This window comes from Candidatus Nitrospira allomarina (assembly GCF_032050975.1).
GTDB classification, from domain to species: domain Bacteria; phylum Nitrospirota; class Nitrospiria; order Nitrospirales; family UBA8639; genus Nitrospira_E; species Nitrospira_E allomarina.
In genome coordinates this window covers 4,094,243-4,553,057 of sequence record NZ_CP116967.1, presented here as the reverse complement: position 1 = coordinate 4,553,057, position 458,815 = coordinate 4,094,243, and the positions used below count along the sequence as shown (strand labels likewise).

General features: G+C 49.0%; 352 protein-coding genes, 1 tRNA gene, 3 pseudogenes and 2 riboswitches (1 of these 358 only partly in view). Of the genes and pseudogenes, 199 read left to right on the top strand and 157 right to left on the bottom strand.

The window, feature by feature from the left end; all coding sequences use genetic code 11:
• The first annotated feature begins 824 nt into the window (after nucleotides 1–824).
• From PP769_RS19690 to PP769_RS19630, 13 genes are all read left to right on the top strand, one after another.
• On the top strand, nucleotides 825–1,451 hold the full coding sequence (locus PP769_RS19690; protein ID WP_312643617.1) for a TorD/DmsD family molecular chaperone: 627 nt from the start codon (nucleotides 825–827) through the stop codon (nucleotides 1,449–1,451).
• Nucleotides 1,429–1,797, top strand: a complete 369-nt coding sequence (locus PP769_RS19685) for a hypothetical protein (RefSeq protein ID WP_312643614.1) — start codon at nucleotides 1,429–1,431, stop codon at nucleotides 1,795–1,797. Before PP769_RS19690 ends, PP769_RS19685 begins: the two co-directional genes overlap by 23 nt.
• Nucleotides 1,798–1,914: 117 nt before the next feature.
• The gene (locus PP769_RS19680) at nucleotides 1,915–2,871 is read left to right on the top strand and encodes an ethylbenzene dehydrogenase-related protein (protein ID WP_312643612.1); all 957 of its coding nucleotides are present in this window, start codon (nucleotides 1,915–1,917) and stop codon (nucleotides 2,869–2,871) included.
• Nucleotides 2,872–3,120: 249 nt separating this feature from the next.
• Complete coding sequence (locus PP769_RS19675; RefSeq protein ID WP_312643607.1) at nucleotides 3,121–4,893, top strand: B12-binding domain-containing radical SAM protein; 1,773 nt, start codon at nucleotides 3,121–3,123, stop codon at nucleotides 4,891–4,893.
• A 71-nt stretch (nucleotides 4,894–4,964) separates the two neighbouring features.
• Nucleotides 4,965–6,077 carry a hypothetical protein gene (locus tag PP769_RS19670; RefSeq protein WP_312643603.1) on the top strand — a complete coding sequence of 371 codons (1,113 nt, stop codon included), beginning with the start codon at nucleotides 4,965–4,967 and terminating at the stop codon, nucleotides 6,075–6,077.
• A gap of 14 nt (nucleotides 6,078–6,091) precedes the next feature.
• On the top strand, nucleotides 6,092–6,451 hold the full coding sequence (locus PP769_RS19665) for a tetratricopeptide repeat protein (RefSeq protein ID WP_312643596.1): 360 nt from the start codon (nucleotides 6,092–6,094) through the stop codon (nucleotides 6,449–6,451).
• A gap of 4 nt (nucleotides 6,452–6,455) precedes the next feature.
• Nucleotides 6,456–6,908 (top strand): tetratricopeptide repeat protein, encoded by a 453-nt coding sequence (locus tag PP769_RS19660; protein WP_312647069.1) that lies wholly within the window; start codon nucleotides 6,456–6,458, stop codon nucleotides 6,906–6,908.
• A 22-nt stretch (nucleotides 6,909–6,930) separates the two neighbouring features.
• Nucleotides 6,931–7,257, top strand: coding sequence for a twin-arginine translocase TatA/TatE family subunit (tatA, locus tag PP769_RS19840; protein WP_376753389.1), 327 nt, complete (start codon nucleotides 6,931–6,933; stop codon nucleotides 7,255–7,257).
• 88 nt (nucleotides 7,258–7,345) lie between these two features.
• Entirely contained in the window at nucleotides 7,346–8,599 is a 1,254-nt protein-coding gene (locus PP769_RS19650) for an NHL repeat-containing protein (RefSeq protein ID WP_312643589.1), read from the top strand.
• Nucleotides 8,600–8,927: 328 nt separating this feature from the next.
• Nucleotides 8,928–9,806 (top strand): ethylbenzene dehydrogenase-related protein, encoded by an 879-nt coding sequence (locus PP769_RS19645; protein WP_312643586.1) that lies wholly within the window; start codon nucleotides 8,928–8,930, stop codon nucleotides 9,804–9,806.
• A 77-nt stretch (nucleotides 9,807–9,883) separates the two neighbouring features.
• Nucleotides 9,884–10,276 (top strand): serine protease family protein, encoded by a 393-nt coding sequence (locus PP769_RS19640; protein ID WP_312643583.1) that lies wholly within the window; start codon nucleotides 9,884–9,886, stop codon nucleotides 10,274–10,276.
• Between the two features lie 62 nt (nucleotides 10,277–10,338).
• Nucleotides 10,339–11,628: a multiheme c-type cytochrome gene (locus PP769_RS19635; RefSeq protein ID WP_312643581.1), complete on the top strand. Its 1,290-nt coding sequence runs from the start codon at nucleotides 10,339–10,341 to the stop codon at nucleotides 11,626–11,628.
• Nucleotides 11,629–11,721: 93 nt separating this feature from the next.
• Nucleotides 11,722–12,939: a multiheme c-type cytochrome gene (locus PP769_RS19630; protein WP_312643579.1), complete on the top strand. Its 1,218-nt coding sequence runs from the start codon at nucleotides 11,722–11,724 to the stop codon at nucleotides 12,937–12,939.
• A 25-nt stretch (nucleotides 12,940–12,964) separates the two neighbouring features.
• Here PP769_RS19630 and ilvD read toward each other — a convergent pair whose 3' ends face one another.
• Nucleotides 12,965–14,638 carry a dihydroxy-acid dehydratase gene (gene ilvD / locus PP769_RS19625; RefSeq protein ID WP_312643577.1) on the bottom strand — a complete coding sequence of 558 codons (1,674 nt, stop codon included), beginning with the start codon at nucleotides 14,636–14,638 and terminating at the stop codon, nucleotides 12,965–12,967.
• 247 nt (nucleotides 14,639–14,885) lie between these two features.
• A complete protein-coding gene (locus tag PP769_RS19620) occupies nucleotides 14,886–15,824 on the bottom strand; it encodes a class I SAM-dependent methyltransferase (RefSeq protein WP_312643574.1) in 939 nt (312 codons plus the stop codon).
• 264 nt (nucleotides 15,825–16,088) lie between these two features.
• On the opposite strand from PP769_RS19620, the gene PP769_RS19615 reads away from it, so the two are divergent.
• Nucleotides 16,089–16,871, top strand: coding sequence for a hypothetical protein (locus PP769_RS19615; RefSeq protein WP_312643572.1), 783 nt, complete (start codon nucleotides 16,089–16,091; stop codon nucleotides 16,869–16,871).
• Between the two features lie 11 nt (nucleotides 16,872–16,882).
• Here the strand turns inward: PP769_RS19615 and PP769_RS19610 are convergent, their stop codons facing one another.
• Both PP769_RS19610 and PP769_RS19605 read right to left on the bottom strand, forming a co-directional pair.
• Entirely contained in the window at nucleotides 16,883–17,851 is a 969-nt protein-coding gene (locus PP769_RS19610; protein WP_312643570.1) for a Gfo/Idh/MocA family protein, read from the bottom strand.
• 57 nt (nucleotides 17,852–17,908) lie between these two features.
• A complete protein-coding gene (locus PP769_RS19605) occupies nucleotides 17,909–18,556 on the bottom strand; it encodes a hypothetical protein (protein WP_312643567.1) in 648 nt (215 codons plus the stop codon).
• Nucleotides 18,557–19,044: 488 nt separating this feature from the next.
• Here PP769_RS19605 and PP769_RS19600 point away from each other — a divergent pair, with 488 nt between their 5' ends.
• The 4 genes from PP769_RS19600 to PP769_RS19585 all read left to right on the top strand — a co-directional run bounded on the left by PP769_RS19600 (nucleotide 19,045) and on the right by PP769_RS19585 (nucleotide 27,975).
• Complete coding sequence (locus PP769_RS19600; protein ID WP_312643565.1) at nucleotides 19,045–20,010, top strand: KpsF/GutQ family sugar-phosphate isomerase; 966 nt, start codon at nucleotides 19,045–19,047, stop codon at nucleotides 20,008–20,010.
• A 237-nt stretch (nucleotides 20,011–20,247) separates the two neighbouring features.
• Nucleotides 20,248–21,549 carry an O-antigen ligase family protein gene (locus PP769_RS19595; RefSeq protein ID WP_312643562.1) on the top strand — a complete coding sequence of 434 codons (1,302 nt, stop codon included), beginning with the start codon at nucleotides 20,248–20,250 and terminating at the stop codon, nucleotides 21,547–21,549.
• A gap of 1,182 nt (nucleotides 21,550–22,731) precedes the next feature.
• Nucleotides 22,732–24,381, top strand: coding sequence for an FG-GAP-like repeat-containing protein (locus PP769_RS19590; RefSeq protein ID WP_312643560.1), 1,650 nt, complete (start codon nucleotides 22,732–22,734; stop codon nucleotides 24,379–24,381).
• A gap of 1,332 nt (nucleotides 24,382–25,713) precedes the next feature.
• Nucleotides 25,714–27,975: an FG-GAP-like repeat-containing protein gene (locus PP769_RS19585; RefSeq protein WP_312643558.1), complete on the top strand. Its 2,262-nt coding sequence runs from the start codon at nucleotides 25,714–25,716 to the stop codon at nucleotides 27,973–27,975.
• A 407-nt stretch (nucleotides 27,976–28,382) separates the two neighbouring features.
• On the opposite strand, the gene PP769_RS19580 is transcribed toward PP769_RS19585, so the two are convergent.
• The gene (locus PP769_RS19580) at nucleotides 28,383–32,612 is read right to left on the bottom strand and encodes a PKD domain-containing protein (RefSeq protein WP_312643556.1); all 4,230 of its coding nucleotides are present in this window, start codon (nucleotides 32,610–32,612) and stop codon (nucleotides 28,383–28,385) included.
• A 70-nt stretch (nucleotides 32,613–32,682) separates the two neighbouring features.
• A complete protein-coding gene (locus PP769_RS19575; protein ID WP_312643554.1) occupies nucleotides 32,683–33,687 on the bottom strand; it encodes a tetratricopeptide repeat protein in 1,005 nt (334 codons plus the stop codon).
• 2,283 nt (nucleotides 33,688–35,970) lie between these two features.
• On the opposite strand from PP769_RS19575, the gene lhgD reads away from it, so the two are divergent.
• From lhgD to PP769_RS19450, 25 genes are all read left to right on the top strand, one after another.
• Entirely contained in the window at nucleotides 35,971–37,176 is a 1,206-nt protein-coding gene (gene lhgD / locus PP769_RS19570) for an L-2-hydroxyglutarate dehydrogenase (protein WP_312643551.1), read from the top strand.
• A gap of 228 nt (nucleotides 37,177–37,404) precedes the next feature.
• Entirely contained in the window at nucleotides 37,405–38,181 is a 777-nt protein-coding gene (rfbF, locus tag PP769_RS19565; protein ID WP_312643548.1) for a glucose-1-phosphate cytidylyltransferase, read from the top strand.
• 83 nt (nucleotides 38,182–38,264) lie between these two features.
• Entirely contained in the window at nucleotides 38,265–39,335 is a 1,071-nt protein-coding gene (locus PP769_RS19560) for an NAD-dependent epimerase/dehydratase family protein (RefSeq protein WP_312643545.1), read from the top strand.
• A gap of 141 nt (nucleotides 39,336–39,476) precedes the next feature.
• Complete coding sequence (locus PP769_RS19555; protein WP_312643543.1) at nucleotides 39,477–40,712, top strand: methyltransferase domain-containing protein; 1,236 nt, start codon at nucleotides 39,477–39,479, stop codon at nucleotides 40,710–40,712.
• Entirely contained in the window at nucleotides 40,709–41,248 is a 540-nt protein-coding gene (gene rfbC / locus PP769_RS19550) for a dTDP-4-dehydrorhamnose 3,5-epimerase (RefSeq protein ID WP_312643540.1), read from the top strand. Before PP769_RS19555 ends, rfbC begins: the two co-directional genes overlap by 4 nt.
• Nucleotides 41,249–41,262: 14 nt before the next feature.
• Nucleotides 41,263–42,570: a DUF4910 domain-containing protein gene (locus PP769_RS19545; RefSeq protein ID WP_312643537.1), complete on the top strand. Its 1,308-nt coding sequence runs from the start codon at nucleotides 41,263–41,265 to the stop codon at nucleotides 42,568–42,570.
• 59 nt (nucleotides 42,571–42,629) lie between these two features.
• Nucleotides 42,630–43,439 carry a nucleotidyltransferase family protein gene (locus tag PP769_RS19540; RefSeq protein ID WP_312643535.1) on the top strand — a complete coding sequence of 270 codons (810 nt, stop codon included), beginning with the start codon at nucleotides 42,630–42,632 and terminating at the stop codon, nucleotides 43,437–43,439.
• 365 nt (nucleotides 43,440–43,804) lie between these two features.
• The gene (locus tag PP769_RS19535; protein ID WP_312643533.1) at nucleotides 43,805–44,752 is read left to right on the top strand and encodes an NAD-dependent epimerase/dehydratase family protein; all 948 of its coding nucleotides are present in this window, start codon (nucleotides 43,805–43,807) and stop codon (nucleotides 44,750–44,752) included.
• 193 nt (nucleotides 44,753–44,945) lie between these two features.
• Nucleotides 44,946–46,037: a glycosyltransferase gene (locus PP769_RS19530; protein WP_312643529.1), complete on the top strand. Its 1,092-nt coding sequence runs from the start codon at nucleotides 44,946–44,948 to the stop codon at nucleotides 46,035–46,037.
• Between the two features lie 1,005 nt (nucleotides 46,038–47,042).
• The gene (locus tag PP769_RS19525; protein WP_312643527.1) at nucleotides 47,043–47,834 is read left to right on the top strand and encodes a class I SAM-dependent methyltransferase; all 792 of its coding nucleotides are present in this window, start codon (nucleotides 47,043–47,045) and stop codon (nucleotides 47,832–47,834) included.
• Nucleotides 47,835–48,181: 347 nt separating this feature from the next.
• Complete coding sequence (locus PP769_RS19520; protein ID WP_312643525.1) at nucleotides 48,182–49,057, top strand: glucosamine inositolphosphorylceramide transferase family protein; 876 nt, start codon at nucleotides 48,182–48,184, stop codon at nucleotides 49,055–49,057.
• Between the two features lie 131 nt (nucleotides 49,058–49,188).
• A complete protein-coding gene (locus PP769_RS19515) occupies nucleotides 49,189–50,049 on the top strand; it encodes an ABC transporter permease (protein ID WP_312643523.1) in 861 nt (286 codons plus the stop codon).
• 29 nt (nucleotides 50,050–50,078) lie between these two features.
• A complete protein-coding gene (locus tag PP769_RS19510) occupies nucleotides 50,079–51,428 on the top strand; it encodes an ABC transporter ATP-binding protein (protein WP_312643521.1) in 1,350 nt (449 codons plus the stop codon).
• A gap of 157 nt (nucleotides 51,429–51,585) precedes the next feature.
• Nucleotides 51,586–52,830, top strand: a complete 1,245-nt coding sequence (locus tag PP769_RS19505) for a hypothetical protein (RefSeq protein ID WP_312643519.1) — start codon at nucleotides 51,586–51,588, stop codon at nucleotides 52,828–52,830.
• A 66-nt stretch (nucleotides 52,831–52,896) separates the two neighbouring features.
• Complete coding sequence (gene asnB, locus PP769_RS19500) at nucleotides 52,897–54,738, top strand: asparagine synthase (glutamine-hydrolyzing) (RefSeq protein ID WP_312643515.1); 1,842 nt, start codon at nucleotides 52,897–52,899, stop codon at nucleotides 54,736–54,738.
• A 425-nt stretch (nucleotides 54,739–55,163) separates the two neighbouring features.
• Nucleotides 55,164–56,126 (top strand): glycosyltransferase family 2 protein, encoded by a 963-nt coding sequence (locus PP769_RS19495; protein ID WP_312643513.1) that lies wholly within the window; start codon nucleotides 55,164–55,166, stop codon nucleotides 56,124–56,126.
• 62 nt (nucleotides 56,127–56,188) lie between these two features.
• The gene (locus tag PP769_RS19490; protein WP_312643511.1) at nucleotides 56,189–57,868 is read left to right on the top strand and encodes a hypothetical protein; all 1,680 of its coding nucleotides are present in this window, start codon (nucleotides 56,189–56,191) and stop codon (nucleotides 57,866–57,868) included.
• A gap of 228 nt (nucleotides 57,869–58,096) precedes the next feature.
• Nucleotides 58,097–59,326: a glycosyltransferase gene (locus PP769_RS19485; protein ID WP_312643508.1), complete on the top strand. Its 1,230-nt coding sequence runs from the start codon at nucleotides 58,097–58,099 to the stop codon at nucleotides 59,324–59,326.
• 30 nt (nucleotides 59,327–59,356) lie between these two features.
• Nucleotides 59,357–60,625: a glycosyltransferase gene (locus tag PP769_RS19480; RefSeq protein ID WP_312643506.1), complete on the top strand. Its 1,269-nt coding sequence runs from the start codon at nucleotides 59,357–59,359 to the stop codon at nucleotides 60,623–60,625.
• 377 nt (nucleotides 60,626–61,002) lie between these two features.
• Nucleotides 61,003–62,907 carry an asparagine synthase (glutamine-hydrolyzing) gene (gene asnB / locus PP769_RS19475; protein ID WP_312643504.1) on the top strand — a complete coding sequence of 635 codons (1,905 nt, stop codon included), beginning with the start codon at nucleotides 61,003–61,005 and terminating at the stop codon, nucleotides 62,905–62,907.
• A gap of 293 nt (nucleotides 62,908–63,200) precedes the next feature.
• Entirely contained in the window at nucleotides 63,201–64,700 is a 1,500-nt protein-coding gene (locus PP769_RS19470) for an O-antigen ligase family protein (protein ID WP_312643502.1), read from the top strand.
• A gap of 614 nt (nucleotides 64,701–65,314) precedes the next feature.
• The gene (locus PP769_RS19465; RefSeq protein WP_312643500.1) at nucleotides 65,315–66,157 is read left to right on the top strand and encodes a glycosyltransferase; all 843 of its coding nucleotides are present in this window, start codon (nucleotides 65,315–65,317) and stop codon (nucleotides 66,155–66,157) included.
• 244 nt (nucleotides 66,158–66,401) lie between these two features.
• Nucleotides 66,402–67,532 (top strand): glycosyltransferase, encoded by a 1,131-nt coding sequence (locus PP769_RS19460; protein WP_312643498.1) that lies wholly within the window; start codon nucleotides 66,402–66,404, stop codon nucleotides 67,530–67,532.
• Nucleotides 67,533–68,105: 573 nt separating this feature from the next.
• Nucleotides 68,106–70,319, top strand: a complete 2,214-nt coding sequence (locus PP769_RS19455; RefSeq protein WP_312643496.1) for a right-handed parallel beta-helix repeat-containing protein — start codon at nucleotides 68,106–68,108, stop codon at nucleotides 70,317–70,319.
• A gap of 962 nt (nucleotides 70,320–71,281) precedes the next feature.
• Nucleotides 71,282–72,052: a hypothetical protein gene (locus PP769_RS19450; protein ID WP_312643494.1), complete on the top strand. Its 771-nt coding sequence runs from the start codon at nucleotides 71,282–71,284 to the stop codon at nucleotides 72,050–72,052.
• A 488-nt stretch (nucleotides 72,053–72,540) separates the two neighbouring features.
• Here PP769_RS19450 and PP769_RS19445 read toward each other — a convergent pair whose 3' ends face one another.
• The gene (locus PP769_RS19445) at nucleotides 72,541–73,788 is read right to left on the bottom strand and encodes a glycosyltransferase (protein WP_312643492.1); all 1,248 of its coding nucleotides are present in this window, start codon (nucleotides 73,786–73,788) and stop codon (nucleotides 72,541–72,543) included.
• Between the two features lie 233 nt (nucleotides 73,789–74,021).
• Here PP769_RS19445 and PP769_RS19440 point away from each other — a divergent pair, with 233 nt between their 5' ends.
• The 14 genes from PP769_RS19440 to PP769_RS19375 all read left to right on the top strand — a co-directional run bounded on the left by PP769_RS19440 (nucleotide 74,022) and on the right by PP769_RS19375 (nucleotide 92,572).
• Complete coding sequence (locus PP769_RS19440; protein ID WP_312643490.1) at nucleotides 74,022–75,377, top strand: right-handed parallel beta-helix repeat-containing protein; 1,356 nt, start codon at nucleotides 74,022–74,024, stop codon at nucleotides 75,375–75,377.
• 683 nt (nucleotides 75,378–76,060) lie between these two features.
• On the top strand, nucleotides 76,061–77,458 hold the full coding sequence (locus PP769_RS19435; RefSeq protein ID WP_312643488.1) for a phenylacetate--CoA ligase family protein: 1,398 nt from the start codon (nucleotides 76,061–76,063) through the stop codon (nucleotides 77,456–77,458).
• On the top strand, nucleotides 77,431–78,759 hold the full coding sequence (locus PP769_RS19430) for a glycosyltransferase family 4 protein (RefSeq protein ID WP_312643486.1): 1,329 nt from the start codon (nucleotides 77,431–77,433) through the stop codon (nucleotides 78,757–78,759). Before PP769_RS19435 ends, PP769_RS19430 begins: the two co-directional genes overlap by 28 nt.
• 162 nt (nucleotides 78,760–78,921) lie before the next feature.
• Nucleotides 78,922–80,133: a glycosyltransferase family 4 protein gene (locus tag PP769_RS19425; RefSeq protein ID WP_312643484.1), complete on the top strand. Its 1,212-nt coding sequence runs from the start codon at nucleotides 78,922–78,924 to the stop codon at nucleotides 80,131–80,133.
• Nucleotides 80,130–81,212: a non-hydrolyzing UDP-N-acetylglucosamine 2-epimerase gene (gene wecB / locus PP769_RS19420; protein ID WP_312643482.1), complete on the top strand. Its 1,083-nt coding sequence runs from the start codon at nucleotides 80,130–80,132 to the stop codon at nucleotides 81,210–81,212. The genes PP769_RS19425 and wecB (PP769_RS19420) overlap by 4 nt, the downstream gene beginning before the upstream one ends.
• A gap of 594 nt (nucleotides 81,213–81,806) precedes the next feature.
• Nucleotides 81,807–82,517: a class I SAM-dependent methyltransferase gene (locus PP769_RS19415; protein ID WP_312643480.1), complete on the top strand. Its 711-nt coding sequence runs from the start codon at nucleotides 81,807–81,809 to the stop codon at nucleotides 82,515–82,517.
• Nucleotides 82,518–82,666: 149 nt separating this feature from the next.
• Nucleotides 82,667–83,824 (top strand): DegT/DnrJ/EryC1/StrS family aminotransferase, encoded by a 1,158-nt coding sequence (locus tag PP769_RS19410; protein WP_312643478.1) that lies wholly within the window; start codon nucleotides 82,667–82,669, stop codon nucleotides 83,822–83,824.
• Nucleotides 83,825–83,993: 169 nt separating this feature from the next.
• The gene (locus PP769_RS19405) at nucleotides 83,994–85,589 is read left to right on the top strand and encodes a sugar transferase (protein ID WP_312643476.1); all 1,596 of its coding nucleotides are present in this window, start codon (nucleotides 83,994–83,996) and stop codon (nucleotides 85,587–85,589) included.
• A complete protein-coding gene (locus PP769_RS19400; protein WP_312643474.1) occupies nucleotides 85,504–86,532 on the top strand; it encodes a UDP-N-acetylglucosamine 4,6-dehydratase family protein in 1,029 nt (342 codons plus the stop codon). Before PP769_RS19405 ends, PP769_RS19400 begins: the two co-directional genes overlap by 86 nt.
• A gap of 407 nt (nucleotides 86,533–86,939) precedes the next feature.
• The gene (locus PP769_RS19395) at nucleotides 86,940–87,635 is read left to right on the top strand and encodes a polysaccharide biosynthesis/export family protein (protein WP_312643471.1); all 696 of its coding nucleotides are present in this window, start codon (nucleotides 86,940–86,942) and stop codon (nucleotides 87,633–87,635) included.
• A 277-nt stretch (nucleotides 87,636–87,912) separates the two neighbouring features.
• The gene (locus PP769_RS19390; protein WP_312643469.1) at nucleotides 87,913–88,923 is read left to right on the top strand and encodes a polysaccharide biosynthesis/export family protein; all 1,011 of its coding nucleotides are present in this window, start codon (nucleotides 87,913–87,915) and stop codon (nucleotides 88,921–88,923) included.
• 3 nt (nucleotides 88,924–88,926) lie between these two features.
• Entirely contained in the window at nucleotides 88,927–90,405 is a 1,479-nt protein-coding gene (locus PP769_RS19385) for a GumC family protein (RefSeq protein ID WP_312643467.1), read from the top strand.
• Nucleotides 90,406–90,421: 16 nt separating this feature from the next.
• Nucleotides 90,422–91,786, top strand: coding sequence for an AAA family ATPase (locus PP769_RS19380; protein WP_312643465.1), 1,365 nt, complete (start codon nucleotides 90,422–90,424; stop codon nucleotides 91,784–91,786).
• 9 nt (nucleotides 91,787–91,795) lie between these two features.
• Entirely contained in the window at nucleotides 91,796–92,572 is a 777-nt protein-coding gene (locus PP769_RS19375) for a P-loop NTPase family protein (protein WP_312643463.1), read from the top strand.
• Between the two features lie 744 nt (nucleotides 92,573–93,316).
• Here the strand turns inward: PP769_RS19375 and PP769_RS19370 are convergent.
• The 5 genes from PP769_RS19370 to PP769_RS19350 all read right to left on the bottom strand — a co-directional run bounded on the left by PP769_RS19370 (nucleotide 93,317) and on the right by PP769_RS19350 (nucleotide 100,162).
• Nucleotides 93,317–93,991, bottom strand: a complete 675-nt coding sequence (locus PP769_RS19370; RefSeq protein ID WP_312643461.1) for a glutathione peroxidase — start codon at nucleotides 93,989–93,991, stop codon at nucleotides 93,317–93,319.
• A 759-nt stretch (nucleotides 93,992–94,750) separates the two neighbouring features.
• A complete protein-coding gene (locus PP769_RS19365; RefSeq protein ID WP_312643458.1) occupies nucleotides 94,751–95,086 on the bottom strand; it encodes a thioredoxin family protein in 336 nt (111 codons plus the stop codon).
• A 452-nt stretch (nucleotides 95,087–95,538) separates the two neighbouring features.
• A complete protein-coding gene (locus tag PP769_RS19360) occupies nucleotides 95,539–97,203 on the bottom strand; it encodes an ATP-binding cassette domain-containing protein (RefSeq protein ID WP_312643456.1) in 1,665 nt (554 codons plus the stop codon).
• Between the two features lie 18 nt (nucleotides 97,204–97,221).
• On the bottom strand, nucleotides 97,222–98,664 hold the full coding sequence (locus PP769_RS19355; RefSeq protein WP_312643454.1) for a TolC family protein: 1,443 nt from the start codon (nucleotides 98,662–98,664) through the stop codon (nucleotides 97,222–97,224).
• 58 nt (nucleotides 98,665–98,722) lie between these two features.
• A complete protein-coding gene (locus PP769_RS19350; protein WP_312643452.1) occupies nucleotides 98,723–100,162 on the bottom strand; it encodes an HlyD family efflux transporter periplasmic adaptor subunit in 1,440 nt (479 codons plus the stop codon).
• Nucleotides 100,163–100,406: 244 nt separating this feature from the next.
• Between PP769_RS19350 and nhaR the strand changes: the two genes are divergently transcribed.
• Nucleotides 100,407–101,321 (top strand): transcriptional activator NhaR, encoded by a 915-nt coding sequence (gene nhaR / locus PP769_RS19345; RefSeq protein WP_312643450.1) that lies wholly within the window; start codon nucleotides 100,407–100,409, stop codon nucleotides 101,319–101,321.
• 115 nt (nucleotides 101,322–101,436) lie between these two features.
• On the opposite strand, the gene PP769_RS19340 is transcribed toward nhaR, so the two are convergent.
• From PP769_RS19340 to PP769_RS19280, 13 genes are all read right to left on the bottom strand, one after another.
• On the bottom strand, nucleotides 101,437–101,859 hold the full coding sequence (locus tag PP769_RS19340) for a hypothetical protein (RefSeq protein WP_312643448.1): 423 nt from the start codon (nucleotides 101,857–101,859) through the stop codon (nucleotides 101,437–101,439).
• A 168-nt stretch (nucleotides 101,860–102,027) separates the two neighbouring features.
• Nucleotides 102,028–102,909, bottom strand: a complete 882-nt coding sequence (locus PP769_RS19335) for a hypothetical protein (protein ID WP_312643446.1) — start codon at nucleotides 102,907–102,909, stop codon at nucleotides 102,028–102,030.
• A gap of 142 nt (nucleotides 102,910–103,051) precedes the next feature.
• Nucleotides 103,052–103,399, bottom strand: a complete 348-nt coding sequence (locus PP769_RS19330) for a hypothetical protein (RefSeq protein WP_312643444.1) — start codon at nucleotides 103,397–103,399, stop codon at nucleotides 103,052–103,054.
• A gap of 398 nt (nucleotides 103,400–103,797) precedes the next feature.
• The gene (locus PP769_RS19325; RefSeq protein WP_312643442.1) at nucleotides 103,798–105,489 is read right to left on the bottom strand and encodes a cryptochrome/photolyase family protein; all 1,692 of its coding nucleotides are present in this window, start codon (nucleotides 105,487–105,489) and stop codon (nucleotides 103,798–103,800) included.
• A 102-nt stretch (nucleotides 105,490–105,591) separates the two neighbouring features.
• Nucleotides 105,592–106,026, bottom strand: coding sequence for a thiol-disulfide oxidoreductase DCC family protein (locus PP769_RS19320; protein WP_312643436.1), 435 nt, complete (start codon nucleotides 106,024–106,026; stop codon nucleotides 105,592–105,594).
• A complete protein-coding gene (locus tag PP769_RS19315) occupies nucleotides 106,019–107,041 on the bottom strand; it encodes a cytochrome d ubiquinol oxidase subunit II (protein WP_312643434.1) in 1,023 nt (340 codons plus the stop codon). Before PP769_RS19315 ends, PP769_RS19320 begins: the two co-directional genes overlap by 8 nt.
• Entirely contained in the window at nucleotides 107,041–108,375 is a 1,335-nt protein-coding gene (locus tag PP769_RS19310; RefSeq protein WP_312643432.1) for a cytochrome ubiquinol oxidase subunit I, read from the bottom strand. Before PP769_RS19310 ends, PP769_RS19315 begins: the two co-directional genes overlap by 1 nt.
• 195 nt (nucleotides 108,376–108,570) lie before the next feature.
• Nucleotides 108,571–109,851 carry a multicopper oxidase domain-containing protein gene (locus PP769_RS19305; RefSeq protein WP_312643430.1) on the bottom strand — a complete coding sequence of 427 codons (1,281 nt, stop codon included), beginning with the start codon at nucleotides 109,849–109,851 and terminating at the stop codon, nucleotides 108,571–108,573.
• Nucleotides 109,852–110,239: 388 nt separating this feature from the next.
• On the bottom strand, nucleotides 110,240–111,673 hold the full coding sequence (locus tag PP769_RS19300; protein WP_312643428.1) for a cryptochrome/photolyase family protein: 1,434 nt from the start codon (nucleotides 111,671–111,673) through the stop codon (nucleotides 110,240–110,242).
• Nucleotides 111,674–111,809: 136 nt separating this feature from the next.
• The gene (locus PP769_RS19295; protein WP_312643426.1) at nucleotides 111,810–112,496 is read right to left on the bottom strand and encodes a hypothetical protein; all 687 of its coding nucleotides are present in this window, start codon (nucleotides 112,494–112,496) and stop codon (nucleotides 111,810–111,812) included.
• 61 nt (nucleotides 112,497–112,557) lie between these two features.
• A complete protein-coding gene (locus tag PP769_RS19290) occupies nucleotides 112,558–112,698 on the bottom strand; it encodes a hypothetical protein (RefSeq protein ID WP_312643424.1) in 141 nt (46 codons plus the stop codon).
• A gap of 35 nt (nucleotides 112,699–112,733) precedes the next feature.
• Nucleotides 112,734–114,008: a multiheme c-type cytochrome gene (locus PP769_RS19285; protein WP_312643422.1), complete on the bottom strand. Its 1,275-nt coding sequence runs from the start codon at nucleotides 114,006–114,008 to the stop codon at nucleotides 112,734–112,736.
• Nucleotides 114,005–115,342 (bottom strand): multiheme c-type cytochrome, encoded by a 1,338-nt coding sequence (locus PP769_RS19280; RefSeq protein ID WP_312643419.1) that lies wholly within the window; start codon nucleotides 115,340–115,342, stop codon nucleotides 114,005–114,007. The genes PP769_RS19285 and PP769_RS19280 overlap by 4 nt, the downstream gene beginning before the upstream one ends.
• 575 nt (nucleotides 115,343–115,917) lie before the next feature.
• On the opposite strand from PP769_RS19280, the gene PP769_RS19275 reads away from it, so the two are divergent.
• Nucleotides 115,918–116,376 (top strand): c-type cytochrome, encoded by a 459-nt coding sequence (locus tag PP769_RS19275; RefSeq protein ID WP_312643417.1) that lies wholly within the window; start codon nucleotides 115,918–115,920, stop codon nucleotides 116,374–116,376.
• A 310-nt stretch (nucleotides 116,377–116,686) separates the two neighbouring features.
• Here the strand turns inward: PP769_RS19275 and PP769_RS19270 are convergent, their stop codons facing one another.
• The 20 genes from PP769_RS19270 to PP769_RS19175 all read right to left on the bottom strand — a co-directional run bounded on the left by PP769_RS19270 (nucleotide 116,687) and on the right by PP769_RS19175 (nucleotide 135,736).
• Nucleotides 116,687–117,199, bottom strand: a complete 513-nt coding sequence (locus tag PP769_RS19270) for a DUF427 domain-containing protein (RefSeq protein ID WP_312643415.1) — start codon at nucleotides 117,197–117,199, stop codon at nucleotides 116,687–116,689.
• Nucleotides 117,200–117,793: 594 nt separating this feature from the next.
• Nucleotides 117,794–118,681 (bottom strand): BLUF domain-containing protein, encoded by an 888-nt coding sequence (locus PP769_RS19265; RefSeq protein WP_312643413.1) that lies wholly within the window; start codon nucleotides 118,679–118,681, stop codon nucleotides 117,794–117,796.
• Between the two features lie 265 nt (nucleotides 118,682–118,946).
• Complete coding sequence (locus PP769_RS19260) at nucleotides 118,947–119,831, bottom strand: phosphate-starvation-inducible PsiE family protein (RefSeq protein WP_312643411.1); 885 nt, start codon at nucleotides 119,829–119,831, stop codon at nucleotides 118,947–118,949.
• A gap of 176 nt (nucleotides 119,832–120,007) precedes the next feature.
• Nucleotides 120,008–122,296, bottom strand: coding sequence for a PEP/pyruvate-binding domain-containing protein (locus tag PP769_RS19255; protein ID WP_312643409.1), 2,289 nt, complete (start codon nucleotides 122,294–122,296; stop codon nucleotides 120,008–120,010).
• A complete protein-coding gene (locus PP769_RS19250) occupies nucleotides 122,269–122,787 on the bottom strand; it encodes a pyridoxamine 5'-phosphate oxidase family protein (protein WP_312643406.1) in 519 nt (172 codons plus the stop codon). The genes PP769_RS19255 and PP769_RS19250 overlap by 28 nt, the downstream gene beginning before the upstream one ends.
• A gap of 632 nt (nucleotides 122,788–123,419) precedes the next feature.
• Nucleotides 123,420–124,376 (bottom strand): ethylbenzene dehydrogenase-related protein, encoded by a 957-nt coding sequence (locus PP769_RS19245; protein WP_312643404.1) that lies wholly within the window; start codon nucleotides 124,374–124,376, stop codon nucleotides 123,420–123,422.
• Between the two features lie 88 nt (nucleotides 124,377–124,464).
• Nucleotides 124,465–125,103 carry a globin gene (locus PP769_RS19240; RefSeq protein WP_312643402.1) on the bottom strand — a complete coding sequence of 213 codons (639 nt, stop codon included), beginning with the start codon at nucleotides 125,101–125,103 and terminating at the stop codon, nucleotides 124,465–124,467.
• A 227-nt stretch (nucleotides 125,104–125,330) separates the two neighbouring features.
• The gene (locus tag PP769_RS19235) at nucleotides 125,331–126,578 is read right to left on the bottom strand and encodes an NAD(P)/FAD-dependent oxidoreductase (protein ID WP_312643400.1); all 1,248 of its coding nucleotides are present in this window, start codon (nucleotides 126,576–126,578) and stop codon (nucleotides 125,331–125,333) included.
• A 68-nt stretch (nucleotides 126,579–126,646) separates the two neighbouring features.
• On the bottom strand, nucleotides 126,647–127,003 hold the full coding sequence (locus PP769_RS19230) for a VOC family protein (protein WP_312643398.1): 357 nt from the start codon (nucleotides 127,001–127,003) through the stop codon (nucleotides 126,647–126,649).
• Between the two features lie 54 nt (nucleotides 127,004–127,057).
• The gene (locus tag PP769_RS19225; protein WP_312643396.1) at nucleotides 127,058–127,567 is read right to left on the bottom strand and encodes a sirohydrochlorin chelatase; all 510 of its coding nucleotides are present in this window, start codon (nucleotides 127,565–127,567) and stop codon (nucleotides 127,058–127,060) included.
• Nucleotides 127,568–127,579: 12 nt separating this feature from the next.
• A complete protein-coding gene (locus PP769_RS19220; RefSeq protein WP_312643394.1) occupies nucleotides 127,580–128,548 on the bottom strand; it encodes a MerR family transcriptional regulator in 969 nt (322 codons plus the stop codon).
• Nucleotides 128,541–129,575 (bottom strand): YbgA family protein, encoded by a 1,035-nt coding sequence (locus PP769_RS19215; protein ID WP_312643392.1) that lies wholly within the window; start codon nucleotides 129,573–129,575, stop codon nucleotides 128,541–128,543. Before PP769_RS19215 ends, PP769_RS19220 begins: the two co-directional genes overlap by 8 nt.
• A 199-nt stretch (nucleotides 129,576–129,774) precedes the next feature.
• A complete protein-coding gene (locus PP769_RS19210) occupies nucleotides 129,775–130,263 on the bottom strand; it encodes a PDZ domain-containing protein (protein ID WP_312643389.1) in 489 nt (162 codons plus the stop codon).
• Nucleotides 130,264–130,274: 11 nt separating this feature from the next.
• Complete coding sequence (locus PP769_RS19205; RefSeq protein ID WP_312643386.1) at nucleotides 130,275–130,760, bottom strand: DUF4149 domain-containing protein; 486 nt, start codon at nucleotides 130,758–130,760, stop codon at nucleotides 130,275–130,277.
• Between the two features lie 11 nt (nucleotides 130,761–130,771).
• The gene (locus PP769_RS19200; protein WP_312643385.1) at nucleotides 130,772–131,356 is read right to left on the bottom strand and encodes a redoxin family protein; all 585 of its coding nucleotides are present in this window, start codon (nucleotides 131,354–131,356) and stop codon (nucleotides 130,772–130,774) included.
• A gap of 35 nt (nucleotides 131,357–131,391) precedes the next feature.
• A complete protein-coding gene (locus tag PP769_RS19195; RefSeq protein WP_312643383.1) occupies nucleotides 131,392–132,324 on the bottom strand; it encodes a TIGR01777 family oxidoreductase in 933 nt (310 codons plus the stop codon).
• Nucleotides 132,325–132,664: 340 nt separating this feature from the next.
• On the bottom strand, nucleotides 132,665–133,468 hold the full coding sequence (locus PP769_RS19190) for a formylglycine-generating enzyme family protein (RefSeq protein WP_312643381.1): 804 nt from the start codon (nucleotides 133,466–133,468) through the stop codon (nucleotides 132,665–132,667).
• Nucleotides 133,468–133,827 carry a hypothetical protein gene (locus tag PP769_RS19185; RefSeq protein ID WP_312643379.1) on the bottom strand — a complete coding sequence of 120 codons (360 nt, stop codon included), beginning with the start codon at nucleotides 133,825–133,827 and terminating at the stop codon, nucleotides 133,468–133,470. Before PP769_RS19185 ends, PP769_RS19190 begins: the two co-directional genes overlap by 1 nt.
• 310 nt (nucleotides 133,828–134,137) lie before the next feature.
• On the bottom strand, nucleotides 134,138–135,193 hold the full coding sequence (locus PP769_RS19180; RefSeq protein ID WP_312643377.1) for an SUMF1/EgtB/PvdO family nonheme iron enzyme: 1,056 nt from the start codon (nucleotides 135,191–135,193) through the stop codon (nucleotides 134,138–134,140).
• 159 nt (nucleotides 135,194–135,352) lie between these two features.
• Nucleotides 135,353–135,736 carry a c-type cytochrome gene (locus PP769_RS19175; RefSeq protein WP_312643373.1) on the bottom strand — a complete coding sequence of 128 codons (384 nt, stop codon included), beginning with the start codon at nucleotides 135,734–135,736 and terminating at the stop codon, nucleotides 135,353–135,355.
• A gap of 720 nt (nucleotides 135,737–136,456) precedes the next feature.
• On the opposite strand from PP769_RS19175, the gene PP769_RS19170 reads away from it, so the two are divergent.
• The 6 genes from PP769_RS19170 (at nucleotide 136,457) to PP769_RS19145 (ending at nucleotide 143,963) form a co-directional block, all read left to right on the top strand.
• Nucleotides 136,457–137,356 (top strand): MerR family transcriptional regulator, encoded by a 900-nt coding sequence (locus tag PP769_RS19170; protein WP_312643371.1) that lies wholly within the window; start codon nucleotides 136,457–136,459, stop codon nucleotides 137,354–137,356.
• 678 nt (nucleotides 137,357–138,034) lie between these two features.
• On the top strand, nucleotides 138,035–138,514 hold the full coding sequence (locus tag PP769_RS19165) for a cupredoxin domain-containing protein (protein WP_312643369.1): 480 nt from the start codon (nucleotides 138,035–138,037) through the stop codon (nucleotides 138,512–138,514).
• A gap of 479 nt (nucleotides 138,515–138,993) precedes the next feature.
• Nucleotides 138,994–139,884 (top strand): formate/nitrite transporter family protein, encoded by an 891-nt coding sequence (locus PP769_RS19160; protein ID WP_312643367.1) that lies wholly within the window; start codon nucleotides 138,994–138,996, stop codon nucleotides 139,882–139,884.
• Between the two features lie 52 nt (nucleotides 139,885–139,936).
• Nucleotides 139,937–141,553, top strand: coding sequence for a ferredoxin-like domain-containing protein (locus PP769_RS19155; protein WP_312643364.1), 1,617 nt, complete (start codon nucleotides 139,937–139,939; stop codon nucleotides 141,551–141,553).
• Nucleotides 141,554–141,654: 101 nt separating this feature from the next.
• Complete coding sequence (locus tag PP769_RS19150; RefSeq protein ID WP_312643362.1) at nucleotides 141,655–142,173, top strand: TIGR03546 family protein; 519 nt, start codon at nucleotides 141,655–141,657, stop codon at nucleotides 142,171–142,173.
• Nucleotides 142,173–143,963 (top strand): TIGR03545 family protein, encoded by a 1,791-nt coding sequence (locus PP769_RS19145; protein WP_312643360.1) that lies wholly within the window; start codon nucleotides 142,173–142,175, stop codon nucleotides 143,961–143,963. The genes PP769_RS19150 and PP769_RS19145 overlap by 1 nt, the downstream gene beginning before the upstream one ends.
• Nucleotides 143,964–143,982: 19 nt before the next feature.
• On the opposite strand, the gene sthA is transcribed toward PP769_RS19145, so the two are convergent.
• Complete coding sequence (gene sthA / locus PP769_RS19140) at nucleotides 143,983–145,401, bottom strand: Si-specific NAD(P)(+) transhydrogenase (protein WP_312643358.1); 1,419 nt, start codon at nucleotides 145,399–145,401, stop codon at nucleotides 143,983–143,985.
• 179 nt (nucleotides 145,402–145,580) lie between these two features.
• Nucleotides 145,581–146,546 carry a metallophosphoesterase gene (locus PP769_RS19135; RefSeq protein ID WP_312643356.1) on the bottom strand — a complete coding sequence of 322 codons (966 nt, stop codon included), beginning with the start codon at nucleotides 146,544–146,546 and terminating at the stop codon, nucleotides 145,581–145,583.
• Nucleotides 146,547–146,587: 41 nt separating this feature from the next.
• Between PP769_RS19135 and PP769_RS19130 the strand changes: the two genes are divergently transcribed.
• Entirely contained in the window at nucleotides 146,588–146,989 is a 402-nt protein-coding gene (locus PP769_RS19130; protein ID WP_312643354.1) for a hypothetical protein, read from the top strand.
• Nucleotides 146,990–147,153: 164 nt separating this feature from the next.
• Here the strand turns inward: PP769_RS19130 and PP769_RS19125 are convergent, their stop codons facing one another.
• A complete protein-coding gene (locus tag PP769_RS19125; RefSeq protein ID WP_376753388.1) occupies nucleotides 147,154–148,149 on the bottom strand; it encodes an acetyl-CoA carboxylase carboxyltransferase subunit alpha in 996 nt (331 codons plus the stop codon).
• A 19-nt stretch (nucleotides 148,150–148,168) separates the two neighbouring features.
• Entirely contained in the window at nucleotides 148,169–151,633 is a 3,465-nt protein-coding gene (locus PP769_RS19120; RefSeq protein WP_312643351.1) for a DNA polymerase III subunit alpha, read from the bottom strand.
• Nucleotides 151,634–152,129: 496 nt separating this feature from the next.
• Between PP769_RS19120 and PP769_RS19115 the strand changes: the two genes are divergently transcribed.
• Both PP769_RS19115 and bfr read left to right on the top strand, forming a co-directional pair.
• Nucleotides 152,130–152,450, top strand: coding sequence for a heavy metal-binding domain-containing protein (locus PP769_RS19115; protein ID WP_312643349.1), 321 nt, complete (start codon nucleotides 152,130–152,132; stop codon nucleotides 152,448–152,450).
• 223 nt (nucleotides 152,451–152,673) lie between these two features.
• Complete coding sequence (bfr, locus tag PP769_RS19110) at nucleotides 152,674–153,147, top strand: bacterioferritin (protein ID WP_312643347.1); 474 nt, start codon at nucleotides 152,674–152,676, stop codon at nucleotides 153,145–153,147.
• 157 nt (nucleotides 153,148–153,304) lie between these two features.
• On the opposite strand, the gene PP769_RS19105 is transcribed toward bfr, so the two are convergent.
• From PP769_RS19105 to PP769_RS19085, 5 genes are all read right to left on the bottom strand, one after another.
• Nucleotides 153,305–155,371, bottom strand: a complete 2,067-nt coding sequence (locus PP769_RS19105) for a TonB-dependent receptor (RefSeq protein ID WP_312643344.1) — start codon at nucleotides 155,369–155,371, stop codon at nucleotides 153,305–153,307.
• A 197-nt stretch (nucleotides 155,372–155,568) separates the two neighbouring features.
• Entirely contained in the window at nucleotides 155,569–155,985 is a 417-nt protein-coding gene (gene nikR, locus PP769_RS19100; RefSeq protein ID WP_312643342.1) for a nickel-responsive transcriptional regulator NikR, read from the bottom strand.
• Between the two features lie 186 nt (nucleotides 155,986–156,171).
• The gene (locus tag PP769_RS19095; RefSeq protein WP_312643340.1) at nucleotides 156,172–156,921 is read right to left on the bottom strand and encodes a sulfite exporter TauE/SafE family protein; all 750 of its coding nucleotides are present in this window, start codon (nucleotides 156,919–156,921) and stop codon (nucleotides 156,172–156,174) included.
• Between the two features lie 302 nt (nucleotides 156,922–157,223).
• Nucleotides 157,224–157,727: a hydrogenase maturation protease gene (locus PP769_RS19090; protein ID WP_312647067.1), complete on the bottom strand. Its 504-nt coding sequence runs from the start codon at nucleotides 157,725–157,727 to the stop codon at nucleotides 157,224–157,226.
• A gap of 101 nt (nucleotides 157,728–157,828) precedes the next feature.
• Nucleotides 157,829–159,658 (bottom strand): glycoside hydrolase family 15 protein, encoded by a 1,830-nt coding sequence (locus PP769_RS19085; RefSeq protein ID WP_312643338.1) that lies wholly within the window; start codon nucleotides 159,656–159,658, stop codon nucleotides 157,829–157,831.
• A 262-nt stretch (nucleotides 159,659–159,920) separates the two neighbouring features.
• Here PP769_RS19085 and PP769_RS19080 point away from each other — a divergent pair, with 262 nt between their 5' ends.
• The gene (locus PP769_RS19080) at nucleotides 159,921–160,748 is read left to right on the top strand and encodes a protein kinase family protein (protein WP_312643336.1); all 828 of its coding nucleotides are present in this window, start codon (nucleotides 159,921–159,923) and stop codon (nucleotides 160,746–160,748) included.
• Between the two features lie 117 nt (nucleotides 160,749–160,865).
• On the opposite strand, the gene PP769_RS19075 is transcribed toward PP769_RS19080, so the two are convergent.
• Together PP769_RS19075 and PP769_RS19070 are read right to left on the bottom strand one after the other, a co-directional pair.
• Nucleotides 160,866–161,345 carry a gluconokinase gene (locus tag PP769_RS19075; RefSeq protein ID WP_312643334.1) on the bottom strand — a complete coding sequence of 160 codons (480 nt, stop codon included), beginning with the start codon at nucleotides 161,343–161,345 and terminating at the stop codon, nucleotides 160,866–160,868.
• 50 nt (nucleotides 161,346–161,395) lie between these two features.
• Nucleotides 161,396–161,935, bottom strand: a complete 540-nt coding sequence (locus PP769_RS19070) for a ferritin-like domain-containing protein (RefSeq protein WP_312643332.1) — start codon at nucleotides 161,933–161,935, stop codon at nucleotides 161,396–161,398.
• Nucleotides 161,936–162,349: 414 nt separating this feature from the next.
• On the opposite strand from PP769_RS19070, the gene PP769_RS19065 reads away from it, so the two are divergent.
• Nucleotides 162,350–163,489, top strand: a complete 1,140-nt coding sequence (locus PP769_RS19065; protein ID WP_312643329.1) for a glutathione-independent formaldehyde dehydrogenase — start codon at nucleotides 162,350–162,352, stop codon at nucleotides 163,487–163,489.
• A 179-nt stretch (nucleotides 163,490–163,668) separates the two neighbouring features.
• Here the strand turns inward: PP769_RS19065 and PP769_RS19060 are convergent, their stop codons facing one another.
• Both PP769_RS19060 and PP769_RS19055 read right to left on the bottom strand, forming a co-directional pair.
• Nucleotides 163,669–164,220 (bottom strand): inorganic diphosphatase, encoded by a 552-nt coding sequence (locus tag PP769_RS19060; protein WP_312643327.1) that lies wholly within the window; start codon nucleotides 164,218–164,220, stop codon nucleotides 163,669–163,671.
• 570 nt (nucleotides 164,221–164,790) lie between these two features.
• Entirely contained in the window at nucleotides 164,791–165,279 is a 489-nt protein-coding gene (locus PP769_RS19055) for a HugZ family pyridoxamine 5'-phosphate oxidase (RefSeq protein ID WP_312643325.1), read from the bottom strand.
• Nucleotides 165,280–165,556: 277 nt separating this feature from the next.
• Here PP769_RS19055 and PP769_RS19050 point away from each other — a divergent pair, with 277 nt between their 5' ends.
• Entirely contained in the window at nucleotides 165,557–165,685 is a 129-nt protein-coding gene (locus tag PP769_RS19050) for a hypothetical protein (protein ID WP_312643323.1), read from the top strand.
• 133 nt (nucleotides 165,686–165,818) lie between these two features.
• On the opposite strand, the gene PP769_RS19045 is transcribed toward PP769_RS19050, so the two are convergent.
• From PP769_RS19045 to PP769_RS19005, 9 genes are all read right to left on the bottom strand, one after another.
• A complete protein-coding gene (locus PP769_RS19045) occupies nucleotides 165,819–166,139 on the bottom strand; it encodes a GNAT family N-acetyltransferase (RefSeq protein WP_312643321.1) in 321 nt (106 codons plus the stop codon).
• Between the two features lie 55 nt (nucleotides 166,140–166,194).
• Entirely contained in the window at nucleotides 166,195–166,443 is a 249-nt protein-coding gene (locus PP769_RS19040) for a hypothetical protein (RefSeq protein ID WP_312643319.1), read from the bottom strand.
• A 248-nt stretch (nucleotides 166,444–166,691) separates the two neighbouring features.
• Nucleotides 166,692–167,096, bottom strand: a complete 405-nt coding sequence (locus tag PP769_RS19035) for a hypothetical protein (protein ID WP_312643318.1) — start codon at nucleotides 167,094–167,096, stop codon at nucleotides 166,692–166,694.
• 134 nt (nucleotides 167,097–167,230) lie between these two features.
• Entirely contained in the window at nucleotides 167,231–170,437 is a 3,207-nt protein-coding gene (locus PP769_RS19030) for a PAS domain S-box protein (protein WP_312643315.1), read from the bottom strand.
• 1,074 nt (nucleotides 170,438–171,511) lie between these two features.
• Nucleotides 171,512–172,162: a thiopurine S-methyltransferase gene (gene tmpT / locus PP769_RS19025; protein ID WP_312643308.1), complete on the bottom strand. Its 651-nt coding sequence runs from the start codon at nucleotides 172,160–172,162 to the stop codon at nucleotides 171,512–171,514.
• 412 nt (nucleotides 172,163–172,574) lie between these two features.
• A complete protein-coding gene (locus PP769_RS19020; RefSeq protein WP_312643302.1) occupies nucleotides 172,575–175,103 on the bottom strand; it encodes an ATP-binding protein in 2,529 nt (842 codons plus the stop codon).
• Between the two features lie 1,470 nt (nucleotides 175,104–176,573).
• Nucleotides 176,574–177,818 (bottom strand): PAS domain-containing sensor histidine kinase, encoded by a 1,245-nt coding sequence (locus PP769_RS19015; protein WP_312643299.1) that lies wholly within the window; start codon nucleotides 177,816–177,818, stop codon nucleotides 176,574–176,576.
• Between the two features lie 489 nt (nucleotides 177,819–178,307).
• Nucleotides 178,308–180,392 (bottom strand): amylo-alpha-1,6-glucosidase, encoded by a 2,085-nt coding sequence (locus PP769_RS19010; RefSeq protein WP_312643296.1) that lies wholly within the window; start codon nucleotides 180,390–180,392, stop codon nucleotides 178,308–178,310.
• A 3-nt stretch (nucleotides 180,393–180,395) separates the two neighbouring features.
• Nucleotides 180,396–183,065 carry an MGH1-like glycoside hydrolase domain-containing protein gene (locus PP769_RS19005; RefSeq protein ID WP_312643294.1) on the bottom strand — a complete coding sequence of 890 codons (2,670 nt, stop codon included), beginning with the start codon at nucleotides 183,063–183,065 and terminating at the stop codon, nucleotides 180,396–180,398.
• Here PP769_RS19005 and PP769_RS19000 point away from each other — a divergent pair.
• The 5 genes from PP769_RS19000 (at nucleotide 183,064) to PP769_RS18980 (ending at nucleotide 187,853) form a co-directional block, all read left to right on the top strand.
• On the top strand, nucleotides 183,064–183,201 hold the full coding sequence (locus PP769_RS19000) for a hypothetical protein (protein ID WP_312643283.1): 138 nt from the start codon (nucleotides 183,064–183,066) through the stop codon (nucleotides 183,199–183,201). The two genes, PP769_RS19005 and PP769_RS19000, sit on opposite strands and share 2 nt — an antisense overlap.
• Before the next feature lie 450 nt (nucleotides 183,202–183,651).
• Nucleotides 183,652–186,081 (top strand): sigma 54-interacting transcriptional regulator, encoded by a 2,430-nt coding sequence (locus PP769_RS18995; RefSeq protein WP_312643276.1) that lies wholly within the window; start codon nucleotides 183,652–183,654, stop codon nucleotides 186,079–186,081.
• A 210-nt stretch (nucleotides 186,082–186,291) separates the two neighbouring features.
• Entirely contained in the window at nucleotides 186,292–186,549 is a 258-nt protein-coding gene (locus PP769_RS18990) for an STAS domain-containing protein (RefSeq protein ID WP_312643267.1), read from the top strand.
• Between the two features lie 24 nt (nucleotides 186,550–186,573).
• Entirely contained in the window at nucleotides 186,574–187,380 is an 807-nt protein-coding gene (locus PP769_RS18985; RefSeq protein ID WP_312643265.1) for an RNA polymerase sigma factor, read from the top strand.
• 182 nt (nucleotides 187,381–187,562) lie between these two features.
• Entirely contained in the window at nucleotides 187,563–187,853 is a 291-nt protein-coding gene (locus PP769_RS18980; protein ID WP_312643263.1) for a hypothetical protein, read from the top strand.
• Nucleotides 187,854–188,122: 269 nt separating this feature from the next.
• On the opposite strand, the gene PP769_RS18975 is transcribed toward PP769_RS18980, so the two are convergent.
• The 7 genes from PP769_RS18975 to PP769_RS18945 form a co-directional block, all read right to left on the bottom strand.
• Nucleotides 188,123–188,482: a DUF6559 family protein gene (locus PP769_RS18975; RefSeq protein WP_312643261.1), complete on the bottom strand. Its 360-nt coding sequence runs from the start codon at nucleotides 188,480–188,482 to the stop codon at nucleotides 188,123–188,125.
• Nucleotides 188,483–188,729: 247 nt separating this feature from the next.
• Nucleotides 188,730–190,061: a M20/M25/M40 family metallo-hydrolase gene (locus tag PP769_RS18970; protein WP_312643259.1), complete on the bottom strand. Its 1,332-nt coding sequence runs from the start codon at nucleotides 190,059–190,061 to the stop codon at nucleotides 188,730–188,732.
• A 205-nt stretch (nucleotides 190,062–190,266) separates the two neighbouring features.
• Nucleotides 190,267–190,899, bottom strand: coding sequence for a hypothetical protein (locus PP769_RS18965; protein ID WP_312643257.1), 633 nt, complete (start codon nucleotides 190,897–190,899; stop codon nucleotides 190,267–190,269).
• A gap of 429 nt (nucleotides 190,900–191,328) precedes the next feature.
• On the bottom strand, nucleotides 191,329–191,604 hold the full coding sequence (locus PP769_RS18960; protein WP_312643255.1) for a hypothetical protein: 276 nt from the start codon (nucleotides 191,602–191,604) through the stop codon (nucleotides 191,329–191,331).
• Nucleotides 191,605–191,654: 50 nt separating this feature from the next.
• Complete coding sequence (locus PP769_RS18955; protein ID WP_312643254.1) at nucleotides 191,655–192,467, bottom strand: SDR family NAD(P)-dependent oxidoreductase; 813 nt, start codon at nucleotides 192,465–192,467, stop codon at nucleotides 191,655–191,657.
• Between the two features lie 13 nt (nucleotides 192,468–192,480).
• Nucleotides 192,481–193,455: an LLM class oxidoreductase gene (locus tag PP769_RS18950; protein ID WP_312643251.1), complete on the bottom strand. Its 975-nt coding sequence runs from the start codon at nucleotides 193,453–193,455 to the stop codon at nucleotides 192,481–192,483.
• A 52-nt stretch (nucleotides 193,456–193,507) separates the two neighbouring features.
• Entirely contained in the window at nucleotides 193,508–194,494 is a 987-nt protein-coding gene (locus PP769_RS18945) for a zinc-dependent alcohol dehydrogenase family protein (protein WP_312643249.1), read from the bottom strand.
• Between the two features lie 611 nt (nucleotides 194,495–195,105).
• On the opposite strand from PP769_RS18945, the gene PP769_RS18940 reads away from it, so the two are divergent.
• Nucleotides 195,106–196,296 (top strand): hypothetical protein, encoded by a 1,191-nt coding sequence (locus PP769_RS18940; protein WP_312643246.1) that lies wholly within the window; start codon nucleotides 195,106–195,108, stop codon nucleotides 196,294–196,296.
• Between the two features lie 180 nt (nucleotides 196,297–196,476).
• Here PP769_RS18940 and PP769_RS18935 read toward each other — a convergent pair whose 3' ends face one another.
• Both PP769_RS18935 and PP769_RS18930 read right to left on the bottom strand, forming a co-directional pair.
• Entirely contained in the window at nucleotides 196,477–196,950 is a 474-nt protein-coding gene (locus PP769_RS18935; RefSeq protein ID WP_312643244.1) for a hypothetical protein, read from the bottom strand.
• 436 nt (nucleotides 196,951–197,386) lie between these two features.
• Nucleotides 197,387–199,018, bottom strand: coding sequence for a CRTAC1 family protein (locus PP769_RS18930; protein ID WP_312643241.1), 1,632 nt, complete (start codon nucleotides 199,016–199,018; stop codon nucleotides 197,387–197,389).
• A gap of 379 nt (nucleotides 199,019–199,397) precedes the next feature.
• Between PP769_RS18930 and PP769_RS18925 the strand changes: the two genes are divergently transcribed.
• A complete protein-coding gene (locus PP769_RS18925; RefSeq protein ID WP_312643239.1) occupies nucleotides 199,398–200,300 on the top strand; it encodes an NAD(P)-dependent oxidoreductase in 903 nt (300 codons plus the stop codon).
• A 358-nt stretch (nucleotides 200,301–200,658) separates the two neighbouring features.
• On the opposite strand, the gene PP769_RS18920 is transcribed toward PP769_RS18925, so the two are convergent.
• Nucleotides 200,659–201,069: a hypothetical protein gene (locus PP769_RS18920; RefSeq protein ID WP_312643237.1), complete on the bottom strand. Its 411-nt coding sequence runs from the start codon at nucleotides 201,067–201,069 to the stop codon at nucleotides 200,659–200,661.
• Nucleotides 201,070–201,335: 266 nt separating this feature from the next.
• On the opposite strand from PP769_RS18920, the gene PP769_RS18915 reads away from it, so the two are divergent.
• The 10 genes from PP769_RS18915 to PP769_RS18870 all read left to right on the top strand — a co-directional run bounded on the left by PP769_RS18915 (nucleotide 201,336) and on the right by PP769_RS18870 (nucleotide 211,090).
• Nucleotides 201,336–201,935: a Slp family lipoprotein gene (locus PP769_RS18915; protein WP_312643235.1), complete on the top strand. Its 600-nt coding sequence runs from the start codon at nucleotides 201,336–201,338 to the stop codon at nucleotides 201,933–201,935.
• Between the two features lie 195 nt (nucleotides 201,936–202,130).
• Complete coding sequence (locus tag PP769_RS18910; RefSeq protein ID WP_312643233.1) at nucleotides 202,131–202,457, top strand: hypothetical protein; 327 nt, start codon at nucleotides 202,131–202,133, stop codon at nucleotides 202,455–202,457.
• A 552-nt stretch (nucleotides 202,458–203,009) separates the two neighbouring features.
• Complete coding sequence (locus PP769_RS18905) at nucleotides 203,010–203,774, top strand: chlorite dismutase family protein (RefSeq protein ID WP_312643231.1); 765 nt, start codon at nucleotides 203,010–203,012, stop codon at nucleotides 203,772–203,774.
• A 148-nt stretch (nucleotides 203,775–203,922) separates the two neighbouring features.
• Nucleotides 203,923–204,225 carry a hypothetical protein gene (locus PP769_RS18900; RefSeq protein WP_312643229.1) on the top strand — a complete coding sequence of 101 codons (303 nt, stop codon included), beginning with the start codon at nucleotides 203,923–203,925 and terminating at the stop codon, nucleotides 204,223–204,225.
• 386 nt (nucleotides 204,226–204,611) lie between these two features.
• The gene (locus PP769_RS18895; protein ID WP_312643228.1) at nucleotides 204,612–205,772 is read left to right on the top strand and encodes a DUF1207 domain-containing protein; all 1,161 of its coding nucleotides are present in this window, start codon (nucleotides 204,612–204,614) and stop codon (nucleotides 205,770–205,772) included.
• A gap of 323 nt (nucleotides 205,773–206,095) precedes the next feature.
• Entirely contained in the window at nucleotides 206,096–207,088 is a 993-nt protein-coding gene (gene pdhA, locus PP769_RS18890) for a pyruvate dehydrogenase (acetyl-transferring) E1 component subunit alpha (protein WP_312643226.1), read from the top strand.
• A 98-nt stretch (nucleotides 207,089–207,186) separates the two neighbouring features.
• Nucleotides 207,187–208,155 carry a pyruvate dehydrogenase complex E1 component subunit beta gene (locus PP769_RS18885; protein ID WP_312643224.1) on the top strand — a complete coding sequence of 323 codons (969 nt, stop codon included), beginning with the start codon at nucleotides 207,187–207,189 and terminating at the stop codon, nucleotides 208,153–208,155.
• Between the two features lie 91 nt (nucleotides 208,156–208,246).
• A complete protein-coding gene (locus PP769_RS18880; protein WP_312643222.1) occupies nucleotides 208,247–209,551 on the top strand; it encodes a dihydrolipoamide acetyltransferase family protein in 1,305 nt (434 codons plus the stop codon).
• A 214-nt stretch (nucleotides 209,552–209,765) separates the two neighbouring features.
• Nucleotides 209,766–210,446 carry an ankyrin repeat domain-containing protein gene (locus tag PP769_RS18875; protein WP_312643220.1) on the top strand — a complete coding sequence of 227 codons (681 nt, stop codon included), beginning with the start codon at nucleotides 209,766–209,768 and terminating at the stop codon, nucleotides 210,444–210,446.
• Nucleotides 210,447–210,595: 149 nt separating this feature from the next.
• Nucleotides 210,596–211,090 carry a GlcG/HbpS family heme-binding protein gene (locus tag PP769_RS18870; RefSeq protein ID WP_376753460.1) on the top strand — a complete coding sequence of 165 codons (495 nt, stop codon included), beginning with the start codon at nucleotides 210,596–210,598 and terminating at the stop codon, nucleotides 211,088–211,090.
• A gap of 30 nt (nucleotides 211,091–211,120) precedes the next feature.
• Here the strand turns inward: PP769_RS18870 and PP769_RS18865 are convergent, their stop codons facing one another.
• Entirely contained in the window at nucleotides 211,121–215,878 is a 4,758-nt protein-coding gene (locus PP769_RS18865) for a response regulator (RefSeq protein WP_312643215.1), read from the bottom strand.
• Nucleotides 215,879–216,064: 186 nt separating this feature from the next.
• Between PP769_RS18865 and PP769_RS18860 the strand changes: the two genes are divergently transcribed.
• On the top strand, nucleotides 216,065–216,235 hold the full coding sequence (locus PP769_RS18860) for a hypothetical protein (protein ID WP_312643213.1): 171 nt from the start codon (nucleotides 216,065–216,067) through the stop codon (nucleotides 216,233–216,235).
• 905 nt (nucleotides 216,236–217,140) lie between these two features.
• Here the strand turns inward: PP769_RS18860 and PP769_RS18855 are convergent.
• Entirely contained in the window at nucleotides 217,141–218,151 is a 1,011-nt protein-coding gene (locus PP769_RS18855; protein WP_312643211.1) for a TIGR04086 family membrane protein, read from the bottom strand.
• A gap of 377 nt (nucleotides 218,152–218,528) precedes the next feature.
• Between PP769_RS18855 and PP769_RS18850 the strand changes: the two genes are divergently transcribed.
• The 27 genes from PP769_RS18850 to PP769_RS18720 all read left to right on the top strand — a co-directional run bounded on the left by PP769_RS18850 (nucleotide 218,529) and on the right by PP769_RS18720 (nucleotide 254,122).
• Nucleotides 218,529–218,975, top strand: coding sequence for a VOC family protein (locus PP769_RS18850; RefSeq protein WP_376753459.1), 447 nt, complete (start codon nucleotides 218,529–218,531; stop codon nucleotides 218,973–218,975).
• Between the two features lie 80 nt (nucleotides 218,976–219,055).
• A complete protein-coding gene (locus PP769_RS18845; RefSeq protein WP_312643206.1) occupies nucleotides 219,056–220,078 on the top strand; it encodes a methyltransferase in 1,023 nt (340 codons plus the stop codon).
• 57 nt (nucleotides 220,079–220,135) lie between these two features.
• Nucleotides 220,136–220,558, top strand: a complete 423-nt coding sequence (locus PP769_RS18840) for a VOC family protein (RefSeq protein WP_312643204.1) — start codon at nucleotides 220,136–220,138, stop codon at nucleotides 220,556–220,558.
• Nucleotides 220,559–220,624: 66 nt separating this feature from the next.
• Nucleotides 220,625–222,676: a sigma-54-dependent Fis family transcriptional regulator gene (locus PP769_RS18835; protein ID WP_312643202.1), complete on the top strand. Its 2,052-nt coding sequence runs from the start codon at nucleotides 220,625–220,627 to the stop codon at nucleotides 222,674–222,676.
• Nucleotides 222,677–222,705: 29 nt separating this feature from the next.
• Nucleotides 222,706–223,146: a VOC family protein gene (locus tag PP769_RS18830; protein ID WP_312643200.1), complete on the top strand. Its 441-nt coding sequence runs from the start codon at nucleotides 222,706–222,708 to the stop codon at nucleotides 223,144–223,146.
• Between the two features lie 350 nt (nucleotides 223,147–223,496).
• Nucleotides 223,497–224,069 (top strand): DsrE family protein, encoded by a 573-nt coding sequence (locus tag PP769_RS18825; RefSeq protein ID WP_312643198.1) that lies wholly within the window; start codon nucleotides 223,497–223,499, stop codon nucleotides 224,067–224,069.
• Nucleotides 224,066–225,715 carry a bifunctional metallophosphatase/5'-nucleotidase gene (locus PP769_RS18820; protein ID WP_312643196.1) on the top strand — a complete coding sequence of 550 codons (1,650 nt, stop codon included), beginning with the start codon at nucleotides 224,066–224,068 and terminating at the stop codon, nucleotides 225,713–225,715. Before PP769_RS18825 ends, PP769_RS18820 begins: the two co-directional genes overlap by 4 nt.
• Before the next feature lie 405 nt (nucleotides 225,716–226,120).
• Nucleotides 226,121–226,615: a DoxX family protein gene (locus PP769_RS18815; RefSeq protein WP_312643194.1), complete on the top strand. Its 495-nt coding sequence runs from the start codon at nucleotides 226,121–226,123 to the stop codon at nucleotides 226,613–226,615.
• Between the two features lie 134 nt (nucleotides 226,616–226,749).
• Nucleotides 226,750–227,295, top strand: coding sequence for a hypothetical protein (locus tag PP769_RS18810; protein ID WP_312643192.1), 546 nt, complete (start codon nucleotides 226,750–226,752; stop codon nucleotides 227,293–227,295).
• Nucleotides 227,296–227,429: 134 nt separating this feature from the next.
• Nucleotides 227,430–228,116 carry an SDR family NAD(P)-dependent oxidoreductase gene (locus PP769_RS18805; protein ID WP_312643189.1) on the top strand — a complete coding sequence of 229 codons (687 nt, stop codon included), beginning with the start codon at nucleotides 227,430–227,432 and terminating at the stop codon, nucleotides 228,114–228,116.
• Between the two features lie 81 nt (nucleotides 228,117–228,197).
• Nucleotides 228,198–228,545: a SnoaL-like domain-containing protein gene (locus PP769_RS18800; protein ID WP_312643187.1), complete on the top strand. Its 348-nt coding sequence runs from the start codon at nucleotides 228,198–228,200 to the stop codon at nucleotides 228,543–228,545.
• A 202-nt stretch (nucleotides 228,546–228,747) separates the two neighbouring features.
• Nucleotides 228,748–229,026: a hypothetical protein gene (locus PP769_RS18795; RefSeq protein ID WP_312643185.1), complete on the top strand. Its 279-nt coding sequence runs from the start codon at nucleotides 228,748–228,750 to the stop codon at nucleotides 229,024–229,026.
• Between the two features lie 450 nt (nucleotides 229,027–229,476).
• Nucleotides 229,477–230,340, top strand: a complete 864-nt coding sequence (locus PP769_RS18790; RefSeq protein WP_376753458.1) for a pirin family protein — start codon at nucleotides 229,477–229,479, stop codon at nucleotides 230,338–230,340.
• 342 nt (nucleotides 230,341–230,682) lie between these two features.
• Nucleotides 230,683–231,885, top strand: a complete 1,203-nt coding sequence (locus PP769_RS18785) for an efflux RND transporter periplasmic adaptor subunit (protein WP_312643181.1) — start codon at nucleotides 230,683–230,685, stop codon at nucleotides 231,883–231,885.
• Complete coding sequence (locus tag PP769_RS18780; protein WP_312643179.1) at nucleotides 231,882–235,052, top strand: multidrug efflux RND transporter permease subunit; 3,171 nt, start codon at nucleotides 231,882–231,884, stop codon at nucleotides 235,050–235,052. Before PP769_RS18785 ends, PP769_RS18780 begins: the two co-directional genes overlap by 4 nt.
• A 1-nt stretch (nucleotide 235,053) precedes the next feature.
• Nucleotides 235,054–236,484, top strand: a complete 1,431-nt coding sequence (locus PP769_RS18775; protein WP_312643178.1) for an efflux transporter outer membrane subunit — start codon at nucleotides 235,054–235,056, stop codon at nucleotides 236,482–236,484.
• Nucleotides 236,485–237,859: 1,375 nt separating this feature from the next.
• Entirely contained in the window at nucleotides 237,860–239,494 is a 1,635-nt protein-coding gene (locus PP769_RS18770) for a glycosyltransferase family 4 protein (protein ID WP_312643176.1), read from the top strand.
• Between the two features lie 615 nt (nucleotides 239,495–240,109).
• Nucleotides 240,110–241,201 carry a non-hydrolyzing UDP-N-acetylglucosamine 2-epimerase gene (wecB, locus tag PP769_RS18765; RefSeq protein WP_312643174.1) on the top strand — a complete coding sequence of 364 codons (1,092 nt, stop codon included), beginning with the start codon at nucleotides 240,110–240,112 and terminating at the stop codon, nucleotides 241,199–241,201.
• A gap of 273 nt (nucleotides 241,202–241,474) precedes the next feature.
• Nucleotides 241,475–242,926 (top strand): lipopolysaccharide biosynthesis protein, encoded by a 1,452-nt coding sequence (locus tag PP769_RS18760; protein WP_312643172.1) that lies wholly within the window; start codon nucleotides 241,475–241,477, stop codon nucleotides 242,924–242,926.
• 11 nt (nucleotides 242,927–242,937) lie between these two features.
• A complete protein-coding gene (locus PP769_RS18755; protein ID WP_312643170.1) occupies nucleotides 242,938–243,981 on the top strand; it encodes a glycosyltransferase family 4 protein in 1,044 nt (347 codons plus the stop codon).
• A 40-nt stretch (nucleotides 243,982–244,021) separates the two neighbouring features.
• The gene (locus PP769_RS18750) at nucleotides 244,022–244,669 is read left to right on the top strand and encodes an acyltransferase (RefSeq protein WP_312643168.1); all 648 of its coding nucleotides are present in this window, start codon (nucleotides 244,022–244,024) and stop codon (nucleotides 244,667–244,669) included.
• 296 nt (nucleotides 244,670–244,965) lie between these two features.
• A complete protein-coding gene (locus PP769_RS18745; protein ID WP_312643165.1) occupies nucleotides 244,966–246,411 on the top strand; it encodes an O-antigen ligase family protein in 1,446 nt (481 codons plus the stop codon).
• Nucleotides 246,412–246,450: 39 nt separating this feature from the next.
• On the top strand, nucleotides 246,451–247,668 hold the full coding sequence (locus PP769_RS18740; RefSeq protein ID WP_312643162.1) for a glycosyltransferase: 1,218 nt from the start codon (nucleotides 246,451–246,453) through the stop codon (nucleotides 247,666–247,668).
• A gap of 94 nt (nucleotides 247,669–247,762) precedes the next feature.
• A complete protein-coding gene (locus tag PP769_RS18735; RefSeq protein ID WP_312643160.1) occupies nucleotides 247,763–248,806 on the top strand; it encodes a glycosyltransferase family 4 protein in 1,044 nt (347 codons plus the stop codon).
• A gap of 4 nt (nucleotides 248,807–248,810) precedes the next feature.
• On the top strand, nucleotides 248,811–251,054 hold the full coding sequence (locus tag PP769_RS18730; RefSeq protein ID WP_312643158.1) for a glycoside hydrolase domain-containing protein: 2,244 nt from the start codon (nucleotides 248,811–248,813) through the stop codon (nucleotides 251,052–251,054).
• Between the two features lie 107 nt (nucleotides 251,055–251,161).
• Nucleotides 251,162–252,895, top strand: coding sequence for a heparinase II/III family protein (locus tag PP769_RS18725; RefSeq protein ID WP_312643156.1), 1,734 nt, complete (start codon nucleotides 251,162–251,164; stop codon nucleotides 252,893–252,895).
• Nucleotides 252,896–252,904: 9 nt separating this feature from the next.
• The gene (locus tag PP769_RS18720; RefSeq protein WP_312643154.1) at nucleotides 252,905–254,122 is read left to right on the top strand and encodes a glycosyltransferase family 4 protein; all 1,218 of its coding nucleotides are present in this window, start codon (nucleotides 252,905–252,907) and stop codon (nucleotides 254,120–254,122) included.
• A 62-nt stretch (nucleotides 254,123–254,184) separates the two neighbouring features.
• On the opposite strand, the gene PP769_RS18715 is transcribed toward PP769_RS18720, so the two are convergent.
• The 3 genes from PP769_RS18715 to PP769_RS18705 all read right to left on the bottom strand — a co-directional run bounded on the left by PP769_RS18715 (nucleotide 254,185) and on the right by PP769_RS18705 (nucleotide 256,142).
• Nucleotides 254,185–254,901 carry a hypothetical protein gene (locus PP769_RS18715; protein WP_312643152.1) on the bottom strand — a complete coding sequence of 239 codons (717 nt, stop codon included), beginning with the start codon at nucleotides 254,899–254,901 and terminating at the stop codon, nucleotides 254,185–254,187.
• A 5-nt stretch (nucleotides 254,902–254,906) separates the two neighbouring features.
• Nucleotides 254,907–255,494: a phosphoribosyltransferase gene (locus PP769_RS18710; protein WP_312643149.1), complete on the bottom strand. Its 588-nt coding sequence runs from the start codon at nucleotides 255,492–255,494 to the stop codon at nucleotides 254,907–254,909.
• A 423-nt stretch (nucleotides 255,495–255,917) separates the two neighbouring features.
• Nucleotides 255,918–256,142 (bottom strand): hypothetical protein, encoded by a 225-nt coding sequence (locus tag PP769_RS18705; protein ID WP_312643147.1) that lies wholly within the window; start codon nucleotides 256,140–256,142, stop codon nucleotides 255,918–255,920.
• Between the two features lie 360 nt (nucleotides 256,143–256,502).
• On the opposite strand from PP769_RS18705, the gene PP769_RS18700 reads away from it, so the two are divergent.
• Nucleotides 256,503–257,069 carry a hypothetical protein gene (locus tag PP769_RS18700; protein WP_312643145.1) on the top strand — a complete coding sequence of 189 codons (567 nt, stop codon included), beginning with the start codon at nucleotides 256,503–256,505 and terminating at the stop codon, nucleotides 257,067–257,069.
• A gap of 300 nt (nucleotides 257,070–257,369) precedes the next feature.
• Complete coding sequence (locus PP769_RS18695; RefSeq protein WP_312643142.1) at nucleotides 257,370–259,748, top strand: tetratricopeptide repeat protein; 2,379 nt, start codon at nucleotides 257,370–257,372, stop codon at nucleotides 259,746–259,748.
• A 118-nt stretch (nucleotides 259,749–259,866) separates the two neighbouring features.
• Here the strand turns inward: PP769_RS18695 and PP769_RS18690 are convergent, their stop codons facing one another.
• From PP769_RS18690 to PP769_RS18680, 3 genes are all read right to left on the bottom strand, one after another.
• Nucleotides 259,867–261,348 carry a GumC family protein gene (locus PP769_RS18690; RefSeq protein WP_312643140.1) on the bottom strand — a complete coding sequence of 494 codons (1,482 nt, stop codon included), beginning with the start codon at nucleotides 261,346–261,348 and terminating at the stop codon, nucleotides 259,867–259,869.
• An 81-nt stretch (nucleotides 261,349–261,429) separates the two neighbouring features.
• Nucleotides 261,430–262,176, bottom strand: coding sequence for a CpsD/CapB family tyrosine-protein kinase (locus tag PP769_RS18685; RefSeq protein ID WP_312643137.1), 747 nt, complete (start codon nucleotides 262,174–262,176; stop codon nucleotides 261,430–261,432).
• A 61-nt stretch (nucleotides 262,177–262,237) separates the two neighbouring features.
• Nucleotides 262,238–264,508 carry an AAA family ATPase gene (locus PP769_RS18680; protein WP_312643135.1) on the bottom strand — a complete coding sequence of 757 codons (2,271 nt, stop codon included), beginning with the start codon at nucleotides 264,506–264,508 and terminating at the stop codon, nucleotides 262,238–262,240.
• 1,048 nt (nucleotides 264,509–265,556) lie between these two features.
• On the opposite strand from PP769_RS18680, the gene PP769_RS18675 reads away from it, so the two are divergent.
• Both PP769_RS18675 and PP769_RS18670 read left to right on the top strand, forming a co-directional pair.
• Entirely contained in the window at nucleotides 265,557–269,063 is a 3,507-nt protein-coding gene (locus PP769_RS18675; RefSeq protein ID WP_312643133.1) for a PAS domain S-box protein, read from the top strand.
• Nucleotides 269,064–269,142: 79 nt separating this feature from the next.
• Entirely contained in the window at nucleotides 269,143–269,937 is a 795-nt protein-coding gene (locus PP769_RS18670) for a transporter (RefSeq protein ID WP_312643131.1), read from the top strand.
• Nucleotides 269,938–270,020: 83 nt separating this feature from the next.
• Here PP769_RS18670 and PP769_RS18665 read toward each other — a convergent pair whose 3' ends face one another.
• Complete coding sequence (locus PP769_RS18665; protein ID WP_312643128.1) at nucleotides 270,021–270,782, bottom strand: tetratricopeptide repeat protein; 762 nt, start codon at nucleotides 270,780–270,782, stop codon at nucleotides 270,021–270,023.
• A 363-nt stretch (nucleotides 270,783–271,145) separates the two neighbouring features.
• On the opposite strand from PP769_RS18665, the gene kaiC reads away from it, so the two are divergent.
• From kaiC to PP769_RS18645, 4 genes are all read left to right on the top strand, one after another.
• Nucleotides 271,146–272,594 carry a circadian clock protein KaiC gene (gene kaiC / locus PP769_RS18660; protein WP_312643126.1) on the top strand — a complete coding sequence of 483 codons (1,449 nt, stop codon included), beginning with the start codon at nucleotides 271,146–271,148 and terminating at the stop codon, nucleotides 272,592–272,594.
• 150 nt (nucleotides 272,595–272,744) lie between these two features.
• Nucleotides 272,745–273,113, top strand: coding sequence for a circadian clock KaiB family protein (locus tag PP769_RS18655; RefSeq protein WP_312643124.1), 369 nt, complete (start codon nucleotides 272,745–272,747; stop codon nucleotides 273,111–273,113).
• Nucleotides 273,110–273,454, top strand: a complete 345-nt coding sequence (locus PP769_RS18650) for a circadian clock KaiB family protein (protein ID WP_312643122.1) — start codon at nucleotides 273,110–273,112, stop codon at nucleotides 273,452–273,454. Before PP769_RS18655 ends, PP769_RS18650 begins: the two co-directional genes overlap by 4 nt.
• Before the next feature lie 23 nt (nucleotides 273,455–273,477).
• Nucleotides 273,478–275,589 carry a response regulator gene (locus PP769_RS18645; protein WP_312643121.1) on the top strand — a complete coding sequence of 704 codons (2,112 nt, stop codon included), beginning with the start codon at nucleotides 273,478–273,480 and terminating at the stop codon, nucleotides 275,587–275,589.
• Between the two features lie 85 nt (nucleotides 275,590–275,674).
• Here PP769_RS18645 and PP769_RS19835 read toward each other — a convergent pair whose 3' ends face one another.
• Nucleotides 275,675–275,809, bottom strand: a complete 135-nt coding sequence (locus PP769_RS19835) for a glutaminase (protein ID WP_376753457.1) — start codon at nucleotides 275,807–275,809, stop codon at nucleotides 275,675–275,677.
• A gap of 379 nt (nucleotides 275,810–276,188) precedes the next feature.
• The gene (locus tag PP769_RS18640) at nucleotides 276,189–276,608 is read right to left on the bottom strand and encodes a DUF5069 domain-containing protein (protein WP_312643119.1); all 420 of its coding nucleotides are present in this window, start codon (nucleotides 276,606–276,608) and stop codon (nucleotides 276,189–276,191) included.
• Nucleotides 276,609–277,051: 443 nt separating this feature from the next.
• Here PP769_RS18640 and PP769_RS18635 point away from each other — a divergent pair, with 443 nt between their 5' ends.
• On the top strand, nucleotides 277,052–277,192 hold the full coding sequence (locus PP769_RS18635; protein WP_312643117.1) for a hypothetical protein: 141 nt from the start codon (nucleotides 277,052–277,054) through the stop codon (nucleotides 277,190–277,192).
• A gap of 73 nt (nucleotides 277,193–277,265) precedes the next feature.
• Entirely contained in the window at nucleotides 277,266–277,709 is a 444-nt protein-coding gene (locus PP769_RS18630) for a CBS domain-containing protein (RefSeq protein WP_312643115.1), read from the top strand.
• Nucleotides 277,710–277,737: 28 nt separating this feature from the next.
• Here PP769_RS18630 and PP769_RS18625 read toward each other — a convergent pair whose 3' ends face one another.
• The 4 genes from PP769_RS18625 to PP769_RS18610 all read right to left on the bottom strand — a co-directional run bounded on the left by PP769_RS18625 (nucleotide 277,738) and on the right by PP769_RS18610 (nucleotide 284,821).
• Entirely contained in the window at nucleotides 277,738–280,794 is a 3,057-nt protein-coding gene (locus tag PP769_RS18625) for a PAS domain S-box protein (RefSeq protein ID WP_312643113.1), read from the bottom strand.
• Nucleotides 280,795–280,809: 15 nt separating this feature from the next.
• Entirely contained in the window at nucleotides 280,810–281,271 is a 462-nt protein-coding gene (locus tag PP769_RS18620; protein ID WP_312643111.1) for a response regulator, read from the bottom strand.
• Entirely contained in the window at nucleotides 281,258–282,838 is a 1,581-nt protein-coding gene (locus PP769_RS18615) for a sensor histidine kinase (protein ID WP_312643108.1), read from the bottom strand. Before PP769_RS18615 ends, PP769_RS18620 begins: the two co-directional genes overlap by 14 nt.
• Nucleotides 282,839–283,825: 987 nt before the next feature.
• The gene (locus PP769_RS18610) at nucleotides 283,826–284,821 is read right to left on the bottom strand and encodes a DUF488 family protein, N3 subclade (protein WP_312643106.1); all 996 of its coding nucleotides are present in this window, start codon (nucleotides 284,819–284,821) and stop codon (nucleotides 283,826–283,828) included.
• 225 nt (nucleotides 284,822–285,046) lie between these two features.
• Between PP769_RS18610 and PP769_RS18605 the strand changes: the two genes are divergently transcribed.
• Entirely contained in the window at nucleotides 285,047–285,559 is a 513-nt protein-coding gene (locus PP769_RS18605; RefSeq protein WP_312643104.1) for a hypothetical protein, read from the top strand.
• Between the two features lie 244 nt (nucleotides 285,560–285,803).
• Here the strand turns inward: PP769_RS18605 and PP769_RS18600 are convergent, their stop codons facing one another.
• The 4 genes from PP769_RS18600 to PP769_RS18585 form a co-directional block, all read right to left on the bottom strand.
• The gene (locus PP769_RS18600; RefSeq protein ID WP_312643102.1) at nucleotides 285,804–286,169 is read right to left on the bottom strand and encodes a cupin domain-containing protein; all 366 of its coding nucleotides are present in this window, start codon (nucleotides 286,167–286,169) and stop codon (nucleotides 285,804–285,806) included.
• 761 nt (nucleotides 286,170–286,930) lie between these two features.
• Nucleotides 286,931–288,121: a fibronectin type III domain-containing protein gene (locus tag PP769_RS18595; protein WP_312643100.1), complete on the bottom strand. Its 1,191-nt coding sequence runs from the start codon at nucleotides 288,119–288,121 to the stop codon at nucleotides 286,931–286,933.
• Between the two features lie 67 nt (nucleotides 288,122–288,188).
• Nucleotides 288,189–288,270: riboswitch (cyclic di-GMP riboswitch) on the bottom strand.
• 829 nt (nucleotides 288,271–289,099) lie between these two features.
• A complete protein-coding gene (locus tag PP769_RS18590) occupies nucleotides 289,100–291,700 on the bottom strand; it encodes an Ig-like domain-containing protein (protein WP_312643098.1) in 2,601 nt (866 codons plus the stop codon).
• Between the two features lie 67 nt (nucleotides 291,701–291,767).
• Nucleotides 291,768–291,849: riboswitch (cyclic di-GMP riboswitch) on the bottom strand.
• A gap of 573 nt (nucleotides 291,850–292,422) precedes the next feature.
• On the bottom strand, nucleotides 292,423–293,664 hold the full coding sequence (locus PP769_RS18585) for an FG-GAP-like repeat-containing protein (RefSeq protein WP_312643096.1): 1,242 nt from the start codon (nucleotides 293,662–293,664) through the stop codon (nucleotides 292,423–292,425).
• A gap of 1,267 nt (nucleotides 293,665–294,931) precedes the next feature.
• Between PP769_RS18585 and PP769_RS18580 the strand changes: the two genes are divergently transcribed.
• The 3 genes and pseudogenes from PP769_RS18580 to PP769_RS18570 all read left to right on the top strand — a co-directional run bounded on the left by PP769_RS18580 (nucleotide 294,932) and on the right by PP769_RS18570 (nucleotide 298,208).
• Nucleotides 294,932–296,038 carry a saccharopine dehydrogenase family protein gene (locus PP769_RS18580; protein WP_312643094.1) on the top strand — a complete coding sequence of 369 codons (1,107 nt, stop codon included), beginning with the start codon at nucleotides 294,932–294,934 and terminating at the stop codon, nucleotides 296,036–296,038.
• Between the two features lie 36 nt (nucleotides 296,039–296,074).
• Nucleotides 296,075–297,596, top strand: a pseudogene (gene amaB, locus PP769_RS18575) (L-piperidine-6-carboxylate dehydrogenase).
• Nucleotides 297,597–297,611: 15 nt separating this feature from the next.
• Nucleotides 297,612–298,208 carry a VOC family protein gene (locus tag PP769_RS18570; protein WP_312643092.1) on the top strand — a complete coding sequence of 199 codons (597 nt, stop codon included), beginning with the start codon at nucleotides 297,612–297,614 and terminating at the stop codon, nucleotides 298,206–298,208.
• A 34-nt stretch (nucleotides 298,209–298,242) separates the two neighbouring features.
• Here the strand turns inward: PP769_RS18570 and PP769_RS18565 are convergent, their stop codons facing one another.
• From PP769_RS18565 to PP769_RS18540, 6 genes are all read right to left on the bottom strand, one after another.
• Nucleotides 298,243–298,632 carry a hypothetical protein gene (locus PP769_RS18565; protein ID WP_312643091.1) on the bottom strand — a complete coding sequence of 130 codons (390 nt, stop codon included), beginning with the start codon at nucleotides 298,630–298,632 and terminating at the stop codon, nucleotides 298,243–298,245.
• Nucleotides 298,633–298,644: 12 nt separating this feature from the next.
• Nucleotides 298,645–299,502, bottom strand: a complete 858-nt coding sequence (locus tag PP769_RS18560) for a hypothetical protein (RefSeq protein ID WP_312643088.1) — start codon at nucleotides 299,500–299,502, stop codon at nucleotides 298,645–298,647.
• Nucleotides 299,503–299,842: 340 nt separating this feature from the next.
• Nucleotides 299,843–301,021: an SGNH/GDSL hydrolase family protein gene (locus PP769_RS18555; protein ID WP_312643086.1), complete on the bottom strand. Its 1,179-nt coding sequence runs from the start codon at nucleotides 301,019–301,021 to the stop codon at nucleotides 299,843–299,845.
• 1,038 nt (nucleotides 301,022–302,059) lie between these two features.
• The gene (locus PP769_RS18550) at nucleotides 302,060–303,289 is read right to left on the bottom strand and encodes a tetratricopeptide repeat protein (RefSeq protein WP_312643084.1); all 1,230 of its coding nucleotides are present in this window, start codon (nucleotides 303,287–303,289) and stop codon (nucleotides 302,060–302,062) included.
• Nucleotides 303,290–303,607: 318 nt separating this feature from the next.
• Nucleotides 303,608–304,627 carry a PA0069 family radical SAM protein gene (locus PP769_RS18545; protein ID WP_312643082.1) on the bottom strand — a complete coding sequence of 340 codons (1,020 nt, stop codon included), beginning with the start codon at nucleotides 304,625–304,627 and terminating at the stop codon, nucleotides 303,608–303,610.
• Nucleotides 304,628–305,161: 534 nt separating this feature from the next.
• Nucleotides 305,162–305,584 carry an STAS domain-containing protein gene (locus PP769_RS18540; RefSeq protein WP_312643079.1) on the bottom strand — a complete coding sequence of 141 codons (423 nt, stop codon included), beginning with the start codon at nucleotides 305,582–305,584 and terminating at the stop codon, nucleotides 305,162–305,164.
• Between the two features lie 1,158 nt (nucleotides 305,585–306,742).
• On the opposite strand from PP769_RS18540, the gene PP769_RS18535 reads away from it, so the two are divergent.
• From PP769_RS18535 to PP769_RS18445, 19 genes are all read left to right on the top strand, one after another.
• Nucleotides 306,743–306,819 (top strand) — tRNA-Arg (locus PP769_RS18535).
• Nucleotides 306,820–307,340: 521 nt separating this feature from the next.
• Complete coding sequence (locus PP769_RS18530) at nucleotides 307,341–308,003, top strand: polysaccharide biosynthesis/export family protein (protein WP_312643077.1); 663 nt, start codon at nucleotides 307,341–307,343, stop codon at nucleotides 308,001–308,003.
• A 30-nt stretch (nucleotides 308,004–308,033) separates the two neighbouring features.
• On the top strand, nucleotides 308,034–308,651 hold the full coding sequence (locus tag PP769_RS18525) for a polysaccharide biosynthesis/export family protein (RefSeq protein ID WP_312643075.1): 618 nt from the start codon (nucleotides 308,034–308,036) through the stop codon (nucleotides 308,649–308,651).
• 68 nt (nucleotides 308,652–308,719) lie between these two features.
• Nucleotides 308,720–311,077, top strand: coding sequence for a polysaccharide biosynthesis tyrosine autokinase (locus PP769_RS18520; RefSeq protein WP_312643072.1), 2,358 nt, complete (start codon nucleotides 308,720–308,722; stop codon nucleotides 311,075–311,077).
• Between the two features lie 294 nt (nucleotides 311,078–311,371).
• Nucleotides 311,372–312,397: a TIGR03013 family XrtA/PEP-CTERM system glycosyltransferase gene (locus tag PP769_RS18515; protein WP_312643069.1), complete on the top strand. Its 1,026-nt coding sequence runs from the start codon at nucleotides 311,372–311,374 to the stop codon at nucleotides 312,395–312,397.
• Between the two features lie 318 nt (nucleotides 312,398–312,715).
• The gene (locus PP769_RS18510) at nucleotides 312,716–313,540 is read left to right on the top strand and encodes an XrtA system polysaccharide deacetylase (RefSeq protein WP_312643067.1); all 825 of its coding nucleotides are present in this window, start codon (nucleotides 312,716–312,718) and stop codon (nucleotides 313,538–313,540) included.
• A gap of 467 nt (nucleotides 313,541–314,007) precedes the next feature.
• The gene (locus PP769_RS18505; RefSeq protein WP_312643065.1) at nucleotides 314,008–315,357 is read left to right on the top strand and encodes a hypothetical protein; all 1,350 of its coding nucleotides are present in this window, start codon (nucleotides 314,008–314,010) and stop codon (nucleotides 315,355–315,357) included.
• 341 nt (nucleotides 315,358–315,698) lie between these two features.
• The gene (locus PP769_RS18500) at nucleotides 315,699–316,877 is read left to right on the top strand and encodes a glycosyltransferase family 4 protein (RefSeq protein WP_312643063.1); all 1,179 of its coding nucleotides are present in this window, start codon (nucleotides 315,699–315,701) and stop codon (nucleotides 316,875–316,877) included.
• Between the two features lie 28 nt (nucleotides 316,878–316,905).
• On the top strand, nucleotides 316,906–318,591 hold the full coding sequence (locus PP769_RS18495) for a glycerol-3-phosphate dehydrogenase/oxidase (protein ID WP_312643061.1): 1,686 nt from the start codon (nucleotides 316,906–316,908) through the stop codon (nucleotides 318,589–318,591).
• Nucleotides 318,579–319,379, top strand: coding sequence for a class I SAM-dependent methyltransferase (locus PP769_RS18490; RefSeq protein WP_312643059.1), 801 nt, complete (start codon nucleotides 318,579–318,581; stop codon nucleotides 319,377–319,379). Before PP769_RS18495 ends, PP769_RS18490 begins: the two co-directional genes overlap by 13 nt.
• Nucleotides 319,379–320,365 (top strand): NAD-dependent epimerase/dehydratase family protein, encoded by a 987-nt coding sequence (locus tag PP769_RS18485; protein WP_312643056.1) that lies wholly within the window; start codon nucleotides 319,379–319,381, stop codon nucleotides 320,363–320,365. The genes PP769_RS18490 and PP769_RS18485 overlap by 1 nt, the downstream gene beginning before the upstream one ends.
• A gap of 235 nt (nucleotides 320,366–320,600) precedes the next feature.
• The gene (locus PP769_RS18480) at nucleotides 320,601–321,341 is read left to right on the top strand and encodes an acyltransferase (RefSeq protein ID WP_312643054.1); all 741 of its coding nucleotides are present in this window, start codon (nucleotides 320,601–320,603) and stop codon (nucleotides 321,339–321,341) included.
• Nucleotides 321,338–322,888 (top strand): class I adenylate-forming enzyme family protein, encoded by a 1,551-nt coding sequence (locus tag PP769_RS18475; protein WP_312643052.1) that lies wholly within the window; start codon nucleotides 321,338–321,340, stop codon nucleotides 322,886–322,888. Before PP769_RS18480 ends, PP769_RS18475 begins: the two co-directional genes overlap by 4 nt.
• 18 nt (nucleotides 322,889–322,906) lie before the next feature.
• A complete protein-coding gene (locus PP769_RS18470; RefSeq protein WP_312643050.1) occupies nucleotides 322,907–323,167 on the top strand; it encodes an acyl carrier protein in 261 nt (86 codons plus the stop codon).
• Nucleotides 323,164–324,273, top strand: coding sequence for a glycosyltransferase family 4 protein (locus PP769_RS18465; RefSeq protein WP_312643048.1), 1,110 nt, complete (start codon nucleotides 323,164–323,166; stop codon nucleotides 324,271–324,273). Before PP769_RS18470 ends, PP769_RS18465 begins: the two co-directional genes overlap by 4 nt.
• Nucleotides 324,197–325,405 (top strand): polysaccharide deacetylase family protein, encoded by a 1,209-nt coding sequence (locus PP769_RS18460; RefSeq protein WP_312643046.1) that lies wholly within the window; start codon nucleotides 324,197–324,199, stop codon nucleotides 325,403–325,405. The genes PP769_RS18465 and PP769_RS18460 overlap by 77 nt, the downstream gene beginning before the upstream one ends.
• A gap of 102 nt (nucleotides 325,406–325,507) precedes the next feature.
• Nucleotides 325,508–327,013 carry a flippase gene (locus tag PP769_RS18455; protein ID WP_312643043.1) on the top strand — a complete coding sequence of 502 codons (1,506 nt, stop codon included), beginning with the start codon at nucleotides 325,508–325,510 and terminating at the stop codon, nucleotides 327,011–327,013.
• Between the two features lie 49 nt (nucleotides 327,014–327,062).
• The gene (locus PP769_RS18450) at nucleotides 327,063–328,202 is read left to right on the top strand and encodes a GNAT family N-acetyltransferase (RefSeq protein WP_312643041.1); all 1,140 of its coding nucleotides are present in this window, start codon (nucleotides 327,063–327,065) and stop codon (nucleotides 328,200–328,202) included.
• A 57-nt stretch (nucleotides 328,203–328,259) separates the two neighbouring features.
• Complete coding sequence (locus PP769_RS18445; protein ID WP_312643039.1) at nucleotides 328,260–329,378, top strand: GNAT family N-acetyltransferase; 1,119 nt, start codon at nucleotides 328,260–328,262, stop codon at nucleotides 329,376–329,378.
• 363 nt (nucleotides 329,379–329,741) lie between these two features.
• Here the strand turns inward: PP769_RS18445 and PP769_RS18440 are convergent, their stop codons facing one another.
• A complete protein-coding gene (locus tag PP769_RS18440) occupies nucleotides 329,742–330,317 on the bottom strand; it encodes a GNAT family N-acetyltransferase (RefSeq protein WP_312643037.1) in 576 nt (191 codons plus the stop codon).
• A gap of 639 nt (nucleotides 330,318–330,956) precedes the next feature.
• Nucleotides 330,957–331,547, bottom strand: a complete 591-nt coding sequence (locus tag PP769_RS18435) for a formyl transferase (RefSeq protein ID WP_312643035.1) — start codon at nucleotides 331,545–331,547, stop codon at nucleotides 330,957–330,959.
• 1,353 nt (nucleotides 331,548–332,900) lie between these two features.
• Between PP769_RS18435 and PP769_RS18430 the strand changes: the two genes are divergently transcribed.
• Nucleotides 332,901–333,908, top strand: a complete 1,008-nt coding sequence (locus PP769_RS18430) for a methyltransferase domain-containing protein (protein ID WP_312643033.1) — start codon at nucleotides 332,901–332,903, stop codon at nucleotides 333,906–333,908.
• Nucleotides 333,909–333,957: 49 nt separating this feature from the next.
• Here PP769_RS18430 and PP769_RS18425 read toward each other — a convergent pair whose 3' ends face one another.
• Entirely contained in the window at nucleotides 333,958–335,082 is a 1,125-nt protein-coding gene (locus tag PP769_RS18425) for an SGNH/GDSL hydrolase family protein (RefSeq protein WP_312643031.1), read from the bottom strand.
• 390 nt (nucleotides 335,083–335,472) lie between these two features.
• Here PP769_RS18425 and PP769_RS18420 point away from each other — a divergent pair, with 390 nt between their 5' ends.
• From PP769_RS18420 to PP769_RS18350, 15 genes are all read left to right on the top strand, one after another.
• Nucleotides 335,473–335,748 (top strand): integrase core domain-containing protein, encoded by a 276-nt coding sequence (locus tag PP769_RS18420; RefSeq protein WP_312643029.1) that lies wholly within the window; start codon nucleotides 335,473–335,475, stop codon nucleotides 335,746–335,748.
• Nucleotides 335,749–336,307: 559 nt separating this feature from the next.
• Nucleotides 336,308–337,387, top strand: coding sequence for a glycoside hydrolase family protein (locus PP769_RS18415; protein ID WP_312643027.1), 1,080 nt, complete (start codon nucleotides 336,308–336,310; stop codon nucleotides 337,385–337,387).
• A 975-nt stretch (nucleotides 337,388–338,362) separates the two neighbouring features.
• The gene (locus PP769_RS18410; protein ID WP_312643025.1) at nucleotides 338,363–339,280 is read left to right on the top strand and encodes a glycosyltransferase family 2 protein; all 918 of its coding nucleotides are present in this window, start codon (nucleotides 338,363–338,365) and stop codon (nucleotides 339,278–339,280) included.
• A 224-nt stretch (nucleotides 339,281–339,504) separates the two neighbouring features.
• Entirely contained in the window at nucleotides 339,505–340,494 is a 990-nt protein-coding gene (locus tag PP769_RS18405; RefSeq protein ID WP_312643023.1) for a glycosyltransferase, read from the top strand.
• Between the two features lie 83 nt (nucleotides 340,495–340,577).
• On the top strand, nucleotides 340,578–342,605 hold the full coding sequence (locus PP769_RS18400; RefSeq protein WP_312643021.1) for a glycosyltransferase family 39 protein: 2,028 nt from the start codon (nucleotides 340,578–340,580) through the stop codon (nucleotides 342,603–342,605).
• Nucleotides 342,606–342,617: 12 nt separating this feature from the next.
• Complete coding sequence (locus PP769_RS18395) at nucleotides 342,618–343,583, top strand: glycosyltransferase family 2 protein (protein ID WP_312643018.1); 966 nt, start codon at nucleotides 342,618–342,620, stop codon at nucleotides 343,581–343,583.
• Complete coding sequence (locus PP769_RS18390) at nucleotides 343,580–345,301, top strand: phosphotransferase (RefSeq protein ID WP_312643016.1); 1,722 nt, start codon at nucleotides 343,580–343,582, stop codon at nucleotides 345,299–345,301. Before PP769_RS18395 ends, PP769_RS18390 begins: the two co-directional genes overlap by 4 nt.
• 90 nt (nucleotides 345,302–345,391) lie before the next feature.
• A complete protein-coding gene (locus PP769_RS18385) occupies nucleotides 345,392–346,852 on the top strand; it encodes a lipopolysaccharide biosynthesis protein (protein ID WP_312643013.1) in 1,461 nt (486 codons plus the stop codon).
• Between the two features lie 67 nt (nucleotides 346,853–346,919).
• A complete protein-coding gene (locus PP769_RS18380; protein WP_312643011.1) occupies nucleotides 346,920–348,686 on the top strand; it encodes a glycosyltransferase in 1,767 nt (588 codons plus the stop codon).
• Between the two features lie 14 nt (nucleotides 348,687–348,700).
• On the top strand, nucleotides 348,701–349,891 hold the full coding sequence (locus tag PP769_RS18375) for a glycosyltransferase (RefSeq protein ID WP_312643008.1): 1,191 nt from the start codon (nucleotides 348,701–348,703) through the stop codon (nucleotides 349,889–349,891).
• Between the two features lie 204 nt (nucleotides 349,892–350,095).
• Nucleotides 350,096–351,232, top strand: a complete 1,137-nt coding sequence (locus tag PP769_RS18370) for a glycosyltransferase family 2 protein (protein ID WP_312643006.1) — start codon at nucleotides 350,096–350,098, stop codon at nucleotides 351,230–351,232.
• Nucleotides 351,233–351,260: 28 nt separating this feature from the next.
• Nucleotides 351,261–352,433, top strand: coding sequence for a hypothetical protein (locus PP769_RS18365; RefSeq protein ID WP_312643004.1), 1,173 nt, complete (start codon nucleotides 351,261–351,263; stop codon nucleotides 352,431–352,433).
• Nucleotides 352,434–352,648: 215 nt separating this feature from the next.
• On the top strand, nucleotides 352,649–353,860 hold the full coding sequence (locus PP769_RS18360; RefSeq protein ID WP_312643002.1) for an O-antigen ligase family protein: 1,212 nt from the start codon (nucleotides 352,649–352,651) through the stop codon (nucleotides 353,858–353,860).
• 23 nt (nucleotides 353,861–353,883) lie between these two features.
• On the top strand, nucleotides 353,884–355,749 hold the full coding sequence (gene asnB, locus PP769_RS18355) for an asparagine synthase (glutamine-hydrolyzing) (protein WP_312643000.1): 1,866 nt from the start codon (nucleotides 353,884–353,886) through the stop codon (nucleotides 355,747–355,749).
• Nucleotides 355,750–355,782: 33 nt separating this feature from the next.
• On the top strand, nucleotides 355,783–356,985 hold the full coding sequence (locus PP769_RS18350) for a glycosyltransferase family 4 protein (protein WP_312642998.1): 1,203 nt from the start codon (nucleotides 355,783–355,785) through the stop codon (nucleotides 356,983–356,985).
• Nucleotides 356,986–357,071: 86 nt separating this feature from the next.
• Here PP769_RS18350 and PP769_RS18345 read toward each other — a convergent pair whose 3' ends face one another.
• Nucleotides 357,072–358,613 carry a right-handed parallel beta-helix repeat-containing protein gene (locus tag PP769_RS18345; protein WP_312642996.1) on the bottom strand — a complete coding sequence of 514 codons (1,542 nt, stop codon included), beginning with the start codon at nucleotides 358,611–358,613 and terminating at the stop codon, nucleotides 357,072–357,074.
• A 1,136-nt stretch (nucleotides 358,614–359,749) separates the two neighbouring features.
• On the bottom strand, nucleotides 359,750–362,215 hold the full coding sequence (locus PP769_RS18340) for a beta strand repeat-containing protein (RefSeq protein WP_312642994.1): 2,466 nt from the start codon (nucleotides 362,213–362,215) through the stop codon (nucleotides 359,750–359,752).
• Between the two features lie 1,012 nt (nucleotides 362,216–363,227).
• Here PP769_RS18340 and PP769_RS18335 point away from each other — a divergent pair.
• The 3 genes from PP769_RS18335 to PP769_RS18325 are packed head-to-tail and all read left to right on the top strand — an operon-like array spanning nucleotide 363,228 to nucleotide 366,947.
• The gene (locus tag PP769_RS18335) at nucleotides 363,228–364,712 is read left to right on the top strand and encodes a sensor histidine kinase (RefSeq protein WP_312642991.1); all 1,485 of its coding nucleotides are present in this window, start codon (nucleotides 363,228–363,230) and stop codon (nucleotides 364,710–364,712) included.
• Nucleotides 364,709–365,536, top strand: coding sequence for a hypothetical protein (locus PP769_RS18330; RefSeq protein ID WP_312642989.1), 828 nt, complete (start codon nucleotides 364,709–364,711; stop codon nucleotides 365,534–365,536). The genes PP769_RS18335 and PP769_RS18330 overlap by 4 nt, the downstream gene beginning before the upstream one ends.
• 10 nt (nucleotides 365,537–365,546) lie before the next feature.
• Nucleotides 365,547–366,947, top strand: a complete 1,401-nt coding sequence (locus PP769_RS18325; protein ID WP_312642987.1) for a sigma-54-dependent transcriptional regulator — start codon at nucleotides 365,547–365,549, stop codon at nucleotides 366,945–366,947.
• A 254-nt stretch (nucleotides 366,948–367,201) separates the two neighbouring features.
• On the opposite strand, the gene PP769_RS18320 is transcribed toward PP769_RS18325, so the two are convergent.
• Nucleotides 367,202–367,441 carry a hypothetical protein gene (locus tag PP769_RS18320; protein WP_312642985.1) on the bottom strand — a complete coding sequence of 80 codons (240 nt, stop codon included), beginning with the start codon at nucleotides 367,439–367,441 and terminating at the stop codon, nucleotides 367,202–367,204.
• 263 nt (nucleotides 367,442–367,704) lie between these two features.
• Between PP769_RS18320 and PP769_RS18315 the strand changes: the two genes are divergently transcribed.
• Together PP769_RS18315 and prsR are read left to right on the top strand one after the other, a co-directional pair.
• A complete protein-coding gene (locus tag PP769_RS18315) occupies nucleotides 367,705–369,894 on the top strand; it encodes an ATP-binding protein (RefSeq protein ID WP_312642983.1) in 2,190 nt (729 codons plus the stop codon).
• Nucleotides 369,895–369,896: 2 nt separating this feature from the next.
• Nucleotides 369,897–371,276 carry a PEP-CTERM-box response regulator transcription factor gene (gene prsR / locus PP769_RS18310; protein WP_312642981.1) on the top strand — a complete coding sequence of 460 codons (1,380 nt, stop codon included), beginning with the start codon at nucleotides 369,897–369,899 and terminating at the stop codon, nucleotides 371,274–371,276.
• A gap of 54 nt (nucleotides 371,277–371,330) precedes the next feature.
• On the opposite strand, the gene argJ is transcribed toward prsR, so the two are convergent.
• From argJ to uppS, 11 genes are all read right to left on the bottom strand, one after another.
• Nucleotides 371,331–372,539: a bifunctional glutamate N-acetyltransferase/amino-acid acetyltransferase ArgJ gene (gene argJ / locus PP769_RS18305; protein ID WP_312642979.1), complete on the bottom strand. Its 1,209-nt coding sequence runs from the start codon at nucleotides 372,537–372,539 to the stop codon at nucleotides 371,331–371,333.
• Between the two features lie 43 nt (nucleotides 372,540–372,582).
• Nucleotides 372,583–373,659: an N-acetyl-gamma-glutamyl-phosphate reductase gene (gene argC, locus PP769_RS18300; protein WP_312642977.1), complete on the bottom strand. Its 1,077-nt coding sequence runs from the start codon at nucleotides 373,657–373,659 to the stop codon at nucleotides 372,583–372,585.
• A gap of 198 nt (nucleotides 373,660–373,857) precedes the next feature.
• Complete coding sequence (gene rpsI, locus PP769_RS18295) at nucleotides 373,858–374,250, bottom strand: 30S ribosomal protein S9 (protein WP_312642975.1); 393 nt, start codon at nucleotides 374,248–374,250, stop codon at nucleotides 373,858–373,860.
• A 46-nt stretch (nucleotides 374,251–374,296) separates the two neighbouring features.
• Entirely contained in the window at nucleotides 374,297–374,725 is a 429-nt protein-coding gene (gene rplM / locus PP769_RS18290; protein WP_312642973.1) for a 50S ribosomal protein L13, read from the bottom strand.
• Between the two features lie 37 nt (nucleotides 374,726–374,762).
• Nucleotides 374,763–375,233 (bottom strand): bifunctional nuclease family protein, encoded by a 471-nt coding sequence (locus tag PP769_RS18285; RefSeq protein WP_312642971.1) that lies wholly within the window; start codon nucleotides 375,231–375,233, stop codon nucleotides 374,763–374,765.
• 61 nt (nucleotides 375,234–375,294) lie between these two features.
• Nucleotides 375,295–375,750: a bifunctional nuclease family protein gene (locus PP769_RS18280; protein WP_312642969.1), complete on the bottom strand. Its 456-nt coding sequence runs from the start codon at nucleotides 375,748–375,750 to the stop codon at nucleotides 375,295–375,297.
• Between the two features lie 244 nt (nucleotides 375,751–375,994).
• Nucleotides 375,995–377,716 carry a proline--tRNA ligase gene (locus PP769_RS18275; protein WP_312642961.1) on the bottom strand — a complete coding sequence of 574 codons (1,722 nt, stop codon included), beginning with the start codon at nucleotides 377,714–377,716 and terminating at the stop codon, nucleotides 375,995–375,997.
• A 93-nt stretch (nucleotides 377,717–377,809) separates the two neighbouring features.
• A complete protein-coding gene (rseP, locus tag PP769_RS18270) occupies nucleotides 377,810–379,201 on the bottom strand; it encodes an RIP metalloprotease RseP (RefSeq protein WP_312642958.1) in 1,392 nt (463 codons plus the stop codon).
• Nucleotides 379,202–379,221: 20 nt separating this feature from the next.
• Entirely contained in the window at nucleotides 379,222–380,391 is a 1,170-nt protein-coding gene (locus PP769_RS18265; RefSeq protein WP_312642956.1) for a 1-deoxy-D-xylulose-5-phosphate reductoisomerase, read from the bottom strand.
• A 36-nt stretch (nucleotides 380,392–380,427) separates the two neighbouring features.
• A complete protein-coding gene (locus tag PP769_RS18260) occupies nucleotides 380,428–381,234 on the bottom strand; it encodes a phosphatidate cytidylyltransferase (protein WP_312642954.1) in 807 nt (268 codons plus the stop codon).
• 80 nt (nucleotides 381,235–381,314) lie between these two features.
• Nucleotides 381,315–382,100 carry an undecaprenyl pyrophosphate synthase gene (gene uppS, locus PP769_RS18255; protein WP_312642952.1) on the bottom strand — a complete coding sequence of 262 codons (786 nt, stop codon included), beginning with the start codon at nucleotides 382,098–382,100 and terminating at the stop codon, nucleotides 381,315–381,317.
• A 227-nt stretch (nucleotides 382,101–382,327) separates the two neighbouring features.
• Here uppS and tldD point away from each other — a divergent pair, with 227 nt between their 5' ends.
• The 5 genes from tldD (at nucleotide 382,328) to PP769_RS18230 (ending at nucleotide 387,431) form a co-directional block, all read left to right on the top strand.
• A complete protein-coding gene (tldD, locus tag PP769_RS18250; RefSeq protein ID WP_312642949.1) occupies nucleotides 382,328–383,755 on the top strand; it encodes a metalloprotease TldD in 1,428 nt (475 codons plus the stop codon).
• A gap of 46 nt (nucleotides 383,756–383,801) precedes the next feature.
• The gene (locus tag PP769_RS18245; RefSeq protein ID WP_376753387.1) at nucleotides 383,802–385,163 is read left to right on the top strand and encodes a TldD/PmbA family protein; all 1,362 of its coding nucleotides are present in this window, start codon (nucleotides 383,802–383,804) and stop codon (nucleotides 385,161–385,163) included.
• 94 nt (nucleotides 385,164–385,257) lie between these two features.
• Nucleotides 385,258–385,755, top strand: a complete 498-nt coding sequence (locus PP769_RS18240; protein ID WP_312642945.1) for a hypothetical protein — start codon at nucleotides 385,258–385,260, stop codon at nucleotides 385,753–385,755.
• A gap of 280 nt (nucleotides 385,756–386,035) precedes the next feature.
• Nucleotides 386,036–386,356 (top strand): lysophospholipid acyltransferase family protein, encoded by a 321-nt coding sequence (locus PP769_RS18235; protein ID WP_312642942.1) that lies wholly within the window; start codon nucleotides 386,036–386,038, stop codon nucleotides 386,354–386,356.
• A gap of 667 nt (nucleotides 386,357–387,023) precedes the next feature.
• On the top strand, nucleotides 387,024–387,431 hold the full coding sequence (locus PP769_RS18230; protein ID WP_312642940.1) for a hypothetical protein: 408 nt from the start codon (nucleotides 387,024–387,026) through the stop codon (nucleotides 387,429–387,431).
• Between the two features lie 269 nt (nucleotides 387,432–387,700).
• Here PP769_RS18230 and PP769_RS18225 read toward each other — a convergent pair whose 3' ends face one another.
• From PP769_RS18225 to PP769_RS18195, 7 genes are all read right to left on the bottom strand, one after another.
• Entirely contained in the window at nucleotides 387,701–388,612 is a 912-nt protein-coding gene (locus tag PP769_RS18225) for an SH3 domain-containing protein (protein ID WP_312642937.1), read from the bottom strand.
• A 66-nt stretch (nucleotides 388,613–388,678) separates the two neighbouring features.
• Nucleotides 388,679–389,200 (bottom strand): hypothetical protein, encoded by a 522-nt coding sequence (locus tag PP769_RS18220; RefSeq protein WP_312642935.1) that lies wholly within the window; start codon nucleotides 389,198–389,200, stop codon nucleotides 388,679–388,681.
• An 84-nt stretch (nucleotides 389,201–389,284) separates the two neighbouring features.
• Nucleotides 389,285–389,746 carry a hypothetical protein gene (locus PP769_RS18215; protein WP_312642933.1) on the bottom strand — a complete coding sequence of 154 codons (462 nt, stop codon included), beginning with the start codon at nucleotides 389,744–389,746 and terminating at the stop codon, nucleotides 389,285–389,287.
• A 923-nt stretch (nucleotides 389,747–390,669) separates the two neighbouring features.
• The gene (locus PP769_RS18210) at nucleotides 390,670–391,329 is read right to left on the bottom strand and encodes a uracil-DNA glycosylase (RefSeq protein ID WP_312642931.1); all 660 of its coding nucleotides are present in this window, start codon (nucleotides 391,327–391,329) and stop codon (nucleotides 390,670–390,672) included.
• Nucleotides 391,330–391,363: 34 nt separating this feature from the next.
• Nucleotides 391,364–392,752 (bottom strand): FAD-dependent oxidoreductase, encoded by a 1,389-nt coding sequence (locus PP769_RS18205; protein ID WP_312642929.1) that lies wholly within the window; start codon nucleotides 392,750–392,752, stop codon nucleotides 391,364–391,366.
• Nucleotides 392,749–393,639, bottom strand: a complete 891-nt coding sequence (gene hpnD, locus PP769_RS18200; RefSeq protein WP_312642927.1) for a presqualene diphosphate synthase HpnD — start codon at nucleotides 393,637–393,639, stop codon at nucleotides 392,749–392,751. The genes PP769_RS18205 and hpnD overlap by 4 nt, the downstream gene beginning before the upstream one ends.
• 439 nt (nucleotides 393,640–394,078) lie before the next feature.
• Nucleotides 394,079–394,621 carry an SH3 domain-containing protein gene (locus PP769_RS18195; protein WP_312642925.1) on the bottom strand — a complete coding sequence of 181 codons (543 nt, stop codon included), beginning with the start codon at nucleotides 394,619–394,621 and terminating at the stop codon, nucleotides 394,079–394,081.
• Nucleotides 394,622–394,953: 332 nt separating this feature from the next.
• Between PP769_RS18195 and PP769_RS18190 the strand changes: the two genes are divergently transcribed.
• Nucleotides 394,954–395,367, top strand: a complete 414-nt coding sequence (locus PP769_RS18190; RefSeq protein WP_312642923.1) for a secondary thiamine-phosphate synthase enzyme YjbQ — start codon at nucleotides 394,954–394,956, stop codon at nucleotides 395,365–395,367.
• Between the two features lie 101 nt (nucleotides 395,368–395,468).
• Nucleotides 395,469–396,491 (top strand): hypothetical protein, encoded by a 1,023-nt coding sequence (locus tag PP769_RS18185; RefSeq protein WP_312642920.1) that lies wholly within the window; start codon nucleotides 395,469–395,471, stop codon nucleotides 396,489–396,491.
• A 17-nt stretch (nucleotides 396,492–396,508) separates the two neighbouring features.
• Here the strand turns inward: PP769_RS18185 and PP769_RS18180 are convergent, their stop codons facing one another.
• Entirely contained in the window at nucleotides 396,509–397,384 is an 876-nt protein-coding gene (locus PP769_RS18180) for a PHP domain-containing protein (RefSeq protein ID WP_312642918.1), read from the bottom strand.
• Nucleotides 397,385–397,399: 15 nt separating this feature from the next.
• Nucleotides 397,400–398,311 carry a dihydroneopterin aldolase gene (folB, locus tag PP769_RS18175; protein ID WP_312642916.1) on the bottom strand — a complete coding sequence of 304 codons (912 nt, stop codon included), beginning with the start codon at nucleotides 398,309–398,311 and terminating at the stop codon, nucleotides 397,400–397,402.
• A gap of 118 nt (nucleotides 398,312–398,429) precedes the next feature.
• Between folB and PP769_RS18170 the strand changes: the two genes are divergently transcribed.
• Complete coding sequence (locus tag PP769_RS18170) at nucleotides 398,430–398,888, top strand: cupredoxin domain-containing protein (protein WP_312642913.1); 459 nt, start codon at nucleotides 398,430–398,432, stop codon at nucleotides 398,886–398,888.
• 178 nt (nucleotides 398,889–399,066) lie between these two features.
• Here the strand turns inward: PP769_RS18170 and PP769_RS18165 are convergent, their stop codons facing one another.
• Nucleotides 399,067–399,387, bottom strand: coding sequence for a hypothetical protein (locus PP769_RS18165; protein WP_312642911.1), 321 nt, complete (start codon nucleotides 399,385–399,387; stop codon nucleotides 399,067–399,069).
• Between the two features lie 269 nt (nucleotides 399,388–399,656).
• Between PP769_RS18165 and PP769_RS18160 the strand changes: the two genes are divergently transcribed.
• The 7 genes from PP769_RS18160 to PP769_RS18130 all read left to right on the top strand — a co-directional run bounded on the left by PP769_RS18160 (nucleotide 399,657) and on the right by PP769_RS18130 (nucleotide 410,642).
• Complete coding sequence (locus tag PP769_RS18160) at nucleotides 399,657–400,574, top strand: glycine--tRNA ligase subunit alpha (RefSeq protein ID WP_312642909.1); 918 nt, start codon at nucleotides 399,657–399,659, stop codon at nucleotides 400,572–400,574.
• A gap of 37 nt (nucleotides 400,575–400,611) precedes the next feature.
• The gene (gene glyS / locus PP769_RS18155) at nucleotides 400,612–402,801 is read left to right on the top strand and encodes a glycine--tRNA ligase subunit beta (protein ID WP_312642906.1); all 2,190 of its coding nucleotides are present in this window, start codon (nucleotides 400,612–400,614) and stop codon (nucleotides 402,799–402,801) included.
• A 69-nt stretch (nucleotides 402,802–402,870) separates the two neighbouring features.
• A complete protein-coding gene (locus PP769_RS18150; RefSeq protein WP_312642904.1) occupies nucleotides 402,871–403,356 on the top strand; it encodes a hypothetical protein in 486 nt (161 codons plus the stop codon).
• Nucleotides 403,357–403,577: 221 nt separating this feature from the next.
• Complete coding sequence (gene ppdK / locus PP769_RS18145; RefSeq protein WP_312642902.1) at nucleotides 403,578–406,469, top strand: pyruvate, phosphate dikinase; 2,892 nt, start codon at nucleotides 403,578–403,580, stop codon at nucleotides 406,467–406,469.
• A gap of 237 nt (nucleotides 406,470–406,706) precedes the next feature.
• The gene (ribD, locus tag PP769_RS18140; RefSeq protein WP_312642900.1) at nucleotides 406,707–407,807 is read left to right on the top strand and encodes a bifunctional diaminohydroxyphosphoribosylaminopyrimidine deaminase/5-amino-6-(5-phosphoribosylamino)uracil reductase RibD; all 1,101 of its coding nucleotides are present in this window, start codon (nucleotides 406,707–406,709) and stop codon (nucleotides 407,805–407,807) included.
• Nucleotides 407,808–407,913: 106 nt separating this feature from the next.
• A complete protein-coding gene (locus PP769_RS18135; protein WP_312642899.1) occupies nucleotides 407,914–408,708 on the top strand; it encodes an EcsC family protein in 795 nt (264 codons plus the stop codon).
• A 608-nt stretch (nucleotides 408,709–409,316) separates the two neighbouring features.
• Nucleotides 409,317–410,642: a carboxylesterase family protein gene (locus tag PP769_RS18130; RefSeq protein ID WP_312642897.1), complete on the top strand. Its 1,326-nt coding sequence runs from the start codon at nucleotides 409,317–409,319 to the stop codon at nucleotides 410,640–410,642.
• A gap of 30 nt (nucleotides 410,643–410,672) precedes the next feature.
• On the opposite strand, the gene PP769_RS18125 is transcribed toward PP769_RS18130, so the two are convergent.
• The 4 genes from PP769_RS18125 to PP769_RS18110 form a co-directional block, all read right to left on the bottom strand.
• The gene (locus PP769_RS18125) at nucleotides 410,673–411,611 is read right to left on the bottom strand and encodes a hypothetical protein (protein ID WP_312642895.1); all 939 of its coding nucleotides are present in this window, start codon (nucleotides 411,609–411,611) and stop codon (nucleotides 410,673–410,675) included.
• A gap of 759 nt (nucleotides 411,612–412,370) precedes the next feature.
• Complete coding sequence (locus PP769_RS18120; protein WP_312642893.1) at nucleotides 412,371–415,799, bottom strand: TM0106 family RecB-like putative nuclease; 3,429 nt, start codon at nucleotides 415,797–415,799, stop codon at nucleotides 412,371–412,373.
• A gap of 739 nt (nucleotides 415,800–416,538) precedes the next feature.
• Complete coding sequence (locus PP769_RS18115; RefSeq protein WP_312642891.1) at nucleotides 416,539–417,414, bottom strand: M48 family metallopeptidase; 876 nt, start codon at nucleotides 417,412–417,414, stop codon at nucleotides 416,539–416,541.
• A 455-nt stretch (nucleotides 417,415–417,869) separates the two neighbouring features.
• A complete protein-coding gene (locus PP769_RS18110) occupies nucleotides 417,870–418,556 on the bottom strand; it encodes a class I SAM-dependent methyltransferase (RefSeq protein WP_312642889.1) in 687 nt (228 codons plus the stop codon).
• 390 nt (nucleotides 418,557–418,946) lie between these two features.
• Here PP769_RS18110 and PP769_RS18105 point away from each other — a divergent pair, with 390 nt between their 5' ends.
• On the top strand, nucleotides 418,947–419,642 hold the full coding sequence (locus tag PP769_RS18105; RefSeq protein ID WP_312642887.1) for a hypothetical protein: 696 nt from the start codon (nucleotides 418,947–418,949) through the stop codon (nucleotides 419,640–419,642).
• 299 nt (nucleotides 419,643–419,941) lie between these two features.
• On the opposite strand, the gene PP769_RS18100 is transcribed toward PP769_RS18105, so the two are convergent.
• The 5 genes from PP769_RS18100 to PP769_RS18080 all read right to left on the bottom strand — a co-directional run bounded on the left by PP769_RS18100 (nucleotide 419,942) and on the right by PP769_RS18080 (nucleotide 424,614).
• On the bottom strand, nucleotides 419,942–420,541 hold the full coding sequence (locus PP769_RS18100) for a hypothetical protein (RefSeq protein WP_312642885.1): 600 nt from the start codon (nucleotides 420,539–420,541) through the stop codon (nucleotides 419,942–419,944).
• 74 nt (nucleotides 420,542–420,615) lie between these two features.
• Nucleotides 420,616–421,254 carry a L,D-transpeptidase gene (locus PP769_RS18095; RefSeq protein ID WP_312642882.1) on the bottom strand — a complete coding sequence of 213 codons (639 nt, stop codon included), beginning with the start codon at nucleotides 421,252–421,254 and terminating at the stop codon, nucleotides 420,616–420,618.
• A gap of 1 nt (nucleotide 421,255) precedes the next feature.
• Nucleotides 421,256–422,467, bottom strand: coding sequence for a L,D-transpeptidase family protein (locus PP769_RS18090; RefSeq protein WP_312642880.1), 1,212 nt, complete (start codon nucleotides 422,465–422,467; stop codon nucleotides 421,256–421,258).
• 14 nt (nucleotides 422,468–422,481) lie between these two features.
• Nucleotides 422,482–423,147 (bottom strand): hypothetical protein, encoded by a 666-nt coding sequence (locus tag PP769_RS18085; protein ID WP_312642878.1) that lies wholly within the window; start codon nucleotides 423,145–423,147, stop codon nucleotides 422,482–422,484.
• Nucleotides 423,148–423,834: 687 nt separating this feature from the next.
• The gene (locus PP769_RS18080; RefSeq protein WP_312642876.1) at nucleotides 423,835–424,614 is read right to left on the bottom strand and encodes a YkgJ family cysteine cluster protein; all 780 of its coding nucleotides are present in this window, start codon (nucleotides 424,612–424,614) and stop codon (nucleotides 423,835–423,837) included.
• Between the two features lie 438 nt (nucleotides 424,615–425,052).
• Here PP769_RS18080 and PP769_RS18075 point away from each other — a divergent pair, with 438 nt between their 5' ends.
• Nucleotides 425,053–426,504: an amino acid permease gene (locus tag PP769_RS18075; protein WP_312642874.1), complete on the top strand. Its 1,452-nt coding sequence runs from the start codon at nucleotides 425,053–425,055 to the stop codon at nucleotides 426,502–426,504.
• A 3-nt stretch (nucleotides 426,505–426,507) separates the two neighbouring features.
• Here PP769_RS18075 and PP769_RS18070 read toward each other — a convergent pair whose 3' ends face one another.
• Nucleotides 426,508–427,074, bottom strand: coding sequence for a TIGR00645 family protein (locus tag PP769_RS18070; RefSeq protein WP_312642872.1), 567 nt, complete (start codon nucleotides 427,072–427,074; stop codon nucleotides 426,508–426,510).
• Between the two features lie 454 nt (nucleotides 427,075–427,528).
• Complete coding sequence (locus tag PP769_RS18065) at nucleotides 427,529–429,496, bottom strand: S8 family serine peptidase (RefSeq protein WP_312642870.1); 1,968 nt, start codon at nucleotides 429,494–429,496, stop codon at nucleotides 427,529–427,531.
• Between PP769_RS18065 and PP769_RS18060 the strand changes: the two genes are divergently transcribed.
• Nucleotides 429,495–430,103, top strand: coding sequence for a hypothetical protein (locus PP769_RS18060; RefSeq protein ID WP_312642868.1), 609 nt, complete (start codon nucleotides 429,495–429,497; stop codon nucleotides 430,101–430,103). The genes PP769_RS18065 and PP769_RS18060 overlap by 2 nt on opposite strands.
• Here the strand turns inward: PP769_RS18060 and PP769_RS18055 are convergent.
• The 4 genes from PP769_RS18055 to PP769_RS18040 all read right to left on the bottom strand — a co-directional run bounded on the left by PP769_RS18055 (nucleotide 430,100) and on the right by PP769_RS18040 (nucleotide 436,752).
• Complete coding sequence (locus PP769_RS18055) at nucleotides 430,100–431,332, bottom strand: L,D-transpeptidase family protein (RefSeq protein WP_312642866.1); 1,233 nt, start codon at nucleotides 431,330–431,332, stop codon at nucleotides 430,100–430,102. The two genes, PP769_RS18060 and PP769_RS18055, sit on opposite strands and share 4 nt — an antisense overlap.
• Before the next feature lie 3 nt (nucleotides 431,333–431,335).
• Nucleotides 431,336–431,953: a DUF4398 domain-containing protein gene (locus PP769_RS18050; protein ID WP_312642862.1), complete on the bottom strand. Its 618-nt coding sequence runs from the start codon at nucleotides 431,951–431,953 to the stop codon at nucleotides 431,336–431,338.
• A gap of 657 nt (nucleotides 431,954–432,610) precedes the next feature.
• Nucleotides 432,611–435,460: a transglycosylase domain-containing protein gene (locus PP769_RS18045; RefSeq protein WP_312642860.1), complete on the bottom strand. Its 2,850-nt coding sequence runs from the start codon at nucleotides 435,458–435,460 to the stop codon at nucleotides 432,611–432,613.
• A gap of 980 nt (nucleotides 435,461–436,440) precedes the next feature.
• Nucleotides 436,441–436,752: a hypothetical protein gene (locus tag PP769_RS18040; protein WP_312642859.1), complete on the bottom strand. Its 312-nt coding sequence runs from the start codon at nucleotides 436,750–436,752 to the stop codon at nucleotides 436,441–436,443.
• A 782-nt stretch (nucleotides 436,753–437,534) separates the two neighbouring features.
• On the opposite strand from PP769_RS18040, the gene PP769_RS18035 reads away from it, so the two are divergent.
• The gene (locus PP769_RS18035) at nucleotides 437,535–438,287 is read left to right on the top strand and encodes an iron-containing redox enzyme family protein (RefSeq protein WP_312642857.1); all 753 of its coding nucleotides are present in this window, start codon (nucleotides 437,535–437,537) and stop codon (nucleotides 438,285–438,287) included.
• A gap of 253 nt (nucleotides 438,288–438,540) precedes the next feature.
• Here the strand turns inward: PP769_RS18035 and PP769_RS18030 are convergent.
• Together PP769_RS18030 and PP769_RS18025 are read right to left on the bottom strand one after the other, a co-directional pair.
• Nucleotides 438,541–439,017: pseudogene (locus PP769_RS18030) on the bottom strand (integrase core domain-containing protein); the annotation flags it as partial.
• Between the two features lie 42 nt (nucleotides 439,018–439,059).
• Nucleotides 439,060–439,320: a hypothetical protein gene (locus PP769_RS18025; RefSeq protein WP_312642855.1), complete on the bottom strand. Its 261-nt coding sequence runs from the start codon at nucleotides 439,318–439,320 to the stop codon at nucleotides 439,060–439,062.
• Between the two features lie 593 nt (nucleotides 439,321–439,913).
• On the opposite strand from PP769_RS18025, the gene PP769_RS18020 reads away from it, so the two are divergent.
• Together PP769_RS18020 and PP769_RS18015 are read left to right on the top strand one after the other, a co-directional pair.
• Nucleotides 439,914–440,345: a hypothetical protein gene (locus tag PP769_RS18020; RefSeq protein ID WP_312642853.1), complete on the top strand. Its 432-nt coding sequence runs from the start codon at nucleotides 439,914–439,916 to the stop codon at nucleotides 440,343–440,345.
• 861 nt (nucleotides 440,346–441,206) lie between these two features.
• On the top strand, nucleotides 441,207–441,620 hold the full coding sequence (locus tag PP769_RS18015; protein ID WP_312642851.1) for a CBS domain-containing protein: 414 nt from the start codon (nucleotides 441,207–441,209) through the stop codon (nucleotides 441,618–441,620).
• Nucleotides 441,621–441,695: 75 nt separating this feature from the next.
• Here PP769_RS18015 and PP769_RS18010 read toward each other — a convergent pair whose 3' ends face one another.
• From PP769_RS18010 to PP769_RS17985, 6 genes are all read right to left on the bottom strand, one after another.
• Entirely contained in the window at nucleotides 441,696–442,685 is a 990-nt protein-coding gene (locus PP769_RS18010; RefSeq protein ID WP_312642848.1) for a mechanosensitive ion channel family protein, read from the bottom strand.
• Nucleotides 442,686–442,953: 268 nt separating this feature from the next.
• Nucleotides 442,954–443,412 carry a response regulator gene (locus tag PP769_RS18005; protein ID WP_312642846.1) on the bottom strand — a complete coding sequence of 153 codons (459 nt, stop codon included), beginning with the start codon at nucleotides 443,410–443,412 and terminating at the stop codon, nucleotides 442,954–442,956.
• A gap of 360 nt (nucleotides 443,413–443,772) precedes the next feature.
• Nucleotides 443,773–444,558: a methyltransferase domain-containing protein gene (locus PP769_RS18000; RefSeq protein ID WP_312642844.1), complete on the bottom strand. Its 786-nt coding sequence runs from the start codon at nucleotides 444,556–444,558 to the stop codon at nucleotides 443,773–443,775.
• Nucleotides 444,555–445,832, bottom strand: coding sequence for a BaiN/RdsA family NAD(P)/FAD-dependent oxidoreductase (locus tag PP769_RS17995; protein ID WP_312642842.1), 1,278 nt, complete (start codon nucleotides 445,830–445,832; stop codon nucleotides 444,555–444,557). The genes PP769_RS18000 and PP769_RS17995 overlap by 4 nt, the downstream gene beginning before the upstream one ends.
• Before the next feature lie 26 nt (nucleotides 445,833–445,858).
• Nucleotides 445,859–446,470 carry a class I SAM-dependent methyltransferase gene (locus PP769_RS17990; protein WP_312642839.1) on the bottom strand — a complete coding sequence of 204 codons (612 nt, stop codon included), beginning with the start codon at nucleotides 446,468–446,470 and terminating at the stop codon, nucleotides 445,859–445,861.
• A gap of 212 nt (nucleotides 446,471–446,682) precedes the next feature.
• The gene (locus PP769_RS17985; protein WP_312642837.1) at nucleotides 446,683–447,036 is read right to left on the bottom strand and encodes a TraR/DksA family transcriptional regulator; all 354 of its coding nucleotides are present in this window, start codon (nucleotides 447,034–447,036) and stop codon (nucleotides 446,683–446,685) included.
• 284 nt (nucleotides 447,037–447,320) lie between these two features.
• On the opposite strand from PP769_RS17985, the pseudogene PP769_RS17980 reads away from it, so the two are divergent.
• A pseudogene (locus PP769_RS17980) lies at nucleotides 447,321–447,805 on the top strand (carbonic anhydrase).
• 287 nt (nucleotides 447,806–448,092) lie between these two features.
• On the opposite strand, the gene PP769_RS17975 reads toward PP769_RS17980, so the two are convergent.
• The 4 genes from PP769_RS17975 to PP769_RS17960 form a co-directional block, all read right to left on the bottom strand.
• Nucleotides 448,093–448,527: a hypothetical protein gene (locus tag PP769_RS17975; RefSeq protein ID WP_312642836.1), complete on the bottom strand. Its 435-nt coding sequence runs from the start codon at nucleotides 448,525–448,527 to the stop codon at nucleotides 448,093–448,095.
• 397 nt (nucleotides 448,528–448,924) lie between these two features.
• Nucleotides 448,925–449,128 carry a hypothetical protein gene (locus tag PP769_RS17970; RefSeq protein ID WP_312642834.1) on the bottom strand — a complete coding sequence of 68 codons (204 nt, stop codon included), beginning with the start codon at nucleotides 449,126–449,128 and terminating at the stop codon, nucleotides 448,925–448,927.
• 41 nt (nucleotides 449,129–449,169) lie between these two features.
• Nucleotides 449,170–449,508: a heme-binding beta-barrel domain-containing protein gene (locus PP769_RS17965; protein ID WP_312642831.1), complete on the bottom strand. Its 339-nt coding sequence runs from the start codon at nucleotides 449,506–449,508 to the stop codon at nucleotides 449,170–449,172.
• A 110-nt stretch (nucleotides 449,509–449,618) separates the two neighbouring features.
• The gene (locus PP769_RS17960) at nucleotides 449,619–450,311 is read right to left on the bottom strand and encodes an SDR family NAD(P)-dependent oxidoreductase (protein WP_312642829.1); all 693 of its coding nucleotides are present in this window, start codon (nucleotides 450,309–450,311) and stop codon (nucleotides 449,619–449,621) included.
• A 155-nt stretch (nucleotides 450,312–450,466) separates the two neighbouring features.
• Between PP769_RS17960 and PP769_RS17955 the strand changes: the two genes are divergently transcribed.
• From PP769_RS17955 to PP769_RS17925, 7 genes are all read left to right on the top strand, one after another.
• On the top strand, nucleotides 450,467–450,955 hold the full coding sequence (locus PP769_RS17955; RefSeq protein WP_312642827.1) for a toll/interleukin-1 receptor domain-containing protein: 489 nt from the start codon (nucleotides 450,467–450,469) through the stop codon (nucleotides 450,953–450,955).
• 74 nt (nucleotides 450,956–451,029) lie between these two features.
• Complete coding sequence (locus PP769_RS17950) at nucleotides 451,030–452,316, top strand: DUF2130 domain-containing protein (RefSeq protein ID WP_312642825.1); 1,287 nt, start codon at nucleotides 451,030–451,032, stop codon at nucleotides 452,314–452,316.
• 495 nt (nucleotides 452,317–452,811) lie between these two features.
• Complete coding sequence (locus tag PP769_RS17945; protein ID WP_312642822.1) at nucleotides 452,812–453,276, top strand: c-type cytochrome; 465 nt, start codon at nucleotides 452,812–452,814, stop codon at nucleotides 453,274–453,276.
• Nucleotides 453,277–453,366: 90 nt separating this feature from the next.
• Entirely contained in the window at nucleotides 453,367–453,963 is a 597-nt protein-coding gene (locus tag PP769_RS17940) for a superoxide dismutase family protein (protein WP_312642820.1), read from the top strand.
• Nucleotides 453,964–454,065: 102 nt separating this feature from the next.
• The gene (locus PP769_RS17935; protein WP_312642818.1) at nucleotides 454,066–454,584 is read left to right on the top strand and encodes a c-type cytochrome; all 519 of its coding nucleotides are present in this window, start codon (nucleotides 454,066–454,068) and stop codon (nucleotides 454,582–454,584) included.
• A 750-nt stretch (nucleotides 454,585–455,334) separates the two neighbouring features.
• A complete protein-coding gene (locus PP769_RS17930) occupies nucleotides 455,335–455,712 on the top strand; it encodes a hypothetical protein (RefSeq protein ID WP_312642815.1) in 378 nt (125 codons plus the stop codon).
• A gap of 126 nt (nucleotides 455,713–455,838) precedes the next feature.
• Complete coding sequence (locus tag PP769_RS17925) at nucleotides 455,839–456,567, top strand: ZIP family metal transporter (RefSeq protein WP_312642813.1); 729 nt, start codon at nucleotides 455,839–455,841, stop codon at nucleotides 456,565–456,567.
• A 727-nt stretch (nucleotides 456,568–457,294) separates the two neighbouring features.
• Here the strand turns inward: PP769_RS17925 and PP769_RS17920 are convergent.
• Nucleotides 457,295–458,815 carry the 3' portion of a hypothetical protein gene (locus tag PP769_RS17920; protein WP_312642811.1) on the bottom strand. The gene runs 219 nt beyond the window's last position, so only the last 1,521 of its 1,740 coding nucleotides appear in the window; its start codon lies off the right edge, out of view — the gene reads right to left on this strand; the stop codon is at nucleotides 457,295–457,297.

Below are 458,815 nucleotides of genomic sequence, written 5' to 3'. Positions count from 1 at the left end.
CCCTCCCCAATAAAAAAAGAGCAGCCTGTTCCAGAGAAACCGGGTTGGCTCCGTCCCCCAGGGGCTGTGGATGAGGAGTTATTTTTGGAGCGCTGCACTGGATGCGCTGATTGCGTCGAGGTCTGTCCTCACGATGCAATTCAAGTGTTATTGAGTAATGATACTCCCGTTATCTATCCAGGAGAAACTCCATGCAAATTATGTGAAGATCTTCCTTGTATTGATGCGTGCACTACGGAGGCTCTTTTGCCCGTTGCGGATCGTTTTCAGGTAAATATGGGAGTGGCGAAAATTTTGCCAAAAATGTGTACGGCAGGAGCTGGCTGTAATGCATGTGTGTCCAAATGTCCTACGGAGGCACTTTCGATGGATTTTGCCTCCTATCACATTCGTGTAGATGATTCGGTATGTGTGGGTTGTGGCATATGTCAATATATCTGTGGAACGGTAAATGACCGTAGCGCAATTCGGATTGTTTCTAGGTAAGGAAAGTTTGGTATTTTAGAATTAAATTAATGGTGATTGAGTATTAGCTTGAATGACCTGGAGAAGAAACGTGTAAATAGGAACCTATTGGCTGGGAGGTATGAAAAATGGACGGAGGCCTAAAAAGGAAGTTTTTTTGTGTAGATTTTCTACGATAGAATTAGGGAATTTAGTTTGCGGGAAAATTCTGAAAACTATGGGGCTATCAGGGATAATGGAGTCTTGACTTCATAGGGCTGTTGTCCTATTATCTGATCCCTTTTTCATGAATCCTTAATGGCCCTGACAATGATCCTAAATGCTTGTGAATTGAAAAAATTTTAAAAGTTAGGTGAAATATGACTTCAGGCGTTAAAGAGGGGAAGAAAGCAGGGAAAAACGGAATGCCAGTTTCGGGAAATGAAAAGGCCGTCAAGATTTCTCCAAAAGATGCGCCCGCTGTTGATCGGGCGCTTTGTCGCAGCAAACTTTATCTGTTGGTATCTTGGGGATATCTCTACCCAGAAGACGAGGAATTTCTGGATTATCTTCAGAGTGGGGAATTTGTTGAGGATGGAAAGTCGGCATTAGAGGGGTTAAAAAAAGAGCTACAAAATATAGGGGGCGATGAAGCGCAAGAGCGTCTTGATGCATTAGTGGGTAATTTTGATGCCATTGAATCTTGGATATCATCAGAAGGTGAAAACTGGAGTCTCCAAGACTTACGTGATGAACATCGTCGAGTATTTAGCAATGTCATCGCGTTAGATTGTCCGCCATACGAGACATTATTTGGAAATGATCACGTTTTCGGCCAGTCCTACGTGATGGGAGATATTGCCGGTTTTTATAGTGCCTTTGGCCTCCAGCTTTCTCCAGATATTCATGAACGCCTGGATCATTTGAGTGTAGAGTTGGAATTTATGCATTATCTGGCGTACAAAGAATCATATGCCATTCTTCATGACGGGGCAGAAAAAGCTTAGAACCGTCATTGAAGCCGAGAAAAAATTCGTTAAAGAGCATATTGGTCGATGGGTTCCTTTGTTTTCAGGAATGTTAAATAGAAAAGCCGATTACGGTTTTTATAAGATTTTGGCTGATTTTACCTCTCATTGGATTGCTTTCGATATTGCGTTTTTAGGGGTGACACCTCAGCCTTATTCAGAAACGGATTATCGCCCTGCGTCATACAATAATCCGGAAGGGCAAAGTTTCGAATGCGGGGCTCAAGATCAAGGAAACGAGCTAAGCCTCCTAATGAGTGAAGTTGGAGCAGATGCATTTTTGGATAAGGAAAGTGGAGCATCAGGCCAATCAGGAAATGCTTAGTGAATAATTGGGTTAAGTCCTTTTTCGAAAATTTGTTTTAGTGGCGACAGGTTTGAGGAGACAGGTAGTTAGCAGTCTTTTCGGTTTTAATCTTTTATCAAAGGAGGATGCGTCATTATGAGATTGGTGCAGACGCGTAACAAACGACTGGTGTTTGGCGTTCTTCTGTCTGTCCTGGTGGTGTGTGTAGGTTTGACCATGGGGCAGATTCCGCTGGCCGTCTCGCAGCCGGTAACGATTCCGGTTGGCAAAATTACTGGCCCAATCCCTATGGATGCGGCGAATCCTGTATGGGAGTCCGTGCCCGGTATCGTTGCCCCATTAAGTGGGCAGACGATAACGACCCCAATGCACCCGAACATTTCAGTGAAAACTGTGATGATCAAAATGGCAACAAATGGCGAAGAAATCGGCGTTTGGGCTAACTGGGGTGATCAAACATTAAATAACACCACCATTGGTCCTCAGGATTTCAGGGATCAAGTGGCGGTACAATTCCCTGTGCAATCTGCTGGGGCGCCTCCATTCCAATGTATGGGACAGTCTGGTGGGACGGTCAACATATGGCGTTGGAATGCGGAATGGCAAAAGGATCTTGGAGCTGGCGTGGCCGGTATGTGGGATGTAGACAATCAATATCCCTCCATAGCATGGGATTATTACTATGAAGAGCCAGCTGGTGGTGTAACCTATCCTGACCGAATTGGTCGCAGTTTAGGGCCATTTAACCCCGGCATTTGGTCTGGAAACATCATGTCCGATCCTAACCTTCGGCTGGGATCAGTCGAAGATTTGAATGCAAATGGATTTAGTACGTTGACCACCCAAGCGTCCCAAGACGTGGTAGGAAATGGATTATGGGAGCCGTATGGGTCACTGAAGGGTGGATGCTGCAGCGGTCCGACCTGGAGAGTGGTCATGAAGCGGAGTCTCAAAACCCAAGACCCCAATGATGTTCAGTTCGCGGCAGGAGCGAGCTTCCCAGTAGCTTTTGCCGTCTGGGACGGTTCAAACGTAGAACGAAATGGGATGAAAGGGATTTCGACTTGGTTTACGGCTCAAATGCCAAACTAAGTTCATTCCTTTTCTGAATCAGGTCCTTTTTCATATAGGACAGAGCTGAGCTTGAAAACCTCCGGTAATGGACTCCAGTAATGGGGGAAGTTGCCGGAGGTTTTTTTTTAAAGCACTTATTTCGGATAAAAGTTTATGGGACAAGACAAGAAAAAGCTACATGTTGCATTGAAGAGAATGGGACGTGTATAAACTTAAAATAGGCAAATTCTGCGTTTCTTATTTTCCCCATTACCTGGGAGCCGTATTGTGAAAATCTCACTTTTATTCCCTCCTAGTTGGCATCCTTCCCAGCCCTATTTGAGTATTCCGTGTCTTTCGGCCTTTCTTGAAAAATCCGGTGTTCCAGTTCATCAGCAACGTGATTTAAATATTGAGTTGCTTGATAGGGTGTTAACTAAAGGATTTGGGTTAGATATTTATCCACGGTTAGTTGAGTTGGTGAAAAAGTTGGAAACATCGGTTTCGGGAGATACCGGCTATGGGAGTAAGGAGCATTACGCTCGTGTTGTTGAATCCCTTGACCGTTTTCCCTATCTCATAGATGAAATCGAACCCGTTAAAGCATCATTGCGTGGGGAGGAATTTTACGACATTGAGCGTTACCGAGAATGTCTCTTTTTAATTGATCGGTGGTTGGAGGTTGTATCTTCTTTATATTTTCCGACCAGGATGACGGTGGTAGACAACCAATTTGCGTATTCAATCTATTCTTCGCGAGAAATTCTTCAAGCTGTACACGATGAGAACCAAAATCCGTATCTTGAGCTTTATCGAAAATTTTTTCTTCCTGCTTTTGGACAAGATATTCCTAACTTTGTTGGAGTCTCCATCACCGCAACCTCACAGATTATCCCTGGTTTAACTCTGTGTAAATTAATTAAGGAAATTCATCCGGAGGTTCATGTCACCATCGGGGGTAGTATTTTTACAAGGTTGGTAGACAATCTCAGACGGTGTGATCGGTTATTTCAATTGACGGATGATTTCATTGTGTTTGAAGGTGAGACGGCCCTTTTGGAACTGATAAATCAGCTAGACGGGAAAAAAGATTTTACGAAAGTGCCGAATCTTATCTGGCGGCAAGATGGAAAAATAACTGTGAATCAACCCTTTTACTCTGAAAACCTTGCGGACCACCCAGCCCCCAATTATGACGGATTTCCCTTGGGTGACTATTTAGCCCCGCATACGGTGTTGCCAGTACAGTTTTCTAGAGGTTGTTATTACAAGGATTGTGCTTTTTGTGCCCTGACTTTAGATCATCAGAATTTTCGGCAAAAGGATCCGATAAAAGTTGTGGATGAATTGGAAGCGTTGTCCCATAAATATGAAACACCGTATTTCTTCTTTACGGATGAATGCCTGGCTCTTTCGCCAACCAAGCGCTTGTGTAAGGAACTCATTCATCGAAGATTGGGGTTACAGTGGACTGCGGAGTTGCGATTTGAAAAAAATTTATCTCGTGAGCTCCTTACCTCTATGCGGGAGGCAGGGTGTCAGAAAATTGTCTTTGGTTTGGAAACCTATAATGCCCGGTTGATGGATTTTATGGTGAAGGGGATTACCCAAGAAAATGTTGATCGGATCTGTTCCGATTGTGTTGATCTTGGAATTGCGGTGCATTGCTATGTGATTGTAGGGTTCCCGACCGAAACAGAAGAAGAATCATTGGAAACATTGAATTTTATTGTTAATAATACGAAGCTGCATTCCTCCTATGGGTTTTCCTGTCAACCGTGCTTGTTTGATTTAGAAAAGGAAGCCCCTATTATGAGCGATCCAGGAGGATACGGGATTCAACGAATTATGCGACCAGCCTCGGAAGATTTGAGTTTAGGGTTCTTTTATGAAGTAAAATCGGGGATGACTCCAGAGCAAGCTGAAAAAGTATATCAATATGTGTATGAAAAGATTAGTGAAGTTGTCTGTGAATTACCCTTTAACTACTCCATGGCAGATGGGTTGTTGTATATCACCCGGCATAACAAAGAGCTTGAGATGGAGCCCTCCAGGGTATAGATGTAAGCTATCCTGGATGAAAATCTAGCTATCTTATTACGCATGCGCTTCAATATCTGAAGTTCAAAAAAATGATTTCTACTACTCAAAAGAGCCAGGAAAGAATCGACGGCCCAGGGCTCCTTTTTGAATGGGGTCTTAAGAGTTTGCTATTTGCAGCCTTTTTTGAATTGGTGCTGTATCGGCTGGTTTCACGGTTGGGTATGCATCTTGGCAAATTAGCCGAAAAATATGAAGCGGTCAGGATCGGATTTCGCACTCTCTCTTCATTAGGGTTTGTCTTATTGAATATGACGGCCATACTAGTTTTTCTGATTTTGGGTATTTTGCTGGTTCAAAAATTACGGACCAAGCTGTGGGTAGGAGAGTGGGATAAGGTTGTTATTCCATTGGCAGCCTTATTGGTAGCATGTACGGTGGGTTATTTATTCTTTCCTCCAGTGATGGTTGGGACGATTCTTTATAATATTTTGGCGTTTGGATTGATCGTTTTTCTGGTTTTGGAATATTGGGTTACTCACCGTGTGTTGAGTCAAAGGCTTATGGTGAGTAGTTTCTTCCTGGGTATTAGTGGATGGCTGTATTATCAGACGATGTCAACGACTTATGGATGGCTCAATATTTTTGATGCCCCTCCCCTGGTGCATGAAGGTAATAGGCTCGGGGAAGCACTAATGGTTCTTTCAAGCATCCTGGTCTTTTGGGCCTATGGCACCACTTCGATTATTACAAAAAACAAGCAACAACGCCGGTGGGGATTAACTTTGGTTATTAGCGGAGGGAGTGCTTTTTTGGCATTACTGTTCATGGATTTTTTCCTTTCTCTTTGGAATCCTGAAGTGGCCAAAGAAGTTAGGAAGGCTGGAGAGGGGATAGGCTGGATTTTTCAAATGGGAATGGGCTATACCTTTTATCTCCCTTTTGCATTTTATGTGTTGGGCTTTACCTGCTGGGCGTATACCGTGATTAAGTTGGTGTTGATTGGTCGATTAGCAGGCTATGGGCTAGGTCTCATGTTTATGGCAGGCTATGCGCTTCAATTATCACATTTGACCTTGATGGTAGTGCTTGGGTTAATGTTGCTAAATATTGATAAAAGAGGAACTTTAGGGAAACTTCGTAAGAAAACCCAAGAGGGGGTAGTCTATCAACCAATTCGTCCCGTATACGGGCAAACACAGTAGTTAGGACACCTGAAATGGAAGAACAAAGTGCTGGAAGCCAAACAATGGATCCGCAGTCTGGGGAGACGACCACAGAAGATCGCCCCTTAACGGTTGATGAGGAAATTGCTGAGATTGAAAAACTTCTGAGTGAGGAGCCGGACGACTTTCAAGCGCGGTGTCGCTTGGGTGAACTTTACTTCAATAAAGGACGGATGGATGAAGCCCTGGCGGAAGTAAAGAAATCCATTGAGATGGCAGAGGGCCTTCGGATTGAAATGGATCGGTCTCTAGCCATGTACTACTCGAATCTTGGAACGATTTATGGAACGAAAGGGATGTTGGACGAAGCCACGGCTCAATTTAAACGAGCGCTGGAACTAAACCCCCTATGATGTTCTGGCACTCTTTAATGTCGGCCGACTCTATAATGACAAAAATGCATTTTTGGAGGCCAAAGAGTATTTCGAACGTCTGATCGAAATTTCACCGGAAGATCCGATTGCTTGGTATAATTTGGCTGGAGTCTATGAGAAATTGGATGATCCCAATGTCTCCGACTTTAATACGATAGACATGGCTATGCAGGCTTATATGAAAGTCCTGCAGTTTGATCCAAGTCATCTTGAGTCGAGTTTTAAGCTCATGGAAATTGCCCTAAATCTGAAGAAACCTGATATGGCAGTGAAGATCATGGAAGATGCCGTTGAAAATAATCAGGATGAACCATTGGCCTATTATAATCTGATTAACACCTATGAAAAGTGTAAGATGTTTGAGCAGGCGGAAGAAACCAGAAATCGTCTCAAGGATCGATTTAACAAGCGTTCGCGTGAAACGGTAAAAAAGTGATACCCCAACAAGGAGAGGTACCATGTTTGGAAGCTTAGGATTTACAGAATTAATTCTCATCCTCATGATTGTGCTAATCATTTTTGGGGCGGGAAAATTACCGCAATTGGGCGAAGGGGTCGGAAAAGCGATCAAAGGGTTCAAGAAATCTGTTCAAGAGGCAGAAGCGTATGACCTAGACCCCCAAGTACAGGTGGAAAATACGGCATCCGCCAACCAGGGCAATGCTCAACCGCAAATTTCACAGCCTATGCATACCGCGCCGTTAGAAACGGGTTCCCCAGTGCCACCACCGGCAGCAGTCCAGCCGGCTCAACAGGAACAGGTTCCTGCGTCCTCTAAGGCCTAATTCTGTTATAACGGCAAGGGGCCAAAAGCTTCTTCGTGGTGGTGATTGGACCGGATTTTTGAAATGAACGTTGAAGGGTGAATTGTCTATGAGTATCGAGACGGCGTTAGAAATCGGGGTGATTGAAACCTTTGCTGGCAATGGGAAGTCTCGCAGTACGGGTGATGGCAAGCGAGCGGTGAAATCTGGAATTCCGCTGCCTAACCATATTACGGTCGATCGGGATGGTCGGTTTTTCTACATTGCCGAATCCGGTTCTGACCGAATCAGGCGAGTGGATATGGAAACAGGTCTTCTGCATAACTTTGCGGGGACCGGTGAGACTTGTTATAGCGGCGATTACGGACCTTGTGGGGAAGCTGGGCTTTACCTTCCATTAGATGTCTTGTGTGATTCGCACAATCATATCTATGTCTGTGATTCAGGCAGCAATCGAATTCGAAAAATTGACGCGGATACAGGAATTATTACGACCATCGTCGGTACTGGGCAGTGGGGATATAATGGGGATGGGCCAGCCTTGGAGTGCAATTTAACCTATCCGGCAGCCATAGCAATCGACGATCAGGATCATCTTTACATTGCAGACACTCAAGCCCATCGCATTCGGCATTATAATCCTCAGACAGGAATGCTTACGACCATTGCCGGGTGTTGGACGGCAGAAGATGATGAGCGCGTGAGCCCTCTGACCGCTCAAAATCTAATTGTTCTTTCTGGCGATGCGATTGGGATAGATTTTAGCAACGATGAAGGGTTGCTGCGTCCGCGTTGTTCAGATGGGCTAGATTTATCGTTATATCTTGACGATGGCAGGCCGGCTTTGGAGTGCAAGTTGTATGACGTGGTCGATATCGATGTGGACAAACATGGAGACCTTTATATCACTGATAAGGGAACAAACCGCATCCGAAAGCTAGATCGGAAAACAGGCACGATGTCCACCGTGGCTGGCATCTGTCGGTATGGATTTGACGGCGATGGAAAGTTAGCGGTGAAATCCATGCTTAATGTCCCGGAGGGCGCTGTGGTGGACTCAGATGGCAATGTGTATATTTCCGATTCCATGAATCACCGGGTTCGAAAAGTTGATTGCCAGACCGGTATCATTACTACCGTCGCGGGGAATGGCGATAGTGGCTACGATGACAAAAATATGGGTGGGTGCGGTGCTGCGCGCTTTGTGGCAAAAGAAGACGCTGGGATGTTGAAACATGGTGATGGCCTTATTGCCATTGAGGCGATTGTGAACACTCCAGCTGGCCTGACCTTGGACTCACAGGGGTATTTGTACATTTGTGAACGGAATGAAAATAAAATTCGTCGGGTGAAATTACGATAATGAGGCTAATTTGATTTTTCAATAGAGATTGGCTGTATCCGGTACAGCTACTCCTGCCCCAGTGAGTTTAATAATTGCTGCCATACTTATTGTTTCTAAGCTATATCATTTGCCTCGCTTCTCTCCTCTCCTCATATCCTGTTGGTGGGACTCCGTCTTTTTCTCGTTGCTCATTACGGGTTGTTTTCCGCGGCGCTCTGCCTTCAAGATGGGATAGACAATGATCATGAATATGTTCGCGAGTATCTATGTAATAATGAACTGATTTTTTCTCATTCTTAAAAGATCATTGGCATTGAATCTTTAAAATTTCCAAGGAAACCGAGGATTGAGCACAATTCACGCCAAAAAACGGATTATTTTGTTTGTGGTTTTTGCGTTGGTGGTTTTATTCGGATTGACTTGGTATCAAGTCCCCCTTGTCAGTTCTCAGGGCATGGTTGTCCTTGCGCATTTTTCAAAAGGGGAAGTGCCCTCTCATCCTTCCGATTCAGCGTGGGAGACTGTGGCTCCCCTCCCTGTCCCCCTCAGTGGCCAAATCATTACCAGACCGGTATGGCCGGAGCCAAGTGCGAGAGCCCTCTCAATCCGATCAATTCATAATGGAAAAGACATTGCGTTTTTGCTGGAATGGCAAGATGCCACAATTAATGAATCGTTGACCCCCGGGGTCTTCAGAGATGGAGTTGCCGTGGCTCTGCCTCTGGGAGATGCACCGGCCTTTTTTTGTATGGGCCAACTTGATCATTATGTGAATATTTGGCATTGGAAAGCGGATTGGCAAAGCGACGTGGATCGGCGTGCCGAGCGAGCCAAAGAATCTAAACGTGGGGAATCAGGTCCTCGCCGGTTTGAAGTGATCCCGCGTCGGCCCTCATCGGTCGAGGACCTCGTGGGAGGGGGGTTTAGCACCCTAACCAGCAAAGAACAGCAGGGACGAATTCAAGGACAAGCGGAGTGGAAAAATGGCCTATGGCGAGTGGTTATGAAACGGCCTTTGACGTCTATGGGAGACGATTTGGACAATGAAGCGATGCTGGTTCCCGGGCGAATGCAAGCCATAGCCTTTGCCGTTTGGAATGGAGAAAATAAGGAGCGGAATGGGCAAAAATCTGTTGCCTCCTGGATGCAATTACTTATTGATCCTGTTCAGACCTCATCTCAGGATGGGGCAGGAGGGATTGAATCCACGCAGAGCTCATCATGAGGATCCCAATAATGATGAGAATGAGATCTACAGGCGGAATGCAAGTGTTCTTAATAGGTTGGTGCCTGTGGTTTGGAATGATGGTTCTTCAAGGAGAAGCATTTGGTCAACCGCCAAGTGAGGATATGACCAAAGAAAAAGCCCTGATTTTAGCCGAAAAATTTGGCATCGATGTGGGGGAAGTAGATGAGGAGGTCAAGAAAATTCTTGGATTGACCAAAGCAGAAGGGGTTGTGGTGTATGCCGTCATTGGAGGGTCACCAGCTGAATTGTCAGGCATAAAGGTAAAGGCGATTATTAAGGAAGTGGATAAATATGAAATTCAAACCCTTGTGGATTTGGGCACAGCCTTGGAGCAGACCCTTCCCACAAAGAATTTTACTGTTGCCACATATGAACCTGCCGATCCGGATAATCAAGGGGTTACCGGCGGGCTTAATTTCCATTTTGTACGTATTCTTCAGGATTAAGTTATCTGGATGAAGAAGAAGAACCTGTTAGCAAAAACTTTCGGTTTTTGGAAATAATAACCATGTACAATCGATGGATTTTAACGATCATACTTGGGATTTTTTGTTTATCTGGCGTCGGGTTTGGTCAACAGCCAAACACGATTGTTGGTGAAGCCGAAGAATCCTGGATTAAGGAAATTGAGCAAGTTTTTATCCCTTCCGAACAATGCAAGCAATGCCATGACCGGCATTATGAAGAGTGGAAGGGGATGCGCGAGCAGACCATGGATTTAAAGACATTTGGCCGTGTGGATGGAGCTCTTCTTCATGGGACGGCTTTCAGCTCTCCGGTGTTCAAAACCGTTTTAGGCCTGTGGCTTCAGACGGATCCGGATCAGGAGCAACGTACTCGCTGTCTTTCTTGTCATGCTCCAGCCGTGACCGTGTTCCCTCAGCACACTGATCGAATTATTGATCAAGTGATGAAAGGGGGTAAACGGGTCAAAATTGAAGGTATTGGTTGTAGTGCCTGCCATCTCATTACTGGCACTCAAGAAAATGCCTATGGGCACCCTACTTTTAAAATTACTTCTGGGGAAACTCTGTACGGACCCTACGCAGAACCAGAGGAGAATCTTGTGCATCCATCTGGTCAGGTGGAGATTTATCGAGGGGCCCATTATTGTGCATCCTGCCATTTTGATAAGGTAAGGGATGTTACTCGGCCTGATATTCCAGGGGAAATTTTGAAAGGCACCATTTGTCAGGATTGTCATATGGAGCGTTCTACCGGGAGTTCAACCTCTCAACGGGGGGCTCTCACTCGGCCAATCGGGCGCCATTGGTTCCAAGGTATTGTGATTCCGGGGATTATGCTGAGTAATAGAAATTTACAAGCCGAATGGTTTTCGAGGGTGGATATTGAGGTTAAAAAGGTTCAGGGGCACGTTGAGGGTGAAGTCCTGGTGCGAAATGGTGCCTTGCCTCATACTTTTCCGGGTGGCGATCCAGTGTTAAAGCAATTTTATGTCACGATAACTCTCAAAAATTCAGATGGGCAGGTTATCGATCAATATCAGGAACGGTTTGGCCGAACATTTGAAGAACTGCTTCGTGGTCCGATCCCCCGACCATTTGTCAATGGAGGCACAACCAGACATATACCATTTTCGTTGAAATATCCCAAAGATTCAGAGGCATCCCTCATTGAGGCCTCAGTCAGTTATTCCCTCATTCCTGAGCCCTCGAAGGCTCTTGCCGCGAAATTTCTTAAAAGTCTGGCTACCGATAAAGAACGGGAAGCTGCAGAACGCATCATTCATGATTATTCTTCCCCGCGTCTCCTCACGTTTCGCACCATGAGCTTATAGGCAGCAGAAACGTCCAGATTGGTTGTTGAATAATATAAGAAGGATTGTCTGATGAGGAAAAGCTACAAAAAGAGTGCTTGCAGGAGTACAGATGTGAGGGGTGGGATATTTCTGCTGGTTTTGGGATGTTTTCTGCTGACGACACCTCTTCCTGGCTCGGTTGCAGGTGAATCGTCTTCAACCAAAAAACCATTAGAAAAATCATTTCCCAATTCCGAAAAATGTAAACGCTGCCACCTTAGGGTCTTCGAAGAATGGGAAGCTTCGGCTCAATCGCGTTCTATTGTGACTGCCCCTTTCCGGGTAACCTTGGACAAGTTTCTGGCTTCAACCGATATAAAAGATCATGCAATGTGCTTTCGTTGTCATGCTCCGCACATTCTTGAATATGCTGAACACCTGCCTCGTTTCATTAAGGAAGTGCAATCAAAGGACCCACAGATGGATGGAGTTGGATGCCCCCAATGCCATCTTATTCAGGATGTGGACATGAATTCCCATCCACCAACGCCAACATTTCAATTGGGGACGACGATTTTTGGAGGATATGATAAAGCCGCTGAAAACCTGGCACATCAATCACAGAAGCTGGATCTCTATCGAGAGTCAAAATTCTGCGTGACCTGTCATGATTCACTCCCAAAGATCTCAGGTTCTGCCAAGGACCTCCCTGGTTGGCTTGGATCTTGGGAAAAAACCAAATCTGAAACCAATGGGAAGCCTTGTCAATCCTGTCATATGCCAGAGGCAGTTGATGAATCTGCAAATGGGGAGAAGGTCAGGAAGGTCGCCAATCACAGTTTCCCTGGGAGATTCGGAAAAGTCCGCGCGGAAGCTGTTACCTTGGACTTTACCACTGAGACCACTCCTGAGACTTCTCAAGTGCAGGTCAGTATTCAGAGCCTGGTTCCCCATAATTTGCCGTTGCCGCATCCCGGGTGGTCTCGGGTCGTTGTTGATCTTTCTATTTTTGGGAAAAATCTCAAAAAGGTTTACAACGAACAACGTTTTTATGAGCGGACGTTTGGGAATGCGGAGGGAAAAGAGACGGTCTTTGATTTTGAGGCAAAAAAGGTATTACGCGACACCCTTCTTAAACCTGAGGAGATGCGGGTAGAGGTTTTTACATTTCCCACACCGAAGGATGCACCATCAATGGATGTAGTGGTGACTCTCACATATGCCCCTGTACACGGACCAGAGGATTTCCTTAAAATGGTTGAACAAGAAGCGGCACTTGGGCAAAAGGACAAGGCCTTTCAATCGGTCCAAATTGCCCAAAAGAAGTCGAACGTTTCTCTTAAAAAATAATAACTGCTCCCTGGAGGGTGATTTGTTAAGAAGTTACGGCTCCGAGGGATGCGGAAGAAACCATCCTGGCATATTTGGCCAGGACACCGGTTGTATATCGTGGTGCTGGTGGAGTCCATTTTGCCAAACGGTCTTGAATTTCTTGCTCTGAAAGTTCAACATCCAACCGTCTCGCAGTAATGTCGATATGAATTAGGTCTCCGTTTTTGACCGCCGCAATCGGTCCCCCTTTTGCGGCTTCAGGGGCGACGTGTCCAGCCATGAAGCCATACGTGGCTCCTGAAAACCGTCCGTCCGTCAAAAGAGCGACTGATTCGCCTAATCCTGCTCCTACAATAGCACTCGTCACCCCTAACATCTCTCGCATCCCTGGTCCGCCTTGTGGTCCTTCATAGCGAATAACGACCACATCCCCGTCCACGATTTTTCCTTGTTGGACTGCCTGAAACGCATCTTCTTCGCAGTCGAAGACTTTGGCCGGGCCATGGTGTGCTAATTTGGCATGACCAGCCACTTTGACAACACAGCCTTCTGGGGCAAGGTTGCCTTTCAGAATCACAAGTCCTCCCGTTGGTTTAATTGGATGGGAAGGGGGAAAAAGAACTGTTTGCCCTGAAGTTTCCTTGGCTGTGGCAGCTTCTTCAGCTAACGTTCGTCCGGTGACGGTGATTTGGTTTCCATGGAGATGACCAGATTCCAAAAGCCATTTTGCCACCAACGGTGTGCCTCCTGCTTGATAGAGATCGGCTGCCATGAACTGACCTCCTGGCTTCAGATCAGCCAGGAGCGGGACTTGGCGGTTAATGGTATCAAAATCGTCAATATTTAATGGGAGCGACATTTCATGGGCCAGGGCTAAAAGATGGAGGACGCCATTGGTGGATCCACCGGTAGTGGCGATTGCCGCGATGGCGTTTTCCAATGCGGGGCGAGTAATAATATCCCGTGGGCGAAGATTGTTTTTCAGGAGATTGATCAGAATTTTTCCGCATTCCTTGGCCACTTGGTGCTTTCTGGGGTCGAGGGCTGGCACGCCATTGAATCCCATTGGGGAAATTCCTAAAAACTCAAACGCAATGGACATGGTGTTCGCCGTAAATTGACCACCGCAGGCGCCGGCTCCCGGGCAGGCTCGTCGTTCTAATTCAATCAGCTCCTCCGTTGTCATTTTCCCTTTGGCGTGTGATCCGACGGCCTCAAAGACGTCCTGGATCGATACCGGTTTTCCATGGAATTCTCCAGGCATAATGGAGCCTCCATAGAGCATCATTGATGGAAGATTCAGTCGGGCTAGCGCCATCACGCATCCTGGAATGGTTTTGTCGCAACCCGACAAGGCAATGACTCCGTCAAACAGATGTCCGCGAACCACCAATTCGATGGAATCCGCCACCACTTCTCGGCTAATTAAAGAGGCTTTCATCCCCTCGGTCCCCATGCTGATACCGTCTGAGACCACGATCGTGTTGAATTCGATGGGGGTCCCTCCCGCCTCACGAATCCCTTGCTTCACACTCGCCGCGAGATCGCGGAGATGATAATTACAAGGGGTGATTTCCGACCAGGTATTGGCGATCGCGATGAGGGGCCTGGTAAAGTCGTCGTCGGTTAGGCCAACGGCCCTGAGCATCGCACGAGCGGGGGCACGGTCCGGTCCCTCGGTCAGGGGAAGGCTATTTTTCTTCAAGGTTTTTGACATGAAACAGTGCTCCTTCGATCATAACCGTTGATGAATGGAATATAGGGGCAGTCGATGATTCGTTTCCTGAATGTCTCATAATGCTAGGAAAATGGTCAATGTTGGTGGGACAAAAGATTGCCTGTGAAGCCCTGGCGATGATGATTTTCCTAGGAATCAGCAGCAGAAGAGAAATGGCAGCGAAGGAGGGAGACGCCACACAGACTTGTCCACTGACGGAAAAGATGGTGGTTTGCTCTTGAGATTCCTAGGAGGCGAGCTTACAAGATGTTACCGATGCGAGGTATTGCTGGAGCCGAAGCCTCCCTCCGGCTCCTGCGGATGGGGGTGTACACAATATGATCCAATATGGATTGGTAAAATGATAGGTGTCCCCATGACGGCAGGACTCTACAAGCTGCCGTAATCTGGGCTGCTTCATCCAGTTTGGCAGCGGAGTTGAATCCGTGACAACTTGTTGGAGGTATTGTTCTAACAGTCGATCATGCCGGATTGAAATGCTATGGGTGCAGGCTATTTCTTGAATAGTGATAAAAGCTTCTAATTTTTCTAAAACAGCAACTAAGGACTCTGCAGAAAGATAGGGCATTGGAGTGTGAGGGGAACATTCTTGAAAAAATGTGTTATGCCATTGTGAGAAAAAAGCCTCTTGCTTGGCAAGGACAATACATGCGGTTCCCCGAGATGGGTGCAGAGCACCGATAAATCGGGACAATGAAGTATGGAGAGAGGCATGATTTAGGCAGGAGAAGGATTGGATCGCCCATGCCACATCGTAAGAACCGGGAGTCAGGAGCTTTTCAGCATTATCCCAGGTGGTTTGCCAGGCATGCCTGGGGAGAAATGGCAGGCGCAGAGACTGGCTGCAGGTGGAGAGGCAATAGTGGGAAGGGTCCAAATAATCATAATGAAGGCGTATTGTTGCCGGAAGCCATGCCTGCAACATTCTCGGAAATCGGCCGGGTCCACATCCAATATCTAGTACTTGATAGGCTGCGTTCTGTTCCGGAAATAGCGAATCCCAATTCACAGCACCCAAGATTTGGGTGTAATTGTTTTCCACAATTGAAAACCAAGCTTCGGGGTGTAAGATGCCCTTTTGGTAATAACGAAGTGATCGGGGAAGGTTTGAGGTCATTTTTCGTTTGAGAGAAGGCAATTGAGAGGTGCAGAAGATTTTATTCATGATTAAGATACTGAGAGAGAAATTAAAGTCATCGGTTGTTTCTCTAAAAAGAAGCAAAAATGGTACCGGCTATCATTTGGTAAAAAGAGGAAAGAAAGCAATGGGATTTTATCAAAATTGCCTGTTAGAAAGGGGATGGTCTTTTTCCTGAAGCAAAAATATTCGCCAAAATACAGGAAGAATCTGCCGGTTGCCTATTGGACTCATATTAACGGTCCTTTGACCATACATCGGTTTTGCTGAAAACGTGAAGATAGCAAGGAAATGGTTTCCAAAGAACCAGTGAAGAGCATGAATCCGATGATCTGCCAGGGTAACACTCGTAAATCCTCGTGGATCTTCTTGACGGTATGGATAGGAGCGACTGTCTTGTTCCTGTTTGAGGTTGGTCTAAGTAGAAGCGAGGGATGTTTGGAGACTGAGCCCTTTTCGGAAGTTTTAAATTTGAAGTCAATTCAGAAGGAGATGATAAACGTTAGCTTAGCCTATACGTATAAACCGTGGGTGCCGGGTCATTTATTTTTTGCTGACCGCGAGGCTGCCTTGTCTCCACAACCTTCGCCAGATTTTTCTTCAAAGAGAACTGGCTCGGCCTTGGTTGGTTCGGTCATGGCCCTCTTAGCCACGTTTGAAAGTGCTAATGTTCTTCCACCGGAGGGGACCTCCCAGGCCAATCAATTGATTCACGGCCTTATTCAAATGCAGGCGGCCTTAGTGAAATCTCAATCCTCAGAGTTGAGCGATTATTTCTCAGCGGCGGTTGAACAGCGTTTTGAAAAGGAAAGTACAGGGCTTTTACAGTCAATTCATCAGAGTGGTCTGACATCCAAATTGTTAGAGGCCCTTGTTAGCTATAACCACAAAATTCCAATGTGGGAGAAGCCAGCTCTTATTAAACTCTTCCAACGCTATAATATTTCCCGACCAGATTGGGAATTGATTGAAAAAATATTCGGCGAAGCCGAAGTAGCCTATCGTATGAAAGGATCATCCATCCATGATGCCTATGAGCTTTGGAGAGCACAAATGCCAGGAGGCCGGTCATGAAGATACAGGAACTAATTGAGGAAAACGGGTTTCCCGGTCTGTGCCGATCGGTAACATGCATCGGCAATTTCGACTGCTCGTAACCCATCTTCTGCGGTAACGGGCATGGGGCCTCCAGTTCGAATTGCCTGACAAAAGTCTCGAAGCACTTCAATCAACGTTGCACTGGAAGGGCAGGGGTAGTCTAATATCACATTTCTTCGGGAAATTTTTCGAACGATGTTGGTCGTCCAATCGGCTAAGGCTTGTCCTTTTGACGCCATAATTTCTGCGCGGGTGACTCGTCCCTGGCTAACGCGTGAAATATCGAGATAACAGGGAAGTCCTCTTTGCGTAACCAGTTTGATGAAAGCCCGATTTTCGGGGTCCTGGGCTGTTGGTCGACTAATATCAGCCGAGACCGAATGGATCTCATCCTGAGTGAGGACACGGACCAGATCCAGCAAGTGAATCCCAAACTCCATGAGGGCCCCATAATTGCTCCAAGAGGTGTTTTTTTCAGGCAACCCTTGGCGGCATTCGAATCGCATAGTGCAAACAAGATAGTGCCATTGGCCTAAGGATGAGGCGATGGCTTGCAATTGCCGGATTGCTGGCTCATACCGCAGAGTCTGGGCAGTCATTACAGGGATTCTAGCCTTGGTGGCGGCTTCAACGATTTGGCGGCCTTGGACCTGGTTTAGGGCGAGGGGTTTTTCCAGAAGAACCGCTTTGCCATGTTGAATGGCTTCTAAGGTAATGGGAAGATTGAGTGAGGGAGGGGTCACGATCAAAACGGCCTGAATAGCGGAATCGGCTAAAAGATCCTGATAGTTCGGGTAAAAGCGGAGGGAGTATTCAGTGCCAAGTCGAATGCCTTCTTGCATGTTTCTTCGGCTGATGGCAATTAATTTTCCTCCCGTCTCGACGGAGAGCAAATGGTGAAGATAACGGTAGCCGTGTCGTCCTACGCCAATCAACCCAAGGGGAATCGGTTTCATAACAACCCTGCTTCTTTACCTTAACCCCAAGGAGTGATAACAAAAGAGAAGTTTTTCTCATCCAATATGTATAAAACATACCGGATCGCCTACCAGGGCTGTTGGATAGGTCCGATCCTCAACTTGATAGGGAATGCCATGTAAGTGGCACCAGTGTTCAACCCAGGGCATTTCTTCCACCGAGGTCGTGAGCAACCCTGGCAGGGTAAGTTTGGCCATGCAATTGGCAAATAAGCGAACTCCTGTTTCCCGTTCGTGTGAAAAGGCCGATACGTCAAATGCCAGAGGGTCCGCACGGCCGTAAGAAAAAAGGACTGACAGATTGGGAAATTCTTCCGGGTCATTCAGAACGCTGACAATCCAAAGATGATCAACCTTGCCTGTCGCAGTCTCTGCCGACCCGCAGTAAAAATGGACTCCATTTTCGCCCCCGGCGTGGTTGAGAATATCCACTTCTGCTTGCCGAAGATTATACGGACATATCGTTCGATTTAATTCCAGCCGTTCCATGAGCAAAACCGGAATTTCTGGGACTCCTGCTCCCACATATAAACTTCGCCCCATAGGCGGCAAACGGGTGCGGAGGGCTTTCGCAATCGCGATCCCCAGTTTCTTGCAAGGGCCTCGGCGGTCCTCCCAAAAAGCGTCTCCACCTTCGTCACAATAAACCGGGCCTAGCCCATCATAGTCCAAGACATTATACATTCTGGAAATTTCTTGAGTCGTGGCAGATGATAATTTTTGAGTTTTCATCCTCTGTGTGGGCCTTTCAAGATGTCTCGGTTTCTTTCTTTGTACCAGGTTCGGCGAAGGAGATAATAGCCCTTACAGAAAGGAGCGGTGGCATGATCCAAGCCAGGAAGGTGAGCCCTGTCTCAACTTGACCCAAATTACGATTTTGTGTATTGATACTCTTGAATAGGCTTAGACGCTCTTCCAAGGAAAAAGGCCTTTTCCTAAAAAGGGGCAAGAGTTCCTCCTATCACCGATTCCATTCCTTTCTATTGTGCGTTAATAGGAAATCTCTTTTTTGGGGTTCTCCAGTATAGCGAAGGTGCTCCTCGGTTGCGGGACGAAGCCCGCGCCTTTTCTAGGATAGAGTCAGTGTCAGCTGTTTATCTAATAATAGTTTCACCTTGAAACGTTTTTTTCGAAATAGCCGATTTTACTAGAGATCAACAGATCAGATTCTTATGGATATTCTTCAGGAACTTCGACGGGTGATCAGACTGGAAGGTCAAGCCATTGCGCAGCTTGAGGAGAGCATAGGTCTTCCTTTCGAGGAGGCAGTAAAGATGTTGCAAGCCTGTCAGGGAAAAGTGATTCTCACAGGGGTGGGGAAATCCGGCCTGATAGCGAATAAAATTTCGGCTACGATGGTGTCCACCGGCACACCTGCGGTGTATTTACATGGGTCCGAGGGGCTGCATGGGGATATTGGGATTGTGGCGAAAGAAGATATAGTGATTGCGGTAGGAAAGTCAGGCGAAAGCGAAGAATTGCTGGTACTGCTTCCATTTATTCGAAAAATTGGTGCACGAATGATTGCCATTACGGCGCAGGCAAACTCCACTTTGGCACGAGGGAGCGATCTTGTTCTTGTAACGCCCATACAAGAAGAAGCTTGTCCGCTCAATCTGGCACCAACATGCAGCACCACTGCAGCCTTGGTCTTAGGAGATGCGTTGGCCATGGCTTTGATGAAATTGCGAAACTTTCAACCAACCGACTATGCCATGTTTCACCCTGGTGGGCAGTTAGGAAAGCGACTGCTTTTGAACGTTGGGGATCTGATGCGAACCGGGGAAGCCAATGCGGTTATTCGCCTTTCTCACACGATTCAATTCATGTTGTGTGAAATGACGAGTAAACGGGCTGGCGCCGTGTCCGTTCTTGATGAGGAAGATCGTTTATTGGGATTGATCACTGACTTTGATATTCGCCGGGTGTTAGAGGGGGGACAAAACCTTTTCGCTCTCACAATTGGAGCGGTCATGAATCCAAAGCCCAGTTGGGTATATCAAGATGAAAAAGCCGTCAAAGTTCTTCAATTTATGGAGAAACGGGAAAAGCCCATTTCCGTGCTGCCCGTCCTTGATCGACAGGAAAAAGTCGTCGGCATGATACATATTCATGATCTGATTTCCCGTGGCCTTTAACAAAGACTCGTAATAGATGAGAAGAGTCTTGAATCTGATTCGAGGGGGGAAGGTCGTTTCAGATGGGTAGGGTACGGCTTGATAGTAAGCATTCCTGTAAGTTCCGTGATTTCGGGATGCTCTGCGTGTAGGGGAAGAGAGTGTCAAGCATTTTTGCCCACACATGGACGGCTAATGATAATTAGTTTGAAAACATTTCTTGGGCGAGATCTACCTTGTCTCAAATGATCTGATCCAATGAGTACCGACTTGGACGTGGGACAGGTTGGCAGCACCTCCTCTTCGAGGACTTTCTCCCGTTCTGATCTTTGGCCAGCCCTTGGGTGGGGGCTATGTGTAGTTATTCTTTTGGGGTTTTCTCCCCGACTGTTTCATATACAAGAATATTTCTATTTTCCTCTTCTAGGTTTGGCAATACTCCTTTGTGTATTGGAGCGAAAGCCCCTCTGGATTCATGCCCCGCTCCTTGTCCCGTTCATCTGTTTTGTGGGATGGGTTGCCTTTACGATTCCTTTTTCAATTGATCCTTGGATCAGTCTCAAGGAATGGCAAAAAATTGTAGCACAGTTGGCAGTGTTCTATGGCACCTGTTTGATTGTGCAGGAACAACGAAATGAATATTTTCTAAGAAAGGCTCTCCCCGTCTTATTGGTGGGGGCCATTGCCTGTTACTCCTATTCCCTTCTTGATTTTTGGGACCGTGGAGGAAATCTTTTGGATCGCACGATTCGTGCGGGTTATCCTAAAGAAGGCGGCGCGGATTTTACCTGGCTGAGTACCAATGTGTTGATGGTTTTCCCTTTGTTCATCACGGGATTCTTGGCCGTGACCAGTCCCTGGAAACGGGTAATGTTAGGTTGTGGCATGCTTCTCTCTTTCTTGGCCCTAGTGCTTTCCTATAGTCGCGGTGTCTGGTTAGCCTGTCTGGCGCAATTAATTGTTGGAGGATTTCTTGTCCATAAACGTCAGGTATTTTGCTCGCTGATGATAGGAATGGTGGTGTTCCTTTCGGTTGGAGTGGTCCTTGGTCAATTGGGATTACATCGTGAAACTTTCAATCCCTGGACTATTAAGGCTCGGTTAGCAGTATGGAATCTTAGTGCTGCAGATATTGTGGACCATCCAATAGTGGGTGTGGGTTATGGCGTGCCTATTTTAGAAAAGCGTCATGGGCAAAATATCGTTGAGTTGGAAGCTGTGAATCTCGGAATTCCCGATATTCCCGAAAAACCGCATAATTGGTATCTCATGGTGGTGACAGGGGCTGGGATACCAGGGTTGGTCTTGTTTCTTTGGTTGCTCGCCAAAGTGGGATTTACCATCTATGAGGACTGGACAAAAGCTATGACTTCCTCATATCGGTGGTTACAGATGGGAGTATTTCTCATGGTTCTTGGATTTTCGATCCGTATTTTTTTCGAGGACAGTTTCGGCGGAAGCCATTCCTATCTGTTTTGGATACTTGTCGGGACGAGTGTGGTTCTTTCGAACTCCCAGGTGAGTGGGAAATGCAACCAGTCAGGGGATAGAAGTGGCTAGCAAATGTATTGAGATAAGTTGGCGAATGTTAGGGGGCTAACCCATGCAATTGTTTAACGTGATCAACAATCGTCTACAGTTCTTCTTCCCCTGAGGCGCTTAGGGATTTTCATGAACGGTTTCAAATAAATGGATCTGCCCTGTTTTAAAAAATTCCGATGGAGAAATGCCATGCATCAATAGTTGGTTGAATCTGGTGATATAGTCTTTCAATAAAGGGTATGTCAAAAATCTTGATATAGTGTTCATTGTCTGCAACCAAGCCGCCACCTACTGATGGAATTGTGGGCATTTCCAAAAAATAACCGCATGAGACGGATGTGGTTCTCGCCATTCTCTCCCTCAAGGTTTTCAATCCAGGCCTAAATTTATTCTTATCCCTGGTTTATTAAACAAAATAGAATAGCCTTTCGTTCGGGGAACCGCCACATTAGGGATTTAGGGAATGAATAAGAGAATAAGGAATAAAAATTGAAGTTATCCGAAAGTATCCAAGGAAAAAATTTGGAAAGGATTTGAAATTCCCAATATAGTCGAATAATCAACCATTCGAATCGGAGTACTGGGTATTGACGATATCCGTGTCGTCGAAAAACTTATCTATATTAGGAACCTATTACATCACTTGATGGAAGATGTTTTACCTTTCTTTAGGTCTAAAGCCACCGGGCACCCAAATCTGTCATAGCCGTTTACTATTTTCAAAAAAACAGCCAGTTTTCTAACTTCACCATACTTTCCTCGAACTCACGCAATGCACTGAGAAAGAAGGAATGTACAGAGAAAATCGTGGTGAAGCGAAACGTGGCAGCTGTTTTGCTGTACTAATTTGGAAGAAAGATGCTCATAGTTTTCCAAGTAGTTTGTCGGTATTGAGCTAGGATAAAAATCCTGCATTTTTCGAAATTGTCCATCGACTTAATTTCTGTAGAGACACAAAGGAGGTGGTGACAAGGAGAACACTTATAGCGTTTTATGAAATCGAATAATTTGAGACTTTACTATCCCCAACATTTTAATACGTTCGAGAGGGAAAATGTAGCTGTAGCATACGGTCTTATGCATACTCTTTAGTTGTGTTCAAACAATTGGCCGGGAAGGATCATTTGTGGAGAGATATTAATATTGAACAGATGTTATTTAGTATGGTCTAACTCCGGGAGAGAAAAGAAAGGCGGATTTATGAAAAGGAATACGTGTCGAACATCATGGTGGGTAGCGGGATCACTAGCGACAGCTATGTTGGCTATGGGGACGGGGTCTATGGCCGCTGCGGCAGGGTTTACGGCCTACAATGACCTCGCCTGGGGCACTGGACAGCTCGAAACAAATATCACAAAGATCACTTCCCCCAACGGTGGCTCAGGCTTACCCAGCACTGGTCTACTGAAGGATTTCACTACAGGCCTTGATACCGGTGTGACCCTGACTGTGACCGGGGGCATATATGACGGTACTGCCCAGGCTACTCAAGGGGCAGATCCGACTACCGGAGATGCCTTTACGATCTTTGATGGCAAGGTCAGCGGAAAGGGTGTGCTTTCCTACAACGATCCAAATGTGAACGATCCGGTCGTATTGACCTTTAGCGGGCTTAATCCTGCTAAGACCTATGACCTGAGCTTCTTTGCTCATCGAAACAATTACGCGTGGAATAGGGCCGCCCTGGTGACTCTTTCCGGAACGGCTGGCCGAATGAATACAAGTTCAGTCGCCTCCGATAATCCTAGTGAGGCCGGGGGTGTGATTTTTTCAGGGTCTGGAGATAGCTCCACTCGCCTACCGGCGGACAATGATAATGGCTATGTGGCGCGGTGGAGCGAGGTGAGTTCCGGCGGCGATGGTATCGTGGTGCTGACCATCAGTTGGGACGGAACCGCTGGCAATGAATTCCTCGGTAAGTATGGCAGCGCGGTCCGGCTGATTGAGTCATCATCTAGTGCTGTGCGGCATGATTTAGATGGGGATGGCAAAGCCGACCTTGTCTGGCGGCACACGAATGGCAGTGTCGCGGTCTGGCTGCTGAATGGGAAGGAAGTGCCCTTCTCCAAGGACTCGCTGGGTGGTGTGGCCTCAGCGTGGCAGGTCGCGGGGGTGGGTGATACGGACGCGGATGGCAATGCGGATATCATCTGGCGCAATACCACGAGCGGCGCGGTGGCTGTATGGCTGATGAACGGGGCGACCAGAACTGATGTTGGCTTTCCCGGCGGCGTGTCAACTGCTTGGGCCATCGAGGGGGTCGGGGACCTTAACGGTGACGGCAAGGCCGATCTTGTCTGGCGGCACACGAATGGGAGTGCTGCGGTCTGGTTGCTGAATGGGAAGGAAGTGCCCTTCTCCAAAGACTCACTGGGTGGTGTGTCCTCGGCGTGGCAGGTCGCGGGGGTGGGCGATACGGATGGGGATGGCAAGGCCGATATCATCTGGCGCCATGGTACAACCGGCGCGGTGGCCGTGTGGCTGATGGACGGCTCGACCATAACTGATGCTGGCTTTCCCGGCGGCGTGTCAACGGCTTGGATCATCAAGGGAGTCGGGGATTTAAATGGTGATAACAAGGCCGACCTAGTCTGGCGGCATACGAATGGCAGTGCCGCGGTCTGGTTGCTGAATGGGAAAGAAGTGCCCTTCTCCAAGGATTCACTGGGTGGTGTGTCCTCAGCGTGGCAAATCAGACAAGTAGACGATACGGATGGGGATGGCAAGGCGGATATCATCTGGCGCAATACCACGAGCGGCGCAGTGGCCGTGTGGCTGATGGACGGGTCGACCAGGACGGACGTTGGCTTTATCGGGAGCCCGTCGACGGCTTGGGAAATTCAAGATTAGCTTGAATCCCCTCACTAAAGGGAAAGTTCTGCTTAATGTGATTCCCGTTTCTTACCAGAAACGGGGGTCACGTCAAGCCTGTGGGCACCAAGCTTTATGAAACTCTTCATTAGGTCCAGGAAGTCGGGAATCGCATCTGAGAGCTGGGGGTTATGAGGGGGATAATGAGGTGGAATTGATACCTCTCCCGGCATTGCTCCCCACTTACTTGTTTACTTCTTGACAACTATTTTTAATTAATTAAGGAAGTACAAAAAAGGCCTCATGTATGGTAAAAACAGGGAGGGGAAGGCTTTAAATTTTAACTACGATAATAATGGAGGCCCCATCAAGATGGTTCTGTTAAATTCAGAGACCTATACCCGTTGGACAGGGCTGTCCCACCTTGCAGGTGTGCCACGTGGGTAAGGATCTTGGTGCCTAAAAAAAGTATTCTGAGTTTTTGATATCAGAAAAGCCCGAAACATCAACGAATAGAATATAAGAATTAAAAGCCCCAAGAAACCTTCGTTCCATTTCTTGGAAGGTCTTGGGTGCAGGATGCTAGGAAGTTCTACTTTTCAAATGTCCAGATTATGTGGAGGCTTACAGCACCAGACATTGTTTTGAAATGTTATTTATGGCTTAAAGCCCCAACTTTTGTCCGGGAAAGCTTAAGCGAAGTAGAGGGCTGAAAGATTTGAAAAGACCGGGTAAATCAAATTGACTGCAACCTTTCTTGAAGCAACGGTTTGACGAGTAGGAGGTGTGGGTTTATTACCATATGGAGGGACCAGAAAAAAGTTTAAAAGGTCTAGGATTATTATAAAGAAAAAAAAATGGTTTTATTTAAAATGTCTGCCGGTTCTAAAGAATCCATATAATTTTAATACAAGTATAATTTAAGGTGTGCTTATCATGCTCTCTCCACCTATTCCCTATCGGAGATTCACTTGGCACGGGATATGCTTGGTTAATTATGATAGTCTAATTTCGGTATTTTTTACTAATAAGTAATTGTGTATACGCATAGCTAGTTTGTTAACTAAGCTATGAAAATCCGCCTTTATTTGGATTCACCCAGGCCTTCTATTTCATGCCTTTGATGCAAATGCACAATCCTATGACCCAATAGTGATGAAAAAAACTCAATTTTGTGGGCTGGGAAAATCAGGTTCTCACTAATGGCATGAGTGTCTTGGATTGACTATCTCAATAAACTCCAGTTCTTTTGGCAGGAGAGTCACTCGACTTACGAGGAGCCTCAATAATTAGAAAGGTTTCCTTTTCACTTTTTTCTAGTTGATCCGAAGGGTGGCCTATTGCACCACCTCCATTAGGGATTAAAAATATATGAAGAAAATTGGTGTCATGAGTCTGGCCTGCCTCCTATTTCTGCTGGTGGCTTCTGTAGTGCCAGCCGTCGCCGCTGTTGTACGGCAACCTTACTTGCAGCTTGTCACCCCCACCTCCATTACGATTGTCTGGCGTACTGATCTGAATTCAGCGGACAATAGCCAAGTAAAATACGGCACGGTGTCCGGCTCCCTGACTCAAACGGCCACCGGCACAGCGGTCACCCGATCCGGGCTCAACGTCAAAGATCACATTGTCACCATTACGGGCCTGACGGCTGGCACAAAATATTTTTATAACTTCGGCACTGCGACCAACGGGATACAAGGGGGTGGCACGACCAATCACTTTTTTGTCACGGCACCCCCCGTCGGGTCGGCTACGCCTATTCGGGCATGGGTGCTGGGCGACTCCGGCAACGCCAGTGTCAACCAACGGAATGTGCGGGATGCGATGCTGACCGAGACTACGACAAATCCACCCGATATTATTCTGCACATGGGGGACATCGCGTATGAAAACGGCACCGACGCGGAATTTACCACCAAGCATTTTGCGGTTTATCAAGATATTCTCCGCCAGACGCCCATCTGGCCCACCCTTGGCAATCACGAATCGCCATCGGTTAATACTTCCCTGGGCATTGGACCCTACTACGAAGCCCATGTCCTGCCAAGTAGCGGTCAAGCGGGGGGGGTGGCCTCTGGCACCGAGGCCTACTATGCTTTTGATTACGCCAATGTGCATTTTATTGTGCTGGATTCCATGGACAGTAGCCGGACGCCGGGCTCGCCGATGGTGACCTGGTTACAAAACGATCTGGCTTCGACCGGGCAGGAGTGGGTGATCGCCTTCTGGCATCATCCGCCTTATTCAAAAGGCCACGACTCGGACAATGCCAATGACTCTGGAGGGCGTCTGGTCGACATGCGGGAGACGATTCTCCCCATTCTGGAGGCTGGCGGAGTCGATTTGGTCCTTGCGGGACATTCGCATGCTTATGAACGATCCTATTTAATTGACGGTGCCTATGGCTATGGCACAGCGCCAAACTTTGCCACACCATCATTCAATGTGCTTCAAGCTGATGGCCATATTCTTAATGCGGGAAATGGAAATCCCTCTGGCACGGGAGCGTATCAAAAAAGTGCCGGGGGTGTTTCGCACGATGGGACGGTGTATGTCGTCGCAGGTCATGGGGGTAAAAGCATTGAAGCCACTGGATCCCATCCGGTCATGACCGTGGTTGACGCGGCCTTTGGCTCGGTGATTTTGGACATCACGGGCAGCAACCTCACGTTTCGGAATTTGCGAGCAGGGGGTGCGATCACGGACACTGTAGGCATCGTCAAAAATTCTAGTGGTGCCATTATTGCTGCGCAGGATTTTAATATCGACGGCAAATCGGATATTGTTTGGCGGAATACCAGTACCGGGGCTTCGGCAGTGTGGCTTATGAACGGTGTTAATATTGCTTCTACCGGGTTTCCAGGCGGTGCGTCTTTATCCTGGCAAATCGCCGGAGGGGGCGATCTTAATGGCGACGGGAAGTCCGACCTAGTCTGGAGAAATACGAGTAGTGGTGCAGTATCGGTGTGGTTCATGAACGGGACAACCATCACGTCGACGGGTTTCCCATCTGGGGCGCCTTTAGCATGGCAAATCGCGGGCGTGGGGGATCTCAATGGCGATGGGAAGGCGGATCTTGTCTGGAGAAATACGAGCAGTGGTGCAGTGGCAGTGTGGATCATGAATGGGACAACCATCACTTCGACCGGTTTTCCAGGGAGTGTACCGTTGGATTGGGTAATTAAGCATGTAGGAGATCTCAATGGCGATGGGAAGGCCGACCTCGTTTGGCGTAAAAACAGCACAGGGGCTGTGGCAGTGTGGCTGATGAATGGGGCCACTATTTCGTCAACGGGTTTCCCATCCGGCGGATCCTTAGCTTGGCAGATTGCGGGCGTGGGAGATCTCAATGCGAATGGCACAGATGACATTGTATGGCGCCATGCGAGCTCAGGTGCGGTGGCAGTGTGGTTCATGAATGGTGCGACAATCACCTCGACCGGCTTTCCAGGTAGTGTCTCGTTAAATTGGGATATTCGACAGATAGGCGATCTCAATGGCGATGGGAAGGCCGACCTCGTCTGGCATAATACGGGTAGTGGCACAGTAGCGGTATGGTTAATGAATGGAGCGACTATAACATCAACGGGCTATCCCGCTACTACGTCTCTGGATTGGCAAATTCAATAGGCAGAGGTAGGATAGAATTCTCTCCCGTGGCTCCCCTTAAAAAAATGAGTGGAGTTCCATTCATGTCTTAAAAATATTCAAGTTGTCTGAACAACTCTCGTTTTTTTATAAAAAATTATCTTAAATTCTCACGGTTTGCTCTAATCAATCAATGGTTAATGGCTATACCCGAGTTGTTCCCCGCCGCAGAACATTAGACTATTAGAAAAAATAAAAACCCCGAAAAAAATTTCTTTTATTAAATGGTGACCACCTGGTTACTCCTATAGACGGAGTGTCTGGCGTCCAGGAGATGGCCATATGCTGTCACCTTAATGGTTGCGGAAGTGGTATCAGCCAGCCCTAATGCACCAGATGATAGTCCCAAACCTAGGTATTATTGTTGTGGTGCTTGGGATAAGTCTGTTTTATTGGGGTGGGCTCTGTTGTTGAACGATGACGGCATACATGCTGCCGCTCCCACCGCTGGCATTGCCCCCCAGAGTAATGGTCCCGGCCGGGAAGGACCGCGAAAAGAGGCGGAGAGAGGTATCCGAGGTCACCAAATTTGTCCCGGTATCCGTAAAGGTGCTCAACCACGACGGCTTAGGGGTGAGACGCACGTCATGGGCAACCAACACGGAGACGGGTTGATTAACCGTAAAGCTGAGGAAAGTCGGAGTTGTCGCTGTTTTGTCATTGTTGGCGGTTCGGATATACGTGGCACCCTGTACGCTGGCAGGAACCGTGGTAAACGTATAGGCGCGGTCGATATAGACGGTGCCCCCGGCTTGGAGGCCGGAAGCGGGCACAATATAGGATTGCCCGCTGGCCACGGTCAGGTTCGAAATGGTTAAAGAGGAGGGGGGCGGTGTGCCAGACACTGTCACTTGAACCGTCGCGGGGGTGGGGTCGGTCAATCCCAGGGCATCCGTCACCGTATAGGTCACCGTAAACACCCCGGCGGTTGTAAAGGTTATGGCGCCGGGGTCTTCTACCGTGCGATCAGCAATCCCGGAGCCAGCTCCAAAGGTCCACCGATGAGTAAGGGGTAAGTTCGGTTCAGGATCAGTGCCCGTTCCAGTAAAGGTGACCGTCTGGCCCACCTGGATGGTCTGCGCCCCGCTAGGGGTGTTGATGACCCCATTCGGGGCTTGGTTAACCGGTCCTCCTCCCCCCTGAGGTTGGATGATGACCGCATACATGCTGCCGCTCCCACCGCTGGCATTGCCCCCCAGAGTAATGGTCCCGGCCGGGAAGGACCGCGAAAAGAGGCGGAGAGAGGTATCCGAGGTCACCAAATTTGTCCCGGTATCCGTAAAGGTGCTCAACCACGACGGCTTAGGGGTGAGACGCACGTCATGGGCAACCAACACGGAGACGGGTTGATTAACCGTAAAGCTGAGGAAAGTCGGAGTTGTCGCTGTTTTGTCATTGTTGGCGGTTCGGATATACGTGGCACCCTGTACGCTGGCAGGAACCGTGGTAAACGTATAGGCGCGGTCGATATAGACGGTGCCCCCGGCTTGGAGGCCGGAAGCGGGCACAATATAGGATTGCCCGCTGGCCACGGTCAGGTTCGAAATGGTTAAAGAGGAGGGGGGCGGTGTGCCAGACACTGTCACTTGAACCGTCGCGGGGGTGGGGTCGGTCAATCCCAGGGCATCCGTCACCGTATAGGTCACCGTAAACACCCCGGCGGTTGTAAAGGTTATGGCGCCGGGGTCTTCTACCGTGCGATCAGCAATCCCGGAGCCAGCTCCAAAGGTCCACCGATGAGTAAGGGGTAAGTTCGGTTCAGGATCAGTGCCCGTTCCAGTAAAGGTGACCGTCTGGCCCACCTGGATGGTCTGCGCCCCGCTAGGGGTGTTGATGACCCCATTCGGGGCTTGGTTAACCGGTCCTCCTCCGTCGCTGGACTCCATCAGCCGGATTGCACTGCCATACTTCCCCGTGTATTGGCTGGCGCTGTTTCCATCAAAGCTAATCGTAAGCACGACCTCTCCATCACTGCCTGGCTCAATATTGCTAAATCGCGCCACGTATCCCTTGTCATTGTCCGCCGGTAGACGAGTGGAAGTATCTGACGGTCCGGAGAAGATCACTCCGCCGACCTCACTGGGATTATCGCTTGCGACTGAACTTGTGTTGGTAAACGCGTCCTGCCCCGAAAGAGTTACGAGAGAGGCCCGATCCCAACCGTAAAAATCTCGATGAGCAAAGAAGGACAAATCGTAGGTCTTACTGGGATTGAGCCCACTAAAGTTCAACTGGAGCGAGTTGGTGATTTGATTGACGTAGGAGATAACGCCAAGAGTACTGACTTTTCCATTAAAGATGGTGAAAGCGTCTCCCATGGTAGGGTTTGCACCCAGAGTGGCTTGACCACTACCAATAAATTCGCCGCCCGTCACGGCTAGGGTCACACCGGTATTGAGGCCGGTGGTGAAATCTTTAAGTATGCCGCTGCTGGGTAAGCCTGAGTTTCCGACCGGAGAGGTGATTTTTGTGATATTCGCTTCGAGCTGGCCGGTTCCCCATGCGAGGTCATTGTAGGCGGTAAAGCCTGTTCCTTGTGTCTGGACCGTCACTTGAACCGTCGCGGGGGTGGGGTCGGTCAATCCCAGGGCATCCGTCACCGTATAGGTCACCGTAAACACCCCGGCGGTTGTAAAGGTTATGGCGCCGGGGTCTTCTACCGTGCGATCAGCAATCCCGGAGCCAGCTCCAAAGGTCCACCGATGAGTAAGGGGTAAGTTCGGTTCAGGATCAGTGCCCGTTCCAGTAAAGGTGACCGTCTGGCCCACCTGGATGGTCTGCGCCCCGCTAGGGGTGTTGATGACCCCATTCGGGGCTTGGTTAACCGGTCCTCCTCCCCCCTGAGGTTGGATGATGACCGCATACATGCTGCCGCTCCCACCGCTGGCATTGCCCCCCAGAGTAATGGTCCCGGCCGGGAAGGACCGCGAAAAGAGGCGGAGAGAGGTATCCGAGGTCACCAAATTTGTCCCGGTATCCGTAAAGGTGCTCAACCACGACGGCTTAGGGGTGAGACGCACGTCATGGGCAACCAACACGGAGACGGGTTGATTAACCGTAAAGCTGAGGAAAGTCGGAGTTGTCGCTGTTTTGTCATTGTTGGCGGTTCGGATATACGTGGCACCCTGTACGCTGGCAGGAACCGTGGTAAACGTATAGGCGCGGTCGATATAGACGGTGCCCCCGGCTTGGAGGCCGGAAGCGGGCACAATATAGGATTGCCCGCTGGCCACGGTCAGGTTCGAAATGGTTAAAGAGGAGGGGGGCGGCAGACTTTTCTGAATAGCCACGGTGTCGGTGATGGCGCCGCCTGCCCGCAAATTCCGAAACGTGAGGCTGCTGCCCGTAATGTCCAAGAGTACCGACCCATAAGCCAGGTCAACCACTGTCATGACCGGATGGGATCCAGTGGCTTCAATGCTTTTACCCCCATGACCTGCGACCACATACACCGTCCCATCGTGCGAAACACCCCCGGCACTTTTTTGATATGCTCCTGTGCCAGAGGGATTTCCATTTCCGGCATCCAGAATATGGCCATCGGCGAGAAGCGTATTGAACGATGGTGTGGCAAAGTTGGGGGCCGTGCCATAGCCATAGGCACCGTCAATTAAATAGGATCGTTCATAAGCATGCGAATGTCCCGCAAGGACCAAATCGACTCCGCCAGCCTCTAGAATGGGGAGAATCTTCTCCCGCATGTCGATCAGACGTCCCCCGGAGTCGGCAGCATTGTCCGAGTCGTGGCCTTTCGAATAGGGTGGATGATGCCAGAAAGCGATCACCCACTCCTGCCCGGTCGAAGCCAGATCATTTTGTAACCAGGTCACCATCGGCGAGCCCGGCGTCCGGCTACTGTCCATGGAATCCAGCACAATAAAATGCACATTGGCGTAATCAAAGGCATAGTAGGCCTCGGTGCCGGAGGCCACCCCCCCCGCTTGGCCGCTGGTCGGTAGGACATGGGCTTCGTAGTAGGGGCCAATGCCCAGGGAAGTTGTGACCGACAGGGCCTCGTGGTTGCCCAGGGTCGGCCAGAGGGGCGTCTGGCGGAGAATATCTTGATAGATCGCAAAATGTCTGCTGGTGAATTCAGCGTCGGTCCCGCTTTCATACGCGATGTCTCCCATGTGCAGGATTAGGTTGGGAGCAGGGGGATTCAGTGCGGTTTCGGTCAGCATCGCATCCCGCACATTCCGTTGGTTGACACTGGCGTTGCCGGAGTCGCCCAGCACCCATGCCCGAATAGGCGTAGCCGACCCGACGGGGGGCGCCGTGACAAAAAAGTGATTGGTCGTGCCACCCCCTTGTATCCCGTCAGTCCCGGTGCCGACGTTATAGAAATATTTCGTGGCAGCTGTCAGGCCCGTAATGGTGACAATGTGATCTTTGACGTTGAGCCCGGATCGGGTGACCGCTGTGCCGGTGGCCGTTTGAGTCAGGGAGCCGGACACCGTGCCGTATTTTACTTGGCTATTGTCCGCTGAATTTAGATCAGTACGCCAGACAATCGTAATGGAGGAGGGGGTGACAAGCTGCAGGTAAGGTTGCCGCACAATAGCTGCGGCGGCTGGCACCACAGAGGCCACCAGCACAAATAGCGCACAGCCAAGTGCCACTCTAAACCACTCTGATTTTTTAAAATATTCCAAGTTTTAAATGTTTGGTGTGGGAGTTGTTGTCGAGAGTCTATCGGCTCTCTAATGTTTTTAAGAAGTCATCGGCCTCGGCAAAATGCGGAGTCTTTTGAATAGCCACACGGAGGTCATTTTTGGCCTCTTCAATTCGACCCATAGCTTGATAAACTTGGGCACGGGCAAGCAATTGCATGGCTGTCTGGCGTTTTCCCAGTACACGATTGGCTTCAGCTAATGCCTGTTCATTGGCGAGTTTGGCTTCGTCTGGTCGACCCATATGGTCTAGGATTTCTGCCCGTTTGAGGTGCCAGGATGTTTTTACTGAAGAGCGAGCTATTTCTTCGTCTACCAAGGCTAGCGCTTCACTGTATTGTTTTTGAACCATTCGTACACGAATGAGGCCTTTTTTTAGTAAGATGGCATCTCCCAGCTTGGCAAGACCATCCTGATAGCCTGCCGCTGCGTCCTCAAGCTTTCCCAGGGATTCCTGGAGTTTCCCCCGAACAAGGTATAGCTCAATTGTAGGTTGCAACTGAATGGCTGAGTTAAAGTCGGTAATCGCCAGTTCAGTTTGACCATTTCGTGCATGAATGCTCGCGCGTTCGGCCAAGGCAAAGACTCGTTTCGGGTCCGACTCTTCCTGAAGAAAATAATCTAAGGCGCTTTCGGCTTCCTTGTCACGGCCCAAGGCAGAGAGAGTCAGTGCGCGTTGTAAGACAACAGTACGGTTCTCGCGGTTCAGCAGCCAGGCCCGTTCTAAATCAAGCAAGGATTCGACGTATTTCCCATTGGACCGATAGACTTGCCCACGACGAACCAGCAGATCCACACTATTTGGATCCTTGATCAGTTTCTCAGTGATTTCTTGAATCTCCGGCTCAAGCCCTGAATGGGCGGTGGCCAGTTTGATGAAACTGAAACATCCAATTGCCAGTGCCAAGCAGGTCATTCCCACAAGGCAAGATCTGTGTGAAGATCTTATTGTCTGGCCTATTTTTACAGCAACGTGTTTGAGTCGTTTCGGTTTTTTATTGGTAACTGGGGTCATCTTGTTCATCTGTGGACCTCCTACTAAGTTGATCGCTCCATCTTGAGTTTCTTCAGAGTTGGGACCGTTAGGTAATTCGGTAGGGTCGGCGATTAACTTTATCTGGATTTGATGAGTCTTTCTCCAAGAATGATAACCTTTGACTAAGGCAATCATCTTGTTGTGATTAGCTTATTATAAATTGTAAAGGAATCCAAGCTTAGGAAGTAATACTTTTCTGAAATAAGTAATTCATGCGCAATGCCTCTTTTGCCCTATATAGGTCAGCATCTATTTGGAAGGAAGGGTGGGCTGAAACCTATATATCATCTCAGTGTCATTGAGGCCGTGACCCAGGGATAGACAGTCTTTATTGTCGAGCCCATCATTGAAGAAGAAGGGTTTCTGATTCCGGTTTGAAATTTGATACTTAGGGCCTTTTTCTTGGCTTGTCGATCCCCACGACGGTTTCGAGTTTATCAATAATCGAGTCGTGGAACCGAAAACCTACGAATTGGGTTCACCGAATCATGGGCCTGACAAACCCATGACGACTTTTATTGAGTGGCCAGAAGGATCCTCGGTTACCTTCGGATCTCGTTGCGCTACACCACAATGGTCTAGATGGCAACGAGGCCTCTCTGATTTTTTAACACAACAACAAACTCACACCGACCATGTTCCCTCTTTATTGTTTATTAATACCAAGAGCAGAAATGTAAAGATCTATCCCACAGGGCGAGCCAGCCAGCGGTCACTGCTCAAATGCCAGGTATAGGGACAGTGGGCGACATCCATTTCCCCCCTAGGCATATCGTGTTGTGATAAAAGATTCAGTGCCGTGTTCAAAAGCCAGAGCGCATAATACATCCTTTTGTCCGCTCCAAGCCACTAGCCTGACCTGGGAACTGCTGAAAGCAGCTGGTTGCCGAATGATTGCCGGAAAATTCGGTAAGGAAAACCACAAGTAAGACGTTGAGTTAGTTGAATTTTCTGATATGATCTGATGTAAGGAACAAAAGATAAAATGTCTGACTCTAAGTGGTATCTCGTTCATATGTATAGCCCGTCAGGAAGACGTAGCGGAGTACAATCAACGATTGCTTGGGCTTGAATCCTATTGTCCGCGTTTACGGGAATTGAAATCAACTCATTGTTAAGCTCAAGGTGAGGGGAGAAGTATTTATTCCCAGGGTATTTTTTTTAAGAGTTAACATGAAGACCGGATACCGGAAAGTGAATTATGCTCATGGGGCTATGAGGGTGGTCAATTTTGGCATGGGCCCCGCAGTCGTGGAAGAAGAAATCATTGACTCAATTAAGGAGAGAGTTCACAATGGATTTATTCTCCCCCCTTCAGCTTCCTTGGAATCTGGACAAATATTTCGTATTCATAAAAGACCTTTTCATGGCTTTGAGGTAATTTTTGATCAAAAACTATAGGGGGCGCAACGAGTCGCACTGCTCCGTCGCATTCCAAATTCGTATGGTTCTTGCTCGCGATTGTGTGGTGTTGTAATGAGAATTGCATTGCCTAATTTGGCCATTATAGGGAATAAAGTCTTTAAAATAAGACCAATATAAATCTAGCCAATAGGTTCCTCCAAAAACAAAAATATAATCCTCGACTTTTCCTTGATTTTTGCTTCTGGTTTGAAAACGCGTACAAATAAATTAGGCTAAGTAGCTGCAGGGTTAATTGAAAACTTTAAGGAACAAGCAGCTATTTCAGGGTATAGATCCTTGGATAGTAAATAAATTGAATTAAGAAATGCTTGTAGCGTGTTTTATAGAATACTCTCATTTTGTCCTTCTTGATGTCTGAATAATTTCGATATTTGTTGGAACAGGAAAATTTGACGATAAGCAGATTAACTCAGTTAGCTGGGGATGGCGGCAGCTTGTCCAATTTTGACACTTGCGTTGAATTTTCATACTCAAAAACAAACAGTGAAGTCGTTTTATATTCCTAATAAAATTGATGAAAATGCCATAATTTAGAAATGCATTCCGGGTTTTCGGTTTTTTTTAGGAGGACTGAAAATGCCAAGCAAGAATTTAGAACAACTGAACCGGATGGTCTGACAAAAATGCGATTCACCTTTTCTTTTTTCCCCCTGTAGAAGGTTAAGGATGACCTGTTTTATAATTCAATCCCCTATGATGGCCCCGGCCAAAGCTGTCCCGATAATTTTCTTCCCCTGATTTATTTTATTTTAAATGGTAAACAGGTCGTTGCCATCCTTTCATAGGGTCAATTTAGTCAGGTTTTAAGGGCTTAATAACTCTTCGCGAATTTGCTGTAGGTAAAAAATGGCAACCTCAGACTTTCTGGTCATTGGTGGCGGAATCATTGGCATTAACATAGCCCGAAACCTGAAACGGCAGTTTTCCGATGCGACCGTGACTATCATTGAAAAGGAAAATCACTGTGGCGCTCACGCCAGCGGTCGGAATAGCGGGGTGTTGCACGCTGGTTTTTATTATTCGCCTGAAAGCCTGAAAGCCAAATTTACACGACTTGGAAATAAACGGCTGACGGAATATTGTGAATCCAAGCAGATACCGATGAATAGGTGTGGAAAGCTCGTTGTTGCCAAAGATTGTAGCGAACACCCAGCTCTCGACGAACTTCTCAGGCGAGGAAAAATAAACGACATTGATTTACACGCCATTACCGAGGAGGAAGCCAAAGCTATTGAGCCCCGTGTGAAAACTTGCCAGCGAGCCCTGTTCTCCCCAACAACATCAACGGTGGACCCTACTAAAGTTTTACAATCAATGACTAGCGATGCCATTCAGGAGGGGGTAGAAGTTCGTTGCGGCGTTCAGTATCTCAAAAAAACCCGGGAGGGAATTTTTACGTCAGCCGGTGACTTTAAAGTCGGGTATCTCATTAATGCGGCCGGTCTGTATGCAGACAAAATTGCAAAGGATTTCGGTTTTTCTGAGGATTATAAAATTCTTCCATTTAAAGGACTCTACCTCTACTCGAATGAGCCAATAGGAGCCATCCGAACAAACATTTATCCAGTTCCAGATTTGCGGAATCCGTTTCTCGGAGTCCATGTTACTGTCACCTCGGAGGGCAAAGCTAAGATTGGACCAACGGCGATTCCTGCTTTTTGGCGGGAACAATATTCCGGATTTGAGAACTTTAGCGTTCAGGAGTGTATGGATCTCACTTTAAGGCAAATGCATCTTATAGGATTTTCTAATTTTGACTTTAAAAAACTGGCCTTTCAGGAGTTGAGAAAATACTCTCGCAGCCATCTGGTCACTTTAATTTCTGCTTTGATCGATGGGGTGCAGCCAGGGCAGTATACCTCCTGGGGAAGACCAGGGATAAGAGCACAACTGGTTAATATGAAGGAGAAGAGCCTCCAAATGGATTTTGTCCTTGAAGGAGATGACAAATCCATGCATATTTTAAATGCGGTTTCTCCTGGATTTACATGCTCTATCCCTTTTTCAGAATATGTCTGTGAGAGGGTTCAGGCGATTATGAAAACCGCCTGAGAGCAATTATAAATTATAGTTGATATAGACAGCTCATACCGAAGTGTAAGGGAACGTGTTGAAATTTGTTTGATAGCCTCCTGTCCGATGGCAGCGAAAGAATGAGGGCGGGATATACAGAATGGGTAGTTTCTGAGCTCTTTTGTTGGCCGTTTTTTTTTGGCACTTATGTGTTGTCCTAAGCTGGGGTAGTATTATTGATGAGAAAAAAAGAAAAGGGACAGAATTATGAAAGTTGTTATTCTAGCTGGTGGATTCGGAACTCGATTTTCTGAGGAAACGGCCTTAAAACCAAAGCCCATGATAGAGATCGGAGGGAAACCGATTCTTTGGCATATCATGAAAGTGTATGCCGCGTATAATGTCACCGAGTTCATCGTGGCATTAGGGTACAAGGCTGAGGTCATTAAAGAATACTTTTTAAACTTTTATGCTATCAATAATGATCTCACAATTGATTTAGCGAATGGAAAAACCACGATACATGACGGCAAACAGCCAAACTGGAAAATTCATCTTGTTGATACTGGAATGCATACGCAAACAGGCGGAAGGCTCAAGCGCCTTAAAAAATGGTTGGGTGATGATGAAACCTTTTTATTTACGTATGGCGATGGTGTGGCAGACCTCGATATTGAATCCGTGATTAAATTTCATCATTCACATGGAAAATTGGCAACCGTAACCACCGTACGTTCACCTGCCCGGTTTGGGCGAATCGGCTTTGAAGGAGATAGGATCTGTAACTTTCATGAAAAACCTGAATCTGGGGAAGGGTGGATAAACGGTGGATTTTTTGTGCTAAATGGTAAAGCCATTGATTACATCCGTGATGATGAAACATCCTGGGAAAAGGAGCCTTTGGAAGCTCTGACCAAAGATGGGCAAATGATGGGATACCGACATTATGGGTTTTGGTCGTGCATGGATACATTGAAAGAAAAAAACTATTTGGAAGAACTCTGGGATTCACAAAATGCACCATGGAAAATATGGACCGATTAGATGGATGGTCTTCTGGTGGTCAGGGCTATGAGATTTGGACGAAATTGGGGTAGGTCATATTTTGAACTACATTGGGGGATCTCGTGAAGATATTAATTACAGGTAATTTGGGTTATGTCGGCCCGGCGGTCATTCAGCGGCTGAGGGAATGTTTTTCGGGTGCAACACTGATTGGCTTGGATATGGGATTTTTTGCGCATTGTCTCACTGCTCCTGAGATGGTCAGTAGGGCACAGGTCGATATTCAATACTTCGCCGATGTTCGCAATCCACCTGATGAGGTTCTTCAAGATATTGATGCGATTGTCTATTTGGCGGCAATTTCGAATGATCCCATGGGCGCCTTATTTGAAGATGTGACAGCAAAAGTGAACCACCATGCGGCCTATTCCCTCGCTGTGAAAGCCAAAGCCAGAGGTGTACAGTCCTTTATTTTTGCATCGTCTTGCAGCGTCTATGGCTTCGCCGAAGGCGCCAGGGATGAAGATTCGCCCTTGAATCCGCTCACGGCTTACGCCAAATCAAAATTAGGTGCGGAGAAAGATCTTAGCGGCTTAGCGGATGAGCGGTTTGTTGTAACATGTCTTCGCTTTGCAACTGCATGTGGAATGAGTGAGCGGCTTCGGCTGGATTTGGTATTAAATGACTTTGTTGCAAGTGCCTTAGTCAATGGGGAAATTATCATCTTGAGTGATGGGACCCCTTGGCGCCCCCTTATTCATATTAAGGATATGGCTAAGGCTATTGAATGGGGCATTCGAAGAAGAAAAAGCCAGAACGGCGGTGAGGCTCTTTCGGTCAATGTCGGGAGCAATCAATGGAATTACCAGGTTAGGCAGTTGGCGGACGCGGTGGCTCAGGTTATTCCGGGGACGACAATTTCTATTAATGAAGGCGCGCAACCTGATCGCAGGTCCTATCAAGTGAACTTCGAGCGGTTTATGAAGTTGGCCCCAGAGTTTCAGCCTTCCATTGATTTGCATGCTGCGATAGTGGAATTAAAAGATGGAATGACGGCCATAAACTTTCATGATAAAGACTTTCGGAATTCCGAGCTGATTCGGTTGAACCAGCTTAAACGTTTGAAAGCTGCGGAACTGATTACTGAAAATCTTGATTGGGTTGCTGAAAAAGCAGACTCGATTGTGGCCTAAAAATTTCATCACCATTCATTACATTAAGAGCCAGAGCCTAAAAAGTCGTTTCGTTAAAATTTCCGTGTGACGTTCAAAAGAAGTTTTCCTCAAGAGACCAACCTTGATCCGAATATTCGTTTAAATGAAAGAGGTCTTGCTGTGAAGAAAAACGTATGCCGGTTTTGCGACACCCCATTGGGGGTTACCTTTTTGGATCTTGGGATGTCACCACTCGCTAATAGCAATTTGACCGAATCCCAATTGAATGCGGTAGAGATGTTTTTCCCCTTGCATGTGTATGTCTGTGAAGCCTGCCTGTTAGTTCAACTTGAGGAATGTTCCAGCCCGGATAAAATCTTTTCAGATTATGACTATTTCTCAAGCTATTCAGATTCCTGGCTCAGACATGCTCAGCAGTATTCAGAACAAGTGATTAAGCGGTTTGATTTAAATGTCAGAAGCCAGGTGATTGAAATAGCCAGTAATGACGGGTACCTTTTGAAAAATTTTCGTGACCATGGCATCCCCGTTTTGGGCATCGAGCCTGCGAAAAATGTGGCAGAGGTGGCTAGAGAAAAGGGTGTTGCAACCATTGTCGAGTTTTTTGGGGAAAAATTAGCCCAAGATCTTACAGGCAAAGGGACGCAGGCCGATTTACTGATCGGTAATAATGTGCTGGCGCATGTTCCAGCTTTGAATGATTTCGTTCGAGGCCTGAAAGTCTTGTTAAAGCCCACAGGGGTCATCACGATGGAATTCCCACATCTGATGCGATTAATGGGAGAAACCCAATTTGATACCATTTATCATGAACATTTTTCCTATTTTTCTTTTTATACGGTTCAAAAGATTTTCGCCAGACATGGGTTGAAAGTCTTTGATGTGGAAGAATTATCTACTCATGGTGGATCTCTCCGAATTTATTGTGGCCACGAGGAGGACTCAACCAAATCCATTCAACCTCGTGTTATTGAACTTCAGCAGCGTGAAGAAAAAGAAGGATTTTCCCAGTTGGCGCATTATTTGTCATTTGTGGGTCGCGTCACCTACGTCAAACGGCAACTCTTGTTATTTCTCATCTCTGCAAAGGAAGCAGGGAAAACCATCGTAGCTTATGGAGCACCCGCAAAGGGAAATACCCTATTGAATTATTGTGGAATTAGAACAGATTTCATTGATTATACTGTTGATCGTAGTCCTCATAAGCAGGGGAAATTTTTGCCTGGAACCCATATACCTATTGATGAACCTGATGCAATTAAAAAAACCAAACCCGATTACCTGTTGATCCTACCCTGGAATCTGAAAGATGAGATCATGGAGCAAATGGCATTTATTCGGGATTGGGGTGGGGCCTTTGTCGTGCCTATTCCGGAAGTCGTGGTCTATCCATGATTTTCACGGAGTCACCACTCAAGGGGGCCTTCCTTATTGATCCGGAAAAGGTAGAAGACTCCAGAGGCTTTTTTGCACGAACGTGGTGCCGGCGGGAATTTGAGCGACACGGTATCTCCTTTCAACCCGTTCAGTGCAATGTATCGTTTAATAAAATTAAAGGGGTTCTTCGAGGAATGCATTATCAATCGGCTCCTCATCAAGAAGCCAAGCTCATCTGGTGTATTAAGGGTGCGATTCACGATGTAATTATTGACTTGCGTCCATATTCTTCAACTTTCACGAAACATGTGGCAGTTGTCCTCAGCGAAGAAAACCGCCGGATGTTATACATTCCAGAAGGGTTTGCTCATGGGTTTCAGACTTTACAAAATGAGTCGGAAATTTTTTACCAGATGTCTGAGTTTTACGCTCCTGAATTTGCCAAAGGGGTAAGGTGGAATGATCCTTCATTTGGAATTCAATGGCCCACGGATGATCGCATCATATCCGGTCGTGATCAGAGTTATCCTGACTTCAACCTCACAAAGGACTAAAAGCTAGAATTATTATGCGAGAGATATCTGACAAAACTGCAATCCAGCTAGGGAAAGAGATGCATCGGCTCATTGCCGATCTGTATCCCATTTGTCGGAGTATTACCGGCGATGGTGTTCGAGAAACGCTTCGTCTCATTGGAAAGCATATTCCTGTTGAAAGCCATGAAGTTCCAAGCGGGACCAAGGTCTTTGATTGGATTGTACCTAAAGAGTGGAATATCCAAGATGCCTATATAAAGAACGCCAGGGGAGAGCGGGTTGTCGATTTTCAAAAATCAAACTTGCATGTTGTCAGCTATAGCCAGCCGGTTCACGCCACAATGACTCTCGAGGAGTTAACGCCTCATTTGCATTCTTTGCCTGGTGACCCTGAAAGGATTCCCTACCGTACGTCCTATTACAAGGAAAGTTGGGGATTCTGTCTGAGTCACCAACAATTGAAGGGACTGACAGAAAAGGAATATGAGGTGTGCATCGATTCAACAATAACAGAGGGGCATTTAACTTACGGCGAATATTATATAAAAGGAGAATTAGAACAAGAAATCTTAATTTCCTGTCATATTTGTCATCCATCTTTATGCAATGACAACCTCTCAGGAATTGCTCTTGCGACGTTTCTTGCCAAAGCTTTATCTTCGACATCATTGCGGTACTCCTATCGGTTTCTTTTTATCCCTGGAACGATTGGGTCTATCACTTGGCTTGCGCTGCATCAAGAGCAAATATCCAAAATCAAGGCAGGCATAGTGGTAACAGGAGTGGGGGATTCTGGGCCGGTGACCTACAAGAAAAGTCGACAAGGATGTGCTGAGATTGACCGGGCGTTCAACTATATTCTTACAACGTCTGGGCAGGCGCATACTATTATCGATTTTTTCCCCTATGGGTATGATGAAAGGCAATACTGTTCTCCCGGGTTCAATTTGCCTGTTGGCTGTTTCATGAGAACCCCTCATGGAGAATATTCGGAATATCACACTTCTGGGGACAATCTATCGTTTGTCCAACCGGAATATCTTGACGCGTCATTGACTTGTTGCCTAGAGGTCTTGAACCTTCTTGAACGGAACAGAACCTATCTCAGTCAAAACATGCAGTGTGAACCACAACTAGGAAAAAGGGGGCTGTATCGGGCAATTGGGGGGGAGTCCGAAGGAGCCAAACGAGAAATGGCAATGCTGTGGGTGCTAAATTTATCCGATGGCCATTACTCCGTTTTAGAAATCGCGGAACGGTCAAACATGCCTTTTCGGATTATCTCTGAGGCAGCAGGTATTCTCTTTGATCATGGGTTGTTGAAAGAAATTGTTGACTGATTCAATTAGGAAATGACGAGCCTTTAATGGATTCTTTGTTGGGAGTTGCTGCGAATTCTATGGAAAGAGAGGTTGTTGGGTTGATGCCCGCCGGTGGAAAAGCCGAAAGAATTGCTCCGTTGCCTTGCAGTAAAGAGTTGTTCCCACTTGGTTTTCAACTCATGGAGGGAATTCCTCAGCCTCGACCAAAGGCCGTTGGGCAATATTTATTGGAAAAGTTTCAATTAGCAGGAATTACAAAAACGTTTATTATTCTTCGGAAGGGCAAATGGGATATTCCTGCTTATTTTGGTCATGGGGAATTTGTCAACATGCATCTTGGGTATTTGATCATGGGAGAGGCCTTGGGACCGCCATTTACCCTAGACCAAGCTTATCCGTTTGTTCATGATAAGTTGGTCGCGTTTGGATTTCCAGATATTATGATCAGCTCGGAAAATGTGTTTAGTCCATTACTCAAGCAGCAAGAACGCACGCAAGCCGATGTGGTCCTTGCCGTTTTCCCAGCACATAAGCCCCAGCTTATGGACATGGTGGAGATGGATGAAAACGGGAAAATTCACGCAATGTTTTTAAAGCCGGATAAAACTGACTTGGAGCTCTGTTGGTTAGGCGGAGTGTGGACACCGGCATTTACCCAGTTTATGCATGATTACCTGCAGGACTTTCGAAGAAAAGATGATTTCAAAACTGCAAAAGCCGATAAACTGGAAACAGAGGATCTGACCGTTGGAGCCGTGATACAAGCGGCAATCAAAAAGGGTTTGCAGACGTATGGTGTTGTGTTCCCTGATGGGAAATATATCGATATTGGTACGGCAGATAACCTGATGAAATCTGTGGAAAAGTTTGGATGCCAGGTGACCTAACTTTTCCCGTATTCCTTATTACTGGATGGAAATTGTCCTCCTCCCTTATCCTGTGGTCTTGAATGTCACATTCAAAGAACTAAAGGGAATTTTTCAATATTTCACTTCCTACAGACTTACTCTATCTAATCCCATAGATTCCTTTAAGCTGCCAAATCATGATGGCCAGTTCATTTTCAGGATTAAAGACAAAGGATTGTGTGTTGGGCTCTTGAGGGGAGTTTTCCTGGAATGGTGCTGAGTGATTGCTTTCTTGTGGCCGTTGAGTATTCCCTCCGAACTATACGACCTCACTTTGGTGATCAACTTTTTAAAAATTTCTCGCATAATTCTAGTGCACAAGGGCGAGAGAGGCGCTCTTCACAATGACAATTATAAAGTCCTTGTCAGATGTCAAAGTTCTGATAACTGGTGGAAGCGGGTTTTTGGGGACACATTTGTTTCAGCGATTATGCCCGATTAGTGGGGAAGTGCATGCGACTTCCCGTACTCAACGCCAAAATCTCAAGGGTGGACCTCTCTGGTGGCAAACAAATTTGGAGGATCTGGGAGCGGTGCGCCGTCTGCTCAAGAACATCCAACCCGATATTATTTTCCATATGTCTGGGTTGGCTTCCGCTATTCAAACTGTGGAATTCGTCTTGCCGACATTCCACAGTCTGCTCACAAGCACGGTCAATCTGCTCACGGTTGCGACCGAAGCTGGTTGTCAGCGGGTCGTATTGGCAGGGTCACTGAATGAGCCACAATCCGATGATCCCGAGATGATTCCGAGTTCGCCATATGCGGCGGCCAAGTGGGCGGGGAGTGCCTATGGACGCATGTTTCATGCACTCTATGGGACTCCTTTGGTGATTGTCCGAACATTTATGACCTATGGCCCAGGACAAGATTCACGGAAGCTCATTCCCTCTGTTGTACTCTCTCTCCTGAAAGAGGAATCTCCAAAGCTTTCTAGTGGACAATGGAACGCCGATTGGATTTTTATCGATGACGTCATCGACGGATTTATTGCTGCAGCTCGGATGCCACAAATAGAGGGGAGTACCCTTGATTTAGGTATGGGAACCCTCGTGACTGTTCGTGAATTGGTAGAGAAATTGGTCAAGATTGTGGGGGGTAATGTAGAACCATTATTTGGGGTATTGCCCGATCGGGTCTTGGAGCCAGCACGAAAAGCTGAGATAGGAATGACCTATGAAAAGCTGGGGTGGAAGCCAAAGGTTTCCCTTGAATCCGGGCTGCGTCAAACGGTGGAATGGTATAAAGCGAAGTACCTTGGATCTATGAGTAGTCAATCTATAGGCCAATAGGCATCCATTATTGAACAATGAGTCGATCATGCTTTCCTAACGGGTTTTGCATGTTTCAAATTCCAGAGATAGGTGAAGGCCAATGTTAGGAAGGAATGCAAGAAAGGCTCTGGATATTTTTCAGAAATGCTATGAAAAATTTAATAAAATATTCCACATGACCCCTTCCCCCACAGAAAAGGTCGTTTCTCTTATGCCAAAGGGAGCTCTACGGGGGAACGTACTTCTCTCCTATAGAACTGAACGATTTCTAATCGAACCGGGGCAACCAAATCCTTATTATCATTATAGCTGCCAATTGTCCGTTGTGATGGCGAGAATTTTTGTTGATTTCGGTTTTGCTGTTGATATTATTGCTAATACGAATCGGACATTTTTACCGAAAAAGGATTATTCATTTTTCATCGATACCCGGATGAATTTTGAAAGAATTGCGAACGTCCTGAATAAGGATTGTGTGAAAATATTGCATGCGACCACTGCTCATCCCTATTTCAACAATTATGCCGAAACGAAACGCTTAATGGCTATGCAAGAGCGAAGGCATGTGACCTTGCGTTCCAGAAGATTTATGGACCCGAAGTATGCCATGGCCATAGAATTTGCTGATTGTGTGGTCGTTCATTGTGCATTTGGTATGACAAATTTCAAATATGCGAATAAGCCAATGTATCTGGTTCCGAATGCGGTTCCCTATAGGTATCCTTGGTCTGAATTAAAGGATTTTGAAGCCTGTCGATTCCGATTTTTGTGGTTGGGGAGTGAGGGAATGGTGCACAAAGGTCTAGATTTGGTCTTAGAAGCATTCGCAGGGATGCCGGAATATCATTTGACGGTTTGTGGCCCGGTTGCGAGAGAAAAGGATTTTGAACAGGCCTATTTTCTTGAATTGTATCGTACCCCCAATATTCATACACACGGATGGATTGATGTTGAATCCACTGAATTTACGAAGTTGGCCAATCGCTGTCTCGGCCTAGTTTATCCATCCTGTTCTGAAACGAATGCTGGCTCCGTATTAACGTGTATGCATGCGGGCCTTATTCCTATCATCAGTTACGAATCAGGTGTGGATATAGGAAAGGAAGCAGGTATTGTGCTGGATGATTGTTCAGTTGAGGCTATCCAGAAGGCTGTGCGGCAAATGGCAACCGCTTCAACCCAAGAACTCAAAATGAGGTCCCGTAAAGCGTGGGAGTTTGCCAGAGCGAACCACACGGTGGAAAATTTCCACAATCAATACAGAAAAATAGTAGAAAAAATCATGACGGATTATCAAAAGTAATTAAGGGGTTTGGGTCTTGGGTTAAATAGCCTGGGAGCTTCTGGGGGGTGAGTTCCTGCCGCTGAGCGGAAGGGTTCTCGTTCATAAGGGGCGGATATATCGGTTTACCTATAGTACTGAGTCTGATTAAGGCATTCCGGCTCTTCGCCTTCCAAATATAAGAAATATCGAAAATCACTTGTTAGGAAAAAGTAGTTCCAGAGTAGCCTGTCGTCACGATATCGGGAGAAGGATGGAATGCGTATGGCATGCAATATGTTGCCCCGCATTTCCTAAGTGGTCAAGGATTGGTAACGGTTGATGGATATGTGGACAACTCCATCCTTTGCAAAACATCTTGGGCAAAAAAGGTGCATCGATAATTGTGTTATCGGCAGGAGCTTGGTGGTTAATTTAGAAAGTACAGGTTTTAGACAGTAATAAAGGGGGAGTTGGCCTTGTGGTGGTCTCTAACTTTGAGCGAAGGTTATCTATATAGGCTGCACTCTGGATATATCAAAATGAATTTTTGAGAATAAAATTAACAAGAGCAGGGATGAAAAAGATTACAAAACCGGCTGGCGATATAAAAAATATATTGTGTTGAAATTCCCTGCCTGTTGAAGACCGAGAGACCCGAGGACTGGTCCGGAGGATTGAGTTGCAATCGAATCGCATCAGTAAAGCCTCTTGACGAATTGTTTATTGCCGATCTTGATGTTCTGATGTGGAACATCTAGTCGTGCGGTTCCGGCAGACTTTTGGCCCGTATCGGGGCAAACCTCACCTGTTCGTCTGAAGTGAGGAGATTGGGGAATGCCGCAAGAATACTTCAAGAATGACCCAAAGTTGAGGATTTTTTATGGTACTTTGCGCAGGATGTGGTATGATCTGTCTTCGCAAGAGTCCTAGGCCTACCCTCCCTTCGGCCAGTTGACGCGAAGATGATAAGCGAAGCGCCGGAATTTATCTTCCATACCTGTCAGCTTGGATGATCCACGAACGGGCCGTAGGCGTTAATTGCAAATGTATTTACTGAAAAAGCTTCGAGAAAGAATTCCTCCCGAACACCGGAAGCGCCTCCGACGTCTCTCCCGTCCAGTAATGGACTTCTGGGAAAACCTGCGGGAAAGAATTCCTCCCGAACGTCGGAAAAAATGGTCTCAACGTCTTCGGCGTCTCTCCCGCCCAGCATGGATGGGCACGCTGCGACGAACCAGACCTTTGAGCAGTCATTTTGGCATTGACCGGGGCACGCCGGTTGATCGCTATTACATCGAGCGATTTCTTGAGGAGCATCAATTAGACATTCATGGTTATGTACTTGAGGTTAAAGACAGCCGTTACATTGATCGATATGGGACTGCTGTCGACCGGCGTGAAATACTTGACATTGATCCAGCAAATCCAAGAGCCTCGATCATTGCAGATCTTTCAGCAGCTGATTCAATTCCATCAAATACCTTTGATTGCTTTATCCTTACCCAGACGCTTATGTACATATATGATGTGCATTCGGCTGTTTCGCACGCCCACCGCATCCTACGTCCAGGCGGCGTGCTTCTTGTCACTGTGCCGGTAGTGAGCAGATACTGCACGCCAAAGGCTGATTACTGGCGATTCACGCTCCCTGGTTGTTCGGCGCTATTTGGTGAGGTATTTGGTCAAAATAATATAATGGTCCGGTCCCATGGAAATGTTCTGGCCGCCATAGCTTTTTTGACTGGAATGGCCTATGAAGAATTATCAAACCGGGAACTTGATGTAAGCGATGATTATATTCCACTGATCATCACGGTTCGGGCGGTTAAAAAATAAAGGTGGCGAATAATAATCAGATAAGAATTTGGAGCGAATGCTAAAGGTTCTCCTATACAGGGTCGGCTAATCAATCAATCCTGAAGAAGTTGCCGCTGATTGCTAATATTCTCGATTTTTACTGCATATTTCCCATGGATAATCCATTTAACACCCTGAACCTTATGCACTTTTTAAAAAACATTTGACCCGGTAATGGTGTAGAAATGGATGCCGTTTTGTCTATTGTAGTGATTGCCATATTTATCATAGGCGTCATATATGGCATAGCCTTTCAGAAATATCATTTTTTTCCTTTTAACTTTTTAAAAAGAGCAAAGAAGTACTTATCTAAAAGTGAGACCAAGGTGCACTATGGTCCCTGGTCGATTGGAATTTATGTGGGAGGGTCTCCATTCGAATTACATGAACCGGACCACATTTCTAATCCTGTGCTGAGCGGCAAGGTCGTGACGGATATAGATGCCACCTATCTTGCCGATCCATTTATGATCGTCGAGAACAGTCAGTTTTACATGTTTTTCGAAGTGTGGAATCGAGCCACTGCTCAGGGAGATATTGCCTATGCCGAAAGCGAAGATGGGAAGAAATGGGATTACAAGAAAATTATTATTCATGAACCGTTCCACTTGTCCTATCCTTACGTCTTTCGATGGGAAGAACAGTATTATTTAATTCCCGAGAGCCACGAAGATCTCTCCATTAGATTGTACCGGTCCAGTTCTTTTCCTGCTGAATGGCAATTCGTCAAACGTATTTTTCATGGAGAACATTATGTGGATCCCTCTATTTTCCGATATAACAATGCCTGGTGGTTGTTTTATTCCAATCCTTTAAATGACGCCTTAAACTTGTACTTTTCGGACGAGTTGACGGGTAATTGGCAGCCTCATCCGATGAATCCGGTTGTGAAATTAAACAAGCATATTTCCAGGCCTGGTGGGAGGGTCTTGATTTATAATGGACATCCATACAGATTTGCCCAAGATACGGAGCCACGATACGGGATTCAGGTATTTGCATTTGAAATAGTAGAACTATCTAAAACAGCCTATAAAGAAACAATCGTGTCCGAAAAGGCTGTCGTTATGCCGTCTGGAGAAGGATGGAATGCGTATGGCATGCATCATGTTGACCCTCATTTTTCAAATGGGAAGTGGATTGCAGCGGTTGATGGAAAATGCTGGCCTAGTAGCAGGATACCTGGTGCGTTTCCCGCTTAAAGGAAGTGAAGGGGAATTTTTTTGGGGCATCAGGAAGGACAGCATGTGTAAGAGGTCATTTTCCTTACTCGAATGTTCTGTTTCTTCTGTTTCATTGTATGGCGAAGAAAGGGGATGAAGGAGCGTTATTTATGAACAAAATCATGAGCCATAAATGTGGGGAAACTTCAAAAGGAGATTCTTTGACCGTCATTCAGCCAACCTCCGGTTGGCAGATTATTGATTTTAAAGAGCTGAAGGAGTTTCGAGATCTGTTTTACTTTCTTGTATGGCGTGACATTAAATCCATATATGCCCAAACCATTTTGGGATTTCTATGGGCCATACTCAATCCACTTATCCAGATTGTTATCTTCACCATTATTTTTGGGAAAGTGGCCAAGATACCGACTGATGGAGTTCCGTATGTTCTCTTTTCCAGCATCGCGATTATTCCTTGGGCCTATATCTCACAGGCAATTTCGCAGTCTAGTCAAAGCCTGATTCAGGGATCGAATATCTTAGGGAAGATTTATTTTCCTCGATTAATGTTTCCCATTACTCCTGTTCTGTCTAAGCTGGTTGATTTCGGAATATCCATGGTAATTATATTGGGTATCATGCTGTATTATCGTGTTTCTCCCACATGGAATCTCCTGTTATTCCCCGTTGTTTTTCTTCTCATGATCTCCATACCATTGGGTATAGGGACATGGTTATCCTCTCTGGCCATTCGGTTTCGTGATGTCAAACAGGTGATGCCGTTTATTATTCAAATGCTGATGTACACTGCCCCTATCGTCTATTCGGCATCTTCTATATCAGAAGGATATCGTTTGATCTATTCTCTGAATCCCATCGTTGGAGTCATAGAGGGGTTTAGGGCCTGTTTTCTTGGGACTCCAATCCCCTGGGTATATATTTTGCCTGGAATACTGACTGCTGCCATTTTGGTCATAAGTGGAATGTTGTATTTTAAACGGATGGAGCGAATTTTTGTAGATGTTATTTAAGTGGAAGACCGATTCCTAGGGAACGCACAATGAAAAATGATTTAGCTTTAAAAGTGGAAAATATCAGTAAGTGTTACCGTATTGGCTTAAAGGAAACTATGCATGATAGCCTTGGGGTATCAATCTATCATTTCCTGAAAAGCCCTCTTCAAAACTACCGAAATTATCGCGGACTTTACCAATTTGATAATAAAAGTCCGGAACTTATTGGAAATCAACCCGATGTTATTTGGGCAGTGCGAGATATTTCCTTTGAGGTGAAAGAGGGGGAAGTAGTGGGCATTATCGGGGGCAATGGGGCCGGAAAGTCCACACTCCTTAAAATCCTTTCTAAAATTACCGTTCCAACAAGCGGACGTGCTACGGTTCGTGGAAGGATTTCTTGCCTTCTAGAAGTAGGAACCGGGTTTCATCCTGAACTCACTGGGCGAGAAAACGTTTTTCTGAACGGGACAATTCTTGGTATGAGGAAAAAAGAAATTGACCGCAAATTTGACGAAATTGTAGATTTTTCAGGAGTAGAAAAATTTATCGACACTCCCGTAAAACGTTACTCAAGTGGGATGAAGGTGAGATTGGCCTTTGCCGTTGCTGCTCATCTGGAGCCGGATATTTTGATTGTGGATGAGGTTCTGGCAGTGGGTGACGCGGCGTTTCAAAAGAAATGTCTCGACAAAATGCAAGATGTCGGCCAGCATGGCCGGACAGTGCTTTTTGTTTCGCACAACATGGCGGCAGTCAGTCGATTGTGTGAAAGGGCCATTTTATTGAATGGGGGGAGATTCCAATTTGATGGACCGACTCATGAGGTGTTGAGCCGTTACTTGAATTCCGAAACAGGTGCCCGGGCCGAATACAAATGGGTTGATTTGGGAGATGCCCCTGGGGATGATGTCGTTCGATTATGCGCGGTTAGGGTAAGAGGGAATGATGGATATGTGTCGGACACTTTAGATATCAGTCAACCTATTCGAATTGAGATCGAGTACCAAGTTCTTCAGCCCGGATATGAATTCCGAGTTTATTATCATGTCTTTCATGAGGAGGGAGTTGAAGCCTTTGTATCCATCGATAATGATCCTGCCTGGTTAAAGAAGCATCGCAAGGTCGGGCGCTACGTGAGTACCTCCGTGATCCCTGGAAATTTGCTTGCAGAGGGAAGATATTTCATTGGACCTTCTATAGGTACCAAATGTCCGGAAGTTAAACGATTGGGGGTGCAGGATGCCGTAGTATTTCATGTCATTGAAAAAGACATGAGTGAGAATGGGGCTCGCGGTGATTCCCATGGGCATCTTCCGGGGGTGGTCAGGCCTCTTTTAAAGTGGGAAACGCAATTTATTCCAAAAGAAGCACACGCAGAAAAGACCGAAGTGTAGACTGAGTTATATTGCATTTCACTTTTCTCCAGAGGATTCGCCCTTTTTTTTCAATATTTCACTACGTAACTTGCCCTTCAACTCATTCCAGATAATACTGGAATTTATAGCATTTCAAGCCTGAATCACAGCATGGTGATATGGCTGAAGCACCCCCTTGATTTTACCGATCTCAAATAAAAAAGATTCGGATAACGAAGAGATGAGTTCTCATCGGTCAGTAGTCTTTCAATATTTAAAGCTGCCGGGTGAGAAGAAACGATTTGTTTGTTTGCAGCAAAGCATTCTTGTTTTTGCTTGGATGTTGTTTTTCATAAAAGATTCATTAACACCTATTGTAAGGTTTGACTCAAAGACTTCTCGTGGCAGGTTGTTTGTAAAGCAGTTGCAGAGTTATCTAGGCTTTGTGAAAAGAAATATCAGATGTCTTAGTCATTTTTTAGGTTATAAGTTCCAAGTGTTTAGCAGACAAGAGGTTGTTGAATTGCCGTGCTATGGTCAAATATGTGTGCGGATCCATAAGGGTTACAAAATATTCGATTTTCATAGAGGGGTGGCGATCAAAGTATTCGATCGCCATGTAAACTCTGCCGCTATTCGCGATGAAATTGACATATTGAAGGTGGTGTCCCGTATCGAATTTGCTTCTTCCATAAAAAAGTGGAGTATTGAGGGAAGATGGTATGAAGAAGAATATGTAAATGGATCTTTGGATTCCTCTTATAAGCCTTTGGATTCAGGAGCGTTAATAGAAAAGTTTTCCAACGAGATTCTTCAGCATTTGACAAGTTTAACGCTGTTTCAGAAGCCGTTAACCAAAAATGCTATAGAACATGCTTTTGATATGACCAAGGCATTAAGTTTCAAAATTTCGCCAAGGCAGGCGTCCCCAGGAGGAGAGTACCCCAAAATTTTATCATTTATGGATTCCATGGTTCATCGACTGCGGACGGAAGGAGATTATCCAATATTTTTGGTGTTTGCCCATGGAGATTTTGTCCCAGCCAATATGCTCAATACGCGATACGGATTGAAAATAATTGATTGGGAAGGTGCTGGATATCGGAGTGCATTATTTGATTTTTATAGTTATTTTTTCTATCGACCGGCTTGTCGGGAAGTGCCAGTGACCGAGTTGGTTTCAGAAATAAATACAGCATTGCCGATGTTCATTTCAGGATTAGCCGAAAACGCTCCGGAGGTTTCAAATAGCCTAAAGACTTGTGAGAAAGGCTATCGATGGATTTTTTATCTTGAGATGATCTGTAGGTTAGTAGATCGTGAAATGACAGATAAAAACCTGAATATGATGCATTATATCCAAGAATATATTAAGGCTTTTTCCCTTTACGAAGATTTGTGTGGCAATGAGAACGAAAGACATTCCAAAAATCCAAGGTAATTTAAATTTATGACACCGCCAACATTCATCTTGAAGTTCTTGTTTCCCGACAAAAGAGGGTAGGACATGTGTGGAATAGCTGGAGAATTGCGATTCAATCAGGCGGTGGTGCCGGCGGCTGATTGGGAAAAGATTAGTGCATTGATGGCACGTCGGGGACCCAATGACCAAGGAATCTGGACCGATCATAGGACGTGTACATTGGTTTTCCGCCGTTTGGCTATCATTGATTTAAGTATGAATGCTCATCAACCTATGACCGTTCAAAATGGTCGCTATACGTTGGTCTTTAATGGGGAGATATATAATTTCCAGCACTTACGAAAGGATTTAGAAGGCCGTGGAGTACGATTCCGGTCAACAAGTGACACCGAAGTTGTGCTGTATGCCCTAATAGAATGGGGAGTTACCGCATTGGATCGTTTTAACGGGATGTTTGCCTTGGGGTTTTTTGATTCCGTGGAAAAGCGATTGCTGTTGGCTCGGGACCATGCTGGCATGAAACCGCTATATTATTTAAAGAAGTCGGAAGGAATGGTCTTTGGGTCACAATATAATCAAATTTTGGCACATCCCTTGAGCCATAATCTTGAGGTCTCCCCCGAAGCACTTGGTCTCTATTTGCGTTTGGCCTATATTCCTGCGCCTTTTGCCCTGATGCAGGATTCCAATATGCTTGAGCCTGGTTCCTGGGTCAAATTTACGGCCGATGGACAGGTAGAAAAGGGACAATACTTTACATTTCCGCAATACCATTCCCCGAAATTGAAAGGCCAGGAGGCTCTGGAAGCGGTGGATTTGACGATCACAGCAGCTGTGAAACGGCATCTGATCAGTGATGTTCCCGTCGGAGCATTCCTTTCCGGTGGTATTGACTCACCGCTGGTCGTAGCAAAAATGAGATCGGTGAGTGCAGGGCCCATTGAGGTTTTTACAATCGGAACCGGTGAAAAAGCCACAGATGAAACACAGGATGCCGTGGCCTATGCGAAAGAGTTTGGGGTTAAACATAGGATTGAATGTATGGATCCTGCCAAAGCGCTTGATTTCTTGGATGATGTGATAGAAAGCTGTGGAGAGCCGTTTGGAGATTATTCAATATTCCCCACCATGATGGTATCCCGCCTGGCCAGTCAAAATTACAAGGTTATGCTTTCCGGTGATGGCGGTGATGAATTGTTTTGGGGCTATACGGGCCGATTTGGTTCTTTGGTCAAGAATGCAGGTGATTTTCGGTACCCATTCTGGTGGCGTTGGGTATGGCGGGGATTGAAGAGAGTTCTCCAATATGGAAATTATAATCACCTTAATCAACGCTCTCTCGGAAGCTATCATCGTCTTATGCTCACCCATCTCTCTGAAAAATGGTTGAACCAAATTTTTCCTTCATTGCCAGTTTGGCCAAATGCCTATAAAGCCTTTGAATACCATAGTTGCGATCCAGATCGTGCAGCACAATATTCCCGAATTGCTGAATTTGAATGTCATTTGCCCTATGTGTTGATGAAAGTGGATCGGGCAAGTATGTTTCATTCCTTAGAAGTTCGGGTACCGCTCCTGGATAAGGAAGTTATTGAAATAGCGGCACAAACTGACTGGCACCAGTGCCTTGATGTGGAGCAAAAAATGGGGAAGATGGTTTTACGTCAGGTCTTATCCAAATATACTAAACAACAGACTCAAGGAAAGCGGGGTTTTGAGGTACCTATGGGAGCATGGTTACGTACTTCTCTCCGGGAAATGGTTGAGGAAAGTCTACTAAAACGAGATGAAATGTTGGGGTTGGAAGTAAACAAGCAAGCTCTTCGACGGCTGTATGATCTTCACCTCAATGGTGGGAGCGATCTTTCATGGGCGCTATGGCCTCTGCTCAGCTTATCGCTATGGATGAATAAACATTATCAGTAGCCGAGAACGGATTCACAGGAAAAACCAAAGAAAATCTTATTAAGCAAACGACACAATTGGCTAAGTTGTCATCCTGAGCCAACGGCAAAGGATCTGTGCCCAGCCGAGAATCTCACGACTCGACGAGATCCTTCGTTTTACTCAGGATGACCTTTTGAAATCCAACGCAATCGAGATCAAATTCAATTGTCGAGACTTTAACCTGCAACTTTTTTGATAGATCGGCGCCGACTTCTGTCGGATGACAGGGAGGGTCAATTAATCAAAATTCGGGAATCCAATTCTGGTTCTGGTCGCATGGATCATAGCCGGACACATGCGGGAATGGCATTTGTGACATTTTCGGCAAAAATCGCATTTTGAGTGGCACTTGAGCTTGCCGGTCAACTGACATTGAAGTTTTTACTCATTTGAAGAGGTTCAATATGATCCATCAGGAAATGCCACTAGTCACGATTGCTATTCCGACATTCAATCGAGCCGGCACGTACCTGAAGCACACTCTGGAAAGCGCGGTAGACCAATCTTATAAAAATTTAGAAATTATCGTTTCCGATAATTGCTCGACTGATCATACCGAAAGAGTGGTGAACGCATTCAATGACCCTCGAATTCGATATGTAAAGCACAGTCAAAATATCGGGCATTACAATAATTTTAAGTTTTGTATAGACCAAGCACGGGGAGATTATTTTTTACTGTTACAGGATGATGACCTTATTGATGAGGATTTTGTTGATGCGTGCTTAAAAACGGTCAATTATTCATTTTCGGATATTGGAGTTATTCGAACAGGAACTCGCTATATTGGCCCAGAGGGACAGGGGTTAGGGGAGTGGCCCAATACAGTTGGTGGACTTTCAACGGAAGAATTTCTTTTAGCTTATTTATCCTTTGAGACAGGTATTTACCTCTGCAGTACCTTATTGAATACCAAAAGGTTAAGAGAGATCGGTGGCATGCATTCAAAACATAATTTGCTCTTAGATGTTATGGCGATAGCCAAATTATGCTCCCGGTTTGGCCGGAAGGATATTCAAGAAAGTAAGGCAAGTAATCGGAAGCATCCCAATGAATTAACGTTATCTGTAAAATGTAAAGAATGGTGTGAAGAATCATTCCTATTGGTAGATACGATGTGTCAGTTGGTTTCTGATAAGAGCATGGTGCAAAAAATAAGAAAGACAGGAAAAAATTACATCTTCAGGCATAATTATAATTTGATAAAAAAAGAGAAGGTCATGAGTTCACGGTTAAAGGCCTTGTTCCTGATTTTCAGGAAATGCGGATATCTGTTTTCTTTAAGCCGATTCTTAAAATATGCCATTCTTGATGAATGGAAAGCGGGTAAAAGGAAAATGAAACGACTGATAGGCTCTTTTGGGTAAAAGCGTAGCGGTCGGCCCAGCATTGCGGTTCTTACCGAGTCCCCACTTGAGCAAGGAGTACCATGGGTTCACACAGTAAAGTTTATCCAACGGACATATTTTTTGGAAAAGAAAATGAGGAACGGATTTTCGCCTCTAACGGTTTTGAGCGAGTTGAATATGCATTTGATGAGTTTTGCTCCCAATTGGTGGATGTTCATGTGAAGCAGGGTGTGAGGATACATAGCCTTCGTGTCTGTGCAGAGGAGGGGCCTACCCACATAAAATTTTCAAGCGCAGCCTCGGTTTTGAAGGTTTTTCATGGAAATGAATTTGGAACGCTCTTAACCGTTCAATATGAAAAAAGAAAATATACGGTTTGGCTACCTGCTGCTTGTGCGAAATTTCATTTCGACCAATCCCAACGTATTTCAGCCCCTGAGGACTCGTTCCTTCCCTGCCATTGGGAAGTGAATTCAGGTATTCAATTGCAATTATTCCTTTCAGGAATGCCCGGAGAACGGGCAATTGTCCCCTTTGTGATTATCGAAGATGCTTGCGAGGAGTTTGTCGGGGAAATCACATCTTTGAATTCCGTTGAACGACGTGTGTATCGAAAAACAGATTGGTTTTATGCCAGTAAGCCCTCAGATATCTGGACGTATCTGGTCAACGGAAGTCTCTATGATCCTCGTGGGCACAAAGACCTGAAGAAACGATTCAAATGTCAGCAATGTGCATTCGCCTGGTGGAGTTATTTTGGGTTTTTATATCACGAAACCGGCAAAAAATTGTATGACATCATCCAAAATGTCATTGCCTATTCTGTTGTTTTAGACCTGTCGCCAAAAGGAGAGTGGGGGCATGGTTTTTGGACCGATGAAATTGAAACGCATGCCCGATTCCATTTGGACGGCATTCATTTGCTCATTTCGCAGTATGAAAAAACGGGCGAGTCTTTATGGATAGAAGCCGCAGAACGTGGAATAACTTTTGTGTCCGAGCATCTGATGGAACAGCTCGATGACGGGAGTCTTTGGTTTTTACACGATACGAATGAACACATGGACAAACATGCACATTTTCACTCTATCCTTTTTGGCAAATCTCCTGGTAATTCGCTTTGTCTCAATACGCATGTGCAGGCATTGACAGTACTGAATCGCCTTAGCCATGTGATTCCACAAGAAACACGTTATGCTGAATGGTCCGAAAAGGGATTGCGTGCGCTACAAAGAGTGTTAGAACACCAACCGGCAGAAGCACTGTATAAAATTTTTATCGTAATGTGGGTGAAATCACGAAAAAAGCCCCGATCTAAGGTTGAAGTCGTAGCACATGCCGTTAAAGTAAGAAGCATACGTAAGGTTTTTTGGGCTCTGCGACGGAAGTATCCCCGGCTTGTTTATCCTGGCGGATGGATTGATCGGGATTTAACCATCAGTTGTTTTTCGGAAGAATATCAAATTACCAATCTTAAGGATTTCCTTACCTTATATCAGCAAATGCCACTTTCGTGGTTACTTCCCTACATAAAAAACAATTTCAATTTTCTCAGAAAATTTCTCTTTCAATTCGGTCTGACCAATGCTCTTGAGTCCAGTCCCTATTACATCGAATTTATGGATGTCCTGTATATGTACGATAAATATATTGAAAAAATAGATCCTGAAGAAATACAGCGTACGAAAGAAACTATCCGTCGGCAAACAGGCGGGTATTCGGTTGATTATTTTGCTTCAGAGCTTGTGCGGGGGAAATAGGATGTGCAAGCGGAAAATGTATCTACATAGCCCGATCTCTTCTTAGGTAAAAAGGAAAGCTCTTAAAGAATCTTCGACCTAGAATTTCATGTGAGATCTTGAGGAGGTGAGTGAAAAAATCTATCGATTTCCCATGGGGAGAGAATATCCTTTACTTTAGTTGAAGCGAGAGTGATTCCATCGGATGCTTTTGAAAGACGTAATTGAAAAAATAGTAGAGGACGAAGAATGAAAGTTGCGTTTATTGTGAGCCAGTTTCCCTCTGCTACTGAAACATTTGTCCAAAGTCAAATTGTAGGTATAATCGAAGCTGGACTCGAGGTAAGCATTTTTGCAGGGAAAGCAAGGGATGATCTCCCGAGTCCAGAAAACCTCAAAAAATATAGGTTGAGGGAACGGACGAGGTATCAAGTTGTACCAAAAAATAAAGTTCGACGATTCGCCAAGGGGTTGTATCTTATTCTTAAATATATCCTAAAATATCCCGTCCCAATAGTGAGATCCTTAAATGTTTTTCAATATGGAAGGGCCGCTTCATCATTAACACTTCTGTATAAAATAATTCCCTTTTTAGGAAAGGGACCCTATGACATTATTCATTGCCAATTTGGCACGGATGGTCTGCAAGGATTATATATTAAACAAGTGGCTGCCCCAACGGCTAAAGTGGTGACTTCTTTTCGAGGATTTGATGCCTCAAAAATGATCTATGAATGCCCCGATTTGTATAAAACATTATTTAGGGAAGGGGATCTCTTTTTACCGGTGAGCCAATCTTTGAAAAATCTCATTGTCCAACAAGGATGTGATGAGGGGAAGATTGTCGTTTTGCCCTCTGGTATTAATTGCCAAAACCTCACATGCTCCGCCAAGAAAGTTCTTCAGGATGAACCGATACATGTAATAACCATTGCCCGGTTGATTGAGAAAAAGGGTATTACCTATGCGATTGAAGCAATCGATAAGATAGTCAAATCGGGAAAATCCATCCGCTATTCCATAATCGGAGAGGGCGAATTACGAGGGGACCTGGAGCAATTGATACAGGAGCGAGATCTCAAGGAGCATGTGCAGCTACTAGGGTGGAAAAGCCATGAGGAAGTCATTCGATTATTGCAAGATGCACACATACTGATTGCTCCAAGTGTGACGGCCAAAGACGGTGATCAGGAAGGCATTCCCAATGCGATTAAAGAGGCCATGGCCCTGGGGTTGCCGGTTATTGCCACTCAGCATAGCGGCATTCCGGAACTTGTGGAAGATGGTGTGTCAGGTTATCTGGTACAGGAGCGAGATGCGGATGCCCTGGCCGATCGATTGTCCTACCTGTTTGACCATCCTGAAAAATGGGCGGATATGGGAAGAGCCGGGCGTGCCCGGGTGGAAACGGACTATGACATAAAGACTCTAAACGATCGGTTGGTAGGATTATATGGACAATTGTGTGCAAAAACGTGATATTTGCCAATGAGTAAAAAGGATAGAACGATGCCTCCCCAAAAACCCAAAGTTTTGTTTCTTGCGTATTATTTTCCCCCGCTCAATGCCGGTGCATGTGTCCGAACCTGGAATATTGCCAAGTATCTTTCCAGGTTAGGTTGGGATGTCACCGTGGTAACACCCGATCCTCATCTGTGGCGATTAGGGGACACGAGTGAAATTGAGAAGATAAAGGTTGAACTAAATAAGGAAGGAATTAAGTGTAAACATACCGGGCATGACTGGCGGTTTCTTTCACCTGGGTGCCTAAAATTCGGGAATACCGGAATCAAATGGTTTTTGGGAGGGGTAGGTCGACGGATCGCAAGCAAGTGGAGGATTGAAAGGGAAATCGGCTGGATCAAAGAAGCCAAGCGGACATGCTCAACCTTAGGTAAAGAGGATGTAGACATCATTCTTGCGAGTGGTTCACCGTTTTGTTCATTTGGATTGGCGAAATGGCTATCAGATAAACTGAACCGACCCTATGTGCTTGATTACCGTGATCCTTGGACCGGCAATCCTCACGCAACGTATCCGAAACCTCAGAAAACCATTAATGAAGAGAAAGAGCTGCTCCAAAGTAGCGCTGCTGTGACCATCGTTTCTCCCTCCTGGGCAATGGATTTAACCCGACGATATGGTCTGAAGGAAAAAATTCACGTCATTTCGAATGGCTTTGATCCGGATGAAATGAGTCAAGTACAGCCTACTCAGTTTCCACATTTCGCGATAGTGTATACTGGGGATTTCTATCCGCCCAAACGGGTGATTACGCCGTTCATGGAAGCTCTAAAGCATTTGAAGGAATTAAGAGGTAAAGAAAAAGGAAAGTGGTGTCTGTATTATTATGGTCAGATGGGAGAGCATGTCAGAGAAGAAGCCGAGCGATTCGGGATGATTGATGAGGTGAAGCTTCAGGGGAAGGTCCACCGCAATGTTGCGCTATCCGCTGTTGCTGGTGCCGACATATCTATTGTAATTACCTCCATCCCTGACGACGTCACGATTGCCGATAAAGGAATGATTACATGCAAAGTCTTTGAATCCTTAGGGTTGAGGACTCCGATTCTGCTGATTTGTCCATTGGGAAGTGATGTCGCCATATTAGAACAGTGTAAAGGGGTACGCGCGTTCCAAAAAAATAATATCGTTGGTATGGCTTCCTATCTCAATCAAAGAATAGAAAGTCAAGGAGAGAGAATTGAAGGAGAAGATTCCTATTCATGGGTCAATTTAAGTAAGCAGTTGAATGACATTCTTCTCAAAAATCTTTAGGTGGGTAGGCGGTTTCTTTTTGTGTCCATTTTCTAGGCTAAGAATACTTCTGGAAAGGCGCACTTCCAACCACGCATTCCTAATGTCAAAACAATCCGGTTGTTCCCTAACTTTAGGGCAAGTGAGCGTGGTGAAGACACTCTTCACCCAATTTGCCCCCTTTTATGGCGGATGAGGATGGACAACCCCTGTCCGCCAACCGATAATGGGCCCCCCAAAGGGCCGTCCCCAAGCGACGTAATACCTGCAAGAAAGATGATGTTTTTGGGTAGACGTAATCTCTGACAGAGCAAGACTTAACCGTTACCACGATGTTGGCTTGTGGACGAAACCAAGGCTGATTGTCCATCTCGAGTGCGGAGAGGAATGATTATTTTATGTGTGGTATTGCCGGGTGGTTGGGACATCTCCCTGACAGTGAGTCTTACGCAGCACGTTTAGCCAAGGTTCTGCATCACCGGGGTCCGGATGCACATGGCATTCAGATCTGGCCTGAGGCAACTCTCATTCATACACGGTTAAGTATTATTGATTTGTCTCCCGGTGGTGCGCAACCCATGGCGAACGAAGATGGTACCATCTGGGTAGTTTTTAACGGGGAAATCTATAACCATCGGGAACTTCGACGGGATCTTGAAGCTTGCGGACATATTTTTAAAGGGCGCTCGGACACTGAGGTCATTGTTCATCTTTATGAGGAAAAAGGGTTAGCATTCCTGGATAGATTGCGTGGCATGTTTGCCATAGCGATTTATAATACACACACTGATACCCTTCTTCTGGCCAGAGACCGATTCGGTATCAAGCCACTGTTTTATGCCCCAGGGGCCAACCGGCTTGCGTTCGCCAGCGAAATCAGAGCTCTCCGTGAATTGCCTGGAATCAACGTTCAGCCGGATAGGCAGGCGATTTCCGATTTTGCTGCCTTATTCTACATCCCTGCACCTGAGACATTTTTTGTTGGAATTCGCGCTCTTCAGCCGGGAGAAGTTTTGGTCGCTCGGTTGGATAACCATAGAATTTCTTGGGATATCCAAAACTATCATCAATGGTCCATTGCTCCCGATTTAGAATTGTCTTTAGAGCAGGCTAAGACACAAGCTGATTCTTTAATTGGGAGGGCTGTCCGACAGCAGTTGGAAAGCGATGTTCCGCTTGGTTCCCTTCTCAGCGGGGGGATCGATTCCTCTTTGGTAAGTGTTGCGGCGCAGGAGGCTCTCAATGGCAGGCTTCAGACCTTTAACGCGCAATTTTCAGAGGAGGAGTATGATGAGACGTGGGCAGCGGTGGCAGTAGGGCAGCACATTGGAAGCCATCACCGGACGCTTAAAGTTGGAAACAGCAAAGGCACCTGGGAACATATAACTGATCTTCTTCTTCATGCCGGACAGCCTTTTGCCGATACCTCAATTTTTGCAGCCAATGCGGTTTGTCGACTTATGCGCGAGCATGTGACCGTTGCCCTTTCTGGAGACGGTGGGGACGAGGGGTTCGGGGGCTATGGCCATTTTTTGAGAATTGGGGAAATTATCGGGTTTCAACGTTTTCCGCCATGGTTGTGGGGTATCGCTGGAGCCATTGCGCATCCACTAGCTCGACTCGGTGTGTTACGTAATTCATTCCCGGAAAGGATACGAGATCTTACCGGCGCTGATGACACAAGGATTTTGCAGACCTTGTTTTGTTGGATAAGGGAAGATGAACACAAAAATCTTTGCTTGGATACTAATTTACTTCCCGTCCGTCGCCTGTTTGAACCACAGTGGGAGCATCGTTTGGCGGGTAAGGTTTCCCGGTTGGAACGTTTGTCCGCACATGCGACTGAGGTTGATGCTCGGCTGCGATTGCCCAATGATTTTCTTTTTAAGGTGGATATGGCAAGTATGAAAGAGAGTCTGGAGGTGCGGGTCCCATTGTTAGATGAAGAACTGTTTGCGTTTGGCCTTTGCCTTCCCCATCACCTGAAAGTGAGCGGAGGAATGTGTAAAAAGGTGTTACGAGCAGTGGCCGAAAGTAAATTGCCTAAAGCCGTCGCTAAAAAACCTAAACTAGGATTCGTCATCCCTATGGATAAATGGGTTGATAGGGAATTCAAATCCCAGTTGTCAGAAGTTCTGCTTGGCCCTTCCAGCCGACTTCCCGAATTTTTTAGACCTGAAACCTACCGCCCGGTAGTAGATGCTTTTTGTATGGGACGTCCTCATCAGGCTATTTCTCGGGCAGGACTGTATCAACGGGCTATTATGCTATTAGCCGTCCAATTAGCTCTTTCCGATCGGTAAGGCGGGTTTGGTGTTCAGTAGTCTGGCTAATTAAGTGGAAATCTCGTTCATGAAAGGCCTTTTGCCGGCCCTGAAGAGGTTTCATATGTTTGATCCCGTGGTGGTTGACTGATAACACACAAACTCTACCTCACCTATTTTCTCCCTACAAAGGAGAGGAATTGAGTCCCCTTTTGGTCGAATGAGGAGGGCGAGAATGGGAGTGATCCAGGGAAAATCATGATGAACCAAAATTTTTTTAAGGTCAGAGTAGTTTTGGATTTCGGTTGTTCGAAAAGTTCAAGGAAAATTGCATGACTAAGATAAATCCACCTTTTTCATCCTCAATGCAAAACCCGAAAAGTTCGAATTTCACGAAAGATACTGAACTGAGGGCTAAAGAAATCAGTGCCCAACTGATTTGGCCGATCCTCATCAAGGTAATGATTTGCGTGGTGCCTGCCATGGGTTTGGTTGGGTTAGGGAAATTATTTGCTGGTGGAAAAGTTTTCTTCGTTTTTTTACTAATATTTCTTGCGTATTATGTAGTGTCCGGGAAACCGTTAAGTTTTTTTGCCTTGTCCATCTCAGTCCTTCCCGTTTTGGTTTTTTTGCGTGACGGTTTGTTCTATAACTCGGTAATAGCTATTTTGGGGTTGGGACTGGCTCTCAGGCTTTTTAAAACCCCCCAAAAATTTTTCCAACTATGGAACAATCTCCTGTTGCGTTGGCTTCTAGTTGTTGGAGTGTTGTATTGGGGGGGAGCTTTTATTTTGACGGGCGGCTATTCCTCTGGCCTTATGATTTTGGAGCTTGGGTTCAGTGCAGGAATTGTATATCTCCTTGCTGAACAACGAAGATTCCTTTCCACGGCATTCATCGGTGCGGGCATCTCCCTGTTTGCGATTGGTTTGGCCTTATTGGGATATGGTTCGCCACGCCTGGTCGAAGCTAAGATTGAAGGCGTTACCTTCGGAAATCCTATTAACTTCGGAATTCCGGCGGCATTTATCCTGCTTTATTCAATGGTAGATGACGGGAAATGGCTTTTTCTGCACAAATCGGCAATTTCTCGCCGGTTGGTTGGGGGAACGGCCCTAATTTTTTTGCTTCTCTCGACATCGCGAGGGAGTTGGGCTGTTGCCTGTGTGGGTGTAATCATCATGCTGCTGTTTTCTAAAGTTAGAATGAAAATGAGAATACTAATTTCCTTGATGATTATGGCTATTTTTTTATTCAGCCTCCTTTTAACGGAGAAAGGAGCATTAATAAACGAATGGTTTGACAAGGCTACGAGCGACGAGAGAAGTCTGGAGCAAAAAACTACGGGACGTTTCGATATGTGGAAACTTTTTCCAAACGTTTTAAAAGATTCCCCAATTTGGGGATTTGGCCCTGGGTCAGGGCCAGAAGTTTATGCGACCTATTCCATGTCCGATCCTAATGTACATTTTAAACCCGGTGTGAAATTGGCCTGGCATTCGTTGTATCTCCACATAGGTGTTGAAACAGGGCTTATCGGCCTCCTACTCTTGACGGTTTTCCTTGCCTCCCTAATAAGCAAAGGGCTTGTCCATAGACGTGTTACGGGTGAGGTAGGGCCACTGTTAGGCGTACCGTGTTTCATGACGATCGGTCTTTCCGTTTCTGCCCTTGACCCATTGTCTGGACTTTTCCTAGGGATCGCCTTCCTTGGTAACACACGGGCACCAAGGGTACGACGCCCAAAAGTGTGGAGAACCCAAACTCATAGGGTAAAAACGGACAATCCCACAAATTTCTCGAACAGCGAGGGTAAAACATTTTTTCAGTAAAAGATTGACTGGCTGATAACCCGTCGGCTAGGAAAACAGACCAATACCAAACCACTCAATTGCTTAACAATGCGACCATGAAGAAATGTGTAAAGGGATGGCAAGAGAGATTTCTGTTCCTGGTCGTGCGATGAGAAGAAAATATCATATGGAAAATGGCTGAAAAAGTTAAACCGAAGGGAATTGGAGAAAGCTTTCCTGAGCAGCAACTATCGGTATTGGGAGTTGGATTTTTTACGGCTAATTCAAAAGGAAATTTAAATATGGCATTACAGAATGCAAATAAAACTTTGGTCATCATCACGAACGTTCGGCATTATGAGGTTGGGGGCCAGTTCTTCGCCTCCGGTCCCTATACCCTACAGATCCAGCCTTTGGCGGATTTGTTTGAAAAAGTATTAATTGCCGCCCCATTCCAGAAGGGCCTCCCTCCTCGCGATTGTCTCCCCTTCGCAAACCCTAATATTTCGATTTTGCCTCAAAAAGAGACCGGTGGGAGAACCTTTTGGAAGAAATTTCTGCTTTTTGTCAATATACCGAGACATGTGCTGGAACTGAGTAGGGCGATGCTAAAAGGTGATGTCATCCAGGTGCGGTGCCCATGTAATCTTGGCTTGTTGGGAACTATTCTTGCCCCACTGTTCTCCAAGTATTTAATAGCCAACTATGCCGGGCAGTGGATGAGTTTTACAGGGGAACCATTCTCTTCTCGCTTGCAGCGGTTTATTTTACGCTCCTGGTGGTGGCGAAATGGGTTGGTCATGGTTTATGGGGGAGGGTCAAACCAACCCAGGCAGGTTGTCCCAATTTTTGCTTCCACCATGACAGCAAAGCAAGTGCAGCGTGGGTCGGCGGCCGCAGAGAAAAAGCAATTGACTTTTCCTGTCCAAATTCTGTTTGTAGGGAGATTGGTCCCTGCCAAAGGAGTTGATGTTTTACTGAAAGCAGCATCTACTCTGTTAAAACAAAATATTTCGTTCGAGGTATCAATTGTTGGGGATGGACACGATCGACCCCGCCTTGAAACGATGGCGAAACAGCTGGATTTGGAAAAGAATGTACATTTTGTCGGGCCACTTCCCTATGCTGAAGTAATGAGTTGGTATGAAAAGGCGCATGTGTTGGTCTTACCTACTAAAAGTGAGGGTTTTCCAAAGGTTCTTGTAGAAGCGATGTGTTTTGGTATTGTTTGCATTGCAACTGACACCGGGCTGATCCCCTGGATGCTTAAGGGGAGGGGTTTTGTTTTTCCCTATGGTGGCGTCGAAACTTTGGTAGCTCATCTGCGATGTATCATGGAAGACCCTACGATAATTCAACGCCTTTCAAAGGATGGAAATACTTGGGCACAAGGCTATTCAATTGAGGGAGTACGAGAGGTTCTAAGTCGTCTATTTCTGGAACGCTGGAATTATAGTTTCATGAAAGATGAAGATAAGGGGCGTTTGGATAAATGACTGTTTGGCTAATGTCTTCAGTGCTATTTCAGGCCGAGAGTTTCCTCAGTTGTTGCTTTCCCTATTCCAAACATTTTTCCACTCTGACTCTGGTTCTGGAGGGCAGTGCGTACGGTTGATTCCAAAAAACGCTATTGCGATGTCCTCAAGTTCCCGGTAGTGGCGTTTCCTGACAGCCGGTGAACATGAAGTTTCGTTTCCACAATTTAAAATATCAATGCCTGTGTAGCAATAGGTTTCGGTAATGCAAAAACCCACTGGTGTGTTGCACCTAACAGATACTCTCGTGGCTGGCGGTAAAGAGCGGATAGTTGTCAATCTGGTAAATCATCTTCCAAGAGAATGGTATCAGCCTTTTTTGTGTACAACACGGTTTGATGGTCCATTATTGAAAGAAATAGTCAGCGATGTCATCGCTCTTCATTTGTGGCGTCGGCACGTATTGGATGTAAAAGCCCTGAAACTTCTGGTGTTATTCATTCGAAAGCATAAGATACAGATTCTTCACGCGCATGGGCCATCTGTATTTGTGGCAACGATCGCGGCGTTTTTCCCTCCCTTTCCTTCAGTGGTGTGGCATATTCATGACGGTGGTATGGCAAGCTCAGGTCGACCTTCGTTGGCTTATAGATTTATGGCGAGACGTGCAAAAGGTATCATTACTGTGAATCAAGCCTTGGCCGATTGGATTACTCAAGCATTGCATATGAATTCGGATCGGGTACGTTATATTCCCAATTTCGTTGGAACTATTAGTGGAATTCAACTAAAGACAACTCTTCCCGGTGAAGAAGGTTGGAGAATTGTTTGTCTGGCAAATCTTCTCCCGGTAAAAGATCATATAACTCTCCTTCGCGCGATGACACAAATCATTCAGGAGATTCCCAAGGCTCATTTAGTTCTCGTCGGCTCTACGAACGATAGGGATTGTCTCAGTTCCATTGAGAGGGAAATTTCAATCGCTGGATTGACTCAACATGTTTCGATTCTTGGATATCGAAAGGATGTGTTAAGCATACTCAGAACATGTGACATTGGTGTACTCAGTTCAAAGGCCGAAGGATTTCCCATGGCACTTCTTGAGTATGGGATGGCAGGACTTCCAACTGTTGCCACCCAGGTAGGGCAATGTCCTGAGGTCCTTGATTATGGGCGAGCGGGCATGTTAGTGGCACCAGGTTCGCCGGCTCAATTGGCTCAATCGCTGATGAAATTGTTGCGATCACATGAGCAGCGGCAGTACTTGGGAAACCAACTGAAACTTCATGTCAAGGAAACGTATAATCAACAACGTATTCTTGAAAAGTTCTGCCAATTTTATAGAATGATATTGGGCGGCTCAGAAAATGCCGTTTCTTCTACCGAAAGCCCTTAATGCTATTCCAAGGTTTTTTAAGGGAATGTGATCAAATTTTTCCCTATTACGCTTTTCACTCCGCCTAATGTCCCTTTACTTTTGCATTATTGCAGCCCAGAAACCTTTCACAAAATTTCTGCCGCCCCAGTCATCGCCCAATTTCGTATGGCGGGACCCATTGGCAAACCCAAAGTCAATTGTTCCGCACAGTTCTGACAATTTCATTAGTTGGATGGAATGCAGTATAGGCGGTGAACTTGTCACAGATTGGTTGTCATTTTTCCCGGCACAGATCTTGTGCCGAATGCGCTACTAGGCATTATTTTCCGTAGGAGAATTATGAAATTTATCATTCAGGTGAAGGCTATGACCTACAATTATTGGCTTGAGGAATATTGGACAAATTTGGCCCTAAAAAAAATAATTTGTATATAAACAAGGGTGTTGACATTTTTCAGAACTAAAAAATTAATTTTGGAATACATATTGCTGAATCCAACCTCCGGTTCCTATGGAAGTAAATGCCTGATTGATTTTCTTGCTTTCCAGAAGCAGGACCATCGGTCTCTTTTTTGTTCAGGAGGATCAGTAATGAGTATTTTAAGCAATCGATGGGTTATGAAAGTTTTTCTTTTTTGTATCTTGGTCATGGGTAGCCATGTCAGCGAAGCCAAGGCATCAAATTATTATGTGGCTGCAAGCAATGGAAACGATGGAAACCGTGGCACGTTACAGGAACCCTTTCGAACTCTGGAAAGGGGAGTCAGCGTGTTAATCCCAGGAGATACGTTGTTTGTGCGAGGTGGCACATATCTAGGGTCCCACAATCTTGCGAAAATTCCAAATGGAAATTCTTGGGAGCAAACCGTCTCAATCAAGAGGTACGCAAGTGAAAAAGTCGTGATTACAGCGGCCCGTGACCGTTCTGCATTGTACTTTGCCGATGGGAGTCACTACGTTATTGTCGAAGGGTTTGTTTTTGATGCCAGAGGCGGCGCGAATGGAATTCAAACAGGACATCGAAGCCATCATATACGCATTCTCAATAGCGAAATTATGAATGCTAACAGTAATGGAATCCTTACAGGGATTTCGAATGATATTGAGTTTATTGGCTTGAAAATCCATGATAATGGAGTAACTCCAGCCAGAGGACATGGTATTTATTTAGACGGAAACAAAATACTCGTCAAAGACTGTTCAATCTATAGAAATGGCGGTTGGGGTGTACATATGTATAGCAGTAGTAACCAACCAAGTAATAATATGATTACAAATAACCGAATTTATGACAATGCTCGATTCGGTAAAGGACCCGGAGTTGGAGTCTACGGTGGAACTAACAATTCTGTCATTAATAATGTTATTTGGGGAAACATCATGGGGGTAGAAGTAAATTATGGAGCATCAAACTCCAAAGTTTTTAACAATACAGTCCATGCTAATTCCTCGTATGGGATATGGTTGGGAAGCACAAGTCGAGACTCTCTTATAAAGAACAACATTGCCAGTTTAAACGGGGGTAACGGGATAATCATTACGAAGGGCAGTGGAAGTTCTCAAGTTTTCAATAACCTGGTTGCTGCAACAAATTCAGGTACCGGATTGGCAGATTGGGAGGATAAAGCAAGTTATAAGGGGAATGTGGCCGCATCTATTAATGACATTAAATATGCCAATCACCAAAACCGCGACTTTCACCTTCAACAGGGAAGTCTTGCCATTGCCGCCGGTGTGGTTCTTTCCGAAGTCAAAAATGATTTTGATTATGCTTCAAGGAACTCCAATGCTTATGATATTGGAGCTTTTGCTTTCAATGGGACGCCGCCGCCGGCCAATTCAACTCCTCCACCGTCGACTAGTACTCCACCACCGTCGACTAGTACCCCGCCACCATCATCACCGACCTCCCCCACTTCATCTTCAGGCATTATTTCGAACCTGACGGTTGCCAGTGGGCGCGCGTATGTGGTGCCCGCCTCCGGTCTCCAAGCCGGGGCCCGAGTCTATATCGATCGTGGCTATACGTTTAAGACCGTCCCTTCCAACGTGCAGGGAGGTGCGTATATCCAAACCGCCAATGATGACAAAGCGGGGACCAATTCAGCTTCCATCCGTTTTACGGTTAATCAACCGGTATTGGTGTATGTCGCTCATGGCGATCGAATTTCCTCGAAACCCTCATGGTTGAGCACCTTTACAAATACCGGCGCGAAACTTGTGACCTCGGATGCGACTTTCAGTCTTTTTGTGCGGTCTTTTCCTGCCGGTACCATTACCCTTGGGGGTAATGCCAGTGGTGGATGTTGCAGCATGTATTCGGTCGTCGTCAAACCACAGAGTGGGAGCGGTACCGTCACACCCCCGCCGCCGCCTCCTGCCTCCTCTTCCTCCTCCGTCAGTATTTCGAATCTGACGGTTGCTAGTGGCCAAGCGTACGTGGTGCCCACCTCGGGTCTCCAAGCCGGGGGCCGAGTTTATATCGACCGTGCCTATACGTTTAAAACTGTCCCTTCCATCGTGCAGGGAGGCACGTATATCCAAACGGCTAACACCGATAAGACAGCCACGACTGCCGCCTTCCTCCGTTTTACGGTCACTCAACCGGTATCCGTCTATGTGGCCCATGACGGGCGGCACCCTCTGCCTTCGTGGATGGGCATCTTTACGGATACGGGCGCGGATCTGGTGACCTCGGATACGACCCTGGACCTTTTTGTGCGGACCTTTCCCGCCGGAACGATTACCCTTGGGGGCAATGCCAGTAGTGGAGGCAGCATGTATTCCGTCATCCTCAAACAGTGAAAATCACTTCTATACCCAGCTTTGAAACCTACAATGCTTGCCTGGAGCAGAGGCCAGTAAGAATAGGAAGATCACCTCTCCCGTCGAGGGAGGGGTGATCTGCCGAGTTCAGGTTTTTGAGATTTCCACACTAGCCACGATTCCGGACACTCCCCGAACACAAGGAATCATTTGTTGGCTATTTCTAGACCACACAAAGTGCCAATCCAACAATCTTAATTGTCTTCATCACTATAAATTTGAGTAGGAAAGATATGTTTGTTGGATTGCTCTCAGAAAAACCTTCAGGTTATGTTTAAGATCTCTCTCACCACAGCGGAGAATCCCATGTTTGGAAATTGAGGTTTCTTGTTTATTCTCTGCTTATGTTTTATTGTTTTGCCAAAAATGGGGGTAATTTGCTAGAGCTTCTCTCGGCATATAGGTAATAGACCTTAGCTACCCATTCATTGTTCACGTTGTTCAAAGAGGCAGAAAGAACCAACTTATCGATGGCTCAGCCGGGAAATTCTTGACAATCCCGATAGACGAAAAAATGAGAGGATTTTTTTGGCAGGAAAATTGTGGTGAAAAACAGCTATTCAGTTTTACGGGATTTTGTATGGTCATCGAAAACTGCCTGTACCACTATACTAAACACTATGATACCCGCTGACTTTCAGTTTATTCCAGCGTCCCGTGAGGACAATCTGGATGATGCTGGCTCAGAAATAAACCCTCTTGAGACGCCCCTTATATTCCGAAGAAATATTTGGCTTTAATCTATCCCAAGTTCAGTAGATAAAATTTTTATGAAAAACCTTTGGAAGTTATCCCCCATTCTTAAAGGAAGTTTAACTTGGGTGCCCCAATTGAATGCGGTACGGATACAACGTGCCTCCACGGGAGGCTCTACTTCTCCGCGATACTGTTATTCCGTTTGGCTCAGACATTTAGTTTCACTTAGTAAGTGGGGTTTCAAAGTGAAAGGTTCCTGTATAGGTGAACTGGGACCTGGGGATAGCATAGGTACTGGATTAGCGGGGTTACTTTCTGGAGCGGTTCAATATGTTGGCCTGGATATTTTCCCCTTTTCAAAAAAGGCAGATTTAAATAGGATCTTTGATGATTTGGTGGAGTTGTACTCTCAAAAGGAATCTATTCCCGACCAACATGAATTTCCAGGGGTTTGCCCGCCGTTAGGTTCTTATCATTTTCCTGATCAACTAATTGATTGGACAAACTTCAATGAAAAGGTTGAAGGCATCCGCACTGAGTTAAAAAAGGATGAGCTTGCTGGTCAATATGTCATGTATCGAGCGCCTTGGATGTCATCCGGAGTAATTCGAGAATCGAGTCTTAATCTCATCATTTCACAGGCAGTATTCGAACATATTGATCCTCTTAGGGAAACTTACAAGGCCATGTTTTTATGGCTCAAGCCAGGTGGATTTGCAAGTAATATAATCGATTTTGGTTCTCATGGGCTGGCTCCCTTCTGGAATGGTCATTTGGCGTATTCTGATTGGGAATGGAGATTGGTTAAGGGGAAACGGGAATTTCTTTTGAATCGAGAACCATTGAGTGTTCACCTGGCTTATGCGAAGGAAGCTGGATTTGAGGTGTTACACGTTCAGCGCTACTATGATGAAACCGGGCTAGAAACCAATGACTTGGCTCCCCGGTTTCAAAACTTCGATGCAGAGGATTCAAAAACTCGTAGTGCGTTAGTTGTGTTGCAGAAAGCTTTTTGAAAAATTATATTTATTATCACATATGACCAATGCTCGGTTATCAATCGGATACAGCCAGCTTCCTACACAAGTCTATCATACTCTGGATTGATGATGGGGAGGATCGGTTCAGGGGGGGGTTGGGAATGGATTGACGGAAAAGCCTCTGTGGCAAGGATCCGAGTGACGTTTCCAAATTGAGCTGCATTGTGCAGATGGCCTCGCCACGAAGATGTTTACCGAAATTCAGCAAGTTATATTCGAAAAAAGTATCTGCCAGCAGGTTGAAAAGACGAAGCGTTTTGGGTTGCCATGAGAGTTGCAAGACATCCACCACAACAGAAAGGCGAGACGGAAGAAATTTAAAGCCACGACCGATTCGAAGCACTCCAAGCCAAGCGCACCGGATTGGCTCAACCCGGGCCTTTGCGCTGAGGCCTGGAAGCCTACTTTCAAAGGCCCAAGGACAGCACAAGAAGACTCCACGAAAGCATGATGAGCCCAAAAATCTAACCCAACTTCTTAGCCCAACTAGGTCTTTCCATGTAGTCAAGCATTAAGGATACATTGGTCTTTATATTATGCTGCTTTGCCACTAACTTTCGTCCCTGTTGCCCCAGGCGAGTACGAAGGGTGTCATCCATGCCTAACCTTATGATGGCCAATGCCAAAGCACTTGGGTCATCTGAGGGCACTAAAAGTCCCGTTTCTTCATTGTGCACGATTTCTGGGATTCCCGAAATTGCACAGCTAATTACAGGTCGTCCGACAGCCATGGCTTCCATAAATACGGTAGGAATCCCATCCATATCACCCGTTTGATCTTTTCGACAGGGCATAACAAAAAAATGACATTCTTTTAACTGCCGTGCCACTTCTGCCTGTGATATTGGTCCAGAAAGAGAAATATTTTCTTTTAAATCAAGCTGTCTAATTTGCTCAATTAATACTTCCTTTAGGGGTCCCCCGCCAAATATTCGCAAATGGAAGCTAAAATTTTTTTCGCGCAGTAATTTGCAAGCATCAATTAGTGTATCCACCCCCTTTTTCTCAAAATAATTGCCAATAAATAAAAGCTGAAGTATTTTACATTTAGAAGGAAAAGGTTCTGGAGTAAACAAATTCAAAAATATACCAACACGAACAAGATGTATATGTGTGCATTTGGGAACTATCTGGCGCAGTTTGCGTATGCCATAATCACTCACACCAAAAACATCGCTTGCATGGCGAATTTTCCAGCTGAGTGTATCGTTGCGCAGCTTAAGAGTCGTGCAGTATAAATCATACGCATGGGCAGTGAAAGAGAAAGGAATACCACTGACACTTCCCGCTATTCCAGCGCAGGTAGCTGTGTGGGTGGCAAATGGTGCATGAATTCGATCAATCTTCATACTTCTTAGGCGCCAAGCCGTGGCTAGTGCCTTCGGTGTGATGACAAAAATACTAAGATGAGCGTAAGGATTTAGCCCCGCGGCCCAATGGAGCCCAACTAGGGTCACTAAAGCACGCAAGGGACGCCTGATGAACATTAGAAAAGCTATAAATGCGACTTCCATATCAATCAGAGGGGCAGGCAAGACAGCCTCCGGCTTCAAGGTTCCAACTTTTCCATGATGGACAATAGAGCCCGCTGATTTATACAGGGGTGCCAGAACTAATTTATGGCCTTTACCTTGAATCTCTGCCATTTCATTGACGGTAAAGGTCGACAGACAAGAACAGGAAGGAATAATATAGGCCATTCGTATAGCCATCTTACTTTCTCCTATTTGCAGAATAGAATTCTTCCAATCTGCTTTACGATAGACCTCCAATGTTTACTCTAGTTAAGCGTCCTGTTCCAAATTCACGTTCAGCTAATTCCTGAAGACTAGGAATTGTTGAGTTTGAAGAATTTACCCTAAAATATAGTAAAGTGTGTAGATCCCCGGAAGTTTGAAACTAAAGTTTTGAGTGATTTTGTCGAATCTTCAAAGGGAGAAGACGAATGATCATTAATTTTGGAATCTGGGGGAGTGAAATGGAATATTGTAATAATCATCACGGGTCCATGAAATCTTTCCGCCCATATGCATTTGTTTTAATTGTATTTTTTGGCATTGCAGGAGTAGGCGAAGCTATTGCCAAAGAATATTTTGTGGCTGCGAGTAATGGAAATGACAAAAATTATGGCACCATAGAGGCGCCATTTTTTACGCTAGAGAAGGGGGTAAGCCTCCTATTACCGGGTGACACCCTTTATATCCGAGGGGGCACTTATACTAGAAACCACAAATTGTGGGAGCCGCCGAATGGCATATCATGGGAAAATGCAACCACAATTAAAGCTTATCAAAACGAAAAAGTCATTATTAAATCGTTACCAGGTACTTCTGTTTTCCGTTTCAAGGACGACAGCCAATACATCATCATGGATGGATTGACGGTTGACGGGGGAGGGCCGGGGCATGGGTTAACCGGGTATACGATGGGAACCGGCAGTCATCATTTGCGGATTATCAATGGCGAAGTTAAAAATACAAACGATAGCGCGCTACTGGGCAGCGAGGCAGATTATATTGAGATTATCAACATGAAGCTTCATGACAGTTGGCAGGGAACCGCAGGATACGGTGGTGGGGAAAAGTCTTATGGGTTTTATCTGAATGGTGATTATAATCTCGTTCAGGATTGTGAAATTTATAACAGCCATGGATATGGCATCCATATGTATAGTACTAATAATCAACCTAGCCACAATCGTATCATCAATAATCGCATCCATGATAATGATTTGGCCGGAATTATTGTCACGAAGGGGATCAACAACCAAGTCATTAATAATGTATTTTGGAACAACGCCCGTGGGATTGAGGTCCTCTATGATGCCACCAACACAATCGTATATCATAATACTTCTTATTCAAATTCAAAGGGAGAAATCCTCCTTGGGGATCGAAGTAGCCAGTCTATTGTAAAAAATAATTTGCTTGTCGGGACTAACACTCAACCCGTATTGCTCGTTGTCGATGGCACAGGTGCCTCCAAGATTGAAAACAATCTTATCTTAGGGGTTTCAAAAAACCCAAGTGAGTTAATGAAAATTTATGAATCATCCGCAATTGCAGGCGGTAATCTTATTGGAGACTCATATAGACATGGTTTAAAAAAAATAGATACTTTTGATTTTCACATTACAGAGACTAGTTCAGCCATTGGTGCTGGATTAGTTCTAGCAGATGTGAAGGTCGACATGGACGGGGTTTCACGAAATTCCACTGCTGGTTATGATATAGGCGCCTATCAATTTGGCGGCGGCATTTCTCAGGAACCTCCAACTTCTCTAAGAATTGTGAATAAATAGCAGGAAAAAATTGAAATTCTGACCACCCGGAAGTGTTCTAAGGAAAACCTAATGTTGTCTTTATATAGAATGTTCCGCCAGGACAAAAGCTAAACCGAACCTTATTATTAGTAATTGGTCCACCTCTTTTAGAATATTTCAAAGCCTATTGAGCAAAAAGCTTCAAGTGAACTTCGGTAATAGCGTGGAAAATTTTAAATTACCCAAGTAAACATTTGATTGCGAGAAGTTTTAAAGATAAATAACAAAATAATGCTGCTATGAGCCGAGGTGCCGTTGTTGGACCCAAGGTTTGTCGAAATGTATGAGTTTCCACTCATGGTGGAATCCTTTCCGAATTCCGGAGTTTAAACCTCCCTATCCATGTTATTTCTATCGCGTATTGCCCGATGCATTCCTTGCTCCATTGGCATTCCTGGTCCCTGTGTTGACTTCTTTTAACTTTTAGGTTCAAGTCAACCTAATGTGAGGAGCCTCTTTCTAACGGCATGGGTGGAAAACCCATTCTGTTTTTCTGGTCAGACAGTTTCATCCCACTCTATTTATCCTTTACGTTAGTGATACCCATTGCAAATACAACTAGCCATAAAAATCAATGCATTCCGGCTTGCGTTGCCCCTCAATCTCGATTATACGTCTTGATGAAATAATTTCACTGTGAAAATTAGTATGTTGCCTGCTTTATGAAAGAAAAATTGCTACGACTTTACCACCGTCTTCCTGCCCCTGCCCGTTCAGTGGCAGCTAGTCTGCATGGATATTACCTCCGTTCATGGCGTTATGGTCCAGAAACGGAGAGGTTGATTGGCGAGGCAATTGATCGTGAGCACTGGAGTCTAGGCCAGCTCAGGGCTTGGCAAGAAGAGCGTCTGGCCCATGTATTACATCGAGCGGCTACCCGGGTGCCTTATTATCGTGAACAATGGGCCGAACGACGTCGTCGGGGTGACAGTGCCTCTTGGGAATACCTGGAAAATTGGCCGGTCCTTAAGAAGGAAGCTCTTCGTCAGAATCCGCTTTCCTTTGTTGCAGATGATCAGAATGTGCGACGTATGTACCGCGAACAAACCAGTGGAACCTCAGGTACACCTTTGACATTGTGGTGGAGCAGAGAGACTGTGCGAACATGGTTTGGTTTATGTGAGGCTCGTCTTCGTCAATGGAATGGAGTCAGTATTAAAGATAATTGGGCAATTTTAGGAGGCCAATCCATTGTTCCTCCTAATGCATCTAAGCCACCGTTTTGGGTGTGGAATGCTCCAATGAACCAGTTGTATCTTTCTGCAAATCATATAAGTCCCAAATCAGTTCCAGCTTATATTGATGCTCTGCGCAGATACGGAATAACGCACATGATAGTCTATCCATCTTCAGCTTCAGTGCTAGCGCGCGAGGCTTACGAAAAAAAATTAATAATTCAGGGAATTAAAGTGGTTATTACCAATGCCGAGCCCCTTTTGCCATGGCAACGCGATTGTATAAGCCAAGGATTAGGCAGTGAGGTCCGAGAAACCTATGGTATGGCCGAGGCTGTTGCTGCAGCATCTGAATGTCCGGATGGAAAATTGCATTCTTGGCCGGAAGTGGGCTGGCTTGAATGTTTTCGGGATGAAATAGACGAGCCTGCGCTACCCGGTTCTTCTGGTCGTCTGCTCTGCACTGGTCTGTTGAACACAGATATGCCTCTAATTCGGTATGAGGTTGGTGACCGAATTAGCCATGTTGCCGAACCTTCATCGTGTAAATGTGGGCGTACGCTTCCGGTTTTATCAGGCATTGAAGGTAGGACCAATGATATGTTGATTGCGTTGGATGGGAGACGAGTCTTTTGGGTCAATCCTGTTTTTTATAATCTGCCTGTGCAAGAGGCACAAATTATCCAAGAGGGCTTGGACTGTTTGCGTGTAAAATATGTACCCGCAGCAAACTTTTCAGTTGAGGTCGAGCATGCAATTAGCGCTCGGTTACAAGAGAGAATGGGGCGGGTAAAAATATTTATGGATCAAGTGAGCAATATACCTCGTGGCTCAAACGGGAAATTCCGTGCCGTGGTTTGCAATCTGCCTATCGAAAAGCAATAAGTGCTTTCAATCAATGTTCATTTTCCCCAAATATTAACAAAGTAACCAGGCGCTTCACCCAAAAACATCTTATGCGGCTTGCTGTTTTCACCAGCCAGTTTCCAGGGCGGGTTAATACGTTCTTTGCCAGGGACATTCGACCCCTTTTGGAGGCGGGTATCGAAATTGACATATTTCCGATCTACCCCCTCGATCCATCCCTGTGGAAGTTCGTTCCTGACATTCTTGGTGAAGATTTTTTCCCCCGGAAAAGGATTCATCACCTCGATCTTCCTCACGACCTTCGATATACTAACCGGATCTCGTTCCCCCAGCTTCGGATTTTTCTGAAGGATACTTTTCATATTACCGCTTCAGCTCTGAGATACGGAGTAGGCCCGGTATCGAAGAGCGCTTACGTATTTCTGAAAGCACTTGCCTGGAGTCATCAGTGCTCTGATAAATACGATCACATTCTGGGGTATTGGGGAAATTATGCAGCAACTTGCGCCTATGTCTTTCATCGGTTGATGAATAGGAAAGTGCCTTTTTCTATTTTTCTCCATGCTGGAACCGATCTTTACCGAACGCCGGTGTATATGAGACAGAAGCTGCTTTATTCCAACAATATCATCACCTGTACGGAATTCAATCGCAAATTTCTGCAGGAACGTTATTCAGACATTTTTCCATTGATCTCAGATAAAATTTTTGTGCACCTCCATGGTTTGGACCTTTCAGTGCTCACTTTTGACCCTAAAAATAGGCCACCGGGAAAAATTCTAGCAGTCGGCAATTTTTCTAAAAACAAGGGTTTTGATTTTCTATTGCGTGCAGCATGTGAGCTGAAACATGGTGGGGTCGATGCTGAGTTTATGCTAGTGGGTGATGGTGAAGAAATGAATAATTTGAGGAAGTTGGCGAGTGAATTGGACATTTCCGAGAAAGTAAGCTTTCCTGGTTGGATAATGCCTGATGAAGTGCAGAGTGCGATGCGGAAAGCGACTATCCTCGTTCATCCTTCAACTGGTTTAGGAGACGGAGTTCCCAATGTCATCAAAGAGGCTATGGCTATTGGGACGCCTGTAATTGCTTCGAGGGTGGCCGGCATTCCCGGTATGTTGGACGATGGGAGGTGTGGCCTTTTGGTGCCCCCTCAAAACGTCACAGAGCTTGCCAAGGCAATAAAGACCCTGCTTGCGGACCATCCATTACGCCTTCAATTCGCAAATGCTGCACGCGACCATACAGAGAAGCATTTCGACCTTTGGAGAAATGGGCAATGTTTGGCTAACCGCCTTCTTTCGACTACACCGCTCTAAAATTGTTCCCAACACGAGATTGGAAATTTTGAGTAATACAGAAACTAAGAAACAATGGATAATCTTGATAGTCATCACGTCTAATCTCCAAATTCCAAATGGCTTGAATTGCAATACTTCCTCAGAGTGTAATTTGACTCGGCATTACTTGGGTTAAAAAACATGCACCTTGTATTTTTGACCCAATACTTCCCACCTGAAGTTGGAGCACCACAGGCGCGACTTTCAGAGTTATGTCGTCATTTTGTCCAGCACGGTCATTCTGTCACGGTGTTGACAGGCATGCCTAATTATCCCCAAGGAAAAATTCTCGACGGATACGGTGGAGTTATTCGACGCGAAACTTCTGGGGGGATAGATATTATTCGGACTTTCATTTATCCGACACAAAAAGCTAACTTTATCTATAGATTAACGAACTATTTTTCATTTGCCCTGTCGTCAGCTTTCTTGGGTTCCTTTGTTCTTCCCCGAGCTGATTATTTGTTTGTCGAAAGCCCCCCACTTTTTTTAGGGTTGTCCGGATTTTGGTTAAGCAGGTTGAAGCGGACGCGAATGATTTTTAATGTTTCAGACCTCTGGCCTGAATCGGCAGTGGAGTTAGGAGTTTTGGATAAGAATAGTTTTGCCTATCAATTAAGCGCACGACTGGAAAAGTTTTGCTATCAGCAGGCATGGCTGATAACGGGCCAATCCAAGAGTATCATGGCGGACATTCGGACCCGCTTTCCTGATCGTCCGACTTTTCATCTTTCCAATGGCGTTGATACCAAAGTGTTTCATCCTGACAGAAAGACCCAGGAAGCCTCCGAAACAATAGGCAAGGGCAAAGACTGTATAGTGTTATATGCCGGGTTACATGGTCTGGCTCAAGGCTTGGAGCAGGCACTGGCTGCGGCAGAACTGCTTCGGAAAGAGGACGATTTGAAGTTTGTACTTATTGGAAGCGGCCCCAGGAAAAATTCCTTGGTTGAGCAGGCCAGACAGGATAATTTAAATAACGTATGTTTTCTGGAATCCCGCCCGGCCCGGGAGATTCCGGCGTTGGTTGCCGCCGCCGATATTATATTGGTTCCACTAAAGATGTACATCACTGGAGCGGTCCCCTCCAAGTTATACGAAGCCATGGCTAGCGGACGTCCAGTGATATTGGTTGCGGGTGGCGAAGCAGCAGAAATCGTGCGCGACCACCAAACTGGAATGGTGGTAGAGCCGGGAGATGTCGCCAGCCTGGTACAGGCCATTCGGACTTTGTTTACCCAACCTGACCTTCGTAAGACCTTAGGAGAGAATGGTCGTCGAGTGGCTGAACAATATTTTGATCGGACCACCATTGCCGGGCGCTTCATTGACCATTTGGAAACTTGCTTATGATGAAGATTTGTACCGTGGTAGGGGCCCGTCCCAATTTTATGAAAATGGCGCCGGTTATCCTCGAACTCAATCGGCGTGGATTGCGGCAATTTTGTGTGCATACGGGACAACATTATGATGCGCAAATGTCGACGGTGTTTTTTGATGAATTGGGTATGCCCAAACCGGATGCTTTTTTGGGAGTAGGATCTTGTTCGCATGCAGAACAGACAGCCCGTATTATGGTATCTTTCGAGAAACTCTGTCTGGAGCAAAATCCCACTCTGGTTGTCGTTGCCGGTGATGTTAATTCGACACTTGCCTGTGCGCTCGTTGCTGCCAAACTACACATTCCGGTGGCTCATGTGGAATCGGGCTTGCGCTCGTTTGACCGTTCCATGCCCGAGGAACTTAATAGGATCGTGACCGATCACCTTTCATCTATACTTTTCACGACGGAACCAAGTGGAAACGTTAACTTACTTAAGGAGGGGATTTCCTCAAGTCAGATTCACTTTGTTGGAAATACGATGATTGATAGTCTGATGGCCCATCTTGATAAGGCCCTGGCTGGGAAACCCTGGCAGCGATTTCATCTGGAACCCGACTGCTATGGTTTAGTTACCCTGCATCGGCCTGCCAATGTCGATGACCTTCCCACTCTTACCGAGATTGGCTTGGCCCTGCAGAAAGTTTCTTCCGATCTGCCTCTTTTGTTTCCCGTGCACCCCCGAACTTGTGACAGACTTAAACAAGCCTTACCTGATTGGCCTTCTATTACAATCATCGAACCATTGGGTTATTTGGATTTTTTGGCCTTAATGGCCAAGTCTCGGTTGGTTCTTACCGATTCAGGTGGAATTCAGGAAGAAACCACGATTTTGGGTGTACCTTGTGTCACGATACGCCCCAATACCGAACGTCCCATTACCATAGAATCGGGAACTAATCGGCTGGCAGGAGTTACCAGGGAAGGTATTGTCGGGGCTGCCAGAGATGCTCTCTCTCAAAAGTCTTTACACGCCGTATCACCCTCGCTTTGGGACGGAAGGGCGGCCGGTCGGATTGTTGATGTGTTAGAAAAAGAGCTGGGAGGATAGCTAAACGATCAGTTAAAGCGACAGAAAGATATTTGATATCTCTGATTCCGACCAGTCATTTTTGTGGCGTCGGTGGGCTTGCTGATTTCTTCCCTTGTTTTCTGTAGAATTTTCTCTCTTTGTGATAATCTGGCGGATTGAAGTCGGCGCTTCTCAATACGTGATTGGAAATGGCATAGTTTTATTTTCTACTTTGCAGCCAGACTTTTAGTGAGAACCTCTAGGCCTTTGAATCGTTCTCGACAAACCTCTTTCAACCTGCGTTTTGCATTTGTTATTTCTGAAGCACATTAATATTTAAAATAGAGGGGGTGGTGCGGGGAGTATGATTACCCACCCACCTGGTGAAGGGAATTGTGCTGTGCGTATGGCCTATCATCGTTTGAGGGTTTGCAAGGTGGATATCGATATTTTAAAGAAAGATGATAGCTTCCGGAAAAGATGAGTGAGATCGGGCTATTTGATTTTGCCTGGACAGTGTCATGATGAACTTCTTAACGAACTCACTCAAATCGCGATCTCTTCTCAATATTTAGATGTTCGTAAGAAATTCATTTTTAGGGGCAGTCGCGAATTTGGGATGCAGGTGGTGCTATGGATGATCAATCCTCTGCGTCCGAAAAAGTTGAAGAAGCTCGGATTCAAGCCGCCTATGCCAAGCGGACAGAAAATACTTTTTATTCGTGGTTTAATCCAAGCTATGTTTTTATGGTGCAGGAACAAGAACGGCGGATGCTGGTTGCTCTGAAGCAACATGGGTTTGCTTGTTTAGATAACATAAAAATTCTTGAAATTGGCTGTGGAAGAGGATATTGGCTTAGAGAGTTCATTAAATGGGGTGCCAAGCCCAAAAATATTACAGGGATAGATCTTCTTTCAGATCGCGTAGAAGTAGCTAGAAGACTCTGCCCTGAAGGAGTAGAAATTGAATGTGGGAGTGCGGGGAAGCTTGGTTTTAGGGATGGGTCGTTTGATATCGTTCTCCAGTCTACGGTTTTTTCCTCCGTACTTGATCCCACTTTGAGGCAACAAATTGCCCTAGAAATGCTCCGAGTTATAAAGGAAAATGGAGCTATTCTCTGGTATGACTTTCATGTGAATAATCCCAGAAACCCTGATGTTCAGGGGATAAATAAACGGAAAATCAAGCAGCTGTTTTCGGGCTGTCGAATTGAACTTCGACGCATCACTCTGGCTCCCCCTCTGGCTCGGTTGCTTGCGCCTTATTCCTTATTGGCTTGTTACCTTCTCGAACGATGTAAAGTATTCAATACTCATTATCTCGGAGTCATTCGTAAGGTATAGGCATTCTTGTAAGGAAAGATGCTGTGGTTGGGGTCGAGTTTCATCAAATTGGGCTTAGGTAAACGAGTAAAAACCCATCTCTCTTCACTTTTAAACAGTTGATGTAAAATTTTCTCTATTTTCCTATTCATCGATCGAGGTAAGACAGGATGAACCAATTTTTACCCTTTCATGTTCCTGATATTGGGGAGGAAGAAATTCAGTCGGTGGTCGAGACCCTCCGTTCAGGGTGGTTAACCACAGGTTCAAAGACTAAGCAGTTCGAGGCGGAGTTTGCGCACCGGGTAGAAGCTCGACATGCTGTGGCCCTGAATTCCTGTACGGCTGCTTTGCATCTTGCCCTCGAAGCCGTTGGCGTGACAGAAGGCGACGAGGTCATTGTGCCCACCATGACCTTTGCCGCCACAGCAGAGGTGGTGCATTATCTCAAGGCGAAGCCGGTGTTGGTGGATTGCCGGGCTGATACCTTGAATATTGATGTAGGCCAGATTGAAAAAGCGATCTCGCCGAGAACAAAAGCGATCATACCTGTTCATTATGCTGGTCAGCCCTGTGAAATGGATCGCATTCTGGAGATTGCCAGAATTCACCATTTGAAGGTTATTGAGGATGCTGCCCACGCTCTTCCGACCCGTTATCGTGGAAGGATGGTCGGGTCATTGGGAGATATTACGTGCTTTTCTTTTTATTCAACCAAGACGATCACGACTGGTGAAGGGGGGATGGCCACGACCGAAAATGCCGAATGGGCAGAGCGCATGCGAATTTTAAGTCTGCACGGCATCTCGCGGGATGCCGTTAATCGATATACCCCTGAAGGAACCTGGTATTACGAGATTTGCTATCCTGGGTATAAGTATAATTTGACGGATATTGCGGCAGCACTAGGAATTCCCCAGCTACACAAATGCGACCGCTTTGGAACGATCCGCCAGCGGTACGCCAGCCTCTATAATGAAGGTTTTAAGGATATTCCGGAAATTACGGTACCCCATGTTGCCGACGATGTGGAGCATGCCTGGCACCTCTACGTCATTCAGTTAGACCTGGAACGGTTGCGGGTCGGACGGAACGAAATGATTGATCTTCTGAAGAAACAGGGCATCGGAACGAGTGTGCATTTTATCCCCTTGCATCTTCACCCCTATTATAGGGATAATTACGGGTATCTCCCCAATGATTTCCCTGTGGCTAGTTCCGTATTTGAACGCATTATATCTCTCCCCATTTATCCTAAAATGACAGAAGTCGATATCCAAAAAGTCATTGAGGTGGTTATAACCCTTATCAAATCGCACAGGCGATAAGTAATTGAGATATTGAGACTTAGATTCTTGAAGCTTTTTAGTGGATACATGGTATGTTCCCCCCCTCCTTATGGTGGTAGCTCTCCTTTTCCATCTAATTGGAAAATAACAGAGATCAAAATCCACATTCCAGCGAAGTGGTTGCAATGTCCATTCAGGAGTATCGTTGATGACTAAGCGTGTGTTTGACACTCTTGGTGCGTTTTTAGGGTTAGTGGTGTGTACCCCCCTCTTTGTCGTGCTCGCCCTCCTTATTAAAATGGATTCCCGAGGGCCTGTCTTATTTCGACAGGTGCGCGTGGGTCGTGGGTTTCGGCCATTTTGTCTGTATAAGTTTCGCACGATGGCATTGGACGCCTCCCAAAAGGGAGGGGAGCTGACCATCGGCGAAGATCCGCGTGTGACCCGCATTGGACGTTTTTTGCGTCAGTTGAAACTTGACGAGCTTCCTCAGCTGTTCAATGTTTTGATAGGGGATATGAGTCTGGTCGGCCCACGTCCTGAGGTGGCTTATTATGTCGAAAAGTTCAAAGAGGACTATCACGATGTTTTGACGGTCCGGCCTGGTTTAACGGACCTGGCTTCTCTGAAGTACATTGATGAACAGGGTATGCTCGGAAAGGTAGACAAACCCGAAGATGAGTACACGAATACCATCCTGCCGGAAAAAATCCGATTAGCCAAATTATATATCGAGCATGCCTCTTTAGCATTTGACCTTGCCGTCATTGCCCAGACGTTATTGCAACTGCTGGGCCTGCGAAGCGTCATTTTAAAGGTCACCGATCGTGACAATCATGATGAGGTGGCTTTTCTTGAAGGATCCGTAATTTTCCAGCTTATTACCAAATATCGGCGACCCATCATTATTACGTTGGATCTGGCACTGATTGTGTTGGCCTATTATCTGGCGTTCTGGTTGAGATTTGACGGCCATATCCCCGAAGACGCCAGCCAACTTCTGCTCAAGACTTTGCCAGGGCTGCTTGTAATTCGTGGGATTGCCTTTATGATCTTTCGCCTCAATGAAGGCCTGTGGCGGTATATTAGTATTTGGGATTTAAAGAAAATTACGGGTGGGGTGTTGGCTGGAACCATAGTATTCTATGGTCTCGTCAAATGGGGATTCGGTATCACCGGCTATCCCCGGTCTATCTTTATTATCGATAGTATCCTGTTGATCGGGTTTCTTTGTGGGATCCGGCTTGCGGTTCGAATCTTTCGGGAACGGAAGGTCCTGAGAAAGACAAAACGAGTTCTAATAATTGGGGCCGGCGATGCAGGGGAAAACATCGTTCGGGAGATGCAATCACATTCCACTTCCTCCTATACGCCCATTGGATTTGTGGACGATGATGTCTCGAAAGTAAGCAAGCGCATCCATGGTATCAAAGTTCTGGGAACACGCCAGGATCTGTCACGGATTCTTCACACGCACAAACCCGAGGAAGTGTTGGTAGCCCTGCCTGGGACAAATTCAGCGGTTCTTCGAGATATTACCGCACTGCTGGCCCCCTTTAACGTTCGCATCAAAACTCTCCCGAACCTAGGCGATATCCTGGAAGGCAAAGTCACGATCAGTCAAATCCGTGATCTCGCAATTGAAGACCTGCTTCAGCGCCCCCCCCGTGGGGTTGGATCCTCAGCCAGTGCGAAATTTAATCGATGGGAAGCGGGTCTTGGTAACAGGGGCTGGCGGATCTATTGGTTCGGAACTCTGCCGCCAAATTGTCGCGCTTGCCCCCAAAGCACTTATCCTATATGAACGGCACGAGAATAGCTTATACGCCATTGCAGGGGAGCTGACCGACCAAGGTAACTCCGGTGTGCTTCATGAAGTGTTGGGAGATATCACGGATGTTCCCCGTCTCCATGAGACATTTAAAACGTACCGCCCGGAAATAATCTTCCATGCGGCGGCTCACAAGCATGTTCCATTAATGGAGGTGAACCCGGGGGAGGCTTTCAAGAACAATATCCTGGGGACCCGTTTAGTGGCCGAAGCGGCCGCCCACTTCGGCGCCGAGCATTTTGTGTTGATTTCGACAGATAAGGCTGTGAATCCGTCCAGTGTCATGGGAGCGACCAAGCGGGTAGCGGAATTGGTTGTCCAGGCCATGGCGAGTCACAGTCAAACTCGATTTCTGACCGTTCGCTTTGGCAATGTCTTGGGCAGTAATGGCAGTGTCGTACCCCGCTTCCAAAAACAGATTAAGGCCGGTGGACCAGTCACCGTCACGCATCCGGAGGTGCGCCGTTACTTTATGTTGATTCCAGAAGCAGTGATCTTAGTATTGCAGGCTGCAGCCCTTGGCGAGCAAGGGGCGATTTATGTCCTGGAGATGGGAGGACAAATTAAACTGGTGGACCTTGCGCGTAACCTCATTCGACTCTCTGGTCATGTGCCGGAGAAAAATATTCCTATCCAGTTTATCGGCCTTCGCCCCGGAGAAAAACTCGAAGAAGAATTGGTTGGGGAATGTGAGCAGGCTGTGCCTTCATCAATTGATAAAATCCTCAGGATTCAATCGGGACAATCCCTTGATCCGGCATTCTTGAATAATATTCTGAGCAAGCTGGAGGATGTGCAGATATTGGGTCATTCTCCCTCGGTGATTGAACTTCTTCTTCAGCAGCTGGTGCCAACTTTTCACCGTCCTGAAATTTTGGAAATGGCAGCGATGAGTGAGGAATATCAAATTCATTGATGAGGCAAGCTAGATCCTGCGACTGAAAGATGGTGGATGATGGCATGTTGATTCGATTCTGGTGGAGAACTTAAAGGGGTTAAAGTCAGGGTCGTTCTAAATTTCCAGACCAATACTTCCGACAGGGGATAAAGTTCAATTTTTATCGGTCTTGATAGAAATTCGTTTTATGAGGTAACATTTATGGTTCGGATGAAAAATATATTGATAAATGTACCTAAGCTAAACTTGGTACATTGAGGGTTAATAGTTTTTCGCGTGATGCTATAAGTGTATGAAAAATATAAAATTTTTAATGATGCGGGGAAGTCCTATTTTAAGTTCCTCTATCAGGACGTTTTATGGTGCAATTGAGTGACCATAGAGGGGTCAGAGAGGTTCGTTACTTTATGAAGGAATATAAGAGGATGAGAATTCTAATTGTTGTGACCACATTTATTCTTCTGTGTGGGTGTAATTCAGGGTGGAAGGGGATGAAAACAGTAGATGCTTCAAGCCTGGAACCCAATGGTTACCCTGCTTTGGCTGGAAAAACTAATGTTGAACATCCATCTATGGGTAATGGGAAGGAGCATGAACAAATTAGCGTTGATGATCCGCGTTATATCATCCAACCCGGCGACCAATTGAGCGTAAAATTCTTCTTTAATCCGGAGTTAAACGAAGAAGATTTAGTTGTGCGGCCTGATGGACATATTTCCCTGCAATTAGTTCATGAGGTTAAAGCCGCAGATCTCACCCCAGCGCAACTCAAAGGCGTTTTGGAGAAAAAATATGTTGGGCAACTAAAAAATCCAGAGATTGCCGTCATTGTTCGTTCGATTCGGGAGCCTTATAGAATCTATGTCGATGGAGAGGTCAAAACACCGGGGGAATATGAAATGGTTGGATCCCTAAGCGTATTGCAAGCAATTGCGCGTGCCGGGGGCATGAAGGAAGACACGGCGAAGAAAAGCGACGTAAAAGTCATCCGAGAGGATCAAGATGGTCAGAGGTTTGTCATTAATGTGGATTTAGATGGGGCCCTCAATGGAGGTGATTTGAGCCAGGATATTCGACTGCTTCCGTCTGATATGGTCTATGTGCCCAGGTCATTTTGGTAAGTCAATATGTTTGCAAGTGTAAGAGTGTAAGAACGCTACTTGAATTTCCAGGCTCAGCCCTTTTCTATAATTAATGAGTTTATAGCATTTTAAGAGATTTGCTTTGAAAGGGGATGAAAGGAATACCGTGAATATTATAAAGCCTCAATTAGCTTTTCGACCTTTCTACAGACATAGTCTAGTTATGACAATCTCATTGTCTTTTTTACTTGTAATCATTGTGTTTGGGGGTACCCTGGCTTTCCAGGGTTTCTCTTATGCGGACCCTGGGGGACCAGTGACCGGAACTGCTTCGAGTCCGGCAGATGTTGAAAATTCCGACAATCAGGTATTTTCGATTATGAAGCAACAACTTCGTTCTTACCAGCAAAGTCTGGAAGAATCCGAGGGACGTCTTCAAGATTTTCAACGGAAGCATGGAATAATTTTAATTGAAACGCAAATGAATCATCTTCTTCAACAGCGTAAATCTTTGGACGACTCATTAAAGCAGGCCGAAAATCAAGTAAAGGGCTTTCAAGAGAAGCTCGCCTGGATTCAGGATCAGATAAGCCAGATTCCTGAACAGATTCCTCTATCAAGTTCGGCTTCAGAGCAAGGTGTAGTTGGTGGAGCCAAGAATAATTTATTGAGCCTCCAATTAAAAGAACAGGAATTATTAAACAAATACACCGAGAATAACCCCCATGTTCAATCAATTCGAAAAGAAATGGAATTGATTAATCAGTTCATAAAGGAACAGGAGTCTCAGGTGGCACGAAGTGTTTCCACTGGCAAGAATCCGCTCTATCTTGAGATGGAAATGCAATTATTTCACACTCAAGCCGACCTCGTTTCGGCTGAAGCCCAAAGTGGCGTGATCAAGCAACAAATTGCTGAAGTGGACAAGGAACTGAATAGGCTGAGAAATTTGGGGCCGGAACTCGATGAACTTCGGCGCCAAGTCACAGCAGATGAAAAAAATTACATCAATTACCTCACCAAAGTAGGTAAAACCCCACCACAAGATTATCAAATTCAGGTCGGGGATCAGCTCGATATTAAATTCTTTTTTAATCCCGAACTCAATGAAACAGTTCTAGTCCGGCCTGATGGACGGATCGCCTTGCAGTTGGTTGGAGAAATTACTGTTGTTGGACATACTGTAGAACAAATTCGAGCGATTTTAATCAAGACGTATTCTGGGCAACTCAAAAATCCCGAAGTAGCCGTCCTTCTTCGCTCAACAAATGTGCCTGGAGAAGATTCCGGCACAATAGCAGCAGAAGGAAATTTTGTAGGGAAATAACATATGGAACCTGAAGTTTATGCAGCGGATGAGGGTTTGCCTTACCCCTTGGGAAGTCTACGAGATATCCTGACCGCTCTCTTTAAGCATAAAAATAAGGTAATCACTATTTTTCTGTTGGTTTTTGGGATTGTCGCAGGGTATGTCTTTACGTTGGTCCCTCTCTATGAGGCTAAAACGAGTTTGCTCTTGAAGGTTGGGAGGGAACATGTATTCCGTCCTGAAGTAGGGAAAGAAGGTCAATTTGTTAAATATAATGAGGAGGCTGCTCTTCAATCAGAAATGGAGATCATTTCTAGTAGAGACCTCATAAGACGGGTCGTGAGTACTTTAGGTGTTGAAAAAGTTTATCCGGAATTTTTGGATCCTTCATTGGAGATTCAAGACCCTTTAGAGAAGGGTGTGTCCACTTTTATGAAAAATCTGTTGCCCACCCCGGTCAAGGGTTCGAGCGTGCTTGAAATATCATATTTAAATCCCCGACCTAAGGTAGCAGCTGAAGCACTCAATCTCCTTGTTGACTTATTGAAAGAGAAGCATCTTCAAGTGTTTAGCGATCCGAAGGCTTCGTTTTTAACGAAGCAATTACATACCTACCAGGAGAAATTGGAACAGGCGGAAGCAAATCTTCAGGCGTTTAAGCATAGGCATGATCTTTCCTCCCCTCTTGTCGAACAACAACGCCGTCTTCTGGATCAACGGGCCACACTGGATAGTGAATACAAAACGACTAAGAATAAGCTGCAAGGATTGGTAGGTAAAATCGCTTCCCTGGAAACTCAGATGAAAACTATTCTCGATAATATTTCTGTATCAACGGTGGAAGAAGGGGGTAATCTGGAAAAAGCCAAGGCGGAATTGTTTGCTCTGAAACGGGAAGAACAAAAGCTTCTAGCAAAATACACCGAAACTAGTTTTCCTGTTTTGAACCTTCGAAAAGAAATTGACCAGGTGGAACAGTTTATTCTTGCCGAACAGAAGAACGAGCGCGCTAATACCATAGCAAGCGGAAAGAAAGCGATGTACAGCGAGCTTGAAAAGGAGAGGCTGGGAGCCGTGTCTGAGTCAACGACCCTCCAGGCAAGCAGTCAGGTGATTGCCCTTCAAATCGAGGATCTGGACAAAAAAATCCAGAGGCTTGATGAATTAAATAAAGAACTGATTGTCCTTGAGCGGCAGAGAGCAGCAGATGAGCAAAATTACAATTTGTATCTTACTCGAGTAGAAGAAGCGAATGTATCTGAAGAAATGGACCGGCTCAAAATGGCCAACATTAGTGTAATCCAACGCGCCGAGGTACCCGGTGGGCCAGCGGGACGTTCTCCAATATTGCTTGTAACTTTGGGAGCTATTTTGGGGATATTGGCTGGAACTGGATTTGGACTTCTCCTAGAGTACTTTCAAGGTGCCTATACTCGCCCGGAACAAGCGGCAAACGATTTAAATCTCCCCCTCCTGGCTACTTTCGGGCAAAAGCTGTAAACAGAAATTTATCACTATGTATCTAGCGTTTTACGGTCTCAAAAAAGAACCATTTCATACTACTCCTGACCCAAATTTCCTTTATCTAAGCCCCAGCCATAAGGAAGCGATGGGGGCGATTATCTATGGAATTGAGAGAAGAAAAGGCTTTGTCGCCATATATGGCGAAGTCGGCGTAGGAAAAACGACGATTATTCGTGCGTACCTTGAAAAGACAAGTGACCGAAAACAGAAAACAGTCTACATTCTTAATCCAGTTTTATCATTTCACGGGCTTCTGACCGATATATTTCGAAGCCTTGACCTTGTTCCGTCTCATGAAGATTCGGCTGAAATGGTCAATCAACTCCAGGAAGCATTGATTCAGGAATACCGGTCGGACAGCACGGTTGTGCTGGTCATTGACGAAGCTCAAAATATGCCGGTTAAAACCTTGGAACAGTTACGGCTGCTCTCTAATTTGGAAACATCCACAGACAAGCTTATCCAAATTGTTTTAATCGGGCAGCCGGAATTAACAGCATTACTCAATCATCCTACCTTGAAGTCCTTGAACCAACGCATTGCCCTTCGTGCAACGATACACCCGCTGCAACCCAAAGAGAGCCAAGCATATATTGAACATCGGGTTGCACTGTCTTCAACCACCGGGGCCCCTTTATTTACGCAGGGAGCCATGAAGCTTATTATTCGCGAGGCTCAGGGCATTCCACGTAGAATTAATATTCTTTGCGATAATGCCCTGATCACTGGATATGGTAGGCAACAAAAACCGGTTTCTGTAAGCGAGGTGCGGGAAATTCTTGCTGACTTGGATGGCTCTCGTTCATCTTATCTTATGAAGTGGGCGGTCGGTGTTGCCGTGATCATACTTTTGGCAATTGGGGCTTTTTTGTTAAGCCCGATATTCCTTCCTGGAACCGTGGGAGTATCCCAAATAGGCTTGAGCGAACGTGATAGCCAGAATGCGAGGGCGACCTCCTCTGAAAAAATGTCCGAAGAAAACATAGGGCAAATTGAAGAGCAGTCAATCCCTATGGCCTCATCTGTCTCTCAAATAGAAAGACCCATTCCTCATGCGGATAAAGGGGGAGTGGATTCCGGTCTGACAAAAAAATCCGTCGAAAAGGTAATAGAAACCTCCAAGTCTGATGGTAAACTCAGGGATCAAACCGGGGTAGCTTCAAAGCCAAGCCAGGGTTCACCAATTACCAGGGCGGTCAAAGAAGGGGATAATTTGAGTCAAATTGCCAACGAAGCCTATGGTTCCTCAAGCCGGCAATATGTGGAATGGCTCCGACGGCATAACCCACAAATCAGCGATCCCGATATCATTCTTCCAGGTCAAAAAATTGTGTTACCTGAGTACGTGAAAGAATAAGACAACATTATGAGTAAAATTTACGATGCCCTTCAGATTGCGTATGGAGAAAAGCTGGCTGCCGGCAATGAATCAAAAAAGGAGCCAATAGAAGTTCCTTCTGTATCCATCCCGTCCCCTTCTTTATTACAAGTTAGAAATACAACGTCTTGTCCAAGGCTATATGGTGAATCCGAATTAATGGTCATGGCACAAAATATCGCCGCATTACTTCCAAGTCCTGACAAAAACGTCATTCAGTTCATCGGGTCAAGAAGGGGAGAAGGCACCTCCACCCTTGTTCGGGAATTTGCTCTGGTTTCCTCTCAGCACAGTAATAAGCCTGTTCTTCTTGTCGAAGCAGATCTTATGCAGCCTTGTCAGTATCAGGCATTCGGGATCGAGGCTAAAACTCCTTTAGATCATGTATTAAAAGATGGGAAGGCGCTTGATGGTGTCGTTTCTCAGGTTGAACAATCGAATCTTTTCCTAGCTACATTATCTTCTAAAGTTCAGTCAGCTCTTACGACACGCACTTTTTACAATCCTACTGATATGTGGAAAATTGTTCGTGAGCAGTTTTCCCTCATCCTCATAGATTCTTCTCCGGCCAATGTCACAGCAGATAGCTTGGCGCTTTGTGAAACCGTTGATGGTATTGTGCTGGTGGTTGAAGCCGAACGAACCCGTTCGGCTGTCGCAAAAAAGGTCAGAGATCAGATTCTTATGCAGGAAGGAAATCTTCTTGGCATGGTATTTACGAAAAGGCATTTATACATCCCAGAATCACTTTATAAATTCATCTAGATTTTTTCTTTTTCTCATTCTGCTTTTTTCTCCTCAATCGTATGATTACCTATTACTTCTTCCCTTGTTTCCTTTGAGAGACACATCTTCAGTAGGCTCTGTCCTATTTGGACGTCGTCCCTTTTCCATATTTCAAATTTCTGTCATTGGTCTTGGAGTGCTTTCCAATTATAAAATGGTCATGTTTAAATAGGTGCCACTTTATTGAAATAGCCTAACTCATCTTTTAGGGGGCAGAAGACAGAAACACCTCACGCCGTAGGAAAATGTAACTTCCAAAGAGAAGACTAACTAGAATCATGGATGTCCGGGTGGAATGGAGTCCTTCGATTACTTGGGTCGTCAACTCACTGAGGCAGCCGAGACCAAGATAGAGTAAGTAGCCCCAGAATGCCCATAAGTTTTTTTTCAAAAAACCATATCCCAATGCCCAATGGATAAAAGGGTGTTGGTATTTCACCAATTCTCCTGCCCATCCGCTGAATGTAGTTCCGAAAATCTTGAGTGCATAGTGAGGGTAGCTGGCTATCCATACTAGATCCAAGGTGCCTGCCAGGACTAAAAGCATCCCAAACCCTTGGATGTCCCGTCCCTGGTCTAGGAAAGATCGGAACGGATGTTTTTGAACAATCATCTCCAAAAAAAGAGTCCGACGAAGAAAGTGTGCTCACAAATTGGAAAACACTTTTATTCAGCAAGGATTATTTCTATGAGTAGCAATAATATTAAGAAACGATCTTAGATTTAGGAAGATTGCAAGGTGTTTTCTATATCGTTGACGATTTCTGGGGACAGTGGCTTCTGTCTAGGATCATACCGCGCAATGACAGTCCCTTTTCGGTTGATAAGGAATTTTTGAAAATTCCATGTGATCTCACCTGTAAAGTCGGTGTCTTCGGTGAGATAGCGATAGAGAGGGTGCTTCTGTTCTCCAACCACCGTGATTTTGCTAAACAACGGGAATTCCAAGGAATATTTTGTATAGCAAAATTCGGCGATTTCCTTGTTGTCTCCAGGTTCCTGTTTGCCAAAGTCATTTGCGGGAAAGGCCAAAATCGTAAACCCCTGATCACGATATCGCTCATATAATGTTTGTAGTCCGGCATATTGCGGCGTATTCCCACAAAAGCTTGCCGTATTTACGATCATGATGACCTGTCCTTTGAACTCGTTGAGTGAGCGAGGTTTATTCTCAATATCTTCCATGATGAAGTCGTATATTTGTGATGCCGGCTTACTCTTTGTGTTATCAAATGTTGATGATTGTTGATTTGAAGGAAGTACTTGAGGCGGAGGTTCATTGGCAACGGCTTCACCTATTGAGTTGGTATAGTCTTGGCCACAGCCGCCAAGGGTTACCAGACCACACAAGCTGGCCAATAATGCATAACGCGGAGCAAATGGATTGGAGTATGGCATGTAAGATCCTCCTCAAATGATCGACAATCAATCCTTCTCTGACACCAGTCTAATCCTCAATTTCAGGTCAAAGCAATTGCCCCGGATGAAAATGTCAACAGTGTCATCGTGTGTTCGGACTTTTTCCTAATAAACACGCACAGGGTTCGAGGGAAAGTCGAAGACACCGGTGCTTGAAACTATAATCGAAGATAGGTTTAATCAGAGAATTTCCTTCACGTTTTCAATAGCCATGGGCATGGTCGATCGAGTGGGCTTTGTAATCGTGAGACTTGTCCCTACGGAGGAATTCAATCGTTGGAGTCCGTTCAGCCTTGTTAGACCATCTATGGTCGGCATTGGGAGATCAAAAAATCCCATCACCAGACTGCGTCTCTAGAATCGTACTTTCAGACAGACCATCCGCATTAATGACCCTCTAGAAACTGGTTTTCCTAATCTGTCGCAAAAAAACGAATCCGGAATTCTTCGACATTGATTATTTGAGTCCGTTTCCCCCCTAGAATGCCAATTTAAATCAGGGGCCATTGTCTCTATATGGTTTAATGTCTCTTGGACATCATATCCCTACAGTCCCTCCGGCGTGAAAGGAAAAGGGTGAAACCTTAGACAATCGGCTGTGAAGAGAGACTATGGAATAAGAGGCATGTAAGGTGAAGGAAGCAGACCATCCTAGCATGAGCGAAGAAAGCCAATGCAAATGCGAAGCCTTTCTGGTGTACGTTGTTTTGTAGGAATCCGTGAGGATCTATATTAATTTTAGGCAGTGTGTGAATCCTCAAGCCAAGGAAAGATTTGCTCGAGGATCAGGTTCTTCTTCCCGATTCCACCAATGAATCGCTTGAATTCCCCATTCACAAATAGGGCTAAGGTTGGAAGAGATTGAATCTCCAATTCGGCGGGAATGAGAAAATTCTCCTGCACGTTCATTGCGAGAATAAGAAGGCGTTTCCCAAATTCTACCTGGATGTGCTCCAATTCTTTGGTCAGAGCGCGGCAATGTCCACAGCCTGGTTGCCAAAATTCCACCAAAACCGGCACGGTCGACTTTTCAATTATCCCATCAAATTTGCGGTCTTCAATGTTTGAAATCATCTCATCCATTATCCATCTAAGCTGATTTTTGAGTCTGACAAAATTGGAATGTTTAAACCATGCGTCACTCCCGCATTTAGGTGACGGTTTTCCGTAACAATTGGTTTTCGACAATCCGGGATTCTGGCCTGGCAAGGGAACTCACCATGCCAAACAATTCTCCCATGGTAGCAGGAGAAATCGAATGAAGCGCTAATCATACGCTTCCGGGATTGGGTGGATTCAAAGCCAATTCCGCCTCTTGATGTTTTGCTGGAAATCGTTCCCGAGTTGATATACGAGCCCCTAGTACCCCATGCTTTTCAATGACTCCCACCCGCAATCCCAATTTGCTCACTTAATCGGCGGCCCCTTGACCTGCCGGACGTCTGCCGATACATAAAAAGTCAGCTTCTTTGGTAAACATCTGCCTGAACGATTGGGGTTGACTAGGATTTGCTAAGAACTACCAGTTACTCCAATACAATACTCTGCTGCACAAATTTTTTAATATTGGAATCGGTTGTAACGATAACAACCGTCCAAGGGTATTTCGTGTCGCAAATCGCGTTCAGAATGGACTCCCTTCGGGAAGCAAAAATTTCATGAAGACCCCCATCAATAATTACCAGCTTTGGACGGGCGATCAGGGCCCGGGCCAATAAAATTTGAATCGTTTGACTTGGAGAAAAGTTTTTTCCGCCGTATTGAACCATGCCTTGTAATCCGTCAGGAATGTGTTCGATTTCCTCCTGTAGGCCCACCAAATCCAATACCCACAACAAATCTTCTGTGGCCAGATTTTTTCGTCTCAGGGTGACGTTTTCCATCAGGGTGGCCTCAAAGAGGGTCATATGTCGACTCAAGACGAGCCCGCGAACTCCATTGATCTCGTCGGGGTGGAGATCACGGACATCGATGCCATTGTACCGGATGGATCCTTGCGGTGGATGATCCAATCCGGCCAGCAGTCTGGACACCGTCAGCCGTTGGGATTCCGTGACACAGACGATGGCCCATTTTTCACTCGGGGCAAGGTCCATGTTGAGTTCCAGCGTGGGTGGCCATGGCGGAGGCAGGCCCCGCACATGGGAGAGGGAAAGCGCCAATCCTTGAGGAGAACCGGTGGCCGGCAGTTGGACAAATTGAGTGGTCGGTCTTTGATCCTTGGGAAGAGAAAAAATATGATGAATTTCGGTCAAGGCAGTTAAAAAATAAAAGATGACATACGTGCGTTTGATCACCGATTCCAGATTTAACAGGAGGGAGGCAATAATGACTTCCGCCGCGACAAGTTGACCGAGTGTCAGTTGCCCCTTGCTCATTAACCAGCCTGCTGTGCCCAACAGGCCGGTGTGCAGGATCACCTGAAGAAGGAGGGATCCGATGTATTGTCGAACAAGAATGCGAAAACGCGATTGTCGTGTATGGACATACGTGTGGGCCAGGGAATCGGCTTTTTGCAGAATAAGGTCGCGGCTCAGGCTGGATTTAAAATGGCTGAGGTTGTCGGCAATTTCCTGAAACCAATGGTAGGTGTCATATTTTGCCTCGGACATGTGTAGGGTAGCCCGGAGTCCTCCGTGCCCCAAAATGCCAATGACGCCCACCGCGAGCAAGAGGAGAAGATCAAAGAAAAGAAAATACGGGTGATACAAGGCGAGCAAGGTCATGCCGATGACTCCTCCGACTGCCACATTGGTAAGATCCACTAATAACGCGGCAACGGCTCGCTGCATAAAGATAATTTCAAAAAACCGGCTGGCGTATTCACTACGAAATTGGGTTTCCTGAATCGACGGAAAGGTTCGCGCAAAGGCCAGAGTGAACCGGACAAAGATACGACGTTCAAGGAGATCCGTGGCGAAAAATTGAAGGGCTTTGAAAATCCCGACAAATAAAAGAATACCGGCCATGATACTGACCAGGGTGACTACCATGATCGGTTGAATGGCGAAGGCGAAGGTATTCACCAGCTCTTGGACCGTGAGAGGAATAATCAGGGAAAAGAGGCCCACGGCCAAGGCATACATGATGATCGTGAGCAGGATCTGGCGTTCCTGTCTGAAAAAGGTAGCCACATGTTGAAGCACTTCCTGATTCATGGATCGTTCGGAATGGGAAGAGCCATTGTGCATCGCGTGTCCTTGACGTCCTCAGGTCGCAGGCTGTGTCCATTCGCCGATAGCCCATGAATAAAAAGCTTTGGCTTGTTGATATTCGGCCTGTGCCTGAATGTGAATGATTTGGGCCTCGACCACATTTCGTTCCCGAAGATTGACAAACAATAAATTCGTGGCACCCATTTGAAAGCGTTTTCGTTCACCCTTCACCAGAGAACGGGCATAGGCGAGGGATTGGGATGCCGCCTCTATGCGTTCTTTCGCCCGGTCCAGGGCCGACCGGGCGTTGTCGATATCCAGGGCTACCTGTTGCACCCGATACCGTTGCAGCCACACTAATCGTTCAGCCTTGGCCTCTAATTGAAGCTTTTGGCCGGTGGCGTCCTGTTGAAGAAAAGGAAAACTCAATTGCACGCCAAATCGGTACCCCAGCCCCAGCACAAACTCTCCGGGTTTGCGTGTGGGTTCGGCTTCCGCACGAAGATCAGGGAGCAAATTGTTTTTGGCCACGCCAAGATCAATGTTGTTACGTGCGGCTTCAAGGGACACTTGAAGAATTTCGGGTCGGCGTTGTTGTGCCAGCTCGGTCTCGGGTTCTCCGCCTGCCTGCTGGCTTGACGCATTGTGGATCGGGAATTCAGGAATCGAATACCGGTCGAAGGAGAGAAGGGCATTATTGTTCCAGGTGAACAGGGAGAGTTTGAACTGTTCCTGTTCGGCTTCCCGTTTGGCCTTAATGAGGTTTTCCAATCGACGTTGGACTTCCTGGTGGGCTTCAGTGACGTCAAATTCCGCGACCGCCCCTGCTGCAGCCTGACGGGTGAGTTGCTGCAAACGTGCCTTGGCCACGTCCAAGGCTTCCTGCTGCAGTACCACAATCTTCCCTGACCCGACCCATTTCCAAAATTGTGTCGCCGCACCCAAATACAGGTCCTGACGCGTTTGTTGAATGTTCAGGGTCGCTTCTTGTTCAGCGAGTTTGGATTTTTCCAATTCGCCGCGTTCGGGGTTGGTTCCCAAGCCTCGAAGGAGAGGCAACACGATGCCGAGGAGAGGTTGATTTGTGCGTTGAACTCCAAGGTCGGCCACCTCCACGTCTCCGATACCGGTGCGCCAGCCTGCAAACCCTTGAATTCCCCAGGGATGGCGGGCCTGGATCAGCGTGTCGTTAAACCCCACACTCTTGGTCTGCCCGTCTTTCACGAGCCGTTCCAATTCCCAATCATTGACCAAGGTCGGTTCAAATGCTCCCATGGCTTTTAATAATTTGCCTTGCGCCTCCAGTTTTTCCGTCCGGCTTCCATGCAAAAGGGGATGTTGGGTTTCCACGAGTGTCAGCACGGTTTCCAGGTGGAGCGATCGGGATTGCTGGTTTGGCGTAGGAGTGACATCCGGTCCCGGGGCAGCCCGGAGAAGAGGCGCAAGCAGTTCTAAAATCCCCAAGAGGCCTAACAGGATTATATGTGGTCTTGCCATGGGTGGTCCTCCCTTGTGAATGCCGAGAGTGAATGGTTTGGGATCTACTAAATAGAAGTTATTTTCCGGGTCTTCCGGCCTTGGGCAGAATGGAATGTGGCAAAGCTATGTCATGTTTTTGGTAGTCAGCCGGGAAAAGGTTCACGCGGCGCCAAATTTCATACCAGAGAGGCACCCGGTTCAATAGGACCCAACCCATCACTTGGGTGCCTTGCCGGACTTGATTTTGCGGCGGCCAAGGTGAGCCTGCCGGATCCGGAACCACCCAGAATCGGAAGCGACCTTGTGCGTCCGATGTCTGATCCACGACACGAATGCGGCCATCGAATGTGCCCGCCATCAACTCAGGCCAGGATGGTAAGGGTATGGCTGGTATGCCTTGAAACATCAGAAGCACGCTTCGATCCTGTTTGAGTAGTGGGGCATCCAAGGCGTCCGCCCACATCTCCACGGCACGAGTGGCGGTGGTTGGAACAATCGTGACCAATGGATCGCCGGGATGTACGATTTCACCAGGGCCCACTCGGGCCATTCGCACCACCGTCCCATCCATGGGGGCGGTGATACGGCTGGCTGCCCGTCGTTGGACGGCGTTGGACTGCGTCAAGGCCAGGTCGGCCAGTTCCTTCGAAGCGTTGGCGGCCTCGCCCAGCGCCGCAGCCCGTTGTGACCGGGTGTCAAGAATTCGTTGGATCAGCTCTGCTTCAATTTGAGTCCGCCCATACGAGAGGGCTTGTCGTGATTGGCCCACTTCCTGAAGAGCCGCTTCACTGGCTCTGAGTTCGGCTTGAGCGGCCGCTTCCGCTTGAATGGCCAGCTCGAGGTCCCGCCGGGAGAGGAGGCCTTCGGCTTCTAGGACTTGGGAACGCTGTAAATTGAGTTGAGCCGTCTGGGCTGATACTTTTGCGGCCGCCAGCCGTTGTTCGACACTTTGAATCCGCCGGGCGGCTTCCTGCACCCGGGAATCGGCGGAGCGGGTGGCCGCGTCGCTTAGCTTTTTCATTTCCTCGATTTGGTTCTCCAATAACTGGGACCGGGATAACGCCGCTTCCCGTCTCTCCTCTAGAGCCTTCCTGGATTGGTCCAGGCGTGACAACAGGTCGGGGGCGAGAAATTTGGGATCGACATCGGCAAGTTCAAGCAGGAGTTCACCTGTTTTCACCATAATGCCTTCGTTAATTTTCCAGGTCATAATGCGCCCTTCTATGGGCGCATGAACTTCCTGCGGTCGTTCGGCAGGGGAATAGGCCGATAGTTGGCCCTGAGCGGTTATCGTTTGGGTCCAGGGAACGAAGACAAGAATGAGAGTGAACAGAAGAAAAAAACCGATGGCGAGACGGGTCGCCGTGTACAATTTCGTCGGGATTTTCACCGCCGCCCATGATTCATACTGCGGCGGACGACCGGTGACTCGTAACGGAGAAAGACTTTGGCGGGAAACGAGTTGAGAGCCGGATGGTTTTGTGGGAATAGGAGGCAGATCCATAAGTTCAGACATCGAGAGTTTGGGGGTTGATCATTTTTTACAAGATGTCAGCCCACCTCAACCTTGAAAGGGGGTCGTATACGATGGTTGCGTGGTGTGACCTATTCCTCTGTTTTTGAATATTAAGTCTTTCCGGCTATTAAGCCAAGTACAATCGATGTGCGTGTATCAATCAGTGTATTACCATTATTCATGAACATTTACAAATTCATGATTTGTCATTGAATCATTTAAAAATTAGATGTATGCTTCAGACATGGAATGGTTGAATTACCATCATCTGTTGTATTTCTGGGTTATCGCTCGTGAAGGCAGTATTAAACGAGCATGCGAAGAGTTGAACCTCTCCCAACCGGCGCTGAGCGCTCAGCTACGGTCCTTGGAAGATAGTTTGGGAGAAAAGCTGTTTCATCGTGTGGGGCGAAGCTTGGTTCTGACTGATGTCGGACAGATGGCCTATCGGTATTCCCAGGAAATTTTTTCCCTAGGACAGGAATTCACCAATCTCATAAAAGGCCGACCAAGCCAGCGTCCGGTGAAATTGGTGGTGGGCATTGCCGAGGTCGTTCCCAAGATGGTGGTATATAAACTGTTGAAATCCGCCTTTGCCGTATCGGATTCCGTGCAAATTATCTGTTGGGAGGGTCGATTGGAACGGTTATTGGGAGAATTAGCGTTGCATACTCTGGATATTGTTCTCGCGGATACGGCCATTCCTTCTACTGTCAGAATACTGGGACATAGCCATCTACTCGGGGAATCCGGTGTGTCGTTGTTTGCTACCACAAAAATCGCAGCCAAGTATCGGAAAAATTTCCCCACATCCCTCGATGGAGCACCCTTCCTGCTGCCGACCGGTAATGCCATGCTTCGTCGGGGAATGGATGAGTGGTTTTCCGCAAAAGGGATCACTCCCAGGGTGGTGGGGGAGTTTGAAGATGGCGCGACCATGAAGGCATTCGGTCAGGCAGGAAAAGGAATTTTCCCCGGCTCAACCGTGGTAGATAAAGAAATCAGCCGCCAATACCTTGTTAAAAAAGTCGGAGACGTGCCTGACGTCCGTGAACAATTCTATGCTCTTTCCGTCGAACGACGTCTGAAACATCCGGGTGTATTGGCTATCGTAGACTCGGCTCAAAAAATCATTTTTCGGGATTCCAAATCATCGTGAAAACCGGGTCTTTGAACTTTCTCCTTTCTGAAAATTTTTAGTGCCCTTGCGACGGTGCTTGAACCCGTCCCGATTTCTGCCGGTGGGCTTTCTCACTCATATCCGCATTGTCGGCTCAGGACCTTTCAGGGTTCTTTCTGTCAGGGTTTTTTAAGGCCAACAGGCGCTGGCCTTCTGCCCGGTGCATGACTGCCATTTCACGGAGGTCTCGAGCCGCTTTCCAGCGTGAGGAAGCTACATGCATGAGGCTGGTCCGTTGAAACCCTTTGGGATCCATATGCGGTTTGAGCATCAGAGATGTGGCCCGCTGTTCTATGCGGACAGCATCCATTTGAAGTTCATCGGCTTGTTGATCATAAATTTGTGCCATTTCCAGGAGATCGTCTCCCGTCCAGGGTTTCGGGTCTTCCGTGTCCGTGGCTGCCATTACATGCCCCACCGGTGACAACAGGGAGGATTGCTGTCCCTCACCAGCTGAAAACATCATGATGCCAATTCCCCCTAACACGCCTACTAACACATACGCAAAAACCTTCATTGTGATCCCTCCTTGTTGGGTTGTTTCTCGTGTAGATATGACAAATTTTAAAAAATAGACGGGAAGAGGTCAAAGTCAGATTGAGTTGTTGGGAACATCTCACTACCGCCGTGGGAGGGAATATTCCCCCCACAGCGGGTTTTCTCCATTCTTCATGCGTTCAAAAGTCTAGGATTCCGCCCCTGGCTGAGAGGGTCTGCCGGATGGTCTAGAGCCGCCAATTCCATCCGGCCACTTTTGGGCTAACTTCATGGCTGCCTGGTCCAAGGCTTCATCCATGGCGACGATTCTCAACGTTTCAAGCGCCTTCTCCTCTTGAGGATAAATCGGGCTCGTCATGGCGGATCCTCTGACTCTGGGATACCGACTCGATGCCAGTGGAACATCCAGTTGGTCCAGCATGGCATGGGAGGTACCTTGCGACTGGAGTAAAAGTTTCCCGGAATTCACGTCCAAGAACCCTAATTCCACCGTTCCGTGGTTTTCCGTTTGATGACCGTTTAACGTCCCAACTTCGGGAAGAACATCGAACTGAGCCGGACCTCTAACCTCATTGCTGGAGGGCAGAACTACTAAAACCATATCAATCGGGTGAGTTCCTCCCATGCCCTGAATCAGCGATGCCTTTTCCCCGGCTGGAATATCTTCCACGCGAATAACCTCCTGCATGGTGACCGGCATGAGGCTTTGCACTTTTTGTTTTACTCTGGCCGCAAACTGAGTCCAGGAATCCTCGGTGAAGGGCAAGGGCCCTTGGGAAGAATCACCATTGGCGACGATGGCCAAGCCGACCGGTAGCCGGCCCTGAGCGTGAGCTGAAAATTTTTCCTGAATGACTTTAGACGATTGAGGCTCACTTTGATAGTGATTCGGAAGTCGAGGAGGCGGAGAAGCGCTACACCCGCTGATAACATATAAAAGAGTCATTAAAACTGTGAAGTAGAGAAGAAACATCAATCCTGCCATTATTTTTTGGAAACGGTACTTCGCCTCATTAATAATTGGGAAAGCCAATGTGCCGCTTGGTGGACTTGGGTGAAAATTTTTCATGGGAAGTCTCCTATCACCATAAGTGCGATTTAAGAGTGTGAACAATCCATAAGTGGTGAGTCATGGAATGGCCAGCGTATCACCGGTGGACTGCAACAACAGGGAGGGCGGAGTTGGCACATCCCCCTCCCATCTGCCTTGATCATGAGGCCAGGTTCCAATCTGTGTCTGCTTGATCATGGCCATCATTTCGGGCCAATGTCCAATCGGGTTCTTTTTCATTAGTGTCCTGGGAGTCATTGTTTGCGAGTGTCCAGTCCACCATTTTCTCCAGGACATCTTCGTTGCCAGCTAATGTCCAATCCACATCCTCTTCCGTGACTATTATTCCATTGGCCAGGGTCCAGTGCGTCTCATCGTCTATAGAAGCGAAAGAAATGAAGCGTTCCCCGAGACCTCTACTGCCTAAAAAAAGCATTACAAACATTCCTGTAACCGTCATTGCGAGTATCCAACGATAGCGATTGGTTTTGTTAGATTTGCTAATCATTGCAAGGCCTCCTTTGTGCCTGAACGGGGTTATGGCACCCGGTTGTCTATTATTGTTTCTCATACCTCTATTGAATCGTAGAGTCTTTAAGATAAACAAATACATAAATATTTGCGTAATCATAAAAATTCTGGATGTCAGAAAAGTTTCGTTTTCTTTTTAATGGGGGATCATGTCTTGGGGGGTATGGAGGGTTAACTCAAGCGCCGGTTTTATTGAATTCCAAAGGCCTAAAATCTGATGGTTCAAAGCCCGGATGGCTTTGTCTGTTGATGGCCAGGGGACAATGCCAAGCCAAGCCAAGCCAAGCCAAGCCAAGCATATTAAATTATCTTCTTGGCAACTAAGGAGAAATACACTTGGAAAGAAAAATGGAGGAAGGCAGTTGGTCTCCGTAATTAGGAACGCTTCTTGGGGATTTTTGCAGTTGACTCAGGATGGAACAGATGTCCGGGAGTCAAGAATGTGTTTTTTTCAAAAACGCGGTGCACAACCGTAAAAATATCCCGGTCTTTCCGACTCTTTTCCTGTCCTCGTTTCTGCAAGTTTCGAAGTGGCAGCATGAGGCGTGGATTTGATTGCAATTGCTTTTTGTGGCGGTCAAGAAAGGCCCAATACAAGTTGGTAATGGGACAATTCGTTTTGGGGTTAAAGGCGCATCCGGTGCACAAATCACTCATGCGATGGATGTAGGCCGCTCCCGAAATATACGGTTTGGTGGTCATGAGCGGGCCTGTTCCGAAGGTTCCCATAGCCAGGACATTTGGTTCCACGACCCAATCAAAGGCATCAATATAGGCCACCCAGAACCAATCGGTCAGTTCACGAGGAGACACATCGAGCAGGGTGGCAATATTCGCAAGGATCATGAGCCTGGTAATGTGATGGGAATAGCCATGTTCCCAGACCTGACCGATAACGTGATCAAGACAGTGGAGGCCGCTTGCGGTCCCCCAAAAGGCGGCGGGTAGAGGGTTCGTCGCTCCCAAGAATGACGGAGTTGCTCCTCCATCCAGATCGGGGACATTCCTGGAAGATTTCCAATTTTGAGTGCCCCATTTTTTATATCCGGCATCACCAGGGACGTCGGCTTTGGGGAAGTGATTCCGGAACCCATCGGTTGCTTGATGAACATGCCGGACAAATTCACGCCAGCCTAAAACCTGCCGGATAAAACCTTCCTTGGAAGCCAACGGGAGCTTCAAGGCTTCGACGTCTTTGACAACCTGCCCGGGCAGCAAACGATGAGTGTTGAGAAGAGCCGCCATGCGGGTATGAAAGAGCGTCTGTTCTTTTTCGGCCATGGCATCTTCATAGGGTCCGAAATGGGGGAGACAATGTGTTTTGGCCCAGTGCCATTGCCGGAGGGCATCTTGTTTTGTTCCCGGAAGAAACTCTGGATGAAGCGTGCCGGGGTGGTCGGCAAATCGGGATTCAACGAGTTTGACGATCTCGGTCTTGATAGGATTGGGCGGAAAGCGGAGTTCCTGCGTGGGGAGCGGGCTTCCTTTCCAGGGTTTACGATTTTCGGTATCGAAACTATATTTTCCGCCTAAGGGGCTTGTTCCTTTCATCAGGATGCCAGTCCGTTTTCGAACGAAACGATAGAAGGTATCCATGCGCCAGGGAGGCTCTTTACCCGCTCCTTCCTCAAAGTCATGCCTGGAGGTCAACCAACCTTCGTGAGGGATGAAGGTGACCAAACCCCTTTTGACGAGAGGGTCAAGATCCTGCCTGACTTCCAGTTCTGCTGGTTCCATGACTCGCAAAGAGCCTAATTTCTGAATAAGGGGTTTTAGCGTTTCTCGCAAGGATTCAGAGGTTATTTGGTAGCGAATGGCCACACCCCGCTTCGCTTGTTCGATGGCGAAGTGACGCAGGTTGAGAAGATGAAAGGCAATTTTTTGCTTGTGGTAGGGCCTTCTTTTAAGTTTCCAATGCGACTCGATGAAGATCACACCAAGGCCATGAGGATCTTCCCGGCTCAAGGGGCCGATGTCATCGGAAAGTTGGTCCTCTAAAACGAGAATCCAGCTCCGCGGCCCTTCTCTGCTTGCATAGTCGTTCAGGGTTTTAAAAAATTCATCCATTCTCGGTCGGACCATCCCGGAGTCAGAAATGAAGCAGGGCTCACGCGATCTCTGCATGAGCCAAACACATGAATGCCGCTGCAATCCGCTCGAGGAACCCGGTCAGGCGCGGCCGGTCAGGCGTAACCGGTTTCTGGCAAACCAGTCATACGCGCGAACCAGAAGTTTGTTGATCGTGGGCCGTCTGGCCAATCTTGCGAGAGCGCGCAATCCGATGGCTTCCCACATTTCCCTGAACACCTCGACCCCGGTCATGAGCGTTCCATCCGCCCACCGGGCATGAATGACTTGGCCCAAATCACATGGACTTAATCCGTGTTCTGCCGGAAGATAGGATGAAGCGGCAAAATCAATGAATTTGAGATGTTTCTTCCGGTTAAATATTTTCATGAGATCGATCTCACGACGACAAATTGGACAGTCGCCATCAAAATACACGGTCAAGGGATAGGGTTTGGTTCCCCCGGGATGGGGCGTGACATCCCGGGGCACATCGGGGGATGTTTGGCAGTATCCCGTACAGGATTTTTTATTCATGGTGCCCCTTATGACGGAACAACATGCTCCCTTTAAAAATTCGAAACAGATAAAACAGAGAAGGGAACAGGAATAGTATGCCAACCAATAGGGCACCTGCGATGAATTGAAGGGTGACCCCCGGAGCTGCGGTATTGAAGACCGTCAGGTGGGGGGGGATTAAATAAGGAAATTGTGCGATGCCCCATGTCCAAATCGTCAGGGTGACTTGCAGGATGGCACATGTCCTGGCCCACCAGTAGCGCTGCGTCAGGAGCAAGAGGATAGCTATAATGGTCAAACTGCCGACGCCGAGTTGAATGAATCCTCCCCAAAGGCTCGTCGTTACCTCTCCCCAGAGGCGCGGTGCCCCGGACCTTCCCAGGTACAACACGGCTTCTTCCAGTATGCCCGCCAGGAGGACCGCGGTAATCGCCCGTTTCCGGAAAATCTTTTGCAGTGCGGGATCGCGGGTTTCCAGAAGGAGATAAGTGGCTGCCAAATAAGAAAACAGCAGGAGAGTCAATAATCCCATGCCTAACGGAAAAGGTTGTAGCCAGGGAGCAATGTACCCTTCAAAAAAGGTTGCAGGGTTGACGGGAAAGTGGCCGGAGGTAATGGCACCAATGATAATGCCCAGGAGAAGAGGGCTGATGAGACTGGAAATGGCAAACAGTTGATCCCACCTGAGGTGAATGTCATCATCTTTAATGTCATAGTGACGAAAGGCAAACGCTGACCCGCGAAGGACGATGCCGATGACCAGGATGGTCAGAGGAATATGAAGCGTGGTGGAAATGTGCACATAGGCCCGCGGAAAAGCCGTGAAGACGATGGTCACGATCAGAATCAACCATACATGATTGGCCTCCCAGATCGGTCCGATAGCTTCTCCAATCAGCTGGTGTTGCGCCCGCCTTGTGGGACCTCTGGCCAGGAGATGCCATACTCCGGCCCCAAAGTCTGCCCCACCCAGCAAGGCGTAAAACGTCAAAGCGATCAATAAGACATTGGCGAGAGCGATTTCTAATTCCATCAGACCGGTTGCGTCTCCTTCCGAGGGGGTGTCATCTCAAACTGATCGGGGGTGGCTGAGACATGGCGCCACATCAACCAGATCACGATACAGGCCAGGAAAACATACAAAGCGCCAAAAATCATCAGAGGAATGATCAATCCCGGCATGGGTGTGACGGCGTCTGCGGTTCTCAGATATCCCACAATGACCCAGGGTTGTCGGCCCACTTCCGTCGCTACCCAACCGGCTTCGATCGCTAGAAAACCTAACGGCGTCGCCAACACCATCGCCTGGAGGAACCGCCGGCATTGAAAAAGATTCTTCTTGTACAGAAGCCAGAGGCCCCAGAAAGCCAGGCCCATCATCAAAAATCCGATAAACACCATGAGTTGAAACGCCGTCCTGGTTATTCCAATGGGCGGCCAGGTTTCCTTGGGGAAATCTTTGAGACCTACCACCTGGCCATTGGGATCCGATGTGACCAGCAGGCTCAAGGCATAGGGGATTTCCACCACATAGTCAAACATTTCTCTTTTTGAATCCCAAACTCCGCCGATTCGAAACGGCGCGCCCTGTTGCGTCTCAACCTGGGCTTCAAATACCGCCAATTTTAAGGGCTGAAATTCTGCCACTTGTTTGGCGAGGAAATCTCCGCTGAGCGGTTGAATAATGGCGCTGATTCCACCGATGACCAATGCGATTTGCAAAGCCGATTGATGAAACGCATGGCCGGGTTGGCGGAGAAGAAGGAACGCGTGAATGCCGGCCACCGCAAAACCGGTAGCCGCAAACGCGGCAAGGATCATATGCGGGGCCTGCAATAAGCCTGAAGGATTAAAGAGGGCCGCCACGGGATCGATATTGGCCAGAACTTCGCCATGCATCATAAATCCTCTGGGGGTATTCATCCACCCATTCGCCATGACGACGACGACTCCGGACGTAATTCCACTCAACGCCACCACACCTCCCGCCGCGAGGTGTGCGCCCGGGCTCACCTTTTGCCATCCATAGAGATAGATCCCGAGAAAAATGGCTTCCGTAAAAAACGCAAATCCTTCTATGGCGAAGGCCGGTCCGATGATGGGACCGGCCCATTCCATAAACCGAGGCCAGAGTAGGCCCAATTGGAACGACAACACGGTTCCCGTGACGGCACCAATGGCAAAAAAAATGGCCGTGCCTTTGGCCCAGCGTTTGGCAATGGTCAGGTACACGGCTTTCCCTGTTTTCAGCCAGCGCCATTCGGCCACCACCATCAGGAGCGGCATGGCCATACCCACGACCGCAAAAATAATATGAAACCCCAACGACATGGCCATTAGGGATCTCGCAGCGATTAAGTCACTCATTTAACGAATATACTCCAAAGGGGGAGGTGGGATCTCCTCCATGAGCCCGGGTCTTTTGATTTGGTGTCCAAAAGGTCATTTGTGTCCTGGACGGGTCCTTGAGTCTCAGTGTGCATAGACGGTTCCCACCCATAGGAACGTGGACCGAAGAAAAGCCGAGCCAATCAACTTTTTCTCCCGAGAACATGCGCACACTCAGGGCGGTGGGGCCGGCTTGAGTGTTTTCAAGTAGGCTTGGACGTCGGCAATCTGCTGGGAAGTTAAGCGATCTTCCCACGCCGGCATATTCCCACGTCCCTTTAAAATCGTAGTCCAAAACATCCCATTATTTTGGAGGATCGGATTCTGCTGCAGTGCCGGACCATATTCACCTTTAGCCAGCGCCCCGTGGCAGGCCTTGCAGTTTTTGTCGTACACATCATACCCCCGGTCGGCTAGCCCGGATGGAAATTCCCTGCCCTGATAGTCGGGGATAGAGGCGACCTGGGAATTCCGGGAAACACCAGATTGGTCTTCTTGTACACTTTGGTTTCTAGCCGGTTGCGTGGAAGACATATGCGATTCCCCGGAGACCTTCAGTTGGGTCAGCATTCCACGAGGATACTTCCGATCGTCAGCCACATGGGGCACCACGTGGCAATGAAATAACCAGGTCCCTGCATGGTTGGTGACAAACTCGACGACTTTAATTTCCGCAGGTCCGATGGAGATTACTCCGTTGGGATTGTCCCATCCTGGAAGCCGAGGATTGCCAGCATTTACTTCTATCCATTTTTGACCATGAAGGTGCGGAGTATGAAACTCGAATCCGATATTGGCGAGAACAATGCGAACCCGGTCCCCCACATTGGTTTTCATAGGACTGTAATCAGGGGCAGAACGGCTATTAATTGTGTGAGTATCGTAGTGGCCATCATCATTTGTGTCCCACTCGTCCCAAAATGTGACAAATTCCTGATCGACTTGAGGCCAGGTAGGATCTTCGACAACAAATAAACCATACATGCCATGATCCATATGGTTCGCCGTGTCGAAATGGCAATGATAGAGATAATAACCGGGATCTTCAGCCATCCATTCATAGGTGTAGGATTCGCCGGGCATCTGGAGTTGCTCCCGTCCCATGGCTCTTTGACCATTTCCGTCCATATTAAACGGATGCACACCATGGAAATGCATGGTGTGAGGAAGGTGATGCGTGTTGGTGAAATGAACCTTGACCAGGTCGCCTTTGTTGACACGAATGACCGGGCCGGGAACTGAAGGCTTTTCTCCTTTTAGGGCATAAGCCCAAACTGGCACGTCTTTCTTGGGATCCTCCAGTAACGTAATAGTCATTTCTTCGACCGTGATGGAGAATTCTTTGACGGGCACTTCTTCTGCGTAAATGATGTGATCATAAATTCCCCAAAACATGATTGAAAGAGTAATACCCACGATAAAAAGTTTAGGCCCTTCAAACAATTGTTTTTTCACGATGTCCTCCATTGGACTTGGTGGATCTTTCACGGTACCTGAATGCAAGGAGTCGGCTCACGACAATTCCAGGTTTGGTCGACAGCATCTGAACGTCACTGATGCCTCGTTCCGTAAATCCTCCCTCACGAAAACAAAAATAGAATTCCCACAATCGGGAGCAATTACTAGAGAAATCCCAGCCTGGGTATGTGATCTCGGTTCCCGAAAAGATTATTCCTCGCAAGCGTAGGTCGATCTCGTTAACTCTATAACCGACAAAGGACCACTCATAGATTATTGGGAGATAGCCCCACAAATTTTGGTTGAAAGGCACCATCAGAAGTCCCCTTGAAAGTACGGGAAGACCCTGATTCTCATTTTGCCAGTCTTGGAGGAAACAAGTGGATCATTGAGCCAATCCAGAAAATGCTTCCAACGCCCGCTCACGGGAATCCCTGAGTGTGACGATCGGCAGGGGATAATCTTCTCCGAGGTGCACCCCCGCTTCCGTCAACACTTTTTCAGACGCTTCCCATGGATTATGGAGGTATTTGTCTGGTATCTTTTTTAACTCTGGGATGAACCGGCGAACATACTCACCATTTTGATCAAACTTTTTCCCCTGCGTGACGGGATTGAAAATTCTAAAATACGGTGCGGCATCGGCTCCACAGCCTGCAATCCATTGCCAGCTAGCACTGTTGTTGGCAAGATCGGCATCAACCAATGTATCCCAGAACCAGTCCTCCCCAAGGTGCCAGTGCAACAGAAGGTTTTTGACCAGAAACGATCCGACAATCATGCGCACGCGGTTATGCATGTAGCCGGTTTCCCACAGCTCACGCATGCCGGCATCCACGATGGGGTAGCCGGTTTGGCCTTGTTGCCATTTTTTCAGAGCCTTCTGATCTTTACGCCAGGGAAATTTATTAAATTTCTTTTGCAAATTTTTCCGGGGGAGTTCGGGGAAATGGAAGAGCAGACTGTGGGAAAACTCCCGCCACCCAAGCTCGCTCAGAAACGTTTCCCCGTCCTTCCGCCATCCTTCCGCACCCATATGTTGTTTGGCGGCATACCACACCTCATTCGGTGAGATTTCTCCAAAATGCAGATGCGGCGATAATCGGGAGACATTATTTCCAGAAGGATAGTTCCGGCCTTCTTTGTACTGTTTGAGGCCGCTTTTGAGAAATGCTTTCAGTCGGGCCTGAGCCCCGGCTTCCCCGGGCTTCCAATGTTTCACAAGTTTTTTGTACCAGGGAATATTGGGCAGCAGTTCTAAATCTATTAGTGCCATACCTCTGTGTGTGGATAGCCTTAAATCTTTTGGGACTTTGGAGGGTCGTCGTGGTTCATTGCCCTTTCCGAGACATCCATTTTGATAAAAGGGCGTGAACACCTTATACGGGGTGCCGTCGCTTTTGAGCGCCGTCTGGGGTTCAAAAAGAAGAGCCCCGTTAAAGGTGTGCACCTTGATTCCTTTGGTCTGCAATGCCTCTTCAATGTGGGCATCGCTGGTGATTCGCCAGGGCTCGTAACACCGGTTCCAATAAATCGCTTCTGCGCCTACCCCTTTGATGAGGTCCACCAGTATGTTTTGTGCCGATCCTGCCTTGAAGCAAAGCTTGTCCTCCAAGGCTTCGTTCAGTGCCTTGAGACTTTCATGCAACCACCAACGGCTGGCCCCGCCTAACTTCCATTCACCGCAATTTTCCTCATCCAAAATAAATAACGGGACAATAGGTTGTCCTGTTTGGTGGGCGGCCAACAGTGCCGGATTGTCCTTGATGCGTAAATCCTGCCGAAACCAGACGACGACTGGGAAGGTGTGTGTTGTCATGCCTTATGCCTTGAACATTCGTAGCCCTGATTTCATGCCCCCTGTCATGTTTTTCTTCATGCCAACTGGTTGTGTCGGACCCTGAATGGCTTAATTGACCGATCAAGCATTTTCATTTTTTATTTCAGGTGCCAGGTTACTCCTTTGCCGTCTGATAATCAAAAAGCGGTTCAAATACGAAGCCTTCCGGGGTAACTTCTATCAGAACAATAATGATGTCATTCGGAACTTGGTAATTCAGAACAGGCTTAATGTTTGAGAAAGAAGTTTGGGATGCAAAGGCTTTTTGGAGGCGCTTTCTGGATAAACTGATGGCGTGTGGATTGCCGCTGAGGCCATAATGCAAGACATCCTCCTGTTCTCCTATCTTCATCTGTGAACTCTGATAGGCAATGTCCAAGTCCCCAGCCATCTGCACATGGATCACGCTTTCATAATTATTCGTATTTTCAAATGTGAATTCCCAATGACCTAAGGCAGGGCGGAACCGGCCATTTTGATGGGATTCCACCACCATGGGAACGACCTGTATTTCTACAGTCGAACCGCCCTTCGTAACGGTGAAAACGCCATCTGGTGAATGTAGTTCCCTGAGGACCATACTACTCTCCTGGCTCCCTGGGCCTGGCTTGATCGATTGATCAGCTGTTATTCCTCCCACGTAAATCGATTCTCCGGCGTAGACTGAACCTTGGGCGGTGGTGAGATCCCTGACTGTGTCGAGTATGACGGAGTTCTTGCTGACTGGCTTTGCCAGTGGGAAAGGCACGCCAGCAAAAAAGACGACGTAGAGGATTGAGAGAACCAGGAAAATTTTTCTCATCAACATTCCTGAGGGTTCTTGTTTTGTCTGGAAAGGTGAGGAAGTGGATTATTCCAATAGCTTAAATTTCCACCTGGTTGTTTTCTTCTTTGGGCGAATTGTCTGAGGAGTGATAAGAAGGCCATTGAGCTTTCAGAAACACGACAAATCCAACAAGACCTACAATGACCAGCAACACCCCGAACAGTTCGAGATTTTCCATGATGGTTTCCTTTGGTGGAGATTTATTCGATGCATTTATGATGAGATCGGGACGTTTGCCCTTTCTTCTTTAATAAGCACCTTCTGAAAGGAGCGATCTTTTCGTCCAAGGGTCGCTTCGTCTTCGATGGCTTTCAAGAAATCATCCGAACCATGCACTGGCGCATAACTCATGGTGACGATGACGTCCATCGAGGGGGCATTCGCCGGAGTCGGAAAGCTGAATTTCTCCACCCGTTTTTCTTCAGGCTTCAATGACGTATCCTTCAAGATTTTGACGGCCTCAAAATCAAACACGGTTTGGGCACCCTCTGGATCGATATATATGCGCTCATAAAAACGTTGCTCACCATACACTTTGTTGAGATTTTTCCCAAGAATGGTCAGGTCGAGCACGATGCGAGACCAACCAGGGTGGGGCAAGGGCAGATTGTGAGGGACCAGGCTGTGGATGGTCACTTCCACTTGGGATACCTGCCCTTTAACATGGGTCGTGAACTGCAATTCAACTGCATTGGCCCTCACTTTTCCAAACCTTCCTGGAAAGCTATGATTTGCAATTCGCCTGGATGGTTCCCCTGTGGCCGATTCACCAAATGCCTCCGGCATATGACAAGCCTGGCAAGTTTTCCCATTCTGTTCAGCCTTGGTCTCTTGCCAGGATCCCAACCAGTCCGAATGTGTGATGGCACCGTTGTGAGAAGGAAGAGATTGGTGACAAGGCACGCAATATTGAGACTGCGTATACAGTTCAAGCTTCTGTGAATCATGAGCGAGGTTGTGTTGGGGATTGTCATAACCCCCAAAAAGCGTCTTACCCAATGAGAAAATGGGGTGAGGGGGACGGGTGCTGGAATCGACCTCGCTAATCAGGTGGCATTGCGAACAGCCGACTCCGTCAATCTGCGGATCTTTCGATTTGACCTCCTCAACGAAATCCTGAAACAGGTGCCCGTATTTCAGAATATGAGGAGCATGGCACTGGAAACACATCTTTTGCTGGTCCGTTGTCGCTCTTTGAAGATAACGGTCCAGGGTGACTCGAAAGGGCGCAGTTTCAATAGATCGGGATTGTGCGGAGGACTCCCATTCTTCAAAGGCACGTAAATGGCATCGCTGGCATTTATTGGACGGCGGAAAGGCTTTTTCCAGTGGCTTATCCGGAACGCTGGAATTATTGCCTGCCAGAGCCTCTCGCAAGATTATCTGGTTAAATGAAGCCATGACATTGATCACCAAAATTCCACAGATAACCATGACACCCAAAAAGAGCGCCAGGTTCTTTTTACAAATGAGGAAAAGTCGGTTCATGATTTTTTCGAAAGATGAGGAATGGTTTCCAAGGGTTTCGTGCGGAATGTCAGGAGACGGGGAGTCGTATATTGGTCGATAATTTGTAAAGCCTCATTTCGCTGCTTTTCTCCAGACAAGGTTGACAAATAGCGGCTCTGTAATTCTTTTCCGGGTTTCGGCATAAGAGCATAGCTAATTGTGGCCTCGATGAACGCCGGAGTGGTGTCTTCCTGGACTGCAATATTGAAGGGAATATGGCGGGTGATACCGCTGTTGATCAAGGGTTGTGGTATTGGTCCTCTTAATAATTCTTCAAATGAGCGTCCGAATGTTTTGTCCTCTTCACCAATGATAGCTCCTGTTTGATCCTTTACCATAACTTTGACAATGAATTGCTTGAGAACAGGGTCCCCCCCGGGGAACATGTGTATCAAGCTGCCATTGGGTACATGCAGAATACCCTGAACCGAGAACGTGGTCTGTGTGATCTCGATATTGAGGCGTGATGTCCATTCTGCCTGCACGTTGCGATTACTCAACATGATTCCCGGCGCCACAACTCCCTGAAACCAGTGGCGAGCCAGGGATCTGGAATGCGTCCCCCCCTTGTCGGTGGAACTGCCATAAGATTGTTCCATGTGGCAATTTTGGCAAACCAGGTCCTTCAGAATGGCTCCGTTCAGATGTGGTTGGGTAACATCCTTGACCTTGCTGAAGTGACAGGAGGTACAGAAATTCGCTCCTTCATAGATCTCCGCCTTTTGTGATTGATGGGCCAGGTTATCCTCTGGATCACCGTACGGGCCGAAAAATGTGGATCCAGGAACGAGTTGAAATACCGGATAATCATCATCCTTTCCCCCTGAGGCCTGGATGAGATGGCAGGACGCACATCCAATGCCTTCCACTTTGATGTGGTTCGGTCCTCTCTGGACTTGGTCAATAATGCGATCTGCATATTGTGGGAAGACGGTGACGGCTGGGACATGGCAAGCCAGGCATTTTGTTCGTTGTTCAAGAGTGGGCTGAGTCTGAAGCCACAAACCAAGCACAGTCCTGAAGACAGGAGACTTCAGGGCTGTGCCATGAAGCAGGGCCCCATCCATCCGTCCAAACGAATGAAGATCCTCACTACGTTCCCTCATGCCTTTCCATTCTTCAAAATGCCGGTCATGGCACTGCTTGCACTGTGTTGAGGGGATAAAGATCTTCTCAATTTCATCGAGCCATGTGAGATCCTTTGTCGATTGTCCCTCTTCCTGTGACCATACCGGGCTGGGAAAAAACTCCGCAGCCACCAGCGATAGGCTTAAAACAACCACGAAGACCAAGTGGAATGTGGTGGGTCTCATATTTATCAATACATACATTATCTTGACCCGAATAGTCTGTGAGCGGGATCGGTCGGCAGCATCCTTTGACGTATTCTTTTGCTGGCGTTCCATCATTCTTTATCATATCGTGCACTTCAGGAGCTCAAACAATCAAAATACTCAATCCTTCGACAGAAACTGCGGTGGGTTCATTTCCATATTTGGTGGGTACAGACTTTCGTCAGACATTCCGCCCATCAGTACTGGGATGTCGTCCATAGTTTTTAAGTAAATTCCGCTTTTTATCCGCCAACCGATCAAAGATTTCGTGGTCCATCTAGACGTCTACTTGATGGAAGATAACACTCTTTTTCGAGCCCAGCCTTGCTGTGTGTGGCGAAAGTCAGCAACGCGTAAAACAGAGATTTGAGATCTCAAGTTAGGAAAAATTATCCAACATTGGACAAACATTTAGTTTAGACCACCCCAGAAATGTTAATGTTTCGCATGAATTGTCGGAATTGTATCCAGTGATCAAATATCTTCAAATAAAAAATACGGGAGCGGAGACCATAAGGCACATGCGTTCTATTGATGGGACTCTGAGAGGAGTAATGATTTTACTAGTAGGGTGGTTTGGCGGGTGCAACCTCCCGGAGCCACCTCATACCGCTGAGTCTATTCCAACTGTCTACGCAGATTTACACATGCCGGATGGTTGGTGGGCCGACAAAGCGATTATTGATGATGGTCGTCAATTGTACCTGGGTTTGAATAAATCGAATGTCAACTGCGCACAATGCCATGGTAAAAACGGCAAACCTGTGATAACCGCAGCTGTGAGCTTCCTCGATGTGGATAAAATGAAAAGTTATTCGGACTCCCAGATGCTGTGGCGAATTTCCGAGGGAGTGCCCTACAGCACTATGGGAGCCTTTAAGGATAAGCTCTCTCAAGATGAAATTTGGAAGGTCATCGCGTTTGTGAGCTCGTTAGGAATGGATGGTTTGCGATATGACCCCAATTCGAAAAGTTGGATTCCCAACAAGGTGCGTCCGGGAGGAAATCTTTGAGGTCTATGAAAAGGTCAAAATCTTGTGCTCCTATGCTCCACTCGACCTACTCAAGCAGGTTTCGTGGTGGATGGGTTCAGCACTCATATTTTCTTCTATCAACAGTCCTGTTGCCTCATCAAGCATGCACCGTCCATCACAAAGATAGGCTTCTGATTGTGAGGCTCCTCGAGTGAAGTCTCGTGACGAAATAAGTTTATTCAAGGGGCCATGGTCTCTCGTCACATTTTCATAATAATAAACGCTCTGCCTCTTCCCGAGGATGTACCTTATAGAAATTTTCGATATGTGAGTGGTCCTATTTGGTCTATCAGAATTCCGTATCCGGCTCGCCTTTAAATGGACCGAGTATTTTTGAGGTAATCCACCCACCATACAATTCACCCGTATGTATTTTGACCTTTTGCTTTCCCACATAGCAGGCATCCACTTTTCCGGGAAAAAATGCCAAATAATTGGCAATATTCTTATACCTTTCCCCGGGATTAGGGTAACTCCATGCTGCATCTATCGACATTCGTTTCCCGATTTGTATTGACCAATATCGTGCCATTCCCTTCCACTCGCATACGGTTTGTCTTGCGCTCAGTATCAGGTAGGCGATTCGGACATCAGTGGGTGGGAAATAATATGTCGGAGGGCTTCCGGTTTCGAGAAGCCGATAGCCCTGAGTTGTTTCAGCCAGAACCAGTCCACCAAACTCAACTCTAATTTGTTGATGAACCCGCTGTAGTCTGGGTGGACGAGGGTAGCTCCAAACAGACTCTTGCCCGCGCTTCGGAATCTGCATTTTCGGGTTTTGTTCAAAGATGAGTTTTTGCATTGTATTGTCCTAAGCTATGTCTCTTTTTAATTGACGGCTGATGCCCTACCCCCATATTAACATTTTCTTGAGGAGTCCTTTCCTTTATTTAACTACATCACCCGCGAACTCTCCAAGGAGATCCTCAAAAACCCTAGACAATTCTGCAAGACCTATGTGTTGACGGAGAGTCCTGTCGAATGAAATAACCAGCCGTCTCTAGAACGGGATAGTGGGTGAATCAGGACCTGGCGGCCATGAATAACGGAAAGTTGGTGGAAAACCGGTTTGTGGGAAAATTCATGCAACCTCTCGGTACATCGAAATTGGACTTGGGAAAAGTATAAAAGATATCTGCCCTATATCGGCAGGTGGGCGCGACAGGGCAAAACGATTACCGGAGGTGACGGGATCATAGTTAGTCGAGAATTACATGGGCGCAAAGACTGAAAGAGCTGGAATACAAGAATGTCCGACGACTGAGTAAATTGTTAGCCAATTCTCGCGGGAATATAGGACCGTGAAAAAACGTATTTGCAAAAAAACACAATTTCGGGTAGGACGTAAGACAGGGCAAGTCTTGCGTCAATGAAAGGAGCAGATGAATTACATTTTTTATTTCCGATTATTGGACTCACTCCAGGTGAGCCGTCTTTCGATGAGCCAGTAGGTGGTGCCTAAAGCCAATACCACCGCAGCAGTCCCAAAAATATAGGGCGGGGTTATTTCTTTAAAATCGAATATGATTACCTTTCTGGTGATGGCCATCAAAGCGGTCGCCAACACTAATTTGATGTGAATGACGTCTTGGCGAATATAGAGCGTAATGTTCATGAAAATTGCTATGGCAATGATTGGGGCTAACGATGAACTAAATATTGGAACAATATCCCGAATGGTGAACGTGGTAAAGGTGGGGGCCACTAGTTGTTGATAGAGGATATATACGACATCAACCACGCCCCAGAGAATGGTAAAGACCATGAGTACGGCCAGAACCTTTACGGCTCCGCGAATAGTGTGATGAAGAATTTTCATAAACCGATCTTCTTCATCCAGGGAGAGTTCTTCCTGGCCGATTTTTCTGATCCGCTCCTTCCGGAAATGATCCATCAAGGAGTCGACCAGGCTCACCTGACTGCCCAAAAATGTCGTATTGAAATTCTTTTCCTCAAAATCCTTGAGTCCTTTGACCGCCTCAAAGTCCTCGCCGGAGACCCGTTTAAAGCCCATGCTCCAGTCGGCATATTCATGCTGGTCGATGGGCTTTTTCTTGACAATCTGAAAATTGGTATGCCGCGGATCGCGTTTGATGGTTTTGACTAATTCATCAACCACGCCCTCTTCACCTTCCAAGATTTGAATAAAGGTTTTATTGCCATAAAGCAACATTCCGGTGATGCCTAAGCGGGCATTATTTTCTCGGGCCGTTTTCAGAATGTCTTCTAAGTCACCCTGAGACATGGCTCGTGTGGCCGAACTCAAATAGGTGATTTGGATCATGGGCTCAATTTCCTTCCGACTACTCTCTGAAGGTTAAGGCGGACGTCGCAAGCTGTCATTGGCGTATAGCGTAATGGCTAGTCCTTACCCGTTTTCGTTGAAAGGCCTCCTTGAGAGTATGTCTCAGACTTCGCGAGTTTTCATTCTCTCCCCGCTCGTATACTCTCGTGTGGTTCAGATGTGTCCACGATTTCAGGGATAGACCACGACAACGCAAGATGAGCGAAGCTTGAATTTCAGAACACCTCCGTAAGGTCGTGGGTACCTATTGATTTTCTGACTCACCGGTGGGCAACGGTCTGTCTATCAGCCAGTAGGTGATGCCTAAAGCCAACACCACGGTCGCCGTGCCGAAGATATAAAGCGGGGTGATTTTGGAAAAGTCAAATATAATGACCTTTCGGGCAATCGCCATCAGAGCCGTGGCTACCACTAATTTGACATGAATAACATCTTTTCGAATATAAAGGGTAATGTTAATAAAAATCTCTATTGCGATGAGCACTGCCATAAAGGCACCGAAGGTGGTGACAATATCCCGAATGGTGAACGTGGTAAAGGTGGGGGCCACTAGCTGTTGATAGAGGATATATACGACATCAACCACGCCCCAGAGAATGGTAAAGACCATGAGTACGGCCAGAACCTTTACGGCTCCGCGAATAGTGTGATGAAGAATTTTCATAAACCGATCTTCTTCATCCAGGGAGAGTTCTTCCTGGCCGATTTTTCTGATCCGCTCCTTCCGGAAATGATCCATCAAGGAGTCGACCAGGCTCACCTGACTGCCCAAAAATGTCGTATTGAAATTCTTTTCCTCAAAATCCTCGAGTCCTTTGACCGCCTCAAAGTCCTCGCCGGAGACCCGTTTAAAGCCCATGCTCCAGTCGGCATATTCATGCTGGTCGATGGGCTTTTTCTTGACAATCTGAAAATTGGTATGCCGCGGATCGCGTTTGATGGTTTTGACTAATTCATCAACCACGCCCTCTTCACCTTCCAAGATTTGAATAAAGGTTTTATTGCCATAAAGCAACATTCCGGTGATGCCTAAGCGGGCGTTATTTTCTCGGGCCGTTTTCAGAATGTCTTCTAAGTCACCCTGAGACATGGCTCGTGTGGCCGAACTCAAATAGGTGATTTGGATCATGGTTTGAATCCCCCTTATATTTTGGCTAAAAAAACCTCATAGAGCTCACAATACAGATCAATTGACCGTTCAAAAATTTCACTTGAGGATCTTCAGGAAAATTAGTATGAAATTGGCTTCACTATCCCCAAGCCTCGGCCGTTTATTTTTTTAAAATTATTTAATTGGGATGCCAGTCAGATTGGGTACGTTTGTTCGGAAAAGGCCTGGTCTTCCAGTTCGAAATCCGGATCTCCAATCGTCACAATTCCAAGGTGACCATCCACCATCAGTTGATCTCCATTGCCAATGAGTTGAGTCGCATGGGTAATGCCATTCACACAGGGAATGCCAAGCTCACGCGCAATAATGGCCCCGTGAATCAACATACCCCCACGTTGCTCAACAACGGCGGAGGCGAGAAGAACCAGATGGGTCATGGTCGGTTGAATGGATTCACATACCAGAACGTCGCCTTGTTGAAAATTTCGGAACTCTTCAATGCCGTTCACGACACATGCCGGTCCCTCTGCCAGGCCGGGGGAAGCCGGTTGTCCTATGAGCTGACGGGGCTTTTCGTTGTTGTCCGAGGTTTGATGCAAGGCTTCTGATTCATCTTCGTCAACGTGAATGGGATCGTGTTGGTGATCTCGAAGTAGTTGGCAAATAAGGGGTGCAGTTGTTTCACTTGGATTTTTTCCGGTCAGTCGCCCGGCTGGGCGTAAACGGTGAGCTCCAAGATGCAACGCTCGAAGGAACTGGCTTTCAATGCGTCCCAAAAGAATATTGTCATCATCACGGAGGCGCCAGCTGAGTTGGCCGATGGCGATGACCTCCCGGGCTTCATCCTCGCGCGTCATTCCTACAGCCTCTATCAAACGCTGTTGAATGGCCATGGAGTTGATCTTTCCATTTTCCTCCCTTTGCGCTGGTTTTGTTGTGGCGAAAGTCTCGACCTGGCATATCAAATTGAACAACGAGTCCGGCCGATCCACCAGACGTTCACCATTATAGGAGGTGTCCATAAAGGTCGTGAGAAAGCGATCGAAATCCCTCAGAAAATCAGGCCCACCTTGGATATTCATAATTTGTTGCTTCAGAGCTTCCCAGTTTTCTGATGACTTGTCCGATACGGATATCGCACTTTCCTTGAGTTTTCTTTTGAGGAGGGGAATATTTTGGACCTGTTGAGCAATGTGTTCAAGAGCGGCATTGCGTCGCGAAGCAAGAAAATCCTGTCCCCTGAGGAGCAGCATGAATTCATAGGGGTCCCGGGGCTGAAGGGCATCATTGTAATAGGCCCCCAAATAGCGTACCCCATGGGCAAGAGGAATAAAGTCTTTCTTATAAATTTCCCTCCAGGATGTGAGGGTAGAAAGTCTTTCCTCCATACATTCCGCAAGATGGCTGTCATCCAGTATTTCAATGTTCTGGGTAGCCAATTGAGCTCCAAGGCGTTCAAGTTCAGGAATTAATGTTTTGGAAACTTTTTCTGCCAGTTGACGAAGTTGTGGGAGTTTCGGGCGAAGGGTCAGATACCAGCCACGGTCATCTGATTGGACGACAGACAGACCGGATGTAATGGGACGGGCCTGGAGGACTGACAGTATGCCACCTTGTTCCGCCCATTCCATATCGGGAGGCCATCCGAACAATTCCTCCACTTGTCCAAGACGTGTATGGAGTACTTGTAGATCATGATCACTCAAGAGGGCAGAGTCATGTTGTTCGCTATTCCGGACCCCCGCCTTCCACTCGACGACTTCCCCGGAGCTCCGGTTGAGTATCCACCGGTCAGGTTCCAAGAGTCCGTCAACCAAATTCGAGCATGGGCCCGGGACCGCTTCCACAATTTCCCTATCCAGAGCCTGGTTTCGAGGATCACGCCCAAAGGCGACGCCGGAGTGTTCAGCAGGAACCATTTCCTGAATGATGACGGCCATGAGACTGTGGCGTGGGTCGAGGCGTAATTCCTTGCGATACAGCAAGGCCGCATCCGACCAGAGGGAGGCCCAAACCGCCTGCACGGCTCGAATCACCGATTCCTGGCCTTGAACATTCACGATCGATTCATGAAGCCCGGCAAAGGAACGTTGAGCCGAGTCCTCCCCAGGAGCCGAAGATCTCACGGCAAGGGGATGTCGCGAATTTAGCCGGGATAGAGCCTCATAGACGGCTTGCTCAAGCTCAAGCGGAGGGGGAGTTCTCAAAAAGGCTGATCGGATTCGCAAGGCCGCGTCCCAGATTTCTTCCCAGCGCATCTTGTTCAAAGGTTTCCGTCCCAACTCCATGTGAATGACATTCGGCAGATCTGAACGAGAAAGCACGTGTTGATAGGCAAAAACGGTAAGGCAAAAACCCGATGGAACCTGGACACCTGCAGAGATCATCCTTGTGAGAGCAGCCGCCTTTCCTCCAACCACCTTCACATCATGACCAGCCGTCTCGCCAAGGGAAACTATCCAGGTATTTTTTGGGGAATCCACTGTCGGACCTCCTGAAATCGTTCGACATGAAAATACCTCACGATTTCAATGCAAAACAGTGCCACGGTTGGTGCGCGAACGAAACCGGAAAGATACCCATGGCGCGCTGTCAATAAACGCGACCAGAATTCGAAGTCCATGCCTTCCCCAACACGTTTGGCCTGTCCTGTTGCAGTGACGGCTTCCACATTCATCATATTGTCGGGATGCTGGCACCGATTGTCGATCAGGAGTGCGACCCGATCGCTTTGGCTTAGTAGCTTGAATTTTCTTGTGGTGACGGGGGTGGCAAAGACAGCGGTAGCCAAATCTTCTGTCATCGAAAAAGCCACTAAAGAACCATATGGATGTTGTTCCCCCTGTGTGCACAACACCGCGAAGGGCTGAGAGTCCATTAGCCGCCTAATTCGAAGAGAAAGAGACTCTCCAGGTTCTTTGGACGAAGGGTTTTCGCCATCATATTCAAAACCGAGCGCAGGTTCTTCGATCACGTTCGTTCCCTCTTTGTATTTTGATATTATTGAAAGAGATATTTTTCAGAATGTAAGACCTGTTTTTCTGTTCAAATCCCGGCCATTGACAGAATGCGTGTTTGTGTGGCTGTGGCATGACGCTGCTGAATGATCGTTTGGACAGAAAAGTCTGTTCCTTGAAAAACGACGGGGGGTTGGAACCTTTCTCTCAACGCCAATACGGTCCTGAACTTTATGGCTGAGATATCCCTTCAGGCAATGGTCCAAGCCAAGTCTTGTTGAAGTGATAGGTATACTATCATTAGTGAAGAAAAACAATTTCCACAACATGAAAATTTAAAAAATACCACTGAGACAAGGGATAGCCTGACGGTGGGGGTAGTCCCAACCCTTCATTCCGCGGCTAGGGGAAAGGCCTATTTCAAGTCCGAAAAAAAACTGGAGAGGGCTGACATCCTGGATCAATGTTGGGAGACAACATGTCCATCTGGTTCGATGGAGTTTCTGTAAGTGAAAGTATCAGGCGAAAATGCCAGTCTAGCTTTAACTCCAAAGACCAATCAATTTTGAAATAACAACATATGAGGCCAGCCCCCGGTTTTAGCCGGGGGCTCAGGGTAAACTGATCATTTTCCTAAAAGAACATATGACTAATTCGGCATTTGAGCGGTAAACCAGGTCGAAATCCCTTTCATCCCATTACGCTCTACATTCGAGCCGTCCCACACGGCAAAGGCCACCGGAAAGCTTGAACCGGATTTAAACTGGACATCGCTGGGATCATCAGTGGTCAGGGATCGTTTCATGACGACCCGCCACGTTGGTCCATTGCAGCACCCTCCCTTAAGGGCACCATACGGTTCCCATAATCCGTTGCCCAGCACGTTTTGTGAGGCCTGGGTGGTGAGAGTGCTAAAGCCGTTGGCGTTCAGATCTTCTACTGAACTGATCCGCAGTGAAGGGTCTGACATGATATTTCCAGACCAGATGCCCTCATTAAACGGGCCGGAGCTTCGTCCGGTCCGATTCGTATACGTGACTCCTCCTGACGGCTCCTCATAATAGTAGTCCCAGGCGATTGCGGGGTATTGTTGATCCACGTCCCACATGCCGGCCACTCCCGCGCCAAGGTCTTTTTGCCATTCAGCGTTCCATCGCCAAATATTCACGGTCCCCCCCGATTGACCCATGCACTGAAATGGGGGCGCTCCGGAATCCTGAACCGGAAACTGGATGGCCATTTGATCCCTGAAATCTTGAGGCCCAATGGTGGTATTGTTGAGGGTCTGGTCACCCCAGTTGGCCCAGACTCCAATGTCTTTCCCATTGGTCGCCATCTTCACCATGACCGTCTTCACGGAGATATTGGGATGCATCGGGGTGGTAATGGTCTGACCACTCAGTGGAACGACGACTCCAGGGACGGACTCCCAAACTGGGTTTGCCGCATCCATCGCGATGTCACCCTGGATTAAAGTAATGGGAATCGTTACCGGTTGGCTTACGGCTAGAGGGATGTCGATTATGGCAAATGCAGCGGCTGCAATCAGAATTCCAGGGAGGAGCATGATTGAGATTGTTCGGCGTGGATGCATAGGATATTTCATATTGTTCCTGTTGGCTATGAGGTGAATTCCCAAAAATCCAATTCAAGACATGTTTGTTTTGGAATGTTGTCATGGCATCGGTGGCAAATCAGCACCATGCTTTTTTAAGCCTTGGCTTCTTTGATAGCTTGACTTCTGCAAGCCGATAACGACTCCACAGACCGATAGAGGCGATTCCGCCTGCCAAAATCATGAAAGTCCCCAAAAGAAATGTAAACGGTTGGTTCATGCGATTATTCCTCCTTGTGATGAATGGAAAGGGCGATGAAATCTTTGCAAGGGACAAGGATTCAGGTTGTTGTCCCCACAAGCTGATGCTCACCCCGTGAATGATTTTTCTCCAGGCAGATTCCATGGCAGGGCTCCAGGCATCCTCCGCCAACTCAGAAAAAATGTCCAAATACGTTTCCGACATCCTGAGCAGTTGACTCGGTTCCAGGTGGCTCACCGTTGTGGGAAGCAGGTCTGTCCATTGTTCTCTGATGGGTGATTGAATTTTTCCGCATGAGCGGATTTCCCTGATAATCGTATCGAGGATCTGGACGATTCGCCTGCTGAACGGTTGTAGTCCCATTGAATGGAGAGAGGTTGTGACCTCAGGATGATCACGCAACAGCCGATGGAAAAGTTTATCGGCAAAAGCATCTTCAGCGTCCTTAATCCATCCTAGACCACATTCCAGAATATGAATGTCCGTATCTGAAAAATTGGGGGTAATTTGGTCCATGTCAACGCCTTTCCTTATGGTCTCTGAATGGTGCTCCATTCACATTGTACACCCTGGGATTTGAAGGAGGCTAAAGGAGGCCGAAGGGAATTGGAAAACCTTAGACAAGCGGACCGTTCACTCTCTGTGTTTACTTGACTGAAGGCAGACGGTCTCAATGACCAGAAATCGAAATTGGAATTTTGTCGGCCGAGGGAAATTCTAGAAAACGGGGAGGATGCCGCATATCATGCCTCCAGCCATTTACGAATATCCTCCGCGGCACGCCGACCGGAAAAGAGGGCGCCATCAATAGTCCCGGTGGCACAAAAATCCCCACACACGAAGACTCCATCCTGAACATGTGTCTGACGGGATAATGGATTAGGAAATGGTGGGACCTGGACGGGTTGAGCGGATGTGATGTGATAGGCTCGAATTGGCTGCCAGTCTTCGACTTGTGAACCAAACCATTCACCCAATTGTTGGCGAACTCCGATGGCAAGGTCTTCCTTGGAAGGATCCGAATGGTTTAAGACTGAAACGGAGATTAATTGCTTTTTGGTCGTGGAATAGGTCGGGGCAATCTGAGTGAGGACACAGAGATTATTGATTGGACCGACCCCTTCTCCGTTTAATAAAAGATGTGGCCCCGAATAGGGCGGCTCAGGGGCCCCATAGTAGAGACAGGTCACGCGGCGATAGGCGGACGATGTAAGGCCGGGAACAAGTCTCATTGCGGCTGGTCCGTCGGTGGCCACGACAACAGCGCGAGCGGATAGGGCTTCCCCGGATTCCAAGGTCACTGATGTTTTCTGAATGGATGCGACCCTGGCTTGAGTTCGAATCCGTTCTGCCGGAAGACGGGATACTAATTGTCGGGGAATGGCTCCCATGCCCCAGGCGGGAAGTGAAATGTCTCCGGACGCAAACATCCGTAAGGCAAATTCTGCCATACGACTGGAAGTCTGTAATTCCGGATCCAAAAAAACCCCACCAAGAAATGGTCGAAAAAATCGTTCGATCATGGAGGAAGAAAATCCGAAATTTTTGAGATGTTGGAGTGTTGAAGTTTCGGGCCTTTGAAACAGATCGTTCAAGGTTTCAGTACCTGCTCGATAGCGGAATGTGGCCACCCGGATTTTGTCTGAAAGGGTTCCGATAGGGGTGAAGAGCGCTTGAATGCTCTGAATGGGATGTCGGAAGGGATCCGGCATTCGATGCCATTTTCCAAGACACCGAATTGCCGCACCAGGAAAAAAATGTTGGAGCTCGAGGGCCTGATACTCCAATAGGCGTCTGGCCTCAGGGTAAGCAGTAGAAAAGACCTGGAAGCCCCGGTCTAGAAGGAAGCCATCGACGTGATCTGTGCGAATCCGCCCCCCTGCGTCTTCGGATGCCTCCAGAAGTAAAAAATCGATTCCATAGTCCGCTATGGTTTTTGCGCAGGAAAGTCCGGCAAGGCCGGCTCCGATAATGAGCACATCAACATTCATAGATGAAATATCTTTGGGTCAGCTGAGGAAGAAAAAAGATATGTTTGTTGTGTCGAAAGATGTGCAATTTATGGCTCTTCTAACACCTCAATCGAATTGCCGAAGGCATCGGTGATGTAAACCGAATTGAGTCCGTCCCGATGGGTGACGAGATCTCCAAATTTGTTGGCATCTGGGCGACTGAGCGCAAAATGTGAAGGATGTTCCTGAGGGAGGACCAGGGCAAGCTTGGTATTGGCAAAAGCCAGAAGCGCCCAGGACTCATCGATATAATCCACGCAACAATTGAAGCGAGAGGTATACCATTCGACCGCTTCGGCCACGTTCGGGACGGGAATGGCCACATGGTGGATGGAATCCAGTTTTGGAGGTCTGGACGAGGAATTTGGCTTTTTGGTCAAGGTGTTTTGCCCTTTGGCAGCCATGCGCTTTTGCTTACCTCTCTTCACGTGTGTTTAAGGAAAGAAAAAAATAAAACCCTATGAAAATTGTTGGATGTGCTCTATCAGCATTTTTGAGACCTTTTCCAGGTTGAACGGCCAGGCATAGATGAGAGTAATCTGTGGGTGTTTCTTGCGAAGTTCTTCCAGTTCTTCGGGGATTTCACTTTCGGAATGCGATCCTCCCGGAGTAAACATGGTCGAGACCACGGTAATCGTCTGGGCCCCCTGGTGTATGAGGGATTCAACCGCTTCGGCGAGTGTTGGTCCGCAGAACTCGTTATAGGCCAGGCCGAACAACGAACCATTTAAGAGTGGCTTCATGGCGGCCCCAAGGGATTCGAGTCCAGCCTGGTAAGGATCCGTTTCAGGAGTCCGGGGCCATGTGCGAACTTTGATGTCCAATTCTAATTCTTCCGGCGACATGGGGCTGCCGGTTGCCCTTCGCTGGGCTTCAAGGCGTTTCAGTTTTGTGATGAGATCAGAGGGGTATCCTTTGGGAATGCCTCCGTGTCCGACAAGAAGAATGGCTTTTTTGACTTCTGACATGTTGTGAGCTCCCTATGATTGCCCGGAAATGGATGATGATGGGTGGAAAGTCGTGGCGTTTTCACCCATGCCAGTTCGTAGTTGCAATGTTTTGACATCCTGGACTTGGGTGAAATAGGTAATGTTGTGAGTGCGAAGAAGAGGCACATACGGTTTAAACCCCGGTCCCCCCACCATTACCGCACACGAAGGCTGAAGAAGTCGAGTGATCTTTTGTAGCCAGGACCGTAGTATTTTTTCTTCTAGTTCTAGGTTGCAGGAAAGGAGAATGAGCTGTGTTTGTTTCCGGCGCAGGGCCAATTCCAGCATCTCAAATGCAACATTGGGCCCGAGATAGATGCTGTGCCATCCAAGCCCTCGCAGAAGAATCGCCGCAGTCAGTGGAGCAATTTCATGAAAGTCTCCAGGCACACAGGCGATTAAGGCGTGCGGTCCTCCAAGAGGAGGTTCTTCTCGTAGAACGTTAATGAGGTGTTGACGCACCAACCGGCTCACGCTTTGTTCCCCCCTCAGACTCATCCCTCCTTGATGCCACAGGTCGCCAATCAGACGCAAGACCGGAAAAATAATGCTATCCAGGGCTTTTTCAAGCCCCAATTGATTGATCCATTTCTCAATCATGGTGGTAATGGCCCGTACGTCCTGGTGCCGGGCCAACCGAATCATGTCCTGGGTGTCATTCCAATAGAGAGAGGCTATTCCCGAGAGATTGAGAGGGACTTGATTCATCGATTGTCGGAGTTCGCGCTCACCGGCTTGCGCCAATTGCCCAATGGATTCACCATGATCCAATTGTGATTTCAAGTACAGGAGGAATTGAATGTCATCTTCGGTAAAGAGTCGATAGCCGTTAGGGCCTCGCTGCGGATGGACCAAATGGTAGCGTTCTTCCCATTTCCGGATCACGTGGGTGCTGAGTCCAGTGGTACTGGCCACAGATTTAATCCGATAGGTCTGGGAATCTTTTAGATTGTTAGACATGGTTACGTAACATGAGTTCCTTGGGGTGCGGGTTGAGGTAGACCTGGTCAACTAAATAGGGTACCTCCAGGATGCGCACATAATGTTTAATGAGCGTGAGCGGCACGGCCAGGGGGGTGAGTTGCCGGTGGTAATCCTGAATGGTTTCCTGCAACTCGGCCCGTTCAATCGGCTTCAGCTGTTTTTTGAAGTGGCCCGCCAGATGCTGGAGGACATTCACATGCTTTCGTACTGTGGCCTTGCTTTTCAGCGCGTCCATAAAACGCGGGCCATAGTGACTGGCCAGGGCATCGGGTGTGTACTGGCCTGCCTTTGCGATGAGTTGTCCAAGGTCGTGATAATGCGAACGGCTGTGGGTGAGCAATAAATATTTGTGACGGGTATGGAATTGGACAATGGCCCCACGGCTGATCCGATCCTGTTGATAGAGGGTTTTCCACCTCCGATAACAGAAAATGCGCTCGATAAAGTTTTCCCGAATTGGTGCGTCGCTCAACCGTCCTTCTTCCTCCACAGGGAGTAGGGGAAACGCTTGTTGAAAGGCGGCTGAAAAAATACCGGTACCCTGTTTTGAAGGTTGCCCTTTCTCGGTATAAACCTTGACCCGATAGACTCCGCAACTGGGGGAACTTTTTTTAAAAATATATCCATCCAAATCACTTTCCTGTAACTCCTGAACCCGGCGCTGACTAAAGGTCTGGAGTGTCATGGTGTGATCAATGTGGGAGCGGATGGTCAGGAGTTGTGGGGCATCTGGATTCCCTGCCAAATGCATGGCCTCTCGCGGGGTGCCTAGTCCCGCTTCTACTTCGGGACAGACCGGAAGCCATTCGACAAACGGGGCCAGCACATCTGTGAGGAAGGCATCCCGTTTATGTCCGCCATCGTATCGAACCGTGTCGCCGAGCAGACATTGGCTGATGCCCAATCGCGGCTTATGCTCTGAAAGGGACTCAGCCAAATTTTTGTCAAGTTGAGTCGTTTTGTTGTGAGGCTTGAGATCGATGTCGATTAATCGTGTGGTCATATGGATATGTAATCCCTCTCCTAAGGGGTGATGGATCCGCGTGACCCGTGTTGCAGATATCTCAATTCTTCTCCGGCGTTGAGTACCCGTTCATGCACCATCAGCCTCCCAAGCCGCCCCAATACTTTTCAGCTTCATCAACACTTCGGATTCGGTGACCCAGAGGGATGGATTGCTGTCCTGTACACTTTTAATCCGCTTACATGGCTTGAGGAGTTTGCTCCATTAAAACCGATTCACTGATTCGGACCAGGCTCACGGTGCGTTCACCTTGTGGTCCTGTGAGTCCCAGTCTTACGCTGCTTCCTATTTCTCCGCGGATGAGCCCAACCGCTTCCTGGTAGGTTTTGCCGGCTACGGGGACCCCGTCGACGGTCAGAATTTCTTCCCCATGATTCAGCCCGGCACGTGCGGCGGGCCCGGACGGATGCACGGCGCGAATGATCAATCGAGCTGGTTCTCCAATTCGACCGGCTGTGATATGCAATGCAAGTCCCACAATTCCCGAGGGAGGGAGTGTGTTGGGTCCTGGAGGACTGGCATGAGGATTCGTGGTGGCCGCTAAATCAATCGAGCGGACATCCTCACCCAAAGCCCATGGTGTGCATACTATCGTCGAAAGGACCAGGGCTCCTAAAATTTTGAGACACTGATTTACATTGGTATTAAAGGGTAAGCGTATCGGCATAGAAATCTCCTTTATGGCAGTGTGGATGACAGGCCGGAAAAACCGAGAATACACAAACCCATGAGAAGGACAAGAGAATTTAATTGCACGGAACGCCGATGGAGGCCATCTCTTTGTCGTTGAAGGAGAGGTGTGGAAATCCCTTTGAGTTGTTTGGCTTTGAGCTGATCGCTGAGTTCATTAATCTGGGCAATCAGAGGAGTCCGGCAATACTGCTCGATCGCCAGTATTCCCAACCACAACGTAGCGGGGACAAGCACCACGGGTCCGAATCCATGGAAAAAACCCAGGGCGAGGCTGGTGAACCATCCAACGGCGGCACTGAGCATTCCCAATCCGTAGTAGGGAGGAAACAAACTTCGCACGACTCGTGCAAAAGCATCGGCATCCAGCGTCCGTGAAAGCACGGGTGCTGTGACGAAGGAAAGAAAGACAATTTTCCCCACCAACACGGCGCTGGCCAACAAATTAAAAAAAATGAGAATGTGTTCAGTCATCGCGTCACCTCTTAAGAAACATTGGCGAGCAGGCTTCGGGACACCCGCAAGGCCTGGTCAAAATCAGGTAGCTGTCCCATGGGTACCATTTCAACATATCGAATAATGCCTTGATAATCCAGCACCACAACGGCGCGATGAAGAATACCGGGTTGTTCGAGGAGCAGACCGGAACTGGCCCCGAAATGATAATCAGGGGCATCAGATAAAAAGGTCATATTGTGAATATTTGCTTCGGTGGCGAACGTCTGCTGGTCCTCATACGTATTCGTGCTCAATGTGACAAAGGTCATCATTTGATCCAGGCCGCCATTGCGTTCACTAAACCGGTGTGTTTGTTCATCACACACCGGAGTATTCAATTGGGGAACAATGCTTATCAAGGTGACGTGACCCTTCAAGGTATCAAGGTTCACGGCCTTTCCATCTTTTCCGATTACGGTCACAGAGGGGATGAGGCTGCCTTTCTCTAATGAGAGAGGCGCTCCCAAGACGGAGGATCCCCAGAAAAGAATAACCAATCCGGCAGTCAAAACTGGAAAACACACCATGAATAAAATGAGCCAACGTGATTGTTTTTTATCTGTGATGTTCATCGGTTCGCTCCTTAGCATAAATGCGAATAGTTCAGCTATGTTGCTTGAGGTGATGGTTTGCGAAATATTGATTGTAACGCTTCCTGGAGGGTGGGATAGGAATAAGAAAATCCACTCTTCAGGGCTTTTTGTGGGTGAACGCGTTGGCCAGTTGTTAGCATCGTGGCGAGCTCTCCCAAGGCGGTTTCCAATATAAATTCCGGAACCGGGAACCAGGATGGACGGTTCATGGATTGTCCCAATGTCGTACAAAAGTCGCGCATGGTGACTAGCTCGGGGGCGACTCCATTGACCGGTCCGATCAGCGTAGAGCGGGTCATCACAAAAAGAATGAGACGGGCAAGATCATTCCGGTGGATCCACGAAACATATTGCGTTCCGGGTAAAACGGGACCGCCCAGAAACAAGCGAAACGGCAAAGACATTTTTGCTAGGGCTCCGCCATCCGGTCCCAACACCATACCGAATCGGATTGGAATCACCCGAAGACCCAAGGCTTCGGCTTCCATAACCGTATTTTCCCAAACCTGACAAAGATCAGAAAGAAAGCCTTTGCCAGGAGTAGAAGATTCATTCAGCTCTTCTTCACCTCTGGCTCCATAGAAACCGACTCCTGATGCGGAAATAAATGTGTGTGGTTTGTTTTTCCAGCTCGAGATGGCTTGAAGCAGGGCTTGTGTCGGTTGCACCCGGCTGTCAATAAGCTCTTGTTTTCGCTTGTCCGTCCAGCGGGAATCCGCAATCGGTGCACCGCATAGATTAATGACGACATCTGCCCCCTCGCATTCCCGAACCCATGGTCCCTGAGTCACCCCGTCCCACTGGACGAAACGACTTTGTGGGGCGGCAGACGCGGTCTGGTCCCCTGCATGTCGGGTAAGGATGAAAACGGAATACTCTGCATCATGTAGTACCCGGCAAACCTCTCGTCCGATAAATCCTGTTCCACCGGCAATGACAATTTTCATAATTAATCCTCTCTGGAATCTTCCCTCATTCAGATCTTTAAGGAGCAGATGAAGGAGTTCGATCGACAGGAATTCTCAACTAAATTCGCCCTTAATGGACAAAGTCCGGATTGAAAATAGGATGAAACGTTGGAGGAGGGGCAATCGATGGTTTCATGAGCAAAGCGTCCTTGAGTTTCGCACCTCATAAGAACCGGGTTTGGGGCTAAATCATCAATGGGATCCGACCCTTTTGCCCTCAAAATCTTAAAAGTTGTGTTGAAATCTTGTTCATGGTCCCAATCGGGGTGCCGGTCAAGCATCCTCCCTGAGATGTTGAGACCCACATCACAGTCCCGGTTTATTTAGTCTCCAATGATTCGGTATCCCGTGCACATCGAAAGCCCACACCATGAGTCTTCAGGGCAAACCCTCCCTTTCCCCTGGCTGCCGTTCTGATATCGGCCTCCAAACTATGCCAGGAGCCACCCCGAACGACCTTCAGAATTCCTGTACCCGGACCCTTGGGATTTCGATCTGGAGAATCTTTGTAGTAGTCCTCGGCGTACCAATCCTGGACCCACTCCCTGACGTTCCCGGCCATGTTTTGCACGCCATATGGTGATGCCCCGCCTGGAAGAGTCCCGATCAATTGAAGCGCATTTCCGTCATCCCATTCCCGATCATAGTTGGCGAGAGTTTTCGTGGGAGTGGAGTTCCCCCATGGATAGATGCGCCCATCAATCCCGCGGGCGGCCTTTTCCCATTCAGCTTCGGTTGGAAGACGTTTCCCTATCCATATGCAGTAATCCTCAGCGTCATTCCAGTTCACTTGAACGACCGGCAAATGATCGATCCCCTCTTCCTGGCTTAGAGAGACCTCTCCATACACGTTCAACGGTTCCCTATGTCCGGTTGCCACCAAAAACTCTGTATATTGATGATTGGTGACCTCGTACTTGTCTATGAAAAATTCATCCAAATAAATTTCCCTTTGTGGGAATTCGTCCAATCGACCAGTTTCCGGAAGGCTTCCGCGGAGAAAGGGACCCTTAGGAATTTTGATCATCGGTGCATAATCCCATTGTTCTTCGAGATGAAGTGCCCATGAGGGTTGTGCCAACCCTATGGACAACAGGAATACCAATAATGACAGCAGGACCATTATTCTTTCTCCATTTGGCTTTTTCGTTGGATCTCAGCACTCAATTGATGTATTTGTTTCGTTAAATTTCTCACCTCTTCTATGTTGCCCTCATGTTGCGCCATCATGGCTTTCCGCAACAGGTCGCGACCTTTCATGAGGTCTGCCTCCGCGGCAGTTTGAATTTCCGGAGAAGCCAGAGTCCCTCCCAGGGCGGCTTTGTGAAAGGCATCCCATGCATTATCCATGGAATGACTAGCATCATGGATTAGATGTTGGGCTTCGGCGAGTCTATCCTGAGTTGGCCGGATTGGCTCTGCTGCTGCGGGTTCGGAGATTGTGACTAGCAGTACGATCGCAATTGGCATTAGGTATTTCATGACAGCCTCTTATTAAGAATTTTCTCCTCAATCTTCTTTGCCGCCACTCCACTTCAGAATTTTTTCGGATAGGGTGCGATCACGTTGATTTCCTAAGACGTATTTTGGGTAAGCTTCGGATTCTGGTCTCCACTCGGGGACACCCCATTCGCACTGTCTCCTGTTTTCTTACTGAAAAGGAATGACCGAGAAGTTGGTTTCTCGTTGAACTACTTGATTGTGCTTGCCAGCATAAGACGGCTCGCAAAGAGTGATGGGTGACGAGGCAGATCATGATGATGCTGCCTCGTCAGAATCTTATCCGAAGTGCTTACATCATCTTTTTGATGACCTCTCGGGTGGCTTTGTACTCCGCATTTTCCGGGTCCTCCTGGAGGGCTTTCTCTATTGAATCAAGCGCGTCTTTCCACTTTTCTTCTCCCATGCTGATCAGAGCATGCATGAAGTGATATTGCACGTACTGCTCCGGTTCTTTGGTGGCTGTCTTGGCACACCGGAATCCCAGGCCCACACCGTAACTGTTGTTCATGGGTTGATTCCAAAACCGATGCGTGGTGGTAATACTGGTAACTGGCGCGTTCCAAGACCCACCGCGGATCACTCTCTTTTCACCGGTCGTGAGCCGGTCAACATAGAGACCGGTTCCCCCGAGCCATACCGGTTTTTCCGGACCAGTTGTGTTCATGATGAATGGGCCCTTCTCATAAAACCGGGGATCATACCAATCATAAACCCACTCGAATGCATTTCCGGCCATATGATGGAGTCCATAAGGGCTGGCTGCTTCAGGGAGAGAGTCGACCGGCATGGTGGAAGGTTGATTCCTTCCGAAGTTGGCGAGCTTGGGGTCGAGCTGGTCTCCCCATGGATACTTGAGTCCCTGCGGCCCGCGTGCGGCATTTTCCCATTCAGCCTCGGTGGGGAGGCGTGCCCCCTTCCATTCGCAAAAGGCTGTTGCATCATGATAATTGACTCCGACTACTGGCTGATTAGGCTTATTGAGACGAGGGTCGTCCCAGTAAGCAGGCGCAGGATGGTTGGTGTCCTTCATGAATTCCTTATACTCACCATTGGACACCTCATATTTGTTGATCATGTAAGAGCCCAACTCAACCTGGTGTGCAGGACCTTCATCATGAAAAGCTTCCGCGGACCAGGGTTTCAACTTCCCTCCCTTGGCCGAGGTCGGCATGACCTTATCGATTCCCATAATGAATTTTCCGGATGGAATGTGGACCATTTCGTTCGCTAGCACAGACCCGAATGACATGAGAACGGCCGGCACGATGAGGGCGGATGCGAACAATCGAATTTTGAGTTGATCGCCGACTTTTCTTGTTTCAGCGAGTGAGTTTTTAAACATCATCACTTCATACCTCCCAGGTGGATCATAAAATTAATAATAGATTTTAATTGTGACACTCCGTCGCATGAACCGCCGGCCCGGCCTGCACATTACACACAGACGTCGTTACCTCCTTGCTCTCTGAGTCCCTTTTTTTATTAGTCGATGTTACGTTTCGCTTCATTTTGTTTTAACCGGGCTGGCAGCGGCTTGTTGCTGGGCTTCCGGGTCCTCCCATCGGTCGGTTGCAGGATTATAAGCCTGCCCCCTGAGTGCAAAGTTCCGCTGGTAGGCAATAATCTTCCAGATCTCCTGATCAGACAACTTTTTGGACCAGCCCTCCATCGAGGTCATGGGAACTCCCTCTTCGATGCGCCAAAACCAGTAGGAATCGGAAAACCTCTTAACTCTCTTGGCATCGGTGAGATCCGGGGCACCCCTCTTGGTAGGCTTTCCATCTCTCCCGTGACATTTCGCACAATTCACGAATGGTTTCGTTACACCCTGATACAGTAAGCGACCTTCCGACAAAACCACTGGGTCATTCCACCATCCTTTTGGCATGTGCTTGTCGGCGAATTCAAGCGGAACGTCTAAGGTTGGTCGCGAAGAAGTCCCTCCTTGACCGCACCCCATTATAAGGAATACGGCTAGGTAAGTGAAATATAAATTGCCTCGCTGCATCATTATTTAGCCTGTGGATAAATTATTGATTAGAGAATGTTTCATGGCCGCTATCTAGAATTTGATCAATATGTACAATGAAATTTTCTATTATTGGAAATTCCTGATCCGTGCCTGTAAAGATAAATAAAAAAAGATTACCTGTCTCCCTAGTTCATCCCTTTGAAATAACCTGCAGATTGGCAAAGGGACGTCTTTTCTTGGGCTGCGGTTGTGGCAGGGTCTTTGAGAGTCGGTGCTTTATAATTAGCGGGTCGATCACATCACCGCACTGGAGACACTTGGCAACAGGAATTTGAAAATGGGAGGTTTCCTCGTCTGGGGAAACGCAGAACGTACTGACTAAGAGTCCTGCGCATCTTGAGCATGTCGATGGGGTTTCAGGGTCGGCAATAGATCTGCCAATTGAGCCAATGTTATCAAGTTTGTTTTGGTTGTACATTTTAGCTCCTCCCTTGAATGATCATCACATAAGTGAATCGTTAATAGTTAATGTTTGTCTATAGTATGTTTAATGTTTTAGCACTTAGTATAATGTTTGTCAATTATTTTGTATTTAAATATTTGACATACATTAGACTCTAATTGTAATTTCTTAATATGGCAATGTATAGAATTCAACGATTCTCAAAGCTTACGGGAATTTCGACACATGTCATACGCGCTTGGGAAAAACGTTATGGATTAGTAGATCCAACTAGGGGAGCCAATCGCTATAGGCTCTACAGGGATGAAGATGTTCGACTATTCAGATACCTGAAATCGCAGGTCGACCAGGGGATGAGCATCGGGCAGCTAGCAGAGACCGGGCGGGAAACACTTCTCAGGCTGGCTCATCAGGACTGGGTGAGATCCGCGGCTGAGACGCCGCATTCCGAGAACCTAATCTCCGAATTGATTCAGGCGATCCAGGAGGGCAATCGGCTCGGTTTTCAGCGAAAACTGAATGGCGCATTGGCTGTCATCCCGTTTGAGGAAGCGCTGCACCGATTTTTGCTTCCTCTACAAGAGAGGGTTGGCCAGCTATGGCATGACGGCGTGATGGGGGTCGCCCAAGAGCACTTCGTCTCAAACCAAGTCAAGCAGAAAATCTTTTCGGCCCTAAATCAATTTCAATTATCAGAGGGAGATCCGCATGTGGTTGTGGCCTGTCCGGCCCAGGAGTGGCACGAAATATCGGCCATGACGGCAGCCTACCTGTGTGCGGTGCGTGGATGTCGCGTACACTATTTAGGGGCCAATCTTCCTATTCCCGAACTGGCAAAATTTTGTGAACAATTCCGCCCATCTTATGTTCTCCTTTCCCTGACGGTCGATCGTACCCTTACAGAGGCCAAAATGATCGTCAAGGAATTAGCCTCACTCATTAAACCCCTTGCACCGATCGGCGTAGGCGGACAATTTGCGCAAGCCCATTCCTCTCTTTTTTGGGATGAAAAAATCACGGTCTTTCCAGACATGCAATCGCTTGATGCCTTCGTACGCTCTCTTCCTCACTAAAGGGGTTTTTTCCTCTTCAGTTTCGGATTTTTGATGGGTTTTCCCGTGAAGCGATTTCCCTACTGATCTTCCTCTCTCCATCTCTCGTTGGACATGTTTTGGTTTGTCAGCCGTGCATTCACCATGTCCATGAAATCCGGATTTCATGATCTGAATTCAATTTCCAAATTCCTTGAACCACCCGATAGTCATTTCTGAACTTCATGCAAACCGAACAGTTCCGCAATTATAAAATCACGCTATAAATTTCCAGAGAAATGGGTGAATAAAAAGCTCTGCCTCATTGCCAGGGTAGCGAAGGCAAGTGACTCCTGTAATTAGACGAACTTCTGACCTTTTAGAAAAGGGACAAGGGAAAAATGCGCGTTGGTCAGGAGTGGGCCGGACTCCTGGGCGGGAAAGCAAAACCTAGAAAATCGGGTAAAGGTATGGCTTGAAGCTAATAGAGGACAGAGTAGATTTTCTTCTCAATTTAAACGAGTTTTCCTGCTTAAAATTCCATAGGGAACTCAGGTATAAATTAATGCTGTCTAATGTTTTATTGAACATTGTTTGATGTTGTGAAGTGTTTGTCAGTAATTTGGGGGGTAAGGGGAAAGTTGATGAGGGAATTGATATGGAGGATTTGGTTCTCCCCGACTTTCAACATTTAATATCTTACAACCGACAGGACGCCTTATGAAGAATTTCAATTTTAACAATTTAAAGTTTTTACTCATAGGAACCCTCGTTCTTGCCATGGCGTTTCCGGTCCTGGCGGCAGTATGGCCGACCACAACCATCGTGGTGAAGGATAATGGTTATCACATTACCTCTGAAAGCCCATCCGGCACCTTGACCCCCGGTTTCACCATGGACGCCGGAATGACCAACACCATTACCTTGAAGAACGAAGACATGACACCCCACGAATTCGTATCCAAGTCGTTCAAGCACATGGATGTGGAGATGTCTGGGGAAGCCGATGTGGTTAAGGACGGAGCCGCTAGCGGTTGGAAGATAAAGCCGGGGAAAACCGTGGTACTCAAAGTCACGCCCAAAGTGGGGGAAAACTTTGGTGGAAGTTGGGAGGTGTTCTACTGCCCCATTCACGGGAAGGGGAGCATGAGGGGGGAAGTGGTTGTCGCAGATTCCAGGACTGGGACCGGCGCGTTCTAACCTTTTAGGGCCATAAGAAACGGGGTCTCTGGTTCACATCGATTCAGGGGCCCTGTTCTTTGTATACCTTCGATAGGTGCATGTAACTCAGGTCTATTGACCAGCTCCATATTTGACATCAGTTTGGTTGTCTGATAAAAATGATGGAAAGTGACGATGACGTCGCTTTATAATTTAAATAGAGATTTTGGACAATGGGCGTCCAATTCCTCAGAGGGATTGGGCGTTTTTTTTTAGTCGAATGCGAGAATTGGGTGATGAATCGAGGGAACTGACATTTTGAAACGACAATCTTCCCAAACGAATGATTTAGCTATTAGGTAAGAAAAAGAATTCATACTCCATCTTTCGAGGAGCGAATGGTGGGGAAGGTGGCAAAGGCGCCACTGCCCGGGCAAGGCGGAAAAATCCGACCGTAGTTCAGGCAGGTGGCGCTTTTTTTTTGGGGGACAACTGAATAACCTGGTAAGGAGAACGTCATGCATACGGTGGATGTCGAACGGATGGTTCAACTGGCAGAGAGGAAAGTGGAGTACCTCCGAAGCAATCCCATCGGATACCTCGTCTTATCCGCCCTGGCCGGCATTTATCTCGGGTTTGGGATATGTTTGATTTTTAGTGTGGGAGCTCCATTCTGGGCTGAAGGTTCTGCCGGATTGAAACTTGTGATGGGCGTGTCATTTGGCATTGCGCTCACCCTTGTCATCTTTGCGGGATCGGAGCTATTTACCGGAAACAATATGGTGTGTGCTCTTGGTGTTCTGGCTAAGTCCATCTCGATGAAAGAGGCCGGGCTGATTTTTTTCTGGTCGTTTGTGGGCAATCTGGCCGGATCATTGGGATTGGCCTGGTTGGTCGCGTATTCAGGCGTGGTGGGAAAGGCGCCGCAAAGCGAGCTATTGCTGCACGTAGCATCCCTTAAAATGAATCTTCCGATGGGGGAACTGTTTATTCGCGGGATTCTTTGCAACTGGCTTGTGTGCTTGGCTGTATGGTCGGCTGCTCGCACGACCAATGATGCCGCCAAGATCATGCTGATTTTTTGGTGCCTCTTCGCGTTCATCGGAAGCGGGTTTGAACACAGCATTGCGAATCAATCGCTACTGGGGATCGCGTTATTCCTTCCACATGGTCCGGATGTTTCCTGGGCCGGGTTTTTCTGGAATCAGATGTGGGTGGTATCCGGAAATATCGTCGGTGGGGTCGTGTTTATGGGAGGTGCCTATTGGATCATCAGTCCTGTCCGTGGGTGGATCAAGAAAACAGAAAGGGTTGTGGAAGGTGTGTCACCTGACTCGTCACGGCCGATCCATCTACCAGCGGAGGGGAAATTATTGCCTCAGCCCCTAGTTGTTGGTCGGAGAAATTAGGAATTACCACGGGTGGTTGATGGAATCGAGAAAGGAACGGGAAGGGATTCGGATGAATAAGATTGAAGTGCTCAAGGGAGAAAAAGACGGCTTGGACATCAAAGAGGATATTGCCCGATATGCGGAATTAGGGTGGGAGGCGATTCCGGATGAAGATATTCAACGATTGAAGTGGTATGGATTATTTTTGCGAAATCCCACGCCGGGATACTTCATGATTCGCGTGCGGATTCCAGGAGGAAGAACCACGTCGGTCCAGATGCGCACATTGGCGCACCTCGCAAACACCTTTGGAAACGGCGTGTTGGATCTGACAACCCGTCAGCAGTTTCAGTTACGCCATTTGAAGATTGAGCATGTACCGGAAGTGTTTCGTCAAATGGAGGAGGCGGGCTTGTACTCCTTGCAAACCGGCATGGATAACGTCCGTAACATCATGACGTGTCCCGTGGCCGGGTTAACGGCGCAGGAACAACTGGACGCCACGGATTTGGTGAAGCGGCTCACAGAAGAACTGGTAGGGCATCGGGCCTATTCGAATCTTCCCCGAAAATTTAATATGGCGATTACCGGCTGTCTCGACAACTGTTTACACCTTGAAACACAAGATCTGGCTCTGGTGCCCGCGACGGTCGAGGGGGAGGGCAGCCCGATCACCGGATTTAACCTGTTGGCCGGAGGCAAACTTGGATCCGGCGGGTACCGCATTGCCACCCCCCTCGACGTGTTCGTGACTCCCCGGGAAGTCGTGGCGGTGACCGGAGCCATCCTTCGGGTCTTTCGGAATCATGGATGCCGGGACTCCCGTACCACTGCCAGACTGGCTTTTTTGTTGGATGACTGGGGCGAAGAACGTTTTCGTCTGGAAGTTCAGCGGGAGGTGGGATGGGAATTGTCGCGAGCGGGGACCGATGTCCGGAAGTCGGCAGTCAACGATCATATGGGTGTCTATCGGCAAAAGCAGACAGGCTTGAACTATGTGGGGCTCAAAATTCCCGTCGGCCGTATTCAGGCGGATGATTTGCACGGAATAGCGGGACTGGCCGACATCTACGGCACGGGGGAACTCCGTCTGACGGCCAATCAAGCGGTCATCATGCCTCATGTTTCAGATCGCGTGTTGGGAGACCTGACGGAGGAGCCCCTCTTGCAACGCTTTGTCTACAATCCCACGCCGGTGCAAAAAGGCTTAGTCAGTTGTGTGGGAAGCGACTACTGTAATCTCGCAGTCATTGAATCCAAAAGTCGAGCGGTGGAAACCGCCAAACGAATTGAAGCGATGATCGGCACGGAGATGAAACCCATCACCATGCACTGGTCGGGATGTCCGGCAGGCTGCGGCAATCATCTCGTCGCCGATGTCGGTCTGTTAGGGAAAAAGATTAAAGTCAAAGGTCAGGTGCTCGAAGCGGTGGATATCTTTGTCGGTGGCCGTTCCGGCCCCGATCCCAAGCCTGCCATCAAGTTATTGGAGGATGTCCCGTGCGACACCCTGGCGGAGGTCCTAAGCGGAATTCTTCCGTACCACTCGCGGGAGAAAATGCATCGGACAAAGGCAAAAACCATAAGTAAGCGCAGCGTATCGCGGCGGGCCGTTGATCCGGAAAAGACCACAAGCGGAAGGAACGAAACCGCGGCTACGTTACTGACCTCTCCAAGTATAAATTAAGCTCCAACCTGTTTGGGAATTTCTGCTACCTATTAGGTAGACGTAGCACGGTTTCAAAGCTATTCTGATATTATGTCCATAGCACCTGCCTTTTAAAGGACATGATTAAGCTTCTTGCCAAACTCCTCCGCGTTCTAAATTCAGAAACCGACCCAGGGCAAATTTCTTTGGGATTGTGTTTTGCGATGATCGTAGGGCTCACCCCACTTGTGAGCTTGCACAATCTCTTTGTGGTCCTGCTGGTATTTGTTCTGCGTGTGAATCTTTCGGCTTTTCTGTTGGGGCTGGCGCTATTTACGGGGATTGCCTATCTGCTTGATCCACTTTTTCACCAGCTCGGGCTGGCCGTTCTGACCGCCCCGTCCCTCGCAGATCTATGGACCTCACTCTATCAATCGGTGTGGTGGCGACTGGAGCATTTCAATAATTCTATTGTGATGGGCAGCCTGGTGTTTTCCGTGGCTTTGTTTGTCCCTGTTCTTCTGCTTTCGAACCTCCTGATTCGGCGCTATCGCCAACATGTCATGGTTTGGGTCCAAAAAAACAGGATTATGCAAATGTTTAAAGCCAGCAAGTTGTATCGTACCTATGAAACCCTTTCGTCCTGGAGGCCGGGCTGATGACGAAATGGATTCGGTGGTGGGGTCTTGGGGCATTTGTGGTGTTTGCGGCCATTGTGGGTTGTGTGTGGATATTTTTTGTGGATGAGTGGGTGAAAGGAGCAATTGAAAGTGCGGGGACCAAAGCTGTGGGAGCCAAGGTGGAGGTAGATGAGGCCGATCTCAGCCTGTTTCCGGCAGGACTTTCCTTGGCGGGACTGCAAGTGGCCAATCCCAAGTTTCCCATGACGAATGCGGTGGAAGTGGCCAGGGTGACGATGAGTCTAGACGGACTGAACCTGTTTCGGAGAAAAGTCATTGTTGAGGAAATGACTGTGGAAGGGGTTCGATTGGATACTCCCAGAACCACTTCCGGCGCCGTTCAGCCTCTCTCAGATGTGTCTCCTGAAGAAGAGTCCGGAATGTTTTCTCTTGCGCTTCCGGCTCTAGAAGTGCCTGACGTGAAAAATATTTTGGAGAAAGAAGATCTGGAAACCATCCGGTTGATTGAAGCGCTGAAGGCGGATCTGCAGCGGGAACAAGAGGCGTGGGAATCACGACTGAAGAATTTACCGGGAAAAGCTCAGCTTGCCCAATATGAGGAACGCATAAAAAATTTAAAAAAAGCGGGGAAGGGGGGATTAGAGGGCTTGCTGGGAGGGGTTGGCGAAGTGCAAACGTTGAAGCAGGATATTGAACAGGAAATTGAGTCGTTAACAGGCGCCAAAAAGGAATTTGAAAATACTGTGGCGTTGTTTCGTACCCGGTTGAAGCAGATTCAAACCGCACCACAACGGGATATTCAACACCTCAAGGCCAAATATAATTTGTCTCCGCAAGGATTGGCCAATATGAGCCAAACGCTATTAGGGCCTCAGATTGGATCGTGGGTTCACCAGGGGGCGTTTTGGTATGGGCGAGCGAAGCCGCTTCTGGAAGGAGCAAGGACAGTGGATGGGGAGGTCGGTCCTCAGGTGCACAAGCCTTTGCGGGGGAAGGGCCTGGATGTGCATTTCAAGGAAGCGCATCCGCTCCCCGACTTTCTGATTCGTTTGACGAAGGTATCAATCGATTTAGACTTAGGGGAGTTGGCAGGGACTGTTCACAATATCACCACCGATCAACCGATGTTGGGGCAACTCACGACATTCGCCTTTTCCGGGGACCGGTTGAAAGGGGTTCAGTCTGTTGCATTGGAAGGGGCTCTCAACCACGTGGAGCCTGCCGATTCCAAGGATCAGTTTACGGTGCAGGCGAAAGGGTATGAACTCACCAATCTCGCATTGTCCAAAGATGCCAAATGGCCGGTTACCCTGACGAGCGGGATGAGCGATATCAATGTGAACACGGAACTCAAGGGCCGGGCCTTGACGGTTCATGGCGCCGGGAATCTTCGTGGCCTTCACCTGTCCGCAGGAAGGGAGGATGATCCCAATCCTTTGACCAAAGCGCTCAGCTCTGCCGTGACTGATATTTCCCAATTGTCTATTCAGGCCGATGTGACGGGGACATTGGAGCAACCTGATGTCAGGATATCCTCCGACCTGGATCGTATTCTTCAGGATGCGGCTGGCAAGATGGTGAAGGAATTGGCTGCGAAGTTTGGTTCTGAGCTTCAGGCGGCCATCTCGGCGAAGATTGCAGAACCGATGCAACAACTCAAGAATGATTTATCCGGGTTTGAACGAATTGCCGGTGAGTTGACGGAGCGGGTCACGCAGCATAACGATGTTCTCAAGAGTCTTCTGGAAAAAGGTCTTCCCAAGAAGGGTCTAAAGGACCTTCCCGACGGATTCAAACTTCCGTTTTAACTGTGACCTCAGATGTGTATTATATTTCACAAAGCTTATTGTAGGCGTCCAAGGCTGCGACTTTGTAGCATTCCGCTAGCGTTGGATAATTGAAGACTGTCGTGAGGAAGTATTCGAGTCCCCGTTCGGTATGAAGGATGGCCTGTCCGATGTGAATCAGCTCGGTGGCTCCCGTCCCGATCACATGCACACCCAATAGCCGGTGATCCTTTCGATGAAATAACAGTTTCATCATGCCGTTTGGATCACCCATGATGGTGCCCCTTGCGATCTCGCGGTAACGGGCGACTCCCACCTCATACGGAACTTTTTCAAGCGTCAGTTGTTCCTCTGTGGCTCCCACCATAGAAATTTCCGGAATGGCATAAATACCAACAGGAAATAGGCTCGTCATTGGTGTGGCTTCCATATTGAAGGCATAGCAGGCCGCTAAACGGCCTTGCTCGGAAGATGTGGCCGCCAGGCTTGGAAAGCCGATGACATCGCCCGCGGCCAGAATATGCGGGACAGTCGTGCGATAGTGCGAATCGACTTGCAGACGGCCACGGGCATCCACGGTCAATCCGGCCTTCTCGAGGTGGAGTGTCGATGTGGCTCCCGTTCGTCCGACGGAATAGAGGACCAGGCCTGAGACCAGTCGTTTCCCGGAGGCCAAATGAATCACGACTTTTGAGGATGGTGTCCTCGCGATTTCTAATTTTTCGACAGTTTCACCCAGGCGAAACGTAACCTGGTGGTTTCGCATCTGATAGATGAGTTCATCGACAATTTCGCCATCCAGAAATTCCAACGGTCGAATTCGTGAATCCACGAGGGTCACTTCGACGCCAAGTGCGCCTAACATTGAGGCATATTCAATGCCGATGATCCCGGCTCCAACCACGGTCATGGTTCGTGGAAGCTGTTGCAGATGGATGATGCTATCACTGTCGAGAATATATTGGCCGTCAACGGCAATATTGGGTGGAGGCGTTGGCATGGTTCCCACGGCAATCAGAATGTGGGCGCTCGACAGGGTTTGTGAATGTTGGTCGGTGTGAACCAACAGGGTGTGGGGATCCACAAAGGAGGCTTCTCCTTGTAAGAATTCCACATCGTTTCTTCGTAATTGATCGTTGATCACCTCACCTTCGATGCGAATGACTTCTGCCACGCGAGTGGTCAGTTGGGCGGCCGTGGGTCGTGTTTTCGTGGTTTCCGGTAAGCGACCCCAATGGTGTTGGGGTCCGGTAAAGGACAAGACGGCTTCCCGAAAGGTTTTACTGGGAATGGTTCCGGTCTCTAAACAGGCACCGCCGACCGCACGCTTCTTTTCAATAACTGCCACGCGTTTTCCTACCTTGGCTGCTTGAATGGCTGCCCGCTGTCCAGCCGGTCCGCTACCGATACAAATCAGGTCGTATTGAAATGGTGAGGGTGTCGTGATTTGGGGGCTCATGATGAAAGAACGAAGGAAGATGCCACAACAGATGATCGCTCAGAGCATAGCGTGGCAAAAGAGAGAAGTACAGGTCAAGCGTATCTGGAATCGGAGGCCGCATGATTGCTGCTGGGGCTACTAAGACTGTGTGATGAGTCTGTCTGTCTGTCCGTATAGGCATTGATGATCGGCGGCGCTCAAGGTTTAGGGGCTCGTGTGAGCGTATGGATGATAATTTCCGGAAAGCAGAACAGCCGGATGGGAAACAGGGAGGTGCCGACTCCTCGAGAGGTGTACCCGCGCATGGATTGATATTCCCATGGGCCTGCCTTGTAGGCCCTCGGGCAGCGGCAATGGGTAATGATGGGTTTGCTTCCTGGAAGGCAGATTTGTCCTCCGTGTGAGTGGCCGCAAAGGTACAGATCCATTCCGGCAGTCGAGGCCTCCGGAATAATCTCCGGGGAATGCACTAAGAGAATTCGGACGGCGTCGGTGGGCGCGAGGCGTATGGCTTTATCCAGGTCGCCCGTTTCGTAATAATGAACATCATCTAATCCGAGGAGCCAAATCGCATCCGATCCCTTTTCCAGGGATTGAGCTTCATTGAGGAGCATGCGGATTCCGCAACGCTCAAGTCCGGGCACCATTTCCAGCCAATCGTGATTTCCCAAAATACCCGTAATGCCATAGGGAGCCTGGATCGTGCTGACCAATGACTCCATGAGTGTCAGTGTCTTGTCATAATGGCCATATGTGAGAAAGCGAAAATCGCCGGTCATGACGCACAGGTCGTATTGCAAGCTAGAAAGAGCTGTCTGAAGCGCCTGGCCTTTATCGATCATCCCTTCGATATGAAGATCTGACAAATGCAGAATTCGAAATCCATCAAAGGACTCGGGCAGATGAGGAATCGGGACAGTGTGCTCGACAATTCGATATTGGGACGTGTTCTTGACGGCCAGCGGCCAAAGCCCAGTCGTTTTTAAGAGGGTTTTGATGAGCCAGGCAATGGCTGGAAATTCCTCCATGTGAATGTGGAGGTGATAGCCTTTTAACAGAAGAGCCGAATAGTGGGCCTGCATTTCCATGCGCTGGCCTGCATGATCAGATCCGATACGGTCCACTAATTTGGCAAAGGCTTCTTGGTCGTGGTGGTGGATCATGTGCTTGTCAGCCAAGTGGGATCAGAGGTAGCATGGTTATTATGCAACGATTAGATCTCATTAATCCTGAGTTGCCCGATATCCAATTTGTCCTCATGGTATTGGCATTATGTACGTCGGATCTCGAAACGATGAATGCCCCATATTCTGTGAGAGAGACGGTTTTCAATCGGTGTTGGGCATTAATGCATGAAAGCCCTCCGCCTGTGAAGACGCGAGAGCGGGTCCTGGATTTGACCCTGAGTGATGAAATCACTCTAGAAGCCTTGGTCCATGTGATCCGACAAACCTTCGAAGAGCATGGTTTTGTTGAATTGACCTGGGATCATCCACCAAGTGAACCGACACGCGAATCGACTCCGGAAGCCCGTCCTTTGGTCGAGCGGTTAGAACAGTGGGAACCTCCTCCAGACAATTTGAATCCTCCAGCATCTTCAAACTAATGGCAGTTGCCTGAGGAACAAAAATAATGGGACTGCGAAACGTGAACCTCGTGATACTTAATGGGGGGGAATGAACAACCGCCTGAAGAAGAGGCGAACAACTCAAAAGGAAATTACCCTGTGGGGTCTTGGTCGCGTAAACCCGTTTACGGATTTTCTGCAGGTCATGAGTTGACCATTTTCACCTGTTTGGGTGTGGTCTGAGAAGAACCAAATGTACCCAGACTCCGGAATTTAGTCTCTCGCTGATTTCGGAGTGCGGCGGGGGACAATTTCTGTAATTGCAGGTAATGGGTGTCGAGTGCCTGGGAGAGCCGGTCGGCCATGACTTTCGCATCGCGGTGGGCTCCTCCCATGGGTTCAGGTATAACCTCTTCGATAACATTAAGTTTGAGTAACTCCGGTCCCGTCATTCGTAAGGCCGTTGCGGCATCGGAGGATTTTGTGGCGTCTCCCCACAAAATGGCGGCGCAGCCTTCTGGGGATATTACCGAATAAATGGCATGTTCGAGCATCAGAACCCGATCGGCCACACCTAAGGCCAAGGCGCCACCACTGCCGCCTTCTCCTGTGACCACGGCAAGAATCGGCACTTGCAATCTGGACATTTCCAGTAAATTTCTGGCAATGGCCTCGGCTTGGCCGCGCTGCTCCGCATCGACGCCGGGGTATGCTCCTGGAGTATCGATAAAGGTAATGATTGGTCGATTGAAGCGTTCCGCTAATTTCATGAGACGCAAGGCTTTTCGATAGCCCTCCGGTTTGGCCATACCAAAATTTCGGCGCATGCGTTCTTTTAAGGTCTTTCCTTTTTCATGACCGATGGCCATGATGGAGCGACCCCTCCATGTGGCAAACCCTCCAATGATCGCCCGGTCGTCGCCGAACAGGCGGTCACCGTGGAGTTCCATAAAACCATTGGTCATGTGCTCCAGGTAATCAGAAATTGAAGGGCGCTGTGGGTGCCTGGCGATTTGGCTATGTTGCCATGGGGAAAGATTGGCATAGATCTCACGTTCAAGGTTTGCCAGTTGTTCGGTCGATTTGACAATGGCCTCCTGAACCGAGACCTTTTTGGATTTGGATTTCACTAACTTGGCGATGCGTTCTTCAAGTTCCTTCAGGGGTTTTTCAAAGTCCAGGTATTCACGCACGGACAAGCTCCTTGGTAGAGGGAAATTATTGGAAGGTGACCGTGGATGCGCCGAGGAGATGTTCCACTTCTTCTAAAAACTCCGGTGACGGAGAAATGCCGATATCCGATAATCCCGACATGCTGGCCGTCAGATTAGGGTGCAAGTGAAACGCCAACGAAATAGGGGTCGGACCGCGGTGGCGTTCGAATATGTCTTTTAAGTCTAGCAGATTGTGGGGGGAAACGTCCTGTTCGTGGACCTTGAGCGTCACATGCTTCACCGTTTCATTTTCTAATTGGGAGAGCGATTCGACTTTGGTGGTTTTGATCCGGGCGCCATTATCCATCAGGTCCACGGTCCCGGTAATCCGAACCACCGATTCCGGCCCCAATAATTCTTCGTGCTGCTTAAAGGTCTCAGGGAAAATAATCGCTTCAACGGTTCCGTGCAAGTCTTCCAATTGGGCATAAGCCATCCTGTGGCCTTTTTTCGTCGTCGTAATTTTGAGACTGGAAATGACCCCGCAGACTTTGACCTCTCGTCCGTCGCCGACGTCGCGAATGGTCTGGGTGGAGCAGGTAGAAAAATGAGTGATCCCAACGCTGTGGCGGTTGAGAGGATGCGCGGTGATATAAAAGCCGGTCAGCTCTCGTTCATATTTGAGTAAGTCATTCTGAGACCACTCGGGAATCTGTGGAATGACGAAACCAAAACCTTCCTGCTTGGGGGCTGCCGGCTCCGGAGCCAGTATTTCAAACAGACTGGTTTGTCCTTCCCGTTTGTTGCGTTGGACCGTCGAGGCATGGTCCAAGGCTTCATCCAGGACCTTATACATGCTGGCGCGCGTGAAACCCATGGAATCAAAGGCTCCGACCTTGATGAGTCCTTCCAGCACCCGTTTGTTGACCTTTTGCGAATCAATGCGGCAACAAAAATCAATAAAGGAGGAAAATGGGCCTTCCCGGTCTCGTGATTCCAAAATCACGTCCACGGCGTTTCCGCCGACGTTCTTGATCGCCACTAACCCGAACCGGATACCCTCAGGCACGACACTGAAATTTTTTAAGCTCTGGTTGGCATCGGGGGGCAGGATGTGTACCCCCAATTCACGACATTCGGTAAAATAGCCGACCATCTTGTCGGTATTTCCCATTTCAGATGTCAGCAGGGCGGCCATAAATTCAGTGGGGAAATGGGCTTTCAGGTAAGCCGTTTGGTATGTCACGACCGCGTAGGCAGCGGAGTGAGACTTGTTAAATCCGTAGCCTGCGAAAAAGGCCATTTGGTCAAATAATTTTTCAGAGAGTTTTTCCGAAATTCCCTTTCCTTTCGCGCCCGAGACAAACAATGCCTTTTGTTTGGCCATTTCCTCATGTTTTTTCTTGCCCATCGCCCGGCGGAGTAAATCCGCTTGCCCCAATGAAAATCCTGCCAACTGGTTGGCGACGGCCATGACCTGTTCCTGGTAAACGATCACCCCATAGGTTTCTTTGAGAATGGGTTCCAATTGCGGAGGGTCATAGACAATTTGGGAGGCGTCCCGTTTTCGCTTGATGAAATCGTCCACCATGCCGCTTTCTAAGGGGCCGGGACGATAGAGCGCGAGGATGGCGATCAGATCTTCAAACGTTTCCGGCTTGATTTTAACCAACAGGTTTCGCATGCCGGAACTTTCCAGTTGGAAAATTCCTGAAGTTTTTCCGGAGCTGAGCAGCTCAAACGTCTGGAGATCATTCAAGGGCAGATTGTTGATGTCCAATGGCGGCTCATCAGGATGTTGAGCATTGACCATCCGAACTGCGTCATGAATCATCGTCAGGGTTTTAAGCCCCAGAAAATCAAATTTCACCAACCCGACTTTTTCCAGATCGGTCATCGTGTATTGGGTCACGATTTCGTCGTTACTTGTTTTGTAGAGGGGCACATGATCCATAAGGGGTTTTTGCGAAATGACCACTCCCGCCGCATGAGTCGACGCATGTCGCGCCAGGCCTTCCAGGGCCATGGCCGTGTCCATGAGTTCCTTCATGTTGGCATCTTGATCGACAAGTTCCTGCAGGCGTGGTTCCTGTTTCAGGGCATCCTGGAGTGTGATGTTGAGTTGCGTGGGAACCAGCTTCGCGACCCGGTCAACTTCGGCATAGGGAAAGTCCATCACTCTCCCCACATCCCGGATGGCCGCTTTGGCACCTAGTGTGCCAAAGGTAATGATCTGGCATACATGCGCCTCTCCGTACTTCTCAATGACATAGTTGATCACTTCGCCACGGCGGTCCATGCAAAAGTCCATGTCGATATCCGGCATGGTGACACGTTCGGGGTTGAGAAAACGTTCAAAGAGCAGGTTGTAGGTGAGGGGATCGAGGTCCGTAATTCTCAGGGCGTATGCCACAAGGCTTCCGGCGGCCGATCCTCGCCCGGGGCCGACCGGAATGTTGCGGGATCTGGCAAAATTGATGATATCCCACACAACTAAAAAATATCCGGCATACCCCATGGCGTTCAGGACAGCCAGTTCGGTGTGGAGTCGCTGTTGATAGGCCTCGGATGGGATGCCCGTTGGGCGTTCTCGTAACCGGCTTCGAAGACCGTCTTCCGCAAGATGCTGAAGGTAGGAATTATGAGTCTGGCCTTCAGGAACGTGATAATCCGGCAAATAGGAGGTTCCGAACTCCAATTGAAGATCGCACTGTTCGGCCACCTGGGTGGTATTCAAGACCGCCCGGTTAAATTCGGCAAATTCCGCGATCATTTCTTCAGTGGATTTCACATATAATTGATCAGTGTCGAACTTCATCCGGTTGGGATCTTTGAGCGTTTTTCCCGTTTGAAGGCACAACATGATCTCATGGGGACGCGCATCTCGTTTATTGAGATAATGGCAATCGTTGGTGCCGACCAGTGGAATGCCAAGCTTTTCATGAATTTCCAGCAACCCTCGATTCGCAGTAAGTTGATGATCCAAGCCGTTGGCCTGGACTTCCAGGTAATAGCGGTCCTTTCCAAAGATTGACCGATACTCATCGGCCACCCGGAGAGCCCCTTCCATATCCTGGTGATTAATGAGCTGTGGTACCTCTCCGCTCAAACACCCTGACAGGGCAATGAGACCTTCCTGATGTTCCTGTAATAATTCCTTGTCCATGCGAGGCTTGTAATAAAAGCCTTCAAGATAGGCCTTGCTGGAGAGTTTAATGAGGTTGTGATAGCCGACTTGATTCGTGGCAAGAAGAATCAGATGAAAATATTCGTTATGCGCAAGGTGCCCTGCACGTTGCGTCCGGTGCCCCGGAGCCATATAGGCTTCACACCCGATAATCGGCTTGACATCGTGAGCTTTGGCCTTTTGATAAAAATCAATGGCGCCGAAGAGATTGCCATGGTCAGTCATGGCGACGGCGGGCATACCAAAATTCTTCACCTGTTGGAACAGGGGTGTCAGTTGGTTGGCCCCGTCGAGGAGACTATACTGTGTGTGAAGATGAAGATGAACGAATTGTGCTGGCACTCATATGGTCCTTCCCTAAAAATTCTAATGAGCACCTCGAATGAAGTCAAATGAAATCACGATGGGAAAAAACGCGCGCGGGCCGGTTTCTGAATTTTTCAAAAATTGCAAGAATAAATTGGAGAAATCCTAAGGAGAATTGAAAAAAAGTAATCCAGAAAAAATGGGCACAAGTATGTGGATAAATCGTTAGGATGAGAATGAAAGCCAAGGGAGAGAACGCGTTAAGCAGATTGCTTATTTGATGGGCATAGTAGTGACCGATGAAACTCCTACCACGGGTTGGGTCACAAAGTTGTTCAGGAAAAGATCCGGATTTCAGAGATGAAATTTTTCTTCCTGTATTGATTCGCGACCCTTTGTCGCGCTCCCATAACTGACATACACGAACTGTTTGTGGAAAAATTACGATGGGACCACGCCCGTTGAACATATCCTGGACATCAATCGATTGAGTATTTGAAGCATTGCTAATCAGGTAAGGGAGGAAGAGAACATGATTCTGACAACTACGCCCAATGTTGAAGGCCATCGGATTAAAGAATATTTAGGTGTGGTGGCAGGGGAAGCAATTTTGGGCACGAATTTTTTTAGGGACTTTTTTGCCAATATTCGTGATATTGTTGGGGGCCGATCAGGGGCCTACGAAAAGGAATTGCGACGCGCGCGTGAAATCGCCTTTCAGGAAATTCAGGAAGAAGCCTTAAGGGTGGGAGCCAATGCCATTGTTGGAATTGATTTGGATTACGAAGTCATGGGAGAAACCGGAAGCATGCTCATGGTGAGTGTAAGCGGGACTGCCGTGAGAGTCGAATAAGTGTTGGGTGACGGACGAGGAGCTGCATATTCTCCATGCTCGGGAATAATTGAACTTGAAAATGTAGATCAACGAGGTTGAGAAAGGAATTCAATATTAATTAATTTTCCCTAAATAAAAACATTGACCAGGCCGAAGCTGGACCGATAAAATATTCAAAGTAATTGAAGCAGAACAAGCAATTTCTCACTTCTGAGACAATTTTTAAAAAAGGAGAACTTCCATGAAGGCAAAAAAGGGTGTGATCGATTTTCTCAATAAAATTTTGACGAATGAACTCACGGCGATTAATCAATATTTTCTGCATGGCGAAATGTGTGGACATTGGGGATATGAACAATTGCATAATGAAATTAGGAAGCATTCGATTGATGAAATGAAGCATGCAGAAGAACTGATTGAGCATATTCTGTATTTGGACGGTGTTCCCAATCTGCAGAAATTGGGTACGCTGAAAATTGGAGAGACGGTTCCTGAGCAATTTAAATCAGATTTGGCTCTTGAACACGAAGCGGTGGTCCTTCTCACCGAGGCGATTACCCATTGTGCCAGCGTCGGTGATTTCACCACTCGACACAAATTGGAAGAAATTGTGAAGAGTGAAGAGGAGCATATCGATTGGATCGAAACGCAAATGGAAACCATTAAGCAGGTGGGAGTAGAGAATTATCTGGCTCAACACATGCACGAAAAATAAGCGTTTCTGTTCCTCCAGATAAACAGGGCTTTCCGGGATTGCCGATGCTTCCTGGAAAGCCCTTTTTCATGGGATCATTGATGACGGGTTTATAGTAGAGAAGTCTGCTCTGGGCTGTCTGATGCAGGCCTTGTGAAAGCGGTCTTTGTCCTGTCTGTTATGTCGACCAAAACCACGTCAGCCCACCCATGAACATTCGGGGAGTGCCCGGGACAAAGTGAATATCCGCAATACCTCCGGCGGGTTCTCCGGGAAGACGGGACTCATAATAAAACTGGGCCTGACGCCAATCGGTATCGGTCAAATTGCGGATGCTAAAAAATGCCTCCAGACGTCCGGTTGGTGGCGCAAGAGGGATTTTGTAGCGAAGAACCAGATCGAAAATCGTAAATGGTTCCAGTTTCACACTGTCATCTTCCGTGCCGGCACGGCTTCCCACCGTCAACATTTGCAACGTTCCCGATAGTCCAATCGGGAGGCGGGCTGTGACTGATGAAAATCCAGTGAACTGTGGCGCCAAAGGGACGGAATCCCCAGTTTTTCGGAACTCGGCATGCGTATATGTCACGTCTCCTCGAATGGTGAGCCAATCCAGCGGGGTGATTCGAGAGCTGAATTCTGTTCCCAGGCGACGCGTCTTTCCTCGCGGTTCCGTGGTCCCTTCATCCCCCACGAATACCAATTCAGATCCTAGATCCAACAGCCAAAATGTGGCTAGAAATTCGGACCAGTTCCACGGGCGGCTCCTGATACCGATTTCATAGCCAATAGCTCGAGTTAAGCTGTTAGTCGACGGATTTTCCACGGCATCACGCGCATCATTGCTGTGAAACCCGGTTCCAACATTTAAGAAAAATTCCGTCTGATACCAGGGACCAAAAACAAGGTTGGCTTTTCCGCTGGCGATGGCATTCGAGGCTGTCCCGTTTGGTCGTTCCGAGCAGTCTGCCCCGCAACGATCTTTCACATTATACGTGAAGACATCCACGCGGCCTCCTCCCACAAAGCGCATCCAGGGAAGGAATTGAAGGTCCAACTTCAGATAGGGAGAATAGGAGGCTTCGAATATATCCGATTCCTGTGTGATCGCCAGGGACGAACGTTTCTGTTGCGTGCCCAAACGCACCTGGATTTGATCAAAGCGCGTCTGAAGTCCTGCCGTCATGGTGCCTTCATAATCGAGCAGGCGAAAAATCTGCCGATAACCGATATCACTTCCGGTCAACCATCGTCGGTCGGTCTGTTCAATCCCGTCACCATTTACCGGATCATTAAGATAAAACGTGAAGTTGCTAAACAGGGACAGGTAATAATATTGAGCCCACAGCCTGGCGAAAACTGTCCCCCCTCCGGGTAGATCGTCATGGTAATCCAATCGACCGGTGCTCCGTATCGATTTGCCCCCTTCTGAAGGATCAAGGGAACCAAAGCGGTCCACGCCCCCGGACCTCACGTCCCGCAAGGGAAGCTGGCCTGACCCGTTCCATCGTCCGTAATATTGGGAAAGCGTCACACTGAGTTGGGATGTGGCTGAGGGGGCAAACGTCAGTTTCGCCAGTCCGTTGTATCGGGTATTGCGATTGACAAAATCATAAGGGCCGTCGGTGTAATAAAATTCTCCCGCAAATAGGGTGCGGAATCTATCGTGAGTGGGAGAAGTCATGAACAGATGCCGTTGGGTATTAAAATTCCCTCCGGCGGATTGAACCATGGTTTGGGGAACCGACTCACGGGTGACATAATTGGCGGCGCCGGCCGTGGCAAAGTCCCCATACTCCACGTGGTAGGGTCCTTTTTTGACAGTAATTTCCTCAACGGTTTCCGGGATTATGAAATTCAAGTCCCCGTATCCCTGCCCATGCGCATGGCTGCGCATGTTGATCGGCATGCCATCCACGTGAAGGGCTAGGTCTGTACCATGATCGGCGTCAAAGCCGCGCAGAAGAAACTGATCAGCCTTCCCGGCCCCGCCCGAATGTTCCAAGGTAATAAGCCCGGGCGCCAAGCGTAATAAATCCGCAGGCCGGCCTTGAGGTTGAAGCAGAATATCCTCATTGAGAATGATTCGATTGGAAGAAGCCGCAATAGGACGTTCGCCAACGACCTCCATCTCTTCTAAAACCGTGACCTCCTCCTGGTCATGGCCTGATGCCGAATCGGCCCACAAGAGGCTGAAGAGAACACAGGCCGGGAAACATACCGCCAGCGCGTGAAGGTGCCGCATTCCCATGGAATTGGTAAAGAAAAAACGAGCGTGGGAGCGAAGGAAGAACCCGCCAGTGACACGAAAATGAAATTAGTAGCACGACTTTTTAGCAAGGTCCGCTACAATTGTCAATTCAAAGTCGTGCGGCAAGGGGGCATGGGGCGGAGAGGAAGCTATGCGGTGTGACAGCAATGTCCTGAGAGGAGGAAGGAGTGCTATTTCACGGATTTTCCCGTGGTCGTCATCGTGAGTTGTCCATGCTTGACTCCTTTGGTTTTAATCAACAGGTTGGCTAATTCAACGAGGGCTGAACTTCTCCCTCTGACCACAATGACTTCCAGGCAATGGTCGTGGTCCAAATGCACATGCAGATTTGAAATGATTTGCTTCCCGTATTCGTGCTGATGTTGAGTTAATTGTTGCAGCACATCTGATTGATGATGGTCATACACAAGGGTAATGGTGCCCACGGTCTCTTTATTTCCGCCCCATTCTTCCCCCACAAGCTGATTGCGGATGAGGTCTCGAATCGCCTCAGAGCGATTCTGGTATCCTTTCCGGTTGATATGTTGATCAAAAGCGGCAAGGAGTGTTTCTTCAAGAGAAACCCCAAAGCGGACCAATGGACTCATTGTCATATTCCTTCCAGGCAGATTTTGGATGCCTCCTATCCTATGGTCTTTTCTGTCAAAAGACAATCGATGGGCCGGACGAGAAAACCGGTCCGAACAGCATGACGACCGATCGGCCTAAAAAGCCGAGGAAGTTGTGAAGTCGAGTAACGAAGGCGGGTGAGTGAAGGCTTAAGTTAAGACTCGTTAATGCCAGAGTACGGATCCTGAGGAAAATGCCATCGCCATACCCAGAATGGTAGTCATCACGGCCACGCCAGCCTGAAGCCCGTTATGGAGCCATGTCAGGGATCGGGCTGAGTACCAAAAAGGAATAGCCATGATCACGGACAGGAGGCCCATGCCGAGTATCGATCCTAACCCGAAAAGAAGAATATACATGATGGCTTGGCTCATGGACAGGGTGGCGTTCAGAGTTAAGAGGATCAGCGCGGCTGATCCGGCCATCCCGTGCATCAGGCCGATCAGCAACGCACGATAGGGAAAACCATGAACATGATCATGGGACGTATTGTCAGGGTGTGTGGGTTCGGTATGCGCATGGGCATGAAAGTGTGGAGGGCGATCCGGATGTTGGTGAACATGAAAATGAATCCGGTTTTTTAATAGTCGTCGGAACACATCGAGACCAAGGCCAATCAACATCAAACCCACCATGAGTTCCAATCCTGCAGCGAATCGTTCGGGAATGATGCTGCCCAACAACAAAACCAGCGAACTGAAGATCAACAACGTCAGGGTATGCCCCAATCCCCAGACCATCCCCTGTTTCACGGTTTGCGCGATCGATCCACTTCGGGTGGCTAAGGAGGCTACGGCTGCAGCATGGTCCGCTTCACAAGCATGGCGCATACCCATTAAAAATCCTAATCCAAGAATACTGAGCATCATAAACCTTTGTGGTCCGGGCAAGACGGTCGGTGTGGGTGCATCCATGCGTGCCGGGGTGCTACGGCTTCTCCCATTAGAACGGAAAGCTTGAGGGCGCGAACCGTGGCGTTTCCCATGTTGACACAGCGTAGGGAATGGTCCATGTCAAATGACACGTCAAGTGCGAAGACGTTTTTTGTAGATTGTTTAATGGGTTTCTTGTCAATCATAAACGGACGCCTAGGGTTTGGAGAATTGAATGGGTTCTGAGGAAAGAATCTCGAAAAAATTCCAAATATTACAAAAGCCTCATGAAGAACACTAAGTAGTGTATAACATATTTCTCACAGCAAGCCGAGTAGGGCCGGTTAGAGAGTTGGTGATTGTTGAGTTGACAAAGGTGTGTGGGATGATTCGTGAATAAATGAGGTGATTATGGCGCAAGTCCTTTCAACCGAAGCGGCGACACCCGGGCTCAGATTTGCTCCAAAGGTGGTATCTAACACTTCAATGAGAAAGACGGTGATATCTTGAGGAAACGCATCTTGAAAGATGGTCCGCCCGGCATGGACGGCATGATTCCAACGAAAATTATGCGGATTGAAATTTGGTGGAGGTCGTTGTGCCAAGTCACGGCCGGAGAGGTGAAAAATGGTGCCCGGTTCAGAGGCACTGGAGCAGGCATCGATAATAGTCAGCTTGGCGGCCCCTTGAGCCTGAAACAGGACATCGATCCCATTGGTGCCTGCCTCAATAATCTGAAGATCGGATTGAGGATGTTTGGAAAAATATGCCTGGAGTCGGTGAGCCACAACGACTCCTATCCCGTCATCCTTTCGATAGAGATTCCCGCATCCAATGATCACATGCATCCGTGAAGTGTAGGAGCATGTTGAGGTGTTCGGCAATGGTAGTCCGGATTTCACAGGCAGAGCCGGAGAGTCCAGAAAGTCGGAAAGGAAGACGCTCTGGGTTACTGACCTAGTGACCGATCCAGATTGAAGGCGGCGCTGATGAGTGCGAGATGCGTAAAGGCTTGGGGGAAATTGCCGAGTGCCTCACCGTGATGGCCGGTTTCTTCGGCATAAAGCCCCAGGTGATTGGCATATCCGAGCATTTGCTCAAACACAAGCCGGGCTTCATCTAAGCGATTGCGATCCGCCTGTCCTGCGCGGGTCATGGCTTCTACGAGCCAAAACGTACAAAGATTGAACGTGCCTTCCTCTCCGTCCAGTCCGTCCTGAATTTCGGACAAATTATACCGATAGACCAGTCCGTTAGAGACCAGGCCTCCTTCTTCCGGCTTCCGATTAATGGCATCCAGGGTTTTAAGCATACGGGGGTCGGTAGGTGACACAAAAAACACCAGAGGCATCACCAAATTCGCGGCATCCAAGGAAGTGCTTCCATATCGCTGGATAAAGGCTTGTCGTTCTGAATCCCATCCCTTGGACATGATTTCTTCATAGATATTATCCCGGGTCTTCAGCCAGCGTTCGCGGTCTGCCGGGAAAGATCGTTTTTCGGCCAGGCGTAGTCCACGGTCCACGGCCACCCAACACATCAATTTGGAATAGACAAAATGTTGCTGGCCCCCGCGCATTTCCCAAATGCCCTCGTCGGTGCGCTGCCAGTTGTCGCAGACCCAATTGATCATGCGCCGGAGATGTTTCCACAGGTCGTACGAAATCGGAGTGCCGTACTTATTGTAGAGATACACGGAGTCCATTAATTCCCCGTAAATATCGAGTTGGAGTTGGTTGTAGGCGCCATTTCCCACCCGGACCGGTCGTGAGCCCCGATAGCCCTCGAGATGCGCCAAGGTTTCTTCGGTGAGTTGGTGGCGCCCGTCAATCCCATACATAAGTTGTAAGGATCCGTCAGGATTCAATTCATGACAGCGGGCTTCCAGCCACTGCATGAAGGCCGAAGCTTCTTCAGTAAATCCGATTCGCAATAATCCATACAAGGTAAAGGCGGCGTCCCGGATCCAGGTATAGCGGTAATCCCAATTTCGAACCCCGCCGATCTCTTCAGGAAGACTGCAGGTTGGAGCGGCGATAATCGCACCCGTTGGCTGGAACGTCAACAATTTAAGAACCAGCGCAGAGCGGTGGACCATTTCCCGCCAGCGACCGGTGTATGTGCATTTCGACAGCCACCGACGCCAATAGTCGACCGTGTGCTTAAATAATTCTTCCGCTTGTGTTTCCGGACAGGAGGTGCTCTGGGTATTGCCGGATTCGACCTCTTGAAGGCAAAAATCGATTTCCTCCCCTTCTTGAAGGGTGAATTCGGTGAAAGTCCCGTCACCATCCTGTATCAGTGGAATTGTGGATCCAAGTCGAAGTGTCAGGCGGGAGGATTTGAAGCGAGCTCCATCTTTGGTGATCGTGAGTGTATGGGTATCTCGACCATAGTTGAATGCCGGACGGCATTCGAGACGAAAGGTCATCGATTTTCTAATGGCTTGCACGCGGCGGATCAACCCGTCCCGGGTGCAGTCAGACGTGCGAACTCCGACCGGCATGAAATCGATCAATCGCCCCACTCCTTCCGGCGTATGAAACCGGGTTACAAGGACATTGGTGTCAGGCCAATAATATTGTTTGGATTTGACTCCGTCCGGAACGGGAGCGATTTTAAACCTGCCACCCTTGGCATCATCCAGAATTGCGCAGAATACACTGGGAGAGTCGAAGTAAGGATAGCAGAACCAATCGATGGACCCATTCATGCCCACCAATGCGGTCGTCTGCATATTTCCGATCAGGCCGTAATTTTCGATGGGCTGATAGGGCATTGTTGAAAACGAGTCAATCTCTTGATACGAAAGAGTCGGGTTGCTGAACGTCTTTTTTGCTTACCTTATCAGAAATTCCAGGATATGTCTGAAAAAAATGAGCCAAAATACCCGGGATCACGCGAGTACATCTATTGAGATATAACCCGTACTTGTTGGAAGGTAAATGTTTTGCGGTCATTCATCTATGAAGATAAGCGGGGGAAACTTTTTCTCAGATGGTGTATCATGGGATCCGGTTGAGCACAGGCGCAAAAATACCATGCGTATAACACGATCCCATCCCCCAGTCGTGGAAATTTATGGAACCGAGTACGGCTATGAACGAATACTGAAGGACGATTTTTTCTCCGTGAATGTTCTGTATCGGAATCAGGAAGGCGATCGATATGTCCTTAAGCTCAGCGACTTTCGTTTTGTGCTGGGCTGGCTGTTTCGCCCCCTGACGGGTTGGATATCCAGGCGGGAATACCGCATCTATCAGATGGTGTCTGATCTCCCGGGCATTCCAGCCCTGGGACCGCGATATGGGAAAAGAGGATATTTTCATCGGTTTATTGAAGGGCACACGCTTCACGAAATAGAAAGACGCATCCAGGAGCAATTTAACGTGGTGGTGGGAGATCCAGCGATGGCGACGTATGCCACATTGCTGGCTCCTGATTTTTTCGATCAATTACGGGTCATTCTTCAGGCGATTCACCGGCGTCGCATTTTCTATGCGGACTTGAATAAACGGGGGAATATCATTTGTTCAACAGAGGGAAAGCCCTTTCTCATCGATTTTCAAATTTGCCTGCCTGTCCCGGTTCGGCAGGGTTGGGTTGGCGCGCTGACTGAGAAGATTTTTCAACGCTTGATTCGGGAGGATCTCTATCATCTGTATAAACACAAACATACGTTCCAACCGCAGAGATTATCCGAGAAGGAACAGCAGTTGGCGAAACGGTCGGAGTTAAATAGGCGATACCACCGCTATCTCTGGCGGCCCTACATTGCGCTGAAACGAATGATCTATCCGCATGGGAGCAATGAAACCATCTGGTATAAGTGGAAGAAGGAAAGGGACCAATCCCCCAGGATGCCCTGATTTTCTGATCGATGTGAGGGGAGGGTGTTCTCCCTCATGCCTCATCTTGAAATCTTCTCTCTCTGAGAAAATGTCCAAATCATATGCAGCTGTTCGTATTATGACTTCGCCGATCTGTTATGCGGGTTGCAGATGCAGCATGCTTTTAATTTGTTCCACAATCACTTCCGGCGCTTGAGAAACGTCGATGAAGGGGACATCGTGAGGTTCCTCAAGCGCAGTGAACTGACTGGCTAACAAGTCGGCTTTCATAAAGTGGCCGGTTCGTGACTCCAGGCGCGGGTGGATCAACGCGTAATTGCCTCGTAAATACACCAATGAAACATGAGGGTGCCCCTCAGTGATCAACTTCCGGTAGGTCTGTTTTAGGGCGGAACACGTAATGACGGCGCGCTGAGATTTGCTTATCAGATCGTGAACCAGTTGATGGATCGCAAAAAGCCAAGGAACCCGGTCTTCATCACTTAACGGAACGCCACCCAACAATTTGGACACATTCCGCCCTGAATGGAAATCATCGCCTTCGTAAAAAGACCACCCGAGATTTCTGGCCAGAAGTTGACCAATGGTGGTTTTTCCTGAACCCGAGACACCCATAAGGATGACGATCCATATGTCCCGGTTCTTTGCTTCTCTCATAGCAATCGTTAGGAGCCCATTTCCTCCAGAAGGGAGACGAGGTCATCAGCATGCTCTTCCTCGACAGCCAAAATCCCCTCCAACATCCGGCGGGATGTCGAATCGTTGATGCCCAGATAATTGATCACTTCCCGATAGCTATCAATGGCAACACGCTCCGCCACTAGGTCCTCCTTGATCATGTCGACCAGGGAAGTGCCTTCCACATATTCGGAATGACTGCGCATCAGCATTCCTTCAGGGGAGAGATTCGGTTCGCCGCCCAGTTGGACGATTCGCTCTGCCAGTTGATCGGCATGGCCTTGCTCTTCATTGGCATGTTGGAGAAATTCCGCCGCCACGCTCTGAGCATGAATGCCTGACGCCATATAATAGTGCCGCTTATATCGGAGGACACAGACGATTTCAGTTGCCAGGGCTTCGTTGAGTAGCTTAATCACGGTGTCCCGGTCGGCGGTATACCCAGGCGTCACCGCTCCCCTTTCCATGTGTTCCCTGGCGCGTTTGCGTAATGTTTGGACGTCTGTGAGAAATGGTTGATCCTTCATTCATGCCTCCTAACGTTGTGACTGGTCTTTATATACAGTAATACAGCTCATGATCCGTCATCAGGCTAGTTCACTGCACACCTGCATGGACAGCCTTCATGCTCTTTTTGAAATTTTCACAGTCCTGTCTGTCAGAGGACAATGTCCAAAATATTCATTTTATTCTGTATTTTATCTAGAAAACGGAAGACTTCAGGGAGAACGTACAGGGGGAGGAGAATTTGTTGAGAGTGGGTCAGCCAGGGTTTCTCCCAGTTCCATCTTTTGGCAATTTCCCTTCTAATAAATTTTTGATTTATTCTTTCTAACGTCATGTTTTAGCCTTCCGGGTAAATGTGAACCACAACCGGCCCGTGGCTTCGGCTTAAGAATGAATGTTGGAGTTTCACCTATCACCATAGGAGGAACGAAGCTATGAAAGCACTTGTCTATAATGGACCGCATGATGTCAGTGTGGAGGAAGTGCCCGACGCCAAAATTGAGCGACCAACGGATGTTTTGGTGAAAATGACCACGACCAATATCTGCGATTCCGATTTACATATGTATGAAGGACGAATGCCCGTTGAGCCGGGCACAATATTCGGCCACGAGAATCTTGGCGAGGTGATCGAGGTCGGCCCTCATGTTGCCCAAGTGCAAGTTGGCGACCGTGTCTGTCTGCCATTCAATATAAGTTGCGGATTTTGCAAAAACTGCGAGAGCGGGTTGACCGCCTTCTGTCTGACGGTCAACCCAGGTACAGCCGGCGGAGCCTATGGCTGTGCGGGAATGGGTCCTTATCCAGGTGGACAGGCGGAGTTTCTCCGTGTGCCATACGGTGATTTTAACTGTTTGCGGTTGCCTGAGAATGCGCAGGAGAAGGAAGCCGATTACGTGATGCTGTCAGACATCTTTCCGACCGGATATCATGCGACTGAGATGGCCGGTGTCCGCCCGGGCGATTCGGTCGTCATCTATGGCGCGGGACCGGTGGGTCTCCTGGCCGCCTACTCGGCCATCCTTAAAAGGGCCAGTAAGGTGATGATTGTGGATCGTCACCCCGATGGATTACGACTGGCAGAGAAAATCGGTGCTATTCCCATCGATGAATCGAGAGTTTCCCCGGTTGATCAGGTTCTGGACCTGACTGCCGGCGAGGGCGCAGATTCAGGTTGCGAATGCCTGGGACACCATACGCACGATCCCCAAAGTCACGAACAGGCCGATATCACGATGAATCATCTTGTACAATCGGTGCGCCCGACGGGACAAATAGGCGTGGTGGGCGGGTTTCAACCTGAGGATCCGAAGTCGGCAGAAGCGTTGGCCCAAAAAAGGCAGCCGGCTTTCGACTGGGGTCTCTTCTTGTTCAAGGGGCAGCGGATAGGAACCGGTCAGGCCAACGTCAAGGCATATAATCGGCGATTATGCAATCTTATTGAGGTGGGTAAAGCAAAGCCCTCGTTTCTCGTCACTCACGAGTTGCCACTTCGGGATGGACCGGAAGCCTATCGCCATATTGATGCGCGGGAAAATGGCTGGGTCAAGGTCCTGCTCAAGCCTGCAGCATGAGAGTGTGAAACTGGTAGGTTATTCATCATGAGCAACCGGTTGGCTCTCATGTGTAATGTGGCACGAAATTTTTGGCTCAATCCTGATTGATGATCGCACCGCATTAGCCGAAGGCCGGGAAGGTTCATTTCAACCTCACCCGGACCGTCGGCCCTAGGGCAATCTGGCAACTCCGTACTTCAAAACAAATCTTTATACATCGCGAGACTCTGATTCAGAATGTTTTGAGCCACTTTTTTCTCTAAAAACTCCTCCACCACCACCGCTTTATGTTCAAGAGTCTTGTACTCTTCAAAGAAATGCCGCATTTCGGAAATAAAGTGTTGGGGTAATTCGGAAATATCCTTAATGTGGCTGACACTGGGATCGCCTGCCGCCACTGCGATGAGTTTGTCATCCGCTTCTCCGTTATCAAGCATGCGCATGACTCCAATGACTTTGGCCGGCACGATACACATCGGGACCACATCAATTTGTGAAATCACAAGAATATCCAAGGGGTCTTTATCTTCACAGTACGTTTGCGGAATGAATCCGTAATTGGCGGGGTAATACACGGAAGAGTATAACACTCTGTCCAGTATCAGCAGGCCACTCTCTTTATCTAATTCATATTTTGCTCTCGTGCCTTTGGGAATCTCAATGATTCCATTCACGAACTCGGGTAATTTGTCTCCGGGACTGGCATGATGCCAGGGATTAAAATATTCACTTTTGGCAAATTTAGTCATCGTGTGTTTCCTGATAAGAAGTGAGAGGTGAATGTAGTTCTTGCTTGCGATATGCGTCGCAAATCTTCTGGTCTCAAATGAATGTCGCGTCAGTTGTTCCTGCACATGGGATCCGGTTTCCGGCTGTTTCTCCGTCTCGGTCTCTCCCTGTACCACAACCTCTTCGTTGAGTGGGTCTTGCGAGCTATCCGGGACTTCGCATCGTTCCTCGCATGGGCGTTCCCGGATACCAATTCAAGCATCTCACTTCGTGTGATTTCCGCTCGCGTGGGAGCACGCAGGGAGGAAAGGCACACGTATTCGAAATGTACGGATTACCGTCCGATGGAGTCCGCTATCCTTGTGAGGGGGAGGATCCAGGAGGAGCCGTGGCTCTAGCCAGAGGACCAAAGCCCGGGCTACAAAGCCCGAGGTTGCACCATGACGATCTTGTGTGTGATGGAGAGTTCCCTGAACAGTTATCGGAAAGATGTCTTCAGTCCTTGGCAAGAATAGCGAACCCTCACTCTTCTGTAAAGTACAGAGAAACGTGTAAGGCTGGAATAGAGGCCGGTCAATTGATTAATCACACTATCCAGTGCGGGAATGTTCGAAGACCGACAAATTGTCTCCGGTCAACGTGTATGCTTTGCCAAACCCCATCACAAACTGCCCACTCTTCGTATGCAGTTGAAACAGAACAAAGTCCGGCAGCTGCCGTAACAGGCCGGCCATCTTGCCATGCCGTTCCTGATAGTCGTCCAGCACAGACTCGTATTCGGGACGATCGGGCGGGATAGGCATGGCCTCACACAGGTAATGCACCCTCGTTCTAGCGAAAATCTGTGACGTCGACTGTTCATCGGCAATGATCATGATGGCGACGGTCCGGTTTGCCAGCAAGTGACGGGTATGTGCTGCCAGTTGACTGACAAAGATGTAAAAGCTGCCAGGAGCCCGGTGCAAATAGGGCGTATAGCTGCAGTGGGGAATGCCGTCCACCCCGACTGTGGAGAGTTGGAGACTCTGCATACCGTCTATGAGACTGGCGCAAACCGTAGCCGGCTGCTCATCGTTCATGGGATGTCACGACCTCCATTGATAGAGTTACAGTTGGAGAGTGGGGAAGCAAATGAGGAAACGCCCATCTCCTTAATATCAGGTTCTATGGCAAATGCGCATACCGAGATTTAATTAATTATCTGGTACGTTTATAAGAGTTGAGAACCGTTCTGCCCTGATAGTCTTGTGTTTCGATAGTACGGGAACGGGCCTACTTGTCAAGGTACTGCCGGACAGAATGGTCGAAAAATGACTGTGCTTTTGGCTGTTTCAAGGCGGGAAAGAATGACGGTTCATGTTTGTTGGAACCTGCGCGTTGGATAGCGGCAGCGGCATCGGACAGTTCAAGGGCAAGGAGTGGCCGCTGTTCAGGAGTGAGTTTTCGGTCTTCGTCAATCTTGTGCTTGGCGAGCCTATCACTTGACTGGGACGGCGTGAGTCAACAGAACTTGGATCGCAGGCCTTCATTTTCATGAAGATATCTTACCTGGAAACATCACTTCGTCACTACAGAATTTTCTGAATTGAGAGCAACCCAGCTGGCGTGAGGCCTCATTTCAAGGGCGATCGGGCAGGTGGCTGTCGTCACAGAGTGACCGGAACAGAATACGGGCATCCTGGTAGGTTCCGTCGTTCTTGCGCACCGCTTGGGGGAGGGTGGCGAGTTCACGAAAGCCCAATTGCGTCCACAGACGATGTGCCACGTGATTCTCCGAAAACACCAGGTTGAAAATCACGCTTCGAAAGCCGAGGAAACGGGAATGATCCAACATAGTCTCTCCAGGGAGACGGGCTAGCCCTTTCCCCCGCCATTCGGGCGCGACGATAAATCCCGCGTTGGCAATGTGATTTTCCCGGCCCGGCCAATTCGCTTTCACGGGAGTGTTGAATAAATAAGATTTTCAAGGACAAATTTGCCCAGGATTAGATTACTCAGCAATGGCTCCGGGTCGGTTCAAAAAAGTCCGTCCAGCAAGGCCGCAGCCGTTTTTTCGCGCGGAGCGTGCGCTTAGTACGTGAGCACGGAAAAATGGCGAGAACGCCGCTGGCGACTTTTTTCAACAGACCCTTTACGTAATGGGCTCCGGCCAGTTCCAAGGAACCAGTTCCGGTCTGGGCAAAAGCCACCACGGTGCCACAGCCTCCAAACCAATAGGCCTGAAATTCTTCATCGGATGGCATCTGCTCATGGGGAAAGGAAGTCCCTTCGTCGACAATTACGTTGTACAGCTGGCGAAGCAATTGGATATCTTTGGGGTTCGGCCAGCGCCAATCGCAAGGCCGAACCCTCCTTCAATTGTGTGTCGATGGGAAAACGGATTGGCATCGTTATGGACAGGGTACCATCATGACCGCCCCTTTTTTTGAGCACGTCGGCCGCAGTAAATGATTTTTTTGAAGGGGAGATCCTGTCTAATCAAGGGGAAGCCTCAGTACCCCCGGCCGGTACTCCCGCCCTTTATGCTGCCCAGTGGAAGGGCATCGTAGCGTACTTTCAGATCGGGATGCTCATTGAGATACCCCTGCACGGCCGCATCATCGGCAAAGACCTCAGGGCTGCGCTGGCGATATTCCTCGATCGTCAAATCATGCTTGGCCAATAACGCAATGAGTTTTGTATTGATATCCGCACCCATTTCCTTCATGGCTTCTGGTGACGGCCGCTGCCCCTCTCCGTATCCTTTGCCACCCTTAAAGTAGTTCGTCATCATCTCGCCGATCTCAATACGGGCCTTCACATATTTCTCCACTTCGGCCGGTTCTGTGGCAAATCCGGTTCCCGCGAAGAGCACAACACCCAAAGAAACGCCGATCATCATTCGCAGCAGATTCATAGTCATGATTTCCTTTCATAAGGTGATTAAATGATTCAGCCAGTCAAATTATATTCCATCATAGCATTCCAACAAACCGCGTGCAGTCTGAGCGCAACTCGGGTCGCTCTATCAATCATCAGCAAGCCACAGGTTCATGGCCGTGACGTCATGACGGTTGTAATCATTTGATAGAGATCGGCGACAGCAGCTTCTTTGGGCAAGAGGGCGACCGCTCCGGCCTTGAGCATTGCTCGTTGATTTTCTCCACCGGCATTGACAGATAATCCGATAATACTGATATCCGGATGATGGGCTTTTATCCGGGATGTGGCTTCAATGCCATTCAGTTTTGGCATATTGACATCCATGATCACCAGGGCAGGTTTCAGGCGTTCTACCAAATCGATGGCTTCCTCGCCGTTCCCGGCTTCCCCTACCAGTTCCAGATCTTCATGGCTCTCCAACATATTCCTTAAGCCCTCCCGCACCATCACATGGTCATCGACGATCAGAATGCGAATGTGGTTTTTTGTGCGGATCTTTGGGAGATTGCCTTCCTCCGGTAGAGATTGATCGTCCGTGGGTTGATCGATGTACTGCCCGTCCGAATCCTGTTGTGGTGTAGAACCCTTTTCCAGTTTTAATGCAATGGGTACAATGAGGCGGGCCGTGGTTCCGTGATCAGGTAGTGATTCAATTTCGAATGTTCCTCCAAGGGTAATCATGCGTTCGCGAATGGAGAAGAGGCCAAATTTCATTGCCTGGTCCGTGAAAGGCTGTGTGGCAGTTCCTTTGGGTGGATGAAACCCCTTACCCTCATCGCGGACGGAAATACGTAACACCCCCTCCTCTTTGCCAAGTGTGAGCGTGGCACGGTCCGTGTCGGCATGTTTTATCACGTTGAGAAACAGTTCGCGGATCGATTGATACAATAAAATCGCCTGTTCCTCCGGGACCTTCCAGTCTTGAATGCCCTCACAGGTCATTTCCACTTTCAGCCCATGATGGATCATTTGACCGGCCAACCATTGCAAGGCGGCCAGCAATCCAAATTCAAATAAGACCGAAGGGCTTAATTCCGCGACGAGCGTTCTGGTGTAGGTGAGGGCTTGATCGAGGACGTCTTCGGTTTCTTTGACCAGACCGGAGCTCTCAGCGTTCAGGCCAAGGGCGGGTCTGATCTGGCCCAATTTCAAGCGGCACACCACTAATAGTTGACTGAGGTAATCATGAAGTTCCGTCGCAATACGGTGCCGTTCACGTTGTTCGGTCAAATTAAGGGCGGCCGCTAATTCCCGTAATAGTTTTTGAGAATTGACAAGCTCCTCAGTTCGATCATTGACCTGTTTCGCCAGTTCCAGCGTAAAAAGTTGCCGGTCCTTCTCGGCACGTTGCAGATCTGTGATATCCAGAACTTCGATGACGTTACCTATCCGCTCCCCTTGCTTGAAAATCTGCCTCGTGTTGCAGCGTACAGGATAAAAATGGCCATCTTTATGGATAAAGACGTCTTCATGATTGGTCAGAGTCTCTCTTAAGGGAGATAGCCCGGCCAGGGGACATTCTTTTATTGGAAATGGGGAACCATTTGGACGGGTATGGTGGACCATTTCATGCAATACCCGGCCAATCAGCTCTTCAGGTTTGAACCCCATCACGATTTCCGTGGATGGATTGGCAAAGGTCACTCGTCCGGCGGTATCAATCATAAGCAGGCTGGTTGAGGTATTATCGGTGATGGTTTTGTTGAGAGCCAATTGTTCATGAAGCGCGATGGTCGATTGGCGAATGGCTTCCCTATCCCGTTGGCGTTCGGTGATATCTGTCATCGTCACCAATGTCGATTCCTCGTCTTCCTTCCCCATCGGATCGAGTCTGATTGTGAGTGGGATGGTCCTTCCGTCTTTACCATGCCCACGAAACTCAGGCTCGGGTTCCATGGATTCGACGCAGGGAATCAATACGAAGTCAAAACGCTCGCCGGCCGGCTGAACTCGAAATTGCCCGGGAATAAGCCCTTCTAATGGCATTCCAATTAACTCTTTTCCGGGATACCCGAACCATTCCTCTATTCGTGAATTGGCAAAAAGAATGGTTCCCCTCTGGTTCACAACCAGCATGCCATTCGGGGAGGCTTCAAATATGAGGCGCCGTTGGTCTTCAAGGGATTTCTGTTGGCTGATATCCCGCCAGATCGAGCGGCTGGAGATTATTTGTCCCGACGCATCACGCACGGCCGTGGTATTCAGGCTGACATCAATCGTTTTTCCTTCACGAGTTCGCAATTGCAATTCGGCATTGTGCTCGACTCCATATTGGCGGAAGTGTTCAAAGGATTTCCGGGCGTTTGGGAGGGAGGCCTTGGTATACCGTTCGAAAACAGATCTGCCGATGATCTCCTCGCGGGAAAACCCGGTTTTTTCCAGAAGGGTTCGATTGCATTCAACAACGCGCTCTGTCTCGGCATCAACGGAGCAAAACATATCCGGGGCATTCTCGTACAAGTCGCGAAGGAGGGCTTCACTTTTTTTCAAGGCTTGTGCGAGCCGGTGAGTGGTGCGTAATTCCTGCAACTCTGCATGGAGCTGTGATCCCAGTTCGAATCGTGTGGCGTCCTGCATTCTCTGCAAGAGAGGTTCGACCAGTGCTTGTTGCTCTCGAAAGAGAATTTCTATGTCCTCTTCAAAAACCAGTTGAGGAGTCTGATCGATGACGGCATCATCCCCGGGGGAAGGCTGTTCACTCGCCATCGGTATCATGGCACCATACGATGCATGAACTTCCGTCCAAAAATGCGCGGTCCGCACAAAGGCGAGGAAAAGCAGAAGCCATTCGAATTGCGAAGATCCCAAAAGTCGCCGAAGGGCAGCGCACCATGCGGTGGAGCGCCCGGGTTCCAGAAAAATCATCGCACAGGCGATGCGCAGGTGTCGCTCCACCATCGAATCGTGAGCCGGCGAGGCCTTGAGGGGAGTACTCATGGTTCCAAGGGCGGACAGAATATCGGAAAGTTGTTCGCCCTCAGGAAACGGCTCGCTGAGCAAGGTGATGACTTCCTCAGGGGTAAGAGGAGGACAGGTTGGGTCGCCGGCGATGTTCCCTCGTCCCAACAAAAATGCGGCATGTCGTGTGACGCAATACCGAACCCCGCAGAATCGGGAGAGATAGGTGAAGAGCTTTTCCTTGAAGCTTGAGGGGAGAGGGCTTTCAAGATAGGCGAATTTTGCCAGATCGAAAAGGCCCCGGGCGACGATCGGCTCAGGGCTGGCCAACCGGAAAAAGGACGGACAGACTCCCATGAATCGGCGGATTTCTTCCCAAAGAGTTTCTAAACCGGTATCCCGGGTATTAGGGGTCACCTTTAATTCCTAATTTTGGTGAAATGGTAACGGGCGTTTTCTAGTCCGATTATACAAGGCTTGGAGGAGATTGGACAAAGCCAAGCTGCCACATCCATCACATCCGAATCCATGCCAGGGTACTCATCTTCAAAATTGTGGAGAACAAATTGAATCGATAAGGGGTTGGTGTCATTAAAAGTCCAGGGAATGCACTCGCTCCCCGGGTCAGCAAAGATCGGTATCGAGTTTTTTTAGCCCATTTTGTACAGGTACTGAGTTGAGACATTTTTTACATTTGAGGCAGGGAAGTGATGTATCGAAAGAAGTTTTGGGAGAGGGGGATGTGTTTGTTAAGGCATCCGCTGTGGCCTAATGTAAGATTAAGCTCCCTTTTGACTTACAGTGAAAAAGGTGAAATGAGGGTGACCGTGGTTCCTGCCCAACATGCTGTGGCCTGGGTGGAAGTCACGAGACAGTAGATATAAGAGGAGCCACAAGCCCAATTTTGTATAGGGAATGTGGCACGCACTTGCCCGACAAATTTTCAATTGAGTGTCCAGCCAAGCGCCAGAATCTTTGCCAATGGTGAGCAATCAACGAAAGGCATTTGTCCTAAGCGACCATGCCATCCTGACCCATTCGGCAAAGCTCAGGGCAAGGTCCACCGAAGGATCTTGCTGAGCCGTGGGGCTTTTCGTCCTGGGCTCAGATTCTTCGGCATGGCCTAAGAATGACAAGGTGGGGGACTGTATTAGGGAACTAAATAATCTTGGTGGGGCGAGAGTTCGTTAGGCTGGGCACAGATTCTTTGCCACTGGCTCAGAATGACAAGCGGGTTTGAACTACAGGAGGGAGCCGGAGGATCTTGGTTAGCTGTGGCATCCTCAGGCTGGGCACAGATTCTTCGCCGCTGGCGCAGAATGAAAACGCCGCGGTGGGATCGGAAGGATAACTTAGGTGAGGACTGTCTGGATGATCTGCCAGGCGTGGAGGGTTTGGGCGGGGGGCCAGGGTTGGGTGAGGCAATTATGCGAGACGAAAAATGGTTGTCCGTCGAAGATTTTTTCGAAGGTGCCAATTGGGCGGGGAGTGTCACCGGATCTTTTCAAGGACGTAGACTGTCTGGTGAAGGCTGTCTATTGCGGAGAGTCTTGTTCCTTCATTTTTTGGCTTTTGGCTTTCTTTCAATGTAATAGTGAACTGATCTTCGTACAGTTCATGAATTTCTTTGCCACCAACATGAAAGGGAGGCCCCTCCATTTTTGATTGGTCATAATCATAGACGATGAGAAGGTATTTCCCCCCCTGTTTAAGGGATTGCTTGATAACTTGCGCGTACCTTTTTCTCATTGGGGGTGGTAGAGCCACGAGTGCTGCCCGATCGTAAATGTAGTCGTAGGTGTGGTGTTCATTGAGTTTGAAAAAGTCCCCGCAGCTGATGATGATATTTTCGTGGGTGTAATGGGTAAAATCTTGATCTTGGGTTATGTGAGGGGAGGAGAGTCCATTCTCTGAAAAAAATTCCTTCACGGCCTGGGCATGCAATTCGACTCCATGGACATGGAGATTGAGCCTATGAAGCCAAAGAAGATCTTTTGATTTCCCGCAGAGTGGAACGAGTACTCTCTGCCCCTTTTCAGGATTGAATCGGGGAAAGTACTCCGTCAGTTTTTCGTGATAGTGTTCCCCGTGGAAGGCTGTTCTTCCTTCGTTCCAGGCTGTTATCCAAAATTGTGGATCCATTTGTCTCTACTCCTTGTCTCTCTGCTTTGGTGTTAGCCGTGAGGCCATTGTGCAGGCGATCGTTGCGAATTTAAGCGATGAAGTTTTAACTTTTGCCCATGAGATCAAACTCGTGACGGGATGGATGATTACTTGTGCCTTTCTCATGGAAAAATTCCAGGGCATGATACCCAACCACTAGAAAAAATGACAGGTGGGCCTGAGGAATATTCGGACAGGAGTTTTTTCTTCCTCTGCCAAATTCTTTACAGGTCAGGCTCCGTCCAAAAGATGGAGCCCTGATAACTGATATCGGGGATGACGGAGGGGGATATTTTTTTAAGTTTAGGGATTAAGGAAAAGAAGGCGTTCTGGGAGACGAGGACGTGTTAGGGCTGGCCTCAAATTCTTCGGCGGGACCGCAGAATGGCAACTAGGCTTTTAATCCGATCACTTGATAGACGGAAAGAGGCCTTTGAATGCCTTTCAATGCGAGTTCCCCGACAGGTTCGGTCGAGATCAGTTTTCCAAGAAGAAAGGCGATCTGTTCCGGGACCAGGATTTGGCCGTGCTGGGCCTCGTTGCAGAGTCTGGATGCCAGATTGGTGACGGGGCCGATCGCGGCATAGTCCGTTCGTCCTTCAAATCCGATCGCACCGATCGTTGCATATCCGGTCGCAATACCGATGCCTACTCCGAGGGGAATGCCGCGTTTCTTCCATTGCTCTTCTAACGAAAGGACTTCTTGGCGCATGGCAATTGCCATGCGCACCGCTTGTTCGGCGTGATTGGGACAGGGCTGCGGGTCGTTGAAATAGACCATGATGCCGTCGCCGGCAAATCGCTCAAGTGTTCCGCCATATTCGGAGATCAGGTAACCCATCGCGGCCTGGTACTCACGGAGGACGGCCATCACCTCTTCGGGAGCCACCGTTTCAGTAAAGGGTGTGAATCCTCGAAGATCGATAAAGATTACGGTGATTTTGCTGCGATGCCCTTTCAGGAAATCCTCGTGGTCGCCCGACATGATCATGTCGGCCAGATTTTGGGGTAAGAACCTGGCTAATTTTTCTTTCTGTAACTGAACGAGTTCCCGTTCTTGTGCACGTGCTCGAATCAGGTTGCCGACGCGAGCCAGGAGTTCCGGTTCGTCGAAGGGTTTGGACAAATAATCGTCGGCTCCGGCTTCCAGACTTTCAATGCGTGCTTCGGTCCCGGCGCGGGCTGTTAAGAAAATCACGGGGGTCGATCGAAGAGTCTTATCGCTTCGAACGGCTTTCAAAAGGTCCTGCCCGCTCATTTTCGGCATCATGACATCTGTCAGGATCAATGCCGGGCGCACGTGTTGAGCCATCTCCAGGGCTTCCGCCCCGTCCCTGGCTACCACGATCTGATATTGTCTGTGCAATATTTTTTTGACGTACCCGCGCATATCGGCATTGTCATCGACCACCAACACCAATGGGGCGTCCATTTTTTCAGCGGGGGAAAGGAAAGACTCATCGTCTTTGTGTTCGTCTTCGGCTGGTCTGGGAAGAACGTCCCGGTTCTCCTCGTCGTCTTGAATGGCAAGCACCTGATCAGCGGGCACGTTCCCGCGAGGCAACGTGATCGTAAATACGGAACCACGGTCGGGGTTGCTTTCCACCGCAATTGTTCCCCCATGCAGCATAACGATTTCCTTCACCAAGGCCAATCCGATCCCGCTGCCTTCATACCGCCTCGTGGCACTGCTTTCCACTTGAGTGAATCGGTCGAAGATTCGCCCCAATTGATCGGGTGGAATGCCGATGCCGTTGTCTTCAACCTCCAGTTCGATGGAATGTTCCTTGGAGGAGAGACGAATCCACACCTGGCCCTCATGGGGATCGCTGAACTTGAAGGCGTTGGAGAGCAGGTTATACAGAACCTTTTTCATTTGGAGTGGATCGGCCTCCAAGGCCACCGGTTGCATCAGGCCTTTCACATGGATGCGACGAGTCGGGCTGGAATCGAAGTTCATAACCACACTGCTCACGAGCGCAGCGAAATCCATACACCGTTTGTTCGGAGTGGTGCGACCGCTGTCGAATTTAGCCAGGTCCAGCAACTCATTGATGAGGAACAGAAGCCTGGAGGCATTCCGTAAGCCGGTCTGGACCACATCTTTGGCTTCTGCGCCGAGTGAAGATTTCAAAAGAGTCTTAAATGCACCCACGGCCAGAGTGAGCGGGGTGCGAATTTCATGGCTGATATTGGCGAAAAACTCACTTTTCAACCGATCCAGTTCGAGAAGTTTTTGGTTGGACGTCTCCAATTCAACCCTTGCCCTGCGCTCAAAGAGCCGTGCTTGAAATTCGGCCCGCTGCAGTCGTTCGTAGAGGGAAACCGAGAAAAGTAAGGCGACGCAGGTCCATACGAGGAAAAACGAGTTCTCAATGGCTGCATCGATATCAGCCGTCACAGAAGGATTGAGAAGATTCAGCCCATAATACGACACAAGCGTGCCCGCTTGGGCGATCAGATGACTTGGCCAGGACACCGGCACAATGACCGCTGCAGCCAGGAACACGAGATTGAGCCCGTTGTAATACTGGGCCGTGAATCCCCCAAGCACGACGGTCATCTGGACGATGCACAGATTGCCAATCAATACCCAAAGGACTAAAAGCACGTTTGGTGAGACGGCAGCAGGTTGGTATCTCACGAGTAAAAAACAGCCGAAGAGCCCCAACTCTAAAATCATGCGTATGTCGAGGATTGCATCGAGATGCTCTCGATGAAGGAGGACGTCGGCTACAATAAACGCAGGGTTGGCGACTAATCCCAAAAGATAGAGAACGGTGAGACGTTCCCAGGCAAACCGGATGCACCAATTTGTGTAAGATTCAGATTCATGGAGCTGCGGACTGTCTTCCTTGGTCTTGACGAGTGCCAAGAAAAAGTTGCGTAGGGTTAACCCCGCTGATTCAGTCTGCTGCACCACGTTAGAACCTATAGCTGAGGTGTTATCGATGTATTACGCGCTCATTGATTCAGTTGCAGTACAAGTCGGCCCTTTCTTTCAGTTTCGCCCTTGGAGAGCTGTGTGAAATACTCAATGTCTTTGCAATACTTGGCTCATCAGATTTTACGGAATATTCCGATGAGCCGGAGGCAGACCCGCGTGTTGTTCAGATTGGTCCAAATCAACTGCCTTATAAGATGAGGGCCGTGCAAATCCCGGAATGAACTGACTAAATTTTGATAATCTCTCTATCAATCAATTCCTCGACCGCGAATATGTCAGCCGCAAGTTTGCCAAACGATGCAACCCGGAAAAAGTATTAATGGGTAGGAAATGGAAGCGCTCTTCTCAACCCACACGTCCGCACCAGTGCATAAGATTTTCATTATCGTAACGGATGACACACCACTTTGGCCGGTATCCGGACTCGGAGTGTTGGCTATGGGGACGCCAACCTTATGAGGTCGACTGATGAGAAAGGAGGAGAGCTGGAACGTCGGGCTCGCGGCCGCCAAGGCCTCCGTCTGCATGGTCTTGAAGAATAAGGCTACCTTGTGGCTAAGGAGAGACGGCTGGACAAAACCATTGCCGGTGTGTGGTGAATCGGCCATGAGTGCGTTGGCGGCGGGCCGTCCGTCCTGCATCTGGTCCATCACGATCCAGCGTTATGGCACCCTCACCATGACGGTGCCTCCCGCCGGTTGTGTACAGCACTATAGATAAAACATCTATTTTCTTCAAATTCGTTAAGCCCCGATTAAATTGAGGAGCATTTGAGGATGGATGTGGGAGAGAAAACAATGGTTGAAAGGGGCATCTGCGGAAAGGAAAGGGTCTCGCTGAGTTTTGGTATCTACAGGCCGGGGCCAGATTCTTCGCCATGGCTCAGAATGACAATTTTAAAGGGGACTATCAGGATGCCAAGTTAGTCTTATTATTTGGGAGTGTGTCTTTCTTGTGTTTCCCTGTTGGCGGAAGGTTAATGATATGCCAGGCGCGGAGAACTTGGGCGATGGTCCAGGCTTGGACGATACATCTTAGCGGGGCGAAGACCGGCTCGGGGGCTGGCCAAAAAAAAAAGGCGGACAGGCTCCCATGTAGCGCCATATTTCCTCCCAACAGGTCTCCAATCCCGTATCACGGAAATCAGTGCTCAAATTTTCCCCTATCTTTTATTAAGTAAAGGTCTGATGACTCCTATTCCGATTAGACAAAGCTAAACGGGATCGGACAAAGCCGATCTACTCCGTCATCACAACCGACTTCATCCTAGGCTACTCATCCCAAGATTGTGCAGATCAAATTGTATTATTCATTAGCTCTTGCCACGAGAACTTCCAGTGGACACACTCGCGGCAACGGTCATCAAAAGACCTAAATTAAATTTTTTTACCTCATTTTACATAGGGATATTTTTTCGGACCATTGATTCAGAGGTGTGATTGATCAGAGAGTAGCTCTGAGGGAGGAGGAGGTGCTTGGTGAGCTGCCAGGTGGGTCCTGGTGTAGTCCTGAATGGATTTCTCCCTTCAGTGATAAGGGTAATAGGAGGGTAGCCAGGGTTCCGTGTGTAGGCTGTGACTCAATTGCGAATGATCCCCCAAGACTGATCATGCGTTCGCGTATGGAGTATAGTCCGAATTTCATCGATTGTTCCGTGAAAGGGGTAGCTGTTCCTTTGGTTGAATGAAACCCCTTCCCTTCATCCCCCACGGTAATGCGTAACACTCCTTCCTCCTTGCCAAGTGTGAGAGTGGCGCGGTTGGTACCGGCATGTTTCATGACATTGAAAAACAGTTCACGGGTGGATTGATACAATAAAATCGCCTTATCTTCAGGCACATTCAGGTCCTGAATGCCCGCACAAGTCATTGTCACATTCAGTCCATGGTGGATCATTTGACCGGCTAACCATTTCAAAGCCGCCAGCAATCCAAATTCAAATAACACCGAGGGGCTTAACTCCGCAACGAGCGTTCTGGAATAGGTGAGGGCTTGATCGAGGATATCGTCAGTTTCTTTGATAAGATTGAGCTCCTGAGTTTCAGGTTTGAGGACTTGCATGGTCTGGGTCAGCTTCAAGCGGCACACCACTAACAGTTGGCTGAGATAATCATGGAGTTCCATTGCAATGCGTTGTCGTTCGCGTTGTTCGGTTAAATTGAGGTCGGCGGCCATCTCCCGCAACCGTTTTTGAGAATTGACCCGTTTGCGTTCGGTGATAATCGTCATCGTCACCAAAGTCGCTTCATTGTTTTCCTTCCCCATCGATTCGAGGCTGATTTGGAGGGGAATGGTCCTCCCGTTTTTCCCACGTCCCTGAAACTCAGGTTCGTGTTCCATGGACTCGCAGTGTGGTGTCAATACGAAGTCTACACGCTCGTCGGTCTGTTGGACTCGAAATTGTCCTGGAATAAGACATGCAAGGGGTTTCCCGATTAACTCCTTGCGGGTATAACCGAACCATTCCTCTATTCGTGAATTGATAAAAAGAATATTCCCCCCGGCATTCCCGATCAGAATGAAGCATTCATCACATTGCCGCTTGAGCTGTTTGGGGTCCACCTGATGGATGATCTTGGTAGGACTTATGTGTGAAGAGGCCGAGAGAAAGAGATGCACATGACCGTCCAATATGCCTTTGTTATCTTTGAACTGCATCCCTATTCCTTTTTGAAAATATGCGGCCATAGTGTGTACCCTTCCGATAAGGAACGCTCGGGGTTCCGTGAGATCGGGTAGTGGTTTTTGGGCATTGAAGGGCAACTATTTTGGCAAGAAGACATGCAGAATTCTGGTCAAAATTGCTCACTTTCAATAAAATGAATCCGAAAGATGGCTGATAACCCCCCATTCCCGGATCAGAGGGATGGGAGTGCCTAATCTGTGAGCACGACATAAAAAAGGAAACTCTTCAGGCGCAACCCCCCATGGTGCGCAATAAAGCCGACGGATTGCGATAAATTGAAGAAGGACAAATGCAAAAGAAGAAAAAGGGGGGAATAGGGATAATCAATGCCGTGGATGACGGAGGTGGATTCCTAGGTGAGTGACCAAGGGAAGCCCATATGTCCTGAGCGATCATGTCATCCTTGGGGCACCGAGAGGATCTCGCTGAGCTGTGGAATCTTCAGCCTGGGATCAGATTCTTCGGCATGGCCTCAGCATGACAAGATCTCTTTATTTTTGGGGAGTGGGTTTTTCTGTTCTAAGCTTGTTGGTGGACGGGTGAATGAGATGCCAGGCGCGGAGGATTTCGGCCACGGTCCAGGCTTGGGCGATGCAGCCACGTGGCGCGAACGGCGGCTGGCTGTCAAAGATTTCTCCCAGCGTTCCCAGTCCGTAATCGTTGAGATGATGAGCCATCGATGCAAGATACGATCGAGCAGCTTCGGGATTGCGATAGACCCGAAAGTGTGCCAGCACAAAAGGACCGAGTAGCCAGCCCCAAACGGTGCCTTGATGATAGGCGCCATCCCTCTGCCGGATATCTCCTTCATATTGTCCTACGTATTGGGGATCTTCCTGCCCCAGGCTGCGTAACCCATAAGAGGTGTAGAGATGTCGGGCGCAATAATCCACAACAGCATGTTGCTGTTTGTAGGTGAGCGGACTATTTGGCAGGGACACGGCGAACAATTGATTGGGGCGTGGGGCCGGATCATGGCCATGCGGTCCGTCCAGCACGTCATAACATCGGTGTAATCGTTCATCCCAGAACCGTTGAAAGGATGTGTGGACGGCCTTGGCTATGTGTAGAAATTCCTCGTGTGGTTCTTTCATGGTCCTGGCCAATTGCCCCAGGGTGAGCCAGGCTTGGTACCACAGCGCATTGATCTCGACCGGTTTGCCCATCCGCGGAGTCACGACCCAGTCTCCGATCTTGGCATCCATCCAGGTGAGCTGTACGCCCGGCTCTCCGGCATGAAGTAAGTGATCGGCGGGATCCATACCGATTCCAAATCTGGTGCCCTTGCGGTACCACGCCAGCATCTCGATAAGCACGGGAAAGATCGTTTTGAGAAAGGCGCGATCATCGGTGGCGTCCACATATTGGCGGACGGCTTCAATATACCAGAGCGTTGCATCAACGGTGTTATATTCCGGTTCTTCCCCTGCGTCGGGGAATCGGTTGGGCAGCATGCCTTGATTGGCATATTGTGCAAATGTGGAAAGAATGCTGCGAGCGACGTCAAAACGCCCGGTGGTCAGGGTGAGTCCCGGCAGGCTGATCATCGTGTCCCGGCCCCAATCCCCAAACCAGTGATAACCGGCAATGACCGTATGACCGGTGTTGTGAGGGGTCAGGAAACGTGAGGCGATAAATTGATCGGCGGCCAACGTGAGCTGTTGGATCCAGTCCGGCCAACTTGGGTGTGACTGTGTTGCGGTGGGTTCCGAATGGAGCAAAGCCATTTCATGACGTCGGCGTAATTCGAAACACGAAGCGGAGGGTCTGGATGGCTTAAGACGGGTGCTGGCCATCCAGATGATCTCTTCGCCGGGTTTCAAGTCGAGAATCCAAGTGCCGATGTGCAGATGATGTTCGCGATCGGGAAGTCCCCGTTCCCGTTCGAGGGGCAGATCGTAATCGTGGTACCACATATGGACGGCTTCAACCGATCCTCCCGAGGCAGATAGAATAAACGGAGAACCTTCTGCGGGTAGAATCTGTAGTCCATGCGGGATGGGAGTGGTTGAAAATTCCGGGAGCGTGTCCAGCGTGATGCCATGGTAGTCCCGGTGATTGATGAAGGCTCGAAGATTGAGGCGAATCGGAAGCGATCCTCTGGTGAAGGAGTATTTCACGTACGTCGTATTCTCACCCTTTTCCATCCATATGCGCTTCTCTACTAATGCGTTGCCGATGGCAAAGGTCCAGACGGGTGTCGTGCCTTCCAGGCGGAAGCGTTCCAGGAATACAAATCCCGCTGGCGACACGGTTCCGCTATGCCAATGGTTGGTGGAGAGCTGAACGATTTTTTCCTGGTACTCCACAGTTTCTTCCAGTTTACTGACCAACAGGGTGCGTCCGAGGGGGGGCTTGAGGGCGGCGAGGAGCAGACCGTGATACCGTCGGGTCAGGGAACCCGCCACGGTGCCGGAGGCGAACCCGCCGATGCCGTTGGTGACGAGCCATTCCCGTCGTTCGGACAGCCACAAATCGCCGCAAATTTCTCGGCCAAAATCTACGACCTGTGGCAGGATAGGGGTGTGTAGGGGAGGTGGGGTGTCCTGATGTTGTTGCCTCCGGTCGGGAGACATATCCTATTCTCCTGATTGTTCCAACAGTTTGGTGACAAGTCCGGTCCAGCCCGTTTGGTGGCTTGCACCTAATCCCGCTCCGTTGTCTCCGTGAAAATATTCATGGAATAACAGGTAATCCCGCCAATGCGGATCCTGCTGAAACATGGCGACTCCCCCGAAGACCGGTCGGTGGCCCGAAGGATCACGAAGAAAGAGACGGTTGAGGCGACGGGAAATTTCCGCTGCGACTTGCCACAGTGTCTGTTGCGATCCCGATCCGGTCGGGCATTCCACAGTGAGATGATCTCCAAAAAAATGATGGAATTTTTGTAACGATTCGATCAGGAGAAAATTCACCGGGAACCAAATCGGTCCTCTCCAATTGGAGTTGCCGCCGAATAAGCCGGTCCTGGATTCTGCCGGTTCATAATCCACGCGATGTTCATGTCCATTCACATGGTGCACATAGGGATGGTCTTGATGGTATTTGGATAAGGCTCGAATACCATACGCGGAGAGAAATTCCTCTTCATCCAGCATGTACTTCATGACGCGGGGGAGTTGCTCCTGATCCACTATCGAGAGCATCCGGCGAACACTTCCATCCGGCAGGCTGGTTGAACAGACATGACGCCGGAATTCCGGGCGGTTTTCGATAAACCACAACAGGCGCCGTTTAAAGCCCGGCAAGGCATCCACCACTTCCGGTTCCAACGTCTCAACGGCAAAGAGCGGGATGAGTCCCACCATGGACCGGACCTTCATTTGTTGAGAATGGCCGTCCGGGAAATGCAACATGTCATAATAGAATCCGTCGGTCTCATCCCATAGGGAGGCTTCGTGATTGCCTTCGCCGATGTGATTGATGGCGTGCGAGATGTAGACAAAATGTTCAAAGAACTTGCTGGCCACATCGCCGTAGGCGGGATCGTGTCGTGCCAGTTCCAGGGCAATGGCCAGCATATTCAGGCAGTACATGCCCATCCAACTGGTGCCGTCGGATTGGTCAATAAATCCGCCGGTCGGAAGCGGCGCGGACCGATCGAAGAGGCCGATATTATCCAGTCCGAGGAACCCTCCCTGAAAAATGTTTCGGCCATCGGCATCCTTCCGGTTCACCCACCAGGTAAAGTTCAGCAGGAGTTTATGGAATATCTTAGCCAACCATACCCGGTCGGCTTTGCCCCTGATGCGTTTTTCAATTTTATACACCCGCCAGGTGGCCCAGGCGTGGACGGGCGGATTCACATCGCCGAACGCCCACTCATATGCCGGAATTTGACCGTTGGGATGCATATACCATTCTCTGACCAATAACCGGAGTTGATCTTTTGCGAAGTCCGGGTCCACGAGGGCTAATGGCACGCAATGAAAGGCAAGGTCCCAGGCCGCAAACCATGGGTATTCCCATTTGTCGGGCATGGAAATGATGTCTTCATTATAGAGGTGCTTCCAATCCGCGTTCCGGCCATCTTTTCTCCCTGCGGGCGGCGGCGGTCCTGTAGGGTCGCCGGCCAGCCAGGTGCGCACGTCAAAATGATAAAATTGTTTGCTCCACAGCATACCGGCAAATGCCTGACGCTGCACATTTTGGGCATCGGCGGAATGGGATGTCCCGAGGCGTTTGGCAAAAAAATCATCCGCCTCCTGTTGGCGTGCGGGGAAAATGGTATCAAACTCTTCGCCCAACTGGCCCTCGGTGGGAGGTAGGTTGGTCAATCTCAGCCGGTAGGTGATGCTTTGTCCGGGCGCAATCAACGGATGATAATGGATCGCACCCTTCGTTCCGACTTGTGCCGGATTCACCGTCCCTTGTGTGCCGGCGACGATAGAGTCATTGATCCCGTCTTTGACATAGGGGCCCGCGTTGGGCACTCCATAGAGCCGTTGCGTGTTGGTGTCATTTTCGGTGAAGAGCATGTCCGGAGTGCCTTCGCATAACAGCCACCGCGACCCGTATTGTTCATGGTCCAAGTGGATGGCCTGCGCATCGCCAAGGTTTTTATCCCGATTGAGAGTGGGACGTGGAGCATGCGGCGTCCAGGACCAGGTATTGCGGAACCAGATGGTCGGCAACACATGAAGTTCCGCGAAGTCAGGCCCCCGGTTATGAGCGGTAATCCTGATCAGGATGTCTTCGTGTGTCGCTTTGGCATATTCGATAAACACGTCGAAATACCGGTTGTCATCAAACACACCCGTGTCCATCAACTCATATTCCCAATCGTGTTTGCCCCGCTTCCGGTTTTCTTCGATCAATTGGGCATAGGGAAAGGGGTGTTGGGGATATTTATACAAAAACTTCATGTAGGAATGCGTCGGAGTGGAGTCCAGGTAAAAGTAATATTCTTTGACGTCTTCCCCATGATTGCCTTCGTTCCCGGTCAAGCCAAACAAACGTTCTTTCAGAATCGGATCCTTTCCGTTCCAGAGCGCCAGTGCAAAGCAAATCTGCTGGTGGCGGTCGCAGATGCCACCGATGCCATCCTCGCCCCACCGATAGGCTCGTGAGCGGGCCTGGTCGTGGGAGAAGTCTTCCCAGGCTTCGCCATTGGGACTGTAATCCTCACGGACCGTGCCCCATTGGCGTTCACTCAGATAGGGTCCCCACCGTTTCCAATGTACCGTCCGCTTTTTGGATTCTTCTAAGCGTTCCTCTTCGATTGTCAGGTGAGGTGTGCTTTTGGACATGGATGGGGCTCCCTATGACAAGATGCTTGACCGGTTATCGCTGGACGATGTGCAGGACATGGTGTTCGGGGTTCGAACTCTCAGCCAGTGGGAAATCAGGTCCGACGTGTGGATGTTTGCAGGTTGCGAGACCTGACATATTTTGAAATGGTGGCAATGTGTCACAAAGATGGGTGTAGGGTTGGTCGCCAAAACAGGTTTGCCCGAGAAGAGGTGGTTAGGCCGCCCAACGAGTATAGTCGAGCCTCCCTGCTCCGTTCCACAATTTTCATGGTCTCCCACGATCTTCACGCCTAGTGTACCACGAAAAAACCGTAAACTGGCCAAGCCATCCCCGGCCAGGAGGGTAGGAAAATCAACCGCCTGAAATTCTCCGTCCGGTCGTGCCATTTTCCTTGACCGGTTCCGGAGATGAATGACAGGAGTCAGGAGAAGTCCGTCAGGGGACTGATACGGAAGCCGTGTAGAAAATTCGGCACCTGATCTATTCCCTTTCCTCCGGCTCCTCGGAGATAATAGCGACGGTGAGTTCCTAACCAAGGCGGCCGGGTTTTTCTCACGCAGGGCAATTTCAGAGGAGAGGGCAATGGCTGAGGTACGCACAACGTCTCCATTTCACTCCGAAGAAGAGCCCGTCTCTTCGACAGGTTCCCCTCAACTGTCATCCTTCGGTCCCGTTCCTGTGTTCCAGGACGAAGTACTCCAGCGAGTAGTCAAAGGGGTGGAGGCGCAGACGGGCGAGAAATTTTTTGACACGTTGGTCGAGGAGTTGGCCAAAGCGCTGGGAGTGAAATATGCCTACCTGTCGGAATTCAATCGAGCCGACGGATGTTTTTATTCAAAAGCCGGATGGTCACCGAAAGGATTGGTCCCTCGTTTCCAGGTGCCGGTTGGTGGTCCCTGTGACGTGGCATTGAATCATCAGGTGGTCCATCATGCCGACGGCTTGGCCGATTGTTACCCCGGTGTCCAAGTCATTAAAGACTGGGGAGCCGTCAGTTATTGCGGCCTCCCCCTCATCAATTCCTCAGGAAAGGTGGCCGGGCACTTGGCGGTGCTCGATGATAAGCCGATGCCCAATGGGGACTATACGGCTTTCATTATGCGTATTTTCGCCGCTCGGGCGTTGGCGGAAATTGAACGGGTGGCGTTGGACCACGCCCTCAGGAAAAGTGATTATATCCTGCGGCTTGTCGATGAAGGCACCGCTTCGACTTCCGGAGGAGAATTTTTCCAGGCTCTGGCTTGCAACCTGGCAAAGGCATTGGGTGTCCGATACGCCTTTGTGGGGCAACTCATGGCCGATGCGAGCCGTGTGAGAACCCTGGCCTTTTGGAACGGTGAGGCCTTCATTGAAAACTTTGAATATGATCTGGAACATAGCCCCTGCCAACAAGTGCTTGCCGGGGAAGTCTGTCATTTTCCGGAACGGGTTCAACAACTGTTTCCCCATGAAAAAGGACTGGTCGATCTGGGGGCCGAAAGTTATTTGGCCATTCCGTTGCTCAACCAGGCCGGTGAAGTGCTGGGGCATTTGGCCGCGCTGGATGTGTGCCCCATGCCTATGGATGCCAGGCTGCTTCCGCTCTTTCGAATTTTCGGCGCCAGGGCTGGAGCGGAATTGGAACGCCAGAAAATCCATGCCAGGCTTGCGGAAAGTGAAGAACAATTGCGGGACCTGTTCGATGAGGCTCCGATTGCCTATGTGAACGAAGGGCTGGATTCCAGGTTTATCCGGGCGAATCGTGCGGCGATGCAGACTCTGGGTATCACGCACGACCAGGTGGAAGGGACGTACGGGAAATCGTTTATCCCCGATACTCCCGAAGCGCAAAAGCGGCTGAAGGAGGCATTTGACTCGATTGGCCGCGGGACGGATACCAGCGGCGTGGTATTGGAATTGCGTCGCAAGGACACCGGTAAGCCCCTGTGGATTCAATGGTGGTCCAGGCCCGATCCTAGCGGGACCTATACCCGGACCATGTTCCTGGATATTACCGACAAAGTCCTCATGGAACAGGAAAAGGCCCGGCTGGAAGCGCAGAATACCTATCTGCGGGAGGAAATCCAAAGTGTGCACAATTTTGAAGAGGTAATTGGATCCTCATCGACACTCAAGAAAGTCTTGCGCAACGTCGAACGGGTGGCTCCCACCGATTCGACTGTCCTGGTGACGGGGGAAACCGGAACCGGGAAGGAGTTGATCGCCAGAGCAATTCATAACCTGAGTCCTCGCAAATCCAAGCCGCTGGTCAAAGTGAATTGTGCCGCCATTCCTGCCGGCTTGATCGAAAGCGAACTCTTCGGCCATGAGAAGGGGGCATTTACCGGCGCGTTGACCAAAAAAATCGGACGGTTTGAATTGGCCGACAAAGGGACGATTTTTCTGGACGAAATCGGCGAGCTGCCTCTGGATTTGCAGTCGAAGCTGCTACGGGTCCTCCAAGAGGGGGAGTTTGAACGGGTAGGAGGGACGCAAACCTTTAAGGTTAATGTCCGGGTCATTGCTGCCACTAACCGGGATCTCGAGCACCTGTCCCGCACCGGGCAGTATCGATCCGATTTGTACTATCGGCTGAACGTGTTTCCGATTCATCTCCCCTCCCTTCGGGAACGGGAAGGGGACATTCCGCTCCTGGCCCAATATTTTGTGCGCAAGTGCGCCATGAATTTAGGAAAAAAAATTGACCGGATTCCGGAATCAATGATGACGGCGCTGCGGCACTATGCCTGGCCCGGCAATATCCGTGAGTTGGAACATGTCATTGAACGGGCCGTCATTCTCACGGAAGGATCTTCCCTGGAACCCATCGAATTGTCTCCCGGGTCGCGGGGAGGCGAGGCGGTCTCAGCTGTCATGACCTTGGAGGAGCGTGAACGGCGGCATATCATGGATATCCTGGAACAGACAGGTTGGCGGGTCAGTGGAAAGGACGGGGCCGCGGAGCTGCTGGGGTTGAAACCCACCACCTTGGAAGCCCGAATGAAGAAGCTGGGAATCACAAGAAAAAAATAGGAGAGATTCCCAATATGTTGTGACCGTCACGAAATATTGGGAAAAATTATTGGGAATACCGCCCACGCACTCATCACTCAACCATTACAAAACCGTATTGAAACCGGCTACTTGGATCCTGTCTGAGTGGCCGGTTTTCTTTTGGCCCGATGATTGCTCAATACCCTTTATATGAAACAGTTCACATCCAACAACAGGAGACTCTGACCGATGGTTCGACTCACGGTCAAAGCCACACAGAACGGAACGACGACTGTGGAAATCGAAGGACGAATCGTGTCGGAATGGATCAACGTGGTCGAATCCGAATGTCAGGGATTGCTGGCTCAAGGCAACCATGTGGTGCTTGATTTTTCAGCGGTGAATTTTGTGGGAGAGGATGGAGTCCGTATGATTCGGCGGCTCATCATCAAAGGCTGTCAAATCAAAAATTGTCCGTCATTTATTCAACCGATCTTATTTACCTAAATGGTTTCGGTGGAGGAGCATTCCATGAGTACAATCACAGCAGAATCGATGGATGGTCTTTTCAGTGCACAAGCGCCAGGTCGGCTCAGGAAACCCGCAACCCCGGCGCTTCGGGTATTCGAGGGCCATGACCGTCACGAATGTCAAGCAAAGGACAACCCCGCAGAAGCGGCCTTGGTGAAACGCGTGCGTCGCGGCGACGAGACAGCGTTTAAGGAATTGGTCGAACGCTATCATTCACCATTACGTCGAGTCGCCATGACCTTCGTGAATTCGGAGGCCGTGGCCGAAGAGGTCGTACAAGACACCTGGATGGCGTTGCTGAAAGGCATTCATCGCTTTGAGGGGCGCTCGTCGTTAAAAACGTGGATCTTTCGCATTCTGGTTAATCGGGCCAAAACGCAAGGAGTGCGGGAAAGCCGGTATGTGGAATTTCCCGGAAAAGCCTCCGGATCGGAAAAGGGGGAAACGGATCAGCTTGAAGACCCGACGGCCATGCTTGGGGGAGAGGGATGGCCTGGAGCTTATTCCGGCATCATTTCGTCACAGGGAGAGGTATCCCCGGAACGACAACTGTTGAACAAGGAAATGGTCAGGCGGATTTACACCGTCATTCAGACGCTTCCGGCCATGCAGCGTCAAGTGATCCAGCTGCGGGACGTAGAAGGGGTAGAATCGGAGGACGTTTGCCGGATGTTAAGCCTGTCCGAGTCCAACCAGCGGGTCCTCTTGCATCGGGCGCGCACTAAAGTCCGTCAAGCCCTGGAGCCGTGGATGGAATCGTCAGCTCCGGGACCCCCGCACGATCCCACTCTGACGCATTGTGCATGATTTGATGGGAACCGGGAAAAAACTAAAACGGTTGAATACATACTTGATGTCTGGTTTCGGCTTCATTATCGCTCCTTTCCTGGAAAATCAGGATGAGGCATGGGAAGGAAACCGAAGGAATCAAGAAACAAGATCACGGGCGATCACTTGTTCAATAAACCTAAAACCTAAAGGAGGACAAAATGAAATTCACTGTCACAAAATCAAAACTGTATGGTTTCGCAGTCGGTGCAGCGGTTCTGGGCCTATTGGCAATGCCAATTGTTGGGCCATATGGATTGAAGAGTGGGAGCGTGAGTGTCGCCTCAATCGACGATGAGACCGACTGGACACTGGCGAACAAGGATGGAACCTCTGAAGAAGAGGCCGATTGGACTTTAACTAAGAACAAGGCCGGGGATGATGAGACCGACTGGACTCTGGCCAGCAATAATAGAAGCCATGAAGAAGAAGTCGATTGGACCTTAGCCTAACTCCGCCAAACGGGAGGACGGACCCACTGACACGTTCTCCCGTCCTATTTGTGCGAACTGGTCTCATGGAATGAACCCTCTAACTGGAAGATTGAAATTTGACACGTACAGCTGGTGTTGTTGGTGGGGCGTATAGAGGAGTCGAATCTCCGGCCCGATGATGCATAGGCCGGGGCCGGCGATGGTCAACTTTTGCCTGTAATGATTTTGCGTAGGCGTTCGGTGGCGCAGGACAGGTTTGAGACACCGATCGGATAGGTGGAATCGGGTTAGTCCAGGAAATCGAAGACGGATGAGAGTTCGATATCCGGCCAGTCCAGCCAGGAGACATCAAGATTAAACCAGGACTCGGATGCCCCATCTGTCATCGCGAAAGTCATCTCGGCTTTCATGGAACCATATTCGCATGTTTGGCCGACCGAGCGGTGGTAGGTCTCGAAGTCACTTGGTGAGGTATAGAGACACATGGCCCAACAATGCCAGTCCATTCCGAATCGACTCTGTGATGATGCGGTTTTGACCTCTTGCGGCGAGTAAAACTTTTTCTTCCCATGATTCCTGACCAGGATTTCACCCACTTCCTTTCCATAAGCCTTTCTATCTTCTGGTGCTAAAGCACACGATGCCATAATCTCTCCTTGTTCAATTCGTTTGGGGAGGGCCTAACCTGAAATTGGATGACCCATGGGCCCACATTTTCAGCCTCACCTGCTCTGAAACCGAATAAAGAAGCCTGTAATGGAAAGTATCGGATTAGAGGAGGAAGAAGTTGAAGGGAAGGGGGTGAAGGAGATAGAACCTGATACAGGACAGAACAGCTGATAGCGAGCGGGTGGATCTATGGTAGGAAACCCTCGCGATTAGCGAAGCCAATGCCTAGCGGGCTGCGACTTCAAGCAGGGTCTCGTAATAAATTCGGATTCCCGTTTCGAATTGGTCGACAGGGATTCGCTCAGCGTCACCATGGATGGACGTCGCGAGTGCAGTGGTGAGCACCAAGGGGAGGATGCCATAGCACTTGGCCCCGCGCAGACGAAACATCCTCGAATCGGTTCCGTACGGAATAATCATCGGAACAACGGTCGCGTCGGGATGGTGCCGTATGATGGTGTTGGACAGCGCTCGAAACATCCCGGTGTCATGAGCCGTGACGACGGACTGACTTGCCGGGTGAATAACCTCGACGTCGACCTCCTCGCCGAGCCTGGACTGCACCTCCGCCAGAAAGGCTTCGGCATCCATGCCTGGCAGCAAACGGGCGTCGAGAGTCGCGACGGCCAGGGAGGGGATGACATTCGCCTTGGGAGGGTCGCCCACACCCGAACGCAACGATGTGAGTGAGACCGTCGTCTGCCTGATGGCGCTCGTGAACTGGTTTGGTGTAAGCGGGCCGATGCGGGTCTCGAGTGCGTCAAGGACTGCATTGGGGACGGTGGGAAACGGCTTACTGAAAAGCCGGGTAAGCGCACGCATCAACTTGTCATTTGGATTGTGATCATGTGGTTGTGAGCCGTGTCCGGCGATGCCATGGGCCGTCACACGGAGCCACAAGGCCCTTTTCTCTGCCACGGAGACACCAAAGACGAGTTTCCCTTTGACAAAAATCTCGCGACTGCCAAATCCCCCTTCGTCGAGGACATATTCCGGATCGAATTCGTCGTAGTGGTGGTCGATCATGTAGCGGGTCCCCATCGTCCCACCGATCTCTTCGTCGTTCACCGCCATGAAAATGATATCGCGGTCGAGAGCAATCTTCTGCCGTGCCAGCGTCAGAAAGGCATAAAGTTGAAGGACTCCTGTGCCTTTCATGTCGATCGCGCCACGGCCCCAGATGTGGCCATCTTTGAGTTGGCCGCCAAAGGGATCCATGCCATTCCAGCGACTCGCGTCTGCGGGCACCACATCCATATGGTGAAGCAGCAGAATAGGTTTGGCCTTGCCCGTGCCTTTGATCCGGGCGGCAATATTGATCTTTCCCGGTGCGGCTTCGTATCGCGTAACCGTGAGCCCCTCTTTCTCAAGAGCCTTCTGAAGGAAGTCGGCAGCCTCGGTGACATCGCCCGGCGGATTGGTCGTGTCAAAGCGAAGATACTGCTGCAAGGTGTCCACGGCCTCGCCAACCGTTTCCTTCCAGTCAACCTCCTGCCCCATTGATGTGGTCGGAAGTACCAATAGGAACAACAGGCAAAAAAGAGTTCTCAAGTTCATGGACATCACCGCGGGTGACCTGTGGGAGTGCACGTTCATTGTTGGCAAAGTGGGGAGCGTTCAGTAGAAGGGAAGACTCCTAAGTTTAAGGAAGTTTGAGATGGGAGCTGCCCAGGAGCGAACCTTAGAAAAAAGGATGCCCTATATTTCAATTAGCCCCATTTAAAAAAATGGGACCATAGATTGAATGACTCAGGCTTTTTTTCTACGATTCAATTTTGGAATTAGACTGATGAGCTCCCAGCTCTTGACGCAACTTTTTGAGCCTAGCCTCAAGGTCTTCTTTTTTGTTGAACAGTACCAAGGTTGCCTCTGCAAGACCGCGCATGAGGTGCCCACTAACCCAATCTAAAGTTGTCTTTAAATCTTCAAACTCGCTTGAGACAACCTGAAGATCAATGGGTTGACGAGGGTGTGTCAGTCTATGTCGAAGTTGGAGGCTTCTCTTAAACTTTTCCCAATTCCCATCATTTAAATCTAAATTAAATGGTTTATTTGCAGATTTAAGTATCATCGAAAGCGTAAATCTGAAGTTGTCTTCCAAGCGCAGAAACTTGGTTTGTGCATAAGATTCCCCTTTGGAATTTAATGAATAGGTTTCTTCTCTAAGGAGAGCTAACTCTGCGTTAGAGAAAGCATGATCCGATTGAGCCGCTCCAACTAACACAAGAGTCTTTGTGATGAAAATGAGTCCATCCATATAGGCAAATGCCGCTCGAACGGCTGTGCGTAAATTGTAGGGAGTTGGAGCCTCCTTAGCAGTCTCAAGAGCCATGTCCAGATCACTTGTAATTGCTGGCAAGAGATTTTTGACAAGATCCTTTGCCCGCTCACGCATCAACCCTCTCCTCCATTAGAAGAAAATGGCTAGAATTGTTTAAAGCCTTGTCTTCGGTCAAAGAATATGACTACTTTTCCTTGCTGTCAAATACAAATTACTCAGTCATCCAAGGTCCAAACAGGCATTGGACTTAAGGAAGGAGTTCCCCATCGGCAGGCCACTTTGCTAGAAAGTCTAAAATTATAAATGAAGGTTGCTCCTGACTTCGCGACTGCATACGCGAGAGCCATCAGTGATAGGAGGGAAGGACTGAGATTTTACAGACGTCCATGACTTAAACGGATTCGTGGTCAGGTCTTGCAATACCACATTTTCATTTTAAAAAAATAGGCTCAACTGGTCATGTAGTTTTTGAAGAGTATATTAAAAGCCGAAGCCAGGGATCCACTCCCTGGAGGCTGGCTCTGTAATCTGCAGAGAGATAGATTACCCCGTAATCCAATGCCAGAATTCGACGTACCAGGGGGTGCCGCCGTCTTCCATGATCGTTTGGACCACAAATGGCATGTGATGCCCTTCTGAATCTTCCACGTTCATCGGCCTGGCCTGACAATGGCTATCGACCACTTTGGTAATAGTGGGAGCCACCATTGCGTAGGCTTTCCTTGTCTGGGTGATCAGTGCCTTGGGGGCCAGATGTTCCTGCTTTTCCAAATTCAAAAGGTTGCGGACCTGCTTCGGTAAATCTTCCGACGAAATCACGGAGCCTCCGCGCTCAGCTTGCAAGATGGATTAAATGGAGAAAAGATGTTCTAGGATCTTTTTATTTTAGTCACCACCCTCTTGATTACCCGCACAATCTCTTCGCACTTTTGGTGGTTGAAGGCATCGGGATGGGGCGAGGCAAACTGCCCCGTATCGTTGTCGAAATACTGGCCGGAGGCCTTCGCGAATTCATCTGTCAAAGCCGCACGCCTCAGTATTTCAGCGCCTATACCGATATCACCACCATCCACTCCGAAAGTCTCTTTCACCATTTTGCTGCCGAGCATCGACCCGGGATTAACTGCGATGATCGTTGGTCCCTTATCCTTGAGCGAAAGCCCCATCGTGCGAGACCACATTGTCAACGCCAGTTTACTTTGCGCATAAGCCGCGTCGTCGGACAGCCTGACCTGTCCGGCCAGCGCTCTCGGATTGACTGGAGACTGAGCCGCTGAGGATACATTGACTACTCTTCCGGAGGAATCAAACAGCGGCAAAAGCCGTTGCGTCAGCAGATAAGGCGCAATCGTATTGACCGCGAACCGCACATCGAGCCCGTCCTTCGTGACCGTTTGGGGCGACTGATAGACGCCAGCATTGTTGATCAATGCATCAAGCCTCGTGTGTTTTTCCGCTACGACCTTTGCGAATGCCTCGACATCGGCCATGCGAGACAGATCAGCCACATAGCTTTCAAGGCGCCCATCACCTGGCAGCACAGAAAGGGTTTTTTTCACTTCTTCCAGTTTTGCCGGATTGCGCCCGTGCAGCAAAACATGGTGACCCATAGAGGTCAACAACCTGGCCGTTGCTAACCCGATCCCGTCTGTGGAACCGGTAATGAGAATGATTTTTTGCATGGGAAAGCCTTCCTCACCCGGAGAAGTCCGGCAATATGTCATCAGCTAGACGTTTCAGTGTTGTCTCGATATCTGTTTGGTTATAACGCAGGTTCAGTGCAATATGGTTGACGCCGATCTCTTCCCGCAATTTCAGATAGTCCCGAAGGTGGTGCGTACCCAATCGGAAGCCTAAATGGATTGGCTGCGGCGGGGTTTCCGGGTCTTCAGCCAGATCGACATAAAAAGGTTGCATGACGGGCTGCGGAGACCTTCCTGCTGCCTCAACCCGCGACTGCCAGTCGCGAATGATTTGCGCCTGTAGAAAGGTATGACGCGGATAGATCATCCAGCCATCCCCGTTCTGCGCGATCCATTCGGGGTTTTGTTGACTTCCCCCTGTAACTAACAACGGCAACTTTCCCGACGCCGGTTTGGGAAGCATATCTATGTCGCCGTTCGGGCTGCCAAAAGCGTTATCAAAATCTGGTTGCTCGTCGCTCATGCGTCTGATGTAGTCAAAGCACTCTCGGAAACGTGCCCCTCGATCCGCGAACGGGATGTTGAGCGCCGGGTATTCATCCGGACGGTCGCCGGAAGCCACTCCAAGGATCAATCGTCCGCCCGAAAGGACGTCGGCAGTTGCTGCGGCTTTGGCAACGTGAGCCGGATGTCGTAAAGGCAGAATGATACTCGCCACCCCAAGAGCGATCCGGTCTGTTAGTCCGGCCAGCAGCCCAAGATACACGAACGGATCGTAGGTCTGTCCCGCGTCGCCAAATGACGGAACATTGTAGGGCACATCTCGTAACCAGACTGCGGAGAACCCGAGTGCTTCGGCGAGCTGAACACGTTCAATGTGGCGGTGCATTTCCGGTACAGGACCCTTGGTGTAGTTCTCAATTGGCACGACCAGACCAAGGCTCAACCGGTTTGCGCGGAACACGGAGTTGTATCCTCGATTGATAGACTGGAATCCGGTTGTGTCGAAGTTCGCCTCCAGTGTCATCTCGCAAAGCCTCCGAATGGTTTCGGCCGTTGTTGATGATGCCTTACAATTCTCAATTTTCAACAACCACTTTACCCATAGCTTGTCCACTCTCTAAGCGAGCATGGGCTTGTCCAACTTCTTCAAGGGAATAACGCTTTTCATCAAGCACAGGTTTGAGGCTGCCAGACTCAACAATCTGAGTTAAGTTACGCAAAATCTCCCCATGTGCTTCTCGTTTAAAATTATGCAGCATGGGAATTAACATAAATACGACATGCAACGACAATCCCTTAAAGTGGGCCACAGTTAAGTCCAGCTCACATAAGGCAACGGTAGAGGCAATTTGACCATTGAGTGCAGCTGCCTCAAATGAGTTCGCCATATTTGCACCGCCAACAGAATCGAACACCAAATCAAATCCTGACCCATTGGTATGTTTGGCAACGTACTGCTCAACCGTTTCAGTTTTATAGTTGATGGCAGTTGCCCCCAGTTGTTCGATCAATGCCAATTGTTTTGCACCGCCACCCGTCGAATACACTTTGGCACCAAAATGGTTTGCCAGCTGCAAAGCCACATGGCCAACGCCACCAGAACCACCATGCACCAGAACTTTTTGGCCCTGCTTGATACCTGCTCGAGTCAAACCTTCGTAGGCAGTAATGGCAACCAATGGCAATGCCGCGGCTTCTCGCATCGACAAATTCTTTGGCTTATGGGCGATTAAGTTGCGATCCGCCACTATGTATTCAGTCAATGTGCCGGGTAAACCTGCTAACCCACCTGCACAACCATATACTTCATCGCCGATTGAATATTCTTTAACACCGTTGCCGACTTCCTCAATCTCGCCGGCAAAGTCGGTTCCTAAAATGGCCGGCGTATCAGGCGATAACGGTAACTCTTTACCCATTTTTCGAATCATGGTATCAACGGCGTTTACGCTTGATGCCGCGATCTTTACGAGAACATGACCGGCTTTTACTTCAGGTTTTTCAACTTCCGTCGCCTCAAATACGGCGTCTTCGCCATAGGCATTCACAATCATGGATTTCATGGCGTGTCCCCTTCCTAATGAATGCAGCTGAGTAAGATCGTCTTGGACTTTTCCGAGCTGCTTATTAATGTTATGTCTAACATACGGAAAAGCTAAATGTTCAACAAGTACGCACATAAAATTTGAATGTTGGGTGGTCTCTGTTCTCCTGGAATTTGTTTAAGCTACCCTGGAGTTATTTTTTGCTTTATGGCCCCAATTCGAGCTCAGCCGTCCTGCCCAATCGGCACGCCGTCTGTACAGTAAACGTCTTATTGAGTTCGAGCGGGACCTGATCGCGCAGCACGTAATAGCAAGCCAGTGGGAGTTTATGAGCCACCGCCTTGATGGCCACCACCCCATGCGTCTGAACCTTCCGATTTAAACCAGTTTAAAAAGGTAAGATCCGGCAATGGTCAATTGACTAGCTGGAGGTGTTTTCCCAACAATAGCCGAGAAAATCGCGTTGAAATTTCTATTTATTCTTTTTGGTTAAGGAACTCACTATGTTGCAAAAATTTCACAAGAAACGCCGACCACTCATCCTCAATCATGCATCATGTTCATTTCCCCAACACCGTCATTTCATGAGGCACAAGGGTCTTTTCTTTGCTTTAATTTTGGGGGCCGGCTTGTTTATTCAAACCCTATTATTACCTATCCCGGCTTACTCTCAATCGGAAGAGGTTTACCCTGAGGGCGATCAGGAATATTTCAAAGCCATTCTGGGACTCGAAAAAGACGAGGAGTATAAAAAGTTTCTGATGGATAGTGTTTCGTACTCGGGTGGAAAGAAAGTGGAGTATGTCGATTATAAAGGTGAGAGGCCCACTGTCGATGGAGAAGAAGGCGAACCCGGTGGTCCTGGAATGGATGCCGGTCATGTCAAACAACACACATATGAAGCCATGCGCAACATGGATTGGTTTAGGAAAAACAATTATCAAAATTTCATCTGGAACGTTGGCCACAATATTTACCCATTAATCATTGCGAGTGACTATGAACCGGGAAAAGAGGGGGTCGGCAGTACCTATTACCTGTACAGAAGAGACCGTCCTGTCGAAACGATCACGCCGACTTCCGTCAGGTATGAGATGGAAAAAATCCTTGCGCACCTCCCCATGGGAGTCTTTATCTTGATCTCTCCCTACTTTGACAATGTGGCCAATCGACCCGAGGGATGGGACGTACCTCTGATTGAATATAAAAAGCATGTTGAAAACATCCAAGAACATTTAGGAAAAAGTGGAATTGGTCAAACTCCCTCGATGAGAGCCATGAAGATGTTGGATATGGTGAATGGTTATTTACAGGAATGTATCGAAAATGGTTCCGGTGATGAACAGTCTAATCGTGCATTTGCTCATAACATCATCCCTTATGTTGCGGATGCCATGAAAGCCGCCGTGGAATTGCAGATACAAGCGGGGTTGAGCGCCATGAGCCAATGGAAAAAAGAGTTAGGTCCGCAGGAATGGGACAAACTCCATGTGTTAATTCCGGTTGTGTGGCCCGTGGCGGTCGGCAATCCACGACGGCAGATTTTTGAACATCTCATGACTCCTGAGCGGGCTAAAACCAACATCTTTGAGGTTCATGCAAGCTCGCACGATGAGGCCCGAACGACCTTAGGCAGAATAAAAGGTGATTCGGTGATGGCCGGTCTCACCTTTGACAAGAACACCCGCTTTGGCATGGGCAGTTACTTGCGTTTATCTTCGCCCACGGATCTCGTTGAGGGGGCCACGAGGGAAGAATTGAAGAAGTACCCTAAAACTAAAGAAACTGTTCTCCCAATGAAAACACCCGACAGCAATTAGGAGAATGGGTTTCGTTCAAATCACGATTCGGGGTCAGATTCCGGGACAAGTCCTGTAATACGATATTTTCATTTTGGAAAAGGCTCCACAACTGGTCATGTACTTTTGGAGGCGAACAATAAAATCAGCCGCCAGGAAGAAAGTCCCTGGCGGCTGGTTTGTCTTCGGTCAGTTGCGGGATTACCCGGTAATCCAATGCCAGAATTCGACGTACCAGGGGGTACCACCATCTTCCACAATCTCCTGGACCACGAACGGCATGTGATGTCCTTCTGAATCACCGACATCCATTCGTCTGGCCTGCCCTTCGCTATCCACCAGGATAAAATTATCCTTGGTGATGGTGGGGGCTACCATCGCATAGGTTTCTCCCGTCGGCGTGACGAGGGCTTTGGGGGCCAGGTGCTCTTCCTTTTCCAGGTTCAGCAGGTTGCCGACCTTCTTTTGTAATTCCTCCGACGACATCACGGTGCCACCCAGTTCGGCCTGCAGTGGATCGGGGTTGCCGGTTGTCGCCAGGGTGACCAGTCCTTCTGACGCTTTTCCCATGACGGCCGATGGTAATTCGCTAGCGAAGGCGGGGGCTGCTAATGCAAGCGCCATGGCTGCCATCGTGGTGATTGTGGTTTGCTTGAATGATGGTGAGTGTCTCATGATTTGCCTCCTTTAATTATTGGTTGTTTTGGCTTTACAGATTTCGGGTAGATTCGCCAAAAGCCTCTACCTCCCCTGGTCCCTCCTTACAAAGGAGGGGCAATTTGAATCATACGGAATTTATGGTTCGAGCCTTTCTTTCATGTTGTTCTCAAAGCTAGCTCTAGAAGGCTCCGGTCCTTTCCTTGTCATCCTGAGAGGAACGAAGGATCTGTGGCCAGGTTGATCGAGCTATGGCTTAGCTAGATGCTTCGCGCAGTTCAGCATGACAATTCTGTTGAGGGTGTCCTCACCCGGTCTTCTTGTCATCCTCAGACGTTCAATTGACCACATCGGGATTCGTCTGTTCAGTGTAATGAACGCTAGGGTAAAGAACTTTATGGATGATCCGGAAATTGTATGAATGGTTTCATGTTTCATGCGCCACCAACCTTACCTATTGGCCCTTTCTTTCCACCTGTAGAGTATTCTGGTTTCCTACTCTCTCCTGGACGATGAGTGATTGGTTGATGGATGGGTGCTCAATGATCGAGACGGTCCCATCGGGATCCTGTATGTGAACTTTCGCGACTTCCCGCTCTTCCCCCAGGCCGAAGAACAGCGTCGGGGATTGATCCGATAGCAATCCGACGCTCGTGACGATTTGTTTCGTGTAGGACCTGCCGCTCGTGGTTTCTACAGTGACCTGAGTCCCTAGGGATTGCACGCTATCGGGGAGGGCTATGCCGATGCCGTTCGCCGTGGACCGGTTCAGAAAGGCCCGCACCGGGCCGTTCATGTTGAGCCAGATGACGTCGGGTTTCGTGTCGCCATTCAAATCTGCGATCACCGGCGCTTGTCCGAAAAACGGGTTGGTGAGTCCCAGATCGTCCACATGGACGAAGCTGTTGGTAGGGGATGACGGAACCTGGAGGAACGATTTCCCCGGCAGTTTCCAAACTTTGTGCACAGGCCATTTGATGTAGTTCTGGGCCGTCAAAATATCGAGGTGTCCGTCCAGATTGATGTCTTCGAAGACGGTTCCCCAGGCGAACCCATAATCCCGTAACCCATAGGCTTCCGTGACATCGGTAAAGACAAGGTTTCCGTCGTTCCGTAACAGGAGCCATTGGGATTCCAGCCGCTGAACGTCCTTGATGTCCCCCTTGAGAAAGTAGTGCGAAATGGAGGTGCCGACATTGGTAAAAAACAAGTCCTGATCGCCATCCTTATCCACATCCCCCACGGCCAGACCCATCCAGAATCCGTAGCCGGAGTTGGTCGCGATAGGCGTGAAGGTGGTGTTCCGCTCGTTTTTGAAGATTTCGACTTCTCCCGTGTTCTGTGCGACCACCAGATCCTGCCAGCCGTCTCCATCCAAATCGACGAAGACCGACAGAAACGTATTTTGCTTGGAGGCCGTGCCGGAAGCTTCCGTGATATCCGTAAATGTGAGGTCCCCGTTGTTGAGCAGCATGATGTTATGTTTGGCATGGGTCGGGTCATTGAAAGTGGCGCTGTGAAAGGCCTTCTTGCTGACGAACACGCTGACGTAGAGATCCCCATGCCCGTCATGATTGATGTCGGAGACCGCGATCGTAAGCGGGACGGCGTCGGGTTCAAGATGGAGTGGAATCCTCTGCTGCGTAAAGATTCCGTGATCGTTAAGGTAGAGCGAGATCCCGTCGTCCCTGGCGATGAGCAGGTCCGTATCCCCGTCATGGTCCATGTCAATTGAGGTGGCCCCATAGGTGGCGATGGTACTGGACAACCCCGATCCTTGGATGATGTTCACGAGCCGGCCATGCCGGTAGGTGAACAGGGCGTCCTCCTGCCCACCGCCTCCTCCGACAAAAAGTTCCATCGTGCCATCCTGGTCCACGTCGATGACGGCAGCCCCTGAAAACGGATGATTGAGCTGATCCCATTGGTGTACGAACTCCACCGTAATTTCCTGAAATGGTTGCACGTCAATGGGGTTGGCAGGGTGCGTCAATTTTTCATGTGTCGGGATGCAGGAGGCCGACGTGAGCACGAGTGATGCGACCAGCAATCCCTTTCCCCATAATGTATTCTGTTCTTTTTTCATGATGAGCACTCCTTGGAAAGCAGCGTCGGTTTGCTTTTTGGCAGGCATTGAATTTTCTTCCCCCCAGTCCATTCAAGTGGAATATTCGTTACAGCCTCCAGAGAGTGTCGCCAGGGTCGATGACCGACCACAGGAGGGAAACAGGAAAGGGACGGAATGAATAATGGCGATATCCGAGGAGGGTTGCCGTCTACCCGGAAAGAGGGTGTCCTTGAATGTTTGGTTGTGCAGGTTCCGGGCCTTCGGTACAGTAATTTTGTCCTCCTGCTTCCCATGGGGGCAAAATGGGAATAGTCTGGGGCAAGGAAGGAAGAGCTGGTGTTGGGTTGTTGGCACTGGGACCTCGTTTTGCAATCTTTAGGAAAAGATGGAGGTGGACGTGAAGACACCAACTGAAAAAATCGGATTTGTGGGGGTAGGGCGGATGGGGGCCAATATGGCTCGCCGGCTTCGGGATGTGGGCTATCCGGTGACCGCGGTTTTTGATGTGGACGGCGAAAGGGCCAAAATCCTGGCCCAAGAATTAGGCTGTGAGGCCGTGTCCACTCCGGATGAGGTGGCTGCCTTATCGAATACGATTTTTACGGTGGTGACGGATGACGGGGCGATGCAGGAAATCTTTTCAGAGGGTCATCCGAAGAGTCTCTTGAAGAATGCCGAGGGTCGATTGTTTGTGAATTGTGCGACGCTCTCCCCTCACATTCACATGGAAATCGAACAACGCGTGGAAGCACGAGGGGGGCATTCTCTGGAGGCATGTATGGCCAGCAGCATCCCCCAAGCGCGTGAAGGCACGTTGTACCTTATGTGTGGTGGAACACCTGAGGTTTTCGAACAAGCCAAACCGGTTTTAACCACCTTGAGCGCGCAGTTACGTCTTATTGGCCCGGCCGGGCAAGCCGCCAAAGTGAAGGCTCTGGTCAATATGGTGATGAACATCAATACCGCCGGTTTGGCGGAGGGGTTAGGGCTTGGAGATGCGCTTGGGCTGGATCTGACGATGTTGCGGGAAGTGTTCAGTCAAACCGGGGCGGCATCACGGGTCTTGGAAACCGATGGAGCCGATATGCAACATCGTGATCACGAATGCTATTTTTCGGTAGCCCATGCCGCCAAAGATTCCGGCATTGCCTATGCGCTTGCGGAATCCGTGGGACTCACCCTGCCTCTGGCCAAATCGACCTTGGAACAATATCAACGATTGGTGAAGTTGGGGAAAGGGGAATTGGATAAATCCGGGATTGCGGAACTGACCTTTAAAGACCGCTGTTCGCGGTACTAGTGTCAGACCGGTTTTCTTAGTCCCACGGCTTAATGAAGCTCTTGTCATCCTGACCCATCCGGCAAAGCCCAAGGCCAAGTCCATCGAGGAATCTCCCTGAGCCGAAGTATTTTTCGCCGTGCACAGATTCTTCGCCGTGGGCTCAGAATGTCAAGTTACTTTTCGCCCCGGAGTGCAACGAAGGGTCTACCTGAGCGGTGGCATCGTCGACCAGGGCCCGGATCCATCGCTTTCGTCTCAGGATGAATGGTCGGTTGACCACTGTTGTCGTTCCACACGGTTGCCCCGCTGACTGAATGGTAAAAACACAACGTTGGTCATTGATTCCTCCATTCAGTGGTTGTGGGTCAACGGTTTGTTAACCAAGGAGTGATTTGCCATATTCCTGGGCTTGTTGGACCAATTCCTCAACTGTTTTTATGGCTTTTCCCACGCTTTTCCCTACCGTCTTTCCGGCTCTCTCCGCTGCGGAGCGAGCTGTGGTTTTAGCCTTTCGAGTATTCTTGTTGACGGATTTTCTGGTCGAGGCCACTTTCTTCGCGCCCGCCTTTTTTAATTGGGCCGCGGTTTTCTTTGCACGCGAGGAAACGTTGGCGGATCGCTTTGTGGCCGTTTTCTTGGCTTTGGAGACTGTGCTTTTTGTCCGTTTGGTTGCGGCCTTGGCTTGCTTGGCCACGGTCGCTGATTTTTTCTTTGCCGCTGACTTAACTTGGGAGGCCTTCTTGGATGCTTTTTTCGCCGTGCTCTTAACCGCTTTTTTTGCAGCCATCGTCTGCTCCTTGTGTGTAGGTAGAGGTCATTAATTGATAGTGATAGGTGAAATGTAACCTGGAATCATGGAAATCACAAGTCAAAGAACCACTTGGTTATGAGTTTATTGCGATTCGTGGTTGGAACACATGTGTCTGTTGACTGCTTGTTGGCCTCTCAATGAATAGTTTTTCAATCCGGCAAACAAGAGATCCTTCCCCTTCTTTCCTCTTCAAAGGCACGGGAGAGGGCGTATAATAGATAAGGGGGGTGAAGGAGGGATCTATGAAAATTGGGATGCGGTGTATTCATTTGGCGGTTTTGTTGGTTGGCCTGAGTGGGTGCGCGACATTTTCCTCCTCCCCCTTTTCCACAAATCAGGAAGCGAAGGTGATGGTTGGCGCGTCGTTTGCCAACGTCAATCAAGACCCCTCTGCACATATCGGACAGATTCTCAAGGTGGGTGGAGTCGTGCTGTCCGCGAAACGTCTCGTAGACCGGACCGAAGTGATGGTGCTTCAGATCCCATTAGACAGCGATTCGGTTCCCAAATGGGATCGGACCAAGTCTCAAGGCCGTTTCATTGCCACTCAGCAGCCTTTTCTTGATCCGGCCACGCTTCCTGAGGGCACTCGCGTAACCATTATAGGAGAAGTCACCGGGCAGGCCTCCGTGCGAGTGGATGAAGAAGAAAAAGTCTATCCTGTTCTTGCCATTCAGGCCTTGAAAGTGTGGCCGATGATTCCACGAAACACGTATGGGTATGGTCCCTATTGGGGGCCGTATCCTTACTGGGGCCGGAATTGGGGATGGTATTGGCCCTACTCTCCGTATGCCTTTGGGTATGGCCGACGCAACTTTGGTGGACGCGGGAGTTGGCGGTGAACGTTTTCCAAAATGATGCGGATTGACTCTTTTGTATAAAAGAGTCAAGGTATCATTCTTACCAAAACATTGGGATCCGAAAGGAGAGTAGCTGACTGCCAGGGTTTCCCATAGTTACACAATTTCTATCTCATGCGTAATAATGGGGACATCTTTGCTCTTCTACTCTTTAACATTCTTTTCAGGGAGGTTTTTATGACCTGGATATTATCAGGAGTATTTTCTGTACTGTGTGTAGTTGGTGTATCAGGATTGTCCATGGCGGGGACGGCGGATGATAAACAGAATCAAGCTGAAGAGAGAGCCCAGGCAGCCAATGAAACTCAGGAGAGAGAGATGAGAAATATGGAAGAGGCGGCCGAGAATATCACAGAAACGCAAAAGGAGCGGGCAATTGAGGCCCAACGTTCCACCCAACAAGAAGCCGGGGGAATCGTGGATCAACTCAGAGAAGGGGCAAAGGGGGAAGTTAATCAAAGGAGTAATGATATTAATTCAAAAATAGACAATTTGGGGAAATAAGGGCACAAGTATGACCGGCCCGTGTTTCGGCTAGAGTAATATCAGAGTTATATAGACGTGTTGAGGCCTGCCGAGTGTGTTTCTCTCGGCAGGCCGTTTTTTTCGTGTAACGCCTGGAAGAGATTGTAGACAATCATCCATGTTCCTGCGTTTGATGAGGGTTTCCCCAAAAATGTTCTCTGCGTGTGGGCCGTAGTCGTTCAGTCACAAGGGGAATAATCGTGAGAGTTCCGACTGTTCTGAAAGTCGCGTTATTGATAGGCCAATGGCCGCTTTACCGCCAAGGAGCAGACCCTCCGCAGACACGACCGTACCAGCCTTGTTTTTGTGGTATTCCTTACCTTTTCCTGCTGTGGCCTTTTTCCGCATCTCAACCTTTCTTAAAAGATTATTTGTTCCCACGTGCCCGCTCTAAAGTCGACCCGCATGTGTGGTAATTCCCGTTCAACAATTCCTAAGGGGATTCCAGGGAGATCCATCCGGTCATCCGTAACCCGAACGTTTGCCATTCGCATGTTTAAAAATAAGACTCAGGTAAGAAGGAGTGAACATATGCCTGTATTACTATCCTGGTTGTTCTTCGCGGTCGTGCAATTTGGTTTGTCTGGTTTAAGCTGGGCCGCCGATGCTCCTGTGTTCGGGACCTTTGCCCTTTATGAGGTGGATAAAGATTGGAAGGATTTGCCGATGGAGGAAAGGCAGAAAGGCGGGGAGGAGGCCAAAGCTCTGTTGGAGGCATTCAAAAGTCAGGTGACCGTGGATGGCTATTGGACCTATGGATTGACGACAGAATCCCATTTTTTGCTTCGGCTGCATTCTGCTGAACTCAAAGCCAACCAGCAATTACTGACCCAACTTCGGAGTACCGGTCTTGGCCGGCATTTGGATTTGGAGTACACGATCAGTGGGGTGACCAAGGGGCTGAATTATGCTCCGGATTTTCCTGATTTGCTTCAACAATTGAAAGGGGCGAAGTACGAGGGTGATCCATCTACCTATGCGATTATGATCCCCATTCGGAAAAATGCTGAATGGTGGAACTTGTCCAAAGAGGATCGTGTGGCGCTGATGAAAGAACACACCATTCCCACGGTTGCTTATTTAAAAACGGTGAAGCGGAAATTGTACCATTCCACCGGGATCTCGGATGTGGATTTCCTCACCATATTTGAAACCAACAATCTGGTGGATTTCAATGACCTGGTCATTGCATTGCGGATGGTTCGTGAGGATATCTTCAATGTTCAACTCGGAGAGCCGACGATCATCGGCACATTGAAAAGCTGGAATGATATTGTCGACTTTCTTGTGAAATAGCCGGATGACGGCCTGGTGATGGGCCCGTCATCCTTGAGGCAACCAACCTTGGCATCAGAGGTGAAAGGATTTGAACATGCCAAACATTCTTCCCACGGTTTCACATCTTCATCATTCAACCTGTGTGTCTGTTTAAGGAGGTGCTCCTATGAAACGCGTATTTCTGATGTGCGCAGGTGTCGTGTTTCTGTTTGGGATCGGTTCCGTATCGTTTGCGGCCGGGATGGGAGACGAAATGACAGGGAAGACCGAGACGATGAAAGAAGAGGGCATGAAAACGGCTGATGACGCCATGGGAGACATGAAGGGGAAAGGCGAAGAGATGTCATCTGACGCCAAAGGGAAGGAGATGCCTGGTGACATAGAAGCCCAGGGTAAAAAGAAAATGGGCAAAATGAAAAAGAAATCCATGAAAGAGGAACCGATGAAAAAAGAACCGATGAAAAAGTAACCCTCATTCCTTTTACGCATCTCTAAGAAGGCCGGCTGTGGACTGACTCTGCGGCCGGCCTTCCTTTTGGGACACAAATAGGACCAAGATCGTCATTGTTGAATAAATAATCAGTCCCTTGCGCGTGAGATCCCGTGATTTTTATTTGACAATGTCCAAATTATGCCGCTCACCTTGACGTTTTGTCTGTCCAACCAAAACCATTCGTCATGCTATTTTGTGAATAGGCATCCTGATTGACCAGCCCATGCCCCTAGCCTGACCACTCAAAAAAGAAAGTGGTCTGTGGTGCCAGCAATGAGAACTTCCCGGTGTTCCCTGAATCTTGAATATTTCTTCGCGAAGTTCTTATCCCTTTTATCTTTCGGTAAGGAGCGCTAATCTCAATGACCCGACCGGTTGCTTCTCTCGCCCTCGACTCGACTGTTCTCTCAGCGACTCATACAGGATTGCGGAAATGGACTAACGTGATCGTGTTCCTGCTCTGTGTTCATTCTGGATGGATGCCTAATGCCATCGCGGTCGAAGATTCCTACATCGCCGGGTATGCCGCCGCTGTTCTTCAACATGAGTTCAATGCGACCAATGCCTCCTTAATCGTCAATGACGGCGTCGTGACCGTCTATGCCGTTTCGCTCGGGACGTTGGATCGAACAAAAGTCCAGACCGCGCTGGAAAGCATTCCAGGTGTCAAGCGAGTAGAAGTTCTAGAGGGCAATGTCGACTCCGTAACTACCCCAACTCCTCCATCGGATGCGATCACCCAAGAAATTCCCAAGCCCGAGTCCAAATTTCTTCCGAATGGTCTTCTCTTCGATCCGCTTCATGCCGACCCACGTTGGCCGCACTTCTCCGTGGCTTACCGGGACATTTCAAAAGGTACTGAACCGAGCAAAACCGGTTCGGCAAATTTTGGAGAAACGTTCGCGATCTACCGGAATGCTGCGCCATTCGACGGACAATGGGAAATCGCGTTCCAGGGCGGAGTCTTCAGCGTGTTCGATTTGGACGCGTCGTCCAAAGACCTCGTCAATGCCGATTATACTGCCGGCCTTCTCGCCAGTTATCGGACCGGTCCACTTTCGGGCTTCCTTCGCATCCATCATCAAAGTTCACATCTTGGTGATGAATTCATTCTCAATAACCAGCCGAATAGAATTAATTTGTCCTTTGAAGAAATTGATGTGAAGTTGTCCTATGAACTGCTCGAATGGTTCCGGGTGTATGGCGGCGGCGGGATACTCATGAATCGAGACCCCAACGGGTTAGGACGCGGCTCAAGCCAATTCGGGGCCGAATTAACGAGCCCTTGGACGTTCTTGAGCGGCAAGATTCGTCCGGTGGCGTATGCAGATTTTCAGATTAATGAGAGAAGCAATTGGATTATCAACCGTTCATTGATGGCAGGGCTTCAATTCGAAAATGCCCGCATCGGCGATCGCAAACTTCAACTCTTAATGGAGTATTATAAGGGTGCTTCACCCAACGGCCAATTTTATACTCAGCAAACTGAGTGGATCGGAATCGGCCTTCATTTGTATTACTGACCCCAACCTATCGCGGCTTAGAAGTCATTGGAGAAGAAAAAGAAAGCCCTGTCTTACCTCGCGGTGGGAAATTTCCACACGCCCGAAAACATGTGAAATTTGTTTCCTGGTTTGTTCTGACATTTCCAAACGAGGTTGTGTTGAGAAGGAGTCCAGGACTGGGCATTTTTTGCGTGGGAGTCAAAAGGGAAGGAAAAAAATAATTTCGGGAAAGACTTTAAAAATTGTATCGGCATGCGATCTCTTGCTACAGTTCTTCTACTATTTCATAGACAGCATTAGAGAAATAAGGACACGCAACATCGAACAAGCCTGACATTTTTATGGCGAAGAGTACAGTGGAACACGATTCGAACGCGAACAATTTTCTGACATTGTATCGGGATATGCTGCTCATCCGACGCTTTGAGGAGAAGTCGGCGGAGATGTACGCCTTAGCGAAAATCGCGGGCTTTCTGCATTTATATATCGGGCAGGAAGCGGTCGCCGTGGGATGTATGCATGCGATTCGCCCAGATGACTATGTCATAGCCTCCTATCGTGATCACGGGCATTGTCTGGCCAAGGGGTCGGATCCCAAAAAAGTGATGGCTGAATTGTTTGGAAAGGCCACCGGCTTGTGCAAAGGCAAAGGTGGCTCGATGCATCTCATTGATGTCGAGCGTCACTTTATGGGCGGGTATGCCATCGTCGGTGGGCATTTGCCGCTTGCAGTCGGGCTGGCGTTTGCCTCACGGTATCGGAAGGATGACCGGGTGGTTCTCTGCTTTTTTGGTGATGGAGCGGTTCCCAGCGGACATACGCATGAAGCCTTCAATCTGGCTGCCTTATGGAAGTTGCCTGTGATCTTTATTTGCGAAAACAACCGGTACGGGATGGGGACGCCGGTTGAACGCGAGATGCTGCTGTATAAAGACATTGCCGAACGGGCCAGGGCGCATGGCATTGACGCGGAACAGGTGGATGGGATGGATGTGCTGGCGGTGAAGGAATTGACTGAGCGTGTGGTGAAAAAGTTGAGAAAGGACCCTCAACCCTACTTTATTGAGGCGTCGACCTATCGATTTATGGGCCATTCAATGTCCGATCCCGCTCACGGTCATTATCGAACGAAGGAAGAAGTTGGAGAAGCACGTAAGCAGGATCCATTGATTTTTCTCAAGACCCGGATCCTTCAGGAGGGCCTGGCTACGGAGGCCGACTTTAAGCAGATGGATAAAGACGTGATTAAGACGGTGACCGAATCTGTGAAGTTTGCCGATGAAAGCCCGTTTCCTGAGGCCGGTGCGCTGCATGAAGATGTTTTAATCGAGTGAAAATTGTGCTCTGACAAAGGCTAAGCTGGAAGTATGGGGCTGGTATCTCCTTCATCAAAGCAACACGATGATCAACCATTCTTGAATGATGACGAACCATGTTGATTTCCTATAGGGAAGCCTTGAATCAGGCGATGCGTGAGGAAATGCAACGGGATTCTCGCGTCTTTTTAATTGGGGAAGAGGTCGGGTATTACCAGGGGGCCTTTAAAGTGAGCAAAGGCTTTGTGGAGGAATTTGGGGTTGAGCGGGTATTAGATACTCCGATTACCGAAGCCGGATTCACCGGGTTAGCCATTGGCGCGGCGATGGCCGGCTTGCGTCCCATTGTGGAATTGATGACTTTTAATTTCGGCATTCTTGCCCTTGACCAGATTGTCAATAATGCGGCGAAAATTCGCTATATGTCCGGAGGCCAGTTGTCGGCTCCCATGGTGATTCGCGGGCCGGGGAGTGCGGCCCATCAATTGGCCGCCCAGCATTCGCAAAGTCTTGAAGCCTGGTTCTGCCATGTTCCCGGACTGAAAGTGATCGCCCCGGCGACGCCCTCCGATGCGAAAGGTTTATTGAAAAGCGCCATTCGTGATGAGAACCCGGTTATTTTTATCGAAGCGCAACTTCTCTATGGCACGAAAGGCGAGGTGGCTGAGCAGGATTACACCCTGCCGATTGGCAAGGCCGCTGTGACCCGAACAGGAAGTGATGTGACCATTGTGGCCTATTCAAAGATGGCCTTGCTGGCGCTTGAGGCCGCGGAAGCTTTATCAAAGGAAGGCATCAATGCCGAAGTTATTGACCTGAGGTCATTAAAACCCTTGGATACTGAAACCATTCTGGAATCTGTCCAGAAAACCGGGCGGGTCGTTATTGTGGAAGAGGGATGGGAGTTTTGCGGGTTGGGCGCTCAGATTGCTGAGACCATCTACTCAAAAGGATTTGATTTGTTAGATGGGCCTATTGTCAGGGTCGCCGGTGAAGAAGTCCCCATGCCGTATGCCCGGCCGCTTGAAGATCTGGCCATTCCGGATCAGGCGCGGGTCATATCGGCGGTGAAACAGATTCTATAACATGGAACATATTTTTGAAGTGGTTGTTCCTCAGATAGTCAGCACGGCAAATTCTTTCGAAGGATTCCCCTGTTATAAATAGGAGAGGCTTATGATTACGCGCGTCGTCATGCCCAAGCTCACGGACACGATGGAGGAAGGAGTGGTGGTGGCTTGGAAAAAGCATGAAGGGGATGCGGTCGACTCGGGAGACATTCTGGCAGAAATTGAAACGGACAAAGCCGTCCTTGATCTGGAATCCTTTGGGTCCGGTGTCCTGAAAAAAGTGTTAGTGCCCGAAGGGGAAACCGTGAAAGCCGGGAAGCTCATTGCCGTGATCGGAGAAGAGGACGATGACATTGAGGCCACGCTGGCTGAGACTCCTGAGGACCAGGCTGTAGCACCAGAACCTCAAAAAGATTCTGCTCCTTCTTCACGAAAGGAAACGCCTTCTTCTCCTTCGCCGGCACCATCCATCCCGGCCAAGGGCGAAAAATCCAGCAGTGCTAAAAAGGAAATCCGGGAAACTAAGGCTGATACGAGCCCGGAGGCAAAGATCAAAGTGTCGCCCCGAGCCAAGGCGTTGGCGAAAGAACAGGGGATTGATTTGTCAACAATCAAAGGCAGCGGCCCTGGAGGCCGGATCGTTGAAGCCGATATTCAGGGACAGATGGACACCCCCGGGATTCCTGAGCGTGAAACGAAGGATATTCCCTTGAGCCAAATGCGCAAGGCGATCGCGCGAGTGACCACGTCCAGTAAGGCCCCTGTCCCTCATTTTTATCTCACCACCGAAGTGGCCATGGATCAGGCCGAGCGGCTTCGGAAGCAGATGGAGGAAGTGAATCACTCCCCCTTGAGTTTAACGGTCTTGTTCGTTCGTGCCGCTGCCCTGGCTTTGGCCCGGCATCCTGAAATCAATGTTTCATTCATGGGCGAAACCTTACGGCGGCATGCCACGATTGATATCGGGATCGCGGTGGCCTTGGAGGAGGGTCTCATTACTCCTGTGATACGGGATTGCGCCGGGAAAAATATTCTGCAAGTCGCTGAAGAGATTCGTGATCTGTTTGTCCGGGCCAAAGGCCAACAACTCACTCCCGAAGAATATGCCGGGGCCACGTTCTCAATCTCTAATCTTGGGATGTATGAGGTGGACAATTTCATTGCGGTCTTGATGCCGCCCCAAGCGGCTTCTTTGGCCATAGGCGCGGTAAATATTGTTCCCGTGGCACGAGGGCAGGCCATCAAATTATCCCGCCGAATGAAAGTTACGCTCTCCTGCGATCATCGAGCACTTGATGGTGCGCAAGGGGCACGGTTTCTCCAGTCATTTAAACGGGCGTTGGAAAAACCCTTGGAGCTTTTTCTTCCGTTAAAAACCCCAGCAACACATCACAAGCAGGCCGGCCAATAATTGGTGTGTCGGTATTCAGAAGTTTCAAGGCAGAAGTCATTGGCTGCCATTCGTCAGTGAGCGGATAGTGTGCCGTGCTGAAAATGCTCCATTCTCCTTCTCTTTTTTTTCTTGCCCAACCCAGGCCTTCTCGTACCTCGTCCCCTGTGCTGACTCGACGGTCGGTGGAGCAGGACACGCTACGGGAAGTCAGGATTGACCGCAGATGGAATGCATGAAAACAATAGGACTTCTCGTGATGACAGCTCTTCTGATAGTGGTTGGCGGACCGGACGTTGTCATGCCTGAAGAGTTAAGCCGAGGGCGCGATGGAGCGTTGCTTCAAGCAGCGGAACGAAATGATGCAGCCACGATCCGCCAATTGTTGCAAAACGGGGCAAGCCTTCATGCTCAAGATGAAAAAGGGCAGACGGCGTTACTCCTGGCTGTTGATCGGAATCATGTTGAAAGCGCAAAGGTGTTGATTGAGGCTGGAGCGGATGTGAATGCGCAGGATCGTCAACTGGACAGTCCATTGCTCTTAGCCGGAGCGAGAGGATACCTTGAGATTTTAAAGTTGGTGTTAGAGGCCAAACCCGATTTTGCAATTTACAACCGGTTCGGGGGAACGGCCTTGATTCCGGCCTGTGAACGCGGACATGTTGAGGTCGTCAGGGAATTATTGCAAACCGATGTGGATATCAATCATGTGAATCGATTGGGTTGGACCGCGCTGTTGGAGGCCATAATCCTGAGTGACGGGGGATCCAGACATCAGGAGATTGTACGAATGCTTATTAAGGCGGGTGCCGATATGAACCTGCCTGATGGGGATGGCATCAGCCCGCTGCAACATGCCCGGACCAAAGGTTTCACGCGAATCGTGAATATGCTGGAATCGGCTGGAGCCCGGTAGGGGTGTAAGATATATTGACAACGTTGCAGCCTGAACAAGACAATCGTCAGGTCAGCACATGAATGATCTCATGTTTATCAAAGGAGTGTTTCATGATCGGCAAAAACAATCTGCAATGTAGATCGGGAAAAGGTTGGTATCTATCTGGAATGGTTACCCTCAGTCTAAGCGGACTGTTCATCGCGGGCGTGTCGGCGGCCGAGCTGCCGCGTGAGGCGGTCCTGCCACTCTCTCTGGCCACGAAGGCTGCAAGTGCGGCGGTGGAGCAATGCACAAAAGACGGATATCAGGTGAGTGCGGCGGTCGTCGATCGGGCGGGGGTGGTGAGGGCGTTATTACGGGAAGATGGAGCCGGCCCGCATACGGTGGATAGCAGCCGCAAGAAAGCCTACACCTCGGCCAGTCTGAAAAGGCCCACGGCAGAATTGGGCGAGTTGATTGCCAAAATGCCGGCAGTTCAAGGGTTACGGGATATGAACGAGAATATGCTTATTCTGGGCGGTGGGCTTCCCATAAAATTTGGCGGAGAAGTCGTAGGCGGAATTGGTGTTGGCGGCGCCCCTGGCGGTCATCTGGATGCTGCATGTGCCCAGGCGGGACTGGAAATTATCGGCGCGTCCGGGCAAGACCAAAAAGAGAAATAGGTTGAATGTGCGGTTTTCTACAGGACTGGATCACATGACTCGTTCAGGAGCCGACTGACTGTTGCTCATGGCTTCCTGAATAGAGCCGTACAGTTGGTTAACGGCCGCCTCTTTGGGAATCAATAGAAAGGCGCCCGCCTGCTTCATCGCCTCCTGATTGGCGTCGCCGGTATGCATGGAAAGGCCGATCACGATCAAATCCGGGTAAGCGATTTTGAGGTGTTTCGTCGCTTCTATGCCGTTCATCCCCGGCATGTTGATGTCCATGACGACCACATGGGGGATTAGGCGATTGGCCGCTTGTAACGCTTCAAGCCCATTGGCAGCTTCGCCGACCACTTCCACATCCTCATACCCCTCCAATACGGAGCGCAGGCCCTGACGGACCATCGCATGATCATCAACCAGCAACACGCGGATACATGGAAGAGGGGGTCTCACCGATGAGGGATATTTTGGGCGGAATACCGGGTGATCATTGACCGTGACGCCTTGCGCGGCTTTTTCTTCTCTCACCTCTGAGAGGTTTTCTTTCGCGTCCGACTTCGGCAGCATCAGTATGGCCGTGGTTCCATGTCCCGGGGATGATTCAATACGCAAACTGCCTCCTAAAGAAAGCATCCGTTCCCGGATACTGAAAAGCCCGAATTTGGTCGATGGAATATTATCGGCGGCCGCAGCGGTCTCAATAGCCGCAGGATTAAAGCCAATCCCGTTATCCTGCACGATAATTTGTAATCGTGTCTCCTCTTGAACGAGCTGTACCGTGACCTCTCTGGTGCCTGCATATTTCGATGCATTGATCAGGAGTTCACGAACCGATTGAAAGAGCAGAATGCGCTGGTCATCAGGCAGTACCAGATCCAGAGGTTCCGGCAGGCGGACATGAACCGTCAGATTGCGTTTTTTCATGTCCTCGGCCAACCATTTCAACCCTTCGGGCAATCCATGATCCCGCAACACCGGCGGGCTTAAGTCGGCAACCAGAGTGCCGGTATACGTCAACGCCTCAGATAAGATGTCGTCGACCTGTTGCATCACCTCCGCCGCGGTGGATAAAGACGGTCTTGCTTGCTTTCCCTGCCCGAGTTTTAATTTCCCCAATACCAGGAGCTGCTGCAGATGATCGTGCAGCTCTGTCGCCAGACGTTTCCGCTCCCGCTGCTCGGCCAGATTGAGTTCGGTGGCCAGACTGCGCAGGCGTTCTTGTGACTGGATCAGGTCCTTGGTCCGTTCCTCGACCAAGTGTTCCAATTGATGGGTAAATCTCTGCAGCCGCGCCTCGCTCTGGCGTAGCGCATCCTGGACATCGCGCAAATCCGTAATGTCGGTGTTGGTGCCGAACCAGCGGATAATGTTCCCGGCCGCATCGCGAATGGGGAGGGCGTGAGAAAGAAACCAATGATATTGACCATCTTTGTCGCGCAATGGAAATGTATCCTCCCACGGCTCGCCGGTATTCCAAGACCTTTTGAGCCCCTCGACAACCCGTTCCACATGATCGGGGTGGGGGACTTTCTTCCATCCCCACCCTTGCATCTCTGTGAGTGAGGTCCCGGTATAATCGAACCATCGCTGATTGAACCAGAAGATCGAACCCTTTTCGTCGGCCATCCAGGCGAGCTGACTCATGTTGTCGGCTAGAGTGCGGAAACGTTCCTCGCTTATCAGCAGTGCCTGCTCGGCATGTTTGCGAGCCGTGACATCAATTGCGGCGCCGAACCATTCAATAATCTCTCCATGGGCATTGAGAATCGGAATGGCGCGTGAAAACGTCCAGCCGAGTGTGCCATCGGTGCGGATGACCCGATGCTCGAGTTCAAAGAAGCTTTTTGTCCGGATGGCCCTGTTGATCGTGTCCAGTACATATGCCTGATCGTCGGGATGGATATATCTTTCAAGCCACATGCGGCTCGGCTCTAATGTGTCAGCGACAAATTCCCGGCCTTCACAATGCCGCAGTTCCTTCCAGTCAGGACTCATGCGATATATGACATCGGAGGTGGCGCTGGTGAAGGCACGGAAGCGCTCCTCACTTTCGCGTAACGCCTGTTCGGCCTGTTTGCCTTCGGTAATATCTTGCACCACCGTAATAGCCCCGACCACATTTCCGGTGAAATCCCGAAACGGCACGGCGGACACCAGGTGATGGTGCTCCATGCCCTGCTGGTCGGTGTAGATGAATTCCATCCCGGGATCGATGGTCTCCCCGCGCAATGCACGGGCACCCGGCCACTGGTCCATCGGCACCGGCTGCTTTTGCACCTGGAGCCTGCGCCAGCGCGTAAGGGTGCCTTGGTCCGGGGACAGGAGAACTTCTGAGGAAATATTTCTCATTTGGGAGTTTCTGATCATGAACTGTCCATCCGTATTGATGACACCGACCCCAACCGGGAGTTGCTCAATGATCGCCGTCAGTTGAGATTTGCTTTCGCGCAATTTTACTTCCGTCATGCGTCGAAGGCGGGCCAGCTTGACATGCGATTCGACCCGCGCCAGCAATTCACGGGCACTGAAGGGCTTGATCAGATAGTCGTCCGCCCCTGCCTGCATTCCCTCGATACGGGCTTCTTCCCCGGCGCGGGCTGAAAGGAGAATGATGGGAATATCGGCGGTTGCCGCATGGGAACGCAATCCCCTCAGTAAACCGTACCCATCCAATCCAGGCATCATAATATCGGTGAGCACCAAATCCGGTGGTTGTTTTTTGGCGATTGCCAATGCCTCTTCTCCATTGATGACCGCTTCGATGTCAAACCCGGCCTGATTGAGCAGGCGACTGACGTACTCCCGCATGTCTGCATTGTCATCTGCTACAAGAATACGCCCACCTGTTTGAACGCCGTATAGCGCAACAGGCGCACATGTGCTGGATGGAACTGCGCGTTGGCTCATGGCTGGTGAACTGACGGTTTCACCGGGTTCACTTGCGGGGATATGTCCCGGTAGCCACCGTAAGGCCTCTTCGACATAGGCCTCACCCCGCACAGCGGTAGACGTCAGCGCGCGCGCCGCCTCGATGCGGTCGGCGGGCAGGTGGGCCTTTCCCCGCGGGATAGAAATTGAAAAATGACTGCCGCGGCCGATGTGGCTTTCCACGCGCACGCCGCCGCCGTGCAGCTTGACTAGTTCCTGCACTAATGCCAAGCCAATGCCTGAGCCTTCGTGTGAGCGGCCACGGGAACCATGGATGCGGTGAAACCGGTCAAAGATACGGGGCAATTCCTCGGGGGGAATGCCTGTGCCCGTGTCGCAGACTTCCAATATCACATAACGGTCTGGATCAAGCTCTGCCGAATCCTGATCCGCTGATGACTGTACGTCTTCCTCCCCCCTGCGAGTGTTTCCCTTGCACTCATGGCCCATTTTCAGACTCACCTCGATCTCGCCCTCGAAGGTGAATTTGAAGGCATTGCTCAGCAGGTTCAGCACGATTTTTTCCCACATATCATGATCGACGAAAATCGGTTCAGGAAGAGGAGGACAATTCACGATCAACCGCAGGCCGGCACGCTCAACGGCTGAGCGGAAGACGCTGGCAAGATCCGCCGTCAGTGCCGCAAGATCGGTCGGTTCATAATTGGCCTGGATGCGTCCCGCCTCGATGCGTGAAAAGTCCAGCAGGGTGTTGACCAATTTCAGCAGCCGGAGGCTGTTCCGGTGGGCAATGCTGACCGCGTTGGCGGCTTCCGCGGGTAGAACGCCATGCACATTCCCCAGAGCATCTTCCAGCGGGCCCAGCATCAACGTCAGGGGCGTGCGAAATTCATGGCTGACGTTGGAGAAGAATGCGGTCTTGGCGCGGTCGAGTTCCGCCAACGCTTCCGCGCGTTTACGTTCCTCCTCATACGAACGTGCCTTGTTCAAGGCGTTAGCCACGGCCTCGGCCAGAAGGTCGAAAAATGTGCAGTAGGGCGCATCGAGAGGGCGTCGCGAACTGACCCCGGCAATAAGAAAACCAAAGGGCTGGGCCAAGCCTGACAGGTTGATGCGGAGCACGACGGCTGTGTCAGGACATTCTTCATACGGCCCGCATGGTGCATCTCCAAACAACTGCCTTAATCCGTTCACAACCATGCTTTGAGTTTCCAGTCCGTTCTGGAGTGGCCAGACCATTTTTTCAGATGAATCGAAACTGATGACTGGCGGAGTGACGGGTAAACCGGCTTCGACGCCCGTGCAATCAGCCAACCGGGCTCCTTTGCCGTCTTCCTCCAACCGGTAGAGGATCGCAAAGGGGACATCGAGTTCGGCGGCTGCGATTGAGTCGCCGATCACGCTCAGGGCCTCGTCGATTGAAGTCGTTTCCCCGCTCCGTTCGGCCAGTTCGCGCAGAACTTGGAGCCGTCGTTCGGACAGTGTGTGCTGTGTGAGTTCCGTGACCGGATGAAAGAGGCCGCCAATGCTGCCGGACTCATCGCGGATCGGACTGAAGGAGAAGGTAAAAAAGGTTTCTTCGAGGAAGCCAAGGCGATCAAGAAACATGCGCTGGTTAACCAGGAAGGCTGTTTTGCCGTTGGCGGCGCTTTCAAACGCTTCGCCAATCGCCGGCCATGCCGAATACCAGCATTCTTTAAAATCCTGGCCCATCGAATGGGGGTGTTTATCACCGCAAATCGGCCAATAGCCGTCGTTGTAGATCTGGGTGCGTTGCGATCCCCAGGCAATACTGATAGGAAAGTTTGACGCGAGCGCAAGGCTGACAGTCGTGCGCAGACTTTGGGGCCAGGAATCGATTGGACCTAGCGGGGTTTTGGACCAATCCTTCGTGCGGACGAGCTTACCCATCTCCCCGCCGCCGGTAAGCCACTCGCCATCAGCCTGTTTTGTCCCGGGATTACTCATGGCTCGTGACGCAGATGATGGTTACGCACGGCTGAAGTCCCGGCCGCAGTGTATTGGACAGACGTACGATTCGTGGCAGGCAGGTCGGCGAGCGATCCACATAGTCCAGCCTAGTTATGTTGTTATCTGATGGCCGATTCGACCAAAAGATTATTGTCATTAAGGGCTGGGCTGCCGTTGAAGCCCAATGCCCTGGTCTCTCCGTTCAATTCCATAGCTGGAGCGCTGGTCAATAAAAAAGCATTCGCCGTCGATGAACACCTGCGCATTTGCGGTCTGGGGAGTCACGGCAGCCGCTAAAAAATCGACAGGCACTATATCAAAAGAGGGCTGCATGCTCAAAAAACGTGTTTAGCTGATTCTGGTCGGGGAGGCCCCGGAATTCGTTTGAACCATTGTTCTGAAGGCCCTCTTTCTCCCTTCCCCGAAAAGTTCGCTGATCAGGTTACGCCGCATCAAACTCTGTAGGAACAGACGAATTTCCCATTGCAAGCGGAAAATTATCCAGTTCAGCCTGGGCGTCGTATTATTTGGGATCAATAGGTCGCTGTAGACGATCATCACCAGCTCTTTCCTAACCGCAACTGTGGAAAACAGATAAACGGCCTCCGGTCCACCCACACACGAGAACCGTGCCACCAGGCAATTGAAAAAAGCGCGCTCAATGCCCCAAGAAACACAGGAAATTGCCTGCGATAGCTTTACCTAAGCCAGTCCGCATTTGGCTAAGGGGATATTGAAGTTGGTGGAGCTTCACGGGGTCATGTGGATGCCGCATGGAGCAGGGAAGGTTGAAGAGAATCGGTGCTGTCCAACCTGCAAAAAATAAGACAGGATTACCTGTCAGATCCTAAGAGAAAGGTATTATCGATCAAGAATACTCTTGAGAAAATAACTCCTCTCTCCATCACATCCGTTAAATATGATTATCGGCAATTGTAATCTAAACACGGAAAAGCTTATATGGTCAGCCGGAGGACAGATATCCTCCGGCATCTTGTTGCTCATCCTTCCTCACTTTACCGTAGGAACTTCAGAATTCGTCTGTAGAATTTCTCTTGTCCTAAAAAACAAGAGACTTAATTCGTTCTATTTCATCAGGTCCGAAACCGTGAACCTTTTCTATGAGGTCCTCATCCCTTTTGACTTTACTTACAAAATTCATCGCCATTCAACGGTATGGCTAAGGATGGCTTTGATTTTTCTTATAATCGTGTAGTAAGTCCTGGTTCCACGAGATCCTTTGGTGCACCTATCATTCCACCAATTCCTGCTGCGGACGCTCCAAAAACCAGCGCAATAAATGTCCAAATGGAAGCTTGGGACACGGCTTTAGCTGTGGCATTGGCGGCCTCAAGAGCTTGTTCCTTAGCTTGCCCTTTGAGCTCATTGTACTTGGTTGTGGCGGTCTCGTAGGTTCTCACCCAACCATCTACCGTCTGCTCTGCTTCCTGCCGACTCATATTCGTTCGCGCGACCAACACGTTGGTAAGGGCATCCTTGTCGATTTCCGAAGCGGCGTTCTTTCCCTCTCTGATCATCCGTTCAAGTTGGGATATCAACTCCTCATCAGTTTGGTTCGGGTTGGCTGCTGTTGTTTGAACCGATACTTTTAAATTCTCAGAAGAATTTTTTGCCTTGTTCTCAAGGGCCTGAGGTTGCAACTTCTCTTTTCCCGTTTGGCGAAGGAGTAGCTGTGCTTGTTCTTGTATGTCCTTCCACGTCATGTCAGCATCTTCGAGGTGCTTCGTGGCGAGACCGGTGATATTAGGAGCCACTGCCGCTATGCCTTGCCCTGTGGCGGCAAAAGCATCGCCCATGACTCCAAAACTGCCGGTGAGAATACTACCTGCCGCACTGGTGAGAAAGTATATGGCCACGAGAGTTGCCGCCCCCCAGGTAATAAACCCGTGAAGCAATCCATCGGTTTCTTGCGGCATGCCTGCAAGGCGCCCCGCCACCCAGCCTCCGGCGAAGAGAGCAATTATGCTGACAACTACCCACCAGATGGCCGCCCCGAGACTAAAGGATGATGCCGACGGTGTCTCTCCGTTCAAGGGGTCAATGGTGCTTGCGCCAATTCCGATACCAAAAAGGCTCAGTGTGAGTTGAACCACCAGAACGATAATGATTCCCGCAAATATTGCGGCCCATGAGATCCGTCTTATCGCCGCGGGGCGATATTCTCTCGGGTCTTGTGTTGGGACTGTAGCCATAAGAAACTCCTCCGTAAAAATTTTAATGTGTTTTAGGTATCATTTTACGATAGAGGATACGGGGGGGACTGAATACATACAAATTGTGTTAGTCACGCTGGAAGTTGGCGGGTTTAGAGCACTTGTGGTGCGGTTTTAAAATGAACATGAGAATATTACGCATGTTGACTATTCGTCAGGTGGCGATATACCGGCACTGCTATGGTCACCGATTATCCTCTTTCACACAAAACCGGATGGTTTTCATAAAGAAAACAAAGGAAGTCAGTTGTTGAAGGAAGGGCAAGGTAAGGAATGTTTTTTGCGAAGACCGTGCATGAGGGGAAAACAGAAATCTTGTGAAGAGTATTTTAGGAGAGAAGGGAGGGAATGTAGGGATGAAGGCCCAATATTTAGGACATGTAGTGTTTTACGTCAAAGATCTCGAACAGTCTTTGATATTCTATCGTGATGTGGTGGGGTTCCAGGAAGTTGGAAAGATTTTCGGAGGAAAAGCGGCGGCGCTTTCTTCCGGCCGGACTCATCATGAACTGCTGCTAATTCAAGTCGGCGATGTGCCGGGACCACCATCGGGATCGAGGCGGGGCCTCTATCACATTGGTATTAAAGTTGGGGAGAGTCTTGATGACCTTCGTGCTGCTAAGCAGGATCTCGATCGGGCCGGAATCCCGGTTGGGGGGATGAGTGACCACACTGTCAGCCAAAGTCTCTATCTTCAGGACCCCGATGGAAACGAAGTGGAACTCTATGTTGATGCGCCGGAGGTGGATTGGAAGCGCAACCCGGAATTGGTGCTGGCGCCGATCAAACCCCTGATGTTGTAACCTTTTTGCATAGTTCATCCGAAGGGGCGCAGGCCTCGGCATCGGTTTATTCTTCGAGCTGTCTTACATAGGAGCATATTATGGCAACAACGAAACCCACTGAAGGCCCTTCACCTCAATTATTTTTTCAAACCGTCAATGGGCATATGCGAACGGCAGCCCTAAAATCCGCCCTCGAACTGGAACTGTTTTCGGCCATCGCGGAAGGCCATCGCACCCCAAAAGCCTTGGCTCACCGATGTGGAGGTTCTGAACGAGGGCTGAGAATGTTGGGAGATTATCTGACAGTGGGAGGTTTTCTGACCAAACAGGGGGAAGAGTATCAGTTGACTTCTGATTCCGAATTATTTTTAACGAAGACGTCGCCTGCCTTTTTAGGGCCGACTCTGAATTTTATGTTGTCATCTCCTCTCGTGGAAGGATTCAAACAGCTCACTGCTGCGGTACGCAAAGGGGGAACGGTGGTCGGGGAAAAAGGAACTTTGGCGCCGGAACATCCGGATTGGGTGACCTTTGCCCGTTCCATGGTGCCATTGATGAAAGGTCCGGCGGAGTGGATTGCTTCCTGGGTAAAGGAGAATGCGCCCGATACCCGCAAGGTCCTGGATGTGGCAGCCGGTCATGGAGTGTTCGGCATCGAAATCGGTCGCAAATTATCAGAGGCCGACATAACCGCTCAGGACTGGCCCAATGTATTGACGGTCGCCAGAGAGAATGCTCAAGCAGCCGGGATTGCCAAGCGTTTCCGTGAATTGCCGGGGAGTGCTTTTGATGTGGAATTTGAGAAAGATTATGACGTGATCCTTCTCACGAATTTTCTACATCACTTCGATGTCGCGACTTGTGACACTTTTTTGAAAAAGGTTTATGGCTCGCTCAAGGCCGGGGGATTTGTCATTACGGTGGAATTTATTCCTAATGAAGATCGCATTTCTCCGGGGCCGATGGCGGAGTTCTGCTTGATGATGTTGGCCACCACTCCCGCCGGGGATGCCTATGTCTTCAGTGAATATGACCGTATGTTCCGCCATGCCGGTTTTGGCGAAAGCCACATGCAGGATATTCCGGCATCCAATGAACGGGTCATCATTACAAAAAAGTAATGGGGCTCTTGAATCTTTCTAAAATTTTGCCATTCAATAATGGAAGGAGAAACCCAAATGCCGGTTCAAGTCTATGGAGTGAATCATATAGTGATTGAAGTTGACGATGCGCAGAAAGCCGTCGAGTTTTATGCGGATGTCTTCAATCCTGAGATGCTACGAGGCGGTGAGGGGGCTGCCTGGTGCAAAATGGGAGAGCATCAGTTTTTGGCAATCTTCGAAGTGAAAACCCTTCAACCGGATCGCACCAAACATTTCGGCATTATGGTCCGGGATGACGCCCAGGTGAAGGAAGTTCGCGAAAAAATCACTAAAAAATACGGACTGGAGGTCCATCCGGATTTTCGATGTGATTTCCGGGATCCCTGGGGCAATCGGATCCAGGTCGGAGATCTGCATGATGAATCCTTGGTCTGGCTCCTTCCCTACCGGGAGGTCCAGGATATCGGGATCACATTTTCCTCGCCTTCTAAAGGTTGACGACCCGAGGCACAAAGGGGAAGATCGCTTTGTTTTGTCAGGGGGAATCGGCGATACTGTATCCCTATGGATAAACGCACGCAGTCGGTTTTGGGAGATCAGTCGTCGCGCTATCAAGCCCTGCTCGAGGTCTCCGAGGCGATCGCGGTTCACCGCGATCTCACCAACCTGATACAGGACCTGGCTCATCGCCTGCCTGGTATCGTTCCCCTTAATTTCATCGGGCTGGCTCTCCATCGGCCAGAGCGAAACACTATCCAGGATTATATTATTCAGGCCAATATTCCTGCGGATATTCAGGGCGGGAAAGAGTGGGCTTTGGATGCCCATCCGAGTGGCTGGGTGTGGCAGGCGCAGCAGCCATTGATTATTTCCGACCTGACTCAGGATTCCCGGTTTCCAATGGTGCTTCCCTTAATGCTTGAAGACGGCGTGCAGTCGTTATGTACCGTCCCGCTGACCACAGCCGTACGCCGTCTGGGATCACTCGACTTCGCCAGTGTTGAAAAGGACACCTACCAGGAGTCGGAATTGACGTTTCTGCTGCAGGTCGCCAGGCAAGTGGCGGTTGCGGTGGACAATGTCCTGCATCAAGAGGAACTGTACCGCGAGCGGGATCGTCTGCAGGTTTTGTTGGAGGTGAACAATGCCATCGTGTCGAAGCTGGAACTTGGGGATTTGTTTTCGACGATGGTCACGTCCTTGCGACGGGTGATTCCGCATGAAGCCACCAGTTTATATTTCTATAACCCGGATGGGGAGAACTTCCATCGACAGGTGCTGAATTTCCCGTTAGGGAAAGGCTTGTTGGGGGGAAGCCATTCCATTGCGCTTGATGACACGCCGGCCGGAGAAGCATTTCGATCACGAAAAACGGTGTGTTGGGATGAAGCCGATCTGCAGCAATTTCATTCCGTCACCGCCCGACAGTTGATCGCGGAGGGTGTGAAATTCGGATGCTGTGTGCCACTCATGCTGCCCGATCGGGTCTTGGGGACGTTGAATGTCGGCAGCACCCGTCCTTCAGCCTTTTCCACGGCGGATGCCGATCTGCTGACGCAGGTCGCCGGGCAAGTGGCGATTGCCTTGGATAATGCCCTTGTCTATCGGGAAATTACCGAATTAAAAGAAAAGTTGGAAAAGGAAAATATCTATCTCCGGGATGAAATTCGGACAGAAGCGAACTTCGAGGACATTGTCGGGGAGAGTCGTGGAATCAAGCATGTCCTCCAACAACTGGGTATTGTGGCTCCGACCGATTCGACCGTGCTGATATTGGGTGAGACGGGCACAGGCAAGGAACTCATTGCCCGAGCTCTCCACCAACTCAGCACGCGAAAAGACCAGGCCTTTGTGAAAATTAACTGTGCGGCCATTCCTACGGGTCTGTTGGAAAGCGAACTGTTCGGTCACGAGAAGGGTGCCTTTACAGGAGCCATTTCTCAAAAAGTCGGTCGCTTTGAACTTGCGCATCGCGGAACCATTTTTTTGGACGAAATTGGGGAAGTGCCATTAGAGTTGCAGTCCAAGATGCTTCGGGTGCTTCAGGAACAGGAGTTTGAACGATTGGGCGGGACGCGCACCATCCGTGTCGATGTTCGACTGGTTGCCGCCACCAACCGCGATTTAATGCAGATGGTGGAAGCCGGAGAGTTTCGCAGTGACTTGTATTACCGGTTGAATGTCTTTCCCATCACGGTTCCCCCCCTTCGCGAACGGCAGGAGGATATCCCGATTCTCGTTCGGTATTTTGCCCAGCGGTATGCCACCAAAATGAAAAAGCCCATTGAGAGCATTCCCGCGAAGGCGATGGAACGTCTGGCAGGCTATCCCTGGCCGGGGAATATTCGCGAACTGGAAAACCTGATTGAGCGTGCGGTGATTCTGTCCCAGGGTTCCGAATTGGCTGTCCCATTATTGGACCTCAAAGCCAGCCTTCAGCGGTCGACTCAGCCCATAACAACATTAGAAGGAGCCGAACGGGATCACATCCTCCGTGCTCTGCAGGACACCAAATGGGTGATCGGCGGCCCTTCAGGCACCGCGGCACGGCTGGGGATGAAACGCACCACATTGATTTCAAAAATGAAAAAGCTCGGAATTTCCCGCCCGACCTAATGGTGTGTAGCCAACTGTGGAGAATGTCTATGCAAGGATTTCTGGATCACATTGTTTTGAACATCGAAGATGATGAAACCATAATTGATTTCTACACAAGAATTCTGATGCTACCGGCAGAGCGCCTCGAAGACTATCGTGCCGGACACGCACCGTTTCCTTCCGTTCGCATTAATCAGGATACCGTGATCGATTTATTTCCCAAGAAGTTGTGGGAGCAAAACACTTCGACAGAAAAAGGTTTCAGCAATCTGAACCACTTTTGCCTTTCACTCAATAAAAAAGATTGGGAGGACTTACATGGTCGACTTCGTGACCACAGGATTGCTATCAGCGAAGGGCCTGTTCAACGGTGGGGGGCGCGGGGAACAGGAACCTCTATTTATTTTCCCGATCCTGAGGGAAATACCATCGAGGCCAGATTTTACTCCGAGGATGATCATGACAAGAAATGTTTTTTGGGGTCATGATGATGCTGTTGGTGCCATAATCCGGCATGGCCGTTCTACACATTCACGCCTTGCCGGTTCGATAAGACCTGCCTTTTTCGCAACCCAGCGCTTCTTATTATTTGTTTTTTTCTCAGTTACAATTCGAAATTTCGTCAATCGGGTTTCGACCATCTGACCCATTCCCTCATTTCGTGTGCAGCAGGTTTTTGGTTTGAACCTGCCGCATGTCATCTCCTTTAGTCCGACTTTCGCCCATCACTCAAGGGTTTTAAATAGTTTTGACAACGGCATGAAGTGGTATGGTGGGATTGTCAAAGGCGAACATTCCACGATGAATACAAACACCTCATTCACAAAGGAATTATTCTATGAAAATTATTCTCCTGAGCATTCTGGCATTGGGAATGGCCACCCCCGTTTTTGCCGATCCGATCGGAAATCCCGAATATAAACATCCTGTCATTAAAGACCACGGCGGAATCGTGGTATTACCCGACGCCGCGCTTCCTCCACAGAAGAACTCAAAAGTGATCATTGACATTACCTCCGATGAAAAATCAGGTGGTGTGCTCAAAGGATTCGACCGGGCGGCATTGATCCTCAATCAATATACCCAAGCGTCGGCAGGGATCGACCATGGTTTCAAAATGGCTGTCATCCTGCACGGGGCAGCCACCAAGGCGGCTCTGACGCACGAAGCCTATGCCAAACATGCCAATTCTTACGTGAAAGATCTGGGGAAGACGCAGAATCCGGATCTGGCATTAATTCGAGAGTTAAAAAAAGCAGGGGTTGATATTTACGTGTGCGGACAAGCCGCGGCCCACCACGGGTATGCCGCGAGCGACATCGCTCCGGATGTAAAGATTGCGGTGTCTGCCGCAACCGTGAACATCAATTTGCAAATGGACAATTACGCATACATTTCATTCAAGAAATGAACTCCGGAATCGTACCTCCCTTCACGGAAGACCGTCATGGCAACAGCGGACACATCCTCATCGGTGTACAGCGGCGGAGTCTGTTATTTCTCGTAACAATCTTGGCAATGGTCATTCCTGGCTTCAATGAGGGTGTGGCCTTTTCGAACGAATTTATCCTCGTCCATACGAACGATTTTCACGGTCGCTATTATCCCATTGAAGTAACGTCCGACAATGTGACCGCGCAAACCGGTGGTTCCGGCGAAGGGGGAGCTGGCCTTACACGAACCGGGCGGGCGGGTGGTTTTGCTTGTCAGGCCACCTTACTTCGTCAACTTCGTGAAGCTCGCGGTGATGAGAATGTATTTGCGGTTCACGCCGGCGATACATTTTCTGACGATCTGCTTGGGAATCTCACCAAGGGTGAGGCGGTGATCCGGCTGATGAATGTGTTGGGTTACGATTTCCTCGCACTCGGCAACCATGATTTTGACTACGGGTGGGACCGAACACGAGAACAGGCTGCTCTGGCCGATTTCCCCATGCTGGCGGCCAATGTCACCTTACGCGAGACCGGTGAGCCGGTATTCGGACAACCCTGGCGGGTGGTGACCCTTGGGGGCGTCAAAGTCGGCTTTCTGGCGCTCGGCTACCACAATACCGGCCATACCACCAACCCCGAAAATATTACGTCGCTGTCTTTTTCCAATGGCATTGATGCAACTCGCCGGTATCTGCCCGAATTGCGGGAACAGAGTGATGTCGTGGTGGTGGTGTCACACCAGGGAATGGCCGTTGACAGGAAACTGGCGCGAGAGGTCAAAGGTATCGACATTATTCTCAGTGGCCATTCGCACAATTGGACCGAACCGCCGGAAAAAATTCGCGACACCTGGTTGGTGGAGGCATTTTCGAATGGGGTGCTGGTCGATGAATTACGGGTCCGGATGAATGACAAACGGGTTGCCGATGTCGAACAAACCCTGCACGTGCTGTGGAATGATCAATGTCAGCCCGCTCCGGATGTGTCGGCGATGATCGATAAGCTGCGCGAACCGCATCGTCAACAACTTGAAGCGGTTGTGGGCACGGCTGGGGAGGATATTGGCCGGCAGTACAAGACAGCCAGTCCGTTCGACCAACTGGTGGGCGAGATCCTGCGTCAGGAGACCGGCGCCGATGTGGCGTTGCTGCCGGGTGTCGGATACGGGGTAACGCTCCGTGCGGGGCCGATCACCCGCGAAACCCTCTATACCCTGCTGCCGCACCCATCAAAACTGGTGACCTTAGAGCTGAGCGGTGCGCAGATCCGCAAAATTCTCGAAGAAAGCGCGACGAACCAGAAACCCGCTGACCCATTAGCCATGGTCGGTGGCTTAATCCAAACATCGGGGATGGGGTGGACGGTGGATTACCAGCGTCCCTCAGAGAGCCGGATTACGGATGTGACGGTTAACGGAAAGCCTCTCGCACCGGACGCTCTCTATCGGGTGGCGACGCACAGCGGCATGCTGGCCGGCATTCACCGCTATACGACATTCGCCCAGGGGCGCAACCTTCGGCGGAGCGATCGTCTTCTCACGCACATCGTTGAAGAACATCTGCAACGGCGTGGCAGCGTGTTTGCGCCGGCGGCGGTTGACGACATCCTGATAAAGAACTGACCACTCTCGATAATTGAAAGATGGCCGAATAAATGCCCGGCGAAATTTGTGTCATCAACCTCGGGGGTGCTCAGCCCGCCATGTGAACTTCTTCATGAGAAAACCAAAAGTACTGTACGAATCCAATTTTTGAATAGAAAACCTTCGCCACTTTGTCCTTGCCCTTTTGACGTTCCCTCGTCACGAGTCGATATATCGTCATTTTTTGATTCGACACACATCCGCTGAGTCACCAGAGCCTTCCTTGAAAAGCTCAATCAATCAAGGAGTTATGTGAGTATTTTTCCATCAGGCAAGCTGGAACGGCTCTTGCCATATGTAAAGGGTAAGAGTTCAACAAAGCTTTGGTGAGAACACACAAGAACAAAACAATCAGATGTATTCATTCACAAAGGAGAGTCAGCCATGAAAGCATTTTTTCAAACAGAAGATCGGTGGGCGCCGGTGATTTTGCGAGTGATGTTGGCGCTGGTCATTTTTCCTCATGGGGCTCAGAAGTTATTGGGATGGTATGGAGGAAACGGGTTTGAGGGCACCATGGGATTCTTTACGCAACAGATGGGTCTGCCCTGGGTGATTGCCTTTCTGGTCATCATGGGAGAATCGGTTGGCGCGCTTGCACTGGCCGCCGGATTCATGACGCGGTTCACCGCGGCCAGTTTGGGAATCATTATGCTGGGGGCCATCGCGACGGTGCACTGGTCCAACGGGTTTTTTATGAACTGGTTTGGCCAACAGGCCGGCGAAGGGTTCGAGTATCACCTGCTCGTCATTGGCATGGGCCTTTCGTTAATGGTGACAGGCGGCGGGAAGTGGTCGGTCGATCAGGTCATTGGAAGGTGGCTTGCACGGCAGGAATCAACCCACGTGGATGGGACTCGTCGGACTGCGGCAGCTTGAGTGATAGAAGTGTTCTAGTCATAAATCTTAAAAAAAAAAGGAATCACACGATGATACAGAACCAAGAAAGAATAAGTCGCAAAGCCCGTCAGGATTGGGGCAGTAATCATTCAATAACCATAAAGGAGGAAGTGATGAACCGTACAATGAATTTCCAGGTAATTGTGTTATCAGCAGTGATGGGTATGTTTCTTCTCATGTCCGGTATCGGGCACGCGGACTCTAAAGGCGTCAGCCATGGACACAAGCAGGTCACCGGAGTCGTGACAACGGAGAAAGGCGGTATTCTCACCGTCAAAACGCCCACGGGAGACTATTCTTTGACCGAAAATGCTTCTCATCGGCATGGCCATGCGGTCCCCAAGGTGGGAGATGAAGTGACCTTGGTGCTGGATGAGAACAACGCGGTCATCGAGGCGCATCCCAAAGGCGAAGAAGGCACACATCAATTCTATACGGGGAAGTTGGTGTACATGGGGAAAATGAATAAAGAGATTAAATTGCAGACATCTGATGGAGAAAAGGTGTTTCCGCTTGGTCGGCTGGAAATCAAAACCAAGCCCATTGAGGAGGGCGCCTTGGTCACGGTTGAAGTGAATGAAGGCGGCACGGTGATCGACCTTCATCGTGCTTCGCATGACGAAAAAAGCATCAATGCCAAAGGGAAAACTCACGAGTAACGAGTCGGGTGTTAGTATTCGGGTGTTAGTATGATGTGGCTCGAACTCTTGCCGGGTGGTGAGAGATCGGGCCCATCTTCTGAGGCGGAGAATCGTGGGAAGAGAAAAAGGCAGAGAGACAACGAAGGAGCCGAATGATGATATCCCTGAATGGAAAAGTTGTCATGATCACAGGGGCCTTGGGTGGATTAGGACAGACGGTGACCGAGAAGTTCTCCCAAGCGGGTGCCAAGGTAGTGGTGGTGGGTCGGGAACTTCCCGAGAAGCTTCCGGAAGGGCGGCTGGGCATTTCAGCGGATGTCACCGATGAGGCTGAGGTTCAGCGGCTGATGAAGGAGACCGTGCAAAAAGCTACACGCATGGATTGTTTGATTAATCTGGTTGGAGGGTTTGCCATGGGTCGCCTTTCGGAGACGGAAGTATCGGTATGGACCAAAATGGTATCCCTTAATTTGGCGTCGGCCTTTTTGCTGTCGAGGGAGGCGACTCGCCTGATATCAAAGCAAGGTTCCGGCCGGATCATTCATATGGCCGCTCAGGCCGCTGTTGATCCATTTCCTGGAGCCGGGGCCTATATTGTTTCTAAGTCCGGTCTTGTTGTGCTGATCAGGGTGCTGGCTCTGGAGTTAGCTGGTTCGGGGGTGAAAGTGAATGGGGTGTTGCCATCCACTATTGATACGCCGGCTAATCGACAAAGCATGCCTGACGCCGATCCCAACGAATGGGTGAAGCCCGAAGCCATTGCCGCGCTTCTTGTGTTTCTCGCCTCTGATGAGGCTGAGGCCCTGAATGGGGCACTCATTCCTATCGGGTCATCATAGGAATGATGTTGGATGAATTGGTTGATGTTTCAATTCGCGGTGTGAAGGGTAAAATTTTATTCATTGAAAGGAGAAGTTCTTATGAGTATTCAACAACAGGTTCAAGCCGTGATCGATGGGGTTTTGGGCGGGAAGCTTTTGGAAACTTTTGATAAGTATTACGCCGACAACGTCGTGATGAGCGAAAACCTAAAAGACGAGCGAGTCGGAAAAGCGGCTAATCGAGAATATGAGCAAAAGTTTTTAGATAATGTTCAGGAATTTCATGGGGCAAAGACTGGACGGGTCATCGTTGACGGGGATCATGCTGCGGTGGAATGGACGTTTGACCTGACCTTTAAAGGCGGAAATCGGGTGAAGATGCAGCAGGTGGCCGTGCAAACCTGGAAGGATGGAAAAATCATTCGGGAAGATTTTTATCACGGATGATACGAGCCGTGTCACGGAAGAGGAAGGCTTATTATTCCCTTTTTGGGTGGCAAAATTTGAAACGGACATTAGCGAGTTAGACGAATAGCACAATCCGTATTCTTTCACATTGGTCACCACAGGTTGTTCCGCCCCGAAGGACTGTGGTGGCCCACGGGAGTCAGGCTTCCTGTTCTCAACGGTTTTGATAAGGAATGAGGTCATGCTCCGAGTTACCGCTCACGTAGAAGACACAACGATCACCCTGCAGTTGGAAGGCCGGCTTGCCGGACCTACCGTTATTGAAGCCGAACGGTGTTGGCAGGTGACATGCGCTGAGAATCCGGGTCGATCACGTCGACTGGATCTGCGGGCGGTGACGTATTTGGATCAGGAAGGAAAAGCATTTTTGAGACGGGTCTTTCAGCAGGGCGCGAGTTTTCTCTCTTCCGGTTGTCTGACCCGGGCCTACGTTGAGGAAATCATTCGATCTGGAAAATAATATTCTGAGAAAACGGATCATCCCGAATATATGGCTCCTCGTTCATGGAAGTCCCTAGAAGGTTTTTCCAATGGTCCGACGCCTCCCGTCTGGCCCACCGGGGGGACGCTCTCATCAGCTGGCGGGCCTTGTTTGAGCGGAGCGAGTTGGTCCGCCCTCCTCAGTCTGGCGTCCCCCGCTTTAATGAGGTCAGACGGGGCGTTAATGGTTTTGGGCCCTTTTGCCGGAACAAAAGGGCCTCGCCTGCCGGGGCGAAACCCGGCAACACAGAACATCACATTGACACGAAAGCGGGGTACACAAGTGCGATGCGTTCACCTTGCCAGGCATTTTTTCTGGCAAACCATAAGATGGAATTCTGATACACAACGTAAAGCTGGAAGGCCACAACCATAAATTCCATATGATCCGAGAAAACAGTATTGCGGAAAGGAGGATGCCATGACGCAGATGAAATCGATTTCAGGAATCTACAAACCGGGGTCCACTCACATGGTAGGGGACGGGTTTCCGGCACGGAATATTTTTCCAAGCCAAAATCTGACCGAAGAAATCAGTCCCTTTCTGCTCCTGGATTATGCAGGTCCGGCATCGTTCCCTCCGACGAATCAACGGCGGGGGGTCGGGGAGCATCCTCATCGTGGGTTTGAGACCGTGACCATCGTCTATCAGGGAAAAGTCGCGCATCGGGATTCGGCCGGAAACGGAGGAACCATCGGACCGGGTGATGTGCAATGGATGACGGCGGCTTCTGGAGTGGTGCATGAAGAGCTTCATGAACAAGCCTGGGCCAGGGAGGGCGGCACGCTCCAAATGATTCAACTCTGGGTCAATCTGCCCAAGTCATTAAAGATGGGCGCACCCCGCTACCAGACCGTGCTCAATGAGGACATTCCGCACTCCAATCTGGGTGGACCAGGCGGTGTGATCCGTGTGATCGCCGGGGAATATGAGGGGCTCAAAGGGCCGGCCAGGACGTTCACGCCCGTGCACCTGTATGATCTGAGTTTGCTCGCCGGACACCGGGCTGAGTTACGTCTTCCGGTTGGATATAATACCGGCCTGTTCGTCCTTAGTGGGAAGTTGGTCGTGAATGGATCGGACAAAGTCGGGGAGGCCGAAATGGCCCTTTGTGACCCGCAGGGGACGCAGGTGGATCTTGAGGCCACGGAGGAGGCAAGGGTGTTGGTGCTAAGTGGAGAACCCATTCTGGAACCGGTTGCCCGCATGGGCCCTTTTGTCATGAACACTGATGAAGAACTCGTGCAGGCTGTGAACGATTATCGTGCCGGAAGGATGGGGCGACTTGAGTAAGCCGATATTCGAGCTCCCTGACTCTCTTGTGAAAAAAGCGTGGAACGAAGGGGAACAAGATGAACGATGGGAAAAGAATGAGTTTCTCAAAAATATGAATTTATTTGTCCGGCTGTAATAATAGGGGAGGACTTGCGTCTACCCATTTAAAGAAGAGGATGTCCTGCAATGAAGATGAAGGAAAAGCACCCTTATGGATGAGCCAATCATTCAGAGAACAGCACAATGTGATAATTCCGGCATGAATGCCGTGAATGGAATTAACCGGAATTGGTGGAAACCAACCAGATGAGTGCAACCATACTCAGGTCCGTTTCAGCTCACTTTGGCAATGGGAACGCTGTGATTCGTAGGATCATCGGGATACTCCTGGTTGTTCTTACAGGATGTGGGCAGGGAGCGACCTCACCCCCTGATCCTCCACCGCCGACGGTGGAAGTGGTGACAGTCACCACCCAGGATCTCCCCGATGAACCCGAATTCATCGGACAAACCGAGGCCTTTCGCCCGGTGGAGATCCGGTCCCAGGTGACGGGCATCATTAAGAAAGTGTTTTTCACCGAAGGCAGGAATGTCAAGCAAGGTGACCGGTTGTATCTCATCGACCCCGTGCCCTTTAAAGCGGCTTATCTGAGTGCCAAAGCCAGAGTGACACAAGCGCAGGCTCGACTGGTACAAGCGAGGCAGGACTTCGCTCGCGTCGAACCTCTCCTGGAAGAACAAGCGGTCAGTCAAAAGGACGTGGACGATGCCGTGGCTGAAGGATTAGCTGCCAAAGCCGCTTTGGAAGCAGCGCAGGGCGATCTGGTCAAGTCCAGGTTTGATCTGAGCAACACCCTGATCGTGGCTCCGATCGGGGGACGTATTTCGAAAAGTCGATTTTATGAAGGACGTCTGGTGTCTGCCCAGACAGATCTGATGACCACCATCGATCAATTGGATCCCATGTATGTGAATGTGTCGGTTCCGGAAACCTATTTGTTGCGGCGGAGGCGTGAACTGGCGGCCCACAGAGTCCAGAGGCCCGATCTCTTTCAATTACGCGGAGTCATGACGTTCGCAGATGGCAGTGTCTATCCCCACGAAGGTAAGTTGGATTTTGCCGATGTGGCCATCCGGTCGGAGACGGGGACCTTGCAGGGACGTTTTGCCTTTCCCAATCCTGAGGCCGACCTTTCTCCCGGTAAATCCTATTTGTATCCCGGACAATTCGTCCGCATCCGGCTGAAGGGATATATCCGGACCGATGCGATTTTGATTCCCCAGCGTGCGGTGCAACAGGGCCCGAAAGGTACGTTTGTGAATGTGATCGGAGCCGACGATAAAGTCGAAGTGCGTGAAGTGGACGCCACCGGTTGGCGTGGGGGCGAGTGGCTCATTGAAGAGGGCCTTCAGCCGGGAGAGCGGATCGTGGTTGAAGGATTTCATCGAATCCAACCGGGAATGCAAGTCAATCCCGTGCCGTTCCGGAATGGAGAGGTTACATCGGACAGCCCGAGCCATGAGAATCCGACACCTTCTGAAACCGCACAGGAGAACTCATGAGTTCTCATTTTTTTATCGACCGACCGATCTTTGCCACGGTCATTTCCATTGTGATCGTGGTCGTGGGATTGGTGTCTCTTCAGATTCTTCCCATTGCGCAGTTTCCGCAGATTACCCCTCCTGTGGTTCAGATCGAGGCGGATTATCCCGGTGCCAGTGCGGAAGTCGTGGCCGAAGCCGTGGCCCGGCCGATTGAGGTGCAACTTCCCGGGATCGATAATCTCCTGTACTACGATTCTTCCAGCACCAACGACGGCCATATGACCATCCGATTGACCTTTGAGATCGGGACCGATATCGATATCGCGCAAGTGCAAACTCAGAACCGTCAACGCCTGGCGGAGCCACAGCTTCCGCCGGAGGTTGTCCGGCAGGGCATCACAGTCAAAAAAGTCTCTCCGGATATGCTGGCGGTGGTGGCGCTCAGTTCCAGTGATCCTCGTCAGGATACGGTCTTCCTCTCAAATTTCGCGATCCTCCGCATCGTGGACAACATCAAACGGCTTCCCGGAGTGGGGGATGCGTTGATCTTTGGAGGACAGAACTACTCCATGCGTCTCATTTTAGACCCCATTCGCATGGCGCAAATGGATGTGACGCCCACCGACATTGCGAATGTTGTTCGTGAGCAAAACCGGGATTTCCCGGCCGGCCGGATCGGGCGTGAGCCTGCCCCCAGTGGTACCGAGATGACCATTCCCGTGATCACACAAGGCCGAATGAGCGAGGCCAAAGAATTCGAAGACATGATTGTCCGGGCCTATCCGGATGGCTCCATGGTACGGCTGGGAGAAGTCGCCACAGTCGAACTCGGCGCGCAGTCCTACGACCTCGAGGGACGGTGGAATGGCAAACCGAATGTCTTCCTGCTGACATTCCTCTCCCCGGGAGCCAATGCCCTTGAAACCATGAAACGCATCAAGGACGAGATGAACAGCCTCACAAAAATTTTTCCGGCCGGGGTCTCATACGACATCCCGTACGATACGACCCGATTCATTGAGGTGTCCATTCAACAAGTGGTGAAGACGCTGGGCGAAGCCTTGATCCTGGTTATTCTGGTGGTCTACCTCTTCCTTCAAAGCTGGCGGGCAACATTAATTCCGGCCGTGGCCGTTCCCGTTTCATTGATCGGCACCTTTGCGGGCATGGTCAGCCTGGGATTTTCAATTAATACCTTGACCCTGTTCGGCATGGTGCTGTCCATCGGGATTGTGGTGGATGATGCCATTGTGGTGGTGGAAAACGTGGCCAGGCACATTCAGAACGGACACCCGCCCAAGGAAGCCGCGAAGCTGGCCATGACGGAGGTGACCGGACCGGTCATTGCGCTCGTCGTGGTACTGGCGGCGGTCTTTCTGCCGGTGGCGTTTCTGGGGGGGATTACCGGAGAACTCTATCAGCAATTTGCCATCACCATTACGCTGTCCGTGGTCCTGTCCGGGATCGTGGCCCTGACGTTGAGCCCGGCTCTTTGTGCGTTGATTCTCAAGCCGAAGCAGGACGGGGAGAACCGGTTTTGGAAGAAATTTAATGACGGATTCGATTGGGTGCAGAATCGATATGTGGGGACGGTGAGCACGATTCTTAAACATGCCGTGCTGTCCCTTGCCATCTTTGGCGTCTTGCTTGTTGTCAGCGGCGGGTTGTTTAAGGCCCTTCCATCCAGTTTTCTACCTGAAGAGGATCAGGGATACTTTATTTCAATCATTCAATTGCCGGATGGCGCCTCCAAACAACGCACGATTGAAGTCCTCAAGCAGGTGGAAAGCTATTTTCTGTCAGTGCCCGAGGTTCATTCAACTGATGCCCTTGTCGGGCAGAACTTCGTCTTTAACACCCGCGGGGCCAATCAAGCCACCATGTTTGTGCCTCTGCATCATTGGGATGATCGCACTCGACCGGACCAACATGTCAAAGCCCTGATTGGCAACGCCTTCAAAAAATTTGCCGAAATACCCGAGGCGCTGATTCTGGCTTTTAACGCGCCTTCTATTCGCGGCTTGGGGGCCACCGGTGGCTTCTCATTACAATTACAGGATCCGAGCGGTGGAGATTTCCAAAAATTTGCCGCCATCACGCAACAATTTGTGAACAAGGCGCAACAAGATCCGGCCATTGGTGCGATCGGCACAAGTTTTCGCGTGTCGGCGCCGCGACTGTATGCCCAGGTGGATCGGGAACGGGCCAAAGCCCTTGGCGTGCCCATTTCCGAGGTGTTCGATACGATGCAAGCGTATTTTGGGAATTTGTACATTAACGACTTCATCAAGTTTGGACGGGTGTATCGCGTGCAGACCGAAGCGTTGCCGGAGTTCCGGTCGAGTCCGGACGATATCTCGAAAATTTATGTGCGTGCCCGAAATGCCAAAGGTTCCACGATGGTGCCGTTGGATTCGGTGGTTAGTACGGAATTTACGAGTGGGCCGGATACGGTGACGCATTTCAACGGATTTAATACCGCCTCGGTCTTGGGTGCCGCGGCTCCCGGATATAGTTCAGGGGCTGCCCTTGATGCGTTGGAACGACTGGCTCAGGAGATTCTGATACCACAAGGGTATGATATCGATTGGAGCGGAATATCGTATCAGGAACGGCAGACCGGAACGGAGTCCATCTTTGCCTTTGCCTTTGGCCTCTTGATGGTGTTTCTGGTGCTTGCCGCGTTGTACGAAAGCTGGTCGGTGCCCTTTGCGGTGATTCTTGCCGTGCCGTTCGGCCTCTTCGGGGCCCTCTCCGCCGTGTGGATGCGGGGCTTGAGCAATGATATCTACTTTCAAATCGGCTTAGTGACCTTAATCGGCCTTGCGGCACGAAACGCGATACTCATTGTTGAATTTGCGAATCATCGCTACGAGGGAGGGATGCCGTTGGTGGAGGCAGCCTTGGAAGCCGTCCGTCTTCGATTCCGGCCGATCATTATGACCTCGATGGCATTTATTTTTGGCGTGGTGCCCCTGGTGATTGCGTCCGGCGCGGGCGCGGCCAGTCGCCAATCCATCGGGACAGGCGTCTTCGGCGGAATGTTGGCGGCAACCCTGTTAGCGATCTTTTTTGTGCCGTTGTTCTTTGTGCTGATCAGGAAGCTCGCTCACCGCGTGCGGAGGAGGTCTGCGTCCTCTCCCGCTGAGGATCTGACCGAGTCCGTCTTGGATGGAGAACCCTAACATGCGGTCGGTCTGTGGCCTCTTTTTGTCCTCCGTGTTGCTGATGTCCTGCGCCATGGGACCGGACTACTCGCGGCCCGATATCAAAACGGCCGACCAGTTCCGCATGTCCGATACTGAAGGGGAATCGATCGCCAATCTTCCCTGGTGGGAATTACTCCACGACGAGGAATTGCAAAAACTCATTCGTGTAGCGTTGGAGGAAAATAAAAATCTTCAGGAAGCGGCCGCCAGTGTCGAGGAATTTCAAGCTCGAGTGTTCATTGAACGAATGGATTTTGCGCCGCAATTAAGTACGCAACTCAATGCTCCGGTCTTAGGGAAGTTCGGCGGTTTTGCCAGACCGGGATTTCCGAGCAACTTTAGTTATTTTGGTATCGGGAATCTGAATTGGGAGATTGATATCTGGGGACGCATCCGTCGGTCAAATGAAGCGGCGTTTGGCGATCTGCTTGCCCGCGAAGAAAATCGACGGGCCGTTATCCTCCAGTTGGTGAGTGGTGTGGCGGGAGCGTATTTGGATCTGTTGCAGTTCGACATGCAATTGGACATTGCCAAACGCACGCTTGATTCCTGGGAAGAATCGGTGAAAATCGCCCGTGCGCGATTACGACAGGGAATCACTTCCAAACTCGATGCCGACCAATTCGAGTCGGAACGGGCCAATGCGGCGGCCCGGGTCGCCCAATTCGAGCGGCAAATGGTCCAGAAGGAAAACGAATTGAGTGTGTTCCTTGGCCGGAATCCCTCCAGGATTCCACGAGGCCGGATTCTCACCGAGCAGGTTTTTCCGCCAACGGTCCCGCCGGGCCTGCCTTCGGAATTGCTCCAGCGCCGCCCGGATATCATGCAAGCCGAACACGAACTGGCAGCGGCCACGGCCCGCATTGGTGTCGCGAAAGCGGAACGGTTTCCCAAGTTCTCGATTACGGGTATTCTTGGCGCCGCGGATCCTCAACTATCAAGTTTGGTGACCGGCACCGGTCAATTTGGACAAGCCGGGCTGGGACTCACCGGTCCGGTGTTCAATGCGCAAATTCTGGGATTTCAACAAGAGGCCGCAGTGGCCCAGGCGAAACAGGCGCTGGCGCATTACGAGCAGACCATTCTTGTGGCCTTCAAAGAAGTGGAGGATGCCCTGGTGGCGGTGCGCACGGCCGATTCTCAACGGATAGCCCAGCAGGAACAGGTGACGGCCCTGCGTTCGGCCTTGCGTTTGGCCGATCTTCGTTATAAAGGCGGCCTGACCAGTTATGTTGATGTGCTCATCGCCAAACGAGACTTATTCGTTGCCGAACTCGAACTCACATCCACCCATCGGCTGCATTTGGTATCGATGGTGCAACTCTATAAAGCCTTGGGTGGAGGATGGTCCCCCGAATCTCCAGAAGAAACCATCGCCATTTCCAGTTCAGCAAAGCAAACACCATAACTGAGAGGGTTGAAATTCCAGAGCCTGATCAGGATTGGCAATAGATGTGACATAAATGTTTGCACCATAGAGACATCGTTTCAGAAAACGGCCCCGCCCATAGTTTTCTGAAAGTCCGTCATGATAGCCCTTCCCGTGGTCTTGGTCTGTTCCTGATAAGCACAGAGCACTAGGCATTCTGTTAAATGCAGAAGCCTTCATTGTTTCTCAGAGGAGAAAGCTGGGCACCTTTTAGAAAGTCCTCTCCAGCTATCACGTCTCGGTTTCGGCAGTATATAAATAAATGCCTGCCTATCAGCTGATGTTCCTTAATTTATGCATTTTATTTCGACGATAAATTTTTGGCAGAGTGAAATCCTAATGGTTTACTGTAGGTAGAAGCCTGCGAAGCTTAAATCTTCACGACGGTGGGCAAAAAACATTGAAAACGCTAGACATATGTTTGAAGTTAATCGAGTGAATTCGATTATTACGTAGTAATACTGTTATATTTTTAATACATATTACTTGAGATTTTAAATTAGTTTTTTTTGAAATTTATGTCTAAATAACTGTTACTATTGTGAAATTATTTGCGAGATTTTTTGTTCGCCATTCGGTATATCTTTTGCTTTATTTATAATGTTATCAGCTGTTCCTTTTAATTAGTGGTTGCTTTGCACGATTCGATTTGTGTATGTTGATCAGCTGTTGCACTTAATATATTTATCTTACGATTTTATAATTATATAATCATTTTCATAAATGCTATGGGTTCGGTTTTAATTTCACATCAATCCTTTTATCTTCCTCTATTCATTTCCGCCTTTTCCAATTCAAATCCTTGTAAAACTGATGATGTGTTACCCGATATTGCAACGTAATACTCGGGGCAGGTAAATCGGTCGGTTTCAAAATTTGTTTTTCAATGAGTGCAGGGCGTTCTAGGTTTTGCTTTTCGTCGAGATTTTTCTGCATCTCTAAGATGGTCGCGAGCGAACCGTCATGAGGGAAAGCGAATGATCTCTTTGAACAGGCAATCCGTTCGGATTCACCTGCTGAATCAATAGGTCCTGTTATGGAATCCGGATCATTTTTATCAATTGCTCGGTATAAACTCAGGTTGAAACTTTGGTGTAACTTTTGCGTTTGAATTTGATTTGAGTGTTTAGCTCATTCGTCTTCAGAGAAAACCTATTACTTCTGCCTGCTCCCTCAGGAAGTGCTCACAAATTTGTTCTCGTTGAAAGGTCCCATTGTTGATCTGAAGGATATTTCATTGGTTATCGTGGCTGGCGTGGAAAATTTTGCCGAAAACTCGATCCCAGTTCTCGGATGCACAGCGTTAACTTTCATCATAAATTGCTCTTATTTATCTCATCTGTTTGAGGCGTGAATGACAGGCATCCTGTTCTATGCATTTTTACTCTCTATTTTGATTGGCACCCTCTTGACTCCATGTCTCATGCTTGGTGCAACCAGAATGGGAATACTCGATCAGCCGGATCTGCGAAAAGTTCATAAAGAACCAATCGCCAGAGTTGGGGGCATTGCCTTTGCGCTAGGTGCGTTGGTTGCCATTGGCTATTGGGCACCTCACCATCAGGTGGTGCTTGGCACGCTGGCGGGTGCCCTCATCATCGTTTGTATGGGGAGTCTGGACGACTTTTTCGATTTGCCGGTTCGTTACAAATTTATGGGGCAGGTGTTAGCGGCTGGAGTAGTTACCCTATCCACAGGAATTTCATGGCAACCCCTTTCGTCCCTATTAGGCGTGGATCTGCCCTCCTGGGCCTCCATTGCCTTGACAATATTCCTTTTGGTTACGGTGACGAATGCCATGAATCTCTCGGATGGACTGGATGGATTGGCGGGGGGCCTATCCTTTGCCAGCTTCGCACTGGTTGCTTATTTGGCCTACCAAATCAATGACAGTTTAGTCCTGTATCTTACGCTTCCGGTCATGGGTGGTTTACTGGGGTTTTTGAGATTTAATACCTATCCTGCACGAGTCTTTATGGGAGACGGGGGTAGTCAGTTTCTGGGATTTGTATTGGGGGTGTCGGCGTTGCTTTTGACGCAGTCTGATCGCTCTCCGATCAGTTCCTGGTTAGTGATGTTTATCTTTGCTGTCCCGTTGATGGATTTGGTCGCGGTCACCCTGCAACGACTGCTTTCAGGGGGATCTCCATTTAAGGCCGATCGGCAACACGTTCATCATAAGTTGTTATCGCTCGGTTTTTCACATCATCAGGTCGTTCTCATCCTCTATGGCTTGCAACTAATGTTGGTAATGATGGCCTATGGAGCCCGCTGGAGTAATGATGGGTTCCTAATGGGAATGTATCTTCTCATACTGGCCGGGTTTGGCACGTTTTATTATGGTGTGGGATCCGGTCGATTGCACTCAAATACTTTTCGAAAATGGAGTAAGGCGTTTTTGTACTGGCGAAATTGGGTCGATTCAAACCAATGGCTTTCCCAATGGTGCCTATATGGTCTGTTGGTCGGCATGATGGGATTTTTTCTGCTGGGGGTGCTTTCATCTTTTTCCATACCTACAGAAATTTCGTATCTTGCTTTGGGACTTGTCGGTTTGGTGTTGGTTGGTATGCTGGGGAATGAGAAATCAATTCTTCTCACTACCAGAATGGCACTCTATCTGGGATCCACGTTCGTTCTGTATTGGGTCGAAGATGTCCTCTCAGAAGCGGCATCGCCGCTGGCGGGACTATTTCAGGGATTTTTTATTCTGCTGATCATCGGGTTGTTGTTAGCGATTTATTTGGACAAAGATAAACGGTTTCAGCCTAACCCCATGGATTATTTATTACTTTTCCTGGCATTAATGTTGCCAGGAGTGCTGAAGTTTCAAATTGGAGCAGTGCATGTAGGCGAGATGATGGCTAAACTCATTGTTCTCTTCTTTGTCTGTGAAGTTTTGCTTCAGGCATTTTCATCCAAGATGCGCCATTTGAGATACGTCTCAGGGGTTGTCTTGCTGAATCTAGCAATCCGTGTTTTTTGGTAAAGAGGAAACCGGACTTATTAAAATCAGCCCGTTTTTATCATGAAGTGGATGAACAATGAATGACCGGTGCATGTTTTCAATTACTCCATTCTGATCCAACGGCGGATCTGTGCCTAGGATGAAGATTCCATAACTCACACCAGCACCAGACGGGGGCAAGAAGATAAGACATCAGGATCCATTCTGGTCTTTGTCGTATGAAACCAGACTGGTTTAGCCATGAACTGCTGATTCAGATGTTTTTAATTTTCATCCACCTTGGGGTTTTTGTAGGAAGGTGAACGCGATTTGGGTAAGGGGCCCATGCTCATTTGAGAGGTAAGACACTATTCTTGCCAGGCTAAGAAAGAGAGATAGTGACAAATACAGAGCTCCCCGGCATCGACTAAACGCAATTCAGATGTTGATGAGGGTTATTATGGTTGCTTCTCATGCGCAAAAAGAGATGAAACCATTTTCCGGCTTATAAAAATTTCCGAGCCGGTTAACATTACTTTTTTCGAAACGTGGACATCCGTCCCCGTCTCACATTGAAAAACCCCACAAGATCGCGGGCTTTTTCGAAGGGGAGCAGTTCCTCATGCAAGCTTTTTTTATCCATTTTCAGGGAAACCCATGAAAAGAATTGATCTGATTGCCGGAGCCAGGCCGAATTTCATGAAGATTGCTCCAATCATCGACGCCCTGAAGGCGGCGGAGGGGCAGGGTGGACCGTTACGGTTTAGACTGATCCATACAGGACAGCACTATGACCGGGCTATGTCCGGAAGCTTCTTTCAGGATCTCGGAATCCCGGAGCCAGACATAAATTTGGAAGTAGGGTCAGGCACACAGGCTGAGCAAACCTCCGCCATTATGGTGGCGTATGAAAGGCTGCTGGTAAAGGACAAAAGCGACCTGACCCTCGTTGTAGGGGATGTGACATCGACTATGGCCTGCTCCATCGTGGCCCGTAAGCTGGAGGTGCCGGTGGCGCATGTTGAAGGCGGCATCCGCTCGGGCGACTGGGCCATGCCGGAGGAGATCAATCGAGTCGTCACCGACTCCATCACTAACTGGTTTTTCACTACGAGCGAGACGGCAAATGACAATCTACGCCGGTCCGGCGTTTCGGATTCCCGCATCTTCTTTGTGGGCAATACGATGATCGATACTTTATTCAAGCAGCTTCCGAACTTGCGTCCACCGTCCTGTTGGGCAGCACTCGGGCTTGAGGCGCAGCGTTACTTTGTCGTCACCTTGCATCGACCGGCGAATGTCGACGGGGATCAGCAATTGTTGAGGCTTTTGCATGCCATTTCCGAGAGCACACACAGGCTTCCTGTGGTGTTTCCCGTGCACCCCCGCACCGCCAAGAATCTTCGCGATCTCGACAACCGGACCCCACAACTCAATTATATTGATCCGCTAGGCTATCTGGAATTCAACTACCTGGTGAAGCATGCTCGTGGGGTAATCACCGATTCCGGAGGCATTACCGAGGAGACCACGGTACTAGGGGTGCCGTGCTTGACCCTGCGTGACAATACGGAGCGTCCTGAGACCATTACGATTGGAACCAATGAACTTATTGGTACCGATCCGAACAAGCTCCCTCCGGCGCTTGCACGATTGATGGAGGGCAAGTGGAAAAAAGGCGCTATTCCTCCGAAATGGGACGGTAAGGCGGCAGAACGAATCGTTGAGCACTTGGAACGATTGCTGTAAAAAATATAAAGCCTCTGCGCTGACCTCAATTCGCTGCCTTAAAGTGGCAGGCATGGAGAGGCTATTGTCCATTTCCTGGACAAGGTCAAAGAGGACAAAATACTATGAATATGGTCCAATTGTTTCATGGAGTCGACCTTTCCGGTAGACCAACATCTTTCGGAAGACACTGAAAATTAATTTGAAGGTTTCTGGTACGGGTCTTTTGTGGGAGGCAGGGGGCATGCCGATCACATTTTCATCGCTCCGGTAACAAGTCTGCAAGTGTAATCCATGGCAAAAACTGCTCTCCAATACTTGTCCGGGGTTTTCTGGGTCGGTTCAGGAAACCTTCTGGGGATGGTGGCTGCGCTCATGACCATGGTCATGGCGGCACGTCTGACGACTAAAGAGGAGTTGGGGGTTTATTTTTTGGTTATGATGGTGTCCCACTTTGCGGCGATCGCCGGAGATTTGGGACTGCGAAACACTGCGACAAAAATGCTCTCTTCAAGTGAACCTTCTGATGTAATCGAAACGGCCAGATTTTTTGTGACCATTGCATTCATCTCGTCCATGATGACCGCACTTGTGGTCATGGCCGCACTTCCTTTTCTCGAAACCCTTTGGCCTTATCCTGAGTTTAGGAAGTATGCTTGGTTGGGGGTTCCACTCGCATTCCTTGCAATTAACTTTCAAATGGTGAACTCTCTGCTTGTCGGGGCAGGTAAGTTTCGGGAATTATCGGCTTTGGGGGTCGGGGCAGAAATTTTGAGGGCGGTCTTTTCTGTGTCGGCATTGCTTTACGGGTTAGGCGTGGCCGGGCTTTTGTGGGGGATGATCCTATCTCGTGTGTTTGGAATAGGCATCGCCTGGCGACTGCTTCCCGATCAGTTTGGTCTCGTGCTTCGACATCCGGCAGCGATGAGGATAATCAAATTCGGAGGGTGGATGTACGGGTGTTCGTTACTATCAGTGGTTATGGTGAAGGCCTCTGACACGATCCTGGTGACATACCTGGGTACGGCCACACTGGCAATTTTTTCGACATCCATGCAATTGCCGAGCGCATTGCTGCGCCTATTTGACTCGATTAGGCCGGTTCTTTTGGGGTATGCCTCCTCAAGGGAAAGTACCGGGACGGACCTCCTGGTCGAATCGATTCGTATCGGCGCCGGGTTACTCGCCGTGGCAGCCACGGTTCTTATTGGAATTGCCGATCCGCTGATGACCATTCTCTTTTCAAGCGCCTATAGTGGTGGCATAAACATCATGCAAGCGTTGTGTGCCTGGGCTGCTCTTTCAATCGTCAATTATTACTTTTCAATAAATTTAGTGGGAACCGGTCACCCGCAGAAGGCGTTTGTGTTGATCATTCCGCAAGTGCTCATCAGCATTGGCGTAGCACTGTTGCTTGTTCCGACATTCCAAGGTCTGGGGGCCGCGATGGCATTAGTTATCACGTCCCTGGTTGGGAACTTTATTGGGGCTTGGGTGGCGGCCGGAAGAAATGGCGCACTGTTTCTCTCACTTAATGCGTCTCATCTCAGAGCGGCTATCCCTTTACTATCGCTCCTTATCGGAGTCAGCATGATCGATTACTCAGGAGGCCTGATGATGGGTATGGTCGGTGGTACATTAGCTTTTCTCGTTTTGCTCCGGGCTGTCACCTATCAAGATGCACGACAATTGTATTGGGTCGTTGCCGGTCGACTTGAGATCGGTGCTTCGAGCGGAAGGTCATAAAAAGGCTCCCAATGAAAGTGTTGTTTCTCACTTACCCGCGGATTGGCCTGAATAGGGGGGGGCTGCAAATTCAGATTGAGGAAACAGCCAAAGGATTGGTCCAACGCGGCGTCGAAGTGATCTTCTACGATCCCTGGCGCAATCAGATTCCTGACGTGGATATATGCCATGTGTTCAGTATAGACGGCTCGGCGATTTCTCACGTCCAACGTTCGTTGGCAACCGGTAAACCGGTAATCGTCTCCTCCGTACTCAACCTGTTTCATCTGCACCCGTTATTGATGCGGATGAAAGTCTTATCGTCGGCGTTCATTCCAGGCATGTATTCTGACCTCAAGCGGGCAAATCTGATGCTCCATGCGGCCTCGAGGGTCATCGCGTTAAATGAAAATGAACGCAACCTGTTATCCACGGTTTTTTCTCTCCCCTCTGAGCGTATTGCTACGATTCCCAATGGACTCAAGGCATCTTTTGCAACAGCTGACCCATTGCTGTTTGAGGAAAAATATGGCGTGAAGGATTTTGTGCTAAACGTAGCGTCCATTGAAGAGCGGAAGAATCAACTTACCCTGATTTGTGCGATGAAACGTATGCCGTATCCCCTGGTCATCATAGGTAACATTCGTTCAGAGCAGGAGGAGTATATTTCCCGTTGCCGCGCACAAGCCAATAAGCAGGTGATTTTTACCGGAAGTCTGGCCCATGATGATCCGATTCTGGCGTCGGCCTATCGTGCAGCTAAGCTTTTTGTGCTTCCCAGCTTCTCCGAGGTCATGCCCTTAAGCCTGTATGAAGCGTCTATTGCCGGTTGCCGGGTCATCGCCTCAAAAAATGTTCCGGTGGCAAGCCCTTTACAGCACCTGATTTCTGTATTCGATCCCCATTCTCCGGAAGGTCTCGCTTCACTCATCACAACAGAGATGGAAAAGCCCCGTAGCGAGGAACTGCAATCCGTTGCACTGGAAATGCCTTCATGGCAACAGGTATGCGAACAAATTCATGATTGCTATGAGAGCGCACTTTCCGGGATGAACTCACGGGAGGGTCACAAGTAATTATGTGAATGAAGATTGGTAGAGAAAAGAGGAAATAAGTATGAAAAAAGTCAAGCTATGGCTCGCAATCATAATCAGTGTCGTTCCAGTAGAGTACATGCGTCGGCTGCTTTATAAAACGTTGCTTGGATATTCAATCGATAACAATTCCAGAATTGGGTTCATGACCATTATTGCGGTAGATAGCGCGGATATTCGCGCGGCGAATATTGGTAAGTTCAATAAGTTTGTTGGGCCATATCGTCTGAGAATTGGTGCCGGAGCTTCAATGGGCAGGGACAATGTGATTTCCTGTGGAGCTTGGGTTGCAGAGAAGAGATTTGCTAAGGACGGCTATGGCCGATTTTGTCATCTTGGAAATGGAAGCGTGGTTACTTCTTCTCATTTCATTGATCCAACAGGAGGATTTAACCTTGGGTCACAATCGTGGATCGCAGGTTCCCATAGTCAATTTTGGACACACGGCATAGGTGTTAAGGATCGATCCATTTCAATTGGCTCTGATTGCTATATCGGTTCTGCTTCTCGATTTGCACCTGGTTCCTCGATAGGTTCCAACAATACCATTGGGCTCGGTAGCGTGGTGGTTGGACAGCACAATGAAGAATGTGCCCTTATTGCTGGTGTTCCTGCAAAAGTCATTCATGCAAACTACAATTGGCGTGAGCGCTACACTCAGTCGTCATGATTTATAGGCACACGATGGCCCTGCTTTTTGTCTCACGCATGTTCAAGAGGTATTGGTGCGAAAGAAAGTATCCTAATGGTGTGGAATATGTTGGCATTCATCTACTACGTTTCCTATTTACCGTCTCGCATTGTCGGGGGTTAAATCCAACGAGCCTCATATTACGTAAAAATTTTGTTCTGGTTCAAAAACAGGATCCCATTGTCTGATCTGCCCTGTCGAATAAATTTTTGTCAACTGAGTTAGGTGATAGTTTATGGGAAATTAAGAGTAGGCTATTACAAGACATATTGAATATGGGATTTTCCCACGAAAGTCAGCCTTGGCATAAGGATACGGTTTTAGCAACGTTGGATGGGGGCATCTATTCAGGTTTTGCTTGGCTGGACATGGCAATGCTGCTGGCGTTGTGGGGACTGGTTTTCATGTGCTCGGTCCTGAGCCTTGGATTTGTCGGATCTGCAGCATTTTTGGCATTGACCACGATCCTAATCGTTCGAAATCCCGGTAATGGTCTGCTCATCTTGCTGCTCATCTTTTACGCTCCCGCGGTGACTGTGGGCGTTCCGAATGTTTTCTCCGTTGTGGTGGCAATGACTTTGGGATTAACCGTGGTTTTAAATCCCGCTTCCCTTGGTAACCTTTTGCTCCGTTCAAGCCAGGTTCTTTTCGCTGCCGGGGCGTTCGTCTTATATGGGGCGGTGCAAACAGTTTTCTCGGAAAACATGAGTTTGGCTCTTCCGTACTACTTGAAGTATATCGAAGGGGTTGTGTTACTCGTGATTCTGATCCTGACGGTGAAAACACCCGCTGATCTCGGCCGAATACTGATGTGGTGGGCAATCGTGGCCGGACTGGCCACGGTTATTAAGGCTATCCATATCATGCTTGGAGATCAGACGGTGCTCTATCGCATGATGGAAGCCAGGCATATTCATGATCAGTTCGGTCTCGAAGACCGCATCAATATTCTTCATGGCGGGGAGAGCGGAAGGCGATTCGTATTGCCCGGTGAAGAGCCGAATTATACCAGCACGGGTCTGGTATTTCCCCTGGCCCTCGCGCTGGCCTTTCACAGTGCAAGTGCGGGGGTACGAAAGCTATTTTGGACTGTCGTTGCGTGCATGACGGCGATTGGATGTGTGGGCACATATAGCCGAAGCGGTTTCCTCGCGACTACTCTCGTGGTGGGGCTTTATCTCTTGCGTGGAAACCTTGTAAAGGGAATCATTCCAGTTGGCGTTTTTGCCGGAGCCCTCGCCATGGCCGTTATGTTCATTCCGGCTCTGAATAAGCGCATTTTTGGTATTGGGGATGCCGTCAACGAGGGCGCAACGGGACGATTTACATTATGGAAACAGGCACTGGAAATGTGGTTTGATTCCCCGATTTTCGGGAATGGCATGTCGGCTTTTTATGATCGGTATCATGTTGCCGTTCATAATAGCTATTTACAGGTTCTTGTCGAAACGGGAGTGGTGGGATTTGTGCTCTTTCTCGCAGTTATCGTCGTGGCCATTTTTGCCGGCAGAAAACTACGAAAGGGGGCTGTGATAGCCGGCGAGTCAAATGACAGACATCTGAGTCGCGTCGCGCTGTCTGGTGTATTCGGCTTCTGTTTCATGATTGCAACGGTCACGTATCAGGATGTAAAACTTTTTTGGTTGGCCTTGGGAGTGTATGCCGCCATTTCACTTGTAGGGCAAGGTTCAAAGTCTGTCGGGTATGCACCGGGGCCTTGACAAATGGCCGTATTAACCCCTCAAGCAGATTGGTAACGAATGAATAGGTCAGGCAAGAGTGTCCTGTTTTTTGTCCCAGAATGGCCAGCGCTTGATAGCGCGATCTTGCATGCGCAGGTTCTCTCGGTCGCATCGTTTTTGAATCAGGAAGGCTATTCGTGTCGTTTTGCAGGTGCTGAAATTACACCATCGCGCGCGCAGGAGGCTGTTGCAGTGATCGCCGCGCAATATCATGTACGGGCTGATGTGCTCCCTGTTCTTTTGCCGCATGCCGGTGCTTGGGGTTACTGGCACTCCTGCTGGCAGGTCTATGCCTCCATGCGCTCGGAACTCGCAGGTGCCGGTATTACCCATGTCTATGCACGGTCGTTTATCGGGTCGATGTGGGCCCGAAGGTTGGCGCGAAAGCTCGATGCGATATCGATCTTTGATGTCCGGGGACTGGTTGGGTTGGAGAAACAACTCACGAGTGGCTCAACGATGAAATCCCGGTTCATTTCCCATCTTGAGTTGCAGCAAGGCCGCCGAGCTGATCGCCTCACTACGGTATCAGAGAACCTCAAGGAATATCTGGAAGATAAGATCGGCCGTCATGATGTGACCGTGATCCCGTCATGTTTTAACGAAGCCAGATTTTTCTTTGACTTGAACGCTCGGAGTGAGATTCGCCAGTCGCTTCATCTCCATCAGAATGATATTCTGTTGTGTTACTCAGGCGGAATGAGTGCCTGGCAAAGAATTGGTGACATCATATCCCTGTTTAAGAGGGTCTGTTCGGCTGATAATAGGTGTAAAGCACTGTTTTTAACCACAAGCCAAGCGGAAGTGACTGGCCAACTTCAGACGGTCCAGTTCCCGGCGGGTCAGTCTTTTGTTCGGGGATGTGCCCATCAAGACGTCCACCGGTATTTGTCAGCAGCCGACATTGGTATCATTTTGCGGCACGACACTCCCGTCAATAATGTGGCGAGCCCGGTGAAGGTAGGCGAATACTTAGCCTGTGGACTTCCGGTCATCCTCACACCGGGGATTGGTGATTACAGTGATATGCTTCCAGCAGCCGGTGTAGGAATGCTTTTGGATGAGAAAACCGATATTGCCGATCAAGTCCTCCAATTCATCCATCAAAACAATTTTGGAAGTCTGAGAGACAAGGCCATTCGTTTCGCTAAAAACAGACTCACCATGTCGGCGAATCTTAATCAGTATCGCCTGCTCTATGGTGGAAGTCCGGCGAACAGGGTTTGGAAATGTTAAGCTGCCTCATAGGAGGTGTTACTGCAAAAAAGATCCGTAAAGGCATCCATCCGGCCTTCCCCTACTGTCTATCCTTGGTAACCAAACGTACGTTATGAAAATTCTTCTTGTCGGACCTTTGCCGCCACCGCTGGGAGGTGCAACGGTTCTATTTGGTCAGCTCGTCGGCGAATTAGGTAAGCGGGAAGATCTGGTGGTTGAGGTCATCAATACGACGCGGATTGAACGCACAACAATGAAAAACCTTATTCACGCGTTGCGAAATCTTTCGGCACTGTTGCGGCGGATCCGTAAGATTGATGTTGTCGGATTCCATGCATCGATTCTTGGTGCTGCGCTCTTCGGTCCTCTCCTTGCGGTAGTGTGTTGCCTTTTCCGGCGGCCCTGGATTTTCAGAGGCTTTGGCGGATTTTATCCTGATTGGTACCTTCAAGCTTCAGCGCCTGCCCGTTGGATTTTTCGTCATACGGTGCTGGCGGCGGACATTGTCTTATTTGAAACGCATCGTTCCGTTAAATTCTTCAGTGCTATCTCTTCACAACCGGTGTACTGGTACTCCAATAGTCGTGTCTTGGCATCCGCGTTGCCCCCGATCAAAGAAATGAATGAACGAGGGGCACGTCATTTTGTGTACCTCGGCCATGTGAGCGAAATTAAGGGTGTGGATAATCTGATTCAGGCATCAAAGGCAGTCAAGAATGTGACAGTCGACGTGTACGGCCCCTTAACTGGGAATGTCGGTGAAGCCGACTTTGCCGAGAGTGGAGCGAAATATTGTGGAGTAGTCTTACCTGAAGAGGTTCCAACGGTACTGGGCGGCTATGACGTTCTTGTCCTTCCCAGCCGCATTCCGACTGAGGGGTACCCAGGCGTGATTCTGGAAGCTTTTACTGTTGGAATGCCGGTCATCGCTTCCCGCATTGGTGCGATAGCGGAAATCGTGGACGAACGAAACGGGATCCTCATTGAACCGGGCCAGATTTCTCAACTTGTCGTGGCAATGGAAATGCTCCGTGACAATCCGAAGCAGTTAACTTCCCTACGACGCGGCGCCCGGGAAGCCGCAAAGGCTTTTTCGTCCGGAAAATGGACCGAGGAGTTTGTCCATCATTGTCACAAACTTTATTCGGGAGGGTGAACCCATGCGGTATGCAACTTTGTCCGTGAATAATGAAGGAAAAATTTCCACGATGGACTGCAGACAATTTGCGGATGACGTGAAGCCTGGCCAATATGAAAGAATAACATTTCAGGGAAGTCGGCTCCATATCCTGTCTCTGTACATGGTGATGAGTATCATGGTGTTGAGCGGTATTACGGACAACGCCGTGGCAGGCGTGCTGACTGTCATGGAATTTGGGCAGAAACCTAACTACTCCCTTTCTACAGATGAAGGCGACATTCGTCAGCTTACCGACGGGAGAATCACATCATTTCCCATGTGGGAGAGAAAAGAGGCCGTGGGATGGTCCGCACGCGCGCCAGTCACCATACGACTTCGTCTTGATGATGGAAGTTCGGTGCAGTCCCCCAAAGCCGGCACGTTGCGGGTGCATACCGTGAAAGGTTTGTATGCAGGTGTAGATGTGCCAAGGCAAGTTGATGTGTATGCGCGGGACAGGAGGAACAATCTCCAACTCGTCGGGTCGCTGGCGCCGGATTCAGGGAAGCTTCCGGACAAGGAGACGCATTGGTTGGATATCGACATCAGTGCAGCCACTGGCGCCTTGATTATGGTCGTGCATGCCACTGGCAAATTTTTGTTTTTGGACGAGGTGGAGTGGCGCCCGTCTGGAGTTGGCCGAATGCCTGCTCAGACAGCAATCGTTCCCAATGTCGAGACGGCATTGAAGGAAAGTACTCACCGGACTCACCAAGGCCTGTTAAACGCCATAGAATCAGAATCCAGGAAAATGGCCTTGCCGTTGGAACGCTGGGCGATGCGAGCATGGGTGCAGGATCCCTGGGCGGCGATCGATCCCGCTCAGGCGAGCGAACACATCAACATTCCCTTATCGGCGCTGGAGATACGAGGTTACACGGAGGAGCGCGAGAATGCTTGCCTAGGGATTGCCGTAGGCGAAGCGGTCGTCACAAGTGGGGTGCGCGCGACGATAGAAGGCCTTCCTGCGGGATCTGTAAGATTATTTGAGGTAAGACCCGTTGTGGCGGCTAATGGACAGCGTGTTTATGATCCACTTGTTCCCTTGAACGACGGTGGACTGTTGACCGTCCAGCCTGGCATCCCTAGCTATATTTGGCTGGATGTGAATTTGACGGCACTTGGCCCCGGCACTCATCGCTTCGAACTTCGCTTTGAAAGTAGCAGTAGTGTTATCTCGGTGCCCGGCAGCGCAACCGTCACGGCCACTGATGTCACCCCCATTAGACCTTTACGCGCGATCAATTGGGCGTACCCTTCAGATATGCCAATCTTCCATAATCCCGAAGCTGCTGTCCGTGATCTGGTGGATCACGGTATCAATGTTTTCGTGACGCAACCGGAAGAAATTCCTGGCTTTGCCCTCGATGGCACCTGGGAAGATAGAGAGGGAGGTCAATTTGTAAATAATGTGGAGCTGGCCAAACAACATGGGATGTTACTCCTTTATATGGGTTGGGATGCAGGAAGGAATCCCCTCGGGTTTTCAAAAACCAAACAGACGATTGATCCTGCTGCGAAAAAGCGACTGCTTGCATGGGTTGGAAAAGTATTTGCCTATCTCTCTGCCAAAGGACTGCCTCCGGACCGATGGGCCTTTTATCCTACCGATGAGCCGAATCGCACGGGTCTGCAATTGGTGAAGGTTTTTGCTGAAACAGTTAAAAGGTGGAATTCGTCTATACAGATTTACGCGAATCCCATTGTACAACGAAGTTCGCCTATCGAGATGTCCGATCTCCGAAATCTAGACCCGCTGGTAGACTTCTGGCAACCTCAAATACCAGCCCTCCATGGTCCTTTGGGTGAATTTTATAAGGGGCTCCGCAAGGAATGGTGGCTTATTAGTAGCCCAAAGTCACCAGCGAAGCTTAATTCACCGTTGCATGAATATCGAATGCTTGGATGGTGGGCATGGCACTATGGGGCAAAGGGCGTGGGGTTCTGGTCATATAGTGATACGACGGGAAGCTCAGCCTGGCTTGATATTGATGGGTACCGCTCAGACTTTGCCGTGGTCTATGAGTCGGAAGATGGCATTGTCAGCAGCCGTCGCTGGGAGGCCTTCCGAGAGGGCCTCGAAGACTATAGACTACTCGCTGCGCAAAGCCAGCGCGTTCAAAGATCTTTGGGCACTATAAACCCGGAAACACTCGAGAGCTGGCAATCTGCTGATCTTGAGGCGGTCCGCCGAACTCTTTTGGGTGTTTCCTCTCAACCGTAACGGTCCAAGACTATTTTTATGCCACGTGTTGCGCACATCTTCAAGATCAGCGGGCCCCTTCGGGGACCGTGCATGTTTTTAAACTTTTGACCTGACTGATATTCCTCATGAACCGTATCTTGCTGTATGCCAGGACTCTGGCCTATCTGAAGATTTCTCAACTTGCCTATCTCTTCTTCCGTCGGGTTGTTCCACAGATTTCCTTTCAGCACGCCCGAAAGCAGATTGTGAGGCGACCGAACATTGCCATTAAGACGAGTCCTTCCGTCTTACAATCGTCTGGAGGAGATTACCGTTTCGTTTTTCTTAATCAAGGCGTGGAGTTTAATGAGGACCAGATGGATTGGGTGTGCCGGGACCGATCAAAACTCTGGCGCTACAACCTGCATTATTTCGATTATCTCCAAGATCCTCGTCGTTCCGTCGAAAGCCGGTGCAACGTCATCTCGGATTGGATTGAGCAGAATCCATCTGGAACGCCGGATGCCTGGGAACCCTATGCGGCATCCTTGCGGATTGTAAATTGGGTGAAGTTCTTCCTTTCATTGTCCCAGGACTCCATTGATAACCGGGAAGAGGACAAGGGGACAATGCCAGAGTCTTCCTCTGGAGTACTTAAGGCCGAATGGCTGAAGAATTTGTACCGGCAGGTGCTATGGCTGGAACGCAATATTGAATACCACTTTCTGGCCAACCATTATCTGAAAAATGGAGTTGCCCTATTTTTTGCCGGAATGTTTTTTGAAGGTCGGGATGCCGACCGGTGGTTGCAGAAGGGTTTAAAGATTTTGCGCGAGGAAATCGACGAACAGTTTCTGGCGGATGGCGGGCACTTCGAGCGAAGCCCTATGTACCATTCGATCAGCGTCATGGATTACGTAGATGTCTTAAATCTGATGATGTCTTCCAGACAAGCCATGGTCTTTCCCGAAATGGATCATGTGAGGGAGAAGACGGTGCAGGCTCTAAACTTTTTACATGACATTTGTCTCCCTGATGGAGACATCCCATTGTATAACGATTCTGCATTCAAGATTGCCCTGTCTCCGTCACGAATTTTTGAGTACGCCAGGGAGGTCATGGGGTACCATGTGCCGGCACCTACAGCAGGTCTTTTCTCTTGTGCCAAACGTGAGAGCGGATATTATGTCATACGCAAGGGAAGCGATATGGTGGTCATTGATTGCGGACCTATTGGGCCTGCCTATAATCCTGCCCATGCCCATTGCGATACATTGAGTTATGAGTTATCCCTCAATGGTCGCCGCATTATTGTAGACAGCGGCGTGTTTGACTATGAGCCCAGCCCCCAACGCGCCTATGCCCGCAGTACAAAGGCACATAATACTGTGGTGGTGGACGGGCAGGAGCAATCCGAAGTTTGGGGAGTGTTTCGCGTGGCTCGGCGGGCCAATCCGTTGTTTGCGCATTTAACACATTCGGGCGATGGGCACGTGAAATTTAAAGGTGCCCATAATGGATACGCCCGGCTTCCCGGGAAGGTGATTCACCAACGGTCAATTGAGTTCGATGGTTCCTCGTCCTGGAAGGTTACTGATGAAGTTCAAGGGGGAGGGACTCACCAAATAGACAGCTATGTTCATTTACATTCTGAGTGCCAGGCCACTCAGATGGGTCAGACAGTCAGAATATCTGACAAGGACGGCATTGCACTCCTTTGCATTGAGAACCTTGGGTCAGGCGATATGAAGGTCGAACAGGGATGGTTCTTCCCTGAATTTGGTGTGGCGTGCAACCAGAGTGTAATTGTCTTGACCCGTACCGGTCCATTACCCCTGTCTCTTACCTACCGAATTACCAAGAACTCCGAGTCTATCTAAGGGCATGCCGTGAAGATTTTGTTTTTGTCACATTATTTCCCGCCAGAGGTCAATGCTCCAGCCTCACGCACTTTTGAACACTGCCGGCAATGGGTCAATGATGGTCATTCGGTCACGGTCGTGACCTGCGCACCCAACCATCCACGCGGCATTGTCTATGAGGGCTATCGCAACAAACTCTTTCACCGTGAAAACCGGAATGGCATTCAGGTGATTCGGTTATGGACTTATGTGACGGCCAACGAAGGGTTTGTGAAGCGGACACTCAACTACCTGTCCTATATGGTTGCAGCTGTGCTTGTTTCCCCATTTCTCTCACGGTGTGATGTGGTCCTTTCCACTTCTCCGCAATTTTTCAACGGGCTCGCAGGCTATTTGGTCAGTCGCCTCAAGCGTGCCCCATGGATACTTGAGATTCGTGACCTCTGGCCTGAGTCTATCGTGGCGGTCGGAGCGATCACCAATCGACCAGTGATTCGGTTGTTAGAAGGTCTGGAGTTATTTGCCTATCGCCATGCCCATCACATCGTGGCCGTCACTGATGCCTTTAAGTCGCATATATGCATGAAAGGTATCCTCCCTGAAAAGGTGACGGTCATTAAAAACGGGGTGGATTTCACCTTATATAAGCCCAACAGAGACCGCACTCGCCTCGCACATGAATTAGGACTTGAGGGAAAGTTCGTGGCTTCGTATTTCGGAACCCATGGTATGGCCCACCACCTAGAAACGATCCTGGAGGCTGCCCAAGCGCTGAGCGAGTGGAAGGATATTGTGTTTCTTCTTGTCGGCGATGGCGCCGACCGGCGTCGGCTTGTGGGCATGCGGGATGAGATGAAATTGTTCAATGTCGTGATGCTTGATCAGCAGCCCAAGGATAAAATGCCGGAACTCTGGTCTCTTTCGCATGTGAGTCTTGTCCTGCTCAAAAAATCCGTGCTTTTCAAGACGGTTATTCCCTCCAAGATATTTGAGAGTATGGCCATGGAGCGGCCGGTCATTCTTGGCGTGGAAGGGGAGAGCGCTGAACTTGTCATCTCAGCGGGAGGGGGGATCTGCATTGAACCGGAAAATTCATCAGAATTAGCCAGCCAAGTATTAAACCTGTCTCGCGACCCGGCTTTATGCCAAGTGCTGGGGGCGAGTGGCAGACGCTATGTGCTGGAGCATTTCGACCGCCGGGTCTTGGCGCGGCGATTTGCTGATCTCATAAAACGTGTCTCTTGATAAACTTCTGTGTCCTATGAGATGGGGCGGCGGAATGTTTTCCATCCCTCATCGAAATAATACTAGAATCTAAATGTTGTCGGGATACAATGAGAGATGTAGCGGTGAAGAGTCCGACCAATTTTTCGTGTCAACGAAAAATAATCCCAGCGGTTCAGAGCAATCACGGCGCTATTTGAAAGAAGCGTTTGGTTTTGCACCACACGTTCTTGAAGATTAATGTGCTGCGTGGTCTTTGAGGAAAAGTCCTTGCTCCACTTTTCGAATACTTGGAGTGCCTCTAACAAGTCAAATGTAATCAGATGAAGGTGGCCATTCGCATTGGTCCTTCGAAGCGGGGCCAGGAGAGTCAACCCCACTCCTTTCTGCGACATGTCCGACAGAATTTCCATGCGGTCATCTATCACGGCAATGTCTTCCGGGCCATACCCGAGCTCATCTTTGATGAGGGGTAAAATTAAACTCTTTCTTAGTCCTTTTAGTAAGGTCTGTGTGGTTAGTTTGTATTTGATTGCGCAATCCCAAAGTTCCTGTGCGGCATAGCACCGAACAATTTTTGTTACATCGATCTTCAGTAATTTCAGTATTTGTTCCGCTTCGGATTTGTGCCGATGGGTCAGTATTGCAATTTGTGCACCGCTATCGATTAGACAATTGCCGGTATCCATGCCATGCAGTGGAGAAAGCGCAGCGTCGATTCGGCCGTTTGTTCCACTGCTTGTGACAAGAACGCCATCCAGATCAACCAACAATAACTTCTTGTTCGGTCTTAGCAACATATGTCTCATGCATGAGGTTGGACGAGCCAGCTTTCATAGTCCCGCCGGTATGGGCTATTTCTCGACCAAGGGAAATGTTGGACTCTCCGTCCGATAAATAGGTCTGGTCGTATTTCTTCCTTATGCGTGACATCGGGGTGATTCGACCAGGCGAGAACTGCAGTTTTGATCGAACTTGCTCCGGCCGTGCTGAGTATGTCCTTTGCTGAGATGAGGGTTTGACCTGTTTCGATAGCATCGTCAATAAGTAAAATGTTTTTTTTGTAAACGTTTGGAGTCAGTTGAGGTGAAAACGGGGCTAACGAGGAATACTGGTTCATGACATATTTGAGCGGAATGTTGAGGATGGGAACTTGATACCATGCCGACGTGATGGTTACTAATCCTGGAATCATTGAAAACTTCTCTTTGATCAGGCTTCCTTTTCTTTGAATACGTATCATTTCCATGGGGATATTCAGTGTTAATGCGATCACCTTCGCCATTAAAAATCCGCCACAGGCAATCCCGATGATCAGCTCGGGTCGGTCCGGAAAAGTTGATACCCGACGTGCAACCGTCCGGCTGAGGGCAATAGCTTCCTCCAACGTCATGAATAACTTTTCCTGCGTGTGTGAGAATTTTTCTGAAATTTCTGAGTCGTTCACGATGATATCGATTTTGGTATGTTTTAATCGATAGGGGGAGTCATTCTTAGATCTGTGGAGTCGAAAGATAGTGTGTTTTAATAACTCCTGTCCAATATAAAAAAGGGTTGGACACGTTTCGGTCATCTGACACTTGATTTTTACGTAAAAAATACTATGTGCTAATACCCATTTTTAGCTATCATGACATGATCCGGAGAGTAACTGTTGCCTTTAGGCCAAATGCCCCGGATTGTTTTTCAGGAGGTTGTTGGAGTAATGGGATATTTTTTCAACGCTCAAGGATGAGGAAGATGTTGTACAAGGTTGGATTGACCAGGGGATCATTTCTGCTTTCCTAATCATGCCGGGTGTTTCGCCCCTTTACAGCTATATCGTGTCGGTCGGCAATCGTAGCGTCACCGTCAATTGTGTGCACCGCTTTTTCCCACGCCGGGGATGATAGACTTCCGGTTTCGTGTTCTGATTCAACGACCCCACCCATAGGCGATGGCTGAGATACGGTCGCCGAGTGGCCGCTTCGACGGTGGTCGTCTCCGCCGCCCGCTTTTCCCCACGATCTGTTAATCGCTTCTTCTCCGTGTCGGTCCTCATCAAGTTGTGGAAAACGGTACCTCGCGCTGGTCCAAATTTCCGGGGCATTCCGGTTTTCTTGACTTAACCCTCTATCCACTTTATTATTTTGTAAACTGTTCCTTTCTTAATGTTGAGTCTCTTTTCTTTGTTCTGTGGTTTTAATTTCAAACTTCTATTATTCAGTTATTGTTTTGGTTTTCATCTCCCCCCATCACTCGTAAAAATATTGGTTCTAGTGTCTCTGCTTTATCAAGCTATGCTGCACAGCATGCCAAAGTATATGTGTGGTGAGCTCTAGTATTTAAGGAACAAGCCTATATGATACGTGATTGGAGAATATGTTTATTACTGAATTTTGTTTTGTTTCTATGCCTACCTATGCACGCAGCACTAGCGATGGTCGTAACGGACCTAAGCGGAGTGCTCCATAATAATGTGAATGAATTTGCTTCAGGAAGTCAGGTGCCCAGCTTTGTCTTTCACGTTTCGTCTCCATCTGACAATGATTTTGGATATGTGAAGGAATTGCCTGGGTTACTGACTTTCAATTCCGTTGTTTCAAGTGAAAATGTCCCTGATCCCGTTGATTTTGGTGTAAATGCGGGAATTTGGTCGTTTAGTGATGATGTGGTGAATATCGGGTTGAAGCCGAACCTCAATGCTGGAAGTATTTTTTTAATATCAGAAGGTCTTGGTACGCTGGAATTTCTTCAACAGGTTTCTGGAATTGATGTGAATTTCCCTGGGATCACGCCATATTTCAATACATTACAAATTGCAAAGAATATTCCATTCTTAGATTTTGGTCAGCCCGTTTTCCATTCCGGGGGCCAGTTGGATGGCCTTGCTGTGGCTCCTGTTCATATCCCCCCGGTAGCTTTGTTGGTTGGCTCCGGGATCATCGGCCTGATTGTGATCGCACGGAGAAGCCTGTTTGTCCGATAATGTCCCAGCGGGGTAGTTTTAAGCTTTCAATAGGAAATCCCACTGTTCTCCTCGTGACAGGGGTTTTGTTGTTTTCTTCATTTTTTCTTGCTAACCCCACGCGGGATTGCCCGCCCAGCATTTATCAGTCGCCTTTTTCATTCTAATGGCAGATAGGGCTATATGCCGGAGGGGGCTTGTTTTTTTTGAGCGGCACACGTCTCGAGTTACCCACACATATGAAACAGCACCTTCACCCTTTTTTCGGCCTCTTGTTGATCCATGGATGAATCCATGCGAAAGGAAATAGGGTAGAAGGGTATGTCCATTCCTTTGGCCAAATGGGGCAATCTTTTTCTCTCTGTCATCATTCTGTATGGATGCGGAAGTGCGGAAGAACGGAAAGCCTCTTTCGTGACCAAGGCTAAAAAATTCATTCAGGAAGATAATTTTCCACAAGCCAGGGTGGCCTTGCGAAATGCCCTCAGGATTGATCCCCAGGACCCTCATGTGTATTTCCTGGCTGGGCAAGTTTCGGAGAAAGAGGCCAATTGGCCAAAAGCCTTTCGTCAGTATGCGAGGGGCGTCGAATTAGATCCTACTCACCAGGCGGCTGTGGGACGATTGGCGCGATTTTATTTAGCCGCGAAAGACATCAAAGAATTGGAGGGCTTATCTGATTCCATATTGGCCCGTGATCCTCATGATGTCTTTGGGCATACTCTTCAAGTCTGTGTGTGGTTTCTCCGCGGAGAGCACTCCAGGGCCCTTACAAAAGCAGACTCTCTTCTTGAGCAACTTCCCACTGATTCCAATATTCTGTTGATGCTCGCCGCGATTTTTTCGGCCAATCGTGAATTGGACAAGGCTCGATCGGTTCTCCAATTAGGATTGAAGGTCCACCCCGATCATGTCGATCTCCTGAATTATTTGGCGACGATCTCGATCGGGATGAAGGCTTTTGACAAGGCGGAAGCTATCTATCTCCAATTGCTCGCCAAAGAACCGCGTGGGTATGCACATCGCGACAAGCTGGCCGGGCTGTATCGGCACCTGGGGAAGCCCGACAAAGTCTTGGCCCTTCTACGTGAAGGGGTGGCGCTGGATCCCAACGATGAGCGGCGTTGGAAGAGTTTGGTTATGTTTGCTGATAGCTCACAGCGGGAAGCTTTGCTGGAAGAGTCGCTTCAAGTCTTACCTCACTCGTTTACCCTCCGGTTTCTTTTGGGTGCGCATTTTGAGCATATTCAAGAATTCCAAAAGGCCCGTAAGATGTACGAAGCGATTGTTCTTGAAGCGGAGACGAGTGAGCAGGGCATAAAGGCGGAAGTTGAATTGGCCAAGCTTGATGTTGCTGAGGAGAATCCAAGAGCAGCGCAGATCCGCTTGGCAAGCGTGTTGGAAGAGTACCCCGGTCATTTTGATGCGTTGCTTCTAAAAGGCGAATTGAATGTAGCGCAAAACCAGAGCAGCCCGGCGGTCGGAACATTTCGAATTGTCTTAAGAGATGAGCCTAATAATAGGGATATTCAGAGGGTATTGGGGCAGGCGCATATGTTGGCCCGAGAGTTTGAGCTGAATCAGGAAAATTTGGAAAAATCTGTGGCGCTCAACTCCCGACAGCTTGACGTCTTTTCGGCGTTGGCCCGCCTCTCTGCTCGACAGGGCCATTTAGAAAAGGCTCAACAATATCTGGAATCCATTCTTCAAGTGGTTCCCACTCATCCTGAAGCCGCATGGTCGCTTTTCCAGATAAAATTGGCTCAACGGCAATGGGCAGAGGGAGATGGAATGATTGCCCGTTTCGAGGAATCAGTCTGGTCTGGCTATCAGGTGGACCTAGCAAAAGGAATTCTCGCTTCCGGACTTCAGCAATGGGATCTCGCTGTGCAGGCTTTTACTGGGGCTCAACAAGCCAAGCTTCATGCGATGGCTCCTTTGGCAGCGTTAATCCATGCGTATCTCGAGCAACGACAGCCAGAGCACGCACGGGATTATCTCCAGAAGCTAGTGGGAAGCCATTCCGGCCATCCATTTGCATGGGGGCTATTAGGTGCCGTGTTCGTTCAATTGCATGATAGGGCGTCTGCCCTTTCTGCGTATCGGAAGCAAATGGAGGGAAATCCCATGTGGGTTGAGCCCTGGAAAGATTGGGCCATGGTAAGTTGGTCTCTGGGCAGAAAAAGAGAAGCGATCGATATGTTAAATGAGGGGTTAACCATCCATGTCCAATCTCCCATTTTGTTGAAGGCATTAGCCTCCTTTTATCAAGCCAATGGACAAATTGACCTGGCGATTCGGCAGTACGAATTGGTGTTGAATCATTCCCCCCATGATGTTCTGGCAGCGAATAATTTAGCGTTCTTATTGGCAGAAGAAAAGGGGGATGTCCAAAGTTTGGCATACGCGGTTGATTTGACCCGGAACTTTGAAGCCAGAACGCAGAACCCGTTTCTGCTTGATACATTGGCCTGGGTGTATTTCAAAATAGGTCTCAATGAGGAGGCAACCAGGGTATTAACGAAAGCATTGAGTAAGGCACCCGATCATGGATTGCTTAACTATCATTTGGGAATGGTGACCCTCAAGGCAGGTGATCGAATAATGGCTAAACAGTATTTTGAAAAAGCGATGAATCGGTCATCGGAATCGGAGGACATGGAAACGGTCCGTCAGGTGTTGGCGGACATAAGCTCATAAGTCCGCTAAGTTAGGTGAACTTCTTAAAAGTAAGGTGCCTTGTGTTTTTTTGAGTGATACGGAGACGATGATGGTGTCAACCTGCAGAATGTCGTCCTCGCCTGGGCTTGCGTTGGATTTAGCTTTTATATCTAATGCTGGTGAGAACAGGGATTCCCTGCTCGAGTGAAGCCTGTTCCGGCCGTGTGTACCCCCCTTTGAAAAACTCTGCCACAAAGGCCCAAGCCGTTCCGCTCAACATCCCCAACACAATTCCAAAACACAATATAAAAGACTTATTGGGTTTGATGGGTTGGATGGGGATAGAAGCCGTCTGAATGACGCTTACATTGGCCATCTGTCTGTTGTCCATTTCTGTGGAGACATGGGCCATTTCAAATTTTTCTACATACATTCGCAGATTTTCTTGATCTTTGTGGACCTCACGTTGAAGGGCATCAAACTGTTTCTCTAATGCATTCAAGTGGACAATTTGAGTGTCGACCTCTTTAATTTGTCTCAAGATAACTTCTTGCTTGGTATTGAGAGAGCTTACTTCAGATTCGGTTTTGAGAAGCGCGAGCTGAAGATCCTGAAAGACAGGGTTTCTTCCCCGGGTGACTTGATCTTTTAGTTGCTCTTCCTGATCTTGGATCGAAGCCTGAATAAGAGCTATTTCTTCTCGAATGTCGGTAATTATTCGACTGCTCTCCTGATATTTTCCTAGGAATTGCTGCTCCTTTCTCTTGAGAGCCAAATACTCATTTCGTGTTTCTGCAATTCGTTGATGAAGCTGTTCGTTGACAGTCATGATGGGAATGTATTCAGCAATATCCTTTAATTGGTCCCTGATAGAAAAAATCTTTGAGCCTAATCCCTTTACTTCATCTTCATTAGATTTCAATCTGCTGTCTAAATTTTGTCGTTGTTCAAGTAACAAAGCCCTCTGGTCTAATAGGGAGGAAATTCTATTCTCTCTTTTAAAATCTTGTAAAACGGTTTCTGACTGTTCCAACTTTTCACGAAATGTTTCAACTTGATCTTCCAAGAAAGAGGCCTGAGGATTGCTAAAAATCGCAAGGTGTTTTTCTTTCCAGAACTCACCCAGTAAGTTTACCGCTCTTGCAGCTATCTCGGGAATGGCGTGTTCAAAATTCACGAGTATGACATTCGATTTCCCGGACCTTGTTACAGAGAGGTTTCCTGAGAAATTTATTAACGCAGCCTCAAGAGGCGAAATGGTTAATTCATTCTCTTCGAAGATTTCTGGATATAGGTTTTTCACCCCAATTGCCTCCACAACTTTTCGGCTGAGATCTCGGCTTGTCAGTATGGTAATTTCGGGATCAATAAGCGTCTCAAGGTCAAAAACCATTTTGGGGTTTTGATCTCCTACCTCTGCGCTGTACATATGCTCCCTGCCGACTTTCACCATAAGACTTGATTCTGCTCGATAAATCGGCGTCATCTTCATCGAAATAATCAAAGAAATAATCGTAAAAAATACGAAGATGGCGATGATCTCATATCGATGCTTGAAAAGTATTGTGAGGATATCCCGAATACTGAAATAATCAATTTCGTGGTTATGGCGTGAAGATTGGGAGGGATGTGTACTCATAATTGATGTATCGGTATTGGGAGGGGAGAATCCTCGTGTTGTCTGTGGTCTCGATCCAAGTTTATTTACTAAACAATGGGATTATAATTTCGAATAGATCCAGGATGGAATGTAATAACGCTGTTTATTGAAGACCATGCCAAGGAGGTTTCCACCACTGTGTGTAATACGATCTCTGAGATTTGAAATGACTTGTGAGCGCGTTTTTTCTGCTTCTACCACCATTACTACCCCATCAGCGGCAGCACACAACTCCAAGCCCTCATCAGAGATATCGATTGGTGCGGTATCAATGAGAATCATGTCAAATTGTTTTCGTATATGGTTCCACAAATCCTGTTTGTTTGTAATGACGTCATGTTGCAGGGTTTCTGCACTGTCTCCAGAGAGCATGGCGAGGAACAAGCGGGAATGAAGGACAGGTGTAATGGCCTGATCTAAATCTCCCCCGTTACTCATGAGATATTGCAAAGGGATTTTTGGAGGAATTCCAAAGAATTGATGTTGCGTTAATTTTTGAGAATCTCCATCGACTAGCAACACGGACTTCCCCTGTTTTTCTACAAGGACTCTTCCGAGCTCCTGAACAATGGTCGAGACGCCTTCCTGGTTCCTGCTACTGATAAACTGAATGATGTTGTGTTGGGGGTCAGGCAGAAGGCCTGAAAGGCGTTGTTCCAGTTGCACCATCTCCCGCCTCATTTTTAGAGGAGGTAAATTGGAAACGACGACCGGTTGCGAACATGGGCGTTCTTCTAGCGGATGGATCTTGATGACTTCAAGTTGATTTTCGTATGCCTGTTTTAATGCCTCGTATACTTTACTCATTAAGCGAATCTCATTCAGAAATATTCAAGGTTTTGCCACTTTGGCCAAAGAAATTTATTGTCTATTCCGCTGGATTGGCTTCAGATGCCAGGTCTGTCTGCGTTTTCACATCCTGAGCAATTTTAGGAAAGGCAATGTCCTGCCCTGGAAAGATCTTTTTGGGATTCCGAATGTTGGGGTTGTACTCCAGGACACGTTGAACATAGCTCGGATGAGACGATCCATAAATCACCTTTATCAATTTTTCTAGGGTATCCCCCTCTTGCACGGTAGCCACCGCATAGGGGGAATCGCGTTTGGCCTCGTTTTTGACCTCATTCGGTTTGAGTTGCGTGGAAGAGTGAGCAAAGATGGCTTTCGAAGGAGGTAATCCCTCATCTTTAACCGACACCAAAGTCACGTCTGCCTCAGTCAACTTGTTTTTTCTCTCGACGCTTTGTAGGGGCGGAAACATAATCTTTTGCCCCGGATACATTCTTCGCACGCTTGTAATATGCCGATTATGTTCAAGAACGAATTGAACTGTCGATGGACTAGAGACCCCATACACATCATGCAATAACTTTGCCATTGTGTCACCCTTTTTCACGATCCTGGTAACGGGTAAAGATGAGGCAACCACTTCTGGCTTACTTGGACTTTCCTTCGATGCGCCACGTTTATGAGGCACAGGGACCGGAGGAGAATTATCCTGGATAGGGATACTTAATGGTTCCTCAGCGGCTAGGGTGGGTTGTCCTGCACGCTCGCTGAGGTTTTCAGGACTCAATCGAACCAGATTGTCCTCACTGACATTCTCAGATGGGATCCTTGCCTCATCCTGAAGTACTGGATTTTCTTCTACCATACTATTTGCTTCAGCCGTCGCGATACCTTCTTCCTGAATTAAGAGCTCAGGCAGTTCTTGTTGGGCCGACTGGATAGATGGTGTTTCCATTTCAACGTGACTAAGCCTCGCTCCATTTTCCGGACTGTCTGCTTCAGCCTTCACTCCACCGTCTTCCTGCGTGGAGAGGTCGAAGTGTTCTTGGTGGAGGGGAAGGATTCCAGGCAATACTGTTTCTGAGGTTGATGGTACCTCTCGGTCATCTGAGACTGGAGGTCCCTCACGCTGGAAGTTATCCGGTGGAATTCCGGCAAGCAGGAGATCCTTTTGATTTTCAGAGTCGATATGTGGGTTGACGGAGGCTTGAGTTGTGATTGATTCGAAATTTGAGCCGGCCCGGGTTCGTAAATTCTCAAACACTTCAGATACTGATTGCGTTAAGAACGTCTGTGCTCTTTCGGTCAAAGTCGGAACCGTTTGAGTAGGAGATGGGGTATTTTCGTCTACGCTGAGGAGATCTTGATCAGATACGAGGTCCTGTTTTGGGTTCTCCTTATCTGTATCCGTTTCTCCAATCCTATTTATTGAAGGGAAATCCGAAAATTTTGATTCAGTCAGGGGCAGGAGTGCGACCAGCCCAAGGACAAGGATGAGAGCCAAACCAATCAGGGGGACTAATTTCCAGAGTGTATGGGCGGGTTGGCCTGTCAGATCACCGATCACCTCTTTGGCAATTTTAGCTGTCACCAAGGCTGTGTTATACCCAAAGGCCGTAACCAGAGCATTATCACAAAGAATATTCAGGCGCCGGGGAATCCCTTTGGCTTCCTGAACAATGAGGCCTAAGGCTGAGTTTGTAAAAATCTTTTTCCCTTCTCCGCCGGCCTTGTCCAACCGATGCCGGATATATTCAAAACTTTCCGGTTTGGAGAGGGGCTGAATGATGGCTCGCACGGCGATGCGTTGCCGTAACTGCCGGAGTTCATACTGATCGAGAAGGGCATCTAATTCCGGTTGACCCAACAGCACAATTTGAATGAGCTTGTCTTTTGGAGTTTCCAAGTTTGACAACATCCGCAGATGTTCCAATGTGTCTACCGGCATATTTTGCGCTTCGTCAATCAAGAGAACCACGGTCTTACCTTCTCGATACTTTTCAATGAGGACAAAATGCAGTTGTTCCAACACTTCGGCATCGTCCCCCTCAATGGGGGTGTGTCCCAATTCACGCAGAAGGGTCTTGAGCAAGCTTGTAAATGACAGGTTGGGATTGAGGAGATATATGGTTTCCTGATTGGGTTGATGGGGTTGATCCAGAAACGAGCGGAGAATCGTCGTTTTTCCAAGACCAACCTGCCCGGTGACAGCAATAAACCCTTTTTTTTCCTTTATTCCATAAATCAGCGAACCCAACGCCTGTTTGTGGCCGGGACTGAGATACAAAAAATCCGGATCCGGGGTGGTATTAAATGGTTTGGTCCGTAACCCGAAAAAATTAAAATACATCGCGTCTTCCTACTACTTATGCGCTTTCGAGCATCGCGCGCTTTTAAATGAACACCTAAATTTCTGCAACTTTCCTATCTTTCGATGACCTGCCCCCTGTCTAATATTGAGTCAACAAACCCAATCAGATGACATTTTCGTTAGTTCAGGAAAGGGAGCAACAATTTTTATTGTTGCTCTCATTCTAAATGCCCCTTTTTAGGTGAACATCCTCGATTGATGTACAGTCGTTTTGATTCTCTCAGCCCACAATCAAACCGATGTCCACAAGGCTTTCCAAAATGAGTTAAGACACTGCACTTGGGGGAAAGAACGGAGATCCGAGCTTCGCAAACTTCTTCGCATGCAACGCACTTAGGGATAAAAAAATGAGAGGTTTAGTTTATCAAGATACGCCATTTTGGGTAAAAAAGGTATGATGAATGAGGCTAAAAAAACATTAAGAAGATGTACTGCATGAATATTGAACGAGTATAACGAAAAATATCAATATATAGCTAGTGATTTCATATAAAGACATAACCCTAATTTTAACGTCAAGCACCTTCTCTTGAGGGGGAAGAATCCGTCCCCGAAAGACTTATAGGGTGGTAGTACATGGTGCTCGCTCCGGTAAAAATACGGGCGACCAAGGCTGCCTTCGTTTTTCAGTCTCTCCCTCGCTGGCTTGCGACGGAGCGTTCATTCCTTCTCCATTATTTTCATAAATGGTTATCTCTATGGTAGCGTTCATTTCACCGATTCCAGGCCCTGAGTACCCCTACCAAAATGTATAGATGTATTCGGGTAGCTTTGTCCCATCGTCGCTTTGAGGATGTTGATTCAAGGGTTGTTGACAGTTTAACTTTAATAGGAAAACTGAAACAATGAAGCCCCAGTGTTAGATTAGCGTGATTTGATCCTGATTGAGGATAGGGGTGTGGTCTGCCTTCATGGCAACAAATTTTGGTTAGAAGCTTCAAAACGATGATGGACGTGCATAAAAATTTAAGACCTGGGGTTCAGATGGATTCGACGGAATAGTATTTTTAACCGAAATTGGACCAGGATGGAAAATTCCCACACACCTTCCCAAGAGGCTAAAAGGGCGGCGGAAGCCAAGTCTGTCGATCCGACTATTGGGCAAGGTCGACCTGAGCCCCAGCAAAACGGCGGAGGTGTATTTGTAGAACGCTTACTTTGTGAAGTCCTCGATCAAACGAGAGATGCCCTGATTGTTTGCGATGTGTCAGGAAACATCATTCGTACCAGCTCTGCCGTCAAACATTACGCTCAAACCCTGTGCTTGAATAGGCCCTTTGAAGAGATTGTTCACCTTTTCTATTCCAACAGGAGAATGCCGCCTTCAGACCTCCCTCTTTCAAATCTCAGCGGAACATTCATGGCGCAGGTTTTAAACGGAGAGACCCTTTGCGGTAAAAAGGTATTTCTGGAAAAACAGGATGGAACGTTTTCCCCGGTCATGTTCGATGCCCGCCCCATACTCACCGAAGGCATGGGGATCATTGGCGCTCTCGTGACATTGAAGGATAGCAATTCTCAGAATCGTGCCGAACGAATATTGCAAAGTCACAATGAGGTGCTGGAGCAGATTATCAGTGGTAATTCTCTTCCGGAGATTCTGGACAATCTCTGTCTGGAAATTGAGCGACATTGTGGTTCAGATACGTTGGCCTCCATACTTCTGCTGAATGAGGAAGGCTGCCATTTGCACCATGGTGCAGGTCCCTCCCTCCCTGAAGCGTATCGACAAGCAATTGATGGCGTGGCTATAGGCCCGGAAGTCGGAGCGTGTGGCGCTGCCGCCTATCTGAAGGAACCGGTCATCATCCCCAATATCAGCACACATCCGAATTGGGTCCAATTTAAGGATTTGGCGGAGCGCCATGGATTACGGGCATGCTGGTCAATGCCCATAATGGCCAGCGATGGTCGTGCCCTTGGCACCTTTGCCCTCTATTATACGGTTCTCCGTTCACCGACGGATGAGGAAAAAGAATATGTGGAATTTCTTGCGCATTCGGCCTCCATTGCCATTGAGAAAGTGGAAGGTCAGGAACGGCTACGACAACAGACACATGCCTTAGAGGTGGTGAATCGAATTGGCAGGATGTTGGCCGCGGAGTTGAATTTAGAGAAATTGGTCCAGTCCGTCACGGATGAGTGCCGTGAATTAACGGGAGGGGAATTCGGGGCGTTTTTTTATAATGTGATGGATGACAAAGGAGAATCGTTTGTCCTTTATACGATTTCCGGTGTCCCTCGCGAAGCCTTTGAACAATTCCCGATGCCCAGAAATACACCGATTTTCGCCCCGACTTTTTCCGGGGAGGCGGTCGTCCGAATTGCTGATGTGAAGGACGATCCTCGTTATGGACAGATGGCTCCCTATCACGGGATGCCTCCGGGTCATCTTCCCGTCAGAAGCTATCTGGCGGTTCCGGTGGTATCCCGGTCGGGCGAAGTTCTTGGAGGATTATTTTTCGGCCATTCACAGCCCAATGTGTTTACCAAAATGGCCGAAACCATGGTGGTTGGGATTGCCTCGCAAGCTGCCATTTCCATCGATAATGCACGCTTGTACCAATCCGCTCAAAAAGAAATCGAGCAGCGAAAACGCGGCGCGGAAAATTTGAGACGACTGGCCTCAATTGTTGAATCATCTCAGGATGCCATTTATAGCATCAATTCGGACGGCATAATTAGCAGTTGGAATCATGGAGCGGAGCGCATGTACGGGTACATGGCCTCCGAAATGCTAGGTCAGTCTCTATCCCGTCTCCTCCTTCCTGAGGCCCAACAGGAAGCCTCTTGGCTCATGGATATTCTGGGGACCAAAAATGGAGAATCTAAACGGGTATTCCTCAGAATGAAAAAGGATGGTTCGGTCTTTTCTGTTTCTTTAACCACTTCTCCTATTGTCGGCGTGGATGGAGGGCTGACCGGACATTCTCTTATTGAACGGGATATCTCCGAACAACAACGCATTGGTGCCGCGCTGGAGGCTAGTGAAGGCCGGCTCCAGGCTATCTGGGAGAATTCTCCAACGGTGAAGTTTGTGAAAGATCTCGATGGGAAGTACCAATTGGTGAATAAACGGTTTGAAACGATTGTTCAATTATCCAGGGAAGCCATTATTGGAAAAACAGATCAGGAATTGTTTCACTCCCGTTCAGCAAGCCAATTGATTGCCAATGATCGGAAAGTTCTTCAATCCGGAACCTCGCAAGAATTTGAAGAGCAGTTGCACCTTCCTGATGGAATTCAGACGTACCTTTCGGTGAAGTTTCCTTTATGCGACGCAGCAGGAGCGCCCTATGCCATTTGTGGAATAGCCACCGATATTACGGCGAGAAAACAGGCAGAACAGGCCCTGCAAGAATTAAACGATACCCTGGAGCAACGAGTGTCTGATCGGACTCGTGATCTGTTGGTCTATCAGGAGAATCTGCGAGCCATGACGTCCGAGTTGGTGGTCACGGAACAACGGGAACGGCGACGCTTGTCCACCGAACTGCATGATTATCTGGCGCAATTACTTGTGGTCTGCCGGATGAAACTGGCTCAGGCCATCAATGAATGGAGCATGGCTGCCTTAAAGACCAATCTGGAGGAAATCGATCAAATCCTTTCCGACTCGCTTTCCTACACCCGCACCTTGATTGCCGAGCTGAGTCCCAGCATTCTCTACGAACTCGGTCTCGTTCCCGCTCTGAAATGGTTGGGTCAGCAAATGGAGCGCCATAGTTTGCGAGTACAGGTACAGCATGGAGACCAGGCCATAGACCTTTCAGAGGATCAGGCGATTTTTGTGTTTCAGGCCGTTCGCGAATTACTCTTTAATGTCATCAAGCACTCTGGTGTGAGCGAGGCCATTGTTTCCCTCAAGAGGACGGGATCCCAGGAACTTCACGTGAAGGTGGAGGATGCCGGGAAGGGGTTTCACCCATCGCCGATTTCAACAGATTATTCCAAACCCGGTCGATTTGGGCTGTTTAGTATTAGAGAGCGAACGGAAGCGCTGGGCGGTCGCTTTGACATCGAATCCGCACCAGGGAAAGGTACTCAGGCTACCCTCGTCGTTCCGCTTCAGCCGGTCTCGCCAACGGTGGTGTCGAACTCAGATTCCCAAGACATTCAAAAACCGCTTGATCCAATCGCGCAAGGGGGTTCAAGGAAAAAAGTTGTACGGATTCTTCTGGTCGATGATCATGCCATGATTCGTGAAGGAATTCGAACCCTGCTCGAACACCATGAAGATTTTGTCATCGTGGGAGAAGCAAAAAATGGAGAAGAAGCTATAGAGATAACCCAACTGGTTCTTCCCGATGTTGTGGTTATGGATGTCAACATGCCAAAGATCAATGGCATCGAGGCGACAAAGTGGCTTACCCAGGAACACCCTTCAATCAGGGTCATCGGCCTGTCGGTTCATGAGGACAAGCAGATCGAAAAAATGCTGCTGGAAGCCGGGGCCGCCATGTATGTGACCAAAGGGAGTGTCGCCAACCAATTGGTCGAGGCCATTCGACGGGTCGTGAATCAAATTGCGTAATTCTAAGCGCGTATCCTGTTTTTCCGACAACACAAGAATTGGACGATCGCTCGCTAGAGTCTTAGGATGGTCACTGTGTGTGATCCTGCTTGGACAGTCCTGGTGTTATGGACAGGACAATGAAGGCGAGCCGACGCCTTCCCGTCCATGGATCATGGGGCAGGCCGGCTCGTTTTCGGGACCGATTGCGACGGATCGGCCGACATTCAGCCTGAGTCCTGCCACCATCCCTAAGGGACGCATTCAAATTGAAACGGGATATACCTTTTCTCTTGAAAAGGCATCCCCCGATGTCAAAACCCATAACTTTCCTGAGACCCTTGTCCGTATTGGATTGACCGAGATTGTGGAGTTTCGCGTGGAATGGCCAACTCTGACTTACATTGACAATGGCCAGGATGTGAATGGGTTCAATGATCTTGCCTTGGGATTTAAAGTTCAGGTCCTTCAGCAACAGGGGTTTAGACCACGGTTGAGTTTCGTCGGCCGGCTGTCGATTCCCACGGGTGATAAGGATTTTTCTTCGGATCGGGTCGACCCGCTCTTCCGGACGATTTTGACGTATGCGGTGAATGAAAGAGTGGGGTTATTCGGGACGGTGAATGTCGGCAGTCCTACTTCTCAGGGCACACGGTTTGTGCAGGTCTCTTCGTCCCTGGGACTGAGCGCAGCCATTCGGGATCGATTAACCGGGTTCGTGGAATATTTCGGATTGTATCCCAGAGATGTGGCGAGTGGGAGTGCAAATTTTCTCCAAACGGGAGTGCTCTATCATTTGACAGACAATCTTCAATTGGATGTGCGCGTGGGAGGCGGCCTGACTCATGGAAGCGATGATTTCTTGACGGGGGCGGGGATCTCGTGGAGATTTTAGCCTTATTGGAAAAGAAGGCAAAGGGCGTCGGGCGAATTTCATTCACCTCACATGAGGGTTGAGCTTGCGGACGAAGGAGAACTCTATTCCCTTCTGAAAAGAAAGTGTAGAATTTTTGCGGTTTCAATGACGAGTTGATCCTGGTTGTGTTTAAAGGCATCGACCAGCTCCAGGCGGGAATGGGCTTCTGAATAATCCGGTCGCAAGCTAATGGCCTGGCGAAGAGCCTTGATAGCTTGGGTGGGGTGACCTTGGGCCATGTAGGTCAGACCTAAATCGGAGAAGGCCTCCGCATCGTAGGGATTGAGTTTTGTCGCTGTGCTGAATGCCTGCTGAGCCTCGTGAAATTTCTGTTGTGCCAATCGTGACCGTCCCAGCCAGTATTCAGTCTGACTATTTCCGCTCCCTAATTGTGTGGCTCTATCAAGCGCTCCTTCGGCCTGTTTCCATTCGTGTTGATCAAGATAGACGGCTCCCAAACCCTGAAATGCACCGGGAAGATCGGGATCGAGTTGAATGGCGGCCCGATATTCCTCAATGGCGCCGTTCGGATCTCCCTGCTGGTTGAGTATTTCCGCCAATTTGAGATGAGTCGCGGGGGAATTGACCTGGAATGCGGGTTCCGCCCGGAGCAATTCACGCCTCCTCCGAAGACCGGCTTCGATACATTCGTTCGTGACCGGTGCGTGGGCGGTGCAGGTCTCTGGCGATGGTGGGCCGTCAGGGACGCCTTGTAGGGGTTTCGGATGAATGGAGGGTGGAGGACCGACAAACCATATCGCTAGAAAAAGCAGAAGGATGGATGGGCAACGGTTGTACGCCTGAGAAGTTGAACGAGTATGCATGGGCCAAACCACTAGGGGATAAAGGGCAAAAGGTCTTTGAAATGCGACGGGCGGTTTTTATGGAAGGAGAAAGAATTTATCGGAATATTCGACAAATTAGCCGGGCTTCGATCTATTCCGTCCATTCTTCTCGTTCCAAACCAACTGATACCCTGTCTCCCAAGCTCCTCAAGTGCCCCGTGAAAGTGACTGCCTCATGCTGAAAAAAAATTTGAGAGGGGGTCACAAAATTGTGTGTTTAGGGAAATCACCTGCCAGCCGTTGTTGGTGGAAACTTGAAGTTTTTCGCCAATCTGTATAATTTTTAAAGGGATTGTGTTAAATTTTGTCGTCATTTTTTACTATTTCAGGAAATTGTAAATCATGCCCAGGAAAAAATCATTCATTAAACCGGTTCATTCAGAATTTCCCAAAGCGCCAACCGGCATTCAAGGCCTGGATGACATCACGGCGGGCGGACTTCCCAGGGGACGAACCACGTTGGTCTGCGGAAGCCCTGGCTGTGGAAAAACACTTCTGGGCATGGAATTTCTTGTTCGCGGCGCTGTCCAAATGGGCGAACCCGGGGTGATGTTGGCTTTCGAGGAAACGGCCGAGGAATTGACCCAAAACGTCCGGTCCCTGGGGTTTGATCTGGATGGCTTAATTAAGGATAACAAATTAATTTTGGATACGATTCCCATTGAGGCCACAGAATTTGAAGAGAACGGAGAATACGATCTCGAAGGATTGTTTGTGCGGCTGGGTGAGTCCATCGACGCCATCGGTGCCAAACGGATTGTGTTGGACACGATCGAAGTCCTTTTCGGCGGATTATCCAATCAGGGGATTATCCGCTCGGAGTTGCGTCGTCTGTTTCAATGGCTGAAAGAGAGAAATATGACCTCCATTGTCACCGGCGAACGGGGAGAGGGGGCCTTAACCCGTCAAGGGCTCGAGGAATATGTATCTGACTGCGTCATTCTGCTGGATCACCGAGTGAGCGACCAGATGTCCACCCGCCGGTTGCGGGTGGTCAAATATCGGGGAAGTATGCATGGCACCAATGAATTTCCCTTTCTCATTGGAGAACATGGGCTGTCCGTTTTGCCCATCACGTCCTTAGTCCTTGAACACAAAGTTTCAAACGACAAAATTTCGACCGGCGTTCCCCGGTTGAATGAGATGTTCGGAGGAGAGGGTGTGTATCGGGGTTCGACGATTCTGGTGACGGGAGGAGTCGGGACGGGGAAAACGAGCTTGGCCTCGCATTTTGCTGATGCGGCCTGTCGTAAGGGAGAAAAAGCCCTGTATTTTGCCTTTGAAGAATCCAGTCCTCAGATCATCCGGAACATGAAATCGATCGGCCTCTCATTGGAGAAATGGGTGAATAAGGGCTTGTTGCACATTGAAGCCTCCCGTCCAACCCTATTCGGATTGGAATCCCATCTGGTGAATTTTTACAATGCGGTGCACACTCATCACCCGACGTTGGTAATCATGGATCCAATTAATGATTTTTTGTCCATTGGTTCAACTCGCGAGGTCAAGGCGTTATTTTTACGGATGGTGGATTTTCTGAAATCCCAACAAATCACCTTGGTCTGCACAGGCCTCAGCGCGCCTTCGGAACCTGCTCAGGAGGCGGAAATCGGGGTTTCCTCACTGGCGGACACCTGGATTCTTCTGTCAAACCGGGAATTTAATGGTGAACACCAGCGGCAACTGTATATTTTGAAATCCCGGGGAATGTCGCATTCTCATCAGGTTCGGAGATATACGATGAATCATCGTGGCTGGCATGTCAATGAAATGTCTGGAGGTAACCGTTAGGACCATGATCCTGGCCGGTTCGCCATGCCCATTGAATCATGAGGTTGGGGAAAAAGGCGTTTGCACAGCAACAAGAGACAGCAGGAAAGATATTGTGAAGAAATTGTGGTGTGTCAGCCTGATAAATGAATCGAGAAGGGTCTTCCAACTATGAGGAATGCGAAACAAGGCACAACGAAATCCCAGGGGCGTGGTGCAAAAAATTCTCCTTACCACTTAACCCTCTATGTTGCGGGACATTCTCCCAAATCGCGTCTTGCCATGAGTAATTTAAAACAATTATGCGACACCCATCTGTCCTCAAAGTATACGGTGGAAATTGTAGATCTTCTCCAGGAGCCCAAGAGGGCCAGACTTGACCAGATTTTAGCTATTCCGACATTGGTCAAAAAATTGCCGCCTCCCTTAAAAAAAATCATTGGGGATTTATCGAACACAGAAAAAGTGTTAGTGGGGCTCGATCTGTCTGACGACTCAGGTGAAGTGATTATCTCAAGCGCCATGGAGCCACCATCATGAACCCTCGCAGGCCATCAACCACCGGGAAGGTCGTTCCTGCCGGGCAAGATTCCGGAATTCGTCTTCGCCTGTATGTCACCGGCGTGACCAGCCTGTCGCTGCGTGCCATGACCAATATCAAATCCATTTGCCGGGACTATCTTGGAGACCTGAATCCTGACCTACAAATTATCGACCTGTACCGTAATCCTTCTTCCGCCCGGGCCCATCAAATCTTTGCCGCCCCGACCCTCATCAAAGAATTCCCGCTTCCCAGTTGCCGGATCATCGGAGATCTTTCAAAAAAGGACCGTGTGCTACATTCGCTGGGATTGACTCCGTCTCCTCCTCTGACCTCATAGGGATCAATAATCGGGAGATATCCATGGCTTCCAAACGTAAACTGTCTCTGGCCAAATACGTTCCTTCAAGTCGAGAGGAAATATTACAGCAACGGTTGAAGGAGGCGGAAGACACGCTCCAGGCAATCCGGGAAGGAGGGGTAGATGCCCTCATCGTCGAAACGGGGGAGGGGGATCAGGTTTTTACCCTCAAGAGCGCCGACTATCCGTATCGACTCATCATCGATAATATGATCCAAGGGGCGGTGATTTTTGATGATGCCGGGATTATTTTTTATGCGAATGCCACATTTGCCGGAATGGTCAATTACGCCCATCAGGAGTTGTTCGGCTATTCGCTTGACTCATTTATTGCTGAGGAAGATCGGGATTTTTTTCGAGCTCTGTCTTCTTCCCATTCCCACTCAGCCGGGGGAACGGGGTCAATTCGCTTGGTGCCCAAAGATCGACATGATCTTGCCGTCTATGTCGGACTTGTCTCCATTAAGATTGATAACCAGTATTTACATTGTGCGATTTTGACCGACCTGACGGAACAGAAGAAATACGATCGGGCCCTGGCGGAGGAAAGATTTTCCAGAATGATTCTGGAACAAACGGGGGAAGCGGTGGTCGTGTGTGAACCGTCCGGCCGAATTATTCGCAGTAGTCGTGCGACCGATAGACTCGTCCAGCAATCAACCCTTCATACCTGGTTTCATGAAAAATTCCAATTTAGGTCCTCTATCACCGGAATGCCTGCCTGCGGAAGTGAGCCATGGAATGAAGGGAGGAATGTGATCGAGGACGTGATTGGAGGCAGGACGCTCCATGGGTTGGAATTGACGTTGCAAGTTGCCAACAGGACCGTGCCGTTGCTCCTCAGTGGCCGACCTCTGCTGGATGAAGACGAGAATACAATCGGGGCCATCATTACGATGGTGGATATTACCGAGCAAAAAAAGGCTGAACAGGCATTGAAGCTTTTAAACGATTCCCTCGAACAACGTATCGGGGATCGCACGCGTGACTTGTTGAGTTATCAAAAACATCTCCGGGAGATGACGTCGGAGCTTGTCGTGACCGAACAACGGGAACGTCGACGTCTGGCCAATGAACTGCACGATTATCTTGCCCAATTAATCGTTGTCTGCCGCATGAAGCTTGCCCAACTGAATCGGGCAGGGTGGACTCCTGAATTGAAAACAAATATCGAGGACATCGATAAAATCCTGACGGATTCCCTTGAGTACACCAGGACTCTCATTGCGGAGCTCAGTCCTAGTATTTTGTATGAATTGGGGATTGTGCCTGCCCTGTTCTGGCTTGGAGGGCAATTTGAACGACATGATCTTCATGTGGATGTCCGGGAGGAAGATAAAGATATTTCACTGCCGGAAGATCATGCCATATTTGTATTTCAGGCGGTGCGGGAACTTCTCTTCAATATCCTGAAACATGCCGACACGAAACACGCCAGGATTGCACTTAAGAAAACAGCAACTCATGAACTGGAAGTGAAGGTGGAGGATGACGGAAGAGGGTTTCACCTCTCAAGCGAATCGCATGATCTTGCCAGGCCTGGAAAATTCGGACTCTTCAGTATCCGTGAGCGTGTCGAAGCCCTGGGGGGGGAAATTCAGATCGAGTCAAAACCGGGGGAGGGGACCTGCATCACACTTCATGTTCCTTATGATTCTTGCCCTCAATCAGAACTGTCTGATAGCCGGTCGGGTCCCGTACCCTTCATGGGATCTCAGTCTTCCATTACGACACGGGAAAAGGGAATTCGAATTCTTCTCGTCGACGATCATGCCCTTGTGAGACAAGGCATGCGGGGATTATTGGAGGTTCAACCTGATTTTCTGGTCGTGGGAGAGGCACAAAATGGTCTGGAAGCCATTGAAAGCACACGAACGCTTCGCCCGGATATTATTGTGATGGACGTCAATATGCCGAAGATGAATGGCATTGAGGCGACCCGAAGCATCTTACGAGAATTCCCCTCGATCCCTATTATCGGCCTGTCTGTCCAGGAAGATAAACACGTACAAGGACTCATGCTGGAAGCAGGAGCTACCTTGTATTTGACCAAAAATGGCATTGCCAGCCAACTTGTCGACGGCATTCGTCATCTGGTTCTCCGTTCCTCTTAGTCTCCTAAACGAATCGATTTCATCTGGCTGTACAAACTGCCACCATTACGAATCAGAAAATTGAAATTCCGATTTTGGTGGTACATCATTCGAGTGCGTATGGCCCTGCGAATGAATTGCCATTCTCGTTGAGGCCGGGAGACCATACGGCAACGGTTAACCGGTTTGAGATCTCCCCGACAATTCCCCCACCCTCGCCACCTTTTCCCGGCAATCCGATATGGAAGGCGTCCCGCGCCGTATCTTATGTCCTGCAGGTCAGCATAAGGCCGTTCCCTCTCTTGGTCTGACTCTAAGTGAGGACCTACTGTTTGGCCCAAAGACAATGCCCTCAAAAAAGAGAAACAATTTGAAATGCTTTGAGGCGAGAAGGGTTCTCATGCCTGTCCTCCCTGGGGCGTTTTTTTCGCCAAGGGTGTGGACAGCCATTCAAAAATTTTGAGGGGACCCCGATGCCAGTCGGGGGGATCTAGGTGCGACGGCTCGCCACGGCAGCGGTATCAGGATTTTGATGAACTTCATCCAAAATGGTGTGATCGTTCATGCAGGTGATCTATGAGTGTTGGGTGTGGTGTTATGACACCAGGCACGCAGCGGAATTACGGGGCTTCATCCTGTTCGATCATCTCAAAGAGACTGTTCACGGGGTTCCTGATGGATTTTGGATAGACAAACCATTTGATGAGATGGCGCACAAAGGAGACAGGGTAGCCTGGAGTGCCTAGCTTGGGGGCAAAGTCATTCCAACTCGATATAGCGGAGGAATTCACTCCGGGCTGCCCCAGAAACCACTGTTCCAGGTTTTGGTCCGTATGAGTTTCTATGACGGCGTTGCGAAATTGACGAAAAGACAGCCTGAAGTGTCGAAGGAAATAGCCGTCAATTCCAATCGGACTGCCCAAAGACAAGCGGTAGAGGAACGGAAAGCTCCCCTCTCGAGAGGCCCGCACTTTATCCGCCATACGGGCGAGCCAACAGCAACCCGCTAACGTCTCTTGTGGTCGACGAAGTTTCATCATGAGTTGAGTGAAAGGACCCGTACGAAATCTTACCTCATTTTCGTCGGAGAGGGATATTCTTGCGGACCGTGTCATGCGGAATTAAAAAAAATCAGCGGAATCCTGAAAAACATGCCAGAGGTTTTTCTCATGGTCCTGGTCGTTGCCTTTTTTTTCGGGAACATTTCCTCTTCCCTGTGCGCCTGTTTCCCAAAAATGAGGCGCTTTACTTTTATTCAAAAAAAGCGCATGGTAGAAAGATACCTAAAAAAAAATTGAGGTCGTCATGGGGTAAATCGTTCTTTTTGCACCCTATCGAAAGTGATCAATACGAAGGCCTTCCGGGGATGCATATGTCCGGAAGGCCTTCGTGTTTTCATGATACGGAAAACATGAACATTCTTAAGGATGAACATGAAATTCTCTGAATAAAGGGTCGTCGAGGATCGGAAGGAGGTGAGACCATGCGAAAAGAGTTTCCAGGCTGGATGATGGTGAAGCTGTGGTTATTCAGCCCCCGTTTGGCAGCTTGGGGGGAAGGAATGGTTGAAGGTCTTATTTTTAGCCTCATAGCCTTGGGAATGTGGAGAGTGGTGTTGGATTGAAAAATCTGTGGTGCCGGGTTGTCCGTTCAACACAGACGCTCACACGAGTTCCCTGTCGAAGGAGGGGTGGATTATGCGACGCGTTGATTACATTGTGGGTTCCCGTGACTTTAAGGGACTGATTGCCGAGCAATTCATGCAAGATGCCGTGTATGCCTATCATCCTGAGGATTCAGCAGAATCACTGGCGCAGACCATGACCGAGGAGGGTTTTGGCAGTGTGCCGATTGTCGACCGTGACCAGCACTTGCTTGGGATTGTCAGCGAGTTCGATCTTCTCCATGCGATTAAGGAGGAGCGGTCTTTGGCAGGTGTCCCGGCGAGGGACTTAATGACTCCTGCCCCGGTGACAGTAAGACGGGAGACGCCGGCTATCGAGATTATTGATCGACTGGAAGGGAAACATCTGATCCGCATGCCGGTGGTCGATGAGGAGGGAAAACTCCTCGGCGTCGTCGCAAGACGGGATATCCTTCTCGGGTATCTGAACGCGACACGACAGACAAAAGTGTTTTAGAAGTGAAGCCTGAGGTTATAAGTTATACCTAAGGAATTTCGGGCTTGGAATGTGACAGGATGTGGGTCAGCGTTTGGCTCAATTGATCCAATAAGATGGGCTTATAGAGGAATGCCGTAATCCCCTGTTCCAAAGAATTTTCCTGGTCAATCGTATGACTGAACCCCGTACAAAGGATGATTGGCATATTGGGGCGTACTTTGAGGATTTCTCGAGACAATTGGTCTCCTCCAAGTCTAGGCATTGTTTGATCCGTGATGAGGCAGTCGAATCCGTGGGGTTTCATGCGAAACTCTTCAAGGGCCTCCAAGGGATTCGTCCGGACTGTGACGGTATAGCCCAGATGCTCTAGAAATTCTTTCATGACTTCGGTAATGGATATTTCATCATCCACAATTAGCACGTGTCCACTTCCGTTACTGATGTTGGAAGGCTTTGAATGAAGGGAGGAGTCGGTGGGTACCTGGTACTCGGGGATGGCGATGAAAAAAGTGGTTCCATCCTTTGCTGAAGATTTTACCGAAATGTGTCCTCGGAGATTTTCTACGATGCCATGTACCACGGACAATCCCATTCCGGTTCCTTCTCCCACGGGTTTGGTGGTGAAAAACGGGTCGAAAATTTTGGAGAGGATTTGGTCGGGAATCCCAGGACCGGAATCACTGACAACGATCTGCACATACCTTCCGGGAATCAGCGTCGGTGGGAATTGGAAGTCGCCTTTTTCAATGATGATGGCATGAAGGTCGATGGTCAGGGTTCCGCCATGGGGGCGAAGGGCATGTTCCGCATTCGAACAGAGGTTCATGATGATTCGATGAATTTGAACGGGATCGGCAAACACCATATTCATGTTGTGATGAATACCAAAATGCAACTCAATGTTTGAGGGAAAGGTGGCCCGGAGAAGAGCAAGAGATTCTTCGATAACCGGGCCCAGATCCACTGGGCGAGGATGGTGTTCGGTTTGCCGGCTGAAGGTGAGGATTTGCTGGATGAGATCCCGTCCACGTTTCCCCGCGATTCCGATTTGCTCAAAATATTTGTATGCGGGATCGCCTTGGGGATGTTTCCATGTTCCCATTTCTGCCCATCCGAGAATCGCCATCAGGATATTATTGAAATCGTGCGCGATTCCTCCTGCCAGAGTTCCGATGGATTCCATTTTTTGTGTCTGTCTCACATGCTGTTCCAGACGTTTTTGCTCGGTGAGATCTCTCCATATGGCGGTCACGCCTGAAATCGTTCCGTCCGACTCGACATAGGGATTCAGCCTTACCTCCATGAAACGCACGTTTTCTTCAGGAAAGGTCAGATCCTGATGAAAGCAGACGACCCGCCCTTTCCGACAGTCATCTAAATGGCTTTGGAGTTGAGATTCAAATAGTTCCGTTCCCACAAAATCCCGAATGTGACGACCGGTGATTTCCCGCGCAGGAAGATTGAAATATTCACAAAATCCATGATTCACGGCCTGCAGGCAATTCTTCTCATCTAAAAAGCAGAGAAAGTCGGAACTGGTTGACACAATTTGTTCATACCGACGGAGCGCTTTGGTTGCGTGATACCGCTGGGTGATATCCCGCGCAACGGCATAGATGGATTTTTCCTGAAGCTGGGGAGTGGCACGCCATTCCAGCCAGAGGTAATTGCCACGGATATCACGGATGCGGTTCTGGAAATCCACCACATCTTTCTCTTCAGCGAGTTGATGGAATGCTGCCTGGGTGGATAGCCGGTCATCCGGATGAGTGAAAAAGATTAATGGTTGGGATAGCAGTTCTTCCTGGGTGTATCCAAGAAGTTTTTCGAAGGCAGGATTGGTTTTTTTCAGATACCCGTCAATGCCGATGCTGCACATGAGATCCAGGGATAGGGAAAAAATATGATCCCGTTGGATTTCCGCCTTGAACTGGCCGGTGACATCGATCGATACACCTCCCAGTATTGGTGGACGGTCATGTTGGAGAATAGGAAATTTGCAGGTTAAATACTGATGGAGGCCGTCAGGGAGTGGAATGTCCTCGATGATTTCCAGGGATTGACCATGAGAGAGCACCCAGTCATCATCGTATTGGAGCTTTGCCGCCGTGTCGGGAGGTAAGACGTCGTGAACGGTTTTGCCTATCCAGTTTTTGAGATTAATATTGAACACCTGTTCAAATTCCGGATTCAGATATGTCAAACGATACTGTTCGTCTTTCATATAGGCCAAACCCGGAAGATGGGCCATGAACTGTGCAAAGCGTTCCTCGCTGGCCTGAAGAGCTTCTGACATCGTGGTGCGGTCGGTAATATCTTCAGCCAGCCTGGTGATCCGATACGGATGTCCCCCTTGATTGTGATTGATGAGGCCGCGTTCATGGATCCAGCGTGTCGACCCGTCTGATTTCACGATTCGATAAATTTCGTTATATTCTCCGCTGATATTCAGCTTCAAATAGGCGTTCCTGATTCGGTCCTGATCGTCGGGATGAAGGGCTTCAAGCCAGTCCAACGGGTTTTGAGCGAGTTGAAGAGCCGGGCGCCCCCAAATCCTTTCATAGGTCGGGCTGACATACAATAACCTTCTTGGTTCTTGAAAGTCGGTCAGCCAAAAAATCCCCTGATAGTGCTCCATGAATTGGTGAAACCGTTCCTGGGCTTCTTTGAGTGACAATTCCAGCAACTCATTTTTAATTTTCAAGCGATGATGTTGGATGACTTCCGTCACGAGCGCCGGCAATAAATTCAAGTAGTCGCTTTCGGACGCCTTAACCAAATAGTCATTCACTCCGGCTTTGAAGGCCTCAATGGCAATTTGTTCGGATCCATTCCCTGTTAAGAGAATAAATGGAGATAGGCATTTCATCTGCCGCAGGGTGCGAAACAGTGTGAGGCCGTCCATGCCTGGGAGTTTGAAGTCGGCGATGATGACGTCAAATTTGGAAGGAGAATGTTCCAGATGGCGAATGGCTTCCTCCGCACTTTCACATTCAAGAAGGGTGTGAACGTCCTGCTTCAGGGAGCGGCGGATCGCGATTCGCTCATGGGAATTGTCTTCGATGAGAAGAGCTGATAATCCGGAATCCTGCACTGGGGACATGGGCTACCCGTTCGTTTAGGCTGTTAATGGCTTGGCATAGGGTTCCACGCAACTCCAGAAGGTCCGTAGGGATTTCAAGAGATTGGCGAAGTTGGCGTACCCGACCGGTTTTTTGAGGAACGCCGTGCACCCGTATTCATATCCTTTGTTCCGGTCGGTCTCGAGGGTTGAATTCGTGAGAATGATGACAGGTAAAAATCGGAACTGATCGTTCGCCCGTATCGTTTTGAGAACCTGATGGCCATCCAGCTTTGGGAGTTTGAGGTCCAGGAGTATGAGGTCAGGATCAGGAAAGATGTTCGATTCCAGGTACTTCCCTTGATGAAACAGGTATTCCAGACATTCTTCCCCATCCGACACGATATGCAGATGATTCCCAAAGCCGAATTGTTCCCACGCACGTTTGGTGGCCAGGACATCGTGGGGATTATCTTCCGCCATTAAAATGGTTAAATTCCTGCTTTCATGCATCATCATAATTTTCTCCAATCGGTACCGTAAATGAAAAAATGCTGCCTTTGCCCAATTCGGACTTCACGCGGATTTCTCCGCCAAGCCTGCTCACCGCATTTTTGACAATAGCCAAGCCGATGCCGGTTCCCTCATATTCCCTGTTCGTATGCAATCGTTCAAAAACCTGGAAAATTTTATCCTGATAGTGTTCAGAGATTCCAATGCCATTGTCCTTGACGGTGAAGGTGATCATGCCATGAGGTTCCTGTTTCCAATTCATGTTCAGAACTTTTGGGGAGGAGTGGTTGAATTTAACTCCATTGGCCAGGAGGTTCTGGAAAATCTGTTTCAGTAGATGTTCATGGCCAAGGACTCTTGGCCATTCAGCTGGTTGATGAATTTCCACGTTTTTGTCGAAATTCAGCAGGAAAAGCGTTTTGGCAATGATGTTTCCGACATGACAGACCTGCGGAATAGAATCCTTGATATTTAACCGGGAGAGTTCAAGGAGATCGGAGACGAGCTCTTCCGCTTCGCATACGGCGGTGGTAATGCCGTTCAAATATTCGGTTTGTTCGGAGGAAACCGTTGTGGACAAGTCTTCCAGCAGAAAATCCGCATAATTATGAATTGCTCTCAGGGGTGTTCGTAAATCGTGTGAAACGGCATAGTTATAGGCCTCCAGTTCCTGATTCTGGTTGGCTAGTTGTTGATTGAGGCGTTTGAGCTCGGCTTCGTGTTGTTTTCTGGCTGAAATGTCCACGATTGAACTGAGGACCATGAACCCGTCCGGTGTGTTGATGGGGTTGAGTCCGATTTCTACGGGGAACTCAGTCCCGTCTTTGCGGCGGGCAAATAGGTCCCGTCCGGCGCCCATGGCCCGGCTACTTGGATGATGGAAAAAGTCAGCCCGATGTTGGAAATGTTCCTTCTGATATCGTTGCGGGACGAGCATATCGATAGAGTGATCCACTAATTCATGTTGTGCGTACCCAAAGAGGGTTTCGATTAATTTATTGGCAAAGATGACCTTGCCGAGATGATCCACAATCAACATCCCGCTCGGGAAGGCATCAACCAGCACACGAAGCCGACGTTCCTTGTCTTCCAAATCATTTTTGGTCAGTTTCAAATCCTCGAGGAGAACAGACATTGTTTGGTTTTGCTCTTTGAGTTCCTTCGTCTGCAAGCCATATTTGACCTCGAGATCTTCTTTGACCGTCTGGAGTGCCTGTCGGGAAGAGATATTTTTCAAGGTCATATATCCAGTTACCAAAACACAAAGAGTCGATAGGGAGCGATTAATAACGGCTGTTTCATATCCAAGCCTTGAAATAGAGCCCCAATACCCGAGAATAATTAAAAACATTGCGCCGATTATCGCGATTCTTGTAGTCCAGAGATGGTTGAGGGGGAAGGTGGCCACGACAACCAGAATGTACAGACTACCCATTCCGACCCCTAGCGGGGTCAAGCAATCCGCCACGAAGATCCCCAATGCCAGTCCCACAATGAGAGCCTTCTGAAGATGTGGCTGTGGCATTCCGGCTGTGACGGTGGGAATCCCCATGGTTAGAGATTTGAATGACATGTTATTGACTCGCTTTTTCCATTGGTCCATACAATGAATGAGTCATAACAGGAAGACCGGGAGGATTCGATGCACGGGGGAATTTGATTTCAGGGGATGGCGCTATCCGGACTGCCGGAGCTGGATCTGATGGCAGCCTGAACCCTCCGAACATCATCACTGGAGGTAGTCTATGGCGCAGAAATTGGACGAAACGGTTCATGCTCGGCGCACCACATGGCCATAATGTGGAGTCCTCACGCAGGACTCGTTTTGGTCAAAAGATGAATACCAACATCCTTCGACCTTTGGTTAATGATGACTTAAGGAACTGACGAATGCGCACCTGAGAAAAATGATTGTTCTATCAAGCCGATTTTTGAGAAGAATGTTGAATTTGCCGGTACATTGGCAAACCTTCGATCATGATGCTCCCTTCCATAAGCAATAGGATCGAACTTATGACATCTCTCGACATGATAAAAATAAGGCAGGATGAATGGGAATGAAGAATATTTTAAATAATGCGAAATAGTAACGATTTTTTTTATTATTCGCAAGGAACATGCATTCAATCTAAGGAGGTACACTTGCTAAAAGTTTTCTTGGAATCCCGTACATTCGATCTCCTTCCGAAATCGGTAGGGACGTAATTCCGAAGGGTGCATTTGGAAGTCCAACTCCACTGGTCCGTCTGGCCTCTTCCAATAATCATCTAATACCAAAAGGTCTGATTGTTTTTGCGGCGCCATTTCGTGACGAGAAGGGCGAGTGGCGGTGGGGCAGGGATTGAACCCATAATGGTTTACTAATATGTAAACGAAGGCCGTATTGGACCGGAGACGCGTATCTCCGACGTGGTGCCCCATGTCATTGCCACGGATTTGACTTGTTGGTTCGAGATGTTGGCTAAACCGGCCACACAGGCGATTCCGCAACCTGTGAGATCCTCCTGAAGAACCGCTTTCATGTGGTTTGGTCCAAAAGCCATGGAAGGATACAGGCCTCTCATTTACAATGACGGGAGAGATAGGCTTTCAGGGCGACAGCATTATTGTATTTCTCGTTCTTGGCCCCAAAAAGAATCGTCACCGGACTATATCGGGCTCGTTGCCAGAGATCCTCAACGGCCTTGATGTTCTGATCAAGCTCGGTGAAATATCGTGTCTGAAATTCGTGCCAGCGGACCGGGTCATGCCGGAACCAGCTACGCAGTCTTGTTGACGGGGCAAGATCTTTTTGCCACAGATTAACGTGAGCCGCCTCTTTTGAAAGTCCACGTGGCCACAGCCGATCAATGAGAATCCGACATCCGTCATCTGGGGCAGGGGCGTCGTATACTCGTTTGATCCTGATGGTTGAGAGGGCTGCTGTTCGGGAACGGCCCGTTCCTTGAAAAGGGGCCTGCGCGGGATGGTTTGAGGGATGTCGAAAGCAATCCGTGGTATGATCATTGACCAATCCGGCCGCCTGCATGTGTGCGTAGATCACGGTACTCCCCACAAATCTAAATCCACGTTTCTTGAGATCTTTTGAAAGAGCATCGCTTTCGGGCGTCGTGGCCGGGACTTGAGACATGGTGTTCCAATTATTCAGCTTGGGTGCCCCCCCGACAAAATCCCATATATAGTGATCGAAGGTGCCGAACTCCTTCTGCACCTTCAGAAAGGCTTGGGCATTGGTAATGGCGGATTCAATCTTAAGGCGATTTCGGATGATCCCGGTATCTTGAAGCAGTGCCGCCCTTTTTCTGTTATCAAATCTGGCCACTTTCGAGGGATCGAATCCGGCAAACGCCCGGCGGTAGCCTTCCCGGCGTAACAGGATCGTCGACCAGGACAACCCCGCCTGCGCACCTTCCAATGTCAGCATTTCAAAATGACGGTGGTCTGTGTGGACAGGGATCCCCCATTCTTCATCATGATAGGAAATGAAGTAGGGCTTTGTTCCCACCCATCCACAACGGATAGGTTCTTGAGCCTGCAAGCGTGGGGTGCGTCCCATGGAAAAATTCTTGCCTTTTCGGAAGACAGGTGCGTCTGAATCTTCTCTATTAGCTAGAAGATGAAAGAAATGTGAGCATGTGGTGTATGGGCAAGGCTACGAATTTCTGCCCATCCTGTCAACGATATGAGGGATCACATGGATTATGACTGAGCGGTTGTCCGTTTGTCGGATTTTGGAATGCCATGATACAGTATCTTTGTACCTTCACAGAGGAGGGAAATCATGCATTCATGGATTTTACAACGACTGACCAGGTCTATTCGATCAAGAAAGTTGGGCTTATCCGTCTGCATGTGGGGAATCGGGTTGTGGGTATTGATGAATGGTTCGGACGTCATCGCTCAAGCACCCAATGTTCCCTGGGAATGCTCCGAATACACTGGTGAGGCTCAAACCCGATGTATGCATGTGTTGCTGGAGCTTCAACAAAATCACATTACTAAGTTAGAAGCACAACTCAATGCCCAGGAGAGGACTGTGCAAGACCTCAAAAAGAAGGTGGACCGTCAGGAATCGTTCGCCTCTCGTGACGCTCGGGTTTATAAACCAGCCCCGCGATACTCACGGTCTCCTTATGTTCCCCCCTATGCCTACGCGCCATTGCGGCCATTCGGAATCTATCTTCAGCCTCCCTGGACCGCTTCACAATATTATGGATTTGGTTCGGGATATTGGGGACAGCCAGGCCTGTCATTTAATTTCCGATATGGCAGAGGCCATAGGCATAAACATTAATCGGTCTCGACTTTTCCGTTTTGTGTCTAGGGCTTGTGTTATTTCAGAGGGGGTGGGTTTTCGATCAATCTCTTATTCACCAAACTGTCCCTTCTGCACATGGCGAGTGGTGGCACTTCCCAATCCACATTATGGAGTAACGCGTCCCATTTTGCTCTTGCAACATTGGATTTGGGATTATCCAGTCCCTCTTCTTCTGATGCGTCGACTCAATGAAACCGAGCCGGTGTGAATCGGCAAAGATTCACGAGGGATCGCGATGCACGGTCTCCGGGGAAAAGGCCTGGGTACACACCGCGATATACTCAGCTCCCTCAGGGCCAGGGGTGCTGTATCGGACCCATTCATTGCGATAGGCGATGACCGCCTGACCGGCATTCACCTCAATCACCCCTTCTTTGGTTTCCACCCGTAATTGACCGGACAGGACGAGCGTATATTCATCGAATTCCGGTGTCTGGCCGGGCTCTTCCCATCCGGAAGGACTTTGCATTCGCGCTATGCTGATCTGGTCTGTGCCGCTATTGACCCGTCCGATAAATTCATCGATGAGTTTGGGTTTATTCCCTGCAGGTTTAATTCTTGTGGGTTGCTCGATCAGTTTAGCCATACTGTTTGATTGACCTCCTGTTCGTGAATTGAAGGGCGCATGGACCGGGGACCTTCCTCCGTCTAAAATTTTTCCCAGGTTTAATGGCCTGTCATTGGCCTCATTTTTGTTGCACGCTTGAGTGGTTGATATCGTACTTCCCATAAATTTGCCATATGTCCAACGAAACTTCTGTACCCTGGACGAACCAATACAATGATAGGCCGCCCCGGATGGAGAAAACAATGTGAAGTCGTTGGATTTCTATATCAAAAGATGAATTCGCAAAATCACTAACTACCCAATATTTCATCACAAGAAAAACTTTTGAAGTCATTTTACAGGTCAAAACCAAACAGTCCTGGCAGCAAGGAAAAGGGCGGGGTCGCACTTGGAATCGACTATTGTAGACAATTGAAATCTGTCTTTGGATGGAAGGAATTTGTTGGAGTAGGTGTGCCGCGTGGGGGCGCGGCACGAATGAAAATACTAATGGGTGGTTGCCGGATTTTTTCTTAAGGGGGGAAGTAATTTTCCGTGCTATATTCGTGTGCGGTGGCCGTTTGGATGTCCTAACTGTTATTACCCGCCATCTGTGCAGGGACATTCGGTTCTTGACCCCGATTGAAGTCCTTTCTGATATTCCGGACCGGACACCTCATTTTTGAATTTCCCGAAATGCCCATCCGCGACGGCCTACAGTTTTGTTTCTTGACACCCCTAATTTCTCGGATAATTTTTACTCATGCCCGCCATCCAGGGAATGGTGAAGGGTGTGAGAGTCATCTCGTTCGTCTTTGTCTTTTAACATTTCGAGAGTCTTTGCCAGGACCTGCCTGAGAACCCTTCGTGAAATGGGCCTGAACGGTTCTGTTTCCCGTGAGTGTTAATGAACATGTTGCAGTCCCGGTACAGCTGCCGGACCATCCTGAAAATGTCCAACCATTTCTTGGGTTAGGGGTCAAGGTCACGACAGTTTGATTTGGGTAGTTGGTTGAGCAACTTCGTCGTGGGCAATTAATTCCGTCAGGAGTCGAAAGGACGGATCCACTACCGCTGACGAACACTTCCAGTTGGGCCATTACCTGGGGAGTAGTGAACTGCAGGGGGGCCGACCATGCGGATACATTGCCGTTGGCATCCCGAGCCCTCACGGTATAGAAATAGGAAATACCCGGACTGATGGTTTTATCCACAAAGCCAGTGGTGGTGGGTTGCCCGATGACTACATTATTCCGAGCCACATCATATCCCGTCACGCCGACATTATCAGTTGAAGCTGTCCATGAAAAGGCCACTTGGGTGCCTGATGTTGAAGTCAACGTGAGGTTTTGGGGTACCGACGGCGAGATCATATCTTGTGGTGGGACGAGTGGGACCGATACGGAAAGTGGACTTGACGATGCGGATACATTCCCGCCGGCATCCCGGGCTTTGACGGTATAGAGGTAAGTCATGCCCGGACTAATCGTTTTATCCACAAAGGCATTGGTGGTAGATTGCCCGATGGTCACATTGTTCCGGGCCACATCATATCCGGTTACGCCGACATTGTCGGTTGAAGCTGTCCATGAAAAGGCCACTTGGGTGCCTGATGTTGAAGTCAACGTGAGATTTCCAGGGGTTGTCGGTGTAATGATATCGGGAATTTTCACACTCACTTCTTCCGAGGGTAGACTTTCGTTGTTTGTCTGATCATATGCCGTGACTGTAAAATAATAGGTCATTCCCTGCGACAAGTTCTGAAAAACAAAGGAAGGGTTGAGTCCGATATTTTTTGTGGTGTTATAGGACCCCTGGGATGTTCCCATGTACACATTGTATCCCTTTAAATCCGGTTCCGGACTTGCGTCCCAGGTTAGTTGGACCGAAGATGCTGAGAAGGCCGGGCTGCTGAATAATCCGATGAACAGGAATGCAAGGCCTGCAACAGTTCTGGTGGCGAAATTCCAGGGGATCATAGGGCGGACCATAGTCGACTCCTTGTGGTATTCGGACCGAAGTCCTCATCCTCTCCTCCCCCTGCGAATGACGCCTTCCCTCGGTGGCCGGACGATCAGGCTTGGGGACCTGACTCCTGGTTTTGCGACCCTACTTCACAATAGGTGTGCCGTTTCGGGAAGAGGATTTCATGAATTGGCGGACTTTCTTTTGCCGTCTGTTGCTCTGGTTTGTACCCTAGACCTCCAAACGGTCTGCCGAACTATATCGGACCTGTAAAGAAAAACTTTAGGGGTAGCAGCGATAGGGAAGTACAAAAAACTTTTGAGAGAAAAATCTTTAAACCAACTGGAGGAAATTGTGTTTGATGCAAAAATATGAAGCTCTGTGAATGAAGGTGCGATCTCCAGAAGAAAATTGCCTTTTTTTTTCTTTCGGCTGCTAGAGAAATGTTGGATCCCCCAGGGAGAGAATTTCTCCTTCATACCTTCTGGTGGCAATCAGGTATCTCTATTGGCAAAGGAGGAAATACACTCGCACCAATGTTTGCATCCGGGCATCCTATCAAAGGAAAAGGCAGGCCTAGGTGATCGCTCTCTGCTAAATACCGGAATGAGTGCTACGGTTGAGGGAGGATGGATTCCCAATTTTCCATGTCGTGTTTCAAAGAGTAGAAAAAACTTCCGATATCCTCGAATTGGCCGCGTTTGACCTTCAAGGTAGGATAAGAAATCAGCAAAATTCGAGGTAGTCGGGGCAAGGGAGAGAATTTGTGAAGAATGGGCGGGAGGTTTTTTCAGATAAGGTGGGGGTAAGCCTGCTTGGTGTTTGTGAGAGGGTCTAACCTGCTGGTTTGTCCGTACGGCAGTTGCCTTCCGGTTATGATTGACCCGTCGTCTGAGGTTAAGGTCTCGCCTCGTCCTCCCGTGTGGTAATTTTTCAGACGTCCCTTCTTCAGGTTAGGTCCGGGGCCTTATGTCGTTACCATTCTTGTGTTTGTAATATTAGTGCTACTGAATTTCCCAGTCTGTGGAAGTGGCTCCGGGAAAGCCCGTGGATGTGATGGTCAAACCGTTCATCAGCCAAACCGCCACTCCTCCATTGCTGCGATTGCGCCAGATAATATCGGCTTTTCCGTCACCATTCACATCGTTTGCTCCCGACATCTGCCATGTCCGCGACACTGTCCCAGGAAAGCCGGAAGCGGCTATCGCCGTTCCATTCATGAGCCATATGGCGGTATTGCCGTCTGTAGCGTTGCGCCAGACGAGGTCAGCTTTGCCATCGCCATTGGCATCTCCAAGGGCTTGAATTTCCCAAACTGTCGGGGCGCTCCCTGGAAAGCCGGTGGACGTGATGGTCAAGCCGTTCATTAGCCAGATGGCCACTGTGCTGCTGGTGTCATGACGCCAAATGACATCGGCTTTCCCATCCCCATTCACATCGCCCACGCCCGCGATCTGCCACCCTAACGATACACCCGCCGGAAAACCTGTGGAAACAATCGCCGTTCCATTCATGAGCCATATGGCGGTGTGGCCATCAGTGGTGTTGCGCCAGAGGAGGTCGGCTTTGCCGTCACCGTCCATATCCTCGATGGCTTGGATATCCCAACTCGTGGCGACAGCGCCGAGAAAGCCTGTGGAAGTGATGGTCAAGCCGTCCATCAGCCAGATAACTACTGCGCCGCTGATGCTATTGCGCCAGACAAGGTCTGCCTTGGTGTCCCCATTTAGATCGCCCACTCCACTCATCGTCCAGTCCATGGGTAACTGGCCCAGGAGGCCCGAGGTCGCGATGCTTGTTCCATTGAGCAGCCATCCGGCCACCTCGCCGGTTTTTGTGTTTCGCCAAATCAGGTCGGCTTTGCCGTCCCCATTCAGATCGTGATTTTGGGGTGAGGTTGGGGGCGTGCTGGAATTACTCACGGTGACTGTGCGGGGGGCAGCGGTGGTCGTATTGCCCGCAGCATCGCGGGCGATGGCCGAGAGGGTATACGGGCCATTCGGCATGGTGGTGGTATCCCAGCTGATGCTGTAGGGACTGCTTATATCCTCGGGGCCGAGGTTGGCACCCTGGATGCGGAATTGGACGCCCGTGATGCCGACATTATCATTGGCGCTGGCCGTGACGGTCACCGTGCCGGAGACGCTGCTTGTGCTGGGGGCGGACAGGGTGACCGTCGGGGGCGTGGTATCCGGAGGCGGGGTGGTTGAATTGCTCACCGTGACCACAATTGATCCTGAGGTTTTCGTATTGCCCGCGGCATCGCGGGCACTGGCCGAGAGGGTATACGCGCCATTGGTCACGGTGGTGGTATCCCAGCTGATGCTGTAGGGACTGCTTATATCCTCGGGGCCGAGGTTGGCGCCCTGGAGGCGGAATTGGACGCCCACGACGCCGACATTATCGCTGGCACTGGCCGTGACGGTCACCGTGCCGGAGACGGTGCCCGCGCTGGGGGCGGTCAGCGTGATCGTGGGGGCAGTGGTGTCATCAGGAGTACCGCTCTCTGATTTCACGATGACAGAATACATGCTCAATCCATCACCGGCATTGCCCCCGAGGGTAATAGTGCCGGCCGGGAAGGACCGCACAAATAGGCGGAGGGTCGTATCCGACGTCCCTAGACTCGTGCCGGTGTCTGTAAAAGTGCTCAGCCACGAGGGTTTCGGGGTGATGCGTACGTCATGGGCGACCGACACGGAGACGGGTTGATTGACGGTAAAGCTGAGGAAAGCGCTCGTGGTCGCAGCTTTGTCATCATTCGCAGTTCGGACATATGCCGCTCCCTGCAGGCCGGCGGGAATGGTCGTAAAGGTAAAGGCGCGGTCGATATACACCCTGCCCCCGGGTTGGAGTCCGGAGGTGGGCACGACATAGGTTTGCCCACTGGCGACGGCCAGGTTTGAAATGCTGAATGCTGAGGGTGGGGGCGGCGTACTGTTACTGCTCACTGTGACCACAATTGATCCTGAGGTTTTCGTATTGCCCGCGGCATCGCGGGCGATGGCCGTGAGGGTGTACGTGCCATTGGCCACGGTGGCGGTATTCCAGCTCGTGCTGTAGGGACTACTCGTATCTTCGGAGCCGAGGTTGGCGCCCTGGAGGCGGAATTGCACCCCCACGATGCCGACGTTATCACTGGCGGTGGCGCTGACCATGACCATGCCGGAGACGGTGCCCGCGCTGGGGGCGGTCAGGGTGACCGTCGGGGCGGTGGTGTCAGCTGGCGGCGGGGATGGTGGCGGCGGCGAGCTTGGGGGGAAAGTAATTGGTACTTCTGTCGTAGGGGCACTTTCATTTCCGGCTGTATCAAAGGCTGTCGCTATAAATCCATAGGTTGTCCCTCCATTGAGTCCGGCGACGGTTGTTGAGGGGGAGGATGGATTACCAGGCATTCCTGAAAATATAGGTTGTCCAAAATCTTGAGAAGGTAAGGTCCGTTTGTAAATTTTATATCCTGCTAAATCCGATTCGGTATTTGCGTCCCAGGTTACCTGGATGGAGGAAGCCGAATAGGCGGGGCTAACAAGCAAAACGAAGAGGAGCAGGGGCAGGACTGCCGTATGTGTGATTTTGAAACCCAAGGGGGTGGTTGGTCGGATCATACTCTACTCCTTGTCGTATGTGGACCGAAGTCCTCATCTTCTCCTCCCCCTGCAAATGATGTCTTCCTTCGGTAGCCGGACGGTCAGGCGTGGTGACCTGACTCCGGGCTTTGCGACCCTACTTCACAGTAGGTGTGCCGTTTCGGGAAGAAGATTTTATGAATTGGTCAAATTTTTTTAATCCTCTGTCTCCTTATTATGTCCTTTATACCCCCAAACGGTCTGCCGAACATTTCGGAGAAGTAAGGGAAAACTTTAGAGACAAAAATATTAAAGGTTGGAAAAACTATGCAGAGGAACTTCGGAGAAAATAAAAAAAACGATCAGAAGGATTATGGAAGAAGAAAAGAAAATTACACGTGCCTAGCAAAGGAAGAGAGCAAGGGCCCGCTAATCCGTGAATTTCCTGGAGACCAATGTCCGAGCCAACAGCGGGAAGGTACAACTGGCTGAACGGCCGAATCACGATAATCATGATTATGCAGGATGGAGGAGCGATGGGAATCTCTCATGGAGCTTGAAATCATTGGGTGCCAAGGAAGGGAGAGATTGATGGATGTTGTGTATGCGGAAAAGATGAGGGAGGCGAGAGAATTCTTCCAGATTGGGGTGAGATTTATTTGGCCTAGGTAAGCCGGGGAGAAAATTTGTTTGAATGGGATTGTTGATGTTGGCCCATGAGGCCATTCAGGGGAGTGGTCTAGGGATTTTTTTTGTTCCGCTTACTGGATTTCCCAGTCCGGAGAAGCAGCACCGGGAAAGTTCGTGAAGGCTATGGTGGCGCCGTTCATCAGCCATACCGCTACGGCTCCATCACTGTTGTTGCGCCAAATGACGTCTGTTTTGCCATCCCCATTCACATCTTCTGCTCCTGCTATCTGCCATGTCGTCTGCACAGTGGCTGGGAATCCTGAGGAGGCAATTGCCGATCCATTCATGAGCCAAATGGCGGTATTGCCATCAAGAGTATTCCGCCAGACGAGGTCGGCTTTGCCATCGCCGTTGAGATCCCCGCTGGCTTGAATATCCCAAGCCGTCGGTGCACTACCAGGGAAACTCGTGGAGGTGATGGTGTCGCCATTCATCAACCACACAGCCACCGCACCGTTCGTGTCATTGCGCCAAATAATATCGGCCTTCCCGTCCCCATTCACATCGCCCATTGCAGCAATCTGCCACCCTAACGAGACACCACCCGGAAAACCAGCGGAACCAATTGTGCTTTCATTCATGAGCCAAATGGCGGTATTGCCATCAAGGATGTTGCGCCAGACGAGATCGGCTTTGCCGTCGCCGTTGAGATCCCCAACGGCCTGAATATCCCAAGCCGTCGGCGCGCTGCCGAGAAAGCTTGTGGACATGATGGTCAAGCCATTTATCAACCAGATGGCCACGGCGCCGCTCGTGTCATTGCGCCAAATGAGATCGGCCTTCCCGTCCCCATTCACATCGCCCGTTCCCCTCAAAGCCCATTCGGTGGGTAATTGGCCCAGAATGCCGGAGGCTGTGCCGCTGGAGCCACTGAGCAGCCACAGGACTACCTCTCCGGTTTTCGTGTTTCGAAAGACCAGGTCGGCCTTTCCATCCCCATTCATGTCCTGATTCTTATGAGGATTCGGGTTTGTGTTTTGTGTGGGAAGGGCAATAGCCACTTCCTCTGCCGGTACACTGATGTTTCCCGATTGATCATAGGCTGTGACCGTAAAATAGTAGGTGAGTCCATCCGGGAGGTTTTGGAAAACATATGATGGGTTGAGTCCTGCATTTTTCGTAATGTGGTAAGACCTTTGCGATGTTCCCATATATACATAATATCCCATCAGGTCAGATTCCGGACTCCCGGTCCAGGCAAGTTGGATGGAAGAAGCAGAGAAGGCGGGGCTAGTGATTATTCCATGTAGAAAAAAAACGAGGGTAGCTGTAATTCTGGCTGCAAAACTCAGGGAGGTTATTTGTGGGGTCATACCCTGTTCCTTGTGGTATTCGGATTGAAATCCAAATCCTTTTCATAGGTATTACCCCCTCCTTAGGGTAGCTGGACGAGATCAAATTTGCATACCTAACTATTAGCTTTGTGATCCAATGCGACTGTAGGTATGCAGGTCGGAAAAATTTTTATGAAATAATAGATTTTCCCAGTGAATGGTGTCCTGTATTTTCCTTTAATCATCCATCTAAATCGGCTGCGTTATCTTTTGAAAAAGTTAAGCGAGATTTGTTGGGCAATTTTCCGTTCAAAAGCTAGTAGATCAATAAAGTGGTAAATTTTAGAGCAAGATGTCATACAGAGGATATAGGGTAAAACATGTAGTTATGCTCCAATAAATAATAAATTTCATGCTGATCATCCCAAAGTTTGAGTAGAGAAAAGACTGTGGAACGACCTTCTCAGGATAACCTTCTGGCAGTCGTCCGAGGATCTATTGGACACCATTGTGGTCTTCCCACCTCACTTAAATAGCCGTGGCACATGACACAAATTGATGAGAAACGGGGACAGCCGGTTGAAGAGGGAGCTTTTCGATTTGTGAGGCATCGTCGGAAAATCGTGGATTGTCCTCCAGGTACCCTTTTGTCTGAATCGAAGTAGGAATGTTTACATTCCAGACGTCCTCAGTCGAAAACTCTGAATCGTTTTGGAACCTGCAAAGCAAAAGAAGGTTCCCCACGCTATAACCCAGGAGCCACCCTCCCAGCATTCTTTTGTTTTCATTTTCATGTCCTTCGCTTCTTCCAATTTTTATAATAGTCCGTTCAAAAAAATAAACTGGGAAGGGTGGGGGGGAAATGTTTCGAGGTCCGATGGGAATATTCAACCGTTCGGCCATGGGATAGGCCGAATTCCTCCACACTCGTTCAAGGTATTCCCTTCGGTAGAAAAATGGGTTGAGGGTAAGACCTATTTCAAAAGCATTCATTCCATAATCAACGCCTTGTTGTCGGCTGCATGGGAAATGAGGGGTTCGTGAAAAAACAATACGGGTAGAAATAGTCGCACCATACGATGAAAGTAGAAAGCATCCGGCTGTGTTTTTTCTGTTTGAAATGTGATGGCACTATCTTGGTTTGTGTTAGGTGTCAATGTCATATTGGGAAAACCACCTGTTCCAGTTTTTCCATGAATCACAGACTATGGAAACAAAAAAATTTTAATCAGCCTCAGGCCCCTACCATGACTGCCAAAAAGGAGTAAAATAGATAAAAAAGGGAAGATTTAAGAAAGGGATGTCTATGGGTAAAATATGTATTCTTGGTGGGGGCAAAATCGGATCGCTGATTGCGACATTGCTGGTGGAGTGTGAAGACTACGAAGTGGTGCTGGGGGATGTCGATCCGGAAGTGGTTGCCAGGCTGAAGGGGGAAATTGCCCATGACCATTTTCAGGTATCATCTGTCGATGTCCAGGATACCACGGCCCTGGGTCGTTTTATCGATTCTGTCGGGCCGGAAGGAATTATTTCCTGTCTCCCGTATTTTTGCAACCAGGCGGTCGGAGAGCAAGCTCGCGCGTGTGGGGCGCATTATTTTGATTTAACCGAAGATGTGGAAGTTACAAGGAAGATTCGTGAGGTAAGTGAGGGCGCGTCTTCGGCATTTGTGCCGCAATGCGGGTTGGCGCCGGGATTTATCAGCATTGTGGCGCATGAACTCATGACACGGTTTGATTCTGTGGATATCGTGAAAATGCGGGTTGGAGCGTTACCGGTGAATCCCAGCAATGTGTTGAAATATTCGCTGACGTGGTCGACGGATGGCTTGATTAATGAATACGGCAACACGTGCTATGGGATTGAGAATAGCCGGGAAGTGCCGTTGCTGCCTCTCGAAGGATACGAAACCATTGCCATTGATGGCCTGCTATACGAGGCCTTTAATACTTCGGGTGGCCTGGGGACATTGGCGGATACGTATGCGGGCAAGGTCCGGACAATGAATTATAAGACCCTGCGCTATCCCGGCCATTGTGAAAAAATTTATCTGTTGATGAATGACCTCAAACTGAATGATGACCGGGAGACCTTAAAGCGTATTTTGGAAAAGGCCGTGCCGAAGACCTTGCAGGATGTGGTCTTAATTTATACGTCGGTGACGGGTCTTCGAAAAGGCGAGCTGTATGAAGAAAATTTTGTGCAGAAAATTTATCCACAGACGATTGCCGAAAGATTGTGGTCTGCGATTCAGGTGACGACGGCAGCCGGGATGTGCAGTGTGGTGGACCTTGTCTTTGAGCGTCCCGGTCAGTATCGGGGGTTTGTGACGCAAGAGACGTTTGATCTGCCCTCAATCCTGGCTAACCGGTTCGGACGGTATTTTCAACCGGATGATTCGTGTTCGTGATGCGCCTATGGTGTGTCAAAGGAAATGGAGCGCGTGATGGATGTCTTCCATGAATTGGGGTTAAAAGCGGTGAATGCCGGCGCGTGTGCCGGCCAGGGGCGTTGGATGTCGACGACCACCGAGGGTCTGCTGGATTCGGTGAACCCCGCGACGGGACAGGTTCTGGCCCAAGTGAACCGGTGCTCCGGGGCGGATTACGACGCCCTCATTCAGGAATCTCAACGGGCATATCGGGAGTGGCGGCAAGTTCCCGCTCCGAAGCGCGGAGAGGTGGTGCGGTTGATCGGTGACGCCCTGCGCGCAAAAAAAGATGCGTTGGGTTCCCTGGTGTCGATGGAAGTAGGAAAGATTAAGGCTGAGGGTGACGGGGAAGTGCAGGAGATGATCGATATGGCAGATTTTGCGGTAGGGCAATCCCGCATGCTGTATGGTTTGTCGATGCACTCCGAACGGCCACAACACCGGATGTATGAACAGTGGCATCCACTCGGCGTGGTGGGAGTGATCACGGCCTTTAATTTTCCCGTTGCCGTATGGGCGTGGAATGCCTTCCTGGCCGCCATCGCCGGCGATACAGTGGTGTGGAAACCTTCCCCCAAGGCCGCCCTCTGTGCTTTAGCCGTTCAGCATATCTGTAACCAGGTGATGGAGGAACAGGGTGCTCCGGGGATTTTTTCCGTGTTCATTACCGACCAGCTTGAATTGGCGCAGAGGATGGTGGCTGATGAACGCTTGCCATTGATTTCGTTTACGGGTTCTGTGCCCGTGGGTAAAAAAATTGCGAAAGTCGTGGGCCAACGATTGGGGCGTAGCCTGTTGGAGCTTAGCGGGAACAATGCCGTGATTGTCGATGAGACGGCTGACTTGGATCTGGCCATACCTGCCATTGTCTTTGGGGCGGTGGGCACTGCCGGGCAACGATGCACGACCACCCGCCGGTTGTTTGTGCAGGAGACACGGTATAAGGAGGTCGTGGAACGTCTGCTTCTGGCCTATCAGCAGGTCCGGGTGGGTAATCCGTTGAATGAAGGGGTGTTGATGGGGCCGCTGATCGATGAGCGGGCTCTGGAAGAATTTCGTATTGCTCTTGAGGAAGTGGTGCAGGATGGTGGACAGATTCTTTATGGCGGGGGTGTGATCGAGGGGCCCGGGTTTTATGTCGAGCCGACGATCGTACGTGCTGAGAATCAGTGGAAGGTGGTGCAGCGGGAGACGTTTGCGCCGATTTTGTATGTCATGCCGTATGCCACATTGGACGACGCGATTACACTCCAAAATCAAGTGCCACAAGGGTTGTCGTCTTCATTGTTTACCCTACATGTGCGGCATGCCGAACAATTCCTATCGGGGCAGGGGAGCGACTGTGGGATTGCGAATGTGAATATCGGCACCTCGGGGGCGGAGATTGGAGGCGCCTTTTGGTGGAGAGAAAGAAACGGGTGGGGGGCGAGAGGCCGGTTCTGATGCCTGGAAAGCGTATATGCGTCGGCAAACTAATACGATTAATTGGGGGACGGAACTCCCGCTGGCGCAAGGAATCACATTTTCGGTGGACTAACCAGGGAGGAGAGTGATGAATCAGCGTTCCGAACTCGAACAGGTGATTACGCGATACATTCACGAATATGCTGCCAAAAACCATGCGGCGGCGATTGTCAAAGATGCGCTGGAGGAGATTGGCATCGGGCTGTTTCCGGTTGTGGATCATATCACCGTGCGCACGTCGTCGATTGATCCCCGGGCCGAGGAATTTCTGTTATTGGGGTATGCCTATTCTGAAACGTTGGAGTATGACGACTGGTGGGCCAAGGTCTACCGGGCACCCGGATGTCCCGCCTTATTTGTTGATCAGGCATATGCGGATGAACGGGGAAAGACGAGTATAATTCCCGGATGGGTCAAGCAATTCGGGGATCGCACCCTGCATCATATTGCCGTGCGCGTGGCGGAGATTGAAACCGGTATGGAACGGTTGACCGCCAAAGGGGTGAAGTTTGCCGGGCAGATTGTGGGGGAACGGGGAGGAGATCTTCGGCAGGTTTTTACTGTGCCTGAGCAAGTGAACGGGCACGCGTTTTCAGTTTTAGAATTGACCGAGCGTCATCGGGGGTTTCAAGGATTTTCTCCGCCGCAAGCCAATAGTCTCATGCAATCAACTGTGACCCGATGACGGCTGCATAAGAAGACGGGAAAGACCGGGTGACCTACACGTCGGCAGCTTCCAGGACAAGTTTGGCGTTTTTGGCAATGGCGCCCGGGTCTTTAGCCACGATAGCTGCAGCAAGGCCCACCGTGGCGGTAGCGACTTTGATCACTTCACCGACCTTTTCTAATTTTTTGATCGCCCGCTTGGCTTTGCCTACCGAACTTTTAATGCTTTGGGCATTGATCTCTGATTCTTCCAAAGCCAACCCCACGGCTTTTGTGGTCATGTCCGAAGAGGAGTTCAAAAGCGACCATTCCTCGTCTTCCAAATCACGCCGTTGTGTCGGGGTCAGATTATTCCAATTGGCAAACCGGTAATTTCCGAGGTTAATGCCGAGATCACGGAATTGTTTGGATAATTCAAAAGCGTCTTCAGCGCTCAAAGGCATCACAGTCCTCGCTTACAGTTTTTTAATGGTTTCCAGTAATGACCGAAGGTCTTTGACGGATTTCCCAACCTGTTGTAGGACCTCTTTCTTTGTCAAATTCTGACGTTGATCAAAAAGTCGTTGGTGTCCATCAGAAATTTCGTCCAAGACTTTCCCGTATATTTGGACGGCTTCAGATCGTTCGTGTACCTGGGACATTCTGAGGTCTTTCCATTCGGCTAACGCGGCTTTCCCTGCGGGATCCTGGGATTCCATGGTCAGAGTCATGTAATAATTTTGGATGGCGGCTTCTTCAGTTTGGAGATCTCCCCCAAATCCGTCTGACACGATGCGGTGTAAGGATTCGAGTACCTGTTGAATAGGTGTGTTGGCTTGTTCGATGAGGTTCTGAAGTTGATCTTGTCGCCATCGTTTTACCGCCACGGTGGTCACGATACCGGCTATTTTTTTAAACGCTTCTGCCTCTTGTGGACTCGCGGGTGCATGAGATTCTAAGGCAGTGGAGAGTTGCGCCAGTTCCTCGGTGTTATCAACCACTTCATCGGCCGCGAGACGCCCCAGGGATATCATGTATGTCTCAATAATTGATTGGCGGAGGAGCAAAGACGTTTTTTGCCTGGCACGATCTTGCGCCATGGCATCAAGATTGGCATGGCGACTTGGGGGTTGATAGCGTTTTTGCCGCTGGGGAAAATCCAGGTAGTCATCAACCAGGGTTGTGTACCGAGCCGATTCTGCGGACAGACTGGCAAAATCTTGAATGTCTTTGAGGTTTGTCGTGCAACCTTGCGTGAAGGCGAGCAGGACCATCACATTGAAAACAATTGTAATGGAACGCAAGCGGGAGAGCGAAGTGTAGCCTGTCATCATCCTTCCTGTAGTGGTTTGATCCGGAGAAGAAACTCCATAGGTAATCGGAAGATGTATGCGTTGATGGCCACCATAGGTGATTGGGAAAAAAGTGTCAAGAGAGATTCACCTTTCTCCTCAGGGCGAACATATGTTGGAGGGCTGGAGGCTTTAGAAGATGATCTTGATTATGTTTCGATCCGAATTTTTTGGGACAATCCCGTCATAAGCACAGTCGCAACCGACCCGCCGATAGGGGGCAGGGGGCAGGAGGTCTCTGGGAGTGATAGTGGGAATCGGTTTGGTAGTAACTTATTCACTGGGTTTCAGTGACAAGGTATCCTGAAACCTACTGATGTTTTTATAGTATGGAAGGATCCTGACATATCCGTTCAGATATCAATTGGGCAGCTAATTCGTGACCTTGTTCATTCCAATGCCCAGCCCCAAGTTTCGTATTCGGGAACCCGTGAAGATGCACGTGATGTTGGTTCGCATGCTGCTGAAAATCATACAGCAGATTGAGCACGGGAAAGCCTTCGGATTCCCCCAGTGCTCGAAGCCGTTGCTCCGGATAATCGAGTTTTTGGGTAGCAAGGCGCTCCTGCAACAACAGTCTCCCTTCCTGGTCGATTTGATCAGGGCTGGTAGCCGTGACCAGAAAAAATTTGGCTCCATGCTCAAGCACTTCCTGATGCATTAATTTCAGTATGGCTTCGGTAATGTCCCATGCCTCACGATGGATCGGTGTCTGGGGTGGGGCATAGACAAAGTCTGCCAGTCCTCCATGGCTAGAGCCCTGTTCCTGACTCTCCCCGATTTGTCGTGCCGCCAGCACCCGCTTGGCCTGGTTGAGTAATTCCAAGGTACGAAAGTGATGTACTCCCCAAAGAAGAAGTTGATATTTGAGAAGCGGCGGAGACCATTCCTGAAAATTGTACACCAGCTTCAATTCTCCCTGATCAAGATGAAAGTACGGACGAGGGATATACTCTGGTTCTCGCAGCTCCGCGCGGGGAAAATTGTCGATGAGATCATTTCCGCTGAAAAACATGGTAAGCACCAGGTCGGGGTCATAGTCCCAACCCCGTGAGCGTAGCGTGATTAATTCTTCAGCATTTCCATACCCTGGAACCCCAAAATTGATGATCTCCACATTGTTCGGGAGTAATCGTTCACATGACCGGAGCTGTTGTTCGACTTTTCTCCCGAAGGTGTCTTCCAGCATGACTTGCCTTGCCTCCGTATAGGAGTCTCCCAGGAGCAAAATCCGGTATGTGTTTTTTGGCTTTTGAAGTTGATGCTCGACATCCCGAAATCCTGCTGAGTTAATTTTGATGTAGGCGTTTCCCTCACCATGAAACCACCCTTCCATTCCCGGTTCAAGAACTCGTCCTCTTTCAGGGTCAAACCCGTGAAATACCGGATAGGATATGTCCAATAGACGAAGGCCGGCTTCCGCAATCAGGAAACCTCCAAAGACGCCTATCAGAATTAGCAGGCCAATTTTTGCGAAGTAATTGAAATTTTTATTGCTCACGGTAAGCCATCCTCCTCTATCACGTCATCGGCCTTCCTCATTTTTTCCTTGCAGCGGGAAACCATGCGCTGTACTTAATGGTAAGTCCTCCGGGTATTGACCACGGGCATATTCCAAAGTGCTTCTAACTCCCCGAAAAGCGTTACAACGGTTTTCGTTTTTGACGAATGGGAGAAAAAACATTTTTCATGACATGGCGGAGGATCGATTTTGACCAAAGCGACGACTTCCACTCCATTATCCGCCAGGGAACTGATTGACCTATTCATATTGCATTGGTGCGCAGAATCAAATTCTTTCAAGTGCCATCGGCGTCTTCGTCTACGGCAAATTTATCCTCTCCAGGTTTAGATCGGTTTTTTACACGTGCGGCTTAAATGAATGAATATTGAGTGATCCCTGTCTTTCACAAGCAATGGGAAGTGAATTTCTGAGAAATCTTGTAATTGAGCGAATGAAGAGGTTCCTCTGAAGTGATATTGAGTTTAAAAATATTGTCGTATGCTGGTGATCATATTTCCGCAGCAAATTGAGTAGTCCAGGACTTAGGATGTGGGCATTGAAAACGGAAGACGGGCCTATCCCTTATATAGCGAGTGTGGACAGTGAGGCTCTCCTGATTAAGCGTACGGACTCGAATTGGTTTCAAAGGGGCAGGTGGTGTCTCATGAAGGAGAGAGGACCGATGGAACGTGAGCCATGAATTTAAACGTGAAGGGGGGCAACTGGTTATTCAAGGGATCTTGATGCCGGGATGGCTTGGCGGCAGCCTGCGGGAGAAAGCGAATTTCCCAGTATGGGATGCTAATAGGCTCAAGCGAGTATCTGGCCTATAGGCCAGACAGAGGATTGCGACGGGATGATGGGTAGAGGGAATGCTCCTGTTCTAGCAGAGTTGGGCTTTGAGTCAGGAGAATGAGGACGTGTGGCCCGAGCTCCCGATGCGATCTGGGCCACAACATTATGAAGGTAGCCTACGCCAGGGTAGGAGCCCCTGAGGTGAAAACATGTCTTCCACGGATGTATTGAAATTAGCTCCTACGGAGAAGATGTCAGTGTAGGATTGTTTTTTTCGTGAATGGCATTGGCCCTCGTTTCCTGCGTGACGGCGTCCTCGGTTCGACCTATTTTTCGCAAGAGGGTGGCGTAATTTCTAAGCGCTCGTTCCACCCGAAAATGATCTTTTCCCATGGTCTGTTCAGTGAGAGTGATGGTCCGTTGAAACAAGGGATCGGCTTTATCATATTGTCCTGTGGTGACATACAGTACCGCTAAATTATTGAGAGGGCCGCTCAAGCTTGAATGTTCGGGCCCTTCTGCCTGTTCAATAATGGCAATGGCGCGTTGGATTAAAGGTATGGCGTGCCCAGGTTGGTCCTGTAGCCTGTGGATTTCTCCCAATTGATTGAGGATGATGGCAACCCGGGGATGGTCCTTGCCAAATCCCTCTTCGCTAATAGCCAGCATTCGTTCCAACACAGGGGTCGCTTGTGAAAATTGCTTGGCCGTACTATAGAGAAGCGCCAGATTGTTCAAGCTGCCGAGCAGATGGGGATTGGTGGGGCCAATTTGCTTCTCTTTGATGGCTAAAGCCCGGAGTAATAACGCCTCTGCCTGGGCATACTGTTCCTGAGCTCGATGGAGGAGTGCGAGATTATTGAGTGGTTCAATGAGTTCAGGTGCTTCCGGTCCTGTGGTCCTTTCCCGGCTGTCGAGAACCCGCTTCAGATAGGGTTCCGCCTGGGCATAGTGGGCTTGCCGCACAAACAGTGCTGCGAGATTTTCCAGGTCACGGATAACCTCGGGGTTATCAGAACCCAATGCTTGTTCCCGAACGGTTAAGGCTCGTTCGAATGAGGCTTGAGCCTGGTCGAACTTCTGTTGAGTGACATATAACGCACCAAGATTACTGAGGCTTGCTGCTAACTCGGCTGTCTGAGAATTTGGCCCTTTTTCATGAATAGCCACAGCTTTCAGAAGGAGGGCTTCAGCCTGTTCGGGTTCCCCTTTCGCATTGTGCAGAATCGCTAAATTGGTGATGGACTGGATGAGGCGAGGGTCCTGTCCTTCGAATTGTTCGGCCAGCTCAAGCGCAGCCTTCAGTTCCTGTTCAGCTTCCGGGAACTTTCCCTGTTCCATCATGGTCGTGCCTTGGTCGGTGTGGAGTTGCCAGGGCGTTTTGTCTTCGCTGCACCCGATGAGGGTCATGATGAGCAGGGTAAGGGACAGGTACCGAAAAATATGTGAGGGTCGAAAAGAAAGAGTCATGAGATAGGGTGTGTCCTTTGGTTCTGAATGAGCAAGAAGAATTGTCAGAGGTGGATTGTACTGAAGGACTCAGGGTCTTGCCAAACTGCGTGTTTCGGTTGAGTTATAAGGAAGGATCCTCTAAGGGGGGGGCTGTGTGAAAATTGAAATAGCATTCCTATGTAGTCCCAGATGCGGGGGATCTAAAGCCGTTTGAAAAAAATTGAGAGTTTTCAGAAAGGGTCCATCCAGCAAGGCCGCAGCTCCTTGGTTTGGCGGAACGCACGGAGGAGTGAATGAGCCAGGCCAAGGGGCAAGAACGCCGATGGAGGCATTTTTTCAGGACTCCCACAGAGAGAGTTGCGTGGGTCCTGGCCGTCGAAAAGTAGCAGAAATAGGTGTATCGGGAATGTCATGAAATCCATGTTTCTTCGAGGCCATGTCGAATAGTTGCTCAATGACATTCCATGTTTTCCCCTCGCCAACATGGCGTTTGAAAAACGTTCGATCCCCAACTTGTCCTCCTCGAACTTCTTTGAGGTGGGCGAGGATTTTCTGGATTCGATCGGGAAAATGATGCGTCATCCGTTCAATAAATACCTGTTCCACGTTATCGTTGAGACGCAGCAGGATGTAGGCAGCATGTTGGGCACCGGCATCGCTCGCGCGCGATAAAATCTGTGGAATGTCGTGTTCATTTAATCCCGGAATGACGGGGGCAATCGAGACCGCGGTTGAAATGCCGGCTTTGGACAACTGTTCTAAGGTCTCAAATCGTTTTGTAATTGAGGGGGCTTGCGGTTCAACTTTCCGGGCAATGTCATCTGAGGCAAACGGAATACTCAAAAAGACGCGCACCCATGCTTTGTTACGCAACTCTTGCAATACATCAATGTCTCGCACGATGAGGGCGGATTTGGAGATAAGTCCAACCGGATTATGAAATTCTGCACAGACTTGTAAACAGGATCTGGTCAGTTTGTAGGTGGCTTCCAGGGGTTGATATGGATCGGTATTGCCGGAAAACACAATCAATTCCCCTTGCCAGGATCGTTTGAGCAATGATTCCTGAAGTTTAGCAGGAGCATTGACTTTGACGACCAGCTTGGATTCGAAGTCCGTTCCGGATCCAAACCCCCAGTATTCGTGGGTGGGGCGGGCATAGCAATAGGCGCAGGCATGAAAGCACCCTCGGTAGGGATTCACGCTCCATCGAAAGGGGAGGTCGGGGCTGGTATTGTGGCTGAGGATAGTCTTCACCGTTTCTTCGAAGATGTCCGGGGTCACCGGTGCAGGCGGCTCCAGGCGCTCGCGGACTTCTGGAGAAAAGGGATTTTGTGGATTGGAGATCGGTTTCATGTCAATCTAAAGAATACGCTGGGTGCTCTTGTTCTAGAGGTAAAGAGGGTACCCTTTCACGTCTGCTGTGTACCATTTGAACATTCTAATAAAATATCAACATCCTATTAGGATTGTAGATGAAAGTCATTGCTCTTTAAAATAAGATTTGTTGCCCGCGTAGGTCAGTCGGGTAAAACAGCGTTTTCCGAAACACTCAAAGGGGATTGTCGAAGTGATTAAAAAAAAAGGCAAGACCCTTTTCACACCTCCATAAACCCGGATTACTCCCCTTATTCCACTTCACCCACGTTCATCCAACTTCACTCCCATTTGGCTCTCTTTTTAACACCTCACACTTGGTTCGTGGTGTTAAGAATCGTGAGAGGGGTACTTTTTCATAAAACTCAGGCCCATTCCCACCCAACGACCCTTTCAGGTGAAGCATGAGCGGAATTTCCTCATATCAAAATGGGAAGATTTCTGAAGATTGATCCCCTGAAACTGGACGAATGGATTAGACAGCAAACAAAAATGCCGATGCCCAGGAAGAAGTTAGGAAGAAACGGAATCGGGGGCAGGATGATGACTAATCGCTTCGGGAATGGACGAATAGATCGAAATGAGTTCGGTCAGATGGAGAGATTCCATTGTATTGCGAACCATGGGGGACGGGGCCACGATACTGAGACGCACCTTATTAATATGCAACGCGTGGTACCACGTAAAAAGGTTCCCTACTCCGCCCAGGTCCATGGTCGGCACTTTGGAAAGATTAAGGATGACGTGGCGGCAGGTTCCTTGTTGAGCCTCCTCAATAAATTCTTCAAGTCTCAGGGTTTGAAGGGAATCCAGGTGTCCGGAAAGAGTCAATACTCTAGTGGTAGGGTTGTTGGAACTATCGAAGTCCTGCATGAGAGGTTTATCGGCAACAAAGAGGAGAGAGTGAAGATTTCTTTTTGGAAAAAGACAAATCATGGATGGAAGGAGCGTGCCTATTTGATCCTGCCAAACTGGATGATTGCATCAAACAACAAACTGTCATGCCGATGCCTGAGATACGATCTTGACTATTTATGGTTAGTTAAATGACTACCAATTACCCATGAAATAACTTCGCTCCCTACGGACTCAATAGAGGCTATCGTGACGAACCCTGGCTGACCAAAGCGGGGGTGCAATATGTATCTTTGGCCAGGATGGAGACTGGAGCCCTTGATCTTCCCCTCCCAACGGTCCAACGAAGGGCGAAAGCCCTAGGGGTGTTTGTATCGGAGGCAATCCGTAAACAATCTCAAACTAAAGGAGGAAAGGTTTATGTGACTCACTAAACGAAAGGACGCGTGGTACGTGGAGTTTCGGTTAGTAAACGAAGATAAGGTTTTATCCTTTTCTCCTGATGGAGCATTAGTAAAGAATGAAACGGTGCAAGACAGGAAGCTTCGAAATGGAGAGTTGCCAAGTTTCCAAACCATTAACAACGATCATATGGTATTAAAGCATGGGTTGAGCCTTGCTGAACGGAGGTGACTGATTAACGTGCGTGTCGCGAAAACAGTCGGTAGGCCCTATCCCTAAAAATGAGCGTGATCGGGTTTTGTGTTAAAAGGAGTGGGCCAAACTCTATGAGCGGGCTGGTCCTCGCCTGAAACCCCTTCGTTTTCTTGCCTATCATTTGGGAATGCAGTTGAGGGAGATTCTCCATCTGACTTGGGAGCAGGTTGATCTCCAAAGTAGATCTCTCACCTTATTGTAGAGGGATATCAAAAACGGAGAGTCTTGCCTGATGCCGTTGACGGTCAATGTCCGACATGCTCTGACAGATTTATTTAAGGGGAAGAGTCTATAAACAACTAAGGTCTTTTTGTATAATGGGCAGAGCCTAGGTTCAATTAAAAGGCATTGAAATCTGCTTTGGGGGATGCCGGGATTCAGACTTTTCGAGTGCTATGACTCTCAGGAAAGCAGGGAGGTACGATCCCAGCTATGAAGGTTGTGGGTCACAAATCGGAGAAGATGTATAAGCGGTACAACAACGTAAACGAAAAGAATTTGCTGAAGACATCTGCGAAACTTAACACGCTATAACCCCTGCCAGTTTACCTTTCTTGCTGGAATCTGTAACATGTAGAGGATGCCCCCGTAGCTCAGTCGGATAGAGCAGCGGTTTCCTAAACCGCGGGCCGCACGTTCAATTCGTGTCGGGGGCACCAAATATTTTTACACTAGGCCCGTTCCTTCTTCAGCATTTTCCTGGCCACGTGTCTGCCTCACCCTTTCTCAGTTTTCCTTCCCGGTATTCTGACCTGAGAGCCTGATTTAATCACGCAGAAACAGTTCGCCTCCATCGAATACGATCTGAATCCACTTCTCCGTTGGGAGAAGTCCAGCCTACGTTTTATGCTTGGAGGTCCTCATGACCCCGATGGCGTTTTTTGTATTTTTTGAGGTCAGCCTCAATACATCATATGTCTGAATCACGCATATGAAAGATTTTCGATTATTATTTAATTTTCATCCTCTATCCACCGATTGATACTTTATTCAACTGTTTCTGTATCCGTTCCAATCCAGGCTGAGAAGCTGGTAGGAAGGCGTTGGCTTTGAATGATCGGTGGCAAGTTTCGTCTATGAATTTGGCCCATGATGTTGTAAAGGCCATCGCGTTGATGAAGCAGGCAAAGCTTATCTAACAAATGTGCTTGGGTATCTTTCACGGGGAATGAGGTGAGTTATGAGGCAGAGTGCGTATCGTAGGAGTATTCATGTCGTGTGTCTGGTATCCGGTTTGCTCAGCCTGAGTTTTTTCGGTTCGGCATTTGGTGATTCTAATGTGGGCGCCATGTCCCAAGAGGCCCAACGAGCCGAAAAACGGGCCTTAATTGTCATCGATGACTACATTATTGGGCCGGAAGACATTTTGGAAATCAGTGTCTGGCGCAATCCGGATCTGTCGAGAGAGGTGAGGGTTCGTCCCGATGGAAAAGTGTCCTTGCCCCTTATTGGAGATGTGAAGGCGGTGGGGCGTACGACTTCTGAACTTCGAGATGATATTACTCAGAAACTCAAGTCCTATAAGGAAAATCCGACAGTGGCCATCGTGGTTAAGGAAGTCAATAGTTATTACTTTTACGTACAAGGCGCAGTCGGCAAAATCGGGAAATTACCGTTGTTAAGCCGAACAACACTCATCCAGGCCATTACGTTAGCGGGAGGGATGGCACCAGATGCCGTACGGAGCCGGATTACAATTTTTCGGTTGGGAATGGATAGCGAGGCGCCGCAAAAATTGGTGGTCAGTTACGACGATATTATTTTGCGGGGAGCTGACAATGTTGAGTTAAAGCCCGGTGATACCATTGTCGTTCCTTCCGAGACCATGGTCCTGATTCCGTAATCACTCATTTTTTCGTTTGATTGAGGTCATATGAGGAACACCTTTCCATCTATAAAACGCAAGCTTTCTCTCATCCTAACCCTGATGGGGTTTTTACTCTGTTCCGGATGTCTGAAACCGGACGTGATTGTTTCCCCGGGGCACCCTGAAGAGGGCTTTGTCTTGGGCCCCGAAGATGTCATCGAAGTGATCGTATGGAAAAACCCCGACTTATCGAGGCAGGTCGTGATCCGGCCGGACGGAAAAATTTCGTTAGCCTTAATCGGTGATGTGGTAGCCAGTGGCTTGACTGCTGATCAAGTTGCCAAAAAAATTGCAGAAAAATTTAAGGCGGTAAAAGAAAATCCATCCGTATCGGTCAATGTGATCGAGGTCAATAGTTACTATGTGTTTGTGGTAGGAGAAGTGACAAAGCCAGGGAAATTGCCATTGAAATCCTATACGACGATTCTCCAGGCCCTGTCCTTAGCCGGTGGATTTACCCAATTCGCTTCCCGAAATAACATCATAGTCGTTCGGACGGAAAAAGATGAGAGGGGCCATGTCACAGAAACACGTATCCCGCTTCGATATTCAGATCTTATTTCGGAAGATGGGGGAGCGTATAACATCACCCTCAGGTCCGGGGATACGGTCATCGTCCCGTAAATCCAAAAAGCCGTTCATAAACCGGATTGGCCAGGTAGACCCTGGGCTCTCGCAATAGAAGGAATATCATGGGTTCCATGTCTGGTCCTACTGCAGCCTCTCACACCACAGATCCAGCTCTTGTCGTCCAAAAATATCTTAAAGATTTTTGGGATTTGGCTGTTCGACGAAAGTGGTTGATTCTGAGTTTCGTCATATTAGGGATAGTCATTGGCGGGACTCTCGCTTGGCTGAAAGTGGATATGTATCGATCGGAGACGGTCATTCTCATCGAACAACAAAAAATACCCGAAAAATATGTCTCGTCGGTGGTCGGAGGCAGTACCGCGGACCGAGTGTCCACCATGACACAACAGGTGTTAAGCCGAACCAGTTTACTGAAGATTATTGAAGAGTTTCATTTATACTCTGACGAAATTAAAGCCCGGGGGTATGAGGGGGTGATTGAGGCGTTACGAACAAACATTAAGATTGAAACAAAGGGCAGTGGTGGCCAAATCGAGGCCTTTAACATATCGTTTGCGCATCGTGATCCGAAGACGGCCATGAAAGTGACGGCCAGGTTAGCCTCTCAGTACATCGATGAAAATATCAGAATTCGCGAACAGTTTATTGAAGGGGCGATGGAGTTTTTAGACCAAGAACTTATCTCGGCGAAAGAAGCCCTAGATCAAAAAGAAAAAGCCTTGTCCGAATATAGGATGAAGTACGTTGGAGAGTTGCCTGCTCAGTTGGAGGCGAATTTCAGGACGCTCGATCGCCTACAGCTGGAAAAAACACGCATCCAGGAATCGATGAATTCGATCAACACCCGCTTGGATTTGTTAGAAAAGACCATTCTGGATTATGAGGCAAACCCCGGTATGGTTGCTAAAACAAAGGGATCTCTCCTTTCGGGGAAAACGGATCCTCTGAGCCAGCGACTATATGAGCTGAACCGCGAATTGGCGAAGTTGTCAAGTGAATACAAGGAATCCTATCCGGATATCATTTCTTTGAAAAAGCAAATTAAGGATGCCGAACAGGAACTGGCCAATCGACCCATGGTGCGTGGGGGGGGGCAGGTTCCATCCGATCCCTATCTGGCCGAGCTGCTGAACACCAAGAAGGAATTAAATTCGCAACTCCCTGCGTTGAAATCCCAGTTAGCCGAAGTTTCCAAAAACATGAAAAACTTGGAGAAGCGGCTTGAAGACACGCCTCATCATGAACAGGCATTGCTAGCCCTGGAACGGGACTACGACAATATCCAGAGGCACTATCAACGCCTGCATGAAAACCGTATCAATGCCAGAATTTCTGAAAATCTTGATAAACGACAAAAGGGAGAGAGATTTCGCATTTTAGATCCGGCCAATTTGCCGACCAAGCCTGAGGGAAAACCCCGTGAATTGATTGCGGCGGCCGGGTTTATCCTCGGAACCGGATTGGGGTTTGGACTCGCCTTTCTTTTGGATTTGTTATGGCCGACGTTCAGGCGTTCGGAAGAGGTGGAAATGTCGTTAGGGCTTGCCACTCTGGCTACCATTCCCAGTTTTAAAATGGCCTATGGGAAATCCATGAAGATGGTCGCAAATGAGTTGGAAGCTCAGAGTGGTGCCAATGGGAAGCACCTTGCCTTATCTCAGTGCGTCGATTCCCTCTTGACAAGCAAAGGTTCTGACACCGATACGGAAGGCCACGATGGTGGGGTCTCTGAAGACCGACCAAAAACCTCTCATGAAGCATTTCTCCCTCAGCTAAATTTAGTGGCCAAATGGCGTCCTCATTCCATTGTGGCTGAGCAGTACCGGGTCGCTGCGACTCGGCTGGATCTTCTGGATCCCGTTGCCTCCAACCAGGTGGTGTTAATTACGAGTGCCATGAAGGGAGAAGGGAAAACCAGCACATCTGCGAATATCGCCTATACCCTGGCAAGGGATTTGGATGAGCCGACACTGATTATTGATTGTGACTTTAAATGTCCGAATTTGCATAGGGTACTAGGTCTCAATCAGGCGCCGGGTGTTGCGGAATATTTTTCTGGGGCTCAAGGGTTGTTGGAGCCCTGTCTACAAAAAATTCCCGATTTGCCGTTGTGGTGCATGTCGGTGGGAGATGTCGGTCGGTATCCGGTTCCGCTTGCTAAGTTGCAAAATCTCTCTTCTATGTTGGAGATGATGACGTCTCGGTACCGGTTTATTATTCTTGACGGCCCACCTGTCTTGCCATTGGCGGATGTCAACGTCCTAAGCGGACTGGCCCATGTCGTGCTGGTGGTGGTTCGGTCCGGGGTCACACCCAAGGACGCGGTGCAGAAAGCGGTTGAAATGATCCAACATACAGGGCCTACAAGACTGGTGTTGACCGATGCCTGGACGCAAGGCGTGCCTTACTATGTGCGGCAAAGGTACATTATTCCTTACTCGTCGGCCAGCAAAAGCTAGAGGGAGCTTTTTGGAGAATGAACGTTCTACGACGGGTCGTATCCGGAATGCGAGAGATGAGGTGTGTGGACGGGTAGTGTTTATTTTGATCTCAATTCAAACTTCTGCTTATTCGTTTTCCAGAATGTTGATGGAAGCGCCGAGGCATATGCTAGATCATGAGGCTCGGACGCATACAGACGGAAAGATGTTGAACAGAGCGGGAACGTTCGATTTAATATGCGGCCAGAGCCCTGGCCGGATATGTTGAACATGCTGATGGGGTGACCTTGCCTCGGATTGTTAGGGTCTCTTATGCGAAGTCGGTGGAGGAGGTTTTTTTTTACATTTGCCCCAAAACGGTGGACTAAACGGCGGGTCCTCATTTTGGGGGATGGGCCTCTGGCTCAAGCCCTGGCACGTGTCTTAGTATTCGATCAGTCTTTCCGATATGATGTCAAAGGGTTTTTGTCGCATAATCCCGCCATAGTAGGAACGACGTTGGTCAATTCCAATGTTCTTGGGACGACCAATCAGCTGTTTGAAATTTCTGAAAAAAATGAAATTGAGACCATCGCGGTCTGCGTGGAAGACCGTCGTGGCACGTTGCCTCTTGATTCTCTGTTGGATGTGAAATCCATGGGGCTTGAGATTGTGGATGGACACCGCCTCTATGAGACCGAGTGCGGGCGTCTGTCAATTGATGAGCTAAAGCCAAGTTTTCTCATTTTTTCCTCTGGATTCCGGAGAAAACCCATTATTATGTTCCTCAAACGTATCGGGGATGTATTAGGTGCGTTTCTTGGGCTCATAGCGTTGGCTCCCTTGTTTGTCTTGATAGCCCTGTTGGTAAAACTGGATTCTCCTGGCCCCGTCTTTTATCGGCAAACTCGCGTGGGGCATCATGGCTATCCCTATGTCCTGTTAAAATTTCGTTCGATGCGAAATGACGCTGAGGCCGAAGGGATTCAGTGGGCGAGCCTGCGGGATGTGCGCGTCACGAAAACAGGAGCCTGGCTTCGAAAGCTTCGATTGGATGAGTTACCCCAATTGATTAACGTCTTGAAAGGGGACATGAGCCTGGTTGGGCCTCGGCCTGAACGTCCACATTTTGTGCAGGAACTGCGTAAATCTATCCCCTACTATGATCTTCGACACACCGTTCGCCCAGGAATCTCAGGTTGGGCGCAAATCTGTTTCCAGTATGCGGGGTCGGTGGAGGACTCACATGTCAAATTGCAATATGATCTCTACTATGTCAAAAATCTCTCGTTATGTTTGGACCTACGAATCCTTGTGAGGACTATTGGAGTCATGTTTACGGGAGAGGGTGCGCGATAAGTGCAATTGACATATCGTTCGTTGGACTTCATTGGAATGACTCCCGGTAGGCAATCTCTAGCAAAAATTCAGGAGGTATACTAAGGGGAAGCCAATGTGTTGGAGTTTTCGACCGTAGTTTTTCTGTCAAGCTTCACCCCAAAAGTTGCTTCTTATCTCACACTCACTACCCCTATCTTACCCTCTCATGTCTTCAAGTTCTCACTTGTGAATTGTGGGAGATCACACGCCCTCCACTTGTTTACTTTAACGGACTTCAGTGTACCCCCTGATAAACCGAAAGGATCTAACAAACAAGTAGAAGGATGTGCATGTATCATGATCCACGGGTTGAGCTTCGATATTGAGGAACATTTTCAGGTTGCTGCCTTTGATTGTGTGGCTCGCCGCCGCCATTGGGAGAGACACGAAAGTCGGGTAGAGCGTAATACGCATCTTATCCTGGATCTTCTGGAGCAACAGGGGATTCACGCCACGATGTTTGTGCTGGGATGGGTGGCAGAGCGACATAAAGGGTTAATCAGGCGTATTGTGGAATCGGGACATGAGTTGGCCTCTCATGGCTACGCGCATGAGCTTATTACGGGGCAGACTCCTGAGGCGTTTCGGGAAGATATTCGTCAGGCCAAACATATTTTGGAAGATATTGGAGGGGTGCCCATCATTGGTTACCGTGCTCCGACCTTCTCAATTACGAAGGAGTCGGAATGGGCCTTGCCGATTCTTGTAGAGGAAGGGTATCGCTATGATTCCAGTATTATGGCGGTCGTCCACGATTACTATGGAATTCCTGGGGCCATCCCAACCATTCACACGATCTCCACCGATTCAGGGCCCATTTGGGAGGTTCCACCTTCGACCTGTAAATGGGCCGGAATCACCTTTCCTGTTGCGGGAGGGGGTTATTTTCGTCTTTTTCCTTATCGGTTGCTCAAGCCACTCCTGCAGCGAATCGAAGCACAGGGCCATCCTCTAATCATGTATCTCCATCCGTGGGAGCTGGATCCTTCTCAACCCCGTATGAGGGGATCCACGCTTTCAGAGTTTCGTCATTACCTGAATCTCGAAAAGGTTCATGGTCGTCTCATTCAACTGATTCGGGATTTTCCCTTCGGGCCGTATCGCAATCTTATTACCTCCTAATTGGTAGTCGGTGTCTGTCAGCAAACGATCCTCATCCTTTATCCAAGGAGGTATTGCCATGGTTAAATGGGTGTTGGTGAAAGTGATAGGAGAACTTTACCTCTATTTCTCAATTGACGGACACGCCAATATTCCCTCTTTAATCGGCTCACGTCTTTATTTCAAATCTCCCCAAATCTTCTAAAGAGAGCAGCAAAAGAAGCGGCCTCATCAGCTCTCGGTGGGATTCGGTCTATTTTGTCATGTTCTCCAGACAAGTCGGCAACAGCTTTCCTGGGCGTAATCCTTGAGCCTGATTATTTTCGGACTTATGGCTTATTTTTTTATTTTTTTGACCGATAAATAACATTATGCATGGTTTTATCGGTTGATTCCCTTGTTTTCGGCTTGGGAGATGAACATGGCAGTACTTTTCAGAGCCTGCGGTGGGGTGTGCTTGATTAGTTGAGGAGGATGTGATTTAGAACATGCGAAATCAGAATATTTTTCGTCCGGCTCTGGGTTTTCTTTGCTTGGCTATCGCTTACCCTTCGAGTCTTGTTTCAGCTGCGCTGACGCTGGAATCTTCTTTTAACCTCACTGAAACATATACGGACAATCTCTTTTACGATGATGAAGACAAAGAGGATGATTTTGGAACCTTAGCGGGCCCGAATCTTGAGCTGAGATACGACAATCCCGATATTGTCTTAGGTGCGACGTATTTCGGCAGATTTGCAGCATTCGTCAATAATCCTGATCAAAATCGCTATATTCAAAACGCCAATATTCTTTTGGACCTTCCTTTCCTTACCAAACGATATAAGAAGTTGACCGTGACTATTGATGAAACTATGAACTTTACCCCGCAATTGGATGCATTCTCTCTGTCTGGAGCGCAGGATGCTTCTACCACATTTTCGGGGAGAGGAACTGATTCTGGAGGTGCGGGAGGAACTGGGGGCGCCTTGGGTGGGTCTGGAATTTCACAGGGAACCGGTGGCACCCAGGGAGTGTTTACTTCACGGGCCAGCGCATTTTCAAATTTGTCCGGAATAACTTTTGGTTATGCCATGACGCCTTCATTGACTCCGACTTTTAGTTACAAAAACCAGTACCTCCACTTTTTTTCCAGTGGGTTCCAGGATCAAATGACTCATATTGGAAGAATTTCATTGGTCTATGGCCAGTCTGAACAAACCACGATCATCCCATCCTATACCTATTTGCAAACAGATTATCTTGGCACACCGACTCAGGTCACCGTTTCGGATAAACTCATTTCCCACCAGCCTCGATTAACCATTTCCCATAATTTTACTCCGTTGTTGACGGGGTCTCTTCAAGGGGGGGCTGCATTTAGCAAACAAATTGGTGCTAAAGAGACTCTGGATAATGGAGCCACTACCCAAGAACTTTCCGATAAGTGGCAGAGTACATTAATTGGGGGAGCAACGATTACAAAAACCTACCGAAATGGAAACGTTTCCATGAATGTGGATCAAACGATTGGGGGTGGTGGGGGGTTGGCCTCCCAAGAGACCCGAACACAAACCATTACGGCAAGGATTCAACACAATCTGAGCACAAAGTTGAATGGCTTTGCCTCTTTCGGTTACGCCAGGAACAAATCGACTCAAGACGGCAACGCCTTTAATACCAATACTTATCGGGTTCAGGGGGGGATCTCTTATGCTTTTCTGAATTGGCTCTCCGGAAATTTGAGCTACTCCCATATTAATCAGAAATCCAAGGGCTTGGCGGTCGGCGATATTAAAGTCAATCAGGTCTTTTTCGGGTTAACGGCCTATGCTGATCCCTGGATTCTAATGCGATAAGGATGGGCAAGAAAAATTTCTGTTGCCAATGCCATGTAGATTGATCCTGCTCACACCATTCCGTATTCCACCAATATGCTCAATCGGACACCTGGATATGAATTCATTGGCCATGCCTCTAACCGGACCCATCTATGGATTTGGTCATCTTCTTCGTTATTCATCTTCAATTCGTCTTTCGAATTAGCCGATAGATTTTTTTAAGCGTTCTCTCGCTATCATCAGGATACTCTCATTCAGCCCTGGAACCTGTGGCATGAACCATTGGTCAGGAACGCATGTGTGGAAAGTCGGGAATTCTCGTTTCGGATTCCTTATTCAGAATTGAATGAAATTTTGATATGAACATTTTGCTTCTAGCTCCCCATCCCTTTTATCAAGATAGAGGAACTCCTATCGCCGTCAATCTTGTCCTCAAGGTGTTATCAGAACGTGGGGATACCATTGATGTCCTCACGTTCCACGAAGGAAGGGATGTGGACTATCCGAAGGTCAATATTTACCGAATACCGGCCTGGCCATTTATTGGCAACATTCGGCCGGGGTTTTCATGGAAGAAGTTAGTGTGCGATGGCCTTCTGTGTGTCAAGATGATCGTTCTGCTTTGTAAAAATCGGTACCACCTGATCCATGCGGTAGAAGAATCGGCCTTTCTCGCGCTTGTCGTGAATTGGATAGCACGCATTCCCTACCTCTATGACATGGACTCCTCGTTGGCGCAGCAAATGATTGAAAAGTATCCTCGCCTGACTTGTCTGTCCAAGGCGTTCATGGTTTGTGAACGCCGGGCGGTGCAGGCTGCTGCTCTCGTGATGCCTGTGTGTGAAGCCTTAGTGACGCGCATTGAACCGTATCACCCGTCAAAAATTATGCTGCTTGAAGACGTTCCTCTTCTGGGAGAACCGACAGACTCTTCCTCAATGGCGACAGAGGATCTCAACGCACCGGGCATCCGAGTTTTATATGTTGGAAATCTGGAAACCTATCAAGGAATCGATTTGTTATTAGATAGCTTTGCGCTGGCTTTGAAGGAAGTGCCACAGAGCACGCTATTCATTGTGGGCGGTGAAAAAAACAGTAGGGATTTCTATCACCAGAAAGCCAAACATTTAGGTATCGACCGGAACGTGTACTTTCTGGGTCCACGACCCCTTGATCAACTGTCTGCGTATCTGTCGCAAGCGGATATTCTGGTGTCTCCAAGAATTAAGGGAAATAATACTCCCATGAAATTGTATTCCTATCTTGCCAGCGGGAAGGCGGTTTTAGCCACAAATTTGGTGACCCATACCCAAGTCATCAATAACCGAGTGGCCATGTTAGCCGACCCGAACCCGGAACCATTTGCTGAAGGGATGCTTCAACTTATGAAGAACGACGATCTCCGACGATCCTTGGGTCTGGCAGCCAAGAAACTGGTCGAAGAAAAATTCAGCTTTCGGGCCTTTCGAATGAAATTGAACGCGGTGTATGACTATCTCGGTGAAACCATACAGCAGAATTCAGAAAGTAATAGATAGCCGGGTTTTCTTATCTTCAGGCGCGATAATGACCAGAGATTTACTCCGATTGGCAAAGGGCCGGTACGATGTGATTGTCGTGGGAGGTGGAATTTATGGCGCGTGCGTGGCCTGGGATGCGAGCCTCCGTGGATTGTCGGTTGTTCTGCTTGAAAAAGGTGATATCGGTTCAGGGACCTCGGCGAACAGCTTGAAAATCATTCATGGAGGATTTCGATACCTACAACATGGGGATTTTTCGCGAATGCGGGAATCGTTACATGAACAAAAGGCGCTGATGCGGATTGCCCCGCATTTGGTCCATCCCCTCCCAGTCCTTATCCCCACGTATGGCCATGGTCTGCGAGGAAAGGAGGTCTTCGCGTGTGCCTTAGCGATTAATGATCTTGTCGGGTTTGATCGAAATCGATTGGAGGATTCCCAAAAGCATATCCCAAGAGGGCGAATTCTCCCACGAAGTCAGGTTCTGGAATTGTTGCCGAATATTCAGGCACACAATCTGACGGGTGGCGGGGTGTTTTATGATGCCATGGTCTACAACTCGGAACGGTTACTGCTGTCATTTCTTCACTCGGCTGTGGCGATGGGGGCGGAACTGGCTAACTACGTCAAGGCGGTTGGGTATCTCAAAGGGAAGGACAACGTTCGGGGGGTTGAAGCTGAGGATATGCTATCGGGTGAGCGATTTCAGGTTGAAGCCAAAGTGGTGGTTAATGCCTGCGGCCCATGGTTGGATCAGACAGAAGATATGTTGTCTGATCGTCCCAGGAACCATCGGATCCCGTGGGTCAAGGCGTTTAATATTCTCACTCGTCCGTTGTTCTCATCCTATGCCGTTGGGTTGGCGGCGAGGGGGAAATATTCCGATGACCGGGCTTTGCTGAACAAAGGGAAGCGTCTGTTATTTATGGTGCCCTGGCGTGGATGTTCCCTCATTGGGACCGCATATCGCTCATATGAAGGAAAGCCGGATGAATTCAGCATTTCCGAAGAAGAGATTCATGAATTTTTACAGGAAATCAATCAGGTCTATCCTCAAGCTGCTCTTCAAATGAACGATGTGAAATTTGTCAATGGCGGCCTGCTCCCAGGGGCGGGTGTTGAGTCCCGTGGTGGAGATATTCAGCTTGAGAGTGAAGCTTCCATACGGACCAGGGGAGACGTTGGAGCCGAAAATGTTATATCGCTTGTGGGCGTCAAATTTACAACGGCTCGACGGGTGGGAGAACGAGTGGTTGATCAAGTGTTTCAGGTTTTGGGGAAGACTCCACCACGATCGCAAACGTCTCATACCCCTCTTTGCGGGGGAAAGATCTCTAAATTTCAGGAATATTTGAGCCGGGAAATGGAAAGGCCGCGCCAGGGATTGAGTGCTAAGGCGGTGCAACGGTTAGTTTACAATTATGGCTCTTCCTATGGCGACGTTCTGCAATATTGTCCTGATGCGGGTGGCTGGGAGCCCCATTCCGAGTCAGAATCCATCAGGCTTTTACAAGCGGAAGTGCAGTATGCCTTGCGGGAAGAAATGCCTCAACGATTAAGTGACGTGGTTTTTCGCCGAACAGAGTTAGGGACGGCTGGATATCCCGGCGATAAGCCCCTGGAGGTTTGCGCCGATATCCTCTCCAAAGGGTTGGGATGGAGTAAGACCCAAACCCAACAAGAATTGGCTATGGTTCGAGGTATGTACCCGAGGGCAACATGGCGGAATTAGAAAAGCCCCTATGGCCCATTCGACTATTCAATAAATCCGTCTTAAAACAACGGAAATATAAAGAAATCACTGAGGCCCTGGGTGAAACGGCGCAGTTACGGTGCCTGGATATCGGGGCAGATAATGGCGTGCTCAGCTACTTGCTCCGTCAACGGGGTGGACATTGGAAAAGTGCGGATCTTGACCAAACGACTGTGGACGCGATTCAGAGCTTGATTCATGAACGGGTGTTTCAGATTGATGATCGAGGCACACCGTTTGCCGACGATGAATTCGACCGTGTGGCTGTGATCGATTTCCTTGAGCATATTCCCGATGATGAGGCGTTTATCCGTGAGCTGCATCGAATCGTCAAACCGGGGGGGCAAGTGATTTTGAATGTGCCACATCTCAAAACGAGCTTGCTCAGGAAAATTCGATTGGCAATCGGCCAGACGGATGAGAAGCATGGGCATCTCCGCCCCGGTTATACACGTGGTGACATTGCCCGAATGTTGGGAACCCAATTTGCCGTGCTATCGGAAAAGACCTATTCCAAATTCTTTTCAGAATGTATTGATACGCTGATCACCTTCGCCTTTGATGTGCTCAAAAGTGGGAAGCGTAATTCGGCCAAAGGCCTTGTGATAACCGGGAATGATCTCCAACGCTATCAAAAAATGTTCACCATGTATTCGCTGCTCTATCCGTTTATCTGGGTCGTCTCGAAGCTGGATCATCTGTTGTTTTTTACGAGTGGATACATGCTGTTAGTGGTTGCTCAAAACAAGAAGGATACAAACGCATAATGGGGCGAGTGTTGGTTACCGGTGGAAAAGGGTTTCTGGGAAGCCACCTGGTGAGGCGCTTACTTGCTGAAGGCGAAGAGGTTCGCGTATTTGGGCACCGGGGAAGCAAGCAGGGTGAAGCCTTACGTGATAACGGGAGTGAAGTCATATGGGGAGACATCCGCAATCTCTCGGATGTGGAGCAGGCCGTTCATGGGGTGGAGAAAGTCTTTCATTTGGTCTCCAACTTTCGGAAAGGGGGATCGGATAAAGCCGACGCGTATGCCGTGAATGTGGAAGGAACAAAAAATGTCCTCAAGGCCGCCAGGAAGTATGGGGTTGCCCGCGTGGTTCATTGCAGTACGATTGGCGTCCATGGCGATGTTCAGGCGATCCCGGCTCATGAGGGAACGCCATTCAACCCCACCGATTTATATCAGGAAACGAAGCTCAAGGCGGAACAATATGTCTGGCAATTTCATCAGGAAACAGGGTTGCCCATTAGTGTTGTCCGGCCAATTTCGCTGTACGGCCCTGAAGATCTGCGCATGCTGAAATTGTTTCGTACCATCAAAAAGCGACAGTTTATCTATATAGGCAAGGGCAATGTCTTGTTTCATCCGGCCTACATTGACGATGTCATCGAAGGGTTCCTTCTCTGCGCGACCCATGACAAGGCTGTGGGAGAAGCCTTCATCATCGGAGGGGACGGATACCTTCCGTTACATGACCTCGTAGATCGGATTTCCGCGCAATTTCAGGTTCCACCTCCACGTTTGCATATTCCGTTGCGACCGGTGGAATGGCTAGCCACCCTGTGTGAGTCCCTGTGTACACCTTTGGGCATTGAACCTCCTTTGCACAAACGACGCGTGAGTTTTTTTAAAAATAATCGGGCCTTCTCAATTGAAAAGGTGAAACGTGTTCTTGGTTACGCTCCACGGGTTCCCTTAGATGAGGGGCTGAAACGAACTATTCGCTGGTATGAAGAACATGGGTATCTCTAGTCAAGGAAAACCTTCTGGGGGTTTGTACGAGTAAGGGTTGAATTGTAAAAAATGGGAGAATGCCAAGCTTCATCTCCTTTTTGAGGTATCAGGTAGCGCCATGATAACCATTTCTTCAGGCAACGGGATGGGGGGCGAGGTTATGCCAACGATGACGCGAGTCTTGCTGCACCCGGGCAAGTCCTGAAATCCAGGGATTAAATGCCTATGTTGTTTGTTTGCAAGGAGCACCGGCATGAATGAGCGACCGCTAGTTGAATCGCTTGGGGACGCCACTCTTTCCCCCTATCGGCGATACCTTAATATCTTTGTTGGCAAGGAATCCCTTGTGGCCTTGGCCAAATACGAGCTCTACACGGGTTTGCTTGGTCGATTGCCGGGTGCTATCGGTTATTTTATGCGGGGGAAATGCTATCCCGGCCTTCTGGAAGCCGTCGGTCGAGGGACGGTCTTCGGAGCGGGGGGCGTGCTGCGTTGTCCTAAGCGAATCCGGTTGGGGCGGGGAGTGATGATTGATGACTCTGTCGTACTCGATGCGAAAGGACCGAGCTCATCCATCGTTCTTGGTGATCAAATCCTATTGGGGCGAAATAGCATTCTCAGTTGTAATGACTCTGCGATATCGATCGGCAATTTTGTCTCCATTGGGCCTTTCTGTTTTTTGGTCTCCCGCAGTCATCTGACAATAGGTTCCAATGTTGCGATCGGAGCAGGCACGTATATGCTCGGTGGCGGCCATGCCTATGACGATCCCGACACGCCTGTGATTCATCAGGCTCGGGTGTCGAAGGGGATTGTGATTGAGGACGGGGCCTGGATTGGAATCGGTGCGAAAATCCTTGATGGGGTGACCATTGGCCAAAACAGCATTGTCGGTGCCGGTGCCGTCGTATCCAAGGATGTGCTGCCTTGGACCGTGGTATTGGGTAACCCCGCTCGTGTCGTCGAAAAACGCAAGCAGGTTAAAGAAGGATGAACACACTTCCCATGGTTTGGTCTGAGGCGGAGCGTCTGTGGCCTGAAAAAATCGCGCTCGTCACGGAGAGAGAGCAATTGACGTATGCTGAACTCGCCAGGCGTATACGTCGCCTATCTTGCCAGTTGATCCGGCAATGGGAAGTCCGACCGGGGGAGGTCGTGGGAATATTGGCGCCAAATGGCGTTGAGTTCGTGCTTACCTATTTTGCGGTGACAGCGATTGGCGGAATCGTTCATCCTATCGATGAACGGTTTAAACCTGAGGAAATCCGCTTTCTCCTTGAGGATTCCGGTGCACGGTTTGCTATCGTCCACCAGGCGCTTTGGGAAAAATTTGCGAATGTATGGAATATTCTCCCCGCGTTAGAACGTGTCATAGCTGTTGGTGATGTTGGGGCTCATGTCGAAAGTTTTCATACGTGGGTGCAAGGGCCGGCCGTTCCTGACATTACGGGGGCAGTAGAATTGTCTCCCGCCTCTGATGATATCGCGGAACTCATGTATACCTCAGGAACGATAGGCAATCCGAAAGGTGCTATGCGCTCGCATGCCAATGCCAGAGCTGCGTCCGGAAATGCACGACGAGCGTTCGGCTATCGGCACGAGGATGTTATTGCGATTGTTATGCCACTCAGTCATTCAAGCGCCCTAGTCAGCCAGATGCTACCCATGGTTGAGGTGGGCGGCAAGATTGTGCTGGTGGAGCGATTCGATGCTGCGGACCTCGTGGGGAGAATTCGTGGGCAGGCTGTGACCTGCTTTCGTGCGGTTCCTGCCACGTTTAAAATGCTGATGGTCTATCCAGAGTTTAATGCCGATCACCTGCCATCTTTGCGGTTGTTGATGAATTCCAGCGCGGCGATCGACCCCAAAACTCATTGGGAAATCAAAGCGCGTTTCCCGGAGGTGGATTTGGTCAATTCCTATGGCCTGACGGAGGCCTCCACCTGCACGATCCTTACTGACGCCATGGCTCGAAAGCATCCAGATTCCATTGGCGTTCCGATACCCGGTGTTGAAATGTCCGTTGTGGACGATGCCGGATGCGTGGTCGATGACGGGATTGAGGGCGAGTTTTTTGTGCGGGGTCCGCACGTGTGTCATGGCTACCATAACCTCCCTAATGAAACAAAAGCGTTATTTGCTCCAGGAGGCTGGATGAGAACCGGAGACATGGGCCACAAAGATTCCGAAGGCCTTTTTTACTTTCACGGTCGTAAAGCCGACGTCATAAACTGTGGCGGGAGAAAGTATGCCCCGGTGGAAGTGGAAAACTGCATACGGGAACTCACAGAAGTTGCCGAGGTCGCTGTCCTTGGTGTGCCGCATCGTGTCCTCGGCCAGGTCGCCAAGGCCTTTGTGGTCTTTCGGGATCGGGCGGCTGCAGATCTTAGGGCCGTGACCCGGCATTGTACCCGAAATCTTCCGAGCCACAAGGTCCCATTTTATGTCGAGTCCGTCGACGCGTTGCCGAAAAACAGTCTCGGCAAGATGCTGCACCGCGAGCTCAAGGCGGAATCACATGCTGCATTTCATAAAAAATAAATAAAAAGGACTGACATCATGTCAAACACACATGCGAGGGTGATCGAGTTTCTGTCAATCGTCTTACAGGTGGATATCCCCACGGATATTGACGATCTGCAACGCCGGGAATTCTCCGAATGGGATTCCATTAATCATCTGCGCCTGATCATGGAGCTTGAAGAAATATTAGGTGTGACACTTGAAGATGAACAAGCCGCAGACCTGTCCTCATCCAGGCAAATTGAGGCGCTGTTCATCAGGCACGGAGTGACGTTACCTGACGAGGCGTCCGCGTGAGAATAGGTATATGTGCCAGAACCTGGGGGGAAAACGGCGGAATCGGTGTGTATACCCGAAGCGTCATTCCTTCGATGTTGGATCTAGATGCACGAAACGAGTATCACATTCTTTATTCAAACAAGGCTCATCTTGGATCGCTAAAGGGCACGGATCGCGTTCGTGAAGTGTACCTGCCTGCCAAAGGCAAGTGGATGTGGGATCAATGGGCGGTGCCGAGATATGCCCACCGGGAAAAATTGGACGTGATCTTTCACACGAAATTCGCCATCCCGTTCCTGGCAAGATGTAAAACGGCCATGGTGCTTCATGGGACCGAGCGGTTTGTTCATCCGGAATTTCATCAGTCTGCGGATCTCTGGTTCTTTAAAACAGTTTACCCGCAGTACCTCAAGCGGGCCTCACTTATCATTGCGGTATCGAGGCGAGCAAAAGAGGATATCATTTCTTACATGGGTATTGATCCGGGCAAAGTAAAGGTGGCCTATCTCGCCACTGATCCCATTTTCCGATTTATCGGTGATCCAGAACAGTTGGAGCTTGTCAGCGCAAAATATAATCTTCCGCGGCGTTTTATTCTGTTCGCCGGGCATATTTACCCGGGTAAGAATTTTGGCCGGTTATTGGAAGCGTTTTCCACAGTGAGAAAGGATATGGACATTCACCTCGTCGTAGCAGGAGGGATGCGCTGGAAATACCAGAATGACCTGAATGCGATTGAGACTCTGGGATTAAAGAAAAGTGTGCATTTTGCCGGCTATGTCCCACAGAATGAGTTAGTGGCGTTTTACAATCTCGCTGCCGCAACAGTGTTTCCTTCACACTATGAAAGTTTTGGACTCCCAAATATCGAGTCAAATGCTTGCGGTTGCCCTTTAATTACCAGTCGTACAGGAGGAATGCCCGAAGCAGCAGGCGATGCCGCCATGTATGTCGATCCACTGGACGTGGCTGATATTGCGAATGCCATTGTCCGAGTGTTGACCGATGAGGACCTCCGACAATCCCTTATTGCCAAGGGGTATGAAAATGCTGCGCGTTTCTCCTGGGAAAAAACGGCAAGAGCCACATTGGACGCGTTGGAGTGGGCCGTCGCTCCTGCGTAATGATAATTTGATCATTCTGAAATTCAAGAGAAGCTTTGAGAAGAACCGTAACGAACTGTTTGGATTGGGATTCGGACAGTACCCGGCATTTGTACGCACGGATGTACAACCGGAACAAATACCGGTATTTCAATTCCATGATGTCTCAAGGGACACGCTCGAACCGGCCTTGGAGTTCATTGCCAGAAATCACTATGTAACCTTAACGGGAGATGAATATTACCAACGGGTAATCGGTGAATTTCCAAGACAGGACCGTGAGGTGCTACTGACGTTCGATGATGGTCAAGCTAGCCTCTACTCAATCGCCTTTCCCCTGCTCCGTAAATTCAATCAAAGAGCCGTCGCCTACATCGTTCCTGGGCGTGTTCCAGATGAACGAGGGATCCTGCCACACCACAATACCGACTTGGCTCTTTGTACCTGGCGACAAATACGCGAAATGTATGAAAGTGGTGTGATCGACGTCCAGTCCCACTCTCTATACCACCATAGTATCGCCATCTCCTCGACAATTGTGGATTTTACGAGGCCCGGCATTTCGACTTCTTTTCTGGAATCTGATCTTGCGCCGATTCATCCAGGAAACAAGAATAGGTTTTGCCCGGACCTTATTAAGACCTGGGGCTTGCCAATCTACCAATGGAGCGCTCGTATGGGTGCCCATCCAGCGTATATTGAACACACGCAGATTTCAGAAGCGTGCATCAGGCACGTTGCCGACCATGGTGGAGAGGCTTTCTTTCGCAGTCGGGGTTGGCGACGTCAACTCAAGACCGTGGTGCGGGACGCCCAAGAGAAATTTCTTCCTGCACGATTCGAAACAGCCGGGGAGCAGCGACACGCGATTCTCACCGACCTATGTGAATCGAAGGCCGCAATCGAAGCAAGGCTTCCAGGCAGCCGTGCGCAGCATTTCTGTTTTCCCTGGTACAGGGGATCTGCATTGGCTGTCGAGCTTTCCCACACAGCCGGGTACCTCACTAACGCTTGGGGCAGCCTCCTGCCGCAATTCGTGAATAAGGACACGAGCCAACCGCTCCCAATTCCTCGGCTTCAACCGAAGTATATCTTTAGGCTTCCAGGTCTTGGACGCAGGCCATTATGGAGGCTATGCGGTGGAGCAGTGTAGTGGCTAGTTGTGGCATTGATGAGATAACGAGGAAGGGTAAAGATGTTGCTTTGCCGAATCGTAAGGAAAAACCATGTGGGCGGGTGAGAGAATTGCTGTCCTATGAATGAAAATGCCAAGAACGATGCTGGGGCAGGATTACGGATATTCCGGAATTTTGGCTATTTAACCATCGGTAAGCTCCTCGCTGATGGGGGCACATTTCTGTTCTTCCTTGTTCTCGCTCGTACCTATGGCCAGGAGGGCATCGGGCAGTATTCGTTTGCAATGGCCTTGACGGGTGTCCTTTCCGTTTTGGCCGATTTCGGGATCCAAACCTTGTCCATAAAGAATCTGAGCCGCTACAGGGATCAGGTAACGACCTACTATGGCCGCCTGTTGGCAGTTCGTCTCTTGCTATCGGTTATCGTTTTATCTGTGTTGCTGGTGATGGCCGCCCTGCTTCCCTTCTCCGATGAGATGAAGCTTCTCATTATTGTGATCGGAGGCTATCAAGTCTTTCTCACTCTGGTTGAGGGATTTGGAGCAGTCTTTGTCGCCTGGGAGGATATGCACATCACGAGTCTTTTTGAGGTCTCCCTTCGGATCACAACAGCTTTGGCAGGGATGGTGATAGTTTATTGGGGTGGGAGCTTGCTACTGGCAGTATCATCCCTGCCAGTCATGACCATTCTTCATGTGGCACTTGGGTACCACTTAATCCTTAGGCGTTGTGGTGCGCTTCGTATTTCCGTCAGGGCTGCCGGTGTCTGGCAAGTCTTGGGCGAAGCATTCCCTTATGCCCTGTATTCCCTGTTGGATCTATTCTCATCCAGGGTTGCCTTAATATTTATCGGGTTCATGCTTAGTGCCGTTGCCACGGGGGTCTTTAATGTCGCCTATCGGTTTGTTGTGGTCCTGTTGTTCATGCCGATATTCGCCGGCCTCGCAATCTTACCGATTGCATCCCGTCTATACCTCAGTTCTCTGGAGCAGTTGCAGGAGCTTTATAGAACCACGCTAAACGTGGCCATTGTTCTTAGTCTCCCAATGGCGGGGGGTATTTGGCTGATCGCACCAAGATTGATCGAGTTTCTTTATGGATTAGAGTTTGTTGAGTCAATTGTCATACTCCGTTGGCTCGCCTGGCTTGTCCCGGTGGTATTTCTCAGATGTATCATGCGGGTTTTTCTCATAGCCAGTGATCGCCAGGAGGCAGTCACCAGAAGCCAATTTCTTGTTGCGTGCGTTGGGGGCATTCTTCACTACTGGCTTATTGGTGAATTTGGTTTACAAGGGGCAGCGGCAGCCACGCTCCTGGCTGAACTCCTGCTCATTGGGCTTCTTGGCTATCAGCTTAAGGCGTTATTTGTGTGGCAGAACGTCGGAATACGAATTGTTATTAGTAGCACTGCGGTCGCAACTTTCCTGCTGCCCTTGGTGGCTTGGAACAGTTTGCCACTGTCGGTCACGATACTTTGTGCCGTCCTCATTTATAGTGGAGTGCTGTTTCTTTTCAGCGATATCCGACAGGAGGAGTTTCGACTGCTTCTCAACTACCTATCGCACCATCGTCAAATGCAGAGTGGCCCTTCCAACAACCAAGCCACAAAAACGGGGCAGATCTAAAGGAATTTGTGGTTTAACACTCGTGGTCCCATATAAAAGGATGATGCCAGTGAACATACAGGTAGTGAGATCGAGTCAGGATTTGGATTGCTTGCGCCCGGTCTGGAACGAATTGGGGAAAACCAACACTACTAGTCCCCCGTGGACCACATATGAATGGTTTAGCTCGTGGTACTACGCGTCTTCCGAAGCGATTAGTCCTTATATCATCCTATTTCTGGAAAATGGCAAGCCTATCGGTTTGGCGCCGCTTGTACGGACTGTCGTCAGGGCCTATGGAATGTCATTTGTCCAGCTAGGCTTTATATCTGACACTAATCCCAATGAAATGATTATTGGTCAATCTGATCAACCCCGGTGTGTTGCGGCACTCTTCTCGCATCTTTATGAGGCGGAACACGAATGGGATGTATTGAAATTGCGGGGCTTGAGAAAGCAGTCTACGACAAGTCAGGTATTAGAGGTCTTCCTGCAGAAAAGTGGACGTAGGTGGATATGGGATAACAGTATCCAATCACCTTATTTGCCTATTCAAACAGACTGGGAGAACTATTACAGAAACCTTTCAAAAAATCTTCGAAATTCTGTTCGCAGGGGTATCAAAGAGATTCAGAGGTGTGGAATTCTCAAGACATTAGATTATTCAACCCCTGATAGCGTAGATGCAGGAATCGAAATCATCTATAAAATATCCGAGCGGAGCTGGCAAGCTCAAGAGGGCACTGATATTTCTTCAGGCAAGGATGGGCGATTTTATGCAACCTTTGCGAAAGCGGCTGCTCACCGTGGGTGGCTGAATCTTAAGATTCTATTTCTCGATGACCATCCCATAGCCTTTGAATACAATATTTGTTTGGGTGGTACTGTGTACGAACTAAAGTCTGGGTACGACCTGACCTATCGCCAGTTTTCCCCAGGAAAAATATTAATGAGGTACAACGTCGAGTATTTCATTTCCCAAAAATTCAGTGAAATTGATTTTATGGGAGCGGCAGATGAATATAAGCTGCAATGGACAAAACTGGTTTGTCCGTATTCCAACCTCTGGATGTATGCACAAAAGAAGAAGTCCACAATTCATTACTTCATAAGAGCGAAGATTATTTCAAAAATCAGACATTATAAAGTGCTTAAAAAGCTACAGCGTAAACTTGGACGCCTGGGGAGCAGTTCCGACAAACAACTATAGATCCTAGTCGCTTGCAATGGTCCTTGCCGGCCTTATGGCTTTACAGGAGACTGTGACATGGAATTGAAGATCAAGAGAATCCGGACCTACGAAGAATTGGACAGCATAAAGCCAATTTGGGAAGAATTCCAGAACGCTAAAAATGGACCATCGGTATTTCAATCGTGGACCTGGAATCGTACCTGGTGTGATGAGGTTCTCCGATTCCAAAAACATGCCGCTTTAGATGTCCGGGTTGCAGAAGAATCAAATGGCAAGATAGTAGCTATTCTACCAACGTATATCGACAAACGGACGATCCCGGGAATTTCTACACTGCAATTCCTTGCCCACCGCATGTCGATCTACAATGATTTACTACTCTGTGAGCCTGAAAATCAGGAACTTGCCCTGGCAGTTGCTGAATCTCTCATGGATTCCCTCGGTCCAGCTACCATAGTCCATCTCCGTCACCTGGGAGAGGAGTCAACCTTCACAAAGGCACTTCTCCTGAAGAATTGGGCGCAGATTCAGTGCCCACGACTATTGCTGAGAAATGATCCCTCTATCACCGATCAAAGCAAGCGCCTAGGACAGGCAAGACGAAAAGCTTTTCGTTCAGCGCATAATCGACTAGTAAAAGAGTATTCGATCGAGTACCGGGTAGTGAAGTGGCAGGACTTCAGCCCTGCCATGAGTGAACTCATTGAGCTTCATTTACGACGATTTGACGCGAAGGGCCAGTCCAGTTTGTTGCAGGGGCAAACTCTTCCATTTCTTCAACGAGCCATGCAAGATAGCACAAACCGGAATCTTTTTGAGATTGTCCAGCTTCGAGCCAATGACACCACAGTGGCCGCTGTCTTAATGGTAAAGGATCGAAAGAGTTATGTGTACTTTCAAGGCGGTTTTGAACCGGATTTTTCCCGTTTTTCACCAATGCGCCTTCTCCTAACAGAGACGATTCGTAGAGGTTTTGACGATCTCGGGTTTGAAGTGTATGACTTAGGTGATGGGTACGGGACATACAAATGCGATTGGTCGCCGACAGCCTCCATGAATTATTTCTGTTGTCGAGGCAATAATCCTCTCTACGCAAACGTTTTTGCGGCAGTAACAAGATACGCGTTTCAAAGGAAAACCCTGGGCCGGCTTTCCCGAGAAGTACTGGAGTTAACCGGAATTCAACTCCACTAGCCACCGATCCTCACATAACGGCCGTAGGACTGGTCTTTTGATAAATACGTCTTTCTCGCTGTACCGTTTATGCTTGCCGCCCGATAGCTTGAATGGGTTGAAGTTTATTGAGATTTGCAGCAGCTCCCTACTGTGGTGGGATGGCGTTCACGGAAGGTGTCATTTTCACTCCAATGTAGAATTGGGCCACTTCTTGAATATGGTTGCGAAAACCATCAAGCGAAGCAGGGCTAGGACAGGTGCCCGAGCTGCCGGAGGCACCCCAAACGAAATTTGAAGACCATGCGGACAGCCCCCACGCAGTTTGCCTAGCATTTACATGAGAGCCAGATGGGATTTTAACCAACTTTGGGTTTGACTCACTCAGATTAATAACTCAACATGGTTGTTTGGCCCGCTAAAGTCTAAATTAAATTTAGACGATGTATTGGTTTTTGCCATGCAGGCTCCACGACCGAGCACCCTGATCACGAACACACGCCCGATCACTGATGCGCCTACCGATAAATGGCCCCGCACGGAATTTCGGTTTAAATAATCTACTGCGAGCACGATACGCGAATATCCGGCTTCAGAAAGGTCACGCGCCGCAGCCTTGAGCAATCTCTTATACAGGCCCTTTCTGCGGTGTGCTGTATCAACTCTTCCGTCAAATAGCCAAACAGTTCCCGAAGGCAGAGTATAGATAATGCCATCAACCTCATCCTTAAAGTGGCCTGTGCGAAACCAAACATACGCGCTCAATGTCCCATCGTGTTTGAACAGCAGGACACGATCGCCCATTACTCGTCGCTCATCTTGCAGCACCGAACGCTTTATTCGAGTGAGGAGGGCCGAAGGTTTAAATCGAACGATCCAGTCGAGATTATCCAATCCTGCCCAGATCAGTTCCCCATGCTCTCTATCAGCACCTATGGTCCCATGAAGGTCAATTTCCATAAGCAGTTCATGCCCTATACGGAAAAATGAATTAGGGATAAGACGATCGCAAACACTGGCAATCGTGTAGGAAGTACCGATCGATCTCGCTCCAGTCACTAATTCTCGGACACGTTCCCAGGATCTGTGCAGGACTCTTGCTGCTGACATACAATATCCCTCCGTCTTTACCACATTCTCCAGTTTCTCAGGGGCTTCTGTGGTACCGCATACTGTCAGGGGAAGTCAGCGTGATCCACCTTATCTGGACAGCCCAAGTTGATTCTTAGGGGGAAAGTGTTTCAATGAATGATGCCATTTCGGCTATTGCAAGAGAGTGAAACTTGCCTTGGGGTGTGTCTGCCCCTGTGGACCTAATAGGGGCGACTGGTCTCGTAGAAGTCAAAATGCTGTTTCAGTCCCTGTTTGCCCTCACTTGGGGTCTCATAGCATGCCGCACGTTGGCTCTCGCCTCGCAATAAGCATCACGGAACTCGGCACCTCTCATTTCTCATTAGCCTCTTGCCAACCCAATCGATGTTTATCACGAAACCGGTATCGATTCTTATTTACTCTGGAGTCCTTCTGTTGTTTCGAGATTTCAGGGAGCAGGAACGGGCTGCTGTCATCAGCTTGGCCAGGAATGGTGGGTGAGATCGATTAAATAACAGTTTTCTTCTGCTCGAATCCAGGGCCCTCGTGGCCGATTTTCCCCTGCGACGGCCGCATGTTTCCAAAGTATGTAATTACCTCTGCAGGGCGACTGGGAATGTGCAATAGACCAAAAGTCCTTTTCAGGTGATACTCGATCCGCTTCCGGATGGTGCGCTCTTTCTTTTTGTAATTTCTCCCAGCACCCGTTTGCGGTATCCCCGGAATAGCGTGAGACTGCTCGATGAGTGACAAGAACTCCAGAAGGACTCCAGGCAGAAGATGCGTTATCTTGAATTCAACAGAGAGTAGCCCGTCTTTCGGCTGGAGAGCGGGGCGAATCACGGCGAGCAGGTTCCCAGTATCGACCCCCTTCGTCAGATGGTGTATACAGGCGCCTAAGTTATTGAAATCTCGCTTTAGCATCGGCCAGAACAGCGTATTGTTGCCGCGGTAATGAGGAGGGATTCCGTAATGTATATTGATAGCCGCTAGCTTAGGGATCCCGATCAGCTCGGCGCTGAGCATTGGTGCACCGCAGGACATCAGGACATCCGGCTGAAGGCTGCCGATCAGTTCAACTCCTTTGGGAGAATTCATATCTGTTTCAGGAAACGGAACGATGTTCGGAATCGATGGCTGTGTTCCGCCGGGGTAGAGCCTATGTATCAAACGGTCCCTGTGGCGCCTTTCACCCATCCTTCCGAGCCAGTTCCGCAGTAATCGCGCTGTACCCGTGAGGGAGCTGATATGTACCCCGGGCGCTTGCTGCGAGCGGACGGGTTGAATGACGACGGTTGACGGATATCGCTCAATGATTTTCCCGGCCACATAGGCTTCGCTCGCGCCGCAATAACTAATTATGACGACCTTCAATGACACCCCGTGAACCTTTTAACTGAACCCGGTTCGACCGCGTAAACTGCCGATGAAAACAACCTATCCCTGGAGCATGGTTATGTCAATGTAGCCCAATAATGTCTATCCAGTGTCGAGAACAGTGCTGGCTGCTCAGGGAGGGGGCATTTAAGCAGGCTTGTCGGGTAGTGTCGCAGTTTAATATCGATCCCTGCGGCCAGCAGCCAGGAGGGGTGCCTGATGTCAGCGAATCGAATATGAACAGTATGTCATGCCTTATGCATTGCGGATCCGGCATATTTCAGGGCGAGGCACAGGGATATGAGTTTGGATGTTCGGAATTCACCGGCGGGGGGATGAGCGGATCCCCGAAAAAATGAAGGTCATTGGCATTCGTCAATCAGTCTGGATGTAATACATGCTAAAAGCGAGGCGCTGAATTCAGAAGAGGGGCGTTGCGGTTCTTTTAGTCGAAAATCCTTGGGGATTGTGAATGGATTTCCGTGTCACGTGGTCATTTCACGAACTGAATGAACACCTGGTCGAACGATGGCATGGTCTAGAAGATCGCTTTCGATCCTTCTTTTCAAAGAAAATTTACTGCTTAAATTTTCTTAAGCATCTCAGATTTTCTCTCTATGGCTTGAAGTTCACAGTTCTACTCTCCGGAAGCTGAGCGCACGTAATGTTAAAGCTTGCAGCTATGTCTTTGGTAGCGGTTATCCAGCCTATCGACTTAGCCAATATTTCGTTTTATGCTAAATGCTGGATTTATACACTGTTACAAGGCTTACTAGCATCTCCAGTTCTTGGCCGTTAAAGCATCCATGGGGAGGTTGGAAATGTGGTGGGATATATGGTCTATATTTTTGTGAGACCTCGTCTGAGAATGCACAGGATATGTTCCAAAGCTGGGCAACTAAAGCATTTCGAGTAGCGTTCCGAAACAATGAGCGACCCAAAAGTGGTTACCCAATGCTTTGAAGAGTTGCAAATTGTCGTGATGGTCAAGGTGGGGTGCGGGTATGGAATTCTCCGATCTTTTGTAGTGGATTGAGAGCGTGCTCAAAATGTTGGGAGTAAAAGGAGGCAAAGATGATTGATGGGATGGTCAGCCGAATAACCGGCCTCGCAAAAAAGGTCATCATGTCCAATAAAACCCTCGATAGACTGTTTTATGATTTTTCCAATATGGGGGAGTTTAGCAGTCTTTACCAGCATGAGAAAATGTTGGCAGACCATATCCGCGTCGACACTTATCATGACGCTATCCGCGCGCATATTAAGCCGGGAGATACGGTTATTGATCTGGGAACAGGTACGGGCATTCTGGCATTGTTTGCGGCACGGCAAGGAGCCAAGGTTTACGCCATTGATCACTCCAGTTTTATTGACATTGCGCGGAAAACTGCTGCAAAGAATGGTATTGACACCATCACATTCGTGCGTTCCAACAGCCAGCGCTTTAATCCCCCGGAGAAAGTCGATTTCATCATCCATGAACAGATGGGCGATGATCTGTTTAACGAGAATATGATACATAACCTTCTGGACTTGAAACGACGGGCATTAAAGAGCACAGGAAAAATTCTACCTGGGCGATTCGAGCTCTTTCTGGAGCCGGTCACGCTAAAAAAAGAATACAGAATGCCGTTTCTGTGGGAGAAGCCTGTAACCGTACGTGACCTTCCTCAAAGCATTGACTTCAGCTTTTTGCGGGATCTTCCGGAAGCCAGGGCATTCCAACCACCTGGTTATATCCGACACATGGTGGAGGAAGCGGCTGTGGATTTTTTCCTGTGCGCCCCTCAGCCAGTTATGACATTTGATCTGAATGACCTGGATGATGCCAGTATGGTACCAATGCATTGGCAGGCGAACCAACGCGTTATTCGGGCCGGAGGGCTTGATGGATTTTGTCTGTATTTTCTGGCTGACTTTGGAGAGGGTATTCAGCTCGATACTCGTCCTGGGCGTACCCATTGGCCAAATCGGCTTTTCAGAATGCCACGGGTGGAGTATGCCGTAGGGGATGTTATTCGGTATTCAGTAGATGTCGGAGATATCAGGAGATCATATACTTGGAAGTTCACCGTTGAGTAGCCTAAGATAAACAAGCTCCCAGTCGAACAAGGTATTCGGTATCTTCAGATTATTTTTGACTTATCATTTTATATATAGCTGTTGCTGCAACCTTGTTACCTGTTGCCGTAAAGTGTTGGTCCAGAGGGTAAAAGAGAGTTTCTTCAGGGTTTGTTCTTTTGAATGCTTTTGCATGAGGTAATAAATCAAGGAAATTACCACTAACTTCAATAGACCAATCTCTTAAAATATCCTGCATTTTTGTTGATTTTAAATCTTGCCAATCTTTAGGGAAAAGCAGTTTTCCTTTTGTATTTTTCAGTACAGGTTCGACTTGTGGTCCAACGGGTATGACTGTTAGAAGGAATGGAACACCGGCGGCATCAGACCAATTTTTGATGCGATTTAAGTAGGATTTTGTTAAATCCCAAGCCATCTGGTCTGAACGAGTGTACGAATCTTTAAACATAGCAAAATAAGATTCTGTTAAATCAGGCACCTGGCCGACGTCCAATTGTCTTTGCCTTAATAATTTTTTGGTTTTCTGGACAACCGTTCTCATGAAAGCCGACTTTTCTAAAATTTGGTAAGGTATGCTTTTTCTACTTGTGCCATCAATCCCCATTGCATTTCCATCGCGGTCTAAAACCTTACTTTTTTCGTATTTCCAATCATCCCTAACATCTGTAACGTGAAACAATAAAATAACCATGTCCGGTTGAAACTTTTGCGCGAGGTTGAGAAGCAGGTAGTATTCGAGAGATGGGGAAAATGTGCTAGAACCAAAATTCAAGACTTCGTGTTTTTTAGTCGAGGATTTATTGAGCAAATTTTCAAGTAATACCGAGATGGAGTCCTCCTCTTTAGTGGCGAATCCCTCAACAAAAGAATCACCAAGGAGTGCAATACGATATATGCCATCCGGCTTTAACAGTGAGCGTTCTTTACCTGGCATTCCATGAGAATTCGTTCTTATGGGAACATGGAATTCCCCAGTGGCAGCGACACTTGTTCCACTGGCATTTGGAACATGCCAGTGATGAAATTGAGGATGGTCTATCGATAACGAAATTTTATCTTCAAAAAGCGGATAGTATAAATGAATACCCCGCACCGTGGACTCAAGAAACAAAAAGATAATCAATAAAGTTAATAATGAGAAAAGTAGCCTTCGTTTTGTTTCGCCCTGCTCCATTAAAAACATGTTAAAGAGTTTTTGATTTAAGTCAAAGGAACTACTTTCATTTTTATGGGTTCAGGCGGGAGAAATTGTGTTGCCAAGGAAAAATATACTGCATGAAATTAAAGTCTAACTTATAGGATTCCACCGCTTTCGCGATGGATGAACGCATCTTTCCCGGCATCAATTTTGTTCACGAATAACACTCCTACAAATCTATTGTCGGATTTATCGTACTCGGTTTCCTCCCCCAAAACCTTGCACCAACCGTAATGGGAAAAAGCCGGCTCACTCGCAACCTATTTATGAGGGAAGATTTGGCTCATTAAGACCTCGCGTGCTGTGTGCTGAAAGCTCAGAAAGGTGGAGTGATCTCACGGCCTGTTCTGCTATGGGAGTAGCCACATGCCGCTGAAGTATGGTGTTCCGGTTTTGGAGCATGGAATCCATAATGAACTGAGTTGGATTTTTCCTAACCGGGCTAAGGCAACTGCCATTGCGTATTATGAAGGCTTCAATAGCCGATTTAGGAAGGAGTATATTAAATCAGCCTTGGCGGTGACGCTAAGGTCACGATCACAGTTTGGCATCCGGGAATATAATTGGCTTTGTCCTCATAGTGCATTAGAAAATCCCCCCCCTTGGATTTTTCTTGAACAGGGCTATGACTCAAGCGGGTAGGTCGTAATCGCAGGGAATTATTCTCTTACAATGAGTGCTCTAGTATTAAGGGGAAGTTCACGCTGAGGAATACCCTCGGACAGCTCTCGTCTAAATTTCTTGGGTAACTCAAATGGGCATTTTTCTGCCTACGTATTAGCACTGAATGCTATTCCATTCGCTTTTTCCCATTTTTTTACTACTCATATTTTTTCGGTCTGGGCTTCTCATTCTCTTATTCCCTCTTATGTGGAATCACCCTCTTACTTATTGCACCTACCTACAACCTTTTTTACTTCGATAACCAAGATTTAGGGGCATCAAGATTTGGTTTTTTTCTCCGAAGGGGGAGGAGTTGAGTTGCAGGACCTAAAGGTTCAATTTTTGAAACTTTTCGAAACTAAAAAACAGTAATGGCCTGGAATTTGCGTCAGTCAAAAGGATTGCTAAAGAACTCAAAATTTTAATACCCAGTTTGGTTAGTTTGGTTAATGATGAGGAGAAGTTGCAAGAGCATGAAAATGGACTGAGCCAGATCTCGAAGAATACCAAGATTGAAAATTTAAGGAGGCGATGCAATATGTTTGCAGCACGAATTTTACTACTAGGAATAATTACTTTGACAAGCATGGAGCAGGCCCATGCACTGGACACAATTCCTGAAAAACTGTCTGATTGGACAGAAAAAGGAGTTGTTTTACAGAATAGTACCGCGGTTGCCTGGGAAAATAAGCCTGGCATCGCAGTGAGTGGTATCTCGAAAGTTGGCGGAATCTATTACTTGCATTATCTCGCAGGGTTTAACGGGTGTTGGAATACGGATGGTGATGTTAACCACCAATCTCTTGGTCTTGCCACCAGTTCGGACGGAGTGAATTTTACGAAATACACAAGTAATCCAGTGTTGAAACCGCATGATTTTGTACCCGTAAGCTCCCAGGAAGAAGGAATCCGAACCGCGTATATTAAGTACCTTCCTTCGAAGGGGAAGTTTTACGGATACTTTGGTGTCGAATCGCCAGGGGGTTCTCAGACCTGTAACTTTGGAGGAGGAGGAACCTGTGGGTGTAATATTAGCGTTGATTCTCGGGTGTATGGAGCCACGTCGGTCGACGGGAAAAGTTGGACGGTGGAAGGGGTAGTCGGTGGCACATATTCCTCAAGTGGGAGCGAAGTCTATGCTGCAGGTTGGGTGTTTGATGGTAGCCAATTCGGTCTGTACGTCACTACTGCTGAGGGTGGACAGCTAAAGTCTGCTTCTAGAGGATCCAATGCATGGAGCCTCACTGAACTGGGTGGAGTAAGTGCACTCAATTGGGGCTGGTCTGGGCTCGACGCCTATTTACACGATGATAACAATACTATCACACTAATTTACGATCCCGCTGGTGGTAATCATCCTGGTAGCAATAATGACAACCTGTATTTTGCTACCACTCACCTTAACGATATGAGAACTATTCAAAATGAACGGGTCGTACAATCAAACGGGGTAGAGAGGAATATTATCTTTCGGGACGGAAACGAATGGAAATGGTATTACAGCGAAGAACCGGCTTGGAATCAAACTACGATAAGACTCCGCACTCATCCCATCGCAGGCTTAGATAATGTACCGCCCGAGCCTCCCAAAAATCTGAATGTCACACCCCTTCCTTAATTTCCCTTTCAGTACCCCCTTTGGCTCTCGGTGGGGTGGAGGGCTTCAATGATTTCTTGGCTTTTTTTCAGGGGTCAACATTGGAAGAGGGCATACAGGAGCCGCTACAAGGGGCCAATCTTTGAGCAATGCTACCCCATTCAGGCTGTATTGTGAACGGAACCAGCGTTCTAACAGTCTAGGTGATGGGAGTAAGTAGTTCCACGATCGGTCGTGCTTCCGTCAAACTTAGGGCTTTGCCGTTATCAGTTTCAATAAGTGCATCCTTCCTCTCTTTTCCGCACTTGTAGATTTCAGCTGGGCTCGCAGATGACGTCTTTTGCCAAGAACGGTTCATGCCCTCTGGCACCCTACCATGGTGAGCCACACACGCATCTGGTAGTGCCCGGCCTGGATACCCTTATAATCTTTCACAACAACTTCACATCATAAATTGGTAGATGTCGCCAGGGACTCACACTCCAAATGTCATTGGAATGGCCTTGTCACGGTGGCCAGGAGTTTGGGTCCCACTGTGATTTGAGGAAGGCGCGTATCTAAATGGTGGTGGGGCAATAGGAAGTCGATGGCACCACGTCTTTCATAATCCTGGAGAAGAGAGCCGATCGGGCGTTGACAGGCTCTTCATGCCGACTCATGTTTTTTCCTCTGTGCGGGTATCTGTCTAAGTACCTTTAGTTTCCTCGTTCCGTATCCGAAACATACCTACATATTCTTTTTTGCCGGTTCTCAGAGAAACTATGATTTCTGTGTTGTTTGTATTCCAGCCTACATGGCTCAGAATTCCTGGTTCCTGAAGAGCATATGGTTCAACTCGGGCCTTATTGAATCCACCGCGAGATAAATTTTGTTGCGACGATATGCGGGAAATGAAAATGCAAGGGGAAGAAACCATGATACGACTGAGTGCCATATTCCCATAGTTTCTTCAACCAATCGGACTTTCATTTGGTACATCTTGGATGAAAGGCTTTGATGATTATGCGACCTCTCCTTTCTATTGTGGTTCCCATTTACAATGAGGAGGAATCCGTCCAGCCTCTCTATGAGGCTATTCGAACCGCATGTGAGCAGAATGGGCAGTCTTATGAAATCGTTTTCGCGGATGACGGAAGCCAAGATCGGACTTTCGAGTTACTTCAAACACTCCATCAACAGAACCCTGGGGTCACCGTGATTCGTTTTCGAAAAAATTTTGGACAAACCGCGGCTATGGCCGCCGGATTCAGGGCAGCACGAGGACAGGTCATTATCAGCATGGATGGAGATCTGCAAAATGACCCCACTGATATTCCCCGATTGCTAGAAAAAATACAAGAGGGTTTTGATGTCGTCTGTGGATGGAGAAAGGAAAGAAAGGATAAGTTTTTATCTCGCCGATTTCCTTCTCTCATTGCAAACTGGCTTATCGGCAAGATCACCGGCGTGGCTATTCACGATAACGGTTGTTCCCTGAAAGCTTACCGTGCCTCAATTATTAAACGCGTGGCTTTATATTCTGAACTTCATCGCTTTATTCCCGCTATGGCAACCTTGTCCGGAGCGAGAATTGCTGAATTAATTGTGACGCATCATCCACGGAAATTCGGGAAAAGCAAGTATGGAATTTCAAGAGCTTGGCGGGTGTTTTTAGATTTGTTTCTGGTGAAAATGGTGACAGGGTTTGCTGCCAGGCCAGCCTTATGGTTTGGAATATTAGCCATTCCCGGAGCATTGTTAGGCAGCCTAAGCTTGCTCGGCATGCTGTTTTCAGAGGGTATTGGCATTGTATATCCGGCCACAGCCTTTTTGCTATTCGCGCTTTCGGGCCATTTGCTCACAATGGGAATGCTAGGCGAAATGATCCTCTATGCCGGAGATTACCGTCCGGAACAAATGATATGGAATGTTTAACGGGCATGTATTTCTCGTGGGGTTTCATGATGTCGAGGAAACGATCGCATTGACTCACCAAAATTGTATAGACCACTGGTCAGGAATGGAAGATTGAGCGGGAGTCACCAAAAACCTGTCTGTCTTCGTTTGGTAGTTAGCCGTTTCGGCATCACGTTTTCAATGTAAGAGTCAAAATTTATGAACGCAACCAAATCACGTTCTATTCCCGGGGGCCTTTTCCCATGACTCCTCATAGTCTTGAGACAGAATGTGTTTCTGCAGATTCAACGCCTGTGGCTGTTTCCGTTGTGGTGCCAGTCACCGAACGATGTGATGCCTTAGACCAGATTTACTGTGTCCATGCGGACATCCTACGCAGCCTGGTGCCTTCATTTGAATTTATTTTTGTTTTAGACGAGGGGTTTGAGAAAGCCGCTCAACCTCTTCATGGCCTGGTAGACAAGGGAGAGCCCATTCGAATCGTTCCACTTCAGCGACATTTTGGAGAAGCTACTGTCCTTATGGTGGGATTTCAGCAGGCCCGGGCTGACGTCATTATAACTCTGTCGGCGTACTTTCAGACGCTTCCCGAAGGTCTGCATACGGTTATGAGTTACCTCAATAAGGGCTATGATCTGGTTGTGACGCGTCGTTACCCTCGGCAAGATCCCTGGATCAATCGTCTTCAAAATCGAGTCTTCCATTTTGCCATGCGATTGTTAACTGGCGTGCAGTTTCATGATATGAGTTGTAGCCTTCGCGGAATTCGGAAGCATGTGGTCCGTGAAGTGAATCTCTATGGAGATCTTCATCGGTTTCTCCCCCTACTGGCCTATCAACGGGGGTTCCGAGTGGTAGAGCGAGATGTCGCCCAGCATCCAGCTGATTTTCATTCCCGAATGCTACGGCCGGGGGTGTATCTTCGCAGGATTCTCGATATCATTTCCGTTGCGTTTCTATTCAAATTCACCAAAAAACCATTGCGGTTTTTCGGCTTGGTTGGGGCAGGGTTGTTTTCCGGGGGTCTGATCATTTCTCTGATTTTGGCCATCCAAAAACTCTTTGGTCTCACTGGGCTTACCGATCGCCCACTGTTAATCCTGGGTGTCCTATTGATGGTACTCGGGGTCCAAACCGCCTCCGTCGGCCTTCTTGGTGAAATGATCGTTTTCACTCATGCCAGGAAGATGAAAGACTACACCATTAAAGATCTCTTAAAGGCAAAATCTTAAGAATGGTAGCCAAAGCAAATTCAAGTAAGAGAGCGATGGTCTGAAGTTAGATAAGGCTAACACGATTTCCTGTCTGGGTTCTTATGAATTTCTCACTAGCTTCCTCTCCAGGTGTATCCATTTCAAAAAGTGAATTAGGTTGTGCCATTTTTTGTCTTGTCGGCTTTTTTGTCGGAATCTTGGCCCGGTTTGATGCGTTAGGCAGTTGGTGTCTGGCTGTGGATGAATTTTATATCGCCAAATCGGTTGAACTGATTCAGCAAAAGGGGATCCCAATATATCCCAGTGGTGGCATGTATTGGCGAGGTTTGCTCTTTCAGTACTTTGAAGCAGCAAGTGCCGGTCTATTCGGGCTAAATGAATATGCACTTCGATTGCCAGCAGTCCTGTTTAATCTGTTAACGATCCCCCCTCTCTTTTTGTTGGGTAGAAAGCGAATTGGAAACGCAGGAGCGTTTCTCCTAGTAGGCTTTTTCTGTGTTTCAATTTGGGAAGTGGAATTTGCTCGATTTGCCCGAATGTATTCTATGTTTCAATGTGCATTTCTTTGGTTTCTTTATTTTTTTTATGAAGGATTTTTTCTTGGACGAAAGCGGGCAATTATTTGGTCCTATGTCATTGCCTCCATTAGCACCGTCATTTATGAGGGTGCGATTTTCATGGCTTGCTTGTTGTTCCTGCCCCTATTGTTTCGAGAGGTAAGCCTTGAAAAACAGTTTCGGTATGGGGGTTGGGCTAGCGCCATTCTTCTTTTGAATATTGTTTCTCCGAAGATGTGGTCGTGGCTTTTTTCTGGAAATTCGGGAAGCGAGTACCCCGAAGGATTCGTTCTTCCTCATAATGGGGGAGGCATTCTTCTCCTTCCGGACATTTCCTTATGGGAGTCTGTCTTTCTGCGAGGAGACCTTTGGGGTGTGGGGTATGTGGCACTTCTTCTGATGGGTATAGGACTCGCCTATATGGGAATGAAAAATTCTTTATGGGATTGGCGGCAAAAATCCATTGCCTTAGCGTTAATTGGATCCGGCCTATTGCAGTTGTTTGGAGTCGTGGCGGGCATTCTGCTTGTTTCGTATTTCACTCAAATCCTTGATCCACGGTTGGTTTTCCGAAAGTCTCTTGAAAGGAGTTTTGCAATATTCCTGGTTTCATGCCTTGGTTTTTGGCTCACCGTTGGGGTTCTCGCGACTACCGGCAATATTGTTTTACACGAAGCAGAAAGCCTATCTCTCCATAAGATTTTTGCCATTGTCTTTCATTATCCAAGAGTGATGGAGGAGTTTGTCTTTCTCTGGCTTGATGTGATGCCCTATTTAATGACGCTTTCATGTCTTTTCGGTTTGCTGGTGTTGTGGGGTCGAAGAAATTCCCAACAATTTGTGACTGAACACTTTCTTCTTTTGGTGTTAGTTAGTTGTATCCTAATCTTGGGAGTGATCAATACGATGTACAACTCCACAAGATATTCATTTTTCCTTTATCCCTTGATTCTTCTCTTGTGGTTTGAAGGCGCGCTGGCAGGGAAAACGTGGCTGGATCATACGCTATCTCCAAATGCATTTTTGGGAAGAGTACCTAAGTTTGCGGTAGTACTTTTGTCATTTGGATTATTGCTCTGCTCGGAAGACTTCTCTTTCGCCCATATTATGAATATCGGAAAAGCGGAAGTGAATTTTCGGATGAACGTTTCCGAAGAAGTTTCGGTTCACTACTATCAGCGATCCGATGTTAGAGGTCCTGCCGACTATATAAATGAAGCTTGGAAGGCTGGCGATCTGATTGTTAATGCCGTCCCTTCTTCGTCATTTTATCTTACTCATGAGAATTACATATTTTATGACGATCAGTCCTCCTTATTTAGGGAGAATTCCCAGGCCCGAGGAATGAAAGACCGGTGGGGAAATTTAATTCTGCATAATAAGGACACCGTACAAAAGGCGGTGCAGGATGGGAAGGGAGGTGTGTGGATTTTGGCCACACCAAGATACCAAAAGATTCTGACTGAATGGGTACAGGAGGCACTTGGTAATAATGTTTCCGGAATCTTTAGCGTGAACCCAGGTCGGGATAAGCGAATACAGGTGATCCACGTGGCCAGAAATCCGCCTTAATCCTAAGCAAAAATGACTTCACATTCATATTCATTGGCAAGTTTCCCCTTAGTGTCAGTTATTGTCCCTGTCTATAATGCTGCCAAATTTTTGCGTGAAACTCTTGAATCGATTTTAGGTCAAACTTATACCCCATTTGAAATTATTGCCGTGAATGATGGGTCTACAGATTCTTCTCTGAAAATTCTGGAGGAATATGCCCATCAAATTCAATGCATTCACCAGGAGAACCAGGGTGTAGCCATTGCCCGGAATGTGGGAGTCGAATGGAGTCTCGGGAGCTATGTGGCTTTTTGTGATGCAGATGATATTTGGTTTCCACGGAAACTTGAGTGGCAAATGGATATTGTGAAACGACATCCTTGTGTCGGGGTTGTCGCTGGTTTCATGGAGAAAATTGATGAACTGGGTCGAACACTTGATTCTGGTCAAAAACCTTCAGACCTGTATGATCAGCCCAGGAATCTCAAGCAGGTCTTACTAATGGAAGGCAATTTGATAGGGATGTCGACCTCTCTAATCAGGAAAGAAATTTTTCAGGAAATTGGGGGATTCCAGCCTGGGAACAAAGACCTCAAAGCAGAAGACTATGATTTGTGGATCCGGGCTGCAGGAAAAACAAAAATTTACTTATCGTCTAAATATGTTGGTCAGTATCGGGTCCTTAAACACTCAAGGAGCCATGGAAGCCTGAGAAAGGAATATGGGGCACAATTTCAATTGTTGCGAATGTACCGAAATGAATATTCTTCTGATAGCTACAAAATACGCAAGGCCAAAATTTATGCCGAATGGGCTGACAGTAGCTTTTTTCAGGGAGAAAGTCATGCCTGGAAGTTGCAAAAAAAAGCCATAACGTTACATCCTACGCACCTCTCTTACTATTTCCGGTTTAGCGGAGAACTAATCAAAATGAAGTTGAAGCGCCTTCTGCGCAATTTTCAAGAAATGATTTCCTTTCGTAAGGACATGAGGTGATTGCATCAACGACATATGACCGTCTGGCCGATTTAGTAGAAGAGCATGGGTGGCGGGATGGTGTTGGAATCACTCTGAACGAGTTGGACCCGGACGAGCGAAAAGCTCTGTTTTGGGAAATCCACTTTGGTGCCCAGACCGCTTGGATGTTGTGGGTGGGAAGGACTGATCAAGATGCGGTGTTAAATCTTGATGATTCGATTGGAACCACGACGGTAGCTCTTTCCTATTTGTTTTCACATGTGACAGGAGTCTTTCAAAACGAGGCCATGAAGAGATGCGCCGTGGCCCGTGCCCATCAGGACGGTCGCCGTATTGAAGCGATTTCCATCAATGGGATTAAAGACCAAATTCCCTGTCAGGAAGGCTTCTTTGATTTGATTTGTCTTTCCAACTCCCGGTTTTGGTTTGAGTCCGATGGAATGGTTTTCCCCCAGGGGAAGACCTTTTTGTCAAACCTGCTGAAATTGTTAACTCCGAGGGGGATGATCTATTTGGGAATGAGGGAAGATCCATTTTCTCTTCGGTTTAATATTGGTTCCCAGGAATTATGCCAACGGGGACTTGAAACTTCATTGGAAGGAAGTCCATGGAGAATAGTAACTAGGCTCCAGTTTTATCCTGCTCTTGGTCCCATCGAAACAGTGACCCAGGAGGGAAGTAGGAGGTCTTCGGTTAAAGGATGGCGATCCACCCTGAGAAAAATCGTGAAAGGTGAATCATATGGTTTGATCTTAGGGAACTCTTGGTCAAATACGTCTTCAGGGATAATCGGGAATATTGCCAGTCAACATGGGGTGGAGCCGTCGGATGAAGCAGGTATTAGCGCTTGTGTGGGAACGGCCAGTTCGCTTGTAGGGAAACTTCCAGACCGGATTGTCCGGTTTCCTTTAGGCCAAGGAGCCTTGACACGTTGTCGTAATAATTATGAAACCCTGCAAGCTTTGCAGGGTATAAGCCCTGTGCCCATTCCAGCTGCTTCCTACACTGGTAGTTTTGGCAGTTTAATGTACTTCGAAGAATCCAAGCTGCCGGGGTTTGAACCCACAGGAGAACAAAAAAGGGCTTGGAGATCTGACAAGATCACGGCACAGGCTTCTCGGTATCTTCTACAACTTCATGCTGGGACGGCACAGAGGGTGATCCTTGACGACGTGCTTTTTGAAAAGCTGGTGAACGTTCCATTTGCGGATTTCATGACCTATTGCAAAGGAACCGATAAAGTTGTCTTTACGAATGTGAAAACCTTGGTGAAGAAACGGTTGATGGGAAAAGAGACGCTTCTTGTGCAAACCCATGGCGACTTTAAGCGTACGAATTTACTAGTCAACGAAACCGGAAAAGTGATTGGTTTAATTGATTGGGATTTGTCCAGGAAAATGGGATTTCCGTTGATGGATTTGTTGTGGTTTTTAGGGTACGAAAAGTATTTAAGTGCGCCGATGCCCTTTTATCAGGCTATTGTACGAGTGGCTTTTGAGGAAGATCTCTTGAAAAATGATTGCGTGCAATCGTATTGGCATGCACTCTGCGTGGGAGATGGAAGCTTGCAAAAAATTTATGCGGCCATTCTCCTTCTTTATCAATTCCATGAGCATTTAGATTATTGGCATAAAACGGATGAACATTGGTTCTCTCATACCATGGCGCCAATTCTGCGTTCTGCTTTTGAGAAAGCCTTAGATTCGGTTGCCGAGCCACACTCCTCCGTCCCGTAAATTTACGAATAGAAGTTGTGCAGGCAGAGGTTGGATGGTTTTCGTCCATGTTCCTTCTTCTGAAATGGATTTATGAATATACAGTCAGACATGAAGCGGCTATTCAAGCATTCTTCCATTTATGCATTAGGGGGGATCGTTAATCGTGCCGGAGCGTTTCTTCTTCTTCCGCTGTATACCAGTCATTTGACTCCTTCAGAATATGGGACGCTGGAATTAGTGTATGGCGTTTCTGCGTTAGTTTCTTCCTTGTTGGGTGTTGGATTGGCACATGCCACACTTCGATTTTATTTCGAGTTCCAGGATGAGTTGGAACGAAAACATTTGGTGAGTACGACGTTGGTCGGTTCCGGTGTCGTGGCCTGCACTGGGGTAGCCCTGTTGTGGTTTACGACTCCGCTCTTGTCCAGAGTCCTATTTGGGTCATCACAAGAGGCAAGCCTTCTCCAACTTGGCCTTTTGATTCTCATCCTACAATTGTCATCGGAAATTGGCCTTGCCTACTTTCGGGCCAGAGAGTATTCGACCCGGTTTGTGGTTTCTTCCTTTCTGCGGTTGCTCTTACAAGTAGGGTGCAATTATTACTCCGTAGCTATTTTGGGTTGGGGGGTGTGGGGAATCCTTGTGGGAAATTTCATGAGTGTCGGGATATCATGGGGCTATGTTGTTGGCACCACGGTGTATGAATGTGGCCTTCGTTTCCACCAAACGAAATTTCGTCAGGTTCTCGAGTATAGTTTTCCCTTTCTTTTAAGCACCATCGTTAGTGTGGCTGTTCTTTATTCAGATCGGTTTCTCTTAAAGGCTTTATATGGGCTTGAAGCGGTTGGGCTTTATGCCTTGGCGTTGAAATTCGTTGAATTGGGCAATGTCCTGGTTCTTGAACCATTTAAAAACAGTTATGGATCCTTCCGGTTTTCCATTATGAAAAATGAAAATGTCAAAGATGTTCAAGCCAAAATCGTCATCTATATGGCTGCAATGGTTGGGTTGTTGGTAGTGGGCATTTCAGCATTTTCACCGAGTGTTTTGCGTATCATGACGACTCAGGAATATTGGCCTGCGGAACTCCTTATCCCAATCCTGGCCGCAGGTCTGTTGGTGTCCAGTTTGGGATATCCGTTTCAAACCGGAATTTTATATATGAAAAAGACCAAATATCTGTTTTATGTGACCGTTATGGCGGGGATTGTCAAAATTATTTTAAGTATTGCCATAATTCCTAGTATGGGCGCAATAGGGGCGGGTATTGCATTTCTTTTAGCCGAAGTAGTGAGTGTGAGTTGTATGCTGTTCTATTCGCAGCAACTTTTTCCTGTCCAATATGATTATAGGGCTCTGGGAAAGATTGGCGGGATTTGTGCATTACTATTGGGGTTGATTTGGGGAATCCTGTTTATGAAATATGGCGGTTTTCTTGGAGCCGGGGTAGCCATAGTGTTTTGTTACCCTGTTTTGCTCTTATCTGCCGGGTGCTTTAAGCGGGAAGAAGTAGAGGCGGGGTGGCAGTTCGCTGTCCACCGGATAAAACGGATGAGGGGAACCGCTTGATTGGTCTTGTGGTTTGGGCTTTTCGTTTTCTTGTACGGCAAGAGGAAAATTGGGCAGAGGAAAAGTTGTGATCGCTCAACCAAAAGTTGCTCACGTGGTCTTGAGTCTTCAGCCAGGGGGACTTGAACGGTTGGTCTGTACTCTTGTCAGTTCTCCTGTGCTGGCCTCTTTGCCCACAATTGTCGTCTGTCTGGACGAGCCAGGTGTTCTCGCTCCCGTGGTTGAAAAAGCAGGTTGCCGTATTGTGATGGTCAAGCGCAGGGCAGGCCTTGATGTTGGGTTGATTGGTCGTTTGGCCCGGGTGTTTAAGCAGGAGGGAGTGACCGTCCTCCACACCCATAGCCTTGATCCCATGCTGTATGCCGGGTGGGCAGCATGGTTCACTTCCGTTTCAGTCCGCATTCATACACAACATGATACCTGGCTCAGAACTTACAATTGGAAAGAACGCTTGAAGTTTCGTGTGGCTTCAAGGGTCTTCCACAAAATAGTGGGCGTTTCCCAAGATACCACTCGGGCCTTTGGTCTGTATGGAATTTCCTCTCAGAAGTCGGTGACGATTTTAAATGGTATCGAAGAGAAAAAATTTTCCAGAAAACAGAAGGAAGGGAACCACATTACTATTGAGTCATCCCATGGCTGCACACAAAAGGAATGGGTCGTGGGGAGCGTTGCTCGGCTTTCTCCTGAAAAAGGGCTGCATCATCTTTTACATGCCCATGCGATTCTTCGATTGCGGGGTCTTCCTATTCGGCTTGTTTTGGTGGGGGAGGGGCCTCAGCGGAATGATTTGGAAATGCTTGCTCGGACACTAGGAATTTCTGGCACCGTAGAGTTTATGGGCTATCAAGAACATGTAGAAACGTTCCTTTCAACATTCGACTTTTTTGTTCTTCCGTCAATTACTGAAGGAATTCCCCTTTCATTGTTGGAGGCAATGGCTACCAGCCTACCCGTCGTGGCGACGAATGTGGGAGGAGTCCCCGAGATTGTTGTGCATCAGGAGTCAGGTCTCTTGGTTCCTCCCGGCCAGCCAGAGGCATTAGCGCAAGCTTTAGAACAACTTTTTCGGGATCCTGGTGAAGCTGACAGAATCGCTAAAAATGCTGAGTGTCGAATTCGAGGGCGTTTTGGAATGACTGCCATGTCGGAGGCCTATCGATATCTCTATGGGGCAGAACCACAAGATCAATTTATAAAAAACATCCTGAAAACCGGTCTTCGGATGTTACCAAGGCGATGGTTATTATGGCAGGGGAAAATAACTAATCGTCACATTGCCATAACCTTCGACGATGGCCCGGATCCAATTTACACCCCTCAAATTTTGGAGTTACTCAAAGCCTATGGGGTCACAGCCACCTTTTATCTTGTTGGTGAAAAAATTGAACAGCACAAGGAAATGGTTGAAAGAATTGCTGAAGAAGGGCATGAATTGGGCAATCATTCCTACACCCATCCTTCTTTCGATTCATTGTCATGGAAGGAATCCGCAGGAGAAATTGAGAAGACGCAGTTTCTTCTTCAAACCATCACTGGACGTCCATGCCGATCATTCCGTCCCCCATTCGGGAAATTATGCTTGGGTTCCCTTGTTGGAGCATGGAATGCAAACATGACATGTGTTATGTGGAATGTTGATCTTAAAGATTTTCAGGCCAAGAGCATGGGAGAAATTCTTGCTGCACTGCAATGCCAACCTCTTCATTCCGGGGATGTTCTTTTATATCATGGGACTACTCCTCATGCGCTTCAGGCGCTTCCAGTTATCTTAGATAACATCGTTCGCCAGAAACTACAGGCGGTTTCAATTTCTGGGATGCTCAGGAATTGAATGGGGTGGGTCCGATGAGATTTCTTTATCATCACAGAACGCTAGGTCGTGGGGGAGAAGGGGTTCATATTGCCAGTATGGTTCGGGCTCTTGAAACTCTGGGGCATACGACCACAATAGCTTCCCCCTCTGGTGTGGACCCTCTGGCCATGGCTGGGGATTTGCCAATTGATAAAGGGCAGTCCAAGGTCCAAGGGATAAACCGAATCTGGAAGTTTGTCAGTTGCTGGGTTCCGGATATTGTTTTTGAAATTCTGGAAATCAGTTATAACCTGGTTGTGCTGTTTCGATTGGGGCCAATATTAAAGCGACATGGTCAAGATGTGTATTATGAACGATATGCATTCTTCATGTTTATGGGAGTCTTTTTAGCAAAATTTTTGGGTTGGCCTGTATTGCTCGAAGTGAATGAAGTGGTGGGAGTTCAAAGAGCTCGGAACCAGTTGCTCATTCCTGTTTCTAAATGGTTTGAAAAAATTGTATTCAAAAAAGCTGATGTAATTTTCGTAGTCTCCAGCTTTTTAAAAGATGAAGTCTTAAGACGGAGCGGAAAAACAGAAGGGGTATTTGTGATTCCAAACGCGATAGATTCCCGCATCCTCGAAAGCCAGGTTACCGGAGAACACATTCGAACTCGTTATACCTTCAATGGAAGTATTGTTGTTGGTTTCGCCGGGTGGTTTGATTCCTGGGACCGGTTAGATCTGCTGATTGATGTGATCAGAGATATTCATAAGGAATATCCTTTTGTTCGGCTAATGCTGGTGGGTAACGGCCCGGTAGCTGATAGGCTTAGGGACCAGGTTCGGCACCATAAATTGGAAGAGGTTGTTTTTTTGACAGGTCCTGTTCCCAGATCTCAAATTTTATCCTATATCGCTGCAATGGATATCTGTGTCCTGCCAGATTCCAATGTCTTTGGGTCTCCCATTGTCTTGTTTGAGTTTATGGGAATGGGAAAAGCCGTGATTGCGCCGGATCTTCTGCCCATCCGGGATATTATTGAAGATCGAAAAGATGGATTGATCGTACAACGTGGAGATCCTTTTTCGCTACGGCAGGCCCTCTCACTCCTGCTGAGCGATAGTGCCCTTCGGAAAGAATTAGGGGAGCGTGCCCGTCAAAAAGTTTTGGACAACCACACGTGGTTCGAGAACGGAAAGCGTGTTGAACGGTTTGCCTCTGCTCTCTTGGAAAAACATTGAAACGTCTGGTTTTTCCCACCCCACTATTGCTATCCACTTAGGATTGTCGGAAGAAATACCGACATAAATATCATACACTTATCTTCAATCAAGTTTAATCTCTCATTTTTTCCTTCTGGAAAAAAAGGATGCCTGGTCACAGGCGCGGCTTGAAGGCATTTGAAGGTATAGGATAAATCTCTACGCTCCTGAGAAGGAATTGGGATGAAAATACTATTTTGGGTGGCATTTGTGGCGGTGCTGTATACCTATTTTGGATATCCCTTTCTTGTTTGGGTCTTCGCACGCATAAGACCGAGGCCCATTAAGCAAGAAACTATTTTTCCCTCTGTCTCTATGGTTATTGCCGCTTATAACGAAGAGAAAGTTATTGGTGCCAAAATGGTCAACACCATGGCGTTGGCCTATCCAGAAGGTCAGTTAGAGATTATTGTTGTCGCAGATGGGTCGACGGACCAGACGGTGAGTATTGCTCAGTCATATGCCACACAAGGAATCACTGTCTTGTATCGGCCACTTCGGCAAGGAAAAACGGCTGCCTTGAATCATGCTGTTTCATCTGCAAAGGGGGAAATTATATTCTTTTCTGATGCAAACACCCTGTATGAACCAACAGTCATTCAAAAAATCGTTAGAAATTTTCATGATCCCTCTGTCGGAGGTGTTTCGGGTCGAAAGGTGATATTGAAGGACAGCGCCAGGCAAACCAGTCAAGGGGAAACAGCCTTTTGGAATTATGAAGGCTGGCTCAAATCTGAAGAAAGTCATTTAGGATCGATTGTAGGTGCAGATGGGGAGATCTTTGCCATTCGCAAAAGTCTTTTTTCATCTATGCCGCCAAGCATCGTCCATGACGATATGTTTCTTTCTCTCAAGATCGTTGAAACCGGCTTTCGAGTCATTTATGAAGAGGAAGCCACTTCAGCAGAATATTCCTCAAAAACTCTTCATGATGAATTTTTCCTCAAAGTTCGGTATGCGTCCGCCGGATATCAAATTCTTTCCGAATTTCGGAGTATGTTTCTTCCCCCAAAGACGATCTTTGCCTTTCAGTTTATTTCTCACAAGCTATTTCGTTGGTTGATTCCCTTTTTTCTTTTGGCCATGCTGCTTGCTAGCGCAGTGATTCCTTCTCTTTGGTATCAAAGCCTTTTCTGGGGGCAAATCTTCTTCTATCTTGCTGCGGTCTTAGGGTGGGTCCTAATGGAAAAACTGGGCCAGACAAATATTTTTTATGTGCCCTTGTATTTCTGTATGGGGAATGCGGCCGCTTTGTATGGATTTTTTCGTCATTTCTTCAGTGCTGGACAGACGAGCCTTTGGCGTAAAGCTGAACGATAGGGATGAAATAACCTTGGAGAAATCCTGAGTGTATTTCGTATATGGGGTTTTTACTAGCATTTTGCTCCTCCTGGGATTTGTCGGGATCGTGTTACATAAAAAGCAGATGCATCTATGGATTGCTAGCTATGTGGCTCAGCAGTTCCGTTCTCGTCCCAGCCTGTCTCAGGAGCCCATTCATATATTTTTTTGTGTAGCGGACCATTATGAACCCGCTGTGGGTGGGGTCCCGTATGAACAGGAATGCGTCAGGGTGGAGAAGTGGATGAAACTCTACCCGGCACTTGCGTCCAAGCATCGGGATGCAAGTGGGCGATGCCCACAGCATAGCTTTTTTTTTCCTGCAGAAGAGTATCGCTCCGAGCATCTTGACCATCTCGCAGAATTATCCCGAATGGGGTTTGGAGATGTTGAGGTTCACCTCCATCACGATAATGATACAGCCGAAAATCTTCGAAACATACTCCTGGAATTTAAGACACTCCTCTATGAGAAGCACCATCTTCTCCGAAAAAATCCTGAATCAGGAGATATTGAATACGGCTTTATCCATGGGAATTGGGCCTTGGATAATAGTGGCTTGGCAGGAAAATGGTGTGGAGTGAATAATGAGATTTCCATTCTTCGTGAGACGGGGTGTTATGCGGATTTCACTTTTCCTTCCGCCCCCGATGAAACACAGGTTCAGACGATTAATTCTCTATATTATGTTACAGATGATCCTTTGCGACCGAAATCCCATAATGCGGGAATCGCTGTTGAATTTGGCAAAAAAGCCTGTGGAGATTTGATGCTCATTCAGGGTCCATTAGGATTGAATTGGAAGGCTCGAAAGCTAGGTTTGCTTCCCAGAATTGAAAATGGTGAATTGTCAGGTGATAACCCCCCCTCCAACGATCGGGTTGACCTTTGGATCAAGACCCATATTCATGTGCAAGGACGGCCCAATTGGATCTTCGTGAAACTTCATACACATGGCGCCTCTGAACCAAACATGGACGTTCTTCTTGGCGAGCCTATGGATCGTATGTGGACCTATCTGGAGACCAACTATAACGATGGTAGGAAATATTGTTTGCATTATGTCACCGCCTATGAGTTTTTTCAGGTGGTGAAGGCGGCGGAAAGCGGAGCTATGGGGGATCCGACTCACTTTTTAGAAAAAATTCGTGAGCGTCAATCAACACAGCATGTTGAATAAAGTAAATTAACCAGCAAACCTATTCTCTCCGGAACAGGCGCATAGGATTTCATTCAAATCAAATGGTCAAAGAAGAAACCGCAGCGATAGACCCTGTGGACTCCATCGGGCCCAATCCGACTTCTGGGAATGGTCCTATACCCTCACCCCTGTCTTTCCTTCTTTATATTTACTTCATCACTCTCTATCTACGGCCCCAAGACTGGGTGCCGTTTATGCTGAATTGGCCTGTTGATTATATTATTTTTGCTTTTTTGCTGGTTGGCTCTGTTTTTCAATTGGATGGATGGCAACGTTTGGGCAAATTGCCATTATTATATGTGTTGGTGGTCTGGCTTGTTGTGATCATCTTGTCCAACCTTGCGCAAGGGGGGGAAGGATCCTGGTATGCCAGAGCGGCTTTTACTGAATATTCCAAATCTTTTCTTATTTTTATGTGCTTATTTCTTTTTCTGAACTCAACTGGACAAATTCGCCGTCTGATCTGGTTTCAAATTATCTTATCAGGGCTTCTCGCCTACCAGTGTATTGATCAAGTGGCTACCGGCGTCGGGTGGGCTGGGCAACGTCTTGGTTGGGATGATGGTCATGGCGGGCGTGCAAAATGGGTTGGACTTTGGGATGGGATGAATGTCCTGGCGTTGCTGTTTGTTATTTCCTTCCCTTTTCTCATCCAATTTATGTTCTCTCCCTGGAACATCTTCGTCCGAATAATTTCCTTTCTTTTTGCCATTCTTATTTTTCAAGGTCTTCTATTAACCCAATCACGGGGAGGGTTGCTGGCGTCCGTGGTTTCGTTATTTGCTTCCCTTGTTTTACGGTTTAAGCCGCGTACTGCATTGATCCTTGGTGCTATTGTCCTCGTTTTGGCCGCCCCGTTGGTTGGGTTTCTCACAACACGTGGGCTTGATGATAGTGATGGGAGTAAGTCTGCGGCTCATCGTGTGGATCTATGGGCGGCCGGGCTGGAAATGGCCAAGGAAAACCCGGTCTTTGGAGTAGGCAAAATGCGGTTTAAAGAATCTGCCAGACATAAAACAGGGCTTAGCCTAATCGCCCATAATTCATATGTCGAAAATCTTGGAGAAACAGGCTTTCCCGGGTTATTTGTCTATATCGCCTTATCTTATCTTTCCATAAAAGGGCTGTGGCATGTTTCGAAGCAAGTCTCCGATCCTAAGGATCGCTCACTCGCGTTGGCTCTTTTGGCAAGTATTTGTTCGTATGCGGCCACCTCCATGTTTGTGACGACAGATTTTATTCTATTTTATGTACAGCTTGGAATTGCTGCGGCTTTTTGCTCCTTAAATGGATTTAATCCGACGTTGACTCTTAAAGATTTCCTTTGTATTGGCTTAATAGAAATTGGGTTTGTAGTATTTCTTCGATTATTTACTGCACTGTTTTTTGCCGGCGCCATGTCATAACCTTTTCTTTGGAGTCAATCGCTATGTGTGCCATATGTGGTGTGGTGAAAATGAAGGATGGTGAACTCGTCGAACAAAGACTCCTTGTGCAGATGAGAGATTCCATGGTTCATCGGGGCCCTGATTCCGCGGGATTATTCTTGAATAAGCATGTGGGATTTGGACACCGACGGCTAAAAATTATTGATTTACATGCTGGCGCACAGCCTATGTTTAATGAGGATGGGACGATTGCGGTTGTCTACAATGGCGAGATTTACAACTTTCTTGAATTGCGGGACCACCTAATATCTAAGGGACACACCTTTCAAACGCGGTGTGATACTGAGGTCATCGTTCATGCCTATGAAGAATACGGAATTGACTGTCCCAAATGGTTTGACGGGATGTTTGCTTTTGCCATTTATGATGCCAACAACAATTCGGTCTTTCTTGCCCGGGATCGGGTTGGAATAAAACCTCTCTATTTCTTTGTGGATCAGCATCAGTTTCTTTTTGCTTCTGAGGTACGGGCTATTCTCAGGGTACTGGATCATCGACCATCCACCAATATTGCCGCTTTGGATTTTTACGTGTCGGTGGGGTATGTCCCCGGGCAGACTACCCTGTTTCAAGGTATTCAAAAACTTCTTCCAGGGTATGGTTTACATCTTCAAGAGGGGCAAGTGACTCTTTCGCAGTATTGGGACCTCAGGGATGGCCCTCCCAGTGCAGTGTCATTGGAGGAAGCTCAAGAGCAATACGCGGAATTACTTCAAAAAAGTATAAAAATGAGCCTGATGAGCGATGTCCCATTGGGTGCCTTTTTGAGTGGAGGCATTGATTCCAGTGCGGTTGTTGCAGGAATGAGCCAATTTAACACCGAACCGGTTAAGACATTTTCTGTTGGATATCGTGATGATCGGGGTGCCAGCGAACTTCCCTATGCCAAGCTTATTGCGAACAAATTTCATACGGATCACCACGAGTATATCCTTGAGTCAGAAGAATTCTTTACCTCTTTGGATCAGTTACTTGAGTATACGGAAGAACCCATTGTAGAAAGTGCGGCTATTGCCCTCTTTCACCTCTCCCGGTTGGCTAAAGAGCATGTGACCGTTATTCTCTCAGGGGAGGGGAGTGATGAGATTTTGGCCGGCTATCCTTTGTACCCCATTATGAAGATGCTTGATCGAATTCACCGAGTATTTGGATCTATTCCAATCTGGATTTTAGATTGCCTGTCAACGCTTACCAAGACAAATGAAAAATACACAAAATATGTTGATTGGATGCGAATGCCACTTCCCAAACGCTATCGAGGGATTTCTAGCGATGTGACACCGAGTATAAAGGGGGAAATGTATCAACCCGCCTTTGCCTCTCGTTTAGGCCACAATTCTGATATGTTTTTTGAGCATCTCTTTGCCACCCTACCCCAAAGTTCATCATTGAGAAAAATGGGTTATGTGGACATCAAGTCATGGTTGCCGGATGACCTTTTAGTCAAAGCGGACAAAATGACGATGGCTAATTCCCTTGAACTTCGTGTTCCATTTTTGGACCATCATCTTCTTGAGTTTGCCATGTCGTTGCCGGATGATTATCGTTTGAAAGGGTGGGAGGGCAAGTTTATCCTAAAAAAAGTCATGGAGAAAACCCTACCTCATGAAATTATTTATCGGAAGAAGAAGGGCTTCCCCGTGCCGGTGGCAAAGTGGTTTAGGGAAAACCTTTATCATCAGGTTCGTCATGTCTTGCTGGACAGTAAAAGTTTAACACGTAATTATTTCCAAGAGTCGTATATCGATAATGCCTTGAAGCGACATCGGGAGGGAAAGGAAGATTTGAGCCGAAGGCTTTTTTCCCTTATCGCTTTGGAAATGTGGCACAAGAAATATATTGATTAATCCTTTTCTTTATTGATCGTTGCGCTGCTTGATATGCCACCCCCCTTAAAGGTTCTGTTTATTTCCCAGATTTTTCCCACACCCGTGAATCCAACAAAGGGCGTCTTTAGTCAGCAACTTGTTCAAGGTTTAATGAACTATTGCGATGTCCGAGTCGTTTGCCCACAACCCTGGTTCCCCAGGCTCCCTCGATGGAAATATTTGGAGCGATGGCATGGCTATTCCTTAATCCCAACTGAATATGATGTCGATGCCATACCCGTCTTGAGCCCGAAATATCCGTTTATTCCTAAACTGGGTGACCGGTACCATAGTTTCCTGTTCTTCCTAGGCCTTGTTCGGTATGCGTTTGCCCTGAAGCGCCGTTTTCGGTTTGATGTGATCAATGCTCATTGGCTTTATCCTGATGGAGTGGCTGCTGCCCGGCTTGCTAGAATCGTGGGGGTACCCTTGGTACTATCAGGTCTCGGGTGTGATGTGAATATGTTTTTGTTTGAAAAACGCAAGAGAGGGGCGATACTTCGTGCCCTGAAGCAGGCTTCTCGGGTCACAGTCGTTTCAGAAGAATTGAAAGCTCACCTGTTAGGCGAGGGAATTAATCATGAGCATGTCACGGTTATTCGTAATGGCGTCAATAAACAATTATTCTATCCAAGGGATCAGACTGAATGTGCGAGCATGCTTGGACTTCCGCAAAGGTATCCTTGCGTCGTATTTGTTGGAAGATTGGCAGAAGAGGAAGAAAAGGGTCTTCGGTATCTGATTGAGGCCTTTCAAAAACTTGTTCGAGTAAGAAAGGGAGTAACCCTGTATGTTATCGGGGATGGCCCCATGCTCAAATCATATAAAGATCTTGTCCACAATCAGGGCCTTCAAGAGCAGATTCGGTTTGTTGGTGCCAAGGCACATCAGGACATTCCGCTATGGATAGGCGCTTGTGATGTTTTCTGTTTGCCGAGTCTTCGTGAGGGATGTCCCAATGTGGTTCTTGAGGCATTATCCTGTGGCCGTCCAGTGGTTGCATCCGACGTGGGTGATATTCCCAATCTCATTGGGAAAGACAATGGATTACTTGTTGATGCGGGCAATAGTCAGCAGTTGTGTGAGGCATTGGAAAATGCCCTGGGAAAAAAATGGAATCAAGCTGAAATTTGCGCGTCTGTCAGTACCTTAACCTGGGATGCCGCTGCATCCCAATACTATTCCGTGCTCCACGGCTCCTGTTCTGATGTGTGATTTCTTCTGAGTAAGTGGAGGTATTGCTTGTAAGAGGGAGGTGCAGCAAGCCTTTCAGGGCTGCTTGCTGCACCAGGTTGGCCATCTTATTGAATGGTGAGGGTAAGGCCCTTGGGGGGAGCAGGGGGAATCGTATCTGAAGTACCACCACCATTTGCATATTCTGCTGGAAGAGGGTTCCCAAGATATTCCCAAATATAATGTGTGAGGGATGCTTTGCCGCAGAATCCTCGTGTTACATTTGCACAGAGGTCCGCCTTGATTCGTGCTTCATTGGGGAATGGCCAGAGATTTTCGTTGGTTAAGGTGCCATTCTGATAACGTTTGATGATCGTCGCGCCAATATCTCCACCATCAGAGGCCGCTCCCTTATTTGGTGTCCCCGTTTCAGCCCGTAGCAGATATTTTAATCCTGGTTGTACACTGGAATCGTGGGGACCAGGACTTGCGCCGTTATAATTAGGATTATTCGAATAGACGTTATTATAATCTGAGGTAACCGACCCATTGATGCCACTATTTGAATTATTGTGTATGAGGCTATTTTTGAGGGAGACATTGGTCACCTGATTGCCGCCGCCACCGAAATACGTCCCATAAGATCCCCCACCCAATGTGACATGGTTGAGGGTAGTGTTGCTGCTCTTTCGAGGAACTGTAATTGCGTATACATTCCCCCACGACACAACATTTTCGAATCGGTTGTTGTTATTGACTGCCCCTCCCGACTCAGAAGCCAGGCCGTTCCCCACATTATTGAGGCTAACCATACCAAGAATGACGTTATTGGATGAGCCAGTATATGGAGCGGTGTCGCCGTTGCTATTGCCGGCAAGCAAAATCCCACCACGATCTCCTCCTCCTGTGGCAGTCGTCCCATCCAGGAGAATGACATTCTCCAGGAGGCTGTCATAGGTATTGTATAAACTCATGTTGAATTTCGGGTCACCGGGTTTGTAGTCCAAACCATCCCAACGATCCCATCGGAGCACAGCCCGCCGCACCGTCACTTTTGTCCCTCCATAGACACTCAGGACATATCGGCCAGCCCCCCAGCCCCACACCTCTTCAAATAACGAGTCACGAATCCGGGCCAAGCTCCAGACATTATTGTTCGTGTTCACTGCGCTCCCAAATGCACCGGTGCGGCGAATGGTAATATTATTGATTTGATTGGTTAAGGATGTCCCATCTGGTGATTGAATGGAAACGGCAGGTCTTTCACCAGAATTCTGGATGCGAAGTCCTTCGATGACGATATGATGGGTGCCCGCTTGGCGGATGTCAATTCCGGAACGAACGCCTGCACCATCAATGACGGCCTTGCCATCGTTTTCTGCCTGAATTATCGTGGGTGAAGTTGTTGACCCGCTTGGGGGATTCGTGATGGTGCTCCCTTCGTAGTTATACTGACCATCTTTGAGGACATAAGTGTGGCTCCCTCCCTTCGAAAAGGCATGTGAGAGCGTATAATAAGGGTTCTGGCTGGTCCCATTACCAAGGACATTACTCCCTGTGGGGGATATGTAATAGGTGGCAGCAAGGCTCTGAGTGGCATTCAGCAAGAAAAATGCTGCGAGTAGAGGCCAACAGAGTGTTGCTGGATTTGTTGCATATCGGCTTTTCATGATTTTCTCCTTTTGATGCTATGTCGTGGCGACCCTGAAATTACAAACGCATAGGAATTCAATTGACAATAAAGGTAGCAGACGTATTTTCCTATAGTTCTCTATAAAATTGGTTGTCAGCCCGTGACTGGTTATGTTTCGGTAACATTAAGTAAAAGCTTTAGGAAGTTTTTTAGGAACTTTTTAACCTTAACTATGTAGGCGGAACGCTCAACATCTTTGACGGACGAAGTTTTTGAAAAAATCATACTGTGTGTCTGGTTGGAGTTACTATGGCGACTCCACCTAACCTGGGAATGTATGGTTAGTCATAGGCAAATGTGCCCTGTTCTGGCATCAATATAACGTTAGAAGGCCAATAGCTCAGCAATAGACTGGAAGGCTCTTGTACGGGAATGATTAAGTCGAAACGCCGCTCGATTTGCTGCCCTGTGAAAATGAAATTTTAGTAAAAGTCCATAAGCCAAAATATTAATCAAGAGGACTTTTAACAGTTGATTTATTATTGCGCCTTCTCGGGAACAACAGGGATGAAGTACGTGTTTCAAAATCACTTCTCTTATTTCTTTTGTTGATAACTTTCAAGCTCCCCCTAGTCCTTTATAGATGATCGATTTTTTGTCATCGAACCGCGGTCCCTATCCATGGCCGAGGAAGAGGCTGTTTCCGGAATCATCCAGCCTACGGTTTGGATTTCCCAATCTGATAACTGATGTTGAATTAGCGGGGGATGCACAATAGGTCGCCATGTTGTCCTGTCCAGTGAAAAGGTCATGCGGGATGGGATCATTTGGGTTTGTCATATCCCTGACACTATTTTTTCCCCGCATTAGGTCACTTAGAAAGTCAGTGAGTGATTGAAACTGTATCAAGGAGTGCATTCCCTGCACTCTCCTAAGTCCCCGTTCGAATGTGTCTTACTGCTACTAAAATTATTGTGGGTATCTTCACCAGGTTTCAACCAGATGCTTTCACATCCTGAAATTTCTGTAAGGGTAGTGGGGTTGGTTACTCTTCCCATGGAAATGCTTGCCACCACCCTATTCTTAAATGTGTTATCTGTAAGGAAAATTTTCATATTATCTTTCTCCGTTAATTTCTGATTATTTCGTCTGATGGTTCATAGATCACTCTTTCTAAGGTTTGATAATGACGGAATACATACTCAAATCATTTCCGGCATTGCCACTGCTGACATTACCCCCGAGAGTAATGGTCCCCGCAGGAAAGGTCTTCACAAACAGACTGAGGGTCGTATCCGACGTCACCAGATTGGCTCCGGTATCCGTAAACGTATTCAACCACGTAGGTTTCGGAGTAATGCGATCGCCATGGGCGACATACACGGACACGGGTTGATTGACCGTAAAGCTGAGGAAGTTGGAATTGGTTGCTGTTTTGTCATCATTCGCCGTTCGGATATATGGCGCACCCTGGATGAGAGTGGGGATCGTCGTAAAAGTATAGGTGCGGTCGATATAAATGGTCCCCCCGCCTTGTATGCCTGAGGTGGGCACGACGTACGCTTTTCCACTGGACACGTTCAGATTGGAAATATTGAGTGTTGAGGTAGGTGGAGGGGGAGGTGGCGTTGTGGTATTGCTCACCGTGACGGTGCGGGATGCGGAGGTGGTGGTATTCCCGGCGGCATCACGGGCAATAGCGGTGAGGGTATAGGAACCATTTGGCACGGTGGTGGTGTTCCAACTGGTGCTGTAGGGATTGGTCGTATCTTCGGCCCCAAGGTTCGCGCCCTGGAGGCGGAATTGCACACCGGTCACGCCGACATTATCGCTGGCGGTGGCGCTGACCGTTACCGTGCCGGAGACGGTGCCCGCGTTGGGGGCCGTCAGGGTGACCGTGGGTGCGGTGGTGTCCCCTGGGGTGCCTCCATCTGATTTGACGACGACGGAATACATACTCCCGCCACTACTGGCATTGCCACTGAGGCTAATGGTGCCGGCTGGGAAAGAGCGCACAAACAGGCGGAGGGTCGTATCCGACGTCACCAGATTGGCGCCGGTATCCGTAAAGGTGTTCAACCACGAGGGATTCGTGGTGCGCACGTCACGGGCGACATACACTGATACAGGTTGATTGACCGTGAAGCTGAGGAAGGTCGCATTGGTGGCTGCTTTATCATTGTTGGCGGTCTGGATATACGCGGCACCCTGAATGAGAGCAGGGACGGTCGAAAAGGTATAGTTGCGGTCGATATAGACGGTCCCCCCAGCTTGGAGGCCTGAGGTGGACACGACATAGGTTTTCCCACTGGCCACCGTCAGATTGGAAATACTGAGTGTTGAGGAGGGCGGGGAGGGGGGTGGGGTGGTGGTATTGCTCACCGTGACGGTGCGGGATGCGGAGGTGGTGGTATTCCCGGCGGCATCACGGGCAATAGCGGTGAGGGTATAGGAACCATTTGGCACGGTGGTGGTGTTCCAACTGGTGCTGTAGGGATTGGTCGTATCTTCGGCCCCAAGGTTCGCGCCCTGGAGGCGGAATTGCACACCGGTCACGCCGACATTATCGCTGGCGGTGGCGCTGACCGTTACCGTGCCGGAGACGGTACCCGCGCTGGGGGCCGTCAGTGTGACCGTCGGTGGCGTGGTGTCCGGCGGCGGTGTGGTGGTATTGCTCACCGTGACGGTGCGTGGTGTGGAGGTGGTGGTATTCCCGGCGGCATCGCGGGCGGTAGCCGTCAGGGTGTAGGAGCCATTCGGCACGGTGGTGGTGTTCCAACTGGTGCTGTAGGGATTAGTCGTATCTTCAGCGCCGAGGTTCGCGCCCTGGAGGCGGAACTGAACTCCCGCCACACCGACATTATCGCTGGCGGTGGCGCTGACCGTTACGGTGCCGGAGACGGTGCCCGCGTTGGGGGCCGTCAGGGTGACCGTGGGTGCGGTGGTGTCCCCTGGGGTGCCTCCATCTGATTTGACGACGACGGAATACATACTCCCGCCACTACTGGCATTGCCACTGAGGCTAATGGTGCCGGCTGGGAAAGAGCGCACAAACAGGCGGAGGGTCGTATCCGACGTCACCAGATTGGCGCCGGTATCCGTAAAGGTGTTCAACCACGAGGGATTCGTGGTGCGCACGTCACGGGCGACATACACTGATACAGGTTGATTGACCGTGAAGCTGAGGAAGGTCGCATTGGTGGCTGCTTTATCATTGTTGGCGGTCTGGATATACGCGGCACCCTGAATGAGAGCAGGGACGGTCGAAAAGGTATAGTTGCGGTCGATATAGACGGTCCCCCCAGCTTGGAGGCCTGAGGTGGACACGACATAGGCTTTGCCACTGGACACGGTCAGATTCGAGATATTAAGTGCTGAAGAGGGTGGTGGTGATGTGCCTGTAGGTATTGAAATCTGTTTTTCTGTGGAAGGGGCACTTTCATTTCCGGCTGTGTCAAATGCAGTCGCAATAAATCCATAAGTTGTGCCTCCATTGAGCCCTGAAACGGTTGTTGTGGGCGAGGATGGATTGCTGGGCATTCCTGAAAATATGGGTTGTCCAAAGTCTTGAGAAGGTAACGCCCGTTTGTAAACTTTGTATCCTGCCAAATCCGATTCGGAATTTTTGTTCCAGGTCACCGAAACGTTAGCTGAAAAAACCTGGGCGCAAGGTATTACAGTTATCAATGCTATAAAGAGAAGGCAAAACGAGATGGACGGTGGTTTGAAAAACCTTAAACTGCTGCTGGACTCTGTTAAAAGCTGTACAAGGTTTTTGGAAAATCTCTGAGTGATTTGCCCAAGGTGAGACATCACGGTCCTAGGAATTTTGGTGGAGAGAGATTCTTTAAATAAGGGGATGGTGCTTTGGAATTTCATTATTCATCTCCTGCCTTGGTAGACTGTTTTGCAATTTATTAAATAGTTTTCTCAAACGGTTGTTCTCTGTGCGTCAATATTTTTAACTTGCCCTCTCTCAATGTGAGTTCAACCAGAGGGGAAAGCATGGCTTTCTTACATTTCTCCTAAGAGGAGAAAGACAAGCCGAAATATTTAATCGGGCAATAAAACCTAAACTTCCAAGTACTATCTAAAAAAACTTGGAAGATGTTTTTAATTTAGGGGGAGGATGATGAAAAATTATGAAGATGGATAAATCTGGGGGGGGGGAAATAAAGAGAGACGAAATGAGTAAATAAAGTAATTGTCACGACAATAAACATGCCCCGTTAAATTTTCGCATCCGACCGATGGAAAAATTCAAGAAGTGGGGTTTTCGATAGAATTTGAAAATCTTTCCAATAATTAAGTTAGCTACGGTGGCATATGCAATATAGAGACCAGTGAAGTCATGGACCAAATGTTTGATTGTTTCTAAAAAGAAAAATTGACAGGTGCTTTTACAGAAACCTCATGAAATATTGGGATTCTGGTGTAGGATTACTCAATCTCATGTAGGAAATACAATTCAGCATTGCTACGTAGCCAACTTTTATGTGAAAGTTCTTGGGTGTTTTTGAGGAAGGAAGATCGTTAAATTTTCAATGGAGAGCACAAAGCAGGTTGTTTGGAAATTTTTTCCCTCAGGGCTAGAGTCCTTAGAATCAGATACGTTTGTTGAAACGTTCCCCTTCGTTTTGGTGTTTTAAAAATGTTGACACGTCTATCTATATTTTGGCGATTAACCCTTGGATACCTGACAATCCTTGCGTTGGTGGTTGGCGTGAATTTATATATTCTCCATCAATTTCGTGCCTTAACGGAATTAGGCGCTGAGTTAGCGACCCATCACTTTCCCGCTGTGGAAACTGCTAAGCGACTCATTACCAGTCTGTATGCACAATTAAAAAGTGACAAGCAATATTTAGTACTTCGGGATACCACCCTTCTGAAAGATTTTCTTCAGGAGGCTGAAAACTTTCGCAAAACCTTAAAAGCGCTCCAAGAGCAGGAAAACCCTGGTAGTACGCTGGAAGCACTTGCGAAAACAAAAGAACTTCATGAAGAGTTCCATACCTTATTTTTGAGTGTTGGTGTTGAGCAAGCCGACCGTTCTCCTCAGGCTATCGCCAGCTATGAGCAAAATCGGGATACATTGATTACCGCTATAACCCAATCCATCAACGCCTATATCACTGCTCAGGAAGCCAGTGTCGGCGCGATTCTCAAGGATTCCCATCTTCGTTCGGTGCAGGCCCAGGAAATTACGAAACAGCTTCTGGTGATGGCGTTGGTTCTAGGTCTTGGCTTGGCCGGGATCGCCAGCTATAGTATCCTTCGGCCCCTTCGACGAGTCAAAGCTCAAATCCGCAGAATTGGACAAGGTCAATTTGGAGGGACGATCTCCCTTTCTGTTCCACAGGAGTTACGTGAACTGGTTGGCCAGGTAAATTGGATGGGTGAAAAACTACAAAAGTTAGATGAGATGAAGTCGGAATTCCTGGCAAATATTTCCCATGAGTTACGAACCCCGTTAACGTCTATTCGAGAGGGCTCACAGCTTCTGCTGGATGGAATTCCTGGAACACTGACGAAAGACCAACGAGAAACCCTCACCATTATTTCTGAGAGTAGTCAACGGCTCAATCACTTAATCGGGAATCTCTTAGATTTATCCCGGATGGAGGCCGACATGGTCTCCTATAATTTTAGTCCTACGGACTTAAATCGTTTGGTCGTCCGGTCGACAGAAAAAGTCAAATTTCTCGCAGAACGAAAAAATATTCATCTGACCCTCGATTTGTTTCAGAATAAGGTGAGGTTCTATGATCTGGATGGGCCAAGGATGGAACAAGTGTTGGAAAATCTTTTATCGAATGCGATTAAATTCAGTCCTGAAGGAACGACGGTGTTAATTCGATCAAGGCCGGATAGTGCCGGAGAGGGGTTGCAATTTTCGGTGTCTGATACGGGACCGGGAATTCCCGAAGCTGATTTGCCTCATATTTTTGAACGATTTTACCAGGGGAAAACCCAAGAAGGCCGTGTGTATGTGGGGAGTGGAATCGGACTGGCGTTGGCGAAGCGGGTGGTCGAAGCCCATGGTGGAAAAATTTGGGCTGAGAGTATTCTGGGAACCGGGACTGCATTGCATTTTACCATTCCCAAACGAAAACACGCGGGGAATGTCCATTGACACGCCAAAAATTTGAGTCGTTGATTCTGGTGTTTTTTTTGTCCGTACTGGTGCTGAGTCTCCTTGGATGGGGTGGGTCTACCCTCACCGATGGGAATCGTTCTGCCATGGCTCAATCTGTTCCAAGCGGATCCTCTGCGGTGTCCTCGGTGTTAACACCTGACCCTGAAGATGTTCCATTTTTTCGGGCAATTGCAGATGATCAGGAAAAGAAGCTGAGTACTTGTAAAAGTGAAGATGAATGCCGTGCGGTTCATTTTCTTCGTGGAGTCGTCGCGTTATATGAAAATAGAGAATTAGCGGCGTTGCATTTTCGAAAAGTGGTGGCCTCCAACCCCAACAGCGCATTGGCGGGTGAGAGCCGATTTTGGTTATGGTTGTTGGATGTGTTGAATGCTCCAGGAGGAGGGATTGCTTCCGAGGGCTTAACTAAACGATTGGTTCGTGAAATAGTGAATAAGGAATTACTGGTCCATGAATTAAGTCGTCAATTGGAAACAGATTCGGTTGACGCACTGAAGCAAGAACTGACGAACCGGGAAAAGGCTGTCGACGAATTGAATCAGGCCCTCTCGAATCTTTCCAAACAAACAGAACAATTAAAAAAGGAGCAGGCACTCCGCCAGGACGTGCAGCAGGAACTGAAGTCCAGTGAGAGAAAAGTTCAAGAACTGACGAATCAATTAGAGGCTTTACGACGTATCGATCAGGAAATTCGCGAGAAGGCCCCACCGACCCGCCCGTCTGAAAAAATGGCCCCAACCCCCAAACTCGAAAGAGCCGAGGAGAAAGAATTCACAAATGAAGGTGAAGGAAAAAAATAGAGGAATTGTGATGGCTGATGAACGAATTCTTGTTGTTGATGACGATCCAAGTTTACTGACCCTCCTGAAAATGCGTCTGCATTCCATGGGGTTTGTGGTGACGGCGTGTGGCTCCGGGGGGGATGCGTTGAGCCGCGTTCAGGAAGATCCCTATGATTTTGCCATTTTGGATCTTCGATTGCCGGATGCGGATGGCTTGGATCTAATGGAAGAATTGCATCAGCATCAGACAAATCTTCCAATCCTGATTTTAACGGCACATGGCTGTATTCCCAATGCGGTGGAAGCCATGAAAAAGGGCGCGTATGGGTATTTAACCAAACCGTTTGATGACAAAGAGTTGCTGGAGAGTATTGATAAAGCTCTCACGACCAAACGAATGAGTCAGGAGATTCATCGACTACAATTGCTGGTGAACGAATTATATGGGCTTGAAAATGTCGTGGCCCGGAGTGCAGAAATGCATACGGTGTTGAAGCAGGTGGCGCAAGTGGCGAAGACCGATACCACTGTCTGTATTTCCGGAGAAACCGGAACGGGGAAAGAAGTTATTGCGCGCGTGCTACATTGTAATAGCCCTCGAGCTTCGAAACCCTTTATGGCTGTCAATTGTGCAGCTATTCCAGAAACGTTGTTTGAAAGTGAGTTGTTTGGGCATATGAAGGGTTCCTTTACCGGGGCTCATCAAAATAAAAGAGGATTAATCCAAAGTGCTGATAAGGGAACATTATTTTTAGATGAAATTGGTGAAATGCCTTTGTCATTACAGGGCAAACTCTTGCGGGCTATTCAAAATCGAGAGGTGGTGCCCGTCGGAGGGCAAGTGCCAGTGAAGGTGGATGTGAGAATTCTGGCTGCAACCAACAAGGACCTGGAGTTAGCCGTTCGAGAAGGACGATTTCGAGAAGATCTGTATTATCGGATTCACGTCGTTCCCTTGTGGATTCCTCCGCTTCGGCAACGACGGGAGGATATTCCTTCACTCGCCCAGTTTTTTCTCAAACGGAGCATAGAGCATCACGGTAAAATCGTCAAAGGATTTTCCCCTGAAGCTATGCAGGCCTTAATTACGTATCCTTGGCCCGGGAATGTTCGAGAACTTGAGAATATGATTGAACGCGCGGTTGTCATGTCTCCTCAAGACATTATTACGGCAGAATTCCTTGCACTTTCTCCACAAGAACAAAGCAAGCCAGGTGGCCTTCAACCATTAACTGATGCGAAAGAGGCATTTGAGAAGGAGTACCTCCAAGATTTACTGAAAGCCACACAAGGAAACATTTCTAAGGCGGCACAAATTGCCGGGCGCTATCGGGCAGATTTTTATAAACTGCTCAAAAAATATGGATTGCATCCCTCCGATAGACAAGAAGATGCGTCTCCTTCAAACGGCCAATCAGGACTCCAGTAATTTGTTACAGCTGTCAAAAGGCTTATTTTTCAGCTCGGGGGTCGGGATAGTGCCGATTCGGGTCATTTTAAAAACGGCAGTTAAGTAGTCTCACCCTGATTCACACTTCGAAATTCTCGGCAGGAATGGGCTGGAAAGCCCATCTATATCTGGTATGTCATCTTAGCAATTTTGCCAGGTCGTTCCTGTCGGATGGCCTCATGTTCCTATTTCTGCATGATTAAATTTTTTGGGTGAAACCGGACCGCTCTGTCCTATAACTGGTAAAAATACTCCTCTTCATCAGAATCGAACTCTTGCTTTCCTTGTCCGCCGAGAGGCGAGGTCGATTTGAGAGGCCGAACCCTACAGTCCCCCTCCTCATCTTCCGAAAAAACTACTACAGTTTCATTCTGATTAATGTCCTTGTGAAGCAGGCTAGGGTGGTGCTCCATCTTGAACTCTTTCTCCATGATAAAGGTGTCCTGAAAATCTGTTGAGAGAAATTCCTTCATCTGTTAATCCAAGCTGTAGTAGCTTGGTGACTGAATCCTCATGAGCCTGAAAAAAGATAACCTTACCTTGATACGCGAAGGGCTCGATGGCCGCCGTAGATAGTCGGATGCCTCTTCCATAAACTCCGGTGCGCCGGAATAATTAAACATGTGTTATGCGACATGCCTCTATCAATCAGAACAATGAAAAGACTGTGTCCTTTGGTAGCAGCGAGCAATGAACGTGTGTCTGTCTTAACTCTCAATAGGTATTAAGGATCAGTATGAGTGTGTGGGTTATTCCATCTATTCTCACGGCAGGAGTTTCCTTGTTTTTGGCCACGATCATATTTGTGAAGAGAAAAGATGGGGCATATTTTTCCCCTTTACTCTTGCTGATGATCGTTATGATTTGGATCCATGGACTGAATGGGATACTAGAAGTGTTTCCAGGCCATCTCATTATCTACAAAAAACTGATTTTCATTGGTGAGGTCCTTCTGCCGGTATTGATCGGCTTTGTCGGTTTTTCATTATTGCATGAATTTTCTGCGAATTCTTTGGCATTGGGCAGAGGGTGGTGGAAGATTATTGCCTGTGGAGCTGCTCTTTTAGCGATGGTGATCGTGGGTACGCCAGATGGATTCATGCAGGTCAATCCTGAGGGGGAAATTGTGTTCAGACAACCAGAGGGATTGGCGATTTGGGGGTTTATCGTATTGGTCTCCTGTGTGGGAATATTTCAGCTGGAACGTATCCTTCAGTCTTTTCCCGATCCTCTACGATATCGATTGAAATATGTGCTGATTGGATTGGGAGGTTTGGCATGTATTTCCATCGCGCAGGCCTTTCATTTGGTCGTGGTCTCGGTGTGGCGACCGGAAGATGTGTGGGCAGGGGGGCTCGCATCGTTTAGTTCTCTGGTTGTCATGGCACTGGGCTTGAGGAGATGGCGAGGACCAGAGGTGATCCAGAAGATTCAAATCAGTCACCAGGCATTATATGCTTCCCTGGTCGTAGTGTGTGTTAGTGGGTATTTCGTTCTTGTCGCTATGGTGACCGTAGTGGTGCAACAAACCGATTGGGAGGTCAAGGAATCACTGGGAATGGTTCTTATGTTTCTTGCCGTTATGGGATTGGTGGTCGCCATGCTTTCCAGGCGTGTTCGGGTCGAATTTCAGCAAGTTGTTTCTCGTCATTTTTTTAAGGCGAAGTATGATTATCGAGAGAAATGGTTAGAGGTCACTGAGACGTTTTCGGCCTGTCAGGATGTCTCCGAACTTTTGAACCGATACCTTGAGTGGCTCAGTCGAACATTTGGAACGTCTCGGGTGACAATTTGGAAACGTTTTGATGTTGATGGACGGTACCATCAAATTCGGAAAGAACGGCGTCGAAGGAAATTGACGGAAAATGATCGGTCACCGAATGTGTCAGAGCCGATTCCGATTCCTGAAAATCACCCTCTTATTCACCAATTAAAAGGACTGCAAGAACCCTTGTTGGTGCAAGTGGGTCAGCGGGAGGCTGAGGATTGGAAGGAATTTCTTGATATCACTCACGCCCATGTGTGTGTGCCCTTAGTGACGGAGCAAGGCAGACTGCTGGGGTTTTGTACGCTAAGTCAGGAATCGGTGCATGACGATTACGATCAAGACGATTTGGATTTACTGCGAGCCATTGCGCACCATGTGACGATGCTGCTCATTCAATTTGAGTTGGTAGAAGAGCGTAGTTCATCCGCTAAATGGGAGGCCGTGCATCGGTTCTCGGCTTTTTATTTACATGATTTAAAGAATTTGGCGTCGAGTTTATCTATGGTGGCTCAGAATGCCGCGCAATACGGGAGTAATATTGAATTTCAGGCATCGGCCATGCAGACCGTTAAAAGTACGTCTCAGCGAATTATCGATTTAATGGGAGAATTATCTCGTCAGGCGAACGAACCGAATTTGAGTGAGGGAGTCCCGACAGAGCCGGTAGATGTGAACCTATTGATCAAGGAGATTCTGGCAGCCATCAATGGCCCTGGCTGCCAACCGAATTTTTCCCCGGGGTTAGAGGTTCCGGTCCTTCAGCTAAAAAGGGAGGCAATTAAACAGGTATTGTTAAATCTCATTCTTAATGCGCGCCAGGCGATCGAGGGGCAAGGCACGATTGATATATCCACCGCCTATGATGGCAAGCAGGTGATCGTTGAATTGGTCGATTCAGGGGGTGGAATGTCCGTGGCCCAGCTTGAAAATATTTTTCAGCCATTCAAAAGCTCCAAAAAGAATGGATTGGGTGTAGGACTGTTTCAATGTAAGCGAATTGTAGAGGACCATCATGGCGTGATTCACATTGAGAGCCAGGAAGGGCAAGGCACAACGGTGATGATTACATTTCCCGTTCAAAGTGCCGATAACGCAAGTACTATGGCGTTTGGTGTGTCTCAAGTCGGGGTAGAATATGACTCAAGAAAAAACAAGTGACTATGAACTCTGATACGCTAGCTGAGCATTCACATCTTCCTTCACTTCTTCTGGTTGATGACCGGAAGGAAATACTTGAACAGATGAAGTGGGGATTAAAGTCCTCCTACATGATCTATGAGGCAGATCATCGCGCCGCAGCTGTTGATATTCTTCAACGGGAGAAGATCTCACTGGTCACATTAGATTTAGGTTTGCCACCTGATGTCGGTGGGGTGACGGAGGGACTGTCTGCCTTGGAGCAATTGCTTGCGGTGAATCCTTTGGTGAAGGTGGTCGTCATCACGGGAAATCAAGATCGAGCGAATGCGCTCAAGGCTATTCAATTGGGCGCATATGATTTTATGGAAAAGCCTGTAGATTTGGAAGTGTTAAAAGTTGTTCTTCAGCGGGCCGGGTATTTGGCCGGCCTGGAAAAAGAAAACCACAAACTTCTGGAGCGTGAGGCGAAACGGGGATTTCCTGAAATTATCGGGAGCAGCCCGGTCATGGTTAAAGTATTCGATACCATCCGGCGAGTGGCCGGTTCGGATATTTCCATTTTAATCGTCGGAGAAAGTGGGACAGGAAAGGAGTTAGTGGCTCGGGCGATTCATCAGCAAAGTCACAGAAAGGACGGCCCGTTTATCGCGATTAATTGTGGGGCTATTCCCGAAACGTTACTAGAAAGCGAGTTGTTCGGACATGAGAAAGGGGCGTTTACCGGAGCTCATCTCCAGCGTCCAGGTCGAATTGAGTCGGCCCAGGGCGGGACGCTTTTTCTAGATGAGATTGGTGAAATTTCTCCTGCATTACAAGTCAAGTTACTGCGGGTTTTACAAGAACGAAGTATTGAGCGGGTAGGCGGACGCGTAGAAATTCCAGTTGACACAAGGGTTCTGGCAGCCACCAATATGGATCTACAACTGGCAATGAAAGATGGCCGCTTCCGAGAAGATCTGTATTATCGATTGAATACCGTGACCATTACGGCTCCCCCCTTACGGGAGCGGGGAGGCGATATCGTGATGTTGGGCAAATCGCTGCTTCAGCGTTATTCAGAAGAAGCGAAAAAGAAGATTTCCGGATTTACGCGGGAAGCTCTGATGTCTCTCGAGCAATATCATTGGCCCGGGAACATTCGAGAATTAGAAAACAGGATTCGTCGCGCCGTGACGTTAACCGACAATCCAAGGATTGCCCCGGAAGATTTAGATTTAGCCCCTCCCGATGAGAGTCAAGTTGGCCTTACCCTGAAAGTAGCCAGAGACACCGTAGAAAAGCGAGTGATTGAGCAAACGCTGGCCAAGACAGGTGGAAATATTACGAAGGCTGCGACCATCCTTGGTGTGAGCCGACCGACCCTCCATGATTTAATTTCCCGCCACCACATAAAAAAATAACTATCTCTCGGCAATTGGCCATTTCCAATTTCCCGATTGAACAGAGAAAAAAAGTTAGGATCGATAGGATGCGTTGATTTTCACGTAATCGTAGGTCAGATCCGTGGTCCAGATCTTGGATGATCCTTGACCCATTCCGAGGGAAATAAAGATCGTCAGGAAGGGCTTCTTCATTTCCTGTTTTATTCGGTTCTCCACCTGAGGCCCCAGCCCTTTTCCATTTTTGACGACGGGAATCTTATTGAATCCAATGAGAAGTTTCTCCGCTTTAACAGGGACGCCGGCCCGTCCTAATGCAGCCACAATTCTCCCCCAGTTGGGATCCGCACCAAATATAGCGGTTTTAACTAAAGGGGAGGTGGCGAGAGTATTGGCAAACTGTTTGGCGGCCCGATGACTGGAAGCCTGAGTGATCTGGAATTCGATGATTTTGGTGGCACCTTCGCCATCCCGAACAATTTCCATGGCCAGATGGTGACAGACCTGAAATAAAAGTGCTTCAAATTTGCCATGTGCCGTTGTTCCGGTTTTGATGGGTAAGTTTCCGGCTTCCCCGTTAGCCAGACATAAGGCCGTGTCATTGGTGCTGGTTTCCCCATCTACAGAAATACAGTTAAATGTTTGGTTGGTGACAGCGCGAAAGGTAGTTTGTAGCGTTTTTGGGTCAATGGCTGCGTCTGTTGTGACATAGGCCAACATGGTCGCCATGTCAGGGTGGATCATTCCTGAACCTTTGGCGATTCCCCCTATTGTCACTATTTTTCCGCCAATTTGGTCTTGAAGAGCGATTTCTTTAGGACAGGTGTCTGTCGTCATGATCGCCTTAGCAGCTTCCTGGTGACCAGCCTTGCGTAGACGTGAAATCAAAATTGGAATGCCGTTTCGCACTGCCGGCATCGGTAACGGTACCCCAATGACACCAGTGGAACCGACAAACACATGATGAAGGGGAATTGTGAGTTGTTCGGCAACTCTCCGACCCATCTCCCTGGCATGGATTAATCCTTCCGGTCCGGTGAATGCGTTCGCATTCCCACTATTAACAATGAAGGCCTGACCTGTGCCTTTCTTGAGATTAAGCCGGTCAAGAATCACGGGAGCGGCCGGGAGCCTGTTGGAGGTGAACACCCCGGCAATAGGTCCAGGCTTCTCTGACACGATCAAGGTCAGATCAAGCTGCTTGGTCTTTTTAATTCCTGAATGAATCCCTGCGGCTAGGAATCCCTTTGGGGCAGTGATCCCGCCTTTAATGCGTTTAAACATATAAACATCCCCTTCTCGTCAGGAGAAACTGGTGAACAATGTTTTAGGGAAAAAGGCCTGGCGCGGTCAATCCAAGTGTTTCAGGAAGTCCTAACATAAGATTCATACATTGAATCGCTTGCCCGGCTGCACCTTTTACGAGATTGTCCAGCGAACCTGTGGTGATGAGATACCCCGTTCGAGGATCATAGGTGCAACTGAGGTCACAAAAGTTTGAGCCTCGCAGATTTTTGGGATTTACTCCCTCGGAACTGGGGAAGAGTCGGATGAAATATTCGTCTTGATACCGACTTTTATAGGCGGCATCCAAATGAGATTGATCAATGCCAGGTTTCAATTTGGCATAGGCGGTGCTCAGAATGCCTCGATTAATAGGTATTAAGTGAGGCGTGAAAATTATAGATGGACTGGGGAAAGCTGTTTTTGAAGATGGAGCAGGAATCAGTCGTGCTAACTCCTGTTCGATTTCAGGCACATGGCGATGTTTGCCGATTTTATAGGCATGAATGGCTTCATGCGATTCAGGAAAGTGAGTGCCCAGTGCAGGTGTGCGACCGGCTCCTGAAATTCCCGACTTTGCGTCAATGATAATCGAGTTGTGCTCAATGAGGTCTTGGGCCATAAGGGGCGCGAGTTGCAAAATGGCGACGGTGGGATAACACCCGGCAACGGCGACAAGTTGGGTCTTGGCGATAGCCGCGCGATTGAGTTCTGGTAGTCCATACACCGCATTTTTGAGCAGGCCAGGGAAAGTATGGGGGGTTTGATACCATTGCTCATATACCATCGGATCTTGAAGACGATAATCGGCACTCAAGTCAATGACATGTTTCCCCTGTGAGAGAAAATCGGCTACTGGCTGCAAGGATTGCGTATGAGGAAGCGCGAGAAAAACCACATCGACTTCTTTGGCGATCGAGTCGATATTCAACGAAGACAATGAACAGTCATAAATCTTCGTAAGATGAGGAAGCAGCGAAGCGACAGCGCGGCCTTCGGATTTTTCAGATGCCACCACGCGGGTCAGTGTTATCTGAGGGTGGAGGGTGAGTAATCGAAGTAATTCACCACCCGTATAGCCACTGGCTCCGATTACAGCGACGCGAATTTTTCTATCCATGGCCTTTTTTCAAGAAAGTTGATTGAGGGGGAGAAAGGTTGAGTAGGATACCCATTAGGAAATGATTTTCCTTTGTGACAAATAATTATTTGTGAACAGTTAGATTGGAGTGGCAACGCCATCAGACAGAAGTTGGATTAAAAAAGGGGAGGCTGTGAGGCCTCCCCCATTAATTCCTCGCGAAGGTGAACCGCCCAATTATCGTTTGGAGTATTGGAACCTGGCTCTGGCGCCCTTTTGTCCGTATTTTTTCCGTTCTTTCACCCTGCTATCTCTGGTGAGCAATCCATTTTTTTTCAGGGGATCCCGTAGCGAAGGATTATATAAGGCCAAGGCCTTGGCAATTGCATGGCGAAGGGCTCCCGCCTGACCTGAGACCCCTCCCCCTGTCAGCGTGGCTTTGACATTAAATTGACCGCCCGTTTTGGTGACCTCGAATGGTGTTTGTATTTGGATTTGATGCGTCAATCGTGGAAAATATGAATCAACTGATCGTGCATTGATGAGAATGTCGCCTTGCCCTGGTTCTACCCACGCTCGGGCAATCGCGTTTTTCCTTTTTCCAGTTGCGTATTGAATGGTATCGACCATGTGAGAATAAGTCTCCTTTTTTTCGTTGGCACAGTTACGGATGAATTTAGAGATTTAAAGGCGTTGGGCTTTGCGCTCGATGCAGATGCTCGGCCCCAGGGTAAATTTTGAGCTTTTTGGCCATTTGTTTCCCCAACGTACATTTTGGAAGCATCCCACGAATGGCTTTGGTAAGGACTTCGGTTGGTTTCTTTGCATGAAGATGCTCAGCGGTAATGGCTTTGATTCCTCCAGGGTAACCGGTGTGATGATAATAAATCTTTGTACGAAATTTATTGCTGGTGAATTGAATTTCACTGGAATTTATGATGACGACATGATCGCCTGTATCGACATTCGGGGTGAAGGTCGGCTTATGCTTTCCACGGAGGATGGAGGCAACCTTGGCGGCCAAGCGTCCAACGGTTTTCCCTTTAGCATCGACTAAGAACCATTGTCGTTCAACTTCCAGCGGTTTAGCTTGATAAGATCGCATGAGTGTCTGAGTTCCTTTCCTCTACTTGATTACATATCTAGATATCGGTTTGTTCTAATCCTTTTTGATCGAGCTTGGAAAGCCAGGTATCCAGATCTTCCCCCCCGCGACGTTCCAGCACCTCCGGAGTAACATAGATGGGACATTGACATCGGAGAGCTAGGGCAATCGCATCACTTGGCCTTGAATCGATGGATTTTTCCAAGTCATCTTTGGACAAAAACAGCGTTGAAAAATACGTATTATTTTTGACTTCCGTGATTACGACTTTGTTAAGGGTAAATCCAAGGTGCGAGGCAAAGCTGCAAATAAGGTCATGGCTCATGGGGCGTGGGGGGATGACGTTCTCCAAGGCCAATCGAATCGATGTTCCTTCGGCGGTTCCGACCCATATGGGAAGAACCTCTGAATTTTTTTCATCCCGTAAGACCACGATTTGCGTGTCGGTATTCGGATCGACCAGGACCCCATGGACCTTTAACGGAATTAATGTGTTTATTTCAGTCATCACCCGCACACTCACTATCATTATAAATCGTAAATATTTCAGATGACCACATGAGCATCAGCTAGACGTCTGATTTCCCAAAATCCTCAGGCTTGAGGTTTTCCAGCCATCGTTCCAATTCTTCTGAGTTTTGTTTATGAAGCACTTCCCCGGAAGCAAAAATAGGAGCATCCGTGCGAAGGGCCACGGCAATCGCGTCACTTGGCCGAGAGTCAACGGTGAACTCGGAATCTCCAAAAAGGAGATGGATTTTGGCGAAGTACGTATTGTCTTTCAGATCTGTAATGACCGTACTGATGACCTTAGCATCCATATTATCAAGGACCGTTTTCATGAGATCATGGGTCATCGGCCTTGGAGGAGCTATCCGCTCTAGGGCAAAACTAATCGCGCTGGCTTCGGCCTTCCCAACCCAGATTGGGAGCATATCAGAATTTTGTTCATCTCTCAGGATGACAATATAGGCATTGTTGTAGGGGTCAAATAAGAGACCCCTCACGTTCATTTGATTCAACATACGCTATGCCAGTCATAAATAAAGGACGTGTGGTTTACTTGAAAATCAAACCTTGAAAAGTAGCATTCAATAATAGGTATTGTCAATGAAAATAAGGGCTTGTCTATCTCCGTATGCTTTGGATTGGGATCTCGTCATGAGATCCTCCTTAAGAATAGAGAGCAATTTGGTTTCAAAAAAAATTATACCATGCATGAGTGGGCATCGGTAACCAACCTGAATTTGATCTGTTTTCCTTAATTTATCATGTTTGAAATACGAGTTTTGCTCTGACTGTGGCAGTTATCCACTCACATGCCTTCTCACGGGGAATGTGATGCTTTTCGCCAGTTTTACGGTCTTTAATTTCAATGGTGTTTTGTGCCAGTCCCTTATCCCCAAGGATAATATGGAAAGGAATGCCGAGCAAATCTGCATCGTTAAACTTAACTCCACCTCGTTCCTCTCGGTCGTCAAGTAATACCTCTATCCCGTTTTGGGAAAGGTCCTGATAAAGCTGCTCGGAAGCTTGACGTACATTTTCTGATGCGGTGACCGAAAAGATGTGGACCTGAAAAGGGGCAATGGGCATGGGCCAACAGATGCCTTTGTCGTCATGGTTTTGTTCAATGGCTGCGGCCGCTGCTCTGCTGACACCAATGCCATAGCATCCCATTACAGCAGGAAGGGTCTGACCTTGAGCATCCAGGTAGGTTGCCCCCATTTTTTCACTATATTTTGTCCCTAGCATAAAGATATGCCCCACCTCGATTCCTCTGGCTGTTTGGAGCGGGCTGCCTCCACGTGGGGAAGGATCACCGGCTTGGGCTTGGCGAAAATCTCCTATGCTCTCAATGACAAAATCCCGATCAATATTGACATGAATGAGGTGAACGTCTGGTTCGTTTCCACCCACAATGAAATTACTCAAAACAGCCACGGCCTGGTCAGCCAGAATTCGAATTTTCTGAAGACCGATCGGGCCCACAAAGCCGACTGGGGCCGTTGTGAAGCGGAGGACCATCTCTGGGGTCGCCAATGATAATTCATGAATACCAAGGTGTCGTTGAATTTTAATTTCGTTCGCTTGATGGTCCCCTCGGATCAAGACTGCGGTTATCTCATTCGTGCCAGTCTGATACAGAAGGGTTTTCACCAGGCGGGAAGGAGGCATGTTGAGAAAGGCGCACACCTCTTCAACTGATTTAGCATTGGGTGTAGAGACTTTTTCGAGCGGTAGTGCGGCCTCAGGCTTCCCGATGGTGGGTGGGGCAATTTCGGCCCGTTCGACATTGGCTGCATATTGCGTGTCAGGATCAAAAACGATGAGTTCTTCGCCGGTATTGGCTAGGACCATGAATTCGTGAGAAGAGATGCCACCGATCAAGCCGGTATCGGCCTCCACTGGACGAAATTCGAGGCCCATGCGGGAAAAAATGCGGCAATAGGCGTCGTACATAGCTTGGTACGTATGTTTGGCTCCTGCCACATCTTGATCAAAGCTATACGCATCTTTCATGATGAATTCACGCCCTCGCATGATGCCAAACCGGGGGCGGATTTCATCGCGAAATTTCGTTTGGATTTGATACAGCGTGACGGGCAATTGACGATAGGAGCTGACCTCTCGACGGAATAAATCGGTGACGACTTCTTCGTGAGTGGGGCCCAGGCAAAAGTCGCGCTCATGCCGATCATGTAATCGGAATAGTTCCTTTCCGTAGAAATCCCAGCGATCTGTTTCCTTCCAAAGCTCGGCCGAGGATAAAATCGGTAGTAACAATTCTTGCGCTCCTATCCGGTTCATCTCTTCGCGAACAATGGTCTCAATTTTCCGAATGACCCTCAATCCTAGAGGAAGGTAGGAATAAATGCCGGCGGCGACTTTTCGGATCATGCCCGCGCGAAGCATGAGGCGGTGGCTGACCACTTCAGCTTCCCCGGGATCTTGTCGCATCGTGGGAATTAATGTTTGTGATACACGCATGAAGACACCTGGTTATATGGTTGAGGACAGACTGAGTCGCAGGGGGAACTCACATGGATAGCAACAGGCAACGAGACGTTCAACTGGGTGGAATTATTGGAGTAGGCGACTGATGTCATTCCAGGTCGCATAGGCCATCAGGAAGACCAATAAGACCAGTCCAACTTGTTGGGCCATTTCTCTCGACCGGTCTCCTAACGGGCGGCCTAATATGCCTTCACAGGCAAAAAAGAAGAGGTGCCCTCCATCAAGAATGGGAATGGGTAGCAAATTCAAAATTCCCAAATTAATACTTAAAATCGCAATAAGCCACACGACGCTGGCAAGGCCCTGTTGGGCTTGTTCGCCTGACACACTGGCAATCATCAGCGGGCCACCGAGATGCTTTGAAGAAATTTCTCCCGTCAAGAGTTTGTATAAACCAATAACGGTGAGTTCACACCATTTCCATGTGGCCTTGAGTCCATCCCAGGGGGCGAGAAATAAAGAGGTGCTTTTGAGCACCGTACCCGCACCGGCTAGTTTAATCCCAATGCGGCCAACAGACTGGGTTTCCCCATCGGAAGAGGTAACCGTTTGGCCTTCAGGGGTGATGCGAAGGGAGAAGATCTGTCCTCCGCGATCGACCTGAACTTCTAAAGGGGTTTCAGGGTGTTGGCGAACGATCTCGGTCATTTGAGACCAGGTGACAATCGGGGTGTCATTAATTTGGATAATTCGGTCATCTTGTTGAAGTCCCGCGGCCATGGCAGGAGTGTCCGGCATGACTCCCCCGACAAGCGGAGCATGATCCTCAATGCCTAAAATGTATTGAGGCTCGTCCGGGCGATCCGGCACCATTTGAACCGTTGGAGTGATGATCAGCGTTTTAACGGTATCCCCACGAATGACATCCAGTGTGACGGGACGCCCATGGGCCTTACCGACCTGTTGGTAAAGTTCACCCAGAGTCGAGATGTCTTCTTCATTGGCCCGGATCACCCGATCACCGATGTGTAATCCGGCAGTTTCGGCTGGGGAGTCGGGGGTGATAGCTTCAATGACCGGTGTGATGTTGTCAATGCTGGGCACAAAGAGGGGTGACCCCAAGGCCAGCATTCCCGTAAAGATCAGGTAACTGAGAATAAAGTTGAATCCGGGGCCAGCCGCCACAATCAACGTTTTGTGAGGAAGCGACTGGTGAATGAAGGATTCACGTTGTTCAGCAGGTGAAACAGCCTCTGACACTTCCTCCCCATATAATTTGACATATCCGCCAAGCGGAATCGCTGCCAAAAGATATTCCGTATCGCCAATCTTGCGACCAATGAGTTTTGGTCCAAAACCGATGGAAAATTTGAGGACCCTGACTCCCACCCATCGAGCGGCCAGATAATGGCCGTATTCGTGAAAAGTCACAAGGACTCCCAGTACGACCAGGAACCACCATAACTTTTGTCCGAATAGAAAGATGGAATCTGGAGAAAATGACAGGAGGTTATTCATGGGTGTTTATCGCGGGTTTATTATATTGGTGAAGAGGAACAGGCTTTCATCATTTCTGTGGCTGTGCGTCGGGCCCATTGGTCTACCTCCAGGGCATCTTCAATGGATGTAACGGGAGTCGCAATATAGGCATTCATTGTTTCCTGAATGACTCTGGGAATATCCAAAAAGGCAATTCGTTCCTTCAGGAAGGCATCAACGGCGATTTCATTTGCGGCGTTTAATGCGGGTGGGAGTCCGTCCGCTCCTGCCAGTGCGTCATAGGCTAACTGGAGACAGGGAAATTTTTTCGAATCAGTTGGATAAAACGTAAATTTCCCAATTTTTCCTAAATCCAGGAGTGGAGGATTCAAAGGAATGCGTTCCGGGTATTTAAGAGCATAGGAAATTGGTGTTCGCATGTCCGGGTGTCCTAATTGTGCGATGACTGACCCATCACAATATTCTACCAAAGAGTGGATAATACTTTCTCGGTGAATGACGACATCGATTTGATCGTGAGGGATATCAAAGAGCCATCGGGCTTCAATCACCTCCAGGCCTTTATTCATCAAGGTGGCTGAGTCGGTGGTGATTTTAGCACCCATTTTCCAATTTGGATGTTGCATGGCTTGTTCGGGGGTCACGTGTTCCAGGTCATTGATTGGCCAATCCCAAAATGGCCCGCCGGAAGCGGTTAACACGATCCGGCGAATATCTATCTTTCGGTGTCCTTCCATCGATTGGAAAATGGCGCTATGCTCACTATCGATGGGAAAAATGGTGACGCCATGTTTGTGGGCTTCCAATTGCATTAACCGGCCTGCCATGACCATCGGCTCTTTGTTGGCAAGCGCAACCTGCCGGCCTGCTTGAATGGCTGTCAAGGTTGGCTTGAGTCCTGCTCCGCCGACGATCGCAGAAATCACTAAGTCACCTTTCGATGCACTGGCGACGGCGCAGAGCCCCTGCTCTCCGTCCAAAATTTCCGTGGACGTGCGTCCCATCCGTGTTCGCAATCGATTGGCAGCATCCGGGGAGGAGAGCGCAACCACTTCTGGCTTGAAGATGCGGATCTGTTCCTCAAGAGCCTGATCATTTGATCCTGCGGCTAAGCCGACTACTTGAAATTCATCAGGGAATCTGGAGATCACATCCAATGTACTGTTCCCAATCGATCCGGTAGATCCTAAGATGACGATGTGTTTCACCAGATTCTCTCCCTATGGTTGTGCACGGTCTGGTTATTAGGTTGGGCCCGTGAATAGGGCATAGTAGTAAAAGGCCGGTCCGGTAAAGAGCAGACTGTCCACACGATCCAACACTCCCCCATGTCCTGGAATGATTGTGCCTGAATCCTTGACACTCACGCTACGTTTGATCGCGGATTCTGCAAGATCCCCAAGCGCTCCGATTATGGCCATACCCATGCCGAGAATAGCGCATTCCCCCAACGAGAAAAAGGGGAGAAACCAAAAGTGGCTGATAAGGCCTCCCAGCAAAGAAAAAAGTACCCCTCCGATCAAACCTTCAATCGTTTTTTTAGGACTCAGGGCTGGCGCCAGGGCATGTCGTCCAAGACTTAAACCTACGACAAATCCACCGGTATCAGCTAACCATGTGATCGCTAAGACGAAAAAGATTAAGGCGATTCCATGGGGCAGTTGCCGGAGGAGTATGAAATGCCCGAGCAAAACCACGACATAAAGAATTCCAAAGGGATAGGCCGTCCATAAAGGGAGCCGTTGCCTCATGGCTGTCGGGGCTATAAAAAACCCGGTTAAAACAATCATAACGATTCCTAAGAGCCAGAGGTTCAAGGCTTGGGAGTAGCCGGTGTACATGGCGACAAGGAGTATGGCGCCACCAAGACAGGAGATTATCTTGCTGCCAAGAGTGCCGGTTGGTCCAAAGTAAAGCGTGAGGAATTCCCATAATGCGAGGAGAGAAGCTGTGCCAATCAGGAGAGAAAGCAGCCAAGGTGGAGAATAGCGTATTCCCGCATAGAGCAAAGGAATAAATACGATGGCTGAGTACAGTCGACGGGGATCCATTGTTTATAGGAGTAAAAGGGGCAGTGCGTCAGATAAACAAGAAGAAGAGTGCCAGGTATGCAGGAAAGCCACAGACGGTTTTATGGCGAAACGGTTTGAGTGATTCGGCCAAAACGACGCTCCCGTTTTTGATAATCGAGTAAGGCGAGAAGAGTCTCAACGCGACGAAAATCAGGCCACAGGGTTTTGGTGAAATAGAGTTCGGTGTAGGCAATTTGCCAGGGAAGGAAATTGCTGATTCGCGCCTCTCCAGATGTACGGATGAGCAAATCTGGATCCGGCAGACCCCATGTGCCGAGATATTGTTCAAACAAGGATTCATCAATTTGGTCTGGTGTGAGCGATCCCATCTGAACCTCGATTGCGACTTTCCGCACGGCATCGACAATCTCGGTTCGTCCCCCATAGCTGAGGGCGACCGCCAGCGTCCGCTGAGTCAGATGGCGGGTTTCCTCTGCCACCTCTAAGGCCAGCGAACGGACGGAAGGGGGTAGTTGTTCCAGTCGTCCAATTGGCAGAAATCGTACCTGGCGCTCCTGAAACCGTTGGCGTTCTTGATGCAGGTACTGCTCGAGTAACCCCATAAGCAGTCGAATTTCGGAATGAGGCCGTTTCCAATTTTCCTGCGAAAATGCATAGATGGTGATATAAGGAATCGTGAGTTCATGCCCAATTTCCAGAACATCTTGAAGCGCCCGGAGACCTTCTTTGTGACCGGCAATTCGAGGCAACCCGCGTTGAGCGGCCCATCGGCCATTGCCATCCATAATGATTGCGATATGTCTGGGGAGGGATGTGAGGTCAAGTTGATCCAGCAATTCGCCTTCAGCAACTTGTCTTGCTTCCACCGAGTGAAATTCATCCATGGAATTGTGCTGAACCCGATCGTAAGGATAAGAATTGCGTTGGAATTCTATTGAAAGATTTTAGGAGCTAGGCAAAATTTCACAACAATTTCAGTCTAATAATGAAAGCGATTCTTGTCAAATTACCATCGAGACGTTCTTCACTGGAAATTGCGCCCACCTGGGAGATGGGCTATACTCGATTTTTGTTTCGTTCTGATTACGTACTTCGTTGTAATTGATATCCTATGGTACCCAGCCTTTCAGATTTTGCCCTCCAAGAAAAGGATGTCCTCCAGGCCTTAAATAAGGCCACTGCTCGTGGAGTGGATTACGTGGACATGTATGTCGAGTCCTGCGTGACCGATTCCGTCTCTATGGAGGAAAGCCTGGTCAAGCGCGCAGTCAAAAGTATTTCCCAGGGGGCGGGAGTTCGAGCGGTGGCGGGAGAACGAACCGGGTTTGCCTATTCAGATGATCTATCTGTACGAGACCTGGAAATAGCCGCTGATACCGCACGGTATATTGCTGATTCTCCCCAAGGGGACAACCCCATAGCCGTCACTCATCGTTCTCAGCCCTCCCAAAATCTCTATCCGTTGTCTCAGCCGCTCACCGACATTACAACCGAAGCTAGGGTTGATTTACTGAATAAAATTGACGTGGAAGCCAGGCGTTATGATCCGCGAATTACCAAGGTCATGGCGTCTTTTAACACGGAACAGAAAATATTCTTAGTCATCAACTCCCAAGGGCAACTGGTGGGGGATGTGCAGCCTCTCTCTCGTCTTCAAATTAGCTGTATTGCCGAAGATGGAGCCAATCGCCAGGTTGGCTCATTTGGAGGTGGGGGGCGGGTCGGATTTGCCTTTTACCTGGAGCAGAACCGCGCGATGGAGTTTGCCCGAGAAGCTGCACGTCAGGCGATTGTAAATCTGGGCGCGGTTGAAGCTCCGGCCGGCACCATGCCGGTTGTGTTAGGTGGGGGATGGCCGGGTATTCTGCTTCACGAAGCCATCGGACATGGGTTGGAAGCGGATTTTAATCGTCGCAAAACCTCAGCCTTTAGTGATTTAGTCGGGAAATCCGTCGCATCCGAATTATGCACCATCGTGGATGATGGAACGCTCCCATTTCGGCGTGGTTCGATGAACATCGATGATGAGGGGACGCCGACGTCACGAACCATGTTGATTGAAAAAGGTGTGTTGCGCGGCTATATCACGGACCGCCTCAATGCCCGTTTGATGGGTATCCCGTTAACAGGAAATGGAAGACGGGAGGATTTCCGGAGTATTATCCTTCCACGTATGACGAATACCTTTATGTTAGCAGGGGAATCCGATCCGCAGGATATCATTCGGTCGGTGAAAAACGGTTTGTATGCGGTGTCGTTTGGGGGTGGGCAGGTTGATATCACCAGTGGAAAATTCGTCTTTTCAGCCAGCGAAGCCTATCTGATCGAAGATGGGAAGGTGACCAAACCGGTCAAGGGAGCGACGTTGATTGGGAACGGTCCTGATGTGCTCAAGAAAGTTTCGATGGTTGGACATGATATGAAATTAGATGAAGGAATTGGGACCTGTGGAAAAGATGGACAATCGGTTCCCGTCGGCGTGGGACTTCCTACCATTAAAATCGATGAAATGATCGTCGGTGGCACGGCGATGGGCTGATGGATATCCCTCCTGTTTTGTTTCTTTCCATTTAATAATGTCAAATTTGCCCCTTACACATGGTGACCGTTTCCCCGAGTTGGCCGCCACGGTTCTCAAACGAGCCAAGGCTTTAGGGGCGACGGAGGCGGATCTTCTTGTAGCGGAAGGCGATTCAGTCTCTGTGCAGGTGCGGATGTCAGAGGTGGATCGGCTCTCCAAAGCCCGTGAGAAAGTCTTGGGGATTCGGGTGTTTTTTGGCAAGCGGTCAGCCAGTTCTTCTACATCGGATTTTTCCAAAGTCTCGTTGGATCGTTTAGTCAGTGACACATGTAGTTTGGCCAAAGCTGTGGTTGAAGATGAGACTTCAGGACTGCCAGCGCCGGATCAAATGGTGGTCGATATCCCTGACATGGATATGAAAGATGATCGGCAATTGGCGGTTGATGAGGAAATAGACCTGGCCAAGCGAACCGAACAATCCGCATTTTCCGCAGATCCCCGCATCACCAATTCTGAAGGGGCCGAGTGTTCGGCTGGCTATGGATCGATCCTGTTGGCGAATTCCCATGGGTTTGTTGGGTCGTACGCCAGTTCTTCCTATTCACTCTCCGTGTCGCCCATCGCGTTGGACAGCCAAAATGGCGGTATGCAGCGGGACTATTGGTACTCCGTGAAGCGTAAATTTCATGAATTGGATAGCCCGGAATCGGTTGGACAGGAGGCCGCTCGCCGAACCGTGAGGCGCCTGGGCAGTCGGGCCATTACGACACAAGAAGTTCCCGTGATCTTCGATCCGGAAACGGCCAAAGGCCTCCTTGGGCATATTTCCTCAGCGGTATCCGGGTACTCCTTGTATAAGGGGGCCTCGTTTCTGTTGGGACAACTCGGAAAATCTATTGCCTCAGATATGGTGACAGTGGTTGATGATGGTCGATTAGCCGGAGGGCTGGGGTCTCGACCATTTGATGGTGAGGGGTTGCCCACGAGAAAAACTTTAGTGATCGATAGAGGCGTGCTGTCGAGTTATCTGTTAGACACGTATTCAGGACGAAAATTGGGAATGGCATCCACGGGCAATGCATCAAGATCGGTGGGGGAAAATCCGACAGTGGGTGCCACGAATTTATTTCTCTCGCCAGGCTCCTATTCACCAGATGAAATTCTCAAGTCAATGAAGCGAGGGTTGTACGTCACGGATCTGATTGGATTTGGCGTTAACCTTGTCACGGGAGACTATTCACGGGGAGCGGTGGGATTTTGGGTTGAAAATGGAGAGCTAACCCATCCGGTGGAAGAAGTCACTATTGCCGGGAATTTACAACAGATCCTGAAGGATATTGAAATGGTCGGGAATGATTTAGAATTTCGGGGCCGGGTGGCCAGTCCTACGGTTAAAATTCGCAAGATGATGGTTGCCGGTCATTAGAGGTATAGAGGACAAGAACCCATTCAAGAGTCTATCGATTACCTATTCTATTTCATGAATTCAAAAAGCGGCCCGAGGGCCATAAGGAGTCAGGATGCCACTGGAAAAAGAGGATGGGGTAAAAGTTCTCCAGTTGATCACTTCCCGGTACAATGCACGGGAATGGAGAAAGAAAATTGAAAAGACTTTAAGTTTGCCCCCATCAGGATTGAAAGACGAAGATCAACGGAAAGCGTTTCTGTATCTTAAGGTCGGGCTACAAGCCTACAAATCCCGCCGGGCCGATCCACCTTCTTGGATTGTGGGCGGCTTTGCCACCAAGGAAGTGATTGATCGTGCCTTGTTTAAACCCACGGTCATTGATCCGAGTTTTACCAAAGACCAGGTGACAGAATTTTTTGGAGAAGATCCCGGTTCGGAAGTCAATGAGGCCTGGTGGGAAGACATGCTCGTCAATTGGTTTGAAGAACCAGAAGAAGAGGTCGAAGATGCCACAGACGGCGAGTCGTCTGATGATTCAGAGTCGTTGGCTGAGGGGGAGGAGGCCTCAGGTCCTACAGACGCCGCGCACCCCCAAAAAACCGTCACCTAAATTCCTTTCTGTACGGTTCCTTCAGATCCCTTGAGCCTAAATTTTAGAGTAATGGCATGGGGGAGCATGATGGAAACCAACCTCCTCCGCCTTTCTCGTCTTTAATGTTGCCAGTTCTAAGCACCTGACAGGGCTTCGTCCACACTTCGTTACATCAATTGAACTCCTTGGTCTGTCGGCTCATGTATGGGGTGACGGCCGCGTTGCCTTGCCCGGTTTCAGTTCAGGGGCCGGCGTTGATTGTTTGTGACCATACCTCCATGTCGGACCCATTGGTCTTATGGGCCACCGCAGCTCGTCTATCCGGTTTTTAATGGCGAAAGAGATTTATGCTCAGTTACACATCCGTTGGGTGTTTCACGCGTTTGGGTGTATTCCGGTAAAAAGAGGCAAGCGGGATATCCGGGCGATTCGCACGATGTTAGATGGTTTGGCAGCGCAGGAGGTGATCGGCCTTTTTCCGGAAGGCGGATTGGATTGGCGGCATCGTTTAGATGCGGGGCATTTGGGTGTTGGCTATTTGGCGATCAAATCAGGTGCGCCTGTGATCCCGGCGTCTATTGTTTGGGACGGCCCCCCTTTTCGTAGAGACGATGCTTAAAACCCTGTTTGTTCCGAGCAAAGCGGGTATTCGATATTGGAAATCCCTGCAATTCCCCCAAGGGGTTCGTCCGAGTAAGGAATCCCTTTAATTTCTTAGGGGGGAAATTATGAAACACATTGAAGTGTTGAGGGAAAGTATTCTCTCGGGTGCATCCGGAGCGTAGCTCGCCTTGCTGTTCTTGGTGGGGGTGAGCATATCCATCAAATTTCCGTCATCCCCGCAGTTGTAAGCGGGTATCCATTCTTTATCATCCCAAGTTAGATTCTCGTTATCTGACCAATGAGCATAGCCAATCAAAAGTTTGCCGGGTTTCGGCCCGGCAGCCGAGGCCCTTTTGTTCCGGCAAAAGGGCCCAAAACCATTGACGCCCCGTTCGGCTTCATCGGATTGGGCGGATGTAGGAAATGAGGGCGGACCAACTCGCCAGGCTCAGACAAGGCCCGCCGGCTGAAAAGAGCATCCGCCCATGGGGCCGAACGGCAGGCGTTGGTCGGGGAAAGGAAGAAGAAAGGGAGAAGAAAAGCTCCACGACATAACTCAGCATGGGCTGAATTTTCGGATCTCTCTATACTATATTCAAAGACCTGGCCATAATCACTCTTTGAGCGATTTGAGCAGAACTGCACATGTATATTCTAATGCGCTCACAGATTCAGGAGGTGCTATGAATATTCCGAAGGTGAAGCGGTACCAGCGGGGCGACCGATTGTACGTGCAGGCACAGCAGATCTGGATGGTTCTTGTAGCATTTGTGATGTTTGGTGAGGAAGGGAGAACCAAAAGGAAAACCATTACTTATGGCAAATTAGCCACAAAGATGGGTCAAGACGGCCGAGCGGGCCATGTTCTTGGCAGACAACTCGGTATCATAGGCGAGTACTGCAAAAGCAACGATTTGCCGCCTCTTAACGTAATTGTAGTGACTCAAGAAACCGGCATTCCCGGCGATGAGGTCGTTCTTCACCCAGGGAGATCCGTCAGGCAGGAGCAAGCAGCGGTTTGCCGTGAGAATTGGTTCAATATTCGTGTGCCAACACCGGGTACCTTTAGGCAAGTTTGGGAGTCGATTTAGTTTAGGTCACACCCAACGGAGTCCGCGACTTTGTAGCCCGGAGGCCATTTGGTCCCAGTGGAGAGTTCGATGACATTAATCGAATCTCCACCGGACCTCAACGATACGGGGCGTCGGTCCTCAAAGAAGGGCATGGGTTCTGGTATTGCAAGCACGCATTCGGCTTTCAGCTTCACTCAAATATCCCAGAGCGTGTCCATCTGCTGTTATATGGCAAGACCTGAACCCAAGCATCGACAGTATTTCCCTTTTTTGAGCCGGAATCGTGATCATTTGCGGGAACCTATCAGCACCAAATACCTTTCATCCACCCAGCCTGTTTTTATTTTTCGCTCTAGATAGTCGTAGTATTCCACTTTAACCCAGTGCGCCTGTCTGTCAGTTGCACGCACTTTTAAATTGGAAGGTAAAACCTCCCTCACTTCGTGCATTTTCCCAGCACCCGCTCTTAAATTCAGAGGTCGTTCAACAACATAAAAAGTGTCGTTTTGCTCACTGCCCTGCAGGGTTTCCAACTGCTGAACAATCCGATCCTCCAAATCTTTAATCTGACGAATTATGCGATCTTCTGAGTCAGAAGCTTCCATTTGAGATAATGAAAACAAGAAAAACGCAAATACTAAACTCAGAAAGAACTCAGCACTTAAGGCTTCTGCAGGAGACTGATCTGCTTGTTTCTGAACGTCTGCGAATACAGCCTCAAAGGGGTCTATTGAAGACGTAGCAGTGGTTTGTTCATAGCTCCTAATAATTTCGTTATATGCATTTCTGAGGGTGAGCGGACCGTAGGCATACGCCAATCGATCTGCCACTTCCGAGAACGCTCGCATGACCGGCAAGTTTTGGATTGCACGAATAGCGCTTAATGCCGGAGAATCCCGAAGGTTCCTAATCGCCTCCATGGCTGGGGACTCTTCAAGTTTCTTTAACGCAGCGTTGGCTGGTGAGTCCTCAAGTTCACGCATAGCCAGCATTACCGAAGAATTCTCAAGCTGGCGGATAGCCCGCATAGACGACGAATCCTCCAGCCGCCTGATTGATGCCATTGCGCTGGATTCCTCAAGTTTCCGGAGCATCTTCATGGCAGGAAAATTTTCCAAAGCACGCATCAATCTCATAGTAGGCGAGTTTTCTATCTCTTTTAGAATTTGCAGCGTTGGAAAATCCCTATAATCTTTCATTCTCAAATTACACCTTCTCTAATTGGTTTAACGCCTGAGCGAAGCGGCGTCCGCTTGAGCTAATAGTTATACGGAGCATGCGACGACTTCCGCCACTACCGGAGCCGAGCACTCGCAAAGACGCAGGTCCCGATCGACAGTCGGTGACTTCTGGCCATGCTGTAGGTTGCATCTGACTTGATAGATGATTGTGAACAGCTCACAGAGCTTTTCCTGATCGCTACCGCCTGCGCGGAAAGCCGCGACTGCAGTTTTGGTATTTCGGCCATTACCGCGCATGTCACTGACTGGTTGCGACAAGAGATAGTCGACCTGCTCTTGATGAGACGAGAGTATCGTTGCTGCGGCTACAGATGGCACTCTGGCCATCAAAAACGCACGAACTCTTTCGATCTCCCTTATACCGGGATGAGCGCTGTAAAGGTTGTTGAAGGCACGCCAGAAGTCGGTGAATGCATCAATCGGCGATTGCGCCAACTTCCCCCGCTGTAGCCACTCACGTGCCAGTATACCGGGGCTCCTTTCTGGGGTCACTTTCTGTTTTCTGGGGTCAGGACTTGCAATCACGCGTTCGGCTTTCAGCTTCATTCAACTATTCCAATGCATAATCATCCATAATCATATCGCAGGATCTCACCCCAAGCACGCTCTGGGTCCTTCCCGAAATCGTTGCTAGCTCCCCTCGGATCCAGGGTTCACAAACAAGAATTGTGCAGTATCCCTGGGTGAGTACTGTATAGCGTATCTTGCAAATTCCTCTTGCCATTCTTCGGAGCCTGTGTATGCATAACACTCCACGTAAATTGAGAAGTCAGGCTTAACTTTCAGTTGCTCAAGTATCTTTTTAACAAAAACACCTTCAATGATCACAGGCCGATTGAGTCTATGCCGAGATTGGACAAGAAGGCTAAGTTTCTTCCAATGGTAAGATGGCACCATTGTTGATCCGGATAGGTAAAGGTCCGTCTCAATAGCGGGCATCTCTAGCTGCCAGGCAAGAAACCTTGCAAGGGTCGATTTTCCCGAATGGTCTACACCATCGATGGCTATTGTAAATTTCCTCCATGGATTAAGTACTTTCTTGAGCAGTTGCACAAGTAAGAGATGGTTTTCCGTTATTTCTTTCAGCGACATGGGAGCAACCAATTACGTAGACCGACCCGCATAAGATCCGAGTGCTGATTTTATGTGCATATAGCACTCCATCGAATTTCGTGAGCAAAACGCCATCATTATTTCCGTTTGAATGAGTTACGACTATGGGACCATCTATCACATGATTTTTTCAGATCGGCATCACACCACCTTCTAGAATGAGCTCAAAGCCCGGCACCCGAACTGCTAATCCATTGAATCACTTCCTGAAAGGTTCAGGCCAGGAGATATTTTAATAATCGTCGAAATATGTCAAGGAAAGATTTGTGTTTTTTCGAGAATTATTCGAGGCCGAAACCAAACACGCAAATCCACCAGGTCTTTTTGCAAGTACGAATACGTTCGTTGGCTGGGCACAGATTCTTCGCCGGTGGCTCAGAATGACAGAGTAGCTGAGAACTCCGACGCCTGCCGTCTGGGCAAAGGGAGGGACGCTCTTTTCCCCTGCGGACCTTGTTTGAACCAGGAGAGTTGGTCCGCTCTCCGCAAGTTGGCGTCCGTCCCCTCTCATGAGGCCAGACGGGGCGTCATTGGTTTTGGCCACTTTTGCCGAAACAAAAGTGGCTCGCCTGCCGGGGCGAAACCCGGCAACACAGAACATCACGCCGACACGATCTCTACAAATATGATGAAGCGTTGACGCATGAGGATCCTTTGGTTCGACGCCTGCCGCCCGACCCCATGATCGGACGCTCTTTTTCTTGGCGGGCTTGTGTGAGCGCCGCGAGTTAGCCCGTCTCCGCCCTTCGCGTCTGATCAATCTTATGAGGCCGGGCGGGACGTCAATGGTTTTGGGTCCTTTTGCCTCCACAACAAAGGTCGCGCTCTTCGAGACGCATCAGGCAAAACCTCGGCTGCTGGGCCGAACCCCAGCCTCTGCCAGTAAATTGATTAAATGGTTTCTAGAACAGGCTCATTTGTGTAGGAGGCTCGGCTGAGGTCTCTTCTTTGGAGGAGGCTTTTGATGGGGGAAGGGTTGGCGGTGACGCGGTTTGCGGGAGGGTGGGAGTTTTGCTCATTTCTTCCAGAACCGTCTTCAGTTTCTGGAAATCTTCCTTGAGAGGAATTCGCAGATTTCCCTGGTGGAGTGCGGCTGCCGGATGAAGCAGTGGGAAGACGATGAAGTTGGGCATTCGGATGACCTGCCCACGCACTTTGGTGATACCGACTTTTCTTTCCAATAACGTCTGTGTGGCAAAGTTTCCTAAAGTGCAAACCAATTTAGGTTTGATGAGTTCGATTTGTTGAAGCAGAAACGGTTTGCATGTCTCGATTTCCTCTGGAAGAGGATCTCGATTGTTGGGTGGCCGGCATTTAATGACGTTGGCAATAAAAATATCCCCCCGACTGAGCCCGATAGATTCCAGTAACTCGTTGAGTAATTTTCCTGCCGCCCCGACAAAAGGCTCTCCCTGCCGGTCTTCATAAAAGCCCGGGGCTTCTCCGACAAACATGATGTCAGCCTGAGGATGCCCTGTCCCAAACACGACCTGCGTGCGTCCTGAACACAATCCACATCGTCGGCAGTCGTGCAGGGATGATTTGAGTTCATGAAGATCCATTGAGAGGGGATCTTAGGTTTGACGGTTTAGTATGTCAATGTGAAGACGCCTGGACCCATTCAGTCACAGCCCTGGCACAGGCATAGGCACTCAGGACCGTGCTTTCCAGAGAAGGGGGGAGTGGGGTGGCCGTCCAGGGGCCGGCAAGAAAAAGATTGGGAATGGGTGTGTTGGGCAGAGGGCGAAAGGTGCGGTAACCAGTCAGGCAAGGAAGATATGGGTAAGCTGATTGCGTGACGGATGGCTCACCGGACGGGATTGATTGCTCAGGAGAGATTTGAAGTATTTTTTTGATATGAGGCCAGACCGTTTCTTTCAGCCAGTCGTCGGTATGTCCTGAGGATTGCGGAGGGGAAAGGTTGAAGCCCGTGATAGACGTTTTGGCGCCATCAGTATGCTGAACTGCCTGGCTGGTAACCCAATCAAATACACCGGTATTAAGGATAAGCCGAGGAGGAAGAAGTGTGTCGTTAAGGGTCAATCGGACAAGTGTTCCTGATGATTCTTGCAGTTGAGCCAAATGGGAAAAACACGAAAAGCGAGCCGGGGCTCTTTCCGGCAGGAGTCGAAGAAGCTCTGGAGGGGAAAGGGGCGAGACGTAGATGTCGGCGTTGAGGCGTTCGCCTGTAGCCAGGCCAATGACTTGAATCCGCTCGGTGTCGGCATGGATAGCGGTGATGGCGTTTGAAGGATAAAACGTGACCCCTTTTTCTATTAGGACATGTCTGAGTTTTTGTTGAAGATGGCTCTGCATGTCAGGTGAGGCTAAGAATGTTTCTGGTCCATTTGGTTTGGATAACCAGAATCGAGAAAGTACTTCCAGAAAATACCCCAGTGATGCCTGGGTCACATCACATCCTAAAAACAATCGACAGAATGGATTCCAGATACGTTGTCGTGCAAGAGCCGATTGTTGAGCGGAAATCAGCCAGGATTCAACGGTGAGCATGTCAGGGTGGTGATCCGGGGAACGGGGTTCTTCCCATTTTTTTTCTAAAAAATTAATCAAGTGCCAGCGATCTGACCAGGGAAGAGCACGAAATCCGGCGAGTCGGATCATGGGGTGAAGTGTCGCAATGCCCTTCGCGTTGGAGAGGGTGAGTGGTTGACCTTCGGATGTCCCAAATTCCAGGTCCACCGGTTGAATGCATTGGGCTGCGTGCTCAAAGGCCAGTTCCTGAAAAAGTCCCCATGTGGCATGGTAATACCGTGGGATAATGAGTGGGGAGGGCTGCGTCGTGAGGCGTTGCAGGGATGGTGGATGATCCGGTTCTATCGATTTTGCAAATGGGGGAGATGATGGTGCCGGAGAGACAGGGTTGTCGTCTTCGAGAATGGTGATCCGGAATCCGTAGGGAATGAGCCGATAAGCCGCGAGTAATCCTGGCAGATTTCCGCTCAGTATCAGAATGTGGTGTGTCACACTGATGGAGCAATGTTATGGGAAAGAAAAGACCGAATCCAAATATGAGCGGCAATCCCGAGTCGTTGGAGGGGGGCGACTCGAACCCGTGGGCCGAACACCTCGTAGTGCGGGTCTTCGAGTTGTTTGAGAATGCGGCTGTAAACTCCACGCATGATTTCCGAAACCACCAGCGATTTTTGATCGGAGGGGGGAAGGGTTTGGAGAATTTCTTGAGCTTGGCGGTAATAGGTGCGAGCTCTTTCGCATTCAAATTTCAGAAGTTCAACCAGCGCGGGCGACCTTTGCTGGTGCAGAAGAGCATGTTCCGAATAACCAAAACGCTGTAAGTCTTCGAGCGGAAGATAGATGCGGTTCTGCTCGGCATCCCCCTTGAGATCACGAAGAATATTCGTTAATTGAAATGCTAATCCCAAGTTGACCGCATAGTCCTCCGCCGCAGGGGATTTGGTTTGGAAAATCTTGAGGCAAATCAGTCCAACCACTGAAGCGACCCTGTAGCAGTATTGATACAGATCGGCAAACGTCGCAAACCGATTGGTAGTCAAATCCATTTCTACACCAGAAATTAATTCTTGAAGGAGAGTTTCCGGGATGTCAAAGGTCTGCAAGTGGGCGGCGAGGCTCAATGTGACCGGTTGGGTCGGATGGCCATGATAGGTGGCCGTCACCTCTTGTCGCCATTTGCGGACTTCTTCGATGGGATGGCTTCCCGGGGCCGGTTCATCAACGGCGCTATCCACCATTTTGCAAAAGGCATAAATGGTGTACATGGCTTCCCGCCGTTGCTGTGGCAGGAACAAAAAAGAGTAGTAGAAGTTGCTGCCACTTTCTTTTGTATATTTGGTGCAGAACGTCTGTGCTTCAATAGGAGTCATGGGCTTCATGGAGTATTTCCCAAAGGCGGTGTCCAGGCAATGATCATGAACCGAGGGAACAAATGAATAACTGGATGACGGCGATTTTCCTATCCCAGAACAAGGAGTGTGGATTAGGCCACCAACGGCGTCTTCGCTCCTTACCGCGTTAGACGGTTATGTAGAGGACTCCCTTATTTTTTCGCATAGCGCTTGGTGACTCATAGGTGGGGCACTGGGCTCCATTATGACAACGATCTCATTGGCGAAGACACCACCGTGAGCAAGAGACCAGGGTAGCAAGGATTGCGAGCCTCTTCAATGCATGTTGGGCGGGTAATATCCAGGATGTTGTGGAATGTTTTGCAGTTGATTCAACAGAACACCGGATGATTCTCGATAACCAAACTCTTGATCCTTTAAGTGACTCAAGGCGACCAACGCGTTGAAAAATTTGGAGGGTTCCTTCTTATTGGGTGGAACCCTTTCCTGTATTTTGGGTCTGTGACCTGAGTTTTTCGGCAGAGATCCAACCTGTTTTTCCCGTTGGCGTTCGAACCTGGTAGACCCATCCGGTTGACTGATAGGCTCCATCCAGAATCGTGAGTGTTTCTCCTGGTTTCACGATGGGACCGGGAGTGGTGTTGGCAGGATCACCCATCAGCAGGGACCTCCCAAGAGTATCTGTCAGCGACACTTCCTGATTTTCGTGAAACGTTGGAGGTGTGATGCCAGTCTGGTCTTGATTCCTGGTGCTGGCAGCCGTATCGGTGGTAGTCCCTTGAGGCAAAAAGGTATTTGAGTTGAGAGCCCAATAGGCCACTCCAACAATCAGCAATAACAGTACAATCCAGAGAAGCGGTTTCCTTGAAGGAGGCTTGGATTGGTTGAGATCGTCCTCTTCCAATCCTTCGTCAAATTCCAAGTCTTTGTCAGTCTCCTGGGCAAAGAGCACGTTCCATCGAGAAGGTTGTTCTGGGGAGAACACCGCACCGATTGTCGAGGTCATCATGCCTATCTCCTTTTTGTCGTGAGGTCTGCAAGCAGTGTCAGTGCCGGATTGGCGTGGTATGAAATTGCCAAATCAGCAGGTCGTGTACGAAGAAATACCCATTCATGAAGTTTATTAACATCACTTCTATTTCCTGTCAAATCTTCCCAGCATATTGATGAGGGAACATGGTCTCTTCTTATGGCGAACAGAGCGCAGAGGATGAAACGATCCAGTCCATTCCGAGGATAAAATAATTCGAGTGGCCTGTTGTCCCTGGCCATGAGGATTGATATCGGGATCAGCGTTATGGAAAATACACCTCGGATGGAATCTGTGGTTGGGGAGGGAACATGAAATCATATCGGGAAGAACTCTGGTTTCAGACTAAAGAACGAAGGGAGTATCGGAATATTACCTCTCAGGTGGAACGTGTGGTACAACAAAGTGGGATCAAAGAGGGATTTGTCCTGGTGAATGCCATGCATATCACTGCGAGTGTCTATATTAATGATGACGAAGCCGGGTTGCTGCAGGATTATGAACAGTTCCTTGAGCGCCTTGTGCCGCAGACGGGTACGTACCGGCACAATCTAACAGGGGAGGACAATGGTGACGCTCATATCAAGCGTCAAATCATGGGCAGGGAAGTCGTTGTGGCTATCACCAAGGGACGATTGGACTTTGGTCCATGGGAACAAATTTTTTACGCGGAATTTGATGGGAGACGTCGCAAGCGGGTGTTGGTGAAGATCATTGGAGAGTAGTGAGTTGGCAAACGGGTTCCAGTCATGTGAAAATACTTTGGAAATTTTGATGATCGGCCTTCTCAGAAAATTTTTACTTTCGCCTGGAATCGTGAAAACCCATGAATGCAATGTCTAGTTGGTATCGTCCTGATCCCCTTACCAGGGATTTGATTCATCTCATTAATGCCCGGCGGCATGAACATGGGGATCCCAGTTTGGCCATTGAAGTGTTGCAGGCCTTACTAGATCAGGATCGTGAACATGAGGTTCTCACCGTTCTTGCAGCCTTAGACGAAAGTATGGCGGAGTGGTTATTTGATTTGCTGGCGGAAGCGGCCAGCTCCTGTCTGATGGAGGATGAGAGCGAAGACAGCGAGATGTATGGGATTCTTGCCTCGTTTGAATTATCACTCCAAGCCAATTTGGAGTATCCTTTGAAATTGAAAATTGACCCTGTGGAAACGGCGGATTTGTTGCGGAAACATCTGCATGTCCCGCCAGGGGCGGTGATCACGGTCGAACCGAGGCTTCTCACCGATTCCACATTGGAATTTTTAAGCTTGCAGAAGATTCACGACCATATTTCAAACCTTGCTGAAGGACAGCCACGTCAGACGATTGCGGCGAGGCTTCATCCACCCGTTGAAGCCACCGCATTTTTATTTTTTGAAATTCTTGGCGTTCCTGATACGACGTTGCCGGAAGCCCTTTCCGAAGACGACTGTCAGGCTATTATGGATCATCTGGTGAGTCAATGCCCCGAAGTCGCCAAGGCGCCGCAACTCCTGGAGGCTCCTAATTACGCGGCCTATGCCTTGTATGATGCACAAAACGCCGTTCGTCTTCATCGATTGGCTGATGAAACCGCTGCCGTGTGGCATGACCTGGAAGGCCCGGTTCGAAGCCGAACCGTGGTGCATCTGCATACCCAATGCGGGAATGGCGTGTATATGCCTGTATGGACCGATCTGTTTGATCCGGATCTTCCTGAAGACCATGGACCGATTTGGACATCGCCGGATGTGTGGGTGTTTACGGCAGATTTGCCAATTGAGTGGCCGGGGGAATTGTTGACCAATCGCCTGCTGGCTGAGGGCTGCACGCGATTTGAAAATCATATTGTGGAAGCCACTGACAATTAAAAATCCTCCTGGGGCGGTCATGGAGCCTCGTTCATTTTTAGGGGGTCTGACCGGCCAGCCGCCTGACGTAAGTGATCGATCAACTTGGGAGGAACCCGTAACGAACCGCGCCCCGTTCCGACCGAAATATCAGGCTTGAAGGCGCCGTGAAAATCACTGCCTCCCGTCATGAGTAAATCGAATTTGCGGGCTAAGTTAAGATTGATTGAAATTTGGCGAGCGGAAAACGTACCATAAAAGACTTCAAGCCCTCGTAATCCCTGCTCCACTAACGTCCGGCATGAGTCCGTCGTCTTATCGGCACCTAATCCCTCCCAATAGGGGTGAGCAAGGATTGGGATGCCGCCGGCCTCAGTAATCCACGTCATGATTTCAGCCGCCTCTGGGACAACTCGCCGAACATAGGCTGCGCCTCTGACTCCCAGGAATCGATCGAAAGCTTCTTTCATCCCCTTCACATAGCCCTTTTCAATTAACATGTGTGCGATATGTGGGCGACCCATAGTTCCGCCTCCGGCAACATGCTCCACTTCAGCGAGAGAAATCTCCACTTTGAGGGTGTGAAGCCGGTCAAGGATGTGGTGAAGGCGATCAACGCGTGTCGCGCGAAGCTGCTCGAGTCTGGCTTGAAACTGAGGATCAGCGAGATCAATGAAATAGCCGAGCATATGCGTTTCCCGCCCCTGAAACTCTGTACTTAATTCAATACCGGGAATGATTTCAATCGGGAGATGATGAGCGGCTTCCATGGCTTCCGGGAGCCCCTCAGTCGTGTCATGGTCGGTAATGGCCAGGATGCTCACGTCTTGTTGATGAGCAAGTTCCACGAGTGCGGTGGGTGAAACACTCCCGTCCGAGAAATGGGTGTGAGTATGCAGGTCGATACGGCTCATGAGATCGGTTGGGTTTTATGGTTTTCGTGCCAAAATGCGTGCGGTAAACGCCCGTGCTGAAAAGTTTTCATGATCCCCTTCGTCGTAATGGAGAATTCTAAGGCCTTGAAGAAGGGTGAGTAATTCATTGGTTTCCAGACAGAACTCTTTTCGTCGCGGGTGTTGCCGTTGAATATGGTTGTCCAGAAGGAAGGTTTCATACATGATGACGCCGCCGGATTTCAGGGCGTTAACCAGTTGAGGAAAGAGCGGCCGGTACAAATAGAAGAAGACGATAATCGCATCGTACACCGCTGTGCCCAAGTCCGGTGGATATTGCGGGTTCGCCTCTAAGTCTATGCATTCCGTCGTTATCGAGGGTAAGGCCGCTTCTTGGGCTTGCTCCTGAAGCTCATGCAGCGCGTCGGCATCACGATCGATGCCATGAACCGAAAACCCTTTGGAAGCCAAATACATGGCATGACGACCTCGTCCCGTTGCCACATCCAACACCGTTCCGTGAGGAAGTCGGGAGATTTGGTCTACTAGAAATGGAGAAAGATGCCTGAGATCAGTGGAGGCGATTGGTTTGCGCGATCGAATCAATTGGACCCCGACAGACCCCTCAATGCTCTTCAACGGAGGGCGGATTTTTCTGACCCATATTTTGAGACGGGAAATGGGAAATTCATGAAGCAAGGCTTGGCAGATTCTCTCCGCCAATGTTTCAATTAGCGAAAAGGCCTGCCCTTCCCCAATGTCTAGAATTCGTTGCGTGATTGTTCCGTAATCGACCGTATCGGAAATTTGATCACTCTGAAAGGCCGATTGATTGGGGCATCGGAAGGTAAGATCGACCAGAAGAGGTTGAGGTTGCTGTCTTTCCGTTTCCGTCACCCCGCATCGTGCGGACAACTGGATTCCTTTGAGGACGATAGATGAGGACATGGACCATTATGTCAGAACTTCCTTGTCCTATGCATGTGATTTTTATCAGGAGGCGATTCGAGGTCAGGATTGTGTTTCGGAATAGGGGGCTTGGATGGGTCTCATTCTGGAGGTGTTGATGAAATTTGGAAAATGGATCCTCCCCCCGCGGTGGTTTTGCCGCAAGGCCCACCCGAGAATGGGGTGGATGATCGGTTGCCTCTCTTGCCTCGTTCTGCAGGGTTCCTGTGAATGGGGTGGTTCATCCACTATCCTGGTGACGGCTGAAGAGTTTCGATTTAATCCTACGAGGATTGAATGGGTAGCCGACCAGCCTCTTCGTCTTCTGATTCGGAATCAGGGACGGGAACGACATGTGTTTCATAGCCGGGAATTGTTCGGGCCGGAGGCTGGCGTCCTATGGCATCAGCCAATGGTGGCGCTTCAAGAAGCCAATGCCATTGTCCTTGAGCCTGGTCAATCGATTGAATTGTCTTTCACCGCGTCTGCCGGTCTCTATCCCTTTCGTTGTTGGATAAAAGGACACACCGGCATGGAGGGGACGATCTTCGTCAAAGATCGTTCCTCAAAATTATGAATGCTTTAACGAGGAAAGCACAAAAAAAACGTCAGACCACTGCAAAGCCTTGGATTTTTTATTGGCTTAGGTCGAAAAGACCTGAGAGACTTCTATTGTCTAGCGAAATTTAGAAATGCGAATGGAGACGACTGACAGAATGCTTGCTGGTGTCAGTCAGTCACCAGCAAGCAATATCTTATTTTCCTGGGACAGCGTCAATGGAGGTTCTGGCCTTGGCGTCACGTTCGCAACTCATCGTGGCGATCATGCGTTGGCCATCAGTTGCATCACTAGGTATCCGTGAAACACACGCTTCAAGCGTGTCGCCTTGCGTGCCAGAAGAGACTCGAGTCGGTCCTGTCGTCACGGCTGTGGCTTCAGCGCTTGACGAAGATGAAGCTGGTGAAGCTGCCGAGCCACTTGCACCCGTGGCGCCGCCATTCATCTCAGCGCAGCCCATGGTCAAGGTTGCGAGGCCGAAGGAAGCATAGAGGAACATTGTAGAAAATGGTTTCATTGGTCGAACCCCTCCTCAATGGATAAACAAGTCGCGAAATATACTTGAGACTCCAGAAAAAAACAAGGTGCGCACGTCAAAATCTTCTTTCCTGATCTCTTCCGCGTATGGACTGTTTCCAATCTGATTATCTTGACTGGTATAGGGTTTATTGCTACGGTAAAATTTTTCTCTCTACATATAGAGAACAAGAGAACGAACGGAATATTCATGGCGTACATCATTGCTCGGCTGTTCCAGGGTCAACCTAGGGGCCAAGGTCAAGTGTTGTGACCTTTCAAGAAATTATTCTCTCCCTTCATCAGTTTTGGAAATCTCACCACTGCATTTTGACTCAGCCGTATGACACTGAAAAAGGGGCTGGGACGTTTAATCCGGCGACCTTTCTTCGCGCGATCGGCCCGGAGCCTTGGCGTGCGGCCTATATCGAACCCTGTCGAAGACCAACCGATGGACGATATGGAGATAATCCGAATCGCCTTCAGCACTACTTCCAATATCAGGTGGTGTTGAAACCGGCTCCTGCGGATTCGCAGGATCTGTACCTCCAAAGCCTTGCCCATTTGGGGTTAGATCCTTATCAACACGATATTCAATTTCTTCAGGATGACTGGGAGTCTCCCACCTTAGGGGCTTGGGGGTTGGGTTGGGAGGTCCGGCTGGATGGAATGGAGATCACGCAATTTACCTACTTTCAGGAAATCGGGGGATTGGAGTTAGATCCGGTGACGGTTGAGTTAACCTACGGGTTGGAACGCATTGCCATGTATTTACAGCAGGTCGATAACGTATATGACCTGATGTGGACGGAAGACGTTCGATACGGCGAACTCTATCATGAGTCCGAAGTTCAGTTTTCCGTCTATAACTTTGAAGCGGCGGATGTGGATTTGATTCAGACCAGCTTTGATCGCTACGAAAAAGAATGCCAACAGTTACTGGAACACCCACGGGGACTGGTGTTACCGGCCTACGACTGCTGTATGAAATGTTCTCACCTCTTTAACTTGTTGGATGCGAGAGGGGCGATCAGTGTGGCCCAACGGACAGGCTATATCGGCAGGGTCCGAAATCTTGCCAGGAAATGTGCCCAAGCCTATCTTGGTCAACGGGAGCAAATGGGCTTTCCACTCTTACGCCACGCGGCGGCTTCCGCCCGTCCTCATAGAAAACAAAAGGTTATATGAATCGATGCCCCAATGCGGGGTTATGGCAAATTCGCTTATGGTAACATCACGAGCACCCCGCAAAAATGTAAAGGCCAAGTCGGTCTCAAAATCTCAGGCCAAGACTGTACCTTTTCTGTTAGAAATTGGGACGGAGGAATTGCCGTCGGCTGTTCTTCCGCAGGCATTGGAAGACCTGGCAAATCTTGGGCAACGGCTCTTTGCGGACAGTCGTTTAAAGTATGAGTCCTTGAGGACGGTTGGCACGCCGCGGCGTTTAGCTTTGCTGGCCAAAGGGGTGGAAGCTCAGCAAGCTTCCCTGACTCAAAACATATTGGGCCCGCCGGCCTCTGCAGCCTTCGATGCTTCGGGACAGCCCACAAAGGCGGCATGGGGGTTTGCCAAATCCCAAGGAGTGCCTGTTGACCAGCTTCGTATTCAAGAAACCCCAAAAGGGCCCTATATGGCGGTCAAAACGCACCAAAGAGGTCAGTCGGCCAAACGGGTGATCACGGGGGCGCTTCCGCAAATCTTAAGTAAACTAGCCTTTCCGAAGGCGATGCGCTGGAATGCCTCGCGGGCTAAATTTGGTCGGCCGATTCGCTGGGTGGTTGCCCTTTTAGGGGATCAATCGCTCTCCGTAGAATTTGCCGGAATTCAATCCAGCACCATGACAAGAGGACATCGGTTTTATCGGGCGAAAGGCAAAAATCGGGGGCAGACGTTTTCACTCACCACCGCCAACAATTATATCGAGGCCATGAAGCGATTGGGAGTGCTGGTTGATCCGGAAGAGCGTCGGCGTCTCATTACGCAAGAAGTTTCTCTGTTGGCTAATTCTGCTAGGGGTCAGGTTGACCCCATGTACCGGGATGAGCTGATTGAAGCAGCCGTCTTTGGCGTGGAATACCCGCACACCATTCTCGGAACGTTTCAGAAGGAGTTTTTAGCGGTTCCCAAGCCGGTCCTGATCTCATCGATGAAAGAGCATCAAGGGTTTTTCTCGCTGATGACAAAAGATGGCGCACTCCTCCCAAAATTTATTGCGGTGACGAATATGCCCTGGGGAAACACCCCGCTCATGACCAAGGGGAATGAACGAGTCCTGGCAGCCCGCCTGAGTGACGCTCAACATTTTTTTAAAGAAGATTCGAAACGCCCGCTGCATGAACGAGTGCCGGCATTAGAGGGCGTCCTCTTTCATCACAAGCTGGGAACCGTGCGTCAAAAAGTGGATCGGGTGGGTCACCTGATCGGATGGATGGCTGAGCAGATTGGCCGAAAGGATCTGGACGAGGTGTGTCGGCGCGCCGCTCTTCTGTCCAAGGCGGATTTGACGACCGGAATGGTTGGAGAGTTTCCGACCCTTCAGGGGGTGATGGGGGAAGAATATGCCAGGCACGATGGCGAATCTGCAGTGGTGTGCCGCGCACTTGGCGAACAGTATTTCCCCCGATTTCCAGAAGATCAGTTGCCGACTGAACTCCCTGGTGTCCTACTCGCGGTGGCCGATCGGTGTGATTCCATCGTGGCATTTTTTGCGGCCGGAATGTCCCCCTCCGGCTCGGAAGATCCGTTGGGGTTACGTCGAGCCGCGTATGGGTTGGTGCGAATATTTGCAGAAACGCCACTCCGGCTGGATATCACTTCCGTGGTGAATCGGGCGTTGCAGATCTTGGATGGACAAGGTGGGCGGGTGCGTGGTACCCCTCAGACTGGGGCAGAAGTCGTGGCGTTTATTTTCGACCGGCTTCGATTTTATGGCAGGCAACATCTGGGATTACGGGAAGATGTCATGGAAGCGGTCATTCGGGTTCCGCATGCGATGGACTGTGACATGAGTGATCTGGTCGCACGCATGCAGGCCTTGGAGGCCATGGTGCCTCAACCGGATTTTGATCCGTTGATGATCGGATTTAAGCGGGCTCACCGAATTGTTGAAAAGGAACAATGGACCAACGCGCAGGCCATGCCTGAACAGTTTGTCCATGAATCAGAGCGTCGGCTGTTTCAGGCCTTAGGGGTGATGCAACAACAAGTTCGCAGTTCAGTCAATGACCGGAATTACGGAAAGGCTCTTCACGCGTTGTTGGAACTTAAGGGCCCAATTGATGAGTTCTTCGGAGCCGTGATGGTCAATGATTCAGACCCACAGACACGGGCCAATCGCCTTTCCCTGTTAAAGGCAACGGATGACCTGTTTCTCACGGTAGCTGATTTGTCCTGTCTGCAATCGGCAAGTGGATAACAGTCATTGATCGAAGAAGATTCCTGGCCGCCACTGTGAAAGCGAGACGGTCATGGGAAGGAACATCCGATGGGGGATGGGACAGACCGTGTAGAGAGCCCCGAGATTGCAAGACGGCTGAAGCGGTTCACTTTGGTCGTCACGGTAGCCCTTATTATCGGCTGCAATGCCTTAATCCTGGCAGGTCTGTGGGTGAGCGGAGTTGATTTAGAAAAAATCGTATCAAAATCGGAACTCTACGATCCCGTGAATGGGCATTGTGTCCAGGTCACCTGGTTAAAGGTTGTGGGCGTGGATGGGTTAGTGAAGGTCTGCTCCGAATGGCTTGATTTTTCCGATATCTCGGGTGAAACGCATCAGTTGCCGGAAGGAAAAACCCTGGCTATGGGGCCGGATGGGAACCTATACGTCTCCGGGAACCCGGCCGAGAATTACCGATTGATTGCGCTCATGATTTTTGCCATAGTTGTCATAATTTCCGGCATGTGGACCAAGCAGATGCTGATAGCCAAATATCAGGACCGTCTTCAATCTGTAAATCATCATTCAACCTGAATGCTCGTGTATCCTACCTTTGTTCTGACAGCCAGCTCATATATTCATATTCAAACACCACGCCTGTCTCAGGCATCTTTAAGAAAAAAGACTGTGGCCCGTGAGGGTCTCCATTCAGCGGGGAGAATGGTTGGGAGAAGAATGTCAGACATTCAGTCTCCTCCTGTGACGACGTCTTTTTTTTCGAAGGGCCGATGGGTCGGGTAAAGGAGAGCGAAGAAATGCGGCACAAAAAATATGTCTATTTCTTTGGCGGCGGCAAAGCCGAAGGATCCGGCAACATGAAGGAACTCTTAGGAGGGAAAGGGTCGGGTTTGGCTGAAATGACCAACCTGAAAATTTCTGTTCCTTCCGGGTTCACGATTACCACTGAAGCCTGTGTGGAATACTTTCATGCCAAAAAACGCTTTCCCGCCGGGATGTGGGATCAGGCGCTGAATGGCCTGCGGCAGGTCGAAAAAACTATGAAGGCCAGGCTCGGCGATCCGGACAATCCGTTGCTGGTGTCGGTACGGTCAGGGGCACGAGCGTCGATGCCCGGTATGATGGATACGGTATTGAATCTCGGCCTCAACCAACAGACGGTTCAGGGTTTGGGCAAAAAAACCGGCAATCACCGGTTTGCCGTTGATGCCTACCGGCGGTTCATCACGATGTTCGGCAGCGTGGTGATGGGCATTCCCCGCGAGCGCTTTGAACACACTCTGGAGGCGATGAAACAAGCACAAGGAGTCAAGCACGATACCGATTTGACTGAAGACGCCTTGGCGCAGTTAGTAGTGCAGTATCAGGAATTGGTCAAAACCGAAACCGCGCGAGATTTTCCGCAAGATCCATTCGAACAACTACGGATGGCGGTGGATGCGGTGTTTGATTCCTGGTTTGGGGATCGTGCCGTCACATATCGCCGGCTCTACGATATTCCCGATGAATGGGGAACGGCCGTCAATGTCCAGTCGATGGTGTTCGGCAACATGGGCGATACCAGCGGGACGGGGGTGGCCTTTACCCGAAATCCTGCGAACGGGGTCCCGGTTTTCTTTGGCGAGTGTCTGTTGAATGCCCAGGGCGAAGATGTCGTGGCTGGTATTCGAACTCCCCTGCCGGTCGTCGCGTTACAGGACACGTTGCCGGAGGCGTATAAGGATCTCATTAAGACCCAGCGTACCCTGGAAAAACATTATCGGGACATGCTCGATCTGGAATTCACGATCCAAGAGGGAAAATTATATATGCTGCAAACCCGGATTGGAAAACGGACGGGTATTGCTGCGGTTCGGATTGCCGTAGATATGGTTCGTCAGGGGCTCATCGACCGGAGAGAAGCCGTGAAGCGGGTTGCCCCGGAACAACTTTCCCAATATCTGTACCCCATTTTCGAAAGCAGTGATGAGGCGAAATTTCAGTCAGTCGGTAAAGGGCTCCCAGCGGGTCCGGGAGCTGCGGCCGGCCGTATTGCTCTCACCCCGGATCAAGCTGTGGCCATGAAAGCCAGGGGAGAACGGACCATTCTGGTCCGTCATGAGACGAGTCCTGATGATATTCATGGGATGCATGCAGCGGAAGGATTTCTGACGGCCAAGGGCGGGATGACCTCGCATGCGGCTGTGGTGGCCCGTCAAATGGGAAAAGTCTGTATAGCCGGCTGTGATGCCGTGGAAGTTTTATCGAACGGAAAGGTGCAATTTGGATCCATGATTCTGTCTGAAGGAGATTTTCTCTCTTTGAACGGGTTTACCGGACAGGTTTATGCGGGAGACATTCCCGTGGTGGATTCCGAAGTGATCCAAGTCATTCAGGGAAGAATGGATCAGAAAGATTCTGAAAAGTATCAGTATTTCTCGACGATTTTGAAATGGGCCGATGCGTTCAGAGTGCTGAAGATTCGATCCAATGCGGACATTCCCGAACAAGCGCACATCGCACGAGGATTCGGGGCCGAAGGGATCGGGCTCTGCCGGACCGAACATATGTTTTTTGCCGAAGACCGCGTACCCATCATGCAGCAAATGATCCTGGCATCCTCCAGAGAAGAGCGGGAGTTGTATTTAGAGCAGCTGTTACCACTTCAACGCCAGGACTTTATTGGACTCTATCGGGAAATGAAGGGATTTCCGGTCACGATTCGGTTACTCGATCCACCCCTCCATGAATTTTTGCCCAAACGCGAACATCTCCTGGTTGAAATCGCAAAGTTGGAAGTGACCAATGGAGATCCTCAAGTCATTCAGGAGAAACAACGAATCCTGGATCGAGTCGAAGAGTTGCATGAGTATAATCCCATGCTGGGTCTTCGTGGATGCCGGCTTGGGATAACCATGCCGGAAATTACACGCATGCAGGTTCAGGCAATCTTTGAAGCAGCCTGTGAAGTCGCGCGCGAGGGGAAGAAGATCGTGCCGGAGATTATGATCCCGTTGGTGGGGATGCCGTCAGAGATGAAAGCTCAAAAGGAACTGATTCAAGAAGTGGCGGAAAAGACCATGGCCGAATATGGCATGAAGTTGACTTACTTGATCGGCACCATGATTGAGCTGCCTCGCGCGGTGGTGACGGCTGGGCGAATCGCCGAACATGCTGAATTCTTTTCCTTTGGAACCAATGATCTGACGCAAACGACGTTCGGGTTTTCCCGTGATGACGCAGGACCCTATATCGGGTTTTACCTGGATCGCCAGGATCGGTGTCCGGTCTGCCAACGAACCAACGTGGATTGGAAAAAAATGGTGTGCCGGATGTGTAAGGCCACGATCGACAAAAAAGCCGAAAATATTTTGGACGCCGATCCCTTTGCCGTGTTGGATCAAGAAGGGGTTGGAGCTCTCATGAAATGGGCGATTCAGGAGGGGCGGAAGACTCGGCCGTTAATTAAACTTGGAATCTGCGGAGAGCATGGGGGTGAACCAAGTTCCGTGGCCTTTTGTCATGAATTAGGCCTGAATTACGTGAGCTGTTCGCCTTATCGTGTCGCCATCGCACGGCTCGCTGCGGCTCAAGCCGCCGTGGCGGTGCTCGAACGTGAGGAGACTCAACGACAGCCTCGCTCAAGGTCGAGTAACAGCGGTACACCCCGAACGGTGGCGGCCAAATCCGGTCTCACCAAAAACGGCTAAAAAGGCACCCTCCACAAAAACAACCGGAAAAAAAGTCACGAGCAGGAAAGTCGTGGCCGGGAAGAAACCAGCCGCAAAGAAGCCGGCAGCGAAGAGCGCAGTGAAGAAGAAAGCCGTGACGAAGGCAAGGAGTAAAAAGAGTCCATCCAAGAAAATGGCTTCTTCGTCTCCTCCCCGTAAAAAACGCACTACGGCTGCTAAACGGCGGTGACGTCCGTCCCATCAGATGACACCTACATGAAGCGAGCCCTTTCCCTCGCCGCCAAGGGGAAAGGGCGTACAAGTCCCAATCCCATGGTAGGGGCGGTGATTGTCAAAAATGGGCAGATCGTGGGAGAAGCCTATCACCGTCAGTCCGGCGAACCTCATGCAGAAATTTTAGCGCTCCATCAAGCGGGCCCTCGAGCGCGAGGGGCTGTTCTCTATGTGACGTTAGAACCCTGTTGTCACACCAACAAGCGCACGCCCCCCTGTGTCCCACTCCTCATTCATTCCGGTTTAGCCCGAATATGCGTGGCGATGGTCGATCCCAATCCACAGGTCAATGGGCGCGGGCTTCAACAACTCCGGCAAGCCCATGTTCCGGTATCGGTTGGGGTGTTAGAGCAGGCTGCACGGGATTTGAATGAGGTCTATGCCTATTGGATCACGACCGGACGCCCGTTGGTGACTCTCAAAGGGGCAATGACCTTGGATGGAAAAATCGCGACGGCCACCGGTGAGTCACGGTGGATCACAGGGGAACGTGCACGTCAGGATGTCCATCGTTTGCGTAACCAGATGGATGCCATTCTGGTTGGCGTTGGAACGGTCATTGCCGACAATCCTGAATTGTCGGCCAGAGGGACAACGATGACAAACAGACGGGTGGGCCGGCAACCGGTAAGAGTCGTCCTTGATAGCCGATTGCGCATTCCTTTCAATGCCAAGGTTTTGAGATGGGTGGGTGAGCAGCCCACCATTTTGTGCACGACCACACAGGCTCCACACCAAAAAATCGCACACTTGAGAAAACGGGGCATTCAGGTGTGGGTGTTGCCCGGGCAAGCGGGACGAGTTTCCTTGAAGGCCTGTCTATCCCGTTTAGGAAAAGAGGGTCTCACCTCGGTGCTCATCGAAGGAGGTAGTAGGGTAAATGCCGCTGCGTTTCAACAGGGACTGGTGAATCAGGTAAGATTGTATATGACTCCAATGCTGCTCGGGGGACAGGATGCCATCGGCCTCATCGGCGGGCAATCGCCGAAAAAGCTTGATCGGGCCTGGCCATTAGCTGATTGCCAACTTAAAAAGCTCGGGAAGGATTGGCTCATCACGGGAAGAATTGAGCCACGACAGTGAGGCTCTGCTGAGTCATCGACAACAGGCAGGTTGACGGTGTTTGGTATCCATTAACATATAATACTTCAATTGTGTTCTGCACATAAAAACCGGGGAGATCGCGCTCATGACCACTCTCAATCACGTCGACGGGCAGGATTTAGCATTAGCAGTAGATCTCTTAGAAAACCCCAGCTTTGCTGCCAAAGTCACGAATCTCATCGGAGGGCCGGTTGAAAGGGCCATCACCATGCTGCCCGATGGATTTTCCAACAAACTCCTGACGACCACGCAAAAGGCCCTGAATAAAGCCTTAGATCTGGCCGTTTCCAGTATAGACGAACGGTATCGAGGTCAATCTGCCAATGGGGCTCATCGGGTATTGACGACCGTCAGTGGTGCAATCGGGGGAGCCATGGGGCTCATGGCATTGAGCGTCGAATTGCCGATCTCGACGACGCTGATGTTGCGGTCTATCGCTGATATCGCGAGAAGTGAGGGAGAACCGATTATGGAGGCTGGGAGCAAGCTGGCCTGCTTGGAGGTCTTTGCCATGGGAGGCACCAGTCAAGCGGATGACGGGGCCGAAACGGGATATTTTGCGGTGAGGGCCGCGTTAGCGGGTGCGATGACCGAAGCGGGCAAGTATTTGCTTGAACGTGGGTTAACGAGTTCAGGCGCCCCGGCATTGGTCCGGTTTCTGTCTGAAATTGCCTCACGGTACAGTATTCAAGTATCAGAAAAAGCTGCCGCTCAGGCGATCCCGTTGTTGGGGGCCGCAGGGGGAGCCACCATCAATTTGCTGTTTATGGATCATTTTCAGAATATGGCACGTGGCCATTTTATCGTGCGGCGGTTGGAGCGTACTCATGGTAAGGAGGCGGTGCAAGAGGCCTATCGAAAAATTGCCGCCAGGAATTAGATTCGTCGCGTTCTGGTTTGTCATCCCTGCCGGGCGCTCGCTGGTGTCCATCTGAATGCATTTCAGGAAGATCGTACTGGGGAAATTGGGGAACAGCAGAATATAGGGTTCCACGGCCTACAGCGCTTACTAATCAGAGCAGATGGATCCAGGCGAAGTCCATTGATTGCCTGGGAAAGACAAGAACCAGGTGGGAGACATCCTCAACTGAATTGTCATGCTGAGCAGCGCGAAGCATCTAGCTAACCCATTGCCGGCTTGGGCTGGGCTCAGATCCTTCATTGCTCTCAAGATGACAAGGAGAGGTGCAAAAATTTTCTAGAGTCTGCTCTGCGGTTGACCGAAGGGTTTGTTCTGCGAGCAACCTCGAAAGGCTCGAACCATTATTCCCGTATGATCCCCCAAAAGTCTATTTCGATTTCAGCGATTTTTCCACTTCCTCTATCTTCTCCGAAAACCCCGCATAGTTTTTGAAGTTTTCAGGAATTTTTATCGTCCGACTGTGGCACTGAGCCCATAGGAATGTCCCGCAAAATATGAGAAGATTAAGTACTGAACCTTCAGTGATGTGAAAGGGTTCATTCTCAAAATTGTTAGGATAACACGGCATGAGAAATTTAATTATCCTGCTTTCTGGCTTAATAGTGGTTCTGATGGCTTTTCCCATTATGGCCCATTCCCCTAAGGAAATGGAAAAGAGCGAGGCCTTAGAGTTTTCGGGCAGGAGTTTGTCCTCATTGGTGAAAGAATATGCGGAGGAAGACTCTCCGGAAAAAGCCAACAAGCTGTTAGCCGACATTCAACTTATGCCTGAGGCCAATGTTGAATCCATTTCAAAAATTCTTCAGCAGCCGACCCTATATGAGGCTCAGCCGGTTGGGGCCCAACCGCATCGCTCTATCCGGGTGAGGGGAGTGGATACTGAGTATGCCTTGTATGTTCCTCCTTCCTATTCACCTGAACAGCCGATGGCATTCATACTGTGTTTGCATGGGGCAGGGTTCACGGGTGAAGCCTACCTGGATCGCTGGATTCCACGTTTGGGTGAAAAATATATTCTGGCCTGTCCTTCGGTGACCATGGGGTCATGGTGGACCAGATACGGCGAGGATCTGGTGTTAAAGGTCTTACAGGAGGTTCAGAAAGACTACCATATCGATCCGGACCGAATTTTTCTCACCGGCATGTCTAATGGCGGTATTGGAACCTGGATTATCGGGATGCATCATGCGGATCGCTTTGCGGGAATCGCGCCGATGGCCAGTGGTATTGATGATGTGTTGTTTCCTTTCGTTGAAAATTTAGTTCATACGCCCGTCTATGTCATTCACGGCGCGGCGGATCAGGTTATGCCTGTGCAGTTGAGTCGCGATTTGGTGAAAGAGATGGAGCGCCGTGGCATCGCATATCAGTACCAGGAGCATACCTGGACGCATCCCCATGCGGGAGGGCATTTTTTCCCCAAGCAGGCCTTGCCGGAACTGATGAGGTGGTTTGATGCTCAACAACGAGAGCCATTGCCACGGACCGTCTCTTTGGTTCGTGATGCCACCCACCTCACACCGTTCTCGTGGGTGCGAATCGATATGACGGATCAGATTGCCGCCTTTACCGAAAACCTGATTGACAGCCGAGATGAATTTATCACGGGAGAGGTGTATGCCAAATTACACGCTCAGGTCACAGCTCCCAACAAGATCGTGGTAAGCACCAATCGTATTCGCCGCTATTCCCTGTTTCTGAATCAAGATCTTGTAGATTTTTCAAAACCGATCATCGTGGAAACAAATGGGGGGAAATCGTTTGAAGAAATGGTCGAGCCTCGCATCGAAACGCTTCTAAAGGAAGTTCGACACCGCTCTGACACCTACACACTCTTTCCTGTCAAACTCACTATAGATGTGCTCTCTCCTGATATCGTGCAAGAGAAGTAGTGGCCCTTCAGGATCAGTCTGGTTGGTCGTTTATTCCTGCTGATAACTAGAATGATGATCCGACTTGCTTGAAGAGTGGAGCAGGCCCTGTTTGATGAAAGCTCCCAACCACATGCCTAACAGAAGAAGGATACCCAGGTAACTGCCAGTATCACGGAACCAACTGTAGTGTTCGTGAAATTCAAGAACATCCAGTTGGGTGGGCGTGACAAAACGTCCCCGAATCGAAACAGTAGCGGAGTGATCTAGAATTTCTTGAGTGCTTCTAATTTCTTCACCATTGAATAGACCAATCATATCGCCCGTCGGGGTCTTCTCATAGGAAGATCGATCCAATTCCAGAGGACGCCCTGGACGAGCCTCCGTTTCTTCAAGTGTTAGAACGAAATGGTTATTGGCGTTTCGAGGTCCTTCAATTATCACCAAAGGCAGCGCGAAATACAGGATGAGTAACGACGCCGATATCGATACTTTGAGAGGAGACCAGGGCGAGAATGGGAGAGGCTGTGATATTCCCTTTTGCCATTGCCATCCTATATAGAGTAAGCCTCCCCCGGTCATGATATAGGTTGGAAGACTTTCCGGCCAGAATAACCCCACATTCCATAAGTCCCATGACAGAGGGGCAAACAAATGAACTCCATTGGCCCATTTGGTTTGAAGGCCATCAAGTACGAGATGAAGGAGGACGTTGACGCCTAGAATCATGAATACGGGTTTAGGCGTTTTTGAAAGGAAGGCCAAGGCTCCGCATAACACCAACGTGACGAATAAGGATGCTTGAGCGATACAGTAGAGTCGAATGGTATAAGGGTCGCCTCCCGGCATGATTCCCAGCAGGACTCTTTGGAAAATCCATGGAATGTCCGGAAGCAAGCAACCCAGGCACACTAGTTTAGGGTCGATTCCCGGTTTAACGGCCTGATTCAGAAAGCCTTGCACGCCGATGTGGGCTAGGGTGTTGGGCACGTCTTCCTCTAAAAAAATGTGAATTAAAGGTTAAAGCCTGGATAAAACAGGGAACTCAATTTGGAGTCGGTTTCGTTACTTACTCTTTTGTTGGGCGATCCACCGTATGATGAGTTGAGAGCTCACAATTTCACCACATAAAATCCCAGAAATAAATATTACAATTCCCACAATAGCTTTTAGGGGCTCCATCTCTCCCTTAAAAATTATTTGTAAAAGAAGCGTAAGACACAAACATATGAATAAAAAACAAATTAAAAAAATAAGACCACTCATTAGATAGATCCGAAGAGGCAAATAAAGTATATTTCGGCAATGTCGGCACCAGACAAAACTCTCGGGCCAGGCCATTATCTGAAAACTCAGATGCAGACCAAATGTCTTGCCACATGATGGACAGTTGGCCTTCTGAATAAGTCTTTCCACTCGTTAACCCATTTCGGATTTTAGACTTCAACTACCGTTTCATGGAACGGCCTATCTTAAACTCTGCCTTTGTAGGTTCCCGTTTCGGAATTTTCGAGTCACTCCTTCCCAGAATGCTTTTCGGTCAATTACAGGAAAGAAATTAACTTTACTGATTAATGGGGAGGGGGTAAGGGGCGACTCCTTGAAAGAGATGGCTGTAATCGTCTGTCAATAAGATTTCATCAAGAGTCGGCCATGGCGAGAATTTAAAGTTCACGAAGGATCTTGAGAAAGCCCTTGGTACTGGTAACCAGAATTCAATTCATAATGACAGAAGAGGCGATTTTGGGTTCATCTGGAGGCGGTCGCATCGGTCAACTTGCAAAACAGGTTGAGGAGTTTCATGTCGTCCAGGGAGCCGGGAGGCGTGCCGGCGATTCGGGGATCACCAACCACAATGGCCAGGCATTGCGCCCGGGAGATGGCCACATTCACCCGGTTGCGGTCAAGGATAAAGGCCAGACCGCGTGAACCGTATTCACCGTAACTGGAGCAGAGTGAGAGGATGCAGACCGGGGCTTCCTGCCCTTGAAACTTGTCAACGCTTCCAACGCGGGCGCCGTCTGGGAGGGCGATCTGAAGTGCGCGGACTTGCGCGTTGTAGGGAGCGATGAAAAGAAAGTCCTCCAATGCCAGTGGTTTGGTGCCGCCGTTCATGTCGGTGTAGAGACGTCCTTGGAGTGCGTGGTAAATCGCCGTGACCCGTTCAATCTCTTCTTCACTCTGTTGGATATTGCCATCGTGCTCCACGCCGCTGAACAGGATCCCGCTTTCGCTAGCGATGAGGCCGTTGGCGCCAGGCGGGACCACGATCTTCTGCCGGGCGCAGTCGGAATGTGACTGAAGGCGACCCTCATACATGCTCTCCGAAATGAATCGGCAGACGGCCGGGTGCATACGCCGGGATTCGCCGAGGAAAAGCCCGTAGCCGGGGGGTATCACGGCATGCATGATAGGAGAGTCGGGCTGGCTGGCTTCCAGATCTTTGAGCGCGTATTGGAGGGCCGAAAGACCCGCATCGCCGGGATGGGAGCCTTGCACCGGCTGTTCAAGTTGCATTTGATCACCCAGGAGAACAAGGTTCTTCGCACATCGAGCCATCGCGATGGCGTTGGCGAGGGCAACCTGTCCGGCTTCATCGATAAACAAGAAGTCGAGTGCATCTTCCCACTCAGGTCTGGTAAAGAGCCAAGCCGTTCCGCCGACAACCCCGCCGGTGTAAGCCTGGTATGCGGTGTTGCTGTCCTTGATGTAATGCAAGCCGGGGTTGCAGGTAAACAAGGGATCTTCGGCGTCACCTCCGACTTTTATGCCCTGGAGCTGACAACCACTCTCTTGAGCGGCTTCGCCACAGGCGGTGAGAAGATTCATCACGGCCTTGTGGCTGTTGGATGCGACACCGATTTTTTTGCCGGAAGTGAGAAGCGACGTGATGACCTGTGAGGCGGTGAACGTCTTGCCGGTTCCGGGAGGCCCTTGTATGACCAGGCATCCACCGCCCATCGATCCCGCCACCCGTTTGGCCGTTTCGGTTGGAGACTCACTGTTCTGTTGCAGCGGTGTGACGGGTGGCATTCGGTTCAACAAGGCAGTCACGGGGGCATTGAGGTTGCGTGAGAGGTGTCTGGTCACGACTTCCGTCAATGCAAGCTGAATGGCCGTTGCCGAGACATGCTCGTCCGGAAGCAGTGAACCCTGCGAGGGGAACGCGCCTAAAAATTTTTCGCTCAGAGCTTTCTTGCCGATCTTAAGGCTCAGACTGCCCGTGGATGTATCCAGCTCCAAGAGGGTGAATTTCGCATCCAGGTTATGGGTGAACATCACCTTGGACTTATCACCGGAGGTCAGTTTGCATTCCTGAGAGGGGTCGAAACGGTATTCTTGTACCAGTGAAAGTTTCTCGGGCATGGGAGGTCCCACGGCGCAGATCCCCTGGAGACAGGCCGGGTCATCCCGGAGTTCTTCGGGAGTTGCGGTGGCACGGTCAAACATTCTCCACCACATGGGCTTTTCTTCACGGCGATGAAAGTCGACCACATCGGCAAGAATCAGGGAAATGGCATCTCCTTGCGTGCGAAGCCGTGCAGCGGTCTCCAATCGCGTCACGACCTCCGGCGGCAATTCTTTTGCCTCCGACGGCGCGTTTTCGGAATCCAGGGTCACCCCAGTGATTCGATGCTGGACGACCACTTTCCGTAACCATTGCAGCAACTCTGCCGTGGATGTGCAATCGTCCTGGTTGTAGTCGCGGATATCTTTCAGGATGGGGCTGTGGTTCCAATCAGCCGGCTGTTGGCTTTCGATCCACCTGGCGTATTGCACAATGGAGTCAGCCGCAGTGGCAACCTCGGTGGCGCGTTTCGGCCGGTAGAGGCGTTCGACCGTCTTGAGGGAGTAGCTATTCTCGCCAAGGCGTAGGCCGTGACGGACAATCTGAAAAAGATCAACGAATACCTTGTTCCGGAGCAGCGCATCCACCTCGTCCTGACGGGTATCGTGACGGGTGCTCAATCGCCGCACCGCGCTGACCTCATAGGGCGCGTAGTGGTAGATATGCATGCCGGGGTTACGCTGCCATCGATTGAAGACCCAGCCCACAAAGCCCTCGAAGGCGAGCTGTTCTTCCTCCCGGTTGTGTGCCCACCAGTCTATGAACTCAAATGAATCCGGCTGTCCGGTTCTCGTGCAGACTCCAAACAGATATTCCAGTCCGCCGGTCATCAGCGGGTACCCCTCCATATCGAAGAAGACATCCGCCGGATGGTCCTGCGGAAGAGCGGCCAGACCCACGGGTTCGCCATTCGCACCAATGGAAGGCAGGATTTCATAGCGCGGCGGGGCATCAGGATTCACGGTCCGGTCTGCCCTGGTCTGGCACTGCAGGCGCGCCTGTGCGACAAGCTTTTCCAGTGAGTCGGCACCCAGTTTGCGAATAGACCTGCCTAACGCCTCGGAGAGATCGGCGACTGTGGCGATCCCACCCTCCTTCAGTTTCTTGAGTTGGCTTACCGTGATTCCCGCCACCTGCACGAGATGGTCCGTATCCTGAAAGAATTTTTCTGCATGGGAAGTCCATCGGCCGTGATCGGCTCGCGGTAGAGGCTCCGGGCGATCCGTGAGATTTCCGGTGAAGCCGTTCTGCATCGTCAGAAAATTCGTTTTGATGCGGCGGTAGTAATGGATGAAGTCTTCGATCCGAAACTCAACCCGGTCCTTGGTACCGAGGATGAGGCCGAAATGTTCGGGCATTGGAACGCGAGTGACGCCAGCGAGTAGCTCCGAATAGCAACAAAGTTGAATCGCATAATACGGCTTAGGCGAGCGGGCCAGTTTCGTGTCCCACACCTGATAGCATCCCGATTTCTTGAGCAGAAGAAAGTCGGCAAACCCCGCAAACGACTCATGTTCCAAAAACGCCTGATAGATAATGGGGACCTTGGCGCCGATAGCGGAGAGAGTTGTTGTTCGGGCAACGCTAGGGTCGGTCCTTGGAATCTCCACCAGGTTGGCACCGTATGATTTGAACTCATCGAGCACCGCGCGTTCGTGTTGCGCCCCTGTCTGGGCTATGAGTTGTCCGTCCTCGGTTTCCTCATCAGGGGTGACCGCGCCGGGATTCTCCAAGGCGTATCGGTCCATCCAGGATGCGAACGGTGAGGCCAGATAGCAGATGAGATCGCTTGGCGAAAACACCAATTGGCCTGATAGGTCTTTTTTCATATGCGGGAGTCCGATTCAATCTGCGACTTGCTTTGAGGGCTTTGCCTGAGAATATTTATGAAAGACTCTTCGCTATTTGTCAACAAATTTCTCTCAGGCGGGGATTGTGTAAAAAATGAGGTAGCAAATTTTGTGTTTCTGCATTTGGAACTGGAGTTGAATGTGGTTTAAGATTGATGAAAAATCAGTCTTTGCTTACGTTTGCTGAGACGCAGGACAATCTCTTTCCTCCCTGATCTCATTTTCTCAAAAATTTACTGGCCTATACGGGGTTGAATGTTGTCGAAGCACTTCTTCAAGTCCACCTGGCCGGATGGTTGCTTGGGCTGGAAATTCTCTTTAACGATCAAATCGCCTTCAAGTCCTGGCTGAACCCTTTGCAGAGGCTCTTCAATTTTTAGCTCCTAGTTCTTCCTCCACCCAATAGTATTTCCGAATAATTTCTTACAAATTTGAACGCATCATTTTATTATCTGGTATTACTTCGCATATTCGAGTATTGTCGGGTTTCGGCCCGGCAGCCGAGCTACTTTTGGTCGGGCAAAAGTAGCCAAAACCCATGACGCCCTCCCTGGCAAAATCGGAGAGGGCGGACGCGAACTTAGGGAGGGCAGAACTCGCTGCGCTCGAACAGGGGCTGCGGGTGTATGAGAGCGTCCGCCCAAGGGCCAGGGAGCAGGCGTCGGAGGAGGAAAAGTGGCGAGTCGTTAGGATTGTGAATATTTTCAATAGAGAATTTTTATGAAGACTGGGAGGTTGTGCTGCAGTGCCTTTCACGGAGGGCGAGGGCTTCGGGCATCCATTCCTGAAATTGTTTGATGCGGGTCCCGTGGCTGGGATGGGTGGACATGAATTCGGCTGGCTGTTTGCCTTTGCTGACTTCTCCCATGCGCTCCCAGAGTCGTGGGGCTTCCGTGGGATCGAAACAGGCACGAGCGACAAATAGCAGACCCATGTAATCGGCCTCCGACTCGTGGTCGCGGGAAAAGGGGAGGAGCACGCCATATTGTGCGCCGACTCCTAATGCGCCCATGACCATCCTTTGTGTGTCGTAATCCATATCGCCGACGGCCACCGTGGCGGCGATGGTGCCCATCTGGACTAATTTTTGATGCGCCATGCGCTCGGCACCATGCCGGGCGATGGCATGGGCGATTTCATGGCCCATGACGACGGCTAATCCGTTTTGGTTTTCGGCCACTGGAATGAGCCCTGTATATACTGCTGTTTTTCCACCCGGTAATGCGAAGGCATTGGCCTGTGGTGAGTCAATGACATTAAATTCCCATTCGAATCCGGGATCGACATCTGCTGCCGCGGTTGCCAGACGGCGGCCGATGGTTCGGACCAGATCTACGACCTGTCCTTCCGGAATGACTTTCGATTGGCTGAGGATTTCTTGGTAGGACTGGAGTCCCAAGGCCATTTCCTGCTCATGGGTCATGTCCACCAATTGGGAACGGCCGGTTAACGGCACGGTTTCCTGGTTCGAGACGAAAAAATACAGTCCGTATATTGCGAATAAGAGGAGCGGGATGAGCCGCATTTTCCAACTCATGCGGCCGCGAGTTCGTCCGCCTATTCCCCGATTTCTCCCAAATAGTCCGGGTCGCATTTTTATTCTCTCCGGGGCTCACCGCCAAGAGTATCAATAAGAAATTATTGCAGTATACTTTATGGGAAGGGAAGCTTTCTAATCTCCAGTTCATGATAAACAAGGCCGGGCTTTCCGGTAGAGTTCGTTTTCAGTGGGACGTAATTGGTTAGAGAGGGTGGATATCCACTACCTGTCTCTCATGATATTGGAGCCGATCGGATTGACAATGGTTGGGTAGAGGTTAGAGGTCTGTCTTGCAATGTGTCTTAAGGATATCTTTAAAAGGTTGTCCGGCGAGAAAGCCGGATTTCCAGGTTGGTTGAAAAGTGAACTAGAGGGACAACCAATTCCCCCACCAGGGTACAGATGCTTTCCAAGGTGGGATATGGGTTGTAGGGACACTGCTCCAATTATGAAACTTTGTTTATGTGCATGAACAAAGTTTGGCCTCATGATTGAAGCACGAGCGAATATCAGGAAGAAATTTCCCGTATCGCATAACTGAGATGCCGGTGTTGTTCGATCGTTAAATAAATCATTTCCCAATTGTATTTGATGCAAAATTCATTCACAGCCTCAACAACTCCGTATCTGCGATTGGACGCCCAGGCCCCTGTCACATAATCGTGACCCGCAATGATGCCACCTTTTTTAACTTTTTTTCGACAAATTTCTAATTCTTTTGCTGTAGTTTCGTAGCTGTGATCCGTATCAATATATACCCAATCAAAAATTCCATCATCCTTCTTTTCCAGTTCTGAAATTGAGATGCCCTGACAAATAAGTACTTGCCCTGATTGAATTTCTTTGTGAAACCTCTCTTCGATGACTGCTTTGACTTGGTAGGGTGCACTCCCCCAGGCATCAATTAAATGCAGCTGTTTTGGCTGGACGATGGAAAGAATTTTTTCAGAATAATCTCCGCGCGAGACGCCAATTTCCGCTGCGATCGAATGCTTAGGCAACACATCAAGGAGGGCGGCCTTATTGGTTAAAATCTTTAAGTTTTTTATATGCTCCTTGGTTAAATCTATTTTGGGGAGCTTTTCCTCTAGTTTTTTGGCGCTTTCCTGCTCATGCTGTCTCACGATCTGTATGACAAGCCGGTAAGCTTTTTTTCTAATTGTAAGGGGTAAAATCTTTGATAGTTCCAGCAACATTTCTTCCGTGCCTTTCCCTTGGATCTTTGGGGGGAGTCCTTGGTTTTATGTTGTATTAGTTAAGGTGAAAAGAAAAAACAGTAGTTCTTCAATTGCCGTCTTAACAGATTCCTCGTTTCTTGATTAAAACGGCATTGGATTTCTTGTTCACTTATTTTTCCCATAGCGTGGTACGAGCTTGGCACGTGAGGATGAGATTGACTTGCACTGAATAGGCCATCAACTTGCCGAGAAGATTTAAATGTTTTTGTAAATGATGGGGGAAGGGAAAATGTATATCGTGGTTATGATAATTAAGTCCTCACTGCAAATGCAACATTTCGAATCTTGATCGGTCAACGATGAGTTCGTATCCTGGCTCACTGTCACTTTGGAAAGGGAAAAAATGGCATGACTACTGAGACAACCCAAGTTGTGATTTCACGGCGTAAGTTTAGTGGGAAACAGGTGATTCTTTTTATCGGGCTTGCGGTGTTGGCCACGACATTGGGTGTCGTATGGTGGATGAACCAGTACGTCTATGCCACGATGTTTCAACCGACCCGGCTGGCTGAATCGGAACAGCAGGTTTTGAATGCCAAAATGGCTCACCTGCTTCAGACCGCCGATGTCGCTTCTTCGTCTGTGTCCAAACCTTCCCCGTCCACAGCTGACCTCCCTCTTGAGCCAGTGCCGTATTCTGAAAAGGATTCGATTAGGCAGATTCAGTTAACTGAACGGGAGGTGAATGCCTTGATTGCCACGGATTCGTATATGGCCAGACATGTGGCTGTTGATATGGCGGACGACCTCGTTAGTGTCCAACTGGTGGTCCCGATTAATCACGAGATGCCCATTGTGGGTGGAAAGATGTTGAAAATTAATTTTGGACTGGAGCTCAGTTATACGAATGGGAAGCCGATGGTGGCGATGCGGGGCATTAGTCTCGGTGGCATTCCACTACCCAGCGCCTGGTGGGGAGATATTAAAAATACCAATTTGGTGGAAGAATTTGGTGGCTCAGGTGGATTTTGGGATCAATTTTCGAAGGGGGTAAAGGATATGAAAATCCAGGATGGACAATTGCATGTCATGTTGAACGAGTAGTCGTCTCCATCACCAGTGGAAGCCTGTACAGTCGCTTGAAACTTGCTTGATTTTCAAACATCTCAGAAACGTAGCCTCTCTCCCTTCGACTTTCGTGTCGCTCCAAATGAAAAGGATTTTTCCCGCCGGTACTGTTCATCTCTAGCGGATTGGGTTGGGGTGCTCCCTATCGGCTTGGAGTTCCCGTTCTCCGGTTGCTCCATTTTTGTGGTTCCGTCTCCCTTGTTGTCTTGTATGCCATCTTCAATTCTTCGGATAATATTCCTTTCTTTCTAACCCATGCCCAGGGCAGACGGGATTTATTGGTCTGCGGGATTTCCCGGAATCACCAGGCACGTCATAGGCGGGATGGCGGCCCAATACAAGGCTTGCGCTTCGGCAGGATCAAGTGAGAGCACCAGGTATTGGTGTGACCCTCCCCAGGTCGCCATTCTGGCTGTGACCCGCCGCCCCCAGCCGGCTATTTGATGCCCCAGGTTTGCCCAAAAGGAGGGGAGGTGAGGAGGTTGGATCAGAATGGTCAGGGATTCTTGAAAAGTGAGCTCATAGCGGGTGGGCATGTTGCTGACGGTTAATGGAGTGATGGGATCTTCCGGCGGAGTTTCCTGAGATAAATCTGATAGAGGAGAAAGGGGCAGGGGGGAGACCGATGGGTCTTTTGTCTGGAGGTGCAGTACGGTTGAGTGGGTGAGAGGGGTTCCGATCCACTCGGCGCCGGTCAGAGGAAATGTCCGCAGGGGGATGCCACGGGCTTTGAGCAATACGATGTTCTTGTCGGTATCGACGATGAAATAGAGAGACTTGGTTTTTGCCATTTTCAGCTCTTGTTCAACGGGAGGAGAAGAGGTTTTTTGTTGAGCCCCGCTCTGGGAAGTACAGGCTTCTCCCAGGACAAGCATGAGGAGAAGCATCCACACCAGGTAGGAGCTGGTCGTTTGGAGAGGCCAGTGGATGAAAAATGACTTGAGAGGATTCAATAGATGATCAGGGTGGTGCCAAGGGGCACGTGGTGAAAGACATATTCAAGGGGTTCATCTCCAAGTCTGATGCAGCCATGGGTGACGTTGGTGCCCAACATTCGCGTATACAGCGTGCCATGGATGAAATAGCCATTGCCGAAACCAAGGGCATAGTCTCCCAGCACGCCCGTTTCAATCCGGTCTTGGGGTTTGGTTGGAATGGGTTGCCCTTCTTCAATGAAGGCCCAATCGGGTTTGTTCCAGGCCGGATTTTTAATTTTACTGGAAATCGTAAACACCCCGCGGGGAGTATCGAACACCCACCCGTTGTCGGGATTGCGAGGATCTTGCAATCGTGCCCCGCTGCCGGTTGAAGCCACGGCACTGTAGAGGATTCGATTGCCCTTTCGAAGGGATACCCGATTTTGAGCCGTATCGACCACGAGGTAGAGGCCCTTGGGTGCCGTGGCAAGGAGACCGGGAGCGGACGGATAAAACGGGATGTGTTCTTCCCGGGGTTGGATCGTCACAGGGACCACGGTTGGGGTGCGTTTTGGAGTGTGGGGAGGTGAAGCACCAAGTGCCGTTGTCAGGAAAACGAGCAGGCTCAGCAGAAGCGTCTGGGGTGAGTGGGGGGGCCTGAAGGATGTCATTTTATTCTCTGCGGGTGAAAGAGGAGGCAAGCGTGCGGGGTTTGTGCCACCGTTCATTCCGTTCATGAATATGGACTTTCAGCTGGTGTAAGGAGGTCACGACATCATTGTCCTGGTTCAGCGCCCCTACAATGGTGACAGGCGTTCCGACGTTGACCCATTCGAATACGTCATCCATCGCGGAATTTTCCAAAGCAATGCACCCGCTGGTGGTTTCTTCGTTATTGGGATCTTCGCCATGAATTTCAATCAGGCCGCCGATTGACCGGTCCTGGGGCATCAGGCCCTTGGCTTTGGCCTCGTGGAATCGTTGTTGGTGGGCTATCGTGGGGTAGTCCAAGAGTAACGCTTTATAATAGATGGTCCCCGATCCCTCTTTTTTGTGCATCACGCGAAATTGTCCTTCCGGTGTGGCGCCATCCCCCTCGTAGAGCTTGTCGGTCAATCCTGAAAATCCCACCCGTGCGGGATAATCCGCAACGACCCGGCCGTGTTGGTAGACGAGAAGGCGACGGGGGGCCTTAAGGACAATGACGGCTGTGCCGACTGATCGTTGTAGGGTCTGCGTGACCCATTCCTCCCAGCGGGCAATTTGGACCTCGTTTGTATAGCGGTTCATTTGTGTGACGACATGGGCTTCCACGCGGCGAAGATGTTCAATTGCCTGCTCTCCGGCCGATCGGGCCTGCAAGTATTGTCCCTCCTCCAATCGCAACACACTTTCTCGAAGCAATCCCTCTGCCAGGGACAATGCAAGCATGTCGTCTTCCAGATCGAATACATGAGAAAGCGCTCGCAGGCGTGTGAGCTGCGCCTGTTCAGGCTGAAGAAGTTCCTCGACCTCCAGGCGCAGGGCGATGATTGTTTGGCGAGAGGCTTCAATCAGCAGAGAGCCTTCTTCCACCAGTTGTTGATAAGTCCGGTTGAACTGTTCAGCGTCGCCGGTTGTCCACCAGTGATTGGCCTCTGTCCGCCATTGTGAACGGAGTTCGAGCACGTGTGTATGGAATTGTTGATATCGATCAGGAAGCAAGGTCTCTGCGCCGATGACCCATGCCTGTCGGTCCAGGTCTTCGACCAGTGAAGGAAAAGTGTCGGGATAGTCCGTTTGTCCCCACCAGGCAAACGTCAACGCTGGAAGCAGGACCAGCACGAGCGTTATCATCCAGCGCCGACGCCAGGCCGACTGAAACCTGGTGGGCGGAGTGGTCATAGGGTTCTCCATCATCAGACGTGTTGCTTTGCGGCAAGCTGTTTGACAGAGATAATCTGTGCTTGAATTCGCGTGGCAAAAAATTCCACGGAATGGGAGGTGGTCATCACGTCGATGAAGTGTTCTTGTGCCATAATGGATTCGATTTCAGCGAGGAGGGTTTCCGTGTCCTGAAAGGCTTGTAGAAGTTGGTCCAGCTCCCCGTGATCGGGGGTGGGAGCGGCGACGTCTGCCAGGAGCGCACGAACGTCTTGAAGATGCTGTTTGGCAAAGGCGAGAGCCACCTCGGCATTGGCTTTGGACTCCTTCTTGTTGGCGATGGCTTCGATTTTGGCCTGCGTGGCGTTGTTGAAGACTTCCGACAGCATGGTGATGACAGGATCATAATTACGAAAAAGCGGCATCCGATCTCCCTGTCGATCCAGTTGTTGTTGTACCTGTCGAAATGCCGTTTCCGCTTCAGTGAATCTCTCAATTGCGTAATGTTCGGCTTCTGATATTCTCGCGTCTTCAAGAGCTTGGGTGGCTGCGTTCAATTGGGAGATAGGTGGTTCTGCGCAACCGGTCAGGAGCAGCCAGGTCAGGAAAAGCACATGTCTGCCCCAGGAAAAGTCGACGGTTCGAAGCATATGTCCGTTGAGAGATTTCCAGCCGGGGTTGATTTGGATTCTTTCAGTCACGATGATTGGGATATCCTTATCAGTCCGGAAGGTCGTTTTTCTTAACGAGGAAGAGGGGCCGAACCATTCCGGCCCCTCTTGTTGTTCGCCCGAATCAAAACCTGGACAGGTGGGGCCTTTTCCTTGATGGGAAAAGGTTGTGAATTGCAGGTATCGGGTATCGTCCGGATACCTATATGCCTAGTGGCTTTTTGGCCGGATTTTGTTGTGGCTTAGCAGGGCTAGGGGCGGCAGTCGGTTTCCCGATTGGCATACCCTTTTTGGGGTCTTTTTGATTTGATTGGTTCACAGGAGCACCTCCTTTAAAGGTTAGGTAAGCCGTCATGGCTTACTACTCTTGGATATATCAGCAAAGGTAATGCCAGATTTTGCTCTGCTGTGCAGGAGGAATTCCTGCATTTTTTTGAGTTAAGGCGGTGAAATTTCTTGTAAGAACATCATGCGCAGAGACATCCTGTCCAATGAAAGAAATCTTGTCCATTTTTCCTGAAAATTCTGGTTCAGGTTTGGAGTGTCTCCGTAGCATAATTTTCCGGCGTTTGCATGGAGGTCCGGGATTGGTTTCTATCTTAAAGGCAGAGGGTTGATCCCGCTTCCACCATTCTGTTGCCGGTGCTGGTTGATGCCAGGTAGGCCTGCACGTAGGACCTTTGATTCGTGTATGAAACAGGAGGGGATTTGTGCCTCTTATGAGGATTGGCGTTGTAAATATTGCGCTGCGGCATTCAAGGCCCGGCTCAGCAGGTCAGGCCCGGCCCAGGTTCGGGTGTTCTGGCTTTTATGGACTGTGGCCCAGTCCAGTGCAAAGGGGAGGGGAATAAGACGAACCGGGCCCTGGTAACAATCCGTCCAAAGTTTGCTCAGAACCGTCCCGATTCGAAACGGGGAAGGAATCAGTTGGATGGGGTTTCGTATCAAGTCTTGGCAAAGTTCCGCAGGGGAAGTGACCAGCAATTCCCGGCAGGCGGACGGACGCTGTTCATAGATTGAGCAAATTTCATCTTCCAGAAATGGACAAGGCATTCGAAGCGCATAGTAGGCGCGATTAAGAGGCTCCAGTTCTTCGTCGGTGCCTTGATCTTCGGAAAAGGCCAATCGTTGCAACCCATCCTCCAGGCTCGCTTCACGCAAGGTCTTTTGAGCCGTCTGAAATCGCTCAAGCAGTCGCTCTTTTTTAGGTGAAGGGAGTGCCTCAACAACCGACAGGAGCGCAAAGGCCTCCGGAGGGGCAACGGGAATCATCATGCGACAGCAGGCGGCACAGCCTTTTTGACAGGAAATGGTGGCACCGGTTTGAGTGGTGTTGTCGATGGCCAGCTGGTGAGCTTGTTCTCCGAGGGATCGCATGAGGGGGAGAATGTCGGTAATGGGAATGAATCCGGTCGGTACCGAAACCGACGCGGTCAGATCTCCGGCAGGGGTTTGAATATCCAGGTTGTACGATTCGTGAGGTCCGGAGGTTTTCATGGGAAATTCTTATGCAGGAACAATCAACTAAACAGATTACGTTTATAGACGTCATTGCCCGGCCGTGACTGCACTGGATGGAGGTGAGCCGGAGATTGAATTGTAGAAGAAACCCTATGTGGAGGAAAAGCTGATGGCGTGGGTTCACCCGACATGCCGGGGAGGGCATGATTTTCTGCATGACGCCATTCCAAGAGAATCATGGGTCTTACAAGATAACCGGGCTTTTTCCTTGAGAGTTTCAATTCTTGAGGAAGAAAGAATTCATATACAAGCCCTTCTGCTTCAAATGGGCTTCTTGTATCCAGGGGGCTGACACCAGGCATATTTATAGCATAAGTCGGGTCGTGGGTAGGGATTGAAAATCTCTTTTTTCCTATCCGTTTCTCTCCTTAAGGCATAAAAACCGCATCTTGGAAGGAAAGTCGAACCACAACGATGTTTGAACGTGTGATGGAACGTTCAGTATTTCGGACGAAACGTTTACAGAGCCACCCGCGCTCCGAAGATTCCCATGGATTAGGGTTAAGACGGGATCTGACTGTGTGGCATTTAGTCGCGCTTGGGATCGGCGCCATTATTGGAACCGGAGTGTTTGTCTTAATAGGAACGGCCACGGTCGGCAATTCCCATCGCCCGGGTGCGGGGCCCGGCATCATCCTGTCCTTTTTGGGTTCGGGAATGGTCTGCGCGCTGGCTGCGCTCTGTTATGCGGAATTTGCCTCTATGATTCCAGTGGCCGGCAGCGCGTATTCCTATACCTATGCCACGTTGGGAGAAGTGATTGCCTGGTTAGTGGGGTGGAATCTAATTTTGGAATATGGCGTGGCGAGTGCGGCTGTGGCCATTGGCTGGTCCGGGTATTTTGTCAATGTTCTCAAGTTGGTGGGCATTGAACTACCGGATCTGTTGGCTCATGCTCCAGAAACAGGCCGCAGTGGCCTGATCAATCTTCCGGCCGTGCTCGTCTCTCTTGTGATGATGGGACTACTCTTGATGGGAACCAAGCGAAGTGCACAGATCACCGGAGTGATTGTGGTCGTAAAACTTTTCGTCATTCTTTTCTTTCTAGCTGTTGGAGCAGGAGGGGTGAACGCCGAGAATTGGACCCCGTTTCTTCCTAATGGGCTATCCGGCGTCGGAGCAGCCGCAGCCATTGTGTTTTTCGCGTATGTGGGTTTCGATGCGGTCTCGACGGCGGCCGAAGAAGCTCGAAACCCCCAGCAGGACATTCCTAGGGCTATCTTGATATCCTTGGCATTCTGCACGCTTATTTATGTCTCCGTGGCAGGCGTTCTGACGGGGTTAGTCCCTGTAACAACCATTGATGTTCATGCACCTGTGGCAGACGCTCTCAGCCGAGCAGGATACCGGTGGGGCGCAGCCCTGGTTGCCGTTGGGGCTTTGGCCGGGATTACCGGCGTATTACTTGTCATGATGCTCGGGCAAATCCGGATCTTCTTTGCGATGTCTCGAGATGGTCTCCTCAGTCCTCGCCTGGCGACGATTCATTCCAGGTATCAGACTCCGTCCCTGTCCACCATTCTGACTGGATCAGGGGTCGCGCTTCTCGCTGGGTTTATCCCCATCGGAGAAGCCGCTGATATGACGAATATTGGAACCCTTTTTGCGTTTTGTCTTGTCTGCCTTGGCGTGCTGTGGCTCCGTGTCACCCAACCGGAGCATCCACGGCCGTTCCGGCTTCCCTGGATGCCATGGATCCCCGTGTTGGGAACACTCTCATGTTTTGGGCTTATGCTCTTTCTTCCCTCACTTACCTGGATTCGTTTTGGGGCGTGGACATGTATCGGACTCCTGGTCTACGCCTTCTATGGCCATCGCCACAGCCGGTTGGCCGCCACCCATAAAAATATTTCGAGATTCACATAGCGGTTAATGGTTCTTCGCCTTGGTCATGATTTTATCTGTCCAGGCTAACAACACGGCTGAGCCTAAAAAGGTCAGATGAATGATGATTTGCCATTGAATGTGCTCAATTGGCACATTGGCAATGTTGACGAAGGCTTTAAGTAAATGAATGCTGGAAATGCCAATCAACGAGGCTGCTAGTTTCACTTTGATCGTGCCCGGGTCAATATGGCTGAGCCAATCCGGTCGATCAGGATGACTCTCCAGACTTATTTTACTGACAAATGTCGCATATCCTCCGATGACGACCATGGTGAGCAGATTGGCCACCATGGTGATATCCACCAGGGTGAGGATTCCTAACATAAACACGGTTTCGGTGAGGGTGCCAATTTCATGTACCATGTGCCACAGTTCGGTCAGAAATTTCCAGGCATAGAGCACTTCAGCGAGGATCAATCCACCATATAAGGGTGCTTGTATCCACCGGCTGGCAAAAATGCCCATTTCGAATACGTGTTCGATCCAATGGGGAATGTCTGCCGGTGTGGAACCGATAGGAGAATCCGGTGAAGTCGGGGATTGGGCCATAAAAACCTCCTTTGAAATAATGTTGAATCACCGCTTAAAGCTCTTCAGTCTATCTTGGAACTTGACCGTGTTAATAACGCATGCAAACAATGCTCTTTAAACGTGCTAAGAGTGATCGTTGGCGCAGATTTTGATGTGAGAAAAAAATAAGTCACATCATTCCAAGTTGATCAATGACTGTTGGTAGGTAAAAATTTTTATGGGTGAGGAGGAATGATCAAGATTGGTGCGGAAGGTGGGTGAGCGCGAAATTGAAGCGAAGGGATGAGATTGTTTTCTTGAATGTGGTGGTCAGTCTGGCAAATATACTGGGAGCGTTAGATCAGATCAAGTTTTCTAAGATGGTCCCCGGTGAGGAGTCCGATTTTCATGTCAGATGGCATCGGCCACGGACATATCAAAGGGTGGCCGATGCATGCATACCCTCTCCCACACCCCATGCCGGTCAACTTCTTTAGAAAACCAGGGTCACCGAGAACTGTAAGATGCGCCCGGTATCAAGTTTCTCTTTATCCTGAACCGTCAGGGACCATTTTCCCTTTGGATTTTTGCCGACGAATGCCAGGAGGTCCGGTGTCGTGGTGACGTCATAGGTGGTGTGGATATTGTCTGTGCCACCTCCAATTCGATTATGGAGCAAAATGGACGATACTCCTGTTGAATTGGGGGGTACCACCTTAATGATCAAATCACCGATATACGAATGCTCAATATCCACTCCGATTTTGACGGAGGTGAGCGGGGTAGTCTCGGCCACTTGAAGAGAGAGCTTTGACGTTTGAAGGTCGCGAATGGGAATGATGGCGGTCGAAGTATGAACGGTGGTAGGAGTCGGAATGGCCGGTGCAGCCAATTCTACCGCGCGTTTGGCATTGACCCGGCCATACCCATATAAGGTGCTATGGCCGTTGGTGTCATATTTACCAGCGCTTGGATCAATTTGATCACACGAGCGTTTGAGCAGATCTTTGACTTCATCCCATCGCAGGGAGGGGTTGCGAGCGAGAATGAGGGCGGCCACCCCTGCGACACCCGGACATGCGCTTGATGTGCCGCCAAAATCGTTGACATAATTGCCTGCCGCATCGCCTCGACTGACTTGTCCGGGATTATATCCTGCTGATGCTGAGCGATCGGTGGTCCAGATTCCCGGGATGGGGAGAACGGTATCGTTGCTGGGAAAGGTACACCAAATGGCCTTGCCGAAATCGCTATAGGCACTCCTTTTACCTTTGGCGTGGCAGGCGGCCACGGCAATCACTTTTTCATAACTGGCATAACCATCGTTATCGACACTTTCGTTGCCGTTTCCGGCGGCCCAGGTGATCACACACCCTTTTCCGTTGCGTCCATTCGCGACGGTCCAATCAATAGCAAGACGGGTGGAATCCGGCAGGGGAACGACCGTGTGGTGGAGCGGGTCGCGTGGATCCCACCAGGCGCCATCCTCCGGCCCCCAGCTACAGGAAATGACGTCCGCGCCATGTTGGGCGGCCCAGATAAATGCATCGGCCTCGGCCTGTGAGCCTAACGGAGATACATAACGGATGGCCATCAATCCGGCTTTGGGAGCGACCCCGGAGGCACCATGAAAACCGTTGCCGGTGGCGACGCCTGCACAGGCGGTTCCATGATTATCCCGGCTGCCGGGTCGAGGATCGTCAGTGGCGCGTGTGACGTCGCGAGGAGCGATAAGTTTTCCTGAACCGGCAAACTCTTCGTGATCAAGATCCATGCCGTCATCAATGATTGCGACAGTGATATTTTCTCCCTCACTGAGTGCCCAGGCGGCCTCCACGTTGGCATGGGCATCATAGACCGTCCCATCAATCGTGGTCTTTTTCAGATGCCATTGTTGTGGGAACGCTGTGCGCCATCCCATTTGTCTGACAAGTTCAGGGTGACAGAGCTCCACATGTTTATGCCGCAGGAGACTCTCGGCTATGGCAAACACTTCCTGCCCTGTGCCCTCAGGCGCTTCGAGAAAGAAGGTATTGCGAGCATATTCCAGGACTCGTTTAATTCCGAGTCCGGAGGCTTTTAAGATTTTTCGACAAGTGGATTCGGCCAGGTCATCATCAAATTTGGAAAAAAGATTTTCGGTGTACAGAACAGGTTGTTTTGACTGAGGATCGACCAGGACCCGTCCGGCAAATTGGACGTCTTTTACGGATTGTATGGTAGTGCGGATGGCTCCTCGGGCGCTTGCGCGTCGAACGGTTTGAGGATAACGAAAGATTTCCACTCCGGCATGGTGAAACCGGTGCACAGGCTCGAGATTGTCCAGGGCCTGCCGAGCTCGCGTTGACTGAGCGGCGGCTTCCAATGGTCGACGACTCTGCGTTCGCACCACCACGAGCTCTTCATCGGTTTTCAGTTTGAACGCTTTCCCGTTTTGTCCTCCATAACGATATGACAGCATGGGTGTTCTCCTTCGGTTTGACTACATAATGATGCGTGGACTTGCTTCGTATTCCTTCGTAGAATGGCTCATGGCTGTGAACGATCCGTTTTCTCACTTTCCTCTAAGGATAAAGGTAGAAGCCCAAGCCTTGTCACGTGTCTATGTTCGTGAATCTGACTGCTTTGCGGTCCATGGGCCGGTGCCCTCGGCTTTGGCCACTTCAGTGTTGTACGCTTTTGATGATCCGGTCATCAACGTGTGCCGAGGTGAGGTCCCGGCCTTGTCGGGGCTACCTTCCGACCTGATAGTGACACCGGTCTATCGTCTTGAACCTAATGGTCCGCAAGGAGTGCCGACCGGCAATGTGTTTATTCGTTTCCGGTTAAAGGTTTCCGTCGAGGGTCGGCAAAAAGACATAGAAGCGTGCGGCTTCTCCATTCGTGAATCACTTTCCTATGCACCTCATGCCGCATGGCTTCGGAGCCAGGATGGAAATATTGCCACGGCGCTTAATGGTATTGCAAAGTTGCGTGATCTAATTGATGTGGAACTGGTAGAACCGCAAATGTTGATGAGGCGGATGCAGCGTTCACCCGACGGTCCCCCGTCGAATGCACCACCTTAAAACGTTTCCTTCGAATGATCGTATCGGTGTTGGACGGCAAGCGAATCTCTAGAAAGAGCGATTCGTTGGCGGGCATGGTTGGTGATGTCGCCAAGCGCTTTTACCACCCAATTGTCCGGTTGTAGAGCTCCGACGATTGTCACCGGAGTTCCTTCTGCAGCAAGATGAAAGACGGCATCCATATCTGCATTATGGAGGGCGACGCAGCCATTCGTTGTGCTGTTGCCATCAGGTTGTTGGCCATGAATTTCAATGAGGCCTCCGATGCCGCGGTGTGCCGCTAAGCCTCCCTTGTTCTTGGCTTTCTGGAAGCGTTGACGATGGGCATTGGTTGGATAATTAAGTAAGAGGGCCTTATGGAATTTGGTGGATCCCGGTCCTTTTTTTTGCAGGATTCGAAACTGTCCCTCCGGTGTCGCGCCATCCCCTTCCTGCAACTTGTCCTGAAGTCCTGAAAAGCCGAGATCAATAGAAAACCGGCGCAACGGTTTTCCATTCCGATAGACTACAAGGTGGCGGGAGGTTTTAATGACCACGATAGCTGTGCCTCCTGTCCTTGAAGACCAATCCAGGGTGTTGGTGACCCAATGGGTCCACGTGGCAAGTTGTGAGACGGCCCCATACCGTTTCATTTGGGAAATGGCATGAGCCTCGGCGGGTACAAGAGATTCTCTTGCCTGTCTGAGGAGAATATGAGCTTGCTTGTCGCTGTCTTGGGCGAGTCGAGAGGCTGCCTGATTGAGTAACCCCTCCGTTACCGATAGGGTCCGTAGATTTCGTCGAACATCAAATATACCGGTTAATGCACGTAGACGGGCGACTTGGCGACGTTCCGACTCCAGGGCAGTTGTCAGTTGCTGGTGTCGGGTGAATTTTTGCTGTGTGGAGGTCTTAAGAAGGGTCGAGCCCTCTTGCAGCAGATTTTGGTAGGTTGTTTGAAGTGTATAGATGTCGGTGGTTGGCCACCAACGAGTTTGTTCTCTCCGCCATTGCGTTCGAAGATCGATGATGTCCTGGTGAAATGCGCGATATCGTTCCGGGAAATAGGCTTCCGCGCCGTGGCTCCACGCCTGGCGATCGAGCGATTCAAGTTGAGGTGGGAAGATTTCGGGAAGGCGATCTGCCTTCCACCAGGCAACAATCAGGAATGAAAGCATGATGAGAGCGCCAGCCGCCAGCCAAACTGCTGGGCGTTTGGCTGGATGTCGGCCAGAGCCCCACCCTCGCATGTGTTAAGCCTTCTTGTGTTTTCCTGTCTTCTGAATGGCCTGCGCGACCTGTTCATTCACGCGAGCTGCCAAAGCTTGAACTGATTCGGCTTTAGCCTTGACTCCAATATAGTCTTCCATGGCCATAATGGCCTCAATTTCAGCAAATGTGGTTTCTGCGGCTTGTAGGTCGCCACGTAAGGCTTGCAGATCGGCCTGGGTTCCCTTGCCTGTAGGTGCTTGGGCCAACAGATTTTTGGCTTCCTCTAAAGAGGTTTTGGCTAACACCACGGCTCCTTCCGCTTCGGTTTTAAACAATTGCCTGTTGGCGATGGCTTCGGTTTTGGCTTTTTCGGCATCCGCTACAACCTTCACTAAGAGGGCATTTGCGCCATCATAGTTGCGCGTCATTACAAATGTATCGTCTTGCGCTGCTATTTCTTCCTGGGCTTTTTGATATTCGTCCTCCGCAACGCGTAAGGATTCAGGGGCATATTTCTCCGCACCGGCTTGCTTGGCAGTCTGAAGGGCTTGCAAGGCCGAGTCAGTCCCTTGAATGGGTTTTTCGGCGCAGGCCATAAGCATGGTGCCGAATAGCAATACGAGAGTGCCCGTTTTTAATGATTGAATCACGTTTTCCATGTTTGTCAGTTTCCTCCTTTTTGATTGAGAGAAAAGATTCTCTCCCCGTTGGTTTTGGTTGTACGAGCCTGGCCCACGATTGGTGAAAGAGGCGAATTCCCTACCCTCGTTAATGAATTCCACTGACTTGTCTGGAAAGTACAGCGTTGGTGTAGACGCGGAATGTTTGGGTAAGACATTCAGATACGAGAGGCGTGCCTTCTTTTGTTCCCCTCCTGTTTCCTGAGCGGCTTTTTCCTCAAGTAATGATCTAATGAGCAAAGAAGATGCCAAAGAAATGTGATCACAAAAGATGGGGATGAGTAAGTATGAACAGCTAAAAGACCTATTTTTGCATACAAAATCAGGAAAAAGGCTGAATCATGTGTGAGAACCCATGGACATCATGTCTGAGAAAAGAAACTTTGTCCGTGAATTTCTTTAAAGAAGGCAGTAAACGAAGCACCAAATAATTTCCAGGGCGCACAAAAGCTTTGTGATCGGTTTGATGTTGGTTGAGGGAGAGGTCCAACGTAGCGAAGAAGCGGCCCGTCGGACTCACATTCAGAGCAAGTCCTGGTCAAACGCAGATCTCGTGAAAAGTTTCAAAGGAGTAATGAAAAGAGAGGTTTGGGCAGGTATGAAGTTCAGCCTGAAAACAAGTGACGGCCAGAATGATCAACTTTGTGGTTGAAAGGATTGGCGGACTTTGGCTTCTAAGGAGTATGGCCTGACATACGCGTGGAGATGCGGTGCAAATAAACGAAAGATGCGGACGGGTAAACTGCTTGTGAAGCTGAAGTCACCAGATTGCGGACCTGATACCTGGGCGGTAATGGTTCCAAAGAAGCGGTTGTCAATGAGAAACACAAATGTGGCTGTTCGGGCGATGGGGCGGGATTCAATTAATCGATAGCCTCGCTCATACACTTTTTGACGATGATCTCCGGTTCCGGTTTTCCCACCGATCGAGATGGTCATACCCTCTGAGGGCGGCAAGGCGCCTTTCGCACCGATCGCTGTTCCATGTTCCACCACTTCGATAAGTTCCTGACGGAGAATTTGAGCGACCAGCGGGTTCAAAACTTGTTCCTGATCTGGTTCTTGAGGTGCGACAAGTGTTTCAAACGGGGTTCCTTCCGCAAAGTGCAATTGTCGAATTGTCACCGTGGGGATTTTTCTTCCCTCGTTGACCAGAATACCCATGAGTGCGGTCAACGCCGCCGGGCGGTCGGCGGAGCTGCCAATAGCGGTCGCTAATGACGGGACTAAAGTTGCAAAGGGATATCCGACCCGTTTCCAGGCTTTGTGGATTTCCATGAATGCCTCTTGTTCCAGAATAAGTCGAATCCGACTATCCTGTGCGGCTTTACGATGAGTCTTAAATAACCAGGCGTATACCTCCAACAACTCCTGCTCACTGGCGTTGGTGAGTTCGGATTTGCCGGAATTGGGGTGTTTTCGGAGGAATGCAACCGTCCACAATTCCAGGGGATGGATGCGGGCCACATAGCCTCGATCAGCAAGGCTGAGCACGCGGGGATCAGTCTGTGTAAAAAGCCGGTCGGCTTGCTCGGGGGAGAGCTTGATGGTGGGAAATGTCTTTTGCAGAGATGCGGTGAAGGTCCGGACATCCTTCTCAGGTTCGATTGAGCGCAGTAGGACAGCCAGTCGGAGCGGTGTGAGCCGAGTCTGGGAAAGGACCAGCTGCCAGGCTTCTTCCGGCGGAAGTCCTTTGTATTTGTCGTAGAAACGATAGAGAAAGATTCGACCTTCCTGTTGGGCGAATTTTTGTAAATATTGCCGGCGTATGGGATTGAGAGGGTCTTTGAGGACCATCGCGGTCGATCCGGGTATGGCGAGAGTGTGATACTGGACGAGATCCCGCATTAAGCGGATAAAGACTAAATTCACTGAGTGATGAAAAGCTTCCCGGACAGTAAACACTTTCCCGTTATCGGCTCTGTTGAAATTGGCAAAGGTGTGAAGCCCGCCCCCAGTCCAAAACCGTTCGGTTGGACTTGCTGAATACTGTCGATTGAGGGCGGCCTTTAATATTCCAGAGAGGGATTGATCTGAAGAAGTCTGCAGATAGGTTATTGCCCATCGGCTCAGTGGGTCCAGGGATTGCTGGTTGACCTCCAAGAGTTTTTGAGGGGACAGCCCTGCATACGCGTGATGGAGGCGTTCAATGGCTTCCAGATATGTGACCAATGTACGAAGTTTGGCCGTTGAGCCCAGATCCATTTTTGAGCCCTGATTCATATCCAATGGTTGATTGAGGGTGTCGGTTTGAACTCGAAGGAGATTGCCGTGGGGGGTTCGCTCATACAGAGTCAGGCTATAAATGATATCCGCCGGATTTCCTTGAGCAAGCAGATGAGGTTGAGTCAGTTGGGAGCCTTTCACAAAGGCCGGATCTGCCAGTTGTTGTAGGAGGGTGGTTGCTCGAAATTGGAGATCGCGGTCCAGGGTGGTTTCCACGGTGGCGTCCAGATGGTCCAAGGCATACAGACTTGGAAGCCCTAATAAATTTTGCAAATGGGCGCGTATGAAATTTGGTGCTTTTTGATCTTGAAAGGAGGTGTTGCTTGAATTCGTTGATGATGCTGGCGCAAAGACCAAGGGATAAATAAGGGCGAGGTCTCGCATAGCAGGGGAAATAATACCGGCGCTTGTCAGGAGGCGAAGGTAGGTATTGGTTTTCTCGTTCAGGGCATCAATTTGTGTAAGGTAAAAGGAGGGTCGCCTGAGAGCCAGGAGGAGACTGACTCCTTTTTTGTAGGTGGCTGCAGCCAAGGCCATCTTTTCCAAAGATGCCGGGTCAGCACCAGCCAGAATCTGACCAAACCGGTTGAGGTCCATGTGAAACCAAGCCGAAAGTCCATCACCGAAGCCATGGACCTCCCCGGCACCAGGATACGCGCCGAGCGGGAATGAATTCATATAATCCAGAACCAAATGTTTTTGAGCCTCTTGCGTGCGTACGTCGTCGTGATAAATACGGAGACTGGCGGCCGTTACCTGTTTGGCTTTTTCCAGCAGGGAGGAGGTTTGTCCTCCGGGAGAATGCCGGAATTTCTCCAATTGCGTGGCCAAAGTGCTCCCCCCGGGAACGTTCTGGTCGTTTTTCACCAATTGGATGCCTTGCGTGAGGAATGCTTGCCCTAACCGGTCCCATTCCACGGCCGGATTGGCATAGGGACAGCAGGGATCAAGTAATTCTCGATTTTCAATGAAAAGGAGAGTTTGAACCAACAAGGGGGGAATTGCTTCAAAATTAGGAAATACTCGCTTCGGGTCTTCATGGTGAAACAGGTCCTGACCATGACTATCCACAATGTGTAACCCGCCCTGGGCCTTTACCCGGTAGATGGGAGGGATACCCATATTGGAGATGGTTGTGAGTTCAGTCGATGGATGGGCTTGCGCCTGAATGACGAATCCTTTCTTTTGGAGCTTGGAGAGCATATTGGGGAGTCGGATATACCCGCGCCGTTCGTCCAATGGGCCTGCAGATGGAAACACTGTGAGTGGGGAGGGCCCCGGTTTTACTTGGGATGTTAGTTGAGCGGAGATTGCATGAAATAGATGGGATTGCAGCCAGGAAGTGTTCAGTTCAAATATCGCCCAGCCCAAAAAAGTCAATGTGGCCAGGAAGACAATATACGTGGTTTGGTAGGGGGGGCGAAGGCTTTGAAGGAGGCGGCCCAGGTTTCGCCATTTCTCGATTTGGTGGGAATTACCGGGTGTGGTTTCAGCGCCAACCCAAGGATCGGCAGGAGGAAAGGTCAGGGCCTTTCTTGATTGGAGAAGAGATGCCAGAAAAGTCGCTGGTTTACGGAAAGGTCCGGTCTGTATGTATAAGAGCATGGAAATGTGATAACGGAACGTAACCCAACCTAGCCAAGTGTTTCGGAATACAATTGTGCAAAAAATGTACGAATGCTTTATGGATTTCATATGCTGCCAGTATGGTCAAGTGCGATGACAAAGCAGGTTCCTTTGATTGAAAAAGTCAATTGGCGAGCCAAGTTAGTAAACTTACATCTGGGTGAAATTGGTAAATGGTGCGCAAGGATGTTTCCGGTTGTTGGTTGATGTGCTTTCCAACCAGGACAAGTTGTCCAGGTTAAATGCTGTGTGGTTGACAAAAGGCTGTAGGTTGAGAAAAAGGGAGATAGTGCGTTAGGAAAGAGGAAGTCACCGGTAGTTAGTGCAAAATAGGGCGATAGGTGAATACCCAATCTGCGTTCGCACAATGCGGGTTCTCCCGATTGAGTTGGAGGTTTCTGGTTCTCTTTCTTATGGGAAAATATGCGCATAGGGGTTTCGAGCGACCTCATCATGTCGTCAGGGGGGAGAAAGTGGGCAATAACTCGTTTGAGGAGCTGTGTGAGGATGGCTGAAAACTTGGCCTATGGTGCTTTGGGAGAAACCTGAGGAAGAAAAAGAGATGACCCACGGAAATTCCGTGGGTCAACTGATGAACTTTGGGTGGGGAAAAATTATCCGACGAGTTCAGCTACTGGTTTTTGAAAAGACCGGGAATTTTGTTTTCGCTGTTTAGTCCATCTGCCGGTAGTAGGAGGAGCTGGCTCCGAGTTCGGCTGAGTAGCGTGTGAGGGCTGGCTTTTACCAGTAAGAGTATCTTCCACCTGTTGGAGTTCCTTGAGATGAGAGTGGTGTTGTTCCAATTCCCACGCAACCGCTTTTGAGAGTTGCGCCACCTGTCTGCGTAATTGGTTCATGGCGTGTTCATGTTGTAATAATTCGCTTTTGCGAGCCAGGCTTATGTACCGGCTATCCACATACATCATTAGTTGATCCCTCCGTGTGTTGACTGTTGATACTTTCAATGCCTTAATCCGTTTGCCCGTTACTTTATTGGGCAAAAGCAAACCTGTTGCCACATTCCGTTTTCCTCAGGATTGGAAACCTAAAGCATTGATGTTGTAATGAATTTTCATCACTCAATATCCATCTGGTGTGTGCTCGATTCCTGATATGAGTGAGTACGGTCAATGTTTTTTACCATCAGCATAGACGGGGGCATTTATTGTTAAGCATCAAAATAAGCTTGAGTACATCTGAGGTGAAGCACCAAAAACGTGAAAAAAATTTTCGACGAATACCGTATTTACGGCCCTTTCTATTTTGATACAGATTGGCACATTTTGTAGAATGCCTTACCTTGATAGTTCCTGGCAAAATTTTTCCGATCTTGTTTCGTTTTATGCTATTTTTATTATGATAGGTCTTTGATTCCCTTGATCCAGAAAGAAAAATGATGGGGGGGTGATGACACTGAATATGATACGGGTTGAGTTGTAATTATTTGTTTTTGTTATGGTAGAGATGCTCGTGCTTTCTAGTGGATTCTTTAATTTCTTCTTTAAGTTGCGTATTTAACTCATCCTGCTATTCTGAATGGTTGGACAAGATCTTCATATGAGCCAGAAATCATTCTTCAATGGTTGTCAATCCCGCATAAAATTAAAGACTCCAGAAAATCGATTGAAACCCGAATGGTTATTAAGTTGAATCTGGGCTGAGCATTGATGGATTGGTAATTCACCGAGTCATTAGCAAGCAATACAGAATGTCCATCAAGAAACTATCTTCAGCGCAATTTCGTCTGAAATTGCTGAATCTCATGACTCAGAAACATCATTGGGCCTGGCCTCAATTCGTTGGGCCAACCATCTCCAAAGCGCAACTCAAAATTCATTATCAACAAGAGTACGCCGTGTATGTCCGGGACTTCCCCGTTTTCCTGGCACGTATTCACGGGCAAAATCCTCCGTTAGAAGTCCGAAAAATGTTAGCCGAAAATATTTATGAGGAAGATACCGGGATGCTGTCATTGGGGACTTCACATCCTCAACTCTTTATGAGAATGATGGGGGGATTAGGGTTTCGCTCACGCGAATTTGAGAAGATTCGGTTATTGCCTGCTACCCAGCGCTATCGGTCCTGGTTGGATCGGATTTCTAATAGCTCTGATTGGGTCTTAAACGCCGCCGTTTTGACGATTTTTGTTGAAGGCAGCGTCAATGATCGTCAGGAACTCCTCCATCCGGTTAAATCCAAAGCTCCCCGGCATATTCAGGAAAAGATTACACATCATCCCCTGGTCCAGCATCAGGGGGTCTCGCATCAAGCCATGGATCTCATCCGAGCGCATCAAATGGTTGAAACCGGTCATCGTCATGATGCCTATGCGATGGTGATCCACTATGCCGACACTCGTTCTCACCAGGATAAAATTCTGGCCGCGGTTAAAAAAACTCTTCACCTTTGGCTTCGCTATCGTGATGGAGTGGCCCGGGCCTGCGGATTGACGCAAGGGTGAGTTTTTAAAAATGTTATATGCAGTCTGGCATTGCCCGTAAAACCACTCAACCTATGGATCCCACTATTGTTAAGTTCGATCAAGTTTTTGTTTGAGTGGTTGCGAGGTTAGCCTAACTGCGATTGAGTTCTTTGAAATTCTACATTGCCAACGGAATCGCTGGTCTTTATGTTAAACCGAAGTAACCTTTAGGAGTATTAATAGGGGGTATACTTTTATCTACCTCGACCCTGCCGATTCCCTCTGACCTGCCTCATTCTCTGGCCAGTTGGGATGTTAGGTTATCCGGATCAATGCTCCTCCAAACAGCCGCGGACACCTGGTAGCCGAGCGCACTGTGTGGCCGTTCTTCATTATATCGGCGTCGCCACTCCTCGATCACCACCCTGGCCTCTGGTAAGCTCTGGAAGAGTTCGGCATCGAGGCATTCACGGCGCAATGTGCCGTTGAAACTTTCGTTGCTGCCATTCTGCCAGGGCTTGCCGGGTTCGATCCGACTCGGGATAATCTCCTGGTCGTTCAAAAAGGTTGTGAGGTGTTGGGCCCTGAATTCTGGGCCGTTCTCACTCCGGATATACCGCGGGCGTCCATTGCGAGCATTTAACCGCTGCAACACGGTGATGACCTGTCGATGGGTCAATGAAGAGGCCACTTCAATTGCCAAACAAAATCGTGTGGCTTCATCTGTGACCGTCAGGCAACGAAAGGGTTCGCCCTCGGCATAGGTATCGTGGGAAACATCCTAATTCCTGACATCATGTGGGGTCTTCGCTCATGGCTGTACGGTGCCTCCCGTGCAGAACTTTCTTCGGCGCTTCCGCCTCGGAAGGCCCAGCCCCTGTTGTTGCTTCACTCGATAAATTCGTTTGAGATCTCCGGCACGCCACGGCCTTGGAGAAAGCTTCCGGCTAACCGATTCCCCCATTGCGGATAACGTGTCATCACTCCGCGCAAAACTTTGACTAGTCGGACATCCTGTCGCACTTTGCGCGCCCGATAGTTCAGCCCGGAGCGTAGCGTCGAACAGAGCCACGCGGGTCCTCGCGTCCGAAGCCCCTAGGCACAAGCAACCTTGGCCAGTTGCCGTCGTGCGTGTGGGCTTCCTACTTTTTTGGCTGCAATTCCCAAATCACTACCATAACGCTGGTCCAGAATTAGGGGAGCACTCCACCTCCGCCCCAATTCTCTCACCCCTCGTTCGCCAAGTCCCTCTGAGTATTTCGGTCAATCATCTATCGCCACGCACATACATAAATAGATTATTGGGTAACGTGACGATCATTAACGGCCAATTTCCGGTCGGCGGGATCATGTTTCGGCAGACACGCCTTCATTATATTTTGGCCATTATTACCAATTTCAATAGATTCGCGCATTGAACGCCCAGGCTTGGCATACCAAATGGAGGGAAATGTAAACTTTATCTACACCGTTTTAGTTTTCTTATTTACGGCTTTTGGCCCGGGAAATGACCGTATTCATATACCAATTGTTTAATTGTAAATGTTTATCACACGGAAATTGCTGATTTTGTAACAGGCAATTCGACTCATCATCTCTGGGCACTTGTTATGCAATTAGAAACTATATAGGAGATAAAAAGCCATTTACCAAGGAGGGACGGCCATGAGAAACAGCACTAACATATCATGGAAAAATAAATTTCTTATGGGATGGATTTCCTCAATGATTCTTGGGCTAATAATGGGTTGTAGCCATCACCCTGTCGTAAAGCCCATGGCTGAGAATTTTTCTAAGGGGGGCGAACAAGAGGCTATTGCATATTGTCAGGCAAAAACAACCCTATCTCTGCAAGAGACGTTAGATCTGATTAACCAATCCCAAGAGACTTTTGGGAATGCAGGCCGAGAGGCTGGCAGCATGTCTGATTTAGTTACCAAGGCTGATAACAGCACTGGAGCCCAAGCTGGAAAATCTGTTGGGAAAGTGATTGGTTTGATTGGGGCATTGGGTGCGCTTTATCAAAGCGGGCAAGCTGAAGACCAGCGGTTTCAAGCTTGCCTCTCTGAAAAAGGGTATTTGGTTAGTGGTTATTGAGAAAAGTTAGTTTTTCCTGGGTCTTTCGGATGCGGATAAGACCTGCGACGCTTTGGGAGCCATTTTGAAAAGTCTTCCAGGTCCAGATGGCTTCATGAAAAAAAGCGCAGGGTACTCCCTGAGCATACTGAGGGGGAGGCACGCGAAAATGTGATTAGATAATTCATTTGAAAGTGCTACCAACTTACCGGGGGGAACTCCGCTTTGTTCTTCCTAAAAGGGTTCACCCTTTTTAATATTTTTCACATCAAGCGTGTCACCTCTTAAACTTGTCGTATTTGGAAGTGGACGGATTAATCGCTGTATATTAGGAATGCGCTTAATGATTGGGGATTAAATATTTTACTCGTGGATATTGACAACGCTTACCTTTGACCTTTTTGGGTGGCTATAGGTCTTGGGTTCAGTAGAAGCCTGATGATCAAGAGGGATTGTTGGTGCGGGCTAATCTTGCATAAAGCGGTATAATTGACCGGAAAGAGTGAACGAATTCAATTCCAATCAAGAAATCTTATGCAGGTTCAACTAATACCCCCGACGCATCTACTTGTGCGATACCAAGGAAACCGGTCATCGTCATGATGCCTATGCGATGGTGGACCACTATTCGGCTACTCGTTCCCATCAAGATTAAATTCTGGCCGCCATTAAAAAAACACTTCTCCTTTGGCTTCGCTATCGTGATGGAGTGGCCCGTGCTTGTGGGTTAAAGAAAAACGAGAGTGGAATTCGCTGATACGACGAACGCTTCGCTTGTTATGGTTAAAGATTAATGGGAAGCGGAAACGTTTTTAATCTGGATCTTTTTTGGCATTTACTTCACAATAGACTTTTTCAATTTAGAAGCAGGAGGGAAGAGACATGGCCACGATTGGGCAATTCATGACACGGAATCTGAGTTTTGTGACTGAAGATGCCAGCATCCAGGAAGCGGCTACACATATGCATAACCAGCGAATTGGGTCCTTGTTGGTGAAGCAGGAGTCTGAATTTTCCGGGATTGTAACGGAAACCGATGTCGTGCGGGCAGTAGCGGAACACCCTGGCCAAATTGAACGCTTAAAGGTGAAGGAGCTGATGTCCAGTCCGATCATTACCGTAGACAGGAAAATGTCTGTCCATTATGCCCGGGATCTCATGGCCGATCGCAAGATTCGCCACTTGGCCGTCACCGGAGACAATGGAGACATTGTCGGTATCATATCGGTGCGAGACCTTTTGGCCTACTTCAAAACGGTAGCGAAGGACCTCAAAATAGCTGAAGAGGATGGCTGAGCTTGATCATTCCTAATCAGGGAAGGATGGAACCTTTGAAATGAGTACTGGTGATGTGAGGGATTTCTGGTGAACTTACTCAATTTTTGCTGCTTCGGCTTGCTGAATCTGGAGGGAGAGACGCTCTTCTTCCTGTCGAATGCGCGTGATCCTTTGTTCAATCCAGGGGCCAATGTGTTCTTTTTTTGATTTGGCTTGACCTTCCAAAACAGTAATTTCCTCTCGAATTGCTTCACGCTGCTCTTTTAGCGCCTCTATCTGTGCCATGGCATCGGCTTTGTCAAAAATCAGTGATTCAGGATTATTCTCCACGATCTTTTCTTCTGCATACGGCAATTCGGAGGATTGGGGCGGCAAGACTTGAATGCCATCCTCCAGCCGGCGTTGATTCATGACCACAGGGGAAACAATTTCGATTCCCGCACCATGCAGCGTGGTGAGCATCTGTGCGCGAAGGTTCGACCGTGCACTGAGCAATTGTTTGACCTCACTTAAAAATCCGGAGACTCGATAGGTCACGGAATAATCCCCGAGTTCCATAATGTGGACAAACGGGTCTTTGAGGTTTGCGGCAAGAGCGGCATTCGAAAGGAGTCTTTCAATGGTCTTGTGGGAAATGTCATATCCTAACGACACCGTGGCGGAGACAATTGTGCCGGATGAACGAAGCACGGTAATCGGGTGAGAAACTAAAAATAAGTTAGGAAGAGTCGTGAGGTCGCGTTCTTCTGTTTGAATTTCCGTGTGAAACAATCCCCGTTCTGTGATCCGACCGAATTGATTTTCCACGCGAAGGAAATCTCCTAACCGAAAGCTTTTCATGCCTCGCAGCATAAAGCCCGCTAAGGCATTGGAGACGAAGGTCGTGGAAGAAAGGGTAATGACCGCGGTGATCAACAGCGCTAATAGCTGAAAAAGTTCTTTGTGAGTTTCTTTGTCGACAGGAAGGGCCAGCAGAATGAGAACAATCCCGACTCCCACCAGTAGCAACATCCCCACACGGGCTGAAAATCGGTCTTCCTCCTTCAGGCCGCCATTGCGGCGAAAGAAGAACCAATGGGCCACCCATAACCCTGTACTGACCAGTGCGAGGACCAATAAGATTGGTAGAAAGATTGGCAGGATATCAAAAAGATGATCAAGGAAGGTCATAATGTTAGGAATAAAGAATACCACATTATGCCCGAATTCGCGGGAAGGATAAAGCTAAAATGGTAAAAGAATGCTAGGAATAGGTAATGCCAAAAAACGGCCTCTTCGAATCCCTGGCTTCGCTTAGAGGAGCGAGGGAAAGGCTTTTCTTCCAGACCACCCCGAAAATGCCAAAACCACCTCAAGCAAACCAGTTGAGGTGTCGGGAAGCTATGGCATTGGCCACAGCGGTATGTAATTTTTTCCGATCGACCGGCTTGACCAGATAATCGGTAATTCCTTGTTTCATGAGCTGTGTGGCCAGATCGATATCGGGAAACCCGGTTAAGACGATCAACGGCACGCTGGGGTATTCCCGTTGAAAATATTTTATGGCTTCAATGCCATTGATGTTGGGCATCCGAATATCCGTGATAATGACATCAATGACCATTGGATGCTCTCCTTCGTTGAGGATGCGGATAGCTTGCGCGCCGTCTTCCGCGTCCACCACGTAGTAGCCGTCTTTTTCCAAGGCCATTCGAACGACTTTGCAAATGGCGGTTTCATCATCAATGACCAGGACTCCGCCCCGATAGCTCTGGCCGGAAAACATTCCTGCAGTTCGTTGAGTCGTGTCTGGTACGAAATTCGTGTTCATGGCGAATCCTCCTTGAGGCCTCGTATGCAGTGAAATGGTATCTCTGCCCAAAAAAAACATCCGAATACTTCTGTATGGTGTGAAGCATTCATAACCATCAGTATCTTGCAACCAGTGTGCCTTGATGGGCTAATAAGGGAATATGGCCCTCTTTTGGAAAACAGTCCTGAAAATAAATAGGAAAAATGGAAAGAGTGATTGGAGTGTGTCTGACCAGGAAGGAGGGACGGTCAATCAAAATGTCTACAGAGGATTCACCTTCGCACCCATTGTAGACATTGATTTTATGGAGCAGACAGAGGAAACGGAAAAATGCATGCGAGCCCATTGCACGTGTGTGAATGGGTACGCTGTGTGAAATCAGATGATGGGCTTTCGAGCAATCACGGAGGTGGTGGAATGGTACAGCGTCCAATGGGTGGAGTCCTGTGAGAGTCTGACATACTCTTGAATGTCTTGAGGTGAGCAAAAGCCGGTCTTTGAATATTCCTGTTCGAGTACCATCGCAGATTCCGCCATCACTTTCGCCATTGGCGAATTTCCAGGACAGAGATGCATGAGGGATTGAACTCTGACGATATGGTATCCTGCTTCTTGCAGTTTGTGCGGAAGCCGGAGGGCATAGGCCGGATCTAATCCGAGATTGATGAACATCTGACAAATGGCTCGGTTCACCCTCCCTTGGGGTGTCTCCTGCTCCCGGTCCGGCAATGTCGCCGAGGTAAAGTCCGGTTCTTCGAAGAGGGCCCAGCCTCCTGGCTTGAGGAGAGAATACATCTTTTCCAACATGGTCCTCTCTTCTTGATTATGAATCAGGACATACCGGCCATGAAGGAGATCAAAGGCTTGTTCTAAGGGGACATCAAGAAATGAGCCTTGATAAATCTGAATAGGCGGAGAATCATCCTTGCGAAGATACGCGATTTTCTTGTCGACACCCACAGCCCGTCCCGTCGGCCCCACGCGATTTCCCAGCCAACGCAGGATGGAGCCTGCCCCTGCGCCTAACTCCAGACAGTGCCAACCCGGTTGAATCCCCGTTTCTTCCAATAGCCTGATGGTAACGGGATCGTTCGCGGCTTCGACCAATTGTAATCGTTGAAATTCCCGCTCTTCAGATTTGTTGTCGAAAATATACCGATTCATCGCTGTCCCTCTGCTGCTGCTGGTCGTTTCATGATATCCACGGCCGCATGGCATCCGGCCAGATACCCTGTTGCCCAGGCCCATTGAAAATTAAATCCGCCGATGCGGCCATCGCAGTCCAACATTTCTCCAATCACATAGATTCCAGGCATGGGCCGAGAGCCCATGGAATGGGCAGATATTTCTTCCAGGGGGACACCTCCGGCCGTGACTTCCGCAAAGTTCCATCCGCGTGATCCGATGATGGGAAGGTCAAGATTGGTGAGTGTCCGGACCAGATTGCGGCGGGCTTCTTTGGACAAGAGGTTAATTGGAGTGTCAGAAAGCCCAGGTTTTTGAATGCCGGCCAGCGTGCCGGCTACACGCGCGGGTAACCGCTCGGCTAACAGTGTGGGAACAAGTTTTCGCCCGGGGAGGGAAGCGGCCTGCATGAGCCATTTCTCCACATCCTGGTTGGTGAGGTGAGGAAAGCAATGGAGATGAAGGCGGACAGCTTCTCCCTTTGCGGCTGCGCGAACCCAAACCCGGCTGGCATCCAAGACCACCGGTCCACTGATGCCGAAATGTGTCCACAATAAGCTGCCGGTGCGTCGATCGAAGGTTTTTCCCGCAATGGTAGTGGTGAGCGTTACGTCATGAGAAATACCCGAAAGGGTGGCATGGAAAAACGAAGGCTCAAGGAGCAAAGGTACCAAGGCAGGATAGGTGGCGGTGACGGTATGCCCCAACTGTTGGGCCAACCCCCAACCTGATCCATCCGATCCGGTTTTGGGAAGAGACCGGCCGCCAGTCGCGAGAATGACCCGTTTAGCCTGAAGCGTTCCCTGGGAATGTTGGATTAAGAACTCCTCCCCTTCTCTGGACAGATCTTGAACGAGGTGGTGAGTCAAAAGAGCAACGCGCAGTGCCTCGCATCGCCTGAGGAGCCCATCGAGCACTGTTCGGGCTTTGTTGCTCACAGGAAACAGTTTTCCCGTGGATTCGGTTTTTAATGGGATCCCCAAAGAACTAAACCATCGAATGGTGGCCTGTTCGTCGAAGCGTCGAAGGATCCGGTCAATCAACTTTCTGTTCCCGTGGAAGTCGGAAGCGGTGACACGTTGGTTGGTGACATTGCAGCGTCCACCTCCAGAAACCAGGATCTTGGCCCCGATAGTTTTCGCACTGTCCAGAAGGACAATTGAGAGATTCGGGTTCGTTTCCGCCGCGAAAATTCCGGCTGCCAGCCCTGCTGCTCCTGCGCCGATGATGGCGATGTCGATGTCGGAAGGCATAGGCAACATCTGGAGCGAGTGAGGATCTATCCGGGTTGGGAGTGCGACGGTTTACGAAACAAGACGACATTCTTTTTCAAGTAGATGATTTCCGCTCCCCATCTTGAGCTCAGCCATCCCCAGGTCTCGTGTAAAAAAAAGCAGACATGCGTGGGATCCTTGATGTAATACCAATCGAGAAACGGTCGATCGGATGGCGCCAGTTGGGTCATGATTCCCAAGATGCCGCCAACCTTCAGTCGGGCCCATAACCGGTCCAATTCCGGTCCGGGATGGTGAAGATGCTCGGCCACTTCCGTGGCTGTGATGAAATCATAGGTCTGTTCCAGGAGAATAGGATTGTACGCATAAAAGGGGTCGTAAATCGACAGGGTATGTCCGGATTCTTGAAGCATGAGCGCGAGGGTTGGACCGGGACCAGAGCCAAAATCCAATCCGGAACTAAGGGGTCTCAGGCGATTGTGGAGTGGTTCGGCTAATTGGTTTAAAAACTTTCGATAGCCCGGGTCGTCAGAATGGTTTTCATGGTGGTCGTAGTGATCCTTTTCCTGTTCGGGTGATATGTAATAGACGGGTGGAACGAAAATGAGTCGACAATGCCCGCAGGAGAAGTATGCCCGGCACCGGTCGTTTCCCACTAATGTGGATTGCGGTTTGAAACACAGTGGGCAGGCAGGAGAAATGGTGATAGGTTCCCGTGTGAGGATTCAGAATGAATAAGAAGTAGGATGATAGGAAATGGTTCGCCAGGTCTGGTCAACCGTCTCCGTATGAGATTTCTTCATACAGGTCTCCTCGTTCGTTTGTGGATTCTGGTGGGCGACGGGTCGGTGAGCAGGACCTGTAACACTTATGGGTTTCTTCCATCGGCACAAGCAATACAGAGGGGGGCGGTGGGATCCACATCTAATCGTTTTCTGGATATTTCTTCTCCGCACCTCACACACCAGCCGAATTTGCCGTTTTCAAGACGTTGGAGGGCTGATTCGATTCGCTGCAATTGAATGTGTCGACGTTGTTGGGCGGCTTGAGCCATCGCCTGTTGTTGGAGGGCATCCATCCGTGAAACGCGCCCGACTGCAGTTTGGTCCAGTTCCACTGGTTGGGCTGCTTCCTGCCCGGTGGCAGATACGGCTAACAATTCTCTCTGAAGGGTTAGGAGCGTTGCACGAAAATGGTCATAATCCAAGGTTGGCTGTGTCATGAAGGCAAAAGAAAAGAGGACTACATCTCTCTTGTCGTCTAAAATGGATACACGGGAACAAGCAAGAAGCAGCCTTGGGTTTGATCAATGGTCAATTCAATGTAACCCAGCCAGCCCGTGAAAGGCCAATGGTCGACAAAAGAAAACAAGAGCAATTGTTTAGCAGGGAGAGCAAATGGAAAAATTATTGAAAGGGTTGAATAGATTTCAGGAAGAGGTGTTTTTTAAAAAAGAAATAGCTCTTTGCGGGGTTGTCCGGTCATCAAAAGCCAAGAGCCGTATTTGTGACCTGCTCGGATTCACGGATTGATCCTAGCTTGCTCACCCAAACCGAACCGGGGGATTTGTTTATTATTCGAAATACGGGGAATTTAATTCCGACCTATGGTGCGGCCATCGGGGGAAGCACCGCCTCTATTGAATACGGGATCTCCGTCCTTCAAGTAAAAAAAATATCGTTTGTGGACATACGGATTGCGGTGCGATGGGAGCCTTGTTGCATCAGGAGAAACTTCAGGAGCTTCCTGCTGTCAAAGCGTGGCTGCAACATGCCGAGACCACAATGCGAATTATGAAAAATCTATACACGCATTTGCAGGGAGATGAATTTGCCGCTGCCATAAGGGAAAATGTGTTGGTTCAACTCGATCATCTGAAGACGCATCCGGCGGTTGCAACAGGATTGCGTCGGGGAAATTTGCGCCTGCATGGATGGGTCTATTCCATCGGGACGGGTGACGTGTGGGTGAAGGACTGGGAGAACAAATGAGATGGGACCAAGCATTATTTGATCCGGTTTAAAATCGTTTACCATCTCCTGCTTTGGAGGCGTTTTGGAATTGAAGAGAAGGGGTTTTTGACCAGATGGGGAGCCTGAAGTACAGGGCATGGGTATGGACCATCATGGGATCTCAGATGGAGGCGTAATTTTCTGGCTATTTCTTTTAAGTAGACTGCCCGAAATGAGCAATGGTGTGAGCCATTACCAAATCGGGCTGCCCAGATAAATGTGATGAAAAGTCTTAAGCAACTTACTCGATGGTCAGCATCCACGGATTATTTTGGCCACGGTTTCCATTCCTTAGTTTTTGAATCAAACCACCATTGGGGCCCACTTAAATAGATTTTTTTATGGCATTCTAAGGTTTCGTGGTGATTGTTTGGCCATTCTTTCCATACGTTGTTTTGGGAATCATACCACCAGTCCGGTCCATCAGTGTTCAGATTGTGATGTTCCTCGAGAGACCACTGTGGTTTCTGTGAGGGCCATTCTCTCCACTTTTTACTTTTTGAATCAAACCACCAGTCGGGTTGCTGAAGATATAACATCTTATGCCCCTCTAAGGTGATTCTCCCTTCACTGTCCCACAGATGCGGATGTTGTTGACAAAAATCATTGGTTTCCACTTTTTTGTCTTGAGCCATCACATATGTGGCAAATGTGGTACTGAGTAGAAGAAACATGGCTGTAATAATTCCATATCGTTTCATTGACAGACTCCTTCATTAGTCACGTGGGTAAATGAATTAAAAATATTGTCTATTCACGCCCTTCTTCCTTCCCTTGGGAGTTGGTGGAAAGGCAATCCAGAACAGGCCATTTTCTGGAATATTGAAAAGAGACGATGAATTATTTGAATGGTAATGAACGAATGGGTTCGGACAGTAGGGATAATTTTGTGAGAAGAACCGGGATTATGTCCAAAGGAAAAGACCTGGTCGCATAACACGTCTTGAAGAAAGGCCTTCTGGTAGTGTGGAAATAATTAATGGGAATGGGGTGGGGAGCAGGTGTTAAAATTAAACGACGTAATGCCGGTCACAAAGTATGTCTCTCTTGAGAAGCGGCAAAAATACCATTTGTTCACAATCGTAAGGGTAGAGGATTTTACACTCGTGTCAGAGTGTTTTGATCTGTGTGGTGAAGCACCCCAGGGCGTCCTGCAATTTGTAATTGCGTATCTTCCTTATAACTGAACTTCCACGTTTCGTGAATGGTGACTGATAATTTATATCGCTCCGTTTTCGCAGCCTGATCCAGATAGGGATTGGAGAGAATTCCATACACCCCGTTCCCCGCCTCAGCAGCCATGTGAAATTCTTTTGCATCAGTCTCCGAAGTCCTACCTGCATTCACCAGGACGCCTCGAGGGACATAAAACACTGCATCACCTGTTGACCGGCTGCATCCCACAACCAATATCCGACTTCTTTGTGAAACGGCTGTTCCTGAATTAATGGCCAGGCCACAGTCGAGTAACGGAGACCATAGAGCACTTGCGAGCCATTGACAACAGGCCCGATTGGGTCAAACTGCAATCGTTCCCGATAATGAGTTTCGTGGCTACCCTCTTTGGCCGGTGCGATATCGACACCCCTATCGCCTTCCCAGGTCCCGGCTAGAGAAGTGAGTGGGCCCAAGTGGCGAATGATTTCCGCATGAGTAGGGTCGGAATGGTGTGTTCCGGTCATCAGGAAAGGCTCCTTTCAGGAAAGTGTGAGCACAGAGGGCCAAGAGGCGAAGGGACAGGTAATCTGAAGTTCACAACTGTATCAAATGTTGCCAATTGTTTAAACCGTTTTTAGGACCACCATAGTCGAATTGACTGCATCCAACGGACACCGTGAATGGCGAGGCCTGCTAATTTGGGAACGCTCAGTTGCATGGGTTTTGTTTCCAAGCATCGTAGGACATGGGCCGCGGCCTGATCGGCGGTCATCATCAGTGGCTTCCAGGACGCCTTAGGCAGCTTCGTATCCACAAACCCAAAGCGAATATTGGTGACGTACACGCCATGCGATCGGAGCTTTAATCCCATGGAGACTAAATAATTACTAAAGCCGGCCTTCGATGCCGTATAGGAAGGGGAGTCGGCGTTGTAAAAATCATCGGCGAGACTTGATTGGCCGATGAAGTGCCCCTGGCCTCGTTCAAGCCAGCCTGGCGCGAGGGCGGCCAGGGTTCGCACCATCGAGGTGAAATTCACGTCAACGACGCGGGCTTCCTGTGAGAGGTCAGGAAATGTCAATCTCGAACCAATGGCCGCGCAAAATATGCAGGCGTCAAAATGCCCTTCTTCGGCAAGAAGAGTTTGTAGAACCTGCGGATACTCGGGAGTGGCGATATCCTGTACGATATGCCGTGGGCCATCCGGACCAAGTGGACTGGGACTTCTCGAAAGTCCGACGACATGTTCACCACGAGCGAAAAGCGCATTGGTTACTGCTGCTCCGATTCCATCAGAATTGCCGATTAGGAGAATCTTCCGTGTCATTCAAAGGCCAACTGAGATGGTGGGAAAAGCCTCAATCCTGGCATAAAAAAAGTCCGTAAGTGAAGAGGGAGCAATCAGAAGGACCCTGACCTGTACATTGTGGCATGTGTTGGCTAGGATGGTTCGACAAATCGTCCGCCCCTGCTTACACGAGTATGAAAAAGAACATTACCGTGTTTGTGTCCTATGCCCGCGCCAATCGTGATCTGGCGACTCGATTTTTAAAAAAATTTAAAGAGCAGGCCGCGCCCTCCAAACAGTATCACTATACCTTCTGGCGGGATAGCGATATCCTGGTAGGCGAAAAATGGCACGAAGAAATTCAACACGCCTTGGGAGAGTGCGACGTGGGATTGGTCCTGATCAGCCCTGCGTTGCTTGGTTCCCAATATATTCAGGATCACGAACTTCCCAAGTTTGTGAAGAGTGGAGGTCGATCCGTTATTCCGGTAATGTTGCAACCAATCGATTTGGAACGGCATGATCTGAAAGGTTTACTCCAGACGCAAATCTTTCGGCTGGATCGCCCGCGTTTCGCCTCTCCGAAAGCCTACGGGGAATGTTCGGGTTCTCATCGTGATCAATTTGCGTTGGAATTGTTTCGGCAGGTCGAGGCCCGTTTGGATAAAATCGTGGCCAAATAATCCTTGGGAGTATTCAGATCCTATCCCGACGGAAGATATTTCTATTATTAAAGTGAAGAGCAAAAAGAAATTCTATGACTGAACCCACGATCATCTGTCCACAGTGCAAAACGGAAATTAAACTGACCGAGTCGCTCGCTGCGCCTCTTCTCGAAGCCACCAAGCGAGACTTCGAGCAACGACTTGCTCAAAAAGATGCTGATGCCGTCAAACGGGATGCGGCCTTGCGTGAGCGCGAAGCCTCGCTTGCCAAATCTCAGGAGCGGTTCGAAGAGCAGGTGGCTGACAAACTAAAACTCGAACGCAGCAAAATTGTGGCGGAAGAAGCGAGAAAGGCCAGACTGGCGCTCTCCAATGATCTCGACCAGAAATCTAAAGAAATACGTGAGATTCAAGAAATACTTAAACAAAAGGATGAAAAGCTTGCGGAAGCACAAAAAGTTCAAGCCGATCTGCTCCGTAAGCAACGGGAACTGGATGACGCCAAACGCGAATTGGATCTCACTATAGAAAAGCGCGTCCAGGAGGGACTTACTGTCACCCGGGATCAGGCCAAAAAAGAAGCCGAAGAAGGGCTCAAATTTAAAGTCATGGAGAAAGAGCAGACCATTGCTTCCATGCAAAAACAAATTGAAGAACTCAAGCGTCGTGCTGAACAGGGGTCTCAACAACTTCAGGGCGAAGTCCAAGAGCTCGAACTCGAAGCCATGCTCACCTCGAAATTCCCCCTGGATCAGATTTCACCTGTGGCCAAAGGCGAGCATGGCGGCGATGTGCTGCACCGGGTTGCCAGCTCCTTCGGCCAAGCCTGCGGAACCATCTTGTGGGAATCGAAGCGAACCAAGAACTGGAGTGATGTCTGGCTCATCAAGTTACGTGAGGATCAGCGGCAGGCCAAAGCTGAAATTGCGATCATCGTCAGTCAGGCCCTACCCAAAGAAGTGGACACATTCGAATTCATCGACGGCGTCTGGGTCACTCATCCCAAAGTTGCCCTTCCCCTGGCTATTGCCATGCGTAATACGCTCATGGAGGTGGCTTGCGCCAGGCAGGCCTCGGAAGGGCAGCAAACCAAAATGGAAATGGTCTATCAGTATTTAATGGGTCCGCGCTTCCGGCAACGGGTTCAAGCGATCGTCGAAGGGTTCTCCTCGATGAAGGAGGATCTTGATAAAGAGCGGAAAGTCATTATGAAGCAATGGGCTAAACGTGAAGAGCAAATCGATCGGGTGATGATGGCGACCGTGGGCATGTACGGGGACCTGCAAGGCATCGCCGGGAAAACGTTGCAGGAAATTGAAGGGCTGGAACTCCAAGCCTTAGATGCGCCTAAGGACGAATCCGACGGAAAATTGTTGTAAGAACTTCCGTCTCTGCTTCCTTCAACATCAGCAAAGGCTTGGTCTTAGCATGATCAAGCCCGTATCGACTCATTCTCCGGGGTCTTACAGCTAGATACCACAATTATCCTCAGTCATTCTGCTATCCATCAACATTTCTCACCCTTCCATCAACACGGGGCTCCTGCCTTCTCTGGTTTTGCTTTCGTTTCTAGGGGACTAGCCCTTCCTGTAATAGGTTCGGCCTGTAAAGCCAAATCGCGTCCTTAAAAAAAAGAACATGGTTGGATGTTCCGTCTCAGTTTCATACGGATTGCGAACTCACACCACACGACACTGGTTTGGGGAAATTTGTCCATCTGGGTACTCTAAGGAGTGAGGCAAACTGCCTCACTTCCATGATTGAAAACTGAAAACAGTAGAAAAACCCCACTTTAACATTGGCATGTAATTTGGAATAACCTTCAAAGACAGGATAAGGGCGAGTCTATATCACGAACCAAGGAGACAATCCTGATGCAAATATTAAGGCAAAAGATGCAATCGAGAGTCTGGATCATTGTTGCCACGGTTTCTTTCGCCTGTGCCTCGGCTTGGGCGGGCAGTGCCGGAGATCTTCAGCCACGAGTCCCATCCGATCGCATGGAACAGGCTTTGTCTTTTACGAATCCCTTCACTCCCACCGAGGAATTTATTGCGAGCGGTAAAACACTCTATGAAGGCAAAGGCTGGTGTGCCTTTTGCCATGGCTGGGAGGGGACAGGGGCACCAACCGCGGGTCGAACCTTTCCTCCTGATATCAAAATGCCAACCAATTTTGCGGATGCGGCCTGGCAGGCAGCCAGAAGTGATGGGGAACTGTTCTGGATTCTAATTCATGGGAGTCATGGAACCGATATGGTGGCGTACATGCCGCAGTATATTACGGACAAGGAGGCCTGGCAGATCATCGCCTATCTCCGTACTTTCGGAGGCACATAAGGATTGCCATCTATGTTCCTAAGAACACACGCAGTCGGGTGAAAGGATTTCATCTACAGATCTTATTCATAAATACATTGGAGGGACATCATGCGGGAACAACAATTCAGAACAAGTCGGATGGTCGGGTTTGCGGCTTTTCTGTTGGCGGTAGTTGGGGGATGTAGTCATTACGGAAACCACGAAATTTCTAAAACCGCCAAGGCGACCATTCAAGGATGCACGGATCCGGCCATTACGGGAACCGCCACTCTCAAAGAATTTGAATCTGAAGAAGGCGTCAAAAAACTGTATGTCCAGATGGAGGTGAAGGGATTAACGGATGGGAAGCATGCGGTTCATATTCATGAGGTTGCCAGTTGTCAGCCGTGTGGGGCTGCGAAAGGCCATCATGATCCCGGGCCTTTTGGCAAGTCCACACCTGACGCGCCGGACTTCAATCATCCCTTCCACATGGGGGATTTGGTCAATATCACGGTAGTCAACGGGGTGGGGAAACTGCATGCGGTAACCACCAGGGTTGCGTTATCGGATGGCCGGTTAAGCCTGTTTGATGAAGATGGCAGTTCATTCATCATCCACACCAATGAAGATCTTTATTGCGATCAGGATAGCGAACTCAATCCTGGATGTGCCGGTGGGGCTCGCGATGCCTGTGGAATTATTGAGCCGGTAACCTCAATGTAAGTGGAACGTCTTTGGCGTGACGCCTAGTTCAAGGAAATGAAGTGGTCATATCCCATGATGGGACTGCAAGCATTCAATGAAGGGAAGACGCAAGGAGGAGTGATGAGACAGATATTTCAGTGGACAAGTGGACTTATTTTGGCGCTGGCGGTGAGTGGATCGCCGCTGTTGGCACAACAACATGGGCATCAACAGATGATGATGTCCCGTGTCCCCGCCGACAAGCTGGATGAAGCCAGAGCCTTGCAGAGCCCGTTGCCGCCCTCACCGGAAACCGTCGAAAAAGGCAAGATGATCTATGAGGGCAAGGGCACATGCGTCAATTGTCATGGGGTGAGTGGACGCGGCGATGGCCCGGGGGCTTCGACTCTCAACCCACCGCCTCGTGTATTCCGGTCACATGGATTTTGGAGACATCGGTCTGAAGGAGAGATTTTTTGGGTGATCAAATATGGATCCCCGGGGACCGGGATGATTCCCTTTGGTGGGATGTTATCGGATGAAGAGATTTGGACCGTGATGCAGTATGAACAAAGTTTTTCTGGAGGATCCCATGGCGGAGGTGGAGGTCGTCAGGGAGGCGGACGGCACTCAGGTCGGGACATGATGATGTATCGCTAATAGACAGAAAACGTATGCGGTCACACCTATGACACGGATTCTAGAGGAGGGGAATAAGAGATGATCAGGGGGTAGAGAGGGTGAAATCTGGAAACCAGAAAAATGATCGTTTCATCCTGCTGGTAGGGTCGTAATAGGAATCATGATGGCCGGTCTTGCTGTCGCCGAAGGCGGGACACCGAAAAAGGCAAAACGTTGAATCGGCATCCTGCAGTCATGTCATGGGTTAAACGGGAAAGGTGATGGAGAATTGGGTGGATACTTAAACCCTCCTCCCGCCAATTTGACCAGTGAGGAAACTCAGTCCAAGTCAGACTCCGAACTTAGGTGATCATGAATGGAAGATCAGGCACAGCTATGGCGGGTTTTAAGGAAGCGATGAAGGAAGATCAATTCAGTGATCTCTTTGCCTACCTCCGTTCCTTGAAACCGTAAAAAATGGTTGGCAGGATAATGAACTCTCTCCTGAAATAAGCCTTAGAATCGCAACAATAAAACCCCATTCATGATTAAACTGGCTATCAATATGGAGGCCTGGATGGGGAGAAAGCATGAAGCAGAACTCGCCCCATCACTTCGTTCAATCGAAAGGTTTCGATCCACTGAGAGTGCCAATATATGAAAAGGGATAGAATCTTAGAGCGGCTGAATGTCTGCGCTGGAATAGTCATCATGGTGCTCTGGGGCGTGAGCGTTGGTCTTTCAAGTTCCGAGATGGATCACCATATCTCACACACAGGGGAACCTGCTATGCCGAAGATGTCGGGAAAGAAGCTCATGACGTTGGATCTCCCTCCGGCTGCAAAAGAGGGGCTGAAATTGACCATGCGAGAGCATCTCCAAGCCATTGATGACATCGTTGGCGCATTAGGGCGAGAAGATTTTGCCGGGGCGTCTACCCTGACAAATGAGGAACTGGGCTTTCCGAAACACCATGTGGCCATGCAACGTGAGCAAGGTGCCATTTTCCCGCCGGAATACCATGAGTTGGCGATGGCCCATCATCAAGCTGCGGAAGAGCTGGGCGCAGTGATCCCGACCAAGGACCTCAAGCAGATCCTCCCTTATCTCGAGCAGACCATCCATGCTTGCGTGAAATGCCATCAAGTCTTTCGTTTGCAGGATTAATGCAAATTTGTGCAATAATTATTGTTTCTCTTCCGGGTAACGACTAGAATTCTTGCCTTAATTTATCATGCCTGCTGGGTGTTGGCAGGTATCTTTTCACAACCATTCCAGAAGCGACCCGAATTCATGACGAATGCCCATTACGGTTATGCCATCCTGGCCAGTCTCCTCGCGGCCGGAGTCACCACCACAGGCCTCTATGTCATTCGCCGGTTTGGAACATGGGGGCAATACAATGCCACGTATTTTTCCTGTTTCGCAGCAGGTGTGCTGATCTCAGTAGCCTTTCTCCATATTATTCCTCATGCCTTCCACATGAATGAGCAGGCGCCCGTGTATTTGTTGGCAGGCTATCTGGCCTTTCATTTAATCAACCGGTTCATTCATGCCTATGTCTGCGATAGCACTCCCGACACAGCCATTGGACTAATTCCCTTGCTCGGTATCGGCCTGCATTCGACCTTGGATGGGGTCGTGTATGCCATCACGTTTAGCGTCAGCGTCTTAACCGGAACGTTAGCGGGGATTGGTATGGTCTTGCATGAGTTTCCTGAAGGGATTGTCACCTATGTATTGTTACTTCGTAGCGGGTTCACTCCACAAAAGTCATGGCTGTTTGCCTTTCTGGCTGCGGCCCTGACCACACCGATTGGAACATTGTTGGCCATTCCCATGATCCATCAGATCAATGAGACCGTCCTGGGCGCGATGCTGGCGATTTCAGCCGGGGCGTTTGTGTATGTGGGAGCCACGCATCTTCTGCCCTTAGCCGAACGGGAAGATCGTCCTTACAGTCTGGCAGCCATGGGGGGCGGTGTTGTGGTCGCCCTCGGTATTATCCTTACTCACGGCTAATTCCAGAAGAACCATCTATTATTTATAGTTGCTAACCGAGGGGTGACACATTGGTATGAACACGGTCAAAAAAGAATCGCAGGCGCGGGAAAAATTCAAAGCATAATTGGCGAAAAACGCCGGATCAGGTTTCTCTGGGGCTAGTGGATTCTAGCACCACTAAGGTTCCTCGCATGATGGGATGAAATAAACAGTGGTAGGGATAATAACCTGGAGATAAATGATTGACCGTGAAAGTTCGATTGGGCCCAATAGGTCCGGAATCAAACTTACATCGGCCACCGCTTATACACCCATCGTGGGTAATGGAATGAATATCGGCCGTTGGATTTTCCCACGAAATTGGAGTGCCGGCGGCAACTTCAACAAATTTTGGGGAATAATACGGGGAAAAAGTGTTAAGGATAATTCGAAATGTAGGAGTTGCTGCTGACGTAAAAGGCACAATCAAAGCCATGCTCATCATAAAAAAAGGACCGTCCCTCCAATATGTGGCTTAAACACACAAGAGATTTTTCCCACAATCATTTTTCTGTTGCTCCCATCGTTGTTGCCGGATTTTAGAGTTTGCCTTCTCGTTGTTTTCGTCCTTGATTACTCTAGATCATCTCAAAGACCAAAGCCTAAGCCTCACACTTCATTATACACCCGGAAAGCACAGCGATGGGAGAGGGCAACGAGTCTCTTATTCCTTCTTGCCCTCCACGAGGAAGAATTCACTATAATTTTAGACGAGCACATTCACAAAAACACCCGTTGAGCCCAGTTTGGCATTAAGGTCTTTGGCCGTCTGGGTCGCTACCGCAAGAAGGTTATCGACGAGTCCCTTTTTATTGGATGATGAACGGCCAAATAGGAGATCATTAGCCAACGACGGATTTCGTTCTAGCTTGGCCACGAGAAGCTTCCTGGAGAATCCAGACAACGACAACTCAAGCACTTGTTTGGCACCTTTTCCAAAGTTGAAGTTAATCCCGGCCTGACTTTTAAAACGTGGGCCTTCCGAATGGAAGGAATCGGAGACGGCGGTTTTAAGGTTTGATTGAATATTGGCGAAGGAGGGTCCAAGTACTTTTTTATCTTTTTGAATTTGAAAAATGGTGTTGATGGAATTGGCGACCTTTTGAAGGGTGTCGGCTATTTCTTTGGCTTGGAAAGGGGAGAGTCCTTGTCGGGATTTAATGAAAGCTGTGGTTCCCACGGTTGGATCGTAGGTACCTTCAGAAATGCCAACCGCGGCAAAAAATCCTGTGCCGTTGCTGTTGACCTCCAGGGATTGGTTCGCATCCTGGGAAGTGAGGATGATCCGCTGCCCAGATGCATTCAACGTAGCGGTGACGCCTGCGGCAGAGGCGGTGATCCTGGTCAACACATCCTGTAAAGAATCTGAAAGCACATCGATTGAAATCGCGACACCATTGAGTAAGACCGACCCTGTTTGCACCGAGGAAAACTGGGAGAGGGTCCCTAACGGTTTTTCTTCGTCCGGTATTTCATCTTGTCCCTGAACCGAGGAAGATCCGGTGAGTTTGGTTGCAGCCAGAAATCCCGACGTATCACTTCCCAGCGCAATGGTCGGGGAGGCTCCTAGGGTGTTGTGAGTCAGGACGACCGTCTCGTTGTCACTGTCAAACGTCGCCGTTACTCCGGCAGCCGACTGATTGATCCGGGTTAGCACCGTGTTGATGGTGTCGTCGGCAAAAACATCAATGGTCGTCCCGTTCACCTGAAATGAGCCGGGAGACACCCCAAGCCCTTCCTCCAGGTTGGGATTGTCGTTTCTCGTTCCATTAAAAGGCTTGTCGGGATTCACCGCACTTCCCACCGAATTCGAGACGGCTACCGTAAATGTATCATTTTGAGTGAGGGATCCTGATCCCAGGCTAAGCACCAGCCCATTTTGCAACGTGTAGGGATCATCGGGTTGGTAGAGAGTCAGGCTAATGGTTTCCACCAACTGCGCTTGGCTATTGCGTACCTCAAGGCCAAGGACGGGAGAAACTCCTACAATGCCCCCATTGGTGACCTGAAACGTTAAAGTATCGTTGCCATTATCGCCATCATACACACCACTGAGAGTAGCCGTACTGGTTGAACTACCGGTAAATGTGGGGCCAAAGGGAGAAAAAGAGGTCGGGGTGGTATTCACTTCTTCCGTCGATTGGCGGATTGTTGCGGTGGCAGGCGTGGACCCCAACCCCAGGTCGGCGGAAGAACTTGTGGTGGCTGCCTGAGCTTGTTCGCCGCC

Bases quoted from the DNA above. Each gene is read 5' to 3' on its own strand.
- PP769_RS19690 (WP_312643617.1), top strand. From the start codon at position 825: ATGACTTCAGGCGTTAAAGAGGGGAAGAAAGCAGGGAAAAACGGAATG.
- PP769_RS19685 (WP_312643614.1), top strand. From the start codon at position 1,429: ATGACGGGGCAGAAAAAGCTTAGAACCGTCATTGAAGCCGAGAAAAAA.
- PP769_RS19680 (WP_312643612.1), top strand. From the start codon at position 1,915: ATGAGATTGGTGCAGACGCGTAACAAACGACTGGTGTTTGGCGTTCTT.
- PP769_RS19670 (WP_312643603.1), top strand. From the start codon at position 4,965: ATGATTTCTACTACTCAAAAGAGCCAGGAAAGAATCGACGGCCCAGGG.
- PP769_RS19665 (WP_312643596.1), top strand. From the start codon at position 6,092: ATGGAAGAACAAAGTGCTGGAAGCCAAACAATGGATCCGCAGTCTGGG.
- tatA (WP_376753389.1), top strand. From the start codon at position 6,931: ATGTTTGGAAGCTTAGGATTTACAGAATTAATTCTCATCCTCATGATT.
- PP769_RS19650 (WP_312643589.1), top strand. From the start codon at position 7,346: ATGAGTATCGAGACGGCGTTAGAAATCGGGGTGATTGAAACCTTTGCT.
- PP769_RS19640 (WP_312643583.1), top strand. From the start codon at position 9,884: ATGATGGTTCTTCAAGGAGAAGCATTTGGTCAACCGCCAAGTGAGGAT.
- PP769_RS19635 (WP_312643581.1), top strand. From the start codon at position 10,339: ATGTACAATCGATGGATTTTAACGATCATACTTGGGATTTTTTGTTTA.
- ilvD (WP_312643577.1), bottom strand. From the start codon at position 14,638: ATGTCAAAAACCTTGAAGAAAAATAGCCTTCCCCTGACCGAGGGACCG.
- PP769_RS19620 (WP_312643574.1), bottom strand. From the start codon at position 15,824: ATGAATAAAATCTTCTGCACCTCTCAATTGCCTTCTCTCAAACGAAAA.
- PP769_RS19615 (WP_312643572.1), top strand. From the start codon at position 16,089: ATGGTTTCCAAAGAACCAGTGAAGAGCATGAATCCGATGATCTGCCAG.
- PP769_RS19610 (WP_312643570.1), bottom strand. From the start codon at position 17,851: ATGAAACCGATTCCCCTTGGGTTGATTGGCGTAGGACGACACGGCTAC.
- PP769_RS19605 (WP_312643567.1), bottom strand. From the start codon at position 18,556: ATGTATAATGTCTTGGACTATGATGGGCTAGGCCCGGTTTATTGTGAC.
- PP769_RS19600 (WP_312643565.1), top strand. From the start codon at position 19,045: ATGGATATTCTTCAGGAACTTCGACGGGTGATCAGACTGGAAGGTCAA.
- PP769_RS19595 (WP_312643562.1), top strand. From the start codon at position 20,248: ATGAGTACCGACTTGGACGTGGGACAGGTTGGCAGCACCTCCTCTTCG.
- PP769_RS19590 (WP_312643560.1), top strand. From the start codon at position 22,732: ATGAAAAGGAATACGTGTCGAACATCATGGTGGGTAGCGGGATCACTA.
- PP769_RS19585 (WP_312643558.1), top strand. From the start codon at position 25,714: ATGAAGAAAATTGGTGTCATGAGTCTGGCCTGCCTCCTATTTCTGCTG.
- PP769_RS19575 (WP_312643554.1), bottom strand. From the start codon at position 33,687: ATGAACAAGATGACCCCAGTTACCAATAAAAAACCGAAACGACTCAAA.
- lhgD (WP_312643551.1), top strand. From the start codon at position 35,971: ATGGCAACCTCAGACTTTCTGGTCATTGGTGGCGGAATCATTGGCATT.
- rfbF (WP_312643548.1), top strand. From the start codon at position 37,405: ATGAAAGTTGTTATTCTAGCTGGTGGATTCGGAACTCGATTTTCTGAG.
- rfbC (WP_312643540.1), top strand. From the start codon at position 40,709: ATGATTTTCACGGAGTCACCACTCAAGGGGGCCTTCCTTATTGATCCG.
- PP769_RS19545 (WP_312643537.1), top strand. From the start codon at position 41,263: ATGCGAGAGATATCTGACAAAACTGCAATCCAGCTAGGGAAAGAGATG.
- PP769_RS19540 (WP_312643535.1), top strand. From the start codon at position 42,630: ATGGAAAGAGAGGTTGTTGGGTTGATGCCCGCCGGTGGAAAAGCCGAA.
- PP769_RS19535 (WP_312643533.1), top strand. From the start codon at position 43,805: ATGACAATTATAAAGTCCTTGTCAGATGTCAAAGTTCTGATAACTGGT.
- PP769_RS19530 (WP_312643529.1), top strand. From the start codon at position 44,946: ATGCCAAAGGGAGCTCTACGGGGGAACGTACTTCTCTCCTATAGAACT.
- PP769_RS19525 (WP_312643527.1), top strand. From the start codon at position 47,043: ATGTATTTACTGAAAAAGCTTCGAGAAAGAATTCCTCCCGAACACCGG.
- PP769_RS19515 (WP_312643523.1), top strand. From the start codon at position 49,189: ATGAACAAAATCATGAGCCATAAATGTGGGGAAACTTCAAAAGGAGAT.
- PP769_RS19510 (WP_312643521.1), top strand. From the start codon at position 50,079: ATGAAAAATGATTTAGCTTTAAAAGTGGAAAATATCAGTAAGTGTTAC.
- asnB (WP_312643515.1), top strand. From the start codon at position 52,897: ATGTGTGGAATAGCTGGAGAATTGCGATTCAATCAGGCGGTGGTGCCG.
- PP769_RS19495 (WP_312643513.1), top strand. From the start codon at position 55,164: ATGATCCATCAGGAAATGCCACTAGTCACGATTGCTATTCCGACATTC.
- PP769_RS19490 (WP_312643511.1), top strand. From the start codon at position 56,189: ATGGGTTCACACAGTAAAGTTTATCCAACGGACATATTTTTTGGAAAA.
- PP769_RS19485 (WP_312643508.1), top strand. From the start codon at position 58,097: ATGAAAGTTGCGTTTATTGTGAGCCAGTTTCCCTCTGCTACTGAAACA.
- PP769_RS19480 (WP_312643506.1), top strand. From the start codon at position 59,357: ATGCCTCCCCAAAAACCCAAAGTTTTGTTTCTTGCGTATTATTTTCCC.
- asnB (WP_312643504.1), top strand. From the start codon at position 61,003: ATGTGTGGTATTGCCGGGTGGTTGGGACATCTCCCTGACAGTGAGTCT.
- PP769_RS19470 (WP_312643502.1), top strand. From the start codon at position 63,201: ATGACTAAGATAAATCCACCTTTTTCATCCTCAATGCAAAACCCGAAA.
- PP769_RS19460 (WP_312643498.1), top strand. From the start codon at position 66,402: ATGCAAAAACCCACTGGTGTGTTGCACCTAACAGATACTCTCGTGGCT.
- PP769_RS19455 (WP_312643496.1), top strand. From the start codon at position 68,106: ATGAGTATTTTAAGCAATCGATGGGTTATGAAAGTTTTTCTTTTTTGT.
- PP769_RS19445 (WP_312643492.1), bottom strand. From the start codon at position 73,788: ATGGCTATACGAATGGCCTATATTATTCCTTCCTGTTCTTGTCTGTCG.
- PP769_RS19440 (WP_312643490.1), top strand. From the start codon at position 74,022: ATGATCATTAATTTTGGAATCTGGGGGAGTGAAATGGAATATTGTAAT.
- PP769_RS19435 (WP_312643488.1), top strand. From the start codon at position 76,061: ATGAAAGAAAAATTGCTACGACTTTACCACCGTCTTCCTGCCCCTGCC.
- PP769_RS19425 (WP_312643484.1), top strand. From the start codon at position 78,922: ATGCACCTTGTATTTTTGACCCAATACTTCCCACCTGAAGTTGGAGCA.
- wecB (WP_312643482.1), top strand. From the start codon at position 80,130: ATGATGAAGATTTGTACCGTGGTAGGGGCCCGTCCCAATTTTATGAAA.
- PP769_RS19415 (WP_312643480.1), top strand. From the start codon at position 81,807: ATGGATGATCAATCCTCTGCGTCCGAAAAAGTTGAAGAAGCTCGGATT.
- PP769_RS19410 (WP_312643478.1), top strand. From the start codon at position 82,667: ATGAACCAATTTTTACCCTTTCATGTTCCTGATATTGGGGAGGAAGAA.
- PP769_RS19405 (WP_312643476.1), top strand. From the start codon at position 83,994: ATGACTAAGCGTGTGTTTGACACTCTTGGTGCGTTTTTAGGGTTAGTG.
- PP769_RS19395 (WP_312643471.1), top strand. From the start codon at position 86,940: ATGAGAATTCTAATTGTTGTGACCACATTTATTCTTCTGTGTGGGTGT.
- PP769_RS19385 (WP_312643467.1), top strand. From the start codon at position 88,927: ATGGAACCTGAAGTTTATGCAGCGGATGAGGGTTTGCCTTACCCCTTG.
- PP769_RS19380 (WP_312643465.1), top strand. From the start codon at position 90,422: ATGTATCTAGCGTTTTACGGTCTCAAAAAAGAACCATTTCATACTACT.
- PP769_RS19375 (WP_312643463.1), top strand. From the start codon at position 91,796: ATGAGTAAAATTTACGATGCCCTTCAGATTGCGTATGGAGAAAAGCTG.
- PP769_RS19370 (WP_312643461.1), bottom strand. From the start codon at position 93,991: ATGCCATACTCCAATCCATTTGCTCCGCGTTATGCATTATTGGCCAGC.
- PP769_RS19365 (WP_312643458.1), bottom strand. From the start codon at position 95,086: ATGATTTCAAACATTGAAGACCGCAAATTTGATGGGATAATTGAAAAG.
- PP769_RS19360 (WP_312643456.1), bottom strand. From the start codon at position 97,203: ATGCACAATGGCTCTTCCCATTCCGAACGATCCATGAATCAGGAAGTG.
- PP769_RS19355 (WP_312643454.1), bottom strand. From the start codon at position 98,664: ATGGCAAGACCACATATAATCCTGTTAGGCCTCTTGGGGATTTTAGAA.
- PP769_RS19350 (WP_312643452.1), bottom strand. From the start codon at position 100,162: ATGTCTGAACTTATGGATCTGCCTCCTATTCCCACAAAACCATCCGGC.
- nhaR (WP_312643450.1), top strand. From the start codon at position 100,407: ATGGAATGGTTGAATTACCATCATCTGTTGTATTTCTGGGTTATCGCT.
- PP769_RS19340 (WP_312643448.1), bottom strand. From the start codon at position 101,859: ATGAAGGTTTTTGCGTATGTGTTAGTAGGCGTGTTAGGGGGAATTGGC.
- PP769_RS19335 (WP_312643446.1), bottom strand. From the start codon at position 102,909: ATGAAAAATTTTCACCCAAGTCCACCAAGCGGCACATTGGCTTTCCCA.
- PP769_RS19330 (WP_312643444.1), bottom strand. From the start codon at position 103,399: ATGATTAGCAAATCTAACAAAACCAATCGCTATCGTTGGATACTCGCA.
- PP769_RS19325 (WP_312643442.1), bottom strand. From the start codon at position 105,489: ATGGATGAATTTTTTAAAACCCTGAACGACTATGCAAGCAGAGAAGGG.
- PP769_RS19320 (WP_312643436.1), bottom strand. From the start codon at position 106,026: ATGAATAAAAAATCCTGTACGGGATACTGCCAAACATCCCCCGATGTG.
- PP769_RS19315 (WP_312643434.1), bottom strand. From the start codon at position 107,041: ATGGAATTAGAAATCGCTCTCGCCAATGTCTTATTGATCGCTTTGACG.
- PP769_RS19310 (WP_312643432.1), bottom strand. From the start codon at position 108,375: ATGAGTGACTTAATCGCTGCGAGATCCCTAATGGCCATGTCGTTGGGG.
- PP769_RS19300 (WP_312643428.1), bottom strand. From the start codon at position 111,673: ATGACAACACACACCTTCCCAGTCGTCGTCTGGTTTCGGCAGGATTTA.
- PP769_RS19295 (WP_312643426.1), bottom strand. From the start codon at position 112,496: ATGAGAAAAATTTTCCTGGTTCTCTCAATCCTCTACGTCGTCTTTTTT.
- PP769_RS19290 (WP_312643424.1), bottom strand. From the start codon at position 112,698: ATGGAAAATCTCGAACTGTTCGGGGTGTTGCTGGTCATTGTAGGTCTT.
- PP769_RS19285 (WP_312643422.1), bottom strand. From the start codon at position 114,008: ATGAACCGACTTTTCCTCATTTGTAAAAAGAACCTGGCGCTCTTTTTG.
- PP769_RS19280 (WP_312643419.1), bottom strand. From the start codon at position 115,342: ATGAGACCCACCACATTCCACTTGGTCTTCGTGGTTGTTTTAAGCCTA.
- PP769_RS19275 (WP_312643417.1), top strand. From the start codon at position 115,918: ATGATTTTACTAGTAGGGTGGTTTGGCGGGTGCAACCTCCCGGAGCCA.
- PP769_RS19270 (WP_312643415.1), bottom strand. From the start codon at position 117,199: ATGCAAAAACTCATCTTTGAACAAAACCCGAAAATGCAGATTCCGAAG.
- PP769_RS19265 (WP_312643413.1), bottom strand. From the start codon at position 118,681: ATGATCCAAATCACCTATTTGAGTTCGGCCACACGAGCCATGTCTCAG.
- PP769_RS19260 (WP_312643411.1), bottom strand. From the start codon at position 119,831: ATGATCCAAATCACCTATTTGAGTTCGGCCACACGAGCCATGTCTCAG.
- PP769_RS19245 (WP_312643404.1), bottom strand. From the start codon at position 124,376: ATGAAATATCCTATGCATCCACGCCGAACAATCTCAATCATGCTCCTC.
- PP769_RS19240 (WP_312643402.1), bottom strand. From the start codon at position 125,103: ATGGACCAAATTACCCCCAATTTTTCAGATACGGACATTCATATTCTG.
- PP769_RS19235 (WP_312643400.1), bottom strand. From the start codon at position 126,578: ATGAATGTTGATGTGCTCATTATCGGAGCCGGCCTTGCCGGACTTTCC.
- PP769_RS19230 (WP_312643398.1), bottom strand. From the start codon at position 127,003: ATGGCTGCCAAAGGGCAAAACACCTTGACCAAAAAGCCAAATTCCTCG.
- PP769_RS19225 (WP_312643396.1), bottom strand. From the start codon at position 127,567: ATGTCAGAAGTCAAAAAAGCCATTCTTCTTGTCGGACACGGAGGCATT.
- PP769_RS19220 (WP_312643394.1), bottom strand. From the start codon at position 128,548: ATGTCTAACAATCTAAAAGATTCCCAGACCTATCGGATTAAATCTGTG.
- PP769_RS19215 (WP_312643392.1), bottom strand. From the start codon at position 129,575: ATGACCACACGATTAATCGACATCGATCTCAAGCCTCACAACAAAACG.
- PP769_RS19210 (WP_312643389.1), bottom strand. From the start codon at position 130,263: ATGCCGATACGCTTACCCTTTAATACCAATGTAAATCAGTGTCTCAAA.
- PP769_RS19205 (WP_312643386.1), bottom strand. From the start codon at position 130,760: ATGACTGAACACATTCTCATTTTTTTTAATTTGTTGGCCAGCGCCGTG.
- PP769_RS19200 (WP_312643385.1), bottom strand. From the start codon at position 131,356: ATGAACATCACAGATAAAAAACAATCACGTTGGCTCATTTTATTCATG.
- PP769_RS19195 (WP_312643383.1), bottom strand. From the start codon at position 132,324: ATGAAAATTGTCATTGCCGGTGGAACAGGATTTATCGGACGAGAGGTT.
- PP769_RS19190 (WP_312643381.1), bottom strand. From the start codon at position 133,468: ATGGTCCTGCTGTCATTATTGGTATTCCTGTTGTCCATAGGGTTGGCA.
- PP769_RS19185 (WP_312643379.1), bottom strand. From the start codon at position 133,827: ATGAAATACCTAATGCCAATTGCGATCGTACTGCTAGTCACAATCTCC.
- PP769_RS19180 (WP_312643377.1), bottom strand. From the start codon at position 135,193: ATGATGTTTAAAAACTCACTCGCTGAAACAAGAAAAGTCGGCGATCAA.
- PP769_RS19175 (WP_312643373.1), bottom strand. From the start codon at position 135,736: ATGCCAAAAGGATGGTGGAATGACCCAGTGGTTTTGTCGGAAGGTCGC.
- PP769_RS19170 (WP_312643371.1), top strand. From the start codon at position 136,457: ATGGCAATGTATAGAATTCAACGATTCTCAAAGCTTACGGGAATTTCG.
- PP769_RS19165 (WP_312643369.1), top strand. From the start codon at position 138,035: ATGAAGAATTTCAATTTTAACAATTTAAAGTTTTTACTCATAGGAACC.
- PP769_RS19160 (WP_312643367.1), top strand. From the start codon at position 138,994: ATGCATACGGTGGATGTCGAACGGATGGTTCAACTGGCAGAGAGGAAA.
- PP769_RS19155 (WP_312643364.1), top strand. From the start codon at position 139,937: ATGAATAAGATTGAAGTGCTCAAGGGAGAAAAAGACGGCTTGGACATC.
- PP769_RS19150 (WP_312643362.1), top strand. From the start codon at position 141,655: ATGATTAAGCTTCTTGCCAAACTCCTCCGCGTTCTAAATTCAGAAACC.
- PP769_RS19145 (WP_312643360.1), top strand. From the start codon at position 142,173: ATGACGAAATGGATTCGGTGGTGGGGTCTTGGGGCATTTGTGGTGTTT.
- sthA (WP_312643358.1), bottom strand. From the start codon at position 145,401: ATGAGCCCCCAAATCACGACACCCTCACCATTTCAATACGACCTGATT.
- PP769_RS19135 (WP_312643356.1), bottom strand. From the start codon at position 146,546: ATGATCCACCACCACGACCAAGAAGCCTTTGCCAAATTAGTGGACCGT.
- PP769_RS19130 (WP_312643354.1), top strand. From the start codon at position 146,588: ATGCAACGATTAGATCTCATTAATCCTGAGTTGCCCGATATCCAATTT.
- PP769_RS19115 (WP_312643349.1), top strand. From the start codon at position 152,130: ATGATTCTGACAACTACGCCCAATGTTGAAGGCCATCGGATTAAAGAA.
- bfr (WP_312643347.1), top strand. From the start codon at position 152,674: ATGAAGGCAAAAAAGGGTGTGATCGATTTTCTCAATAAAATTTTGACG.
- PP769_RS19105 (WP_312643344.1), bottom strand. From the start codon at position 155,371: ATGCGGCACCTTCACGCGCTGGCGGTATGTTTCCCGGCCTGTGTTCTC.
- nikR (WP_312643342.1), bottom strand. From the start codon at position 155,985: ATGAGTCCATTGGTCCGCTTTGGGGTTTCTCTTGAAGAAACACTCCTT.
- PP769_RS19095 (WP_312643340.1), bottom strand. From the start codon at position 156,921: ATGGATGCACCCACACCGACCGTCTTGCCCGGACCACAAAGGTTTATG.
- PP769_RS19090 (WP_312647067.1), bottom strand. From the start codon at position 157,727: ATGCATGTGATCATTGGATGCGGGAATCTCTATCGAAAGGATGACGGG.
- PP769_RS19085 (WP_312643338.1), bottom strand. From the start codon at position 159,658: ATGCCCTATCAGCCCATCGAAAATTACGGCCTGATCGGAAATATGCAG.
- PP769_RS19080 (WP_312643336.1), top strand. From the start codon at position 159,921: ATGCGTATAACACGATCCCATCCCCCAGTCGTGGAAATTTATGGAACC.
- PP769_RS19075 (WP_312643334.1), bottom strand. From the start codon at position 161,345: ATGGGTGTCTCGGGTTCAGGAAAAACCACCATTGGTCAACTTCTGGCC.
- PP769_RS19070 (WP_312643332.1), bottom strand. From the start codon at position 161,935: ATGAAGGATCAACCATTTCTCACAGACGTCCAAACATTACGCAAACGC.
- PP769_RS19065 (WP_312643329.1), top strand. From the start codon at position 162,350: ATGAAAGCACTTGTCTATAATGGACCGCATGATGTCAGTGTGGAGGAA.
- PP769_RS19060 (WP_312643327.1), bottom strand. From the start codon at position 164,220: ATGACTAAATTTGCCAAAAGTGAATATTTTAATCCCTGGCATCATGCC.
- PP769_RS19055 (WP_312643325.1), bottom strand. From the start codon at position 165,279: ATGAACGATGAGCAGCCGGCTACGGTTTGCGCCAGTCTCATAGACGGT.
- PP769_RS19050 (WP_312643323.1), top strand. From the start codon at position 165,557: ATGTTTGTTGGAACCTGCGCGTTGGATAGCGGCAGCGGCATCGGACAG.
- PP769_RS19040 (WP_312643319.1), bottom strand. From the start codon at position 166,443: ATGCCATCCGATGAAGAATTTCAGGCCTATTGGTTTGGAGGCTGTGGC.
- PP769_RS19035 (WP_312643318.1), bottom strand. From the start codon at position 167,096: ATGAATCTGCTGCGAATGATGATCGGCGTTTCTTTGGGTGTTGTGCTC.
- tmpT (WP_312643308.1), bottom strand. From the start codon at position 172,162: ATGGATCCACAATTTTGGATAACAGCCTGGAACGAAGGAAGAACAGCC.
- PP769_RS19015 (WP_312643299.1), bottom strand. From the start codon at position 177,818: ATGGCCGCATATTTTCAAAAAGGAATAGGGATGCAGTTCAAAGATAAC.
- PP769_RS19010 (WP_312643296.1), bottom strand. From the start codon at position 180,392: ATGTCTCCCGACCGGAGGCAACAACATCAGGACACCCCACCTCCCCTA.
- PP769_RS19000 (WP_312643283.1), top strand. From the start codon at position 183,064: ATGGATGGGGCTCCCTATGACAAGATGCTTGACCGGTTATCGCTGGAC.
- PP769_RS19005 (WP_312643294.1), bottom strand. From the start codon at position 183,065: ATGTCCAAAAGCACACCTCACCTGACAATCGAAGAGGAACGCTTAGAA.
- PP769_RS18995 (WP_312643276.1), top strand. From the start codon at position 183,652: ATGGCTGAGGTACGCACAACGTCTCCATTTCACTCCGAAGAAGAGCCC.
- PP769_RS18990 (WP_312643267.1), top strand. From the start codon at position 186,292: ATGGTTCGACTCACGGTCAAAGCCACACAGAACGGAACGACGACTGTG.
- PP769_RS18985 (WP_312643265.1), top strand. From the start codon at position 186,574: ATGAGTACAATCACAGCAGAATCGATGGATGGTCTTTTCAGTGCACAA.
- PP769_RS18980 (WP_312643263.1), top strand. From the start codon at position 187,563: ATGAAATTCACTGTCACAAAATCAAAACTGTATGGTTTCGCAGTCGGT.
- PP769_RS18975 (WP_312643261.1), bottom strand. From the start codon at position 188,482: ATGGCATCGTGTGCTTTAGCACCAGAAGATAGAAAGGCTTATGGAAAG.
- PP769_RS18970 (WP_312643259.1), bottom strand. From the start codon at position 190,061: ATGAACTTGAGAACTCTTTTTTGCCTGTTGTTCCTATTGGTACTTCCG.
- PP769_RS18965 (WP_312643257.1), bottom strand. From the start codon at position 190,899: ATGCGTGAGCGGGCAAAGGATCTTGTCAAAAATCTCTTGCCAGCAATT.
- PP769_RS18955 (WP_312643254.1), bottom strand. From the start codon at position 192,467: ATGCAAAAAATCATTCTCATTACCGGTTCCACAGACGGGATCGGGTTA.
- PP769_RS18950 (WP_312643251.1), bottom strand. From the start codon at position 193,455: ATGACACTGGAGGCGAACTTCGACACAACCGGATTCCAGTCTATCAAT.
- PP769_RS18945 (WP_312643249.1), bottom strand. From the start codon at position 194,494: ATGAAATCCATGATTGTGAATGCCTATGGCGAAGACGCCGTATTTGAG.
- PP769_RS18935 (WP_312643244.1), bottom strand. From the start codon at position 196,950: ATGAGACACTCACCATCATTCAAGCAAACCACAATCACCACGATGGCA.
- PP769_RS18930 (WP_312643241.1), bottom strand. From the start codon at position 199,018: ATGAAAAAAGAACAGAATACATTATGGGGAAAGGGATTGCTGGTCGCA.
- PP769_RS18920 (WP_312643237.1), bottom strand. From the start codon at position 201,069: ATGGCTGCAAAAAAAGCGGTTAAGAGCACGGCGAAAAAAGCATCCAAG.
- PP769_RS18915 (WP_312643235.1), top strand. From the start codon at position 201,336: ATGAAAATTGGGATGCGGTGTATTCATTTGGCGGTTTTGTTGGTTGGC.
- PP769_RS18910 (WP_312643233.1), top strand. From the start codon at position 202,131: ATGACCTGGATATTATCAGGAGTATTTTCTGTACTGTGTGTAGTTGGT.
- PP769_RS18905 (WP_312643231.1), top strand. From the start codon at position 203,010: ATGCCTGTATTACTATCCTGGTTGTTCTTCGCGGTCGTGCAATTTGGT.
- PP769_RS18900 (WP_312643229.1), top strand. From the start codon at position 203,923: ATGAAACGCGTATTTCTGATGTGCGCAGGTGTCGTGTTTCTGTTTGGG.
- PP769_RS18895 (WP_312643228.1), top strand. From the start codon at position 204,612: ATGACCCGACCGGTTGCTTCTCTCGCCCTCGACTCGACTGTTCTCTCA.
- pdhA (WP_312643226.1), top strand. From the start codon at position 206,096: ATGGCGAAGAGTACAGTGGAACACGATTCGAACGCGAACAATTTTCTG.
- PP769_RS18885 (WP_312643224.1), top strand. From the start codon at position 207,187: ATGTTGATTTCCTATAGGGAAGCCTTGAATCAGGCGATGCGTGAGGAA.
- PP769_RS18880 (WP_312643222.1), top strand. From the start codon at position 208,247: ATGATTACGCGCGTCGTCATGCCCAAGCTCACGGACACGATGGAGGAA.
- PP769_RS18875 (WP_312643220.1), top strand. From the start codon at position 209,766: ATGAAAACAATAGGACTTCTCGTGATGACAGCTCTTCTGATAGTGGTT.
- PP769_RS18870 (WP_376753460.1), top strand. From the start codon at position 210,596: ATGGTTACCCTCAGTCTAAGCGGACTGTTCATCGCGGGCGTGTCGGCG.
- PP769_RS18865 (WP_312643215.1), bottom strand. From the start codon at position 215,878: ATGGGTAAGCTCGTCCGCACGAAGGATTGGTCCAAAACCCCGCTAGGT.
- PP769_RS18860 (WP_312643213.1), top strand. From the start codon at position 216,065: ATGGCCGATTCGACCAAAAGATTATTGTCATTAAGGGCTGGGCTGCCG.
- PP769_RS18855 (WP_312643211.1), bottom strand. From the start codon at position 218,151: ATGGCTACAGTCCCAACACAAGACCCGAGAGAATATCGCCCCGCGGCG.
- PP769_RS18850 (WP_376753459.1), top strand. From the start codon at position 218,529: ATGAAGGCCCAATATTTAGGACATGTAGTGTTTTACGTCAAAGATCTC.
- PP769_RS18845 (WP_312643206.1), top strand. From the start codon at position 219,056: ATGGCAACAACGAAACCCACTGAAGGCCCTTCACCTCAATTATTTTTT.
- PP769_RS18840 (WP_312643204.1), top strand. From the start codon at position 220,136: ATGCCGGTTCAAGTCTATGGAGTGAATCATATAGTGATTGAAGTTGAC.
- PP769_RS18835 (WP_312643202.1), top strand. From the start codon at position 220,625: ATGGATAAACGCACGCAGTCGGTTTTGGGAGATCAGTCGTCGCGCTAT.
- PP769_RS18830 (WP_312643200.1), top strand. From the start codon at position 222,706: ATGCAAGGATTTCTGGATCACATTGTTTTGAACATCGAAGATGATGAA.
- PP769_RS18825 (WP_312643198.1), top strand. From the start codon at position 223,497: ATGAAAATTATTCTCCTGAGCATTCTGGCATTGGGAATGGCCACCCCC.
- PP769_RS18820 (WP_312643196.1), top strand. From the start codon at position 224,066: ATGAACTCCGGAATCGTACCTCCCTTCACGGAAGACCGTCATGGCAAC.
- PP769_RS18815 (WP_312643194.1), top strand. From the start codon at position 226,121: ATGAAAGCATTTTTTCAAACAGAAGATCGGTGGGCGCCGGTGATTTTG.
- PP769_RS18810 (WP_312643192.1), top strand. From the start codon at position 226,750: ATGAACCGTACAATGAATTTCCAGGTAATTGTGTTATCAGCAGTGATG.
- PP769_RS18805 (WP_312643189.1), top strand. From the start codon at position 227,430: ATGATGATATCCCTGAATGGAAAAGTTGTCATGATCACAGGGGCCTTG.
- PP769_RS18800 (WP_312643187.1), top strand. From the start codon at position 228,198: ATGAGTATTCAACAACAGGTTCAAGCCGTGATCGATGGGGTTTTGGGC.
- PP769_RS18795 (WP_312643185.1), top strand. From the start codon at position 228,748: ATGCTCCGAGTTACCGCTCACGTAGAAGACACAACGATCACCCTGCAG.
- PP769_RS18790 (WP_376753458.1), top strand. From the start codon at position 229,477: ATGAAATCGATTTCAGGAATCTACAAACCGGGGTCCACTCACATGGTA.
- PP769_RS18780 (WP_312643179.1), top strand. From the start codon at position 231,882: ATGAGTTCTCATTTTTTTATCGACCGACCGATCTTTGCCACGGTCATT.
- PP769_RS18775 (WP_312643178.1), top strand. From the start codon at position 235,054: ATGCGGTCGGTCTGTGGCCTCTTTTTGTCCTCCGTGTTGCTGATGTCC.
- PP769_RS18770 (WP_312643176.1), top strand. From the start codon at position 237,860: ATGACAGGCATCCTGTTCTATGCATTTTTACTCTCTATTTTGATTGGC.
- wecB (WP_312643174.1), top strand. From the start codon at position 240,110: ATGAAAAGAATTGATCTGATTGCCGGAGCCAGGCCGAATTTCATGAAG.
- PP769_RS18760 (WP_312643172.1), top strand. From the start codon at position 241,475: ATGGCAAAAACTGCTCTCCAATACTTGTCCGGGGTTTTCTGGGTCGGT.
- PP769_RS18755 (WP_312643170.1), top strand. From the start codon at position 242,938: ATGAAAGTGTTGTTTCTCACTTACCCGCGGATTGGCCTGAATAGGGGG.
- PP769_RS18750 (WP_312643168.1), top strand. From the start codon at position 244,022: ATGAAAAAAGTCAAGCTATGGCTCGCAATCATAATCAGTGTCGTTCCA.
- PP769_RS18745 (WP_312643165.1), top strand. From the start codon at position 244,966: ATGGGATTTTCCCACGAAAGTCAGCCTTGGCATAAGGATACGGTTTTA.
- PP769_RS18740 (WP_312643162.1), top strand. From the start codon at position 246,451: ATGAATAGGTCAGGCAAGAGTGTCCTGTTTTTTGTCCCAGAATGGCCA.
- PP769_RS18735 (WP_312643160.1), top strand. From the start codon at position 247,763: ATGAAAATTCTTCTTGTCGGACCTTTGCCGCCACCGCTGGGAGGTGCA.
- PP769_RS18730 (WP_312643158.1), top strand. From the start codon at position 248,811: ATGCGGTATGCAACTTTGTCCGTGAATAATGAAGGAAAAATTTCCACG.
- PP769_RS18725 (WP_312643156.1), top strand. From the start codon at position 251,162: ATGAACCGTATCTTGCTGTATGCCAGGACTCTGGCCTATCTGAAGATT.
- PP769_RS18715 (WP_312643152.1), bottom strand. From the start codon at position 254,901: ATGTTGCTAAGACCGAACAAGAAGTTATTGTTGGTTGATCTGGATGGC.
- PP769_RS18710 (WP_312643149.1), bottom strand. From the start codon at position 255,494: ATGACGTTGGAGGAAGCTATTGCCCTCAGCCGGACGGTTGCACGTCGG.
- PP769_RS18705 (WP_312643147.1), bottom strand. From the start codon at position 256,142: ATGAGGACCGACACGGAGAAGAAGCGATTAACAGATCGTGGGGAAAAG.
- PP769_RS18700 (WP_312643145.1), top strand. From the start codon at position 256,503: ATGCACGCAGCACTAGCGATGGTCGTAACGGACCTAAGCGGAGTGCTC.
- PP769_RS18695 (WP_312643142.1), top strand. From the start codon at position 257,370: ATGTCCATTCCTTTGGCCAAATGGGGCAATCTTTTTCTCTCTGTCATC.
- PP769_RS18690 (WP_312643140.1), bottom strand. From the start codon at position 261,348: ATGAGTACACATCCCTCCCAATCTTCACGCCATAACCACGAAATTGAT.
- PP769_RS18685 (WP_312643137.1), bottom strand. From the start codon at position 262,176: ATGAGTAAAGTATACGAGGCATTAAAACAGGCATACGAAAATCAACTT.
- PP769_RS18680 (WP_312643135.1), bottom strand. From the start codon at position 264,508: ATGTATTTTAATTTTTTCGGGTTACGGACCAAACCATTTAATACCACC.
- PP769_RS18675 (WP_312643133.1), top strand. From the start codon at position 265,557: ATGGAAAATTCCCACACACCTTCCCAAGAGGCTAAAAGGGCGGCGGAA.
- PP769_RS18665 (WP_312643128.1), bottom strand. From the start codon at position 270,782: ATGCATACTCGTTCAACTTCTCAGGCGTACAACCGTTGCCCATCCATC.
- kaiC (WP_312643126.1), top strand. From the start codon at position 271,146: ATGCCCAGGAAAAAATCATTCATTAAACCGGTTCATTCAGAATTTCCC.
- PP769_RS18655 (WP_312643124.1), top strand. From the start codon at position 272,745: ATGAGGAATGCGAAACAAGGCACAACGAAATCCCAGGGGCGTGGTGCA.
- PP769_RS18650 (WP_312643122.1), top strand. From the start codon at position 273,110: ATGAACCCTCGCAGGCCATCAACCACCGGGAAGGTCGTTCCTGCCGGG.
- PP769_RS18645 (WP_312643121.1), top strand. From the start codon at position 273,478: ATGGCTTCCAAACGTAAACTGTCTCTGGCCAAATACGTTCCTTCAAGT.
- PP769_RS18640 (WP_312643119.1), bottom strand. From the start codon at position 276,608: ATGATGAAACTTCGTCGACCACAAGAGACGTTAGCGGGTTGCTGTTGG.
- PP769_RS18635 (WP_312643117.1), top strand. From the start codon at position 277,052: ATGCGAAAAGAGTTTCCAGGCTGGATGATGGTGAAGCTGTGGTTATTC.
- PP769_RS18630 (WP_312643115.1), top strand. From the start codon at position 277,266: ATGCGACGCGTTGATTACATTGTGGGTTCCCGTGACTTTAAGGGACTG.
- PP769_RS18625 (WP_312643113.1), bottom strand. From the start codon at position 280,794: ATGTCCCCAGTGCAGGATTCCGGATTATCAGCTCTTCTCATCGAAGAC.
- PP769_RS18620 (WP_312643111.1), bottom strand. From the start codon at position 281,271: ATGATGATGCATGAAAGCAGGAATTTAACCATTTTAATGGCGGAAGAT.
- PP769_RS18615 (WP_312643108.1), bottom strand. From the start codon at position 282,838: ATGTCATTCAAATCTCTAACCATGGGGATTCCCACCGTCACAGCCGGA.
- PP769_RS18610 (WP_312643106.1), bottom strand. From the start codon at position 284,821: ATGGGACGCACCCCACGCTTGCAGGCTCAAGAACCTATCCGTTGTGGA.
- PP769_RS18605 (WP_312643104.1), top strand. From the start codon at position 285,047: ATGCATTCATGGATTTTACAACGACTGACCAGGTCTATTCGATCAAGA.
- PP769_RS18600 (WP_312643102.1), bottom strand. From the start codon at position 286,169: ATGGCTAAACTGATCGAGCAACCCACAAGAATTAAACCTGCAGGGAAT.
- PP769_RS18595 (WP_312643100.1), bottom strand. From the start codon at position 288,121: ATGGTCCGCCCTATGATCCCCTGGAATTTCGCCACCAGAACTGTTGCA.
- PP769_RS18590 (WP_312643098.1), bottom strand. From the start codon at position 291,700: ATGATCCGACCAACCACCCCCTTGGGTTTCAAAATCACACATACGGCA.
- PP769_RS18585 (WP_312643096.1), bottom strand. From the start codon at position 293,664: ATGACCCCACAAATAACCTCCCTGAGTTTTGCAGCCAGAATTACAGCT.
- PP769_RS18580 (WP_312643094.1), top strand. From the start codon at position 294,932: ATGGGTAAAATATGTATTCTTGGTGGGGGCAAAATCGGATCGCTGATT.
- PP769_RS18570 (WP_312643092.1), top strand. From the start codon at position 297,612: ATGAATCAGCGTTCCGAACTCGAACAGGTGATTACGCGATACATTCAC.
- PP769_RS18565 (WP_312643091.1), bottom strand. From the start codon at position 298,632: ATGCCTTTGAGCGCTGAAGACGCTTTTGAATTATCCAAACAATTCCGT.
- PP769_RS18560 (WP_312643088.1), bottom strand. From the start codon at position 299,502: ATGATGACAGGCTACACTTCGCTCTCCCGCTTGCGTTCCATTACAATT.
- PP769_RS18550 (WP_312643084.1), bottom strand. From the start codon at position 303,289: ATGACTCTTTCTTTTCGACCCTCACATATTTTTCGGTACCTGTCCCTT.
- PP769_RS18545 (WP_312643082.1), bottom strand. From the start codon at position 304,627: ATGAAACCGATCTCCAATCCACAAAATCCCTTTTCTCCAGAAGTCCGC.
- PP769_RS18540 (WP_312643079.1), bottom strand. From the start codon at position 305,584: ATGATTTGTCTTTTTCCAAAAAGAAATCTTCACTCTCTCCTCTTTGTT.
- PP769_RS18530 (WP_312643077.1), top strand. From the start codon at position 307,341: ATGAGGCAGAGTGCGTATCGTAGGAGTATTCATGTCGTGTGTCTGGTA.
- PP769_RS18525 (WP_312643075.1), top strand. From the start codon at position 308,034: ATGAGGAACACCTTTCCATCTATAAAACGCAAGCTTTCTCTCATCCTA.
- PP769_RS18520 (WP_312643072.1), top strand. From the start codon at position 308,720: ATGGGTTCCATGTCTGGTCCTACTGCAGCCTCTCACACCACAGATCCA.
- PP769_RS18515 (WP_312643069.1), top strand. From the start codon at position 311,372: ATGCGAAGTCGGTGGAGGAGGTTTTTTTTTACATTTGCCCCAAAACGG.
- PP769_RS18510 (WP_312643067.1), top strand. From the start codon at position 312,716: ATGATCCACGGGTTGAGCTTCGATATTGAGGAACATTTTCAGGTTGCT.
- PP769_RS18505 (WP_312643065.1), top strand. From the start codon at position 314,008: ATGCGAAATCAGAATATTTTTCGTCCGGCTCTGGGTTTTCTTTGCTTG.
- PP769_RS18500 (WP_312643063.1), top strand. From the start codon at position 315,699: ATGAACATTTTGCTTCTAGCTCCCCATCCCTTTTATCAAGATAGAGGA.
- PP769_RS18495 (WP_312643061.1), top strand. From the start codon at position 316,906: ATGACCAGAGATTTACTCCGATTGGCAAAGGGCCGGTACGATGTGATT.
- PP769_RS18490 (WP_312643059.1), top strand. From the start codon at position 318,579: ATGGCGGAATTAGAAAAGCCCCTATGGCCCATTCGACTATTCAATAAA.
- PP769_RS18485 (WP_312643056.1), top strand. From the start codon at position 319,379: ATGGGGCGAGTGTTGGTTACCGGTGGAAAAGGGTTTCTGGGAAGCCAC.
- PP769_RS18480 (WP_312643054.1), top strand. From the start codon at position 320,601: ATGAATGAGCGACCGCTAGTTGAATCGCTTGGGGACGCCACTCTTTCC.
- PP769_RS18475 (WP_312643052.1), top strand. From the start codon at position 321,338: ATGAACACACTTCCCATGGTTTGGTCTGAGGCGGAGCGTCTGTGGCCT.
- PP769_RS18470 (WP_312643050.1), top strand. From the start codon at position 322,907: ATGTCAAACACACATGCGAGGGTGATCGAGTTTCTGTCAATCGTCTTA.
- PP769_RS18460 (WP_312643046.1), top strand. From the start codon at position 324,197: ATGCTGCGCGTTTCTCCTGGGAAAAAACGGCAAGAGCCACATTGGACG.
- PP769_RS18455 (WP_312643043.1), top strand. From the start codon at position 325,508: ATGAATGAAAATGCCAAGAACGATGCTGGGGCAGGATTACGGATATTC.
- PP769_RS18445 (WP_312643039.1), top strand. From the start codon at position 328,260: ATGGAATTGAAGATCAAGAGAATCCGGACCTACGAAGAATTGGACAGC.
- PP769_RS18440 (WP_312643037.1), bottom strand. From the start codon at position 330,317: ATGGAAATTGACCTTCATGGGACCATAGGTGCTGATAGAGAGCATGGG.
- PP769_RS18435 (WP_312643035.1), bottom strand. From the start codon at position 331,547: ATGAATTCTCCCAAAGGAGTTGAACTGATCGGCAGCCTTCAGCCGGAT.
- PP769_RS18430 (WP_312643033.1), top strand. From the start codon at position 332,901: ATGATTGATGGGATGGTCAGCCGAATAACCGGCCTCGCAAAAAAGGTC.
- PP769_RS18425 (WP_312643031.1), bottom strand. From the start codon at position 335,082: ATGGAGCAGGGCGAAACAAAACGAAGGCTACTTTTCTCATTATTAACT.
- PP769_RS18420 (WP_312643029.1), top strand. From the start codon at position 335,473: ATGCCGCTGAAGTATGGTGTTCCGGTTTTGGAGCATGGAATCCATAAT.
- PP769_RS18415 (WP_312643027.1), top strand. From the start codon at position 336,308: ATGTTTGCAGCACGAATTTTACTACTAGGAATAATTACTTTGACAAGC.
- PP769_RS18410 (WP_312643025.1), top strand. From the start codon at position 338,363: ATGATTATGCGACCTCTCCTTTCTATTGTGGTTCCCATTTACAATGAG.
- PP769_RS18405 (WP_312643023.1), top strand. From the start codon at position 339,505: ATGACTCCTCATAGTCTTGAGACAGAATGTGTTTCTGCAGATTCAACG.
- PP769_RS18400 (WP_312643021.1), top strand. From the start codon at position 340,578: ATGAATTTCTCACTAGCTTCCTCTCCAGGTGTATCCATTTCAAAAAGT.
- PP769_RS18395 (WP_312643018.1), top strand. From the start codon at position 342,618: ATGACTTCACATTCATATTCATTGGCAAGTTTCCCCTTAGTGTCAGTT.
- PP769_RS18385 (WP_312643013.1), top strand. From the start codon at position 345,392: ATGAAGCGGCTATTCAAGCATTCTTCCATTTATGCATTAGGGGGGATC.
- PP769_RS18375 (WP_312643008.1), top strand. From the start codon at position 348,701: ATGAGATTTCTTTATCATCACAGAACGCTAGGTCGTGGGGGAGAAGGG.
- PP769_RS18370 (WP_312643006.1), top strand. From the start codon at position 350,096: ATGAAAATACTATTTTGGGTGGCATTTGTGGCGGTGCTGTATACCTAT.
- PP769_RS18360 (WP_312643002.1), top strand. From the start codon at position 352,649: ATGCTGAATTGGCCTGTTGATTATATTATTTTTGCTTTTTTGCTGGTT.
- asnB (WP_312643000.1), top strand. From the start codon at position 353,884: ATGTGTGCCATATGTGGTGTGGTGAAAATGAAGGATGGTGAACTCGTC.
- PP769_RS18350 (WP_312642998.1), top strand. From the start codon at position 355,783: ATGCCACCCCCCTTAAAGGTTCTGTTTATTTCCCAGATTTTTCCCACA.
- PP769_RS18345 (WP_312642996.1), bottom strand. From the start codon at position 358,613: ATGAAAAGCCGATATGCAACAAATCCAGCAACACTCTGTTGGCCTCTA.
- PP769_RS18335 (WP_312642991.1), top strand. From the start codon at position 363,228: ATGTTGACACGTCTATCTATATTTTGGCGATTAACCCTTGGATACCTG.
- PP769_RS18325 (WP_312642987.1), top strand. From the start codon at position 365,547: ATGGCTGATGAACGAATTCTTGTTGTTGATGACGATCCAAGTTTACTG.
- PP769_RS18320 (WP_312642985.1), bottom strand. From the start codon at position 367,441: ATGAAGGAATTTCTCTCAACAGATTTTCAGGACACCTTTATCATGGAG.
- PP769_RS18315 (WP_312642983.1), top strand. From the start codon at position 367,705: ATGAGTGTGTGGGTTATTCCATCTATTCTCACGGCAGGAGTTTCCTTG.
- prsR (WP_312642981.1), top strand. From the start codon at position 369,897: ATGAACTCTGATACGCTAGCTGAGCATTCACATCTTCCTTCACTTCTT.
- argJ (WP_312642979.1), bottom strand. From the start codon at position 372,539: ATGTTTAAACGCATTAAAGGCGGGATCACTGCCCCAAAGGGATTCCTA.
- argC (WP_312642977.1), bottom strand. From the start codon at position 373,659: ATGGATAGAAAAATTCGCGTCGCTGTAATCGGAGCCAGTGGCTATACG.
- rpsI (WP_312642975.1), bottom strand. From the start codon at position 374,250: ATGGTCGATACCATTCAATACGCAACTGGAAAAAGGAAAAACGCGATT.
- rplM (WP_312642973.1), bottom strand. From the start codon at position 374,725: ATGCGATCTTATCAAGCTAAACCGCTGGAAGTTGAACGACAATGGTTC.
- PP769_RS18285 (WP_312642971.1), bottom strand. From the start codon at position 375,233: ATGACTGAAATAAACACATTAATTCCGTTAAAGGTCCATGGGGTCCTG.
- PP769_RS18280 (WP_312642969.1), bottom strand. From the start codon at position 375,750: ATGTTGAATCAAATGAACGTGAGGGGTCTCTTATTTGACCCCTACAAC.
- PP769_RS18275 (WP_312642961.1), bottom strand. From the start codon at position 377,716: ATGCGTGTATCACAAACATTAATTCCCACGATGCGACAAGATCCCGGG.
- rseP (WP_312642958.1), bottom strand. From the start codon at position 379,201: ATGAATAACCTCCTGTCATTTTCTCCAGATTCCATCTTTCTATTCGGA.
- PP769_RS18260 (WP_312642954.1), bottom strand. From the start codon at position 381,234: ATGGATCCCCGTCGACTGTACTCAGCCATCGTATTTATTCCTTTGCTC.
- uppS (WP_312642952.1), bottom strand. From the start codon at position 382,100: ATGGATGAATTTCACTCGGTGGAAGCAAGACAAGTTGCTGAAGGCGAA.
- tldD (WP_312642949.1), top strand. From the start codon at position 382,328: ATGGTACCCAGCCTTTCAGATTTTGCCCTCCAAGAAAAGGATGTCCTC.
- PP769_RS18240 (WP_312642945.1), top strand. From the start codon at position 385,258: ATGCCACTGGAAAAAGAGGATGGGGTAAAAGTTCTCCAGTTGATCACT.
- PP769_RS18235 (WP_312642942.1), top strand. From the start codon at position 386,036: ATGGGCCACCGCAGCTCGTCTATCCGGTTTTTAATGGCGAAAGAGATT.
- PP769_RS18230 (WP_312642940.1), top strand. From the start codon at position 387,024: ATGAATATTCCGAAGGTGAAGCGGTACCAGCGGGGCGACCGATTGTAC.
- PP769_RS18225 (WP_312642937.1), bottom strand. From the start codon at position 388,612: ATGAAAGATTATAGGGATTTTCCAACGCTGCAAATTCTAAAAGAGATA.
- PP769_RS18220 (WP_312642935.1), bottom strand. From the start codon at position 389,200: ATGAAGCTGAAAGCCGAACGCGTGATTGCAAGTCCTGACCCCAGAAAA.
- PP769_RS18215 (WP_312642933.1), bottom strand. From the start codon at position 389,746: ATGTCGCTGAAAGAAATAACGGAAAACCATCTCTTACTTGTGCAACTG.
- PP769_RS18210 (WP_312642931.1), bottom strand. From the start codon at position 391,329: ATGGATCTTCATGAACTCAAATCATCCCTGCACGACTGCCGACGATGT.
- hpnD (WP_312642927.1), bottom strand. From the start codon at position 393,639: ATGAAGCCCATGACTCCTATTGAAGCACAGACGTTCTGCACCAAATAT.
- PP769_RS18195 (WP_312642925.1), bottom strand. From the start codon at position 394,621: ATGATGACCTCGACAATCGGTGCGGTGTTCTCCCCAGAACAACCTTCT.
- PP769_RS18190 (WP_312642923.1), top strand. From the start codon at position 394,954: ATGAAATCATATCGGGAAGAACTCTGGTTTCAGACTAAAGAACGAAGG.
- PP769_RS18185 (WP_312642920.1), top strand. From the start codon at position 395,469: ATGAATGCAATGTCTAGTTGGTATCGTCCTGATCCCCTTACCAGGGAT.
- PP769_RS18180 (WP_312642918.1), bottom strand. From the start codon at position 397,384: ATGAGCCGTATCGACCTGCATACTCACACCCATTTCTCGGACGGGAGT.
- folB (WP_312642916.1), bottom strand. From the start codon at position 398,311: ATGTCCTCATCTATCGTCCTCAAAGGAATCCAGTTGTCCGCACGATGC.
- PP769_RS18170 (WP_312642913.1), top strand. From the start codon at position 398,430: ATGAAATTTGGAAAATGGATCCTCCCCCCGCGGTGGTTTTGCCGCAAG.
- PP769_RS18165 (WP_312642911.1), bottom strand. From the start codon at position 399,387: ATGAAACCATTTTCTACAATGTTCCTCTATGCTTCCTTCGGCCTCGCA.
- glyS (WP_312642906.1), top strand. From the start codon at position 400,612: ATGGTAACATCACGAGCACCCCGCAAAAATGTAAAGGCCAAGTCGGTC.
- PP769_RS18150 (WP_312642904.1), top strand. From the start codon at position 402,871: ATGGGGGATGGGACAGACCGTGTAGAGAGCCCCGAGATTGCAAGACGG.
- ppdK (WP_312642902.1), top strand. From the start codon at position 403,578: ATGCGGCACAAAAAATATGTCTATTTCTTTGGCGGCGGCAAAGCCGAA.
- ribD (WP_312642900.1), top strand. From the start codon at position 406,707: ATGAAGCGAGCCCTTTCCCTCGCCGCCAAGGGGAAAGGGCGTACAAGT.
- PP769_RS18135 (WP_312642899.1), top strand. From the start codon at position 407,914: ATGACCACTCTCAATCACGTCGACGGGCAGGATTTAGCATTAGCAGTA.
- PP769_RS18130 (WP_312642897.1), top strand. From the start codon at position 409,317: ATGAGAAATTTAATTATCCTGCTTTCTGGCTTAATAGTGGTTCTGATG.
- PP769_RS18120 (WP_312642893.1), bottom strand. From the start codon at position 415,799: ATGAAAAAAGACCTATCAGGCCAATTGGTGTTTTCGCCAAGCGATCTC.
- PP769_RS18115 (WP_312642891.1), bottom strand. From the start codon at position 417,414: ATGCGACCCGGACTATTTGGGAGAAATCGGGGAATAGGCGGACGAACT.
- PP769_RS18110 (WP_312642889.1), bottom strand. From the start codon at position 418,556: ATGTTGCTGGAACTATCAAAGATTTTACCCCTTACAATTAGAAAAAAA.
- PP769_RS18105 (WP_312642887.1), top strand. From the start codon at position 418,947: ATGACTACTGAGACAACCCAAGTTGTGATTTCACGGCGTAAGTTTAGT.
- PP769_RS18100 (WP_312642885.1), bottom strand. From the start codon at position 420,541: ATGCTTGTCCTGGGAGAAGCCTGTACTTCCCAGAGCGGGGCTCAACAA.
- PP769_RS18095 (WP_312642882.1), bottom strand. From the start codon at position 421,254: ATGACATCCTTCAGGCCCCCCCACTCACCCCAGACGCTTCTGCTGAGC.
- PP769_RS18090 (WP_312642880.1), bottom strand. From the start codon at position 422,467: ATGACCACTCCGCCCACCAGGTTTCAGTCGGCCTGGCGTCGGCGCTGG.
- PP769_RS18080 (WP_312642876.1), bottom strand. From the start codon at position 424,614: ATGAAAACCTCCGGACCTCACGAATCGTACAACCTGGATATTCAAACC.
- PP769_RS18075 (WP_312642874.1), top strand. From the start codon at position 425,053: ATGTTTGAACGTGTGATGGAACGTTCAGTATTTCGGACGAAACGTTTA.
- PP769_RS18070 (WP_312642872.1), bottom strand. From the start codon at position 427,074: ATGGCCCAATCCCCGACTTCACCGGATTCTCCTATCGGTTCCACACCG.
- PP769_RS18060 (WP_312642868.1), top strand. From the start codon at position 429,495: ATGGGTGTTCTCCTTCGGTTTGACTACATAATGATGCGTGGACTTGCT.
- PP769_RS18065 (WP_312642870.1), bottom strand. From the start codon at position 429,496: ATGCTGTCATATCGTTATGGAGGACAAAACGGGAAAGCGTTCAAACTG.
- PP769_RS18055 (WP_312642866.1), bottom strand. From the start codon at position 431,332: ATGCGAGGGTGGGGCTCTGGCCGACATCCAGCCAAACGCCCAGCAGTT.
- PP769_RS18050 (WP_312642862.1), bottom strand. From the start codon at position 431,953: ATGGAAAACGTGATTCAATCATTAAAAACGGGCACTCTCGTATTGCTA.
- PP769_RS18040 (WP_312642859.1), bottom strand. From the start codon at position 436,752: ATGATGTATGTGGATAGCCGGTACATAAGCCTGGCTCGCAAAAGCGAA.
- PP769_RS18035 (WP_312642857.1), top strand. From the start codon at position 437,535: ATGTCCATCAAGAAACTATCTTCAGCGCAATTTCGTCTGAAATTGCTG.
- PP769_RS18020 (WP_312642853.1), top strand. From the start codon at position 439,914: ATGAGAAACAGCACTAACATATCATGGAAAAATAAATTTCTTATGGGA.
- PP769_RS18015 (WP_312642851.1), top strand. From the start codon at position 441,207: ATGGCCACGATTGGGCAATTCATGACACGGAATCTGAGTTTTGTGACT.
- PP769_RS18005 (WP_312642846.1), bottom strand. From the start codon at position 443,412: ATGAACACGAATTTCGTACCAGACACGACTCAACGAACTGCAGGAATG.
- PP769_RS18000 (WP_312642844.1), bottom strand. From the start codon at position 444,558: ATGAATCGGTATATTTTCGACAACAAATCTGAAGAGCGGGAATTTCAA.
- PP769_RS17995 (WP_312642842.1), bottom strand. From the start codon at position 445,832: ATGCCTTCCGACATCGACATCGCCATCATCGGCGCAGGAGCAGCAGGG.
- PP769_RS17985 (WP_312642837.1), bottom strand. From the start codon at position 447,036: ATGACACAGCCAACCTTGGATTATGACCATTTTCGTGCAACGCTCCTA.
- PP769_RS17975 (WP_312642836.1), bottom strand. From the start codon at position 448,527: ATGAAACGATATGGAATTATTACAGCCATGTTTCTTCTACTCAGTACC.
- PP769_RS17970 (WP_312642834.1), bottom strand. From the start codon at position 449,128: ATGGCTGCTGAGGCGGGGAACGGGGTGTATGGAATTCTCTCCAATCCC.
- PP769_RS17965 (WP_312642831.1), bottom strand. From the start codon at position 449,508: ATGACCGGAACACACCATTCCGACCCTACTCATGCGGAAATCATTCGC.
- PP769_RS17960 (WP_312642829.1), bottom strand. From the start codon at position 450,311: ATGACACGGAAGATTCTCCTAATCGGCAATTCTGATGGAATCGGAGCA.
- PP769_RS17955 (WP_312642827.1), top strand. From the start codon at position 450,467: ATGAAAAAGAACATTACCGTGTTTGTGTCCTATGCCCGCGCCAATCGT.
- PP769_RS17950 (WP_312642825.1), top strand. From the start codon at position 451,030: ATGACTGAACCCACGATCATCTGTCCACAGTGCAAAACGGAAATTAAA.
- PP769_RS17945 (WP_312642822.1), top strand. From the start codon at position 452,812: ATGCAAATATTAAGGCAAAAGATGCAATCGAGAGTCTGGATCATTGTT.
- PP769_RS17940 (WP_312642820.1), top strand. From the start codon at position 453,367: ATGCGGGAACAACAATTCAGAACAAGTCGGATGGTCGGGTTTGCGGCT.
- PP769_RS17935 (WP_312642818.1), top strand. From the start codon at position 454,066: ATGAGACAGATATTTCAGTGGACAAGTGGACTTATTTTGGCGCTGGCG.
- PP769_RS17930 (WP_312642815.1), top strand. From the start codon at position 455,335: ATGCCGAAGATGTCGGGAAAGAAGCTCATGACGTTGGATCTCCCTCCG.
- PP769_RS17925 (WP_312642813.1), top strand. From the start codon at position 455,839: ATGACGAATGCCCATTACGGTTATGCCATCCTGGCCAGTCTCCTCGCG.